The sequence below is a fragment of the Paraburkholderia sp. BL27I4N3 genome, assembly GCF_003386115.1.
Taxonomy (GTDB): domain Bacteria; phylum Pseudomonadota; class Gammaproteobacteria; order Burkholderiales; family Burkholderiaceae; genus Paraburkholderia.
The window spans coordinates 345,477-806,849 of sequence record NZ_QREJ01000001.1 but is presented as its reverse complement, the minus strand read 5'-3'; the positions used below and the strand labels follow the sequence as shown (position 1 = coordinate 806,849).

General features: G+C 62.4%; 406 protein-coding genes, 12 tRNA genes, 1 other RNA gene and 10 pseudogenes (2 of these 429 running past the window's edge). 193 read left to right on the top strand and 236 right to left on the bottom strand.

Features of this window, described 5'->3' with window-relative positions; translation table 11 throughout:
- Positions 1-666: the start of an exopolyphosphatase gene (gene ppx / locus B0G71_RS03720; protein ID WP_106283717.1), read on the bottom strand. The gene continues 960 nt to the left of window position 1, outside the view; 666 of the gene's 1,626 nt are visible here — the first part of the coding sequence; its start codon is at positions 664-666; its stop codon lies beyond the left edge, outside the window.
- Positions 667-866: 200 nt separating this feature from the next.
- Between ppx and ppk1 the strand changes: the two genes are divergently transcribed.
- The gene (ppk1, locus tag B0G71_RS03715; RefSeq protein WP_106283718.1) at positions 867-2,930 is read left to right on the top strand and encodes a polyphosphate kinase 1; all 2,064 of its coding nucleotides are present in this window, start codon (positions 867-869) and stop codon (positions 2,928-2,930) included.
- 100 nt (positions 2,931-3,030) lie between these two features.
- Here ppk1 and phoR read toward each other — a convergent pair whose 3' ends face one another.
- The 11 genes from phoR to B0G71_RS03660 all read right to left on the bottom strand — a co-directional run bounded on the left by phoR (position 3,031) and on the right by B0G71_RS03660 (position 15,433).
- A complete protein-coding gene (gene phoR, locus B0G71_RS03710; RefSeq protein WP_116139815.1) occupies positions 3,031-4,344 on the bottom strand; it encodes a phosphate regulon sensor histidine kinase PhoR in 1,314 nt (437 codons plus the stop codon).
- 109 nt (positions 4,345-4,453) lie between these two features.
- Positions 4,454-5,155, bottom strand: a complete 702-nt coding sequence (gene phoB / locus B0G71_RS03705; protein ID WP_006051991.1) for a phosphate regulon transcriptional regulator PhoB — start codon at positions 5,153-5,155, stop codon at positions 4,454-4,456.
- Positions 5,156-5,181: 26 nt separating this feature from the next.
- Positions 5,182-5,886, bottom strand: coding sequence for a phosphate signaling complex protein PhoU (phoU, locus tag B0G71_RS03700; RefSeq protein WP_106283720.1), 705 nt, complete (start codon positions 5,884-5,886; stop codon positions 5,182-5,184).
- Positions 5,887-5,913: 27 nt separating this feature from the next.
- Positions 5,914-6,762, bottom strand: coding sequence for a phosphate ABC transporter ATP-binding protein PstB (pstB, locus tag B0G71_RS03695; RefSeq protein ID WP_106283721.1), 849 nt, complete (start codon positions 6,760-6,762; stop codon positions 5,914-5,916).
- Between the two features lie 17 nt (positions 6,763-6,779).
- Positions 6,780-7,676, bottom strand: a complete 897-nt coding sequence (gene pstA, locus B0G71_RS03690; protein ID WP_106283722.1) for a phosphate ABC transporter permease PstA — start codon at positions 7,674-7,676, stop codon at positions 6,780-6,782.
- A complete protein-coding gene (pstC, locus tag B0G71_RS03685; protein ID WP_106283723.1) occupies positions 7,673-8,674 on the bottom strand; it encodes a phosphate ABC transporter permease PstC in 1,002 nt (333 codons plus the stop codon). The genes pstA and pstC overlap by 4 nt, the downstream gene beginning before the upstream one ends.
- Positions 8,675-8,834: 160 nt before the next feature.
- Complete coding sequence (pstS, locus tag B0G71_RS03680; RefSeq protein ID WP_116139813.1) at positions 8,835-9,866, bottom strand: phosphate ABC transporter substrate-binding protein PstS; 1,032 nt, start codon at positions 9,864-9,866, stop codon at positions 8,835-8,837.
- 456 nt (positions 9,867-10,322) lie between these two features.
- Positions 10,323-11,681 (bottom strand): phosphoglucosamine mutase, encoded by a 1,359-nt coding sequence (glmM, locus tag B0G71_RS03675; protein WP_116139811.1) that lies wholly within the window; start codon positions 11,679-11,681, stop codon positions 10,323-10,325.
- Between the two features lie 28 nt (positions 11,682-11,709).
- Positions 11,710-12,522, bottom strand: a complete 813-nt coding sequence (gene folP, locus B0G71_RS03670) for a dihydropteroate synthase (protein ID WP_404935456.1) — start codon at positions 12,520-12,522, stop codon at positions 11,710-11,712.
- A 170-nt stretch (positions 12,523-12,692) separates the two neighbouring features.
- Positions 12,693-14,582 (bottom strand): ATP-dependent zinc metalloprotease FtsH, encoded by a 1,890-nt coding sequence (ftsH, locus tag B0G71_RS03665; RefSeq protein WP_012433842.1) that lies wholly within the window; start codon positions 14,580-14,582, stop codon positions 12,693-12,695.
- A 188-nt stretch (positions 14,583-14,770) separates the two neighbouring features.
- Positions 14,771-15,433 carry an RlmE family RNA methyltransferase gene (locus B0G71_RS03660; protein ID WP_106309781.1) on the bottom strand — a complete coding sequence of 221 codons (663 nt, stop codon included), beginning with the start codon at positions 15,431-15,433 and terminating at the stop codon, positions 14,771-14,773.
- 183 nt (positions 15,434-15,616) lie between these two features.
- On the opposite strand from B0G71_RS03660, the gene B0G71_RS03655 reads away from it, so the two are divergent.
- On the top strand, positions 15,617-16,144 hold the full coding sequence (locus B0G71_RS03655; RefSeq protein WP_106283727.1) for a YhbY family RNA-binding protein: 528 nt from the start codon (positions 15,617-15,619) through the stop codon (positions 16,142-16,144).
- Between the two features lie 146 nt (positions 16,145-16,290).
- Here B0G71_RS03655 and B0G71_RS03650 read toward each other — a convergent pair whose 3' ends face one another.
- The 7 genes from B0G71_RS03650 to gloB all read right to left on the bottom strand — a co-directional run bounded on the left by B0G71_RS03650 (position 16,291) and on the right by gloB (position 26,686).
- Positions 16,291-16,800 carry a DUF4149 domain-containing protein gene (locus B0G71_RS03650; RefSeq protein WP_106283728.1) on the bottom strand — a complete coding sequence of 170 codons (510 nt, stop codon included), beginning with the start codon at positions 16,798-16,800 and terminating at the stop codon, positions 16,291-16,293.
- Between the two features lie 20 nt (positions 16,801-16,820).
- The gene (greA, locus tag B0G71_RS03645; protein ID WP_012433846.1) at positions 16,821-17,297 is read right to left on the bottom strand and encodes a transcription elongation factor GreA; all 477 of its coding nucleotides are present in this window, start codon (positions 17,295-17,297) and stop codon (positions 16,821-16,823) included.
- Positions 17,298-17,448: 151 nt separating this feature from the next.
- The gene (carB, locus tag B0G71_RS03640; RefSeq protein WP_116139808.1) at positions 17,449-20,703 is read right to left on the bottom strand and encodes a carbamoyl-phosphate synthase large subunit; all 3,255 of its coding nucleotides are present in this window, start codon (positions 20,701-20,703) and stop codon (positions 17,449-17,451) included.
- Between the two features lie 240 nt (positions 20,704-20,943).
- The gene (gene carA, locus B0G71_RS03635; protein ID WP_116139806.1) at positions 20,944-22,098 is read right to left on the bottom strand and encodes a glutamine-hydrolyzing carbamoyl-phosphate synthase small subunit; all 1,155 of its coding nucleotides are present in this window, start codon (positions 22,096-22,098) and stop codon (positions 20,944-20,946) included.
- Between the two features lie 495 nt (positions 22,099-22,593).
- Positions 22,594-23,835 carry a nitrate/nitrite transporter gene (locus B0G71_RS03630; protein WP_106283828.1) on the bottom strand — a complete coding sequence of 414 codons (1,242 nt, stop codon included), beginning with the start codon at positions 23,833-23,835 and terminating at the stop codon, positions 22,594-22,596.
- A gap of 208 nt (positions 23,836-24,043) precedes the next feature.
- A complete protein-coding gene (locus B0G71_RS03625) occupies positions 24,044-25,738 on the bottom strand; it encodes a transglycosylase SLT domain-containing protein (protein ID WP_116139804.1) in 1,695 nt (564 codons plus the stop codon).
- Between the two features lie 156 nt (positions 25,739-25,894).
- Positions 25,895-26,686, bottom strand: a complete 792-nt coding sequence (gloB, locus tag B0G71_RS03620; protein WP_106283732.1) for a hydroxyacylglutathione hydrolase — start codon at positions 26,684-26,686, stop codon at positions 25,895-25,897.
- 19 nt (positions 26,687-26,705) lie between these two features.
- Between gloB and B0G71_RS03615 the strand changes: the two genes are divergently transcribed.
- From B0G71_RS03615 to B0G71_RS03595, 5 genes are all read left to right on the top strand, one after another.
- The gene (locus B0G71_RS03615; protein WP_116139802.1) at positions 26,706-27,569 is read left to right on the top strand and encodes a class I SAM-dependent methyltransferase; all 864 of its coding nucleotides are present in this window, start codon (positions 26,706-26,708) and stop codon (positions 27,567-27,569) included.
- Positions 27,570-27,864: 295 nt separating this feature from the next.
- Positions 27,865-29,169 carry a tyrosine-type recombinase/integrase gene (locus tag B0G71_RS03610; RefSeq protein WP_116139801.1) on the top strand — a complete coding sequence of 435 codons (1,305 nt, stop codon included), beginning with the start codon at positions 27,865-27,867 and terminating at the stop codon, positions 29,167-29,169.
- Positions 29,156-30,925 (top strand): hypothetical protein, encoded by a 1,770-nt coding sequence (locus B0G71_RS03605; RefSeq protein WP_116139799.1) that lies wholly within the window; start codon positions 29,156-29,158, stop codon positions 30,923-30,925. Before B0G71_RS03610 ends, B0G71_RS03605 begins: the two co-directional genes overlap by 14 nt.
- Positions 30,926-30,930: 5 nt before the next feature.
- On the top strand, positions 30,931-33,000 hold the full coding sequence (locus B0G71_RS03600) for a site-specific integrase (RefSeq protein ID WP_116139797.1): 2,070 nt from the start codon (positions 30,931-30,933) through the stop codon (positions 32,998-33,000).
- Entirely contained in the window at positions 32,997-33,512 is a 516-nt protein-coding gene (locus B0G71_RS03595; protein ID WP_116139795.1) for a hypothetical protein, read from the top strand. The genes B0G71_RS03600 and B0G71_RS03595 overlap by 4 nt, the downstream gene beginning before the upstream one ends.
- A 1-nt stretch (position 33,513) precedes the next feature.
- Here the strand turns inward: B0G71_RS03595 and B0G71_RS03590 are convergent, their stop codons facing one another.
- On the bottom strand, positions 33,514-34,179 hold the full coding sequence (locus tag B0G71_RS03590) for a ribonuclease HI (RefSeq protein WP_116139794.1): 666 nt from the start codon (positions 34,177-34,179) through the stop codon (positions 33,514-33,516).
- Between the two features lie 62 nt (positions 34,180-34,241).
- On the opposite strand from B0G71_RS03590, the pseudogene B0G71_RS03585 reads away from it, so the two are divergent.
- Together B0G71_RS03585 and B0G71_RS03580 are read left to right on the top strand one after the other, a co-directional pair.
- Positions 34,242-35,056, top strand: a pseudogene (locus B0G71_RS03585) (error-prone DNA polymerase); the annotation flags it as partial.
- Between the two features lie 91 nt (positions 35,057-35,147).
- Positions 35,148-36,041 carry a DUF2971 domain-containing protein gene (locus B0G71_RS03580; protein WP_116139792.1) on the top strand — a complete coding sequence of 298 codons (894 nt, stop codon included), beginning with the start codon at positions 35,148-35,150 and terminating at the stop codon, positions 36,039-36,041.
- Positions 36,042-37,343: 1,302 nt separating this feature from the next.
- On the opposite strand, the gene B0G71_RS03570 is transcribed toward B0G71_RS03580, so the two are convergent.
- Positions 37,344-41,471 carry an NACHT domain-containing NTPase gene (locus B0G71_RS03570; RefSeq protein WP_116139788.1) on the bottom strand — a complete coding sequence of 1,376 codons (4,128 nt, stop codon included), beginning with the start codon at positions 41,469-41,471 and terminating at the stop codon, positions 37,344-37,346.
- Between the two features lie 382 nt (positions 41,472-41,853).
- Here B0G71_RS03570 and B0G71_RS40875 point away from each other — a divergent pair, with 382 nt between their 5' ends.
- Entirely contained in the window at positions 41,854-42,342 is a 489-nt protein-coding gene (locus B0G71_RS40875) for a hypothetical protein (RefSeq protein WP_147308647.1), read from the top strand.
- Between the two features lie 85 nt (positions 42,343-42,427).
- On the opposite strand, the gene B0G71_RS03565 is transcribed toward B0G71_RS40875, so the two are convergent.
- Together B0G71_RS03565 and B0G71_RS03560 are read right to left on the bottom strand one after the other, a co-directional pair.
- Positions 42,428-43,387 (bottom strand): SOS response-associated peptidase family protein, encoded by a 960-nt coding sequence (locus B0G71_RS03565; RefSeq protein ID WP_116139786.1) that lies wholly within the window; start codon positions 43,385-43,387, stop codon positions 42,428-42,430.
- Positions 43,388-43,390: 3 nt separating this feature from the next.
- Positions 43,391-43,671 (bottom strand): annotated as a pseudogene (locus tag B0G71_RS03560) (hypothetical protein).
- An 89-nt stretch (positions 43,672-43,760) separates the two neighbouring features.
- On the opposite strand from B0G71_RS03560, the gene imuA reads away from it, so the two are divergent.
- The 3 genes from imuA to B0G71_RS03545 are packed head-to-tail and all read left to right on the top strand — an operon-like array spanning position 43,761 to position 49,023.
- Positions 43,761-44,474 carry a translesion DNA synthesis-associated protein ImuA gene (gene imuA, locus B0G71_RS03555; RefSeq protein WP_116139784.1) on the top strand — a complete coding sequence of 238 codons (714 nt, stop codon included), beginning with the start codon at positions 43,761-43,763 and terminating at the stop codon, positions 44,472-44,474.
- On the top strand, positions 44,398-45,861 hold the full coding sequence (locus B0G71_RS03550) for a DNA polymerase Y family protein (protein ID WP_116139782.1): 1,464 nt from the start codon (positions 44,398-44,400) through the stop codon (positions 45,859-45,861). Before imuA ends, B0G71_RS03550 begins: the two co-directional genes overlap by 77 nt.
- A 12-nt stretch (positions 45,862-45,873) precedes the next feature.
- Positions 45,874-49,023 (top strand): error-prone DNA polymerase, encoded by a 3,150-nt coding sequence (locus B0G71_RS03545; protein ID WP_116139780.1) that lies wholly within the window; start codon positions 45,874-45,876, stop codon positions 49,021-49,023.
- 119 nt (positions 49,024-49,142) lie between these two features.
- Here B0G71_RS03545 and B0G71_RS03540 read toward each other — a convergent pair whose 3' ends face one another.
- Positions 49,143-49,970 (bottom strand): hypothetical protein, encoded by an 828-nt coding sequence (locus B0G71_RS03540; RefSeq protein ID WP_147308646.1) that lies wholly within the window; start codon positions 49,968-49,970, stop codon positions 49,143-49,145.
- Between the two features lie 599 nt (positions 49,971-50,569).
- Here B0G71_RS03540 and B0G71_RS03535 point away from each other — a divergent pair.
- Positions 50,570-50,821, top strand: a pseudogene (locus B0G71_RS03535) (low affinity iron permease family protein); the annotation flags it as partial.
- A 399-nt stretch (positions 50,822-51,220) separates the two neighbouring features.
- Here B0G71_RS03535 and B0G71_RS03530 read toward each other — a convergent pair.
- Together B0G71_RS03530 and B0G71_RS03525 are read right to left on the bottom strand one after the other, a co-directional pair.
- Entirely contained in the window at positions 51,221-52,930 is a 1,710-nt protein-coding gene (locus tag B0G71_RS03530) for an ATP-binding protein (RefSeq protein WP_116139776.1), read from the bottom strand.
- Positions 52,931-53,367: 437 nt separating this feature from the next.
- Positions 53,368-53,610: a hypothetical protein gene (locus B0G71_RS03525; protein ID WP_258875478.1), complete on the bottom strand. Its 243-nt coding sequence runs from the start codon at positions 53,608-53,610 to the stop codon at positions 53,368-53,370.
- A 613-nt stretch (positions 53,611-54,223) separates the two neighbouring features.
- Here B0G71_RS03525 and B0G71_RS03515 point away from each other — a divergent pair.
- The 6 genes and pseudogenes from B0G71_RS03515 to B0G71_RS03485 all read left to right on the top strand — a co-directional run bounded on the left by B0G71_RS03515 (position 54,224) and on the right by B0G71_RS03485 (position 60,999).
- Complete coding sequence (locus B0G71_RS03515; RefSeq protein WP_309546249.1) at positions 54,224-54,745, top strand: response regulator; 522 nt, start codon at positions 54,224-54,226, stop codon at positions 54,743-54,745.
- A 957-nt stretch (positions 54,746-55,702) separates the two neighbouring features.
- Positions 55,703-56,590: a manganese catalase family protein gene (locus tag B0G71_RS03505; protein WP_116139770.1), complete on the top strand. Its 888-nt coding sequence runs from the start codon at positions 55,703-55,705 to the stop codon at positions 56,588-56,590.
- Positions 56,591-56,767: 177 nt separating this feature from the next.
- Positions 56,768-56,989, top strand: a pseudogene (locus tag B0G71_RS03500) (PRC-barrel domain-containing protein); the annotation flags it as partial.
- A 267-nt stretch (positions 56,990-57,256) separates the two neighbouring features.
- Positions 57,257-58,513, top strand: a complete 1,257-nt coding sequence (locus B0G71_RS03495; RefSeq protein WP_181916705.1) for an MFS transporter — start codon at positions 57,257-57,259, stop codon at positions 58,511-58,513.
- A gap of 199 nt (positions 58,514-58,712) precedes the next feature.
- A complete protein-coding gene (locus B0G71_RS03490) occupies positions 58,713-59,921 on the top strand; it encodes a porin (RefSeq protein ID WP_116139766.1) in 1,209 nt (402 codons plus the stop codon).
- A gap of 103 nt (positions 59,922-60,024) precedes the next feature.
- A complete protein-coding gene (locus B0G71_RS03485) occupies positions 60,025-60,999 on the top strand; it encodes a LysR substrate-binding domain-containing protein (RefSeq protein WP_116139764.1) in 975 nt (324 codons plus the stop codon).
- Here B0G71_RS03485 and B0G71_RS03480 read toward each other — a convergent pair.
- Genes B0G71_RS03480 through B0G71_RS03470 form a run of 3 tightly spaced genes read right to left on the bottom strand, consistent with a single transcriptional unit; the run spans position 60,996 to position 64,519 of the window.
- Positions 60,996-62,738, bottom strand: coding sequence for a ClcB-like voltage-gated chloride channel protein (locus B0G71_RS03480; protein ID WP_116139762.1), 1,743 nt, complete (start codon positions 62,736-62,738; stop codon positions 60,996-60,998). The genes B0G71_RS03485 and B0G71_RS03480 overlap by 4 nt on opposite strands.
- Positions 62,739-63,467, bottom strand: a complete 729-nt coding sequence (locus tag B0G71_RS03475; protein ID WP_116139760.1) for an SDR family oxidoreductase — start codon at positions 63,465-63,467, stop codon at positions 62,739-62,741. It lies immediately after the preceding gene.
- 17 nt (positions 63,468-63,484) lie between these two features.
- The gene (locus B0G71_RS03470; RefSeq protein WP_116139758.1) at positions 63,485-64,519 is read right to left on the bottom strand and encodes a Gfo/Idh/MocA family protein; all 1,035 of its coding nucleotides are present in this window, start codon (positions 64,517-64,519) and stop codon (positions 63,485-63,487) included.
- A gap of 750 nt (positions 64,520-65,269) precedes the next feature.
- Here B0G71_RS03470 and B0G71_RS03465 point away from each other — a divergent pair.
- Positions 65,270-65,521: pseudogene (locus B0G71_RS03465) on the top strand (proline racemase family protein); the annotation flags it as partial.
- A gap of 87 nt (positions 65,522-65,608) precedes the next feature.
- Positions 65,609-65,812, top strand: coding sequence for a hypothetical protein (locus B0G71_RS03460; RefSeq protein ID WP_116139756.1), 204 nt, complete (start codon positions 65,609-65,611; stop codon positions 65,810-65,812).
- A gap of 99 nt (positions 65,813-65,911) precedes the next feature.
- Here the strand turns inward: B0G71_RS03460 and B0G71_RS03455 are convergent.
- The 6 genes and pseudogenes from B0G71_RS03455 to B0G71_RS03425 form a co-directional block, all read right to left on the bottom strand.
- Positions 65,912-66,163, bottom strand: a pseudogene (locus B0G71_RS03455) (putative Na+/H+ antiporter); the annotation flags it as partial.
- 297 nt (positions 66,164-66,460) lie between these two features.
- Positions 66,461-67,084, bottom strand: a complete 624-nt coding sequence (locus B0G71_RS03450; protein ID WP_258875477.1) for an RNA 2'-phosphotransferase — start codon at positions 67,082-67,084, stop codon at positions 66,461-66,463.
- 76 nt (positions 67,085-67,160) lie between these two features.
- Positions 67,161-67,544 (bottom strand): hypothetical protein, encoded by a 384-nt coding sequence (locus tag B0G71_RS41790; RefSeq protein ID WP_258875476.1) that lies wholly within the window; start codon positions 67,542-67,544, stop codon positions 67,161-67,163.
- A 176-nt stretch (positions 67,545-67,720) separates the two neighbouring features.
- A complete protein-coding gene (locus tag B0G71_RS03440) occupies positions 67,721-68,230 on the bottom strand; it encodes a hypothetical protein (protein WP_116139754.1) in 510 nt (169 codons plus the stop codon).
- A gap of 197 nt (positions 68,231-68,427) precedes the next feature.
- Complete coding sequence (locus B0G71_RS03435; protein ID WP_147308644.1) at positions 68,428-69,063, bottom strand: hypothetical protein; 636 nt, start codon at positions 69,061-69,063, stop codon at positions 68,428-68,430.
- 602 nt (positions 69,064-69,665) lie between these two features.
- Complete coding sequence (locus B0G71_RS03425; protein ID WP_116139747.1) at positions 69,666-69,944, bottom strand: hypothetical protein; 279 nt, start codon at positions 69,942-69,944, stop codon at positions 69,666-69,668.
- 258 nt (positions 69,945-70,202) lie between these two features.
- Here B0G71_RS03425 and B0G71_RS03420 point away from each other — a divergent pair, with 258 nt between their 5' ends.
- Positions 70,203-70,538 (top strand): helix-turn-helix domain-containing protein, encoded by a 336-nt coding sequence (locus B0G71_RS03420; protein WP_116139745.1) that lies wholly within the window; start codon positions 70,203-70,205, stop codon positions 70,536-70,538.
- 18 nt (positions 70,539-70,556) lie between these two features.
- On the opposite strand, the gene B0G71_RS03415 is transcribed toward B0G71_RS03420, so the two are convergent.
- On the bottom strand, positions 70,557-70,832 hold the full coding sequence (locus B0G71_RS03415) for a hypothetical protein (protein ID WP_116139743.1): 276 nt from the start codon (positions 70,830-70,832) through the stop codon (positions 70,557-70,559).
- Positions 70,833-71,039: 207 nt separating this feature from the next.
- Here B0G71_RS03415 and rnhA point away from each other — a divergent pair.
- The 4 genes and pseudogenes from rnhA to B0G71_RS03395 all read left to right on the top strand — a co-directional run.
- Positions 71,040-71,441, top strand: a pseudogene (rnhA, locus tag B0G71_RS03410) (ribonuclease HI); the annotation flags it as partial.
- Positions 71,442-71,526: 85 nt separating this feature from the next.
- Positions 71,527-72,261 carry a DNA polymerase III subunit epsilon gene (gene dnaQ / locus B0G71_RS03405; RefSeq protein ID WP_116139741.1) on the top strand — a complete coding sequence of 245 codons (735 nt, stop codon included), beginning with the start codon at positions 71,527-71,529 and terminating at the stop codon, positions 72,259-72,261.
- Between the two features lie 48 nt (positions 72,262-72,309).
- Positions 72,310-72,384: transfer RNA gene (locus tag B0G71_RS03400), tRNA-Val, on the top strand.
- A 498-nt stretch (positions 72,385-72,882) separates the two neighbouring features.
- The gene (locus B0G71_RS03395) at positions 72,883-74,763 is read left to right on the top strand and encodes an ABC transporter ATP-binding protein (protein ID WP_116139739.1); all 1,881 of its coding nucleotides are present in this window, start codon (positions 72,883-72,885) and stop codon (positions 74,761-74,763) included.
- A gap of 185 nt (positions 74,764-74,948) precedes the next feature.
- Here B0G71_RS03395 and B0G71_RS03390 read toward each other — a convergent pair whose 3' ends face one another.
- The 3 genes from B0G71_RS03390 to B0G71_RS03380 all read right to left on the bottom strand — a co-directional run bounded on the left by B0G71_RS03390 (position 74,949) and on the right by B0G71_RS03380 (position 77,725).
- Complete coding sequence (locus B0G71_RS03390; RefSeq protein WP_116139737.1) at positions 74,949-75,413, bottom strand: DUF2214 family protein; 465 nt, start codon at positions 75,411-75,413, stop codon at positions 74,949-74,951.
- 151 nt (positions 75,414-75,564) lie between these two features.
- A complete protein-coding gene (locus B0G71_RS03385; protein WP_116148302.1) occupies positions 75,565-76,425 on the bottom strand; it encodes a hypothetical protein in 861 nt (286 codons plus the stop codon).
- A gap of 235 nt (positions 76,426-76,660) precedes the next feature.
- Positions 76,661-77,725, bottom strand: coding sequence for a glycosyltransferase family 4 protein (locus tag B0G71_RS03380; protein ID WP_116139735.1), 1,065 nt, complete (start codon positions 77,723-77,725; stop codon positions 76,661-76,663).
- Between the two features lie 690 nt (positions 77,726-78,415).
- On the opposite strand from B0G71_RS03380, the gene B0G71_RS03365 reads away from it, so the two are divergent.
- A complete protein-coding gene (locus B0G71_RS03365; RefSeq protein WP_116139732.1) occupies positions 78,416-80,251 on the top strand; it encodes an ABC transporter ATP-binding protein in 1,836 nt (611 codons plus the stop codon).
- A gap of 113 nt (positions 80,252-80,364) precedes the next feature.
- On the opposite strand, the gene otsA is transcribed toward B0G71_RS03365, so the two are convergent.
- Both otsA and otsB read right to left on the bottom strand, forming a co-directional pair.
- On the bottom strand, positions 80,365-81,825 hold the full coding sequence (otsA, locus tag B0G71_RS03360) for an alpha,alpha-trehalose-phosphate synthase (UDP-forming) (RefSeq protein ID WP_116139730.1): 1,461 nt from the start codon (positions 81,823-81,825) through the stop codon (positions 80,365-80,367).
- A 55-nt stretch (positions 81,826-81,880) separates the two neighbouring features.
- On the bottom strand, positions 81,881-82,630 hold the full coding sequence (gene otsB / locus B0G71_RS03355; RefSeq protein WP_116139728.1) for a trehalose-phosphatase: 750 nt from the start codon (positions 82,628-82,630) through the stop codon (positions 81,881-81,883).
- A gap of 406 nt (positions 82,631-83,036) precedes the next feature.
- Here otsB and B0G71_RS03350 point away from each other — a divergent pair, with 406 nt between their 5' ends.
- The 3 genes from B0G71_RS03350 to B0G71_RS03340 are packed head-to-tail and all read left to right on the top strand — an operon-like array spanning position 83,037 to position 85,033.
- Positions 83,037-83,651 carry an SCO family protein gene (locus tag B0G71_RS03350; RefSeq protein ID WP_116139726.1) on the top strand — a complete coding sequence of 205 codons (615 nt, stop codon included), beginning with the start codon at positions 83,037-83,039 and terminating at the stop codon, positions 83,649-83,651.
- A gap of 18 nt (positions 83,652-83,669) precedes the next feature.
- Complete coding sequence (locus tag B0G71_RS03345) at positions 83,670-84,131, top strand: copper chaperone PCu(A)C (protein WP_116139724.1); 462 nt, start codon at positions 83,670-83,672, stop codon at positions 84,129-84,131.
- A gap of 17 nt (positions 84,132-84,148) precedes the next feature.
- Positions 84,149-85,033, top strand: a complete 885-nt coding sequence (locus tag B0G71_RS03340) for a cytochrome c oxidase assembly protein (RefSeq protein ID WP_116139723.1) — start codon at positions 84,149-84,151, stop codon at positions 85,031-85,033.
- 53 nt (positions 85,034-85,086) lie between these two features.
- Here B0G71_RS03340 and B0G71_RS03335 read toward each other — a convergent pair whose 3' ends face one another.
- The 7 genes from B0G71_RS03335 to uvrC all read right to left on the bottom strand — a co-directional run bounded on the left by B0G71_RS03335 (position 85,087) and on the right by uvrC (position 90,664).
- Positions 85,087-85,581 carry a GNAT family N-acetyltransferase gene (locus B0G71_RS03335; protein WP_116139721.1) on the bottom strand — a complete coding sequence of 165 codons (495 nt, stop codon included), beginning with the start codon at positions 85,579-85,581 and terminating at the stop codon, positions 85,087-85,089.
- 297 nt (positions 85,582-85,878) lie between these two features.
- On the bottom strand, positions 85,879-86,637 hold the full coding sequence (locus B0G71_RS03330) for a TraB/GumN family protein (protein WP_116139719.1): 759 nt from the start codon (positions 86,635-86,637) through the stop codon (positions 85,879-85,881).
- 485 nt (positions 86,638-87,122) lie between these two features.
- Positions 87,123-87,196: transfer RNA gene (locus B0G71_RS03325), tRNA-Cys, on the bottom strand.
- A gap of 104 nt (positions 87,197-87,300) precedes the next feature.
- A tRNA-Gly gene (locus B0G71_RS03320) sits at positions 87,301-87,376 on the bottom strand.
- A 62-nt stretch (positions 87,377-87,438) separates the two neighbouring features.
- Positions 87,439-87,514: transfer RNA gene (locus B0G71_RS03315), tRNA-Gly, on the bottom strand.
- 217 nt (positions 87,515-87,731) lie between these two features.
- Entirely contained in the window at positions 87,732-88,325 is a 594-nt protein-coding gene (gene pgsA / locus B0G71_RS03310; RefSeq protein WP_116139717.1) for a CDP-diacylglycerol--glycerol-3-phosphate 3-phosphatidyltransferase, read from the bottom strand.
- Positions 88,326-88,480: 155 nt separating this feature from the next.
- Positions 88,481-90,664, bottom strand: a complete 2,184-nt coding sequence (uvrC, locus tag B0G71_RS03305; protein ID WP_116139715.1) for an excinuclease ABC subunit UvrC — start codon at positions 90,662-90,664, stop codon at positions 88,481-88,483.
- 268 nt (positions 90,665-90,932) lie between these two features.
- On the opposite strand from uvrC, the gene earP reads away from it, so the two are divergent.
- The 4 genes from earP (at position 90,933) to B0G71_RS03285 (ending at position 95,292) form a co-directional block, all read left to right on the top strand.
- Entirely contained in the window at positions 90,933-92,126 is a 1,194-nt protein-coding gene (gene earP / locus B0G71_RS03300) for an elongation factor P maturation arginine rhamnosyltransferase EarP (protein ID WP_116139713.1), read from the top strand.
- A 409-nt stretch (positions 92,127-92,535) separates the two neighbouring features.
- Positions 92,536-93,093: an elongation factor P gene (gene efp / locus B0G71_RS03295; RefSeq protein WP_012433870.1), complete on the top strand. Its 558-nt coding sequence runs from the start codon at positions 92,536-92,538 to the stop codon at positions 93,091-93,093.
- Between the two features lie 283 nt (positions 93,094-93,376).
- Positions 93,377-93,583, top strand: a complete 207-nt coding sequence (locus B0G71_RS03290) for a CsbD family protein (protein WP_012433871.1) — start codon at positions 93,377-93,379, stop codon at positions 93,581-93,583.
- Between the two features lie 326 nt (positions 93,584-93,909).
- Entirely contained in the window at positions 93,910-95,292 is a 1,383-nt protein-coding gene (locus B0G71_RS03285) for a sigma-54 dependent transcriptional regulator (protein ID WP_116148300.1), read from the top strand.
- Positions 95,293-95,396: 104 nt separating this feature from the next.
- On the opposite strand, the gene nagZ is transcribed toward B0G71_RS03285, so the two are convergent.
- The 22 genes from nagZ to B0G71_RS03170 form a co-directional block, all read right to left on the bottom strand.
- The gene (nagZ, locus tag B0G71_RS03280; RefSeq protein ID WP_116139711.1) at positions 95,397-96,425 is read right to left on the bottom strand and encodes a beta-N-acetylhexosaminidase; all 1,029 of its coding nucleotides are present in this window, start codon (positions 96,423-96,425) and stop codon (positions 95,397-95,399) included.
- A 72-nt stretch (positions 96,426-96,497) separates the two neighbouring features.
- Positions 96,498-96,923 (bottom strand): holo-ACP synthase, encoded by a 426-nt coding sequence (acpS, locus tag B0G71_RS03275; protein ID WP_116139709.1) that lies wholly within the window; start codon positions 96,921-96,923, stop codon positions 96,498-96,500.
- Between the two features lie 15 nt (positions 96,924-96,938).
- On the bottom strand, positions 96,939-97,703 hold the full coding sequence (pdxJ, locus tag B0G71_RS03270; RefSeq protein ID WP_106283753.1) for a pyridoxine 5'-phosphate synthase: 765 nt from the start codon (positions 97,701-97,703) through the stop codon (positions 96,939-96,941).
- Positions 97,700-98,608 carry a DNA repair protein RecO gene (recO, locus tag B0G71_RS03265; protein WP_116139708.1) on the bottom strand — a complete coding sequence of 303 codons (909 nt, stop codon included), beginning with the start codon at positions 98,606-98,608 and terminating at the stop codon, positions 97,700-97,702. The genes pdxJ and recO overlap by 4 nt, the downstream gene beginning before the upstream one ends.
- On the bottom strand, positions 98,595-99,494 hold the full coding sequence (gene era, locus B0G71_RS03260; RefSeq protein ID WP_106283755.1) for a GTPase Era: 900 nt from the start codon (positions 99,492-99,494) through the stop codon (positions 98,595-98,597). The genes recO and era overlap by 14 nt, the downstream gene beginning before the upstream one ends.
- A 57-nt stretch (positions 99,495-99,551) precedes the next feature.
- A complete protein-coding gene (gene rnc, locus B0G71_RS03255; RefSeq protein WP_116139706.1) occupies positions 99,552-100,835 on the bottom strand; it encodes a ribonuclease III in 1,284 nt (427 codons plus the stop codon).
- Positions 100,836-101,020: 185 nt separating this feature from the next.
- Positions 101,021-101,914, bottom strand: coding sequence for a signal peptidase I (gene lepB, locus B0G71_RS03250; protein ID WP_116139704.1), 894 nt, complete (start codon positions 101,912-101,914; stop codon positions 101,021-101,023).
- Positions 101,915-101,945: 31 nt separating this feature from the next.
- Positions 101,946-103,739 carry a translation elongation factor 4 gene (gene lepA / locus B0G71_RS03245; protein ID WP_106283758.1) on the bottom strand — a complete coding sequence of 598 codons (1,794 nt, stop codon included), beginning with the start codon at positions 103,737-103,739 and terminating at the stop codon, positions 101,946-101,948.
- A gap of 261 nt (positions 103,740-104,000) precedes the next feature.
- On the bottom strand, positions 104,001-104,264 hold the full coding sequence (locus B0G71_RS03240) for a glutaredoxin family protein (RefSeq protein WP_116139702.1): 264 nt from the start codon (positions 104,262-104,264) through the stop codon (positions 104,001-104,003).
- Positions 104,261-105,778: a DegQ family serine endoprotease gene (locus B0G71_RS03235; protein WP_116139700.1), complete on the bottom strand. Its 1,518-nt coding sequence runs from the start codon at positions 105,776-105,778 to the stop codon at positions 104,261-104,263. The genes B0G71_RS03240 and B0G71_RS03235 overlap by 4 nt, the downstream gene beginning before the upstream one ends.
- Before the next feature lie 35 nt (positions 105,779-105,813).
- Positions 105,814-106,857 carry a MucB/RseB C-terminal domain-containing protein gene (locus B0G71_RS03230; protein WP_106283832.1) on the bottom strand — a complete coding sequence of 348 codons (1,044 nt, stop codon included), beginning with the start codon at positions 106,855-106,857 and terminating at the stop codon, positions 105,814-105,816.
- 4 nt (positions 106,858-106,861) lie between these two features.
- On the bottom strand, positions 106,862-107,491 hold the full coding sequence (locus B0G71_RS03225) for a sigma-E factor negative regulatory protein (RefSeq protein ID WP_116139698.1): 630 nt from the start codon (positions 107,489-107,491) through the stop codon (positions 106,862-106,864).
- Between the two features lie 84 nt (positions 107,492-107,575).
- Positions 107,576-108,175 carry an RNA polymerase sigma factor RpoE gene (gene rpoE, locus B0G71_RS03220; RefSeq protein WP_006051939.1) on the bottom strand — a complete coding sequence of 200 codons (600 nt, stop codon included), beginning with the start codon at positions 108,173-108,175 and terminating at the stop codon, positions 107,576-107,578.
- A gap of 92 nt (positions 108,176-108,267) precedes the next feature.
- Positions 108,268-108,726: a hypothetical protein gene (locus B0G71_RS03215; RefSeq protein ID WP_258875475.1), complete on the bottom strand. Its 459-nt coding sequence runs from the start codon at positions 108,724-108,726 to the stop codon at positions 108,268-108,270.
- A gap of 41 nt (positions 108,727-108,767) precedes the next feature.
- The gene (gene fabF, locus B0G71_RS03210; RefSeq protein ID WP_106283835.1) at positions 108,768-110,006 is read right to left on the bottom strand and encodes a beta-ketoacyl-ACP synthase II; all 1,239 of its coding nucleotides are present in this window, start codon (positions 110,004-110,006) and stop codon (positions 108,768-108,770) included.
- Between the two features lie 232 nt (positions 110,007-110,238).
- Positions 110,239-110,478 (bottom strand): acyl carrier protein, encoded by a 240-nt coding sequence (acpP, locus tag B0G71_RS03205; protein ID WP_004197638.1) that lies wholly within the window; start codon positions 110,476-110,478, stop codon positions 110,239-110,241.
- Positions 110,479-110,629: 151 nt separating this feature from the next.
- Entirely contained in the window at positions 110,630-111,379 is a 750-nt protein-coding gene (gene fabG, locus B0G71_RS03200) for a 3-oxoacyl-ACP reductase FabG (protein ID WP_064268451.1), read from the bottom strand.
- A 99-nt stretch (positions 111,380-111,478) separates the two neighbouring features.
- Positions 111,479-112,414 carry an ACP S-malonyltransferase gene (gene fabD / locus B0G71_RS03195; RefSeq protein ID WP_116139696.1) on the bottom strand — a complete coding sequence of 312 codons (936 nt, stop codon included), beginning with the start codon at positions 112,412-112,414 and terminating at the stop codon, positions 111,479-111,481.
- A gap of 111 nt (positions 112,415-112,525) precedes the next feature.
- Positions 112,526-113,515: a beta-ketoacyl-ACP synthase III gene (locus B0G71_RS03190; RefSeq protein WP_116139694.1), complete on the bottom strand. Its 990-nt coding sequence runs from the start codon at positions 113,513-113,515 to the stop codon at positions 112,526-112,528.
- On the bottom strand, positions 113,515-114,621 hold the full coding sequence (gene plsX / locus B0G71_RS03185) for a phosphate acyltransferase PlsX (protein WP_106283764.1): 1,107 nt from the start codon (positions 114,619-114,621) through the stop codon (positions 113,515-113,517). The genes B0G71_RS03190 and plsX overlap by 1 nt, the downstream gene beginning before the upstream one ends.
- Before the next feature lie 172 nt (positions 114,622-114,793).
- Entirely contained in the window at positions 114,794-114,973 is a 180-nt protein-coding gene (gene rpmF, locus B0G71_RS03175; protein WP_006051932.1) for a 50S ribosomal protein L32, read from the bottom strand.
- A gap of 101 nt (positions 114,974-115,074) precedes the next feature.
- Entirely contained in the window at positions 115,075-115,716 is a 642-nt protein-coding gene (locus tag B0G71_RS03170) for a DUF177 domain-containing protein (protein WP_106283765.1), read from the bottom strand.
- A gap of 260 nt (positions 115,717-115,976) precedes the next feature.
- Between B0G71_RS03170 and B0G71_RS03165 the strand changes: the two genes are divergently transcribed.
- Together B0G71_RS03165 and B0G71_RS03160 are read left to right on the top strand one after the other, a co-directional pair.
- Positions 115,977-116,594, top strand: coding sequence for a Maf-like protein (locus tag B0G71_RS03165; protein WP_116139692.1), 618 nt, complete (start codon positions 115,977-115,979; stop codon positions 116,592-116,594).
- On the top strand, positions 116,591-117,310 hold the full coding sequence (locus tag B0G71_RS03160; RefSeq protein WP_116139690.1) for an SAM-dependent methyltransferase: 720 nt from the start codon (positions 116,591-116,593) through the stop codon (positions 117,308-117,310). Before B0G71_RS03165 ends, B0G71_RS03160 begins: the two co-directional genes overlap by 4 nt.
- Positions 117,311-117,397: 87 nt before the next feature.
- On the opposite strand, the gene B0G71_RS03155 is transcribed toward B0G71_RS03160, so the two are convergent.
- Genes B0G71_RS03155 through B0G71_RS03140 form a run of 4 tightly spaced genes read right to left on the bottom strand, consistent with a single transcriptional unit; the run spans position 117,398 to position 120,519 of the window.
- Positions 117,398-118,402, bottom strand: coding sequence for a S49 family peptidase (locus B0G71_RS03155; RefSeq protein ID WP_116139689.1), 1,005 nt, complete (start codon positions 118,400-118,402; stop codon positions 117,398-117,400).
- A 38-nt stretch (positions 118,403-118,440) separates the two neighbouring features.
- Entirely contained in the window at positions 118,441-118,845 is a 405-nt protein-coding gene (locus B0G71_RS03150) for a Rieske 2Fe-2S domain-containing protein (RefSeq protein WP_116139687.1), read from the bottom strand.
- On the bottom strand, positions 118,842-119,501 hold the full coding sequence (locus B0G71_RS03145) for an HAD-IA family hydrolase (protein WP_116139685.1): 660 nt from the start codon (positions 119,499-119,501) through the stop codon (positions 118,842-118,844). Before B0G71_RS03145 ends, B0G71_RS03150 begins: the two co-directional genes overlap by 4 nt.
- Positions 119,494-120,519: an RluA family pseudouridine synthase gene (locus tag B0G71_RS03140; protein ID WP_116139684.1), complete on the bottom strand. Its 1,026-nt coding sequence runs from the start codon at positions 120,517-120,519 to the stop codon at positions 119,494-119,496. Before B0G71_RS03140 ends, B0G71_RS03145 begins: the two co-directional genes overlap by 8 nt.
- A gap of 730 nt (positions 120,520-121,249) precedes the next feature.
- On the opposite strand from B0G71_RS03140, the gene B0G71_RS03135 reads away from it, so the two are divergent.
- The 6 genes from B0G71_RS03135 to B0G71_RS03110 all read left to right on the top strand — a co-directional run bounded on the left by B0G71_RS03135 (position 121,250) and on the right by B0G71_RS03110 (position 128,719).
- Positions 121,250-124,552, top strand: a complete 3,303-nt coding sequence (locus B0G71_RS03135) for an Rne/Rng family ribonuclease (protein WP_116139682.1) — start codon at positions 121,250-121,252, stop codon at positions 124,550-124,552.
- A gap of 205 nt (positions 124,553-124,757) precedes the next feature.
- Positions 124,758-125,867 carry a GTP 3',8-cyclase MoaA gene (gene moaA / locus B0G71_RS03130; protein WP_106283773.1) on the top strand — a complete coding sequence of 370 codons (1,110 nt, stop codon included), beginning with the start codon at positions 124,758-124,760 and terminating at the stop codon, positions 125,865-125,867.
- Entirely contained in the window at positions 125,830-126,492 is a 663-nt protein-coding gene (gene mobA / locus B0G71_RS03125; RefSeq protein WP_404935318.1) for a molybdenum cofactor guanylyltransferase MobA, read from the top strand. Before moaA ends, mobA begins: the two co-directional genes overlap by 38 nt.
- Before the next feature lie 74 nt (positions 126,493-126,566).
- The gene (gene glp, locus B0G71_RS03120) at positions 126,567-127,868 is read left to right on the top strand and encodes a gephyrin-like molybdotransferase Glp (RefSeq protein ID WP_116139678.1); all 1,302 of its coding nucleotides are present in this window, start codon (positions 126,567-126,569) and stop codon (positions 127,866-127,868) included.
- Between the two features lie 87 nt (positions 127,869-127,955).
- On the top strand, positions 127,956-128,231 hold the full coding sequence (locus tag B0G71_RS03115; protein WP_106283775.1) for a hypothetical protein: 276 nt from the start codon (positions 127,956-127,958) through the stop codon (positions 128,229-128,231).
- Positions 128,231-128,719, top strand: a complete 489-nt coding sequence (locus tag B0G71_RS03110; protein ID WP_116139676.1) for a GNAT family N-acetyltransferase — start codon at positions 128,231-128,233, stop codon at positions 128,717-128,719. The genes B0G71_RS03115 and B0G71_RS03110 overlap by 1 nt, the downstream gene beginning before the upstream one ends.
- 86 nt (positions 128,720-128,805) lie before the next feature.
- On the opposite strand, the gene B0G71_RS03105 is transcribed toward B0G71_RS03110, so the two are convergent.
- From B0G71_RS03105 to pncB, 5 genes are all read right to left on the bottom strand, one after another.
- A complete protein-coding gene (locus B0G71_RS03105; protein WP_116139675.1) occupies positions 128,806-130,254 on the bottom strand; it encodes a DNA recombination protein RmuC in 1,449 nt (482 codons plus the stop codon).
- Positions 130,251-131,240: a D-glycerate dehydrogenase gene (locus B0G71_RS03100; RefSeq protein WP_116139673.1), complete on the bottom strand. Its 990-nt coding sequence runs from the start codon at positions 131,238-131,240 to the stop codon at positions 130,251-130,253. The genes B0G71_RS03105 and B0G71_RS03100 overlap by 4 nt, the downstream gene beginning before the upstream one ends.
- Before the next feature lie 42 nt (positions 131,241-131,282).
- The gene (locus B0G71_RS03095; protein WP_404935455.1) at positions 131,283-132,686 is read right to left on the bottom strand and encodes a sodium:proton antiporter; all 1,404 of its coding nucleotides are present in this window, start codon (positions 132,684-132,686) and stop codon (positions 131,283-131,285) included.
- A gap of 101 nt (positions 132,687-132,787) precedes the next feature.
- The gene (locus B0G71_RS03090) at positions 132,788-133,450 is read right to left on the bottom strand and encodes a lactate utilization protein C (RefSeq protein WP_116139671.1); all 663 of its coding nucleotides are present in this window, start codon (positions 133,448-133,450) and stop codon (positions 132,788-132,790) included.
- A 141-nt stretch (positions 133,451-133,591) separates the two neighbouring features.
- On the bottom strand, positions 133,592-134,788 hold the full coding sequence (gene pncB, locus B0G71_RS03085; RefSeq protein WP_116117991.1) for a nicotinate phosphoribosyltransferase: 1,197 nt from the start codon (positions 134,786-134,788) through the stop codon (positions 133,592-133,594).
- Positions 134,789-135,087: 299 nt separating this feature from the next.
- Between pncB and fdxA the strand changes: the two genes are divergently transcribed.
- From fdxA to B0G71_RS03045, 8 genes are all read left to right on the top strand, one after another.
- Positions 135,088-135,411, top strand: a complete 324-nt coding sequence (fdxA, locus tag B0G71_RS03080; protein ID WP_064268471.1) for a ferredoxin FdxA — start codon at positions 135,088-135,090, stop codon at positions 135,409-135,411.
- A 117-nt stretch (positions 135,412-135,528) separates the two neighbouring features.
- A tRNA-Asn gene (locus B0G71_RS03075) sits at positions 135,529-135,604 on the top strand.
- Between the two features lie 62 nt (positions 135,605-135,666).
- Positions 135,667-135,742: transfer RNA gene (locus B0G71_RS03070), tRNA-Asn, on the top strand.
- Positions 135,743-135,930: 188 nt separating this feature from the next.
- Entirely contained in the window at positions 135,931-136,407 is a 477-nt protein-coding gene (locus tag B0G71_RS03065) for a CreA family protein (protein ID WP_116148296.1), read from the top strand.
- Positions 136,408-136,505: 98 nt separating this feature from the next.
- Positions 136,506-137,336 carry an AraC family transcriptional regulator gene (locus tag B0G71_RS03060; protein ID WP_116139669.1) on the top strand — a complete coding sequence of 277 codons (831 nt, stop codon included), beginning with the start codon at positions 136,506-136,508 and terminating at the stop codon, positions 137,334-137,336.
- Positions 137,337-137,702: 366 nt separating this feature from the next.
- Positions 137,703-138,464, top strand: coding sequence for an AzlC family ABC transporter permease (locus tag B0G71_RS03055; RefSeq protein ID WP_116148294.1), 762 nt, complete (start codon positions 137,703-137,705; stop codon positions 138,462-138,464).
- Positions 138,461-138,784 (top strand): AzlD domain-containing protein, encoded by a 324-nt coding sequence (locus B0G71_RS03050; protein ID WP_116139667.1) that lies wholly within the window; start codon positions 138,461-138,463, stop codon positions 138,782-138,784. Before B0G71_RS03055 ends, B0G71_RS03050 begins: the two co-directional genes overlap by 4 nt.
- 284 nt (positions 138,785-139,068) lie before the next feature.
- Positions 139,069-139,842 (top strand): DUF4088 family protein, encoded by a 774-nt coding sequence (locus B0G71_RS03045; RefSeq protein WP_116117995.1) that lies wholly within the window; start codon positions 139,069-139,071, stop codon positions 139,840-139,842.
- An 84-nt stretch (positions 139,843-139,926) separates the two neighbouring features.
- On the opposite strand, the gene B0G71_RS03040 is transcribed toward B0G71_RS03045, so the two are convergent.
- From B0G71_RS03040 to B0G71_RS03030, 3 genes are all read right to left on the bottom strand, one after another.
- Positions 139,927-142,071, bottom strand: a complete 2,145-nt coding sequence (locus tag B0G71_RS03040; RefSeq protein ID WP_116139665.1) for an ATP-dependent helicase — start codon at positions 142,069-142,071, stop codon at positions 139,927-139,929.
- A 234-nt stretch (positions 142,072-142,305) separates the two neighbouring features.
- Entirely contained in the window at positions 142,306-142,569 is a 264-nt protein-coding gene (locus tag B0G71_RS03035) for a hypothetical protein (protein WP_116139663.1), read from the bottom strand.
- Between the two features lie 102 nt (positions 142,570-142,671).
- Positions 142,672-143,118 (bottom strand): hypothetical protein, encoded by a 447-nt coding sequence (locus B0G71_RS03030; protein WP_116139661.1) that lies wholly within the window; start codon positions 143,116-143,118, stop codon positions 142,672-142,674.
- A 317-nt stretch (positions 143,119-143,435) separates the two neighbouring features.
- Here B0G71_RS03030 and B0G71_RS03025 point away from each other — a divergent pair, with 317 nt between their 5' ends.
- From B0G71_RS03025 to fumC, 5 genes are all read left to right on the top strand, one after another.
- A complete protein-coding gene (locus tag B0G71_RS03025; protein ID WP_011489423.1) occupies positions 143,436-143,654 on the top strand; it encodes an RNA-binding S4 domain-containing protein in 219 nt (72 codons plus the stop codon).
- A gap of 288 nt (positions 143,655-143,942) precedes the next feature.
- A complete protein-coding gene (locus B0G71_RS03020) occupies positions 143,943-145,355 on the top strand; it encodes an MATE family efflux transporter (RefSeq protein WP_116139659.1) in 1,413 nt (470 codons plus the stop codon).
- 315 nt (positions 145,356-145,670) lie between these two features.
- The gene (locus B0G71_RS03015; RefSeq protein ID WP_116139657.1) at positions 145,671-146,630 is read left to right on the top strand and encodes a bile acid:sodium symporter family protein; all 960 of its coding nucleotides are present in this window, start codon (positions 145,671-145,673) and stop codon (positions 146,628-146,630) included.
- A 318-nt stretch (positions 146,631-146,948) separates the two neighbouring features.
- A complete protein-coding gene (locus tag B0G71_RS03010; protein ID WP_116148292.1) occupies positions 146,949-148,568 on the top strand; it encodes a phospholipase D family protein in 1,620 nt (539 codons plus the stop codon).
- A 15-nt stretch (positions 148,569-148,583) separates the two neighbouring features.
- Positions 148,584-149,984: a class II fumarate hydratase gene (gene fumC / locus B0G71_RS03005; RefSeq protein ID WP_116139655.1), complete on the top strand. Its 1,401-nt coding sequence runs from the start codon at positions 148,584-148,586 to the stop codon at positions 149,982-149,984.
- 138 nt (positions 149,985-150,122) lie between these two features.
- On the opposite strand, the gene B0G71_RS03000 is transcribed toward fumC, so the two are convergent.
- The 4 genes from B0G71_RS03000 to B0G71_RS41210 form a co-directional block, all read right to left on the bottom strand.
- Positions 150,123-150,629 (bottom strand): acyl-CoA thioesterase, encoded by a 507-nt coding sequence (locus B0G71_RS03000; protein WP_116139653.1) that lies wholly within the window; start codon positions 150,627-150,629, stop codon positions 150,123-150,125.
- Between the two features lie 146 nt (positions 150,630-150,775).
- Positions 150,776-152,014: a GlxA family transcriptional regulator gene (locus B0G71_RS02995; RefSeq protein ID WP_116139651.1), complete on the bottom strand. Its 1,239-nt coding sequence runs from the start codon at positions 152,012-152,014 to the stop codon at positions 150,776-150,778.
- Positions 152,014-153,270 (bottom strand): MFS transporter, encoded by a 1,257-nt coding sequence (locus tag B0G71_RS02990; RefSeq protein ID WP_116148291.1) that lies wholly within the window; start codon positions 153,268-153,270, stop codon positions 152,014-152,016. Before B0G71_RS02990 ends, B0G71_RS02995 begins: the two co-directional genes overlap by 1 nt.
- A gap of 115 nt (positions 153,271-153,385) precedes the next feature.
- On the bottom strand, positions 153,386-153,529 hold the full coding sequence (locus B0G71_RS41210) for a hypothetical protein (protein WP_181916704.1): 144 nt from the start codon (positions 153,527-153,529) through the stop codon (positions 153,386-153,388).
- Between the two features lie 227 nt (positions 153,530-153,756).
- Between B0G71_RS41210 and B0G71_RS02985 the strand changes: the two genes are divergently transcribed.
- Together B0G71_RS02985 and B0G71_RS02980 are read left to right on the top strand one after the other, a co-directional pair.
- Positions 153,757-154,476 (top strand): helix-turn-helix transcriptional regulator, encoded by a 720-nt coding sequence (locus tag B0G71_RS02985; RefSeq protein WP_116139649.1) that lies wholly within the window; start codon positions 153,757-153,759, stop codon positions 154,474-154,476.
- A 182-nt stretch (positions 154,477-154,658) separates the two neighbouring features.
- Positions 154,659-157,139: a DUF6600 domain-containing protein gene (locus tag B0G71_RS02980; protein ID WP_116139647.1), complete on the top strand. Its 2,481-nt coding sequence runs from the start codon at positions 154,659-154,661 to the stop codon at positions 157,137-157,139.
- A 106-nt stretch (positions 157,140-157,245) separates the two neighbouring features.
- Here the strand turns inward: B0G71_RS02980 and B0G71_RS02975 are convergent, their stop codons facing one another.
- Both B0G71_RS02975 and B0G71_RS02970 read right to left on the bottom strand, forming a co-directional pair.
- Positions 157,246-158,217: a thymidylate synthase gene (locus tag B0G71_RS02975; protein WP_116139646.1), complete on the bottom strand. Its 972-nt coding sequence runs from the start codon at positions 158,215-158,217 to the stop codon at positions 157,246-157,248.
- Positions 158,218-158,504: 287 nt separating this feature from the next.
- Positions 158,505-159,899 carry a sigma-54 dependent transcriptional regulator gene (locus B0G71_RS02970; protein ID WP_106283797.1) on the bottom strand — a complete coding sequence of 465 codons (1,395 nt, stop codon included), beginning with the start codon at positions 159,897-159,899 and terminating at the stop codon, positions 158,505-158,507.
- Positions 159,900-160,434: 535 nt separating this feature from the next.
- Between B0G71_RS02970 and B0G71_RS02965 the strand changes: the two genes are divergently transcribed.
- Entirely contained in the window at positions 160,435-160,938 is a 504-nt protein-coding gene (locus B0G71_RS02965; RefSeq protein ID WP_116139644.1) for a hypothetical protein, read from the top strand.
- 336 nt (positions 160,939-161,274) lie between these two features.
- Positions 161,275-161,775 (top strand): dihydrofolate reductase, encoded by a 501-nt coding sequence (locus B0G71_RS02955; RefSeq protein WP_106283800.1) that lies wholly within the window; start codon positions 161,275-161,277, stop codon positions 161,773-161,775.
- Between the two features lie 156 nt (positions 161,776-161,931).
- Here B0G71_RS02955 and pmbA read toward each other — a convergent pair whose 3' ends face one another.
- Positions 161,932-163,302 (bottom strand): metalloprotease PmbA, encoded by a 1,371-nt coding sequence (gene pmbA, locus B0G71_RS02950; RefSeq protein WP_116139640.1) that lies wholly within the window; start codon positions 163,300-163,302, stop codon positions 161,932-161,934.
- Between the two features lie 319 nt (positions 163,303-163,621).
- Here pmbA and yjgA point away from each other — a divergent pair, with 319 nt between their 5' ends.
- Positions 163,622-164,236, top strand: a complete 615-nt coding sequence (gene yjgA / locus B0G71_RS02945; protein ID WP_106283840.1) for a ribosome biogenesis factor YjgA — start codon at positions 163,622-163,624, stop codon at positions 164,234-164,236.
- Positions 164,217-164,861 carry a molybdopterin adenylyltransferase gene (gene mog, locus B0G71_RS02940; RefSeq protein ID WP_116139638.1) on the top strand — a complete coding sequence of 215 codons (645 nt, stop codon included), beginning with the start codon at positions 164,217-164,219 and terminating at the stop codon, positions 164,859-164,861. Before yjgA ends, mog begins: the two co-directional genes overlap by 20 nt.
- Before the next feature lie 6 nt (positions 164,862-164,867).
- On the opposite strand, the gene orn is transcribed toward mog, so the two are convergent.
- Positions 164,868-165,479, bottom strand: a complete 612-nt coding sequence (gene orn / locus B0G71_RS02935; protein WP_116139636.1) for an oligoribonuclease — start codon at positions 165,477-165,479, stop codon at positions 164,868-164,870.
- Between the two features lie 145 nt (positions 165,480-165,624).
- On the opposite strand from orn, the gene B0G71_RS02930 reads away from it, so the two are divergent.
- From B0G71_RS02930 to B0G71_RS02920, 3 genes are read left to right on the top strand one after another with little or no spacing between them, the layout of a single operon-like run.
- Positions 165,625-166,884 carry a M48 family metallopeptidase gene (locus B0G71_RS02930; protein WP_116139634.1) on the top strand — a complete coding sequence of 420 codons (1,260 nt, stop codon included), beginning with the start codon at positions 165,625-165,627 and terminating at the stop codon, positions 166,882-166,884.
- Positions 166,881-167,831, top strand: coding sequence for a ribosome small subunit-dependent GTPase A (gene rsgA / locus B0G71_RS02925; protein ID WP_106283805.1), 951 nt, complete (start codon positions 166,881-166,883; stop codon positions 167,829-167,831). The genes B0G71_RS02930 and rsgA overlap by 4 nt, the downstream gene beginning before the upstream one ends.
- Before the next feature lies 1 nt (position 167,832).
- Complete coding sequence (locus B0G71_RS02920) at positions 167,833-168,153, top strand: putative signal transducing protein (RefSeq protein WP_106283806.1); 321 nt, start codon at positions 167,833-167,835, stop codon at positions 168,151-168,153.
- A 201-nt stretch (positions 168,154-168,354) separates the two neighbouring features.
- Here the strand turns inward: B0G71_RS02920 and B0G71_RS02915 are convergent, their stop codons facing one another.
- The 6 genes from B0G71_RS02915 to rpsP all read right to left on the bottom strand — a co-directional run bounded on the left by B0G71_RS02915 (position 168,355) and on the right by rpsP (position 172,653).
- On the bottom strand, positions 168,355-169,293 hold the full coding sequence (locus tag B0G71_RS02915; RefSeq protein WP_116139632.1) for a CobD/CbiB family protein: 939 nt from the start codon (positions 169,291-169,293) through the stop codon (positions 168,355-168,357).
- 113 nt (positions 169,294-169,406) lie between these two features.
- Positions 169,407-170,129: a CoA pyrophosphatase gene (locus B0G71_RS02910; protein ID WP_116139630.1), complete on the bottom strand. Its 723-nt coding sequence runs from the start codon at positions 170,127-170,129 to the stop codon at positions 169,407-169,409.
- Between the two features lie 92 nt (positions 170,130-170,221).
- A complete protein-coding gene (gene rplS / locus B0G71_RS02905; protein WP_106283809.1) occupies positions 170,222-170,611 on the bottom strand; it encodes a 50S ribosomal protein L19 in 390 nt (129 codons plus the stop codon).
- A 145-nt stretch (positions 170,612-170,756) separates the two neighbouring features.
- A complete protein-coding gene (trmD, locus tag B0G71_RS02900) occupies positions 170,757-171,524 on the bottom strand; it encodes a tRNA (guanosine(37)-N1)-methyltransferase TrmD (protein ID WP_106283810.1) in 768 nt (255 codons plus the stop codon).
- Between the two features lie 25 nt (positions 171,525-171,549).
- Entirely contained in the window at positions 171,550-172,278 is a 729-nt protein-coding gene (gene rimM / locus B0G71_RS02895; RefSeq protein WP_116139628.1) for a ribosome maturation factor RimM, read from the bottom strand.
- 120 nt (positions 172,279-172,398) lie between these two features.
- Entirely contained in the window at positions 172,399-172,653 is a 255-nt protein-coding gene (gene rpsP, locus B0G71_RS02890) for a 30S ribosomal protein S16 (RefSeq protein WP_007180912.1), read from the bottom strand.
- 172 nt (positions 172,654-172,825) lie between these two features.
- Here rpsP and B0G71_RS02885 point away from each other — a divergent pair, with 172 nt between their 5' ends.
- Both B0G71_RS02885 and B0G71_RS02880 read left to right on the top strand, forming a co-directional pair.
- Positions 172,826-174,010 carry a sorbosone dehydrogenase family protein gene (locus tag B0G71_RS02885; protein ID WP_116139626.1) on the top strand — a complete coding sequence of 395 codons (1,185 nt, stop codon included), beginning with the start codon at positions 172,826-172,828 and terminating at the stop codon, positions 174,008-174,010.
- A 311-nt stretch (positions 174,011-174,321) separates the two neighbouring features.
- Positions 174,322-174,789, top strand: a complete 468-nt coding sequence (locus tag B0G71_RS02880) for an NINE protein (RefSeq protein ID WP_116148289.1) — start codon at positions 174,322-174,324, stop codon at positions 174,787-174,789.
- Between the two features lie 16 nt (positions 174,790-174,805).
- On the opposite strand, the gene B0G71_RS02875 is transcribed toward B0G71_RS02880, so the two are convergent.
- Together B0G71_RS02875 and B0G71_RS02870 are read right to left on the bottom strand one after the other, a co-directional pair.
- Entirely contained in the window at positions 174,806-175,951 is a 1,146-nt protein-coding gene (locus B0G71_RS02875; protein ID WP_116139624.1) for a PA0069 family radical SAM protein, read from the bottom strand.
- 106 nt (positions 175,952-176,057) lie between these two features.
- Positions 176,058-176,546, bottom strand: a complete 489-nt coding sequence (locus tag B0G71_RS02870) for an Lrp/AsnC ligand binding domain-containing protein (RefSeq protein ID WP_106283820.1) — start codon at positions 176,544-176,546, stop codon at positions 176,058-176,060.
- 167 nt (positions 176,547-176,713) lie between these two features.
- Between B0G71_RS02870 and B0G71_RS02865 the strand changes: the two genes are divergently transcribed.
- Entirely contained in the window at positions 176,714-178,000 is a 1,287-nt protein-coding gene (locus B0G71_RS02865) for a D-amino acid dehydrogenase (RefSeq protein ID WP_116139623.1), read from the top strand.
- Positions 178,001-178,124: 124 nt separating this feature from the next.
- Here the strand turns inward: B0G71_RS02865 and B0G71_RS02860 are convergent, their stop codons facing one another.
- The 6 genes from B0G71_RS02860 to B0G71_RS02835 form a co-directional block, all read right to left on the bottom strand.
- A complete protein-coding gene (locus B0G71_RS02860) occupies positions 178,125-179,915 on the bottom strand; it encodes an acyl-CoA dehydrogenase (protein ID WP_116139621.1) in 1,791 nt (596 codons plus the stop codon).
- 103 nt (positions 179,916-180,018) lie between these two features.
- Positions 180,019-180,954, bottom strand: coding sequence for an electron transfer flavoprotein subunit alpha/FixB family protein (locus B0G71_RS02855; RefSeq protein WP_116139619.1), 936 nt, complete (start codon positions 180,952-180,954; stop codon positions 180,019-180,021).
- 14 nt (positions 180,955-180,968) lie between these two features.
- Positions 180,969-181,718 carry an electron transfer flavoprotein subunit beta/FixA family protein gene (locus B0G71_RS02850; protein WP_116139617.1) on the bottom strand — a complete coding sequence of 250 codons (750 nt, stop codon included), beginning with the start codon at positions 181,716-181,718 and terminating at the stop codon, positions 180,969-180,971.
- A gap of 237 nt (positions 181,719-181,955) precedes the next feature.
- Positions 181,956-182,753, bottom strand: coding sequence for a MetQ/NlpA family ABC transporter substrate-binding protein (locus tag B0G71_RS02845; protein ID WP_116139615.1), 798 nt, complete (start codon positions 182,751-182,753; stop codon positions 181,956-181,958).
- A gap of 34 nt (positions 182,754-182,787) precedes the next feature.
- Positions 182,788-183,441: a methionine ABC transporter permease gene (locus tag B0G71_RS02840; protein WP_106283251.1), complete on the bottom strand. Its 654-nt coding sequence runs from the start codon at positions 183,439-183,441 to the stop codon at positions 182,788-182,790.
- Positions 183,431-184,465, bottom strand: a complete 1,035-nt coding sequence (locus tag B0G71_RS02835) for a methionine ABC transporter ATP-binding protein (RefSeq protein ID WP_012433961.1) — start codon at positions 184,463-184,465, stop codon at positions 183,431-183,433. The genes B0G71_RS02840 and B0G71_RS02835 overlap by 11 nt, the downstream gene beginning before the upstream one ends.
- 239 nt (positions 184,466-184,704) lie before the next feature.
- On the opposite strand from B0G71_RS02835, the gene B0G71_RS02830 reads away from it, so the two are divergent.
- Complete coding sequence (locus B0G71_RS02830) at positions 184,705-185,622, top strand: alpha/beta hydrolase (RefSeq protein ID WP_116139613.1); 918 nt, start codon at positions 184,705-184,707, stop codon at positions 185,620-185,622.
- 28 nt (positions 185,623-185,650) lie between these two features.
- On the opposite strand, the gene B0G71_RS02825 is transcribed toward B0G71_RS02830, so the two are convergent.
- The gene (locus B0G71_RS02825; RefSeq protein ID WP_116139611.1) at positions 185,651-186,451 is read right to left on the bottom strand and encodes an enoyl-CoA hydratase; all 801 of its coding nucleotides are present in this window, start codon (positions 186,449-186,451) and stop codon (positions 185,651-185,653) included.
- Positions 186,452-186,499: 48 nt separating this feature from the next.
- Complete coding sequence (locus B0G71_RS02820; protein WP_106283255.1) at positions 186,500-187,423, bottom strand: histone deacetylase family protein; 924 nt, start codon at positions 187,421-187,423, stop codon at positions 186,500-186,502.
- A 263-nt stretch (positions 187,424-187,686) separates the two neighbouring features.
- On the opposite strand from B0G71_RS02820, the gene mltB reads away from it, so the two are divergent.
- On the top strand, positions 187,687-188,865 hold the full coding sequence (gene mltB, locus B0G71_RS02815) for a lytic murein transglycosylase B (RefSeq protein WP_404935317.1): 1,179 nt from the start codon (positions 187,687-187,689) through the stop codon (positions 188,863-188,865).
- Positions 188,866-188,969: 104 nt separating this feature from the next.
- Here mltB and cysM read toward each other — a convergent pair whose 3' ends face one another.
- From cysM to serC, 16 genes are all read right to left on the bottom strand, one after another.
- Positions 188,970-189,872: a cysteine synthase CysM gene (cysM, locus tag B0G71_RS02810; protein ID WP_106283257.1), complete on the bottom strand. Its 903-nt coding sequence runs from the start codon at positions 189,870-189,872 to the stop codon at positions 188,970-188,972.
- A gap of 272 nt (positions 189,873-190,144) precedes the next feature.
- Entirely contained in the window at positions 190,145-190,510 is a 366-nt protein-coding gene (locus B0G71_RS02805) for a helix-hairpin-helix domain-containing protein (RefSeq protein WP_116139607.1), read from the bottom strand.
- Between the two features lie 77 nt (positions 190,511-190,587).
- Complete coding sequence (gene rfaD / locus B0G71_RS02800) at positions 190,588-191,580, bottom strand: ADP-glyceromanno-heptose 6-epimerase (protein WP_116139606.1); 993 nt, start codon at positions 191,578-191,580, stop codon at positions 190,588-190,590.
- Between the two features lie 145 nt (positions 191,581-191,725).
- A complete protein-coding gene (gene rfaE1 / locus B0G71_RS02795) occupies positions 191,726-192,733 on the bottom strand; it encodes a D-glycero-beta-D-manno-heptose-7-phosphate kinase (protein WP_116139604.1) in 1,008 nt (335 codons plus the stop codon).
- Complete coding sequence (locus B0G71_RS02790; RefSeq protein WP_116139602.1) at positions 192,699-194,102, bottom strand: UDP-glucose/GDP-mannose dehydrogenase family protein; 1,404 nt, start codon at positions 194,100-194,102, stop codon at positions 192,699-192,701. The genes rfaE1 and B0G71_RS02790 overlap by 35 nt, the downstream gene beginning before the upstream one ends.
- Positions 194,103-194,258: 156 nt before the next feature.
- On the bottom strand, positions 194,259-195,434 hold the full coding sequence (gene lapB, locus B0G71_RS02785; protein WP_106283262.1) for a lipopolysaccharide assembly protein LapB: 1,176 nt from the start codon (positions 195,432-195,434) through the stop codon (positions 194,259-194,261).
- Positions 195,435-195,502: 68 nt separating this feature from the next.
- Entirely contained in the window at positions 195,503-195,796 is a 294-nt protein-coding gene (locus tag B0G71_RS02780; RefSeq protein ID WP_012433972.1) for a lipopolysaccharide assembly LapA domain-containing protein, read from the bottom strand.
- Positions 195,797-196,056: 260 nt separating this feature from the next.
- Positions 196,057-196,248: a hypothetical protein gene (locus B0G71_RS02775; RefSeq protein WP_116139600.1), complete on the bottom strand. Its 192-nt coding sequence runs from the start codon at positions 196,246-196,248 to the stop codon at positions 196,057-196,059.
- Between the two features lie 147 nt (positions 196,249-196,395).
- Positions 196,396-196,719 carry an integration host factor subunit beta gene (locus tag B0G71_RS02770; protein ID WP_012433973.1) on the bottom strand — a complete coding sequence of 108 codons (324 nt, stop codon included), beginning with the start codon at positions 196,717-196,719 and terminating at the stop codon, positions 196,396-196,398.
- A 21-nt stretch (positions 196,720-196,740) separates the two neighbouring features.
- Positions 196,741-198,474 carry a 30S ribosomal protein S1 gene (rpsA, locus tag B0G71_RS02765; protein ID WP_106283263.1) on the bottom strand — a complete coding sequence of 578 codons (1,734 nt, stop codon included), beginning with the start codon at positions 198,472-198,474 and terminating at the stop codon, positions 196,741-196,743.
- A 164-nt stretch (positions 198,475-198,638) separates the two neighbouring features.
- The gene (gene cmk, locus B0G71_RS02760) at positions 198,639-199,325 is read right to left on the bottom strand and encodes a (d)CMP kinase (protein ID WP_116118029.1); all 687 of its coding nucleotides are present in this window, start codon (positions 199,323-199,325) and stop codon (positions 198,639-198,641) included.
- 35 nt (positions 199,326-199,360) lie between these two features.
- Positions 199,361-200,665 carry a 3-phosphoshikimate 1-carboxyvinyltransferase gene (gene aroA / locus B0G71_RS02755; RefSeq protein ID WP_116139598.1) on the bottom strand — a complete coding sequence of 435 codons (1,305 nt, stop codon included), beginning with the start codon at positions 200,663-200,665 and terminating at the stop codon, positions 199,361-199,363.
- Positions 200,666-200,683: 18 nt separating this feature from the next.
- Positions 200,684-201,625 (bottom strand): prephenate dehydrogenase/arogenate dehydrogenase family protein, encoded by a 942-nt coding sequence (locus B0G71_RS02750; protein WP_116139596.1) that lies wholly within the window; start codon positions 201,623-201,625, stop codon positions 200,684-200,686.
- Positions 201,626-201,677: 52 nt separating this feature from the next.
- Entirely contained in the window at positions 201,678-202,790 is a 1,113-nt protein-coding gene (gene hisC, locus B0G71_RS02745) for a histidinol-phosphate transaminase (protein WP_116139594.1), read from the bottom strand.
- Between the two features lie 78 nt (positions 202,791-202,868).
- Entirely contained in the window at positions 202,869-203,951 is a 1,083-nt protein-coding gene (gene pheA, locus B0G71_RS02740; protein WP_106283266.1) for a prephenate dehydratase, read from the bottom strand.
- 78 nt (positions 203,952-204,029) lie between these two features.
- Positions 204,030-205,076, bottom strand: coding sequence for a 3-phosphoserine/phosphohydroxythreonine transaminase (gene serC, locus B0G71_RS02735; protein WP_258875474.1), 1,047 nt, complete (start codon positions 205,074-205,076; stop codon positions 204,030-204,032).
- On the opposite strand from serC, the gene B0G71_RS40870 reads away from it, so the two are divergent.
- Positions 204,966-205,415: a hypothetical protein gene (locus B0G71_RS40870; RefSeq protein ID WP_258875802.1), complete on the top strand. Its 450-nt coding sequence runs from the start codon at positions 204,966-204,968 to the stop codon at positions 205,413-205,415. The two genes, serC and B0G71_RS40870, sit on opposite strands and share 111 nt — an antisense overlap.
- Before the next feature lie 6 nt (positions 205,416-205,421).
- Here B0G71_RS40870 and B0G71_RS02730 read toward each other — a convergent pair whose 3' ends face one another.
- Both B0G71_RS02730 and gyrA read right to left on the bottom strand, forming a co-directional pair.
- On the bottom strand, positions 205,422-206,024 hold the full coding sequence (locus B0G71_RS02730; RefSeq protein WP_106283267.1) for a DUF2059 domain-containing protein: 603 nt from the start codon (positions 206,022-206,024) through the stop codon (positions 205,422-205,424).
- Positions 206,025-206,147: 123 nt separating this feature from the next.
- Positions 206,148-208,784 (bottom strand): DNA gyrase subunit A, encoded by a 2,637-nt coding sequence (gyrA, locus tag B0G71_RS02725; RefSeq protein ID WP_116139592.1) that lies wholly within the window; start codon positions 208,782-208,784, stop codon positions 206,148-206,150.
- A 487-nt stretch (positions 208,785-209,271) separates the two neighbouring features.
- Between gyrA and ompA the strand changes: the two genes are divergently transcribed.
- The 5 genes from ompA (at position 209,272) to B0G71_RS02700 (ending at position 212,675) form a co-directional block, all read left to right on the top strand.
- Positions 209,272-209,919, top strand: coding sequence for an outer membrane protein OmpA (gene ompA, locus B0G71_RS02720; RefSeq protein WP_012433983.1), 648 nt, complete (start codon positions 209,272-209,274; stop codon positions 209,917-209,919).
- A 194-nt stretch (positions 209,920-210,113) separates the two neighbouring features.
- Positions 210,114-210,812, top strand: coding sequence for a bifunctional 2-polyprenyl-6-hydroxyphenol methylase/3-demethylubiquinol 3-O-methyltransferase UbiG (gene ubiG, locus B0G71_RS02715; RefSeq protein WP_116139590.1), 699 nt, complete (start codon positions 210,114-210,116; stop codon positions 210,810-210,812).
- A 31-nt stretch (positions 210,813-210,843) separates the two neighbouring features.
- On the top strand, positions 210,844-211,557 hold the full coding sequence (gene gph, locus B0G71_RS02710) for a phosphoglycolate phosphatase (protein WP_116139588.1): 714 nt from the start codon (positions 210,844-210,846) through the stop codon (positions 211,555-211,557).
- A 116-nt stretch (positions 211,558-211,673) separates the two neighbouring features.
- Positions 211,674-212,043: a transfer-messenger RNA gene (gene ssrA, locus B0G71_RS02705) on the top strand.
- 272 nt (positions 212,044-212,315) lie between these two features.
- Complete coding sequence (locus B0G71_RS02700; RefSeq protein WP_106283272.1) at positions 212,316-212,675, top strand: hypothetical protein; 360 nt, start codon at positions 212,316-212,318, stop codon at positions 212,673-212,675.
- A gap of 106 nt (positions 212,676-212,781) precedes the next feature.
- Here B0G71_RS02700 and B0G71_RS02695 read toward each other — a convergent pair whose 3' ends face one another.
- Positions 212,782-213,048, bottom strand: coding sequence for a hypothetical protein (locus B0G71_RS02695; RefSeq protein WP_116139586.1), 267 nt, complete (start codon positions 213,046-213,048; stop codon positions 212,782-212,784).
- A 108-nt stretch (positions 213,049-213,156) separates the two neighbouring features.
- Positions 213,157-214,236: a substrate-binding domain-containing protein gene (locus B0G71_RS02690; RefSeq protein WP_116139584.1), complete on the bottom strand. Its 1,080-nt coding sequence runs from the start codon at positions 214,234-214,236 to the stop codon at positions 213,157-213,159.
- A 134-nt stretch (positions 214,237-214,370) separates the two neighbouring features.
- Between B0G71_RS02690 and B0G71_RS02685 the strand changes: the two genes are divergently transcribed.
- From B0G71_RS02685 to B0G71_RS02670, 4 genes are read left to right on the top strand one after another with little or no spacing between them, the layout of a single operon-like run.
- On the top strand, positions 214,371-214,856 hold the full coding sequence (locus tag B0G71_RS02685) for an NAD(P)H-dependent oxidoreductase subunit E (protein WP_116139582.1): 486 nt from the start codon (positions 214,371-214,373) through the stop codon (positions 214,854-214,856).
- Positions 214,853-216,415: an NADH-quinone oxidoreductase subunit NuoF gene (locus B0G71_RS02680; RefSeq protein WP_116139580.1), complete on the top strand. Its 1,563-nt coding sequence runs from the start codon at positions 214,853-214,855 to the stop codon at positions 216,413-216,415. Before B0G71_RS02685 ends, B0G71_RS02680 begins: the two co-directional genes overlap by 4 nt.
- A 14-nt stretch (positions 216,416-216,429) precedes the next feature.
- Complete coding sequence (gene fdhF / locus B0G71_RS02675) at positions 216,430-219,378, top strand: formate dehydrogenase subunit alpha (RefSeq protein ID WP_116139578.1); 2,949 nt, start codon at positions 216,430-216,432, stop codon at positions 219,376-219,378.
- An 8-nt stretch (positions 219,379-219,386) separates the two neighbouring features.
- Positions 219,387-219,638 carry a formate dehydrogenase subunit delta gene (locus B0G71_RS02670; RefSeq protein WP_116139576.1) on the top strand — a complete coding sequence of 84 codons (252 nt, stop codon included), beginning with the start codon at positions 219,387-219,389 and terminating at the stop codon, positions 219,636-219,638.
- 119 nt (positions 219,639-219,757) lie between these two features.
- On the opposite strand, the gene B0G71_RS02665 is transcribed toward B0G71_RS02670, so the two are convergent.
- From B0G71_RS02665 to B0G71_RS02655, 3 genes are all read right to left on the bottom strand, one after another.
- Positions 219,758-221,482, bottom strand: coding sequence for an FAD-dependent monooxygenase (locus tag B0G71_RS02665; protein ID WP_106283279.1), 1,725 nt, complete (start codon positions 221,480-221,482; stop codon positions 219,758-219,760).
- 147 nt (positions 221,483-221,629) lie between these two features.
- A complete protein-coding gene (locus B0G71_RS02660) occupies positions 221,630-222,712 on the bottom strand; it encodes a cation diffusion facilitator family transporter (RefSeq protein ID WP_116139574.1) in 1,083 nt (360 codons plus the stop codon).
- On the bottom strand, positions 222,709-223,068 hold the full coding sequence (locus tag B0G71_RS02655) for a helix-turn-helix transcriptional regulator (protein WP_181196614.1): 360 nt from the start codon (positions 223,066-223,068) through the stop codon (positions 222,709-222,711). Before B0G71_RS02655 ends, B0G71_RS02660 begins: the two co-directional genes overlap by 4 nt.
- Positions 223,069-223,205: 137 nt before the next feature.
- On the opposite strand from B0G71_RS02655, the gene B0G71_RS02650 reads away from it, so the two are divergent.
- A complete protein-coding gene (locus tag B0G71_RS02650; protein WP_116139572.1) occupies positions 223,206-225,053 on the top strand; it encodes a tetratricopeptide repeat protein in 1,848 nt (615 codons plus the stop codon).
- Between the two features lie 112 nt (positions 225,054-225,165).
- Here the strand turns inward: B0G71_RS02650 and B0G71_RS02645 are convergent, their stop codons facing one another.
- Entirely contained in the window at positions 225,166-226,467 is a 1,302-nt protein-coding gene (locus tag B0G71_RS02645) for an MFS transporter (protein WP_116139570.1), read from the bottom strand.
- A gap of 296 nt (positions 226,468-226,763) precedes the next feature.
- On the opposite strand from B0G71_RS02645, the gene B0G71_RS02640 reads away from it, so the two are divergent.
- Together B0G71_RS02640 and B0G71_RS02635 are read left to right on the top strand one after the other, a co-directional pair.
- Entirely contained in the window at positions 226,764-227,288 is a 525-nt protein-coding gene (locus B0G71_RS02640) for a GNAT family N-acetyltransferase (RefSeq protein ID WP_116139568.1), read from the top strand.
- A gap of 302 nt (positions 227,289-227,590) precedes the next feature.
- Complete coding sequence (locus tag B0G71_RS02635; RefSeq protein WP_116139567.1) at positions 227,591-228,697, top strand: hypothetical protein; 1,107 nt, start codon at positions 227,591-227,593, stop codon at positions 228,695-228,697.
- Positions 228,698-228,798: 101 nt separating this feature from the next.
- Here the strand turns inward: B0G71_RS02635 and B0G71_RS02630 are convergent, their stop codons facing one another.
- From B0G71_RS02630 to B0G71_RS02620, 3 genes are all read right to left on the bottom strand, one after another.
- Positions 228,799-229,524, bottom strand: coding sequence for a DUF2968 domain-containing protein (locus B0G71_RS02630; protein ID WP_116148285.1), 726 nt, complete (start codon positions 229,522-229,524; stop codon positions 228,799-228,801).
- A 525-nt stretch (positions 229,525-230,049) separates the two neighbouring features.
- Positions 230,050-231,546: a gamma-glutamyl-gamma-aminobutyrate hydrolase family protein gene (locus tag B0G71_RS02625; protein WP_116139565.1), complete on the bottom strand. Its 1,497-nt coding sequence runs from the start codon at positions 231,544-231,546 to the stop codon at positions 230,050-230,052.
- 150 nt (positions 231,547-231,696) lie between these two features.
- Positions 231,697-233,454: a cation:proton antiporter gene (locus B0G71_RS02620; protein WP_116139563.1), complete on the bottom strand. Its 1,758-nt coding sequence runs from the start codon at positions 233,452-233,454 to the stop codon at positions 231,697-231,699.
- Positions 233,455-233,659: 205 nt separating this feature from the next.
- Here B0G71_RS02620 and B0G71_RS02615 point away from each other — a divergent pair, with 205 nt between their 5' ends.
- From B0G71_RS02615 to guaD, 10 genes are all read left to right on the top strand, one after another.
- On the top strand, positions 233,660-234,349 hold the full coding sequence (locus B0G71_RS02615; RefSeq protein WP_116139561.1) for a DUF2848 domain-containing protein: 690 nt from the start codon (positions 233,660-233,662) through the stop codon (positions 234,347-234,349).
- A gap of 7 nt (positions 234,350-234,356) precedes the next feature.
- The gene (locus tag B0G71_RS02610) at positions 234,357-235,706 is read left to right on the top strand and encodes an MFS transporter (RefSeq protein ID WP_116139559.1); all 1,350 of its coding nucleotides are present in this window, start codon (positions 234,357-234,359) and stop codon (positions 235,704-235,706) included.
- Between the two features lie 208 nt (positions 235,707-235,914).
- Positions 235,915-236,595, top strand: a complete 681-nt coding sequence (locus B0G71_RS02605) for a GntR family transcriptional regulator (protein ID WP_116139557.1) — start codon at positions 235,915-235,917, stop codon at positions 236,593-236,595.
- Between the two features lie 113 nt (positions 236,596-236,708).
- Positions 236,709-238,088, top strand: coding sequence for an amidase (locus B0G71_RS02600; protein WP_116139555.1), 1,380 nt, complete (start codon positions 236,709-236,711; stop codon positions 238,086-238,088).
- A 123-nt stretch (positions 238,089-238,211) separates the two neighbouring features.
- Positions 238,212-238,721 (top strand): disulfide bond formation protein B, encoded by a 510-nt coding sequence (locus B0G71_RS02595; RefSeq protein ID WP_106283292.1) that lies wholly within the window; start codon positions 238,212-238,214, stop codon positions 238,719-238,721.
- A gap of 380 nt (positions 238,722-239,101) precedes the next feature.
- Positions 239,102-240,649 carry a xanthine dehydrogenase small subunit gene (gene xdhA / locus B0G71_RS02590; RefSeq protein ID WP_181916703.1) on the top strand — a complete coding sequence of 516 codons (1,548 nt, stop codon included), beginning with the start codon at positions 239,102-239,104 and terminating at the stop codon, positions 240,647-240,649.
- Entirely contained in the window at positions 240,649-243,054 is a 2,406-nt protein-coding gene (gene xdhB / locus B0G71_RS02585; protein WP_116139551.1) for a xanthine dehydrogenase molybdopterin binding subunit, read from the top strand. The genes xdhA and xdhB overlap by 1 nt, the downstream gene beginning before the upstream one ends.
- A 105-nt stretch (positions 243,055-243,159) precedes the next feature.
- Positions 243,160-244,176, top strand: coding sequence for a xanthine dehydrogenase accessory protein XdhC (xdhC, locus tag B0G71_RS02580; protein ID WP_116139549.1), 1,017 nt, complete (start codon positions 243,160-243,162; stop codon positions 244,174-244,176).
- A gap of 82 nt (positions 244,177-244,258) precedes the next feature.
- Positions 244,259-245,311: an adenosine deaminase gene (locus tag B0G71_RS02575; protein ID WP_116139547.1), complete on the top strand. Its 1,053-nt coding sequence runs from the start codon at positions 244,259-244,261 to the stop codon at positions 245,309-245,311.
- A 105-nt stretch (positions 245,312-245,416) separates the two neighbouring features.
- Positions 245,417-246,790: a guanine deaminase gene (gene guaD / locus B0G71_RS02570; RefSeq protein ID WP_116139546.1), complete on the top strand. Its 1,374-nt coding sequence runs from the start codon at positions 245,417-245,419 to the stop codon at positions 246,788-246,790.
- 108 nt (positions 246,791-246,898) lie between these two features.
- Here the strand turns inward: guaD and B0G71_RS02565 are convergent, their stop codons facing one another.
- From B0G71_RS02565 to B0G71_RS02555, 3 genes are all read right to left on the bottom strand, one after another.
- Complete coding sequence (locus tag B0G71_RS02565) at positions 246,899-247,372, bottom strand: DUF3828 domain-containing protein (RefSeq protein WP_116139544.1); 474 nt, start codon at positions 247,370-247,372, stop codon at positions 246,899-246,901.
- A gap of 8 nt (positions 247,373-247,380) precedes the next feature.
- Positions 247,381-247,791, bottom strand: a complete 411-nt coding sequence (locus B0G71_RS02560; protein WP_404935312.1) for a CHAP domain-containing protein — start codon at positions 247,789-247,791, stop codon at positions 247,381-247,383.
- A 201-nt stretch (positions 247,792-247,992) separates the two neighbouring features.
- Positions 247,993-249,237, bottom strand: coding sequence for an NAD(P)/FAD-dependent oxidoreductase (locus tag B0G71_RS02555; RefSeq protein ID WP_116148284.1), 1,245 nt, complete (start codon positions 249,235-249,237; stop codon positions 247,993-247,995).
- 135 nt (positions 249,238-249,372) lie between these two features.
- Between B0G71_RS02555 and B0G71_RS02550 the strand changes: the two genes are divergently transcribed.
- On the top strand, positions 249,373-250,101 hold the full coding sequence (locus B0G71_RS02550; RefSeq protein ID WP_116139540.1) for a class I SAM-dependent methyltransferase: 729 nt from the start codon (positions 249,373-249,375) through the stop codon (positions 250,099-250,101).
- Positions 250,102-250,216: 115 nt separating this feature from the next.
- Here the strand turns inward: B0G71_RS02550 and B0G71_RS02545 are convergent, their stop codons facing one another.
- The 19 genes from B0G71_RS02545 to B0G71_RS02455 all read right to left on the bottom strand — a co-directional run bounded on the left by B0G71_RS02545 (position 250,217) and on the right by B0G71_RS02455 (position 268,876).
- Positions 250,217-250,660: an excinuclease ABC subunit A gene (locus B0G71_RS02545; RefSeq protein WP_116139538.1), complete on the bottom strand. Its 444-nt coding sequence runs from the start codon at positions 250,658-250,660 to the stop codon at positions 250,217-250,219.
- Between the two features lie 60 nt (positions 250,661-250,720).
- Entirely contained in the window at positions 250,721-251,143 is a 423-nt protein-coding gene (locus B0G71_RS02540) for a signal peptidase (RefSeq protein WP_116139536.1), read from the bottom strand.
- Between the two features lie 36 nt (positions 251,144-251,179).
- Complete coding sequence (locus tag B0G71_RS02535) at positions 251,180-252,421, bottom strand: beta-ketoacyl synthase N-terminal-like domain-containing protein (RefSeq protein WP_116139535.1); 1,242 nt, start codon at positions 252,419-252,421, stop codon at positions 251,180-251,182.
- A complete protein-coding gene (locus B0G71_RS02530; RefSeq protein ID WP_116139533.1) occupies positions 252,418-253,644 on the bottom strand; it encodes a beta-ketoacyl-ACP synthase in 1,227 nt (408 codons plus the stop codon). The genes B0G71_RS02535 and B0G71_RS02530 overlap by 4 nt, the downstream gene beginning before the upstream one ends.
- Positions 253,644-254,369 carry a 3-ketoacyl-ACP reductase FabG2 gene (locus B0G71_RS02525; RefSeq protein WP_116139531.1) on the bottom strand — a complete coding sequence of 242 codons (726 nt, stop codon included), beginning with the start codon at positions 254,367-254,369 and terminating at the stop codon, positions 253,644-253,646. The genes B0G71_RS02530 and B0G71_RS02525 overlap by 1 nt, the downstream gene beginning before the upstream one ends.
- Positions 254,366-254,863, bottom strand: coding sequence for a hotdog family protein (locus tag B0G71_RS02520; protein ID WP_258875473.1), 498 nt, complete (start codon positions 254,861-254,863; stop codon positions 254,366-254,368). Before B0G71_RS02520 ends, B0G71_RS02525 begins: the two co-directional genes overlap by 4 nt.
- Positions 254,864-254,871: 8 nt before the next feature.
- Positions 254,872-256,053 carry a beta-ketoacyl-[acyl-carrier-protein] synthase family protein gene (locus B0G71_RS02515; RefSeq protein WP_116139529.1) on the bottom strand — a complete coding sequence of 394 codons (1,182 nt, stop codon included), beginning with the start codon at positions 256,051-256,053 and terminating at the stop codon, positions 254,872-254,874.
- Positions 256,050-258,458 carry an MMPL family transporter gene (locus tag B0G71_RS02510; RefSeq protein ID WP_116139527.1) on the bottom strand — a complete coding sequence of 803 codons (2,409 nt, stop codon included), beginning with the start codon at positions 258,456-258,458 and terminating at the stop codon, positions 256,050-256,052. The genes B0G71_RS02515 and B0G71_RS02510 overlap by 4 nt, the downstream gene beginning before the upstream one ends.
- Positions 258,458-259,147, bottom strand: a complete 690-nt coding sequence (locus tag B0G71_RS02505; RefSeq protein ID WP_116139525.1) for an outer membrane lipoprotein carrier protein LolA — start codon at positions 259,145-259,147, stop codon at positions 258,458-258,460. The genes B0G71_RS02510 and B0G71_RS02505 overlap by 1 nt, the downstream gene beginning before the upstream one ends.
- The gene (locus B0G71_RS02500) at positions 259,135-259,566 is read right to left on the bottom strand and encodes a thioesterase family protein (RefSeq protein ID WP_116139523.1); all 432 of its coding nucleotides are present in this window, start codon (positions 259,564-259,566) and stop codon (positions 259,135-259,137) included. The genes B0G71_RS02505 and B0G71_RS02500 overlap by 13 nt, the downstream gene beginning before the upstream one ends.
- The gene (gene hutH, locus B0G71_RS02495; protein ID WP_116139521.1) at positions 259,563-261,158 is read right to left on the bottom strand and encodes a histidine ammonia-lyase; all 1,596 of its coding nucleotides are present in this window, start codon (positions 261,156-261,158) and stop codon (positions 259,563-259,565) included. Before hutH ends, B0G71_RS02500 begins: the two co-directional genes overlap by 4 nt.
- Positions 261,145-262,869: a glycosyltransferase gene (locus tag B0G71_RS02490; RefSeq protein WP_116139519.1), complete on the bottom strand. Its 1,725-nt coding sequence runs from the start codon at positions 262,867-262,869 to the stop codon at positions 261,145-261,147. The genes hutH and B0G71_RS02490 overlap by 14 nt, the downstream gene beginning before the upstream one ends.
- Complete coding sequence (locus B0G71_RS02485; RefSeq protein ID WP_116139517.1) at positions 262,869-264,719, bottom strand: AMP-binding protein; 1,851 nt, start codon at positions 264,717-264,719, stop codon at positions 262,869-262,871. The genes B0G71_RS02490 and B0G71_RS02485 overlap by 1 nt, the downstream gene beginning before the upstream one ends.
- Positions 264,716-265,378 carry a hypothetical protein gene (locus tag B0G71_RS02480; protein ID WP_116139515.1) on the bottom strand — a complete coding sequence of 221 codons (663 nt, stop codon included), beginning with the start codon at positions 265,376-265,378 and terminating at the stop codon, positions 264,716-264,718. The genes B0G71_RS02485 and B0G71_RS02480 overlap by 4 nt, the downstream gene beginning before the upstream one ends.
- Positions 265,378-265,629: an acyl carrier protein gene (locus B0G71_RS02475; protein ID WP_007180827.1), complete on the bottom strand. Its 252-nt coding sequence runs from the start codon at positions 265,627-265,629 to the stop codon at positions 265,378-265,380. The genes B0G71_RS02480 and B0G71_RS02475 overlap by 1 nt, the downstream gene beginning before the upstream one ends.
- Before the next feature lie 3 nt (positions 265,630-265,632).
- Positions 265,633-265,932, bottom strand: coding sequence for a phosphopantetheine-binding protein (locus B0G71_RS02470; RefSeq protein ID WP_106283313.1), 300 nt, complete (start codon positions 265,930-265,932; stop codon positions 265,633-265,635).
- A complete protein-coding gene (locus tag B0G71_RS02465; protein ID WP_116118065.1) occupies positions 265,907-266,701 on the bottom strand; it encodes a 1-acyl-sn-glycerol-3-phosphate acyltransferase in 795 nt (264 codons plus the stop codon). Before B0G71_RS02465 ends, B0G71_RS02470 begins: the two co-directional genes overlap by 26 nt.
- Entirely contained in the window at positions 266,685-267,503 is an 819-nt protein-coding gene (locus B0G71_RS02460; RefSeq protein ID WP_116139513.1) for a beta-ketoacyl synthase chain length factor, read from the bottom strand. The genes B0G71_RS02465 and B0G71_RS02460 overlap by 17 nt, the downstream gene beginning before the upstream one ends.
- Positions 267,504-268,171: 668 nt before the next feature.
- Positions 268,172-268,876: a DUF4136 domain-containing protein gene (locus tag B0G71_RS02455; protein ID WP_116139511.1), complete on the bottom strand. Its 705-nt coding sequence runs from the start codon at positions 268,874-268,876 to the stop codon at positions 268,172-268,174.
- A gap of 227 nt (positions 268,877-269,103) precedes the next feature.
- On the opposite strand from B0G71_RS02455, the gene pepN reads away from it, so the two are divergent.
- From pepN to B0G71_RS02430, 5 genes are all read left to right on the top strand, one after another.
- Entirely contained in the window at positions 269,104-271,800 is a 2,697-nt protein-coding gene (gene pepN, locus B0G71_RS02450) for an aminopeptidase N (protein WP_116139509.1), read from the top strand.
- A gap of 203 nt (positions 271,801-272,003) precedes the next feature.
- The gene (locus B0G71_RS02445; protein ID WP_116139507.1) at positions 272,004-272,285 is read left to right on the top strand and encodes a type II toxin-antitoxin system RelE/ParE family toxin; all 282 of its coding nucleotides are present in this window, start codon (positions 272,004-272,006) and stop codon (positions 272,283-272,285) included.
- Positions 272,286-272,301: 16 nt separating this feature from the next.
- Entirely contained in the window at positions 272,302-272,757 is a 456-nt protein-coding gene (locus B0G71_RS02440; protein ID WP_116139505.1) for a HigA family addiction module antitoxin, read from the top strand.
- Between the two features lie 121 nt (positions 272,758-272,878).
- On the top strand, positions 272,879-273,895 hold the full coding sequence (locus tag B0G71_RS02435) for a class 1 fructose-bisphosphatase (protein WP_116139503.1): 1,017 nt from the start codon (positions 272,879-272,881) through the stop codon (positions 273,893-273,895).
- A 55-nt stretch (positions 273,896-273,950) separates the two neighbouring features.
- Positions 273,951-274,026, top strand: a tRNA-Thr gene (locus tag B0G71_RS02430).
- Positions 274,027-274,134: 108 nt separating this feature from the next.
- On the opposite strand, the gene B0G71_RS02425 is transcribed toward B0G71_RS02430, so the two are convergent.
- Positions 274,135-274,335 (bottom strand): hypothetical protein, encoded by a 201-nt coding sequence (locus B0G71_RS02425; protein WP_116139501.1) that lies wholly within the window; start codon positions 274,333-274,335, stop codon positions 274,135-274,137.
- A 225-nt stretch (positions 274,336-274,560) separates the two neighbouring features.
- Between B0G71_RS02425 and B0G71_RS02420 the strand changes: the two genes are divergently transcribed.
- On the top strand, positions 274,561-277,248 hold the full coding sequence (locus B0G71_RS02420; RefSeq protein WP_116148280.1) for an excinuclease ABC subunit UvrA: 2,688 nt from the start codon (positions 274,561-274,563) through the stop codon (positions 277,246-277,248).
- Between the two features lie 18 nt (positions 277,249-277,266).
- On the opposite strand, the gene B0G71_RS02415 is transcribed toward B0G71_RS02420, so the two are convergent.
- Complete coding sequence (locus B0G71_RS02415) at positions 277,267-278,178, bottom strand: LysR family transcriptional regulator (protein ID WP_116139499.1); 912 nt, start codon at positions 278,176-278,178, stop codon at positions 277,267-277,269.
- Positions 278,179-278,306: 128 nt separating this feature from the next.
- Here B0G71_RS02415 and B0G71_RS02410 point away from each other — a divergent pair, with 128 nt between their 5' ends.
- The 3 genes from B0G71_RS02410 (at position 278,307) to B0G71_RS02405 (ending at position 280,943) form a co-directional block, all read left to right on the top strand.
- Positions 278,307-279,422 carry an aldo/keto reductase gene (locus B0G71_RS02410; protein ID WP_116139497.1) on the top strand — a complete coding sequence of 372 codons (1,116 nt, stop codon included), beginning with the start codon at positions 278,307-278,309 and terminating at the stop codon, positions 279,420-279,422.
- A gap of 514 nt (positions 279,423-279,936) precedes the next feature.
- Entirely contained in the window at positions 279,937-280,086 is a 150-nt protein-coding gene (locus B0G71_RS41205; RefSeq protein WP_007180815.1) for a hypothetical protein, read from the top strand.
- Between the two features lie 260 nt (positions 280,087-280,346).
- On the top strand, positions 280,347-280,943 hold the full coding sequence (locus B0G71_RS02405) for a chorismate mutase (protein ID WP_116139495.1): 597 nt from the start codon (positions 280,347-280,349) through the stop codon (positions 280,941-280,943).
- 130 nt (positions 280,944-281,073) lie between these two features.
- Here B0G71_RS02405 and B0G71_RS02400 read toward each other — a convergent pair whose 3' ends face one another.
- Complete coding sequence (locus tag B0G71_RS02400; protein WP_106283325.1) at positions 281,074-282,225, bottom strand: exonuclease domain-containing protein; 1,152 nt, start codon at positions 282,223-282,225, stop codon at positions 281,074-281,076.
- 589 nt (positions 282,226-282,814) lie between these two features.
- Here B0G71_RS02400 and B0G71_RS02395 point away from each other — a divergent pair.
- A complete protein-coding gene (locus tag B0G71_RS02395) occupies positions 282,815-283,063 on the top strand; it encodes a hypothetical protein (protein WP_116139493.1) in 249 nt (82 codons plus the stop codon).
- A 527-nt stretch (positions 283,064-283,590) separates the two neighbouring features.
- Complete coding sequence (locus B0G71_RS02390; RefSeq protein WP_116139492.1) at positions 283,591-284,736, top strand: porin; 1,146 nt, start codon at positions 283,591-283,593, stop codon at positions 284,734-284,736.
- 115 nt (positions 284,737-284,851) lie between these two features.
- Here B0G71_RS02390 and greB read toward each other — a convergent pair whose 3' ends face one another.
- Positions 284,852-285,421, bottom strand: coding sequence for a transcription elongation factor GreB (gene greB / locus B0G71_RS02385; RefSeq protein ID WP_116139490.1), 570 nt, complete (start codon positions 285,419-285,421; stop codon positions 284,852-284,854).
- 120 nt (positions 285,422-285,541) lie between these two features.
- Between greB and B0G71_RS02380 the strand changes: the two genes are divergently transcribed.
- Positions 285,542-285,618, top strand: a tRNA-Arg gene (locus B0G71_RS02380).
- Between the two features lie 79 nt (positions 285,619-285,697).
- Positions 285,698-285,774, top strand: a tRNA-Arg gene (locus tag B0G71_RS02375).
- A gap of 111 nt (positions 285,775-285,885) precedes the next feature.
- Here the strand turns inward: B0G71_RS02375 and B0G71_RS02370 are convergent.
- From B0G71_RS02370 to B0G71_RS02350, 5 genes are all read right to left on the bottom strand, one after another.
- Entirely contained in the window at positions 285,886-286,374 is a 489-nt protein-coding gene (locus B0G71_RS02370; RefSeq protein ID WP_116118076.1) for a phage protein NinX family protein, read from the bottom strand.
- A 108-nt stretch (positions 286,375-286,482) separates the two neighbouring features.
- Positions 286,483-288,840, bottom strand: coding sequence for a bifunctional (p)ppGpp synthetase/guanosine-3',5'-bis(diphosphate) 3'-pyrophosphohydrolase (locus B0G71_RS02365; protein ID WP_116139488.1), 2,358 nt, complete (start codon positions 288,838-288,840; stop codon positions 286,483-286,485).
- A 142-nt stretch (positions 288,841-288,982) separates the two neighbouring features.
- Positions 288,983-289,186, bottom strand: coding sequence for a DNA-directed RNA polymerase subunit omega (rpoZ, locus tag B0G71_RS02360; protein WP_006025620.1), 204 nt, complete (start codon positions 289,184-289,186; stop codon positions 288,983-288,985).
- 60 nt (positions 289,187-289,246) lie between these two features.
- A complete protein-coding gene (gene gmk / locus B0G71_RS02355; protein ID WP_116139486.1) occupies positions 289,247-289,927 on the bottom strand; it encodes a guanylate kinase in 681 nt (226 codons plus the stop codon).
- An 18-nt stretch (positions 289,928-289,945) separates the two neighbouring features.
- Positions 289,946-290,869 carry a YicC/YloC family endoribonuclease gene (locus B0G71_RS02350; protein ID WP_116139484.1) on the bottom strand — a complete coding sequence of 308 codons (924 nt, stop codon included), beginning with the start codon at positions 290,867-290,869 and terminating at the stop codon, positions 289,946-289,948.
- A 210-nt stretch (positions 290,870-291,079) separates the two neighbouring features.
- Here B0G71_RS02350 and rph point away from each other — a divergent pair, with 210 nt between their 5' ends.
- The 5 genes from rph to B0G71_RS02325 all read left to right on the top strand — a co-directional run bounded on the left by rph (position 291,080) and on the right by B0G71_RS02325 (position 294,741).
- Positions 291,080-291,820, top strand: coding sequence for a ribonuclease PH (gene rph, locus B0G71_RS02345; protein WP_116139482.1), 741 nt, complete (start codon positions 291,080-291,082; stop codon positions 291,818-291,820).
- Positions 291,813-292,460, top strand: a complete 648-nt coding sequence (gene rdgB, locus B0G71_RS02340; RefSeq protein ID WP_116139480.1) for an RdgB/HAM1 family non-canonical purine NTP pyrophosphatase — start codon at positions 291,813-291,815, stop codon at positions 292,458-292,460. The genes rph and rdgB overlap by 8 nt, the downstream gene beginning before the upstream one ends.
- The gene (gene hemW / locus B0G71_RS02335; RefSeq protein WP_116139478.1) at positions 292,457-293,686 is read left to right on the top strand and encodes a radical SAM family heme chaperone HemW; all 1,230 of its coding nucleotides are present in this window, start codon (positions 292,457-292,459) and stop codon (positions 293,684-293,686) included. Before rdgB ends, hemW begins: the two co-directional genes overlap by 4 nt.
- A gap of 55 nt (positions 293,687-293,741) precedes the next feature.
- A tRNA-Ser gene (locus B0G71_RS02330) sits at positions 293,742-293,831 on the top strand.
- A gap of 181 nt (positions 293,832-294,012) precedes the next feature.
- Positions 294,013-294,741 (top strand): DUF3800 domain-containing protein, encoded by a 729-nt coding sequence (locus B0G71_RS02325; RefSeq protein ID WP_116139476.1) that lies wholly within the window; start codon positions 294,013-294,015, stop codon positions 294,739-294,741.
- A 590-nt stretch (positions 294,742-295,331) separates the two neighbouring features.
- Here the strand turns inward: B0G71_RS02325 and B0G71_RS02320 are convergent.
- The 3 genes from B0G71_RS02320 to B0G71_RS02310 all read right to left on the bottom strand — a co-directional run bounded on the left by B0G71_RS02320 (position 295,332) and on the right by B0G71_RS02310 (position 297,484).
- On the bottom strand, positions 295,332-295,736 hold the full coding sequence (locus tag B0G71_RS02320) for a RidA family protein (protein ID WP_116139474.1): 405 nt from the start codon (positions 295,734-295,736) through the stop codon (positions 295,332-295,334).
- 177 nt (positions 295,737-295,913) lie between these two features.
- Positions 295,914-296,144, bottom strand: a complete 231-nt coding sequence (locus B0G71_RS02315) for a hypothetical protein (protein WP_116148278.1) — start codon at positions 296,142-296,144, stop codon at positions 295,914-295,916.
- 119 nt (positions 296,145-296,263) lie between these two features.
- Positions 296,264-297,484 (bottom strand): Bcr/CflA family multidrug efflux MFS transporter, encoded by a 1,221-nt coding sequence (locus tag B0G71_RS02310; RefSeq protein WP_116139472.1) that lies wholly within the window; start codon positions 297,482-297,484, stop codon positions 296,264-296,266.
- Positions 297,485-297,742: 258 nt separating this feature from the next.
- Here B0G71_RS02310 and B0G71_RS02305 point away from each other — a divergent pair, with 258 nt between their 5' ends.
- The 8 genes from B0G71_RS02305 to B0G71_RS02270 all read left to right on the top strand — a co-directional run bounded on the left by B0G71_RS02305 (position 297,743) and on the right by B0G71_RS02270 (position 305,193).
- Complete coding sequence (locus tag B0G71_RS02305) at positions 297,743-298,228, top strand: hypothetical protein (RefSeq protein ID WP_116148276.1); 486 nt, start codon at positions 297,743-297,745, stop codon at positions 298,226-298,228.
- Positions 298,229-298,367: 139 nt separating this feature from the next.
- Entirely contained in the window at positions 298,368-299,651 is a 1,284-nt protein-coding gene (gene hemL / locus B0G71_RS02300) for a glutamate-1-semialdehyde 2,1-aminomutase (RefSeq protein ID WP_116139470.1), read from the top strand.
- A 70-nt stretch (positions 299,652-299,721) separates the two neighbouring features.
- The gene (gene ribD / locus B0G71_RS02295) at positions 299,722-300,891 is read left to right on the top strand and encodes a bifunctional diaminohydroxyphosphoribosylaminopyrimidine deaminase/5-amino-6-(5-phosphoribosylamino)uracil reductase RibD (RefSeq protein ID WP_116139468.1); all 1,170 of its coding nucleotides are present in this window, start codon (positions 299,722-299,724) and stop codon (positions 300,889-300,891) included.
- A gap of 15 nt (positions 300,892-300,906) precedes the next feature.
- Positions 300,907-301,521 (top strand): riboflavin synthase, encoded by a 615-nt coding sequence (locus tag B0G71_RS02290; protein ID WP_106283367.1) that lies wholly within the window; start codon positions 300,907-300,909, stop codon positions 301,519-301,521.
- Positions 301,522-301,722: 201 nt separating this feature from the next.
- Positions 301,723-302,859 (top strand): bifunctional 3,4-dihydroxy-2-butanone-4-phosphate synthase/GTP cyclohydrolase II, encoded by a 1,137-nt coding sequence (ribBA, locus tag B0G71_RS02285; RefSeq protein ID WP_116139466.1) that lies wholly within the window; start codon positions 301,723-301,725, stop codon positions 302,857-302,859.
- A gap of 49 nt (positions 302,860-302,908) precedes the next feature.
- The gene (ribH, locus tag B0G71_RS02280; protein WP_006050161.1) at positions 302,909-303,415 is read left to right on the top strand and encodes a 6,7-dimethyl-8-ribityllumazine synthase; all 507 of its coding nucleotides are present in this window, start codon (positions 302,909-302,911) and stop codon (positions 303,413-303,415) included.
- Positions 303,412-303,846, top strand: a complete 435-nt coding sequence (gene nusB / locus B0G71_RS02275) for a transcription antitermination factor NusB (RefSeq protein WP_106283369.1) — start codon at positions 303,412-303,414, stop codon at positions 303,844-303,846. The genes ribH and nusB overlap by 4 nt, the downstream gene beginning before the upstream one ends.
- Positions 303,847-303,996: 150 nt before the next feature.
- Complete coding sequence (locus tag B0G71_RS02270) at positions 303,997-305,193, top strand: pyridoxal phosphate-dependent aminotransferase (protein ID WP_106283370.1); 1,197 nt, start codon at positions 303,997-303,999, stop codon at positions 305,191-305,193.
- 112 nt (positions 305,194-305,305) lie between these two features.
- On the opposite strand, the gene B0G71_RS02265 is transcribed toward B0G71_RS02270, so the two are convergent.
- Positions 305,306-306,490 carry a transglycosylase SLT domain-containing protein gene (locus B0G71_RS02265; protein WP_116139464.1) on the bottom strand — a complete coding sequence of 395 codons (1,185 nt, stop codon included), beginning with the start codon at positions 306,488-306,490 and terminating at the stop codon, positions 305,306-305,308.
- A gap of 606 nt (positions 306,491-307,096) precedes the next feature.
- Here B0G71_RS02265 and B0G71_RS02260 point away from each other — a divergent pair.
- Positions 307,097-308,665 carry a UbiD family decarboxylase gene (locus B0G71_RS02260; RefSeq protein WP_116139462.1) on the top strand — a complete coding sequence of 523 codons (1,569 nt, stop codon included), beginning with the start codon at positions 307,097-307,099 and terminating at the stop codon, positions 308,663-308,665.
- Between the two features lie 52 nt (positions 308,666-308,717).
- On the top strand, positions 308,718-309,395 hold the full coding sequence (locus B0G71_RS02255) for a LysE family translocator (protein WP_116139460.1): 678 nt from the start codon (positions 308,718-308,720) through the stop codon (positions 309,393-309,395).
- Positions 309,396-309,473: 78 nt separating this feature from the next.
- Here B0G71_RS02255 and B0G71_RS02250 read toward each other — a convergent pair whose 3' ends face one another.
- The 3 genes from B0G71_RS02250 to B0G71_RS41700 form a co-directional block, all read right to left on the bottom strand.
- Positions 309,474-310,439 carry a threo-3-hydroxy-L-aspartate ammonia-lyase gene (locus tag B0G71_RS02250; protein ID WP_116139458.1) on the bottom strand — a complete coding sequence of 322 codons (966 nt, stop codon included), beginning with the start codon at positions 310,437-310,439 and terminating at the stop codon, positions 309,474-309,476.
- 253 nt (positions 310,440-310,692) lie between these two features.
- Positions 310,693-310,986: a hypothetical protein gene (locus B0G71_RS02245; protein ID WP_106283375.1), complete on the bottom strand. Its 294-nt coding sequence runs from the start codon at positions 310,984-310,986 to the stop codon at positions 310,693-310,695.
- 376 nt (positions 310,987-311,362) lie between these two features.
- The gene (locus B0G71_RS41700) at positions 311,363-311,524 is read right to left on the bottom strand and encodes a hypothetical protein (protein ID WP_007180743.1); all 162 of its coding nucleotides are present in this window, start codon (positions 311,522-311,524) and stop codon (positions 311,363-311,365) included.
- 236 nt (positions 311,525-311,760) lie between these two features.
- Between B0G71_RS41700 and B0G71_RS02240 the strand changes: the two genes are divergently transcribed.
- From B0G71_RS02240 to B0G71_RS02230, 3 genes are all read left to right on the top strand, one after another.
- Positions 311,761-312,699 (top strand): Rossmann-like and DUF2520 domain-containing protein, encoded by a 939-nt coding sequence (locus tag B0G71_RS02240; RefSeq protein ID WP_116139456.1) that lies wholly within the window; start codon positions 311,761-311,763, stop codon positions 312,697-312,699.
- Between the two features lie 77 nt (positions 312,700-312,776).
- Positions 312,777-313,097, top strand: coding sequence for an EthD family reductase (locus tag B0G71_RS02235; protein WP_116139454.1), 321 nt, complete (start codon positions 312,777-312,779; stop codon positions 313,095-313,097).
- 227 nt (positions 313,098-313,324) lie between these two features.
- Positions 313,325-313,888, top strand: a complete 564-nt coding sequence (locus tag B0G71_RS02230; RefSeq protein WP_106313896.1) for a YggT family protein — start codon at positions 313,325-313,327, stop codon at positions 313,886-313,888.
- A 69-nt stretch (positions 313,889-313,957) separates the two neighbouring features.
- Here the strand turns inward: B0G71_RS02230 and B0G71_RS02225 are convergent, their stop codons facing one another.
- Positions 313,958-314,851: a hypothetical protein gene (locus B0G71_RS02225; protein ID WP_116139452.1), complete on the bottom strand. Its 894-nt coding sequence runs from the start codon at positions 314,849-314,851 to the stop codon at positions 313,958-313,960.
- 664 nt (positions 314,852-315,515) lie between these two features.
- Between B0G71_RS02225 and B0G71_RS02220 the strand changes: the two genes are divergently transcribed.
- Positions 315,516-315,589: transfer RNA gene (locus B0G71_RS02220), tRNA-Gly, on the top strand.
- A gap of 652 nt (positions 315,590-316,241) precedes the next feature.
- The gene (gene trmB / locus B0G71_RS02215; protein ID WP_116139450.1) at positions 316,242-317,024 is read left to right on the top strand and encodes a tRNA (guanosine(46)-N7)-methyltransferase TrmB; all 783 of its coding nucleotides are present in this window, start codon (positions 316,242-316,244) and stop codon (positions 317,022-317,024) included.
- Positions 317,025-317,105: 81 nt separating this feature from the next.
- On the opposite strand, the gene B0G71_RS02210 is transcribed toward trmB, so the two are convergent.
- The 3 genes from B0G71_RS02210 to B0G71_RS40865 form a co-directional block, all read right to left on the bottom strand.
- Positions 317,106-317,942, bottom strand: a complete 837-nt coding sequence (locus tag B0G71_RS02210) for an undecaprenyl-diphosphate phosphatase (RefSeq protein ID WP_116139449.1) — start codon at positions 317,940-317,942, stop codon at positions 317,106-317,108.
- Between the two features lie 81 nt (positions 317,943-318,023).
- Positions 318,024-318,617: a DUF1439 domain-containing protein gene (locus B0G71_RS02205; protein WP_116139447.1), complete on the bottom strand. Its 594-nt coding sequence runs from the start codon at positions 318,615-318,617 to the stop codon at positions 318,024-318,026.
- Positions 318,618-318,717: 100 nt separating this feature from the next.
- On the bottom strand, positions 318,718-319,053 hold the full coding sequence (locus B0G71_RS40865; protein WP_147308642.1) for a YkgJ family cysteine cluster protein: 336 nt from the start codon (positions 319,051-319,053) through the stop codon (positions 318,718-318,720).
- 224 nt (positions 319,054-319,277) lie between these two features.
- On the opposite strand from B0G71_RS40865, the gene hemN reads away from it, so the two are divergent.
- Together hemN and B0G71_RS02195 are read left to right on the top strand one after the other, a co-directional pair.
- A complete protein-coding gene (hemN, locus tag B0G71_RS02200; RefSeq protein WP_116139445.1) occupies positions 319,278-320,663 on the top strand; it encodes an oxygen-independent coproporphyrinogen III oxidase in 1,386 nt (461 codons plus the stop codon).
- Positions 320,664-320,769: 106 nt separating this feature from the next.
- Positions 320,770-320,854, top strand: a tRNA-Leu gene (locus tag B0G71_RS02195).
- Between the two features lie 150 nt (positions 320,855-321,004).
- On the opposite strand, the gene B0G71_RS02190 is transcribed toward B0G71_RS02195, so the two are convergent.
- Complete coding sequence (locus tag B0G71_RS02190) at positions 321,005-322,390, bottom strand: amino acid permease (RefSeq protein ID WP_116139443.1); 1,386 nt, start codon at positions 322,388-322,390, stop codon at positions 321,005-321,007.
- Between the two features lie 214 nt (positions 322,391-322,604).
- Between B0G71_RS02190 and B0G71_RS02185 the strand changes: the two genes are divergently transcribed.
- Positions 322,605-323,573 (top strand): alpha/beta fold hydrolase, encoded by a 969-nt coding sequence (locus B0G71_RS02185; protein WP_116139441.1) that lies wholly within the window; start codon positions 322,605-322,607, stop codon positions 323,571-323,573.
- Positions 323,574-323,641: 68 nt separating this feature from the next.
- Here B0G71_RS02185 and poxB read toward each other — a convergent pair whose 3' ends face one another.
- From poxB to B0G71_RS02135, 10 genes are all read right to left on the bottom strand, one after another.
- Positions 323,642-325,366 (bottom strand): ubiquinone-dependent pyruvate dehydrogenase, encoded by a 1,725-nt coding sequence (gene poxB / locus B0G71_RS02180; RefSeq protein WP_116139439.1) that lies wholly within the window; start codon positions 325,364-325,366, stop codon positions 323,642-323,644.
- Positions 325,367-325,502: 136 nt separating this feature from the next.
- Positions 325,503-326,336 carry a M55 family metallopeptidase gene (locus B0G71_RS02175; protein WP_116139437.1) on the bottom strand — a complete coding sequence of 278 codons (834 nt, stop codon included), beginning with the start codon at positions 326,334-326,336 and terminating at the stop codon, positions 325,503-325,505.
- On the bottom strand, positions 326,336-327,400 hold the full coding sequence (locus B0G71_RS02170) for a P1 family peptidase (protein ID WP_116139435.1): 1,065 nt from the start codon (positions 327,398-327,400) through the stop codon (positions 326,336-326,338). The genes B0G71_RS02175 and B0G71_RS02170 overlap by 1 nt, the downstream gene beginning before the upstream one ends.
- Entirely contained in the window at positions 327,397-328,302 is a 906-nt protein-coding gene (gene gsiD / locus B0G71_RS02165; RefSeq protein WP_116139433.1) for a glutathione ABC transporter permease GsiD, read from the bottom strand. Before gsiD ends, B0G71_RS02170 begins: the two co-directional genes overlap by 4 nt.
- A 7-nt stretch (positions 328,303-328,309) precedes the next feature.
- The gene (gene gsiC, locus B0G71_RS02160; protein ID WP_116139431.1) at positions 328,310-329,230 is read right to left on the bottom strand and encodes a glutathione ABC transporter permease GsiC; all 921 of its coding nucleotides are present in this window, start codon (positions 329,228-329,230) and stop codon (positions 328,310-328,312) included.
- Positions 329,231-329,354: 124 nt separating this feature from the next.
- On the bottom strand, positions 329,355-330,917 hold the full coding sequence (gsiB, locus tag B0G71_RS02155) for a glutathione ABC transporter substrate-binding protein GsiB (RefSeq protein ID WP_116139429.1): 1,563 nt from the start codon (positions 330,915-330,917) through the stop codon (positions 329,355-329,357).
- A gap of 81 nt (positions 330,918-330,998) precedes the next feature.
- The gene (locus B0G71_RS02150) at positions 330,999-332,921 is read right to left on the bottom strand and encodes a dipeptide ABC transporter ATP-binding protein (RefSeq protein ID WP_116139427.1); all 1,923 of its coding nucleotides are present in this window, start codon (positions 332,919-332,921) and stop codon (positions 330,999-331,001) included.
- A gap of 61 nt (positions 332,922-332,982) precedes the next feature.
- Positions 332,983-333,975, bottom strand: a complete 993-nt coding sequence (locus B0G71_RS02145) for an isoaspartyl peptidase/L-asparaginase family protein (protein WP_116139425.1) — start codon at positions 333,973-333,975, stop codon at positions 332,983-332,985.
- Complete coding sequence (locus B0G71_RS02140) at positions 333,972-334,955, bottom strand: MurR/RpiR family transcriptional regulator (RefSeq protein WP_116139423.1); 984 nt, start codon at positions 334,953-334,955, stop codon at positions 333,972-333,974. The genes B0G71_RS02145 and B0G71_RS02140 overlap by 4 nt, the downstream gene beginning before the upstream one ends.
- A 169-nt stretch (positions 334,956-335,124) precedes the next feature.
- Positions 335,125-336,378 (bottom strand): MFS transporter, encoded by a 1,254-nt coding sequence (locus B0G71_RS02135; protein WP_116139421.1) that lies wholly within the window; start codon positions 336,376-336,378, stop codon positions 335,125-335,127.
- A gap of 95 nt (positions 336,379-336,473) precedes the next feature.
- On the opposite strand from B0G71_RS02135, the gene B0G71_RS02130 reads away from it, so the two are divergent.
- Both B0G71_RS02130 and B0G71_RS02125 read left to right on the top strand, forming a co-directional pair.
- Positions 336,474-337,184: a pseudouridine synthase gene (locus B0G71_RS02130; protein ID WP_116148274.1), complete on the top strand. Its 711-nt coding sequence runs from the start codon at positions 336,474-336,476 to the stop codon at positions 337,182-337,184.
- Between the two features lie 167 nt (positions 337,185-337,351).
- Positions 337,352-337,540, top strand: coding sequence for a hypothetical protein (locus B0G71_RS02125; protein ID WP_106283401.1), 189 nt, complete (start codon positions 337,352-337,354; stop codon positions 337,538-337,540).
- Between the two features lie 144 nt (positions 337,541-337,684).
- On the opposite strand, the gene B0G71_RS02120 is transcribed toward B0G71_RS02125, so the two are convergent.
- Positions 337,685-338,710 (bottom strand): NAD-dependent epimerase/dehydratase family protein, encoded by a 1,026-nt coding sequence (locus B0G71_RS02120; protein ID WP_116139419.1) that lies wholly within the window; start codon positions 338,708-338,710, stop codon positions 337,685-337,687.
- Positions 338,711-338,819: 109 nt separating this feature from the next.
- On the opposite strand from B0G71_RS02120, the gene B0G71_RS02115 reads away from it, so the two are divergent.
- Positions 338,820-339,851, top strand: coding sequence for a CDP-6-deoxy-delta-3,4-glucoseen reductase (locus tag B0G71_RS02115; protein WP_116139417.1), 1,032 nt, complete (start codon positions 338,820-338,822; stop codon positions 339,849-339,851).
- Here the strand turns inward: B0G71_RS02115 and B0G71_RS41200 are convergent.
- Both B0G71_RS41200 and B0G71_RS41195 read right to left on the bottom strand, forming a co-directional pair.
- Positions 339,817-340,302, bottom strand: a complete 486-nt coding sequence (locus B0G71_RS41200) for a hypothetical protein (RefSeq protein ID WP_181916702.1) — start codon at positions 340,300-340,302, stop codon at positions 339,817-339,819. The two genes, B0G71_RS02115 and B0G71_RS41200, sit on opposite strands and share 35 nt — an antisense overlap.
- A complete protein-coding gene (locus B0G71_RS41195; RefSeq protein WP_181916701.1) occupies positions 340,299-340,628 on the bottom strand; it encodes a hypothetical protein in 330 nt (109 codons plus the stop codon). Before B0G71_RS41195 ends, B0G71_RS41200 begins: the two co-directional genes overlap by 4 nt.
- A gap of 661 nt (positions 340,629-341,289) precedes the next feature.
- Between B0G71_RS41195 and B0G71_RS02105 the strand changes: the two genes are divergently transcribed.
- The gene (locus tag B0G71_RS02105) at positions 341,290-342,474 is read left to right on the top strand and encodes an acetylornithine transaminase (protein WP_116139415.1); all 1,185 of its coding nucleotides are present in this window, start codon (positions 341,290-341,292) and stop codon (positions 342,472-342,474) included.
- Positions 342,475-342,492: 18 nt separating this feature from the next.
- Complete coding sequence (locus B0G71_RS02100; protein ID WP_116139413.1) at positions 342,493-342,963, top strand: GNAT family acetyltransferase; 471 nt, start codon at positions 342,493-342,495, stop codon at positions 342,961-342,963.
- A gap of 108 nt (positions 342,964-343,071) precedes the next feature.
- Here B0G71_RS02100 and B0G71_RS02095 read toward each other — a convergent pair whose 3' ends face one another.
- From B0G71_RS02095 to B0G71_RS02065, 7 genes are all read right to left on the bottom strand, one after another.
- Positions 343,072-343,788: an ABC transporter ATP-binding protein gene (locus tag B0G71_RS02095; protein WP_116139411.1), complete on the bottom strand. Its 717-nt coding sequence runs from the start codon at positions 343,786-343,788 to the stop codon at positions 343,072-343,074.
- Positions 343,788-344,561, bottom strand: a complete 774-nt coding sequence (locus B0G71_RS02090) for an ABC transporter ATP-binding protein (protein ID WP_095418433.1) — start codon at positions 344,559-344,561, stop codon at positions 343,788-343,790. Before B0G71_RS02090 ends, B0G71_RS02095 begins: the two co-directional genes overlap by 1 nt.
- A 19-nt stretch (positions 344,562-344,580) precedes the next feature.
- Entirely contained in the window at positions 344,581-345,750 is a 1,170-nt protein-coding gene (locus tag B0G71_RS02085; RefSeq protein WP_116139409.1) for a branched-chain amino acid ABC transporter permease, read from the bottom strand.
- A gap of 18 nt (positions 345,751-345,768) precedes the next feature.
- Positions 345,769-346,719 (bottom strand): branched-chain amino acid ABC transporter permease, encoded by a 951-nt coding sequence (locus B0G71_RS02080; RefSeq protein ID WP_012434109.1) that lies wholly within the window; start codon positions 346,717-346,719, stop codon positions 345,769-345,771.
- Positions 346,720-346,949: 230 nt separating this feature from the next.
- Entirely contained in the window at positions 346,950-348,149 is a 1,200-nt protein-coding gene (locus B0G71_RS02075) for a branched-chain amino acid ABC transporter substrate-binding protein (RefSeq protein WP_116139407.1), read from the bottom strand.
- 538 nt (positions 348,150-348,687) lie between these two features.
- A complete protein-coding gene (ispH, locus tag B0G71_RS02070; protein WP_106283409.1) occupies positions 348,688-349,647 on the bottom strand; it encodes a 4-hydroxy-3-methylbut-2-enyl diphosphate reductase in 960 nt (319 codons plus the stop codon).
- Positions 349,648-349,649: 2 nt separating this feature from the next.
- The gene (locus B0G71_RS02065; protein ID WP_106283410.1) at positions 349,650-350,105 is read right to left on the bottom strand and encodes a peptidylprolyl isomerase; all 456 of its coding nucleotides are present in this window, start codon (positions 350,103-350,105) and stop codon (positions 349,650-349,652) included.
- Positions 350,106-350,271: 166 nt separating this feature from the next.
- Here B0G71_RS02065 and radC point away from each other — a divergent pair, with 166 nt between their 5' ends.
- The 4 genes from radC to nadB all read left to right on the top strand — a co-directional run bounded on the left by radC (position 350,272) and on the right by nadB (position 353,548).
- Entirely contained in the window at positions 350,272-351,051 is a 780-nt protein-coding gene (gene radC / locus B0G71_RS02060) for a DNA repair protein RadC (protein WP_116139405.1), read from the top strand.
- Between the two features lie 241 nt (positions 351,052-351,292).
- Positions 351,293-351,526, top strand: a complete 234-nt coding sequence (rpmB, locus tag B0G71_RS02055) for a 50S ribosomal protein L28 (RefSeq protein WP_012434114.1) — start codon at positions 351,293-351,295, stop codon at positions 351,524-351,526.
- A gap of 10 nt (positions 351,527-351,536) precedes the next feature.
- Entirely contained in the window at positions 351,537-351,704 is a 168-nt protein-coding gene (gene rpmG, locus B0G71_RS02050) for a 50S ribosomal protein L33 (RefSeq protein ID WP_007180630.1), read from the top strand.
- Between the two features lie 245 nt (positions 351,705-351,949).
- The gene (gene nadB, locus B0G71_RS02045) at positions 351,950-353,548 is read left to right on the top strand and encodes an L-aspartate oxidase (protein ID WP_116118135.1); all 1,599 of its coding nucleotides are present in this window, start codon (positions 351,950-351,952) and stop codon (positions 353,546-353,548) included.
- 91 nt (positions 353,549-353,639) lie between these two features.
- Here nadB and nadC read toward each other — a convergent pair whose 3' ends face one another.
- The 6 genes from nadC to purN form a co-directional block, all read right to left on the bottom strand.
- Entirely contained in the window at positions 353,640-354,539 is a 900-nt protein-coding gene (gene nadC / locus B0G71_RS02040; RefSeq protein ID WP_116139403.1) for a carboxylating nicotinate-nucleotide diphosphorylase, read from the bottom strand.
- The gene (nadA, locus tag B0G71_RS02035) at positions 354,539-355,678 is read right to left on the bottom strand and encodes a quinolinate synthase NadA (protein WP_116139402.1); all 1,140 of its coding nucleotides are present in this window, start codon (positions 355,676-355,678) and stop codon (positions 354,539-354,541) included. The genes nadC and nadA overlap by 1 nt, the downstream gene beginning before the upstream one ends.
- 130 nt (positions 355,679-355,808) lie before the next feature.
- On the bottom strand, positions 355,809-357,005 hold the full coding sequence (locus B0G71_RS02030) for a fatty acid desaturase (RefSeq protein ID WP_106314174.1): 1,197 nt from the start codon (positions 357,003-357,005) through the stop codon (positions 355,809-355,811).
- Positions 357,006-357,207: 202 nt separating this feature from the next.
- Positions 357,208-358,563 carry a mechanosensitive ion channel family protein gene (locus tag B0G71_RS02025; protein WP_116139400.1) on the bottom strand — a complete coding sequence of 452 codons (1,356 nt, stop codon included), beginning with the start codon at positions 358,561-358,563 and terminating at the stop codon, positions 357,208-357,210.
- A gap of 75 nt (positions 358,564-358,638) precedes the next feature.
- On the bottom strand, positions 358,639-359,898 hold the full coding sequence (locus B0G71_RS02020; protein WP_106283416.1) for an RsmB/NOP family class I SAM-dependent RNA methyltransferase: 1,260 nt from the start codon (positions 359,896-359,898) through the stop codon (positions 358,639-358,641).
- A complete protein-coding gene (gene purN / locus B0G71_RS02015) occupies positions 359,895-360,548 on the bottom strand; it encodes a phosphoribosylglycinamide formyltransferase (RefSeq protein ID WP_116139398.1) in 654 nt (217 codons plus the stop codon). Before purN ends, B0G71_RS02020 begins: the two co-directional genes overlap by 4 nt.
- 117 nt (positions 360,549-360,665) lie before the next feature.
- Between purN and B0G71_RS02005 the strand changes: the two genes are divergently transcribed.
- The 7 genes from B0G71_RS02005 to B0G71_RS01975 all read left to right on the top strand — a co-directional run bounded on the left by B0G71_RS02005 (position 360,666) and on the right by B0G71_RS01975 (position 370,985).
- The gene (locus B0G71_RS02005) at positions 360,666-361,661 is read left to right on the top strand and encodes a bifunctional riboflavin kinase/FAD synthetase (RefSeq protein ID WP_106283418.1); all 996 of its coding nucleotides are present in this window, start codon (positions 360,666-360,668) and stop codon (positions 361,659-361,661) included.
- Positions 361,662-361,832: 171 nt separating this feature from the next.
- Entirely contained in the window at positions 361,833-364,670 is a 2,838-nt protein-coding gene (ileS, locus tag B0G71_RS02000) for an isoleucine--tRNA ligase (protein ID WP_116139396.1), read from the top strand.
- The gene (gene lspA / locus B0G71_RS01995) at positions 364,670-365,188 is read left to right on the top strand and encodes a signal peptidase II (protein WP_116139394.1); all 519 of its coding nucleotides are present in this window, start codon (positions 364,670-364,672) and stop codon (positions 365,186-365,188) included. The genes ileS and lspA overlap by 1 nt, the downstream gene beginning before the upstream one ends.
- A gap of 113 nt (positions 365,189-365,301) precedes the next feature.
- On the top strand, positions 365,302-366,516 hold the full coding sequence (gene coaBC, locus B0G71_RS01990; RefSeq protein WP_116139392.1) for a bifunctional phosphopantothenoylcysteine decarboxylase/phosphopantothenate--cysteine ligase CoaBC: 1,215 nt from the start codon (positions 365,302-365,304) through the stop codon (positions 366,514-366,516).
- 75 nt (positions 366,517-366,591) lie between these two features.
- Positions 366,592-367,611, top strand: a complete 1,020-nt coding sequence (locus B0G71_RS01985) for an LLM class flavin-dependent oxidoreductase (RefSeq protein WP_116148272.1) — start codon at positions 366,592-366,594, stop codon at positions 367,609-367,611.
- 13 nt (positions 367,612-367,624) lie between these two features.
- Positions 367,625-368,071, top strand: coding sequence for a dUTP diphosphatase (gene dut / locus B0G71_RS01980; RefSeq protein ID WP_116118143.1), 447 nt, complete (start codon positions 367,625-367,627; stop codon positions 368,069-368,071).
- Positions 368,072-368,474: 403 nt separating this feature from the next.
- Complete coding sequence (locus B0G71_RS01975; protein WP_116139390.1) at positions 368,475-370,985, top strand: hypothetical protein; 2,511 nt, start codon at positions 368,475-368,477, stop codon at positions 370,983-370,985.
- A 66-nt stretch (positions 370,986-371,051) separates the two neighbouring features.
- Here B0G71_RS01975 and clpA read toward each other — a convergent pair whose 3' ends face one another.
- Both clpA and clpS read right to left on the bottom strand, forming a co-directional pair.
- Positions 371,052-373,349, bottom strand: coding sequence for an ATP-dependent Clp protease ATP-binding subunit ClpA (clpA, locus tag B0G71_RS01970; RefSeq protein ID WP_074765373.1), 2,298 nt, complete (start codon positions 373,347-373,349; stop codon positions 371,052-371,054).
- Positions 373,346-373,660, bottom strand: a complete 315-nt coding sequence (gene clpS, locus B0G71_RS01965) for an ATP-dependent Clp protease adapter ClpS (protein WP_012434130.1) — start codon at positions 373,658-373,660, stop codon at positions 373,346-373,348. The genes clpA and clpS overlap by 4 nt, the downstream gene beginning before the upstream one ends.
- A 551-nt stretch (positions 373,661-374,211) precedes the next feature.
- On the opposite strand from clpS, the gene B0G71_RS01960 reads away from it, so the two are divergent.
- Complete coding sequence (locus B0G71_RS01960) at positions 374,212-374,418, top strand: cold-shock protein (RefSeq protein WP_007180614.1); 207 nt, start codon at positions 374,212-374,214, stop codon at positions 374,416-374,418.
- Between the two features lie 202 nt (positions 374,419-374,620).
- Here B0G71_RS01960 and B0G71_RS01955 read toward each other — a convergent pair whose 3' ends face one another.
- Both B0G71_RS01955 and icd read right to left on the bottom strand, forming a co-directional pair.
- A complete protein-coding gene (locus B0G71_RS01955; protein ID WP_116139388.1) occupies positions 374,621-375,436 on the bottom strand; it encodes a hypothetical protein in 816 nt (271 codons plus the stop codon).
- 303 nt (positions 375,437-375,739) lie between these two features.
- Positions 375,740-376,996: an NADP-dependent isocitrate dehydrogenase gene (icd, locus tag B0G71_RS01950; protein ID WP_106314184.1), complete on the bottom strand. Its 1,257-nt coding sequence runs from the start codon at positions 376,994-376,996 to the stop codon at positions 375,740-375,742.
- Between the two features lie 322 nt (positions 376,997-377,318).
- On the opposite strand from icd, the gene B0G71_RS01945 reads away from it, so the two are divergent.
- The 11 genes from B0G71_RS01945 to B0G71_RS01895 all read left to right on the top strand — a co-directional run bounded on the left by B0G71_RS01945 (position 377,319) and on the right by B0G71_RS01895 (position 390,094).
- Positions 377,319-377,888 carry a pseudouridine synthase gene (locus B0G71_RS01945; RefSeq protein ID WP_116118147.1) on the top strand — a complete coding sequence of 190 codons (570 nt, stop codon included), beginning with the start codon at positions 377,319-377,321 and terminating at the stop codon, positions 377,886-377,888.
- A 433-nt stretch (positions 377,889-378,321) separates the two neighbouring features.
- On the top strand, positions 378,322-378,516 hold the full coding sequence (locus B0G71_RS01940) for a hypothetical protein (protein WP_041758551.1): 195 nt from the start codon (positions 378,322-378,324) through the stop codon (positions 378,514-378,516).
- 145 nt (positions 378,517-378,661) lie between these two features.
- On the top strand, positions 378,662-379,168 hold the full coding sequence (locus B0G71_RS01935; protein ID WP_116139386.1) for a DUF192 domain-containing protein: 507 nt from the start codon (positions 378,662-378,664) through the stop codon (positions 379,166-379,168).
- A 327-nt stretch (positions 379,169-379,495) separates the two neighbouring features.
- Positions 379,496-381,601 carry an elongation factor G gene (fusA, locus tag B0G71_RS01930; protein WP_106283427.1) on the top strand — a complete coding sequence of 702 codons (2,106 nt, stop codon included), beginning with the start codon at positions 379,496-379,498 and terminating at the stop codon, positions 381,599-381,601.
- 186 nt (positions 381,602-381,787) lie between these two features.
- Positions 381,788-382,303, top strand: coding sequence for a cupin domain-containing protein (locus B0G71_RS01925; RefSeq protein WP_116139384.1), 516 nt, complete (start codon positions 381,788-381,790; stop codon positions 382,301-382,303).
- Between the two features lie 18 nt (positions 382,304-382,321).
- Positions 382,322-383,341 (top strand): HoxN/HupN/NixA family nickel/cobalt transporter, encoded by a 1,020-nt coding sequence (locus B0G71_RS01920; protein ID WP_116118150.1) that lies wholly within the window; start codon positions 382,322-382,324, stop codon positions 383,339-383,341.
- A 314-nt stretch (positions 383,342-383,655) separates the two neighbouring features.
- A complete protein-coding gene (locus B0G71_RS01915) occupies positions 383,656-385,320 on the top strand; it encodes an ABC transporter substrate-binding protein (protein WP_116139382.1) in 1,665 nt (554 codons plus the stop codon).
- A gap of 44 nt (positions 385,321-385,364) precedes the next feature.
- The gene (locus B0G71_RS01910) at positions 385,365-386,375 is read left to right on the top strand and encodes an ABC transporter permease (RefSeq protein ID WP_116139380.1); all 1,011 of its coding nucleotides are present in this window, start codon (positions 385,365-385,367) and stop codon (positions 386,373-386,375) included.
- Positions 386,372-387,238, top strand: a complete 867-nt coding sequence (locus tag B0G71_RS01905) for an ABC transporter permease (RefSeq protein WP_116139378.1) — start codon at positions 386,372-386,374, stop codon at positions 387,236-387,238. Before B0G71_RS01910 ends, B0G71_RS01905 begins: the two co-directional genes overlap by 4 nt.
- Entirely contained in the window at positions 387,235-389,418 is a 2,184-nt protein-coding gene (locus B0G71_RS01900) for an ABC transporter ATP-binding protein (RefSeq protein ID WP_116139376.1), read from the top strand. Before B0G71_RS01905 ends, B0G71_RS01900 begins: the two co-directional genes overlap by 4 nt.
- Before the next feature lie 178 nt (positions 389,419-389,596).
- The gene (locus B0G71_RS01895) at positions 389,597-390,094 is read left to right on the top strand and encodes a hypothetical protein (RefSeq protein WP_116139374.1); all 498 of its coding nucleotides are present in this window, start codon (positions 389,597-389,599) and stop codon (positions 390,092-390,094) included.
- A gap of 15 nt (positions 390,095-390,109) precedes the next feature.
- On the opposite strand, the gene B0G71_RS01890 is transcribed toward B0G71_RS01895, so the two are convergent.
- On the bottom strand, positions 390,110-390,955 hold the full coding sequence (locus tag B0G71_RS01890; RefSeq protein ID WP_116139372.1) for an aldo/keto reductase: 846 nt from the start codon (positions 390,953-390,955) through the stop codon (positions 390,110-390,112).
- A gap of 191 nt (positions 390,956-391,146) precedes the next feature.
- On the opposite strand from B0G71_RS01890, the gene B0G71_RS01885 reads away from it, so the two are divergent.
- Entirely contained in the window at positions 391,147-391,893 is a 747-nt protein-coding gene (locus B0G71_RS01885) for a GntR family transcriptional regulator (protein ID WP_116118157.1), read from the top strand.
- Between the two features lie 84 nt (positions 391,894-391,977).
- Here B0G71_RS01885 and B0G71_RS01880 read toward each other — a convergent pair.
- A pseudogene (locus B0G71_RS01880) lies at positions 391,978-393,274 on the bottom strand (CoA transferase).
- 145 nt (positions 393,275-393,419) lie between these two features.
- Here B0G71_RS01880 and B0G71_RS01875 point away from each other — a divergent pair.
- Positions 393,420-394,661 carry a citrate/2-methylcitrate synthase gene (locus B0G71_RS01875; protein ID WP_116139370.1) on the top strand — a complete coding sequence of 414 codons (1,242 nt, stop codon included), beginning with the start codon at positions 393,420-393,422 and terminating at the stop codon, positions 394,659-394,661.
- A gap of 37 nt (positions 394,662-394,698) precedes the next feature.
- Here the strand turns inward: B0G71_RS01875 and B0G71_RS01870 are convergent, their stop codons facing one another.
- Entirely contained in the window at positions 394,699-395,004 is a 306-nt protein-coding gene (locus tag B0G71_RS01870) for a DUF2917 domain-containing protein (protein ID WP_106283438.1), read from the bottom strand.
- A gap of 189 nt (positions 395,005-395,193) precedes the next feature.
- Between B0G71_RS01870 and B0G71_RS01865 the strand changes: the two genes are divergently transcribed.
- The 3 genes from B0G71_RS01865 to B0G71_RS01855 all read left to right on the top strand — a co-directional run bounded on the left by B0G71_RS01865 (position 395,194) and on the right by B0G71_RS01855 (position 399,675).
- Positions 395,194-396,612: a PLP-dependent aminotransferase family protein gene (locus B0G71_RS01865; protein WP_116118161.1), complete on the top strand. Its 1,419-nt coding sequence runs from the start codon at positions 395,194-395,196 to the stop codon at positions 396,610-396,612.
- A gap of 78 nt (positions 396,613-396,690) precedes the next feature.
- The gene (gene mdtD / locus B0G71_RS01860) at positions 396,691-398,148 is read left to right on the top strand and encodes a multidrug transporter subunit MdtD (RefSeq protein ID WP_116139368.1); all 1,458 of its coding nucleotides are present in this window, start codon (positions 396,691-396,693) and stop codon (positions 398,146-398,148) included.
- Between the two features lie 252 nt (positions 398,149-398,400).
- Positions 398,401-399,675 (top strand): EAL domain-containing protein, encoded by a 1,275-nt coding sequence (locus B0G71_RS01855; protein WP_116119633.1) that lies wholly within the window; start codon positions 398,401-398,403, stop codon positions 399,673-399,675.
- Here the strand turns inward: B0G71_RS01855 and B0G71_RS01850 are convergent.
- Positions 399,631-400,617 (bottom strand): sigma-70 family RNA polymerase sigma factor, encoded by a 987-nt coding sequence (locus B0G71_RS01850; protein WP_116139366.1) that lies wholly within the window; start codon positions 400,615-400,617, stop codon positions 399,631-399,633. The two genes, B0G71_RS01855 and B0G71_RS01850, sit on opposite strands and share 45 nt — an antisense overlap.
- 298 nt (positions 400,618-400,915) lie before the next feature.
- Here B0G71_RS01850 and clpP point away from each other — a divergent pair, with 298 nt between their 5' ends.
- Entirely contained in the window at positions 400,916-401,563 is a 648-nt protein-coding gene (gene clpP / locus B0G71_RS01845) for an ATP-dependent Clp endopeptidase proteolytic subunit ClpP (RefSeq protein WP_116139364.1), read from the top strand.
- Positions 401,564-401,807: 244 nt separating this feature from the next.
- On the top strand, positions 401,808-403,271 hold the full coding sequence (locus tag B0G71_RS01840) for an NYN domain-containing protein (RefSeq protein ID WP_116139362.1): 1,464 nt from the start codon (positions 401,808-401,810) through the stop codon (positions 403,269-403,271).
- Positions 403,272-403,367: 96 nt separating this feature from the next.
- Here the strand turns inward: B0G71_RS01840 and B0G71_RS01835 are convergent, their stop codons facing one another.
- From B0G71_RS01835 to xseA, 4 genes are all read right to left on the bottom strand, one after another.
- On the bottom strand, positions 403,368-405,170 hold the full coding sequence (locus tag B0G71_RS01835; protein WP_116139360.1) for a pyrrolo-quinoline quinone: 1,803 nt from the start codon (positions 405,168-405,170) through the stop codon (positions 403,368-403,370).
- A 259-nt stretch (positions 405,171-405,429) separates the two neighbouring features.
- A complete protein-coding gene (locus B0G71_RS01830; RefSeq protein WP_116139358.1) occupies positions 405,430-406,005 on the bottom strand; it encodes a YMGG-like glycine zipper-containing protein in 576 nt (191 codons plus the stop codon).
- A gap of 379 nt (positions 406,006-406,384) precedes the next feature.
- Positions 406,385-406,963, bottom strand: coding sequence for a superoxide dismutase [Fe] (sodB, locus tag B0G71_RS01825; protein WP_106283446.1), 579 nt, complete (start codon positions 406,961-406,963; stop codon positions 406,385-406,387).
- A 218-nt stretch (positions 406,964-407,181) separates the two neighbouring features.
- Positions 407,182-408,561, bottom strand: coding sequence for an exodeoxyribonuclease VII large subunit (gene xseA / locus B0G71_RS01820; protein ID WP_116139356.1), 1,380 nt, complete (start codon positions 408,559-408,561; stop codon positions 407,182-407,184).
- 567 nt (positions 408,562-409,128) lie between these two features.
- On the opposite strand from xseA, the gene lpxK reads away from it, so the two are divergent.
- The 5 genes from lpxK to B0G71_RS01795 all read left to right on the top strand — a co-directional run bounded on the left by lpxK (position 409,129) and on the right by B0G71_RS01795 (position 413,184).
- Positions 409,129-410,145, top strand: coding sequence for a tetraacyldisaccharide 4'-kinase (lpxK, locus tag B0G71_RS01815; RefSeq protein ID WP_116139354.1), 1,017 nt, complete (start codon positions 409,129-409,131; stop codon positions 410,143-410,145).
- The gene (locus B0G71_RS01810) at positions 410,126-410,329 is read left to right on the top strand and encodes a Trm112 family protein (protein WP_007180583.1); all 204 of its coding nucleotides are present in this window, start codon (positions 410,126-410,128) and stop codon (positions 410,327-410,329) included. Before lpxK ends, B0G71_RS01810 begins: the two co-directional genes overlap by 20 nt.
- Positions 410,330-410,475: 146 nt before the next feature.
- Positions 410,476-411,276, top strand: coding sequence for a 3-deoxy-manno-octulosonate cytidylyltransferase (kdsB, locus tag B0G71_RS01805; RefSeq protein ID WP_116148270.1), 801 nt, complete (start codon positions 410,476-410,478; stop codon positions 411,274-411,276).
- A 208-nt stretch (positions 411,277-411,484) separates the two neighbouring features.
- The gene (gene adk, locus B0G71_RS01800; protein ID WP_116139352.1) at positions 411,485-412,150 is read left to right on the top strand and encodes an adenylate kinase; all 666 of its coding nucleotides are present in this window, start codon (positions 411,485-411,487) and stop codon (positions 412,148-412,150) included.
- Positions 412,151-412,425: 275 nt separating this feature from the next.
- Complete coding sequence (locus tag B0G71_RS01795) at positions 412,426-413,184, top strand: 3-hydroxyacyl-CoA dehydrogenase (protein ID WP_116139350.1); 759 nt, start codon at positions 412,426-412,428, stop codon at positions 413,182-413,184.
- A gap of 127 nt (positions 413,185-413,311) precedes the next feature.
- Here B0G71_RS01795 and B0G71_RS01790 read toward each other — a convergent pair whose 3' ends face one another.
- Both B0G71_RS01790 and murJ read right to left on the bottom strand, forming a co-directional pair.
- Positions 413,312-414,154 (bottom strand): SirB1 family protein, encoded by an 843-nt coding sequence (locus tag B0G71_RS01790; protein WP_116148268.1) that lies wholly within the window; start codon positions 414,152-414,154, stop codon positions 413,312-413,314.
- 5 nt (positions 414,155-414,159) lie between these two features.
- Positions 414,160-415,710 carry a murein biosynthesis integral membrane protein MurJ gene (gene murJ, locus B0G71_RS01785; protein WP_116118171.1) on the bottom strand — a complete coding sequence of 517 codons (1,551 nt, stop codon included), beginning with the start codon at positions 415,708-415,710 and terminating at the stop codon, positions 414,160-414,162.
- A 535-nt stretch (positions 415,711-416,245) separates the two neighbouring features.
- On the opposite strand from murJ, the gene rpsT reads away from it, so the two are divergent.
- The gene (gene rpsT, locus B0G71_RS01780) at positions 416,246-416,524 is read left to right on the top strand and encodes a 30S ribosomal protein S20 (protein WP_012434165.1); all 279 of its coding nucleotides are present in this window, start codon (positions 416,246-416,248) and stop codon (positions 416,522-416,524) included.
- A 206-nt stretch (positions 416,525-416,730) separates the two neighbouring features.
- Here the strand turns inward: rpsT and B0G71_RS01775 are convergent, their stop codons facing one another.
- A complete protein-coding gene (locus tag B0G71_RS01775; protein ID WP_106286295.1) occupies positions 416,731-417,075 on the bottom strand; it encodes a DUF3579 domain-containing protein in 345 nt (114 codons plus the stop codon).
- Between the two features lie 472 nt (positions 417,076-417,547).
- Here B0G71_RS01775 and argF point away from each other — a divergent pair, with 472 nt between their 5' ends.
- Both argF and B0G71_RS01765 read left to right on the top strand, forming a co-directional pair.
- Positions 417,548-418,477, top strand: coding sequence for an ornithine carbamoyltransferase (argF, locus tag B0G71_RS01770; RefSeq protein WP_106286296.1), 930 nt, complete (start codon positions 417,548-417,550; stop codon positions 418,475-418,477).
- Positions 418,478-418,738: 261 nt separating this feature from the next.
- Positions 418,739-419,965, top strand: coding sequence for an argininosuccinate synthase (locus B0G71_RS01765; protein WP_106286297.1), 1,227 nt, complete (start codon positions 418,739-418,741; stop codon positions 419,963-419,965).
- Positions 419,966-420,103: 138 nt separating this feature from the next.
- Here B0G71_RS01765 and murB read toward each other — a convergent pair whose 3' ends face one another.
- Complete coding sequence (gene murB, locus B0G71_RS01760) at positions 420,104-421,144, bottom strand: UDP-N-acetylmuramate dehydrogenase (RefSeq protein WP_116148267.1); 1,041 nt, start codon at positions 421,142-421,144, stop codon at positions 420,104-420,106.
- A gap of 197 nt (positions 421,145-421,341) precedes the next feature.
- On the opposite strand from murB, the gene B0G71_RS01755 reads away from it, so the two are divergent.
- A complete protein-coding gene (locus B0G71_RS01755) occupies positions 421,342-421,827 on the top strand; it encodes a YajQ family cyclic di-GMP-binding protein (RefSeq protein WP_012434170.1) in 486 nt (161 codons plus the stop codon).
- A 279-nt stretch (positions 421,828-422,106) separates the two neighbouring features.
- Here B0G71_RS01755 and plsY read toward each other — a convergent pair whose 3' ends face one another.
- Together plsY and ybaK are read right to left on the bottom strand one after the other, a co-directional pair.
- Positions 422,107-422,751, bottom strand: a complete 645-nt coding sequence (gene plsY, locus B0G71_RS01750) for a glycerol-3-phosphate 1-O-acyltransferase PlsY (protein WP_116139348.1) — start codon at positions 422,749-422,751, stop codon at positions 422,107-422,109.
- 123 nt (positions 422,752-422,874) lie between these two features.
- Positions 422,875-423,366: a Cys-tRNA(Pro) deacylase gene (gene ybaK, locus B0G71_RS01745; protein ID WP_116118173.1), complete on the bottom strand. Its 492-nt coding sequence runs from the start codon at positions 423,364-423,366 to the stop codon at positions 422,875-422,877.
- Positions 423,367-423,506: 140 nt separating this feature from the next.
- On the opposite strand from ybaK, the gene B0G71_RS01740 reads away from it, so the two are divergent.
- Complete coding sequence (locus tag B0G71_RS01740) at positions 423,507-425,069, top strand: class I adenylate-forming enzyme family protein (protein ID WP_116139346.1); 1,563 nt, start codon at positions 423,507-423,509, stop codon at positions 425,067-425,069.
- A gap of 29 nt (positions 425,070-425,098) precedes the next feature.
- On the opposite strand, the gene xerD is transcribed toward B0G71_RS01740, so the two are convergent.
- The 3 genes from xerD to queG all read right to left on the bottom strand — a co-directional run bounded on the left by xerD (position 425,099) and on the right by queG (position 427,846).
- On the bottom strand, positions 425,099-426,034 hold the full coding sequence (xerD, locus tag B0G71_RS01735; protein ID WP_116139344.1) for a site-specific tyrosine recombinase XerD: 936 nt from the start codon (positions 426,032-426,034) through the stop codon (positions 425,099-425,101).
- Entirely contained in the window at positions 426,031-426,501 is a 471-nt protein-coding gene (locus B0G71_RS01730) for a methylated-DNA--[protein]-cysteine S-methyltransferase (protein WP_106286302.1), read from the bottom strand. Before B0G71_RS01730 ends, xerD begins: the two co-directional genes overlap by 4 nt.
- 106 nt (positions 426,502-426,607) lie before the next feature.
- On the bottom strand, positions 426,608-427,846 hold the full coding sequence (gene queG / locus B0G71_RS01725; RefSeq protein WP_116139342.1) for a tRNA epoxyqueuosine(34) reductase QueG: 1,239 nt from the start codon (positions 427,844-427,846) through the stop codon (positions 426,608-426,610).
- A gap of 17 nt (positions 427,847-427,863) precedes the next feature.
- On the opposite strand from queG, the gene tsaE reads away from it, so the two are divergent.
- Positions 427,864-428,448, top strand: a complete 585-nt coding sequence (tsaE, locus tag B0G71_RS01720) for a tRNA (adenosine(37)-N6)-threonylcarbamoyltransferase complex ATPase subunit type 1 TsaE (protein ID WP_116139340.1) — start codon at positions 427,864-427,866, stop codon at positions 428,446-428,448.
- Complete coding sequence (locus tag B0G71_RS01715) at positions 428,430-430,016, top strand: N-acetylmuramoyl-L-alanine amidase (protein WP_116139338.1); 1,587 nt, start codon at positions 428,430-428,432, stop codon at positions 430,014-430,016. Before tsaE ends, B0G71_RS01715 begins: the two co-directional genes overlap by 19 nt.
- Positions 430,017-430,099: 83 nt before the next feature.
- On the opposite strand, the gene B0G71_RS01710 is transcribed toward B0G71_RS01715, so the two are convergent.
- Complete coding sequence (locus B0G71_RS01710) at positions 430,100-430,981, bottom strand: EamA family transporter (RefSeq protein ID WP_116139336.1); 882 nt, start codon at positions 430,979-430,981, stop codon at positions 430,100-430,102.
- Between the two features lie 174 nt (positions 430,982-431,155).
- Here B0G71_RS01710 and B0G71_RS01705 point away from each other — a divergent pair, with 174 nt between their 5' ends.
- Entirely contained in the window at positions 431,156-432,031 is an 876-nt protein-coding gene (locus B0G71_RS01705) for a pirin family protein (protein WP_116139334.1), read from the top strand.
- A 131-nt stretch (positions 432,032-432,162) separates the two neighbouring features.
- Positions 432,163-433,011, top strand: coding sequence for a thioredoxin (trxA, locus tag B0G71_RS01700; RefSeq protein ID WP_116139332.1), 849 nt, complete (start codon positions 432,163-432,165; stop codon positions 433,009-433,011).
- An 84-nt stretch (positions 433,012-433,095) separates the two neighbouring features.
- Here the strand turns inward: trxA and tcdA are convergent, their stop codons facing one another.
- Positions 433,096-433,953, bottom strand: a complete 858-nt coding sequence (gene tcdA, locus B0G71_RS01695; protein ID WP_116139330.1) for a tRNA cyclic N6-threonylcarbamoyladenosine(37) synthase TcdA — start codon at positions 433,951-433,953, stop codon at positions 433,096-433,098.
- 227 nt (positions 433,954-434,180) lie between these two features.
- Here tcdA and pdxH point away from each other — a divergent pair, with 227 nt between their 5' ends.
- From pdxH to B0G71_RS01680, 3 genes are all read left to right on the top strand, one after another.
- The gene (gene pdxH, locus B0G71_RS01690; protein WP_106286312.1) at positions 434,181-434,822 is read left to right on the top strand and encodes a pyridoxamine 5'-phosphate oxidase; all 642 of its coding nucleotides are present in this window, start codon (positions 434,181-434,183) and stop codon (positions 434,820-434,822) included.
- Between the two features lie 141 nt (positions 434,823-434,963).
- Positions 434,964-436,178: a cyclopropane-fatty-acyl-phospholipid synthase family protein gene (locus B0G71_RS01685; protein ID WP_116118184.1), complete on the top strand. Its 1,215-nt coding sequence runs from the start codon at positions 434,964-434,966 to the stop codon at positions 436,176-436,178.
- 72 nt (positions 436,179-436,250) lie between these two features.
- Complete coding sequence (locus B0G71_RS01680; RefSeq protein WP_116139328.1) at positions 436,251-437,660, top strand: DUF72 domain-containing protein; 1,410 nt, start codon at positions 436,251-436,253, stop codon at positions 437,658-437,660.
- A 27-nt stretch (positions 437,661-437,687) separates the two neighbouring features.
- Here B0G71_RS01680 and msrA read toward each other — a convergent pair whose 3' ends face one another.
- Complete coding sequence (gene msrA, locus B0G71_RS01675; protein WP_116118186.1) at positions 437,688-438,236, bottom strand: peptide-methionine (S)-S-oxide reductase MsrA; 549 nt, start codon at positions 438,234-438,236, stop codon at positions 437,688-437,690.
- Positions 438,237-438,493: 257 nt separating this feature from the next.
- Between msrA and B0G71_RS01670 the strand changes: the two genes are divergently transcribed.
- Positions 438,494-439,003, top strand: coding sequence for a flavin reductase family protein (locus B0G71_RS01670; RefSeq protein ID WP_106286316.1), 510 nt, complete (start codon positions 438,494-438,496; stop codon positions 439,001-439,003).
- Between the two features lie 127 nt (positions 439,004-439,130).
- Here the strand turns inward: B0G71_RS01670 and B0G71_RS01665 are convergent, their stop codons facing one another.
- Positions 439,131-439,646, bottom strand: a complete 516-nt coding sequence (locus B0G71_RS01665; protein WP_012434188.1) for an Lrp/AsnC family transcriptional regulator — start codon at positions 439,644-439,646, stop codon at positions 439,131-439,133.
- A 130-nt stretch (positions 439,647-439,776) separates the two neighbouring features.
- Between B0G71_RS01665 and kynB the strand changes: the two genes are divergently transcribed.
- From kynB to kynA, 3 genes are read left to right on the top strand one after another with little or no spacing between them, the layout of a single operon-like run.
- Positions 439,777-440,439 carry an arylformamidase gene (gene kynB / locus B0G71_RS01660; RefSeq protein ID WP_116139326.1) on the top strand — a complete coding sequence of 221 codons (663 nt, stop codon included), beginning with the start codon at positions 439,777-439,779 and terminating at the stop codon, positions 440,437-440,439.
- Positions 440,440-440,472: 33 nt separating this feature from the next.
- A complete protein-coding gene (gene kynU, locus B0G71_RS01655) occupies positions 440,473-441,723 on the top strand; it encodes a kynureninase (protein WP_116139324.1) in 1,251 nt (416 codons plus the stop codon).
- A 10-nt stretch (positions 441,724-441,733) separates the two neighbouring features.
- Complete coding sequence (kynA, locus tag B0G71_RS01650) at positions 441,734-442,666, top strand: tryptophan 2,3-dioxygenase (protein ID WP_116139322.1); 933 nt, start codon at positions 441,734-441,736, stop codon at positions 442,664-442,666.
- 129 nt (positions 442,667-442,795) lie between these two features.
- Here the strand turns inward: kynA and B0G71_RS01645 are convergent, their stop codons facing one another.
- Entirely contained in the window at positions 442,796-443,992 is a 1,197-nt protein-coding gene (locus B0G71_RS01645) for an IS4 family transposase (RefSeq protein WP_116139178.1), read from the bottom strand.
- A gap of 575 nt (positions 443,993-444,567) precedes the next feature.
- Between B0G71_RS01645 and B0G71_RS01640 the strand changes: the two genes are divergently transcribed.
- Positions 444,568-444,765: a hypothetical protein gene (locus tag B0G71_RS01640; RefSeq protein WP_147439470.1), complete on the top strand. Its 198-nt coding sequence runs from the start codon at positions 444,568-444,570 to the stop codon at positions 444,763-444,765.
- 90 nt (positions 444,766-444,855) lie between these two features.
- Here the strand turns inward: B0G71_RS01640 and B0G71_RS42500 are convergent.
- A pseudogene (locus B0G71_RS42500) lies at positions 444,856-444,952 on the bottom strand (peptide transporter); the annotation flags it as partial.
- A gap of 264 nt (positions 444,953-445,216) precedes the next feature.
- Between B0G71_RS42500 and tssG the strand changes: the two are divergent.
- From tssG to B0G71_RS40860, 5 genes and pseudogenes are all read left to right on the top strand, one after another.
- Positions 445,217-446,260: pseudogene (tssG, locus tag B0G71_RS41190) on the top strand (type VI secretion system baseplate subunit TssG); the annotation flags it as partial.
- A 45-nt stretch (positions 446,261-446,305) separates the two neighbouring features.
- Positions 446,306-448,177 (top strand): type VI secretion system baseplate subunit TssF, encoded by a 1,872-nt coding sequence (tssF, locus tag B0G71_RS01630; protein WP_258875741.1) that lies wholly within the window; start codon positions 446,306-446,308, stop codon positions 448,175-448,177.
- Between the two features lie 177 nt (positions 448,178-448,354).
- A complete protein-coding gene (locus B0G71_RS01625; protein ID WP_116139318.1) occupies positions 448,355-450,511 on the top strand; it encodes a type VI secretion system Vgr family protein in 2,157 nt (718 codons plus the stop codon).
- A gap of 41 nt (positions 450,512-450,552) precedes the next feature.
- Positions 450,553-452,904 carry a peptidoglycan DD-metalloendopeptidase family protein gene (locus B0G71_RS01620; protein WP_116139317.1) on the top strand — a complete coding sequence of 784 codons (2,352 nt, stop codon included), beginning with the start codon at positions 450,553-450,555 and terminating at the stop codon, positions 452,902-452,904.
- A gap of 75 nt (positions 452,905-452,979) precedes the next feature.
- On the top strand, positions 452,980-453,657 hold the full coding sequence (locus B0G71_RS40860) for a hypothetical protein (RefSeq protein WP_147308641.1): 678 nt from the start codon (positions 452,980-452,982) through the stop codon (positions 453,655-453,657).
- Positions 453,658-454,383: 726 nt separating this feature from the next.
- Here B0G71_RS40860 and B0G71_RS01615 read toward each other — a convergent pair.
- Entirely contained in the window at positions 454,384-454,584 is a 201-nt protein-coding gene (locus B0G71_RS01615) for a hypothetical protein (RefSeq protein WP_116139315.1), read from the bottom strand.
- Between the two features lie 111 nt (positions 454,585-454,695).
- On the opposite strand from B0G71_RS01615, the gene B0G71_RS01610 reads away from it, so the two are divergent.
- Positions 454,696-454,950, top strand: a complete 255-nt coding sequence (locus B0G71_RS01610) for a PAAR domain-containing protein (protein WP_116139313.1) — start codon at positions 454,696-454,698, stop codon at positions 454,948-454,950.
- Between the two features lie 290 nt (positions 454,951-455,240).
- Here B0G71_RS01610 and B0G71_RS01605 read toward each other — a convergent pair whose 3' ends face one another.
- The 6 genes from B0G71_RS01605 to B0G71_RS01580 form a co-directional block, all read right to left on the bottom strand.
- Positions 455,241-455,978, bottom strand: coding sequence for an SDR family oxidoreductase (locus B0G71_RS01605; RefSeq protein WP_106284124.1), 738 nt, complete (start codon positions 455,976-455,978; stop codon positions 455,241-455,243).
- On the bottom strand, positions 455,975-457,519 hold the full coding sequence (locus tag B0G71_RS01600; RefSeq protein ID WP_116139311.1) for an FGGY-family carbohydrate kinase: 1,545 nt from the start codon (positions 457,517-457,519) through the stop codon (positions 455,975-455,977). The genes B0G71_RS01605 and B0G71_RS01600 overlap by 4 nt, the downstream gene beginning before the upstream one ends.
- Before the next feature lie 46 nt (positions 457,520-457,565).
- Entirely contained in the window at positions 457,566-458,663 is a 1,098-nt protein-coding gene (locus B0G71_RS01595) for an alcohol dehydrogenase catalytic domain-containing protein (protein WP_116139309.1), read from the bottom strand.
- Between the two features lie 37 nt (positions 458,664-458,700).
- A complete protein-coding gene (locus B0G71_RS01590) occupies positions 458,701-459,708 on the bottom strand; it encodes an ABC transporter permease (RefSeq protein ID WP_116139307.1) in 1,008 nt (335 codons plus the stop codon).
- Positions 459,695-461,215 carry a sugar ABC transporter ATP-binding protein gene (locus B0G71_RS01585; protein ID WP_116139305.1) on the bottom strand — a complete coding sequence of 507 codons (1,521 nt, stop codon included), beginning with the start codon at positions 461,213-461,215 and terminating at the stop codon, positions 459,695-459,697. The genes B0G71_RS01590 and B0G71_RS01585 overlap by 14 nt, the downstream gene beginning before the upstream one ends.
- A gap of 61 nt (positions 461,216-461,276) precedes the next feature.
- Positions 461,277-461,373, bottom strand: partial view of an ABC transporter substrate-binding protein gene (locus B0G71_RS01580; RefSeq protein ID WP_116139303.1) — the 3' end only. Its footprint extends 857 nt past the window's final position; only the last 97 of its 954 coding nucleotides appear in the window; its start codon lies off the right edge, out of view; the stop codon is at positions 461,277-461,279.

The window sequence follows — 461,373 nt, the reverse complement described above, 5'->3', positions numbered from 1 at the left end:
TTCGTCGACGTTGCCGGCAGGGAAAAACGCCCGGCTATGACTCACGCAGCCGATATACAGGCTCTCCATCTTGATGGGCGTGTAATGCGAGCCAATGATGAATTCCGTCGAGCCGCCGCCGATATCGACCACCAGACGTTTGCCCGGACTCGCGGGCACGGAGTGTGCAGCGCCCGCGTAAATCAGGCGCGCCTCTTCACGCCCGGCGATCACTTCGATCGGGAAACCGAGCGCGGCTTGCGCCTCACCCAGAAATTCGCCGGCATTCTTGGCGATGCGCAATGTATTGGTAGCGACCGCGCGAACGTGATCGGGATGAAAGTCGCGAAGACGCTCGCCGAAACGCTTGAGCGCGTCCCAGCCGCGCACCTGCGAAGCTCGGTCGAGCATCTTGTCGCGCGACAGACCAGCAGCCAGACGCACGGGCTCACGCAAGGCATCGACCTGGTAGATCTGGCTGCCCGCGTCGGTTTCCTCGACCCGGCCAACAATCAGCCGGAAGCTGTTCGAACCGAGATCGACGGCGGCGAGGAGTTGCGGAGTATTGACCATCGAGTAAGCGGACTCCATGCGCGCGAGCGCGGCGGCGTTGGATGCGGGAAACGCTCCGTGTCCATCGGGTGCCCTGGGCGCCTGACGGCCGGCCGCGCGGTTCAAAGACGCCATTCTAAGCGTACCGGGCCTCACGATGTCACCTCGCAGCAATGGGGGTGGCCGATGGTCCCATACAGACTGCGTCATATTGACGACACGAGGCGATTACGGCGTAGAATAAAAAATCGAGAATGTCATAACAACGTCATCATACTGTGAGAATTTCCGAGCGTCTTTCCGCCTCTCTTCCTGACATTCCATTCTCGCTGCCGATGTCCATCCGCTACCCCTTATTGAATCGCGAGCTGGGCATTCTGGGTTTCAACGAGCGTGTGTTGGCACAAGCTGCCGACCCAGCCGTCCCTTTGCTCGAACGCCTGCGTTTCATCTGCATCACCAGTAGCAATCTCGACGAATTCTTCGAAGTCCGCATGGCCGGACTACAGGAGCAGATGCGCGACAACCCCGGCGCGCTATCGCCGGACGGCATGTCGCTGCAGCACGTGTACGACCTCGTGGTCGAACGCGCGCAGAAACTCGTGCATCGCCAGTACACCATGCTGCACGACACGGTGCTCACCGCGCTCGAAGCAGAAGGCATCTATTTTCACGGCACGGAAGCGTGGAACGAAGCGCAGACCGAATGGGCGCGCAACTACTTCTTCGACGAACTGCTGCCCGTGCTCACGCCCATCGGCCTCGATCCGGCGCATCCGTTTCCACGCGTGCTCAACAAGAGCCTGAACTTCGTCGTGGAACTGGAAGGCAAGGACGCGTTCGGCCGTCAGGCGATGATGGGCATCGTGCAGGCGCCGCGCGCATTGCCGCGGCTCGTGCGCATGCCGCAGGAACTGTCGGGCTACCCGCATGGCTTCGTGCTGCTGAGCTCGTTGTTGCAACGCTTTGTCGGCGAACTGTTTCCGAACCTCGTGGTGCGCAGTTGCAATCAGTTTCGCATCACGCGCAATAGCGAACTGTTCGTCGACGAAGATGAAATCACCAATCTGCGCGTCGCGTTGCAGGGCGAATTGCCGGCGCGGCATCTGGGCAACGCGGTGCGGCTCGAAGTCTCGGCGGAAACGCCCACGCATGTCGTGCGGCGCCTGCTCGACGAAAGCGGCCTGTCCGACAAGGATTGCTATTACGCCGACGGCCCCGTCAATCTGGTGCGGCTGATGCAGTTGCCCGAGATGGTGGACCGCCCCGATCTCAAGTTCGTGCCGCACATCCCCGCGATTCCGCCGCAGGTCGCCAACAGCGCCAGCATGTTCGACGTGATCGATCAGGGCGACGTGCTGCTGCATCATCCGTACGAAAGTTTTCAGCCGGTGCTCGAATTGCTGCTGCAGGCAGCCAAAGATCCGAACGTGGTCGCGATCAAGCAGACCATCTATCGCACCGGCACCGATTCGCCGCTGATGGACGCGCTGATGCAAGCGGCGCGCAACGGCAAGGAAGTCACGGTCGTAGTCGAACTGCTCGCGCGTTTCGATGAAGAAACCAACATCAACTGGGCCTCGCAGCTCGAAGCAGTCGGCGCGCACGTGGTGTACGGCGTGGTGGGCCACAAGTGCCACGCGAAGATGATGCTGATCGTGCGGCGCGTGTCGGTGGGCGGCAAGACCACGCTCAAGCGCTATGTGCACCTCGGCACCGGCAACTACCATCCGCGCACGGCGCGTCTTTATACTGACTTCGGTTTGATGACCGCCGACCAGAAAATCTGCGAAGACGTGCATCACGTGTTCCAGCAACTGACCGGCATTGGTGGAGAACTGAAGCTGCACGAGTTGTGGCAATCGCCATTCACGCTGCATCCGAAACTCGTCGAAGCGATCCGCGCCGAAGCCGAGCATGCGCGCGCCGGCAAGAAGGCGCGCATTGTCGCGAAGATGAATGCGCTGCTCGAACCCACGGTGATCGCCGAGTTGTACGAGGCCGCGCAGGCGGGCGTCAAAATCGATCTGATCGTGCGTGGCGTGTGTTCGTTGCAGCCAGGCGTCGCGGGGCTTTCGGAGAACATCACCGTGCGCTCGATCGTTGGGCGCTTTCTCGAACACCACCGCATCTTCTATTTCTACGACGGCGGCAAGGAGCAGGTGTATCTGTCGAGCGCCGACTGGATGGACCGCAATTTCTTCCGGCGTGTTGAAGTTGCCTTTCCGATCAACAACCGGCGTTTGAAGCGGCGTGTGATCGCTGAAGGTCTGTCCGCGTTTCTCGGCGACAATCAATCCGCGTGGCTGATGCAAAGCGACGGCCATTACCGGCGCCGCCGGCCGGGCAAGTCCTCGCGCAACGCGCAGATGAGTCTGTTGGGGAAATTCTGTTCGTAGCGTGAGTGACTGCGCTCGCCTCGGCGGGTCGCCCACAAAAGTGGCACGCGTAAAAGAGCCCGCTACGTGCGGGCTTTGCTTCATTCCGATGCGGCCACGCTCAAGCCGGCGCCGGTTGCCGGCGCGCCGTGCGATACACCGGAAAGCGCACGGTAAACGTGCTGCCGCGCCCTTCCTCGCTCTTCACATCGAGCTGTGCATCGTGACGTTGCAGCACATGCTTGACGATCGCAAGACCGAGGCCCGTGCCGCCGGTATCGCGCGAACGGCTGCGATCGACGCGATAGAAACGCTCCGTCAGCCGCGGAATGTCCGCAGAGGGAATGCCGAGTCCGCTGTCCGTCACCGAAAATATCGCGTTGCCGCCCTGCGCGTGCCAAACCACTCTGATCGCGCCGCCATCCGGCGTATAGCGGATCGCGTTCGTGACGAGATTGCCGAGCGCACTGAGAATTTCCGTCTCGACGCCGGTGACCGTCAGCCCTTCGTCGGCATCGAATGTGATCTTGTGATGATCGCTCGACAGGCTTTCCGCGTCGTCGCGCAAATGCCGCAACACCGCGCGCATATCGATCATCTGATCGCTCGGCGGCTTGTTGTCGCCTTCGAGTTTGGCGAGCACGAGCAAATCGTTGACGATGTGGCGCATGCGCGAAGCCTGCTGCTCCATCAGTTCGAGATAGCGCGAACGTTCGCCTTCGCTCAATGGCAACTCGCGCATGGTCTCGAGAAAACCCGAGAGCACCGTGAGCGGCGTTTTCAGTTCATGCGACACATTGGCGACGAAGTCGCGCCGCATCGCATCCGTGCGTTCGAGTTCGGTGATGTCTTGCGACAGCACCAGTTTGCGATTCTCGCCGTACGGAAACACCTGCACCGACAGCACGTTCTGCCGCTTGTCGCCCATGCCGCGCATGATCAGCATTTCTTCGTAGCGATGCGAATTCAGATAGCGCACGAAGTCCGGCTGGCGCACCAGATGTGTGATGTGCTGGCGCAGGTCGCGCTTCGCATCCAGGCCGAAATGGAGTTCGGAGATCGCGTTGCACCACTCGATCTGGTCGTGATCGTCGAGCATCGCCACGCCGTTAGGCGAGGCCTGGATCGCCTGAATAAAGCGCGAGTGCTGTTGCTCGACCGAGCGCACCTGGGCGTGCCAGCGCTTCGCGAGCTTGTGCAGACGGTAGTAGATTTCGCCCCAGATGCCGGGGGCGCTCGGCACTTCGCCGTAAACCGGCGCGTCGAGCAAACGCCACAGGCGCTGCTTATGAAAGGTGCTGAAAAGGCTCTGCGCGAGCAGCATGACGATCGCGAGGACGAGCGCTGCCTTGACGTTCACGAGTGCGCCGACCACCGCGCACAGAACAGCCAGCAGCACGACCGACACGATGGAGCGCGCCCAGATGATGTTCATGGTCTAGCGATCGAAGAGAAAAGCCTATGCGCCGGGATGAAAATCGCGGCGCCTATGGTTGCGAACAGACGTACCCGACGCGGGCGGCGCAACGCCGCTAAGGCGCGCCTCAGGCGCTCTTCGCAAGCCGGTAGCCGCTGCCGCGTACCGTCTCAATCATAGCATCGCACCCGGCGGGCTTGAGCGCCGCGCGCAAGCGCTTGATATGCACATCGACCGTGCGCTCTTCGACGAACACGTGATCGCCCCACACCTGATCGAGCAGTTGCGTGCGGCTGTGCACGCGCTCCGGGTGGGTCATGAAGAAGTGCAGCAGACGGAATTCCGTCGGACCGAGATCGAGCTTGATTTCGCTACCTTCCGCATGCGCGGCCACGCGGTGTGTGGCCGGGTCGAGCTTGAGGCCGTTGATCGCGACCACGTCTTCGGTCAGCTGCGGGGCGCGACGGCGCAACACCGCCTTGATGCGCGCCATCAGTTCCTTCGGAGAGAACGGCTTGGTGACGTAGTCGTCGGCGCCGATTTCGAGGCCGAGCACCTTGTCCTGCTCGTCGCCGCGCGCGGTCAGCATGATGATCGGGATATGCTTCGTGCGCTCGTTGTTGCGCAGATCGCGCGCGAACGCAATGCCCGATTTACCCGGCAACATCCAGTCGAGCAGGACAAGGTCCGGCAATACGTCGCTGATCAGGTTCTGCGCCTGCTCCGCGTTGTACGCGCGAATCGGGCAGTGTCCGGCGTGTTGAAGATTGACCGAAATCAATTCGGAAATGGCGGGCTCATCTTCAATGACGAGAATGCTGCTGGGCATCGGCACCTCTTGTCCTTATATCTGGATTAACTGAGTGCTTCGCGTTCGAGCGCGTCGCGCGACTTGTGCCGCACGTCCGTACCCTTCACGATGTAAATGATGAACTCGGCGATGTTCTTCGCGTGGTCGCCGATCCGCTCGATCGCCTTGGCGATAAACAGGAAGTCGAGGCCCACCGAAATCGAACGCGGATCTTCGGTCATGTACGAAATCAGCTTGCGCACGAAAGCGCGGAATTCTTCGTCGATCGCTTTATCGTCACGCACGATCTGCGCGGCGGCGACCGTATCGAGGCGCGCGAACGCATCCAATGCGCGGCGCAGAATCGACACCGCCATCTCGCCCGACAACTTGATTTCAGCGATGTTGATGGTGCGCGACGCGCCGTCTTCCATCAAACGCTTGGTGCGCTTGGCGATCTTTTCGGCTTCGTCGCCGGCGCGCTCGAGATTCGTGATGGTCTTCGAAATCGCGATCAACAGACGCAGGTCACGCGCGGCCGGCTGACGGCGCGCGATGATGTTGCTGCACTCTTCGTCGATGTCCACTTCCATCTTGTTCAGACGCTCTTCCGCGGCGATCACCTGTTCGGCGATGTCGAGATCGAATTCGTTGAGCGCCTGCATGGCCTTGACGATCTGCGATTCGACCAGGCCACCCATTTCGAGCACTTTGGAGGAAACCAGATTCAGGTCGGCGTCGAACTGGCTGGACAGGTGTTTGTCGGACATGTCGTACTCCCTTGTTTGTTCGGCGTGTTAACCGAAGCGGCCAGTGATGTAATCCTCGGTTTCCTTGCGGACCGGCTTGATGAAGATCTTTTCGGTGTCGCCGAACTCGATCAACTCGCCGAGGTACATATAGGCAGTGTAGTCCGAACAGCGGGCCGCCTGTTGCATGTTGTGCGTGACGATCACCACCGTGTAATCGCTCTTCAATTCGGCGATCAGTTCTTCGATACGGCCCGTCGAAATCGGGTCCAGCGCCGAACACGGCTCGTCGAGCAGGAGCACTTCCGGACGGATCGCGATACCGCGCGCGATGCACAGACGCTGCTGCTGGCCGCCCGACAAACCGTAGCCGCTCTGGCCGAGCTTGTCCTTCACTTCGTTCCACAGCGCGGCCTTGGTCAGCGCCCATTCCACGCGGTCGTCCATCTCGGAGCGCGGCAGCGTTTCGAACATCTTCACGCCGAACGCGATGTTGTCGTAGATCGACATGGGAAACGGCGTCGGCTTCTGGAACACCATGCCGATCCGTGCGCGCAGCAGCGAAATATCGCGCTTGGAGGTCAGCAGGTTTTCGCCGTCCATCAGGATCTCGCCTTCAGCGCGTTGTTCCGGATAGAGCGCGTACATCTTGTTCAGCGTACGCAGCAGCGTGGACTTGCCGCAACCCGACGGGCCGATGAATGCGGTCACCTTGCCTTCGGGAATCTGCAGATTGATGTTCTTCAACGCGTGATACTTGCCGTAGAAGAAGTTCAGGTCGTTGATCTCGATCTTCGGGCGCGACGGCGCCTGCGACTGGCCGCTCTGGGCGGGATCGAAACCGGCGGGCGCGGTAGGACGCGCGATCGGATTGAGTTGAGTTTCTGCCATATTCATCGGATTACACTCCGCCCTTACTTGTTCGAGAAGATCGTGCGCGCGAGGATGTTGAGTCCCAGCACCGCGAGCGTGATCAGGAAGACACCGGCCCACGCGAGCGATTGCCACTGCGCGAACGGGCTCATCGCAAACTTGTAGATCGTGACCGGCAGGTTCGCGACCGGCTGGCCCATGTCCATCGAGAAGAACTGATTCGACAGCGCCGTGAAGAGCAGCGGCGCGGTTTCGCCTGCGATACGCGCCACGCCGAGCAGCACGCCGGTGACGATACCCGCGATGGAAGCCTTCAGCGTGATCGACAGCACCATCTTCCACTTCGGCGTGCCGAGTGCGAAGGCTGCTTCACGCAGCGCGTTCGGCACCAGTTTCAGCATGTTTTCCGTGGTGCGGATCACGATCGGGATCTGCAGCAAGGCAAGCGCGAATACGCCGGCCCAGCCGCTGAAGTGGCCCATCTTCGCCACCACCAGCGCATAGACGAACAGGCCGACCACGATCGAGGGCGCCGACAACAGAATGTCGTTGATGAAACGCGTGACGCTCGCGAGCCAGCCCTTCTGGCCGTATTCGGCGAGATAGACGCCAGCCAGAATACCGATCGGCGTGCCGACGAAAGTCGCGAGTGCGACCAGCATCAGACTGCCGACGATCGCGTTGGCGAGACCGCCGCCATCGGTGTTCGGCGGCGGCGTCGATTGCGTGAACAGTTCGACCGACAAGCCGCCGATACCCAGGCGCAAGGTCGTGTACAGAATCCAGATCAGCCACAGCAAACCGAACGCCATCGCGGCGAGCGACATGGTCAGCGCAACCGCGTTCTTCATGCGGCGGCGGCCTTGCAGACGCACGCGCATTGCTTCGAGCGCGACGGCGTCGTTCGAACCCGGCATATTCAAAGTGGGCTGGCTCATTTCGCGCCCTCCCCTTTTTCGAGGCGAAGCAGCATGACCTTGGAGATCGCCAGCACGATGAAGGTAATCACGAACAGAATGAGGCCGAGTTCCATCAGCGCCGACGTATGCAGGCCCGGATCCGCTTCGGCGAATTCATTGGCGAGCGCCGACGTGATGCTGTTGCCCGGCGAAAAGAGCGACACATTATCGAGCAGATTCGTATTGCCGATCACAAACGTGACAGCCATGGTCTCGCCGAGCGCGCGGCCCAGACCCAGCATCACGCCGCCGATCACGCCGCTCTTCGTAAAGGGCAGCACGATCTTCCACATTACTTCCCACGTCGTGCAGCCGATGCCGTATGCCGATTCCTTCAACAGGACCGGCGTGACTTCGAACACGTCGCGCATCACCGAGGCGATATACGGAATGATCATGATCGCGAGAATCACGCCCGCGCACAGGATGCCGATGCCGATCGGCGCGCCCTGAAACAACGCACCGACAAACGGAATGCCGCCGAGCACGACGCCGAGCGGTTTTTCGAAGTACGTCGCGAAAATCGGCGCGAACACCAGCAGACCCCACATGCCGTACACGATCGACGGAATCGCGGCGAGCAGTTCGATCGCGATGCCGAGCGGACGGCGCAGCCACGCGGGCGCGAGTTCGGTCAGGAAAAGCGCGATGCCGAAGCTGACGGGCACCGCGATGATAAGTGCAATGATCGAGGTGGCGATCGTGCCGTAGATCGGCACCAGCGCGCCGAATTGCTTGCTGGGTGGATCCCAGTCGGCGGTCCACAGGAAGCTGAGGCCAAATTGCTTGATCGACGGCATGGACGCGACGATCAGCGAGACGATGATGCCGCCGAGCAGCAGCAAAGTGATGATGGCGGCGAAGCGCGCGAGACCGCCGAAGATCACGTCGCCGGCGCGGCTGGGCGCTTTCTGCTGCGACGCGCTGCCGGGCGGGGTCGACCTGCTCGCGCCGGGCGCTAATTGGATATCGGACATGAGAGCCTGATGGACCTGTTTCCAGTTGCCGTACGACACGTGTCATGCGGCCGGTAATGCCGGGGGTTAAAGCCATTGGCCGTCCTCACAGGAGGACGGCCAACGTGTTACGTACTGCCGATGCCGGGCGCTTTGCTCATTGCCGCACCCGTTGCTTCGCTTACTCGGTGATTGCCTTGCCCGAAGCGTCCTTCACCTTTGCCTTCCATTGCGTGCGGATTTCCGCCACGACCGAATCCGGCAGCGAGATGTAGTCCAGATCGTTTGCGGCTTGCGTGCCGTTCTTGAACGCCCAGTCGAAGAACTTCAGGGTTTCTGCGCCTTGCGCCGGCTTGTCCTGCGCCGTGTGCAACAGCACGAACGTCGCGCCGACGATCGGCCATGCGTTCTTGCCCGGCTCGTTCGTCAGGATCTGATAGAACGACTTCGACCAGTCCGCGCCTGCTGCCGCTGCCTTGAAGGTCTCAGTCTTCGGCTCGACAACCGTGCCCGTCGAGTTCTTCAGCGCGACATACGTCATGTGGTTCTGCTTCGCGTACGCCCATTCCACGTAGCCGATTGCGCCCGGCAGACGTTGCACGAAGGCCGCGACGCCGTCGTTGCCCTTGCCGCCCGTGCCCGTCGGCCAGTTGACCGTGGAACCTTCACCGACCTTCGACTTCCAGTCTGCGTTGACCTTCGACAGATAGTTCGTCCAGATGAAGCTGGTGCCCGAGCCATCAGCGCGGCGAACCACGGCGATGTCGGTATCCGGCAGCTTGACCTTCGGGTTCAGCGCAACGATCGCCGGATCGTTCCACTTCTTGATCTTGCCCAGATAGATGTCGCCGAGCACTTCGCCCGACAGCGTCAGTTCAGCCGGCTTCACGCCCGGCACATTGACGACCGGCACCACGCCGCCGACCACCGTCGGGAACTGGAACAGGCCGTCCTTGGCGAGTTCGTCGTCCTTCAGCGGAGCGTCCGAACCGGCGAAGTCGACGGTCTTCGCGACGATCTGCTTCACGCCGCCCGACGAGCCGATGCCTTGATAGTTAACCTTGCCGCCGCCCGACTTCTGATACGAATCGGCCCACTTCGTGTAGATCGGTGCTGCGAAGGTGCTGCCCGCGCCGGTGATGTCTGCGGCTTGCGCTGCGATCGCGAAAAGCGCGCCAGCGACGCCAGCGAACACGGTTTGCATCAATTTCATGAGACCTCCAAAGGTGTGAGCGGTGTGAGCGTGTAAGACGAACACCGCGAAGCTTAGGGTCTCTTTGTGACAGTAACGTGACTTAACGTGAAACGGATGTGACAGTAGGATTACACAGCTGAAAGCAGATTTGTCAGGGAAAACTTGGACTTCCGGCGAAAGCCGTGACGTTCTCTAGATTAGGCGAAGAAAGATGGGGCGCGAACGTTTGCGAGTGCGCGTTCGGGAAAAAGATGCGGCGTGGGTCGTGCGGCAATGGGCCGCGGGTGAGAGGGTCGTTCGGGCGTGGCTGTGAGCGTTGGGAATGGCTTTTGATTTTGTGTTTTCCGGCGCCGCCCTACTTTGCGATGTGCCTTTTGCGCGGTTCGCCGAATGAGACTAAGCGCAGCGAGCGAGGGCGTCAGGACACGATACGCATCTCGTCCCAACGTCCTGCCCGCCGCAAGTGCGTGTGGCTTACGCCGTGGCCTCTTTGACCGCGCCGGCAATCGATTCCGCATGAAGAAGTGCGTCGGCGGCACTTTCCGCTTCCACCATCACGCGCAGCACCGGCTCCGTGCCGGACGCACGGATCAGCACGCGGCCGCGGCCGTTCAGCGCGCTCTCCGCCTTGGCGATGGCGCGGCGGATCGCGTCGCTACTCTTCCAGTCCGCGCCAGGCTTCATGCGCACGTTGATCAGCTTCTGCGGGAACAGCGTGACGCCGTCGAGCAGGTCGGCGAGCGTTTTCTCGCTGCGCTTCATGGCTGCCAGCACCAGCAACGCAGAGACAATGCCGTCGCCCGTGGAATGACGGTCGAGCGAAAGAATATGGCCGGAGCCCTCGGCGCCCAGTTGCCAGCCGTGTTCGCGCAACTGTTCGAGCACGTAGCGGTCGCCGACCGCCGCGCGCACGAACTTCACGCCGGCTTCCTGCAACGCCACTTCCACCGCCATATTGGTCATCAGGGTGCCGACGGCGCCGTCCACTTTGCCGTCGGTCGCGACACGATCCTTGACCAGGATGTAGAGCAGTTCGTCGCCGTTGTAGAGGCGCCCTGTCGCGTCGACCACCTGCAGACGGTCGGCGTCGCCATCGAGCGCGACACCCAGATCCGCATGATTCGCGCGCACGGCACGCACCAGCGCATCCGGCGCGGTCGCGCCGACACCGTCGTTGATGTTGAAGCCGTTCGGCGCGACGCCGATCGGAATCACTTCGGCGCCGAGTTCGTGGAACACGTGCGGCGCGACGTCATACGCGGCGCCATGCGCGCAGTCGACCACCAGCTTCAGGCCGTGCAGGTCAAACGCCGCCGGAAACGTGCTCTTGCAGAACTCGATGTAGCGGCCAGCCGCGTCGTCGAGACGCCGCGCCTTGCCGAGTTGCTCGGATGCCGCGCAGGCGAGCGGCAGATCGAGTTGCTCCTCGATCTGCGCTTCCACTTCGTCCGGCAACTTGTTGCCGTCGGCGGAGAAAAATTTGATGCCGTTGTCGTAGTACGGGTTATGCGATGCACTGATCACCACGCCCGCGGCGAGCCTCAACGCGCGCGTCAGGTAGGCGATGCCGGGAGTCGGCATCGGACCGGCCAGCATCACGTCCACACCCGCTGCGGAGAAACCTGACTCGAGCGCGGCTTCGAGCATGTAGCCCGACACCCGCGTGTCCTTGCCGATCAACACGGTTGGCCGCGTGCCGCTTTTGGCCCACCGGTCCGCGCCTGCCAACACCTTGCCGGCCGCGTAGCCGAGCCGCAATACAAACTCCGGCGTGATAGGTCCTTCGCCGACTTTGCCCCGAATGCCGTCCGTTCCGAAATAACGACGTGCCATGTTTTATCTTCCTCCTTGGCTTGTGGGTTCAACCGCGCGCGCGGCTGTGCTTCGCCGCGTCGCGCATGGCTGCCCATACTTTCAATGCATCTACAGTTTGCGCGACGTCGTGTACACGCAGAATCGCAGCGCCCCGTTCAGCGGCGCACACGGCCGCCGCAATACTGCCCGCGACGCGTTCCGGCGCCGGGCGTTCCACCACCGCGCCGACCATCGACTTGCGCGACATGCCGGCAAGAATGGGATAAGGCGGCTCAGCTCGCGGCGCCGTGTCCGGCAGATGCGCGAGCAGCGTGTAATTATGCTCGACTACGGTCTTGCCGAAACCGAAACCTGGGTCCACGCTGATACGAGCACGCGCAATGCCCGCCTGCTTGAGCGCCGCGACCCGCTCCTCGAGAAAATCGCGAACCTCGCTCACCACATCGTCATAAGCGGGCTCACCGACCTGCATGGTCTGCGGCTCGCCGAGCATGTGCATGACGCACACGCCGCATTGACTGTCGCGCACCGCGTCGATTGCGCCCGGCATGCGGAAGCCCCAGATGTCGTTGATCAGATCGGCGCCGGCGGCCAGCGTATGGCGCATCACTTCAGGCTTGTAGGTGTCGATCGACAACGGCACATTCGCACCACGCAGTTGCTCGACGAGCGGGATCACTCGATCCAGTTCTTCGTCGAGCGACACCGGCGGCGCGCCCGGACGCGTCGATTCGCCGCCGATATCGATAATGTCCGCGCCGTCGAGCATCATACGCTCGGCCTGGCGCAACGCATCGCCGCGCATAGCGTATTTGCCGCCGTCGGAAAAAGAATCGGGAGTGACGTTCAGAATGCCCATGACCAACGGGCGTTCAAAGGTCAGCTTGAAACGGCCGCACTGCAGCGGCTCGGGAATAGGCAAAAAAGGGAATTCGACTTTCGACACGTGGAAGTGCTTCACGCAAACGGATAAATGCAAAACGGGCCGGTGTGAAAACACACCGGCCCGCACTTTCTACTGGTCGCCTATCAGGCCGGCGCGGTCGCGCTGCCCGGTTTGACCTCGGTGCCCGGGCTGCCGCCCGACGAGGCGTCGGTTGCCGACGGCGGCGAACTCTTCGGCGAACGCGGCGGACGGCCTGCCATGATGTCGTTGATCTGATCGGCGTCGATCGTTTCCCACTCCATCAGCGCGGCGGTCATCGCTTCGACCTTGTCGCGGTTTTCGTCCAGCAGGCGCTTCGCGAGATTGTATTGCTCGTCCAGCACGCGACGGATTTCGGCATCGACCTTCTGCTGCGTCGCTTCCGAAATGGTGCGCGTAAAGCCGCGGCCAAACGGCGTGGCGTCGTTTTCGTCGTCGACGTAGACCATCGGTCCAAGTGCGTCCGTCATGCCGAAGCGGGCCACCATGGCGCGCGCGGTTTGCGTGGCCTTGTTGAAGTCGTCCGACGCGCCGGTGCTGAGCAGGTTCAGGAACAACTCTTCCGCGACGCGGCCACCGAACAGGATCGCCAGGCGATCCAGCAGGTAGTCCTTCGAATACGTTTCGTTGTCATGCTCCGGCAACTGCCAGGTCACACCCAGTGCGCGGCCACGCGGAATGATCGTGACCTTGTGCACCGGATCGGCCTTCGGCAACAGCTTGGCGATCACCGCATGGCCCGACTCGTGGTACGCCGTGGCACGCTTCGATTCTTCGCGGATCACGGCCGACTTGCGCTCCGGACCCATGAAGATCTTGTCTTTCGCGTCTTCGAAGTCGTTCATTTCAACGATGCGCTTGCCGCGGCGAGCCGCGAACAAAGCCGCTTCGTTCACGAGATTCGCCAGATCGGCGCCCGAGAAGCCCGGCGTGCCGCGTGCGATCACCGCTGCGTCGACGTCGTTCGAAATCGGCACCTTGCGCAGGTGAACCTTCATGATGTGCTCACGGCCGCGAATGTCCGGCAGACCGACGTACACCTGACGGTCGAAACGGCCCGGACGCAGCAGCGCCTTGTCGAGCACGTCCGAACGGTTCGTCGCGGCGATCACGATCACGCCCGAGTTCGCTTCGAAGCCGTCCATCTCGACCAGCATCTGGTTCAACGTCTGCTCGCGTTCGTCATTACCGCCGCCCATGCCGGCGCCGCGATGACGACCGACCGCGTCGATTTCGTCGATGAACACGATGCAAGGCGCATGCTTCTTGGCCTGCTCGAACATGTCGCGCACCCGAGCCGCGCCGACACCGACGAACATTTCGACGAAGTCCGAACCCGAGATGCTGAAGAACGGCACTTTCGCTTCACCCGCGATAGCACGCGCCAACAGCGTCTTACCGGTTCCCGGCGGCCCAACCAGCAGCACGCCGCGCGGAATGCGTCCGCCCAGCTTCTGAAATTTCTGCGGATCGCGCAGGAAGTCGACCAGTTCGGAGACTTCTTCCTTGGCTTCGTCGCAACCGGCGACGTCGGTGAAATTGATTGCGTTGTTGTTTTCGTCGATCAGACGTGCACGGGATTTGCCGAACGAGAACGCACCGCCTTTCCCGCCCCCCTGCATCTGTCGCATCATGTAGAACCAGAAGCCGATGATCAGGATCGTCGGTCCGAGGTAGTACAGCGCGGACACCAGCGCATTGGGTTCGTCATCAGCCTTGCCGCTCACCTGAACGCCATACTTCATCAGATCGCCGACCATCCAGATGTCGCCGGGCGACACGATCTGGTACTTCTGGCCGTCTGCTGGAGTGACCGTGAGGTTCCGCCCCTGGACAATGACGTTCTTGACTTTGCCGTTCTTCGCGTCGTCCATGAACTGCGAATAGGAAACGCCTTCCTGGACACGGGGCTTGTCGAACTGCTTGAACACCGTAAACAGCACCAGTGCGATAACCAGCCACACTGCTGCTTTCGAAAACATATTGTTGTTCAAAGCACCACTCCTTCACTTAGACGGGCGCCTACATTTGCCTTGCGGCACCACGAAAGCATTCTAATCCAGTCCGCAGACCCCTGCCATAAGGTTTCACTACCACAGAAATAGGACAGCGGGTCAGTGCCGCACCCATTTCGGAGGCCATGATCGCATTATCGGCAGATGCGGAACCGTCCTGCAGCGTCCTATGCGGGCCGCTTGAGATGCTTACCCAAAATAAACGTTTCTGACGATTTGTCCCGCGACGCTTTCGGCTTACGGGCCGCCACCACCTTAAATTGATGCTTGAACTTTTCGACAATCTGGCTGTAACCACTGCCGTGAAAGCATTTGACTAAAAGGGCACCATCCTGCTTGAGGTGATTTTGTGAGAATTCCAGCGCGAGATCGCACAGATGCTCGATTCGCGCGGCATCCGCCACCGCCACTCCCGACAGGTTGGGCGCCATATCCGAAATTACAAGATCAACCTGGCGTTCGCCCACCAATTCTTCCAGTTGGCCGAGCACGGTGTCTTCGCGAAAGTCGCCCTGAATGAAAGTGACGTCGGCAATCGGCTCCATCGGCAGGATATCCAGCGCGATGATCGTGCCGTCGATGCCACCTTCGCGCTCGGCGTCGCGCTGCGAACCCTTGGCAAGCTTATTACGCGCGTACTGACTCCAACTGCCGGGCACTGAACCGAGGTCGACGATCACCTGGCCGGGACGGATCAGCTTGTCCTGTTCGTCGATTTCCTTGAGCTTGTAGGCCGCGCGGGCACGATAGCCCTCCCGCTGCGCCATTTTTACGTACGGGTCGTTGATGTGATCATGCAACCACGCCGTGTTGAATTTGTTTTTTGCCATTAAGCGTTGAACTCTTGCTGCGTTATGACACGCTTTAGGGGATAATACGCGGTTAATTCGCGCGGACGCCGCCAAAACTGGCAGTCATCCGCGATTCTGTTGTTCTGACGCGCCGCCCTGCGCGATTGGCCGAATCTCTCGGATATGCAGGTGCCGCCATTTTAGTCGAGTCTCCCACTTTCCATGCCCGCCCTCAAAGTCTCTTCCGACCAACGCGCCGAGTTGCGCTCCCAGGCACATGCGCTCAAACCGGTCGTGCTCGTCGGCGCCGAAGGCTTGACCGACGCTGTGCTCTCCGAGATCAAGGTCCACCTTGGCGCTCATCAGCTCATCAAAATCCGCGTGTTCGGTGATGAACGCGAAGAGCGCATCGCGATCTACGAAGAAATCTGTGACAAGCTGAACGCCGCGCCGATCCAGCATATCGGCAAGCTGCTGGTGATCTGGAAGCCGGAAGCCGCCCAACCGGCGGTGAAGACCAAACGCGGCGCCCTGCCGAGCGCCCGCGAAGCCGCTGTCGAAGCCAAACCGGGCAAGGGCCGCGCGCCGCGCGTCGTGACGGTCGTGAAGCCCAGCGAAATCCCGATGCGCAAACCCAAGGCCAAAGCCGTCGTGGTGCGTGGCAATGAACGCGTGACGCAAGGCGGCAACATCAAGCGCGCCAAGAAACGCCAGGCCAGCGCGAAGCGCTCGCATCAGTCGTCGAAATAAGCGAATGATGAAAGGTGCGGGCGGCGTCCGCACCTCGACGTGGGGCGGCTTGATCACGACTTCAAAACTTGAGATCGCTCAGCAAGCTCGCCGCCTTCTGGCTCGCGTACTCAGCGGCTGAAAGGAAAGCACCATGGCCGCCGGTGTCAGCCGGCCACTTTCCCTGCAGTGCCACGAGCACCCTGCTCCGCCGACGCCACACCTGCGCCCGCAGGCAGTTTCCACACCAGCGCCACACCCAGCAGACTTTCGATCAGGTAAAACAGACTCGACACGCCGTGCAAAATGCCGAAGCGTGTTGCATACGCAGAATGTCCGACATCGCTGCCCGCTTCGAGCGCGGCAATGCGCATTGCATTCATAAACGGCTGCAACGCGAAGTAACCCACCAGCACGCACACCAGCATCCCCGCGATCAGCCAGCGCAAACGGCGATACGCATCGCTGCCGCGCCGAACCAGCACGTTCGCGAGACCGAGTAGCAAAATGCCGCACACCGCACCCAGTACGCCTTCAATGCGGAACAGTTGCGCGGCCACCGCGCCAGCGGTCATCCGGTCGAGCGAGGTGAACAGCACAGGCGCGACCGCGTAGCCGATAGTCAGCAGACTACCGACCCACACCACCGTCAACAAGCGGAAAAAACGATGCGGCATCAGGGACACCGGAGCCGCCTTCAAACGTAGCTAACCGCGATGATTTCGTATTCGCGCACGCCGCCCGGTGCCTGCACCGATGCAACGTCGCCTTCCGACTTGCCGATCAGGGCGCGCGCGATCGGCGAGCTGATCGAGATCAGGCCATGGTCGATGTCCGCCTCGTCGTCGCCGACGATCTGGTATTTGACCGACGCTCCCGAATCCAGGTCTTCCAGTTCCACGGTCGCGCCGAACACCACGCGCCCGTCCGCTTCCACTGCCGCCGGGTCGATCACCTGCGCGCCGGCCAGCTTCGATTCGATTTCAGCAATCCGGCCTTCGATAAAGCCCTGCTTTTCCTTCGCCGCGTCGTATTCCGCGTTTTCCGACAGATCGCCCTGGGCACGCGCTTCCGCGATCGAATTGATCACCGAAGGACGCTCAACCGATTTCAGGCGCTGCAATTCATCGCGCAACATTTCCGCGCCGCGCTTCGTCAATGGAACAGTGCTCATAAACAACTCTATGCAAAAAACAGCCGTAAAAAAAATCACCGCGGTTAAGTGCATTCCGCGGGGGCCAGAGCGCCGGGAAAAACCCGGCGCCAAGCACCTGCGGAACGCCGCTTAACCGCGGCACTTACATCTTGGACAGGTATTCGAAGCCTTAGTTTAGGCGAGCGTGCAGGCCTTGTAAATCATAGACTTCCAGATCCTTCAAATAGCGCAACCCTTCCACTGCGGCGCGCGCGCCGGACATGGTCGTGTAGTACGTGACCTTGTTCGCCTGCGCGCTCATGCGGATCGAACGCGAGTCGGCGATCGCGGCGCGGGTTTCGTCGACGGTCGTGAAGACCAGCGCGATCTCACCGTTCTTGATCATGTCGACGATGTGCGGACGGCCGTCCTTCACCTTGTTGACGACCTTCACTGGCACGCCGGCCGCTTCGATCGCGGCGGCCGTGCCCTTGGTGGCGACGATCGGATAGCCGAGTTCGTGCAGCATGCGTGCGACTTCGACGGCCTTCGGCTTGTCGGCGTCCATCACGGTCAACAGCACCGTGCCCGACTCCGGCAGACGCGAACCCGCCGCGAGCTGCGACTTGAACAGCGCTTCGCCGAAAGTCTGACCCACGCCCATCACTTCGCCGGTCGAACGCATTTCCGGTCCGAGCACCGGATCGACTGCCGGGAACTTGACGAACGGGAACACGGCTTCCTTCACGCTGAAGTATGGCGGATCGATTTCCTTCGTCACGCCTTGTTCAGCGAGCTTCTGACCGACCATGGCGCGCGCCGCGATCTTCGCGAGCGGCAGGCTGGTCGCCTTCGACACGTACGGCACCGTGCGCGAGGCGCGCGGGTTCACTTCGAGCACGTAGATAACGTCTTCTTTCGAGCCGTCCGCCTGCGGCACTTGCTGGATCGCGAACTGCACGTTCATCAGGCCGATCACGTTCAGCGCCTTCGCCATCGCGCCGGTTTGACGCTTCAACTCAGCCACGGTTTCCTTCGACAGCGAATACGGCGGCAGCGAGCACGCCGAGTCGCCCGAGTGCACGCCCGCCTGTTCGATGTGCTCCATCACGCCGCCGATAAACACCGCTTCACCGTCGGAGATGCAATCCACGTCGCATTCGATCGCGTCGTTCAGGAAGCGATCGAGCAGCACCGGCGAATCGTTCGACACCTTCACGGCCTCACGCATATAGCGTTCGAGGTCGCGCGGCTCGTGCACGATTTCCATCGCGCGGCCGCCCAGCACGTAAGACGGGCGCACCACCAGCGGATAACCGATTTCGTCGGCGAGCTTGAGCGCTTCGTCTTCGGCGCGCGCGGTACGGTTCGGCGGCTGACGCAGACCGAGGTCCTGCAGCAGCTTCTGGAAACGCTCGCGGTCTTCCGCGGCGTCGATCATGTCCGGCGACGTGCCGACGATCGGCACACCGTTCGCTTCGAGATCCAGCGCGAGCTTCAGCGGCGTTTGACCGCCGTATTGCACGATCACCCCAACCGGCTTTTCCTTGTCAACGATTTCGAGCACGTCTTCGAGCGTCAGCGATTCGAAGTACAGACGATCGGACGTGTCGTAGTCGGTCGAAACGGTTTCAGGGTTGCAGTTGACCATGATCGTTTCGTAGCCGTCTTCGCGCATGGCGAGCGCGGCGTGCACGCAGCAGTAATCGAACTCGATGCCCTGGCCGATCCGGTTCGGGCCGCCGCCCAGCACCATGATCTTCTTGTTGCTGGTCGGGTTCGCTTCGCACTCTTCCTCGTAGGTCGAGTACATGTAGGCGGTTTTCGTGGCGAACTCGGCCGCGCACGTATCGACGCGCTTGTACACCGGGCGCACGTTCAACTCGATACGGCGTTGGCGCACTTCCGCCGGCTTCGCGCCGAGCAACTTTGCCAGACGACGATCCGAGAAGCCGCTCTGCTTCAGATACTTCAGCTCTTCCTTCGAGATGCTTGCGAGCGTGCGGCCCGCCAGCGCCTTTTCCTTCAGGATGATCTGTTCGATCTGCGCGAGGAACCACGGGTCGATCGAGGTTTCTTCGAAAATTTCCTGAGCCGTCATGCCGATACGGAACGCGTCGCCCACGTACCAGATGCGATCCGGACCGGCTTCGCCGATCTCGCGGATGATCTCGTCGCGGTTATCGGTCTTTTCGTCCAGACCGTCGACGCCGACTTCCAGTCCGCGCAGCGCCTTCTGGAACGATTCCTGGAAGGTGCGGCCAATCGCCATCACTTCGCCGACCGACTTCATCTGCGTGGTCAGGCGCGAATCGGCTTCGCGGAATTTTTCGAACGCGAAACGCGGGATCTTGGTGACGACGTAGTCGATGGTCGGTTCGAACGATGCGGGGGTCTGGCCGCCGGTAATTTCGTTCTTGAGCTCGTCGAGCGAGTAGCCGACCGCCAGCTTCGCGGCGATCTTCGCGATCGGGAAGCCGGTCGCCTTCGACGCCAGCGCCGACGAGCGCGACACGCGCGGATTCATTTCGATCACGACCATGCGGCCGTCTTTCGGATTGATCGAGAACTGCACGTTCGAGCCGCCCGTATCGACGCCGATCTCGCGCAGCACAGCGAGCGATGCGTTACGCAGGATCTGATATTCCTTGTCCGTGAGCGTTTGCGCCGGCGCGACGGTGATCGAGTCGCCGGTGTGGATGCCCATCGGGTCCAGGTTTTCGATCGAGCAGACGATGATGCAGTTGTCCTTCTTGTCGCGGACCACTTCCATCTCGTACTCTTTCCAGCCGAGCAGCGACTCTTCGATCAGCAGTTCGCGCGTGGGCGACAGGTCGAGACCGCGCTTGCAGATCTCTTCGAACTCGTCGCGGTTATACGCGATGCCGCCGCCCGAGCCGCCCAAGGTGAACGACGGACGGATCACGACCGGATAGCCGCCGCTGCCCGTTTGCGAAGCAATGTCCGCTTGCACCGCCAGCGCTTCTTCCATGGAATGCGCGGTGCCCGATTTGGCCGAACCGAGGCCGATCTTGGTCATCGCGTCCTTGAACTTCTGGCGGTCTTCCGCCTTGTCGATCGCTTCCGGCGACGCGCCGATCAGCTCGACCTTGTACTTCTCCAGCACGCCGTGCGCGTGCAGGTCGAGCGCGCAGTTCAGCGCGGTCTGGCCGCCCATCGTCGGGAGGATCGCGTCGGGGCGCTCCTTGGCGATGATGCGCTCGACGACTTCCCACGTGATCGGCTCGATGTAGGTCACGTCGGCCGTGTTCGGGTCGGTCATGATCGTCGCCGGATTGCTGTTGACGAGAATGACCTTGTAGCCTTCCTCACGCAGCGCTTTGCATGCCTGCGCGCCCGAGTAATCGAACTCGCACGCCTGACCAATGATGATCGGACCCGCGCCGATGATGAGGATGCTCTTGATGTCTGTCCGCTTGGGCATAACGCTCTCGCTAATGTATTCCTGTGTCCACCGGAGTTGGCGCTCTAGCGCCTTACTCCGGTGCCATGCAACCTGGTTGCTATTCTTTCCGTCGGCGCGCGCCGCCGTGGCATTGCGCGCGCTCTACTCTGTCCGGTGCGGTTCGCCGCGTGCGCGTCGCTTTACGCCATGTACGTCGCGTATGCGCCGGTCACGCGCGGCGCGGCGTGAGCCGTGCGCCGCCGGGACTTGTCTGCCGCTTTATGCCGCTGCGGTCTTGCCAGCCTTCTTCGTGTCCATCAACGCCGTGAAGCGGTCGAACAGATAGGCGATGTCATGCGGACCAGGCGACGCTTCCGGGTGACCCTGGAAGCAGAACGCCGGCTTGTCGGTCAGCGCGAAGCCCTGCAGCGTGCCGTCGAACAGCGAAACGTGCGTGGCGCGGGCGTTGGCAGGCAGCGTGTCGGCATCGACCGCGAAACCGTGGTTCTGCGACGTGATCACCACGCGGCCGTCTTCCAGATCTTTCACCGGATGGTTCGCACCGTGGTGGCCGGTCTTCATCTTCATGGTTTTGGCGCCGACCGCGAGACCCATGATCTGATGGCCGAGGCAGATGCCGAAGGTCGGAATGCCGCGCTCGATCAGTTCCTTGGTCGCCGTGATTGCGTAATCGCACGGCTCGGGGTCGCCAGGACCGTTCGACAGGAAAATGCCGTCCGGATTGAGAGCGAGCGCGTCAGCAGCGCTGGCTTGCGCCGGCAGCACGGTGACGTGGCAACCGCGTTCGGCCAGCATGCGCAGGATGTTGTACTTGACGCCGTAGTCGAACGCCACGACGCGGTACTTCGGCGCCTTTTGCGTGCCGTAGCCCTCGCCCAGACGCCATTCGGTCTGGGTCCACTCGTAGGTTTCCCTGGTCGACACGACTTTCGCGAGGTCCATGCCCGAGAGGCCCGGGAACGAGCGCGCGAGTTCGATGGCTTTGGCTTCGTCGTCCGAACCGGCGAGGATCGCGCCGTTCTGCGCGCCCTTGTCGCGCAGAACGCGAGTCAGCATGCGGGTATCGAGACCGGCGATGGCAACCACGCCCTCGTCCTGGAGGTATTGCGGGAGCGTGCGCTCCATGCGGAAGTTCGACGCGAGAACCGGCAGATCGCGAATGATCAGGCCGGCGGCATGGACTTTCGTAGCTTCGACGTCTTCGGCGTTCACCCCGACGTTGCCGATATGCGGATACGTGAGGGTCACGATCTGGCGCGCGTAGCTCGGGTCAGTCAGGATTTCCTGATAGCCGGTGATAGCGGTGTTGAACACGACTTCGCCGATGGTATGCCCGGGGGCGCCGATCGAGTAACCACGAAAGACCGTGCCGTCGGCGAGCGCGAGCAGAGCGGGAGAAAATGACGGCAACACGGGAGACTCCTTGGGGGAACACCCTGTTGCCGACCTGTCTATCCGACTGCGAGCCGCAGCGAAACGCATCCGGGATGCGCGCGCAGACTCGCTCGCGAACTGCCGTTGACGTTGCAAGGGGCGCGATGGGTCCATTGTGTGGACGGATCGGCTCGGGGCGTGGCCCTGCTTGCTACGCCGGTGGCGCGCGGCGGATGAACGGTATGGGAGAGGTAGGCGCTAGGGTGCGGGTTGATAAGCTCAAACCTCGGAATTATAGCGTCAAACTGCCCTTCCCTCCAAATCCGAGATGGCGTCGGCATATGGCGCAGTGCGGCTCGAAATCGCTGAAAGCGCTGTCGTGTCTGGCGCGGACGGTGATCTGGAGCGTTTCCGCCGGCGCAAATCAGGACAGTGCCGGGAGATGGGGCACCACCAGCGAATCAGCCGGCGCCAAGCGCCGTGACGACCGGCGAATGGGCGTGCCCGGCGGCAGACTGCAGGCTCGATTTTCCTTCAAGCGTCCTGTTCAGCGCGGACCTCGGCTGGATGAACCAGTTTACGGCCCGGCAACACGTACCAGATCGCGCTCGCCACCTGCAACGCCACGAGAATGCCCCAAGCCGTCAGATGCGCGGCCGCCGGATAATGGCCGCCGCTCGCCGGCCAATGCGACAGCACCGCGCCGACGCCGATCTGGAAGCCGAAAATCAGCAGGAAGATGATCAGCGTCAGCGTGGTATTCACGCGGCCGATCATCTGCGCCGGGAAGTGCCGCGCCATGACCGCGTAGCTGAGAATGCCGGTGCCGCCAAATATGCCGTACGCCGCCCACAACAGGCCCGCGGGCAGCGGCGCCTTGAACATGATGAGCAACTGGGTCACCACGTACAGCGCCATGCCGATACCGCAAAACGCGTAAAGCGAGATGCCGCGCCGCTCGAGACCGCGCGCCGCCGCGCCGAAGCCCACGCAGCCGGCCATCATCGCGAAGCCGAGAATCGAAACAAGCGCCGCGGCTTCGCGCGGCTCGAAGCCCTGCACGTCACGCAGCCACGCGCCGACCCAAAGCGACTGCATCGCGTAGAAGACGCCTTGCGTGACCACCGAGAACGACGCGATCTTCCAGAACGCCGCGCTGCGCAGAATATGCAGCGTGCCTTTGAACTGGGCACCCAGACTCGCCTGATGATGCGATTCCTTCGTGTCCGGCGCGAGCGTCCATTGCGCCAGCGCGACTAGCACTGTCAAGATACCGAGCCCGACGCAGACGGTGCGCCAGCTGGCGAACGTCAGCGCCCACGTCAGCGGCGAGCCGACCATCACGCCGCCGAAGCCGCCGATCGCCATCACGAGGCCGTTCATCAGCGGCAGGCGCGCGGCGGCGAAGTGTTGCGCCAATGCCTTGAAAGCGGCGCCAAGACACACGGAGACGCCGACGCCGATCAGCAGCCGCCCCACCATCATCACGCCGACGCTATGAGCGGCGCCGAACACCCAAATGCCGAGCGCGGCAAATAGCAGCGTGACGGCCGTGACACGCCGCGCGCCGAAGTGATCGAGCAGGACGCCGGCCGGAATCTGGGCGCCCGCAAAGCCGAGAAAATAAAGACTCGTGAGCAAGCCCAGATCCGCAGCCGACAAGCCGAGATCATGCGTGATGAACGGCGCAAAGCCGAGATTGACGCCGCGGAACACATAGGAAACGAAATAGCCGGCGGAGAACAGCAAGAAGACGCGCAACTGGGTCGACGACATGAGTTTTGAGTTAGGCGGCTGGCCGAATGGGTTTGACCGAAGCACGAAAGATAAAGGAAAAGCGCCGGCTTTGCGCGAAACGATCTGCACAATGAAAAACGCCGTCACCACAGGTGACGGCGTTGGAAAAGCGCGGTGCGTGATCGGAGCGCAATGCATGCGCTGCCCCGCAACGCATGTGGTCCCTACCGTGTGAGCCGCTATTGGTCTATTTACTCTTCTTCGCGCTGGCCGCGGTCTTCGGGCGGCTCTCTGCCGCAGCCTTCGACGCCTTGCTGGGCGTGGAAGCCGACACCTTGGTCACCTTGCCCTTGCTGGTGCTGGATGCCGCCGGCTTGACGACCCTGCCTACCGGCTCGGAGACCTTCACTACCTCGGCCCGGCCACGACCCTTCTTTTTGTCGTAGCGCGATTCGCTTCTGGTGTCCGCGACGCGGGTGCCGATCTTCTCGACGCCGCCGCCTTGCACATCGGTCGCGATGCGTTCTGGACCCGGCTCGCTAGGCATGGCCTTGCCGACCGGCACGTGCAGCACGATCACCTGACCGCGCGAAACCGCGTCGCGATGCGTACGGTTCCATGCCTTCAACTGCCCGACCGACACGCCATAACGCACGGCGATGGCTGCCATCGACTGATTGCGGCGTACGCGGATCAGCATCTTGCGCGTATCGGGGACGTCGGGCTCCATGGCCAGCACGGCGCTTTCGGCAACGTCGGCGCTAATGTCCTCGTCGTCGTCCGAGCCGCGCGGCACCACGATCGTGGAGCCGGGTTTCAACCGCATGCCGACCGGAATCTTGTTCACTTCCATCAGCGTGTCGGCGTCGACACTGATCTTTTGCGCGATTGCTGCGGGTGTCGCGCGCTCGGTGACCGTGTACGTGGTCCACGACGAAAGCGAGCCGGAGTAAGTCTTCAGATTGCGCTCGAAGGCGCTGGCGTTGTCGAATGGCAGCAGGATCTGCGGCTGCGTGGCGCCGAGAATCACCGGTTTCCTGAACGACGGGTTCAGCGAGCGGAATTCGTCAATGGACAGATTGGATAGCTTGGCGGCCATGTCCACGTCGATGTCGTGCGAGGTGGTCACGGTCACGAAATACGGGTGGTTCGGAATGGTCGGCAGCGTGAGCCCGTACATTTGCGGGTTCGTCACGATGTTCTTCACCGCCTGCAGCTTCGGCACGTAGTTACGCGTCTCGTTCGGCATGCGCAGGCTGAGGTAGTCGGTGGGCAAGCCCGCCGCCTCGTTGCGCGCAATGGCGCGCTGCACGTTGCCCTCGCCCCAGTTGTACGCCGCGAGCGCCAACTGCCAGTCGCCGAACATGTCATGCAGACGCGACAGATAGTCGAGCGCGGCGCTGGTCGACGCCAGCACGTCGCGGCGCTCGTCCTGCCACATGTTCTGCTTGAGGTTGTAGGTGCGGCCCGTGCCCGGCATAAACTGCCACATGCCGGCCGCCTTCGCCACCGACAACGCCTGCGGGCTATACGCCGATTCAATGAACGGCAGCAGCGCGAGCTCGGTCGGCATATGGCGCGCCTCGAGCTCTTCGACGATGTGGTACAGGTACTTTTGCGAGCGCTCGGTCATGCGCTGCACGTAATCAGGACGCTGCGCGTACCAGTTCACCTGCATGTCGACGAGGTCGGTTTGCAGGTCCGGCATCTGGAAACCACGGCGAATACGGCCCCAAAGGTCGGCGTCGGCGCTCGTCAACTGAGTGACGGAGCCTTGATCGACGTTGATCGTCTCTTTGGCGGTGGCTGACTTGCGAAGGGCGTCTGCTACGGCTTGCTGACTGGCGGGGTTGGTTGCGGTGTTCGGAATGCTCGTCGTCGGTCCCTGGCTCGCGCAGGCGGCGAGCGTCAGGACCAGCAACGCACTAAAGATAAATCGCATGAAAATCTCGGCTTCCACAAGGGCTGGAATTTGCAGCCGATAGTACGAAACGGCAACGTTTACGTCAATCGGAAAATTACGAAAAAATCAAGTAAATCTTGGGCTTGGCGAATTTTTCCGATTCTTCGCGTGAGGATTGCCTTGCTTGGAGGCGGGTCAACGGAAGCGGTTTTTCCATTCGCGCATCAAGGTAAAGGCCGTTAATCGATCCGGCACCTTCTCGTGCAACTGCTCCTGCAAGGTCGCCTGAACCGCCGCAACGCCGGCGCGCAAAAACGGATTCACGGCGCGTTCATGGGCGATCGTGGTAGGCAGCGTGGGCACGTCGCGCGCGCGCAGTTCGCTCGCTTTGTCCCGCCAGGCTTGCAGTTCGGCGTTGCCGGGCTCGCAGGCGAGCGCGAAGCGGATATTCGACAGCGTGTATTCGTGGGCGCAGTGAACCTCGGTCGCGCCGGGCAGCGCGGCCAGCGCGTCCAGCGAGGCGAGCATCTGCTTCGGCGTACCTTCGAACAGCCGGCCGCAACCACAGGCGAACAGCGTGTCGCCGCAAAACACGTGCGGCGTGCCTTGCGGGTCGGCCGCCTGGAAATAGGCGATGTGGCCGCTCGTGTGGCCCGGCACGTCGAGCACGCTCAATTCGAGCGCGGGCGCGGCAATCGACACGTGATCGCCATTTTTGAGACGATGCGTGAGATGCTCGATCGCTTCACCAGCGGGGCCGTAGACGGGCACGGCCTGGCCATTCAGCAGATCGGCCACCCCGCCGACGTGGTCTTGATGATGGTGCGTGAGTAAAATAGCGCTCAGCCGCCAACCCCGTTTCGCCAGATAGGCTTTTACGGGGGCGGCCTCACCCGGATCGACGACCGCCGCGTGGTGTCCGTCGGAAACGACCCAGATGTAATTGTCATCAAACGCCGGGACCGGTACGTACTCGAGCGCATTCATAGGCGACGCATTCTTTGATATGACTGACCGAGCGATTATAGACTGGCCCGCCTGGACCGACTCGCCACCTGGCCGATACGTACTCGAATGGGAGCAGACCCAACTCGACCGCGTGGTGTCGGACGTGTTCGGTTACCATGCGCTGCAACTTGGCCTGCCGCAACTCGACGCCTTGCGCGAGAACCGCATGCCGTGCCGCGGGCTTGTGCTCGACGCGGCGAGCGGAGCGAGCGCGCCGTATGCGTATCCGCGCGGCGTGGGGCGTGCCGGCAATGGCGATCGCAACGGTTTGAACAACGGCGCCGCACAGAGCGGACTTGTGGGCCAGCCGGCGCCGGCCGGACGGAGCGCCGTCTGGTGCGACCTGCTGGACCTGCCGTTCGAAGCGCAAAGCGTCGATCTGATCGTCATGCCGCACACGCTGGAATTCACGAGCGACCCGCACCGTCTGTTGCGCGAAGCCGAGCGCGTGTTGATGCCTGAAGGCCAGTTGATCATTCTCGGCTTCAATTCGCTGTCGCTGTGGGGCGCGCGGCAATCGGTCGGCAAGATGACCGGCCAGCCGTTCGTGCCGGCCGCCGTCGACCTGATCGCCTTCACGCGTCTGAAAGACTGGATCAAGCTGCTCGGCTTCGACCTTGAACGCGGGCGTTTCGGCTGCTATCGTCCGCCGCTTGGCAGCGAGCAATGGCTCGCCCGCTACGGTTTCATGGAAGCCGCCGGCGACCGCTGGTGGCCGATTTTCGGCGCCACTTACATGATCAAGGCGATCAAGCGCGTGCGCGGCATGCGTCTCGTCGGCCCGCTGAAAGTGAAGAAACCCGTCCTCGCCGCGGGCCTCGCGCCCGCCGCCACACCGAATACACGCAACCATACTCAATGACTTCCGATCTCATCGATATTTATACCGACGGCGCCTGCAAGGGCATTCTGTTAGGTTGATTTCTGTTCACGCGCTCGTTTTAGAATCCCAGTCCCAAGGTTCTCGACCGATGTGTGGTCTGTCGCCGGCCCCTCACCGCGCTCCTTTCTGGGATGTCCTTGAAATGCGTCCGACGCCTTACTAGACTTGGACGAACAGAGTTTTTTGTCCATCTTTTGTCCACCACCCGCGCCTCGATGTTTCGCGCCATTGTGAGCAAAATCGGTCCGGAAAGCCCGCCGTTCAAGGAGGGCATGTGGTCTCAATCAAAACAGTACGTGAGCACAGCTCGGATGAACTACTTCTCCGAAACGTCACCACGAGGATAAATAGCGTTCTGCCGCCGGGCTTTACCTACCTGGTTGACAGCAAGGGGCAGATTATTGAGTCTGTTCTTCGGTTTCTTCGGAAGAAATGCGCTCCAAGCGGCTATCTATTTTCCGAATCGACCTGCAGAACGTACGCGGAACACTTGTATGAATGGTTCTCGCTAGTTGAAACAGCCGGCATTCCGTGGTACTCCGCCACAAGCAACGACCTCAATGCCTACTCAACGGCCCTTCACGAGCGAGTAAGCCTTCACACCCAAAAACGGCTGAGAGCAAGAACCCGGAAGTCGCGACTTCGAACGATTGTTTCTTTCTATCGCAGCGCCTGTGACGATGGGCTAATCCATGTCGCGCCCAAGCTGGACCTATTAACTGTTCCGCGTGACGAGCAAATCGTGACTGGCGACCTTGTCGAAGCCGAACGCGCGGTCAAGGCAATAGTCGTTGCGCCATTCGAGCACGCCTCCTGCATCGCAAAAGAGCATCTCGGCTCTATCTTTTCGCGGCTGGGCCCAACTTCAAGCTCGGCAGTCGATGGCTATCGCTCCAGTTGCAGGGACAGGCTCGCATCTGAATTGGCCCTTCATACCGGAATGAGACTCGACGAGGTCACATCTCTCCGAAAAAACCAAATTCTCGCGCTCGTCCCCGCGCTGTCTCGAAACCAGCCGTGCGGACTCTATATCACCAAGACGAAACGCGGTAATCCACGAACCGTTTATTTGCCTTCGTGGCTCGTGTCAGCTTTGCAGGATTACGTTGACCACGAGCGTGCGTTCATTGTGGCGACCGCCAAATCGCGCGCCAACGCCACGTATGCTGAGCCACCCCAACTGTTCCTCAATAAGGTTGACGCGAACAAGCGTGATTTTGGCCGGAAGCTAACTCGGACTCGTTTGATGGCAGTGTTCCGCTCTGCCGTTGAGGCGGCAAATATTCTCACTGCACAGGTAGCATTTGCCTCCGGAACTGGAGCGCCTTACCTCAAGTATGAACCCGCGTACTCGTTCCACAACCTACGTCACACCTACGCGTACACCTGCTATCAGGCATTTCTGCGGGAGGGAAAGCCCCACCCTTGGAGACTTGTTCAGCATCTGCTCGGGCACAAAAACCTTCAAACGACGTTGGACACGTATTTGGCTGGAGCGGACCTTCAGGAAGCTGCTGTCTCTGATGCTTTGGTGAATACGTTTCACACGTGGAGTGACCTTGTAAATGCCACGGCCTAGGCTGCCCCTTAACGAACTGGTCAAGGACTTTCGCGACGCCCGCGAAGTGAACAACGTTCGTCAACTGAAAGACAAGCGTGACCATATCGGCGTTTGGCACGACGAGAAAGCCAATACGCTAAAAATAACCTTTCGCGAGCCGCTGAAAAAGGGGGGCTTCCAAGTTTTTGATGTATCAGACTGGCTCGCGCGGCCGTATCTCGCGATTCCATTCGCTAAGGCAATCTTTTCGCGCTTCGACGAGAGACAACCCACAACAAGATATGAAGCAAAGCAAGCCGTGAGCGCGTTCTTTTTGTTTTTGCCGCGATACGAACAGACTCGAACTACCTCGGTTGTCTACTTAAACGACATCGCCCAAGAGTGCATAGACGACTACTTGGAGTACGTTGACACACGGAAGGCTCCGGCCGGCACGCCGCTTCAACTCACGACGATATCCAATATTCGCGGGCCGCTCAGGACTGTGTTTCTGCAACTACGAAGCTTTGAATACGAAGGATACAGCCTACCCTCAGAATTAGACTTCCCCACTTTGGGTATGCGTGGTCGTAAGCAAAGCATACAACACGTTGCGCCGCTGGATGACATCACGACCATTCGCGTGGTCATCGCTTCAATCGGAGAGGTCGAACAAATAGCGTTGTCGAAGCCGATTCATGGATTCCCCGTAGACGACAAAGGACGCATCCTCGCAGACTTGCAACTCGACGAAATGCTGCGCCGCCTTGACGGTCTGGCAAAGGTCGAAGCGAAGCCGCTTTCTATGAGAGATATTGTTCCTTTTGTCCTTTTGTTAGGCCTCGCCTCCAGCTTCAACGCCTCAACGCTTGTCGGTGCACCACAGACCGCAATCCATAAGTCGCATCCGCTATACGGACTAAAACGCTGGCAAATTCAGGTAACGAAATACAAAGCAAAGCACAGAGTACAAAAGCGCTCTTTTGCGGTCGAACAATACACATGGGTCAACCCTGTTTTCCTCCTCGCTGCAACAGAGGTGTACACGCGCGCTCTCCGAAATCTTGTGGCGCCTGAAGCAGCGAATCTGCTTTTTCTAGCCGTCCACCGCGACGGACCTAGTTCACTGCATACGGTTGACGATGGAACTAAAAACGCCTTTGACAACGCACTTTCAAAATTCTGTCGCGACCACGACATTCAACCGTTCACACTCCAGCGCCTACGCCCCACAAGCAGCGATGTGGTGCATTCAATCACAGATGGGGACGTGACCGCTCAACACGCCGCGTTACAGCACTCGCGCGACGACAGAAATCTCGCTGCGGAGACGTACACGCATGTCGACGCAATCTGGCGCGACACAGAGCGTCTAGCCCAAGCCATGTTATGGCGTGAGACGTATATAAAGTCACGGGGCAAGGTTGACCCTAGAGTCGCACAGGGGGATGTAAAGCGTGCGCTTCGGGCCGCTACTCCAGGCTTTGCGTGTATCGACATATTCGACTCACCTTATCCTGGCCAACAGAAAGGCCATCCTTGTACAGCGTATTGCATGTGCCCGTCGTGCCCGATGGGTGCCGCTGACGTCTTCGACGATGTGTCGGTAGCTCGCTTGCTCCAAGTCGAGCAAAAGCTAATCGAGTGCAAGCCAATAATGCATGAAGAACGATGGATGAGCGATTACAAGCCTCAACTCGAAGAGCTAAGAAGCACGTGGTTTCCGCTAATTCGCGCAAGCGTCTTGAAGCGCGCCCAGGCGCAGAGCCTCCCTGATATTCCCGATATCGAGTGACAACCATGGCAACCGACAAAAGAGCTGCGTTGGAGACCGCTGAAGATGCCCTCTTTGACGAAACCTTTGAAGCCGACTTTCAGTTAGACGAGCAGCCAACAAAAGGCGAAGTGTGGAAATTTTTGAACGACACCGCCGGTCAAGGCGAGCATTCTAATCTGTATTGGGATTTTCCCCTCCCTGACGGCAGCCAGTTCTCCGACGCAAAGTGGAGCATTCTTTATCGCTCCATCCAAGCCGGTGTCGATGCGATGTTTGAGACGCGTGGCCATCAACGAGCAAGGCGCCCTGGCTCACTAAGCACGCTTAGCGTCTCCATGAGATATTTCGTGGGATGGATGGCCATCTTTGGCCATACGGACCTGTCGTGCATGGACGCTACTCGCTTCGATGACTATGCTCACTGGATTGAGATGACGAAATGTCGAAATACCGAAGATGGTCAGAAGTCTGTCACGGTCTTGCACGCAAGAAGTCTCCTCGCATTTCCTGCAACCCTCTTCCGCTATAACGAAGTTCTGCAGGGGCAGGGATTACCTCCAATTCCGACCATTCCGTACAGTGGTCGCAGCGTTATGGAAGTCGCGAACGATATATGTAAGCGTGCGAACGAGGGGTATCAACCCGTCCCCGATGGACTCTTCGTCCCTGCAATGAATAAGGTTGTCCAGTGGCTGGACTGTCAGATTGATGAGATTCAAGAGGCAATTGATTGTTACCTCAGGCCCTACGCACCCAAGTTTTCTGGCGCGATTAAGGCCGCAAAACGCCGCGACGAGTTAGCAAAACTCAAATTTTCGTCAGATAAAGACACGGGACAACCGTGGTTTGCAGGTTTCAACTTCTCAGCACCAATCACAGCGACTCGCCACTACACACATGGCAAGTCTCGACGCGGCCGTAAAGTCGAGCTCAATGCAGGGCACGCCATCCGACACCTCCTGAATGCGGCGCGGGACTGTTGCACTATCGCCTTGCAAGGGACAGTCGCTATGCGCATTTCTGAGATTTGTGGTCTGCAGGTTTTTGATACAAAGTCCATTAACGAGTGGCCGAGTTGCGTGACTGTAGAACGGTCTCTATCTGGGATGGACGAGCTGTTTTTCATCACTGGCACGGTATTCAAAGGCAAAGCGCCTCCTCGTCCGGGCCGATGGCTGGCAGGCACTCGCCCGGTAGGCTCCTCCGACATCCCCATCCCGATTCGTGCTCTTATGAAACTCGTACGACTGTACGCCCCGTGGAGACGCATGTCTGGACGTAGCGACTTGATTCTCGACTTCAGCAACAGGGTTGGACTCGCGAAAGAAAAAGAAAAAGTGTCACCCGTTCGAGCCGAACGCCTTAACGAAGGTCAAAAAGAGTGGATTAAAGAGTATGTAAAAGCTGGACCCGAATTCGACAACTGGGACCTGTCATCACACCAATGGCGCATGACATTTGCTCGTTTTTGTGTTCGAGTTGATAGAACTCTCCTACCTGCCATATCCCGTCACTTTCACCATATCAGCATCAAGACCACCGAACAGCACTACACCGGCGAAGATTTGGAAATTCGGTATCTCATCCGAGAGGCTGCGCTAGAACTAGCGGCAGAGCTGCTGTACGACGCGACACGTTCGAAAGGTCAGGCATCAGGTAGGCTAATGGAAGAGATTCCCGAAGTTGTCGAAGAAATGGGCCACCACGTTGATATGGACAACGCCGACGAAAGCCAAGCATTTCTTCGCGCAACCATGGAATCCGATAACACATGGGGCTGGGACATGCTGTGGTGCGGATGCCTCTTTAGACCTGAACACGCGAAGTGTCACCTCAAAGCTGCGGTGAGAAAAATAATTCCTATTGCCCCCGCCCTCGATGCGCTCGGTCCGTTTTCGTCATGCAGTCAGTGCAAAAATCAAATCGTGCTACCTCGGCATCGCCCGTTCTGGGAGGAAAGACGAAAGAAATTGATAGCCGAACGAAAAGGAAACAAGGAGAAGGGTCTATCCGACGTGGACTTCATCATCGGCTACCGCCTCGCACAATGCAACGAGATTCTCAGGCGAATTCGGAGGTCAACACCATCATGAAAGCCGAAGTGCTCGATACCGATAGCGATATGCTCAAAGATTTCAAGCACGCATACGCTCGACTTAAGGACCACAAACCTGAAAACGTCGAAAACATAGAACTCATGCGGGTTGGCAAGTTGCGCATCAACAAACTGACGCTAGCCAGAGAGGCGTGCCACAGCCGTACAAACTATCTGAAACACGACGACATACTCAAATATGCCGAAAGCAAGATAGGTTCACGGCCGCGGGTGACGCATGAAGCTCCAGATATAGAGGGCGCTAACCGTGAACTCCGTTCGCAGAACCGTTCGCTACAAAAGGATTTGGACGATATGCGCACTCAGAATGCTGAACTAATTTCCTACATCCACTTTCTCGAGAAGGAACATAAGGTTGTCGTCCGGGATACATTATCGGAAAACCCTTTCATGGGGTCCATAGCAGGTCGAGCACGAAAGAACCCTGCAGCGGTACGAGACATGAGCAAGCGAGCGAAGCTCGGCAAGAGCGGGAAAGATACCGGCTAAATCACAGAGACTTGCCCGCAAGACGTGCCTTTGAAATTGCCGAACCCTTGTTTGCAAGCACATCCGCTCGCTCATTCAGGTCATGGCCTGCGTGGCCTCGTACATGGTGGAACTTCACAGCTTTGTGTCGACGAACTGCCTCGTCAAGGAAAGCCCAATGTTCGATGTTGGCTTTCTTTCGGAATTCACCCCGCATTGTTTTGACGACGTACAACGAGTCAGTATGAACATCAACCGTTGAGCCTACCGGTAAATCATTGAGGCCGTGCGCGGCCGCCCGGATTTCGGCAATCTGGTTGGTACCGTGACCGATAGCCTCGAATCCTTCGTACACTACTTTGCCATCACTCACGACAACCCATCCGCAGCCCGACGGCCCAGGATTTTTCAACGCAGAGCCATCTGAATAAACGACAAAGTTTCCCGCCACCGTTGGCATCGTAAGGGTCGTTACGGTCTGCTCGGCAGGGCTAGACAGAAAATCCTCCTGGGCCGGGGCATCTGTAACAGGTTTGTTCTTGCCGCCTTCACGCCCACGCAACAATGACTCTACGGCGACCGTCAGCGCTCTCTCGCTCAGTCCGCCTGGCATCTGATACCAAGTCAGCGCTGCGTTAATGACGTCGCGTTCGAGTCGTTCGGTTTCGGTTTTGTTGCTACCCTGCATGGCTCACTTGTTCCTGATGGTTTCATGCCAGCACTAATCGGCTGGCGAAGCCCACTAGCTTACCATTCCCGACTTTCCAGGACGCGCAGCGTCACGGCGTGAGGGTGCTGCCGGCGGACGTCACCATCAGCGGCGGCGACTCGGTCCTCGAGAACAATCAAGCGGCGTCGAGGCCCGCGGTACGCCTCGGTCTGTCGCTGTTGAAGGGCATGAAGGATGGCGCAGCGGAGCTAATCGAAGCAGCGAGAGCCGTGAGGCAATTCGCAAGCGTTAGCGACCTCGCGAGACGCACGCAGCTCGACCGGAAAGACCTCCAGGTTCTAGCGTCAGCGAACACGCTGTCGTCGCGCTCCGGCAACCGGCGCGAGGCGCTCTGGGCGTCAGTGGCGGCAGTGCCGGACCGAGACATCCTCCGACGCGCGCGCAGACGACGAAACGCCGGTGCCCGGTGCGCCGTCGGAAGGAGAAGACATCGTCGCAGACCACAACTCGATGAGCCTCACGCTCTGCCGGCATCCGCTAACCCTTCTGCGCCCAGTGCTGCTCGAACCGCGCCTTATGCCGGCAGCGACGCTTCAAGACATACCGCAGTGGCAGGCTCGCGCGCGGTTGCGGCCTGGGCACGGTACGTCAGCGGCCGGGAACAGCAAAAGGCGAGAGGTTCGTGACCATTGAGGATGAGACGGGCAATGTGAACGTCATCCTCTGGCCATCGCTGCAGGAGAAGTTCCGGCAGGAAGCACTGGGCGCTTCACTGCTTGCGGTGTACGGAACGTGGCAATGCGAGGGCGAGGTCCGTCATCTGGTGGCGCAACGGCTTGTTGATATGTCGCATCTGCTCGGCGGGTTTACGGCTGTCAGTCGAAATTTCTGCTGAGCAGTTCCCGGATTTCCTGACAACTTGCGCTAGAGTCTAGTTCACAGTCCGGCTTTATCCCGTCATTTTTTTGTCGCGTGTCGAACCTTATATGCCGATTGACAACGAAGAAAACTTGGTCTTCTACAAGTACATGAGCGCGGCTACGGCTCACGCGGTTCTCGGAAATCAAACGCTCCGATGGTCAACTCCGGGGACGTTAAATGACCCATATGACATGCAATTCGACCTTAGATATGAGGTCGACCGCGATGTCGTACGGCGTTTGGCGTTGAATAAGCTATGGGAGGCATACTGCGGAGCGCCCGTTGCGGTGGGGAATATTTTAGGCCTTTTGATACAAGCCTTAAGGGTGCAAGTTCCCAACATGCAGCGAGCAGAGTTTGAGACTGAGCACGCGAAGGCAATCTTCGACGGCTTGGATAGACTCGAAGCTGCGTTGCCGCGGCTCAATGCAGACGTTCGAGGCCATCTCGCAACGAGCAAAATTCTATGCTTGACGGAAACTCCGGATAACTCCGTGATGTGGACTCATTATGCGGACACACACCGCGGAGTTGTCATCCGTCTACGTGACTATCCTGAACTGGATAGTCCTTATCGAACAGCCAAGCCCGTAAAGTACGTCGCTGAAGCGCCGCACCTTGTCGACGCAGAATTCTTGGCCGATATGCTGTCGGGTCGTACATCGTTTGATACGAACGCACTTTTAGAACGGCTCGTGTACACCAAATCTGCAGACTGGGCGTATGAGCGAGAGTGGCGCATCTACTCGGGAAACGGGCGGAATAAGGCTGCTGCCCACGAAGACCTGCGTTTCGGCTCGTTCGAGCTGGATGCGGTGCTCTTCGGGTTGAACACTTCAGATGAAAGTCGCTCATCGCTTACGCAACTCGTTCGGAAGTTGTATCCGCATGCGGAGTTGCTATGCGCGAAAAGGAACCCTGACGCGTTCGGCATGATTTTTACGCCCGTGGACGAATGACTCCCTAGAGCTGATGACTTAAACGGTCCATTGAAATGCCACGCGTCTATCTCGACCACAACGTTATCACCCGATTGGCAGTCGAGCGTGTATCTTCCCCTCCCGGGTCGGAATATCAGGCGATACACAGGCTTATCGACGACGGCCACATCACTTTTGTCCTATCGGCCGTAAGCCTCTACGAAATAGCTGGGTCGGAAATCGCGGCCCACGTTGCAGACTCAATTGCCTTGCTCAATGAACTACCACTCGAGTGGCTAGGCAACCCGGTCTATCTGCAAAAGCAGGAACTTAAGCGCTATGTCGCAGGGCTCCTCAGACGCCCGAGGCCACCAACATTCAATCCGTTCAGTCGGACGATGGCCCAGCTTTGGTCGACCTACGGCGCTGACAACATCGTTATGGGAGAAACGGTGGCCGATAGCATTTGGGCCTGGCATCGGGACCCATCCGCACTTCGGGAAGTTCAGCGCGCGGCTTCGGAGACACCCGACGCCATCCTCATCGGGCGCCGCGCCTTGGCGGAAGGGCTCGTTCGAGACAACCAACCACTTATCGATGCCGAATTTTATCGTGGCCGCCTTCCAGTTCGGACAGACCCGCACGTCGATTTGAGCCAAGAGAGATACGCTGGACTGCCACGTCACTTGGCTAGCCGTTCGCGCGAGATAAAGCGAGACTGCCCGGCAATAAAAACCGAGGACCTATGCCAACGCTACAGGATTGAGGCAGGCTTCCGTCCAGAAATGCAGGACGCATTGGACTTGCAGCACATAATCGGTGCAGCGGGATACTGTGAGATTTTTGTCACCGGAGACAACGACATACATGCGACCTTTCAATACATCCACTCACGCTGGGAGCGATGCCCCTGTATCGCCGTCCGCTCTCTAGTTGACATTCCAAGGTCAACTTGAAGGCCGAGCCATCATCGGCCCGACACATCTTCGCCGCTTAGGTATTTTGAACTCTCTTGACGACAATCTTGAGGACCACGAAAGTCAGGGCAGAAACATCAAAGAGGCCTGCTACCGCGAGAAGACCGATAGCCAGGTTGCCCGTCGACATCTGGGTCCGACCAATTCTAATTGGTGCCAGCCACCCAGCAACGCGCCGCACGGGAAATCGGCCAGAAGATTGTCAGAAAAGAGAAAAAACCAATCGTGCCGACGACGAGGCCCGCGGCTGCGACCAACGAACTGCCCGAAAAAGCCACAGTCGCATATTTACCGCCTGCAACAGGATAACGAACGAAGATTGATGTTCCTGTTCGAAGAACCTGTAGAGACAACGAGGCGCGCCTTAGTAAGCGCAATCGAACACGACTGGGCTTATCCACGCGCCCTCTACTGATGCTTCATCGCAAGCTTGGGTGATGGCCGTCAGGCAACCTACAACCGAGCCGTCTGGCACCAATCGCTGGGTGTCCCGCTTCCTGGGGTCGCTGTCACACCACCGGTCGCAGAGAAACCAGAAGACGAGATAAATTCCATGCCCGGCCTCCATCGCCTTCATGTAGTTATCTCGTAGCTGGACCTCGGGGGAACTCAGTAGCTCGCGATTCCAGCAACCTTTAATCTCGATAACAAGCTGGAGGACTTCATCGGACAGTCGCCGTTTGCCTGCGGTGGACACCTCGATAAGAATATCCGTCCTCTCGCCCAAGCCTTTGGGGTTGTGCGACCTCACCTGGACTTCCCTGTTCACGACCGCCCCTCGAGCCGAGAGCCGGGCCCGCAGTTCCAACGCCAACCAGTCACTCAAGCGGGGCTCATGTTTCGGTAGGCTTGGCTTTTCATCCCATAGAAAATAGACAGCAGGGAGAACCCCTCGAGCCGATATTTTGTCGTTGATTGCCTGAAGCTCCTCCATCACAACCGCATGCAGCTCAGCTTCAGTTCGAATCACGCGTCCTACCGCAAGCTTCATTACTGCAGCCAACTCGGCGGTCGCAAACGGAACCCAAGCATCTCGGTTGGATTTCTGCTCGGCCTGATGCGCGGTGTACGCAATCCAGGAATAGCCAGGATGGCGCGCGGCAATTCTCTCCAGCGCAGCAACACTCTCCGCGCTCGCCATTTCCTTCAGGGAGACTATGCAACAAGTTCTAAACTCTTGTATGTGATGACGCGGCTGCACAAAACCGCTCATTTCGAGGTCGTCAGAAACCGGAAACCTATCTTCAAGCAACTCAAACATCTGTTCAGTCATCCTCGCGTCGATAAGCAGGATGGGAAGCGGCTGACTGGCCGTTATGTGTTGATACTTTACGGCCAACGCTTCAATTGCCTTGATGTCTTTGGAGAGACTCCGCCAAACCACTTCTACGAAGTATTTCGGTTCGTGCCGAGCAATCAGTTCGAGGCAGCTCGCGCCGAAATCTGATGAAAGCTCATCCGCGTGCTCCACCCTGCCAAACAGCTCATCGACGGCGCGTTTGCTGCGCTGTTCGATGAGATACTTCACGAGGCAAAGAAATGACGCGCCCTCAAGCCCAGTAAGCAACGCCTCCAAGTTTGCTGTAAGCGACTCCATCCGCATGCCCTTGGCAAATTCTGGCATCCGCGGATAAGGACAAACGATGTTCAGCCTACAAATCTCCAGAAGCTCAGCGGAGACGGTGCCTAGGCTGTGCTCCATAGCCTTGTTCAGAAGCTCATCAATTGACTTCCGCGGCTGCTCGCCAGCGTTATAACGGGCTAGAGCGCGAACCCATCGCACTGCCAGCCCATCAATTTCGTCGTCTTCATCGCTTTCAGTCGTGAGCAGCAAAACGCACGCCGCAACGGCCGCGTCCTCCTGGTGGTTTATCACGTTGGGAGCGAGCATTTCTTCGACCGGAGGTTCGTGACGCAGAAACGCACGCGCCGCGGTGACTAACCTGCTCCTTGTAACGTCATCAAGCACTTTCCAAAGCGGCGAGGCCGTAACCTCAAGCGCCGGCATCAAGAATCCTTCGAAATCGTCGGCATAGCGGAGATGTGAAACCATGTTTCGCCAATGGCCTGGGATTCCACCTTCCGATGAGGCGAGAGAAGTCATCAGCAAATCGATGGACTTCGGTCTCTGCTTCTCTACTGGTTGCTTACCGTTTCGCTTGGACATCGAGTGATAACGCTTGAGCGTGGCTGCCTGTTCAGATTGCAGCTCGATTGCCTCAAGCGATTGACCGAGCACGCGTCGCAGTAACGGGTCGGGCCGGTCTGCATGTGGGCCAGCAACATCCAAGACCCAATCGCGAAAAAATGCATTGGCCTCAGTAGGGAAATAAGTGAAGGTGTGAGCCAGAATCTCCTTCGCCCGCGCCGAAGTCGGTTGCCGCCCGTAGAGCTCAGTCAAGAACGGGCCGTCCTCATATTTAATTAGACCGGTTCCGTGCAATAGAGTAGACGCTGCCATCCTCGCGTCCCCGCCTGCGCTAGTCAGCAACGCAACGAACATCTTTTGTCTGCGCTCGTCCAAACCGTCCAGGCCTAAAGCGTCGTTGAATGAACGCGTACTCCGGGACGAAGAAAGCTTGTGATGTTGGGATAGCGCGAGCCAAGCTATCTCTCCGAACTCAGACCAGTAGAGATTCGATTCAACTACCGCTAATGCAGCCTTTGAGAAGATATGGAAGACGACGTCGTCCCATGAATACTCGAGCGAGTCCGCTCCCAGTTGGTTTCGCAACCATGCGATGATAGGTCGCACATCTTCAGAACACACAGTCATGTTCTCGAAGCGCCTTAATGCGTGGGCATAGGCTCCTGAGTACATGGACCGCTTCTCTGCGGTCAAGACATCGACAAGACTGCCTGCGGACATTCCTCGGTCAATGGCGCAATGTAGGGCGATGCCCTTCATCTCATCTTCTATGTCCTCGGGGTTCTCTCCGCTCATAAGGGTCAGCAACCCGACTTTCATTTCGTCTGCGGCGGAATTGCGTATGGCATTCGCAGCATTCTGCCGGACTTCGTAGTTCTCTGCCCTGTCCAACGAGATGGTCAACAGTTCTGGCAGCTCGGCGACCAGATTGCATGCGGCTGCTACGTCACTTGCGAACTGCCGTACGGCAGGCACCCTCTGTCTGTCCAGAAGAATCGCTCTGAGCTTTTCCAACAATAGCTTGTGAGCCAGTTTTCCATATGAGCGAATCAGTCGATACTCGTAGATAGGAAACTTGTGCTTTTCGGCCAGGAGCACGATTTCATCAAAGATTTCTCCGACAGCAACTTCGTCGTCGGTCAACACACTTCCATCAAACAGCAGTGAAGGGTCGGCCTTTAATACGAATTCGCGCAACTGCCGGTCGGAGTGTGTCATCCAGGCAGCCAACTGCTGAAGTTGCGGCGTCAGGGTCTCGGTCGTCCCAGGCAGCGTCAACAAGCGCATCGCTTCGGGCGCGCTGAGGTCCAGCGATGATAAAAAGTGCGCGGCGAGAAATTCGGCATACGTTCGATGAGCGAATGCGAAGCCGTCATCATCCCGGGTCACGAAGAGCGCAGATTCAAAGACCTCCAGACACTGCTGCCTGTCAGGACGCCAGGACGCTTCGCCCCTAGAAAGCGGGAATGTTGCGATTGCATCGACGCCGATGCCCACAGAAGCGCTGCTTTGATATGCGGTGTCTGAATAAGTCGAAAAATCCGTCTTATTGGTCAGTAGCACAATCGCAGCCAACAGACCTGCCAACTGCATCCGCTCACGGACGTCAGGAAGACCGAGGTTTCCATCCGCTAGTCGCCTCTTGGAGGGACGTAGAAGAGCAGCACACCCGTTTTCGTACAAAGCCCAGCGACTCGCCGAGAATGCTCGTCCTTCTTTCGATTGAGCAAGCAAGAAATTCAGACCCAGAGGATGCAGTGCAAGTCCATGCGCACCGGCGGTGTCCAGTGCCGCGAAAAACTCTTCCGGTTTGATTTCATATTCTTTGAGGCGGGCGGAAACGAACTCCCGAGAGTGGGGAGCGATGTCAAAGACCTTGACATCATTTTTGTCGCTCCACTGAGAGCGGAGAACTTCTTCTAAAGACTCCGGCCAAGCCGAGGTGCGACATGAAATCACCAGCCGCAGATTCGTGTTGGCCGCGTCGAGAAGAGCCTCCTGAATCACTGTTTCAGCCCTCTTGATGTTCACTCGGCATTCGTCCAATGCATCGAGCATAAGAAGCGGCTGACCGTCTGAGTCCGCGCACCGACTCAACATTCGGCCGAGTGCTGTTGCAAGCGTCAGTGCATCGCCATACTGGCCGAGGTCCAGCGAGAGCACCACTCCATTGCGTGCTTCCTTGGCAAGGGACCCCAATAGGTTGGACTCAAACGATTTCCCTGAGCCAGGCTCGCCCAAGAGAACCGTAACCGTGGACTTGGTCACCAGTTCGCGCGTCGGGACCAGATTCGTGTTGAACCTGGGCGGCCATTTCGTATCCGCATCGGCGAGATAACCCATATCGTCAACTAGAACCGCCTCCCCATGTGGCGCCCAATACCTTTGATGGCTCGAACTTGCTGACAACGTACGCCCCGCTGAATGTTTAACTTGCCTTGGATGAACCTTTGCCAGCGATGATTGTAAAGCGGTAGAAGGAAATCTTGGCGCGTGCATCGAGATGATGTTTCCGCGGTGCACATGACTCGGCAACCGGGAGTTCTCGACCAACTCAGCTGTTGCCGTCTCTCGCCAACGGTGTAGACTCAACACTAGCTACTTTCGCAAGTGGGCCCGCGCTGGGCAAGTTGGTCCGACTTCGACTGCGCATCCTCTATTCATGGTGACTTCGAACGTCGGCATGGGGCTTAACCGGACTCCCCGCTGACATCTCAAGGTCCCCATGTCCATCAAGACCCTAATAGACGACATTCGTGTTCGCGCCGATAACTCCGGTGCTAAATTTCCCATGTCACGCGCGCGCAACCTCATCGCGCGCCTTCTTTTTGGCCGAAGCTATAGCGCCTCCATTGCCGCCGAGCGGGCCGGCAGCTGGGCACGGCCAGACTTAGTGGCTTCGCGCACTGAAAAACTTCGCGAGAAACACGGTCCGAAGGTTGACGTCATCGTCGACATCGCCGTTGGGCTATTGGGTCAATATATGAGCTCGCTCGAGATTTCGAGAGTTTCAGAAAAATTTCGGCTAGGGCATCCGGGCCTAGTACGCTTGGTTGAAACCAAGCTTGGAACATGCCCGGACTTCGAATCCATCGCACGACAACTTGGTCATACCCAAGTCAACTCGACATCGCGATACCTTTGCTATGGGGCGAGCCCTTGTCTGTCGTGCGGAACGGATGTTGTTGACAAACAAGCTAGCGACCTGCATTGAAACTTCGCGGGCGAATACCAGGCAACATAGCTCGAGATATGGAGCCTCACGAGCGAGCGCATCGAGCCGCGCCTGACTGACTGCTTCATGCAGCGAGCCTGTGCTCGTAGTACGGCCGGTCCTTGTCATCGAGGATAGCGTACATCGCGTCCAGACTTGATACAGTCGGGTTGAGCCACGTTTCAATGTTCTCGGGCTTGATGGGGATGATGCACCGTTCGTGGCCGACCGCTTCTATCTCGGGCGGAGGGTCATCCGTGATGGCCGCAAACGACAGCAGGTCAGGCTCCCCGGGTTTGGTCCATCGCGACCAGAGGCAGGCGACGTGCATCAGCTGCCGGTTGCTCGGACGAAACTCGAGCACAACGTTCTCATCCTTCTCATGCGTCTCCAGCACCGTGCCTTCCATCTTCGCCTTCTTCACGTTCTCGTAGAAGACCTCGACGAGCATCGCGCCATGCGTGTGGCCGAAGCACGGCTTCCAGAATCCCTCCAGATTGTCCAGGCGCGCGTTATAGGTGCCTGGGAATTTCACATCGTAGTTCGCGGGCTTGCCCGCAATCCGGCACTGGTATCGCATCGGCCTGACCACGTATTCGCCGTTCTCCATCACGAGCACCGGCGCGTAGGTGCCGGGAAAGATGCGCGAGTCCCACGGCTTCGATTCGGTCCGGTTGACGTCTTCGATGCGGCGTAGCACGGCCTCGATTTTGTCGGTGGCAATGCGCCGGCTTTCCGTTGCAGCCTTCGTCACCTTCGCTTCCAGCTTGCGCTCGGCTTCCGTCAGGCGGGTGCGCTGCTTGAATAGGTCCTGCTCGAGTTTCGTCTTCTGCTCGGTGCGCGTCTTTTCGATGAGCTGCCAAATCTCACGCTCACCATCGTTCTGCGGGTCGCGGAAGGCATCGTCGAGCGCCTTCGGCGTCTTCACACTGCGCCCTTCCGCCTGAAGGAAGTAGAGACGCGCAAACTCGGCGATGTCCATGTGCGCGCCGAACATCCGAACGTACCGGCGATAGTCCGCCAAGATTTGAGCCGAATAGCACATGCGTCATCTCCGTTGACTGCACCGAATGTCAGTTCCAATGCATGACCCGTCGCATCCGCGGCAGAAATGCCGGTCCCGCACGCTGTCGTCGACTCGCCAGCAGTTCACTGCACCGGCAGCCTTAGTGCCCACCACTGGCCATTCTCGCTCGCGAAGAACGTCGGCTCGCCCGCTCTGCCGCGAGCGACTGCCTCATCCATGGTCGCATCCCCAAACGCGCAGCGCAATTCGGCCACGAACGCCGCAATCTCCGGCATCGGGTGCTTTCGCACAGACATGTCCATTGGTGTCTCCGGTAGCGCCCCAAAAAGGGACACTTCACAAACGCAATTTTTAAGATACGATACTGTACATCCATACAGTATTTCGCACCATGGCCGCCTTGCCCCAACACGTCGAGTCGATTCACCCAGCGCTGTGGCGCGGGGCGCAGCTCGCGCGTGCCCATGGCAGGACAGTCGATACGGGCTACGCGGCCCTGTCGGCCGAACTGCCGGGCGGCGGCTGGCCATTAGGCGCACTGGTGGAACTGCTGGTCCAGCAGCCAGGGATTGGAGAGATGCGTCTTCTGAAGCCGGCGCTCACGGAGATGAGCACGCGACCAATTGTGCTGCTGCAACCGCCGCATGTTCCCAACTCGCTGGCGTTCTCGTATCTCGGTTTGCCGATAGACCGGCTGATGAGATTGCGGGCACCGAAGACGGCAGACGCGCTCTGGTGCGCGGAGCGTGTGCTTCAGGCGAAGAGTTGCGGCGCGCTCATCCTCTGGCAGCAGCACATCCGAACGGAGGCGCTGCGGCGATTACACCTGGCGGCGCAGGCGTCGGAAACAATGCTTGTACTAATCCGGCCTCTGGCCAGCGCGCAGGATGCCTCACCCGCCACGCTGCGGCTTGCCGTCAGACCGGCTAACGGCGGCCTCGTCGTCGATGTCGTCAAGCGACGAGGCCCAACGCGAACCGAAACACTGTCCATCACCCTGCAACCCTCACCGATTACGCTCAGCCCCTATGGCCGTGTTCGTCGCCATCTTCCTGCCCCGGCTTTCGCTGGAGGTGTTCCGTCCGAGGTGGTCACCTCGGACTGAGCACGGGTGCGTCGTGCTCGAGCGTGACAAGGTCGTGGTGATGGATTCGATGGCGCGGGAAGCCGGCGTGCTGCCGGAAATGAAACGGGGCGGCGTCACCACGCTATCGCCCGACGCCTTGATGTACGACAGGAGCGTCGAGCGAGAGCGCAATATGCAGCGCGAGGTCGCGTTTGGTCTGCTGCGCTTCTCGCCGCAGGTCGTGGTCTGCGACGAGGAAACCATCGTCATGGACGTGACGGCCAGCCTGCGTCTCTTCGGCGGCATCCGGCGCGTATGCGCACTGATGCGTGATGTCGTGAAAGCAGTTGGCGTGACCGTGCGCATGAGCGTGGCGCCGACCGGTCAAGGTGCCTGGCTGCTCGCAAAGCGCGGTCGATGCCGCGTGCTCAAGATGCCGTCGCTTGAGCGAAATCTCAACGCGCTCCCATTCACGGTCGTGCAGGAACTGCGCGCATTCGCCGACTGGTTTCAAGGACTTGGCTGTCGAGTGTTGGGAGACATCCGTCGCCTGCCGCGCGCCGGGCTAAAGAAGCGTTGCGGCGTGGATTTGCTTGATGCGCTCGACCGTGCCTACGGTCTGTCGCCCGAGCTCTTTCAATGGCTGAAAGTGCCGCCCACCTTCAGTGCTCGAACCGAACTTCCCGACCGGGTCGAGCACGCCGATGCAATACTGTTTTCGGCGCGTCGCCTCATCGTCCAGATGTGCGGCTGGCTGAGCGCACAACAGCTTGCGCTGACCCACGCGACCGTGTCGCTCGAACATGAGCGCGGGCGCGAAGCCATCGAACCGACCGTCCTCGAAATCGCACTCGCCGAGCCGACGTGGCACGAGGAACATCTTGTCCGGCTGCTTAAGGAACGCCTGGGGCGCACCGAATTGTCCGCTGCGGTGCTCGCAGTTCGCCTGACAGCATCCAGTGTGCAGCCCACCGAGCCGCCAAGCGACTCGCTGTTTCCCGACCCGGGTGGGTCGGCTGAAGACCACAACCGTCTCATCGAGCTGTTGGTTGCGCGACTCGGCGCCGAGAACGTGGAGCGCGCAGCACCCACGTCTGACCACAGGCCGGAGATGGCGAACCGCTGGGTGCCCATCCAGAACGACGCGAAGATGCAGGTGCCACCGCCTGACTTGCCACGACCGACCTGGCTCCTTCAGGAACCCATCAAGCTCATGATGAAGAACCATCGACCGTTTTATGGCTCGCCGCTCAAGCTCGTCTCGATGGGTGAGCGCATTGAGGCTGGATGGCATGACAGTGAAGCAGTCACGCGCGACTACTACGTCGCTGAAGCGGCCGACAAAAGCTGCTACTGGATTTATCGTGAACGCCCGGGCGTGAAGACTGAAGAAGTCCGCTGGTTCCTCCATGGCCTATTCGGGTAACACGATTCTGTCATGGATTTTTCTTCGTCAATGCTTCCGGACTATGCGGAGCTTTTTGCATTCAGCAACTTCTCGTTTCTTCGTGGCGCTTCACACGGAGAAGAGCTGGTGCAACGCGCCTCCCAGCTCGGATATTCGGGCCTCGCAATAACGGATGAGTGTTCGCTCGCCGGCGTCGTGCGCGCACATGTCGAGGCGAAGAAAGAAAAGCTTCCGCTTGTCATCGGGTCGTACTTCCAGCTCGTCAACGCGGACAGGACACCGGCCTTTGGCCTCATCCTGCTGGCGCAGAATCGGGACGGTTATGGCAATCTGTCCGAGCTCATCACGCTGGGACGTATGCGTGCGACGAAGGGCGAATATTTGCTGACGCCGAACGACATCTCGAAGCCGGAGAAAGGCTACGCGCACCTGAGAGGCATGCCGGACTGCCTCGCGATTCTGGTGCCGGATTTTCCCGCGAAAGAAGACGTGCTCGCGGCCCAGCTCGAATGGATGAATGATGTCTTTGCCGGCCGCGAATGGGTCGGGCTCATCATGCATCAGCGCGCCATGGACGACATTCATCGCGGCATCGTCCAACATGTGGCCGACCAGTATTGCGTTCCCGTGGTCGCGACCGGCAATGTCGTCATGCACATCCGCTCAAGGAAGCCACTGCAGGACACGATGACTGCAATCCGGCTGCGGAAGACCGTTGCGGAATGCGGATACGACCTCGCGCCTAATGCCGAAGGACATCTGCGCTCGCGATTCCGGTTGGGCAACCTGTATCCGACTCACGCGCTTTCGGAGACGCTCAATATTTTGGAGCGGTGCCATTTCTCGCTCGACGAGCTCCGCTACGAGTATCCGGACGAGCTTGTGCCAGATGGCTTCACTCACGAAGCGTATTTGCGACAGGAAACCTACATCGGTGCGCACCGGCGCTATCCCAATGGCATACCTCACAACGTGCAAGAGCAAATCGAGTACGAACTGCAACTCATCCACGAACTGCAGTACGAAGCCTACTTCCTCACGGTCTACGACATCGTGCGCTTTGCGCGCAGCCAGCACATCCTGTGTCAGGGGCGCGGGTCGGCTGCAAATAGTGCGGTCTGCTACTGCCTCGGCGTGACGGAGGTTGACCCGTCGCGCGGCAACATGCTGTTCGAGCGATTCATCAGCAAGGAACGCGGTGAGCCGCCCGACATCGACGTGGACTTCGAGCACCAGCGTCGCGAGGAAGTCATCCAGTACATCTACCGAAAGTACGGGCGTGACCGCGCTGCTATTGCCGCAGCGGTGTCGACGTACCGGCCACGCGGCGCTCTGCGCGAAAGCGGCAAGGCCCTCGGCATCGACCCGCAGATTGTGGACAAGGTCGCGAAGTCGCACCAGTGGTTCGACCATTCGGCCGACCTGCTCCAGCGCTTCGCAGAGTCGGGGCTTGACCCGGAGAATCCTCTCATTGGTTTGTGGGCGAAGCTGGCCGCCCAGATTCTCAACTTCCCACGCCACCTCTCGCAGCACTCTGGTGGCTTTGTTATCAGCCGGGGCAAGCTGACGCGCCTAGTGCCGGTCGAGAACGCAGCCATGGCGGACCGGTCGGCAATCCAGTGGGACAAGGACGACCTCGAGGCGCTCGGGCTTCTGAAAATCGATGTTCTCGCTCTCGGTATGCTGTCGGCAATCCGGCGCACGCTCGACATCGTTTCGGAGCAACGTGGCGAGCGGTTCGAGATGCAGGACATTCCTCCCGAAGACGAAGCGACATACAAGATGATTTCGCGCGCCGATACGGTAGGCGTGTTCCAGATTGAGTCGCGTGCCCAGATGAGCATGCTGCCGCGCATGAAGCCGCGCGAATTCTACGACCTCGTCATCGAGGTCGCCATCGTGCGCCCTGGCCCGATTCAGGGCGGCGCCGTGCATCCGTACCTGCGCCGTCGGCAGGGGCTTGAGCCAGTGACGTATCCAAGCGATGCGCTGAAGGTTGCGCTCGGGCGAACGTTGGGCGTGCCCATCTTCCAGGAGCAGGTGATGCAGGTTGCCATCCTGGCTGCCGGCTTTACACCAGGCGAAGCGGACCAGTTGCGCCGCGCGATGGCCGCATGGAAGCGCAAAGGCGGCCTCGACAAATACTACGACCGCATCGTCAACGGCATGACGGAGCGCGGTTACACGAAAGACTTCGCCGAATCCATCTTCCAGCAGATTCATGGCTTCGGCGAATACGGCTTCCCGGAAAGTCATGCGGCAAGCTTCGCGCTGCTCGTGTATGCGAGCAGCTGGCTGAAATGCCATGAGCCGGAGGCATTCCTTGCCGCGATGCTCAACAGCATGCCGCTCGGTTTCTACTCCGCGTCGCAGCTCATCCAGGACGCGCAGCGTCACGGCGTGAAGGTGCTGCCGGCTGACGTCACCATCAGCAACTGGGATTCGGTCCTTGAGCGTCACGACTCTCAATCGAGGCCAGCAGTACGCCTTGGCCTGTCGCTGCTGAAGGGCATGAAGGACGGCGCCGCCGAACGCATTGAAGCCGCGAGAGCCGTGAGACAGTTTTCTAGCGTCAGTGACCTCGCGAGACGCGCGCAACTTGACCGAAAAGACCTTCAGGTGCTCGCGGCAGCGAACTCGCTGTCGCTACTGGCAGGCAACCGACGCGAAGCACTCTGGGCGTCCATCGCCGCGGTGCCCGACCGCGACATCCTCGCCGATGCGCGCGTGGATGATGAAACGCCTGTACTCGGCGCGCCGTCGGAAGGCGAAGACATCGTCGCCGACTACAACTCAATGAGTCTCACGCTCGGCCGCCATCCGCTTTCGCTGCTGCGGCCGGTGCTGCTCGAACAACGTCTTGTGCCGGCAGCAACGCTCATGACCTATCGCAATGGACGGCTCGCGCGCGGTTGCGGGCTGGTCACTGTACGCCAGCGACCAGGGACGGCAAAGGGCGTGATGTTTGTCACCCTTGAGGATGAAACGGGAAACGTGAACGTCATCATCTGGCCGTCCCTGCAGGAGAAATTCCGGCAGGAAGCGCTGGGGGCATCCCTGCTTGCGGTGTACGGAACGTGGCAATGCGAGGGCGAGGTGCGCCACCTGGTCGCGCAGATGCTCGTCGATATGTCACACCTGCTCGGTGGCCTCACGACGGTCAGTCGAAACTTCTGCTGAGTAAGCTGCTCCGACATTGAGCGCGTCCTCCATTGACTCATCGGAGTTTGGCAAGGTATCGACGGGCAGTTTCGCAGACATGGATAGCTCGCATTACTTTCGACATTGTCGTGACACCTTTATGCGCCGACTTTGACCGGACATTTACCGGAAACCGCCCCCAAATCACTGTCGTTCAGCAACATTGGATTAGGTAACAGAAGAATCTTTTCGAGAATCTCGTTTGGTTCATACGTTTTTTCGGCCACAAAGGCGAGAAAATGAATGCGTTGCTGCAAATGCGGTGCGGCTCCACCTAGGCATTCTGGCTCGTATAACCCGCGAATCGGTTGCCACTGTCCCTTGTGCAGCCAGCAGTGGACCAATTCACGCGGCACGCGATTCGGGCCGTATGCAATTTGGCTGTAATCCCAAGCGTCGCCCCCGTTCAAATATGCTCGCATATCAACCAAGATGACGTGAATCCGGCCGTCAGGCACCGGAAATTTGATGACTTGGTGCCCGTCGAAAACTTTCGCGCCTATCTTCTGCTGGGCCAGCAACATCTCGCCCTCTTCGCTTTCTTTGTTTTCTTCGGCGGTGTTTTCCGAGTTCGGCGAACGGAGGAACTGCGATACGAAGGGACCGTCCTCGACAGTAGCCCTCTTGACGGCCTCACTGGGTCTGATGCTAGTAAGCTCAAACAGCCAATCAGTTTTTCCTGGCACACGGAAGTCGATGACCGTATCACGAACACCTGCACGGAACTCATATTCTGGCGTCAACCCTTGCATGTGAAGGGCATGAGCAAATCGGGCCTCAAACAACAAGGGCATGTTATCGCTGACGAGTCCACCGTCTCGGTCAATACGCTCAACGAGCGGCCTCGACCATGGCACCGAGGACAGTTCGGACAACACACGCTCCATTGCCCGTGCTTCGCGCTCACTCAATGCTTCACCCCACATCACAACCTCCCTCATGTTCCGTTGGTTGTCCGGTCGCAGAACATCGGCAGACACAGCGATTTTCCGCGAAATCTGCGCGCAAACCTAAAGGCTAATCGTTCTGGAACTCGCCTGCTGCACTAAGGGAAGCAAAAAGAGATGCTTTGCTTCCCTATAGTGCAGCAAACCTCGTGGGACCTCCATTCTCGCTGCTCGTCTCTCCGCTCCAAAGAATATTTTCAGGCAAATCTCCCTTAGGCGCAGCCAGGTTTCCGAGCGCGTCCTTCCGATGCGAAATCATCACCCCTGTATCGCGGTATACATAGTGCTGCCCGTTCCGCGGTGCAGCCGCGCGACTGGTCGGACATCAACGGCAGCGGTCTCGGGACAGCCGGTACTGTGGGATAGCCTTGAGACACCGGACAGGGTGGCGAAGTTAGCGCCCTGAGGCGAACGGCTGACGGGCGACGCTGGCTCCGAGGGGCATCTCATGATGCTTTGGAACGTGTCTGAAGGCTTCGCCCAGGATAAGGCGGGGCTCAACTTCACCAAGGGGCATTCACAACAACAAGAGATGTACGCTAGAGAGAATGCTCAAACGTTGGAACGTCCAGCAAAGTGCGAACAAAGACAGCGTGGCGTTACGCCTGAAATTGAACGAATTGCTTGCTTCTCACCGTTCAGCCAACAATCAGCTCATCGGCATCGAAGACGCGTCGGAAGAGGAGCTCCGAAGACTTGCTGCTGCTTACCTTCGCCTCGCCACTGACAGGCCGGAAGTCGGTACGCGTATCGCGAGGAGCGCCGAGAGTGATGCGAAAGACGACGTCGAACGCTGCCTATCCGAGGTGCAGTCCGAAGCGAACCGATAGCGCGACTACGAGAACGCGCACCGGGAATCTGATAGGCATGCAAACGGACAGCGGGAAACGACAGTGGCCGCCAGAGCCTGCATTGATAGATGAGCGGGCAAGGCAGACCCTCGGCACGAGTTTATTGCCGCCCTTGGTCATGACTTAAGGAACCCGATGTCAGGCAGTCAATGCCACGGCCGAGGTGCTCGTGCGACAGCAGCCTTGGTGTTGGGCGACCACGAGAAAGGCGTGGTGACATAAAGATGGGCCGACGATTGCCCGCAATCGCGTACATGATTGCATGCTCGCACCGGACGAGGCCGGCACCGTTCTCGAGCTGCGCACACGACGCTTCCAGCGGTGCCCAGGCAAGCTGCATTTGCGACAACTCTAGGCTGCTCTCCGGGATATGTGCAATCAGACCATGCCGCCCAGTTTGCCGCCAGCGCGGTTTGCCAGTATGAGATGCAATTTTTCGAGAGACAGGGGCTTGGTGAGATGGTAGTCGAATCCCGCAGCGAGGGCTCGCGACTTATCGGACTCCGCCGCATATCCGGTGAGGGCCACCATCACAACGTCAGCAAGTCGCTCGTCCGCCCGTATTGTGCGCGCGACCTCGAAACCATCCATCTCAGGCATGCCGACGTCAATGATGGCGACCTCTGGGTGCGTCTCCTCGACGAGTCGCACTGCATCCCGCCCGTTATCGCATGTTGTGATTTGGTGTCCTTCCAGCTCCAGCAGAATACCCAAGGTCTGAAGGGCATCCGGATTGTCGTCAACGAGCAGAAGGCGGACAGGTCCCAGACCTGAAAATTCTGTCAAATCGGTTGAGGCAAAGCTGTCTGTCTGCGGGCGAAGTATCGGTAGACGCAGTGTGACGACTGTTCCTCTGTTCGCCCCCTCGCTGCGAATCGAGATGGTCCCTTCGTGAAGCTCAACCATGCGCTTGGCCACCGCGAGGCCGATACCCAAACCGCCTTCTGCCCTGGCGTTGGCGCGAGCAGACTGAGCAAATAACTCAAAGACGTGCGGCTGAACGGAAGTGTCGATACCAATGCCATTGTCGACAATTTCGATAACGACCACGTTCCGGCCTAAGGACGTTTCAATGTCACTCGGGACTGTTATCGTTAGTTCGATTGTGCCGCCGACCGGCGTGTATTTGGCAGCGTTTGACAGCAGATTACCGAGCACCTGACTCAACCGGACGTGGTCGGCGCGAACCGGCACTGGAACCTCAAGGCCAATCACCTTGAGCGAATGTCGTCGCGACTCGATGTGATGCTTCACGGCGGTCACCGCGTCGAACGCAATCTCATTGAGCGACGTATCGCTGTGCTTCATGGCGAGCTTCCCGTGTTTTACGCGCGCGGCGTCCAGTAGGTCGTCGACAAGCGTTCGCAGGTGCCGCATTTGACGCTGCGCAATGGTCAGCACTTCGACAGCCCTTTCATTGTCGGCGCATAGGGTCTTCGCGGCGACGATTGCGCTATCGATAGGCGCCATAGGATTTCTGAGCTCATGTCCGAGCATTGCTATGAACTCGCCATGCCGACGGTCGTTGTCCGCCCCCGTGTCGCGGGCATCCATGACGGTCAGTGCGGCGCCGGCGGAAACCGAAAGATTCGAAAGCAGCCGAACGTCTTCAAAGTCGAATTGGCGCTCAGGGATGTGAGACATCACCCATATGGCACCAGCAAACCCGGACTCGGTCGGAATCGGGACTACAAGGCCTTCGGTAATTTCCACGCCCGGGAAGTGCAGGCTGGGGAAGTTTGCCTGCGGACGGACAAACAGCTGGGGTCCGCCTAGGTCTAGCGTTAGCCCACACGGACATTCGCGCCAGGCGGTCGCCTTACCTTGCAATCCAACGCACAACCCGGCGACCGCCAGCCATCGAAACTCCCTACCAAGGTCCGTTTCTTCGATAAGACTGATTCCGGAACTGCCTGCATTGCATAGCAGTAGCGCAGCGTCGGCAATTTCCTGCAGCAGCCGAGCCCGCGACCCGGTTTGCGCGCGAGCCAACCGGAGCAGGACAGCATTCTCTGCCACAAGGTCGGCCGCTCTTGGCGGACGCGTGCCGAGCACCTCCGTCTGAGTGCGCCCGCGATTGCTTTCCATGTTGTCCGGTCGGGTTAAGGAGGGTTGGGCCTGATGGGCAGGCTCTCTTCAGCTGTTCATGGGACCGGCTATTTCGGCCTTTGGAACCGGTCGGCCAGGAGTGATATTTGCGAAGACCGGCGAATCGCAGCGTATGCGATTGTCGAGCGAACTTCGTTGGATGCCAGCGCGCAGATACAAGTTCCTCTCGCTCCGACGTTACCGCTTGCTGGCAAGCCCAGGAAGTCGTTCTTACCCGGATTGCTGGTTCAAAAAGGTCACCATCTTGGCCGCCGCGCTGACATTTCCCAAACACCACGACTCAGAAACATTGCCCAAAGCCGGTTCGTGCTGACAATTCGCTCGACCGAATGCCCGGGTTTGTATCTTACGCTGACCTCGGCCGGCTTCGCCTGCCGGCGGCTCGAAAGAGCGCTACCTTCAGGTCCGCATATGCTTTACTGATGCCGCGACGCGAAGTCATCAACGACCAGCTGGAGGTCTGCCTCGCTCGGCTTGGTTCCCCAGCTTTTACGACCTGCGACGCTCGCAATTGCAAACCACGAGTGCGGGGGAAACCATTCCGCCTGCACCTTTTTTCCGTCGAGAATCCGAAGGCGTCCAGTGTGCGAATCGAACTCCGCCTTTATCGTTCGTCCCTCCATGGTGGCGGCTGCCAGAATGCAGTTGTTTTTGAGCATAGTGCCTCCTCGTGCGAGCTCCCTAATCGCATGCAGAGACCGTGCCTGACTGAACAAATGCGCGTGCGCAGAGCATTTGCTCCAGCTGCGCTGAGGACTTGCCGTCGTTCGCACGGCATTGTGCCGTTTTAGCACCGCTGTAGTGCTGGAGAGCGCAATCGGGAGAGCGACGCGTCTTAACATGCTTGTCGCCCGCCAGTTTCCGTCAGGCGAGTGTGTTCAATGTGAACCTCAAAATTGCGGCCCTGGCGTCCGGCGAAGACCTGCTTGCGGGGTCTGCCACATTTGCGATGGCCAGCAGCTTTGACAACCACCGATTGCCGACGCGGCGTTCGAGCGCTGCTGCCATGCACGGCGCTATAAAGCCGCTGCAGGACACGGGGCGCCCTGGTCGGGGGACGACGAGCGACCACTGCTCCGCCAGGGATGCTTCCGCTATCTCTTAAGACGGCGACCGGTAGAAATTCCGGGTCGCCTATCCATGTAGGGGTCCGGACGCTGATGAGCACGCAGACGTCGGGCAATCGGGGCATTGGTCAAGCGGATAGCGCCGAGTCTCGCACTGCCAAGCCGTTCTGGCTATTGATGGCAACTGGCTTGCCGCGGCGGACACATGGCGACGCCGGACCGGCGGCCCATCCGACCTCCGGGGCATGCCTGTTGCGGTACACGGAGAGGGCTCCCTGGTGTTCATAGCATGTCTACCGTTCTTCTCGTCGATGACGACTCCGATAACCGCTGGGCTCTGCAGTTGGCTCTCGAAGGCAACGGCCACCGTGTCGTGCTGGCAAGAAATGGCTTGGATGCACTGAAGAAACTTGCGCGTGGGATTCCCAGGTTGATTATCACCGACTGGGAGATGCCCGAAATGGACGGTGCAGAGCTATGCAGGCACGTCAGATGTAACCCTGCGCTGGCGCACCTGCCAATCATTCTGTTGTCAGCCATGCCCGAACCCGGGCACGGGCCCCCTTGCTGGTCTGCGGTTTTTCGTAAGCCGGCAGACCTGAGTGTCCTCATGCAAACGGTTGATGCCCTCGCTGCTGAGCGCCTGGTTGGGGCGGTCGCCCCTCTCGCGCCTGAGAGCCCAATGGCCTCGAGGTGGCAAGCCGTTAATCCGCGATGCTGGCCCTAGCGAAGCGCTGCCGGGGTCGCTGAAGTCGCTCAGCGGGAGACGGTCGGGCGATTTCCGCCTTAGTCAGACGCGCGTCGTCGATTCGTCAAGATTCACGACACCTGTTTCTGATGTCAGCTGGACGGCTACAACGATATCGGCAGCGCGCGGCTTGACGCCACGAACGCGGGCCTCGGCGCCAGCGCTGACATCTTTCGCGACCTGTCTGGACAGATGGGGCGGGAAATCACCTGTCTGTTAATGCCGAGAATGAGCCGGTCTAATTCTCCGTGCGGATTTAGTAGAAACTGGAGAACGGCGTCGCGCGTCTCCTGCAGGCATTCCGGCTCATCCAATGCATGGCGTCGCCGATTAAAGAAAAATCAGGTAAAGCGACGTCGTGCGGCCTGCGCGACGACGTCGCCTGACACGTCGAACTCATTCTGACGTTATTCGAACGCTCCGTTTCTCTCATACGTCTGGGCAGCCGAAGACGTTCGGTTTGGGTGGAAGACAGGAGTTCGTAGACCTGACGACGTAGGATGCCACCTTTTCAACGATGGGCTCCACAGGGCTAGTCGACAGCGCAACCAGTTAGGGACGGGCTGACAGTAAGCGCCGCGCAGACTGCCGGAGGCATTTTGCCGCAACGCAGAAAAATTCATGGTATGCGGGTGCGGCCAGACTCCGAGACATGACACCGCATATTGACGAAGCTCGAACCGGCAATGCGGCGCACAGCGGGAACGCCCCATGCGCACATGCATGGCGTAGTGACCTTCCCCTAGTGCAGCGCGACGCTGCGCTTCCGCCAGAGCGTCCAGCTCTGAGACCCGGGCGCCCATCAGGGTGCGGCATCTAGCGTCGCTAGTGTGCAGCTGTCCGGAATGTCTGACGAGCCAGAGTACCCGTCGCATCGTATGGCAGCGAAGCCTGCCACCTCGTCGCCGGGTATGCGGCCTTCTATGGAGAAGTGACATGTTTATGCACAACAAGCGCCTTCAATACACCGTCCGTGTCAGCGCCCCGAATCCCGGACTGGCCAACCTGCTGCTGGAACAATTTGGCGGTCCTCAAGGAGAACTGGGTGCGGCCTGCAGATATTTCACCCAGGCGGTCGGAGAAGACGACCCGGGGCGAAAAGATTTGTTGTTCGACATCGCCACCGAAGAACTGAGTCACCTCGAAATTATTGGGTCCATCGTGGCGATGTTGAACAAGAGCGCGAAGGGACAGCTTGCTGAGGCCGTGGAAGCCGAGGCCGAGCTTTACCGTTCGATGACAGGTGGCGGCAATGACTCACACACCACAGCGTTGCTATATGGCGGCGGCCCGGCGCTTACCAACTCGGCCGGCGTTCCATGGAGCGCGGCTTATGTTGACACTATCGGTGACCCGACGGCAGACCTGCGTTCAAACATTGCGGCAGAGGCGCGCGCGAAGATTGTCTACGAACGCCTGATGAACGTGACCGACGACCCCGGCATCTCTGAGGCACTTGGTTTCCTGATGACGCGAGAGATTGCGCATCAGAAATCTTTCGAGAAAGCGTTGCATTCAATTCAACCAAATTTCCCGCAAGGCAAGCTTCCCGGTGTACCGGAATATACGAGCGTGTATTACAACATGTCGCAAGGAGACGATGCGCCACGAGGCCCCTGGAACGAAGGCCCTAACTGGGAATTTGTTGAGTCGCCGGAACCGGCCGTCGATGGTGGCGACGGGCTCGCCTCGGTGAATATCTCCGGCGCGGATGCGAAAGTATTGACGGCGATGGCTGAGCGGACAGCGTCAGACACGACCCTGGACCCGACCACCGGTGCAGACCTCGGTTCGGGGCAATCTGCGGCAGAGTCCGAAAAGTGAGGTAGCCCCCCTGATTAAGGTCTGCGCCCGCGGGAGCACGAACATCGCTCGCGGGCCTTCGATGTGTTTAGGTCATCTGGTACGCACTGCACATTCACTGGCGAAACATGCAGAAGTCAGGCTTCGTCTTGGAACGCGTGTTGCGCTCCGGAGGGTACTAATTTGAAGGAGACGACCATGACAACTCTTGACCGCAAAACCCAAGCGCAGACGGGCAGCACCGGCGCGAACATTGTCGGCAGTGGCGTCGGCGATGGGCCCGGACCAGACGTGATGGCCTCAGCGACTCTGGATGACACCAAGGTGATTTCGTCTGACGGAGAACACGTTGGCAAGGTATCAGACATCATGCTTGACGTGCGTAGCGGCCGCATCGCGTACGCCGTTCTTGCCGAGGGTGCTATGTCCTCGAACGATAGGCCATGCTTTCGAAGTGCTGGGTAAGCGCACCAGAAGCCGTCTCGGGTGAGGCATTGGATTGGCTACCGTGCATCGCGAAGGTCCGATGGTTTCCAAAAATTAGGTAATAACCCTCAGTGGTTGAGCATTTTCTCAACCATCACAGAAATATGTCGATTTACCGAGATGCGACGGTTTATTAGTCTTCGGGTATTGGTTCAGGTCACTTCCGTCGTGACCATGCGCCGAGACACCAAGGAGACACCCATGAAAAGCACAAATGCCGTTTTGAGCGCGGCGCATCCTACACCTCCGACAAGCGCTCATGAAACATCTCAATCCACGAGATACCGTTGGGTCATCCTTGTGGTTGCTTTTGCGGCGTGGGTAATCAGCTTTCTGGACAGATTGGCGTGGAGTAATGTCGGCCTGGATGTGAGCAAGGACCTCGGGTCTCCGCTTTCTCAACTTGGCATCTTCGTCACGGCCTTTTATTGCGGCTACGTCGTCTCCAACTTTTTCATGGGCTTCGTGACAGACCGCATCGGCGCCCGGGCGACGCTGACTTTTGCGCTCATCCCTCTTGGTGTGGCTACATTTCTGTTTGGCAACGTCACTACAGTGTTTGCAGGACTCGTACTGCAGTGCGCTATGGGGCTAGCCGCCGGTGCCGATTACGCCGCGTGCATCAAGCTCCTCGCAAGCTGGTTCGACACGAATCGCCGGGGACTCGCATTAGGGATTCTCACGACCGGCCCCTCCGTGGGTATCGCAGTCTCGAACGCCGTATATCCGTGGTTCCTATCGACCCACGCGTGGCACGATTTGTACTACCTGCTGGGCGGCATAACGGTCTTCATCGGGATTGCCTGCTTCTTGTTCCTTCGCAATGCCCCGGAAGGGTCAGCGGCACCGTCGAAGTCCCAAAAGCCGAGCGTACGGGCGCTGCTTAAAAACCGTGACTTGCGACTTCTCGCGCTTGCCGGGTTTGGCGCGAACTGGGCGACGTGGGGCTTCGCATTCTGGTCGAATGCCCTGATGATTAAGGGGCACCATATGAGCGTTGCCGACGCAGGACGAATCTCGATGCTTTTCGGTATTGGGGCGGTTTGCGCGAAACCTCTTGTTGGCTGGATTACCGACCGGATGGGTGGCAAGCGTCGACCAGCAATCATCATTTCGCTTGCAGCCTTTGCCATCCTGTTTCTCGTATTTGGCCAACTCAACGGCAAAACGGCATTCCTGTTAATCGCACCATTCCTCGGGGCTGCCGCGTTCGTCTACGCGCCACTAATGGCAGCGATGGCGGCCGAGCTGGTCGGGCCCGCCGCGACCGGTTCAGCGGTCGGCGCTATGAATGCCTTCTGGCAACTCGGCAGTGTCATTGCGCCGACGGTCGCTGGCCTCGTATTCGCCCGCACGAACTCTTTCATCGCAACCCTCGCCACGCTCGCCGTCGGGCCAGCTATCGGCGCAATTTGCATGATGCGAGCCCGCGAAGCGACTGACAGCGTCAAGGTCTGATGCATCCAGGGTGCCCGGAAGCTAATAAAGCATAACGACGCACCTTGGGCACGTTATCGAAGAGTTTCCCCGGTCACGAAACCTGAAGCGCGCCTCTGCCCAACAGGAAAGCGGTCAGCGATGCGTGCATCCGATGAATCAAGCTTACTAGATAAGTAGTACTACATTAAATTTCACAAAAGAACCAGGAAGAGACATTATGAAAACCAGACGACTCCGGGCAGCCGTGTTGGCCTCCGCGACGTTAATATCGGTGCCGGCTCTTGCACAGAGCAGCGTGACCCTCTTTGGCATCGTAGACGCTGGCCTGTCGTATCAGAACAGCCAGACGACGTTGGGGTCGACAAGCAACGGACACTCCGCAGTGAAAACGACCTCCGGGGTGTGGGCCGGCAGCCGTTTCGGGTTCAAAGGTGCAGAAGACCTTGGCGGAGGTACAAAGGCAATCTTCTGGCTCGAGAACGGTTTTTCCTCGAATACCGGCGCGCAGATGTTCGGGGGCCTGTTCGGCCGGCAGGCATACGTTGGCTTGACCAACGACCAATACGGTTCGTTCACCGCGGGCCGGCAATACTCCTCTTACTATCTTCTCCTGCTGCCATACGCACCGACCCGGTGGCTCACGGGCGCCGTTGGGGCACATCCGGGCGATATTGACGGCCTGGATACAACTTATCGCATCAACAACGCACTGCAGTACACGTCCCCGAAGCTCTACGGCTTCACGCTGAGCGGCACGTACGCTCTGGGCGGCGTAGCAGGCGCGTTCAATCAGGGTTCAACGTGGAGTGCCGCCTTGCAGTACGCCACGGGACCTGTCGGAGTTGCCGCTGGCGTACTGCGTATCAACAACTCGACACTGGGTGGTGGTGCATGGGGAGCCGACTCGACGACCAATTCCGGTGGACTGCCAGGTGTCTCCGCGATTAACAATGGGTATCAGACCGCAGCCGCTCAGCAGCGGGTTGCCGTGACAGCAGGCTACGAACTGACGACAACTCTCGGCGTATCTGCCTCCTACGCGAACGTTCAATTCATTCCGGGCACCGGCTCGAAATTCAAATCGACCGCTATTTTCAACGTTGTCGGTGCAGTGATTCACTGGCTGCCGACACCTGCGTTGCAACTCGGTGCCGGTTATAGCTACACCCGGGCAACAGAGGCGAACGGAATTACCGACCCGGCCCAGTATCACCAGATTACCCTTGCAGAATCCTACAGCCTGAGCAAGCGTACATCTGTCTATGCCCTACAAGGCTACACTCATGCACATGGCAAGACCCTCGGTACGGCCGGCGCTTCTAGCATCATCAATGCAACCGCTACGGTAGGCGACGGCTACAATGCGACCCCATCGTCGACGAACGGGCAATTTGTATTCTCAGCAGGTCTTATCACCCGCTTCTGACCGAATAGCCTCTTGCCGGTGAAGCCCGTAGTCGGACCGCTCCTTGTCCGGCTATGGGCTTTTTGCCTGATATGATTTTGACTCAACTTCCGAAAACAGAGACATGGGCGACAATCAGCCTCCAGCGAAAGGACAGGGTTCGCACGACGCATTTGACGACCTGACACGGCTCAAGCTTCGACACCTGACCTGCCTGCTCGAAATTTCGCGGACCGGGAGTGTACGCAAGACGGCGGAACTTCTCTTCGTGACCGATTCGGCCGTCTCGAAGACACTGAAGGAGCTCGAAGACGAGCTGAATATCAAGCTTTTCGAGCGCTCGAAAAGCGGTATGTCGCCTACTGAAGCTGGGAAGCGCTTCATCACCTACGCCGCCAACGCGGTCGAGATGCTAAAGAGCGGTGTCAACTCCGCTCGAGGCAATCTGTCGGGCGGTAGCGTGAAGTTACGCGTCGGCTCGATGCCCATTCCCTCGGCAGTTCTCCTGCCCCTCGTCATCAACGAACTGGTCGCACAGAAGGCCGATGTCTCAGTCGAGGTTGTAGCCGGCTCGAAAGAGACCCTGCTCGACCGCTTGCGCAAAGGGGCCGTCGATGTCGTGCTTGGACGCCTGCCGCCGGTTGAGGACATGACGGGGCTATCTTTTGAACAGCTGTTCCTCGACCAGTACATTTTTGTGACCCGGCAAGGCCATCCTCTGGCAGACAAGGATGTTGTATCGCTTTCCGACCTGTCGAGATTTACGCTTGTTATGCCGCCGCGGGAGACCGTGACCTATAAAGAAATTGACCGCCTCTTCGTCTCGCGAGGCGAAGTCATCAACTCGAAGCGGGTAGAGACCATCTACCTGACCTTAAGTCGGAACCTTCTTGACTCAACGGATGCCGTCTGGGCGGCTTCATACCGCCTGCTGGCGGATGACATTACATCCGGTGCGTTGCACCGCTTGCCAATCGATACCACGATGCTCGAATCGCCGATTGGCATCATCAGTCGTCCTGGAGACGACCTGACCGCGTCGCAGCGGGTACTGCTGTCGATTATCCGGAAGCATGCTGCCGCACTGCGGACCCGCTAGTCTGCCGCGGCATCTGCGTACGCTCGAAGTAACGTCGATTTCCGGACAATCCCTACAAAGTGCGGCTTCAGTCCGTCATCCACAACCGGTAATCGCTCCCCTGGGAAGGCGAGAAAGGCCTCGAGCGCAGCGTCATAAGTGTCGTTGCCATGGAGGGTGATGACTTCGTCGGATAAAAGGTCGCCGACATTAAGACTTGCGTTTCCAGTCTCTGTCGCGAGCGACCGTGCGACGGTGCGCAGAGCGATGACGCCCAGGAAGTCGCCATCCCGTGAAACGACATAAAGATAGCGAACAGGGTGGCGCTCGAAGACGCATAGCGCTTCGGCTAGTGACGTGTCTGTGTGAACGACGGTGGCAGGTTTTTCGACGAGGTCCCGTACAGTTCCAGCCGCTAGGCGTTTTCGCATTCCCTCTTTCAGGTTGCGTCGCACAGTTACGCCGTACATCACTGGGCCGCCGATGGCGTTAGCGACGGCGGAGGCGACGACTGCCGAAACAATGAGTGGTAGCACCGACTGGTAGCTTCCCGTCATCTCAAACATCATCACGACTGCCATGAGGGGGGCCTGCGTCGCCGCGGCAAGGATGGCTCCCATGCCGGCGATGGCGTATGCAGTCGGTTCGGCAGAAGTGCTGAACGGCAACAGGCTTATGCTCTCGCCGAACAGACATCCGAGCACCGCCCCAACAAAGAGGGTAGGAGTGAACACACCACCGACCGCGCCAGAGCCAGCGGAAATCACTGTCGCAGCAACTTTGGCCACGAGCACAACCAGCAGCACACGCCACGGCCAGGGCTGATGCAGAATCGAACTGACCACGCTGTATCCATTCCCCCAAACCTCGGGACAGACCAGCGAAATGACGCCAACAACAGCGCCGCCGAGCGCGAGCTGCAACGGAAGAGGTGCGCGCAGGCGACTAAAGCTGGATTTTCCTTTTTGCACGGCAGTCAGGAATACCGGCGCGCTTAGTCCGCACACGATGCCGAGCGCCGCGAAGAGAACCAGTTCTGCAGCCGAAGTGCTGGGATAGTCCGGCATCGCGTAGGTTGGGTGATAACCGCCCAACGCGCGCATCGTCATGTTGGACGCGACGGCGGCAATGAGCACGGGGCCGAACCGGGCCATCGCAATAGAACCCAGCACCAGTTCCGAGACAAACAGGGCACCGGCCACAGGCGCGTTATAGGCCGCGGTAATCCCTGCAGCCGCTCCACAAGCTACCGTCAAACGGGCATTCGCCACCGTCATTCGTAAAATCTTCCCGACCAGCGATGCGCACAGTGCCGCGAGCTGAACCATTGGTCCTTCACGGCCAATGGAGCTTCCGGAAGCAATGGACGCCAGAGATGACGCGGTTGTAAGAATGGTCTGTGCGACTCCAATATTTCCGGCGCCGACGGTAACGGCGTCCATGTAGTCCTCGTCACGACCCGGCCGTCGATGTCGGTGCGCGAACACCAGCATTGCGCCTGCAATCACCCCGCCGATAGCCGGCACAGCTATGCGCCAGTACCAGGGCAACGCGCGAGCGACGTCGACGAGGTCGGTAGTGGCGGCCGTCCCGCCAATCTGCGCGTCGATTGCTTCAATGGCCAGGCGGAACAAGGCGGTGGCCAACGCACCAGTTATGCCGACGACGACAGACAGTACGAACGTTCGGTAAAAACCGAAATCAGGTACGCGTTGACGACTCGCGCGTCTCGCTAGATTCCATGCCTCAGATAAGCGCACTCACATCACCGCCGAGCCAACGCTTCCACCGCCGCAGACGAAGAGGTTCTGTCCCGTGATAAAGCCTGACTCATCAGCCAGAAAGAATTTCACCGCGTGGGCGACGTCTTCGGGAGTGCCGATTCGACCAACCGGAATGGCGCCCAGCACCTTTTCCGTTTGGGGTGCGCCTGGGGGATGATTCTGACGGAAAAGAGCAGTTTCGATAGGCCCAGGGCTGACCATGTTCACGGTGATGCCCTGATGCGCAAGTTCGAGCGCCAGACTTCGGGACATGCCCAGCAGGCCGGCTTTGACCATTCCGTAGACCATGCGCCCCGGACGTCCGAGCATCATTCGGCTGCCGATGCTCACGATGCGCCCCCGGCCATTTTGTGCCATCGCTGGAGCGAAAGCCTGGATGCACTGAGCTGCGGCCCGCAGGTGAATGTCGACCATGGCCTGCATCCGGTCGAAGGACAACGACTGCAATTCAGTGACGTAGGTAAAACCAGCATTGTTGACGAGGTTATCGACGCGGTATTCACGATTGATGCGCCCCAGCACTTCCGCCGTTGCTTCTCTATCGGTCAGGTCAGCTGCGAAAAAGTGAGCATCGTCGTTCTTCTCTGTCTCTTCCAGCGATACATTGATGACCCTATGACCCTGCGCTGCGAGCGATGCAATGACAGCGGAGCCAATTGCTCCACTGCCGCCGGTCACGACCGTGACGGGTTTGGTACCTTCCATGATTGTCTCCTGATGTGTTACAGCAACGGCTTTGATTGTTCCAATTTCCCAGACAAGTGGCACACGCTAATGGGCCGCCCCAATCGGGCGGATTTATATGCCGCTTCGACGACGTCCATCGTCGCCTGAAGGTCAGATAGCGACGCCAGAGGACGCTCGCCGGCCTGGTATCGGCGCAATGTGTCGACGGCGTAAGCCGCGAAGTAATCCTTGAACCGCCAGTTTGTGGGGACGTGCTCAAACTTCGGCTCGAGAAGACGGGTTACACAAAGCCCTGTTTCGTCATTCAGCGCCAGAAAGGAACGATGCTGGGCTTCGAAACCAAATTCCATATAGGAGTCGGCATCAGCGGGATGGGTGTATCCGGTTTCGATTACGCCAACCGAACCGTCCTGCATCCGCAGGACCATCGTCGCCGTGTCTTCAACTGGCAGACCCAACGCTGAATTTGACGTGCTCGCTTCCACTTCGACGACAGCGGAGCCGGTAATGCTGAGGAGGAAGTCAATAGCGTGATGCGCGAGATTCATCATGCATCCGCCGCCGGCTGCAACCGGGTCGACTAGCCACGGTGACGAGTCAAGAAATCGCAGCGGAGAACCTGCGATGATGCGAAATCGAACTCTTTCGAATCCGGAGGATGGCAAGGGGGTTACCGTCTCGAGCGACGAGCGCATTGAGCTCAGCCGGTAGTGGAACGGCACCGATACGAATGCGTTCGCTTGCCCGGCGGTTTCCGCGACGCCTTGAACATCCTTGCTGGAAGTGCCGCACGGCTTTTCGATAGAAAAAGGGATGCCTCTTTCCAGAAGACTGAACGCAATCGCCGGCATCTTCGAGTGCTGGCCAAAAGCGAAAACGAAATCAGGCTTCACTTCATCGACCATCACCCGGTAGTCAGTCCAGCTTCGACAGCCCCAGTCAGAAGCGATTGACTGGCCGATGACGTCGATGCTGTCCGCCACGCTGACAATCTCGACGCCGGCTGCCTCCAGCCCTGGCCGGTACATTTCGTAATGCCAGTGGCTCGGCTCAATGAGTGCGATGCGCAAGGTGTTGCTCCCAATGTCTCCTCGTTCCGGCTTCTACCGGTATCGAGTATTCACTGGTTAGCATAGGGTTCGAAATGCTCAACGTAAATCGACAAAAGGCACTCAAACTTGAGATAACGCTCAAGGATGCACGATTGCAGCAAGTGCGAAATGACCTTCTTCCGGACCGGCGGTCCGAAGATGATGAAAATGATGGGGAGCGACGAAGATGGGCATCACGGGGTTGCTGGCAATCACGGCCTTTTGCCGAGCCACCAATCTGGCGATGGCCGTTCCCACCGCGCCAATACCTTGAAATGAGACCGCCTAGTGGAATCGCTGGTGACAGTAAAGATATTCGCGTCGTTAAGACGCCAGGAGCGAAATAGACGCTGTTGCCGATAGCTCTTGCATGAGCACTTCAAGATTCGCCGTTGTGCTTTACCGCGTCTGTGCCAACTTCGACGAATCCAGAACCCAGCGCACACGAAAGGATACTCGACCAATCTCCCGGTCGCGCAACAGCACACCGAGCCTGAAAGCAGGCGCCTACGACAATGACCACAAGAAAACGTAAGTTAATGGCACGGGAGAGCGCGAATCGCGGCACAGGCGAATTTGCTGTAATAGCTTTCTTGAGACTGCGCATAGGGCAGCCAGGGAGTCGCCTGGGTGCGGTGATTTCGAATTATGTGGCCGCGTCCTGAGTAGGCGTCGCCTGGACAGCAGAAACGCCTTCGCGCGCGCCCACTGCTCGTCCTGGCTGCCATAAACCCTACCGGCTCGGGTACAGGCGGACGTGTCGCTCAACTGTACCTGCGTGGCGAACTCGGCAAGGACGACACCCTGGTGAATGAATCCATCATCGGGACTGTGTTCAAAGGTCGCGTGCTCGGCGAAACGACCGTTGGCGATTTCAAGGCAGTGGTTCCGGAAGTCGAAGGCAACGCGTACGTCTGCGGCTTTGCACAATGGATTCTTGATGAGCGTGCCCCCCTGACGTACGGATTCCTCGTTCGATAAACGACTCCTTGCAGTACCAGTTAGCGCGGAAAGCTGCGACGCAGCATCCGCGCTTTTTTTCGCGAGTTGGAAAAGCACCTTGAACCGATGGCATTTCTGCCCTCGTGCGGCGGTGTGCGGCGCCTCCCGTCCTCCAGCCCGGAATTCGCCCCATGTTGGCTGGTGCTCATGACCGTGCGGTGCGACGGAGAGGAGCGGGCGCTCGGCTTCGGCCAAGAGCTGAATATGATTGACGCGGCGCTGAAGACAGCCGAGGTCGATACCAAGCAGCTCAAGTGCCTGCAAGCGTGAATGCAGCAATCGCAGAGGCCAACCGATGCAATCAGAGAAGTATCGCGGATAAAGGTGTCCAAATAGGGCACGGCAATGCCAATCAACCACCGAACCTGCCTATAAAACCAGAAAGGCTAGGCCTGCAATTATGGTTGGCATGAGTGCGGCGCCGAGCAGTTTCATCGGACTCACTGCGCCTCCTGAAAACCGGATTCCAAGTATCGCGAGGCCGGCCGGGTTCGGAGCATTTGCAATCACCGTAAATCCTCCGCCCGTTACCGCTCCTGCCACGAGCAGGTACTTTGCGCTGTCTGATAGGCGACGCGCAGCGCGTCGCCAACCCGGGACCTGCGTCGAAAGAAAATCTATCTTCGGAGCTATACGTAACTGCAGCTAACCAAACGATGACGGATTGGGTCGACGACGATTAAGTGGGTCTCCGAACCCTCAAGCCCTCAACGAAATGACGCAGCAGACGGTGAGGGCTAGCTCATCTTCACCGGCGAAGCCGTCGGCGAAATTCGGCCTCGCTCCATACGCGCCCGGTTTTCGCATCGTTGAGCACAGAAATGGCATCAGTGAGCAGCAGCTCTTTCGCGCGCTGACGATTCAGCTCGCGCCTTTGCATGCGTCGCGTTGTGAGAGATTTGACACGAGCGCACACATTCATGATGTCGGCCCGTGCGACCCAAGCTGAGCGAGGTACTCCGCCGGCACTAGCTCAGTAAGCCAAACGCCGTTATCCGACCGGGAGAAAGCGTACCCGTCAGCACGCATCCGCGCCGCGTCCACAACCAACACCAACGGTTGGCCGTGGCGAGCACCTACGCGCGTCGCTGTGTTGACGTCCGTGCTCAGATGGACAGCGTGCCGGGTCCGAGGCGTCAATCCATCCGCAGCAATACTCTCCCAGTTGCTCCACGCGGTGCCGTGATAAAGAACAGCCGGCGGTTCCATATGGGCATATCCAAGGTCCACGACTATTGAGTGACCCTGCGCCGCCCGTATCCGCAGGCCATCCGGAGATAGCGAAAAGCGCTGTTTGTCGTTTGTGGCCACGACTGCCAGAATGACGTCTCGCGTGATTGTCGGCAGTGTCTTCAGTCGCTTCGATGCGCCCACGTTATGCGCGGCACGTTCAATTGCGCGTATAAGCTCATCAATAGATACCCAGCCTTGGCCGTCGAGAAGGATACCGACTATCTCGGGTTCGTGGCGCAGAATTCTTGAGAGGAATCTGCTAACCGCGACATAGTTTTCCGGTGACCGCGAATCGTTGTCCATGTTCATAGAGGTTACAAGCCTGCGGAGGCATCCAGGATGTGTAGCGAAGCTAGCTCACAGCGGCCGCGGCATTGCGTTCGTTTCAATCCGGTCTCGGCCGCGTGGCGCGCAACTGCTCCAGCTCCTTGCTGAGTGCGTCTATTTGTGCTTGCATGCCGGCCGCTCGTTTCAATAGCTGTCCGACTGCATGCCAGTAGGCATATCCTAAGTCCCCGTCCTCTAGGCCCAATTCGTGAAGCTTGCGAAGCGCAATCTCAAGGTCAATATGGTTGTCCGAGTTCATCTCTTTTTCCGCTGATTTTGAGGCGTCGTGGTCGCGCTCTGTCGCAGGCTTGCGCCTGAACAAAATCCCTTCGTTCACGTATCTCCTTCTGATGCGCACCACGAACAGGCTGAGTACGAACCCGACTGCTGGCACGACCAGAAGTGCGGGGTTATTAAGCGCGAAGGTCAGGAGTTCTTTCATGGCGAGCAGACGTAAGAAACTGCGGTCTAGTGCCTACCTGAACAGCCGCGCGTATTGCTCTGCAAAGGTCGCGGCTTCCTCAACCACCGGCTCAACATTTTGGAGCCGATGCAGTAGCGGCAAGTTTCGGAGAACGAATTCCACAATTTCTTCCATGGTCTCGAGAGCAGTTGTGCTCAGCGCTTCGCGAACTCTCCAGCGGCCTTCAGTACAGGCTTGACCTTTTTAATCGCGAGAAACTGGAGGGGCGTCGAACCGCCAAGCGTCTCTGCCGGAGTGGTGAAAAAGTCCCACCTGCTCCAGCCCGATATATCGCCCAGGCTACGTATGACCTTCGCGAAGTCGTTGTGATGAATCATGGGGGAGAGAAAAAACCCAGGGATGTACACCTCTCCTTCGAGCTCGACGCTAAAGACTTTCCCTGAAGCGAGAGATTTGCTCAGTTTCTTCTCTGTGACTCCTGCCGCTCCAATGTAGTCTTCCATACGTAGCAACTTTCCATGGTCCACGAGAGCGTGGCGCTCGGCATTTGCCGACTCACTCTGTATCGCATCCTCGTGTGTACGCAGTTTCGATTGCCGACGAATGCGCTTGCGTAAATTCTCGCCCTCTTGATGCAACGCGGGGAGGTCTAGGTTGAGTATCGTCGACACGCCGATGACTCTCCACAGCTGATTCTTAAACATACGCCCGAGCTCTTCAGCGGGGAGCTCGAGAAGTGCGTTCCAGCCTATAGGGTCACATAGGAGGGCAGCGACAACTGCACGATGAATCGCGTGGTCTATCAGTGCCAGCCGTGCTTCTTCAGGCGAAAGAGCTTCTCGTTTTTGACGAGAGGGCCGCGGTACTCCATTGGTTGTGATTGGATTCATGGCGGTAGGTGTTAGTCGGAGACCGGTGTCGTTCTTGTGATACTAAAAAACGTCGCACTTAGCGCCTTGAAATCTGCGGCTGCAGCTAGTGCTCGCTCCACTTCCTCGCTCATCAGAAGCCTCAGTGGCGTGAGCCCCCCCAGCGACTCTGATGGCGTCGTAAAGAACTTCCATTTGCCCCAACCGGTTGAGTCACCCAAGCGCCGTACGACCTTCGCGAAATCCCTGCGGTCGACTAGATTCGATAAGGCAAAGATTGGGTAATACTGCTTGGACTCGAATTCCACAGTAAATACTCTGCACGACGCAACTTCTTCGGTTAGCTTCTGCTCAGTGATGCCTGCGGCTTTGCAAAAGTCCTCAGCGGGTAGCAGCCTTCCTTGTAGAACAAGGGAGTACCGCTCTATGTTCGCCGCAGAGACATTGGTCAACCCCGGAAGTTCTGAAGCTCGGCGGTTGGTCAGCCGCCCTTGCTTCTCGTCTTCCTCACGAGTGGAGCTTAGGTCCAAGTTCGACAACGTAGCGGTGCCGATGATTTGGATGAGGTGTGCTTTGAAGAGGCGCCCGACTTCCGCATCGGATAGGAAAAGACTTGCTTCAGCGCCCGTCGGGTCCGACAGCATCGCCGCAACGGCGGCATTGCGCATGACATGTCGCACATCAGCGCTCGTATTACTTGCGGACCGCAGCATATCCATCCCTATGTGTTGCCACTTCAAACTTGCCGGTGCAGGAAAAAGTCGAACGTCCGCACCTAACGATAGGCCGGCCTTCTCAGATAAGCTCGTTCTGCTACCCGCCGCAGATGTCGAATCTCGCTCGTACTCACCCGTTTTCGAAGCTCATTACCTTGACCAACCGTGGTCTCTTAACACGCCTATCGGATGCGACAGGCGAACACCGTCTTGTCTCTCCGTCGGTGGTTGAATACCAGTAGTGCACGACGTCCTTATCTTCGCCCTCTGCCTCCTGCCACAAACCGCTTACTCGGCAGAGCGCGACGGAAGCGTCAGCTTCATTGCGAGCCAACAGGTGAACCGAAAAGCTGACAGCGCCAAGATGCAGTACCAGTTGAATCAGCGCCTCGGCACCGTCCACCACCCAACCATCCGGGCTCGCGCAGTCCGCACCGCCAGATGAGGCAACGACAAAGAAGTTCGGCGTGAGGTCCGACCACCCAACGCAGCGCCACGTAAGAAGTGGCTGCATGAGCCTCTTCTTTATGGGATGTAGCTCTTCCCAACTGGAGTCAGTAAATAACATCGGGCAGGCCAAAAATAATGACAGGGCTCGTGCATGCCCGGACGCTCAGAAACGAAACAACGGCTCCGGTGCGCGGGGCGTCGGCGCTGACAAGATGCGCAAAACCGTCTTTGGGCTGGAAGATTCCCCAGCGCAGCACGGAAACATCATGCTCGACCGCGGTGAGAGGAATGGGCTGACGGGGCATCAAGACCTCCTTGATTGGTTGCGCGCGCCACTTTGCTGGCGCCAGCACGGCTGCTTTGCGGTGCCATTCGTCCGTCATGCAAAGCTAGCCTAGGAAGGCCCAGACGGTCGTCCCGACAACATTGACTTTTGTGGAAGTTAACAACTCGTCGCCCGCCGACCTACGTCTTTGCGCATCAGATAACTTCTACCCTTCGTAGCTCACGAGGCACGGCCAGTCCGACGGAAGACCTTGACGTACTGATGATTTTGCCTATACGGGGCGAGACGTCGCCACAGGCTCCAATTCTACGAATTACGTAGAGATTCCACAAGCGAATCCTACGATATTCGTAGAATGACAATACAGCAGCCAGCGTCTCTGTTTGGCCGCCGGCTTCGAAGCGCCCGGCACCGAGCAGATATTCCACAAGACAAATTGGGTGTCCAAATTGGACTTGATGAACATACAGCGAGCGCGCGAATTAGCCGGTACGAAACCGGCGTGCACGAACCACCCTTTGAAATCGCCTTGAAGCTGGCCGAAGCGCTGCGAGTGCCGGCTGCGTATTTCTATTGCGACGATGATGGCCTTGCTGAGCTGGTGCTCGCTTGGGGTAGTCTGTCGACGTCGGAGCGTAAGAAACTCAAAAAGCTTGCTCAGACGCCATCCAACGGCAACGTCGACAAATGACACTAAAACGGAACGCGTTCAGCTATGACGAGCCGAGTTATTCTGCAGAATTTTCTTAATTTCCTCGAGATGCGTTAGCCCCTCTTCCCGAGGAGTGATGACAACAGCCTCTGGAACATCCACGCCCAGAATTTTCACAATGTTCGAAACGTACGGCCGCCGCCTCCCCGCAAGCTGAGCTACAGCCTCACATATTGCGGCTTCCCCCTTCACGGAAACAATGTACGCGAGTATCCGCTCATCCTTTGAGGTCTCCACCAGCACACCCGTTACCTCTGCTAGCCGGGATTCCATCTCGCACTCCTTGACGAACCGTTGCAGAAATATTAGTGCCGGACAAACCGTTTTCTTTAACTTCGCAAAAAAATCGCAAAAAAATTTCGCGCCTCTGCCTATCAAGCGTGCACGCTTGATAGGCGCGAGTCTTGCCTGCAGGCAAGACTCGCATGTTTTGTATAATGTGCGTATGCGTGAGCATGAACAACACAAAGTAACAGAAGCGGAAACCCAGGCCCCGGCGGCTGGGGCGCGCTGCTGCGCTTCGGCGACCAGGAAAAAGAACTGTTCGGCGGCGAAGCCAACACCACCAACAACCGTATGGAGTTGATGGGCGTGATCGCCGCGCTTGAAGCACTAAAGCGCCCTTGCAAAGCGGTCGTGCACACCGACTCGCAATACGTGCAGAAAGGCATCAGCGAATGGATCCACGGCTGGAAGAAGAAAGGCTGGATCACCGCCGCGAAACAACCGGTCAAGAACGCGGATTTGTGGAAGCGGCTCGACGCGCTCGTCGCGCAACACGAAATTGAGTGGCGCTGGGTGCGCGGGCACAACGGCCACCCGGAAAACGAGCGCGCCGATCAGTTGGCCAATCGCGGCGTCGCATCGCTCGCGCAGATGTAACTCCTGCCGCGACAGCGCGCGCCGGGCCAGCTAGCCGCGTGCGCACCCTTTTTTCTGCAAATATCTTTAGGCAGGCTAATCCGACATGCGTCAACTCATCCTCGATACCGAAACCACGGGCCTGAATGCCCGCACCGGCGACCGGATCCTTGAACTCGGTTGCGTCGAAATGGTGAACCGTCGGCTGACGGGCAACAACCTGCACTTCTATATCAATCCGGAACGCGACAGCGATCCGGGCGCGCTGGCCGTGCACGGACTGACCACCGAGTTCCTGAGCGACAAGCCGAAGTTCGCCGAAATCGCCGATCAGTTTCGCGACTTCATCCAGGACGCGGAACTGATCATCCACAACGCACCGTTCGATATCGGCTTTCTCGATGCTGAGTTCGCGCTGCTGGGTTTGCCGCCGGTGAAAACCTACTGCGGCGAAATCATCGACACGCTGGCGCGCGCCAAGCAGATGTTCCCCGGCAAGCGCAATTCGCTCGACGCACTATGCGACCGCTTCGGCATCAGCAACGCGCACCGTACGCTGCACGGCGCCCTGCTCGACTCGGAACTGCTCGCCGAAGTCTATCTGGCGATGACGCGCGGCCAGGAAAGCCTTGTCATCGACATGCTCGGCGAGTCGCACAGCGGCGGCGATTCGCATGCGCCGCGCGTGGCGATCAGTTCGCTCGACCTGATCGTGATTTCCGCCAGCGACGATGAACTCGCCGCGCACCAGTCGGTGCTCGACGGTCTCGACAAGGCGGTCAAGGGCACGAGCGTGTGGCGCCTCGAACCGGCGCCCGCTGCGGATGAGCAAACCGCTTAAAAAGTACTGGACGAGCCCGAAAATTGCTGACATAATTCGGCTCTCTTCGGGTGGTTAGCTCAGCGGTAGAGCACTGCCTTCACACGGCAGGGGTCACTGGTTCGATCCCAGTACTACCCACCAGAATTTTGGTGTGTCGATCACCGAAGACTAAAGGGCTCACGTAGAAATGCGCGAGCCCTTTTTCATTTCTTGTTTGGCTTATGGAGCTGCGTGCGGAAACCGTACGGAATGCCAGGCAGATTCCAACGCTCAACGTCGGACCCAGTCGTCAACTCCGAATCTTCGTACGTTTGCGACCGCCTGAAACTACTGATATAGTTCGCACTCGGGCTTTCGCCCCGTCCATCTTTCCACTTCATTCGACCATAGGGAGGCGTCACATGTTTGCAATGCGTATCGCCGTCCCCGGCATGGTCTCGCGAGCGTTTTCGCGACCTTAATCTGTCCGATTAAGTCGCCGAATTGCCGTTCACGCGGTTTCGCCTGAATCAGGCACTCCGCGCAATTCCCAGACAGTCCGCAGTTCAATCGCCTATGCATTCCGGCGCGTTTTGACTGTCTCGTCCTTCGCTTCTGACTGGAACCTCGCTGCGCTCATGCGCCACGGGGGCGTGACAAATGACCAGAAAAAAACTCGACTTTCGCGGACAAGCCTTCAAGGATGTCCTCGGCTTTACCTTCCGTCACTGGGCGCAGCAGCCCTGGCGCATCGTCGTCATCACGGCGCTGGTGCTGCTCTCGGCAGTGGCCGACGTACTCACGCCGATGTTCGCCGGCCGTCTCGTCGATGCCATCGCGTCCGGCGCGGCGAGCAACGCTGTCGCCTGGCATGCCGCGGTCACGGCCTTCTGCGTGCTGAGCGCGCTCGGTCTCGGCGCCACTTTGCTGCGGCAAGGCGTGTACTTCAACATCATCCGGCTCACGCTCAAGATGATGAGCGAGATCGCGGCCAACGCGTTTCATCGCGTGCAACGCTTTTCGACGGATTGGCACGCCAACAGCTTCGCTGGCTCCACAGTGCGCAAGATCACGCGCGGCATGTGGGCGCTCGACCTGCTCAACGACACGCTGCTCATCGCGCTGTTGCCGTCGCTCGTCATGCTGGTCGGCGCTACCGTTCTGCTCGGCTGGCGCTGGCCGATGATGGGCGCGGTCGTCGGCATCGGCTCGGTGCTCTATATCGCGGTGACGGTGGCCATGTCGCTCGGCTTCGTTGCGCCGGCCGCGCGTCTCGCGAATGCGTGGGACACGCGCATGGGCGGCGCGCTCGCCGACGCGGTCAGTTGCAACGGCGTGGTCAAGGCGTTCGGCGCGGAAGAGCGCGAAGAAGCGCTGCTCGCGCGCGTGATCGGCAAGTGGCGGCACCGCACGCGCCGCACATGGATGCGCGGCACGATCAACGGCGGCGTGCAGGGCGGCATGCTGGTAGCGATCCAGGCCGCGATTCTCGGCGCGGCGCTTATGTTATGGGCGCGCGGCGAGGCGAGCGTCGGCGACATCACGTTCGCGCTGACCATGTTCTTCATGCTGCAAGGCTATCTGCGCGACGTGGGCATGCACATCCGCAACCTGCAACGCTCGGTCAACGACATGGAGGAACTGGTGTCGCAGGAAAGCCAGCCGCTCGGTATCGAGGACCGTCCCGGCGCGGGTCCGATCACGATCGGCAAAGGCGAGATCCGTTTCGAGCACGTCACGTTCCACTACGGCGCGAGCGGCCAGCCGCTTTACGACAACTTCTCCGTGCGCATCGCGCCGGGCGAGCGCGTCGGATTGGTTGGGCATTCGGGTTCGGGGAAGACTACGTTCATCAAGCTGATCCAGCGGCTCTATGACATTTCGGAAGGCCGGATCACGATCGACGGTCAGGACATCGCCCAGGTGCGGCAGGCGTCGCTGCGCAGCCAGATCGCAATCGTTCAGCAGGAACCGGTGCTGTTTCACCGCTCGCTCGCCGAGAACATCGCTTATGCTCGGCCCGGCGCGAGCCGTGCCGAGATCGAGCGGGCCGCGAAGCTCGCGAGCGCGCACGGCTTCATCGCGGCGCTGCCCAATGGTTATGACACGCTAGTCGGTGAACGCGGCGTCAAGCTCTCGGGCGGCGAACGTCAGCGCGTCGCCATCGCTCGAGCGTTTCTCGCCGATGCGCCGATCCTGATTCTGGACGAGGCGACGTCGAGTCTCGACAGCGAAAGCGAAGTGTTGATCCAGCAGGCCATGGAGCGGCTGATGATGGGGCGCACCACGTTGGTGGTGGCGCACCGTCTTTCCACCGTGCGTGCGCTGGACCGGCTGCTGGTGCTGGATAAGGGCAAGGTAATCGAGGAAGGCAGCCACGACGCGCTGATCAGACTCGAGAACGGCCTGTACCGGCGGTTGTTCGAACGTCAGGCGCTTGAGCTGATCAAGGGGCTGGGCGAGCCGGAACTCGCGACGACTCGGGCCGCGCGGCAGAGCGCGAGCCGGACCGACGACTCCAGCTTGCTGGTCGGGAAATAAATTGAAGTGGGCGTGCGGGACGTCAGCTAGAAATCGCGAGTATTCAGGCGCGCTTTCGGTTGGCGTTCCACCGCCCGTTTTTTACGAGCGCGGGTGCGGGTTCTAACGCGCAAGCGTAAGTGCTCACCGGCGCGAACCGTCCAAACGCCTCGTTCATGCGCCACGCGAATGCCGGGCGCTGCGAATTACACCACGCCCGCAGGCAACCCCACCCCGCGCGCCATCCCGGTCGCTGCAAACACCATCAACACCATCAAAATCGTCTGGATCACGCTATAGCGTGCGTAAGAGCGCGCCTTGCGCAGATCCGGCGCGGCGCCTTTCCTGATTGCGGCGCGCCATCGCATCAGCGCGAGCATGGACGGGACTTCGAGGATGAGAATGATCACGAGCAGCGTCATCTTGAGATGAAAGAGCGGCTCGTGGAGATAGTAGTCGGCGCCCTTTTCGAAACCGCCGAAAGCGCGCATCAATCCGGTGACGATCAGCACCAATGCCGAGATGCCCCACCCTGTATCCGCCCGGAACACGGAGCGCAGCGCGGCGGGTACGGTGGCACGGCGCAACGCCCAGGTGCGCCGCAGAATCGACGCGAGCGCAAAGCCATAAGCAAGCAGATGGATGGCGGCAAGCAACCAGCGAACCAGCATGGCGACTCCTGCAAAGGACGCGATACGATCGTTGTATGTCTCACTCGCCCGCGCTGAAGCGCCGGGCGCCATGACTTCATTATCGACTACGGCTCAATCTACAACGCCTGCTTCGGCCACGGGGTGTGGCCGACTGCACAAATCGGCAGATTCAGACCTGCTGCAAGGATGTGTCAAGCGCGCGGGCGGCGACCCGATCGCCTTCGGTCGTCAGCGCGGTGCGGAACACGGTTTGACGGTTGTGGCCCGCAGCGGCCGGCGAATCCCACAGTAACTCGATCTTCGGACGGCGGCCGAAGGCGCCACGGGTCAACGACGGCGCAGCCGCCGCACCAAGCGACGCGCCGGATCCATTCGGCTCGCCGATGGCGCCGAACGCCACGGCGGGAGTGGGCGTTGGCGTCGGCGTGGCTCGTGCGTCGTGCCCCGCTGCCCAGCGCACGGTCAATTCGCGAGCGTCGTATTGCCCCACCTTGCGACGCTCCGCCCACACGATCACCGTCCGCGTGGCCGGATCGAGCGCGACCGCATAGCGGCCGATCGCGAAACGGCGCGCGGCGATATTGGTGCGCCACAGCGCGCGCGGCCGGCAGATCCACAGCACGGCCGCGTACAGCGCCGGCGCGGCCAGCAACCAGCCGTTGGAGGCCGCCACCGCATTGGCGGCACGCCGCCAGCCGGCGCTCGCGGCAAACGCGCCGACCGACCAGACCGCAAACAGGAATCCGAGGAAAGCAAACAGACGCAGCGCCTGCCGCAGCCATTGCGGCAGCGGATGAAACGGACGCTCAGCCACGGCGCGCGCGCCCGGCAGGAAGATCAGCAGAAACAGGAAGACGAGGTTGATGCACGCCCACGGCGAGGACAGCATGGCCAGCAGCGACGCGCCCGCATCCAGATCCACCATGGAAAATAGCCAGCGAGCGAGGATCACGAGACCGATGGCGCGCAGCGCGAAAATCGTTCCGGCGCCGGGCGCCGCGTTCGCACGCGTCTCTTTCGTTCTCGCCAAGGCATCCTCCTGTCGTCGGCGGCGCCGCAGCCAAATTTGCGGCACGGCCATTATAGGGATATTACGGACAGCGGCTCATTCTTACGGGCCGAAACCCGCACTTTCGTCGGTTGAAAGAAAAAAACGCGGCGCGCTTGCAACAACGCCCCGTGCGCGAATGGCGCACGGGGCGTTGCTGGCGGTCATCGAAACGCGTGAGCGCTTCTCGAACCGTTACGACTTTACCTGACGCGCATTAGCTGGCGTTGACTTCGCGCAGCACCGTGCGGTGCTTCTGACGCAGCAGTTCTTCGTAAGTCGCGACGTAGTTCTTCGCCATGACCTTCGACGAAAAGCGCGACTCGAACGCCTTGCGCACACCGGCGCGCGACAGCGTGTGCAGACGCTTGACTGCGGCGACCGCGCTGATTTCGTCTTCCACGACGAAGCCCGACACGCCGTTTTCGATCACTTCCGGCACCGAACCGCGGTTGAACGCGATTGCCGGCGTACCGCACGCCATCGCTTCGATCATGACCAGACCGAAGGGCTCCGGCCAGTCGATCGGGAACACCAGTGCATGCGCGTTGCCGAGGAACTCACGCTTTTCGGCTTCGCCGATTTCGCCGATGTACTCGACGTGCGGGAGCGCCATCAGCGGCTTGATCACTTCTTCGTAATAGGCGCGATCGGCCTTGTCGATCTTGGCGGCGACCTTGAGCTTCATGCCTGCCTGGCCGGCGATGCGGATCGCGCGGTCGAGGCCCTTCTCCGGCGAGACGCGGCCGAGGAAGGCGAGGTAGCCCGGCTCGACGTCGGGGATCGGCGTGAGCACGTTTTCCGGCAGACCGTGATAGACGGTTTGCAGCCAGTTCGCCTGTTGCAGCGGAATGCGCTGGTTGTCCGAAATCGACACCACCGGCACGTCGCTGAACGTATTGAAAATGGGTTGCAGTTCCGGCAGATCGAGACGGCCGTGGAGCGTGGTCAGGAACGGCACCGGCTGACGGGCGAACAGCGAGAACGGGTAGTAGTCGATGTGGAAATGCAGCACGTCGAATTCGTCCGCGCGGCGGCGCACTTCTTCGAGCAGCAGCATGTGCGGCGCCATGACGTCGCGGATGGTCGGGTCGAGGCGCAGCGCCTGCGGCCAGAAAGCTTCGAGTTTTGCCGAGGTTACCGAATCGCCGCTCGCAAAGAGCGTGACGTCGTGGCCCTGCTCGACCAAAGCTTCAGTCAGATAAGACACCACGCGTTCCGTACCGCCATACAGCTTGGGAGGAACCGCCTCGTGCAACGGAGCGATTTGAGCGATTCGCATATGAAAAACTCCTCGTAAAAAATCAGGCAAAGGTGCTGCGTTTGATAAAAGCGACTCGCTTGCTCGCCAGGGCAGTCTGGCCGGACTTGCCGGCGCGGGCCTGATTCTTTCGAGAAATCCTGCGATGGATCGCTTGGGTAGTGAGCCCAGACCCGTGATCAATGTCTGCGCATGTGCCGGTAAACGCACACATGACACCTACGTTGACAAACTGTCAGAAAATTCGGTGGGCCTACAGAGCACGCATTATCGATGCCGGGGTTCACGCTGCACCACAACATTTCAAAGTCTTTACGTTGTTACAAACGCGAAACACTTTGCAAACCCTTGTTTTCTAAGACAGTTCTACAGTGGCAACTGGCTTGCGGCACGGGACCGCCGAAGTGGTCCGGCAAGCTCCTGCGTCAACTTTGCCGGCAAGCGTTGAAGAAATGCCGCACTGCGGTTGAATGCAATTTGTAATTATATCCCGAAATTTTCCGCAACCCGCGCGGCGCTCGGCCTTTCAGACGGGTCGAACAGCCGCAGGTGGCGGACGTCTATCGCGAAATCAATCGCGCCACGGCCCGGATACACAGGGCGCAATCGCTTTTGCATGTTTACAATGCGAAGCATCGGCTTCGCGGCGAACCTTTTCATGTGGCCCACGCTTTGCATGCACAACCCGCAACATATCAACCTCACGATCAATTGGAACATTTAACCATCGCCCAGCGTAATGCCGAGAACGCAAAGCTCGCGAGCTATGCGCACCGGCCGCTTGCGTTCCTTTTCCGCTTCATCCGCCGCCATCCGCTTGCACATGCGATCGTCCTGTGCAGCGTGTTTGCGGCCGTGGGCTGCGCACTCGCTTCGCAGTACGCGATCAAACACCTGATCGACGTGCTTGGCGAGGGCCGGCACCATCCCGGCCCGCTGTGGGGCGCGTTCGCCATCCTGGTCGGCCTGATCGCCGCCGACAACCTGCTGTGGCGGGTCGGCGGCTGGGTTGCCGCGCATACGTTCGTCGCCGTGACCGGCGACCTGCGGCGCGACCTGTTCCAGTATCTGAGCGGACACTCGCCCACCTACTACTCCGAGAAGCAGCCGGGCATGCTCGCAAGCCGGATCACGGCGACCTCGAACGCGGTCTACACGGCCGAGAACACCACCGCGTGGAACGTGCTGCCGCCGTGTATCGCGGTGCTGGGCGCGATCGTCATGATCATCGCGGTGAATCCGCTGATGGCGTGCGGCCTGATGCTGTGTTCGGCCATCCTGTCGGTCGTGCTGTACAAGCTGGCCGGGCGCGGTTCCGCGCGCCATCACCATTTCGCGACCAAGGCGGCGTCGGTAGACGGCGAACTGGTCGACGTCATCAGCAACATGGGCCTCGTGCGTGCTTTCGGCATGACGTTTCGCGAGCAGCAGCGCTTCGGCGCAACGGTCAAGGCCGAGATGGACGCGCGCCAGCAGAGCCTGCTGTATCTGGAAAAGCTGCGCCTGCTGCACGCGGTGATCACCGCGCTGCTGTCGGCGGGCTTGCTGGGCTGGGCGTTGTGGCTGTGGGATCAAGGCAAAGCGACCTCGGGCGACATCGTGCTCGTCAGCTCGCTCGGCTTTACGATCCTGCACGGCACGCGCGATCTGGCCGTGGCGCTCGTCGACGTCACGCAGCACGTGGCGCGTCTTGCGGAAGCCGTACGCACGCTACTCGAACCGCACGGCATGCCGGACCGCGACGGCGCGACCGAACTCGTGCCGCAAGGCGGCCGCATCGATTTCGAAAGCGTGACGTTCGCCTATCCGCGCCGCCGCCCGATTCTCGATCACTTCGATCTGCATATCGAACCCGGCCAGCGCGTCGGCCTGATCGGCAAGTCGGGCGCGGGCAAATCCACCGTGCTGGCGCTGCTGCAGCGTTTCTACGAGACGCAAGGCGGCGCGATCAGGATCGACGGCCAGGACATCGCCACGATCACGCAGGACAGCTTGCGCCATGCGATCGCACTGGTGCCGCAGGATATCTCGCTGTTCCACCGCACCGTGTACGAGAACATCGCCTACGGGCGTCCGGAGGCGAGCCGCGAAGAAGTGCTCGCGGCCGCGCGCGAGGCGCGTTGCGCGGATTTCATCGAGGCGATGCCGGAAGGTTACGACACGATCGTCGGCGACCGCGGCGTGAAGCTGTCGGGCGGCCAGCGTCAGCGGATCGCCATTGCACGCGCGATCCTGAAGAACGCGCCGATCCTGCTCCTCGACGAAGCCACCTCGGCGCTCGACAGCGCGTCGGAAGAAGCGATCCAGAAAGCACTTGACCGGCTGATGGTCGGCCGCACCGTGGTCGCGATCGCGCACCGGCTGTCGACGCTGAACAATTTCGACCGGATCATCGTGATGAGCGCCGGCAAGGTCATCGACGACGGCAGTCCGGAAGAACTGCGCCAGCGTCCCGGCCTGTATCGCGATCTGCTGACCAAGCAGTATGGCAAGGGCCATACGCTGCACATCGGCGGCAAGAAGGTCGACGAACAGCACGTGGTGTAAGCCTGCGAGCGCGGCATGCTTGAGCCGCGCGCCGTCGTCGCCATACGAAAGAAAAGCCGCTCGAGCGGCTTTTCTTTTACGCGCATTGCCACAACGGCAGTTCCGACCGCAGCCTACCCGGCCTGCGTCTCCCGTGCCGCCTTTTTCCCCGACACCGCGCGCGCCTTCCCGTTTCGGGTGCTCTTTGCACCAGCGACGCCCTGCAAATCGCGCATGAAGTTATCGCGCCACACCGACACATTGTTCTCGCGCAACTGCACCATCATGTCGCGATGACGCGCCTGACGCTCCGCGAGCGGCATGTCGAGCGCCCGTGCGAGCGCCTCGGCCATGCCGTCGATATCGACCGGATTGACGATCAGCGCGCCGTCCAGTTCCTGCGCGGCGCCGGCAAAGCGCGACAGCACGAGCACGCCGGGATTTTCCGGATCCTGCGCCGACACATACTCCTTGGCGACGAGGTTCATGCCGTCGCGCAATGGCGTCACATAACCGACGTGCGCGGTGCGGAACAGCGCGGCCAGCACCGAGCGCTCGTACTGCTTGTGGATGTAGAGAATCGGCGTCCAGTCCAGTTCGGCGAAACGCCCGTTGATCCGCCCCGACTCCCCTTCCAGCTGCAAGCGGATGTCCTGATACGCGTGCATGTCGGCGCGAGTCGGCGGCGCGATCTGCAGGAACGACACCTTGTTGCGTTGCGCGGTGGCGTGTTCGAGCAGTCGCTCGAACGCGCGAAAACGCTCGACCAGTCCCTTCGAATAATCGAGCCGGTCCACGCTCATGATCAGCTTGCGCGAATGCAGCGTCGCCTTCATGGTGCGCACCGGTTTGCCGCGCTCCCCCGCTTTCGCAAGTTCGGCGATCTCGTCCGGATAGACGCCGATCGGATACGCCGCCGCGCGCAGCGTGCGGCCGAACGCGTCGATCGTCAGCGGGCCTTTCGCCGATGCGTCGACCGAGCCGTTCGCCTCATTGATGATGTAGTCGCAAAACGCGCGCAGATCCGGCGCTGTCTGAAAGCCGAGCAGATCGAATGAACACAGCGCTTCCACCAGTTCGCGATGCGGCGGCACTGCCAGCAGCACCTGCGAAGCCGGAAAAGGAATATGCAGGAAAAAGCCGATGCGATTCTTCACACCCGCCGCGCGCAGCGCCTGCGCGAACGGAATCAGATGGTAGTCGTGGACCCAGATCACGTCGTCGTCGCGCAGCAGCGGCACGAGTTGTTGCGCCAGCCACGCATTGACGCGGCAGTAGCCCTCGAAATCGTGCCGATCGTATTGCAGCAGATCGGCGCGATAGTGGAACGCGGGCCACAGCGTGGCGTTCGAGAAGCCACGATAGTACTGATCGTAGTCGCGGCGCATCAGCGCGATGGTCGCGAAAGTCACCGGCCCGCGCTCCTCGACCTTGATTTGCGGCTGGCCCGAGGTGAGCACGTCGCCGCTCCAGCCGAACCACATGCCGCCGGTTTCCTTCAGCGCGTCGTACACGCCGACCGCCAGACCGCCCGCCGCCGGGCCGCCCTCCGAGATCGGCGCAACCCGGTTCGATACGATGATCAGTCGGCTCATGAAGCGCGATTCCCGATGCACTGCCTGGTTTGCCTGGGGCGATGCGACGCGGCCATCATGCGGTGCGCGCCGCCGCGACGATCGATGCCAGCCAGTCGAGCAGATGCGACACCGAGTCGATACGCGTATGCGCCAGCGTCTCGCCCGGACCGACCTTGATCGACACGCCGCCGCGTTCGTTGACGACCGCGAAGCCTTTCTCGTCGGTCAGATCGTCGCCGGCAAAGACCGGCTTGCGGCCGACGAACGGCGGCTCGTCGAGGAAGGCACGCAATGCGCGGCCCTTGTCGACATCTTTGGGTTTGATTTCGTAGACCATCTTGCCGGGCTGCAGCACGTAGGAGCCGGCGTAATCGGCCACCAGCCGCTCGGTCGCCTCCCGCGCCACCGGCTCGCGATCCGGCGCATTGCGGTAGTGCAGCGCCACGGCCGCACCCTTGATTTCGAGGAGCATGCCGGCGTTCTCGTTGACCACCTGCGCGAGCACCTGCTCCATGCGCAGCAGCCGCTCGTCATTGAAGCCAATGCGCTGCGTGTCGCCGTTCGCGTCGCGCCGCTCGGCGCCGTGCAGGCCGGCGATCGGCAAATCGGGCATGTGGAGAAAACTGTCGATGCTCTCAATCCCGCGGCCCGATACAACCGCGACCGCGCCGTTCGTCAAGCTGCGCAGTTCGGTTAGCAAATCAATCACGCGAGGTTCCACCAGCACGCCGTCCGGCGTGGGCGCGAGTTCGACCAGCGTGCCGTCGAAATCGAAGAAAAATGCTGTCTCGCTCGGAGACAGAACAGCCGGAAGTGCTTGCATCGGTTAGTTTTGCCTTTCAGCCTTGTGCGGCCGGAAAAGTGTGCGCATCTTACCGCGCATCCATCAATTTTTCGAGAAAGTAAGGCTGGGCACCGGCCCAGCGGGGCGTGGCAGCCACGGCCGACGGCGATTGCGTTCAAAATGGGAACAATCAGGCTTCACCCGGCTTTCAGCCGCCTGCGTCAAATTGCCTCGCAAACCGTGCGCCCGTGGGCGCTGCGCGACGTCAACGGGAAATTTGCGCTAAAGTCGCAGCCACGCGAAACATTGCGGTTACGACCATATTTGCACACTATGACCGCGCAAGCGCGGCACGCGCATCGAGCGGCGCCGCAATTCAATCGAGTAACTGAACCCTGCTTTGTTCCCGATCTTCTCATCCCGGCACTCGCAACCGCTCTTCGCAATGTCACGCAGGCTGTGGTCCGCGCGCCTGCTTGCGCTGACGCTAACGCTGGGCGCGCTGACCGCGCTCGCCGGCTGCACGCATCGCACGGAAACCTGGCAGTTGACCAATGTGACCGGCCATCTGCCGGATCTCGACTTTACGCTGACCGGCGACGATGGCCGCCCCGTCACCGGCGATTCATTCAAGGGCCGCACCTCGCTCGTCTATTTCGGCTACACGCATTGCCCGGACGTCTGCCCAGAAACGATGGGCAAGTTGATGCAGGTGCTCGGTAAGCTCGGCCCCGACGCGCAGAAGGTGCGCATCCTGTTCATCACCGTCGATCCCGCACGCGACACGGCGCAGGCCTTGCACGATTATGTCGGCGCCTTCGACGCACAACACGCCGAAGGGCTGACCGGCACCGACTGGCAGATCGAGTCGCTCGCCAAGCGTTACCGCGTCGCTTATCAGATGGAAAAGCGCGACCCTTCCGGCAACTATGAAGTCACCCATAGTTCCGCCGTCTATGTGTTCGACAGCCAGGGCCACGCGCGCCTGCTGGCTACCGACCACGACACGCCCGATGCGATCGCGCAAGACCTGCGCCGCGTCATCGATGACCGTTCCTGACCTTTCCCGAGTTCAACCATGTCGATCAAGATCAAAACGTTCGCTGCACTGAGTTGCGCCCTCGCCCTTTCGTTTGGTGTCGCATCGACCGCGCAAGCCGCGGGCGCCAATGCGGTCAGCGTCAAGGACGCGTGGGTCCGCTGGCTGCCCAACAACCTGCCCGCCGCCGGCTATGCGACGCTCGTCAACGCGAGCGACAAACCGGTCGACCTCGTCGATATCTCCAGCAACGACTACGGCGACGCGATGCTGCATCAGACCGTGTCGAACGGTTCGTCGCAGAAGATGGTGATGGTCGACAAGCTGACTGTACCCGCGCACGGTCAGGTCTCGATCGCGCCCGGCGGCTATCACGTGATGCTCGAAGATGCCAAGCACAAGGTCGCGCCGGGCGACACCGTGCATCTCAAGCTCAAATTCTCGGACGGCGAAACGCTCGATACGCCGTTCGCCGTCAAGTCGCCGGCGCAAACCAAGTAACCGGGTAACGTGCCGCGATGAATCTGCTCTACTGGCTCGATCCCTGGGAGTTTTCGCCGACCGTCGTGATCGCCTTGCTGGTGCCCGCGATCCTGTTCGTGCGTGGCGCGCGTAAAGCGAAGGTGTCGGTCGCGCGGCGTATCTCCTTCTGGTTTGGGCTGGTAGCTTTGTATGTCGCGTTGCATACGCGGCTCGATTATTTCTTCGAGCATGAGTTCTTCATGCATCGCGCGCAGCACCTGGTGCTGCATCACCTCGGGCCGTTTTTCATCGCCCTGTCGTATCCGGGCACCGCGTTACGTGCGGGTATTCCATTCAGCTGGCGGCAACGCTTCGTGCGGCCCGCGCTCGAAACTCCGGTCCTGCGCAAGTTCCTCGACGTGGTGATGCATCCCGTGGTCGCGGTGACGCTGTTCGTCGGGCTGATCTACTTCTGGCTGATGTCGCCGATTCATTTCGTGGCGATGCTCGACTGGCGGCTTTATCGCGTGATGAACTGGAGCATGGTGATCGACGGCCTGCTGTTCTGGTGGCTCGTGCTCGATCCGCGTCCCGCGCCGCCGGCGCGGCTGTCGCCGGGCAAGCGCGTGCTGGTGGTGATCGCCGCGATTCCGCCGCAGATCATTCTCGGCGCGTTCATTTTCTTCACGCCGCATGAGCTGTACCCGATCTACTCGATCTGCGGCCGCGCGTTCACGTGGTTGAGCCCGATGCGCGATCAGCAGATCGGCGGGCTGTTGCTGTGGATTCCGGGTTCGATGATGAGCGTGATCGGTGCGCTGCTCGCCTTGCGTCACTGGATGCGGCTGTCGGCGCGCGGACGCTTGCGTGGCGAACGGCGCGCGAAGGCGAAGCAGGGGTCGGCGCCCACTGCTTCAGCGCCGGCGCGCGGTCAACGCTGAGATTCACGTCGCGGAAAGGCGGCGCGCGCCGCGCCCAGCTTGATTTAACCGCTTCAGGCCGACCGCATCCACACATGCGGGATGCCGTCTTCCTCGTGAATCTCCGAAACCGGCGTGAAGCCAAACGCACCATAGAAACCTTGCAGATGCGCCTGCGCATGCAACCGAATCGGCGTGCCAGGCCACTGCGCGCGAATATGCGTCAGCGACCGCTCGAGCATCGCATTGCCCAGACCGATGCCGCGGAATCCGGCGGTCGTGAGCACGCGGCCGATGCGGATATCGCTGTCGTCCGCATCGGGCAGCAGCACGCGCAGATAACCCGCGAGCGGCGGCCGTCCTTTATCGGAGCCGTAGACCAGCAGGTGCCACGCATCCATGTCGAGCCCGTCGATATCGCCGTACAGGCAATTCTGTTCGACGACGAACACCGCGGCGCGTGCGCCCAGCATCGTGTAGACCTCGACGCCCGAGAGTTCATCGAAGAATTTCCAGCGCCAATGAAGTAGCGCGAGCCGCATGGCGGCCGTTTGTTGCGGTTCAGTCATGACAACGTTCTAAGAGAAGGGTCGCACCGCACTTGAAGCGGCGATGCGTGATTATGCCGTGCACGCAGGGTGTCGAGACGGGCGCTTTCGTTACTGGGCGTCGGTGGGACATGCATGTTGTATTCCCCGGGGCGGCCGGCGTGGCTGAAGTGGCTGGCAGGTAGTGTATAGCGACGTTCTTTACGCTGGGGCAAAACCGGGGCGCGAGAGTTCCCGCCGATTTCCTGTGCGCACCGGATCGCGTTCGCGCCGATGCTGGTCGCATCGCCCTGACACGCTCGTGCGGCTATGGCTCTGTTACGGGCTGGCGAAGACCGGTTCGACAGGCTGCGCGAGACAGTCGATCAAATTGCCGGGACCGCACAGATGCAACGCCCCGACGACCACCAGCGTACGCTCCGGTCGAGCGAGCAACCCGGTCAGGCGCGCCGCCCATGCGCGATTACGCGCGTCAAGAATCGCATGCCGGATGCCCGGAAGATTGAACATCGGCGACTCGATGGCGATCTGATGCACGGCGAGCAGGTCGCCGTCCAGCCAGGCCGCGTGCATGCGCTCGAGCGTGCGCTGTGGTTCGGCGAGATCAGCCATGAGCAGGCCGAGCGCCGCGCCGACGGCATCGAGCGGAATCGATTCGAGCGCCGCCGCCACCTCCTCCGCGGTCTCGAGATACCGATAAGGTTTGGCCTGCGTGATCGCCGAGCGCAGCATGCGCGGCTCGACACCTTCGACGACCTGCTGGAACAGCGTCGGCGCGACGATCAGCGCAGCCCACGGACGCAGATCCGCGAGCGGCGCCAGTGGTCCATCAACGGGCCATGCCGCGTGAAGTTGCCGCCATGCGTCGGCGGATAGCAAGGGCTGCAGTTGCTCCGCGCTGCCCTGCCCGTCGGCCTTTAGAAACGGCAGGATCGTCGGCGGATCGGACTCGAAGACGAGCGCCTCGGCCCAGTCATAGGCCTCGGCGATCCACGGCGGCGTTCTGCGGCTCGTCGCCGGAAACAGATGCATCGAGCCGAGCAGGCGAACTTGAGTGCCGGTGAGTTGTAGGTACATGCAGCCTCGGTATTGATAGGCAATGACGATGTTCCAGCAGTTGTCGCGAGTGTGCCCGGCCCTGTGCTTTCGCGATACAAAGCATTGCCATCGATTAGAACCGATGACAAGCAATGCTTATGAACGCGAGAATGGCATTGCACACTCTACATTAATGGTAATTGCCGAATGCGCTCAATGCATCGTTCTGTGTATTCAACGATGGGCCAAACAGGTTTGAGAGACTATGAAACGAAGGTGAAGGTGCGGGCAAGGCAAATGGTAAATAAGCATTTGATGCCGGTGGTCGAAGCTGCCGCGCAGCACCGGTCGTTCGCGCCCACTCGAAATGCTGATGATCGCAAGTGAGCGACGTGCTCTGGCTACCCCATAGCCCTGCATCGAAATCCGCAACCGCGCCTGCGCCTCCATCCGCTTCGCCGGCTAAACCGAGACCGAAAAAAGAAAAGCCCCGACAAGTCGGGGCTTTTCTTTACATCAACTACTGGAGGCGCGAGCCGGAGTCGAACCGGCCTAAACGGCTTTGCAGGCCGCTGCATAACCGCTTTGCTATCGCGCCGCAAGCGGACTGGAACCTAGCAACAGATTCGCAGATTTTGTCTGGCGGGCACCCGAAGAACCGGGCCACCAAACAAAAAGGGAAGCGTTGCTTCCCCTTATGTATGGAGCGGGAGACGAGGCTCGAACTCGCGACCTCAACCTTGGCAAGGTTGCGCTCTACCAACTGAGCTACTCCCGCATTGAACTGCTTCACAACGCGCTGCACTTCCACTTGCCAAACAATGCGCTGCTTTAAAAATCTGGAGCGGGAGACGAGGCTCGAACTCGCGACCTCAACCTTGGCAAGGTTGCGCTCTACCAACTGAGCTACTCCCGCATTGTGCTGCTTTTGCCGTGCTATCTGCTGCCTTGTTACTGCAACTGCTCGCTTACTGCCACCGATGTTTCGAACTGCGCGCATCGGAGAAACGAGATTATGGAGAAACGACTGAAACGTGTCAACCCCTTTTGCGAATCTCTTTTACCGAACAGGTTTCACTCATGCGGCAGCGAAGTTCGGACATACACCGCACGCGCTCCACTACGACGAAAACTCAGGCCACGCCGCCCCGTTCGCGGATCTGAGGCCACGCGAGCTTCATGTAGTAGAGCATCGACCAGATCGTCAGGAACGCGGCCAGATAGATGAGCCACAGGCCCCACACGCGCGTGTCGACCACCACGCCGCCGCCAAACGACAGCGGGCCGTAGAACAGCAGCATGGGAATCGCCACCATCTGGCATACAGTCTTGAACTTGCCGAGCGAATTCACCGCCACGCTCTTCGATGCGCCGATCTGCGCCATCCATTCGCGCAACGCCGAGATCGCGATCTCGCGCCCGACGATCACGAGCGCAATCGCCGAATCGATACGCGTGAGTTGCACGAGCACCAGCAACGCGGCGGTCACCATCAGCTTGTCGGCGACCGGATCGAGGAACGCGCCAAATGCCGAGGTCTGATTCCACTTGCGCGCCAGATAGCCGTCGAACCAGTCGGTCAGCGCCGCCAGAATGAAGATGGTCGCGGCCGCCAGATTGCGGTGCGCGGGGCTCATCATCATGTTGGGCAAATAGAACACACCGACGACGAGCGGGATCAGGACGATCCGCAGCCAGGTCAGGAAAATCGGGAAATTAAACGGCATGGGCAGGCGCAGCGTCTGGCAAGGGAGATGCAATTGTGCCGTGTCATAAGGCCTGCCACAAGCAAAGCGGCGGCAAAGCGGCGCGCAGATGTTGCCGCGCGCGCCGCCGCGGCGCTGCTCGAAAGCGGTCGAGCGGCCGGCCGCAACGGCCGCAATCAGTGCAATTGCCGGTAAATCTGCTCCGCGAGCGCCTGCGAAATGCCTTCGACGCTCGCCAGATCCTCGACACTGGCCGCAACCACGCCGCGCAAGCCGCCAAAGCGCGCGAGCAGCCGTTGACGCCGCTTCGCACCCACGCCTTCCAGCTCTTCCAGCCGCGAGGTCTGGCGCGTCTTGGCGCGCTTCGCGCGCATGCCGGTGATGGCGAAGCGGTGCGCTTCGTCGCGGATCTGCGCGACCAGCATGAGTGCGGCGCTCTCCTTGCCGAGTTCGAGCGGCGCGCGGCCGTCGGCGAAAATCAGGGTTTCGAGGCCGACCTTACGCCCCTCGCCCTTCGCGACGCCGACCAGCATGCCGGTATCGAGACCCAGTTCCGTGAACACCTGACGCGCGATTTCGACCTGGCCCTTGCCGCCGTCGATCAGCACGATAGTCGGCAGGATGCCGCCGGCCGCAACCGGCTCCGCGGCGTCCGGCGTGAGCGACGGGTCGGCGGCCGCATCGCTTTGCAACTCGGCGGCTTCGTCAGCGGCGTTTGCGGCGGCTTGCTCGACCATCTTCTCGTACCGGCGCGTGAGCACCTGGCGCATCGCGGCATAGTCGTCACCAGGCGTAATGCCGGTGATGTTGTAGCGGCGGTATTCCGACGACTGCATCTTGTGATGGTGATACACCACGCACGAAGCCTGGGTCGCCTCACCCATCGTGTGGCTGATGTCGAAGCATTCGATACGCAAATGCGCCAGATCGTCGCACTCCATCCCGAGCGTGTCCGTCAGCGCGCGCGTGCGGGCCTGTTGCGAGCCCTGCTCGGACAGCAGGCGCGCGAGCGCGAGCCGCGCGTTCTGTTCGGCCATCGCGAGCCACGCGCGCCGTTGCCCTTGCGGCTGGCGCAGCACCGTGACCTTGTGGCCGGCTTGTTCGATCAGCACGTCGACCAGTTCGCGATCGGCGGGTGCGTGGCTGACCACCAGCACCGGCGGCACGCGGTTGCCCAGGTAATGCTGGGCGATGAATGCTTCGAGGACTTCGGATTCGATTCCACCGGTTGCAGCACGACCTTTGCGCGGCTTTGCGGGTTCGGAGCCGGCTTCGTCGGCTTCTTCGGCGACGTCCTCTTCGTCCTCTTCGTTCTCAGAGGGCATCTCTTGCGCGAGTGCAAGAGCGTCAGTGGCATCGGCCAACCCCGCCGTTTCATCATCGATGACACTGCCTTGCGCGAGCGAGTTCGACGCGAGCGCGACATCGGCCAACGGCGCGCCGTCTTCTTCCAGTCCGCCCTCGTCGGCTGTCAGCGCGCTTTCCACGTGGGCCGGGAAATAGGCCTTGTCGCCGAGATGCCGGCCGCCGCGCACCATCGCCAGATTCACGCACACGCGGCCGCCCAGCGCGACCACCGCGAGAATATCCACGTCGCTGTCGCTGCCGACTTCGATCGCCTGCTGATGCAGCACCGTCGAGAGCGAACTCATCTGATTGCGAACCGCCGCGGCCTGCTCGAACTTCAGCTCGCTCGCGAAGGCATGCATCTTCTGCTCGAGCTCCTTCATCACCTCGCCCTGACGGCCGAGCAGAAAGCGCGATGCGTTGGCGACGTCGCGCGCGTAATCCTCTTCATTGATCGCCGCCACGCACGGCGCCGTGCAGCGGCCGATCTGATGCAGCAGACAAGGCCGCGTGCGGTTGTTGAACACGGAGTCTTCGCACGTGCGCAACTGGAACACGCGCTGCAGAATCTGGATGCTCTCGCGCACCGCCCACGCACTCGGAAATGGACCGAAGTACTGATTCTTGCGATCCACGGCGCCACGGTAATACGCCATGCGCGGAAACTTGTGGCCGGTCAGCTTGAGGTAGGGATACGACTTGTCGTCGCGAAACAGAATGTTGTAGCGCGGCGCGAGTGCCTTGATCAGGTTGTTTTCGAGCAGCAGCGCTTCGGCCTCGGAGCGCGTGACGGTTGTCTCGATGCGCGCAATGCGCGTCACCATCATCGCGATGCGCGGCGACAGCAGCGTCTTGGTGAAGTAGCTCGAGACGCGCTTCTTCAGATCGCGCGCCTTGCCCACGTAAAGCACCGCGCCGTGCGTATCGTAATAGCGATAGACGCCGGGCAGATGCGGCAGTTGGGCGAGCACTTTTTTCGGCTCGAAAACGTCGGTTGCTTCGGGTTCGGTCATGCAGAATCGGTCGGGTGGGACGGTCTCGCGAAGCGTTGCTCCGTTGCCGCGCGCCGCGGTGAACCGGAGGGCGCCATGCGCGCGCAATCGTGAACGAGTGCTTTAGAATCGCCAGTTTAGAACATTCCGCGCGCGTCCGAACCTTGTCGGCTCGAATCGGGACACGCATCGGCGGCAGCTTCGTCATCTTGCGGCAAAGTGCAATGCGGTCGGATCGTTCGCACTGGCTCGCTCCCCTCATCCGTTCGAATCCGCGACCCAGGCCATCATGTCTTCCGCTAAGTCCCAACCCGAGCAAGCCGCCGACACGCCCCCGGCAATCGCCTGCGATATCTTCTGCGCGGTGATCGACAATTTCGGCGACATCGGCGTGTGCTGGCGCCTCGCGCGTCAACTCGCGAGCGAACACGGCTGGCAGGTGCGCGTGTTCGTCGACGACCTGCATGCGTTCCAGAAGCTGTGCCCGTCGCTGACGCTCGACCATGCGCGTCAGACGGTGGGCGGGGTCGTCGTTGAACATTGGCACGAGCCGGCCCATGCGGGCGATACGCTCGAAGTGGCCGACGTCGTGATCGAGGCGTTCGGCTGCGAACTGCCGCCCATTTATATCGCCGCGATGGCGGCGCGCGAGCGCACGCCGGTGTGGTTCAACCTCGAATATCTGAGCGCCGAGGACTGGGTCGCGGATTTTCATCTGCGGCCGTCGCCTCATCCGCGCTATCCGCTGAGCAAGACGTTTTTTTTCCCCGGACTCGGCCCCGGCACCGGCGGCGTGCTGAAGGAACGGCATCTCGACGGCGCGCGGGCGGGTTTTGAAGCGTCGCCCAGCACGCGCGAAGCATGGTGGCGGCAAACCACCGGCCACGCGCCGCCGCCTGCCAGCGCGACCGTCGTCTCGCTGTTCTCCTACGAAAACCCCGCCGTCGACAGCCTGCTCGAACAATGGCGCGACAGCGCGGAGCCGGTTGTCCTGCTCGTGCCGGAAGGCCGCATTTCAGGCTCGGTAGCGCGCTTTTTCGACCTCCCGGCGTTCGGCGCCGGCTCGCATGCGGCGCGCGGCAACCTCAGCGCGCACGCTCTCGCCTTTACCGACCAGCCCGGCTACGACACGCTGCTGTGGGCGAGCGACCTCAATTTCGTGCGCGGCGAGGATTCGTTCGTGCGCGCCCAGTGGGCCGCCAAACCGTTCGTCTGGCACATCTACCCGCAAGCGGACGACGCCCATCTGCCAAAGCTCGACGCCGCGCTCGCGCACTACGCGCGCACCCTGCCCGCCGACGCCCGCGACGCGCTCGCGCGCTTCTGGCACGCCTGGAACGGCACGGGCCGACCGGACTGGACGGAATTCCGGCGTCACCTGCCGGCGCTCAGGCAACGCGCAGCGGCGTGGGCCCGCGAACTGGCTCAAGTGGGCGACCTCGCCGGAAATCTGGCCTTGTTCGCAAAAAGTCAGTTAAAATAAGCGGTTATCCAACGGCCGACGACGCAAGCGCGGCCCGATCGCAACGGCGCAATCCAAACAACTCGCTTTGGCGGCCCGTCAACCTTGGCTTCGAAAGAGGCCAGACATCTCCTGAATCAAAGCGTGATGGGGGAAATGTTAAAAAAGGGACGCATGTTGCGAATCGGCGCCACTCGTGTACACGCCCGCACAGGGTAAAAAAGCAGGTAACGGATTGCTGGGAGTGGCAGAGACCGCGCGTTTGCGGCGCTCCCGCCGCGCCCGGCGGCAAGCCGGCCACGCTTGACTCGCTCGCGACCCGCCGAGCCGCTTCGGCGGTGCGGCACGCAGTGAGCAAAGCGCCGAAGCCGCTTGCGCCGTATGCCGTTGAGCACAAGTTGAAGCTACTTAATTCGTACAGGACAGTTTTATGAAGACCGCACAGGAACTCCGCACCGGCAACGTCGTGATGATCGGCGCAGACGCAATGGTTGTGCAGAAGGCCGAATACAACAAATCGGGCCGCAACTCCGCCGTCGTCAAGATGAAGTTCAAGAACCTGCTGACCGGCGCAGGCATGGAAAGCGTGTATAAGGCCGACGACAAGTTCGACGTCGTCGTGCTGGAACGCAAGGAAGTCACGTACTCGTACTTCGCTGACCCGATGTACGTGTTCATGGACGCCGACTACAACCAGTTCGAAGTCGAAGGCGAAATGATGGGCGACGCCCTTCATTACCTCGAAGACGGCATGGCTTGCGAAGTCGTGTTCTACAACGAGAAAGCCATTTCGGTCGAACTGCCGACCACGCTGGTCCGCGAAATCATCTACACGGAACCGGCTGTCAAGGGCGACACGTCGTCGGGCAAGGTGTTGAAGAACGCCAAGCTGAACACCGGTTTCGAACTGCAAGTGCCGCTCTTCTGCAACATCGGCGACAAGATCGAAATCGACACGCGTACGCACGAGTACCGCAGCCGCGCTTAAGCGCCCTGCTCGCCTGAATCCGGCGCCCCCACTGGGGCGCTGCGAAAAAAATGGCAAAAAAAAGCGCCCAATTTGGGCGCTTTTTCTTTTTTGCGCCGCCGTGTATGGTTAAGGAAAACTTTACCGGCAGTCTTCTCGAAATTGCCACACCGCGCACTCAAATTTTCCCGTATACCATCGAGCAAACCATTGATAAGTCTATATAAATAGTCGTGGCACAGTCCATGCTTGTCTCTGGATACAGCCAATACGGCTTTATCTTCTTCAACTCTGGAGATGCGGCATGAATAACGACATCGCTGAAGGCAAGTGGAAGCAAATGGTTGGCAAGGCCAAGACCGCTTGGGGGGAATTGACCGACGACGAATTGACCAAGGCCGAAGGCCGTGCCGACAAGCTCGCCGGTTTGATTCAGGAGCGTTACGGCAAGACGCGCGAAGAGGCGGAACGCGAAGTGCGGCGTTTCTTCGACAGCAATCGGGATTTCTGACAGCCCGAGTGAAGGAAATACAGGCGCCGGTTCCACGCTTAAAAACGTTGGCACCGGCACTCAGTTTAATCATGCAAAGGACCGGAACCGCTTGAGTCGAATCGCCGCCTTTGTGCCGGTGCCGTGCCTGGTGTGCGCTCCGGCCAATCCTTCTATGTCAGCTGGCCGCTCCTGTATCGCGGCCGCGCTGGCCGAGGCTACGCACGCGGCACAGGATCCGACTCGGCATCCGACCGACAGTACCGGCCAGCATTGCGCTCGTGCCGCGCGCCAACGTATCGGCGCAGCGCATCGGGTATTCCATTCATCTAAAAATTGCGCTCGCCATGCCACACGCCCTGATTGTTGAAGACGATCCTAATAGCCTGTCAGGCCTGTCGGCCATCCTCGCGGCCGACGGCTTTTCCGTCGACACCGCGACGACGATCGCAGAGGCCCGAGCCGCATTGGCGCGCTTCATTCCCGACGTCGTGCTGGTCGACCTGAATCTGCCGGACGGCAGCGGGCTCGACCTGCTGCAGCATCTGCCCGCTCATCCGCCCGGTGGCGCCCTGCCCGTGATCGTGATGACCGGCAATGCGACGGTGGAAAGCGCGATCGAAGGTTTGCGCCACGGCATCTGGGACTACCTGCTCAAGCCGGTCAACATTCCGCGTTTGCGCAGCTTGCTCGCACGCATCCCGCGCCCGTACGAACTGACCGAGGAAGTGCAGACGCTACGCGCGTCGCTGCGTCAACTCGGCCGTTTCGGCTCGATGCTTGGCCGCAGCGGTGCGATCCAGCACGTCTACGACACGATCGAACATATCGCGCCGACTGAAGCCGCCGTGCTGATTTCCGGCGAAACCGGCACCGGCAAGCAAATCGCGGCGCGCACGATGCACGACATGAGCCGGCGCCGCAAAGGTCCGTTCATCACGCTCGACTGCCGGAGCGCGAACAGCGCGGTCGCGCAACGCTCGCTCGAAAGCCAGCTGTTCGGTCACGAACGCGGTGCGTTCAACGGCGCCGAGCAGCGCGAACCGGGCCTGTTCGAACAGGCGAGCGGCGGCACGCTGTTCATCGAAGAAATCGCCGAATTGCCGCGCGCCCAGCAGGAAGCCCTGCTGCGCGCGCTCGACTCGCAGACCTTCATGCGGGTCGGCGGCACGAATCAGGTGGTGACGGACTTCCGTCTGATCGCGTCGACGCGGAAGGCGCCGCGCGCGGCGGTAGCCGACGGCAGCCTGCACGAAGACCTGTCGCTGCGCCTCGAAGCCGCCGCCGTCACGCTGCCGCCGCTGCGCGAACGCGGTGAGGATCCGGCGTTGATCGCCCAAGCGGTCGTCGACGAGTTGAATCACGAAGGCTTGACGCGCGGCACGGCGGAGGTCGCCAAGCAGGTCGCGCCGAATTTCCTGCGCGAGTGTCTCGCTTATGAATGGCCAGGCAATGTGCGTGAGCTGCAGGAGCGTGTGCGGCGCGCGTATCACGCGTCCGGCGACGTGCTGGAGTCGTTGCGCGCCGACGAGGCCGGCTCGGCGAATGGCCGCGATCTGAACGGCAGCCGCGTGCAGGTCACCGTGGGCACACCGCTCGCGGACGTCGAGGAAATGCTGATTCGCGCCACGCTCGATGCCGTCGGCGGTACGCGTCACCGGGCGGCGTCGCTGCTGGGCATCAGTCCGAAGACGCTGTACAACAAGCTGCAACGCATGCGTTTGAACTAACAGCCGCAGCGATCGTTTGCGGTTCGCTTTGAGCAAGAAAAACGGCGCCTTCAAATATGAAGGCGCCGTTTTTTTTGCGGCACTTGCCGAGTGGCTACGCTGCCCTATGCAAATGCGCTACGCAGCAGCGCCTGCGCTTGCAGATATTGCGGATCGGCGACCAGCTTGCTCCACTTCAACGCTTTGCCGCGCGGCCGCATGCGCTGCAAGCGCCGTTGCGATTCCTTCGACGGCGTGAAGCGCAGCGCATCCAGCACCTTCTCCGCTTCGGCCGGCTGATTGCAGATCAGCACCATGTCGCAACCGGCCTGCAGCGCGGCGGTGGCGCCTTCGGTCAAGGTGCCGCCCTGTCGCGCGGCTTCCATCGACAGATCATCGCTGAAAATCGCGCCTTCGAAGCGCAGCTTGCCGCGCAAAATGTCTTGCAGCCAGACTCGCGAGAAACCCGCCGGTTTCGAATCGACCTGCGGATAGATCACATGCGCGGGAATCACAGACCCCAACGACAGGCCGAGCCAGTCGTACGGCGCCACGTCGTCGCGCAGAATCGCCTCGAGCGGACGGTCGTCGACCGGCATGGCGACATGCGAATCCGCCTGTGCGAAACCGTGCCCCGGGAAATGCTTGCCGCAATTGCTCATGCCGGCCAGCGCGAGCCCGTGGTTCAGGCTCTTGGCAAGCAACGCCACCACGCGCGGATCGCGGTGGAACGAGCGGTCGCCGATCACCTGCGATTGGCCGTAGTTCAGATCGAGTACCGGCGTAAAGCTCATGTCGATGCCGCACGCGCGCAGTTCCGTCGCGAGGATATAGCCGATGGCCGTCGTCACTTTGGTCGCGTGCAGCACATCGCTGTCCCACAACGTGCCGAGCTTGCCCATTGCGGGCAGCACGGTGAAACCGTCGGTGCGAAAGCGCTGCACGCGCCCGCCTTCGTGATCGACGGCGATCAGCAGATCGTCGCGAATGCCTCGGATCGAATCGGTCAGCGCGATCAGTTGCGCGCGACTCTCGTAGTGGCGCGCGAACAGGATCACGCCGCCGGTCATCGGATGGGCAAGGCGGCGCTTGTCGTCGTCGTTCAGCGTTGTGCCGACCACGTCGAGCATCACCGGTCCGGGAATGGTTTTCATCGATTTGCGTTGGAAAAAAAGCTTTGGAGCAAGGAGAGACGCGGCAGACTCTCGCCGCGTTCAAGGTATTTTTTATTCGGCGGCGGCGGCGGGCGTACCCGCTTGCGCGGTTTCCGCAATCACGAACGACACCGCGTAGTCGCGTTCGTCGCTGATCGTCACGCGCGCCGTGATGCCGCGCGCGTCGAGCCACTCGGCCAGTTCGCCGGACGCGACCACCATCGGTTCGCCGCTCGGCTTGTTGAGCGTTTGCAGCGCGCGCCAGGTCATCGGCCAATGCATGCCGAGGCCGATCGCTTTCGAAAACGCTTCTTTCGCCGAGAACCGCGTGGCGAGAAACGCGAGACCGCGCGCCGCCGAACGCGCATGACGCGCGTGATAGACACGCAGTTCGTCCGGACCGAGCACCTTCTCGGCGAAGCGGCCGTTGGTGCGCGTCATGACCGCGGCTACGCGGCTGACCTGGACGATGTCCGTGCCGATGCCGTAGATTGCCATGGGCGGGCCGCCGTACTACGCGCGCGCGCCGAGACGCGCGGCGACCATGATCGCCTTCATCTCGCGCACTGCGTTATCCCAGCCGGCGAAGATCGCGTGCGCGACGATCGCGTGGCCAATATTCAGTTCGTCGATGCCCTCGATCGCGGCGATCTGCTGCACGTTCGTGTAGTGCAGACCGTGGCCGGCATTGACCTTGATGCCGAGCGTCCTGCCGAATTCGACGGCACGCACCACGCGCTCGAATTCACGCTGCTGTTCGGCGGGATCGTGGGCTTCGGCGTAACGGCCGGTGTGCAGTTCGATCACCGGCGCGCCGGCTTCGTGCGCGGCGCGAATCTGCGTTTCGTCCGGATCGATGAAGAGCGACACGCGCGAGTTCGCGTCGGCAAGTTGCTTGCACGCGGCGCGCACGGCTTCGAACTGGCCGGCGACGTCGAGCCCACCTTCCGTGGTCAGTTCCTGACGCTTTTCCGGCACGAGGCACACGTCGTGAGGCTGCACTTCACACGCGATGTCGAGCATTTCCTGCGTGACCGCGCATTCGAGATTCATGCGCGTCTTCAGCAGCGGGCGCAGCTTGCGAACGTCGGCGTCGACGATATGGCGGCGATCTTCACGCAGATGCAGCGTGATGACGTCCGCGCCGGCCTCTTCGGCCATCAGCGCGGCGCGAATCGGATCGGGATACGAGGTGCCGCGCGCGTTGCGCAGCGTGGCGACGTGATCGATATTCACGCCCAGATCAATCACATTCGGCGACGTAAGAAAGAAGCTCATAAGTTCTGCAAGTCGATCAGGATCTGGCGCGTCGCGAGCGGCGTGCCGCCAAGGTAAGTGTTGAGCAGAAAGCGCATCAGCGTTTTGCTTTGCGCGACGGTCTGCGCTCGATGGTAATCGTCCTGCTCCATGTCGAGCAAGGTTTGACCCGCGATCACCGGCCAAAGCGCTGGCAGATCGTCGGAGGCTTCGCGCACGCCGCGCTCCGGATCGAACACGTAGCGGCCTTCGGCCAGCACCGCTTTGCGCGCGACGGTGCGATCCAGCGCCATTGCGTAGCCGGTTTCGCGCAGCAGCACGCGCTCGAACGAACGCAGCACCTGCACGGGCGGCTCGTCGTGCGCGAGACGGGTCATCGTAACGACGTAGTGATGGAACAGTTGCGGATGCGGATCTTCGCGCGCGCAGAACTTGACCAGCAGTTCGTTGACGTAAAAGCCGCACAGCAGCGCGTCGCCGGCCAGCGGCAACATGCCGCCGACCCATTCGGCGCCGGTCAGCGTACGCACCTCCGACTTGCCCGACCACGACAGCGCGAGCGGCTGGAACGTCTGCAACACGCCGCGCAGCGCGGAGTGCGGACGCTTCGCGCCCTTCGCGACGAGCGCGAGACGGCCGTGATCGCGCGAGAGCACGTCGATGATCAGACTGGTCTCGCGATACGGATAGCTATGGAGAACGAAGGCGGGCTGCTCCGCGATCCGGTAGTCGGACGCGGAGGTGCGCGGCGCGCGGCGAGTTGGCGTTTTACGCGGCTCGCCCTCGGCGCCCTGCGCGCTTTTACTCGATGAAGATTTTCGGGTGCTACGCGCGGGTTTGGACGGCTCGCGTGCCGGCGCGGCCGGCTCCGAATCGTCCGGGTCCGCGTCGGAATTCAGCGTCATCCACGCGTCATTCGTACCCATACGCACGAAGTCCGGCTTCGTTGTCGGCCCAGCCGCTCTTCACCTTGATGAAGGTTTCCAGATACACCGGACCGTCGAAAAGCTTTTCCATATCGAGGCGCGCCTCAGTGCTGATCTGTTTCAGCTTGGCGCCCTTCTGGCCGATGATCATCGCCTTATGCGTGTCGCGGTCGACCATGATGGTCGCGAAAATGCGGCGCAGACGCCCCTCGGTTTCGAACTTGTCGATCAGCACGGTGCTCGTGTACGGCAGTTCGTCGCCGGTCCAGCGAAACACTTTTTCGCGCAGGATTTCAGCGGCAAGGAAGCGCTCGCTGCGATCGGTCAGGTCGTCTTCGCCGTAGATCGGCGCGCCTTCCGGCAGGAAAGGCTTGACGGTCGCCATCAGACGTTTGATGTCGTCGGGATGTTTCGCCGACAGCGGCACGATTTCGGCGAACTTGTGCAGCGCGCTCACCTGCTGCATGAACGGAAACAGCGAATCCTTATCGGTCACGCGATCGAGCTTGTTCGCGATCAGCAGCGTGGGCACCGACGGCGGGATCAGGTCGAGCACCTTCTGATCGTCCGGGCCGAAACGGCCGGCTTCGATCACGAACAGGATCGCGTCGACGGAAGTCAGAGTGGACGTGACCGCGCGATTCAGCGAACGGTTCAGCGCGCCGCTGTGCTTGGTCTGAAAACCCGGCGTGTCGACGAAAATGTATTGCGCATCTTCGAGCGTGTGGATGCCCGTGATGCGATGGCGCGTGGTCTGCGCCTTGCGCGACGTAATACTGACTTTCTGGCCGACCAGCGCATTCATGAGCGTGGATTTGCCGACATTGGGACGGCCGACGATCGCGACCATGCCGCAGCGGAAACCAGGGGGAGTGGGAGTGTTCATATTGGGCTACGGCAAGTTCGGCTCGACGCGCGGGAATGGCGCGCCGATGGCAATCAATCAATGGCCCGCGTCGGCGACGCGCGTTTGCACCGCGTCGGCTACGCCGGGTTCGTGTTCGGTCGGCGCCGCCGCTGCGCTCGGCACGGGCGCGGCGGAACCGGGGGTCGCCTCGCGGCCGCGGTGCTTGTCGACGCTACGGACGGCTGCGGTTTCTGGCCTGGCTTCCGGTTTGCCTTCCGGCTGCACGTCGGGTTTGGCTTCGGCAGATTTCGCCTGGGCGAGTTTGGCGTCGGCGGGTTTCGTGTCCGGCAACCTGGCTTCACCCTTCTCGGCAGTTTTGTCTGCCGGTCTGTCGCTCGCGTCAGCGGCCGTCTTGTCTGCCTTCTCGGCGCGCTCGGATTTGTCCTGTCCGCTGTACTCCACGTGCGCGGCGCGAATCACCGCCAGCGGCGCGAGTGCGGCCGCGAACGCGGGGCGTTCTGGCACCGGTTCCGCCACGGCAGCCTGTGCGCGCGATTCACCGCGCCCCGCTCCGCGCTCGCTCTTGCGATCCGGACTACGCAAATCCAGCGCGGCTTGCACGCCCGTTACACCGGGCACGATCTCCGGCTCGGCATGCTTCGCCGCGCGAGCGCCTTTCGAGCGCTTGGGCTTGGCGACCACGGCGGGCGCCGCAGCCATGACCTCGTCGAGCGCTTTCTTGGCCGCCGCCTGTTCTGCCGCGCGACGGCTGGCGCCGGAACCGGAGACTTTTACGTCCAGCTTAGGCACCGTGCATTCGACTTCGAATTGCTGATTGTGCGCCGCACCATGCGTCGCGACGACCGTATAAGTCGGCAGCGCGATCTTGTGGCCTTGCAAATACTCTTGCAGCAGCGTCTTGGCATCCTTACCCAGCGTGCGCGGGTCGATGTGATCCAGAATCGGCACGTAGAGGCGCTTGATGACCGTCTGGGCGGCGTCGAAGCCACCGTCGAGGAACACTGCGCCCAGCACCGCTTCGAGCGTGTCAGCGAGGATAGAGGGCCGGCGGAAGCCGCCACTGCGCAACTCGCCTTCTCCAAGCCGCAAGCCTTCTGAAATATTCAGGGCTTGAGCAATTTCGTAAAGCGACTGCTGTTTGACCAGATTGGCGCGGACGCGCGACAGGTCGCCCTCGTCCAGTTTGCCGAAACGTTGGAACAAAAGCGCGGCCACCGCGCAATTTAGAACAGAATCGCCGAGAAACTCGAGCCGTTCATTATGCGTGGAACTGTGACTGCGGTGCGTTAAAGCCTGGCGCAACAATTCCGCATTGCGAAATTCGTAGCGCAGACGGCTTTCCAACGGAGATAGGGGCATGGGCAGAGTATAACGCGGGCGCCAGACCCGGCGAAAACGCGGGGCGGCCAGCGGAAAAAGCGTGGTGAAGCGACGTTACCGCAGGATCTTAAAGTAGCGTGATAACACGCCGCGGCCCACGTGACCTGGTGAAGGCCAACTGCGAGTCAACCACGCGGCGTGTCGTGCAATCAACGCATACGAACTCAGTTGAACGAGCCGATGCGTTTCAGATTGCTGAAGTTCATCCAGATGAAAAACGCGCGGCCGACGACATTCTTGTCCGGCGCGAAACCCCAGTAGCGACTATCCGCGCTGTTATCGCGGTTGTCGCCCATCATGAAGTAGTTGCCCGGCGGTACCTTGCAGATCACGCCGCGTGCGTTGTACGTGCAGTTGTCGCGATACGGATAATCTTCGGCGCCGACGATGAACGGCGGCACGGCGGGATTGTTCAGAATCGCGTTCTTGCGGCCGTCCAGATCCTCTTCGAACTGCTTCGCGTAACCCATGCGTTCGTCGTCGAGATAATCGGGCAGCGGCGTTTCCGGCACCGGCTTGCCGTTGATCGTGAGCTGCTTGTCTTGATACGCGACGGTGTCGCCCGGCAAGCCGATCACGCGCTTGATGTAGTCGACCGATTCGTCTTTCGGGTAACGGAACACCACCACGTCGCCGCGTTGCAGCGGACGGCCTTCGGTGATTTTCGTGTTGGTGATCGGCAGACGGATGCCGTAGTCGAATTTATTCACGAGGATGAAGTCGCCCACCAGCAGCGTCGGCACCATCGAACCCGAAGGAATCTTGAACGGCTCGACCACGAACGAGCGCACCACGAACACCACCAGAATCACCGGGAAAAAGCTCGCCGAATACTCGAGCCACCACGGTTGGCGCAGCTTGTCGTCACGCAGACGCGCGCGCGTTTGCGCCGCGTTTTCGTCGGCGAAACGCTCGCCGATGCGCGCCTGCTGGCGGTCGAACTCGGCGACCGCGGCTTCCGCCGCGCGGCGCCGTTGCGGCATGAAAACCAGTTTGTCTGCGACCCATGCGACGCCCGTCAAAATGACGAGCACAAAAAGAATCAGCGCAAAATTCATAGAGTTCCGTTGTTCGTCTTCGTTGTTCGTCTTATTTGTCTTCGACACGCAGGATCGCGAGGAAAGCCTCTTGCGGAATCTCGACCGATCCCACCTGCTTCATTCGCTTCTTGCCTGCCTTTTGCTTTTCCAGCAGCTTCTTCTTACGCGAGATATCGCCGCCGTAGCATTTTGCCAGCACGTTCTTACGCAACGCTTTAATGTTCTCGCGCGCAATAATATTCGCGCCGATAGTGGCCTGAATCGCGACGTCGTACATTTGGCGCGGAATCAGTTCACGCATTTTCGACGCTACTTCGCGGCCGCGGTACTGGCTTTGCGAACGGTGCACGATGACCGACAGCGCGTCGACCTTGTCGCCGTTGATCAGCATGTCGACCTTCACGACGTCTGCCGCGCGGTATTCCTTGAACTCGTAATCCATGGACGCGTAGCCGCGCGAGATCGACTTCAGACGATCGAAGAAATCGAGCACGACTTCGCCCATCGGGATTTCGTAGGTCAACTGCACCTGGCGGCCGTGATACTGCATGTTGATCTGCGTGCCGCGCTTTTGCGTACACAGCGTGATCACCGAGCCGACGTAGTCTTGCGGCATGTACAGGTTCACGGTGACGATCGGTTCGCGCACCTCTTCGATTTTCGACGGCTCCGGCATCTTGGCCGGATTCTCGACCATGATGGTCGTGCCGTCGCGCTGCAGGACTTCGTACACCACGGTCGGCGCCGTGGTGATCAGGTCCATGTCGAACTCGCGCTCCAGCCGTTCCTGCACGATCTCCATATGCAACAGACCGAGGAAGCCGCAACGGAAACCGAAGCCGAGCGCCTGCGACACTTCAGGCTCGTACATCAGCGAGGCGTCGTTCAGCTTCAGCTTTTCGAGCGAATCGCGCAGCGCGTCGTACTGGTTTGCTTCGACCGGGTAGAGGCCGGCGAACACCTGTGGCTTCACTTCCTTGAAACCCGGCAGCGGCTCGGCGGCCGGACGGTTCACCAGCGTGACGGTGTCGCCCACCTTCGCCGCAGCCAATTCCTTGATGCCGGCGATGATGAAACCCACTTGCCCGGCCGACAGCGATTCGAGATTCTTCGACTTCGGCGTGAACACGCCGACATGCTCGACCGGATACTGCGCGCCGGTCGCCATCATGCGGATCTTGTCCTTGGGACGCAACGTGCCGTTGACGATACGCACCAGCATCACGACGCCGACGTAGTTGTCGAACCACGAGTCGATGATCAGCGCCTGCAGCGGCGCTTCCGGATCGCCTTTGGGCGGCGGCACTTTGGCGATCAGCGCTTCGAGCACGTCTTCGACGCCGAGGCCAGTCTTGGCGCTGCAATGCGTGGCGTCGGTCGCGTCGATGCCGATCACGTCTTCGATTTCGGCAATCGCGTTTTCGGGGTTCGCGGCCGGCAGATCGATCTTGTTGAGCACCGGAATCACGTCGACGCCGAGTTCGATCGCCGTGTAGCAGTTGGCCACGGTTTGCGCTTCCACGCCCTGGCTCGCGTCCACGACCAGCAGCGCGCCTTCGCATGCGGACAGCGAGCGGCTGACTTCGTACGAGAAGTCGACGTGGCCCGGCGTGTCGATCATGTTCAGGTTGTAGACTTGCCCGTCACGGGCTTTGTATGTCAGTGCGGCGGTTTGTGCCTTGATGGTGATGCCGCGCTCGCGTTCGAGATCCATCGAATCGAGCACTTGAGATTCCATCTCGCGGTCGGACAGGCCACCGCAAATCTGGATGATGCGATCGGCGAGCGTCGACTTGCCATGGTCGATGTGCGCAATGATCGAGAAGTTACGAATATGATCCATTCAGTGCCGATCAAGCAAAAAAGGCGCGCTCGGACAATAGCGGAGCACGCCTTGTAAGTAGGTGAAAAACCTATCTATTTTAGCCGAAAAGGCTATCGCCCGGCGCATCTTGCGAAGCTCGGGCGGAAAAGACGGCTCAGCAACCAGGTTGCATGGGACCAGAGTAAGGCGCTAAGGCGACAACTCGGGGCGACAGGAAAGACGTGAAGCTCGATGTGAACGGCGCGGCGTCGGCGCTGTGTTCGAGCCCTTGAGTCGAACTCAGGGCCTGGCCGCAACCCGTGCGGCGAGCGCGGCACGAACCCGCGCTTCGTCGAGGCGATAGTGACACAGTTCGACGCCGTCGCAGACCAGAACCGGCACCAGTTCGTTGTAAAGCGCTTCCAGCAAGGGATCGGTGTCGACGTCGATCACCTGGACCTGCGCGCCGAATTCGGCCAGCAAGGGCTCGAGCGCGGCACGCAGGTCGTCGCAAAGGTGGCACCACGCGCGCCCGTAGAGCGTGAGCGGCGCCGCCTTCGTCATTTCTGGACGCTGCGCGGGCGGACCGGCACGAACTGCGTGTTCTCGCCGCGGCGAACCAGCAGCGCGACCATCTTCTGCGGATCGAGGTGCGAACTCACCTCGTCGAACTGCTTCGCGCTGGTGATGTCCGTATCGCCCACCCGCAGGATGATGTCGCCCTTCTGCAAGCCGACGCGCGCTGCAGGACCGTCCGCGGCGTCGATCTGCACGCCGTTGCGCAGCTTCAGCGCCTTCAGCTGGTCGGCCGGGATATCGCTGACGGCCACACCCAGCGCGTTGGTGGCGCGCTGCTTTGGCGGCTGCGGTTTCTTCTGATCCGCCTTGGCCGATTTGTCCGGCTGCATCTCGGCGATCGTCACCGGCAGATCGCGCGTCTGGCCCTTGCGCCAGATCGTGATCGTCGACCTGGTGCCCGGCTTGGTGTCGCCGACCATGCGCGGCAGGTCCGTTGCCGTGTCGACCGAATGGCCGTTGAACTTCAGGATGATGTCGCCCGGCTGCACGCCGGCTTTGTCCGCCGGGCCGCCCGGTTCGACGCTGCTGACCAGCGCACCCTGCGCCTTCGGCAGGCCGAGCGAGTCGGCCACGTCTTTGGTCACTTCGCCGATCGCTACCGCGATCCGCCCGCGCACGACCTTACCCGACGCCTTCAACTGATCGGCCACTCGCATGGCTTCGTCGATCGGAATCGCGAACGAGATGCCCATGAAACCGCCCGTGCGGCTGTAGATCTGCGAGTTGATGCCGATCACCTCGCCCTGCATGTTGATCAGCGGACCGCCCGAATTTCCCGGATTGACGGCCACGTCGGTCTGGATGAACGGCAGATAATCGCCCGTATCGCGCCCCTTGGCGCTGACGATGCCGGCCGTCACCGTGTTCTCGAGACCGAACGGCGAACCGATCGCCACGACCCACTCGCCCACGCGCACCTTGTTCGAGTCGCCGATTGTAATGGTCGGCAGATTGGCGGCGCTGATCTTCACGACGGCGACGTCGGTCCGATCGTCCACGCCGATCAGCTTCGCCTTGAACTCGCGTTTGTCGGTGAGTGTGACGTAAATGGTGTCCGCGTCGTCGATGACGTGCGCGTTGGTCATCACGTAGCCGTCCGCCGACAGAATGAAGCCCGAGCCGACGCCGCTGTTCTGCTCGGCATCGTTGTTATCCGGCAAGTCCTGGCTGCCGCCACTGCCACCGTTGTCGCCACCACGCGGCGAACCGGGCGCACCGGGGGATTGCGGCGACTGCGGCAACGGAATGCCGAAGAAGCGCCGGAAAAACTCCGACATGTCGCCGTCGTCCATACCCGGCGGCAAACCGCCGCGAGCACCGCTGTTCGACACGCGCGTAGTCGTGCGAATGTTGACGACCGCCGGGCCGACCTTGTCGACCAGATCAGTGAAGTCGGGCAGATTGGCGGCCGGAGCCGCCGACGCCGTATGCGGAACGAGCGGCAAACAAGCCGCCACCACCGCGGCCGCGAGGAATTTGCGCACCGAGAAAGTCGTCATATCGTAGCAAGCCGAGGGATTCAGGATTCGGAGGATTACTTCGGAGCTTTGTATTCTATGGCAGACGCAAATTGCTGCAATGTGGCCTGGGGCACTTCACCAAGCAGAGTAATCCAGAAGTCGCCGCGACGCTTGACGAGCACGTGTGTGGCGCCGCTGCTGCCCGCGCCTTCCTTGCGCGTGTTGTTTTCGACCGGTTCCACGAATACCGAGATGGCTGCGAGGCCATCGGAGAACACCGCCTGGTCCACCGGAATGGTCGGTTGACCCGGATCGCGCGCGGCCATGGGACGGCGCAGTTCACGAATCTTGCGGAAGCCTGGCACCGTCGGCGTGATCTGCCAGCCTTGCGCGGCCATGTCGACCGGCTCGACCGGCGGACGCACCACGGTCCACCCCGCCGTATTACGAATACCGTTGACGATGCCGGCCTTGTCGACCGGCACGCCGATGCGAATCTGGGAGAACGACAGTTGCTCGAGCACCTGACCATTCGGGTCAAGCGTCTGGGCACGCAGCAGCAGGCCGGTTTTCTTGTCGGCCCACAGCTTGTACGCAAAGCGATACGCGTCTTTCGGATCGAGTTCGATCACCTGGCTGTCGACGCCCGCGACGCGGTCGTCGCCGAGCAGCTTGGGCTCGTAAACCGACAACACCTGCTCGCCGCTCACGGCCAGCAGCGCCGGAAATGAATCCTTATTCTGACGCTTCTCGACGACGCACAAGTGCCGCTCCGGCACGAACGTGTAGAGCTCGTCGTTATGACGCAGCATTTTGCGCGGCTTGCCGTCAAGGCTTTCGAGTTGCTCGAATTCGCCGTCCGCACGGGTCGCGTAGTGCGCGATCCGCGACGTCTGAACGAAATTGCCGCGCTGGTAGACGAACGCGCCCTCGTAATTCTGCTGTTGCGCAGCCTGATGGATGCGATCGAGCAGATCCGCGGCCGTGCGACGGGCAACGAGCGGGTCGTCAGTTTGTGCAAAGACCCGCGGTGTAGCGGACAACAATACGGCTGCGCAGAACAGAAATGCCGGCAGCCGCCCCCAGATAGTCGTTTTATTCAACCGCGGAGTCTGCATCAAACTATTGGCCTTGCGTAGAAACGGCGGCAGCGCGAATCAGCGGCATCGAGCCCGGCATGACCGGTTGTTGCGCGAATTGCTGGTGAGCTTCCAGATACTGGTCGAGACTGGCGTCGCGAATGATGTTGGCGTCTTGCGTGACCGGCTGGACCGTCGCTGTCGGCGCAGGCGCCATGGCCACGCGTTGCAGCGAGTCGCCATGCTGGACCGACGCGATTTGCGAAGCCCCCGGACCGCCCGGCACACCTTGCAGTTGCGGCACGACGATCCACGTCAGCGTGGCGGCCGCAGCCGCGACGGCAAACGCCGGCACGACTCGGCGACGCAACGCCAGCAAACGACGCGCAACCGGCATGGCGGCGGGCGCCAGCACGTGTGGTTCGTTGTCGAGGCGCGCGGCGAAACCGCTGAGAAACGCGCTGCTCGCCGCCGGGCTGACCGCCAGATCGTCGGAACGCAATGCGTCGCCGATCAGGTGATAGCTCGACCAGGCGGCGCGATCCTCGCCGTTCAGCCCAGAAATAAACGTGTCCAGATTCAGATGCTCTTCGCCGAACAGCTCACCGTCGACAAAAGCGGACAGACGCTCGCCGCGCGAGCTGGCTTGCGATTGCATCGAGACCGACCCCATGATGCTCCCCATCTTACAAATACCCCGTAGTGACACCACTAATCCAGATATTGCACCCGCGCCCCATCTAGCAGCGCTGGTGGTTCACCAGCGCTTGCCTTCGGGTGTGTCAAGCAACGGACGCAATTTTGCCGCAATGGCTTCGCGAGCGCGGAAAATTCGCGATCTGACTGTGCCGATTGGGCAACCCATCATCTCAGCGATTTCCTCGTAACTCAAACCTTCAATTTCACGAAGAGTAATGGCGGTGCGCAACTCTTCCGGTAAAACCGCCATCGCAGCATTGACCGTCTCAGCGATCTGCTTGCTCATCAACATCGACTCAGGCGTGTTGATATCCCTTAGTTGGTCCGCGTCCGAGAAAGTTTCAGCTTCTTCAGCATCTGCTTCGGTCGAGGTCGGCGCGCGTCGCCCTTGGGTGGCAAGGTAGTTCTTTGCCGTGTTCACGGCAATCCGGTACAACCACGTATAAAAGGCCGATTCGCCGCGAAACTGCGGCAACGCCCGGTACGCCTTGATAAAGGCGTCCTGAGCGACGTCTTCTACCTCGGCAGGGTCCCGCACGAGACGCGAGATCAGCCGGAGAATCTTGCGGTGGTATTTGGAGACCAGTAGCTCGAACGCGGCCTTGTCGCCCTTCTGGACGCGTTCGACCAGCACCTGATCAATTTCTTTTTCGCTCACCTGATAAATCCGTTAACTATAGGGCGCATGGCGGGGCACCATTGTAGCGTTCCCGTCATGAGGGCACGTTACGCCGGTAACAGCGGTTACAGTCAGGCGCCGGCGCCACGCCGGCCCAGCACGGCCAGTTCCCGGAAAACCGGCGCCGGGAGCGCGTCGGCGGCAAGCAGTACCGTGCGCGTGCGGCCCCGTTCCGGCATCAGCGCAAGAATCAGCAAGCGGCCGCTCCACTGCGAACATCCGGCAATACGCCCCTGCGCCAGCAGCGCACCCGTCCGGCCCCAGACAGATAATCCGTCCGGCCCGATTTTCAACGCGACAGGCTGCGCGCGCTCGTACCGAAGCGCGCAAAGCGCGAGCCATGCCCACACGGCGAGCGTCAACGGAACGGCCTGCCACGTGCCCAGGTGCGACGCGAGACAAGCAAAGACGGCCGATGTCGCCGTCAGAACGAAAACCCCTAACGCAGCCCAGACGGCGACGGAGCGCCGCAGCGAAATCCGCTGCGGCGCTCCGTCGGGCTGGGCCGATTCAGGGGAAAGCGCCGGCATAGCCGGCGCCGTTGACTGACGCGTCACCAACTATCAGGCGATCAGGCGCGCTTGAAGACCAGCGTGCCGTTCGTGCCGCCGAACCCGAACGAGTTCTTCAGCGCGACGTCGATCTTCATCTCCCGTGCGGTGTTGGCGCAGTAGTCCAGATCGCAGGCCGGATCCTGATTGAAGATGTTGATGGTCGGCGGCGACACCTGATGATGCACGGCCAGCACGGTGAACACCGACTCCAGACCCCCGGCGCCGCCCAGCAGGTGACCCGTCATCGACTTGGTCGAGTTCACCACCATGTCTTTGGCGTGATCGCCGAACGCGCGCTTGATGCCGGTGGTTTCAGCCAGGTCGCCGAGCGGCGTGGAAGTGCCGTGCGCATTCAGGTAATTCACCTGATCCGTGTTGATGCCCGCGTTCTTCAACGCGGCCAGCATGCAGCGGCGAGCGCCGTCGCCGTCTTCCAGCGGCGCGGTCATGTGATAGGCGTCGCCGCTCATCCCATAGCCGCTGACTTCGGCGTAAATCTTCGCGCCGCGCGCTTTCGCGTGCTCGTACTCTTCGAGCACCATCACACCCGCACCCTCGCCCAGCACGAAACCGTCGCGATCCTTGTCCCACGGACGGCTCGCGGTTGCCGGATCGTCATTGCGTTGCGACAGCGCGCGCGCCGCCGCAAAGCCGCCGATACCGAGCGGCGACACGGTCGATTCCGCGCCGCCCGCGATCATCACGTCGGCGTCGCCGTATTCGATCAGGCGCGAAGCCTCGCCGATACAGTGCAGGCCGGTGGTACACGCCGTCACGATCGCCAGATTCGGACCCTTGATGCCGAACTTGATCGACAGATGGCCAGAGATCATGTTGATGATCGACGCCGGCACGAAGAACGGCGAAATGCGGCGCGGGCCGCGATTGAGCAGTTCGGTTTGCGTCACTTCGATCATCGGCAAGCCGCCGATGCCCGAACCCACCACCACACCGATACGCTCCGAATTCTCGTCGGTGACTTCGAGGCCGCTATCCTGCATGGCCTGGATGCCTGCAGCCACGCCGTAATGGATGAACGTATCCATGTGGCGCGCTTCCTTACCGGGGATGTAGTCCTCGATATTGAAGCCCTTCACCTCGCCGGCGAAACGAGTCGAGAAGTTCGACGCATCGAACTTCGTGATATTGGCAATACCCGACTTGCCGGCGACCAGATTGGCCCAGCCGTCGGCAACATTATTGCCAACAGGCGAAATCAGCCCCAGGCCTGTAACAACAACACGACGGCGGCTCACGGTAACCCCTTTTTCATAGATGACAAAAGCAAAAGCCACAGCGGCCACAGGAACCTGCCCTGTATGCCCTGTGGCTGTTTAACTCGGCAATCGCGCGAAAACTTGCGCTGTCGACATCGCTGGCTCCTGCTTGGCAAAACGCGCGGCAAAAAGCACCACCCCTGCTGGCGTCGGCAACCGACACGGCAGGGCGTCATACGCCGCCAACGCAGAAACGCGGGCGCGAATGACCTTAGGCCTTGACGTTCGCGCGAGCGTAGTCGATCGCTTGCTGAACGGTGGTGATCTTCTCGGCTTCTTCATCCGGAATTTCCATGCCGAATTCGTCTTCGAGGGCCATCACGAGTTCAACGGTGTCGAGCGAGTCGGCGCCGAGGTCGTTCACGAACGAAGCTTCGTTCTTGATCTCAGCTTCTGCAACGCCCAGTTGTTCTGCGACGATCTTCTTGACGCGCTGTTCGATATTGTCCATTACCCCTCCAAGGGAAAAGAAGTTCAAAAATACAGGTGCGCGCATTTTATCAGGTTTGACCCGGCAAAAAAGCGGCGCATCGGGTTGCTGTCAAGGCATGCGCCTTACGCATTTACAAACGCATCAAGGCGCGGATAGTAACCGAATTTGGTTACGACATGTACATTCCGCCGTTCACATGCAGCGTCGTGCCAGTGATATAGCCGGCTTGCGGCGATGCCAGAAACGCCACGGCGTGCGCGATATCTTCCGGGCTGCCGAGGCGGCCCAGCGGAATCTGCGTCTTCAGCGCCGTTTGCTGCTCTTCCGGCAGAGTCTTGGTCATGTCGGTGTCGATGAAACCCGGCGCGACGCAGTTGACCGTGATGCCGCGGCTGCCGATCTCGCGTGCGAGCGCGCGCGTCATGCCCGCCACGCCCGCTTTCGCGGCGGCGTAATTGATCTGCCCTGGGTTGCCGGCCGAGCCGACCACCGACGTGATATTGATGATGCGGCCGCCCTTCGCCTTCATCATGGGGCGCAGCACCGCGCGCGACAGACGGAATACCGACTTGAGGTTGGTGTCGACCACCGCGTCCCAATCATCGTCCTTCATGCGCATGGCGAGCTGATCCTGCGTGATGCCGGCGTTATTCACCAGCACGTGCAGCGCGCCGAATTCCTTCACCGTGCCGTCGATCAGCGCTTCCGCCGCAGCCGCGTCGTTGACGTTGAGCACTGCACCGCGACCGTTCACGCCGGCCGCGTTAAACGCTTCGCTGATGGCAGCCGCGCCGCTTTCGCTGGTCGCCGTGCCGATCACCGTCGCGCCTTGGCGCGCCAGTTCCATGGCGATCGCACGGCCAATGCCGCGCGAGGCGCCAGTGACGATTGCAATCTGCTTGTCGAGAGTCTTTTCCATCTGTCAGTCCGGATGCCCTTCGGAGGGCTGATTGATTCTGATGCGGAGTTCTGCCGCCGTCGCGGAGCGCCTGCTGCCAGGCGCGGCGCGACGTTGCGTTCAGCCTGCTTTCACGAGTTTGAGCGTTTCTTCGAGCGAAGCCGGATCGAAGATCGAACCGCCGACCAGATTGCCGTCGATACGCTTGGTCAAACCCGCAAGGACCTTGCCCGGCCCGCATTCGATCACGTGCGTGACGCCTTGAGCCGACATGGCCTGCACGCTTTCGACCCAACGCACCGCGCCGGCCGCCTGGCGCACCAGCGCGTCCTTGATCCCGGCCGGCTCATTGACCACGGCGACATCGACGTTGTTGATGACCGGAATCGCCGGCACCTGCACCTCGACGCTCGCCAGATACTCGCGCAACTGATCCGACGCGGGCTTGAGCAGCGACGAGTGGAACGGCGCCGAGACCGGCAGCGGCAACGCGCGCTTGGCGCCCTTCGCCTTCGCGACTTCGCAGGCCTTTTCAACCGCAGCCTTGTTTCCTGCGATCACGACCTGCGCCGGCGCATTGAAATTCACCGCTTCGACCACGCCCGCCACCGACGCCTCGGCGCACACCGCGCGCACTGCGTCATCGTCGAGACCGAGAATCGCGGCCATGCCGCCTTCACCGACCGGCACCGCCGTTTGCATGGCTTGCGCGCGAAAACGCACGAGCGGTACGGCATCGCGAAACGCGATCGCGCCCGCCGCGACCAGCGCGGTGTATTCGCCGAGGCTATGGCCCGCGACGATCGCGGGCTTCAGGCCGCCTGCCTGCAGCCACGCGCGATACATCGCGTAAGCGGCGGTCAGCATGACCGGCTGAGTGTTGGTGGTGAGGTTCAGATCTTCGACGGGGCCTTCGGCGATCAGTTTGCCGAGATCCTGGTTGAGCGCATCGGAGGCTTCCTGAACCGTCTCACGCACGATCGCGTGATCGGCGAATGCGTTGAGCATGCCGACCGACTGCGAACCTTGGCCAGGAAAAACGAACGCAAATTTCATATCGTCCCCAAAATCGATTTAGTCAGATGTGGGTGGCGCGCCCGGTTGACGGCGAGCGCGCTCATATGCAGCCGAGCGCTGCGAATAGCGCTCGCCGCAACGTCGCCGCCATTAGTAGCGGATAACCGACGCGCCCCACGTGAAGCCGCCGCCGACACCTTCGATCAGCACGTTCTGGCCGCGCTTGATGCGGCCGTCGCGCACCGCGACGTCGAATGCGAGCGGAATGGACGCAGCCGACGTATTGCCGTGCTCGCCCACCGTGACGACCATGCGTTCCTGCGGCAAACCGAGCTTGCGACAGGTGCTTTGCATGATGCGGATATTCGCCTGATGCGGAATCAGCCAGTCGATCTGTTGAGCCGACAGACTGGCCTTCTCGAGCGCTTCGACCGCGACTTTTTCGAGCACGTTGACGGCGAGTTTGAACACCGCCTGCCCGTCCATATGCAGGAACGCGCTGCCCGCCACGACACCGCCGTTCACATTGCCCGGTGTGCAGAGAATGTTCGAGTGGCTGCCATCGGCGTGCAATGCGCTGGCCAGCACGCCCGGTTGTTCGGACGCCTGCAGGATCACCGCGCCCGCGCCGTCGCCGAACAGCACGCAGGTAGTGCGGTCGTTGAAGTCGAGAATGCGCGAGAAGGTTTCCGCGCCGATCACGAGCGCCGTGCGATGCTGACCGCTGCGAATGAAGCTGTCCGCCGTGGCCACCGCGTAGGCAAACCCGGAACAGACGGCTTGCACGTCGAATGCCGCGCCGTGGTTCTTGATGCCGAGCTTGTTCTGCAGCAGGCACGCCGTGCTCGGAAACACGAAGTCCGGCGTGGAGGTGGCGACGATGATCAGATCGATGGACTGCGGGTCGATGTCCGCTGCCTCGATCGCGCGTTGCGAAGCGATGAGCGCGAGATCGCTAGTCGTGACATCAGGGTCCGCAAAGTGGCGCGCATGAATGCCCGTGCGGGCGACGATCCACTCGTCGCTCGTCTCGACACCTTGCTTGGCGAGACGTTCGGCCAGATCCTGATTGGTGACGCGGTCGGGCGGCAGATAGCTGCCGGTGCCCAGCACGCGGGAATAAATTGTCGATTGAGCCATTATGCCTTCGAGGATTGCGCAGCGTAGGGCTCGGCTGGCTGGCCGGCGATCGGGCTTGCGTGGCCCGCACCGCTCGCGTCGCGCGCCGCCTGTTCGAGAGAACCCGCGTTCTCTTCCATCGCTCGCGCAAGGCGTTCCAGCACGCCGTTTTTGACGGCATCATACCCGCGTTTGATAGCCCACTCAAACCCGTAAGCATCCGCCGAACCGTGGCTTTTGATCACCAGCCCGCGCAGGCCGAGCAATGCAGCGCCATTGTATTGCCGATGATCGACACGTTTCTTGAAGCGCATCAATACCGGCAAGGCGAGCACCGCCATCACCTTGGTGAGCCACGAACGGCCGAACTCTTCCTTGATGATGTTGGACAGCATCTGCGCGAGGCCTTCCGACGTCTTCAGCGCGACATTGCCGACAAAACCGTCGCAGACGATCACGTCGACCGTGCCCTTGAAGATATCGTTGCCTTCAACGTTACCGTGAAAGTTAAGTGTACTCGCGCGCAGCAGTTCGCCAGCACGTTTGATGGTGTCATTGCCCTTGATGACTTCTTCGCCGATGTTGAGCAGGCCGATGGTAGGCCGATCCTTGCCCTCGAGCGCGGACACGAGCGCGTGCCCCATCTCCGCGAACTGCAGCAGATGCTGCGGCTCGCAATCGACGTTGGCGCCCAGGTCGAGCATCATCGTGTAGCCATTGGGATTGGGCAGTGCCGACGCGATGGCCGGGCGTTCGATGCCCGACAGCGTTTTCAGCACGTAACGCGAAACCGCCATCAGCGCGCCGGTATTGCCGGCGGAAATGCAGGCTTGCGCCTCGCCTTCCTTGACGCGGTTTAGCGCCACGCGCATGGAGGAATCTTTTTTCTTGCGCAGCGCGACTTCGACCGAATCGTCCATGGCGACGATCTCGGAAGCGGGTACGACGGTCAGCGCCGGCAGGTCCTGAGCCTTCAACCTCTTCAGCTGCGCACGAATCGCACTTTCGATGCCGACGAGCAGCAGCTCAGCATCGGGATGCGATCGAACGAAGTTGACGGCAGCGGGAACGGTCACGGACGGGCCGTGGTCGCCTCCCATGCAATCTATCGTGAGCTTTACTGTCATGGAGTGCGACGAATTTCAGACGCCCTGCATGGGATCATAGCAAGCGCCGGAGCGCCAACTGCGATCGACACAAAAAAGCGGCAATTGAATGCCGCCTTTTTGCCGAGCCGGGAAAATGTCAAGCGAGCCGATCGCCACGCGAAACGCCACAAGGCGCAACGCAGTGAAACGATTAGTCGTTCTTCGTCTTGACGACTTTCTTGCCGCGATAGTAGCCGTTCGGGCTAACGTGGTGACGCAGATGCACTTCGCCCGTGCTCGGTTCCACGGCCAGCGGCGCTGCCGTCAGGAAATCGTGCGAACGGTGCATGCCGCGCTTCGACGGCGACTTCTTGTTTTGTTGAACTGCCATGACTAACTCCTAAAAATTTTTCGGATTCTAACACAGCCCGACTCGGTGTCCGCCACTGGCCGAGTGGCCAATGCGCCCGCATCGCGCTCCAATGCAACTGTTCAGTGCTTCTTGTCCGGCTCGCCGCGCTTGAGACTCTGGAGCGCCGCAAACGGATTGGGCCGTTCGGGCTCGCCGCCCTCACCTGCTTCGTCCAGTGCGCCCTCGTCGCCCTCGCCTTCGGCACCGGCCACACCAGAGACGAGGCTCTCGTGCACTTCGGGACACATCTCGTGCTTGGGCACGAGCGGCAAGGAAAGCAGCAATTCTTCCTCGATCAAGTCGATGAGATCGAAATGGTTCGAACCCACGATCACTTCGACTTCATCCTCGTCGAGCGGAAACTCTTCGGCTTCCGCCTCAGTGTTGACGATCCGGTAAGTCGCATCGACGTTGAATGCCTGCTGGTACGGTGTCATGCACCGCTGACATTCGAGCCATGCAGCGCCGTGAATCGCCATCCGCAAATAAGGCTGGGGACCCTCGGTGCCGTCGTCCTGCAATTCCGGCTGCGTCGCCCCCTCGGCTTGCCAGGTGAACGCGGTATCGCGGTCTGGCGCTTCTGCCGGGACTTCGTTTAACATGCGCGGCAGTTGCAAGACGCGCACGACTCCCGCGGCCTGACGCCCACTCCGCGCAAATTCGAACAGATCGATATCGTGCGGGTCGGACAGACCTGCAGGGTTGCCAGGATGTTGAGTCATGTGCGCTCCTGCGTCGGCAAGGATTTCGCCGTATATAAACCGCGAGGTATAACCGATTTGCGAGACAGCCCGTGAGACTCATGTGTTTGCCCGCAGTGATTCACTACAGGGCACGCACCGAGACTCGCCTAGCGCAAGCATACCGATGAAAAGCCCGAAATCATATCCGTTTTGTCTTTTCGAGTCAAACACTTAAGCCCGTACGCGCGCGAGCTTCGCGCAAGCTGGTACGCCCCGCCTCCCTAGCCGTCGATTAACCCATGTCTGATTCTCCCAATCGCCCGCCACGCCTGATTCTGGCGTCGAGTTCGCCTTATCGCCGGGAACTGCTCGAACGCCTGCGCGTGCCGTTCGATGTCGTCGTGCCCGCAATCGACGAGACGCCGCTTGCCGGCGAAACGCCGGAAGTCACCGCGCTGCGGCTTGCGCAAGCCAAAGCTCGCGCGGTCGCCGGCGGACTCGGCGCCGGTGAAGCCGCGCTCGTGATCGGCTCCGACCAGGTCGCCACTTATGACGGCCTGCAGATCGGCAAGCCGGGCTCGCACGCCAAGGCGCTCGCGCAATTGCAGGCGATGCGCGGCCGCGAAGTGCTGTTTCATAGTGCGCTGTGCCTGCTCGACAGTCGCTCCGGCACAGCGCAAGCCGTCGACGTAATCACCCGCGTACATTTCCGCGATCTGCCGGATGCCGCTCTGCAAGCCTATTTGCTGGCCGAAACGCCGTACGACGTCGCCGGCAGCGCCAAATCCGAGGGGCTCGGCATTGCCTTGCTCGAAGCCATCCATTCCGACGATCCGACCGCGCTCGTCGGCCTGCCATTGATCGCACTGTCGCGCATGCTGCTCGCAGTGGGTTATCCGTTATTGGGGGCTCAATGAGCGGTACGCTCTATCTGATTCCAAATACATTAGGCGAAGGCGATACCGAGGCTCTCGACGCCGTCCTGCCCGCGCCGGTTCGCGCCCGCGCCGCATCGCTTCACTATTACATTGGCGAAAACGCGAAAACCACGCGCGCTTTCCTGAAAAAAGTCGGCACGGAACGGCCGATCCAGGAAATCGAGATTCGCGAACTGAATGTGAATACGCCGGCCGGCGAGATCGACAAGCTGCTAGCGCCGCTCCTGGCGGGCACCGACGCGGGTCTGGTTTCCGAAGCCGGCTGCCCGGCCGTCGCCGATCCCGGCGCCCTGCTGGTACGCCGCGCGCATGAACGCGGCGTGAAGGTCGTGCCGTTCGTTGGCCCGAGTTCGATACTGCTGGCTTTGATGGCGTCAGGGCTCAACGGGCAGAGCTTCGCGTTCCATGGCTACCTGCCGGTTGACGCCACGGAGCGGGCCAAGCGTCTGCGAGATCTGGAGCAGCTGTCGCGCAAAGGCAAGCAAACGCAAATTTTTATCGAGACGCCGTACCGCAACCGCGCATTGCTCGACACACTGCTGGCGACCTGCGCGCCGTCCACGCTCGTTTGCGTGGCAGTGGATCTAACGCTCGAGACGGAAACGATTGCCAGCCGCACCGTCGCCGACTGGAAGAAAAAACCGGCGATCGATCTGCACAAGCGTCCGGCTATTTTCCTAATCCTGGCCGTTTGACTGGGTCGGACAACGACACACCAAAAAAGCGCCGCGCGATCGTCGAAACGGTGACCGCGCGGCGCCTTTTTAATCGTCAGCACTAATTCACCGCAAATTCATCTTTCCACCGAGTGCCATGGCGTGAACCGCGCCGCTACCAACCGCCGCGCCGAACTTGCGAGCAACGCGGTCCGTAATGCTCTCTTTTACTGTGTAATCGACGATATCCGGCGCTTTGAACAGGTCGCGGGCCACATAATCCGCGTCGCCCAAACCATCGGCAAGGCCGAGTTCGACGCTCTTCTGGCCAGTCCAGAAAAGGCCCGAGAACATGTCAGGCGTTTCATGCAGGCGTTTGCCGCGGCCCTGACGCACCGCTTCGATGAACTGCGCGTGGATCTGATCGAGCATATCCTGAGCATGTTCGTCCATCTTTGGCGTTTCAGGGGAGAACGGATCGAAAAAGCCCTTGTTCTCACCAGATGTGTGCAAGCGCCGCTGAATCCCGAGCTTATCCATCAGGCCGGTGAAGCCGAAGCTGTCCATCAGCACGCCGATCGAACCGACGATGCTCGCCTTATCGACATAAATCTTGTCGGCGGCTGCGGCCGCATAGTAGCCACCCGATGCACACATGTCGCCCACGACCGCGTAGAGCGGAATTGAAGGATATTTCGCGCGCAAACGGCGAATTTCGTTGTAAATGATGCCCGCCTGCACCGGACTGCCGCCCGGACTATTGCAGTGCAAGATCACGCCCGCCGTGCCCGCATCATCAAACGCGCTCTGCAAGGCAGAGTTGATATCTTCCGCGTTTGCGTTCGTATCCGCCGATATCTCACCGTCAAGCGTCACCATAGCCGTGTGACGGCCGGTGGCGGCGACCTTGTCGCCGGAGAAGTCGATGGCCACCCATATCGCCAGTAGCACGACGACCAGAAAAACAAAGCGGAAAAAAATCTTCCAGCGCCGCGCCGCACGCTGTTCATTGATCGCCGCGAGCGCGATACGCTCGAGCGCGGCGCGTTCCCAGCCCGGCTCATCGGCAGGCGTACGGGGGCGGCCATTCAGGGACGGTTCCTTCGGCTCGGGAGTCAAATTGTCGGACATGCAGTGCAGTGCAGTGGAAAGATCGTAGAAGAGAAAAATCAGGGTGTGGCCGGGCGCAGTTCGCCGTCCGGCAGCCAGAAAACGGCTCGGCCTTCCGGCGTATCGCGTTCGTCCACCTGAACCGGCCGCAACCTGCCGCCGCGGCACGGACCGCCGACGCATTTGCCCGTATCAGGCGCGTAAATCGCGCCATGTGTAGCGCACATCAAGTATAAACCGGACGATTCGAAGAACTGCCCTTCGGCCCAGTCCAGCTCCATCGGAACGTGCGCGCAGCGGTTCAGGTAGCCGTAAGCGCGGCCATCGTAGCGGACGAAAAATACGACGACGTCGCCCCCACCGAACTTCGCCGCACGGCGCACGCCCGCGCCGCCGTCGAGCAGTTCGTCCGATGCGCAGACGCGAACCGCCTCCTCCGGCGCTTGCATGGCAGCGGTGCTCATGCGTTCTCCCGCAGCCAGCCGGACAGCGCACTGACGCTCGACGCAACGAATTTCGGCGACAACGCGCTCAACGAATCCGCAGGATGCGCGCCATAGGTGACGCCGATACCCGCCACGCCCGCGTTAATCGCCATTTGCAAATCGTGCGTCGTATCCCCGACCATGACCGTGCGCGCATTGTCCTGGCCCAATTCGCGCGTCAATTCGTGCAGCATCGCCGGGTGCGGCTTCGAGAACGTTTCGTCGGCGCAGCGCGTGCCGTCGAACAGGCTCGTCAGGCGCGACTGATCCAGCGCGCGGTTCAGCCCGACGCGGCTCTTGCCCGTCGCCACGGCCAGCAAATAGCCCTGATCGCGCAGTTCCTGCAACATCTCGCGCACACCGACAAACAGCTCGGTGGTCTGATCCTTCACCAGATAATGGAAGCGGTAGCGCTCGGCCAGCCGCGGATAGTCCGAAGGATCGAGGGTGGGCGCGGCAATCTGCAGCGCGTCGCGCAAGCCCAGGCCGATGACATAGCTGGCCGCCTCGTCGGCGGGCACCGGCAGGCCAAGGTCGCGGCACGCCGACTGAATGCTGCGCGTGATGTGCGCGGTCGAATCCATCAACGTCCCGTCCCAGTCAAAGACGATCAGATCAAATTGCTCTCTAGCCATGCGGTGCCGTCTCCGGGTGTGACCCATTTCGTAGTTCGTTGAGTTGCGCAATGAAGCTGCGGCATTCGGCCGGCAGCGGCGCCTCGAACTGCAGCGGCGCGCCGGTTGCCGGATGCGCGAGCTTCAGCCGGTAAGCGTGCAGGAACATGCGCTTCAGGCCCGGCTTGGCGTTGGCACGCGCCAGAGCCTTGTTGAGCGCAAAGTCGCCGTACTTGGCGTCGCCGACAATGGGCAGTTCCAGATGCTGCAAGTGGACCCGGATCTGATGCGTGCGCCCGGTCTTCAGTTCCGCCTCGAGCAACGCGTATTCCGGCCAGCGGTCGATCAGATTGAACACCGTATGCGACGCGAGACCGTCCGGCTGCACGCGCACGCGGCGCTCGCCGTCGGCCGTCAAGTACTTGTGCAGCGGCTCCTTGACCGCGCGGCGGCGGCCCCAGTCGCTCGCCCAGTCGCCGTGAACGCAAGCATAGTAGCGCTTGTCCATCTTGTTCTCGCGAATCTGCTCGTGCAGATTGACGAGTGCCGAACGCTTCTTGGCGAGCATCAGGATGCCGGACGTTTCACGATCCAGCCGATGCACCAGTTCGAGAAACTTTGCCTGCGGACGGGCCTCGCGCATCTGCTCGATCACGCCGAACGCGACACCGCTGCCGCCGTGCACCGCGACGCCGGCCGGTTTATCGATGACCAGCATGTGGTCATCTTCAAAAATAATCTTGAAATGGGCGGCCGGGACTGGCGCCTGGGAGGCCGTTTCGCTCGGCTGAGCGACGCGGATGGGCGGCACGCGCACCAGATCTCCCAGTTCGAGACGGTACTGCGCGTCTATCCGGCCCTTATTCACGCGCACTTCCCCGCTGCGCAGGATGCGGTAGATATGGCTTTTCGGCACGCCTTTACAGACGCGCAACAAAAAATTGTCGATGCGCTGTCCGGCCGCGCTGTCATCGATTTCGATCATCGAGACCTGGTCGCTTGCGACCGATTTCTGGGATATTTTGCCTAACTCTTTCATTCTGAATATAATTTGCCCAGCAGTCTGCGGCGGCCGGCGCAGTGTCCGGAATTCGGGCGGATTGCGCAGGTGCAAGCGATAAACCGTTATTTTACTTGCGCCGGGGTCTGGTTGCTCACCCTGAAAATGAGATGCAACAAGTTGCACGCACGAAGTCAGCACCCGGCAGGGACGGCGCCCACAGGCGCGTTCGGTCAAGGTCGGCTTCGACGGTAACGGAATTTTGGTAAAAAAGAATTTAACTTTCAGCTTCGGTATCGGGCGGTCTGACGCCCTGCTGTACGAAGCTGCAGGTTGCGAAAATACGGCGTGCGCCCAAGGCGTCTTGTAGAAAATACAAGACATGGCGACGTCAAAATGAGGCGAGACACCCCCAGCAGGAAAAGACGCGCCGACTGCGCGAACTTCCCGCTGCGGCACGACCGCAGCCTTCGACCCTCCGGTCACGCGCCCAGTTGGCGCACCGGCGCGAGTGGACGAAGGCTTATGAAGGTCGGCCGGCAGAACCCGCGGCGTGTCGGGTCGTTATTTGAAGCCGTGTTCGCATGTGCCCTGCGGCACCGTGCCCATTTTTATGGGCCGGGCCCTCTCAGGCAATTCTCCCACCAGCTTTCCCGCTCCAGCGTGCTTGTGAAAACACAATAAGGCGCGGCATGCCGCTGCCCGCTTCGCCCTCGCGACTGACAACCGCGCGGCGGAGGGGCAGGCTAAGCCGCTCTGGAGCCGTTCAATGAAACGAATGTTGTTCAACGCGACGCAGCAGGAAGAACTGCGCGTCGCCATCGTCGATGGGCAAAAACTCATCGATATCGACATCGAAACCGCCGGGCGCGAACAGCGCAAAGGCAATATTTACAAGGGCATCATTACCCGCATCGAGCCGTCGCTCGAAGCCTGTTTCGTCAACTACGGCGAAGACCGCCACGGCTTCCTGCCGTTCAAGGAAGTCGCCCGCCAGTATTTCCGCGACGGCGTCGACATGCGCTCCGCGCGCATCCAAGACGCGTTGCGTGAAGGCCAGGAACTGATCGTTCAGGTCGAAAAAGAAGAGCGCGGCAACAAGGGCGCGGCCCTTACCACGTTCATCTCGCTCGCCGGCCGCTATCTGGTCCTGATGCCGAACAATCCGCGCGGCGGCGGCGTGTCGCGCCGGATCGAAGGCGACGACCGGCAGGAACTGCGCGAAACCATGGCGCAGCTGCAACTGCCGGAAGGCATGAGCATCATCGCGCGCACGGCCGGCATTGGCCGCAGCGCCGAAGAACTGCAGTGGGACCTGAACTACCTGATGCAACTGTGGCGCGCGATCGAAGCCGCGTCGCAAAGCGGTTCGAGCGGTCAGCCGATGCTGATCTATCTCGAATCGAGCCTCGTGATCCGCGCAATCCGCGACTACTTCCAGCCGGACATCGGCGAAATTCTGATCGACACCACCGAAATCCATGACCAGGCCCGCGCCTTCATGGACATCGTGATGCCGGATAATGTCAGCAAGGTGAAGCGGTATCACGACGACGTGCCGCTCTTCTCGCGCTTCCAGATCGAACACCAGATCGAAACGGCGTACTCGCGCACGGTGCCGTTGCCCTCGGGCGGCGCCATCGTGATCGACCACACCGAAGCGCTGGTCGCGATCGACGTGAACTCGGCACGCGCCACCAAGGGCGCCGACATCGAGGAAACGGCCGCGCGCACCAACCTGGAAGCCGCGGACGAAGTCGCCCGCCAGTTGCGCCTGCGCGACCTGGGCGGCCTGATCGTGATCGACTTTATCGACATGGAATCGGCCAAGAGCCAGCGCGAAGTCGAGCAGCGCCTGAAAGACGCGCTCAAGCACGACCGGGCGCGCGTCCAGATGGGCAAGATTTCGCGTTTCGGCCTGATGGAACTGTCGCGTCAGCGTCTGCGTCCGGCGCTGTCGGAAGGCAGCCACGTGACCTGCCCGCGCTGTAACGGCACCGGTCACATCCGCGATACCGAATCGTCCGCGCTGCAAGTACTGCGGATCATTCAGGAAGAAGCGATGAAGGAAAACACCGCGGCAATCCATTGCCAGGTGCCGGTCGAAGTGACCGCCTTCCTGTTGAACGAAAAGCGCGCCGAGATCAACAAGATCGAATCGCGTTTCAAGGTCAACGTCGTACTGATCCCGAACAAGCACCTCGATACGCCGCATTACAAACTCGAGCGTCTGCGTCACGACGACGCGCGCCTCGACGATCCGCGCGCCTCGTGGAAGATGGCCGAAGAAGCGGCGCGCGAACTGGAATCGGAAACTGGTTACAGCAAGCGCACCGAAGAAGTGAAGCCGAAGCAGGAAGCGGCGGTCAAGGGCATCACGCCTGAAAAGCCGGCGCCGAGCGCGCCGGTTCGCCCGGTCGCCGCCCCGGCTCCGGTCGCGGTCACGCCGGCGAGCGGCGGTTTCATCGGCTGGTTGAAGAATCTGTTCGGCGTGCAACCGGCCGCTCCGGCGCCCGTCGCGCCGGCCACGACCGAAAAGCCGGCGCGTCCGCAACGCGGCGAACGCACGGAGCGTGGTGAGCGCACCGGCGAACGCGGCGGCGATCGCAACCGTAATCGCCGTACCGGCACAGGCACTCGCGACGCAGCGGGCCGTGGCGAAGGCACGAGCGGTGGCCGTCAAGGCCAAGGTCAACAGCCGTCGCAACGCCGTGAAGAGCGCGAGCCGCGTGAAGGCCGTGAGGTGCAGGCACGCGAAGGCCGCGAGCCGCGCGAAGCACGTGAAGCGCGCGAACCGCGCGGCAATCGTGAGCCGCGTGAAGGCCGTGAAGGCCGTGAACCGCGCGAGGCACGCGAGGCGCGTGAGCCACGCGAGGGTCGTGAAAACCGTGACCGCGACAATCGCGGCGCTGAGCGCGCGGAAACGGCGGAAGCCGCACCGCGTGGCGAACGTCCGGAACGCGGCGAGCGCCGTGAGCGTGGCGAGCGGGCTGAACGTGGCGAACGCCGCAAGCCGCAAGGAGAAACCGCGGACGCATTGACGCAAAGCGAAGCGCAAACGGCGGAAGACTTGGTGCAAAACCAGACCGCTCTGGGCGAAAACGGCGCGCCGATCGATCAGGAAGCAGTGGCGCGTGAAGGCGAAGAGCGCCGTCGTCGCCGTCGCGGCCGTCGCGGTGGCCGTCGTGAGCGTGAAGAGGACGTGAACGGCAATCTGGCGGCGGACGTCGCGGAAGCTGAAGGCGACAACGCGAGCGCAACCGACGAAGCGCCGGTGCGGACAGCGCATCAGCCGGTCGAACGCAAGCCGGAAGTTGTCGAGGCGAAGGACGTGACGCCGGTGGAAGTGGTGGTCGCTGCTGTCGCAACGGAAACCGTCGTGGTAACCGAGCTGCACGCCGCAAGCGAAACGCCGGCTCTGGCCGTCGAAAAGGCTGCGAAGACGGAAACGGTGGTATCGGTCGCGGAAGCGCCGGTTGCGCCGGCCGCCATCGAGCCGGTCGCCGAAACGCCGGTGGCGCAAGCCGCTGCGGAGCCGGTCGAAGCAGCGCAAGCTGCGCCGGCCGCTAGCGAAACGGTTTCGCTGGTCGAACCGGTCGCACATGCCCAAGCCCCGGCTCAAGCGCAGGTTGAAGCGCCGGCAGTTGCGCCGGTTGTCGAAGCGCAAGCCGCTGCTCCGGCTCCAGTCGAAACCGCGGCTCCCGCTGCAGTGGTCCAAGCGCCCGCTGTTCAACCTGCACCGCAGGCTGAAATCGTCGAACCGCAGCCGGTCGCGGTAGCGGTAGCACCGGCAGCCGAATCGGCAGCGATCGAGCCGGCGCCCGTCGCCGTCGCACCGCAAGCTGCGCAGCAAGCGCCGCGTCAGACCGCCGTGTCGGCGGAAGCCCTGCAGCCGGTGCTGGAACAAGCCGGCCTCGTCTGGGTGAACACCGACGCCGACAAGCTGCGCGCGGCTCAGGAAGCTGCTGCGCAGACCGCCAAGCCGGCTCGTGTGGTGCGCGAACGCAAACCGCTGCCGCCGCTCGACAGCGCGCCGATGCAACAGGTGGAAACAGGCGGCCACCCGCAGTAAGCCGCCCCGCCGCACTCAAAAAGCCCGCCCTCACCGGCGGGCTTTTTTTATGGGCGCGCGCCGCAGCCCGAACGCGCCGCGATAAGCCACTCCCCGTATACCCCGACACGGCCTGGGGTACCCCTGCCGCCTGAAGCATTTCCGATAGAATGAATATCAAGCTCTAATTTCAAAGCACTAACCGACGCATTCATCGAAGCAATTCATGTCCCGACGCATCATCCCTGTTGCCGATCTCAGCGCCGTGCCAGTCATCGCCGGCCCCGTGCAGACGCCTAGTGGCGCGCTGCACGACACGCTTGCGCGGCCGCTGCGCGACCTGCGCATTTCGGTCACGGATCGCTGCAATTTCCGGTGCGTCTATTGCATGCCTCGCGCGGTGTTCGACAAGGACTACACGTTTTTGCCGCACAGCGCCTTGCTGAGCTTCGAGGAAATTGAACGGCTGGCGCGACTGTTCGTCGCACATGGCGTCGAGAAAATCCGTCTGACGGGCGGCGAACCGCTATTGCGTAAGAATCTGGAATTCCTGATCGAACGCCTCGCGCAACTGACCACGCCGGCCGGCCGGCCGCTCGATCTGACGCTGACCACCAACGGTTCGCTGCTGGAACGCAAGGCACGCAGCCTGAAAGACGCCGGTTTGACCCGCGTCACGGTGAGCCTCGACGCGCTCGACGACACGCTGTTCCGCCGCATGAACGACGCGGACTTCGCCGTCGGCGACGTGCTGGACGGCATTGCCGCGGCGCACGCGGTGGGCCTCGCGCCGGTCAAGGTCAACATGGTCGTCAAGCGCGGCACCAACGACAGCGAAATCGTGCCGATGGCGCGTCACTTCAAAGGCTCGGGCGCGGTGCTGCGCTTCATCGAATACATGGACGTGGGCACGTCGAACGGCTGGAACATGACGGAAGTGCTGCCGTCCGCCGACGTCGTCACGCGCATTGCCGAACACTTCCCGCTCGCGCCGCTCGAAGCGCACAGCGCCGCCGAGACCGCGCAGCGCTGGGGCTACGTCGACGGCGGCGGCGAGATCGGTGTGATTTCAAGTGTGACGCGCGCGTTTTGCGGCAGTTGCACGCGAGCGCGTCTGTCGACCGAAGGCAAGCTCTACCTGTGCCTGTTCGCCTCGTCGGGGCACGACCTGCGCGCGCTGGTGCGCAACGGCGCGAGCGACGCCGACATCGCCACCGCCATCGCCGAAATCTGGCAGGAGCGCGGCGACCGCTATTCGCAACTGCGCGGCAGCAACGCCGCCGAGTCGCTCGTGCGCGATGGCCGCCGCGTCGAGATGTCGTACATCGGCGGCTGAGCGGCGACACGTGAAGCCGACGCGCGATCACATCACCGGGCTGTTGCTCGCGGGCGGCCGCGGCATGCGCATGGGCGGCGCCGATAAGGGTCTGCAAATGCTGCATGGCGAGCCGCTCGCCGTCCATGTGCTCAAGCGCCTCGCGCCGCAAACCGGCGCCCTGCTGATCAGTGCCAATCGTCACCCTGAGGCCTACCGCGCGCTCGGCGCGCCGTTCGACGCCACGGTAGTGGCGGACACTCTGGCCGACTTTCCGGGCCCGCTGGCAGGCTTGCTCGCCGGCTTACGCGCAGCCGGTGGCGATTATCTACTCAGCGCTCCCTGCGACTCACCGTGGCTGCCCGCCGACCTGGCCAAACGCCTCGCGCACGCGCTGGACTCGAACGGGGCCGACATCGCCACGGTCACCACCATTGACGCGCACGGCCAAACGTCCTTGCATCCGGTCTTCGCGCTCTTGCGCACGAGTCTCGCCGACGATCTCTCGGCCTTCCTCGAAGCCGGCGAGCGTAAAGTGCGCGCGTGGTACGCGCGCCACAAGACGGTGGAAGTCGTCTTTACCGACGAGCGCGCGTTTTACAATATCAATTCGCTACAGGAACTCGCCGACCTCCAGCGTGATTGAGGCCACGGTTGAAATCCCGCTCCGGCCGCACGGCAACCGCCGCTCCCGCCGCCGGTCGCGACGCTCAGCTCTTCATGACCACGCCTAACGAATTTTCCCGCTGCGTCGCGCAGTACGATCCTCACGCGCTGCCTGTCCCGGCCGCACAGGCAATTGTTCGCCAGTGGGCCGCGCCGGTCACGGCCAGTGAACGTGTGGCCTTGCGCGACGCGCTCGATCGCGTGCTCGCGGCCGATATCGTGTCGCCGATCGACGTCCCCTCGCACGACAATTCCGCCATGGACGGCTACGCGTTCAACCGTGCGTCGCTCGCCACGGGCGCGGCCACGGTCGAATTGGCGATCGTCGGCAAGGCGCTGGCCGGGCATCCGTTCGCGGGCCGCGTCGAGGCCTCGCAATGCGTGCGCGTGATGACCGGCGCCTGCATGCCGGCCGACTGCGACACGGTCGTTCCGCAAGAGCTCGTCGAGCGCGGCGCCGATTCCGTTTCAATTCGCTTTGCGGCCAATGCCGTAACGGCCGGCGCAAATCGGCGCCTCGCCGGCGAAGACCTCGCGCGCGGCCATGCGGCGCTGCGATCAGGACGCATCATGCGGGCGTCGGACCTCGGCTTGCTGGCCTCGCTCGGCATCGGCGAAGTCAATGTCAGGCGGCGTTTGCGCGTCGCCTTCTTCTCGACCGGCGACGAATTGCGCTCGCTTGGCGAGCCGCTCGATCCAGGCTGCGTGTACGACAGCAACCGCTACACGCTGTTCGCCATGCTGCGGCGCCTGAATATCGACACACTCGACCTCGGCGTAGTGCGCGACGAACCCGCCGCGATGGAAGACGCCTTGCGCAGCGCCGCGGCGAATGCCGACGTGGTGCTGACCTCGGGCGGCGTCTCGGTCGGCGAGGCGGATTTCACGAGGCAACTGCTGCAAACTTTTGGCGACGTCGCGTTCTGGAGTCTCGCCATGCGCCCGGGCCGACCACTCGCCTTCGGCCGCGTCTGGTCCGGCGAGCGGCCGGGTGTCGGGCGTCCCGCGTTATTCTTCGGTTTGCCGGGCAATCCGGTCGCCGTAATGGTGGCGTTCTATCAGATCGTGCGAGAAGTGCTGCTGCTGATGTCGGGCGCCACGCCCCAACCGCTGCCGGTCATTCACGCCATGAGCCGGCAGGCCATCCGCAAACGCGCCGGGCGCACCGAGTTCCAGCGCGGTCTGGCCGAGCAGGACGCGCGTGGACAATGGCACGTCACGCCGACCGGTTCGCAGAGCTCCGGCGTGCTGAGTTCGATGAGCGAAGCCAATTGCTTCATCGTGCTCGGGCACGATGAAGGCGAGATCGCCGAAGGTGAGCGCGTCGCCATCATGCTGTTCGACGGACTCATCTGACCACTGACGCGGGGCAGAGGCAACGCACCCGCCAGCGCTCATTTGCTGCTTTACCCATTACTACTACGACACACGGGTTTGACTTACATGAAAAAACAGATCTCGTTCATTGCACCGGGACAGACGGCCAAAGCACTCATCCTCGTGTACCTGACGTTTTCGGTGCCGATCGTGCTGCTGGGCGTGCTGGTCGCGTTCGTGCGCTATGGTTCGGTGGAACTGAGCACGGTGTTCAGCGCGCTGCTGCTGAACGCGATCCTCGGTTTCATCCTGCTGTGGATCGCATGCCACGCGTATAACTGGGTGGCATCGCGCTTTGGCGGCATTGAAATCCATCTGACCGACGCACCGGAAGAGGCGTAATGCCCGCGACGATCCGCGCCGCCACGCCCGCGGACACCGGCGCCATCTTCGCGCTGACGTACGAACTCGCGCAGTTCGAAAGTCTCACGCACGTGTTCGTGGCGACCGAAGACGGCTTGCGCGACGCGCTATTCGGGGCGCGGCCTTCAATCGAGGCGCTGGTGGCGGAAAACGAAGGCCGCATCGTCGGCTATGCGCTGTTCTTCCACAATTACTCGAGCTTCGTCGGCAAGCGCGGACTGTATCTCGAAGACGTCTACGTGCAACCCTCGCAACGCGGTAGCGGTCTTGGCACCGCGTTGTTGCAGCGTCTTGCCGCATTGGCGGTGGAACGACAATGCGGGCGGTTCGAATGGACCGTGCTGGACTGGAACCAGCAGGCCATCACCTTCTATGAAAAGATGGGCGCGACTGTCATGCCGGATTGGCGTGTGGTGCGTCTGACAGGTGAGGCGCTGGAACAGCTGGCGGCGGGCGCAGGCGCCTGAGCGAGTGCCAGGCGTGTTCTTGCGTTGCTTTTCGCGGAGTCAACTTGCCGCGCCACCGCCACTACCCAACCGCTAGCAGCATTCCATCACTGTTCGTCAGGACCCACGCCCGACAGCGCATCTCCGAGCAATCCGCTCGCCTCTTCACCCGGCAACGCCTCGACGTCGCGCAATCGGCGGCTCATGACGCGCGTACGTGTTTCCGCCGCTTCAATGGAGCGCGTCACCGTCTCCAGTTGCGCCTTTGTCTTGGCCAGCACGTCGCCGAATTTGCCGAACTCCGTTTTCACCGCGCCGAGCACCTGCCATACCTCGCTCGATCGCTTCTCGATCGCGAGCGTGCGGAAACCCATCTGCAAACTATTGAGCAAGGCGGTCAGCGTGGTCGGCCCCGCGATCGTCACGCGATAGTCGCGTTGCAACAGGTCCGTCAAGCCCGGCCGGCGCAACACTTCCGCATATAACCCTTCGGTCGGCAGAAACAGCAGCGCGAAGTCGGTGGTGTGCGGCGGCGACACGTACTTCTCCGCGATCGTGCGCGCCTCGGCACGAATCCGCGCTTCGAGCGCACGCGATGCGTCCTCCACTGCGACCGGATCGGCGCGCTCCTGCGCTTCGATCAGACGCTCGTAGTCTTCACGCGGAAATTTGGCGTCGATGGGCAGCCACACAGGTGTGGCCGCAGCACCCTGCTCCGCGCGTCCCGGCAGCTTGATCGCGAACTCGACGCGCTCCGCGCTTTTCGGCACCGTCGCAATGTTCTTCGCGTACTGGTCGGCGGTGAGCAGTTGCTCGAGCAACGCTTCGAGCTGCACTTCACCCCATGTGCCGCGCGTCTTCACATTCGTGAGAACCTTTTTCAGATCGCCGACGCCGGCGGCCAGCGTCTGCATCTCGCCCAGTCCGCGGTGCACCTGTTCGAGCCGGTCCGACACCAGCTTGAACGACTCGCCCAAACGCTGTTCGAGCGTAGCGTGCAATTTTTCGTCGACAGTGCGGCGCATTTCGTCGAGCTTGAGCGAGTTGTTCGCCTCGATATCCTTGAGCCGCTGCTCGATGGTCGCGCGCACTTCGGCAAAGCGGCGGTCGTTCGCCTCGGTGAGTTGCCCCAACTGCAGGCTCAGCGTGTCGCCGAACTGCTTGAGCGAGCGGCCCTGCTCGTCGCGCGCCTGCTGGGCCTGCGCCTGCAGACTGTGGCGCACGGCGTCGAGCTGCTGGGCGAAACCGTCGATCTTGCCGCCCTGCACCGTCGTCATGCTGCTGAACTGCGCGGCCAGCGTCTGCTGAAAATGCGCGAACCCGCTGCTCTGTTCGGTACGCGACACGCGTGCCGTCTCGGTGATGTCATTGCGCAGTTGCCGCTCAAGCCGCTCGTAGGCGTGCGCTTGCGCGTCGGCCGTGGCGTCCATGCGTTCGTTGAGCAACTCGAACTGCTCGTTGTCCTCCGCCCGGCCATGAGCACGCATCAGCAAAATCAGAGCGATAACCAACGCGACCGCCAGCACGGCAACGGCCGCCACCAGATACATTGTCATGAACGCGCCTTGCCGATGACCTCGGGGTTGACCGGATTGGGCGGCCGCCCCGCGCGCGGACCTTCGCCCAGGCCCGCGATCAGATTGTCCGCGGCGAGATTCGCCATGGCGCGGCGCGTGGCTTCAGTGGCGCTGGCAATGTGCGGCGTCAGCACGACATTCGGCACGCTGAGCAGATCCTGATTCAGGTTCGGCTCGCCTTCGAACACATCGAGACCGGCGGCGGCAATCTGCTTTGAGCGCAACGCTTCGACGAGCGCCGCGTCGTCGACGATACCGCCGCGCGCGATATTCGTAAGCGTCGCGCTCGGCTTCATCAGCGCGAGTTCTGCCGCGCCGATCGTGTGATGGTTCTCCTTCGTGTACGGCAGAACGAGCACGACGTGATCGGCGCGCCGCAGCAGATCCTGCTTCGATGCGTACTCCGCGTTCAGCTCGGCCTCGATCTCGGGCGCCACGCGCGAACGGTTGTGATAAATCACCTGCATGTTGAAACCTTTCGCACGACGCGCAAGCGCCTGGCCAATACGGCCCATGCCGATCACGCCGAGCGTCGAGCCGTGCAGATCGCTGCCGAGAAACGCGTCGTACGCCCACTTCTGCCACTGGCCCGCGCGCAGCCAGTGCTCCGATTCGGTGATGCGGCGCGCCGCCGCCATCATCAGCGCCCAGCCGAAGTCCGCGGTCGATTCGTTGAGCACGTCCGGCGTATTGGTGCCGAGCACGTTGGCCGCGTTGAAGGCTGCCATGTCGAAGTTGTTGTAGCCCACCGCCATATTCGACACCACGCGCAGACGCGGCGCCGCGGCGAGTTCGGCGGCGCCGACCGGATCGCCCGCGGTCAGCGCGCCGTCTTTATCCGCGAGACGGCGTTTCAGTTCGTCGGCGGGCAACACGTCGCCCTGATTCCAGTCGACGTCGAAATACTGTTTGAGCCGTTCGATCACATCGGGAAAAATCGGCCGGGCGACGAGGATCTTCTGCATTGCAATTCTCCGTAAAGCGCGTCGAGTTCGATTGCCTCGGCGTCAAAAAAAGAGCCAGCCGGTGACGAGGAAAAGCGGCAGCAACACGGCGGCTGACCAGCCCATATACGCGAAAAAGCCCGGCATGCGAACGCCGCGCGATTCCGCGATGGCCTTCACCATGAAGTTCGGCGCATTGCCGATATACGTGTTCGCGCCCATGAACACCGCGCCCGCCGAGATCGCCGCGAGCGTGGTGGCGCCGGTGGTCATGAGCGTCTGCGCGTCGCCGCCGGCCAGGTTGAAGAACACGAGGTAAGTCGGCGCGTTGTCGAGAAACGAAGATAGCAGGCCAGTCGCCCAGAAGTACATCAGATCGTGCGGCTGGCCCGAGGCGTCTTTGACCAGATGAACGATGCCGGCGAACGCGCCCGCCTCGCCGGCGCGCAGAATCGTGATGACCGGCGCGATCGTCACGAAAATGCCGGCGAACAGTTTGGCCACTTCTTCGATCGGCGCCCAGTTGAAGTCGTTGCCCGCGCGAGCCGCGCGCGGCGTGAGCGCCAGCGAGAGCAGAGTGACGACGATCAGCGCGGCATCGCGCACGGCACTTTGCAAAGCCACTTGCGTGCCGAACACGTCGAACTCCACGCCCGGTTTCCACAGCCCGCTCATCAGCACGAGCGCGATCACCACGGCCAGCAGCACGAAATTGATTTTGCCGTCGATGCCGAGTGGCGGCGTGTCGGGTGTCGGATCGAGAAAAAGCGAACGCTCTTCCTCGCGCCGATGAAAGTAGTACGAGTCCAGCGCGTAGAACGCGATCAGCAGCACACCGCAGACGAACAGCATCGGCAGCGCGAGATGCACGGTGGTCCAGAAGAAACTCACGCCCTGCAGAAAGCCGAGAAAGAGCGGCGGGTCACCCAGCGGCGAAAGCGACCCTCCCGCGTTGGCCACGAGGAAGATAAAAAACACGACCACGTGAACGACGTGCTTGCGATTGTCGTTGGCGCGCAGCAGCGGGCGAATCAGCAGCATCGCCGCGCCCGTCGTGCCCATGATGCTGGCGAGCAAGGTGCCCAGCGCGAGGATCGCCGCGTTCAGGCGCGGCGTGCCATGCAGATTGCCGCGTACGCAGATGCCGCCCGCCACGGTGTAGAGCGCCGTCAGCAGCACGATGAACGGCATGTATTCTTCGAGCAGCGCATGCACGAGCGTGCCGAATGCGACGCTGCTACCGTAGTTGAGGGCGAACGGCACGAGAAACACAAGCGCCCACGCCGCCGCAATCTTGCCGAAATGGTGATGCCAGAACGCCGGCGCGATCAAGGGAAAGACCGTGATCGACAGCAGCACGCCCGCGAACGGCAGCCCCCACAGCGCCGACAAAGCCGCGCCGTCGAGCGTTGCGGCAGATGCCAACTGCGGCCAGCCAGCCAGCATCAATGCAGCTGCGAACCCCATGCCCGTCAAGACGGCACGTTGTTTCATAGATTTGAAGTCCTTGTTATTGCTTAAGGCCGCACAGCGGAGCATGCGTCCTGATGCACGGGCGCGTTTGCTGCTCAGGCGCCCTGCACGACGATCACGTGCACCCGGTACGGCCCATGCGCGCCGAGCACGATGGTCTGTTCGATATCGCCGGTACGCGAAGGCCCGGAGACGAAGTTGACCGCACGCGGCAGTTCGCCACGTTCCTTGCGGATCAGTGCGAACGCCTCTTCGTGACCTGAGACGATGCGCGAAGCCGGCACGATCGCAATGTGCGTTTCCGGCAGCAGACCGGCCGAAGCATAAGTTTCCGGCCCCGACAGCAGCACCAGCGTGCCGGTCTCGGCGGTCGCACAGAAGCAGCCGGTAAGACCGACCACGTCGCCGTCTTGCGGCTTGCGAAACTCGACGGTGAGGCCGGCTTCGGCCCAATGCAGATCTTGTAGCGTTTGCCAGGCGATGGCCTGCAGCGGCAACGCATGCTGCGCGAGATAGCGGTGCGCCGCGGCCGGCACGTCGCTCAATGCTTCAACCGAGTCCACCGTGGTCGCCATTTTTCGCGCTTCTTCAATGAAGCGCGCAACGAGGTCGGCAGGCATCTCCGGACGCGGGCCGGCAGGATGCCGCGCGAGATAGTCCGCCGCGGCCTCGCGCTCGGAAGCGGACGGCTCGGGCTCGCGCCCTTGCGCCGCGCGGATGCGCGCCAGGATGTTGCGGCGTGCAATCGATGTGTCCATGTGCGAAATCCTCGTGTCGACAGCCGTGCGATATGGCGAGAATTATACCGGCCACCCTGCGCGCGAACACCCTGGCCGAACGGTCTATTGCCGCGCATCGCACGCGCGGCATAAGCTACCGGCAGCTAGCGATGAACCGCGTTACTTCGCCGCCTCTTCCTCTGGCTGCGCAATGCCGAACACCTGGCGCAGGTAAGCGAGGTAAGCCTTGTCTTCGCACATGTTCTTGCCGGGCGAGTCCGACAGCTTCGCCACCGGCTGACCGTTGCAGCGAACCATCTTGATGACGATCTGCAGCGGGTTGTAGCCAAGGTCGTTGGTCAGATTCGTGCCCACGCCGAAGGCCAGCTTGCAGCGGCCGCGGAAGCGCTCGTAGAGTTGCAGGACTTTGGGAATGTCGAGCGCGTCGGAGAACACGAGGATCTTGGTGCGCGGGTCGCAGCGATTCGCTTCGTAGTGCTTGAGCAGGCGTTCGCCCCAGTCGAACGGATCGCCGGAATCGTGGCGCGCGCCGTCGAACAGCTTGCAGAAGTACATGTCGAAGTCGCGCAGGAACGCCTCCATGCCGTACACGTCGGAGAGCGCGATGCCCAGGTCGCCGCGGTATTCCTTGGCCCACATTTCGAAGCCGAAGATCTGCGAGTCGCGCAGCCGCGGGCCGAGCGCCTGGCACGCCTGCAGGTATTCGTGCGCCATCGTGCCGAGCGGCGTGAGGCTGTGCTTCATTGCGTAGAACACGTTACTGGTGCCGGCGAACTGCTCGCCGAGGCCTTCCTTGAGCTTGAGGATCACTTCCTCGTGCCATTGCTTCGAGAAGCGGCGCCGTGTGCCGTAGTCGGCGATCTTGCAGTCGGCGAATTCCGGACGCGCGCCGAGCAGTTGAATCTTGTCGACGAGACGCCCGCGGCCTTCGCTGTAGTCCGGCATTTGCTGGGTGTTGCGGAAGTAGACTTCGTTGACGATCGCGAGCATCGGAATCTCGAACAGGATCGTATGCAGCCACGGCCCTTTGATCTCGATATCGATTTCGCCATTGCCCTTCGGCGACGCTTCGATCGAAATGTATTTTTCGTTCAGATGGAACAGCGCGAGAAACTCGATGAAGTCGCCCTTGATGAAGCGCATGCGCCGCAGGTAGTCGAGCTCGTCGTCGGTGAAGCGCAGCTGGCAGAGCTTGCGAACTTCGTCGCGAATTTCGCCGATGTACGGCACGAGATCGACATTCGGCGTACGGCAGCGGAAGCGATACTCCACATTCGCCGCGGGAAAGTGATGCAACACCACTTGCATCATCGTGAACTTGTACAGATCGGTGTCGAGCAGCGAAGTAATAATCATGATGGTGCGAACTGGACTGCGGAAAACGGAAGGCCTGCCACGAAAGCCGACTCACCCATGCGCGACGGCACGCCCCGTGCGTACCGACCTGACGCATGTTACCCGAATGCGTCGGCATTCAGCGCGCCGCCAGACGCTCGCGCCGGGCGCTCAAGCGAGCCATGCGGCGCACGCCATAAACTAATCACGAAAACGTATAAACGGTGTCGCGCGATGCCGCATGCGCCTCTTGACGTTACGATACAATAGCGCTTTTGGCGTTTCCGCCTCCCCAGATACCGCATGCAGGAGCTGCCTGAATGACTCACGTTGTGACCGAAAGCTGCATCAAGTGCCGCTATACCGACTGTGTCGATGTGTGCCCGGTGGACTGCTTTCGCGAAGGTCCCAACTTCCTCGCGATCGACCCCGATGAATGCATCGACTGCGCCGTGTGCGTGGCCGAGTGCCCGGTGAACGCCATTTATGCCGAAGAAGACGTGCCGGGCGACCAGCAGAACTTCATCGAACTGAATGCCGATCTCGCGAAGAACTGGCCGAGCATCACCAAGACCAAGGCACCGCTGCCGGAAGCGGACGAGTTCAAGGACGTGAAGGAAAAGCTCGAGCTGCTCGTACGCTGAACCTCGCTGCCTGTGGCGTGCATCGCCGGATTCGAATGAAATCGAGATGAACACAAGGTATTGACAGGCGCTTAAGCTGCTCCTACAATTTCGTTTCTCTGCTGTTTGTTGTTCTGTTCCTCGATAGCTCAGTCGGTAGAGCGCCGGACTGTTAATCCGTAGGTCCCTGGTTCGAGCCCAGGTCGAGGAGCCAAGAATTGCAAAAGCCCGTTAACCAAGACGGGCTTTTTTATGTAGATCAAGTTGTACTGCTGTTCCTCGATAGCTCAGTCGGTAGAGCGCCGGACTGTTAATCCGTAGGTCCCTGGTTCGAGCCCAGGTCGAGGAGCCAAAAAATTTGAAAGGCCCGCATTCGTGCGGGCCTTTTCTTTTTGCGCGCCGCACGCCGCCGAACCGCGTCACCCTGACCTGGTCGATCCCCCGCTCGCGTCGCCCGAGACCGTCGGCCGTTATACGATGGCAATTCCCGGCGCACGCCCGCGCCCAACCCAGGCGCTCAATTTCCGGCAAGCACATTCCATGAAACCCACTTTGTTGCGCATCTCGCTTGCGGCGGCTGCCGCCCTCCTGCTGCCGTCGGCGCACGGCGAAGAAGTCGGCAGCGTCAATACCAATTTCCGCGTCACGGGTTCCGACCGCGTGGTCGTCGAGGCCTATGACGATCCAGCGGTTCAGGGTGTGACCTGCTACGTGTCGCGGGCACGTACCGGCGGCGTCAAGGGTACGCTCGGCATCGCCGAAGACCCCACCGAGGCGTCGATCGCCTGTCGCCAGGTCGGCGAGATTCACTTCACGGGCCCGGTGAAGAAACAGGCCGACGTGTTCTCGGTGAGCATGTCGTTCATCTTCAAGTCGCTGCATGTGGTGCGGGTGGTCGACGCGAAGCGCAACTCGCTGGTGTATCTCACCTACAGCGACCGGGTGGTCAGCGGCAGCGCGAAGAACAGCGTGAGCGCCGTGCCGATGCCGGCCGGAACGACGATCCCGGTCAAGTGAACGCCGCCCTACGGCAAAACGCAGTCGGCCGGCACGTCGGCGCGTGACGCGGCAGGGTCGCGACGCGCTACACTGACCGGCCCAGCTGGAATTTCATCGTGACATCCGCCCATCGTTTCCAGGATTCCGCCCGCTACTGGCGCACGCCGCTTCTACCCGGCGCGGACCTGCTCACGGCCGAATATCACGATCACGAGTTCACGCCGCATTGGCACGATGCGTACACGATCCCGGTGATCGTGGCGGGCGCCGAGGGGTATCGCTATCTCGGCTCCGACTATGTCGCCGAAGCCGGCAGCGTACCGATCATCAACCCCGGTGAGTTGCACACCGGCTCGAAGGCGGTCGAGGCGGGTTGGCGGTATCGCGTGATGTATGCGCCGGTGGATTTCATCCACGCCCTTGCCAATGAGGTCAGCGGCAGGCCTCAGGCGTTGCCGTGGTTTGCGCCGGGTGTGATCCGCGATCCGGATCTGGCCGCGCGGCTGGCGCATGCGCATCGTCTGCTGGAGGCGGGCGACGACGCGCTTGCCGCCGAAGCCGCCATGCTCGACGCCTTGTCCACGCTGCTGGTGCGTTACGCGCAAACCCAACCGGCGCGTTCGCGCCTCCCCACCGACGACGCTCGCGTGACGCTCATGCAGGAGCGCCTGACAGGCGACCTCGTCGAGCCCGTCACGCTCGCTGAAGTGGCCCAGGTAGCGGGACTCTCGCCGTTCCACGCGGCGCGTCTTTTCACCCAGACGACCGGCCTGCCGCCCCACGCGTGGCGCAATCAGGTGCGCTTGCAGCGCGCGCTCGCGCCACTGCGCGCGGGAGTTTCCGTCACGGAGGTCGCCGCCGCCAGCGGTTTCACGGACCAGAGCCACTTCACGCGACACTTCCGGCGCATGTTCGGCGTACCTCCCGGGCGCTGGCAAGGCGTCTGACGCGGCGCGGGTGCGTGCGTTGCCGGCGAGTTGCGCGTCCTGCTGCCTCAAGCACTCCAGCCGCACCGCAAGACGCAAGTGGGTGCTCTTGCCCACAACCTGCTTGCCCGGCTGCCCCGACAAATCCATGTGCTCGCCAGTACGCGACCGGTTGCCGCCTACGCGCTGCGGCCCTGACCAATCCAACCGCCAGACACGATGCCAGCGTCTACATTACTGGCGACCCGGCGTGCCATCTTATTTGCTCATTCCGGCGGCATGACATGGCCTGGCGCGCGCCGCCGCATCGAACCATTGGCCATCCGCAAGAACGTACAAGCCCCGTCCAGCCACCGCCGCTATGCTTCCCGAATCAAGGAGGCCAGATTGACCCATCCCACCGCAGGCCGGCCCACAAACCCAGGCCATTTCAAAGAGTTCACCGCCGGCGCGCGCGACATCATCCCGATGATGGTCGGCGCGGCGCCTTTTGGCGTCATTTTCGGCACGCTCGTCGCATCCGGCCCGCTGCATCTATGGCATGGCCAGTTGATGTCGCTCGTCGTGTTCGCCGGCTCCGCGCAGTTCATCGCGCTCGGCCTGATTGCCGGACATGCGAGTTTTGCCGTCGTGTGGGCGACCACGCTCGTCGTCAATCTGCGCCATGTGCTGTACAGCGCCACGCTCGCGCCGCACGTCGCGCATCTGCCGGCACGCTGGCGCTGGGCGCTCGGTGCGCTGCTCACGGACGAAGTCTTCGCCGTCGCGTGGGAACACTACCGGCATCGGGAGCCCGGCACGGTCGGCCCGCACTACTTCTTCGGCGCCGGCCTGGCCATGTATCTGAACTGGCAGCTCTGGACCGTAGGCGGCCTGCTGTTCGGCGCGGCGTTCCCGGGCCTGCAATCGCTCGGCCTCGATTTCGCGATGGTGGCCACGTTCATCGCGATCGTCGTGCCGCAACTCGTCGCGCTGCGCTATATCGCGGCGGCCATCACCTCGGGCATGCTGGCCTTCTTCTGGCAGGCGTGGCCGTACAAGCTCGGTTTGCTTGGCGCGGTGTTCGCGGGCGTGGCGATCGGCGTCCTGCTGTCGACGTCGCGGCCCAACCTGCGCGGCAACGGCAAAACCGCGGAGGCATCGCGATGAACTACGTCGTCCTGATTCTCGGCATGGCGGCGATCACGTGGGTGATCCGCGCCGCCGTCTTCGTGCTCGGCGACCGGCTGGTATTTCCGCCGCTGGTGCGCACGGCGCTCGGCTTCGTGCCGGTCACCGTGCTGACTGCGATCATCGTGCCGATGACGGTTGCACCGCACGGCGGCGACGCCGAGCTGACCTGGCGTAATCCGCAACTGGTCGGCGCGCTGGCCGCGGTGCTTGTCAGCGCGTCGACGCGGCGGCCGCTGCTGACCATCGCCGTCGGGCTGACGGTCTTTTTTGTCTGGCAATGCGTCGTGCTGAAATAGACCCACGCCGCTTTCAAGGCAGCGACAGCGTCGGCCGGCCCGCGCCACGCCCGCGCAAGCCAGGCGACGCTTCCCTCTAAAGCGGACGCTCCCACCCCGCGCTCCCTTAAGTTTCCCGCCGATCCGCCGTTATGCAGTCGAGGTCCGCTCGTCGGGATACGTCCCGCTGGTTGTGCGGCATCAGGCAGGAATCAAGCGCGCCGGCATCGAACGCCGCGTCTCTCAGGGCCCGCGCGGCCCGGCGGCGTGGCGAGGCCGCGCGGCAGGACCAAACGGGATAACACATGGGTCAAATCACCCTCACGCTCAAAGACGAGACCATCGCGACGCTGCGCAAGGATTTCGATGCTTTCCTGCGGGTATCGCTGAAGCTCGATCCGCAGTTCGCGACGCCGTCGTTTGAGGATTTTTTGCGCGCCAAGCTGCTCGACAACATGGTGCCGCTGACCGAACACGCGGTTCAGCGGATGTTGCAGGGCGGCCAGTACGCCTGGGCGAAACGCACACTGGACAAGGAGTTTCCGGATGTCGTCGCGATTCTGATGCGGCAGGCGGGCGAGTTCGGCTTCGGCTTCGCGGCCCGCTCGGAATGGACGCCGGAGGAACTCGCCAAGCAGTGTCGCGACTGGGCGGCGGCCATCGTCAAGGAAGCGGAAGGCGACGCCGTGCTGATCGACCCGCTCGCGGCGCAGATCAAGAGCGCGGCGCAGGACATCCAGGCGCTCGAGGAAGTCATGCAGACGCCGGCGTGGCGGCTGGTGGAATCGCTGCGTCAGCGTGTCTACGAGGCCAAGGTGGCGTGCGAAACGAGCGTGGGCAGCACCGCACGTGAAAAGCTCGGCGAGCTGCGCGGGCTGCTGCGGCTGGGTATTTCGCACGGTTCGTTCCAGAAGCAGGAAGCGCAGCAGATCATGGAGTTCCTGCGCCTGCTCAAGCCGGAAATCTTCGTGGAGGAGCCGTACGACGTGTTTTCGCGGATGGCAGCCTGGCTGCGTAATTTCTTCGTGCCGCCGCGTCCGGCGCCGCAGCAACAGCAGCGGCAGTCGCAGCCGCGCTGAGGCTAAAGAGTCCAGGAAGCCACCACTGAGTCGGTAGCCAACGGCGGGATCAGATGCGCGGCATCAAAGCGCGTCGTCGCGCTCTCAATCCCACATCTTCCTGAGTTTCGCGCCGATCTCGATCTTCGCCTGCGCCGCCGCGGCCAGCCCGGCCGCAGTGGGCGCGCTCGGAACCGGGACGCGCGGCCATGCATAGGCATCGAACAATGGCATCAGATGCGCGGGAATGAAGCGCGTGCGCGAGGCCCACACGTGACGGTCGCCCATGTGCGTCTGGTTGTGCACGTAAAAGCGCTGCGGCACGACGATATGCAGGTCCTCTTTCGCGCGCGTCATCGCCACATAGAGCAGACGGCGCTCCTCGTCGATTTCCTCCTCGCTGCCGGTGCCGAGATCGGACGGAATGCAACCGTCCACGCCGTTCAGCACGAACACGTTGCGCCACTCCTGCCCTTTTGCCGAATGGATGGTGGACAGGATCAGATAATCCTCGTCGATCAGCGGCACGCCGGATTCGTCGCTGGTGGCGTCGGGCGGGTCGAGCGTCAACTCGGTCAGAAACCGTTCACGCGACGGATACGTGCCCGCGATGCTCTCCATCTGCAACACGTCCGCGTGACGGATCGCCGCGTCCTCGTGATTGCGCTCGAGATGCGGCTCATACCAGCGGCGCACCATTTCGAACTCGGCGGGCCACGGTGTCTGGCGCCCGTAGACGCTCGACATCAGCTTGACGAACGGATGCCAGTCTTCCTGCGCCCGAGCCGGCGCGGCGAAGGCGGCCAGCGCGCCGCCGGCGGTGTCGGCGGGGTTGCCGCTGCCCGCGCGCGCGACGACCTCGTCGAGCACTTTTGCCGCGGTCGCGGGTCCCACGCCCGGCAGTAACTGCACGACGCGAAACCCGGCCACGCGATCACGCGGATTTTCGGCCCAACGCAGCACGGCAAGCACGTCTTTCACGTGCACCGAATCGAGAAACTTCAGCCCGCCGAACTTCACGAACGGAATGTTGCGCCGGGTCAGTTCGATCTCCAGCGCGGCGCTGTGGTGCGCGGCGCGGAACAGCACCGCTTGCGACTTGAGTTTCATGCCCTGCTCGCGCGCTTCCAGCACCTGCTCGACGATGTAGCTTGCCTGATCCGCCTCATCGGCGACGGTCACGAGACGCGGGCGCTGCGCGGAGGCCTTGTCGGTCCACAGATTCTTCGTGTAGCGCTCGCTGGCCAATTCGATCACCGCGTTCGACGCCGCCAGGATCGGCGCGCTCGAGCGGTAATTGCGCTCCAGCGTGACCTGTTTGGCGGGCGGATCGAAATGCGCGGGAAAATCGAGAATGTTGCGCACGGTCGCGCCGCGAAACGAATAGATCGACTGGGCGTCGTCGCCGACCACGGTCAGGCCGCGGCCGTCCGGTTTCAACGCGAGCAGGATCGACGCCTGCAGGCGGTTGGTGTCCTGATATTCGTCGACCAGTACATGATCGAAGCGTCCCGACAGGTCGGCGGCGATGGCCGGCTCGGCGGCCATGTGCGACCAGTAGAGCAGCAGGTCGTCGTAGTCGAGCACGCTTTGCTTCTGCTTCGCTTCGACGTAAGACGCGAACAGCATGCGTAGATCGGCCTCCCATTCGCGACACCACGGGAATGCCTTGTCCAGCACCTGGCCGAGCGACGCGCCGGTGTTCACGACGCGCGAGTAAATGGCAAAGCACGTGCCCTTGGCCGGGAAACGCCGCTCTTTCGCCGACAGGCCGAGTTCGTGGCGCACGAGGTTCATGAGATCGGCGGAATCCTCGCGGTCGTTGATCGTGAAGGCTGGCGCAAGACCGATCAGATCCGCGTATTCGCGCAACAACCGCGCGCCGACGCTATGGAACGTACCCGACCACGTCAGCCCTTGCGCGAGCGCGGCTCGTGAACCGAGCGCCGCGCCGGCGATGCGCGTGACGCGCCGGGTCATTTCGAGCGCCGCACGGCGCGAAAAGGTCAGCAGCAGGATGCGGCGCGGATCGGCGCCCTTTACCACCAGATTGGCGACCCGGTGCGCAAGCGTATTGGTCTTGCCGGAGCCGGCGCCGGCAATCACCAGCAGCGCGCCGGGCGGTGCGGCTGGCGTGTCGGCGCCGTAGTCGACGGCTTCGCGCTGCGCGTCGTTGAGCTTCGCCAGCCAGGCGGCAGTGTCGGACGTCGGGGACGGCGAGGAAGGCGCGGGTTCGGCGACTGGGAGCACGATTGTTTAGGCGTTGGAAGGATTCAGAGCGGCGACGCATACTGTATATCCATACAACCCACGCCGACAAGCGACCCTTTTTTAGCCGGATGCGAGGTCTGCATTTCATGTGGGCCGCGCGGGCGAACGCGAGCACAAAAAATGGCCCATCGCACGAGTGCACACGGGCCATTTTTCGAAGGCACGACATCGAGACGTCCGCGCGCCCCGCGCCGGCCAGAGGCGCGAAGTCTGCTATTGCTTCTTCGCGTCTTTCACGTTTGCGTCGGCGGCGGCCTTATCGGCGTCGGCCTGCGCATCCGTCTTCTTCTGGTCGGCCTTGGCCTGCGCGACGGAAGCTTTCTTGTCCGCCTTCGATTGTTCCTTGGCCGCCTTCTTGTCGGCGTGGGTAGCCGGCGCCGCAGCCGGATCGCTAGCCTGCGCGAATGCAGCGGACGAGAGGCAGCCCGCGATCAACGCGGCGACAAGCGTGGTCTTCGTGGAATGGGCGATGCTCATGCGATACCTCCGTTGAAACGAGATGCCCGGACTCAACAGTCCGGCAACGCAGCGGCCGCGGCGGCAAACCGCGCCGCCCCGCCGCTCGCTCGAAACTCAGCCTCAATGCTTGACGTCGGTGCCGTCCGACTGGTCGCCCGTCTGCCCTTGCATGTTCATCTTCATTTCGTTGTTTGCGGTCTGCTTATCCGCCTTCTGATTGATCTTGGCGTCGCGCACCTGCTCCTTGTACTGGAGCTTGGCGGCCTTCTGCTGATCCTTCAGCTCCGCCTTGGATGCCTTCTTCGAGGCGCGATATTCGGCGTTAGCCTTCGCGTTGGCGTCGCGCTTCTGCACCAGCGGGTCGGTCGAGCCCGACGCCGTCAGACGCGTCGGCGCCGGCGTCACCGGCTGCACGCCCTGCGCGGCGGGCGCCGCGTCATTGCCTTGCATCTGAACCTGCGGCTGGCCTTGCGCGCCCGCTGCCGGTTGCGCGGTCTGTGCGAACGCGGCTGTGGAAGCAAGGGCCGTAATGGCAGTACCGATCAGAAGCGTACGAATCTGGGTCATGGCTAATCCTCTCTAAGGTTGTTGTGACGCGGGCAACCGGTCCGGCTCTGCGCATTTCAGCGCTTATGGAGCGCGGTCTGCGTGCCTCGCCCGGTCTGCTCGCTGCCAGATAAAAATCCAGCAGGCTTTCCCTACTGACCTGCACTTTACGAGTGGAGTTTGTGTTTTACGACCACCGTTACGGAACGTTTCACTTTCTGACAAACGCATAACATCTGCTTGCAGATGCTCACATGACGGCGGCGCGCACCGCGAACTTCATCCAGGGCAAGCTTCTGGCTTATGATGCGAACCCTTTGCCTGAAGGTGCAAACGCCATGCCCAACCTCGATTTCACGCTTACCGGCGACTACGTCGAACTGCACAATCTCCTGAAGATAACGGGACTGGCGGACAGCGGCGGCTCGGCAAAAATGATGGTGGCGGACGGTGCGGTTACCGTCGACGGGCGGGTCGAAACGCGTAAAACGTGCAAGATCCGCGCGGGTCAGGTCGTCCTGCTCGGCGACACGCGGATTGCGGTCCACGAGGCCTGATACACCGGCTAACCGGCGAAGCTAATAAGCGGAGCTAAAACACGGGCCTGCCACCCCGCGGTCCGAAAACTTGGAGGAACGTGCGCACCAAAATCGTGCCTCTTCCATCGACATCGCCGCGCCTAAGCAATAAGCTGTCAGTTTCAACAGACCAACAATCGGCTGACACACCGGCCGGCGGCTGCCTCGAGCGTCCGCCGAGGCTCATCGAGCCGCTGCCCTCGCCACCGTCCGCGCGCTCGTCGCGCCCGCCGTCGCGTTGTCGCCACTTCCGCCGCCAGGCGCTCCATGACTCAATCCGGCATCACCCGGGTGGCCACCCGGCCGCCGACCCTGACCCGCCACGCTGCGGACACCGCGCGGCTCGCCGCGCCGCTCGCCATCGCGCAACTTTCGCAAATGGCGATGGGCGTCACCGACACGATCCTGCTCGGCTCGCTCGGCCCCGACGCGCTCGCGGCCGGCGGCCTCGGCGCGAATCTGTTTTTCGTGGTGGTCACGCTGCTCCAGGGCGTGTTGACCTCGGTCAGCGTGAGCGTGTCGCACGCACGCGGCGCCCAGGACGAAGGCCGCGTGCCGCACATCTACTGGACCGGCCTGGTGCTGTCGGTGCTGCTGTCGGTGCCGGCGTTCTTCCTGCTCTCGTTCGCCACACCGGTCCTGCTCGCCTTCGGCGAACCCGCGCTGCTTGCGCACAACGTCGGCGAATATGCGGCGGTGCTGCGCTGGGGCGCGCTCGGCAGCCTGATCGGCGTGGGCCTGATGCGTTCGTTCCTGCCGGCGATCGGCGCGGCGAAGCGGCTCTTGTGGGTGTCGCTGGCAAGCGTCGGCGTGAACGGTTTTCTCAATTACGGCCTGATCCACGGCGCCTATGGCCTGCCGCGGCTCGGCTTTCTCGGTTCGGCGGCCGCGACCTCGATCACCGTGTGGCTGAGCGCGCTCGTGTTGATGGCGCTGTTGCACCTGCGCCCGCGTTATCGCCATTTCGTCGTCGCCACCCGGCCGAACGTGCCGCTGATGGGCGAATTATTCGGCATCGGATGGCCGGTCGCGATCACCTACGGCGTCGAGTCGACGCTCTTTCTCGCCACCGGCCTGATGGTCGGCCTGCTCGGCGAGTCGCAACTGGCCGCGCATCAGATCGCGCTGAATGTGGCCTCGGTGGCCTTCATGGTGCCGCTCGCGATCGGTCAGGCGGCCAACGTCCGCGTCGGCTTCTGGTCCGGCGCCGGCCAGCCGCTCGCCGCGCGCCACGCCGGTTTCGTCGCGCTCGCGCTCGGCGTCGCCTTCATGACGCTGTCGGGTCTCGTGCTGATCGCCGCGCCGCACTGGATCGTCGGCCTCTATCTGCATCTCGACGATCCGGCCAATGCGGCCACGGTCAAACTCGCGAGCTCGCTGCTCGGCGTGGCGGCAATCTTCCAGATTGTCGATGGCATGCAGACGGTCGGCTCCGGCTGTCTGCGCGGCTTGAAAGACACACGTGTGCCGATGATCGCCGCCGCCTTCGGCTACTGGGTGATCGGTTTTCCGACCGGCTACACGCTGGCGTTTCACTACGGCCTCGGCGCGCGCGGGTTGTGGTGGGGGCTAGCGGCCGGCCTCGCCAGCGTCGCGCTGCTGATGACGCTGCGCTTCCACAAACTGAGCCTGCGGCGCATGCCGGCAACGTCCGGCGGGTCGCCGGTGAAACCCGTTTGACGTTGGGTTGGAAGCGCGTGCTGGCCGCGCCAGGTGGAACGATGCGCACCTGGTTGCGCGTGCAACCATAGACGCACGTGCAATGCGCCGCGAACGGTAAAATATCGTGTTCCGGCTGAGAGACGCGCACCCGCGCCCCACGCCAGAAACCCGCTCGCGCGCCTCAAAAAGGCCAGCGCCGCCCGAAGGCCCATCATCCGCCGACAAGGCTTGCCGCATTCACGCGGCAGACTCCCGCAAGCGCGCCACCGCCGGTGGCGCGCCGCTCGACCAACCCTGCTTCTCGCGATAAAACATAATCAAGGACCACCCGTCATGCTCGCCCGCGTCACCCGTCTTTTCCCGCTCTGGGCCGTGCTCGTTTCGATTGCCGCGTACTTCTCGCCCGCCTCGTTCGCCGGCGTCGCGCCGCATGTCACCACGCTGCTGACGATCATCATGCTGGCGATGGGCGTCACCCTCTCCGTGGCCGATTTCCAGCGCGTCTTCACGCGGCCCGCGCCGGTCATCGCCGGCATCGTGCTGCACTATCTCGTCATGCCGCTTGCCGCCTGGGTGATCGCCAAGGCGCTGCGCATGCCGCCCGATCTCACCGCCGGCATGGTGCTGGTGGGCAGCGTGGCAAGCGGCACGGCGTCGAACGTGATGATCTATCTGGCGCGCGGCGACGTCGCGTTGTCAGTCACGATCAGCGCGCTGTCGACGCTCGTCGGTGTCTTCGCGACGCCGCTGCTCACGCGTCTGTATGTGGACGCGTCGATCGCCGTCGACGTGCACGGCATGCTGATGAGCATTCTGCAAATCGTCGCGTTGCCGATCGTGGTTGGCCTGATCGTCAATCATCTGTTCGGCAAGTTCGTGCGCAAGATCGAACCGATCCTGCCGCTGATCTCCATGGTCGCGATCGTGCTGATCATCGGCGCGGTGGTGGGCGGCACGCAAAAGAGCATCGCGTCGGTCGGCCTCGTGGTGATGCTGGGCGTGGTGATGCATAACGGGATCGGTTTGCTCGGCGGCTACTGGGGCGGCCGTCTGCTTGGTTTTGACGAAGCCGTGTGCCGCACGCTCGCAATCGAAGTGGGCATGCAGAACTCGGGCCTCGCCGCGACGCTCGGCAAGCTCTATTTCACGCCGATCGCGGCCTTGCCCGGCGCGCTGTTTTCGGTGTGGCACAACCTGTCGGGCTCGCTGCTCGCGGGGTACTGGGCAGGACGTCCCGCGAAAGGTTCGACGCATGTGGACGGCGGAGAAGTGTTGAACGCCGAACGCGGATAACAGGCGAGCCGCGCGCGTCGCACCTGTCACGGCCCGATGCGCGCGGCCTGCACGATCGGCGTTCAATCACAGTTTCTGCGGTTGTCTCCATGACGTAACCGCAAAGCCCGCAACGCGCGTGCTTCAAGGCGAAAACGCGCCGCCGCGCCCATCTGCAAGATCAAAAGCCCATCAGCCTGATTCCCCTTAGAATGGATTTCTCGGCAGCGTGAGCCGTTCGCCCGCTGCCGCCATGACAAGTCTGCAAACTAGGGGAAAAGCGTGCCGTCGCATCAAGATCAAAGCCGGGCCGCACTGCAACGCATAGGCGAGTCCGGCATGCCTCAAAGAAAATCCGCCTTGGGGACAACGAGACATTTCTTCCTTCTGTGCTGCGCAACGGCATTTTTGACTGCCTGCGCGAGCCGACCGCCCGCCACCGCATTCGACCGTCAGGTCACCCACGCACTCCCCGCCACGGAAACGACACCGCTGCACACGGCGCTCGCGCCGCTCGAAGCCGCGCATCCGGATCAATCCGGTTTCCGTGTGCTCGCAAGCGGCACCGACGCCTTGCAGATGCGCATCGCGCTCGCGCGCGCCGCGACCAAAACCCTCGACATGCAGTACTACATCGCCAACGAGGACACCACCGGCAAGCTGCTGCTCGGTGCCGCGCTTTATGCGGCCGACCACGGCGTGCGGGTGCGCATGCTGGTCGACGATCTGAACTTCAAGGACATCGACCGCGTGATGGCGGGCCTGAACTCGCACGACAACATCGAGATTCGCGTGTTCAACCCGTTCGGCAGCGCGCAACAAGGCGTATTCGAACGCACGACCAACGTGTTCACGCAGATCGGCCATTTCACGCGCCGCATGCATAACAAGGCGATGATCGCGGACAACCAGATCGCGATCGTGGGCGGCCGCAATCTCGGCGACGAATATTTCAGCGCGAGCGAAACGCTGCAGTTCCGCGATCTCGACGTGCTGGCCGCCGGCCCGATCACCGCCGACATCTCCGCCAGTTTCGACGACTACTGGAACAGCAGCATTGCCTATCCGTTGCGCGTGCTGAACAAGCAGAAGTTCGACGCGAAGGAACTGGACCAGACGCGCGACGACCTGCGTCAGCACTGGCGCACCAACGCCGATCCGTACAACGCCAAGCCGCTGAACGCGACGCCGCTCGCCGCGCAGATCGCCAACAATCAGCTCGGCTTGACCTGGGCGCCGGCCGAGTTCAAAGCGGACTTGCCGGAGAAGATCGTGCATCCGTCGCCGGATTATGTGAGTCCGCCCATGGAGCGGCTCGGCGAATTGATGCGCGACGCGCAGAAGGACTTCCTGATCATTTCGCCCTACTTCGTGCCGCACGATTCGGGCGTCAAGGCGGCCGGCGAACTGACGCATCGCGGCGTTCGCATCGCCGTGCTGACCAATTCGCTCGCCGCCACCGACGCGGTCGCCGTGCAGGCGGGCTATAGCCCGTTTCGCGTGCCGCTGCTGAAACAGGGCATCGAGTTATACGAATTCAAGCCGCAGCAGGACACGCCGACCGCGGGCGTTGCCGGCTCGCGTTCGCGCGCCAGTCTGCACGCGAAAACCTATGTGATCGACCGCAAGATTCTGGTGATCGGCTCGATGAATCTCGACCCGCGTTCGGCCAATCTGAACACCGAACTGGCGCTGGTGATTCACAGTCCGCCGCTCGCCGAACAGGTCGCGGGAATTTTCGAGCGCGCCACCGGGCCCGAGGAAAGCTATCGCGTCACGCTCGCGGACGACGCGCAACTCGCCTACCTGCGCTCGATCGGCGCGCCGCTCTCGCCGCTCGTGTGGACCGACGTCGAAAACGGCGCGCGCCGCACCTACATTTTCGATCCGCAGGCCGGCTTGTACCGGAATGCGCTAACAGGTCTATTCTCCTTATTGCCCGTCAACGCAGAACTTTGATCAGCGGAGTGGAACATGACTGAAGACGTACGAATGGAGCGCGACACATTCGGCGAAATCGCCGTGCCGAACGCGCGTCTGTGGGGCGCGCAGACCCAGCGCTCGCTGCAGAATTTCCGCATTTCGACCGAGAAGCAATCGCCCGAACTGATCACCGCGCTGGCCGTGATCAAGCGCGCCGCCGCCGAAGTCAACCTGGGCCTCGGCGTGCTCGACGAAAGCAAGGCGAAGGCGATCATGCAGGCCGCCGACGAGATCATCGAGGGCAAGCATCCGGATGAATTTCCGCTCGCCGTATGGCAGACCGGCTCCGGCACGCAGACCAATATGAACCTCAACGAGGTGATCGCGAATCGCGCCAGCGAGCTGCTCGGCGGCGAGCGCGGCGAAGCGCGCAAAGTGCATCCGAACGACGACGTGAATCGCGGGCAATCGTCGAACGACGTGTTTCCGACCGCCATGCACGTGGCCGCGGCGTATGCGATCGTCAAACATCTGCTGCCGGCGCTGAAGACACTGCGCGACACGCTCGACGGCAAGGCGAAGGCGTTCGCCGGTATCGTCAAGATTGGCCGCACGCACTTGCAGGACGCCACGCCGCTCACGCTCGGCCAGGAGTTTTCCGGCTACGTCGCGCAACTCGATCATGGCAGTCGTCACGTGGAATCGGCGCTGCCGCATCTTTACGAGCTGGCGCAGGGCGGCACCGCGGTCGGCACCGGTTTGAACGCGCATCCGCAGTTCGCGGACAAGGTGGCGGCCGCGATCGGCAAGCTGACCGGTTTGCCGTTCGTATCGGCGCCGAACAAATTCGAAGTGATGGCCGCGGCCGATGCGCTTGTGTTCGCGCACGGCGGGCTGAAGACTGTGGCGGCGAGCCTGAACAAGATCGCCAACGACGTCCGCTGGCTGGCAAGCGGCCCGCGCTGCGGCCTCGGCGAACTGTCGATTCCGGAGAACGAGCCGGGCAGCTCGATCATGCCGGGCAAGGTCAATCCAACCCAGTCAGAAGCGCTGACGATGCTGTGCGCGCAGGTGTTCGGCAACGACGTCGCGGTGAATATCGGCGGCGCGAGCGGCAACTTCGAGTTGAACGTGTTCCGGCCGATGATTGCGCACAACGTGCTGCAATCGGTGCGTCTGCTCGCCGATGGCGCGCGCAGTTTCAACGACAACTGCGCGGTCGGCATCGAACCGAATCGCGAACGCATCGAGACCTTGCTCAACGAATCGCTGATGCTGGTGACGGCGCTCAATCCGCACATCGGCTACGACAAGGCCGCGAAGATCGCCAAGAAGGCGCACAAGGAAGGCACCACGCTGAAGGCCGCGGCGTTGGCGCTCGGTTTCGTCACCGAGCAGCAATTCGATGAATGGGTGCAGCCGAAGGATATGGTCGGCAATTCGGCGAGTTAAGCGAATGCCTGTGATCACGCGCGGGGCGGCTGGCCTGGCGGGCCGCGTGCTTCGCCGAGCAGCATGATTCAAAACGACAGCAGTCCGCGCGGATTTTTCAGCTTCGCGCGGCCCGCGAGCGGCGCCTTCAGGCGTCGCTTAAACCTTCCCCTGCGCCACCTCTTCCGGCTTCAGTTCGACGATCGCGTCGAGCGCTTCCTTCACGTCCATCGCGTACCTGGCGAGGCGCTTCTGTTCATCCGTCTCCGGTACGAAGGCCGGCACGGGCACCGGCTGACCGTTCTCGTTGACGGCGACCATCACGATCAGGCAATCCGTGGTTTGCAGCAGTTCGCCGCCTTTCGGGTCGCCCGCATGCACCGAAACATGAATGTGCATGCTGGTGCGGCCCGTGGCCACCACCCGGGCGCGCAGCTCGACCAGGTTACCGACGAGAATCGGCCGGCGAAAGCGAATATTGCCCACGCTGACCGTCACGCAATATCGACCGGACCACACCGCCGAGCACGCGTACGCGGTTTCGTCGATCCACTTCATCAGCGCGCCGCCGTGCACCTTGCCGCCGAAGTTGACCGAGCTCGGCTCGGCCAGAAAGCGGAAAGTGGTTTCGGAACGGTCCAGCGGCGCTGCGGAAGGGTTGCTCATCTTGACTCCGGTCAATCGGATGCATTGAAAGGAAGCGATTATACGAGCGCAATATTGACCCGTCGTGGCTGGGCTTGCAGCGCACGGGAAAAGTCCGGCGGGAGCGCGAGTTTTGCTTCCGGGGAGCTTTCGCTGCGGTTGCGCGTTCAACCCGCCCCGGCAATCTCGGAGGCGGCTTCGGAAACGGCCGAGGTTTGCGGCGCGGCCGCCGACATGAAGCGCTCGCGATAATCGAGCGGCAGCACGCCGAAACGCCGCAGAAAAGCCCGTCGCAAGTTCTGTTCGCTGCCGAATCCGCAGTCGAGCGCAATCCGCTTGAGCGGCCGGCGCGATTCGGCGAGCGCGCGCGAAGCCGCCTCCAGCCGCAGCGCCGAGACGGTTTTAGCCGGCGTGCGGCCGACCTCGTCGACATAGCGCCGGGCGAAGGTGCGCGGGCTCATCCCGGTTCGTTCAGCGAGCCGCTCGACCGACAGGTCGTCGCGCAAATGCGCCGTCATCCAACTATGCAGCGCCTCGAACGGTCCGTTCGCCGAGGCCTGCGCCGCCAGCGCCGCGCTGTACTGCGACTGGCCGCCGGGCCGCTTCATGAAGACCACCAGCCGCCGCGCCGCCTGCATCGCGACCGCGTGGCCGACGTCCTCCTCGATCAGCGCCAGCGCCAGATCGATGCCCGCCGTCACGCCCGCCGAGGTCCAGACGACGCCATCGCCTTCGCCGCGCCCGGCATCGCGGATAAAGATCGGATCGGCATCCACGTGGACGCTGGGAAACCGCTGCGCAAGGCGCGGCGCGTCGCGCCAATGCGTGGTCGCGCGACGGCCGTCGAGCAGGCCCGCCGCCGCCAGATAGAAGGCGCCGGTGCACACCGAGCACACGCGCCGCGCACGCGGCGCATGGCGCCGGATCCACGCGACGAGTTCCGGCTGCAGCGTGCAGTGTTCGTCAACGGGGACGCCGGGAACGATCAGGGTGTCGATCGGTTGATCGTCGAGTGAATCGAGCCGTTCGGTGACGATGGGCAAACCCGGGAAGGTCTGCAAGATGCCGCCGTCGATCGAGGCCACTGTCGTGCGGTAGGCAACGGGTTGCGGCACGCGGCGACTGGGGCTGGGTGAACTGGCTGCACTAGCCGCGCTGTACGGATTAGCCGCGTCGTCCGAACTAGCCGAGTCAGCTGCACCGGCCGAATTGGCCGAACTGATCGATACACGCGTTCGGCCCGCGTCGCGGCCGACTCCCTTGTCGCTGTCCACGGCTTGGGCGACTCCAGCGCCGGCCGTCCCGGCGACCGTCAACTCCGCACGCCAGAACGCCTCCAGCGGTCCGCAGGCGTCGAGCAGCACCAGATCCGGTGCGACCGCGAACACGATATGACGCACCGCCATCAGGACACCTCCGCCATTAGCTGCCGCTTGCGCGACCACGCGTACCCGAGCGTGGCCAGCGCCGCCGCCGCGAGCAGCGGAAATATCGCGGCATTGATCGTCCCCCAGCCGAAACGGGCCAGCAACTGACCCGCAAACAGCGAACCCAGCGCGGAAAACGCGAACGTCGTGAACTCGCTGGTGGCCTGCGTCTTGGCCCGCTCCGACGGCCGGTACGATTGCGCGAGCAGCGTCGACCCGCCGACAAACATGAAATTCCAGCCCACGCCGAGACAGGCGAGCGCCGCATAGAAATGCGGCAGATCGGTCGAACGCAAGGCGAGTACGCCGCACAGCGCAGACAGCGCAATGCCCGCGCCGATCACCCGCAGCACGCCGAAATGCTTGATCAGCCGCGCGGAAAAGAGCGACGGCGCGAACATGCCGACCAGGTGCCACTGGATGATCTGCGCGCCGTCGCCGATCGTGTGGCCGCAGGCGACTGCGGCGATCGGCGTCGCGGTCATCACGAACATCATCACGGCGTAGCCGAGCGCGTTGTTGGCGAGCGCCGCCGCGAAGATCGGCTGCCGCACGATCTCGCCGAGCGGCCGCGCCGCCTCGTGAGTTGCCGCTGTGCTCGCGATGGGCGCCTTATCGCGATACAGCAGTGTCAGCAACGCAATCGATAAAAGCCCGAAGCCCGTGACCAGCGCATACGAACCCGCGAATGCGACCGGCGCCAGCCAGTCCTTGCTCCACGCGGCAAGCAATGGTCCGCAGACGGCGGCCACCACGCCGCCCGCCAGCACGGTCGAAATCGCGCGGCTTTTGTCGTCGATGCCGACCGCGTCGGCGGCGGCGAGACGGTAGTACTGCGCGAACGCCTGGAACACGCCAACTGTCGCTGTACCGGCGCAGAAAGCCCAGAAACTCTGATGAAAGATCGCCCATACGGACACCGCGCCGCCGAGCGCGCCGACGCCCGCGCCGAGCACGAAGCCGGCACGCCGGCCGACGCGCGCCATCAGGAACGACGCGAAGATAGTCGTCAGCGCGGCGGCGACGGTGATCAGCGAGACCGGCAGCGTGGCGAGCGCTTTATCGTCGGCGAGTGTGTAACCGACCAGACCGGTCAGCGTCAGATCGATCGATACCGATGACGTGTACAGCGCCTGGCACACGGCCAGCACGCGCGCGGCGCGCCGGTCGTGCGGATCGGTCTCGCGCAGGCCGGCTGAATGGGCGGGGACGGTGGAAGCGGCGGACGGTGGCATCGAGAGGTCCAAGGCGGCGGAAGTGAGATGACCCGATCGTCACATGAATGCCGGTGGCAGAGATGCCAATGGTGCATCAATTTCTGCCACGCGTGATCAGTGGCCGGCCGCTCGCCTATTTGCGGACCGAGATTCCTTCGTCGATTGTGCCGTACATCGTGATGCTGCCGGTGCCCGCGCTTGAGCCTGACGCGCCGCCGCCCTGCGCACATGCGCCGAGCAGCAATGCCGCGGCAACGACGGCAAGGAGAGTTTTCATGGCTGCGTGTTTCCTGCTAGGACAGGCTTCGATTCTAGCCTGGCGGTCTTGGGCGGCACCGAAGCGCGGCTCGCGGGCCAACACCCAACCCGCTACCCGCTACCCGCCTGCCAGGTTTTCGTGGCTGCTGCATCCGACACTTCACGCTAAGCTGAAACATCGAATCGCGCAGGCCGATACAGTGACCTACATGGCGCGACAAAGGCGCCGCACTCCAGAGACGTCAGATGCCTGCCACCTTCGCAGACGAACAGAACCAGAACCATTTCCCCGGCTTGAGCCGCATCGGCGCACTGCTCGCCGATCCCGGCCGCGCCGCCATGCTGTGGGCGTTGATGGACGGCAGCGCTCGTCCGGCCGGTGAGCTGACGATGATCGCGGGGCTTTCGCCGTCGGCGGCCAGCGCCCATCTCGCGCGCCTGACCGACGGCGGCCTGCTCGCGCTCGAAGTGCGCGGCCGGCATCGCTATTTCCGGATCGCGTCGCCGGATATCGCCGCGTCGATCGAAGCGCTCGCCAACGTCGCGCAAGTCAGCGCGCCGCAGCGTCCCGTGCCGCGCCCCGCGCGCACCGTGCCGCTCGACATGCGCTACGCGCGCACCTGCTACGACCACATGGCCGGCGAATTGTCGGTGCGCGTGTTCGAGCGGTTGGTCGAAGGCGGTCTGCTGACGCTGCATGGCACGTCGCTGGAAGCGACCGCCGACGGCATTGCCTGCCTCGCCGACTGGGGCATCGACACGTCGGCCCAGAAAAGCCGGCGCCGGCGCTTTGCCTGCACCTGCCCCGACTGGAGCGAACGGCGTCCGCATCTGGGCGGCGCCCTCGGCGCAGCACTGCTCGATTCGTGGACGTCGCACGGCTGGGTCGAGCGCACCGAGCGGCCGCGAATTCTGCGCATCACGCCCGCTGGGCATCGTCATTTCGACGCGTTTCTCGCCGCGTGATGCGCACCTGAGTGCGTGACGCGGTTACAGGAAATCGGCAACCAGCTTACGAATCGCCTTATCGAGACCTTTTGTTACACGCTGGTGAGGCGGCCTTACAAAAGTGGGGGTCTTGAAACAAACGCCGCGGGTACAGTGACTGCACGGATGCCGCACAATGCCGCGTCCGTCGGAGCCAAATCATGAGAACAGTCATCCCACACCGCTATTCGAACCGCCGCGTTATCGGCTATACGCTGATCGCAGCCGCCACCTTCCTGCTGGCAGGCCAGGCCACCTTTGCTCAGGAAATCGAACAGGCGCCGCAGAGCGCCGCCGCCGCGCAGAACACCGATCCGCCTGGCCGCGTCGCGCGTCTGAACTACACGGCGGGCGCCGTGACCACCGAACCGGCCGGCGCCACCGACTGGTCGTACGCCCAGGTCAATCGCCCGCTCACCACCGGCGACCAGTTGTGGAACGATCAGAACGCGCGCTCGGAGTTGCACATCGGCTCGACCGCGGTGCGCCTCGGACCGTCCACCAGCCTCGATCTGCTCAACCTCGACGACAACAGCGCGCAACTCAAAGTCGCGCAAGGCACGTTGACGGCGCGCGTGCGCGAGCTCGCACCGGGCTCGTCCTACGAGATCGATACGCCCAATCTCGCGCTCGGCCTGAACGGCCCCGGCGACTATCGCGTCGATGTCGCACCCGACGGCAGCAGCACGACCGTCACCGTGCGCAGCGGCGGCGCCACGGTATACGGCGACGGCGGCCAGGTGCCGCTCGCGGCCGGCCAGCAGATCCGCTTTGGCGGCACCAACCTGCAACAGCTCGCCGACAATGGCGCGCCTGGCCTCGACGCCTTCGACCAATGGGCGGCCGGCCGCGACGCCGCGGAAGACCGCTCGGTGTCGGCGCGCTACGTGTCGCGCGACATTCCCGGCTACCAGGACCTCGACGCCAACGGCACGTGGCAAAGCTCGCCGCAATACGGCGAAGTCTGGGTGCCGCGCGGCACGCCCGCCGGCTGGGCGCCGTATCGCGACGGCCACTGGGTGTGGCAGGCGCCGTGGGGCTGGACCTGGGTCGACGACGCGCCATGGGGCTTCGCGCCCTACCACTACGGCCGTTGGGCTCAGGTCGACGACTCGTGGGCGTGGGTGCCGGGACCGGTCGCGGTCAGCGAGCCGCCCGTCTACGCGCCGGCCCTCGTTGCCTTCGTGGGCGGCGGTGGCGGCGGCGTGAACTGGGGGGTGGATCTGGCGATCGGCGGAGCGGTCGCCGCCGGCGTCGCGTGGTTCCCGCTTGGGCCAGGCGAGCCGTGGCATCCGCATTGGGGCGGTCACGATCACTGGAGTCCCGGCTACTACAACCGCGTCAACCGGACGACGATCGTCAACAACTACAACCGCAACGTGAATGTGACCAACATTCACAACACATACATCAACTACCGCGCGCCGGGCGCCGTGACCGCAGTGCCGGCGACGGCCTTCGTGCACGGACAGCCGGTTGGGCGCTTCGCCCAGAAGGTCGATCCGCGGCAATGGCGCAACGCACAGATCAACCCGGGCGGTCCGGGCATCGCGCCGGTGCGGGAGAGTTTCGGGCCGGGCCAGCGCAACGCGAATTACCGGCCGCCGGCGGCGGTGACGACGCGTCCGGTGGTGGCGACACGTAGTCCGGTGATGCCGGCGGCCTACCACGACAGCCTCGCGCAGCGTTTCGCGCAAAGCGGCGGACGGGTGCCGGGCGGCGGTCAGCCTATCGTGCGGACCTCGGTGCCGGCGCACATGGCGGGCGGACCGGGCGCGCTGCCGGTGCAGAACGTGCGGGTCGTGCAATCGCATATCGCCGGACGTGCGCCGGGGATGGCAGCCGGTGCGCCGGGTGGACCGAATGGAATGCAGCAGCGGCCGGGCGAAGCACCGCGTGGCGCAGAGCAGCAAGCGCGGCCGGGCATGCCGCCGCAGATGGCCAACCAGCGGCCGCAGGCTGGCGAGGCGGGTCATCCGTCGAACGGTGTGCCGCGTCCGCCGCAAGCGAACAGCGGCAATCCGGCGGGGATTGCACAGCAGCAGCAGCGGGGTATGCCGCCGCAGGCGGGCCAGCAGCCGGGCGCGAACCCGGGTTTAAACGAGCGTCACGAGCCGGCCTGGACCCAGCCGCACACGCCGATGGCGCAGCAAGCCCAGCAGCACGGCGGCCCGCAGCCGCAGACAGGACGGCCGGAGTTCGCGGCGCAACAACCCGGCGCGCAGCAGCACGGCGCGCCGCGTCCTGCGGAGAATCCGGCGGCCCAACAGCAACAGCAGCAGGCGCGTCAGCAGGAGACTCGCCCGCAACCGCAACCGCCGCAGCAGCAGGCCCAACCGCAGCGTCAGCCTGAGCCGCGGGCGCCACGTCCGGCAGAAATTCAGGCACAGCAACAGCCGCATCAGCAGCAGGCGCAGCAGCAACCCCGGCCGGAGTTCCATCCGCAGCCGCAGCCTCAACAGCAGCCGCGCCAGCAGCAGGTGCAACAGCAGCCCCGGCCGGAGTTTCATCCGCAACCGCAACAGCAACCGCGTCAGGAGCCGCGTCCGCAGCAGGCGCAGCAGCCGCGTCCTCAGGCACAGCCGCAGCACGGCGACCAGCATTCGGGCGGCGGCAACCACGACGAGCATCGCAAAGGCTGAGCGCCTCCCGCCGGCGGGTTGGCACGGAGCGTAAAAAAACCGCCGCGATTCGCATCGCGGCGGTTTTTCTTTATGCGAATGGGCAGCTTTCCGACCCGCCCGAGGATCAAACAGCCATCGGTGCCGTGAGCGGCTCATGATGCCGGTAGCCGACCAGCGAGAAATCCGACGGCTCGATCTTCTCGAGCCATTCCGGCTCGTACACGCCGGTTTTCGCATACTCCGGCACGCGCTCCGAGATCGCAAAGGCCGGGCTTTCGTACGGTTCGCGCTTGAGCTGCTGCTGCAACATGTCGAGCTGGTTCTCGTAGATGTGCGCGTCGCCGATGAAATAGGTGAACCAGCGCGGCGTGTAACCCGTCAGTCGTCCGACCAGATGCAGCAACGCCGCGCCTTCGGTCAGATTGAACGGCGTGCCGAGTCCGATGTCATTACTGCGAATGTACAGGCACAGCGAAATCTCCTTGGTCACCGCATTGGGCAGGAACTGATACAGCAGGTGGCAAGCCGGCAACGCGATCTGGTCGAGCACAGCGGGGTTCCACGCATGAAACAGAATGCGCCGGTCCGCCGGGTTTTGCATGATCGTGTCCAGACATTGGCGCAACTGGTCGATCGCCTTATACAGCAGGATTTTGTTGCTGCCGTCTTCCTCGAATTCGGTCACCACCTGGAAGCCGCGTGCGGTCGCGTCGGCCAGCTGCGCGCCCGCGTTCGCGTCCAGCACCTTGTAGGCCGGCCACTGGCGCCACTGCACGCCATATACGTCGCCGAGGTCGTCCGGACCCTGGCGATACGGATTGGCGAGCCATTGCGGATTCTGGTTCGCGTTCGCGTCCCACACCTTGCAGCCGAGATCGCGGAAATCCGCGGCGCTGCGCGAGGCGCGCAGGAACCCGACCAGTTCGCCCACCGCCGATTTGAACGCCAGTTTCTTCGTGGTGACCGCCGGAAAACCTTGCTGAAGGTCGAAGCGCAACATCGCGCCCGGCATGCTGATGGTGCGGATGCCAGTGCGATTCTCCTGCCACGTGCCGGTGTCGAGAATCGTGCGGACGAGGTCGAGGTATTGTTTCATTCGGGTTCCTTCGAGGCGCGTGCGGGTCGATCCGGGCGCCACGGAGATTGAGCGGAAAACCCGATTTTAACAAGCGCGGCGGGACGACGCCCGGTCGTGGCGCGCGGCATCGAAAATATCGAGGGAAAAGGTGAGACGAAGTATTGCGAGTTCGGCGCGAGCGAACGGCACACGGCCGGTCGCAGGATTGCTCGAAAGGTGCTGAACGCGCTGCTGGAATCCGCTGCTGGAATCCGCTGTTGAAATCGTTTACCGGCCCACGAGACCCGCGAGGCCCGTCAAACGATTTACAGATGCGGCACCGAGGCCGGCAATTCGCCGTGCGGTGTGGCGAGCGGCTCCCCTTCCATATGGCGCATGCCATGCGAGCACAGCAGCCGGTACAACGTAACGCGCGAGATGCCGAGTTCCTGGGCGGCGTCGCCGAGACGCCCGCGGTGACGCAATAGCGCCAGCTCGATCGCCTGACGTTCGGCCGCTTCACGCGCCTGCGCGAGCGACACCGGCACGATCTCCACGTACTCGGCAAGCTCGAGATCGCGCGCCGTGATCGCGCGCCCTTCCGACATCACGATGGCGCGCCGCACGCGGTTGATCAGCTCGCGCACATTGCCCGGCCAGCCGTAGTTATGCAGCGCCGCGATCGCGTCCGGCGCAAAGCCACGCAAGCGACGGCTTGCATCTTTCTTGAAACGTTCCAGCATGTGCCGCGCGAGCAGTTCGATATCCTTACCGCGTGCGCGCAGCGGCGGTTCATCGATCTGCAATACGCACAGACGGTGGTAGAGGTCGGAGCGAAACCGTCCTTCGATCATCGCCGCGGTCATGTCCACGTGCGTGGCCGAGATGATGCGCACGTCGACGTCGATCGCGCCGTGTCCGCCGAGGCGCTCCACCTTGCGCTCCTGCAGGAAGCGCAACAGGCTTGCCTGGCTTTCGAGCGGCAGATCGCCGATCTCGTCGAGGAACAGCGTGCCGCCGTTTGCCGCTTCCACCCGGCCGATCTTGCGCTGATTGGCGCCGGTAAACGCACCGCGTTCGTAGCCGAATAGTTCGGATTGCAATAGGTGCGGCGGGATCGCGCCGCAGTTGATCGGCACGAACGGCGCATTGCGCCGCGCCGAGCGTTCGTGAATGGCGACCGCCGTCAGTTCCTTACCGGTGCCCGATTCGCCCGAGATGAACACCGGCGCGTCGGTCATCGCCACTTTGCGGATTGAACGGAACAGCGCGAGCATGGCGTCGCACGAGCCGACCATTTCGCCTTCGGCGCCTTGCGATGCATCGTTAGAAGCCGTTTCGCCGAGGGAAATCATGCCGTAGGCGTGACCCACCGAATCGACGATCCTGTCGCCCGAATACGGCACCGTGACGTAGTCGAAACAGTAGTCGCGCACGAGCCGGCGCAACGCGGCGTCTTGCAGTTGTCCCGGCATGGTGGCCGCGACCCAGCCGACATTCGGCATGGTCAGGCAGGATTCGAACGCAGCGATTTCGTGTGGCTGAAATTCGCTAGACAGATCCAGCAGGCCGCCAGCCGCCATTCCGGCGCGAACAGCCCGGCGCACGTCGCGCGCCGACCCCACGACTTCGACATGCCAGCCGCGCTGGTGAAACCGAGTATTCAGCTCCGCGCTCGGATCGCGCGAAACGTAAATCAGTTGCCGCGTTGCGGGTTCCATTATTCAGATCCTCTCGTCAACGAACGTTAAGGATGACGCACGCACCTGAAACGAGTTCAGACACGCTGACTCATTCGGGATTCGCGATATGGCAAAAACCGAACGGCCATTCCATTCCGTGCGGACAGCTGATCCCCAAGAAAGCGGCGTGTGTGTTTGAGACGGCCCGTTAGCGGGCTTTTTTAAATCTGAAGTTCTTTTTCGAGAGCTTACTATACGCGCGCCGCTTGGAAAACAATTATGCGAATTTAATCGCGCACTCCTTACGCTGTGTGGTTTCGCAGGCGATAAACAGTTATTCAGCCGACGAATAAAAGATTAGTGGAAGCGCTTCTCCCTGTGTAGACCGCAAGGTAGTTCGTACCGGCCAATTTAACGAATTATAGGTATTTCCTGCCAATCGTTTCAGCGTTGAAACGTTTTTGTCCCATTTCCGAATTGTGACTCCCACGTTTTCACTCGCATCCTCATCCATCAATGGATTGCGCGCGATGGCACATGTTTCGCTAATTGCCGTGCACCAGGGAGACACATCATGCAACTCGCTTTCCGCATCGATCTGGGCAGCATTGCACCATGTGCGGCGCTTTGCACCGCCATCGCGCTGATCATGCTGCCCATTGGCGCCAATGCACACGAGGCCGGACAGGCTTCATCCGCCACGCTGACGGAATCCGCCGATACAGGCTCCGCCATCTTTCCAAACGACGCGCTGGCCTCATCCGATCCGACGACGCGCGCCGCCAATCGTTTCTCCTGGCTTGCCGCCAACGCGCTGAGCATTCCGGCCGATGCTGCATCGGTGAACGACTTTTCGCTCGACGACCAGGCGCTCGCGCGGCAAGGTGGCGGCGCGGCCGGCATGGTGATGGAGGCCGCGACGCCGCAGCTCATGCGCGGCAACGGCGGCAGCGGCAGCGGCAGCGGCAGCGGCAGCGGCAGCGGCAACAACGTAACGCTGTGGGACGAGATCGCCCCGCCCGCGCCTTTACCGATTCCGATCGACGCGACGCGCGCCACCCAAGGCAACGCCGCCTGAATATCTCGCGTGTGACGCTGTATCGGCTGATGGGTCAGCATGGGTTGCGCGAATTGAGGACCGCCGACGAGAAAGCGGCGTCTGCCGCGCACGTCTGCCGCGCACGATCGCGCGCCCGAATGAGGCGGCGCGGGCCGGATGCGGCCGGTGGTGTTTCGTGAACCTGTATGACGCTGCGTGAAGCCGCGTGGTCAGGCAGCCGCATCCACTGCGGCGAGCGCGCGGCTTGCCGGGCGCGTTGCGGCCGACTATGCGGCGCCGTGCCGAAACCCGCCGCCGCGGCGCGCAGCCGCGCGTCAGGTAGAATCAGTCCGGTTACGTTCCCCTTTCCATTCGATGACGACGCTCACCCTGATCGTCGCTCGCGCCAACAACGGCGTGATCGGCCGCGACAACCAGTTGCCCTGGCGACTTCCCGAAGATCTCGCGTTCTTCAAGCGCACCACCATGGGCGCACCCATCATCATGGGACGCAAGACGCACGAGTCGATCGGCCGGCCGTTGCCGGGACGCCGCAACATTGTCGTGACACGGGATGCCGCCCGGCGTTTCCAGGGCTGCGACGCGGCCACGACGCTCGAAGACGCGCTCAAGCTCGCCGCTCAGGATCAGGCGCCGGAAGCGTTTTTGATCGGCGGCGCGCAGTTGTATGCGGAAGGTTTGCGGCAGGCGGACAAGCTGATCATCACCGAGATTTCGGCCGACTTCGAAGGCGACGCCACCTTTCCCGCGCTCGACGAAAACGAATGGGAAGAAGTCGCGCATGAAACGCATCGCGCGGATGCGCCGAACGATTTCGACTACGCGTTCGTGACATATAAGCGCAAAGGCGCTTAAGGTTCTTTGGCTTGAGACGTTAGCGCCGCGCGCAAAGCAAACGGTCGGCGCCGACCGTCCGATCATGGATAAAAAAACGCCACGCAGTGACTTGCGTGGCGTTCTGCTTTTTACGGGCCAGCTAAAAAACGCTGGCCGCACAGAGGCTAAACCCGCTTACTGCCCCGCGATCGTCATCCGTTCGATCAGCACCGAGCCGGTCTGCTTGGTGCCGCGCGTGATCGTATCCGCGCCGATCGCGACGATGTGGTGGAACATCTCCTGCAGCGTGCTCGCCACCGTGATTTCCTCGACCGGATACTGGATCTTGCCGTTCTCGACCCAGAAGCCCGACGCGCCGCGCGAGTAGTCGCCCGTCACGTAGTTCACGCCCTGCCCCATCAGTTCGGTCAGCAACAGGCCCGTGCCGAGCTTGCGCAGCATCTCTTCGAAGTCGTCCTCGGGACGCGTGTTCGAGCTGCGCAGCGACAGGTTGTGCGAACCGCCCGCGTTGCCGGTGGTCTGCATGCCGAGTTTGCGCGCCGAATAGGTGGACAGGAAATAGCCTTCCACCACGCCGTCTTTCACCACCGAACGCTGCCTGGTGCGCACGCCTTCTTCGTCGAATGGCGCGCTGCCCATGGCACGCGCGACATGCGGGTCTTCGACCACTTGCACGTGCGGCGCGAACACCGGCTTGCCGAGACTGTCGACGAGGAACGAGGTCTTGCGATACAGCGCGCCGCCGCTCGTGGCTTGCACGAATGCGCCGAGAATACCCGCGGCGAGCGGCGCTTCGAACAGCACCGGCACCTTGCGCGTATCCAGGCCGCGCGCGCCGATGCGCGCCAGCGCGCGTTGCGCCGCGTAACGGCCGACCGCTTCCGGATCGGCCAGTTCTTCCGCGCTGCGGGTGGACGTGTACCAGTCGTCGCGCTGCATGTTGCGGGCGCTGCCCGCAATCGGCGCGCACGCGATGTAGTGGCGCGAGTACGGATAACCCGCCAGGAAACCGCGCGAGGTGGCCAGCACGAATTGCGAGTGCTGTGCCGAGACGCTCGCGCCTTCCGAATTCTTGATCTGCGGATCGGTCGCGAATGCGGCATCTTCCGCGCGGCGGGCGATTTCCACCGCTTCGTCGGCGGACAGATTCCACGGGTGATAGAGATCGAGGTCGCGCGGCGCCGTTTCCAGAAGTTCCGCTTCGGCGAGGCCCGCGCAATCGTCTTCCGCCGTGAAGCGGGCGATGTTATAGGCCGCCGCGACCGTGTCCTTCAAAGCCTGCGAAGAAAAGTCCGAAGTGCTCGCATTGCCACGCTTGTTGCCGATGAACACCGTCACGCCAACCATCTTGTCGCGGTTGTGTTCGATCGTCTCGACTTCGCCGCGCCGCACGGAGACGGACAGGCCGTCGCCTTCGGAAATCTCGGTCGCCGCGTCGGTGCCGCCGAGCGACTTCGCGTGACGAAGGATGTCCGAGGCGATTTCCTTCAGTTCATCCTGGGTATGCGGAAAAAAGCGCTGCTTGACGTCCATGTCTGCTGCCATTGTCGTTGCCGTCCTGTTCGGGGCCGAGCGGCCCTGGGTGGGTTCGCTATGTTCGCTATGTTTGCTGTGTTCGCACCGGACACGCTCATGCCTCATGCCTGCAGGCGCGCCCGTGTTTGCGCGTGTGCTGCGCGTGTGTCTGGTTGCGTATCCCGCGATCATAGCAAGGTACGCGACGCCGTACCTGGCATTCGCTGCGCCTTGCGTCAGGTCGGCCGAGCGCCGCCAGAGCGCCGCCCTGTGGTCGCTTCGCAATGCGCGAGTCCTTGCGCGCGGCGGCACCGCGGGTCCGGTGGGCGCGGCACGTTACAATATCGGCATGACACGCAAAACCCGCATTCAACCCATCGAAACCGCCGAGCCGGAAGTCGACGAGAACGGCTACGACCGTCCCAGCAAGTCCCAGCTCAAGCGCGAAATGCACGAGCTGCAGGAACTGGGCTCGGCGCTGATCGCGCTGCCTAAAGACGCGCTCAAGCGCATGCCGATGCCCGAAAAGCTCGACGACGCCGTGCGCGAAGCGCGCCGCATCACCGACCACGAAGGCAAACGCCGCCAGGTGCAATATGTCGGCCGCGTGATGCGCTCGCTGCTGGACGAGGAAACCGCCGCGCTGCGCACCGCGCTCGACACCTATAACGGCGTCAACAAGGCGGAAACGGCCAAACTCCACTGGATCGAGCGCACCCGCGAAAAGCTGCTCGCCGACGACGCCGCGCTGACCGATTTCATCCGCCAGCATCCGAACGCCGACCCGCAACAAGGCCGCACGCTGATCCGCAACGCCCGCAAGGAAGCGCAGCAGAGCAAGCCGCCGCGCTATTTCCGCGAACTGTTCCAGTGGATCAAGAACGCGGACGGACCGTCCGCGCAGACCGATTCCGACGCCGACGACGCCCTGGACGAAGACGACGATGACGACCGCGACGCCTAAGACAGCACGTCAGCACCCCGATGAGATTGTGATCGGTCTCGTGTCGATCAGCGATCGCGCGTCCACCGGCGTGTACGAAGACAAAGGTATTCCGGCCCTGCAGGAATGGCTCGGCGCGGCGCTCACATCGCCGTGGCAAGTGGTCACGCGCCTGATTCAGGACGACGCGCCGACCATTTCCGCCACGCTGACCGAACTGGTCGACGAGGTAGGCTGCGATCTGGTGCTGACCACCGGCGGCACCGGCCCGTCGCGCCGCGACGTGACGCCTGAGGCGACGCTGGCCGTGGCCACCAAGGAAATGCCGGGTTTCGGCGAGCAGATGCGGCAGATCAGCCTGAATTTCGTGCCGACCGCGATCCTTTCGCGCCAGGTCGCGGTGATCCGCGAAACGGCGGAGCACGCGGCGCTGATCATCAACCTGCCGGGTCAGCCGAAGTCGATCAAGGAAACGCTCGAAGGTTTGCGCGACGCCGAAGCAGGCGGCGCGGTGAAGGTGCCGGGCATTTTCGCCGCGGTGCCGTACTGCATCGACCTGATCGGCGGACCGTACGTGGAAACCAACGCCGACGTGGTGAAGGCGTTCCGGCCGAAGAACGCGCAGCGCGCGCCCCGGCCGGCTTAGGCGATTTTATTCGGCGCTGTCGGCGGCCTGCGGTGCCGACGGAATCAGAAAGTGCTCGCGGTAGTACTTGAGTTCGTCGATCGACTCGTGGATATCGGCCAGCGCCGTGTGCATCGCGCGCTTCTGGAAACCCTTGTAGATGGTCGGCTGCCAGCGGCGGCACAGTTCCTTCAGCGTGCTGACGTCGAGATTGCGGTAGTGGAAGAAGCGCTCCAGATCCGGCATCCAGCGCGCCATGAAGCGGCGGTCCTGGCAGATCGAGTTGCCGCACATCGGCGATTTGCCCGGCGGCACGTAGACGCTCAGGAAATCGCGGATCTGTTCGGTGGCGTCGGACTCGCTTACCGTCGAGGCCTTCACGCGATCGATCAAGCCCGAACGGCCATGCGTGTTCTGATTCCACTGATCCATTTTGGCGAGCGTCTCGTCGCTCTGATGAATCGCGAGGACGGGCCCTTCAACTAGCCTGTCGAGCGTCGAATTCGTCACCACCACCGCGATTTCAATGATGCGGTCGGAATCGGGCTCGAGCCCGGTCATTTCCATGTCCAGCCAGACGAGATTCATGTCGCTGCGCACGAGCGGCGGCTGTTCGGTGGATGCGAGGATGTCAGTCATGAAGGCAACCCTGAGGGCCGCGCAAACGGCTTGGTGCAAGCCCGCCTGCCACGGCGATTGTTCGTTTGAGATTGGTTTGAGCGTGTTCCCGCCGCGCGGCGGGAAGAAACATATAATTCTCGCATAGATACCACGGAATCCCCGGATGCCCACCCTGTACTTCACCGTTCTGTTCGTCGTCGCCGTCGTGGCGATGGTCGGCACCAAACTGTGGCTCGCGTCGCGGCAGATCCGCTTCGTGGCCGGCCATCGCGAGCAGGTGCCGAGCCAGTTCGCCGGCACCATCGCGCTGACGGCGCATCAACGCGCCGCCGACTACACCGTCGAGCGCACGCGTCTCACCATGATCGAGATCGTCGTCAGCGCAGCCGTGCTGATCGGCCTCACGCTGCTCGGCGGCGTGCAGGCGCTCGATCTGGGCATCTCCGACTGGCTCGGCCGTGGTTACGTCGGCCAGATCGCGCTGGTCGCCGCGGTGATCGCGATCACCAGCGTGATCGACCTGCCGTTCGATTACTACCGGCAGTTCGTGGTCGAACAGCGCTTCGGCTTCAACCGCATGAGCAAAGGCATTTTCTTCGTCGACCGGATCAAGGGCGTGCTGCTCGGCGCCGCGTTCGGCCTGCCGCTGCTGTTCGTCGTGCTGTGGCTGATGAATCAGGCCGGCAGCCTGTGGTGGCTATGGACGTGGATCGTCTGGGTCGCCTTCCAAATGCTCGTGCTGGTGCTGTATCCGTCGTTTATCGCGCCGCTTTTCAACAAGTTCGAACCGCTCAAGGACGAAGCACTGAAGAGCCGCATCGAAGCGCTGATGCAGCGCTGCGGCTTCGCCGCCAAGGGCCTCTTCGTGATGGACGGCAGCCGCCGCTCGGCGCACGGCAACGCCTACTTCACCGGCTTCGGCGCGGCCAAGCGGATCGTGTTCTTCGACACGCTGCTCGCGCGCCTGTCGGGCAGCGAGATCGAAGCCGTGCTCGCGCATGAACTCGGCCACTTCAAGCGCCGTCACGTGATCAAGCGCATGCTCGTCACCTTCGCGATCAGTCTCGCGATGCTCGCCCTGCTCGGCTGGCTCACGCAGTGCGTGTGGTTCTATGAAGGACTGGGTGTACGGCCGTCGCTGATCGGCGGTAATAGCGGCCTCGCGCTGGTGCTGTTCTTCCTCGCGCTGCCGGTGTTCCTGTTTTTCGTGACGCCGCTCGGCAGCCTCAGCTCGCGCAAGCACGAGTTCGAAGCCGACGCATTCGCCGCAACGCAGACCCACGCGCAAGACCTGGTCAACGCGCTCGTCAAGCTGTACGAAGACAACGCGTCGACCCTGACGCCCGATCCGCTCTACACCGCGTTCTACTATTCGCATCCGCCGGCGTCGCAGCGGATCGACCGCCTGCTGCGGCACGCATGAGCGGCCGCTCCCCGAAAGCGCCGCGCGCGCCGTCCAGCGCACGCGTAGGCGGCCTCGTGGTGGCCGCGCATGGCCGCCACTATCTGGTCGCGCCGGATGACGGCAGCGCCATGCTCCAATGCTTCCCGCGCGGCAAGCGCAGCGAGGTGGCGGTCGGCGATCGCGTGATTTACGAGTTGGCTTCGGCAGATCAGGGCGTGATCGTCGAGATCGGCGAACGGCGCAATCTGCTGTATCGCTCGGATCAGTACAAGTCGAAGCTGTTCGCCGCCAACCTCGATCAACTGTTGGTCGTATTGGCCACCGAACCGCATTTCAGCGAAGACCTGCTCGGGCGCGCGCTCGTCGCGGCCGAGGCGAACGAGTTGAAGCCGCTGATCGTGCTGAACAAGACCGACGTCACTGCTGAACTCGCAGGCGCGCGCAAGCGGCTCGAGCCGTATCGCGCGCTGGGTTATACGGTCGTGGAAGTGTCGATCAAGACACAGCCTGAAGCCGCGCGTGCCGCGTTGATCGAACATCTGCAAGGTCATTCGACACTACTGCTCGGCCAGTCCGGCATGGGCAAATCGACGCTCGTGAATCTGCTGATTCCCGATGCCGAAGTCGCGACCCGCGAGATTTCGACTGCACTGAACAGCGGACGCCATACGACGACCTTCACACGTCTTTATCCGTTGCCGGGTAGCGCGGACGGCGAAGGCGGCGCATTGATCGACTCGCCAGGCTTCCAGGAATTCGGTCTGCACCATTTGACCGAAGGACGGCTGGAGCGCGCCTTTCCGGAGTTCCGGCCGCTGCTGCCGAACTGCCGCTTCTACAACTGCCATCATTTGCAGGAACCCGGTTGCGCGATTCTCGAAGCGGTCGCGGACGGCCGCATCCGCCGCGAACGGCATGCGCTGTACGCGCAACTCGTGCACGAAGCCAGCCAGATCGTCCGCTGACATGAGACTGATGCGCGCGCCGAATCTGATCATCGGCCAGCATTGGGTCAATGTGCTGGCCACTGCCGGCATAGCTTGCGAATTGCACAATCGTTATCTGAACGGTGCGCTGGGAGATATTCCGGCGGATCAGTGTTCGCCGGAGCTTTGGCTCGTCGATGAGCGCGACGAGGCGATGGCGCGTAGGCTGATCGCCGCGGCTTCGCATGGTCCGGCGGCGGGGTCGCCTGGATGGACGTGCCGTCAGTGTGGCGAGGCGCTCGAGGCGCAGTTCACGGTCTGCTGGCAGTGCGGGACGGCACGCGATCCGCTGGATGGGTGAAGCGGCTCATCGCTGACCGGCGGGTTGCGCACGGCGCCGCGGCATGAACGGAAAAGCCCAGGGGCGGTGCGCCCCCCCTACACGATTGATTTCCCCATGCCTGAAAAGCGAAACCCTACGCTTCGAAGAAACGTAGGGTTGGGCGACAGACTGACAGCGGATTGCGCTTTATTTACAGCTAGTAGCGTCGGCTTGGCGGCGTTACGCCAGCCACACCGCAATTGTCAGCATCAGCAACAAAATCATCCACAGCACCACCGCGCGCCACACCAGGCCCACGGCCGATTGCAGCGTGCGTGGCGTGCAGTCGTCGCCGACTTGCATCGGGCCGCCGTCGCCGGTGGCGAGCGCGTCGAGGCTTGACGGCTCAGCCAGCGGCCCGCTCAGACGGGCGCCCAGCGCACCACTACCTGCCGCCAGCAACACGCCGTCGTTCGCGTCCGGCCATTGGCGCGCATGGTTGCGCCATGCATAAATCGCGTCTTCGAAATTACCGACGATCGCAAAACCCATCGACGTCAGCCGCGCCGGCACCCAGTCGATCACGAAGAAAGCACGCTGCGCAAAGCTCGAAAACGCGACGGTGCGATCGTCGACCGGCCGCGCCCACGTGCGCGCCAGATACTCGGCAATCCGGTACAGCACCGCGCCCGCCGGCCCGAACGGAATCAGAAACCAGAAGAACACGCCGAACACGTGCCGATGCGAAGCGACCACCGCGTGAATCAGCGTGTGACGCACGATCTCGCTGACCGGCATGTCGACGGTATCGAGCCCGGTCCATTCGCTCAGGACTTCGCGCGCGCGCGGCACGTCGTCGTTATTCAACGCGAGGTGGATGTCCGTGAAATAGTGGCTGAACTGGCGGAAGCCCAGCGTGAAGTACAGCACCGCCACGTTCCACAGGAACGCCAGCGCAAAGTGAATGTGATACAGCACGTAGTAGACGAGCGCGACGACCAGCGTCCACGGCACCACCACCACGAGCCAGGCGAGCAGGCCATGCTTCGGCTTGCCGGCATCAAATCCGTGCGCTGCCGACTCCGCATGGTACTGAAGCAACGCGGACACCGGGTTATTCGGCGACAACGCGCGTATCTGTTCAATGATCAGAGCCAGCAATACGGAGAAAAAAGTCATGCGATGCGCCGTGCTTTTCGAGTTTTACGATTGTTTTATAACGATAGCACAGGGTCGGATGCCACTGAGCGCCGACCTCGACAAACACCCGACAAGTGCACAAGTCATGCGGCTCATGCCGCGAGGAAGCGATAGAAGTTGCGCAGCATGGCGGCCGTTGCACCCCAGATGAAATGGTGGCTACCGACTTCGCTGCTGCTCTCGTCACCTTCAGCTTCAGCCGATGCGGCGCGCGGATACGGCATCGCGAAAAAGCGGCGCTCGCCACCTTCATAGCGGAACACGCGCACTTCGTGGTGCGCAGGGTTCATCAGAAACGCGAGCGGCACTTCGAAAACTTCGGCGACCTCGAGCGCGTCCGCCTTCACCGTGAACGGCGGGTGCACGAGGCCGATCACCGGCGTCACGCGAAAACCGGTGCCGGTCAGATAGTCGGGCAATGCGCCGAGAATTTCCACACGCGAGGGATCGAGGCCCACCTCCTCTTCCGCTTCCCGCAGCGCGGTTGCGGTGGCGTCGGCGTCGAAGGGTTCATGACGGCCGCCAGGAAAGCTCACCTGACCTGCGTGATCGTTCAGATGGTCGGCGCGCTGAGTCAGCAGGACGGTCAGGCCGTGTTCGCGGACCGCCAGCGGCACCAGCACCGCCGCGACTCGCGGATCGGCGTGAGTATCGCGCCAGGGCGCATCGACGACCATCTCGGGGGTCCAGTGAAGGCGTTGCTCGAAGCGTGCGCGCAGGCCATCAGGTGTGAGACGGTCGGCCGCCACCGGCGGCAGATCGGCGCCTGTCGCTTCGACAGGCAGGGTTTCAGGCTCAAAGACGGGGCGGGTCAACGGGTCTCTCGAAATGAGCGGATAGGGACATTCCGCTATTTTGACCTGGCAAACAAAAAAGCACCCGCGAGGGGTGCTTTTTCTTACAGCATTTACGCTTCGGCAGCGTTGCGATCTTTCTTCGCAACCAGCTTTTCCTTGATCCGGGCCGACTTGCCCGAACGGTCGCGCAGGTAGTACAGCTTCGCACGACGCACATCGCCACGACGCTTCACGACGATGCTTGCCAGCAGCGGCGAGTACGTCTGGAACGTACGCTCGACGCCTTCGCCCGACGAAATCTTGCGGACGATGAACGACGAATTCAGACCACGGTTACGCTTGGCGATCACGACGCCTTCGTAAGCCTGAACACGCTTACGCGTACCTTCAACCACGTTCACGCTGACGATCACCGTATCGCCGGGGGCGAATTCGGGGATGGTTTTCTCGCCGAGAGCGCGGCCGATTTCTTCCTGCTCGAGAATTGCAATCAGATTCATCACTGACTCCTAAGTCCATCTTGTCGACGTTCGTACCTGCCTCGTGAAAACACTTGGCTACGGCCCCGATAGAGGATGGGTTCACATCTGGCACCGTGCACGCATGCGCGGCGCCGCCTAATGTCCGCTTGCAAGACCCAAGGCTTTACGCCTTCGACTCTTCCTTCGCGAGACTCGCAAGCCATGCCTCGTCGGCACGGCTCAACATCTTGTTCTTTCTGGCCTTCACGATCAGATCGGGCCGTTTGTTCAACGTATTGCGCAAGGCTTCCCGCCGGCGCCACGCCTCGATTTCCGCGTGATGGCCGCCGAGCAGCACATCCGGCACACGCACGCCGTTGTATTCCTCGGGGCGCGTGTAATGCGGGCAATCCAGCAGCACGTCGACAAAACTATCCTGCACCGCCGACTGCGAGTCGTTGAGCACGCCGGGCAACTGACGCACCACGGCGTCCATCAAGGCCATGGCCGGCAATTCGCCGCCGGACAGCACGAAGTCGCCAAGACTGACTTCTTCGTCGACCACACGGTCGAGCAAACGCTGATCGATCGCTTCATAGCGCCCACACAACAGGATCAAACCGGGCTCGGCCGCGAACTGCATGACGCGGTCGTGATTCAACGTGGCGCCTTGCGGCGACATCATCACAACGCGCGACGCGCCGATGCCCTGCTCCGCCTGCGCTGCTTTCGCGGCGCCGATCGCATCTTCCAGCGGTTTCGCCAGCATCACCATGCCGGGGCCGCCGCCGTACGGGCGATCGTCAATCGTGCGGTAGTTGTCGGTTGTGAAATCGCGCGGATTCCACGTACGCAACCCGTAGCGCTCCTGCTTCGCGGCGCGGCTGGTGATACCCCAGTCGGTCAGCGCGCGAAACATGTCAGGAAAGAGCGTGACGACATCGAACTGCATCGCTCTCTCCATTCAGCGAAATTATTTAGTAATCAGCTTCCCAATCGACAGTGATCTGCTTCGCCGCCTGGTCCACCGTTTTGACAAAGACGCCGACGAACGGGATCAAACGCTCACCGGTGACCGGCTTGCCGCTTTTGTCGGTATCCGGGTATTCGATGCGCAACACCGAGTGCGCACCGTTGTCGATCATGTCTGCAACCTTGCCGAGATTGACCCCTGCAACGTTCACCACATCCAGGCCGAGCAGGTCGACCCAGTAGAACTCGTCGGCTTCGAGAGCCGGAAATTCGCTGCGGCTGATATAGACGCGGGAACCGCGCAGTGCCAGCGCCACATCGCGGTCAGTGACGCCGCCCAGATGGGCAACCACACTGTCGCTATGCGTTTTCGCCTGCAACGACGGCGCCGATTTGCGCTCCTGGCCTTTGATCAGCCACCAGCGCTTCGCGCTCAGCAACGCATCGCCGCCGTGGCCGGCATCCGCGTGCGCGGCCACCTTGACCCAGCCTTTGAGGCCGTAAGCGTCGACGATTGCGCCGACCTCGACCGCGTCGGCCGGCCAGCTTTCCACCGTTTCCATGCGCATTTCTGCCGCACCGGACCCGGCGTTTGCAACTTGGGCTTTCGCCTTGCCTTCGGCTTTTTCGACCGGCTTGCGGACGAATGCACCGAACGGCGCCTGACCAGACGTCTTCGCGCGCGGGGCTGCTGCCTTTACGCGACCTGAACTGCCGGAATCACGTTCAGACATAAAAACACCTTGAAGAGAACCTCGCTGCCAGCTTCGACGCCTGCTTCAGCAAAACACCTTGCGCATCGCACTGCTCACACAAACCGCGCGAACCGACGACGATACGCATGCTAGCCGCCATTAAGCAGCCGGCTGCGCCTTTGCAGCTTCCTTCACGAGGCGCTCGACGGTCGGCGACAGTTGTGCGCCAACGCCTTGCCAGTACGTCAGGCGGTCCTGAGCGATACGGAGGGACTCGCCCTTCGTAGCGACCGGGTTGTAGAAGCCAACGCGCTCGATGAAGCGGCCGTCACGACGGTTACGCGAATCGGTTGCGACGATGTTGTAGAACGGGCGCTTCTTGGAGCCGCCACGAGCCAAGCGGATGATGACCATACTAGAATCCTTGAAAACCGGGGTTCGGAACGACTGAAACACGCGATTATAGCGGGAAACCGACGCCATAACAAACACTTACCCGGATAAACTGAACGACGGGGTTGCGCCGGCCGTACAGGCGGGAGCCCGAAACCACGCCGAAACGCCCGAATTACCTGACGGAGCGCCCGTGAAACTCCTGCCGCGAATTGTGTTTTTGCGCGCTTTCTGTACCATCGCCACGCGATTCTTCGCCTCGGCGCGCGATTTGCGAAGCCGGGCGCTTCGCATAGGCACGGCCGTGTTGCTCGCCGCAACTGCCCTGCCATGCGTCGCCGCGCTACCCGTGGACCGGATCAAACTGCCGCCGGGCTTCCATATCGAGGTCTTGTCGGATGCCGTGCCGAGCGCGCGAGCCATGGCGCTCTCGCCGAAGGGCATTCTCTATCTAGGCAGCCTCGACGGCCACGTCTACGCGCTCGAATTGCAGAACGGACGTGTGACGGCCCGCCACGTGATCGCTTCCGGCCTGGAAACGCCGGCGGGTGTAGCGTGGCACGATGGAGCGCTCTATGTATCCGCGGTGTCGAAAATTGTACGCTTCGATGCGATCGATACTCACCTGAACGGTCCGTCCAAACCGGCCGTCGTGATCGACACCTTGCCCACGGAGACGCACCACGGCTGGAAATTCATCGCGTTCGGCCCGGACGGCAAGCTCTACGTGCCGCAAGGCGCGCCCTGCAACGTCTGCCTGAAAGATCGCAACCGTTTCGGGCTGATCGGCCGCATGGACCCGGACGGCAGTCACTACGAAGTCGTGGCGCGTGGCATTCGCAATTCCGTTGGCTTCGCGTGGCATCCCTTGACGCATGAAATGTGGTTCACCGATAACGGCCGCGACCTGCTTGGCGACGACGTGCCGGACGACAAGCTCAACCGCGCGACGCGCGCCGGAATGGATTTCGGCTTTCCGTACTGCCATGGCGGCGACACGCCCGATCCCGAGTTCGGCAAGGACCATCCGTGCAGCGCGTTTACGCCACCCGCGGTCAAACTCGGTGCGCATGTCGCGGCGCTCGGCATGCGCTTTTACGACGGCCCGATGTTTCCGGCCGCCTACCGAAACGGTATTTTTATCGCCGAGCACGGTTCGTGGAATCGCAGCAAGAAGGTCGGCTATCGCGTCGTGCACGTGGTTACAAATCCGGATGGCAGCAATGCCCGCCAGGAAGTGTTTGCCGAAGGCTGGCTGCAATCCGGCGAAACCGAATGGGGACGCCCCGCCGACGTGCTGCCACTGCCCGACGGTTCGCTACTCATCAGCGACGACTACGCCGGCGCAGTCTATCGCGTCACCTACTCGGCGCCGTAGCCCGCTTCGCGTGGCAAGCAACGTCAAACGCCGTGCGCTCGAGAAGCCTGGCCAGTCAATCGACCGCCCGCACCCGCGCCGTCGATCCCGGCCAGGTCCGACGCTCATCACGCCATTCGCCAGGCGCCATGATCACCCGCTGCACCGCTGCCGTGACCACCTACCCTTCACCCCGCAGCTATGAGCGCCTTCGCCCCTGCCGCGACTACCCGTCACGTGACCGGCGGCCCATGGCGGGCGTAGAATGCGCGTCGGTCCGCGCGCGCCGCGCGCTGCTCCTTTCGACCGCCTGTCACTCTGCTCTGGCCTACATGTCCACCCTTGTCTCGACTTCCCCGCGTTTTAGATCCAAGACGATTACCGCTGCACTGGCGTTCTTCTTCGGCAGCCTCGGCGCTCACCGGTTCTATCTGTACGGCATGCGTGACATCTACGGATGGGCACACGTGCTCGGCACGCTGATCGGCATTCCGGGAGCCATGCTCCTCGTGGCGAGCGAACGCGCTTCGACGCTCGGCTGGGTGCTGGCCTTTCCCGGCGCGATCTCGCTGATCGCCGCGTTTCTCGCCGCGATCGTCTACGGGCTGCGTCCGGACGAAAAGTGGGACGCGCAATTCAACGCCCAGACCCAGCGCAAAAGCCGCTCCGGCTGGACCGTCATTTTCATCGTGATCTTTTCGCTGCTGATCGGCGCCTTCCTGCTGATGACGGGTCTGGCCATTTCGTTCCAGACGTACTTCGAAAGCCAGGTGCAGGCGGCCAAAGCGCTCTCGCAATGATCCGCCGCGCGTCGCGCTAGAAAAGATTCAGTTGAGGGTCGTCGTGTGCCGGCTTATCGGCACGCGGCACGTCGACTGGCCGAAAGTGCGACATATCCAGAATGCCGCGGTCCCGGAGGTTCAACCCCAGACGGCGCACCGCCTTGTGGAATCGCTGCTTGAGCAGATCCGCCCACAAGCCTTCGCCTTTCATGCGCGTGGCGAACGAAGAGTCGTAGTCCTTCCCGCCCCGCATGTCCCGCACGCGACTCATCACCCGATCGGCACGATCTGGAAAGTGCGCCGCGAGCCAATCCTTGAATAGCGGCGCAACTTCCCACGGCAGACGCAACACGATGTAGCTCGCGTTGCTCGCGCCGGCTTCCGCGCAGGCCTCCAGCACGCGCTCCATGTCCGGTTCGGTGACAAACGGAATCACCGGCGCGATGCTGACGCCGACCGGAATGCCCGCCTCGCTCAACGTGCGGATGGCGCGCAAGCGCCGCGACGGCGTGGCCGCGCGCGGCTCGAGCGTGCGAGCGATCTCGGCGTCCAGCGTGGTGATGGTGATGGCCGCCATGAATTGCCCGCGCGCCGCCATGGGCGCCAACAAATCGAGATCGCGTTCGATCAGCGACGACTTGGTGATCGCCGCAAACGGATGCTGACGTTCGCTGAGCACTTCGATCACCCTGCGCGTGAGCCGCAGATCGCGCTCGACGGGTTGCCAGGCGTCCGTATTGACGCCCAGCGCGATCGGCTCCGGCACATAGGAGTTCTTCGACAGTTCCCGCTCGAGCAACTCCGGCGCATTAATCTTGGCGTAGATCCGGCTTTCGAAGTCGAGGCCCGGCGACAGTCCCAGATAAGCGTGCGTGGGCCGCGCAAAACAATAAATGCAGCCGTGCTCACACCCGCGATACGGGTTCAGCGACACGCTGAACGGAATATCCGGCGACGCATTGCGCGTAAGAATGGTCTTGGCCCGTTCTTCGAAGACCTGCGTGCGCAAGACTTTGGGTTCGTCATCGTCTTCCGGCGCCGACAGCCAGCCGTCGTCCACCGCTTCGCGCTGGTCGACTTCGTAGCGGCCTTGCAGGTTCGTCACCGCGCCACGGCCTTTGCGAGGCGCGGGCGGCGCGATCGGAAATTCGTTGACGAAGTGGGAGTCGGAGTCGGTCACGGCTGGAACACGTAAAAACGCAAAACGGAAAAACGGCGCAAAACACCTGTACAAATATACAGTGTTTACGCCGTTTGTCGAGCCCCGCCGAGCGCTGTCGCGCGGATCAATCCCCTACCGGAATCGTCAGCGTTTCCTTGATCTCCTCCATCACCACGTAGCTCTTCGACTGCACCGCGCCGGGCAGTTGCAGCAGGATGTCGCCTAGCAGCTTCCGGTAATCGGCCATTTCGCCGATGCGCGCCTTGATCAGATAGTCGAAATCGCCCGACACCAAATGGCATTCCAGCACCTCGGGGATCTTCTGCACCTCGCGGCGGAACTGGTCGAACATGTTGCCGCTCTTGTGATCCAGCGTGATCTCGACGAACACCAGCAGCGCCGCGCCCAACTCCGCCGGATTCACGCGCGCGTGGTAGCCGGTGATCACGCCATCGCGCTCCATCCGCTTGACGCGCTCGATGCACGGCGTGACCGACAGTCCAACCTGTTCGGCCAGGTCCTTCATGGCGATGCGGCCGTCCTGCTGCAGCAGCCGCAGGATCTTGCGATCGAGTTTGTCGAGGGCCCGTACCGGTTGGCGCTGTGTACGCATGGTGTTTTTGCTGAAAATCTTGAAAATACAATAACAAAACCTGCCTGACTGTTAATAGTATAGCGGTTAACACTGGGCGGTCCGCGATTCACCTTGTTAATCGAACGAATTCCACCGAATCGACAAGCGCACCGTCCTCAGACCTCATTTGAATACCTGGAGCATCTATGCGAGTCGTCATTTTGGGCAGTGGCGTCGTCGGCGTGACCAGCGCGTATTACCTGGCGCGCGCGGGACACGAAGTGACCGTGATCGATCGCGAGGCCGGCCCGGCGCTCGAAACCAGTTTCGCCAATGCCGGCCAGATCTCGCCGGGCTATGCGTCGCCGTGGGCCGCGCCTGGCGTGCCGCTGAAGGCCGTCAAGTGGATGTTCCAGAAACACGCGCCGCTGGCAATCCGCCTCGACGGCACACAATTCCAGTTGCAATGGATGTGGCAGATGCTGCAGAACTGCACGTCGTCGCGCTATGCGGTGAACAAGGGCCGCATGGTCCGCCTCGCCGAATACAGCCGCGACTGCCTGCAAGCGCTGCGCGCCGAAACCGGCATTCAGTATGAAGGCCGCACCGGCGGCACGCTCCAGGTGTTCCGCACGCAGCAGCAATTCGATGGCGCCGCGAAAGACATCGCCGTGTTGCAGGAAGCCAATGTGCCGTATGAACTGCTGTCGCCGGCCGAACTCGCGCGGGCCGAACCGGCGCTCGCCGCGGTGTCGCACAAGCTGACCGGCGGTCTGCGCCTGCCGGGCGACGAAACCGGCGACTGCCAGATGTTCACCACGCGCCTCGCCGCGCTGGCTGAGAAACTGGGCGTCAAATTCCGCTACAACACGCCGATCGACGCACTCGCTATGGCCGGCGACCGCATCGCCGGCGTGAAGTGCGGCGAAGAACTGGTGCGCGCGGATTCGTTCGTCGTCGCGCTGGGTTCGTATTCGACCCGCTTCCTGTCCGGTCTCGTGAAGATTCCGGTTTATCCGCTCAAGGGTTATTCGATTACCGCGCCGATCGTCAACGAAGCGTCGGCGCCGGTGTCCACTGTGCTGGATGAAACCTACAAGATCGCGATCACGCGTTTCGACGACCGGATTCGTGTGGGCGGCATGGCCGAGATCGTCGGCTTCGACAAATCGTTGCGCCAGGCGCGCCGCGAAACGCTGGAACTGTGCGTGAACGATCTGTTCCCGGGCGGCGGCGATACGTCGAAGGCGACCTTCTGGACCGGTCTGCGCCCGATGACGCCAGACGGCACGCCCATCGTCGGCCGCACTCCCGTGCCGAACCTGTTCCTCAACACGGGCCACGGCACGCTGGGCTGGACGATGTCGTGCGGTTCAGGCCAACTGCTCGCCGACGTGATGTCGGGCAAGCAACCGGCCATCAAGGCGGACGATCTGTCGGTGCATCGCTATCTCGGCGAGGTTGGTGCCGCGCATCGCCCGGCTTATGCCTAAGTTTTAGCAACGACGCTTCGCCAGAACGGTAGCGCTGGTTTGTGAACGTACAGACCAGCGCCACAAAAACAAACGGCGCCTGACAAGGCGCCGTTTGTTTTTTCAAGCGTAGTGAAAAGCCGCGTCAGAACTGATCTTCCGACAAAGCCAGCACACTCTCTCCACCCTTCGCGTTGACAATCGACGCCTCGAACGCCGACGCCAGCGGCAGCACATGCTCCGCATAAAACTGTGCGGTCGCGATCTTGGCGCCGTAGAACGAGTGGTCTTCGTCGCGCTTTTGAGCCGCCACCAGCAACGCACGCGCCATCTGCCAGCCGCCCAGCACGACGCCCGCGAGTTTCAGATACGGCACGCTGCCGACGAACACCGCGTTCGGATCGCCCTTCGTATTGGCGACAACGAAATCCACCGCGGCGGCCAGCGATTGATGGCCCTGCGCGAGGTACTTCTTCATCGAGTCGAACGCCGGGCCTTGCTGTGCGCCGAGTGCTTCGATCGCCGCAGCCACCTCGGCGAGCAGCGACTTCGCCACCTTGCCGCCGTCGCGAACGGTCTTGCGGCCGATCAGGTCGTTGGCCTGAATCGCGGTCGTGCCTTCGTAGATCGGCAGAATGCGCGCATCGCGGTAGTACTGTGCGGCGCCGGTTTCTTCGATAAAGCCCATGCCGCCGTGTACCTGCACGCCGAGGCTCGTCACATCGATCGACAACTCCGTGCTCCAGCCCTTCACGATCGGCACGAGGTATTCATAGATCGCCTGATGCTCCGCGCGCGTTGCTTCGTCGGGATGACGATGCGCGATGTCGCAGTGCGCCGCGGCCACATAAGCCAGCGCGCGCGATGCTTCGGTGAGGCCGCGCATGGTCGCGAGCATGCGGCGCACATCGGGGTGCTGAATGATCGCCACTGATTGCTTCGCGGAACCGTCCACGGGACGGCTTTGCACGCGATCTTTCGCGTACGCCACGGCCTTCTGATAAGCGCGATCCGAAATGCCGACGCCTTGCATGCCGACAGCAAAACGTGCCGCGTTCATCATGATGAACATGTACTCGAGGCCGCGATTCTCCTCGCCGATCAGATGACCGATCGCGCCGCCGTGGTCGCCGAATTGCAGCACCGCGGTCGGGCTCGCCTTGATGCCGAGCTTGTGTTCGATCGACACGCAATGCACGTCGTTGCGCTCGCCGAGCGAACCGTCTTCGTTGACGAGAAACTTCGGCACGATGAAGAGCGAAATGCCTTTCACGCCTTCCGGTGCATTCGGCGTGCGCGCCAGTACGAGATGCGCGATGTTCTTCGCCATGTCGTGCTCGCCCCACGTAATGAAAATCTTCGTGCCGAACAGCTTGAACGAACCGTCGCCCTGCGGCTCGGCGCGCGTACGCACCAGCGCGAGATCGGAACCGGCCTGCGGCTCGGTCAGGTTCATCGTGCCGGTCCATTCGCCGGAAATCAGCTTGGGTACATAGGTTTGTTTTTGCGCTTCCGTGCCGGCGGTGAGCAGCGCTTCGATCGCACCGTCGGTCAGCAAAGGACACAGCGCGAACGACAGGTTCGACGCGTTGAGCATTTCGACGCACGGCGTCGCGATCAGCTTCGGCAGGCCCTGGCCTTCGTAGTCGACGGGATGTTGCACGCCTTGCCAGCCGCCTTCGCCGAACTGGCGAAACGCTTCCTTGAAGCCGGGCGTCGCGGTGACCACGCCGTCTTTCCAGCTGCTCGGATTGCGATCGCCTTCGACATTCAGCGGCGCCAGCACGCCGCCGCACAGTTTCGCCGATTCTTCGAGGACGGCTTGCGCCGTTTCGAGGTTCGCGTCTTCGAAGCCCGGCAAGCTCGCGATGTCTTCGAGACCGGCCAGTTCTTTCATCACGAACAGCATGTCCTTGATGGGCGCCGTATAGCTCATTTCAGTTCTCCTCCCGCTTCTGATATAAAAAAAGGGCGCTGGACTTGATCGGTCCCACGCCCTTCCTGTGCTGCCAGACGCCTTTTATGCGGCGTTACGGCGCTTAGCCGAGTTCGCTAACGAGCTCGGGCACGAGCGTGAACAGATCGCCCACCAGTCCGTAATCGGCGACGCTGAAGATCGGCGCTTCTTCGTCTTTATTGATCGCAACGATCACCTTGCTGTCTTTCATCCCGGCCAGATGCTGGATCGCGCCCGAGATGCCGACGGCGATGTACAGCTGCGGCGCGACGATCTTGCCGGTTTGACCCACTTGATAGTCGTTCGGTACGAAGCCCGCGTCGACCGCGGCACGCGATGCGCCGAGCGCTGCATTCAGTTTGTCCGCCAGCGGTTCGAGGACCTTCGTGTAGTTCTCGCCGTTGCCCAAACCGCGGCCGCCCGAGACGATGACCTTCGCCGACGTCAGTTCCGGACGGTCCAGCTTCGTCACTTCGCGGTTGACGAAGGACGAGATACCGCTGTCCGCCGCCGCTTCGATTTTCTCGACCGTTGCGCTACCGCCTTCAGCTGCGACTGCATCGAAACCCGTCGTGCGGACCGTGATGACCTTGATCGGGTCAGCCGATTGCACGGTTGCGATTGCGTTGCCGGCGTAGATCGGGCGCTCGAACGTGTCCGGGCTATCCACCGCGGTGATATCGCTGATCTGTGCGACGTCGAGTTTTGCGGCGATACGCGGCGTGATGTTCTTGCCGTAGGCCGTTGCCGGCGCGAGGATGTGCGAATAGTCCTTCGCGATGTTCAGCACCGTCGCTTCAATGTTCTCGGCGAGGCCTGCTTCGAGTTGCGGCGCGTCAGCCAGCAATACATTGCTCACGCCTGCAATCTTCGCTGCGGCATCCGCCGCGGCTTGCGCGTTGTGCCCTGCCACCAGCACGTGAATGTCGCCACTAATCTTCTGGGCCGCTGCGATCGTGTTCAGCGTCGCGGCCTTGATCGATGCGTTGTCGTGTTCTGCTATTACCAGATTCGTCATTTGCTCTGTCTCCCTCACAGCACCTTGGCTTCGGTCTTCAGCTTCTCGACCAGCGTCTTCACATCCGGCACCTTCACACCGGCGGAGCGCTTGGGCGGCTCGACAACCTTCAGCGTCTTCAGGCGCGGCGTGACATCAACGCCGAGGTCTTCCGGCTTGAGGACTTCCAGCGGCTTTTTCTTCGCCTTCATGATGTTCGGCAGCGTGACGTAGCGCGGCTCGTTCAGGCGCAGGTCGGTCGTGACGACAGCAGGCAGCGTCAGCGACAGCGTTTCCGCGCCGCCATCCACCTCGCGCGAAACGGTCGCCTTGCCGTCAGCAACAACCACCTTCGATGCAAACGTGGCTTGCGGCAAACCAGCCAGCGCGGCGAGCATCTGGCCGGTCTGGTTCGAATCGTCGTCGATAGCCTGCTTGCCGAGAATGACCAGCGAAGGCTGCTCCTTGTCAACCAGCGCCTTCAGCAGCTTGGCCACGGCCAGCGGCTGCAGTTCCTGCGAAGACTCGATCAGGATTGCGCGATCCGCGCCGATCGCGAGCGCCGTGCGCAGCGTTTCCTGCGATTGCGTCACGCCCGCCGACACGGCGATCACTTCCGTCGCCACGCCCGCTTCCTTCAGACGCACGGCTTCTTCAACCGCGATTTCATCGAACGGATTCATCGACATCTTCACGTTCGCGATGTCGACGCCCGTGCCGTCCGACTTCACTCGAACCTTCACGTTGTAATCGACCACTCTTTTGACTGGCACCAGGATTTTCATGCACACGCTCCAAAGTTACGAATACGTCAACCCAACGAACATTATAACGACTACCCTCACGGCAGCCCGGTCGCGGGTGCTTTAGCAGGAGGATATCGCTCCTCAATGGCGTGACGGCAATATCGAACGGTCGTTCTATTTTAATCCCGAAAAAACCCGGGCGACAACCCCGGGTTAAGCCCTACGACTCTAAATTTGCATTGCCGTCGTGTTCTGCTTGCTCTGCAGGCCGCCGTCTCACCAGGCGGTGATGACCGACCCGCCGAATTTGCTTTCGACGAACTGCTTCACTTCCGGCGAATGATACGCCGCGACCAGCTTGGCGACCCACGGCTTGTTCTTATCTGCCTCGCGGATTGCGATGACGTTCACGTAAGGACCCTTGGGGTCTTCAATCGCGATGGCGTCCTGCTTGGGCTTCAGACCCGCTTCCATCGCGAAGTTCGTGTTGATCGCAGCCGCGTCCACGTCGTTCAGCGAGCGCGGAATCTGTGCGGCATCGAGTTCGACGATCTTCAGCTTCTTCGGGTTGTCGACGATGTCGAGCGGCGTCGCCTTCAGGCCCGCGTCGGCGCGCAGCTTCAGCAGACCCTGCTTTTGCAGCAACAGCAGCGCGCGGCCGCCGTTGGTCGGATCGTTCGGCACCGCGATCTTCGCGCCCGGCTGCAGTTCGGCGAGCGTCTTCACTTTCTTCGAATAGATACCCATCGGGTACGTGACCGTGTCCGCGATACGGATCAGCTTGTAGCCGCGGTCCTTCACCTGCGCCTGCAGATACGGGTCGTGCTGGTAGCTGTTCGCGTCCAGATCGCCGCCGGCGAGCGCCGCGTTCGGCTGCACGTAGTCGGAGAATTCGACGATCTTGATGTTCAGACCGTTCTTCGCCGCGACCGTCTTCACGACTTCCATGATCTGTGCGTGCGGACCGCCGGTCACGCCGACCTTGATCGTGTCTTCGGCGTAAGCCGCGTTGGCGGCGACGAGCGATGCGGCACCGAGCGCGGCAGCCAGCTTAAGAATGAAACGACGTTGCATGATGGACCTTTCCAAACCTGTCGACTTTGTTGTTTTACTTATGGCTCAAACGACGCACGAGCCAATCCCCGAACGACTGCACCAACTGCACGAAGACGATCAGAATCACCACGACCGTCAACATCACTTCCGGCAGGAAACGCTGATACCCGTAGCGAATGCCGAGATCGCCGAGACCACCGCCGCCAATCGCGCCCGCCATCGCCGAATAGCCGACCAGCGAGACGAAGGTGATCGTCAAGCCGGCGACCACGCCCGGCAGCGATTCCGGCAGCAACACCTTGAAGACGATCTGGCTGGTGGTCGCGCCCATCGCCTGAGCCGCTTCGATCAGACCGCGATCCACTTCGCGCAGCGCCGTCTCGACCAGACGCGCGATGAACGGCGCGGCGGCGATCGTCAGCGGCACGACGGCGGCCGCCGTACCGATCGACGAACCGACCACGAGACGCGTGAACGGAATCACCGCAACCAGCAAAATGATGAACGGTGTCGAGCGCACCGCATTGACGACTACGCCCATCACGCGATTCACGGCGATGTTCTGCAACACGCCCTGGCGATCCGTCAGATACAGCAGCACGCCGAGAGGCAAACCCACCAAAGCGCCGACCAGTCCGGAAATGCCCACCATGACGAGCGTTTCCCAGAACGACTGGACGAACATATCGAACATTTCACTCAACATACGAGAGCTCCTCCACCACCACGCCCTGTTCACGCAGATACGTCAGCGCCTGCGCCACCTTCGCCGGTTCGCCGCCCGCGAGCACCGCGAGCGAGCCGAACGCCTGCCCCTGGATCTCGTCGATCTGGCCGTGCAGGATGTTGAAATCGAGTTCGTAGCGGCGAATCGTTTCGGAGAGAATCGGTTGATCGACGCCTGAGCCGGTGAAGGCGAGCCGCAGCAAGTGGCCGCTGCCGGTCTTCAGGCGTTCCGCCACACGCGCCTTCATGGCGGGCGGCAATTCCTGCGCGATCACGTCGCCGATCAACGCGCGCGTGACTTCGTGATGCGGTTGCAGGAACACGTCGATGACCTTGCCCTCTTCGACCACACGGCCGGCATCCAGGACGGCGACGCGGTCGCAGACCTGCTTGATCACGTCCATCTGGTGCGTGATCAGCACGATGGTCAGGTTCAGTTCGCGGTTGATGCGCTTGAGCAGGTCGAGAATCGCGCGCGTGGTTTCGGGATCGAGCGCGGAGGTCGCTTCGTCGGAGAGCAGTACCTTGGGCTTGCTGGCCAGAGCGCGCGCGATGCCGACGCGCTGTTTTTGCCCGCCGCTGATCTGCGCCGGATAGCGGTCTTTCTGTGCCGACAGGCCGACCAGTTCGAGCAGCGGCAGCACGTTCGCTTCGATTTCGTCGCGCTTCATGCCGGCGAGTTCGAGCGGCAGCGCGACGTTCTCGTACACCGTGCGCGAAGACAGCAAATTGAAGTGCTGGAAGATCATGCCGATCTCGCGGCGCGCCTCGCGCAATTGCGCGGCGGGCAGCGTCGTCAGATCGCGGCCGTTGACGACGATGTTGCCTTCGCTCGGGCGCGTCAGCAGGTTGAGAGTGCGCACAAGCGTACTCTTGCCCGCGCCGCTGCGGCCGATGATGCCAAACACCTCGCCCGCCGGAATCGACAGATTGACGTTGTGCAGCGCCTCGACCCAGCCCCGGGGCCCGGCGAACCGCTGGGAGATATTGCGTATTTCGATCATGGAAAAACGAAACGGCGGAGTCTGCCGGCGAGCGTTGTGTGCTCCCGACAAGCGGCCGCCGTTGCTTTTATTGGGATTTGAGCCCGCAATTCTACCGCAGCGTCGTCATTCCCTTTAATAATCAATTACGATCTTTTCATAACCTGTGGGCATTAGAGGCATGCTCAGTGCAAGACCCTCGCGCCCGCATAGTCGCTGCGACTATGATCGGGCGGACCAGAACAGGATAAGCGGCGGTTATGCAGACATCATCCCAAAGCAGCAATGTGCGGCCCGGCGTGGGCAAGCGCAGCGGCAACGGCAACGCCGGCGAACCGCAGCGCGCCTCGGTGACGACCGCCGACGGCGTCGACTTGCCGCTGTACCGCTGGCCGGCCGCCGCGCCACTGCGCGCCACGGTCGCGCTGCTGCACGGCCTCGCCGAGCACGCCGGCCGCTACGCAGCGCTCGCTGTGCGGCTGAACGCGGCCGGCATCGAACTGGTGGCGATCGATCTGCGCGGCCACGGCCACGCGCCCGGCAAGCGCGCCTACGTGAAGCGCTTCGACGACTATCTGCTCGACGCGCAAGCTCTGCTCGACGCCGCCGCGCCAAGCTGCGCCCCGCTCTTCCTGATGGGCCACAGCATGGGCGGCGCCGTGGCCGCGCTGTATGCGATCGAACGCCTCGACGCGAGCGGCCGGCGCCTGAATGGCCTGATCCTGTCGAGCCCGGCGCTCGCACCCGGCCGCGACGTGCCGCGCTGGATGCTCAAGCTGAGCCAGGTGATCAGCCGTCTCTATCCGAGTTTCCCGGCGATGAAAATCGACGCGGCTTTGCTCTCACGCCTTCAGCCCGTGGTGAACGCCAATCGCAACGATCCGCTCGTGCATCACGGCGCGATTCCCGCGCGCACCGGCGCGGAACTTCTGCTGGCGATGGCGCGCATCGAACGCGGCCGCGCGGGCTTACGGGTACCGCTGCTGCTCTATCACGGCACCGCCGACAAGCTCACCGAACCCGAAGGCAGCCGCGAATTCGGCCAGCATGCAGGCTCGCCGGACAAAACGCTCACGCTGCACGAAGGCAGCTATCACGAGACGATGAACGACCTCGACCGCGATCGGGTGATCGGCGATTTGATCGAGTGGATTGAAAAACGGCTGGTGATCCGATAGAGCCTGAGTCACGCGTGGCTAGTTAGCGTCACGACTTCCAGTCGGGCGGCCGTTTGTCGATGAAAGCCTGCACGCCTTCGAGCGCCGACTCGTCCATCATGTTGCAGGCCATGGTCTGGCCGGCGAGTTGGTAAGCCGCCTCGACACCCATCTCCAACTGACGATAGAAGAGGCCTTTGCCGGCGCTCACGGCCTCGACCGGTTTCGCGCAAATGCTGGTGGCGAGCCGCGCGATTTCCGCGTCAAGTGCATCCGCTGGAACCACGCGGTTGACGAGACCTTGCTGCTTTGCCGCAGCGGCATCGATGAAATCGCCGGTGAGCAGCATTTCAAGCGCTGCCTTGCGCGACAGGTTGCGCGACAACGGCACGGAAGGCGTCGCGCAAAAAAGCCCGAGGTTCACACCCGAAACGGCAAACCGCGCCGTGTCGGCGGCGACCGCCAGATCGCACATCGCGACGAGTTGACAACCGGCTGCGGTAGCAATGCCCTGCACCCGCGCGATCACCGGTTGCGGCAAGCGCTGGATCGTCATCATGAGCTTCGTGCAGCGGGCGAACAGCGCCTGGTAGTAAGCCAGCGACGGCGCCGCGCGCATTTCCTTCAGATCATGCCCCGCGCAGAACGCCCGGCCCGCGCCGGCGATCACGACCACCCGAGCGTCCGACCGCGCGATTTCGCTCAATGCCGTCTGAAGCTCGTCGAGCAAAGCGTCTGAGAGCGCGTTGAAGGCATCGGGCCGGTTCATCGTCACACGCACGACGCCCGGCACGCCGTACGCGCCGTGTTCGATCTCGATCAGTGAAGCGTTGTCCGCATCGGCATTCATGGCTCGGTCCTAATGCGTTTTGAGTGGATGGTGCCGCGGCTTGGCGCCTCAAATCCCCGCCAGCGAGCGCACGTGCGCGACCACGCTGCGCCCGAGCGCGGACAGGTTGTAGCCGCCTTCGAGACAGCTGACGATCCGTCCGTGCGCATAGCGCTTGGCGATCTCGCGCATCTGATCGGTGATCCAGGCGTAATCGTCCTCGACGAGACCCATGTTGCCGAGGTCGTCCTCGCGATGCGCGTCGAAGCCCGCCGAGATGAACAGCATCTCCGGCTTGAACTCATGCAGGCGCGGCAACCACAGCAGGTCCACCGCTTCGCGCACCGCCATGCCTTTCGAGCGCGCCGGCATCGGCACGTTGCACATGTTGGGCGCCTGATTGTCGGCACCGGTGAACGGATAGAACGGATGCTGGAAGATGCTGCACATCAGCACGCGCGAGTCGCCCGAGAAAGCCGCTTCTGTGCCGTTGCCGTGATGCACATCGAAGTCGATGATGGCGACCCGCGCGAGGCCATGCACTTCCAGCGCATGACGCGCGGCGATCGCGACGTTGTTGAAGAAACAGAAGCCCATGGCGCGCGCCGGCTCCGCATGGTGGCCGGGTGGCCGAACGCTGCAAAAAGCGTTGTCGTAACGGCCTTCGATCACCGCATCGGTCGCGGCGACCGCGGCGCCCGCCGCACGCAACGCGGCTTGCAAACTATGCGGGTTCATCGTCGTATCGGGATCGATTTCGGCGGTTCCTTCAACGGGCGAACGGCTGCGGATATAGTCGACGTGAGCTTGCGTATGCACGCGCAGCAGCGCGGCATCGTCGGCGAGCGGCGGCGACTCGCGTTCGATCAGCGAGTCGATACGGCTCGCGATCAACTGATCTTCGATTGCCTGCAGACGCGCGGGGCATTCGGGATGCCATTGCCCCATGTCGTGCAGCAGACAGTCGGCGTGGGAATAGAAGCCTGTTGCCATGATTCTCTTTCTGCGGCGTCACGCCTTCGAGGCGCGCGCGGCATGTCTCCATCCAGGGGCGCGCGCCCTCGGCGCGCCAACATTCATCAAGTTACCACACGATGCGGCTGTGACGCGTCAGGCACAGTTTTGCCGGAGGCGTCGGGTATACTGCCCCGATCGGTTTTCCCCGTCTTTCCCTTGTCTCCAGCGCCACGCGCCTTTAGCTCACTATGACCGTCAAGCTTGCTCTGTCTGCACGAAACCGGCTACGTATCAGAACCATGGCCGCCGCACTGTCCGTCGCATCGTGCATGTTCATGGCAACCAGTCCGGCGAGCGCGCAAAGCGCCGGCAAAAAACCGCCGGTGCTGCTTGCGCAAGGCCAGCCGCAACCCGCCGTGCCGCAAGGGCAAACGTTTGAGGAAGAGATCATCCCGCAGCGCTACGCGAACAATGCCGACGTCAATGCGTTCATCAACGACATGGTCGCGCGCTACGACTTCGACGAAGCCACGCTGCACTCGCTGTTTGCCCGCGTCAGTTATTCGGCCACCGCGGTCAAGCTCGTGACGCCGTCGCCCTCGCCGTCGGTCAAGAACTGGCGCGTGTATCAGTCGCGCTTCCTCGACCAGGTCCGCATCAATGCCGGCGTGCGCTTCTGGCGCGCGAACCAGGCCACGCTGCAACGCGCCTATGAAGAGTTCGGCGTGCCGCCGGAAGTGATCGTCGGCATCATCGGTGTCGAGACGATCTATGGGCGCTTCATGGGCAACTTCCGCGTGCTCGATGCGCTGACCACGCTCAGCTTCGACTATCCGAGCACGGCCAATCGCGCGGATCGCCAGGCGACCTTCCGCAAGAACCTCGAAGACTACCTGGTGTGGACGCGCGACTCGCAGATCGATCCCACCACGGTGCTCGGCTCCTATACCGGCGCGATCGGCATTCCGCAGTTCCTGCCGAGCAGCATCGTGCAATACGCGGTGAGCTACGACGGCAACAAGCAGATCGATCTGCGCACGAGCCAGGCGGACGCGATCGGCAGCGTGGCGAATTATCTGCGTCAGAACGGCTGGGAAAACGGCCGGCCGGTCGTGTGGAAGATCGGCTCGGACGCCGGCAGCCTGGGCGTCGCGCAAGCAGCCGCGGACGGTCAACCGGAACCGCACTGGCCGCTCGATCAATTACTGCGCGCCGGCTTGCTGCTGAACGAACCGGGTGTGGATGTGGCGTCGGAAGCCGGCACACCGGTGACGGTGGTGGACCTGCCCTCACCGGGACGCGGAACCGAGTTCATGCTGGGCTTGAAGAACTTCTATGTATTGACGCGCTATAACCGCAGCTTCTTTTATGCGCTCGCGGTGTATCAGTTGGGTCAGCGGGTGAAGGCTCAGATGGAAGCCGGCGACGCAACGAACGCGGGCAATAACGCGGCGCCGCCGGCTGCGGCTTCGCAATAATTTCCATGCGGTCGCCGGGTGCGCCTGGCGAGTCGACGAGATGAAAAAAAGCGCCGGTCTCGAACCGGCGCTTTCGTTGGCGAGCGAGACTTTGAGCGACGCGCTTACGCGGGAAACACACCCGTCGACAGGTAGCGATCACCGCGATCGCAAACGATGAACACGATCGTCGCGTTCTCGACCTGCCGCGCGACGCGCAGCGCGACTTCGCACGCACCGCCCGACGAGATGCCGGCAAAAATCCCTTCCACCGACGCCATGCGGCGCGCCATCGCTTCCGCAGCGGCCTGGCTCACGTTCTCGACGCGGTCCACGCGGCTGCGATCGAAGATTTTCGGCAGATAAGCTTCGGGCCATTTGCGGATGCCCGGAATACGCGAACCTTCTTCGGGTTGCGCGCCAATGATCTCGATGGCCTGATTCTGTTCTTTCAGATAAGTGGACACGCCCATGATCGTGCCGGTCGTGCCCATCGACGACACGAAGTGGGTAATGCGCCCTTCCGTATCGCGCCAGATTTCCGGACCCGTGCCTTCGACGTGCGAAGCCGGATTGTCCGGGTTGGCGAACTGGTCGAGGATGATGCCCTTGCCTTCGCGCTGCATCTGCTCGGCCAGATCGCGCGCGTACTCCATGCCGCCCGTGACCGGCGTGAGCACGATCTGCGCACCATACGCGGCCATGCTCTGACGTCGTTCCACCGACAGATCTTCCGGCATGATCAAGACCATCTTGTAGCCACGGACCGCGGCCGCCATGGCGAGCGCGATGCCCGTATTGCCACTGGTCGATTCGATCAGCGTGTCGCCCGGTTTGATGCGCCCACGCGCTTCCGCTTTTTTGATCATCGACAACGCCGGGCGATCTTTCACCGAGCCCGCCGGGTTGTTACCCTCGAGCTTCGCAAGAATCACGTTATTGCGGCTGCGGATCTCGTCGTCGGGAAGCCGGACGAGTTGTACGAGCGGCGTATTGCCGATCGTGTCTTCAATCGTTTTGTAAGCCATATCGGTCTGGAGCTGTCGATGCGCGGAGTCTTCAATCGTTCGATTCTAAACCACCGTGCCCGCCGCTGCCGTGCGGCCCTTCTGCCCGCATGGATGCAGGCGCCCGTCTGCGAGCGCCCGCAACGCAAAAAGCCCGCGGCTGAGTACCGCGGGAGCCAGTCATCTGCATGACAGCTGAAGGAGCTTTATTGCCAACTCCGACCATGAAGGGGAAACGAAGGAGCAGGCTCCGCGCGCGGGTCACGAAACCCACGCGCGGAGTCCGCGTCAGGCTATTTCTTCACTGCCACCGTGGCGTTGCTCTTCGGCGTGGCGGCCGGAACGGCCGCGCCTTTGGTCTGTGCAGCCGCCGCAGCCTGCGGGTTAGCAGCCGCGCCAGCCGGACCGACAGCGAGACCCTCCGCCTGCAGGCGCTCGACGGTATGCCCGCCCATGCCTTTGACGCGCTTGCCGAGGTCGGCCGGATCCTTGAACGGACCATGCGCTGCACGCTCGTCGAGAATGGCCTTCGCTTTGGCAGGACCGATGCCCTTGATGCCGCGCAACGCATCCTCATTAGCCGTGTTGACGTCGACCGCCGCATAAGCGTGGCCAAAAGCGGCGAGCATGGCCGCGGTAACCAGAATTTTTCGAAACATATGGAATCTCCCTCGTACAACCGGTTGGCGACCATCACCAACCGGGAGATTCCAGTTTAAAGAGGGATCCGAATTATTTACACCTGGCCGAATAGCCAACGCACGTAACGGTCGACACCTTCCTGCACGCTCAGGAACGGCGCGTCGTAGCCGGCCGCGCGCAGTTTCGACTGATCCGCCTGCGTGAAGCACTGGTACTTGCCGCGCAACGCGTCGGGGAACGGAATGTATTCGATCAGCCCACGCTGCACCTGATCCGCGAGCGACAGCGCCGGTTGGTTGTTCAGCGAGCGCAGCGTGTTGACCACCGTGCTGGCGATGTCGTTGAACGGTTGCGCGCGGCCGCTGCCCAGGTTGAAGATGCCCGACTTGTCCGGATTGTCGAAGAAGAACAGGTTGACCTTCACCACGTCTTCCACTGAGACAAAGTCGCGCGTCTGTTCGCCCGCGGCATAGCCGTTGTATTCGCCGAACAGCTTGACTTTGCCCTCGGCGCGGAACTGGTTGAAGTTGTGAAACGCCACCGACGCCATGCGCGCCTTATGCGTTTCGCGCGGCCCGTAGACATTGAAGTAACGGAAGCCGGCAATCTGGCTCTTCGCCGTGGGCAGCACGCGGCGGATCACCTGATCGAACAGGAACTTCGAATAGCCATACACGTTCAGCGGCTGTTCGACTTCGCGCTCCTCGACGAAACGGCTCGAGCCGCCGTACGTTGCCGCCGAGGACGCATACAGGAACTGGATGTTCTGCGCGAGGCAGACATCGAGCACGTCGCGGCTGTAGCGGAAGTTGTTGTCCATCATGTAGCGGCCGTCGGTTTCCATCGTATCCGAACAGGCGCCTTCGTGGAAAATCGCGCGCACCTTGCCGAAGTCGCCACGCTTGAAGCGTCCGACGAATTCGGTCTTGTCGAGGTAGTCGTCGATCTCGCAGTCCACGAGGTTCTTGAACTTGTCCGCCCGCGTGAGATTGTCCACGGCGATGATGCGTTGTTCACCGCGCTCGTTGAGCGCCTTCACGAGATTGCTGCCGATAAAACCGGCCGCGCCGGTGACGATGAGGGTCATGATTGATGATCCTGCGGTAGTGAGCTTGGCATTGGATCGGAGTCAGCGCGTGGCGCTCGCTCCGATCGACAGGTTCAGTCGACGCCGACCGGATCCCATTTGCACGCCGTTCACAGAAGCACAGCGAGGGACCCGGCGGGCCGCATCAGTGAAAAAGTTCGTCGTAGTCGACGGTGGCGGTGCCGAGTTTGCCGACCACGATGCCGGCCGCGCGATTCGCGAGCCCGACCGCCTCGACCAGCGTGAGACCCGCGCCGAGCATGGCGGCGAGCGTGGCGATCACGGTGTCGCCCGCGCCCGAGACATCATACACTTCGCGCGCAACCGCCGAAGCGTGCAGGATGCCGTCGTCCGAGAAGAGCGTCATGCCCTCTTCCGAACGCGTGAGCAGCAGCGCCTTGAACTGCAGATCGGCGCGCAGCTTCGTCACGCGCGCGATCAGATCTTCTTCCGATTTCCACTGGCCGACCACTTCCCGCAACTCGGCGCGGTTCGGCGTGATCAGCGTGGCGCCGCGATAGCGTTCCCAGTCGTCGCCCTTCGGATCGACCAGCACCGGCTTGCCCACCGCGTGCGCCTTGGCGATCATCTGCGTGACGTGGGTCAGGCCGCCTTTCGCGTAGTCGGACATCAGAATCACGTCGTGCGACGGCAGCAGTTCATCGAATCGCGCGAGACCCGCGAGCAGCACTTCGTGCGCCGGCGAGTTCTCGAAGTCGACGCGCAGCAACTGTTGCTGGCGCGACAGCACACGCAGCTTGATCGTGGTGAGCAGTGCCGGATCGCGTTCGAGGTGCGGCTTCACGCCGCTTTCGTCGAGCAGTTGCACGATGCGCTCGCCGGGTTCGTCATGGCCGACCACGCACAGCAAGCCGGCCTGCGCGCCGAGCGCGACCGCATTGCGCGCGACGTTCGCCGCGCCGCCGAGACGGTCTTCCTGACGCTGCACGTGCACGACCGGCACGGGCGCTTCCGGCGAAATGCGGTTCACATCTCCAAACCAGTAGCGATCGAGCATGACGTCGCCCACCACCAGCACGCGCGCGGCGGCGAGCTGTTCGCGCGGCACTACCGTGAGCTGCGGTGCGGGCGTGCTCGGCACGGCGCCCGGCGCGGTCTCAGGCAACGGCCGGAAGTTCAGAGGGTTGGGCATAAGGGCGTCCAATCGAGTGGTAGTCGATGCCGAGTTCGGTCATCGCGTCCGGTTCATACAGGTTGCGGCCGTCGAAAATCAGCGGCGACTTCAGCACCGATTTCAGATGAACGAAATCCGGGCTCTTGAATTCTTTCCATTCGGTCACGATCACGAGGGCGTCGGCGCCGGTGAGCGTTTCGTCCTGCGTAGCCGTGAAAGTGAGACGCGCGAACTGATCCGGTGCGTCGTGCAAGTCCATGGCGAACACGCGGCGCGCTTCGGTCACCGCGACCGGATCGTACGCGCGCACCTGGGCGCCGCGCGCCAGCAGTTCCGCGATCAGACGACGGCTCGGCGCCTCGCGCATGTCATCGGTATTCGGCTTGAATGCGAGGCCCCATACGGCAAACGTTCGGCCGCTCAGATCGTCGCCGAGCTTGCCGGTGATCTTGTGTACCAGCACGTCTTTCTGCTTGTGATTCACTTCCTCGACCGCTTCGAGGATGCGCAGATTGTGGCCGCTCTCGCTGGCCGTGCGGATCAGCGCCTGCACGTCTTTCGGGAAACACGAGCCGCCGTAGCCGCAGCCGGCGTACAGGAAGTGATAGCCGATCCGCGGATCCGAGCCGATGCCGCGGCGCACCGCTTCGATATCCGCACCGACGCGGTCCGCCAGATTCGACATTTCGTTCATGAACGAGATGCGCGTGGCCAGCATGGCGTTGGCGGCATATTTTGTAAATTCGGCCGAGCGCACGTCCATGTACAAAGTGCGTTCGTGATTGCGGTTGAACGGCGCGTACAGACGCTTCATCAATTCACGCGCGCGCATGCCGGGTTCGTCTTCGTCGATGCCGATCACGATGCGGTCCGGGCGCATGAAGTCGTCGACCGCCGCGCCTTCCTTCAGGAACTCGGGGTTGGACACCACCGAGAAACGATGCTGCGCGCTGGCGGCGAGCCCGCGTTTAGCCAGCTCCTCTTCGACCACCGTACGCACGCGCTGCGCGGTGCCGACCGGCACCGTCGATTTGTCGACGATCACCTTGAAGCCGTTCATCGTGCGGCCGATATTGCGGGCTGCTTCGAGCACATATTGCAGATCGGCCGAGCCGTCTTCGTCCGGCGGCGTGCCGACCGCGATGAACTGCACGTCGCCGTGCGCGACGCTGGCTTCGACATCCGTGGAAAACGTGATGCGGCGTGCCGCGCGCGTGCGGGCGATCATCTCCTGCAAACCGGGCTCGTGGATCGGCACGCCGCCGCTGTTGAGGATTTCGATCTTGCGCGGATCGACGTCGAGACAGAAAACGTCGTGACCGATCTCGGCGAGACACGCGCCAGTGACAAGACCCACATAGCCCGTGCCGATAATGGTGATTTTCATACGCTTTCCGGTAGAGGGTTCCGGTGAGGATTCCCGGCGATGAAGCCGGTCAGAAACACATTGCGAAATCCGCCCGCGCAGGGGCGGTTGCCATACGTCGGGCGGCGGCGCGACCGTGCGCCGGAAACCGGCGTCACCGTCGTTGCCGCGCGAGCATCAGTTCGATGCGGTGATCGGCTCGACGCGGCGCGGCGCATAGGTTTCCCAACCGCTGCAACCCGGGCACTGCCAGTAGAAAAGCCGCGCCCTGAAACCGCAATTCTGGCACGTATACCGTGGCAGATTTTTGGTGCGCTGACGGATCAACGTGCGCATCAGTTCGAGTTCGCTGCGCCGCGGTTCTTCCGCGACGGCTTGCTGCGCCTCGAGCAGCCGCGTCATGCCCGCCAGATTCGGCGACTTCTGCATTTGCGAGCGCGCCAGCGCGTGGGCGGCGTCAGGTCCGCGCAGCGATGCGACGTGCTGATAGGCGACATCGAGCAGATCGTTGGTCGGATAGCGGTCCACCCACGTGGTGAGCAGATCGGCGCCATCTTGCGGGCGGCCGAGCGCCTCGTAGGCCTTCATCAGCTTTTCCGCGACCAGCGGCAGATAGGCCGGATTCTGCTCTTCCACCCGACGCCATTGGGCGATCGCCGCTTCCTGCGCGCCGCCGGCCGCGTCGACGTCGCCGAACAGGATCGTGGCACGTACGTTGGTGGGGTTCGCCTTCAGCGCGAAGCCGAGCTGCCGGCGGGCTTCGTCCGGCTTCTTCTGTTGTAGCGCTTCCTGGGCGAGTTCGCAGTGGAATTGCGCGATTTCCTTATCGAGCGACTCGGCGCCCATCGTTTCCAGATGACGGGCGGTGTCGATCGACTTGACCCAGTCCTTCTCGATTTCGTAGATGGTGAGGAGCGCGCGCTGTGCGCCCAACGCGTAGTCGCCGGTTTCGAGCGAGCGGAACGTTTCTTCCGCGCGATCGAGTAGGCCCGCCTTCAGGAAGTCTTGCCCCAACTCGTAAAGCGCATGATCGCGCTCGCTGACCGGCAGGTCGGCGCGGCTCAACAGGTTCTGGTGCACGCGAATCGCGCGATCCGTTTCGCCGCGGCGCCGGAACAGATTACCCAACGCGAAGTGCAACTCGACTGTTTCCGGATCGAGCTTGACCACTTCGATGAACGCGTCGATCGCCTGGTCCGGCTGCTCGTTGAGCAGGAAATTCAGGCCGCGAAAATACGAGCGCGGCAGGTTGGCGCTTTCGGACAGCAGCGTCTTGAGGTCGTAGCGCGCGGCCATCCAGCCGAACGCGAACGCGACGGGTATGACGAGCAGCCACCAGAAGTCTAGATCCATGCGATTAATGCAAATGTGCGGGAAAGCGAAGACGGAAAGCCGCGTTCAAAACGCGCGGCGCAAGGCATTCAGATCAGCGGCGGCATAGGCGGTTGTTCGACCACGACCGGGGTTTCGCGCGCCACCCGCAACTCGCGCTTGAGCCGGCCATTTTCCATGCGCAAGCGCAGCATGGCCGGCATCGACGACACCAGCCCGGCCAGCAGCCCCACCACGAAGAACGCGAGGCCGATCAGGATCAACGGCGCCGACCATGCGTAGCCGGCGAGGAAATTCAGCGTAGCAGGTTGTGTATTGGCGAGCGCCAGCACCAGCAGCAGCACGAACACCAGCACACGGATCAGCCAGACGATAAATTTCATGAATAGGTCTCTTGACGGCAGTTGCGGGGTGACGCCGGCTTGATGACGCGTCGCGCCACGGTGTTGCCCGCGCCGAAGTGACCCGTATTGTAATTGAAGCCCTCGCGGCTGGGCAGGAAGTGGGGGATTGAGGGGTTATGGGAGGTTGTCTTGTTTGGGCGGTAGGTGAGCGGGTGCGGCGGTGGGTTAGCGCTCAGCGGCTGTGTTCGCGGGCCGTGCCGGCTTGCGTGCTTGCAGGCAGCGCGGTGCTTGCATGCGGATCATCGTGGCGGCGTGCGGTGGGCCTTGCTTGCCTGCGAGGGCGTCTGTCCGCCCGTTCGCGCGCCGTACGTGTTTGCCACGCCGGCTTGCGCGCTCGCGGTACGTGTGCCGCCGCGCAAGCCTTGCTGCAGTTGCGCGTTACGCATGAACACGAGCTGCGGGCGTGCTCGCGCGCCACGCTTGTCGGCCACGCGCCGGCCCCGGGCGACACGCCGCCGAGCAAAACGCCAACATACAGGCGAAAAAAAACGCCCGAAGGCGCTTTTTCTGGTCTTTTGCCGACTGGCTTTGGCCGCTGACGCTACCAATGCCACGCTGCAAACGGCACAGCGAAGCATTTACAGGTCGTCATCCGGCTCTTCGGCCTTCAACGGCTCACCCGCGCGACGATCTACCCGTTCACGCAACTCCTTGCCCGGCTTGAAGTGCGGTACGTACTTCTCAGGTACCAGCACCTTCTCGCCCGACTTCGGATTACGCCCGACGCGGGAGGGACGGCGGTTAAGGCCGAAGCTGCCGAAGCCGCGAATTTCGATGCGGTGACCGTTGGCAAGTGCCTCCGACATCGCATCGAGCATCGTCTTCACCGCGAAATCCGCATCTTTAAGGACAAGTTGCGGAAATCGCGCAGCCAGTTGGGCGACCAATTCCGATTTGGTCATACTGCAGCAGACCTCTCAGACTTACTGGTTCTGGCCGTCGAGCTTGGCCTTCAGCAGCGCGCCGAGGTTCGTCGTGCCGGTGGCAGCCGAGCTCGAGTCCGACGAAGCCAGGCCACGAATCGCTTCCTGCTGCTCAGCCGAATCCTTGGCCTTGATCGACAGGTTGATGCCACGCGACTTGCGATCGATGTTGATGATCATCGCGTTGACCTTGTCGCCTTCCTTCAGCACGTTGCGAGCATCTTCCACGCGGTCTTGTGCGATTTCCGAAGCACGCAGGTAGCCTTCGACTTCCGTCGACAGCTGAACCACAGCACCCTTCGCGTCCACCGTCTTGACCACGCCGTCGACGATCGAACCCTTGTCGTTCATTGCAACGAAGTTGCTGAACGGGTCGCCTTCGAGCTGCTTGATGCCCAGCGAAATGCGTTCCTTCTCGACGTCGATGCCGAGAACGATCGCTTCCACTTCGTCGCCCTTCTTGTACTTGCGAACTGCTTCTTCGCCCGTTTCCGACCACGACAGGTCCGACAGGTGAACCAGACCGTCGATGCCGCCCGGCAGACCGATGAAGACGCCGAAGTCCGTAATGGACTTGATCGCGCCTTGCAGCTTGTCGCCCTTCTTGAAGTTGCGGCTGAAGTCGTCCCACGGGTTCGGCTTGCACTGCTTCATGCCGAGGCTGATACGGCGGCGGTCTTCGTCGATTTCCAGAACCATGACTTCGACTTCGTCGCCCAGTTGCACAACCTTCGACGGTGCAACGTTCTTGTTCGTCCAGTCCATTTCCGACACGTGAACCAGGCCTTCGATGCCCGATTCGACTTCGACGAATGCGCCGTAGTCGGTGATGTTGGTGACCTTACCGAACAGGCGCGTGCCCGACGGGTAACGGCGCGAGATGCCTTCCCACGGATCGTCGCCCAGTTGCTTGATACCCAGCGAAACGCGGTTCTTCTCTTGGTCGAACTTGAGGATCTTCGCGGTGACTTCCTGGCCAACCGACAGCACTTCGCTCGGGTGACGCACACGACGCCATGCGATGTCGGTGATGTGCAGCAGGCCGTCGATACCGCCGAGGTCCACGAACGCGCCGTAATCCGTGATGTTCTTCACCACGCCTTCCACGATCGCGCCTTCCTTCAGCGTTTCGAGCAGCTTTGCGCGCTCTTCGCCTTGGGTCGCTTCGATCACAGCACGGCGCGACAGCACGACGTTGTTACGCTTGCGGTCGAGCTTGATGACGCGGAATTCCAGCGTCTTGCCTTCGTACGGGGTCGTGTCCTTGACCGGACGCGTGTCGACCAGCGAACCCGGCAGGAACGCGCGGATGCCGTTGACCATGACGGTCATGCCGCCCTTGACCTTGCCCGTGATCGTGCCGGTCACGAGTTCGTTGTTGTCGAGAGCCTTTTCCAGCGACAGCCACGAAGCCAGACGCTTAGCCTTGTCGCGCGACAGGATCGTGTCGCCATAGCCGTTTTCCAGCGCGTCGATCGCGACGGAAACGAAGTCGCCCGCCTGCACTTCTACCTCGCCCGCGTCGTTCAGGAACTCTTCGAGCGGGATGTAGGCTTCGGACTTGAGACCAGCGTTGACGACCACGAAGTTGTGGTCAACACGCACGACTTCGGCGGAGATCACTTCGCCGGCGCGCATGTCTTGCTTGGTCAGCGACTCTTCGAACAGAGCCGCAAAAGATTCGGTATTCGGGGTAGAGGTTTGCAGGTCGGACATAAAAATCAAAATTTGCATGGTTCTCGCGGTGCCCGGCTGGCCGGACGGTCAGCAATTTCGGCTAGAGTGCGAATGCCACGCGGGGTTATAGGGTTAAACACAACGCTTCACGACGATCGCAAAGCACCTACTGACAACGGACTTCTACTGCGCCCACGCCTGAAGCACAACGCGTACTTTCATCAGGCATGTGGGACTAAAGCTTCATACCACTGCACCACTTGCTCGACCGCCTGGTCGACCGACAATGCCGAGGTATCAAGCAGCTTTGCATCCGCCGCGGGCTTGAGTGGCGCGGCTGCGCGCTGACTGTCACGCTCATCGCGCTCACGCAAATCCCGGAGCAAGTCATCTATATTAGCAGAAAATCCTTTTTGGATCAATTGCTTATGCCGGCGCGCCGCGCGGGCCTCCACGCTGGCTGTCATGAACACCTTCAGCACGGCGTCCTGGAAGATCACCGTGCCCATGTCGCGGCCGTCGGCGACCAGCCCCGGTTCCTTACGGAAAGCCCGCTGCCGCGCCACCAGTGCGGTGCGCACCGGTGCGTGCACGGCGATCGCCGAAGCGCGGGCGCCGACTTCCTCGGCGCGAATCTCAGCGGAAACGTCGACGCCGTCGAGCTGCGCCAGTCCCTCGCGAAAGGTGATGTGCAGGTCGTCGATCAGTTTTACAAGGGCGTCGGCGTCGTCGGCCGCGATGTCGTAGCGCAGGCTCGCGAGCGCGGCGAGACGGTACAGCGCGCCGCTGTCCAGCAAGTGGAAGCCGAGGCTCGCGGCCACCAGCGCGGCCACGGTGCCTTTGCCGGAGGCACTCGGGCCGTCGATCGTAATGACGGGCGTCTGGTGAAAGGGACGGGTCGGTTTCATCGAAAAAGTCGCACGTCAGTCGATTCGAAATCGAATCAGGGTTGGGCGAGCGCGGTAAAGCGCTCGAAATAATCGGGAAACGTCTTGCCGACGCACTTTGGGTCGTTGATCCGCACCGGCACGCCGCCGAGGCTCACCAGAGAGAAGCACATGGCCATGCGATGATCGTCGTACGTGTCGATCGCGGCGTTCGGAGTCAACTTTTCAGGTGGTTCGATAACGAGGTAATCCTCGCCTTCCTGCACCTTGGCGCCGACCTTGCGCAGCTCCGTCGCCATCGCGGCGAGCCGGTCGGTTTCCTTCACGCGCCAGCTGGCGATATTGCGCAGCGTGGTCGCGCCGTCCGCGAACAGCGCCGCGACGGCGATCGTCATCGCGGCGTCGGGAATCAGGTTGCAGTCCATGTCGATCGGTTCGAGCTTGCCGCTGTCGTGGCCGACGCCGCGCACTTCGATCCAGTCGTCGCCCATCTGCAGGTTCGCGCCCATCTTGATGAGCGCATCGGCAAAACCGACGTCGCCCTGGATGCTGGCCCGGCCGACGCCCTCCACTTTCAGCGGGCCGCCGCCGAGCGCGCCGGCCGCGAGGAAATACGAAGCGGACGACGCATCGCCCTCCACCATGATCGTGCCCGGCGACTGATACCGCTGCCCCGCGGGCACCACGAACCGATGCCATTCGTGACGCTCGACCTTGATGCCGAAGCGCTCCATCAGCTTGATCGTGATCTCGATATACGGCTTCGAAATCAGTTCGCCATCCACCTGCACGGTGTTCACGCCGCTTTCGGTGCGCAGAAGCGGCAGCGTCATGAGCAGCGAGGTCAGGAACTGGCTCGACACGTCGCCGCGCACGGTGATGGGCGCGTCGGCGTTGATCCGCCCCGGGCGAATCCGCAGCGGCGGATAGCCATCGTTCTCTTCGTAGTCGATCTTCGCGCCAAGCTGGCGCAGTCCGTCGACCAGATCGCCGATCGGCCGCTCGTGCATGCGCGGAACGCCGTGAATGCGATAGTCGCCCCCGTTGACCGCCAGCGCTGCCGTCAACGGACGCACCGCCGTGCCGGCATTGCCGAGAAACAGATCGGCCGTGCGCGCCGTGAACGCGCCGCGCGTGCCGGTCACGACGCAGGTGTCGCCCTCGCGCTTCAGACGCACGCCGAGCTTTTCGAGCGCGTCGAGCATCACGCGGGTGTCGTCGGAGTCGAGCAGATTCGTGATCGTCGTCTCGCCTTCGGCGAGCGCGGCGAGCAGCAGCACCCGGTTCGAAATGCTCTTCGAGCCAGGCAGACGAATCGTGCCAGACGCGCGGGAAAACGGTCCGAGATCGAGGAATTCCATGATTGAGTCCAGTTCCGGTTATTTCGACGCGTCGCTGTTCGCGACGCCGGCCGCGCGTTGTTCCTGCCATTCGGTGCGCGCCACGCGCGAGCGCGCGAACACGGCTTCGAGGGCGGCGCCGTCGGCGGCTTCGATGGCCGCGCGCAGACGCGCGAGCACGGCCGTGTAGGCGTCGAGTTCGTCGAGCAACGCGACGCGGTTGGCGACGCACACGTCACGCCACATTTCCGGGCTCGACGCGGCAATGCGCGTGAAGTCGCGGAAACCGCCCGCGGCAAACGAGAATTTCAACGCGGCGTCGGACGAATTGAGAATCTGCTCGACCAGCGCGAACGAGAGCACGTGCGGCAAATGGCTGACCGACGCGAACACGCGGTCGTGCTGCTCGGGCGCCATGTTGCGCACGAGCGCGCCGGTGGCGCGCCACATCGCCGCGACGCGCTCCACGTCTGCCGGCGCATTCTCAGGCAGCGGGCACAACACCACATTGCGGCCGACATACAGATCAGGCAAGGCTGCTTCCACGCCGCTGGCTTCGCGGCCGGCGATCGGATGCCCCGGCACGAACTGGCCGATGCGTGCGCCAAGCGCCGCCCGGGCTGCGGCGACCACGTCCGACTTGGTGCTGCCGGCGTCGGTGACGATCGTCGCGGCATCGAGGAACGGCGCGATGCGTTCGAGCAGCGGCTGCGTCTGCGCAACGGGCGCGGCCAGCAGCACGAAGTCGGCGCCACGAAGCGCTTCACTGAGCGCGGCGTCGTCGTTTAGCGCGGCCGTGCCGTCGATCACACCCAGTTCCAGAGCACGCTCAGTCGACGCGGACGAACGCCCCACACCAATCACCTTGCGCGCGCCGTCGGCCTCGCCACGTTCGCGCAACGCACGCGCGAGCGATCCGCCGATCAGGCCGACACCGAAAATTACCAGCTTGTTAAATGAAAACGCGGCCACGTCGGTCACAAATAAAGCGCGCCTTTCATGCCGACGAGGCGCGCGGGTCCAGGGTTACCGCTTACGCGGCGGCGAGCGTCTTTTCGAGCGCCGCGATGAATGCTTCGTTTTCTTCCGGCAGGCCGATCGTGATACGCAGCCACTGCGGCAAACCGTAGTTGCCGACTGGACGCACGATCACGCCTTGTTTCAGCAATTCGAGGTTGACGCGGTTGCCGGCCGCGTCGTCGTTGCCGACGCGCACCAGCACGAAGTTGCCGTGCGACGGCACATACTCCAGGTTGAGCTTGTCGAACGCTTCGGTCAGACGGCGATAGCCCTGCGCGTTCAGCGCGGCGCTCTTTTCCAGAAACGCCTTATCGTTCAGCGCGGCGATCGCCGCGGCTTGCGCGAGCGTGTTCACGTTGAACGGCTGACGCACGCGATTCAGCAAATCGGTCAACTCAGGTTGCGCGATCGCGAAACCCACGCGCAAACCCGCGAGGCCGAAAGCCTTCGAAAACGTGCGCGACACCAGCAGATTCGGATAGCGGCGCACCCACGCAATCGCGTCGTAGCGCTGTTCTTCCGGCAGATATTCCGTGTACGCCTCGTCCAGCACGACGACCACGTGACGCGGCACCTTGTCGAGAAACGCCTCGAGCTTCGGGCCTTCGATGAACGTGCCGGTCGGGTTGTTCGGATTGGCGACGAAAATCAGGCGCGTGTCGTCGGTGACAGCGGCGAGCATGGCGTCGAGATCGTGACCGTATTTGACGGCCGGCACGACGATCGCGCGCGCGCCTAAGCCTTGCGTGGCCAACGCGTAAACCGCGAACGAGTACTGCGCGTAGACGATCGACTGACCCTTTTCCACGAACGCGTGCGCGGCGATTTCCAGGATGTCGTTGCTGCCGTTACCAAGCGTGACCCAATCGGCGGGCACGCCGTAACGCTCGCTCAGCGCAGCCTTCAATTCGAACGCATTTGCGTCCGGGTAACGGCCCAGTTCGCTTGCGGCCCGCGCCATGGCGCGTTGCGCCGACTCCGGCATGCCGAGCGGATTTTCGTTCGATGCGAGTTTCACGATGGTCGCTTCGTCCAGACCGAACTCGCGGGCCACTTCCGAAATCGGTTTGCCTGCAGTGTAAGGCGCAATCGCGCGCACGTAGGAAGGACCGAAAGGCGCTGTCATGAAAATCTCCGAACGACTATGAGTAATTGAAGGCGCGACGGCCGCTGCGTGATGCCGCGGGCCGCCGCGCGAATATCATTAGCGGGCGCGTGGATACGAGCCCAGAATCTTCAGGAACGCGGCCTTCTCGCCAAGTTCGGCGAGCGCGGCGGCAACCGCCGGATCGTCGCGATGGCCTTCGACGTCGATGTAGAAGTAGTACTCCCACGTGCCGACGCGCGCCGGGCGCGATTCGAAGCGCGTCATGGACACGCTGTGACGCGCCAGCGGTTCCAGCAGTTTGACCATCGCGCCCGGTTCGTTGACGACCGACACGATCAGCGAAGTCTGGTCGTAACCGCTCGGACCGGCCGGCTGCTTGCCGATCATCACGAAGCGGGTGCGGTTGTGCGGATCGTCCTGAATCAGCGCATACGCGACTTGCAGGCCGTAATGGGTCGCCGCGCGATCGCCGGCGATCGCCGCCACGCTCGGATCTTCCGCTGCCATGCGCGCCGCTTCCGCGTTGCTCGACACCGCCTGGCGTTCGAGATGCGGCGCGTTGGTCGACAGCCAGCGCTGGCACTGGGCGAGCGCCTGCGCATGCGCGCACACGCGCGTCACGCCCGTGAGTCCGCCGTTCAGCGTCAACAGATTGTGGTGAATCGGCAAAGCCAGTTCGCCGCCGATCGTGAGTTGCGTTTGCAGCAGCAGATCGAGCGTGCGCGACACGGCGCCTTCGGTCGAATTCTCGACCGGCACGACGCCGAATTCCGCGGCGCCGGCTTCGACCGAACGGAACACTTCGTCGATCGACGGACATGGCAGGCCTTCGATCGACTGACCGAAGTACTCATGCATCGCCTGTTCGCTATAAGTGCCGACCGGGCCGAGATACGCGGCCTTGATGGTCTTCTCGAGCGCGCGGCTCGCGGCCATGATCTCGCGCCAGATCGCGCTGATATGCTCGCTCGCGAGCGGCCCCTCGCTCATGTCCTGCAGGCGCGCAATCACCTGTTGCTCGCGCTCGGGGCGGAACACCGGCGCGTTGAAATGCTTCTTGACCTCGCCCACTTCGAGCGCCACGGCGGCGCGCTGATTGAGAAGCGCGATCAGCTGCGCGTCGAGCGCGTCGATGCGTTCGCGAAGCGGTTTGAGTCGGGTATTGAGTTCGTCGTCCATGCGTGAAAACGGCCCTGCCGGTAGCTGCTGCAAAAATGCGTGCTGGAAAGGATGCGCGCGCCTGCTAGCCCGTGTGGCTCAGGCGCTGCGCTGTTCGAATTCCTTCATGTATTCGACAAGCGCTTTGACGCCCTCGAGCGGGACGGCGTTATAAATCGACGCCCGCATGCCGCCGACGGACTTGTGGCCCTTCAGCTGCACCATTCCCCGCGCTTTCGCGCCGGCCAGGAAATCCTCGTTGCGCGACTCGTCCGCGAGGAAGAACGGTACGTTCATCCGCGAGCGCGAGCCACGTTCGACCTTGTTCAGATAGAAGCTGCTCGAGTCGATCGCGTCGTACAGCAGTTTCGACTTCTCGACATTACGCGCTTCGATCGCGGCCAGGCCGCCCTGCTTCTTCAACCACTTGAACACCAGCCCGGCGATGTAGATCGCATAAGTGGGCGGCGTGTTGTACATCGAATTGTTCTCGGCGACGGTCTTCCATTCGAACGCCGACGGGCAGATCGATTGCGCGCGATCCAGCATGTCCTCGCGCACGATCACCACGGTCACGCCGGCCATGCCGATGTTCTTCTGCGCGCCGCCGAACAGCACGCCGTATTTGGCGATGTCCATGGGACGCGACAGGATGTGTGACGAGGCGTCGGCCACGAGCGGAATATCGCCGAGATCGGGAATCTCGAAAGTTTCGACGCCGTGGATCGTCTCGTTCGTGCACAGATGCACGTAAGCCGGGTCGTCCGACAGTTGCCATTCGGAGCGGGCGGGTGCGCGCGTGAAACCGTCCGCCGTATGACCGCTCGCCGCCAGATGCACGGTACCGTACTTCTGCGCTTCCTTGAACGACTTCTGCGACCAGGAACCCGTTACGACGAAATCCGCGCGCGGCTTCGCGCCCATCAGATTCATCGGTACGATTGCGTTCTCGCCGAGACCACCGCCTTGCAGGAACAGAATGCGATGGCTTGCCGGCACGTCGAGCAAGTCGCGCAAATCGACGAGCGCTTCCTCGTGGATCGACATGAACTCTTTCCCGCGATGGCTCATTTCCATCACGCTCATGCCGCTGCCTTGCCAATCGAGCATTTCGTCGGCGGCTTGACGCAGCACTTCTTCGGGCATGGCCGCAGGGCCGGCGGAGAAATTAAAGACGCGCATCGTGAGATCCTGGAAGCAGGCGCAAAAAAAGAAGAGCGCGCAAAGATCGGCGAAGTTGGCAGCCGAGGAAACAACCGCCACGACGCTGACCACGCAATTTTGCCGGCGCGATTTTCTGACGCGGATTTCAGACCATTTCGCGCCGAAAAAGAAAATGGCCGTCTGCGCGTGTGCGCAAACGGCCATTATCGCATTGTCAACGCAATGCCGCCAAACCCGGCGCGCCATACAGCCTACGAGGCGAACCTGCCGGGCGGCGGCTGGCGCGATGTCAGCGCGGCCTTTCGACCTTTTGTCTGTTGACCAGACTTACTTGGCCGGCTTGACCGAAGCGACTTCCTTGTCGGCCTGGTCACGCGTTGCCTTGATCGATTGCGGCATGTACTTTTGCATCAAGCCGTTCACGACGTCGCGGCCAACCTGGTCTTGCACCTGGATGAACTTGCGGCCGGTCGGGCTCTTGTAGAACGCCGTCAGATCCTTGATTTCCGACGTGCTGTAGTACTTCGCGTAAGCGTCGTACTGAGCTTGCATGGCGTCCTGACGGAAATTGTCCGTGGCGAACACCTGGCCTGCGCCGTCAACCAGCTTCGGCACTGCATTCTTTTGCAGCGTCGGGACGGAAGCCTGCTTCTGCTTGTCCGTCATCGTCTTGTTTTCGCTCAATGCGTCCGACAGGATAGCCGGAACCAGCTGCTTGGCTTGCATCTGGGCGCTGTTGCCGATCGCACCGACGAGCTTCTGCGCGTCGATTGCGTCCAACAGGTCCTTGATTGCAGCCTGCTTGGCCGGATCAACCGGTGCTGCGGCAGTAGCCGGAGCCGCCGGAGCCGAGCTCTGAAGCGCTTGAGCCATGGCAAAGGTCGGCACGAGGGCAGCCAGCAACATCAGTTGTTTGAATCGTTTTTGCATCATTACTCCCTAATAGAAATGAACTTGAGCAGCAAGCCGCGCGGGACACGTATCAGCCCGACACGCCATTATTCCCGGCGCAGCTTTCAACTAATCACTGAGACTGTAAGGCGCTGATGCGAATCAGGCCGCACCGCCCTCTTCGCCACCGTTGTCACTTTCTGCGGGACCTTCGGCGTCGCCTTCCGCATCACTTTCTGCCTCGGCCTCAGCAACCTGTTGCAGACCTGAAAGCTTGGTCCCTTCGTCAAGGCTGATGAGTGTAACACCTTGGGTTGCGCGTCCCATCTCTCGAATTTCCGAGACCCGCGTACGGATCAGTACGCCGGTATTGGTGATCAGCATGATCTGCGCTTCCTGATCCACCAGCGTCGCGGCCACGACCTTGCCGTTACGCTCCGACGTCTGGATCGCGATCATGCCCTTCGTGCCGCGACCATGACGGGTGTATTCGGTGATCGGCGTGCGCTTGCCGAAACCGTTTTCCGTTGCGGTGAGCACCGACTGCTGCTCGTCGCCGGCCACCAGCAGCGCGATCACGTTTTGACCTTCCTCGAGCTGCATGCCCCGCACGCCGCGCGCTTCGCGGCCCATCGGGCGCACGTCGTTTTCGTCGAAGCGAACCGCCTTGCCGGAATCCGAGAACAGCATCACGTCGTGCTGGCCGTCGGTAATGGCGGCGCCGATCAGGTAGTCGCCGTCATCCAGACCGACCGCAATAATACCCTTGCGCAACACGCGGCCAAAGGCTTCAAGCGGCGTCTTTTTTACGGTTCCTAACGCGGTGCCCATAAAGACGAACTTGTCAGCAGAGAATTCCTTCACCGGCAGAACAACCGTAATCTTTTCGCCTTCCTGAAGCGGGAAGATATTGATGATCGGACGGCCGCGCGAGTTCCGCGAACCTTGCGGCACTTCATAAACCTTCACGCTGTAGACGCGGCCGCGATTCGAGAAGCACAGAATGTGATCGTGCGTGTTCGCGATGAACAGCGTGTCGATCCAGTCGTCTTCCTTCATGGCCGTGGCCTGCTTGCCGCGGCCACCACGCTTCTGCGCGCTGTATTCGGACAGCGGCTGCGATTTCACGTAGCCGGCGTGCGACATAGTCACGACCATTTCCTGCGGGGTGATCAGGTCTTCGGTGTTCAATTCGGTGGCGTTCAGCTCGATCTTCGAGCGGCGCGCGTCGCCGAATTCCGCTTTGATCGACGTGAGTTCGTCGACGATGATCGCCGTAATACGCTCCGGGCGAGCCAGAATGTCCAGCAGGTCGGCGATTTGCGCCATCACTTCGCGGTACTCGCCGATGATCTTGTCCTGCTCCAGGCCAGTGAGGCGCTGCAGACGCATCTGCAGAATTTCCTGAGCCTGGGTGTCGGACAGACGGTAGAGGCCGTCGGACTGCATACCGAACGACGGATTCAATCCGTCAGGACGATAGGCTTCGCGACCGCCCGCCGTCGCGTTTTCCGTCTCAGCGCGCGACAACATTTCGCGCACCAGCGACGAATCCCACGGACGCGCCATCAATTCCTGCTTGGCGATCGGCGGAGTCGGCGCGGCTTTGATGATCGCGATGAACTCGTCGATGTTGGCGAGCGCAACCGCCAGACCTTCGAGCACGTGGCCGCGTTCACGCGCCTTGCGCAGTTCGTATACAGTGCGCCGCGTCAGCACTTCCCGGCGATGCGACAGGAAGCACGACAGCATTTCCTTCAGGTTCAGCAGCTTCGGCTGGCCGTCGACCAGCGCGACCATGTTCATGCCGAAGGTGTCCTGAAGCTGGGTCGCCTTGTACAGATTGTTCAGAACGACTTCCGGCACTTCGCCGCGCTTGAGCTCGATCACGACGCGCATGCCGCTCTTGTCGGACTCGTCGCGGATGTCGGAGATGCCTTCGAGCTTCTTCTCGTTGACCAGTTCGGCGATGCGCTCCAGAAGTGAGCGCTTGTTCACCTGGTACGGCAGTTCGTCGACGATGATCGACATGCGCTGACCGCGGTCGATTTCCTCGAAGTGCGTGAGCGCGCGCATCACCACGCGGCCGCGGCCGGTGCGATAGCCGTCGCGCACGCCGGCCACGCCGTAGATGATGCCGGCGGTCGGGAAATCCGGTGCCGGAATGATCTCGATCAGTTCGTCGATCGTGGCTTCCGGGTTCTTGAGCAGATGCTGGCACGCGTCGACAACCTCGTTGAGGTTGTGCGGCGGGATGTTGGTCGCCATGCCGACGGCAATGCCCGACGAGCCATTGATCAGAAGATTGGGAATGCGCGCCGGCAGGATGGCCGGTTCGTTTTCGCTGCCGTCGTAGTTCGGCGTGAAATCGACCGTTTCCTTGTCAATGTCGGCCAGCAGTTCGTGGCCGATCTTCGCCATGCGGATTTCGGTGTACCGCATCGCCGCGGCGTTGTCGCCGTCGACCGAGCCGAAGTTGCCCTGACCGTCCACCAGCATGTAGCGCAGCGAGAAGTCTTGCGCCATCCGGACGATGGTGTCGTAAACAGCCGTATCGCCGTGCGGGTGATATTTACCGATGACGTCGCCGACAATACGCGCCGACTTCTTGTACGCCCGGTTCCAGTCGTTGTTCAGTTCGTGCATCGCGTACAGCACGCGCCGGTGCACCGGCTTCAGGCCATCGCGAACATCGGGAAGCGCACGCCCCACGATCACGCTCATCGCGTAATCGAGATACGAACGGCGCATTTCCTCCTCTAGGGAGATTGGCAGAGTCTCTTTGGCGAATTGATCCATTATCCGTATCTTTTACGTGCCAAGACGACGGCTTAACTTCAATTCGCCGCGCCTTCGCGTAAGCATTGCAGGCGCAACGCATCACGCGATTCTAACATGCCGCGAATCCGCCCCCGACGAACGTACGTATACCTATTAGTAGGGTGCACACGAGGCGCTCGTCGGCGCTCCTTTTTTGAGACTGGTCAGGCTCGATTCGTGCGTGGGGCAATTCGCCGCTCAGCCATGACTGGCGGAGCCTCCAGAGGATTACTTCTGTTGCGCATGCACCACAATTGGAGGGTGATTCGATCGGGGGCAGATTTTTTTATCGTTGGACGGGAACGATATGGCAAAATGCCAACGCACAAAGAGTTAGACACTGCTCGAAGTCTACACAGCACGTTTTTTGTTCTACACCGATGTTATACTTCGAGCAATGTATGACTTGTCTTCGTCAACAGGCTCGCAGTAAACCTGCGGTAATCTCAATTTCGAGAGGAGAAATATGAATAAACTTTCAAAGCTCGCGTTCATTGCAGCTACCGCGGTTATGGCTGCATCCGCCATGGCACAGTCGGTGCCGGCGTCGCGACAAGCTACGAACGACAACTGGGTGAATGGTACCGGCGAATACGTGTGGATGAACGGCACGAATGAGCTGTGCTGGCGCGATGCGTTCTGGACGCCGGCAACGGCCAACGCAAAGTGCGATGGCGCTCTGGTTGCTCAAGCTCCGACTCCGCCGGCTCCGGTCGCACCTGCACCGGCTATTACGAGCCAGAAGATTACGTATCAAGCTGACGCACTGTTCGACTTCGACAAGGCCATCCTGAAGCCGGCCGGCAAGGAAAAGCTGGACGATCTGGCATCGAAGATCGGCGCGCTGAACCTCGAAGTCGTCGTCGCAACGGGTTACACGGACCGTATCGGTTCGGACAAGTACAACGACCGTCTGTCGCTGCGTCGTGCTCAAGCTGTGAAGGCATACCTGGTCAGCAAGGGCATCGAATCCAACCGTATCTATACGGAAGGCAAGGGCAAGCGCAACCCGGTCACGACCGGTTGCAACCAGAAGAACCGCAAGCAACTTATCGCCTGCCTCGCACCGGATCGTCGCGTGGAAGTCGAAGTTGTCGGTACTTCGAAGCAGTAAGCTACAAAATACCGCAGTATCAAAGCCCCGCTTCGGCGGGGCTTTTTTTATGTCCGGCGAGGTGCTCGGCACCGCATCCCGAACCGGGCCCGGACCTTGAGCGGGCGGCATTTTGCCGCCCAGTCCCTCGACCTATATACTCAGGGTTTATCCTCGAGCGCCCGCTCACCGCTCTCTTCGAGGCAGCTTCCGCCATGACCAACGCCGATCCCCACGAACTGCAGAAATTTAGCGATCTCGCGCACCGTTGGTGGGACCCGAATGCCGAATTCAAGCCGTTGCATGAACTCAATCCGATTCGCCTGGGCTGGATCGACGCACACGCGCATCTCGCGGGCAAGACCGTGCTGGATATAGGCTGCGGCGGCGGCATTCTGTCCGAGTCGATGGCCGGGCTGGGCGCCCACGTGAAAGGTATCGACCTGTCGACCCAGGCTCTGGGCGTGGCCGATCTTCACAGCCTTGAAAGCGGTGTAACCGTCGATTACGAAGAGATCGCCGCCGAGGCGCTCGCCGCTCGCGAACCCGCCAAATACGACGTCGTGACCTGCATGGAAATGCTCGAGCACGTGCCTCAGCCCGCCGCCATCGTCGAGGCGTGCAAGACGCTGGTGAAACCCGGCGGCTGGGTGTTTTTTTCCACCCTGAACCGCAATGTGAAGTCGTACCTGTTCGCCGTGATCGGCGCCGAATACATCGCGCGCATGCTGCCCAAGGGTACGCACGACTACGCACGCTTCATTCGCCCATCGGAACTGGCGAGCTTCGTGCGCCGCGCCGACCTGCGCACGGCCGATATCAAAGGCATTGTGTATAACCCGCTCAGCAAGCATTTCACGCTGTCCGCCGACACGAGCGTGAACTACATGCTTGCCTGCCGCCGCGACGTTTGATCCGCCCCGACCCGCCGGACCTATCGAACCAATGAGCGATCCCACGCCCCTGCCCCAGCGCGAAGACAATGAAGACGCACTCGGTCTTTGCCACGCCGTCCTGTTCGACCTCGACGGCACGCTAGCCGACACCGCACCCGACCTCGCGGCGGCCGTCAACAAGATGCGCCACGATCGCGGGCTCGAGATGGTGCCGCTTGAAGATCTGCGGCCGCTCGCATCCGCGGGCGCGCGTGGGCTGATCGGCGGCGCGTTCGGGATCGGCCCCGATAGTCACGAATTCGCGTCGATGCGCGAGGAATTCCTCGCCAACTACGAAGCGGATCTGTGCATCGAGACGACACTGTTTCAGGGCATTCCCGAGATGCTCGACGAACTGGACGCACGCGGTGTGCGCTGGGGCATCGTCACGAACAAGGTGGCGCGGCTCACCGAGCCGCTGATCGCACAACTCGGCCTCGAAGAGCGCGCGGGCTGTGTCGTAAGCGGCGACACCACGCCACATTCGAAACCGCACCCGGCGCCGTTACTGCATGCGGCGCGCGAACTGGACGTGGCGCCGGAGCGCATCGTTTACGTGGGCGACGATCTGCGCGACGTGCAGGCCGGTTTCGCCGCCGGCATGAAGACGGTCGCGGCGGCGTACGGATACTGCGGCAACGACATCCCGCCGACGCAATGGCATGCGCAACACGTCGTCCAGTCGCCGGCGGAATTGCAAAGGCTGCTGCGCGACATCGGCTGAGTCGCGACGTCGACCGGCGCAAAGGCGAAAACCAAGGCCGCGCCAATGAGTCAGGACGCAGCCGTCAAACTATTGTAAAATCTGCGTCTGGCTCAGAAATTTGAGCAACGAACCGCGGGGGCGACCTGGTTTCGACAGGGGTTGCGAAGCGGCTAGGGCATGTCGAGGCCCCGTCACCTCGTAAATCAGCGGGAAAAACGTAACTGCAAACGACGAAACGTTCGCACTGGCAGCCTAAGGGCCGCCGTCCTCTGCCTAGTTCACTGACGGGCTAGAGTCGCAAGACCGGTAGCAATACCGACAGAGGTCATATACGTCAGTTAAGCTTGGGTGGTGTCACGACATCCGGGTCGAAAATCTAGTGAATCGCCGTAGTGAAGCGTGTTCGTCCGCGTCACTATGGTTAAATCAAAAGACAGAACTACACATGTAGAACTAGTCGTAGAGTGCTTCTGGACGCGGGTTCGATTCCCGCCGCCTCCACCAGAACATGTTTCACGCTGCACCAGCAAGTCTTATCGAAAACCCGTAAGCGGCCTGCTGCTTGCGGGTTTTTCGTATCCCTCGCGCCCTTCCCGCTGCGCGCTTTCCCGCACTATCCTTTTCTTATCTCATCCGCGCGCCGTCGCGTGGCCGACCCGATCGCGATCCTCAGATGAAGAAGTGATTGGAATAAACGCATCCGCTCAGTCGTTTGATCCTCACGCGCGCACGCCGTGCCTCGCGTGAGACCAACACCAAGATCAGGAGCCGACATCATGCGCAAAACTCTTTTCTGCCTCGCACTTCTCGCCCTGCAACAAAGCGCTTTCGCCGAAGCGCCAAAGATCGTGGACGGACGCTTCGTCAATGCAGACGGCATGACGCTCTATACCTTCGACAAGGACACCACACCCGGCGTGAGCGCCTGCACGGGCGGCTGCATGAACTACTGGCCGGCGGCCACGGCCAGCGCGTCGGACAAACCCTCCGGCGACTGGACCGTGATCACCGGCGCGGACGGCAAGCCGCAATGGGCGTACAAAGGGCATCCGCTCTATCGCTACGCAGCGGACAAGCAGGCGGGAGACATGAAGGGAGAAGGCTTCAAAGACATGTGGCACACGGCAAAACCTTAAGCGCGCGCCGCGCGCTGGCAACACCACGGCACACTAAACCCGAGAGTCAAACGGAAGACGCCGGCAAAACGCCGGCGTCGCACTCACAACGGACACCTGCCTGCGCCTATTCGTCTTTAGGACACTGCAGATTGCAACCATTCGGATCGCCCAGATCGCCGCGCTTGCGCATGGCTGACTTTTTACCGCTCTGGTATTTGTCCGAAGGAGACGACGCCGCAAACGGCATTTGCGGATGTTCGGCGAGACGGAACTGGTCTTGCAGGATGCCGCCCGGAACCCCCGGCGAATTCTGTGCGAAGGCAACTGACGCGGTGGCGAGGAGCACACCAGCCGTCGCAACGGCAGCACATACGTGAAGAATGACTTTCATATCGATCGGCGCGACGTAGCGCGCGGTTTAGGCGGAATCGGAAGCTTAGAGAGTATCCCAAACGGACGCCATACGCAGCGCCAAACATAGACTGATGTTTACGGCCGCTTACGCCACCGCTTCGCCCAGGCCCTCTTCAAGATCCACCACCTTGCCGCAGTCGTGCGGGTCATAGCCTTCGAGCTGATCGACGCTATGGCGAAACGCGCTGCCGCGCAGCAATCCAAGCACGGTCGCAAGCGGTATACGTTCGAGGCGCGCGCGGTCGCACGCAAAATAATAGTCCTCGTCGACAATCGGAATGAAGTCGAGACCGAAGTGATGCGCCGCAGGCTCCACGCCGAAACCCACATCCGCCATGCCGCTCGCGACGAACGCCGCAATCGCCGAATGCGTCAGTTCGGCCGACGCATAACCATTGACTCGATCCGGATCGACTCCGACTTTCCGTAGCGCGAGATCGAGCAACATGCGCGTGCCGGAGCCGGGTTGTCGATTCACGAAGCGGATATCGTCGCGCGCGAGATCGCTCAGGCCGGCGATTCTCTTCGGGTTGCCTTTACCAAGAAAGAGCCCTTGCTTGCGTCGCGTGAGATGCACGAGCACGTGACGCTGCGGATCGAGCCAGCGCCGATACGCATCGGCGCATGCCGCACGAAACTCGCCGAGCGGCAAATGGAAGCCGGCCAGATCGCATTCACCGCGCGCAAGCGCGCTGACGGCGTCCGCGCTGTCGCGATACTTGATGTCGACCGGCAACTCGTCGGCGACCAGCGCCGTCACGAGCGCGGCCACGGCGTAACCGTGCGACGCGAAAATGCGCACGTCGTCGGCGGGCGGCGCGAGCCAGCGGTTCAGATCGCTCGCCACTTCGCTGGCGAGCGCCTGCATATTGCCGTCGAGCCGTTCCCCGCACAGACGCTGCGCACGCAAGACCGCTTGCCCGAGTTCGGACAGCACCGAGCCGCGGCCGCGCTCTTTAGCGATCAGCGGACCGCCCAGACGCTCTTCGATGCTGCGCAGTAAACCCCACGTATGACGGTAGGACAAACCCTTAAGCGTCGCAGCCTGCGCGATGCTGCCGGATTCATTCACCAGCGCGAGCAACGGCACCACGTCCGACAGGCTTGCCTCTCGGCCGTCCGGACCCTTCACCACCAGTTGCGCCTGACACTCGATTCTGATCATATATGTTGAACTCTTTCCTATTGCATCGGCCGAAATGCCCGCCTATTGTTCGGCTATCCCATATCGAATAAACGAAGCATAAGTGCACGCATTATGAATAACAAGTGCATATATGACTTTGGAGGAGCCCCCACTTGGACGATTCCATCGCCGTCGCGCCGGATCAACTCGTTGAGCGTCACGCGCAGCCGGGCGTGTCGCTGCTAGCGGTCTTACACGCGATTCAGGACGAAGTCGGTTACGTGCCACCCGCCGCGGTCGCGCCGCTAGCGCGCGCCATGAACCTGTCGCGCGCGGAAGTGCACGGCGTCATCACCTACTACCACCACTTCCGCACGCAGCCGGCCGCAGCCGTCACGGTGCAACTGTGCCGCGCGGAAGCCTGCCGCAGCATGGGCACCGAAGCGCTCGCGCAACATATCGAGGCGCACACCGGTTGCCGCTTCGACGGCGAACACCAGCACGGCGCGACGGTGGAACTGGAATCGGTGTATTGCCTCGGCCAATGCGCGCTGTCGCCGGCGCTGATGCTCAACGGCACGCTGCACGCCAGAGTCACGCCGCAAAAGTTCGACGCGATCTTCGCGGCCGCCAGCAAGTGCGTGGAGGTGACGGCATGACGCGCATCTACGTTCCCCGCGATTCGTCGGCATTGGCACTCGGCGCTGACGCGCTCGCGCATGCAATCGAAGCCGAAGCGGCACGCCGTGGCGTCGCCATCGAACTGGTTCGCAACGGTTCGCGCGGCCTGCTGTGGCTCGAACCGCTCGTCGAAGTTCAGACGCCTGAAGGCCGCATCGGCTACGCGAATGCCGAAGCCGGCGACGTTGCCGCTCTGTTCGACGCCGGCTTCCTCGACGGGGGCGCACACGCAAACCGCGTGGGCGTGGTCGACGACATTCCGTATCTGAAGAAGCAGCAGCGCCTGACCTTCGCGCGCATCGGCATCACTGATCCGCTTTCAATCGACGACTACGTCGCTCACGGCGGCCTCGAAGGCTTGCGCCAGGCTCTGCAAACCGATGGCGACGCCGCCTGCGAAGCGTTGATCGAATCCGGCCTGCGCGGCCGCGGCGGCGCGGCCTTCCCCGCCGGCATCAAATGGCGCACGGTGCGTGGCGCCAAAGCGGCGCAAAAGTACATCGTCTGCAACGCGGACGAAGGCGATTCCGGCACCTTCTCCGATCGCCTCGTGATGGAAAGCGATCCGTACGTGCTGATCGAAGGGATGATCATCGCGGGCATCGTGACGGGCGCGACGGTCGGCCATATCTACGTGCGCAGCGAGTATCCGCATTCGATCGCCACGCTCGAAGCGGCAATCGCGAAAGCACGCGTCGCCGGCTGGCTCGGCGACAGCGTGCTCGGCTCACCGCATCGCTTCGAACTGTTCGTCGCGAAAGGCGCCGGCGCCTATGTATGCGGCGAGGAAACGGCGCTGCTGGAATCGCTCGAAGGCAAGCGCGGCATTGTGCGCGCCAAGCCGCCGGTGCCGGCGCTCGTCGGCCTGTTCGGCCAGCCGACCGTGATCAACAACGTCATCACGCTCGCCACGGTGCCGATCATCTTCGCGCGCGGCGCGGCGTTCTACAAAGACTTCGGCATGGGCCGCTCGCGCGGCACGCTGCCGTTCCAGCTCGCGGGCAATGTGAAGCAAGGCGGCCTCGTCGAACTCGCGTTCGGCGTGACGCTGCGCGAATTGCTCTACGACTACGGCGGCGGCACGGCGAGCGGAAGGCCCGCGCGCGCGGTGCAAGTGGGCGGCCCGCTCGGCACGTATCTGCCGGAAAGCCAATGGGACATTCCGATGGACTACGAGGCGTACGCAGCAGTCGGCGCGGTGGTGGGCCATGGGGGCCTGGTCGTACATGACGACACCGCGAATCTCGCCGAACTCGCGCAGTACGCCATGCACTTTTGCGCGCTCGAATCGTGCGGCAAATGCACGCCGTGCCGGATCGGCTCGACGCGCGGCGTCGAAGTGATCGGCCGGATTCGCAACGGCGACACGTCCACGCGGCAGGTGCAATTGCTGCGCGATCTGTGCGACACGATGGTGTCCGGTTCGCTTTGCGCGATGGGCGGCATGACGCCGTTCCCGGTGTTGTCCGCGCTCGATCATTTCCCCGAAGACTTCGGTCTCGCCGACGTATCTCATCACGCGCCGAAAGCGGCCTGACCCAGGAGCCCACCATGTCCGACGTGCTCAACTCTCCCGCTGGCGGCTGCGGCTCCGGCAACTGCGCGTGTAAATCGCAAGCCCAGCAGCAACGCGCGCCCCGCTCCTTCTTCGACGACACCGATTTCGGCACGCCCGAGCGCCACGCCGACATCGACGTCACGCTGGAAATCGACGGCCAGTGCGTCACGGTTCCCGCCGGCACCTCGGTGATGCGCGCCGCCGTCGAAGCGGGCGTCAACGTGCCGAAGCTCTGCGCGACCGATTCGCTGGAACCGTTCGGCTCGTGCCGTTTGTGTCTCGTGGAAATCGAAGGCAAGCGCGGTTATCCCGCTTCGTGCACGACGCCGGTCGAAGCCGGCATGAAGGTCCGCACGCAGACCGATCGTCTTCAGTCGCTGCGCCGCAACGTGATGGAGCTGTACATCTCCGATCACCCGCTCGACTGCCTCACCTGCCCCGCCAACGGCGACTGCGAACTGCAGGACATGGCCGGCGTGACGGGCTTGCGCGAAGTGCGTTATGGTTTCGACGGCGCGAATCACCTGAAGGACAAGAAAGACGAGTCGAATCCGTACTTCACTTACGACGCGTCCAAATGCATCGTCTGCAATCGCTGCGTGCGCGCGTGCGAAGAAACGCAAGGCACATTCGCGCTGACCATCGCGGGACGCGGTTTCGAATCACGCGTGGCCGCCAGCGAAAACGTGCCGTTCATGGAGTCGGAATGTGTATCGTGCGGCGCGTGCGTGGCCGCCTGCCCGACCGCGACCTTGCAGGAGAAGACCGTCATCATGCTCGGCCAAGCCGAGCATTCCGTGGTGACGACGTGCGCGTATTGCGGCGTCGGCTGCTCGTTCAAGGCGGAGATGAAGGGCAACGAGGTCGTGCGGATGGTGCCGCACAAGAACGGCCAGGCCAACGAAGGCCACGCTTGCGTGAAGGGCCGTTTTGCGTGGGGCTACGCAACGCACAAAGACCGCATCACCAAGCCGATGATCCGCGCGAAGATCACCGATCCGTGGCGCGAAGTCAGTTGGGAAGAAGCGCTCACGTATGCCGCGTCGGAATTCCGCCGCATTCAGGCCAAACACGGGCGCGATTCGATCGGCGGCATCACGTCGTCGCGTTGCACGAACGAAGAAACGTATCTGGTGCAAAAGCTCGTGCGCGCCGCGTTCGGCAACAACAACGTCGATACCTGCGCGCGCGTTTGCCACTCGCCGACCGGCTATGGATTGAAGACCACGTTGGGCGAATCGGCGGGCACGCAGACTTTTGCATCCGTCGATAAAGCCGACGTAATCATGGTGATCGGCGCGAATCCGACCGACGGCCATCCGGTGTTCGGCTCGCGTCTGAAGCGTCGTGTGCGTGAAGGCGCGAAGCTGATCGTCGTGGATCCGCGCCGCATCGATATCGTCGATACGCCGCACGTGAAGGCGTCGCATCATCTGCAATTGCGGCCGGGCACCAACGTGGCTGTAGTGAATGCACTGGCGCATGTGATCGTCACGGAAGGTCTGGTTAACGAAGCGTTCGTAGCGGAGCGCTGCGAAACCCGCGCGTTCGAGCAATGGCGCGATTTCGTCGCGCTGCCCGAGAACGCGCCGGAAGCGACCGAGGCACTGACCGGCGTGCCGGCTCAGTCGGTACGCGAAGCCGCGCGCATCTATGCGACCGGCGGCAACGCCGCGATCTACTACGGTCTGGGCGTCACCGAACACGCGCAAGGCTCGACCATGGTGATGGGCATCGCCAACCTCGCAATGGCGACGGGCAACATCGGCCGCGAAGGTGTGGGCGTCAATCCGCTGCGCGGCCAGAACAACGTGCAGGGTTCGTGCGACATGGGCTCGTTCCCGCACGAACTGCCGGGCTACCGCCACATCAGCGACACGGTCACGCGCACACTGTTCGAAGACGCCTGGAACGTCACGCTGCAACCGGAACCGGGCCTGCGCATCCCGAACATGTTCGACGCCGCCGTGCACGGCACCTTCAAGGGTCTGTACTGCCAGGGCGAAGACATCGTGCAGTCGGATCCGAATACTCATCACGTCTCGGCTGCGTTGGCGTCGATGGAATGCATCGTCGTGCAGGACATTTTCCTGAACGAGACCGCCAAGTACGCGCACGTGCTGCTGCCGGGTTCGTCGTTCCTCGAAAAGGACGGCACGTTCACCAACGCGGAGCGCCGCATCTCGCGCGTGCGCAAGGTCATGCCGCCGGTGCCGGGCCACGCCGACTGGGAAGTCACGGTGATGCTCTCGCGCGCGCTCGGTTATGAGATGGACTACACGCACCCGTCGCAGATCATGGACGAGATCGCGCGTCTCACGCCGACCTTCCACGGCGTCTCGTACAGGAAGCTCGACGAGATGGGCAGCATTCAGTGGCCTTGCAACGAGAATGCGCCGGACGGCACGCCGACCATGCACATCGACAGCTTCGTGCGCGGCAAGGGCAAGTTCGTGATTACGAAGTTCATCGCGACGCCCGAGAAAGTCACGCGCAAATTTCCGATGCTGCTCACCACGGGCCGTATCCTGTCGCAGTACAACGTCGGCGCGCAGACACGCCGTACCGAGAACTCGCGCTGGCACGACGAGGATCGGCTGGAAATCCATCCGCACGACGCCGAAGAACGCGGCATCAAGACGGACGATTGGGTCGGCATCGAATCGCGCGCGGGACAGACCGTGTTGCGCGCGAAGGTGACCGAACGCATGCAGCCTGGCGTGGTCTATACGACGTTCCACTTCCCCGAGTCGGGCGCGAACGTGATCACCACCGATAGCTCGGACTGGGCGACCAACTGTCCGGAGTACAAGGTGACCGCGGTGCAGGTCATGCCGGTCGAACAGCCGTCGCAATGGCAGAAGGACTATTCGCGTTTCAACACCGAACAGCTCGATCTGCTGAAGCAGCGCGAGCTGGCCAACGCGACATCGGGCAAGTGAGGCCGGGCATGGACAATCAGAACCTGATCGACATGGCTAACCGGATCGGCGATTTTTTCGATTCGATGCCGGACCGCGAGGAAGCGCTCGCCGGCATCGCCGACCATATCCGCCGCTTCTGGGAGCCGCGCATGCGGCGCGCGCTGCTCGCTTCGCTCGATGAGCCGGATGCGAGCGGTATCGCGATGTCGGCTATCGTCGAGGAGGCGCTCGTTAAACATCGCGAGCAATTGACGCCGGCGGCGCCGACAACGGTGTAGCCGGGCGCTGCGGCTGCGGCTGTGCAGCCTGGCCGCTTGCTCCGCTATCTCGCCATTCACCGTGAACCAGCTAGCGGGCATCACTGCGCTTACCGCTTAAGGTCGGCAAGCCGCCCGCATCACAAAGCCGCCTGCTCCGGTATTTCGCCATTCACCGTGAACCACGCCTCGCAATGCCGTAACAAGCCGTGCAGATCGGAACCGGTGCGTCCGCGCGCACTGATGTAACCGTCCGGCCGCACCAGATAGAACGACGGCCGCGTGCGGCCATACGATTCGGAGAGCGCGGGACCGCCATCGCCGTTGGTATCCGTGATGCGCCAAATACGCACCGCGCCCGGCAGCAATCGCTCGACTTCCGCCGCCACGCGTTCCATTTCCGCGTCCGGCGGCGGTTCATGCTTCGCTGCGGGATCGAGCGGCGTTTCGTCGACGGGCAACGGCGGCACCAGCAGGAACAGCGAGAAGAACGCAGGGTCGTGCAGATCGAAAACGCAGCCGACGCCGGGCGCGCGGCCCAGCGGTCCGTCCACCACATGCACCAGCGCATCGGGCGCGCGCTCGCCGGCACGCGGGCCGCCGTCGAGCACGCGTTCGAGCGTCAGCGGACTGCGCCGGTACTGGATCGACAGCTCGCTGATGGTGGCGCGTGCCGCGTCGCGCAGCGGACCCAGCGCGGCCAGCACCGGCATCACGCGTTCGCGCAGCAGCTTGAGCGGTCCGTGATCGGCCTCGGCCATATGCGTGATGAAACCGGTCTGCCGCAGCACGTCGCGTTCAATCGGATGACGTTCGGTGTGATAGGTGTCGAGCAGCCGGTCCGGCGCCGCGCTCTTCAGGACGCGCGCCAGCTTCCAGCCGAGATTGAACGCTTCCTGAATGCCGGTGTTCATGCCTTGCGCGCCGGCCGGGCTGTGCACATGGGCGGCGTCGCCGGCGAGGAAGATACGGCCGACGCGCAGCCGGTCCACCATGCGGCTGTTCAGATGAAAATACGAGGACCACGCCAGGTCCGACACGTCGACCCGCTCGCGCACGCGCCGGGCGATCAGCGCCTTGCATTCCTCGAGCGACGGCGCCGGCACCTTGTTCAACGGCGGTTCGCCCAGCACCGCAGGCGTCGCGGGCGGCGCGACGGCGGCAGGCTCGAGCGCATGATCCGCGATCAGGCGATGCCGGCCGTGGCCCATCGGAAATAGCGCCACCAGTCCTTCGCCCGACGCGAAGATATGAAACTCGTCTTCGGGCCAATCGGTTTCGGCGTGCAGATCGGCAAGCAGGAAAGTCTGCTCGAAGGTCTTGCCTTCGAAGCCCAGACCCAGGCGATGACGGATCGCACTATGCGCGCCGTCGGCGGCGATCATGTACGAAGGACGCATCGTCTCCGTGTGACCGTCCGCGCGGCGCAGCGTCGCCTGAATGCTGGCGGAGCCTTGCGCGAACATGGTCAGCTCGACACCGCGCTCGACCGTCACGCCGAACGTCGCGAGATGCTCCGTCAGCAAGCGCTCGGTCACGGACTGATCGAGAAACAGCAGATACGGATAGCGCGTGTGAAGCGGATCGAAATCGAGTTGCGCGAGACGCATGCCGTTCGAAAACAGATTGGCGATGCGCGCGCGATGGCCGAGTTCGAGAAACGGTTCGACCAGCCGATGCTGCTCGAGCAACTCGAGCGTGCGCGCCTGGATGCCGATGGCCCGCGAATACGGGTTCGGCTGCATGGCTTTGTCGATCAGGCGCACGGGGATGTGGGCACGCGCAAGACTCATCGCCGCGGCGAGCCCCGTGGGGCCGGCGCCGACGATCAGCACCGGCGACGCATCGTTTGCGGCAGCGTCCATGCGGAACTCCGGAAACAACAATGCGTTCTAGTGTACGCCCGCAGGAACTCGGCCTGAAGCGTCGCCGGCAAGCCGCCGACGGTGCGCTGCATCAATCATGCGATTGGCCTGGGCTTGCCGTGGGCGTACCGCGCACACACGTTTGCCTCAATGCGCGTGCGGCGCACGATCCATTGCGCACCGATGATCCGTGGTGCCGAGGTCGACTTGCAGCGTGGCGTGATGCATCGAGAAACGTTCGCGCAGCGTGACGACGATCACGTCGAGAGACTCGTCGCCGGGGTGGCCGTCGGGCATCACCAGATGCACGCTCAGCGCATTGCCGGTGGTCGAGAGCGCCCACACATGCAGATCGTGCACATCGACGACGCCGGGCTGCTCCGCCAGATAATCGCGGATACTTTGCAGATCAACGCCGGGCGGCACGGCGTCGAGCGCAAGGCGCACCGAATCGCGTAACAGGCCCCACGTGCCGACCACCACGACCGCCACCACGAGCAGGCTCATGACCGGGTCGAGCCACGTCCAGTTGGTGTAGAGAATCACAAGGCCGCTCACCGCGACCGCCGCCGAGATGCCGGCATCCGCCGCCATGTGCAGGAAGGCGCCGCGAATGTTCAGGTCTTCCTTCTGCCCGCGCATGAAGAGCCACGCGGAAATCCCGTTGACCACCACGCCGACCGTCGCGACGACGAACACCGCGAACCCCGCCACCGGCGCAGGATTCATCAGCCGCCCGATTGCTTCGGCGACGATCACGCCGCACGCAAACAGCAGCAGTCCGGCATTGACGAGCGAGGCGAGAATCGACGAGCTGCCGTAACCGAACGTGTAGCGCGCCGACGGGCGACGCGTGGCGAGCCATGACGCGCCCCAGGCGAGCAGCAGCCCGAGCACATCGGAGAGATTGTGGCCGGCGTCGGCGAGCAGCGCGGTGGAATGCGCCAACACACCGTAGACGGCTTGCGCGATCACGATGGCGATGTTCAACACGACCGCAAGCGCGAACGCGCGGCCGTGGCCTGCGACGGGAGCATGGGCGTGGTGATGGCCGGCGTGGCCGTGGGCGTGACTGTGGCCGCTATGACTGTGAGCGTGGCCACTGTGGTTGTGGCCGCTTTCACTGTGGCTGTGACTGTGGCTGTGGGCGCCATGCGCCTGACCGGCGTGGCCCGAGGTGCGATCGTAACGGTCTGCGGCAACAGTGTTCGGAGTTTCCGGTTTCTTCATGACGGTTCCAGTGAATCATCGCCGGCCGGTTCGGCCACGTGTTCGAGCATGCCGGCCAGCATCGCGCTGATATGACGGTCGGCGGCGAGATAGAAGACCTGCTTGCCCTGTCGTTCCGCGCGCACGATCCGCGCCGCGCGAAGCAGCCGCAAATGATGGCTCACGAGCGACGACGACAACCCCAGCGCCTCGGCAATCGCCCCGACCGCGCGCCGCTCGTCGAGGCACGCCAGCACGATGCGCAAGCGCGTGGGGTCGCCGAGAAGGCGAAACAGATCGGCAAGCGGCACGATCGTGTCCACCGAGCGATCGTCAACGCTCGCAGACGAGGAGTTGGAAGCAAGGGAAGAAGCCATGGCAGGCGGTGCTGCGGATGAACATATGAACATGTATTCATATGTTATAGATATCGAGACAATCGGTCAATTCGGAATGCGGTCCGGCGAGTGTGGGAAAATGCGGCCTCTGCCTCACCCGAATGCCATCCCCCGTCATGCAACCTGTATTTGACCGCGCTTTCGCGGCGCATCGTGACGGCCGCCTCGACGACGCCGAACGCGGCTACCGCGCGACGCTCGACGGCAATCCCGCGCACGTCGATGCGTTGCACCTGCTGGGCGTTCTGCGCCACCAGCAGGGCCAGCACGCCGAAGCCGCCGAGCTCGTGCGGCGCGCGGTGAACCTGCGTCCGGAAGACGCCGCGCTACAACTGAACCTGGGCAACGCGCTGAAAGCGCTGGGCCAGATCGACGACGCCATCGAACAGTTCCGCAATGCGCTGACGCTCGCGCCGTCGTTCCCGATGGCGCACTACAACCTCGGCAACGCGTACGCCGCCGCGGGCCGTCATGAAGACGCCGCCGACGCGTTCGAGAGGTCGTTGCGGCTGCAACCGGACGACGCTTCGTCGCACAACAATCTCGGCAATGCGCTGCACGCGCTCGGACGCCACACAGAAGCGATCGCCGCGTTCCGGCGCACGCTCGAACTGCGTCCCGGTCACGCCGGCGCGCTCAATAACATGGGCATGTCGCTGAACGCGCTCGGTCGCGCGGAAGAAGCGATCCCGTGTTTCGAGACGGCGTTGGCGGCCGAGCCGCGCTTCGTCGCCGCGCACTTCAATCTCGCCAACACCTTCGACGCCACCGGCCGCCATGCCGAGGCGGTCGCGTCGTTCAAGGCGGCGCTGAGCTTGCAGCCGAACCTGCCGCCGGCGATCTTCGGCATGGGGAATGCGCTCGCGGCATTGGGGCGCCACGCCGAGGCGCTCCCGTATCTCGAACGCGCCGTCGGTCTCGATCCGCAATTCGCGCTCGCGTGGCTGAGTCTGGGCACCGCGCACCAGGCGCTGGGCGCGCATGGCCCCGCCGTGCGTGCGCTGGATCAGGCGCTACGTCTGCGGCCCGATCTCGCCTCCGCGCATATGAACCGCGCGCTCGCGTGGCTCGCGCTGCGCGATTTCGCGCGCGGGCTGCCGGAGTACGAGTGGCGCCTGCAAACCATGGCGCAGCCGCTGATCCAGACGCTGCCGCGCTGGCACGGCGAGCCGATCGCCGAACGTACGCTGCTGGTTCACGCCGAGCAGGGTTTCGGCGACACGCTGCAATTCGTGCGCTTCGTCCCGCTGGTCGCGCAGCGCGCGGCGCGCGTGGTGCTCGAAGTGCAGCCGCAACTGCTGCCCTTGCTGGCTCCGGCCGCGCAAGCCTGGCGCGTGACGCTGATCGCCCAAGGCACGCCGCGTCCCGCCGCCGATCTGCAATGTCCGCTGCTGAGTCTGCCGCTCGCACTCGGCACGACGTTCGACACCATTCCGGACCGCACGCCCTATCTCAGCGTGCCGCCCGCCTACGGTCGCAAATGGCGCGGCTCGCTTGGCGGCCAGGCGAAGCGCAAGATCGGCATCGCGTGGTCGGGACGCATCCAGCAAAACGAAACGCGTTCGATGCCGCTCGCCGCGCTCGATCCGCTGTTCGCACTCGACGGCATCGACTGGATCGTGCTGCAGCCCGAGTTGAGCGCAGACGAACGCGTGGCGCTCGACACGCATCCGCGCGCAGCGTCGATTCATCGCTTCGACAAGCGGATCGGCGACTTCGCGGACACGGCGGCGATCATCGAACGGCTCGATGCGGTGGTGTCGATCGACACGTCTATCGCGCACGTTGCCGGCGCGCTGCGCAAGCCGCTGTGGTTGATGCTGCCGTTCGCTGCGGATTGGCGCTGGTTTGCCGGCGAAACACGCAGCCCTTGGTATCCGGGCGCGACGCTGGTGCGTCAGCCGCAACCTGGCGCGTGGGGCGATGTCGTCGAGGCCGTGGCGAATGAGTTGCGCAAGGCCTAGCGCGCACGCCGCCCGGCGAAGTCAGCCGTCGTCGCCAAGCACAAAACAAAAACCCCGCGTTCGTGAGAACGCGGGGTTTTCTCTTGCCCGAGTGAATCAGGAAGTGTGAAGCTCAGGCCGTCCGATATTGATTGCGCGATTCTGGCGTGCGATACAGCACCAACGTCGCGATCAATCCGCAAATCGCCGCCGCACCCAGGAACAGACCCGGTGCCGCCTTGTTGCCGGTGGAGTGGATCAGCAACGTCGAGATTGCCGGCGTGAAGCCGCCGATCGTCGTGGCGAGGCTGTAGGCGAGCGAGAAACCGGCGGTCCGCACTTCGACCGGCATGACTTCGGTCAGCGCCACGACCATCCCGCCGTTATAGCTGCCGTACAGGAACGACAGCCACAGTTCGACTTCCAGCAGACGCGCGAACGACGGGTCCGCCACCAGCCACTGCAGCGCCGGATACGCGGTGATGATGGTGAGGATAGTGAACGTCAGCAACACCGGACGCCGGCCGATACGGTCGGACAACGCCCCCGCGAGCGGCAACCAGATCAGATTCGACAGACCGATACAGACCGTGACGACCAGGGTATCGATCGACGACAGCTTCAGCACTTCCTTGCCGAAGGTCGGCGTGTACGCCGTGATCATGTAGAACGACACCGTGGTCATGATCACCATGCCCATGCCGCCGAGCACGATGCCCCAGTTCGCGGCCATCGTCTTCATGATCTCGCCCATCTTCGGATGGTGCTTGCGCGCCTTGAACTCCTCGGTTTCCTGCAACGAACGGCGGATCAGGAACAGGAACGGCACGATCAGGCAGCCGATCAGAAACGGCACGCGCCAGCCCCAGGCGCTCATCTGGTCGGCCGGCAACATCTTGTTGAGGAACACGCCGATCAGCGCGGCGAACACCACGGCAACCTGCTGGCTGCCCGACTGCCACGCGCAGTAGAAGCCCTTGTTGCCCTTGGTGGCGATCTCGGACAGATACACCGACACGCCGCCCAGTTCGACCCCGGCGGAAAAACCCTGCAATAGCCGGCCGCCCAGAACGAGCACCGGCGCCAGCAAGCCGATCGTCGCGTAACCTGGAATCGATGCGACCGTGAGTGTGCCGAGCGCCATCAAGCCCAGCGTGAGGATCAGGCCTTTGCGCCGGCCGTGATGATCGATGTAAGCGCCGAGGACGATCGCGCCGAGCGGCCGCATCAGGAAGCCCGCGCCGAACACCGACAGCGACAGCATCAACGACGCGAATTCGTTGCCGCTTGGAAAGTAGGTCTTGGCGATCGCCGAAGCGTAATAGCCATAAACCATGAAGTCGTACATCTCAAGGAAGTTGCCGCTGACTACGCGGAAGACAGTCTTGACCTTGGATTCTTGCGATGTGGAAGTAGCGTGTGTCGCTGTTGACATGACATTCTCTGATAAGCCTGTCGCCACGCGGGAATCGGCGACGGCAGGCAGTTGAAACGATCCACCGGTTTTGGCAAGCGGATGCCGGACGGCTGCAAGACGCGCCCGGGGCGCTGCATTTTCATGCTGAACGCATTGTTGCGATATCAGGGTAAACGTTGTGATTCACGTGGTAGCTGCTCCACGTAATGTTACCGTTGAAGCCGCTGTCGCGAAATGCATACAGTTTCCTTACATAGAATAGTCGGCCGTCGCGATAACATTCGCAGCCAGGCATTCCGTTGATCACTACCCCGATGCGAACCACCCCCGCTCTTACACTGCGCCCCGCCACGCTTGCGGATGCTGCGCTCATCGCTTCGATCCACACCACCAGCTGGCAGGCCACCTATCGCAACCTGTTGCCCGACGCATTTCTCGACGGCGAAGTGACGCGCGAACGTGCGGCCTATTGGGAAGCGCGGCTGAGCGCCCCCGGCGGCGAACGCCGCATCGTGCTGATCGCCGAACTCGCCGGCGAGCCGACGGGTTTTGTCTGCGTCGAACGTCAACCGGAGTCCGCGTGGGGCGTGCTGCTCGATAACCTGCACACGCTGCCGGGCTATCAGGGCATCGGCGTCGGCAAGCTGCTCATGCGTGCCGCCAAAGACTGGGCTCGCGCGCAAGGCGAAGCGCAACTCTATCTGTATGTGCTCGAAGGGAACGCGCCGGCAATCGGCTTCTATGAGCGGCAAGGCTGGCAGTTCGTCGGCGCCGAACCCGATCATATGGGCGGCGTGGATATTACAGCGTTGCGCTACGTCTACAGACTCGATCGATAGGACAAGCATGGCTCGCTTGAGCGATGTCGAGGCCCAACTCAAGCCAAGACGATTCGACACGACCATTCGGAAATTTCCGCACTCCAACTCGACTGCATCCCGGTAGCATCCTCCACACCCCTACGGCTTCACTGAGTGACACGCCCATGCGCCCGTGTGCTTGTCCAGCACAACGCGAGTGGTCGGCGTCGACGTACGGCGTGCATGTCTGGCGTTTCACGCGCATCGCACCGAGGCCTGAGTCCCCGCAGATCCCGTGACCGCCGAGCGGCGGCCCCTTTAAGAGGCGCTGGAAACGACCGATGTCCACCATTCCTTTCACCCCGATCCAGGGCTATCTGGCCATGCCGCGCCTGCGTCCGCTGGGTCATGTGCCGGCATCCTTCGGCCGGGACTGGGCACTGCTTCCGCCGGGCTACAGTTTGCGCACGGAACTCAAGGCACTCTACGCAGCCATGCTGCGCACGTTCTGCCTGAGCGACCAGGCCATTCGCTCGCTTTGCCGATGGTCGCAGTCGGAACAACCGCGCGCGACTACGGTGCCGGCTCCGGTCCTCGAAAAACCATTCGACGCGGCCGCGCAAATGGCTGCGGCCGCTGCGGCCGTCCCGCCAGTTCTGCCGCGTGCGTATGCAACGGCGGTACGCGGGTCCGGCCATCACTGGAGTGCGTTGGCAGGCGGCGCCTGCGTGCTCGGCGGCGCTGCGATGCTTGGATGGATCGGGTTCGATCATCTGATGCATCCTGGCACCGTCACTCATATGGATGCCGCGGGCAAGGTCTCGCACGAACGCGACTCGCGGTCAGTGAAGGCTCAGCCACCGGCCGCAGTCAACGCTGGCGCCGCGGATAACGTCGCGGCAAGCAGATCCGCGGCAGTCGCGGCATCAATGCCCGCGCTCTCGAATGCGGCGCCTGCATCCAGCTCTGCGGCGGCAGCGGCGTCGGTGTCGGTGCCTGCTTCGAACTCTGCCTCCACATTGCGCTTCGCTTCGCCGCATGTCTTCGCCGATAAAGGCGTCTCACATCGCCGTCAGCTCGTCCGCGAGCAAAGCCGCAAGCAACACGGACAAATTCATCCGCGCATCGCGCGTTTCGTCGCCGCAAACCGACCATCGCACGGAATGGTTAGCGCCGCAGAGGTGACACGCAGCGCGGCCCCACGGGTCGCAGCAAATGCGTCGCCAAAGCTGTCGGCTGCAGGAGCTTATTCGCCGGTCGCTCCGGCTCGACTTGGCGTCGACGAATACGCGGGCGTAACCATGTCAGCTGCGACACATGTCCGCGATACCATGCCAATGCCGCGCACCGGTTCGTCAAACAATGCGTCCGGCACCAGCGGGACCGAATGGATGAACCATCTTTCACATCGACGCGTGACCGACGTTCCGGATCAATTTGCGAAGTAAGCACCCACGCGACCGCATAGACGTCGCGTAGCAAAAAAGCCCGGCCAATTCATCCACGAATTGGCCGGGCTTCTTTACGTTCATACATTTACTTCTGAATCTTACTTCTGAATCGGCAATCCCATTTCGGTTTGCCGTTGCAGTTGCAGCACATCGCCCTGCACCTGGCGTAGTTGCGCTTGCGCCCTTTCCTTCTCCGCGTGCAGCGTGGCCGCTTCGCCTTGCGTTTGACGCTGATAGTCGTTGACCTTGGCCTGCTGCGTGCGAGCCACTTCAAGATCGGCCTGCAAGCGTTTCGCGCGATCTTCGGACATTGCAATCACGTCTTCGATGTACGCTTTCTGCGCCTGCAACTGCGTGCGGCGAATCTCGACATCCGCGAGTTGCGCCGTCTGCTGGGCAAAGCCCGCATAGATCGCTTCCGCGCGCGCCATGTCCTCGGACTTGATCACACGCCAGAAATGCTTGTCCTGAAATAACGCGACGTAGTACGTCATTTCCCGCGGATGGAAAAACAGACTGGCGCCATAACTGCCGTTATACGTGGTGCGCAGTTCGCTGAGCTTCGCGTCGTGAATCATCTGCATCAGTTCGGCGACATTGCCTTGCGCATCGCCGGCCGTAGGCGACGTGGCCGACGCGGTTGATGCCGCGTTGCGCAGCGCCTCGGCGACAGGCTGCGGCGTCAGGGTATTGATGGCTGGCCGTGTACCGACCACCGGCGCGGCCTCGTCGCCTTGCGCGGCCAGCACGAAACCGCCCTGCTGCAATAGCGCACACGAGGTCGCGAGCAGCATGGCGCGCCGTATTAATAAGGGATACTTCATACGTGCATGCTCCATGCGAATCCAAAACAGCCGCAGATTATCGCGCGGATTCGCCGTTAAGCGAAGCATTCAAACGTCACGCCGACGGACTTTAAATCGAGATAAACGGCTGACGAATGATTTGATCAAGTCGGCGCACTCGTCGCGAAATAAACGTATCCGGATACGACGAAAATGCGACGTTCCGCCTCGTGCGAATGACTTTTAATTTGCGTGACGGTGGCACGAACTCAGCCGTAAGCGGATGCGCAATATGGAGATAGAGCGCCTGGCAGCAAGATGCGCACAGTTCGACCAAGAAAACACTCGCATTCCTGATTATCTATCTTGGTAACGAGATGTCTGCGACTTCAAAGAACTCGTACTTCCGCATGCGTCGGCATGCCGATGCGAGAGTCGAGCGAGAAACGAATTGGTAAAACAGCAGGAGAAAAACTCAAGAGGCGCACCGTTGCCAACCGCGGCGGTGCGCCTCCAACCAACGACCTGCTCAGCGAGCCACCCCGCCTCGCCAGCCAACGCGTCTTAAAACCGCGTCTCGCGCGCCACCCGCAGGAATGTATCGAGCAACGGCGTGCAGTCGAGCAACTCCGGCCCGCCCGCGCGATGAAACTCCGGGTGCCATTGCACGCCCATTACGAACGGCGCGCGCCGGTATCGCACGGCTTCGATGATGCCGTCCGACGCCGACACCGCTTCGATATTGAGATCGCGGCCGAGCGTCTTGACCGCCTGGTGGTGTATCGAGTTGACGATCGCATCGCGCCGGCCCGGGAACATGTTGGCGAGCGTCGAACCGTCCGGGAAATGAATGCCGTGCCGATGCTGATCGTAGTTCTCGTTGACGTGCGTGGCCGCCGTCGGCACATCGGTGGCGATGTCCTGATACAACGTGCCGCCGAACGCCACGTTGATCAGTTGACAGCCGCGGCACACGCCGAGCACCGGCTTGCCCGACTCGACGAACTCATGCAGCAGTTCGAGTTCGTACATGTCGCGCACGCGATCGCCCGGCCATTCGTGACTGGCCGCCTGTTCCGCGTAGGACTGCGGCGAGACGTCGGCACCGCCTTGCAGCAGCAGGCCGTCGAGATGCTTCGCGTAGTCGCGCAAACGGATATTGCTCGGATGCAACATGCCCTGATGACCGACCGTCGGAATCATGAACACCAGCACGTCGCGCGACATCACCCAGTGCGCGATCGATTCCTCGAGATACTGCAAGGTCTTGCCGCGCAATCCCTTCGCACCCGGCTCGGGATGAAAAATACGCGCCGACACGCCGATGCGCAGCGTGCGCTGCGTGATCCTCTGGCCCGCGCGATCGAAAATCTGGCGCGCGCGCGCCGCGACGATGCGGCCGAACACGGTCCATGCCGAATCGTTGTGCTTCAGATAGCGCGGCGGCGACGGCGGCAAGGCGTTGGGCGGCGGCGGGTTGGACGCGGTGAAGTCGGGCGCCGCGCCGAAACCGGGCGGCGGCGAGCCCGCCCGGCGCTCGGTGGAAGCCGGAATCTCTTCGTTCACTGTAACGTCTTCGACGGAGCTCACCAGCTCGCCGTCCACGGGTTCACTGCCGACAGTTGGCGGCGGCCTCATCGCATGAACGCCGGCACGCCGCGCGTCCCGTTCATGAACTGCCGCTTCCTGCTTTGCGGTGGATGCCGCGGCCGCGCTGCGTGCTTCCGCCGCGTCGCGTTGCCGCGCCGTTTGCGGATCGGCGGGCGTGACCGCCGACGCGCTGTCGGGGTCGTCCGTCGACGATCGCACGGCAGCTTCCTCGGCAGCCGGCGTCGCAGGGGACACTGCCGGCGTGGACGTGGATGAAACATCCGGCGGCGTCACATCCTTGATCGGCGACTGGATGGCATCTTCGTGCGAGAGGGGTAGCGAGGCCGCCGGATCGGGCGGCACCGAGCCGGCTGTCGACGCACCGGGCGGAGTGCCGGACGGCGCGGGCGACGCCGAAGGCGGCGTGGGATTGCCGGGCTTGCCGGCATTTTCAGGTTTGTTTTCGCTCATGACAGTCAGACAGGCGCCTTCCACGCGAACGAATGAATATGCCCTGATTATCCGCTAGCGAGCCAAGCGCCGCAAACCCGCACACAATTGCTCACATTGTCGCGGGCGCCCCGCGGTGCTCGGCCCGGAGAACCGCGAGGCAAGTCTGACTCAAGGATCCGGCTGCTCTTCGAAAGTCTCACGCAAGGCGATCTGCATGGCCGCGTGGATTTTCACGCACCAGCGCCACACCAGCGCCAGCAGTAACGCGGCGCAAACCAGCACCGCGGCGAGCAGGCCGGTCGGCGGCAGAATGCCGCCGGAAAGCGCCGAGACCAGCAGAAACACGCCGACCATCGAGACCACCGGCACCAGATCGGAGATTGTGTAGCGGATCGCGCTCGTGAAGCGCCCCGCCGTCGCCGGTTGCACGCTGACTTCGGCAAGCAGCAAGGCAAGCGACTTGAGCTTGCGATAGACGGCGACGAGAAACGGCAGCGACACGACCAGCGCGACGCTCCATAACACCACGCGTTGCATCGGCTCTGAACTCACCCAATGTGTGAGCCACGCACTGGTAAAAGGCGCGCTATACGTCACGATCAAAAATATCGCGGCGACCAGCGCCAGGTTGACAGCGATCTGCAGAATGATCCGCCGCGTCATGCTGAACAGCGTGGGTTCGCCGCTTCCCGTGCTCAAGCTGCGCAACCATTGCCCGTACATGCCGAATACGTTCGCGAGAGTGCGCGGCATGGCGTGACCGAGGCGCTGCGTGAGCGGATCGGCCGCGCGGATCAGATACGGCGTGAACAACGTGGTCAACGCCGACACCGCCACCGCGATCGGATACAGAAACGCGCTCGTCACCTTCAGCGTCAAGCCGAGCGACGCGATGATGAACGAGAACTCGCCGATCTGCGAAACGGTCATGCCGATGCGCATCGCCGTGCGGCCGTCCTTACCGGCGAGAAAGGTGCCGAGCCCGCACGACACGATCTTGCCGACGATCACCGCCACCGTGATCACCGCGATCGGCCATGCGTAGTCGACCAGCACGGCCGGGTTCAGCATCAAACCGATGGTCACGAAGAAGATCGCGGAAAAGGCGTCGCGCAGCGGCGCGATCAGATGCTCGATCCGATGCAGATGGCGCGATTCCGCCATGATCGCGCCGATCAGGAACGCGCCGAGCGCGATGCTGTAGTCGAGCTTCACGACCAGCAGACAAAAACCGAAGCAGAAGCCCAGCACGGAGACGAGCAGCATCTCGTCGCTCTTCGCGCGCGCCACGTAGTTCAACGCGCGCGGCACGACCAGAATGCCGACCACCAGCGACACCGTCATGAACAGCAGCAGCTTGCCGAGCGTGACCACGGCGACGCCCGCGCTCAACTGCCCCGTCTGCGCGATGCCCGACAGCAGCACCAGCATGGCGATGGCGAGAATGTCTTCCACGATCAGAATGCCGAACACCAGTTGCGCGAAGCTCTCGCGCTTCAGGCCCAGTTCGGAGAGCGCCTTGACGATGATGGTGGTCGACGAGATCGCGAGGATCGCGCCGAGGAACAGCGAATCCATCGAACTCCAGCCGAACGCGCTGCCGATCTCGTAACCGATCCACAGCATCAGCACGATCTCGGAGAGCGCCGCGACGATCGCCGTCGCGCCGACCTTGAAGAGCTTGCGCAGGCTGAATTCGAGGCCGAGCGAAAACATCAGGAACACCACGCCGAGTTCACCGAGCGTCTGAATGGTCTGCTCGTCGTGGATCAACTGGAATGGCGGCGTGTACGGCCCGATGATCACGCCGGCCGCGATGTAGCCGAGCACCACCGGCTGTTTCAGGCGATGGAACAGCACGGTGACGACGCCGGCGAGCGCCATCACGACCGCCAGGTCCTGAATGAAGCCGATGCCATGGTGCATGGATACGTCCCTTACAAAAAGTAATATTGAAAACGCAGTTTAGCAAAGGAACGCGGCACCCCGCCGCACGTCGGCGTTCGAAGAAATGGCATTGGCGGCAAGCCGCGCCCCTCACCCGCGGCGTCCGCAAGAATGTTTTTGGCGTGCTGGACTCCCGTGAAATATCACAATAATATTTGCAGAATATTTTCTCTGGAGTTGAGTAATGCAGCAGGTGTCCTTCAATGTTGTAGACCGTTCCGGCGGTAGCTGCGCCGCGATCGCCGAGGTGAATCGCCTGACCATTGCCGGCTGGGCCGGGCGCGATCAGGCCGCGATCGAGCATCACATCGCCGAACTGGCTGAACTCGGCGTGAAGCGGCCGTCCACCACGCCGTGCTTCTACCGCCTCGGTGCGGAACTGCTGACGCAGGCCGAGCAGATCGACGTGGTCGGCGTGAAGTCGAGTGGCGAAGCCGAATGCGTGCTGGTGCAGACAAAGACGGGCTTGCTCGTCACCGTGGGTTCGGATCACACCGACCGCGAAGTCGAGGCCTACAGCGTGACCGTCTCCAAACAGGTCTGCCCGAAACCCTTGGCGCGCGACGCCTGGCGTTTCGACGACGTGGCCGGCCACTGGGATCAGCTTGAGCTACGCGCCTTCGCAGTCACCCGCACCGGCGAGCGGCACGTCTATCAGCAGGGCAGCGTGGCATCGCTGCTGCCGGCCGCCGATCTGCTCACGCGCGCGCCGCTCGCGCAAGGCGCGGCGATGTTCTGCGGCACGCTGGCGGTACAGGGCGGCATCGTCGGCATGGCCGACGGCGACGCGCTCGAACTCGAATTGCACGATCCCATCCTGAACCGCACGCTGCGCCACGCCTATCGCGTGCGCGCGCTACCTATCGTCGAATGAGGCATTCATGAGCTCCCCTTCGCTATCCGCCGCCGACGCGTCTTCCGACGCCTGGCTCGAAGCCGCCGCCCTGCGCAAAATCACCTGGCGCATCATGCCGTTCCTGTTTCTCGTCTACGTGCTGTCGTATCTGGACCGCGTCAACATCGGTTACGCGAAGCTGCAGTTCACCGGCGACCTCGGCTTGTCGAACGCGGCGTACGGACTCGGCGCGGGGATCTTCTTCTTCGGCTACTTCGTGTTCGAAGTGCCGAGCAATCTGCTGCTGAAGAAGTTCGGCGCGCGCGCCACGATCGCCCGCATCACGATGCTGTGGGGCCTGCTGTCGTGTCTGATGATGTTCGTACGTACGGAGACAATGTTCTACGTGCTGCGCTTTTTTCTAGGCGTCGCCGAAGCCGGGCTGGTGCCGGGCGTAGTGCTCTATCTGACCTTCTGGTTTCCGTCGGACCGCCGCGCGCGCATGGTCGCCGTGTTCATGGCGGCGATTCCGGTTGCGGGCATCATCGGCGCGCCGTTGTCGGGCTTTCTGATGTCGGCGCTGCATGAAGCGCACGGCTTGCGCGGCTGGCAGTGGATGTTCCTGATCGAAGGCATTCCGTCGATCCTCGCCGGCTTCTGGGCGCTCGCCGTGCTGCGCAACACGCCCGCCGAAGCCGCCTGGCTCACCGACGACGAAAAGCGCGTGATCCTCGGCCGTCTCGGGCGAGAAAACACCGCGGCCGCGGCGGCCGGCGCCGAACATAGCCTGGCCGTGGCATTGCGCTCGGGCCGCTTCTGGCTGCTCACGCTGATCTATTTCTGCCTCGTCACCGGCAATGCGGGCTTCTCGTTCTGGTTGCCGCAGATCGTCAAGGATCTCGGCGTGACGAACCTCGTCACCAACGGTTTCGTCACCGCGATTCCGTATCTGGCGGCGGGCATCGGCATGATCCTGATCGGCCGTTCGTCGGATATCACCGGCGAGCGGCGCTGGCACTATGCCGTGTGCTGCTTCATCGGCGCAGCGGGCCTGCTCGGCAGCGCCTCGGTGACCAACTCGATTCCGCTCGCCGTCACCGGTTTGTCGATTGCGTATGTCGGCATCCTCGCGGGCTTCGGCATTTTCTGGTCGATGTCGACAACCTTCCTGCAAGGCACGGCCGCGGTCGCCGGAATCGCGGTGATCAACTCGATCGCGAATCTCGCGGGGTATGTGAGCCCGTATGTGCTCGGCATCGTCAAAGACGCGACGCATAGCGTGACGTTCGGGCTCGTGCTGATCGCGGGGGCGCTGATTGTAGGCGGGCTGGTTACGCTGATGATGCCGCGCGTCAAGGTGCAGCAAGCGGCGGCAGTCGCGCCGAGCCGCGCCTGACAGACGGCGATGGACGCGATCTGGCGACGCGCCGGCGGAGAATACGCGCGTCGTGCGAAACGAAAGCGAGCGCGGGACCGCGTTCCATTCGCGCCGCCTCTGGAGAGCGCGGGCTGATCGCCCACCAGCCGCAGCACGCAGCCGACCCGCGTCGCGCGCGCAAAACCTTGCTCTACAATGCGGACGACATTGTCCGCTGCCACTTCACATGACGCTTTTGCAGACCGCCCGCCCTTCCACGCCCGCCCGCGCGACCGCCGCCGCGAGTCTCGCCGAGCAGGCGTATGCGTTCGTCAAGCGCGAGATCATCACCATGCGCCTGCGGCCGAGCGAGGTGCTCAACGAAGCGGAACTGATGGCGCTGACCGGCATCGGCAGGACGCCGGTTCATCAGGCGCTGCATCGGCTGGTGCACGAAGGCATGCTGACCATCATGCCGCGCAAGGGCATCATGGTCCGCCCGGTTTCGCTCGACGACGTGCTGGCGATCATCGACGTGCGTCTCGTGAACGAAAGCTACTGCGTCGAACTGGCCGCACGCCACGCGCAACAGCACGACTACGACGCGATGCAGGCGCTGCTGGACCGCTCGGCCGTGTGCGTCGCCGCGCACGATATCGAAGGCATGATGGATATCGACCGCGAGTTTCATCTGGCGATTTCGGCGGCCTCGCGCAATCCGGTGCTGGCCGACATCCTGCGCGGGCTGCATGAGCGCTCGCTGCGCTTCTGGTTCATTTCGCTGTCCGAGCCGCATCATCTGGAGGACGTGCACGAGGAACATCTCGAACTGTTTGACCTTCTGCGCAAACGCGACGCCGAAGGCGCGCGCCAATCCGTGCAAAAACATATCGAAGCGTTCCGCGCCACGCTTTTCAACCGCATCTGATCGACCGCATTCGAGCCACCGCATTCAGCTCACGCATCTAGCTCATGCATCTAGCTCACGCATTTAGCCCAACGACCGGCTTCGCCCGGTTCAACCGGATTTCTACCGACATCATGGCCACTGAATTCACGCCTTTTCCGCCGCTAGCCCAGCTTGCCGCCGACCTCGCCGCCGGACGCACCACGAGCCGCGCGCTCGTCGAGACCGCGCTCGAACGGATCGCCGATCCGGCCGGCCAGGGCGCCGCCGTTTTCATGCATGTCGACGCCGACAGCGCCCGCGCCGCCGCCGACGCGCATGACCGTCTGCGTGCCGCCGGCACCGTGCTCTCGCCGCTCGCCGGGATTCCGGTGTCGGTCAAAGACCTGTTCGATATCGAAGGCCAGCCGACCCGCGCCGGTTCCACCGTGCTCGCCGACGCCCCCGCCGCCAAGGCGGACGCCGTCGCGGTCGCGCGTTTGAAGCGGGCAGGCGCGGTGCTCGTCGGCCGGACCAATATGAGCGAGTTCGCGTTTTCCGGACTGGGCCTGAACCCGCACTACGGCAATCCGCTGTCGCCGTACCAGCGCGGCGTGAAAGGCGATGAGCGGATTTCGGGCGGCTCGTCCTCGGGCGCGGCGGCTTCCGTCGCGGACGGCATGGCGGCCGTTGCGCTCGGCACCGACACCGGCGGCTCGATCCGCATTCCGGCTGCCCTGTGCGGCTTGACCGGCTTCAAACCGACCGCCGACCGGATTCCCAAACAGGGCGGCGTGCCGCTTTCGTCGACCCTCGATTCGTTTGGGCCGATCGGCGTTTCGGTAGCGTGCTGCACGCTGGTGGACCGCATGCTGGCCGGGCTCGAGCCGCGCATTCCGGCCGCTCGGCCGCTGGAAGGCGTGCGCCTCGGTGTGCTCACCAATTTCGTTACCGACGGCGTCGAGCCGGCGGTCGCCGCGGCAATCGACACGGCGCTCAAGCATCTGGAAGCGGCCGGCGCGATCGTCAGCGAAGTGCGGTTCGCGCCGCTCGACCGTTTGCCCGAGATCAACCGCTTCGGGTTCTCGCCGATCGAAGCGTATGCGTGGCATCGTCCGTTGCTGGAAAAGCATCGCGAGCAATATGATCCGCGTGTGCTGGTGCGCATTCTGAAGGGCCAGCCGGCCAGCGCCGCCGACTATCTCGACCTGCTCGCCGAACGCGAGGCGATGTTGGCCGAAGCCGCCCGCACGTTGTGGCAACGTTTCGACGCGGTCGTCGCGCCCACGGTGCCGGTGGTGCCGCCGCGCGTCGCCGATCTGGTCGACGACGATGACGCCTTCGGCCGCACCAACGCGTTGATCCTGCGCAACCCGAGCGTGTTCAACTTCCTCGACAGCTGCGCGCTGTCGCTGCCGTGCCATCTGCGCGGCGACGCGCCGGTCGGCCTGATGCTGGCCGGCGCGCCGCACGCCGACGACGCGCTGCTGGCCATCGGCCGCGGCGCCGAAGCGGTGCTCAAGGCGATTCGCTGACCGAGCAACGCCAACGCGCTCGATCAGGAAATACGCCGTAAAAGCAGGATAAGCGGCGCGGCGGGGGTTCGCGCTAGAATCGCGGGCACCCGCCCTTTCCGTTTCGAGACAGCCACACGATCCATGAATAACGACACTGCAATGCTGCGCCGCGAGCGCTCCCTGCTGGTTCTGCTTGGCCTGATCTGCGTTGCCCTCGTGGGCGGCGCGCTGTATCTGCAGTATTTTCTGCACGAAGACCCGTGCCCGTTGTGCATCATCCAACGGTATTTCTTCCTGCTGATCGCGATCTTCGCGTTCCTCGGCGCACGTTTCAACCACTGGCGCGGCGTACGTCTGCTGGAAGTGCTGGCCGCCTTGTCGGCGCTGGCCGGCATCGTCACGGCCGCGCGTCATGTGTATGTTCAGGCGAACCCGGGCTTTAGCTGTGGCTTCGACGCACTGCAGCCGTTGGTCGACAGCTTGCCGCCCGCGCATTGGCTGCCGGGCGTGTTCAAGGTTGCCGGGTTGTGTGAGACGGCCTATCCGCCCATCCTGGGCCTGACGCTGCCGCAATGGTCGCTGGTCGCGTTTGTGGTCGCTTTCATCCCCTTGGCGCTGACGCTGGTTCGCAACCGCCGCCGGATTGCCTGACCGGCGTTCTGCCGCCCCGCGTTCACCATTCCTGAACGACTAAAGCCGGATTTTGTGCCGCCGAACGCGCGACGCGAAATCCGGCATTTTTTCGCCCCCAAACCACGCCGTCTCTGGTCCGCCAGACCGTCTATTTCCCCCGCAACGCCCCGCCCCGCCTGGTTTTCAGACTTCCGCCGGCTCACGCAACTTCCCGCCTTGCCGCGAATCGTACTTATCTCATGACCGCTTCCGAATAAGCTTCATGCGAGATGGGAAATCTTTTTGGGACAAGGTAATGCTATCTTCGGAACTGGATGGCGATCTACGTGCGCGAGGCCGGCTTCGGCGCGGCCCCATGCGTAACGCGCGCCCGGTCCGCACTGTCTTTCGGATTCGCCATGACAACGCAAACCATCCGCTTTTATCACCAGGGGTCCGTCCGTGAGGTTGCGGGCGTACCTGCGTCGCGCACCGTGCTTCAGCACCTGCGCGAAGATCTGCATTGCACCGGCACGAAAGAAGGCTGCGCGGAAGGCGACTGCGGCGCCTGCACGGTGGTCATCGGCGAACTGGACGCGCACGGTGGCCTCGCGCTGAAAGCGGTCAATGCCTGCATCCAGTTTCTGCCGACGCTGGACGGCCGCGCGCTCTTCACCGTCGAAGATCTGCGCGCCGCCGACGGCGCCCTGCACCCCGTGCAACAGGCCATGGTCGATTGCCACGGTTCGCAGTGTGGCTTCTGCACGCCCGGTTTCGTGATGTCGATGTGGGCGCTGTACGAAAACCAGCCGGCCGCCGCCGGCCTGCCCACCCGCGATGAGATCAACGCCGCGCTCTCCGGCAATCTGTGCCGCTGCACCGGCTACCGGCCGATCGTCGACGCGTCGCAGAAAATGTTTGACTATCCGCAATTCCCGCGCGTGACGCTCGACCGCAAGGCCGTCGCGGATCAGCTGCGCGAACTGCAACGGCGCGACACCTTCGAATATTGTGCGCCCGACACGCGCGGCGCCGCGTTCGGTTCACCCACCTTTTATGCGCCGATCTCACTCGATGCGTTCGCCAGACTCCGCGCCGACCGTCCACACGCGCGACTGCTGGCCGGGAGCACCGACGTCGGCCTGTGGGTCACCAAGCAATTCCGCGATCTCGGCGACATTCTGTACATCGGCAACGTCGCCGAATTGAAGACGATCGAGCGCGATGCGCAGACGCTGACGATCGGCGCCGCTGTCACACTTGAAGAGGCGTATGCGGCACTCGCCATCGACTACCCCGAACTCGCCGAACTGTGGACGCGTTTCGCGTCGCTGCCGATCCGCAATGCCGGCACGCTCGGCGGCAACGTCGCGAACGGCTCGCCGATCGGCGATTCGATGCCGGCGCTGCTCGCGCTCGGCGCCGAAGTCGTGCTGCGTCATGGTCCAAAAACGCGCACGCTGCCGCTCGACGCCTTTTACCTCGGCTACCAGAAGACCGCGCTCGCGGCCGGCGAATTCCTCGCGGCGCTGCGCGTGCCGCGGCCGGCCGGCAATCTGCGCTTTCGTACCTACAAGGTGTCGAAGCGCTACGACCAGGACATCTCGGCCGTGTGCGCGGCGTTCGCGCTGCACCTCGGCGAAGACGGCGTGATTCAGCAAGCCCGCATCGCGTTCGGCGGCATGGCGGCGACGCCGAAGCGGGCCGCGCAGACCGAAGCCGTCCTGAACGGCGCAAGCTGGGACGAAAGCACCGCGCGGCAAGCCATGAATGCGCTGGTCGCCGACTACCAGCCGCTCACCGACATGCGCGCGTCGAGCGCGTATCGACTGAAGGTGGCGCGCAACGTGCTGTGGCGCTTCCACCTCGAAACGCGCGATGACGCGCCCCTCGCCCTCTTCGACGTGAATGCGTTCGCGTTCGAAGCCGGCGCGCCGGACGCCGCCGTTGCGAAGGAGCCGTCGTGATGAACCGCACCGATGCTTTTGTCGAACATGCCGCGAGGCCCGTTGCTCACGCAAGCGACGCGTCGATCGGCGTGTCGCTGCCGCATGAATCGGCCGCGCTGCACGTGAGCGGCGAAGCGACCTACACAGACGACGCGCCCGAACTGCAAGGCACGCTGCACGCGGCGCTCGGCCTGTCGCGCCATGCGCATGCGCGGATCGTGTCGATGGATCTGGACGCGGTCAGGAAAGCACCGGGCGTGATCGCCGTGCTGACCGCGGAAGATATCCCCGGCGAGAACAATTGCGGCCCGGTGCTGCACGACGACCCGATTCTCGCCGTCGATGAAGTGCTGTACCTCGGCCAACCGGTGTTCGCCGTGATCGCCGAAAGCCACGACCTCGCCCGCCGCGCCGCCGCGCTCGCAAAGAGCGACGACGTGATCCGCTACGAACCGCTCGAAGCCATCCTCACGCCCGCCGACGCCAAAGCCGCGAAGCAGTTCGTGCTGCCGCCGCTGCATCTGAAACGCGGCGAGCCGGATGCAAAGATTGCCGCAGCGCCGAACCGGATCAGCGGCACGTTCGAAGTCGGCGGGCAGGAACAGTTCTATCTGGAAGGCCAGATTGCGTACGCGGTGCCGAAGGAACTGGACGGCATGCTCGTCTACAGTTCGACGCAGCACCCGAGCGAGATGCAACAGGTGGTCGCGCATATGCTCGACTGGCCGCAGCACAATGTGGTGTGCGAATGCCGGCGCATGGGCGGCGGCTTCGGCGGCAAGGAATCGCAATCGGCAGTGTTCGCCTGCGTGGCCGCCCTCGCCGCGAAACTGCTGCGCCGTCCGGTCAAACTGCGCGCCGACCGCGACGACGATTTCATGATCACCGGCAAGCGCCACGACGCGGTCTACGCGTACGAAGCCGGCTTCGACGACAGCGGCCGCATTCTCGGCGCGCGCGTCGAAATCGCGTTGCGCGCGGGCTATTCCGCTGATCTCTCCGGCGCGGTCGCCACGCGCGCCGTCTGCCATTTCGACAATGCGTACTACCTGTCCGACGTCGACATCGTCGCGCTGTGCTGCAAGACCAACACGCAATCGAACACCGCGTTTCGCGGCTTCGGCGGCCCGCAAGGCGCGCTCGTGATGGAGGTGATGCTCGACAGCATCGCGCGTCAGTTGAACTGCGATCCGCTCGACGTGCGCCTCGCCAACTACTACGGCATCGGCGGGCGCGACACGACGCCGTACGGACAGCGCGTCGAGGACAACATCATCGCGCCACTGACCGACGAACTGCTCGGCACCAGCGACTATCGCGCGCGCCGCAAAGCGATTGCGGCGTTCAATGCAGGCAGTCCGGTGCTTAAGCGCGGCATCGCGTTTTCGCCGGTGAAGTTCGGCATTTCGTTCAACGTGCCGTTTCTGAATCAGGCCGGCGCGCTGGTGCACGTGTACAAAGACGGCTCGGTGCTCGTCAATCATGGCGGCACGGAAATGGGCCAAGGGCTCAACACCAAAGTCGCGCAAGTGGTCGCCAACGAGTTCGGCTTGCCGCTCGCGCGCGTGCGGGTCACGGCAACCGATACTTCCAAGATCGCGAACACTTCGGCAACGGCCGCATCCACCGGCAGCGATCTGAACGGCAAGGCCGCCGAAGCCGCCGCAAAAACGATTCGCGCGCGGCTTGCTGAACTCGTCGCAAAACAACTCGGCGGCACGGCGAACGACGTGCAATTCGCCAACGGCGAAGTATCGGTGAACGGTGGCGCGATGCCGTTCGAACAACTGGTCGGCGCCGCGTATCTGGCGCGCGTGCAGTTGTGGTCGGACGGTTTCTACACCACGCCGAAAGTGCATTGGGATGCGAAAACGCTGACCGGTCACCCGTTTTATTACTTCGCGTATGGTGCGGCGGTCTCGGAAGTCGTGATCGATACGCTGACCGGCGAATGGAAACTGGTGCGAGCGGACGTGCTGCACGACGCCGGGCAATCGATCAATCCGGCCATCGACATCGGCCAGGTGGAAGGCGGCTTCGTTCAGGGCATGGGCTGGCTCACCACCGAGGAACTCTGGTGGAACCGTGACGGCCGCCTGATGACGCACGCGCCGTCGACCTACAAGATTCCCGCGGTCAGCGACACGCCCGCCGCGTTCCACGTGCAGCTCTATCAGAACCGCAACGCCGAGCCGACCGTGTTCCGCTCGAAGGCCGTGGGTGAGCCGCCGTTGCTGTTGCCGTTCTCGGTGTTTCTGGCGATTCGCGACGCGATCGCGGCCGCCGTGCCGGATGCGCAGGAGGCGCCGCAGTTGCGCGCGCCGGCCACGCCCGAAGCGATTCTCGACGCATTGGACGCCTTGCAACCGCAGCCCGCGCCGCCACCGGCAACGGAACCCGCGACGACCGACACGACCGCGTGAAAGGCGTGAAAAGATAACCCCACGGCCTGACGCGACACGAACGCGCCAGGCCACACTCAACCAGCCGCACGGACACCCCGCGCGGCCACGTATGGAGAACGCCGGATGCAAGCCTGGCTGCCTGACCTGCAACAACTGCTCGCGCACGGTGACGCCGCCGTGCTGGTGACGGTCGCGCGCGTCGAAGGTTCGGCGCCCCGCGAAGCCGGCACCAAGATGATCGTCACGCGCGATTCGGCGAAACACACCATCGGCGGTGGACACCTCGAATGGAAAGCCATTGAGACCGCGCGCCAGGTGCTGCGCGACGGCATGCGCTCACCGCATATGCGCCGGCTGGAGCGTTTCGCGCTCGGCCCAAGTCTCGGCCAATGCTGCGGCGGCGCGGTGATTCTCGCATTCGAGCGGCTCGATGTGGGCGACCTCGGCTGGATCACGACGCTCGCGAAACGCGTGGCCGCGGGCCAGTCGACGGTGCGTAGCGTATCATTCGGCCCCGCACCGGATGCGGTGATGCTGTCCGACCCCGAGCCGGGCGTCGACGCCGCCGACTGCCTGCTGTGGGACGGCGCCGGTTTCGACGACAGTGGCGCGCTGCTCACCGAAACCATCGCGCCAGGCGACTTCTCGGTCGTGCTGTTCGGCGCCGGCCACGTGGGCGCCGCGCTGGTTCGCGTGCTGGCCACGCTGCCGTGCGAGGTCCGCTGGGTCGACGAACGCGACGCGCAATTTCCGGCCGCGGAAACGCTGCATGCGCCGAACGTGAAGATCGATCCGAACGACGCCCCCGACGAAGCCATCGACCAGGCCGCGCCGAACACGTACTTCATCGTGATGACGCACAACCATGCGCTCGATCTCGAACTGGCCGAGCGCATTCTGCGGCGTGGCGACTTCGCGTTCTTCGGCATGATCGGCTCGCAAAGCAAGCGCAAGCAGTTCGAACACCGGCTGGCCGCGCGCGGGATCGATCCGGCGCTGATCGCGCGGATGAAGTGCCCGCTCGGCGTGGACGGCATCGTCGACAAGTCGCCGGAGATCATCGCGATCTCGGCGGCGGCGCAGGTGCTTCAGGCCGTCGAGCAGAACGCGGGCGTGCATCACGCCACGCAGACGGTTTGATGAGCGGCATGTGTTCGAGACAACGCTCACGCATCCGGTGCGCGAAGACTCCAAAAGCGATTCAACAAACTCCTGACCGACCATGACTACAACGACTGTTACCCCCACGCCGCTGGCCGAAAAAACCGCGCTGGCACCGAAGGCCGAGTTGCACATCCATATCGAAGGCTCGCTCGAACCCGAACTGATTTTCGCGCTCGCCGAGCGTAACGGCGTGAAGCTCGCGTACGACTCGATCGACGCCCTGCGCGCCGCATATGCGTTCACCGATCTGCAATCGTTCCTCGACATCTACTATGCGGGCGCGAGCGTGCTGCTGCACGAGCAGGACTTCTACGACATGACGATGGCCTATGTCGAGCGCTGCCTCGCCGACAACGTGATTCACAGCGAAATCTTCTTCGACCCGCAGACGCACACCGAACGCGCCGTGCCGATCGCGACCGTCGTGGCGGGCATCGAACGCGCGCTCGCTGACGCGGAAAAGCGCGGCATGACGAGCAAGCTGATTCTGTGCTTCCTGCGCCATCTGTCCGAAGAAGACGCGCTCGCCACCTTCGAAGAAGCGCGGCCGTTGTTCGAGCAATACAAGCATCGCCTGATCGGCGTCGGTCTCGATTCGTCGGAACGCGGCCATCCGCCTTCGAAGTTCGAACGTGTATTCGCCAAGGCGCGCGCGCTCGGCCTCAAACTCGTGGCGCATGCCGGCGAAGAAGGCCCGCCCTCGTATATCTATGAAGCGCTCGATCTGCTGAAAGTGGACCGCGTCGATCACGGCGTGCGCAGCATCGAAGATCCGGCGCTCGTCACGCGTCTGGCCGATTCGCGCGTCGCGCTGACCGTGTGCCCGCTGTCGAACCTGAAGCTGTGCGTATTCGACGACCTGACCAAGCACACGCTGAAGGACCTGCTCGATCGCGGCGTGGCCGTCACGGTGAATTCCGACGATCCGGCTTACTTTGGCGGCTACGTGAACGCCAATTATTTCGCCACCATCGACGCGTTGAAGCTCAACGATGCCGAGGTCTACACGATCATCCGCAACAGCTTCGAAGCGTCGTTCGTCACGCCCGAGCAACGCAGCGAACTGATCGCGAAGCTCGACGCGCACTGGCACCCAAGCGGTCCGCACTGACGGGCCGAGATATCGCAGCCGGCGGCGGCACGGGCTCATGAGTGAGCCGAGGTGTTAACCGTCGTCCGGGCTGTGCAGCTTTCCACAATCGGAGACGGTTTTTCCATGACTCAATCTGCCAACCCGGCCAAAGCAGCCCAACCGGCCCAAGCGGCATTCCGCGCGCAATTGCTGACCTTCAACGGCGATCCCGCGCAATCGCCCAACGCGGCAGTCTTCAACGAAGACGGTTTGTTGATCGTCGAAGACGGCCATGTCGTCGCGGCCGGCGCGTATGCCGCCCTCGCGCCGCAACTCGCGCCCGGTACGCAAGTGCAGGAAATGCGCGACAAGCTGATCGTGCCGGGTTTCATCGATACGCACATTCACTATCCGCAGACGGACATGATTGCCTCGCCGGCGCCGGGTTTGTTGCCATGGCTCGAAACGTACACGTTTCCGACCGAGCGCCGCTTCACGGATCCGGCCTACGCGCGCGACACCGCGAGCTTTTTCGTCGACGAACTGCTGGCGTGCGGCACGACCACCGCGCTCGTGTATTGCACGGTCCATAAGGAGTCGGCCGACGCGCTCTTCACCGAGAGCGAAGCGCGCAATCTGCGCATGGTGGCCGGCAAGGTGTTGATGGACCGCAACTGCCCCGAGTTCCTGCGCGACACCGCGCAGTCGGGCTATGACGACAGCGCCGAGTTGATCGGCCGCTGGCACAATCGCGGCCGCCAGATGTACGCGCTCACGCCGCGTTTCGCGCCAACTTCGACTGAAGCACAACTGGAAGCGTGCGGCGTGCTGGCGGGCAAGAACCCCGACATCTTTATCCAGAGCCACGTCGCGGAGAATCACGACGAAGTGAAATGGGTCGCCGATCTGTTCCCGGGCCACCGCAGCTATCTGGACATCTACGATCACTACGGTTTGCTGCGCCGCCGCGCCGTGTACGGCCATTGCATCCACCTCGACGAGGAAGACCGCAAGCGCATGGCGCAAACCGGCACGGTCGCCTCGCATTGCCCGACCTCGAACCTGTTCCTCGGCAGCGGCCTGTTCGACTTCGACAAGGCCGATGAAGCCGGCATGCCGGTCGCACTGGCCACGGACGTCGGCGGCGGCACCTCGTTCTCGATGCTGCAGACCATGAACGAGGCGCACAAGGTGGCGCGTCTGGGCGGCCATCATCTGACGGCCACGCGCATGTTCTATCTCGCGACCGCCGGCGCGGCCGAAGCGCTCGATCTGGCTGACAAGGTCGGCACGCTGAAGCCGAAGTCGGAAGCGGACTTCGTCGTGCTCGATCCGCGCGCAACGCCGCTGCTCGCGCGCCGCACCGCGCGCACTGAAACGCTCGAAGAGTTGCTGTTCGCGTTCGCGCTGCTCGGCGACGATCGCGCAATCTATGAGACGTATGCGGCCGGCAAGCGCGTGCACCGTCGTGATGATGCGCGGCAGGCTGCGTCGAGCGCGGCGAGGATCGCTGCTTGAGCTGGTGAGTTACGCGGATGAATAGAAAACGGCGCTTCGATCCCGAAGCGCCGTTTTTCTTTGATGGCCGCCGCGCGTGGCTTGCGCGCTCATCACCTGGAACGACGGCTATTCGGAGCCGTTAAGGTCATCGACTTTGATGATTTTCCACTGGCCGCCCGGTTGCTTCCGCATGAATGCCAGAACCGTCTGAAGCGTGGCCTTGGTGTCGCGTCCGAGGACGACCGGAACGACAGCAGTGTCGCCGAACATTAGGGCTGGTCGTGCTTCAATATGTGCGGCCCAGTCCTTTCCGTCGTAATCCTGAACTTTCGTAAAAGGATCGCTGTCACCGGCGAACTTGTTGGCCTTGTATTCCGCGCGCAAGAACTCGACAGTCGGCTTTGCTACGTATTGGAAAATGTCTTTATCGAGCAAGGGAAATCCACGATTTTCCGAATCGCGCTTTATGTACCACGCGTAAAACGCCTTCGCGCTTGCCTCGGGCGTGGCCGATTCCCCGTGCGCCAGAGCCAGCGGGTGAAAAAGCAGACCCAAAACCATGCTGAGCGCGGCGGCGAGAACCGCTAGATATTTCTTCATTGTCGTGTTCAGTTGTGGCGGTAGATTTTGTACGGCGGTTGTACGGTCCGATATTCCTGATTCGGGTAGAAGCCGTGATATTGCTTGAAGTCCGAAACCCAGATTCGCCCGTCGAACATCGCCATATGTCCAGCAGGATGGCTCGCAATGGGCTGAATCACAACCACGTCCCCCTTTGTAAGGTAAGCGGAATTGACTTCATAGAATCCGGCGCTGATCAATGATTGTCCGTAGTCTTTCGCGTCTCGCGTTCGATCAATCATGATCCCGCCTCGCTCAATCGCCAGTCGCACAAACTTTGCGCAATGACCCGTGCTTATCACCGAGGCATGAGCGTTGACATACTGGGCGGCGGCTGTTCGATCATACGCAGGCATTCGTGGGTCCTCGAGTTTTAATTGAACCTGAATGCTAGCCACCCCCACTCGTCTTGAAATCATTTGCTGACACTTGTTTGCATTTGCACACCTTGCGCGGCGACCTCGGCACAGCGCGCCCAGATCAGGTTGGCGGAGCAACTCCGCCTTGATCGGGACTCGAATTGATTCCCAGAACTGAATAGAAAACGGCGCTTCGATCCCGAAGCGCCGTTTTCTTTTAATGCCCACCGCGAAGCCAACTCACCGCTGCATGCACACCTCATGCAACGCATTCAACCGACGCACCGGATCAGCCACATACGGATTCGTCTCGTCCCACGCATAACCCGCTAGCACCGCGCTGATCATGCGGCGAATCGACGGCGTCTGCTCCGGATAGAAAATGATGTCCTGCAGCGCACCCGAATACCAGCGCTCCACAAAAGCACGGAACGTATCGATGCCCTTGCGCAACGGCACGTCGTAAGCGGCCGACCAGTCGATCTGCTCGCCGTCCAGTTGACGATTCAAGGTTTCCACCGCGAGATGCGCCGAGCGCAACGCAATCGTCACGCCGGACGAAAACACCGGATCGAGAAACTCGCCCGCATTGCCGAGCAGCGCGTAACCCGGCCCATGCAGACGCTCCACGTTCGCCGCATAGCCGCCGATGTGGCGAACCGGCATCAGGAACGGCGCGTTGCCGATCAAACGATTCAGCGTCGGCTCCTGCTGGATCAGCGCGCGCAGCTTCGCGTCGCGCTCCGCGTCCGGCACGTCGAGGAAACTCGCCTCGGCGACACACCCCACCGACGAACGTCCGCCCGCCAGCGGAATCATCCAGAACCACACGTCGCGGTGTTCTGGATGCGTCGCCACGCAAATCTTGTTGCGGTCCGTCACGCCAAATGGAATGCCGTCCTGGACGTGCGTGAAGATCGCGGCGCGCGTGGGCATGCGCGTCGGCGCTTCGAGGTTCAGCAGGCGCGGCAACGCACGGCCGAAGCCGCTTGCGTCGAACACGAAACGCGCTTCGATCTGATATGCGTGATCCGCTTCGTCGATCACATCGACCAAAGGCGTGGCCCCGATATGAACCGCGCGCACCGCGTGGCCGAAGCGCACCTCGGCACCCTGCTCCGCCGCGCAGCGGATCAGAATGTCGTCGAATACCGCGCGTTCCACCTGGTAGGTGGTGCCCCAACCCGGCGAGTGCTTGTCGCGGAAGTCGAACGCCGACGACCGGTCGCGATACACGAAATGCGCGCCATTCTTGTACTGGAAGCCCGCTTCGACCACGGCCTGCAGCATGCCGGCCTCTTCGAGATAGGCCATGCTCTGCGGCAGCAAGCTCTCGCCGATGGAAAAGCGCGGGAAGTGCTGGCGTTCCAGCACCAGCACGGAACGCCCGGTCTTGCGCAGCAAGGCCGCCGCCACCGCGCCCGCCGGTCCGGCGCCGATGATCACGACATCGACTGTCGTGCGCTTTGAAGAATGTGTACTCAAAATTGCCTCAATCGTTTGGCTTGCCCGGAGCAGCATTTCGCTGCATCCTTACGTCTCGTTACAACTACGCTTTGACGCCTCGAAGGATGTCTTCAGGGCGGGTACAGCAAGACGCCATTTCGCGGGGAGCCCAGCGTGTCGCCATCCGAAACATCCAGTGTGCCTTTCGTGCCGGAAACGGCTTTCGGAATCTGGTTCCTGCGTACCTATACCTGGGAACATCATGTGCTGCGGGTCGCGATCAACGACCTCAAACGCCTGATCGATACGCCCTTGCCCGAGGCGCCGGTGATCGTCGACGTCGGCTGCGGCCAGGGCATTTCCTTCCGTCTGCTCGCGCAGGCGTTCAAGCCACGCCGCCTTGTCGGCATCGACTTCCACGAGCCGTCGCTGGCGCTCGCCGCTCAGGCGGCAAACGCCTGCCGTGACAAGCTGGCAGATATTGAGCTGCTGCACGGCGACTGCGCGAAATTGCCGCTGCCCGACGCAAGCGCCGATATCGTGTTCTGCCATCAAACTTTCCACCACCTGGTCGAGCAGGACCGCGCGCTCGCCGAGTTCCACCGCGTGCTCAAACCGGGCGGCGTGTTGCTATTCGCCGAATCCACCGACGCGTACATCAAATCGTGGGTGATCCGGCTGCTGTTCCGCCACCCGATGCACGTGCAAAAGAGCGCCGACGGCTACCTCGACATGATCCGGCGCGGCGGCTTTCACTTCAGCGAGCGCAACGTGTCGCTGCCCTATCTCTGGTGGAGCCGCGCGAAAGACTTTGGTCTGTTCGAGCGGCTCGGGCTGTCTCATCCGCAACCCGGCAAGCGTCGGGAAACGCTGGTCAATGTCGCGGCGGTCAAAGCCAGTTAATGCGCAGCAAGGCGCGCGCCTGATGCGATAAAACAGCGCAAGGCGGCGTACACCGCCTTCCTGCTTGCCTCGCGCGCATGCGCAGTTCTCCGCGCTGATCTGCGCGGACCCATTCTTACTTGCGCAGCGTCACCACTTCGCCCGTCAGCGCGACGCCGGCAACCACTGCGCCCGCGCCGCAAGTGTATTCGGTGGCGCTCTCGCGCAATTCGTTCTTGTAGTTGCTCTTGATGTTGATCACGGCGTTGCCGCCTTCCTTACGCGCGCGTTCCTGCAACTCGATCACTGCGGAGAGAAACACGTGCTGGCAGGCTTGCAAATCGCTCTTGCCGAACGCGTTGGTCTTCTTGTTGGTGGCGAATTCGCCCATCGTCTTCGCGACAGCCGGATGGCGCTGGCCCGCGAAATACAGTCCGATGTCTTCGCTCACTTTGCCGGGTTCGCTTTGCAAGGCCTGCTCGACCGGAAAGTAGCTGACCGTATCGCGAGCGAAAGCCGGCGCAGCGCTCAGCGTGGCAAACGAAGCAAACAATGCAGCAAATAGAAGATGGCGTTTCATTGAGACTCCTTGGTGGTTGTTGTTGCTCTGTGAGTTCTATTTCAATTAGCCTGGTTCGGCTTAGTTCGATTCCAGCACGACGAGCTGGCCGCTCACCGCAATCGCGGCGGCGCTCGGACTCACGCCGCAGGTGAATTCCGTCGACGAGTTGCTCTCGTTGCTATGAAAACGCGTCGACACATCGATGACGGCATTGGCGTGGCGTTCGTTGGCCGCCGCGCGCAGTTTGCGCACCGCTTCGACAAGCGCTTCGTGGCAGGCGTCGTCGGGATCGGCGACCTTGCGCGCGATCCGCACGGAGTACGACACGTCGCCCAACCTGCTCTTGACCGCCGGGTGATCCTGCTGACCGAAATACACCGGCACGTTGCCGCGCGATTCGCCGCCGGCCGCGGCGAGCGGCAGCGACTTCACCTGCGTGGCGCAACCCGTCAGCGTCAGCGCCATGACTGCCAGCGCACCCAATACACCTGTTCTTTTCATTCTTATCACCCTCGTTTTATTAAAGTCGCGGCCGTTTCAGCCGCCCTGCCATGCTTCGAACACCAAACTCGCGCAACTGCCGCCGAACCCGTATGACACCGACATCGCCGTGCCGATGCGTGCTTCACGCGTCGTGCGCACGAGCGGCATGCCGTCGAGCGCCGGCTCCGGCGTGTCGATATCCGCCGTACCCGCAATGAAGCCGCCGCGCATCATCAGTAGTGTGTAGATCGCCTCGTGCGCGCCGCACGCGCCAAGCGGATGCCCGGTCATGCCCTTGGTCGACGAAAACGCCGGCACGCGACGGTCGAACGCCGCGCCGAACACCTCCTTCAACGCGTGCAGTTCTTCCAGGTCGCCGAGCGGCGTCGACGGTGCGTGCGTGTTGATGTAGTCGGGCCGCTTGCCCGCCTCGTTTAGCGCGCCGCGCATGGCGCGCGCGATCCCCGCCGCGCGCGGCGTGACCATGCCTGCGCTGTCCGTGCAGTCGCCGAACCCTGTGAGCTCCGCGTAGATCCGTGCGCCGCGTGCGAGCGCGTGATCGAGTGCTTCGAGGACCAGCACGCCGCCGCCCGACGCGATCACGAAACCGTCGCGCTCCGTGTCGTAGGGGCGCGATGCCGTCTGCGGCGTGTCGTTGAAGCGGCGCGACAATGCGCCCATCGCGTCGAACATCAGCGTCATGTTGTCGTGCAACGACTCGCTGCCGCCGGCCAGCACGATCTGCTGGCGGCCGGTCTGGATCAGTTGCATCGCCTGGCCGATTGCGAGCGCCGAAGTCGTGCACGCCGACGACGGCGAGTAGCTGACGCCTTCGAGCCCGAACACTTGCGCGACGTTGGCCGACGCGGTGCTGCTCATCGCGTGCGGCACGACGTAGGGCGGCACTTTCTCGACGCCGCGCGTGTTGGCGACAGTCATGGCCGCGTCGTAGCTCAGCATGTTGCCGACGCCCGAACCGATCACCGTGCCCGCGCGCGGCGAGCGCAAGTGCGCCGGGGCGAGCCCGGCGTCGTTGATCGCCTTGCGCGCGGCATGACATGCAAACCGCGCTGTGTCACCCATGAAGCGTTCGAGCTTGCGGTCGAACGGCGTCTCATGCGCGACTGACGCAACGCCCGCGACCTGCGAGCCGAAGCCGCGCTCGCGCCATGCCTCGATCCGTTCGATTCGCGAGCGGCCCGCGCGCAAGGCTGCGGAGACTTCATCGAGCGTGTTGCCGAGACACGACACGATGCCCATGCCGGTCACGACCACGCGCTGCATCGCGACGCTCATCGAACGCGCCTGAAAATCAGCGACGTGTTGATGCCGCCGAACGCGAAGTTGTTGCTCATCACATATTCGGCGTCGATTTCTCGGCCCGTGCCGACGATGTAATCGAGCGGCGCGCAGGCCGGATCGACATTCTCCAGGTTCAAGGTCGGCGCATACCAGTTGCGCTTCATCATCTCGATGGTCCACCACGCTTCGAGCGCGCCGCACGCGCCGAGCGTGTGGCCGACGTAACTCTTGAGCGAGCTGATCGGCATACGCGCGCCGAAGGTCTGCGCGGTCGCATGGCTTTCGGCAATGTCGCCGCGATCCGTCGAGGTGCCGTGCGCGTTCACATACGCGATCGCTTCAGGCGGCAGTTGCGCGTCGTCGAGGGCGAGCCGCATCGCGAGCGCCATGGTCTCGGCGGTCGGCTGGGTCATATGCGCGCCGTCCGAGTTGCAGCCGAAGCCGACAATCTCCGCGTGAATCCGCGCGCCGCGCGCCACCGCATGTTCATATTCTTCGAGCACCAGCGTGGCCGCGCCTTCGCCGACCACGAGGCCGTCGCGTGCGGCGTCGAATGGACGTGGTGTGAGATGCGGCTCGTCGTTGCGCGTGCTGGTGGCGTACAGCGTGTCGAACACGGCGACCGCCGGCCCCGACAATTCCTCCGCGCCGCCCGCCAGCATCAGTGTCTGCTTGCCGCTCTGGATTGCTTCATACGCGTAGCCGATCGCCTGGCTGCCCGACGCGCAAGCGCAAGAGGTCGGAATGATCCGCCCTTTCAGGTCCCAGAACAGGCTGACGTTGACCGCGGTGGTATGCGGCATCATCTGCACGTAGCTGTTCGACGTGACGTCGCTCATCGAGCCGGTTTCGAGCATCGTGCCGAACGCGCGGATCGGCTGCACCGAGCCCGACGAGGAACCATACGCGACGCCCATGCGGCCGTCCTTGATGGTGTCGTCGTCGGCAAGGCCAGCGTCGGCGAGCGCCAGTTCGCTGGCGCGCACCGAGTACATCGACACCGGACCCATCGAACGCGTCTTCTTTCGCGGATAATGCGCGGGCGTCGTGAAGCCCGGCAGCGGACACGCGAGCCGCGTATGCAGCGATTCGAAGTAATCCCACTCGGGCATGCGGCGCACGGCGTTCAGGCCGCTCTTCAAGCGCGCTTCGATCACGTCCCAGCTATCGCCCAACGCCGTGACGCCGCCCATGCCGGTTATGACGACGCGCTTCATCAGATCATCCCGCCGTTGACGCCGATCACCTGACGCGTGACATACGAGGCCGCATCCGACATCAGGAAGCTGACCACGGACGCCACCTCGGCAGGCTGGCCGACGCGGTTCATCGGCACCGTTTTGAGCGCCTGCTCGAGCGGCATTTCATCGAGCATGCCGGTCTCGATCAGACCCGGCGCCACGCAATTGACGGTGATATTGCGCGACGCCAGTTCGACGGCCAGCGCCTTGCTCGCGCCGATCAGGCCGGCCTTCGCCGCGCTGTAGTTCACCTGGCCGCGATTGCCCATCACGCCGGACACCGAAGCAATCGTGACGATGCGGCCACCCTTGCGGGCGCGCACCATTGGCATGGTCAACGGATGGACCACGTTATAGAACGAGTCGAGACCGGTTTCGATCACGATGTCCCAATCTTCTTCGGTGAGCGCGGGGAACGCGGCGTCGCGCGTCACGCCCGCGCTGCACACGATGCCGTAATACGGGCCGTTCGCCGCAACGTCCGCTTCAAGCACTTCGCGGCACACCGCGCGCTCGCGCACGTCGAATTGCAGCACGCGCGCCGTGCCGCCTTGAGCGGCGATGCCCGTCGCCACCGCCTCGGCTTCGCTGCGCCCCGTGCGGCAATGCACGGACACCGCGAAACCGTCGGCGGCCAATTTGTACGCAATCGCGCGGCCGATGCCGCGGCTTGCGCCGGTAACGAGAACACGCCGGCTCATGAACTGAAACTCCCTTCGATGAATGACTGAAAATCGCGCGGTTGAAAGACCTTGATGACAGCTTCGGCGCATATCGCATCGCCGTGCCGGATCATGCATTCGTAGGCGCCGTGACCCTCTTCGCTGCGCAGCAGTTCCACCACGTGGACCGACAACTGCGCGCCGCCCTCGAATGACGGCTGCAATGCCTTGTAGCTGCGCGAGCCGAGCAGCACGCCGGGCCGCGCGCGGCCGCCGCCGCGCATGGCCAGCAACGCGACGTGCGCGGCGATCGCCTGCGCCATCAGTTCGATTCCGATCCACGCGGGCATCGCGCCATCGGCGTCGGCATACCAGGCGTCGGCACGCACCATGGCGCGTGCAGTCAGCGTTTCTTCGCTGAACGTGTCGACCGAGTCGATCAGCAGCATGGTGCCGCGATGCGGGATGATCGCTTCGATCGGCTGATGGACCAGTTCGTCAACGGTGGGCGTGGGGTTCATCGCGTGGCTCATCGGCTGGCTCATCGGGCAAGAACGAGGCTGACATTGCTGCCGCCGAAAGCAAATGAATTGCTCATCGCGTATTGCGCGCCACCCTGTGGCATGAAGCGCTCGCTAACGACGAGGTCCAGCGCGGGCAACGCGGGATCAGCCTCGCCGTCCCACAGATGACGCGGCAGCGGTACGTCGTCATGCGCCAGCGGGAGCCATGTGAAGGCCAGTTCGGTGGCGCCCGCCGCGCCGAGTTGGTGGCCGGTCAACGGTTTGGTGCCGCTCGTCGCCACGCCTTGCGGAAACACGCGCGACATCAAAGCCGCTTCCATTTCATCGTTCTTGCGTGTGGCGGTGGCGTGCAGATTCACGTAACCGATTGCCGACGACGCGATGCCCGCATCGGCAAGTGCCGCGCGCAAAGCGAGTTCGCCGCCCACCCCTTGCGGATCCGGCGACGAAATGTGATGCGCGTCGCTCGATTCGCCGACTCCCGCAAGCCGCACCGCCGCTTCGTCGCGGCTCATGAGGAACACGGCCGCGCCTTCACCGACATTGATTCCACAACGGTTGCGGCTCATCGGATTGCTGCGCACGTTGCTGGTCGATTCGAGCGATGCGAAACCCTGCACCGTCAGCTCGCACAGCGAATCGACGCCGCCCACCACGACGGCGTCGCACAGTTGCAATTGCAGCAACCGGCGCGCCGACGCGAAAGCCTTCGCGCTCGACGTGCACGCGGTCGAAATGGTGAACGCCGGCCCATGCAGACCGAGCACAGCGGCGGCGAACGGCGCGGCCGTACCGATTTCCATTTGCCGGTAATTAAAGTTCGAGGGCAGATCGCCCGCCTGCGCCTGATAGACGAACGCCGCTTCAGCGGCTTCGATACCCGACGTGCTGGTGCCGAGCACCACGCCGATGCGATGCGCGCCGTAGCGCTCGCGCGCCGCCTCGACAACGGGCCCGATCTGCGTCAACGCGGCGAGCAGCAAGCGGTTGTTGCGGCAGTCGTAACGCGCGAGTTCGGCGGGCGGCGCAAGATCCAGCGGCGTGAGTACGCTGCCGACGAACGCCTCGCCGATCCCGGTATGCGCGTTTGCCATACCCGGCGAACGAGCGGCGGCGAGCGCTGGGACAATGCTGTCGAGGTCGCCGCCGAGCGCGTTGATCATGCCGAGCGCGTGCAAATAGACTGATGGCGCTTTCATGCGGCCCTCCTTGATTCCGATGGCATGCCGATCGGCGCGAGCAGCACCGAAACCGCGATGCCGAGCGCGAGTGTCGCGCCGAAACTCTTCAGCGCAGGCATTGCGCTCATGCCGAGCATGCCGAACGACAACAATGTCGTGGCCGCCGAGAGCAGCACGCCCGTCCATACCGCGCCGAGATCCGCGTCCGCGCGCAGGCAGCCTTCGCGCAGGAACACGGCATAGTTTGCGCCCACGCCGAGCACGAGCATCAGCGCGAGCCAATTGAACAGATTGAGCGGCACGTGGGCATAGCCGAACACCGCCAGCGTGACGCCCACCGCGAGCAGCACCGGCAAGGTCACGGCGACGCCGCCGCGTACTTTGTATCGCAGCATCAGCAGGACGAGTACGAGGGCAAGCGCGCCGCCGAGCCACCAGCCGCTATCCACGCGATACGCGCCGAACAGCTTCGACACGCTGGCGGCCTTGTCGACGAACACGACGCCGGGCAAGCCTCGCGCGGTTGCGATCAAGGCGGGTTCGTTCTGCGGCGTCACGCCTTGCGGAATGACGACCGCCGCATAGGCTTTCGTCGACGAATCGACTTCGCCGAGCCAGAGATGTTTGTACGGTTGCGACCAAGGCGCTGCGAGCCACGTATCGATCGTGAGCGGCGCTTGTGGTTTCGCGTACGCAGCGAGCCAGGCGTCGGCGACTTCATCCTTGAAGCCCGCTTGCAGGAGCGTGGCGCGCAACGTTGCGCGATCATTGAACACATGCTGCGCCAGCAATGCGCGATCTTCATTCTGCTGCTTCGCAGACGGCACGAACTGCGCGGCCGATTGATAGCCGCCGACCTTGTTCGCGGTGCCGTTCAATGCATCCAGTTTTGTGCCCAAGGCTTCCGCACGTTGAAGTACGACCTCGGGCGTCTCGCCGCGCACGACGAAAAACTGCGCACTGTTATCCACGCCGACCGCCGCACGCACTTTGTCTTCTTGCGCGACGAGCGCGGGATCGCGCTGAATCAGCAGATGGATATCGTCGTCGCTGGTCAGACGCAGCCAGCCGGGAATCGCGAGCAGCAGCAACAGCGCCGCCACGAACCACGCCCGCTTGCCGCCGATCGTGCGATGCCACACTGTCAGCACGCGCGCCGCACCTGCGAACACGCGCCTGGGACTGCGTTTGGGTGCGCGCGTGAGCAATGCGGGCAGCAGCCACAGCACGGAAGCGAACGCCGTCGTAATACCGGCAATGGCGAAACAGGCGATCTGCTTGAGCGCGGGAAACGGCACCCATGTGAGGATCGCGTAGCCGAGCAGACTCGTCGCAAGCGCCACGCTCAACGCGGGACGCACCGCGCGCGCGCCACGCCGAGCGTCCCAATCGCGTTGCGCGCCGAGATACACGACGAAGTACTGAATCGAATAGTCGACTGCCTCGCCGATCAGGCTGGCGCCGAACACGAGCGTCAGCAGATGCAGCTTGCCGAATATCAGCATCGTGACCGCCAGCGCGCAGACAATGCCGAGCGCGGTCGACACGAAGCCGAGCAGCAGCAGACGCGGCGAGCGGAACACCCACATCATCAACAGCGCGATGCCGCACAGCGACGCGACGCCGATCAGATGCACTTCATGTTCCGACGCGCTGCGCGCCGATTCCGCGTAGAAGACAGCGCCGGTTCGCGCCACGGAGACATCGGGGAACGACTGCTTCAACGCGCTTTCGCCTTGGGCGAGTGCCGCGAGTACCGCGTGCTGCGTCTTCGTTTCGTAAGCGGAGCCCGGCAGCGTCGCAACGATCAGCACGCTGGTGGCCGCACCTCGATGCGCAACCAGCAGGTTGTCTTCGAGTTCAAGATTCGAAGTGGCGAGCGGCAGTCCGCCGAGCCAGTGTTCGAGCCAGCCGAACGGATCGTCGGCGAGCGGCGTGGTGAGTCCGCCGCGCAGCGGGCTGTAGATGCGCTGGGCGAGCGCGTCATGCAGCGTGGCGCCAACCGTGCCGCTCGCGAGCGCCGCGCGATCCGCGGGCGCCAGCAAGCCGAAGCGATACGGCATGTACAGCAATGCGATCTGCGACAGATCGAACGGCGGCAACTCCGCCGTCACCGAACCGAATGCGCCGCTCTTTTGCAAGGACGCGCCGAGTTGTTTCGCCGCGGCTTTCGCGTGCGCGTCGTCGTTACTGGTGACGAGGAAAACGGTGCGGTCGCCGAGCGCGCTCGCCAGCGTATCGACCGCCTTCTCCGCGATCGGGTCGGCCTCAGTCGCGGGCAAGAGCGCGAGCAGATTGGTTTGCAACGGCGACGGCCCTGCGAATCGCCAGCCGCAATAGAGCGCCGCAACGAGCGCGAGCAGCAGCCACGCGGCGCGCACGCCCCACGCCTGTTTCGCGGATCGCTGTTGCAGCATGTCCATTACGGCGCTCCGAGCAGACCGCGTTCAGCCGCGGTGAGTTCGGTCACGGCCGCGCTCTTCGTGAAGTCGAGTTGGGTGATGTCGCCGTTCGCGAGCGTAATGCGCAAGCGCTGCAGATAGTCGCCGCCGTTCATCTCCAGACCTTTGATCGACTGCGCAATCTGCGGCTGGTTCGGCGTGAGTTGCATGCGCCATTGCGCGGCGCTGCCTTCGGCCTGCACGTCGAATTGCGAGTACAGCGCCGATAGATCGCCGCCGAGCATCGCGCGCATCATCTTCGAGACTTGCGCGACGCCGCGCGTGCCCTGCGCGCTGTGGGCCGTGACGCGCTGGCCGTTGGCGTTGACTTCGGTTACGCCGGCATCGGTGATCACGTAGGTGGCTTTGTACGGCGTGTCGATCTGCCAGATCACGCCGCGTTCGCGGAAGAACAGCAGCGAGCCGGTGCTCACGAGCGGCCGCTTCATTGCGGCGAGGGTTTGCGTCTGCGTGAATTGCGCACGCACGCCCTTGGCTTGCGCGAGGTGCGCAGCGATCTGCGAGACGAGCGCGGGATTGCCGGACGTGGCTTCTTTCGTCAAGACAGTCGACGCGGCCGACGCGGGCTCCATCGATACGACGGTCGCCCCGAGCACGCTCAACGCGCTCAATGCCCCCGCGATCACGACGCGCAAATTCATCGTCCCCATACGCGCTCCAGCTTCTCGAACACAACCGGTGGCGAGACGAACTGCAACTCCTGAGTGGCGGCATCGACCGCGACCTGGATCGTGTAACCCTTGGTCAATCGCGTACCGGTCGCGCAGTCGACGATTTCATAGCCTATTTTCAGGCGGTTTTCGTGTTCGAGCAGTTGCGTGCGCACTTCGATCTTCTGACCGTAGGTGGCCGGTCTCACGTACTTGAGATGCGCTTCCACGATCGGCCACAGATAACCCGACGCCTGCATCTCACGATAGTCGTAGTCGAACGCGCGCAACAACGCCGCGCGGCCGATTTCGAAGTACTTCAGGTAATGGCCATGCCAACAGACGTTCATGGCGTCGACATCGTGGAACGGCACTTCCACCGTCGCGCTCGCGCTCAGCACTTTGCGGGAACCGGTCATGCGTTCGATCCTCCGCGATAGTCGCTCGTCAGATCGCAAGCGGCAATGCGCGCGGTCAGTGCACGCAGTTCGTGTTCGAGCGCGCGGTCTTCGTCGACGAACGGCGACTGCGCGCTTACGCTGTCCATGAACACCTGCAGCGGCGCCGGCACCGGCGTTCCGCTGTCGATCTTCAAGCGCAGACGCGCGGCTTGCACCGTCGCGAGTGTATGCGCGGCGGCGACCTGCTCGGTCAGTTCCAACACCCGCAGGCAGTCGCGCGCGGCGATCGTGCCCATGCTGACCTTGTCCTGGTTGTGCGCCTCGGTGGAACGCGAAAAGACGCTAGCGGGCATCGTGTTCTTCAAGGCTTCCGCAGTCCACGCGGACGACGAAATCTGCACCGCCTTGAAGCCGTGATTGATCGCGGCGCGCGCGGGAGCCGCGCCCGACAGATTGCGCGGCAGGCCGTTATTGAAATTCACGTCGACGAGCAGTGCGAGTTGCCGGTCCATCAGATCGGCGAGGTTGGCCACCGCGACCTTCAGCGAATCCATCGCGAACGCAATATGGCCGCCGTAGAAGTTGCCGCCGTGCAGTACGCGTTCGGTGTCCGGATCGATCAGCGGGTTGTCGTTCGCGCTGTTCAGTTCGTTCTCGACATCGCGACGCACCCACGACAGCGCATCGCGCGCCACGCCGATCACATGCGGCGCGCAGCGAATCGAATAACGGTCCTGCAGACGGTGGCCCGGCGTGTCGTCGCGGCCTGACAGGTCATCGCGAATCCAGGCCGCGGCTTCCGCCTGGCCGGCATGCGGCTTCACTTCGAAGAGCATCGCGTCGAAGTGCGCGGCGCGGCCGTCGAGCGCGACGGTGCATAGCGCAGTCAGACGTGCGGTGAGCCGCGTCAGATGATCGGCGCGCGCAAACGCGAGACACGCGAGACCCGTCATCACGGCCGTGCCGTTCATCAGCGCGAGCCCTTCTTTCGGCGCGAGCGTGAGCGGCGCATGGCCGAGTTCGGCCCACACTTGGCGCACGTCACGCAAATGCCCTTCGAACATCACGTCGCGTTCGCCCGCGAGCGCGGCGGCCACATACGAGAGCGGCGTGAGATCGCCGCTCGCGCCGACCGAGCCTTCCGACGGAATGCGCGGCAGCACACGATGATTGACCAGATCGGCCAGACGTTCGAGCAACACGGGACGCACGCCGGAAAAACCATAAGCGAGCGAGTTGAGTCGCGCGGCGATCACGGCGAGTGTTTGCGCGTCGTCGAGATACTGGCCCATGCCGCAGCCGTGATAACGCGTGAGTTGCAGCGGCAAGGCTTCGACGAGTTCCATCGGCACGTCGACCACGCAGGCGTCACCGTATCCGGTGTTGACGCCGTACACCGTCGCGCCCGCGGCCAGATGGCGGCGCAGAAAATCCGCGCCGCGCTGGATGCGCGCGCGCCATGCCGGATCGGTATTCAACGCGACCGGCGCGCGATGCTGCGCAATCGCGACGACCTCTTCGATCGTCAGCTTGCGGCCGCCGATCACCACAGCCGCGGTGTTCACGTTCACGCCCGCATCCGGCACATCGATCAGATCATGTTCGGCCATTCGCGCCTCGCTTGGGGCTGGCCCAGAAATCGAAGAAATTGAACCATTGATAAGGTGCCTTGCGGCAATAGTGTTCGAGACGCACGGCGTAGCGCTGCGCCCACGCGGCGAGATGCTGCGCGCGTTCACGGCGCGGCAATTCGATGCGCTCGGCAAACGGTTCGAAATACAGACGGTAGCCGTCGCGCTCTTTCAGACAGAAGAACAGATAGACCGGACAGCCCAACGCATGCGCGAGCACATATGGACCTTGCGCGAACGGCGCGGTCGAGCCGAGAAATTGCGCTTCGGTCGTGCGGCCCGCTTCGTGCGCGGGCACGCGGTCGCCGACGATCACCAGCAGCTCGCCGGCATCGACGCGCTCCTGCATCATCATCGCGGTCTCGGGACCGAAGTCGCTGACTTCGAGCAGATGCTTCGCGAACTCGCTATTGGCCGAGGCCAGCACGCTGTTAAAGCGGCGCGCGTGTTCCGTATAGACGACCGCCGTGACCTTCGCATAGGCGCCCTGCGCGGCGAGCGCGCGAGTCATCTCCAGATTGCCGAGATGCGCGCCGATCACGAGCGCGCCCTTGCCGCTCGCCACCAATGCTTCGAATGCCGAAGGATCTTCGAATTTGACGTCGGCGTTGTTCACGCGGCCCGACCATGCCGCGAGTTTGTCGAAGCCCGATTGCGCGAACGCCAGCATATGACGATACGCGGACAGCCAGCCAGGACGCGGCGTATCGCCGTGCGGCGCGGCCTCGCCGAGATGCTTGAAATAGTTGCTGGAAGCTTCGCGTGCGGCGCGGCCCGTCAGCAGAAAATACGCGACGATCGGATGCAGCCACAGCGCAGTGAAGCGCCGGCCGAACAGCTTGCAACTCAACGCGAGCAGCGACATGCCCAGATGGCTGCCGCGTTCGGCAATGCGCCACCAGTCCTGTTCGTTTTCTTTGCCCTGCTCGCCTGCAAGTGCGGAGCGGCGCGGCATGACCTTATGCGCGAGCAGCATCGGCAGACGCCACAACATGCCGAACACGAGTCGCGTATGACTGCGGCTGATGCGTACGTTGTCCCACAACACGTCGAAATGCGAGACGCCGTCGCTCGCATACGTGACGCGCGTCGGAATCGAGCGGAATGCCGCGCGCCGCCAACACAGGCGAACGAGGATCTCGATGTCGAAGTCCATGCGCGTGGGCAGTTGCACGCTGTCGATCAGATTGCAGGCGAGCGTCAGCGGATAGAGGCGAAAGCCGCACATCGAGTCGCGGATCGTTAGCGAAAGCGTTTCGATCCACACCCATACATGCGTCAGATAGCGGCCGTAGAGACGCGCTTTCGGCACACTCTCGTCGTAGACCGGACGACCGAGAATCACCGCACCCGGTTCGGCGCGCGCCGCTTCGATGAAACGCGGCACGTCGGTGGCATCGTGCTGGCCGTCGGCGTCGATCTGCAACGCGTGCGTGTAGCCCGCCTGGCGCGCGGCGCGCAATCCCGCCATCACGGCCGCGCCTTTGCCGCCGTTCACCGGCAGGCGCAACAGCGTGAGTTGCCCCGCGTACTGCTGCGCGAGCGCGGTGAGCACCTGCTGGGTGGCCTCGTCGCTGCCATCGTCGACGACGAAAAACGGCAGGCCGTGCACCGCCAGGTGCGCGACGGTCGCGCCGATCGCATCCTTATGGTTGTAGATCGGAATGACGATGCAGGGGGAGAAAGTCATCACGCGGACTCCCCGTAGACGATCACACCCGATGCGCAATCACGGCAGTTCACGCGGTACGCGAACTGCACGCGACGGCGCGTTGCGTCGTGAGCGAGCGTGAGCTTGAGCACCGCGCCCGGCGAGACCGGCGCCATGAACTTCAGACGATCGATCGACGCCACCGCGCGCGCCGCCGGCGCGTGCTCGGCGGCCAGACGCACCGCCCAATCAACCTGCACCACGCCGGGAAGAATTGGCAGCCCGGGAAAGTGGCCGGCGAAATGCACGAGCGTAGGCGGCACGCGCAACTCGTAATGCAGCGTGTCGCCGCTGCGCGCTTCGGACAGCACTTCCATGCCTTCGACGCGCGGTTCGAACGCGGCCGCCACAGCGGCCACCGGCAACTTGCCGCGCGCGTCGAACGGCAGCGTGACGCGAAAACGCCAATGGCGCGGCAGCACCACGACATCGAAATATTCGGCGAGATGCCGGCGCAGCACTTTCGCGAGCGCCACGCGGCCTTCGTCGCGCAAAGCCGGGCCGCCCGCCTCGGTCAGCGCTACGACCGCCCCGACGCGCTCGCGCGACGCGCCGGCGAGCGGCACGAGCGCCGCTTGCGCCACATACGGATGCAGCGCGAGGCGCGCTTCCAGTTCCGGCAGCGAGACGCGTTTGCCGTCAAGCTTGAGCACGCGGTCGAGCCGGCCTTGCAGGCGGAAACGGCCCTCGGTGTCGAAGGCGATCTTGTCGTCGGTGCGATGCCAGCCGGCGTGATCGAGATGCGGCGAGCGGACATTCAACGCGCCGTCTTCGTCGCGGCGCACTTCGATGCCAGACACCGGTTGCCAGGCGTCGGTCTGATCCTGGCGCCGCCACGCGATGCCGCCGGTTTCCGTGCTGCCGTAGATTTCGAGCGGCGCGGCGCCGTAGGCTGCGGCGTATTCCTGCGCGGCTTCGAGTGCGAGCGGACCGCCCGATGAGAAAAATGCGCGCGGCGCCGGCGTCAGGTCTGCGAAACCGGGCAATGCGGGCCAGCGCGACAGTTGCGCAGGTGTCGAGACGATCACCGCTGCACCGCCGTGGTCGATCTGCGTTTGCAGATGCAACGGCTCGATGCTCACCGCGCGATCGAATGCGCGACCCGCTGCGAGCGGCCAGAGCACGCGGAACAGCAAACCGTAGATGTGATGATGCGGCACGCTCGCGAGCATCGTCGCGTCGCCGACTAGCGCACCCCACTGCTTTTCGAGCGTGTGCACTTCGGCGTTGAATTGGGCGAGCGTCTTGCGAATCGGCTTGGGGCGACCGCTGCTGCCGGAGGTGTAGAGCGTGAGCGGGGCTTGGGGGTCGATCGCGTGGGTGGAGTGGTTCGTTTGCGCTGAAGCCGCTTCGGCGCTGGCGTTCGGGACGGCATTGGCGTCGGCGTCGGCTCCGGCATTGGCTGTAAATACGGCGTTGGCGTTGGAGTCGGAGTTGCCGGGGCCGTTGCCGAAAGCGCCGCCGGTGGCCTCGGCCAAACCGTCGGCATCTCCCGCTAACGCAAACGCGAACGGCGGCAAGTCCGCGTCCGTCAGCACGACTTCATACGCATCGGCGAGATCGGCGAGATAACCCGGCGTCGAGTTGGCCGGAATCACCGGTTCCTTGCCGCACGCGAACAGCGCAAAGAGCGCGCAGGCAAAATCGAACGGATCGTCGATGCACAGCGCGTAGCGTTGCGCGTCTTGCGTTTGCACGAGTGCGACGAGCGCAGCGACGCGCGCGCGAAACGCCGCGCGATCGAGCACCGCGGCACCGTCCCGGCATACGGGTGCAGGCACTGCGGCGGCCTCATCGGCCACCGACAACAGATCATGCAACGCGATCATGCCGCCTCCGAACGCGCGGCGCGCGGCAGCACGACCAGATAACGCCAGATGACCTCGGCCACCAGCAGCACGCCGATCAGCACGTAGGCGATCGCGCCGTTGTAGAGCGACCAGCTCGCCCGGCTCCAGTACAACGCCGTGTATGCGGAAAACACGCCGTTCAGCGCGAAGAACGCGCACCACACCTGAGTCACGCGCAGCGTGTGGCGCACCGCGCCCGGCGGCAGGTTCGGGTTGCCGAGGCGCGCGAATTTTTCGATCATCGACGGCCCGCGCACGAGCGTCGCTCCGAACGCGATCAACAGGCCCAGGTTGACGAGCGACGGATAGAGACGCAGCAGCAACTCGCTATTGGTCAACACGATCGCCGCCGACGCGCAACTCAGCAAGCCGACCACGCCCCAGTCGATCGAGGAAAGCCGCCGCAGCGAGGTCGCGACTGGCCCGCTGCCGGCCCAGCGCTGCAGCCACAGGATCGCGAACAGCATGCAGCCTACGTAGCGCGGCGTGTCCCATTTCCACGCGCACAGAATCAGCGCGGGGTAGGCAAGCTTCAAGAGCACCTGCACGACGGTTTTGCCCAGGTGGCGCTCAGTGCCGGGCGAGGCATCGGCGGCCCGATCCGCCGCCGCTTGCGTTCGCGAGCGCGCGGCGGCCATCAGCCCTGTGCCGCCAGCAGCGATTCGACCGCACCAATCACGTCGCCGACGGTGCGCACTGATTTGAACTCTTCCGGCTTGATGCGGCGCCCGGTCATTTCCTGCAGTTTGATCGCGAGGTCGACGGCGTCGATGCTGTCGAGATCGAGGTCTTCGAATAGATGCGCCTCGGGCGTGACGCGCTCGGGCTCGATCGCGAAGTTCTCTTTAAAGATGGCGCGGATGCGCTCCAGAATCTCTGCCTCGGACACGATTTACTCCCCCTTTCTGGTTGTTTCGTTCACAGCGTGCACCGCTTCGCGCTGGCTCGCGACCAGCGCCGCCAGCGTGCTGATCGAGCGAAAGTGTTCGCGCGTGCGCTCGTCGTTCGCTGCGATGGTCAGTTGGTATTGTTTGCGCAGCACGATGCCGATTTCGAGCGCATCGATCGAATCGAGGCCGATACCGTCGGTATCGAACAACGGTGCATCGTCGTCGATATCGGCCGGGCTCAGGTCTTCCAGATCGAGCGCTTCGATCAGGAGCTGTTTAATTTCGAGTTTTAAAGAATCCATAATCGAACAGGTGCTGGGTAATGTGGGCTTCGACGGCGCTCGTCACGCTGCGCGCCGCGAGAGCCGGTGGAGTGTCATGAGCCGCGAGCTGATCGACGCCGAGCGGCTCGAGCACGTTCACGCGTATTCTGAACGCGCGCGCCGGCACGTCGTACCAGCGCATCTGCTTGGTGAATGCGGGCGGATCGCAATCCATCAGCACCGGGACGATCGGCGCGCCGACCTTCAGCGCCATGTGCGCGAAACCGCGCGAAAACGCGTGCAGCCGGTTCGGCGCCGGGCTGCGCGTGCCTTCCGGAAAGATGATCATGGTATAGCCCGCGGCCAGTTGCTTCGCGCCCGCCTCGACGAGTTCGGCGGGATCGGCATTGCTGACGTATTCCGCCGAGCGCACGATGCCCCAGAAACACGGGTTGCTCCAATGCGCGTTTTTCACCACGCAGCAGGCATGCGGCGTGAGCGACAGCAGCACCATCACGTCGAGATAGGTCGGGTGATTCGCGACCACGATCGCCGGGCCGCCCGCGCGCAAGGCCTGCACGCCGGACACTTCCAGTTCCATCACGCCGATGCGTTGCAATACCGCGACCAGTGCGCGGAAAAACCAGTGAATCACGCTCGTCACCGCGAACTGGCGCGAGGCGCGGTGCGGCCACACCCATGCGAGCGGAAACACCACCACGGAAAACAGCACGCCGCACACCCCGAAGACCACGAAAGCCATGCCGGTCGCGCAGAATCGCCAGAAGTAATCAAGCCGCGCGGCCATGCCACCTCCAATGCCACGTGGCGCCGGCGTTTTGCCAGGCGGCGGGCAGGCCGGTTTCCAGACAGTGCTGCAGCGCCTGGCTCTGGGTTGCGAAGAAGATTTCCGGGGCGGCGCTATTTTTGCCGCCTGTTTCGCCTGTTTCGCCTGTTTCGCCTGTTTCGCCTGTTTCGCCTGTTTCGCCTGTTTCGCCTGCTTCGCCGGTCTTGCCAGCGCGGGCTTCGCTCACCGGAGCGGAGTCTGATTGGCCTGCGCGCGACACCGTGCACTCAAGCTCGCCCGTCGCCGTTTCGCTATCGAGCAGGAGCGCGATCGCGCCGCCCTGCACTTCGTCTTCGATCGTGCCGTATGCCGGATCGGCCGGTTCGTCCGCGTACACCAAGAGCGTCGGCGAATCCGGCTGCGTGGCGTATTGCGCATGGGCCTCCAGAAGCGCGTAACCCAGCGTTTCCGCGCCGGCCGAGATCGCGCTCGCCGCGGAGCGATCGCCGCGCGCAATCCCGAACACGCCGGTCATGGCATTGAGCACCGAGAGGCTGAAGGCGGTCGGCGAGACCGGCTCGCCCGCGCTGATGGCGCGCAAGATATTCGTGGTGCGCCGCAATTCGCCGTGGCGCGAGGCGAACACGACCCGCACCGCGTCCCGGGCGACACAATCGTGCGCAACCTTCAGCGCCACTCTGGAGAGAGTGCTCAGACGACGCCGCACGATCGGCTCGATGAAGCCGATATCGGGTGAGGCAGATGCGGCAGCAGGCCAGCTAGACCAGCGAGCGACCGGAATGGTCCAGTGCAGATCGGGCATATCGGGTTCGCGCGTAGAAGCGAGGAGAGGCTGAAGCGCCTGACGGAATACGGCACCGTCACAGCGTTCACGCGCCGCGCGGACCGGCAAGCTCCAGCCGGGGTCGATCCAATCTTCTAATAGGGTTCAGCGGATTAACGGCACATGGCCCCCGATTATTTAGGCGCCTTTGTCAATTCGTCTGAAGGATAGTCGCGGGCCCCTCGGGTCGCCGGAATCATACTGAATATTCTCGGATAAATCAGCTTCAAAAGACGTATCCATCTGTATCCGTATCTCTCATACGACGCCCGGCTGAAAAGCAAAGGCGCCGGCCTCCAGCGCCGTTTTCCAGCTTGGGAACGGACCCGTTATCCGCTAGCAGCGCGGCTGTCACCGACTCTGAAGTCGGAACTATTTCGCCGAAATACGGCAATACTTTCAATTTACTTTCTTAAAAAGTGTTTCAGATTGGAAGACGCTGGCGTTGTTTGCCGACCTCTTTCTGAACTCGCGACGCACGGTCAACTCGGATGTGCCCTTTAAGAAATGCAGATGTCCGAGTGCGGTATCGGGCGTAGAGCTTCATGCCCGCCGACGCTGAAAAGCAGAACCGGCCCGGCAGGGTGACCTGGGGGCCGCTTAACCTACACCGACACCGCCGATTCGACGCGTCAGCCAGGTACTATTTACTGAACGACTTTCGCACCGGACGCCGGCATTGGCGCGGCGGCGGGAGCCGTACCGGTCGCCACCATTTCGTTCGATGGGCCGCCACTCTTACCGACCGGAATCTTTACCGTGTGAACCACACCGTTGCCGAGTGGGAAATCGGCCAGCGCGCTACGCGCCAGATACGGCATGGCCCGAACCAGCGAGGACTCGCCGCCCGTATTGCGCGCCGTCACGTTGTAGACCTCCTTGCCGCTCGCGCGCTCGGTAATCCGCACGCCCAGCAGGTGGGTGAAAATCGGATAGCTCTGGTTCACGTAAGTGGCCGGGAATGCGCCCCACGGGCCCCACGGATCGAACGGCCGGCCATAACCCCAGTACGGCGCCGGCCATGGGTTGTAATACACCGGCTCCGCAACCGTCACCATGTCCGAACGAATCCCGTAGGACAGTCCGACCAGATAGCGCGCCTGCGCGCCGTCGACCTGACGGAACGAATGGGTGGCGAGTTCGTTCGCGACCAGGCGCTCGTAGGTGCTGAGTTCGAGATTATTCTGCTGGTCCGCCGCTCGCGTGAACGCATAGGTACGCGTGGCGTCACTGCCGCTCCAGTCTGAAAAGGCCGTGACCTGGGTGGTGACGTAGGTCGTGCAGCCGGAAAGCAGCACCGCCAGTGCGCCCAGCAGCAGCGTGGCGTGGCGGGTCCATCGATCGATTTTCATGGTCTACCTCGTGAAGCTTCCAAGTTGCTTCTGTATTGTCCGTCAAACCCGGCCCCGTCGACGCACAGGCATTCCCGCGCTCGGGCGCCCGATAATACGCTGACCAGCCGACTCGGTAAAAAGTTCGCTCCGCACAATTCGCCGAGGCTTTGTACAATGGCTCGACATGCCCGGCCCGCGCGCCAGAAGCGCGCTCGCCGGCTCGAGTTCCAACACTACAGAACGCCATGGCCGATACCGCAACGCCCAATGTGATTCGCCGCGCCGACTACGCGCCGCCCGCCTTCCTGATCGACACCGTCGCACTGGAGTTCGATCTGGTTCCCGAACGCACGGTGGTCCGCAACACGATGCGCGTGCGCCGCAATCCGGAGGCGTCGCGCGCCGCGCACCTGGAGCTGATGGGCGAACAACTGGAGTTCGTCAGCGCCGAGATCGACGGCCAGCCGTTCGCCAACGCCCACGCGCACGAACACGGCTTGCGGCTCGACAACGTGCCGGATCAGTTCGAACTGACGCTCACGAGTCTCTGCAATCCGGCTGAGAACACCACGCTGTCGGGCCTTTACGTGTCCGGCGGCAACTTCTTCACGCAGTGCGAGGCCGAGGGCTTTCGCCGCATCACTTACTTCCTCGACCGTCCGGACGTGATGGCGACCTTCACGGTCACGCTGCGCGCCAATAAAGCCGATTATCCGGTCCTGCTGTCCAACGGCAACCTGCTCGAAGAAGGCGATTTGCCTGACGGCCGCCACTTCGCCCGCTGGGAAGATCCGTTCAGAAAGCCGAGCTATCTGTTCGCGCTGGTCGCGGGCAAGCTGGTCGCCCTGGAAGAGCGCGTGAAGAGCGGCTCGGGCAAGGAAAAGCTGCTGCAGGTGTGGGTCGAACCGCACGACCTCGACAAGACCCGCCACGCAATGGATTCGCTGATCCATTCGATCCGTTGGGACGAGGAACGCTTCGGGCTCGAACTCGATCTGGACCGCTTCATGATCGTCGCGGTGAGCGACTTCAACATGGGCGCGATGGAGAACAAGGGGCTCAACATCTTCAACACGAAGTACGTGCTCGCGAACCCGGAAACGGCAACCGACACCGACTTCGCGAACATCGAGGCCGTGGTCGGCCACGAGTACTTCCACAACTGGACCGGCAACCGCGTGACGTGCCGCGACTGGTTCCAGCTGAGCCTGAAAGAAGGCCTGACGGTGTTCCGCGATCAGGAATTCTCGGCCGACATGGCAGGCGGCGCCACGGACGAAGCCGCGCGCGCCACCAAGCGTATCGAAGACGTGCGCGTGCTGCGTCAGATGCAGTTCGCCGAAGACGCGGGTCCGATGGCGCATCCGGTGCGCCCGGAAAGCTACGTCGAGATCAACAACTTCTACACGATGACGGTCTACGAGAAAGGCTCGGAAGTCGTGCGGATGTATCAGACGCTGTTCGGCCGCGACGGTTTCCGCAAGGGCATGGACCTGTATTTCAAGCGTCATGACGGCCAGGCCGTGACCTGCGACGACTTCCGTCACGCGCTCGCCGACGCCAACGGCCGCGATCTCACGCAGTTCGAGCGCTGGTACAGCCAGGCCGGCACGCCGCGCGTGTCCGTGCGCACGCACTACGACGCCGCGCAGCAACGTTACAGCGTGACGCTCACGCAAGGCTACGGCGAAGGCGCTCCGGCCGCGCGCGAAACGCAAAAAGGCCCGCTGCTGATTCCGTTCGCGATCGGTTTGATCGGCAAGGACGGCCGCGACCTGCCGCTGCAATTGCAAGGCGAAAATACGGCCTCGGCCTTCACCACGCGGGTGCTCGAATTCACACAGACCGAACAGACTTTTACGTTCGTCAACGTGGCGCAGGAGCCGCTGCCTTCGCTGCTGCGCAATTTCTCGGCGCCGGTAATCGTCGAATACGACTACTCGGCGGAACAGCTTGCGTTCCTGCTTGCTCATGACAGCGATCCGTTCAACCGCTGGGAAGCCGGCCAGCGGCTCGCCACGCGCGAACTGCTCACGCTTGCAGGACGCGCCGCCACCGGCGTGCCGCTGCAACTCGACGACTCCGTGGTGGCCGCGTTCGCCCGCGTGCTGACCGACGAAACGCTCTCGCCTTCGTTCCGCGAACTCGCGTTGATGCTGCCTTCGGAAGCGTATCTCGCCGAGCAGATGACAGAATCGAATCCGGCCGCCGTCCACGCCGCGCGGCAATTCGTGCGCAAGCGTCTTGCCAATGCACTCAGGGGCGACTGGCTCAAGGTGTACGAGCAGCATCGCACGCCGGGTGCGTATGAAGCCACGCCCGAAGCGGCGGGTCATCGCGCGCTGAAGAATCTCGCGCTGTCGTACCTCGCGGAACTCGACGATCCTGCCGAAACCGTGCGTCTCGCGTCCGCGCAGTACGATGCGGCGAACAACATGGCCGACCGCTCGGCGGCGCTCTCCGCGTTGCTCAATGCGTCGGCGGCGAATGGCGGCAGCGCCGAGGCGCAGCAGGCGCTGGACGACTTCTACCGGCGCTTCGAAAAGGAGCCGCTCGTCATCGACAAGTGGTTCGCCTTGCAAGCCACCCAGCGTGGCAGCGCGCACCGTCCGGTGATCGGGATCGTGCGTAAGCTGATGACGCATCCGGCCTTCAACCTGAAAAATCCGAACCGCGCGCGCTCGCTGATTTTCAGCTTCTGCGCGGCGAATCCCGCGCAGTTCCATGCCGAGGACGGCTCAGGCTATGCGTTCTGGGCCGATCAGGTGATCGCACTCGACGCCATCAATCCGCAGGTGGCTGCCCGCCTTGCCCGCTCGCTGGAATTGTGGCGCCGCTTCACGCCAACGCTGCGCGACGGCATGCGCGCGGCGCTGGAGAAAGTGGCGGCTCAGGTGAAATCGCGCGACGTGCGCGAGATCGTGGAGAAAGCGTTGGCATAACGCTCGCCAGAGCGCTGTTGTCACATCGAAAAGCCGGCACGCGTTGCCGGCTTTTTTTCGTCCTGCATTTTTCGGAAGCACGACGCGACCGCGCGCGGCGACAACGTTAGCCATCTGGACGACTGTTCGACTTGTGCCGATGGGGCGAAAGTAAACGTATTCATTTAACGGTTTACGTTTAACGCATTGCGTTATATCATCCCATGATCACGACATTCGGCGACAAAGCTACGGCGGGAATCTTCCAGGGCAAGTTCGTGTACTCATTGCCGCTTCACATGCAGGCGCTCGCGCGCCGCAAGCTGTTCATGATCGACGCCGCGGAATCCATCCGCGACCTGCATGCGCCGCCGGGCAACCGGCTGGAATCATTGCAGGGCCAGCGCAGCGGGCAATGGAGTATCCGGATCAATACGCAATGGCGCATCTGCTTTCATTTCGTCGAAGGGGAGGCGCTGAATGTCGAAATTGTCGACTATCACTGATTATTGGGAGACCGGCATGGTCATCAAACGCTCCGATCTGGGCAGCATCGATTTCTCGGACATCGGCACCGGCGACAGTATCCCGGAAAGCCATCCGGGCGAAATTCTTCGCGGCGAGTTCCTCGAACCGCTCGGCATGTCGGTCAACGCGCTCGCACTTGCGCTGCGGGTCCCGGCGCCGCGCATCAACGACGTGGTGCGTGGCAAGCGCGCCATCTCGGCCGACACGGCGCTGCGGCTCGAGCGCTACTTCGGCGCGAGCGCGCAGTTCTGGCTCAATCTGCAAATCGCCTACGACCTGCGCGTCGCCACCGCGGCGGCGGGCGAGCAGATCGAGCGGGAAATCGAACCCATGCCGAAGGCCCAACGCCCGAAAATGCGGAAGATATCGGCCGGACACGCCCGCGCCGCCGCGCTCGCAGCCAGCGTGAGCGGCAAGGTCACGGCCGGCAAGGCGCGCCGCAAAGCCTGAATTTCGCCGCGCACCGGCATGTCCGGCGCGATCGCTGTGCAAGGTTCCCGCGCAAAAGCGCGGAAGCGACACAACGAACGGTTAAAATCGGAATATTCCTCAAGCCTTCCCGGAGTACAGCATGGCTTTGCAACGTCGTACCACTCTCACGAAGTACCTGATCGAGCAGCAGCGCGAAACCAACAATCTGCCGGCCGATCTGCGCCTTTTGATCGAAGTCGTCGCGCGGGCGTGCAAGGCAATCAGCTACCACGTCAGCAAGGGCGCGCTGGGCGATGCGCTCGGCACAGCGGGTAGCGAGAACGTTCAAGGCGAAGTGCAGAAAAAGCTCGACATCCTGTCGAACGAAATCCTGCTCGAAGCGAACGAATGGGGCGGCAATCTCGCCGGCATGGCTTCCGAGGAAATGGAACAGTTCTTCCCGATCCCGGCGAACTATCCGAAGGGCGAATACCTGCTTGTGTTCGATCCGCTGGACGGCTCGTCGAACATCGACGTCAATGTGTCGATCGGCACGATCTTCTCCGTGTTGCGTTGCCCAGACGGTCAACAACCCACCGAACAGTCGTTCCTTCAGCCGGGCACGCAGCAGGTCGCCGCGGGCTATGCGGTCTACGGTCCGCAAACCGTGCTGGTGCTAACCACCGGCAATGGCGTGAACTGCTTCACGCTCGACCGCGAACTCGGCTCGTGGGTGCTCACGCAAAGCGACATGCGCATTCCGGTCGAAACGCGTGAATATGCGATTAACGCTTCGAACGAGCGCCACTGGTATCCGCCGGTCCAGCAGTACATCGGCGAATTGAAGGCTGGCAAGGACGGTTCGCGCCAAAGCGACTTCAACATGCGCTGGATCGCCTCCATGGTGGCGGACGTGCACCGTATCCTGAATCGCGGCGGCATTTTCATGTATCCGGCCGACAAGCGCACGCCGGACAAGCCGGGCAAGCTGCGCCTGATGTACGAGGCGAATCCCATGGCCTTCATCGTCGAGCAGGCGGGCGGCGCCGCAACCAACGGCGAGAAGCGCATTCTGGACATCCAGCCGAAAAGCCTCCATGAACGCGTCGCAGTGTTCCTCGGCTCGAAGAACGAGGTGGACCGGGTTACACGCTACCATCTCGAAACAAAAAAGTGAGTGCAGGGGCTTGCCAAGCTGATTAAGAAGTCCCTATAATCTCGTTTCTCCTGATGCCGGAATAGCTCAGACGGTAGAGCAGCGCATTCGTAATGCGAAGGTCGGGGGTTCGATTCCTCTTTCCGGCACCATCAAGATTCAAGCAAAAAGCCCAGTCCTCGCGACTGGGCTTTTTGCTTTTCTGTGCATGCTTTGGCCGCGTCCGCGCAAAAGGCACCTTAAGCAAACCGCGCTACGGCTCACCCACAAAAACCTGGCCGATCGAATTGCGCTGTCACGCCGAGGTTGCGTGCCACAACGGAATTTTCCATACGGGCCGGCTCTGGCTGTTGAGCGCCATAGGCGGCGACCGCTTCCTGCGGTGTCGACGAGAACCACAAAATCCGGCCGTCACACTCGATTCCGACCTGATAACCTTTCCAGTACACGGCGTTTTCCATGGCGAACTCTCCGAGGGGCGAAGACTGCCATCTTCCGCGCTGGCCGTGGCGCGTCCGTTAGCCACCGCACTCTGGGCGCGGATAATCGTTTCAATGACAGGCGGCGATTTCCGGGCTGACGCGGCGCGCGTGCTCCGCCTTCACTGGCATCATCGTCGGGCATACTCCGTGCAGCTTCACCAATATTCGCCTGACGCGCCGGGCGATGTTCACCTATTCATCGATATGGACACCAGCCGCAACAAAGCCCGCTCGACGTCGCCGCCGTCCGACGCACCCGCCTTCACCGGCTTCGTGCGTGTGCGCGGCGCTCGCGAACACAATCTGAAGAACATCGACGTGCAGATTCCGCGTGATGCGCTGGTCGTCTTTACCGGCGTGTCCGGCTCGGGCAAATCGTCGCTGGCATTCGGCACGTTGTACGCCGAAGCGCAGCGGCGCTATTTCGAATCGGTCGCGCCGTATGCCCGGCGCCTGATCGAGCAGGTCGGCGTGCCCGAAGTGGACGCCATCGAAGGCCTGCCGCCCGCGGTCGCCTTGCAGCAACAGCGCGGCACGCCGAGCGCGCGCTCGTCGGTTGGCAGCGTGACCACGCTGTCGAGTCTCGTGCGGATGCTCTATTCACGCACTGGCGACTATCCGCCGAAGCAACCCATGCTGTTCGCCGAGGATTTCTCGCCGAACACGGTGCAAGGTGCCTGTCCGACTTGCCATGGACTCGGCCGCGTCTACGAGGTCACCGAAAAATCTATGGTGCCGGACGACTCGCTGACCATTCGCGAGCGCGCAATCGCTGCATGGCCGCCCGCCTGGCACGGACAAAATCTGCGCGACATTCTGGTGACGCTCGGCTACGACGTCGATAAACCGTGGCGCGATTTGCCGAAGAAAGACCGCGACTGGATTCTCTTCACCGACGAACAGCCGACCGTGCCCGTCTACGCCGGCCTCACGCCGAAGGAAACCCGTGCCGCGCTCAAGCGCCAGGACGAGCCGAGCTATCAAGGCACCTTCACGGGTGCGCGCCGCTACGTGCTGCATACGTTCGCCAACACCCAAAGCGAGTTAATGAAAAAGCGCGTGTCGCGGTTCATGATCGGCAGCGTCTGTCCGACCTGTCATGGCAAGCGGCTCAAGAAGGAAGCGCTGTCGGTGAAGTTCGCCGGGCTCGATATCGGCGAGTTCGCCCAGTTGCCGCTAGCCAGACTCGCCGAGATGCTCGAACCGATCGCGCGCGGCGAGTGGCCCGAGCCGGATGTCGCACATGCGGGCAAAGACGCAGCCAAAGGCAGCGTGCTGAGCAAGAACGCTATGCGCGATGCCGTCGATAAACGGGTCGCCGCTGGCGGTTCCGCGCATAAAGCCGCGCCTGACGTACGGCGCACGCCCAACCTGTCCGCAGAAAAACGCGTCGCCGCGCAACGCATCGCAGCCGAGTTGCTCGAACGCATAACGACACTGGTCGATCTGGGTTTGGGCTATCTCGCGCTGGAGCGCAGCACGCCCACGCTGTCATCCGGCGAATTGCAGCGCTTGCGACTCGCCACGCAGTTGTCGTCGCAGTTGTTCGGCGTCGTATATGTGCTCGACGAACCATCAGCCGGACTGCATCCCGCGGATGGCGAAGCACTCTTCAGCGCGCTGCAGAGCCTGAAGGCCGCGGGCAATTCGCTGTTCGTCGTCGAACACGATTTGCAGATGATGCGGCGCGCCGACTGGCTCGTCGATGTCGGTCCCGCGGCTGGGGAAGCAGGCGGCCATGTGGTTTATAGCGGGCCGCCTGCCGGCCTCGCGAAGGTCGAAGCGTCGCATACGCGCCGGCATCTGTTCGCGCCGCCCGCGCCGGTCGCACGCGCGACGCGCAAACCAGCCGGCTGGTTGAGGCTCGCCGGCATCACGCGCAACAATCTGCACGGGCTGGACGCCGCGTTTCCACTCGGCTGCCTGACCGCCGTCACGGGCGTGTCGGGTTCGGGCAAATCGAGCCTCGTGAGCCAGGCGCTGCCGGAACTGGTCGCCAGCCACCTCGGACGCGTCTTCGAAAATCCCGACGACGACGAGCAGGACCCATTGCTTGCCGCCGCGAGCGCGCCGACCGGCGGCCGCATCGTCGAAGGCATGGACGCGCTGCGGCGGCTCGTGCGCGTCGATCAGAAACCGATCGGCCGCACGCCGCGCTCCAACCTGGCCACCTACACGGGCCTCTTCGACCACGTGCGCAAGCTGTTCGCCGACACGCCGCTCGCCCGCAAGCGCCGCTACAGCGCGGGCCGCTTCTCGTTCAACGTGGCGCATGGCCGTTGCCCGACGTGCGAAGGCGAAGGCTTCGTCAGCGTCGAACTGCTATTTCTGCCGAGCGTCTATGCGCCCTGCTCGACCTGTCACGGCACGCGCTACAACACGCAGACGCTGGAAGTCACATGGCGCGATAAGAACATCGCCGAGGTGCTCGGCCTGACCGTCGACGCCGCATGCGATTTCTTCGCCGACGATGCCAGCGTGATGCGCGCGCTGAAAGTGCTGCGCGACATCGGCCTCGGCTACCTGCGGCTCGGTCAGCCGGCCACCGAATTGTCCGGCGGTGAAGCTCAGCGCATCAAGCTCGCCACGGAACTGCAACGCGCACAACGGGGCGACACGCTGTATATCCTCGACGAACCGACCACAGGCCTGCATCCCGCCGACGTCGACCGGCTGATGGTGCAACTTCAGGGACTCGTGGATGCCGGCAATACTGTCGTCGTGGTGGAGCACGACATGCGAGTGGCCGCGCAAAGCGACTGGGTCGTCGACGTCGGTCCGGGCGCCGGCGATGCCGGCGGCAAGATCGTGGCGAGCGGCACGCCGGCCGAGGTCGTGCGCGCGAAGGAGAGTCGCACGGCCGAGTATCTGCGGCAGCTCCTCGTAGTGTGAAAGAAGGAGGCGCGTGCGCTAGCGAGCGCTGCGCTTCTCTTTCAGGAAGTCGATCAACGCGCGCAGTTTGAGCGGCATTTGCGCGCGGCTCGCCGTGTAGAGATAGAAACCGGGAAAGCTCGGACACCATGCGTCGAGTACGCGCGCGAGGCGGCCATCGTCGAGTTGCTCGCGTATATAGTCCTCGATCACGTGCAGCAGACCCACGCCCTGCTCCGCAGCTTGCACCATCGTGCGCAGGTCGTTGGTGACGAGCGCGCCGCGCGCCTCGATCTCGAACACACGCGCCGGATCGTCGGGCGGCGCGAACTCCCATCGATAGATGCCGCCGCTCGACGTGAAGCGGTAGCACAGGCAGTCATGCGCGGCGAGATCGGCTGGCGTTGCGGGCGGCGCATAGCGCTCGAAATAGGCCGGCGAGCCCGCCACTGCAATGCGCATCTCGCCGCCCAATGGCACCGCCACCATGTCCCGCGCAACCCGCTCGCCGAGCCGGATGCCGGCGTCGAAGCCTTCGCCTACGACATCGGCCAGGCCGTCGTCGAGCGTCAGGTCGAGGCGGATCTGCGGATAACGGCGCGTGAATTCCGCGAGATGCGGCTGCACCAGCAACTCGCTCGCGATCCGCGGCAAGTTGATACGCAAATTGCCGGCGGGCTGGTCGCGGGTTTCGTCGAGCGCCTCGAAGGCGGCCTCGAGTTCGCCCAGAGCCGGCCGCACGCGAGCGAGAAACTGCGCGCCGGCTTCGGTCAGCGCCACGCGCCGCGTGGTCCGGTTGAACAAACGCACATTCAACTGGGTCTCGAGCGAGCGGATGTTTTGCGACAGCGCCGAAGCGGTCACGCCGGTCTCGGCGGCCGCGCGCGTGAAGCTGCCGTGACGCGCCACGCTCACGAACCCCATCAATGCCGGCAGTTGCGCAGGATCCATCACGGCCCCCATTATTAAGTCCGACTTCACAATTCTTGCAGACAAGCGGCATTTTTCCACGAAAAGAATGGGCGCACGATGGGACCGTCGATTCAATTTTTCGTAGCGCACCGCTCAAGGAGACTGACATGACGATGAACCGCTATACCCTGCTCGGCCGCTCAGGCTTGCGCGTCAGCCCGATCGCGCTTGGCACGATGACCTTCGGCACGGAATGGGGCTGGGGCGCCGAGGAAAAGTCGGCACAACGGCTGTTCGATCTGTACGTGGATGCCGGCGGCAATTTCGTCGATACCGCCGACCTCTATACGGAAGGCACCAGCGAAAAATGGCTGGGCAAGTTCGTCGCGGCGCGCGGCCTGCGCGAGCGGCTCGTGATCGCGACCAAATACGGCTACAACGGCGAGACCGGCAACCCGAACGCGGGCGGCAACCATCGCAAGAATTTACTGCGCGCGCTCGACGGCTCGCTCAAGCGCCTCGGCACCGACTATATCGACCTGTACTACCTGCACACGTGGGACCGCGTCACGCCGGTGGAAGAAGTGATGCGCGCCATGGACGACGCCGTGCGCGCCGGCAAGATCCGTTACGTCGGTTTGTCGGATACGCCCGCCTGGTTTGCCGGGCGCGCGCAGACGCTCGCCGACTGGCGCGGCTTCGAGCCGGTCGCTGCCATGCAGCTCGAGTACTCGCTGATCGAACGCAACGCGGAGAATGAATTCGCCGATCTCGCCGCCAATCTCGGCATGGGACTCGTGCCGTGGAGCCCGCTCGGCATGGGCGTGCTGTCCGGCAAATACCGGCCTTCGCAAAGCGGCGCGGCAGGTGGCATTTCCGGCGACGGACGTCTCGCGAGCATGGCCGGCGCTCCGCCGCCGGGATTCGACAAACTGACCGAGCGCAACTTCCGCATCGTGGCGGAGCTGGAGTCGGTCGCCCATCTCGCCGGCCGGCCGATGGCGCAAGTTGCGCTGAACTGGCTGCATCAGAAGCGCGGCGTGTCGAGCATCATCGTCGGCGCGACGCGGCCGGAGCAGTTGCAGGAGTCGCTCGGTTCGCTCGACTTCACGCTGGCGCCGGAACTGATCGCGCGGCTCGACGCCGTGTCAGAACCAGCCCGTCCATTCCCCTACTACATGTTCGCGAACGGTCATCAGGCGCGAATTCACGGACAAGTCGAAGTGACTGACAAACCGGCCGGATATTCCGCGTCGGTGAAAATCCCCGCACCGATGGCGTAAAAATATGCGTCTGACGAAAGCCCAGCGTTCGCTGCCGAACGTTGAAATTTCTTATTCAGGCGAAAGATCTTAAAAAGTGTTTTTAGTCGTCAACGAAACTTGAGAATCGTTCGTTTACAAAACATTAGAGGGCCGAATGGCGCGTGCTGAACCGAGTGGCAATTAACGAACGTTCGGCCTCTTAAGCGGAAAATGCTGCGAATGCGGCGGCGCACAAAAATCCGCGACGGTTGGTTTGATATCAGTCAATACGAGTGTGGAGTGTGCGAAAACGCGGGCTCGATGCTGAACGGCCTGCAGGATAAGGCCGAGAGGGAAACGGCTGGAATATTGGACTGCCTGGAAGGGTGACCGCGAAATCAATTTATTCGCAGTCAACCGATAAATTCTATTCAAAGATTCCGTTCTATTGTTGACCTGTGCCGTTAAAGCAACAAAGAACAGGTGACCGGCATCAGCCGCTGGTGCAAAACGGGGACCGAGGCCGATAATCGGTTTGTAAAGGAGAGAGATCATGGATGCCAAACCACCGAAAGTTCCGACCCCGGATAAAGTCTTTTGCCCGGATCCGGAACCCGCTGGCGTCGAGTTTTTGGGTGCTGAACTGCCGGAGCATGTCCGCGCCTTTTTCGACGAGCAACGCAAGTCGTGCGACTCGAAGTAGCTGTGCAGTGGCGCAATGCAGCATGGACGTGCGTGCAGCGGTTGCGTGCACACGTCTAACCGATCGTTTTCTGCTCGATTCGTGACACGGGGTCAGTCCGTCTGATTCAGGTGACGCCCGGCCGTGCGGCCTGGCGTCGGCATTTGCCCGCCTCGACAAATATGCCTGCGGTGTTCCGATCGCGAGGGAAGGCGCGGGCTCGATGCATCGTCTATTCTTCTGATTTTTCCTCCGTTGCCGCTCGGCTACTGCCATCTTCCATGAATCGTTCTTATCGCTTCGGCGCGTCATGCACGCTCGCGCTGCTGACCGCTCTTGCATTCGCGCCCGCTCCCGCCATCGCGGATGGTGACGACACCGCGCTCACCAGTCTGATCGCGCTTGCCTCGCAGCGCCTCGCGCTCGCGGAACCGGTGGCGCGCTGGAAATGGGCCAATCACCGGGACATCACCGACACGCCGCGCGAGAACGCTCTCCTCGCCGATGTCGAGAAGCGCGCTGCCGCGGCGAACGTCGACCCGGCGTTCGCCCGTGCTTTCTTTCAGGATCAGATGGACGCCAGCAAAGACGTCCAAAATGCGCTGTTCGTCACGTGGCGCGGCACCCAAGCGCCGCAAGGACCCGTGCCCGATCTGGCAACCAGTACGAGACCGCAGTTGGACCGGCTGACCCAATCGCTCGTCGCCGGCCTTGCGCGCGTTCAGCCATTGCGCGCGGCACCGGATTGTCCGTCGCGCGTCGCGCAGTCGCTGGCTAACTGGAAGTCGCTGACGCGCTACGACTCGGCTCATTCGAGCGCGTTGACGCGCGCCCTCGGGCACGTGTGCGAAACCGGTGGCGTGGGCGCAACCGGTTAGGTCGGCTGAGATAAGCGCGCGGTTTGAGGCCGGCTAATGGCCGCGGAGACCGCGCGCTTGAACCTACTTGGTTGAACAGCGGGCTATCGGTTGAAAACGAAGTCGCTGAACGCCGGACTGGCGAACGTCTTCAGGCGAGACTCGCCACCGCCGCGCCACTCGACACGCTCAACGGCATCACACGCAAACCGCGGGCGAGATGGCTCTGCAAGATGCGATACGTCGACAGTTCGAACCGTCCCGCCGCACTCGACGCATGCAATTCCGCCGCCAGCGCGAGCGACGCCGCGTGGCCGACGTAACACCAACGGTCGACGACATGAAACGCGCGCGCTTGCGACGCCTCCTCGCGCTCTTCGAATACGATCGGCCCGTCGAACGGCCACGGCGCGTCAGCGGGATCGCTCTTCGCGATACGCGGCACACGGTTATGGCCGGGACGCAGCGTCGCGATCCACTGCGCCTCCGCGAGCATGGCGCCCAATTCCCCGCCGGTCGCGCGCCACTCGACGCGCCGCACCTGCTGCGCGAGCCGGATATCTTTCGACGAGCGCCGCTCGCCGGTCAAATGTGAGCGCACGCGCTGGCGCACGCGCACGCTTCGCCCGACATACAGCGGCACATCTTCTTCCCCATAGAACGCATAGACGCCGCAACCGGCCGGCGCGGTATCGAGCAGATCTTCCGTGATGTCGCCTGCAAGCCGGTAGCGCCGCGTGGTGCGCTCGATCTGCGTGCGCAATACGTCGAGCGGCACGAGGCCGTGCAGCCGTTGCCAGAACTGCCAGATCAGATCGGCGTCGGCGAGCGCGCGGTGGCGATCGGAAGGCACAAGCGCATGACGCTCGACCAAGGCGTCGAGACCGTGACGCTTTTCCGCCGGGAACAGCGCTCGCGACAGGCGCACGGTGCACAGCACGTCCGGATCGAACGCCAGACCCACGCGGCGAAACTCGCCGCGCAGAAATCCGCGATCGAAACTGGCGTTATGCGCGACGAACAGTTTGCCGTTCAGACGCTCGAAGAGCGCCGGCGCGATCGCATCGAAGGTCGGCGCGCCCCGCACCATCGCATTCGTGATGCCGGTGAGCTGCTGGATGAATGAGGGAATCGGCTGCTGAGGGTCGACCAGACTGCTCCAGCGCGACACGCCGGCAGGTCCGATTTCGACCACACCGACCTCGGTGATGCGATGCTCAGCGGTCGAGCCGCCGGTGGTTTCAAGGTCGACGAAGACGATCGGCCCATCCAGGGCCGGTTCCGGCAAAAACTGTTCAGACATGGAAAAGGAGACTTTGGACGCGTGGCTTTGCGGCAAGTATGCACCAGTTGGCGGTCGAGTACCCGGATAGCATCGCGTTACGTCGAGTGACTTGCGGCTCAACGGTCCTGTTTCCGCTTAAGCGACAAGTCTCTCGCAACACCTGAAATCAGTATGTTTCACGGCCGCCACAGCGGAATGACGGCGAAGCGGATATTTCGTTTCAGGGCAATGCTCGATTTTGTTAATCAAGGGAACACCACATCGCGCGCGATCTGGCAGGTGAAATTCAGCCTTGCCGCTATACGAGGAAGGGAGAAATGCCGTTAAGCGAATTCTCGATATGCGTTTATCACGCGACACGCTAAGCCCGCGTTTGTTGGCTTATATAAGTCCCGAGCGCATATATGTACTTCTGTCTAGATAATCAGACCAAGTCAATATTACTCAATCGATTGTGGGGACGCGTTATAACGGGAAAATTTTCAGCAGCCTGCCGAAAAATGTAACGAAAGACGTTCCCGTAAGTGTTTGTCCGACTTGCTGCACCGCATGCATAGCCGGATGATCGGATTCAGTAGTTGTAGTAACGCGCATTAGGGAGATTGCCATGCTGTTCAACCAAATCCACCGCCTCTTTACCTGGCTGACCCACTCGCACGACAACACGGCCTCCGAACAATCTGCACCCATCGCGGACACGCCGTCAATCTTCGAAATCGATCCAATGTGGCATGGCGATCATTGGCAGAACCTGCTGTCGTCCCCCATGGACGCGCGTCGCTACGTCATGGAAGACTGGAGCGTGTCGATCGCGGACGACTGGAACGAAGTGGACGGCGCGGCGCCCGCCCACTGACCGCGTCGTCAATCGGCGCGACGCAGGCAAAAAAAAGCGCGACTGGAAAGTCGCGCCGACAAAGGTTTGGAGATCTTTTTCGTCAACGAAAAAGTCTGCTTCGGAAAGCAGAAACTTCAGTATAGCGGTTCAGTTCCATTTCGATTATTCACATAAATAACAATCATCTGTTGCGGCAATAACAACAATCTCGTTTTACGTTTTATTCCGTTGTTTTTTAGCATCGATTCTTGTCGCGAATCAGCAACGCACCGCCATCCGCACCAGGCTCACGCCTCTTGAAATCGCTGGAGGCCTTTATTGATAAGGCTTCAGCGGCTTTCGCATATCGTTTCTTAACGCGTAATACTTTATTGCGTAAATCGGAACGTCCATTACGCAGAGTGTCTCTCTACACTCTGCGTAACCGGAAACCAGCGCGATTTTGCTCAATGCGCATCTCACTCGGATTACGCCTCTCGCAGCGCCCGCGTGAAGGTCTCCTTAAGCCTGGGTTCAACGCCCGCTCTCGCTCTCGGAGTTACAAGATGAAAAAGACACTCATGGTCGCCGCCCTCACGGGCGTTTGCGCAACCGCCGCGCATGCACAAAGCAGCGTCACGCTGTACGGTTTGATCGACGCCGGCATCACTTACACGAACAACCAGCACGGCCATAGCAACTGGCAGGAAACCAGCGGCTCGGTGAACGGCAGCCGCTGGGGCCTGCGTGGATCGGAAGATCTGGGCGGCGGTCTCAAGGCGATCTTCACGTTGGAAAACGGCTTCGGTATCAATGACGGCACACTCAAGCAAGGTGGGCGCGAATTCGGCCGTCAAGCGTTCGTCGGTTTGACGAGCGACCAGTTCGGCGCCGTCACCCTCGGCCGTCAATACGACAGCATGGTCGACTATGTCGGTCCGCTGGCGCTGACCGGCACCCAATACGGCGGCACGCAGTTCGCGCATCCGTTCGACAACGACAACCTGAACAACTCGTTCCGCATCAACAACTCGGTCAAGTACCAGAGCGCCAATTACGGCGGCTTCAAGTTCGGCGCGTTGTATGGCTTCTCGAACCAGGCCGACGGCTTCGCGAACAACCGCGCTTATAGCGCGGGTGCGTCGTACAGCTGGGGCGGCCTGAACGTCGCCGCCGCCTACCTGCAACTGAACAGCAACGGCGCGACCGGCGCGGCTGCGGCGTTCAATTCGGGTGGCGCGGTGTCGAGCGACAACACGTTCTTCGCGGGCCGCCAGCAAACGTGGGGCGCGGGTGCCAACTACGCGTTCGGCCCGGCAACCGTCGGCCTCGTGTACTCGCAAACCAACCTGTCGAGCCTCGCCGGTATCGGCGCTAGCGCCTCGGGTCAAAGCGGAGGCATCGCCTTCGGCAACGATAGCGCGCATTTCCAGAACTTCGAAGCGAACGCTCGCTATGCGCTGACGCCGGCGGTCAGCATTGCCGGTTCGTACACGTACACCCGCGCAAGCCTCGCTGGGACGCGTCCGCACTGGAATCAATTCAACCTGCAAACCGCGTACGCACTGTCCAAGCGTACTGACGTGTATCTGCAAGGCGAGTATCAGCAAGTCAACGAAAACGCTATCGTGGATGCCAACATCAACGGCCTGGCCGCTTCGGGCAACAATAAGCAAGTCGCTGTGACCGCAGGTCTGCGTCACCGCTTCTAAAACCGCGGGTAACAGCCGTGGTCTCGAAGGCGCCGTTCGCGGCGCCTTTTTTTTATGCCTCGTCAGCGCCCGAGTTGAAGGGCGAGAACGAGACAGGGCGTCCGCCAGCGGTGATTCAACCGCCGGTATCTGGCAGTGGATATTTGACGTCGAGTATGTCGATCGGCTGAGGGCCGGCTGGGGTGTACAACGTGACGGTATCGCCGACTTTCGCCTTGAGCAGCGCGCGCGCGATCGGCGAGATCCAGCTCACATAGCCGATATCCAGATCGACCTCGTCAATGCCGACAATCGTCACGATATGCGCCTCGCCGTCCTCCGTCGCATACTCGACAGTTGCGCCGAAGAAAACCTGGTCGACGTTCTCCTGCTTGCTGCTGTCGACGACTTCAGCGAGATCCAGGCGTTTGGTCAGAAAACGGATGCGCCGGTCGATTTCGCGCAACCGGCGTTTGCCGTAGATGTAATCGCCATTCTCGGAGCGATCGCCGTTCGAGGCCGCCCACGACACCAGTTTGACCACTTCCGGCCGATCCTCGTCGATCAGATGCAGCAGTTCATCGCGCATGCGCCGGTAGCCGGCGGGCGTGATGTAGTTTTTCGTGCCGGCGGGAACGTCCGGCGGGGCGACGTCGAGGTCGTCGTCATTCTCTTCGCTCGACTCTTTGACAAAGGCCTTGTTCATGATGATCCGGTAACTGCAGCATGCGACTGCCTATCAAGGTTACACGATCGCGACCATGAGACAAATCGCAGTTACATGCTTCCCTTTTTCAAAACCTTTGCTATAATCTCGTTTCTGCGTGCGGCTGTAGCTCAGTTGGATAGAGTACTTGGCTACGAACCAAGGGGTCGTGGGTTCGAATCCTGCCAGCCGCACCACTTATTCGAGGGCCTTCCTCCGGGAAGGCCCTTACGTTTTACCCAAGTTTCAGCGCAGTAAGCATTACCCGTTTAGCGTGCGGCTGTAGCTCAGTTGGATAGAGTACTTGGCTACGAACCAAGGGGTCGTGGGTTCGAATCCTGCCAGCCGCACCACTTATAGAGGGCCTTCCGATCGGAAGGCCCTTTGTTTTTTGTCCGTCGAGTCGAGTTTCATTGGGCCTTGTCCCCACCGGAGGCCTTGGTGGCGGCAACAAAACACGCCCCTTATCTCGGCGGCGACTGAATATCCCCAATCTGCCCGTCCGGACTCGGCAAGTCCACGAACGAACTGCCTGCCGTCTGCTCGCCGATCGGTTGCGCGTGTTCACCGCTCACCGCCTGCGCCTCGCGCAACACATCTCCCACGGTATCGCCAAATCGGCTTTCGACGAACGCCCTCAGCAAGGCAACCCGTAACGAGTCGCCCCGCCCTTCGACGGTTCGGTGCCCGCCTTCGAATTCCGCGACGCAGTGTGCGGCGCCAAGCGCGGTCCGCTCGCGCACTTCCAGCCGCTGCGCGCGCTCCAGCACCGCCGCTGCCGCCTCCCACGAGGTGGACGGCGTAAAACGGCCATCCCACGGACGACCGCGGTCATTGCCGCGAATCGAGACGGTTTCGCCGCTATCGGTAAAGTGGATTTCGCGCACGAAGTCGTGCAGGCTGCGGGCGACCCAATAATCGAGCGCCAGGCCGGTGAGGTCAGCTACGTTCACAAGCGTTCTCCCTGAGTTTCAGATGAGACTCGCGCGTAGCCGGTGCGTTCAGATTCGAATGAGGGAGATGGACTCGCCCCGAGACCTGCTCCGGGCAACCGCCGGTGATCAGTAATCCGCTCGCTCGCGATCGATTCGCATCCCGCCGTCGTGACGGTGATGGCCTTCCTCGCTAGGCCGTTCGCGCGCAATGCGCATGACGTCCGGGTTCGTGCGCACGCGCCGCATGACGTTGGCCAGATGGACACGGTCGCTGACCTGGATCACGAAGCGCAACACCGTGGATTCCTGCGACAGGTCTTCGTCCATTGCAATGTGAACGATGTTGGCATCCGCCGAGGTGATATCCGCCGCCACGCGGGCAAACACGCCCTTGGTATTCTTGACCAGCACCTTCACGGCGACGTCGAACAGACGCCCCGGCTGCGGTGCCCAGGCGACGTCGATCCAGCGACCCGGATCGCGACGGTGGATGCGTTGCGCGACGCGGCAATCCGTGGTGTGGATCGCCATACCGAGACCGATGCCGATATAGCCCATGATGTCGTCGCCCGGAATCGGACGGCAGCACGCGGACAGTTGCACCGACATGCCCTCGGTCCCGGTGATAACCACCGGCGGCGCATGCGGCATATCGGAGTGGGAGCGCGAGCCGTCGTCGTCGGCGTCGCGGCCGCTCATCAGCACTTCGATACGCTTGGCCATGACCGCCGCGACACGCCGGCCGAGGCCGATGTCCGCAAAAATTTCCTGACGGTTCTTGTTGCCCGTCCACTGTACGAGCTTTTCCCATGCTTCCGGCGTCACGTCGGAGAGCGCCAGCCCGTAGCCCTTCAACGCCTGGTCGACCAGACGCTCGCCGAGTTGAACGGATTCGTTCAGACGCATTGTCTTCAGATAATGGCGGATCGCCGAGCGCGCCTTGCCGGTACGCACGAAACCGAGCCACGCCGGATTCGGCTTCGAATACGGCGCAGTGATGACTTCGACGATGTCGCCGCTCTTCAACTCGGTACGCAACGGCAGCAATTCGTTGTTGATCTTCACCGCGACGCACTGGTTGCCCAGGTCGCTGTGGATCGAATACGCGAAGTCGAGCGCCGTGGCGCCGCGCGGCAGCGCCATGATCTTCGACTTCGGCGTAAACACGTAGACCGCGTCCGGGAACAGGTCGATCTTGACGTGTTCGAGGAATTCGCTCGAATCGCCCGCTTCGCTCTGAATGTCGAGTAGCGATTTCAGCCACTGGTGCGCGCGCTTTTGCACGTCGTTCAGGTCCGCGCCGCCGTTCTTGTACAGCCAGTGCGCGGCCACGCCCGCTTCGGCGATCTCGTGCATCTTGCGCGTGCGCACCTGAAACTCGATCGGCGCGCCGAACGGGCCGACCAGCGTAGTGTGCAGCGACTGATAGCCGTTCACCTTCGGGATCGCGATGTAATCCTTGAACTTGCCCGGCACGGGCTTGTACAGCGCATGCAGCGCGCCGATGCAGGTGTAGCACTCCAGCGCGCTCTCCACGACCACACGGAAGCCGTACACGTCGAGCACCTGCGAGAACGACAACTGCTTGTCGCGCATCTTCTTGTAGATACTGAAGATGGTTTTCTCGCGGCCGGTGACTTCGGCGTCGAGCTTCGCGTCGGCAATGGCGCGCTGCACCGATTCGAGAATCTTGCCGACCACTTCGCGCCGGTTGCCGCGCGCCGCCTTGACGGCTTTTTCGAGCGTGGCGTAGCGGTGCGGATTGAAGTTCGCGAAGCTCAGGTCCTGCAACTCGCGATAAGTATTGTTCAGGCCGAGCCGGTGAGCGATCGGCGCATAGATGTCCAGCGTTTCGCGCGCCACGCGGCGGCGCTTTTCGGGCGGCACCGCGCCCAGCGTGCGCATGTTGTGCAGCCGGTCGGCGAGCTTCACCAGAATCACACGGACGTCGCGCGCCATCGCGAGCAGCATCTTGCGGAAGTTTTCCGCCTGCGCTTCTTCGCGATTACGAAACTCCATCTTGTCCAACTTCGACAGCCCGTCGACCAGTTCCGCGACCTTTGGGCCGAAACGCTCGGCGAGTTCGGCCTTGGTCACGCCCTGGTCTTCCATCACGTCGTGCAGCAGCGCAGCCATGAGCGCCTGGGCGTCGAGGTTCCAGCCGGCGCAGATTTCCGCGACGGCCACCGGATGCGTGATGTACGGCTCGCCGCTCTGGCGGTACTGGCCGAGATGGGCTTCGTCGCTGAAATGGAAGGCCGACTTGATGTCCTTGATCTCTTCCGGCTGCAGATAGCCGGACAAGGCGGACGTCAGTTTGGCGATAGAGACGACGTCATGCCGGCGCGGTTGCTCCGGCGTGGCGGTCGGCCCGAACAGATGGCGAAACGACTGTTCGAGGACCGCGTCGATGTACTTCCGTGCAGAAGAGGGCGAGTCAGCGTCGTGTTCCACTTCCGTGGCGGTGGGCGGGGTAGCACTCAATTTCGCCTCCGTATCGGTTGGGGTTGGACGCCGGTCTGCAGGTTGATGCAATTACGTGTGGCAAATAGGTATATCAGGTGTAGCAAGCGCGTGTGGCAAAACAGCTTCGACAAACGCGCAATCGAAAACGGAACAGTGCGCCTTAAACAGGCACCTTCTTCAGCATTTCGACGCCGACCTGGCCGGCTGCGATTTCGCGCAGCGCGACGACCGTAGGCTTGTCGCGGCTCTCGATCTTCGGCGTGTGGCCTTGAGCGAGTTGTCGCGCGCGATAGGTTGCGGCAAGCGCGAGTTCGAAACGGTTCGGGATCTGTTTGAGACAGTCTTCGACGGTAATGCGGGCCATGTTGGGTTCCTTCTCAGTATGTTGCTTATTCTACCTTATGTGCTCGATACACCGCCGCGTTCACGCGTGTGGCAAGTGAATGCCGAGCTGCACGAAAAGCTGCGTGTGGCGCGCGTATTGCGAGGCGAAGCGCGAACGCGTCGCGGCCACCAGACATTGCAGTTCGCTGAGCGCGCGCTCGAACTTCTCGTTGATCACCACGTACTCCGCTTCCGCCGCGTGCGCCATCTCGCTGCCGGCTGCCAGCAGACGGCGCGTGATCACGTTCGGCTCGTCCTGACCGCGCTTTCTCAGCCGCTCTTCCAAAGCTTCGAGCGAAGGCGGCAAGATGAAGATTTCGACCGCGTTATGAAACTGCTTTTTCACCTGCTGCGCGCCCTGCCAGTCGATTTCGAGCAGCACGTCATGGCCGTTCTTCATCTGGTCCTCGATCCACACGCGCGAGGTGCCGTAGTAGTTGCCGTGCACTTCCGCGCTTTCCAGAAACTCACCGGCATCGTGGCGCTTCATGAAATCGTCGACGGTAGTGAAGTGATAGTGTTCGCCGTCCTGCTCTTTCGGACGCGGCGGACGCGTCGTATACGAGATCGACAGACGGATCGCGTCGTCGCCGGCGAGCAACGCGTTCACGAGCGTCGACTTGCCGGCGCCCGACGGCGCGACGACCATGAACAGATTGCCGGGGTAAGCGCCGGCGTACGGATTGCGCGACGTTTCGCGTGTGTGGTGATGGTCGGTCATGGTGGTGGTGCTCCAGCCTTATTCCAGATTCTGTACTTGCTCGCGCATCTGTTCGATGAGCAGCTTCAGGGTCATCGACGAATCCGCCAGTTCCTTCGCGGCTGCCTTCGAACCGAGCGTGTTCGCTTCGCGATTGAGCTCCTGCATCATGAAGTCGAGGCGCTTGCCGACCTTGCCGCCCTTCTGGATCACGTGACGCGTTTCGTTCAGGTGAGCCGTGAGGCGCGACAGTTCTTCGGCGATGTCGATACGGATGCCGTACATCGTCACTTCCTGGCGAATCCGCTCGTTGATCTCTTCACGCGAGACGATCGTCGCGGCGGTATCCGGCGCGGCGATGCCGAGTGCTTCCTGCAACCGTTCGACAATCTTCTGCTGATGCCTGGCGATCAACTCCGGCACGAGCGGCGTGATCTTCGTGACGATCGCTTCCATTTCGGTGACATTGGCAATCAGCATGGTCGCCAGTTGCGCGCCTTCGCGGGCGCGCACGTCGATCAGGTCGGTGATGGCCTGCTTGCCGCAGGCGAGCACGGCGTCGCGCAGCACTTCGGGCGCCACGCCGCTTTCGGCCAGAATGCCGGGCCAGCGCAGAATCTCGCCGGTGCGCAACCGCTCCGCTTCCGGAAACGTCGAGAGCACCGTGCGCTCCAGCACCGCGAGTTGCGTGAGCGCGTCGTGATTGATCGAACCCGCGTTGGCCGATTGTTCGCTGCGTTGCAGGTTGATACGGATATCGACCTTGCCGCGCGACAGCTTGTTCATCAGCATCTCGCGCAGCGTGGGTTCGCACACGCGCACGTCTTCCGGCATGCGGAAGTTCAGATCGAGAAAGCGCGAGTTCACCGTGCGCAGTTCGACCGATACGCTCACGCCGCCTGTGCCCGAGTCCGCGACGAGTTCGCGCGTGGCGCTCGCATAGCCAGTCATGCTGTAGATCATCGTATTTCTCGCGATTGTGGCCACGCGTCCAACGATGGCCGGAGAGTCGAATCGCCCGGCGTGTACGAGACGCGGGGCGGGGAAACGGCATTATCCCATTTTTGGCGATGGGTCCCCTTGGAGAGCCCCGGCACATGCGGGCGGCCGCCCTGCCCGATCGGCTGTAAAATCGCGCTTTCCCTTCCGCTTTTCTTCCTGAACGATCCCAACATGACCGACGACACCCAACGCCCCAGCGGCCGCCAGGCCAATCAGCTGCGCGACGTGCGCATCACGCGCCACTACACGAAGCACGCGGAAGGCTCTGTGCTGGTCGAATTCGGCGATACGAAAGTGATCTGCACGGCGAGCATTGCCGAGAGCGTGCCGTCGTTTCTGCGCGACCGCGGCCAGGGCTGGCTGACCGCCGAATACGGCATGTTGCCGCGCGCGACGCATACGCGCAGCGACCGCGAAGCCGCGCGCGGCAAACAGACCGGCCGGACCCAGGAAATCCAGCGGCTGATCGGCCGCGCGCTGCGCTCGGTGTTCGATCTGGAGAAGCTCGGCGCGCGCACGCTGCATATCGATTGCGACGTGATCCAGGCCGACGGCGGCACGCGCACGGCCAGCATCACCGGCGCGTTCGTGGCGGCGCACGACGCGGTGGCAAGGTTGCTGGCCACGGGCCGCATCGAAAGCTCGCCGATCACGGATTACGTCGCGGCAATTTCGGTGGGCGTGTACGACGGCCTGCCGGTGCTGGACCTCGACTACGACGAAGACTCGCAATGCGACACCGACATGAACGTTGTGATGACGGGCGCGGGCGGCTTCGTCGAAATTCAGGGCACCGCCGAAGGCGTGCCATTTTCGCGCGACGAAATGAATGCGCTACTGGATCTGGCGAGCGACGGCATCAACACGCTGATCGCGAAGCAGAAGGCGGCGTTGGAGCAAAAGAGTGAGTGAGGTTTTTCAACGCAATGGCGCAGCCGGTTCCGGTGCGTCGTTGAAAAAAGTCGTGCTGGCGTCGAACAACGCGGGCAAGCTGCGCGAGTTCGCGGCGTTGCTCGGCGCGGCCGGCATCGAACTGATTCCGCAAGGCGAGTTGAACGTGCCGGAAGCCGAAGAGCCGCATCCGACCTTCGTCGAAAACGCGCTGACCAAGGCGCGCCACGCGTCAAAGCTGACCGGCTTGCCCGCGCTCGCCGACGACTCGGGCCTGTGCGTGCGCGCGTTGCGCGGCGCACCGGGCGTCTATTCGGCGCGCTACGCGCAACTTGCCGGCGGCGAAAAGAGCGACGCGGCGAATAACGCACGCCTCGTCTCGGCGTTGCAAGGCGAAACCGATCGGCGCGCGTATTACTTCTGCGTGCTGGCCCTGGTGCGTCACGCGGACGATCCCGAGCCGCTGATCGCCGAAGGCCGCTGGCATGGCGAAATGCTGGACAAGCCGCGCGGCGCGAATGGATTCGGCTACGACCCGTACTTCTTTTTGCCGTCGCTGAACGCGAGCGCCGCCGAACTGGAACCGGCGGTGAAGAACGCCAGCAGCCATCGCGCGATTGCATTGCGCCAACTGCTCGCGCGTCTGACGGAGGAAGCGTGATTCCGATCAAACCGGCGCCCGCCGATATCGGCAACGGCGTCATCAAGGCCTTCACGTCGCCGGGCAGCATCCGGCTGACGTCCCTGCCGCCGCTGGCGTTGTACGTGCATTTCCCGTGGTGTGTGCGAAAGTGTCCGTATTGCGATTTCAACTCGCACGAATGGAAAGGCGACACGTTCCCGGAGAACGAATATCTCGACGCCTTGCGCGCCGATCTCGAGATGGCGCTGCCGCTGGTCTGGGGGCGGCAAGTGCATACGGTGTTTATCGGCGGCGGCACGCCCAGCCTGCTTTCCGCGGCCGGGCTCGATCGCATGCTGTCGGATGTGCGCGCGCTGCTGCCGCTCGACGCCGACGCGGAAATCACGCTGGAAGCCAATCCCGGCACCTTCGAAGCCGCCAAGTTCGCGCAGTTTCGCGCGAGCGGTGTGAATCGGCTCTCGGTGGGCATTCAGAGTTTCAACGAAGCGCATCTGAAGGCGCTCGGCCGCATTCACGACTCGGCGCAGGCGCGCCATGCCGTCGAAGTCGCCGCGACCACCTTCGACAATTTCAATCTCGATCTGATGTTCGCGCTGCCGGGGCAGACGCTCGCCGAATGCCAGGCCGATGTCGAAACGGCGTTGTCGTTCGCGCCGCCGCATTTGTCGCTGTACCACCTGACGCTCGAACCGAACACGTTGTTCGCGAAGTTCCCGCCCGCCCTGCCCGACGACGATGCATCGGCCGACATGCAGGACTGGATTCACGAGCGCACCTCCGCTGCGGGCTACGAGCGTTATGAGGTGTCGGCGTATGCGAAGCCGCATCGGCAGAGCAAGCACAATCTGAACTACTGGCGTTTCGGCGACTATCTCGGCATCGGGGCGGGCGCGCATACGAAGCTGTCGTTTCCGAATCGCGTGCTGCGGCAGGCGCGCTATAAGCATCCGACCACCTTCATCGAGCAGGCGAAGGCCGGCACGGCGGTGCAGGACGAGCACGAGGTCGGGACGCGCGATCTGCCGTTCGAGTTCATGCTGAACGCGCTGCGGCTGGTGGAAGGGTTTCCGGTGCATCGGTTTATCGAGCGCACGGGTATGTCGATGACGTCGATCGAACCGGCCTTGCAGGAGGCCGAACGGCGCAAGCTGATTACGCGCGACCACGAAAAGATTGCGCCGACGCCGCTCGGCCAGGCGTTCCTGAATGATCTGCAGGAGCTGTTTCTGAAAGATCCGCAGTGATTGCGGATCGACCGGGCGCCGCAGCGAGGTTTTTTCAGGTTACAATTTAGGGCTTGGAGGTGTGGCCGAGTGGTTTAAGGCACCGGTCTTGAAAACCGGCGAAGGAGCAATCTTTCCGTGAGTTCGAATCTCACCGCCTCCGCCAGAATGCGTTGACGAATACGGGCCTCTCGGCCCGTTTTTCATTTCCTGCCACCCAAAGCGCATCCTCCCATCTTCATGGCACTATCGCCTAATCAGCAATTCGTGAGCTACCAGATCGACCCTGCGACGCGCAGGATCGCAGCGTCCATAACATAAGCAATACAGCAGCGCGCGAGCCAGCAATGCATAGCAATTACATAGTTTTTGTAGACGAAAGTGGCGATCACAGCCTTACCTCGATTGACGCAGAGTATCCGCTGTTCGTCCTATGCTTTTGCGTCGTCAAGAAAAGCGACTATGCCGACTTATTGGTGCCCAAGATCAAGCGATTAAAGTTCGACACGTTTGGCCACGATTGCGTCGTTCTGCACGAGATCGACATTCGGCGCAAGCGAGGGCACTTCTCTCAACTGGGAAAGGAAGCCCGCAACGATTTCATGGGCGCCCTCACCCAAATAATTATAGACACGCCCATGACGGTTGTTGCGGTAGTGATCGAAAAGCTAAAGCTTAAGCAGAAGTACAGTAATCCCTACAACCCCTATCACATAGGCATTCAATTTGGTCTGGAGCGGGTTCGGCAGTTCCTGAGGATGCAGGGGCAACAGGATGCTTTGACTCACGTCGTTTGCGAGGCACGCGGCGCAAAGGAAGATCGCGACCTGGAACTGGCGTTTAGAAGGGTATGCGATGGCGACAATCGAACAGCGGCAAAATACAGCTTCGATATTGTCGTATGCGATAAGAAGGCGAATTCAGAGGGTTTGCAAATCTCAGACCTCATGGCTCGACCTATTGGACTGCATATCTTGCGGCCCACTCAACAGAATCGCGCTTACGACGTTCTCGCCGACAAATTCTTCAACCCGGGAACCGTGGTGACGGGGAATGGCTTGAAAGTATTCCCTTAGAAAAGCGAAAGGCCCCAAAGTAGTCCTCGGAGCCTAGCGCCGGCCGCGTAGTCGCAACCCATTTAGGGTGTAATTATAGCTTGTAACATGCGCCACGGTCAAGATGACTAAAAGCGTCCCCCGCTGCTGGCGCCGGTTGAATACACGTTTTGGGCTTCCGCGAGTTCACGCCTCAGGTACGCACCAAAGCCACTTTTGGCATCAGCACCTGGCCCCATCCCTCAACTTTTTCCGCCCACGGCTGATACCGAAGCTACCTACGCTGTCCGCACACGTCCCGTAGACCCCTTATGAAACTCAATACGTTAGTTATTACAGTGGCCGGCGTCTCCGCGTGCGTGTGCGCATCGTCCGCGTTCGCGGAGACGCCGGCAGCGCTATCCGACAATGACACCACATCCGTGTTCGGTTCGAGCACGTTGACGCACTGAGCGGTGATGCCGGCGTGAATATCGCTGCCAGCGTGAGCAAGTGCCTAGGTCAATAGACTCCTCTTTCATCGAGCCAAGGCATTCACGCAGTTCGTTGAAATCACCCCCACTGGCGAGCACGCGCAAACGCCCAAGACTGTGGCTCTCCAGTCGTCGAAGCTAAACCAGGGCGGTCGCCTCCACCTCGATCTTGAAACCGTAGTGCAACTGCGGAACAGGCACGACGGCGCGCGCAGGCCGTGCTTCACCGGCCCACCGCGCGTAGATCTGATTGAAGCTCATCCAGTGTTCGACATCGACAATGTAGACGCGCACCTGCACCAGTTGCGCGACGCTGCTGCCGGCGCCTTCGAGCGCGGCTTGCACATTGACCAACACCTGTTCGGCCTGAGCCTCGAACGAGGCCTCGGATAGCTTGTCGCCTTGCGCCGTGATCGGCAATTGCCCCGAGACGAACACGAAACCATTTGCGACCGCGACATGACTGTAGTGACCGCCCGGCTGCGAAAGCGTGGCGGGATTGTTCGTATGCGGCAGATGCGGGTCGTGCTGGCTACCAGCCATGAATATCACTCCAGACTTGACGACGGAAGGTGACACTGCGTGCGCTTCATCCGCACGGCCGATCCCGTTTTGCAAAAGCGATGAGCGATCACACGAGCGATCATGCAACGCGCTAGCGCGGTCCGCCCCAAGCACAGCGCCTCGCATCAACACGCTTCCGCAAACGTGCCGCGCTCATCACACGCCAAGCATTTCCAGCTTCTCGCGCGCATCCGCGCAACGGCGGTTCAGATCGCGATGCATCAACTGACTATCGAGCAGCGCTGATACGTCAGACAAACCTAAATCAAAGCGCAAGACGTATTCGATGTCGGTGTAGTCGTGATAGGCGCCGCTGTCCGCCAGCTTCTGCGCTTCAGCGAAAGCAGCTTGTTGCCGTTCGCCGTTCATCAAATCTCTGATCGCCATGAATGCCGCTCCGAGGAACAGTGGACCCATCATAGCAACGGAAATTCAAACGCACGGTCGCGCGCACGCAACACCTGGTGTTTACCGTAGACGCGACGCGGCTTGCGCTTCATTGGTCCTCAGACGGCGGCGACAGGCACCTTGGTCGCGTGCCACCTGACAACCAGAATCCGGCCGAGATAACACAGCAAGCCCGCCACGCCCACCGTCACGCCCATGCCCTTGGGCGAACCGTCCTGCCAGAGTCCGACCGCAAGGCTCGAGAGCGCGCCGAGCGCCAGCTGCACGGCGCCGAACACGGCGGCCGCGGCGCCGGCATTCAGCGGATAGCGATGCATCAGATCGGTCGTGCAATTGGCGGACAGAAGACCGACCACACCGACCACGAAGAACAGGCCGAACACGATCGACCACAAACCGCCCCAACCGGTCAGCGACACGAGACAGACAAACAGCGATGCGATGCAGCTCACGGTTGCGGCGAAAGAAATGATCGGCAGTGAACCGAGCCGGCCGACCAGCCGCGTATTCATGAAGTTGCCGAACATGATGCCGACGATATTGAGCGCGAACAGGAAGCCGTAATGCTGCGCCGACACATGGAAATATTCGATGTAGACGAACGGCGTCGCGGTGATGTACGCGAACATCGACGCGAACGCCATGCCGCCGCACAGCATGTGCCCCCACGCAACCGGATCGCGCAGCAACTTGCCGTACGCGCCGAACGACTTCAGCAACGCCGAGTGCGCACGCTTCTCACGCGGCCACGTTTCCGGCACCTTGAGAAACGCGGTGATCGCGCACACCGTGCCGAACAATGTCAGCACGATAAACACCACGCGCCAGCCGCCGAGCAGCAGCAACTGTCCGCCGATGAGCGGCGCGAGCAATGGTCCGATCGACGTGACGATGGCGAGCATCGACAGCACGCGAGCGGCATCGGTCGGGCCGTGGGCGTCGCGTGCGATGGCGCGCGCCAGCACCGAGGCCGCGCCCGCGCCCAGCGCCTGGACGAAACGGAACGTCACCAGCGAGCCGATCGAAAACGACATCGCACAGGCGACGCTAGCCAGCGCATACATGACAATGCCGCCGAGCAACACGGGCCGGCGGCCATAGGTATCCGACAGCGGACCATAGAGCAGCATGCCGATCGAAAAGCCGAACATGAAGCTGGTGAGCGTCGTCTGCGCGGCGCCAGTGCTGATGGCGAACGCCTGCGCGATGGTCGGCAAGCTCGGCAGGTACATGTCGATGGAAATCGGCCCGCATGCGGCAAGCGCACCGAGCAACAGAATCAGCCGGCCATCGGGCCGGCTTCTGGTGACGTGAGACATGGGAATCCAGATGAAGCACCGCGCCGTCATCGGCAGCGGAACAGGTGAAACGGGGAAAACAGCAACTTGGCAGCCTCAATTGTACGCGACGGTTAACACGACAGCCGAGCCTCGGAGATGATCGCGAAGACGTCTGTGCGGCATCGACGATTCGCGGCAGCCACGTTGCCGATCAGTTAAGCTGCCGCCTGAACGCTGCGGGCGACGCGCGAACCTATGCGCCGCGCCCTTCCCGACTATTCTGTACGTGACCATGCGATGACCGCATTCCTGCTGATCTGGAGCCCGAGGAAATGGCCATGGCCCGATCTGCCCGACGTGGCCAAACGCGTGACCACGGGCGTCGCGGTCGCCGACGCATGGGGCTGCGGATTTGCGCGCAGCATCCTGCCGGGAGACCGCGTGTTCCTGCATCGCGTGGCACAGGAACCGAAGGGTATCTTCGGCTCTGGTTATGTCACGCGCGCGCCGTACGAGGTCCCCGATCCGGCGACGAAGCGCGGCTACCGTTTGTGCATCGACTTCGTGTACGACTGGCTCGTCGATGCACACGAAGACGTGGTGATTCCGCGTGAGATGTTGCGCACGCATCCTTTCTCCGTGCAGACGTGGGACGCGCAGAGTTCGGGCACCGTCATCAAGCCAATGGCCGAAGGCGCGTTGGAAAAGCGCTGGGCGGAACTGACCGGCAAGCGCAAGCCGCCAAAGTTCGATGCGCCGACTGGGCCCACGCACAAAAAGTGAGTGAGCAGCCCGCTGCGTAGGCGCATCCGGAAAACCTGTTCACGCTGACTCCGGTACAATTTCCCCACCCATCCCAGCGCCACGCGACTCGCCCACAGGCGACCCGCGTCGCTGCGCAACCCCAATTCCAGTCATCGCCATGTCCAGAAACGAAACCCTTTTTGAACGCGCGCAACGCACCATTCCCGGCGGCGTGAACTCGCCAGTGCGAGCCTTCCGCTCGGTCGGCGGCACGCCACGCTTCATCGAACGCGCACAGGGCCCCTACTTCTGGGATGCGGACGGTCAGCGTTATATCGACTACATCGGCTCATGGGGCCCGATGATCCTCGGCCACGTCCATCCGGAAGTTCTCGAAGCCGTGCAGCGCGTGCTGGGCAACGGCTTCTCGTTCGGCGCACCGACTGAATCGGAAGTGGAAATCGCCGAAGAAATCTGCAAGCTGGTGCCCTCCATCGAACAGGTCCGCATGGTGTCGAGCGGCACCGAGGCCACCATGAGTGCGCTGCGTCTCGCGCGCGGTTTCACGAACCGCAGCCGTATCGTCAAGTTCGAAGGCTGCTATCACGGCCACGCGGACAGTCTGCTGGTCAAGGCCGGCTCGGGCCTGCTGACCTTCGGCAATCCGACTTCGGCAGGCGTGCCGGCGGATATCGCCAAGCACACCACCGTGCTCGAGTACAACAACGTCGCTGAACTCGAAGAAGCGTTCAAGGCGTTCGGCAACGAGATCGCCTCGGTGATCGTCGAACCGGTGGCCGGCAACATGAACCTGGTGCGCGCCACGCCCGAATTCCTGCAAGCCTTGCGGCGCCTGTGCACCGAGTACGGCTCGGTGCTGATTTTCGACGAAGTGATGTGCGGCTTTCGCGTCGCCCTGGGTGGCGCGCAAGAGGTCTACGGCCTCACGCCGGATCTCACGTGTCTCGGCAAGGTGATCGGCGGCGGCATGCCGGCAGCGGCGTTCGGCGGCCGGCGCGACATCATGGCTCACCTTGCGCCGCTTGGCGGCGTCTATCAGGCGGGCACGCTGTCGGGTAACCCGATCGCGGTCGCGGCCGGCCTGAAAACGCTACAACTGATCCAGGCGCCGGGCTTCTACGAGACGCTAGCGGCGCGCACCATGCGCCTCGCGCAGGGTCTTGCCAACGTGGCGCGGGAAGCCAAGGTGCCGTTCGCGGCCGATTCTCTCGGCGGCATGTTCGGCCTCTACTTCACGGACTCGATCCCGACCAGCTTCGCCGAAGTCACGCAGAGCGACGTGCCGCGTTTCAACGCGTTCTTCCACAAGATGCTCGACGCAGGCGTGTATTTCGCGCCATCGGCGTATGAAGCAGGCTTTGTGTCGATCGTTCACGACGACGCGATCGTCGACGCCACGATCGACGCCGCGCGTGGCGCATTCGCTTCGCTCGCGGCCTGAAGCGGGCGAGACAACACACTGCTAAAACCGAAACCCATTACAGCCTAGCCACCGTACCGACCGGACCCCGATGTTTTCGCAAACCGATTTCGTCCATATGGAACGCGCACTCGCGTTGGCCAAGCGCGGCATGTACAGCACCGACCCGAATCCGCGCGTCGGCTGCGTGCTCGTCAAGAATGGCGAGGTGATCGGCGAAGGCTTCACGCAACCGGCCGGTCAGGATCATGCCGAAATCCGCGCGCTGAAAGACGCGCGCTCGCGCGGTCACGACTTGCGCGGCGCCACGGCCTACGTGACGCTGGAGCCATGCAGCCACTTCGGCCGCACGCCGCCGTGCGCGAATGCGTTGATCGAAGCTCAGGTCGCGCGCGTAGTCGCGGCGATGGAAGATCCCAATCCGCAAGTATCCGGACGCGGTCTCGCCATGTTGCGCGACGCCGGTATCGAAGTGCGCTGCGGACTGCTTGCCCTCGAAGCGCACGAACTCAATATCGGCTTCGTCTCGCGTATGACGCGCGGCCGCCCGTGGGTCCGCATGAAAGTGGCAGCCTCGCTGGATGGCCGCACCGGCTTGCCTTCCGGCGTCAGCCAATGGATCACCGGTGAAGCGGCACGCGCCGACGGCCACGCCTGGCGCGCTCGCGCGTCGGCGATTTTGACGGGCATCGGCACGGTCAGGGAAGACAATCCGCGCATGACGGTGCGCGCCGTCGACACGCCGCGCCAGCCGCAACGCGTACTGATCGACAGCCAGCTCGACGTGCCGCCGGAGGCGCTAATTCTGGCCGGCGCACCCACGCTGATCTTCTGCGGCAATCTGGATGGGCGACATACCGATCGCGCCAACGCATTGCGCGATCGCGGCGCGGAGATCTTCCAGCTGGCGAACCCGGCGGGCAAGGTCGATCTGCCCGCGGTGCTGAAAGTGCTGGGCGAGCGCAACGTCAACGAATTGCATGTCGAGGCGGGCTACAAGCTGAACGGCTCGCTGCTGCGCGAAGGCTGCGTCGACGAACTGCTCGTGTATCTCGCGCCGAGCCTGCTCGGCATGGATTCGATGAGCATGTTCAATCTGAGCGCGCCCGACACGCTCGAGGGCCGCGTCAAACTGAACTTCCACGCGGTCGACCGGATCGGCGAAGATGTGCGAATTCTCGCCCGCTTCATGCCTCAACCTGCCCCCGAGGCCACGCCCGGACCCGGCAGCGATCCCGCGCCCCCACCCGTTTCGAAATGATCGAGGATTAGTACGATGTTCACAGGAATCGTCGCGGCCGTGGGCCGCATTGAATCAGTCAAGCCGCTCGGCACGGACGGCGACGCGGGCGTGCGCCTGAACGTCGAAGCCGGCGGTCTCGATCTCGGCGACGTGCAGCTCGGCGACAGCATCACCATTCAGGGCGCCTGCATGACCGTGGTCGCGAAAACCGCCCACTCGTTCGAAGTCGACGTCTCGCGCGAAAGCCTGAACTGCACGGCGGGCCTCGGCGAGACCGGCGAAGTCAATCTCGAGAAAGCGCTGCGCGCGCACGACCGGCTCGGCGGCCATATCGTCTCCGGCCATGTGGACGGCCTCGGCACGGTGACGCACTTCGCGCCAGTCGGCGAATCGCACGAACTGCGCGTGCTGGCGCCGCGCGAGATCGGCCGCTACCTGGCGTACAAGGGCTCTATCACCGTCAACGGCGTGAGCTTGACCGTCAACTCGGTTAAAGATCGCGACGATGGCTGCGAATTCTCGATCAACCTGATTCCGCATACGGTCGAAGTGACGGCGCTCAAGCGTCTGCGTGAAGGCACGCAGGTGAATCTGGAGATCGATCTGATCGCGCGCTACGTCGAGCGGATGCTCAACGCGCCGAAGTAACAGGCCGCAAGCCCGGCTACGCATGGGCTGCTGGCGGCGCCTCACCGCCAGCAGCCGGTTCATGCGGCCATCGTTTTCAACGAGCATAGCAACGACGGATGGCTCATCGCCAGTCGGCCAAATGGCCTATGCCGTTCGGCGGAGGCGACTTGGGCCCGTGCGTGGCGTAAAATACGCGCTTTCTTCGAAACTCTCGCCAACATGACGCTCGCCTCCACTCTAGAGATCATCGCCGAACTGAAAGCAGGCCGGATGGTGATCCTCGTCGACGAAGAAGACCGCGAAAACGAGGGCGACCTCGTGATCGCCGCCGAATTCGTCACGCCGGAAGCGATCAACTTCATGGCCCGCTACGGCCGCGGCCTGATTTGTCTGACGCTCACGCAGGAACGCTGCAAGCTGCTGAACCTGCCGCTCATGACCTACCGCAACGGCACTCAGTACGGCACCGCGTTCACGGTCAGCATCGAAGCGGCCGAAGGCGTCACCACCGGCATCTCGGCGGCGGACCGCGCCCGCACGATCGCCGCCGCGGTCGCGCCGGACGCCAAGGCAGAGCACATCGTGCAGCCGGGCCATGTGTTCCCGATCATGGCGCAGCCCGGCGGCGTACTGGTGCGCGCCGGCCATACCGAAGCGGGCTGCGACTTCACCCAGCTGGCCGGGCTCACGCCGGCCGCGGTGATCTGCGAAGTCATCAAGGACGACGGCACGATGGCGCGCCTGCCGGACTTGATGGAATTCGCCAGCGAACACGGTCTGAAAATCGGCACGATCGCGGATCTGATCCACTATCGCAGCCGCACCGAGTCGATCGTCGAGCGGATTTGCGAACGCACCATGCAGACCGCGCACGGCGCATTCCGCGCGGTCATGTATCTCGACCAGCCGAGCGGTCAGCCGCATATCGCGCTGGTGCGCGGTACGCCGTGCACGGATCAGGACACGCTGGTGCGCGTGCATGAGCCGCTGTCGGTGCTGGACCTGCTCGAAGTCGGCGAATCCACCCATTCATGGACGCTGGACGCGGCCATGAAAGAAATCGCCGCACGCGATTGCGGCGTGATCGTGCTGCTGAACTGCGGTGACTCCAAAGACCATCTGATCGACGTCTTCAAGGCGTTCGACTCGAAGGAAAGAGCCGACGCACTGAAACGCCGCCCGGTCGACTTCAAGACGTACGGCATCGGCGCGCAGATTCTGCGTGAGCTCGGTGTCGGCAAGATGCAGGTGCTGTCGAACCCGCGCAAGCTGGGCAGCATGTCGGGCTACGGTCTCGAAGTCACGGGCTTCGTGCCGATGCCGGGCGGCAAGGCACAAGCTCCGCAACAAGGCTGATCCGACCATTCACGCGCTTCGCGCCCACTCAAAACACTACGGAATTCACATGGAAATCGGACAATACCAACCGAATCTCGACGGCGACGGACTGCGTATCGGCATCGTGCAGGCGCGCTTTAACGAGCCCGTTTGCAATGGCCTCGCAGACTCCTGCATCGAAGAACTCGAACGCCTCGGCGTGACCGGCGAAGATGTGCTGCTCGTCACCGTGCCGGGTGCGCTGGAAATCCCGCTGGCGTTACAAAAGCTCGCCGAAAGCGCGCAATTCGACGCCCTGATCGCGCTCGGCGCGGTGATTCGCGGCGAAACGTACCACTTCGAACTGGTATCGAACGAAAGCGGCGCGGGCATCACGCGTATCGGCCTCGACTTCGGCATTCCGGTCGCGAACGCGGTACTGACCACCGAAAACGACGAACAAGCCGTTGCGCGCATGACCGAGAAGGGTCGTGACGCAGCGCGCGTGGCCGTCGAAATGGCGAACCTTGCCGTCGCGCTCGAACAACTCGGCGGCGACGACGAGGAAGAAGACGAAGAAGAGGAAGAGGCATGAAGAGCGCACGCCGACGCTCCCGCGAACTGGCCACGCAGGGGCTTTACCAGTGGCTGCTGTCGGGTTCGCCCGGCGGTGAAATCGACGCGCAGCTGCGCGGCGCGCAAGGCTTCGACAAGGCCGACCACGAACATCTGGACGCCATTCTGCACGGCGTGATCCGCGATTCGGAAACACTGTCCGCGGCAATCGCTCCGTGTCTGGACCGTCCGATCGAGCAGCTCTCGCCGGTCGAACGCGCCGTGCTGCTGGTGGCCGCGTTTGAACTGAAGAACCACATCGATATTCCTTATCGCGTGGTCATCAACGAAGCGGTCGAACTCGCCAAAACGTTCGGCGGCGCGGATGGCTACAAGTACGTGAACGGCGTGCTGGACAAGCTGTCGGCGCAACTGCGCGTGGATGAGACGCAGGCGGCTCGCAAGCGTTGAACGCAAGGCGCATGGCCGGCGACAGGGTCGTTGGCGTGCGCTACGCTGAACGAGCTGGCGTAACCGAACCGTTCGCAAGGACGCCGTTTCGCGCGCAAGCACTCGCGCCGAACGTCGTCCCGCTTTTGCTTCTGAACTGGATTTGATCGTATGAACTCCGTGACCGAACCCTTGGTGCGGCTTGCTGCACGTGTGGACGCCATCCAGCCTTTCTATGTGATGGAACTGGCCAAGGAGGCCGCGCTGCTTGAGCGCGACGGCCGCGACATCATTCATATGGGAATCGGCGAACCCGATTTCACCGCGCCCGAGCCGGTTATCGAGGCGGCCGCGAGCGCACTGCGCCGTGGCGTCACGCAATACACCAGCGCGCTTGGCCTGCACGCGCTGCGCGAAGCGATCTCGGCGCATTACGCCGACTTCTACGGCGTTAATGTGGATCCGGCGCGGATCGTCGTTACCGCCGGCGCATCGGCCGCGTTGCTGCTGGCTTGCGCGGCGCTGGTCGATCGCGACGACGAAGTGCTCATGCCCGACCCGTGCTATCCGTGCAACCGCCATTTCGTGATCGCCGCCGAAGGCAAGCCGGTGATGGTGCCTAGCGGCCCGGCCGAACGTTTCCAACTCACCGCCGCCGACGTCGAGCGTCTCTGGAACGAGCACACCCGTGGCGTGCTGCTGGCGTCGCCGTCGAACCCGACCGGCACGTCGATCGAACCGGCTGAGCTGGAGCGCATCGTCAAGGCCGTGCGCGCGCGTGGCGGCTTTACCATCGTCGACGAGATCTATCAGGGGCTGAGCTACGACGCAAAGCCCGTGTCGGCGCTCTCGTTCGGCGACGACGTGATCACCGTCAACAGCTTTTCGAAGTACTTCAACATGACGGGTTGGCGTCTGGGCTGGCTGGTGGTGCCGCCCGGCATGGTCGGCGCGTTTGAAAAACTCGCGCAAAACCTGTTCATCTGCGCTTCCGCGCTCGCCCAGCACGCGGCGCTCGCCTGCTTCGAGCCGGAAACGATCGCGATTTACGAAGCGCGGCGCCAGGAATTCAAGCGTCGCCGCGACTTCATCGCGCCGGCGCTGGAATCGCTCGGCTTTTCCGTGCCGGTGATGCCCGACGGCGCTTTCTACGTGTACGCGGATTGCCGCACGGTCGCGCACGCCGCGGCCGGCGACAGCGCGGCGCTCACCAAGGCCATGCTGCACGATGCGGGCGTGGTGCTGGTGCCCGGCATGGATTTCGGTACGCACGCGCCGAAGGAGTACATCCGGCTGTCGTACGCCACTGCCTATCCGAAACTGGAAGAGGCCGTCGACCGACTGGCGAAATTCTTCGGCAAGGGTTAAGCAGAGCGACTCTCACTCTCTCAATCGCCTGACGAAAAAAAAGGACACGCCAGATGCGTGTCTTTTTTTGTTGCAAGTCCTGCACGGAGTCGCCCGTTCTAAGCTGCCAACCTCAAGCGCCCAACTCCGATGCCGATGCCACGTGCTTCGTCGCGTTGGCGCTCGCGTCATCCTGCTCGGAGGAAACCGGCGCCTTCACCGGTGTCGCCGCGCTCAACGGATGACTGCCCTCGAGCGTCACCTGCACGCGCTTGCCATTGCTGGCCGACGCGGCCGTAGCCGTGTTGGTCGACGCCGTCAAAACCGGCGCCTGCGGTGCGTTGATCGGCACCTTGCGGCCGCGCGCCACGTCCCGCAGACGGGCACGCTCGGCCATGACCTTGGCACCGTAGCCGCCGTCGTCCGGCGAAGTCGAGCCGACGTACAGACGCAAGCCGCCCGGCAGCGAGCCGCCACGTGCGATGCAATCCTTAAGCACCAGCGCGCCCACCTTGATGTTCGCGACCGGTTCGAGCGCCGCGCTCTGACCGCCGAAATACTGGAATTTGTCCGAGTGCACCTTGGACATCACCTGCATCAGGCCTTGTGCGCCGACGCCGCTCTCGGCGTACGGGTTGAAGCCCGACTCGATTGCCATCACCGAAAGCAGCAGCAGCGGATCGAGACCGACTTCGCGGCCGGTGTCGAACGCCGCCTTCACGAGCTCGCTAACGGGCTCCTGAGCAACGCGATAGCGCCGTGCAAGAAAGGACGCAACCAGGTCCTGCTCGCGGGTCGAGATCAGGACGCGGTCGTCGCGCGCGTCGGCGGATACACGTTGCGACGGGATCAAGCTTGCCAGCGCGGTAACGCTCTGCATGGTGCGCGGATCGAGGCCGTTCAGCGCCGCGACACCCATGCCGGTGGACCCGGCGGCGTCGAATGCGTTGTCAAAGCTGCTGTTGCTCGCAGTGACAGTGTTGCCGTTGTTCGTGACGCTCACGGCATCGGGGCCGTTCGAGCTGGCGGTCAGCGAGTCGTCGGAGGACGCGCGCGCGGGCGGTCCGAAAGCCGGCAGCGGGTTGCCCTGCAGCAGACGGGCGGGACCGGCTTGCACAGCGGCGGAGATGACCGGCATTGCCTTGGCGGCTAGCGTGCCGCGCAGGGCCGGCATCAGCCACAGTGCGACTGTCAGCACCACCGCGATACCGCCGACGATGCTGAACAGGTGATGACTCATTCGCGTCCCGCAGCGCACCACACCGCGCACAACTTGTGCGATACGCTCATCGGGACGCCACGATAACCAGGCGTTCATTCAGATCTCCCATGTTGCATGATCCGCGAACCCCGCCATATGTACAGGCGGTGAAGCACGTTCGCAGAATCAAGACATCGCGCGCTCTGTCTGGTTAGGGCAGCAGCGACGTCGGGAAAACGGTAAATACCGTTTGTGGGGAGCCATCCTGGAAAAGGACCGCGGCATGTCAAAAAAGCATGCGGGCGGTGGCTCCCACGCGAAAAACCAGCGTCAGTTAACGCTGGCGAGGACATCAATAAGACCGTCTAATACCGTGCAGGAATCGGTAAGCGGTGACGCGTTGCGTCTGATGGGACCGGGGGCAGTGGTAAAAAGGTTCACGCCCTGCAACCAATGTGGACGGATTTTATGCAGGGTTTTATAGATCGTCAACACTATAGATAGGCAAATGTATAACTAATTGTAATAACGAACCCTGTTCAGACAGCCCAAAACCGCGCGGCGCGCGCCTTTTGACCTGTTTCGGCTCCCCCGTCTCGCCTAGGTCATTTGGCCGAGCTACGTGCGCTCGTCAACACAGGTAAAATCGACAATCGTTCTGGCGCCGTTAAACCGTGCTGCGCCTCCCTTCTTCGCCGCTTGCGCGGCACTGAACCGCACCAGATGAAATACAAAGACCTGCGCGATTTCGTCGACCGTCTCGAGACCATCGGCGAACTGCGCCGCATCTCACAAAGCGTCTCGCCTGTCCTGGAAATGACCGAGTTGTGCGACCGCGTGCTGCGCGCCGGCGGCCCCGCTTTGTTGTTCGAGAGCAAGACACAGCATGCGTTCCCGGTGCTCGGCAACCTGTTCGGCACACCTCGGCGGGTCGCGCTCGGCATGGGAGTGGACGCGCAAGCCGGCGAAGGCGACGGCGCCGCGCTCGAGTCGCTGCGCGACGTGGGCCGACTGCTCTCCGCATTGAAGGAACCGGAGCCGCCGAAGGGACTCAAGGACGCCGGCAAGCTGTTCTCCCTCGCAAAGGCGGTGTGGGACATGGCGCCCAAGACGGTGAGCGCGCCGCCCTGCCAGGAAATCGTCTGGGAAGGCAACGACGTGGACCTCGGGAAGCTGCCGATTCAAACCTGCTGGCCCGGCGACGCCGGCCCGTTGATTACATGGGGCCTGACCGTCACAAAGGGCCCAAATAAGAGCCGACAAAATTTAGGCATATATCGCCAGCAATTGATCGGACGTAACAAATTGATCATGCGATGGCTCGCGCATCGCGGCGGCGCGCTCGATTTCCGCGAGTTCGCCCTGCAGAACCCGGGCAAGCCGTATCCGGTGGCAGTCGTGCTGGGCGCCGATCCAGCCACGATCCTCGGCGCGGTCACGCCGGTGCCCGACACGTTGTCCGAATACCAGTTCGCCGGCTTGTTGCGCGGCGGCCGCACGGAACTGGCGAAGTGCATCACGCCGGGCGTCGACGGCTTGCAGGTGCCCGCGCGCGCCGAGATCGTGCTCGAAGGCTTCATCTATCCGCAGGAAGGCGCGCCTTCGTCCGCTCCCGCAGGCGCACCGCCGCGTCCGGTCAAGGGCGCGTCGGCGGGCTATGAACATGCGCTGGAAGGCCCGTACGGCGACCACACCGGCTACTACAACGAGCAGGAGTGGTTCCCTGTCTTCACGGTCGAGCGCATCACCATGCGGCGCGATGCGATCTATCACTCCACGTACACCGGCAAACCACCCGACGAACCCGCCGTGCTCGGCGTCGCGCTCAACGAGGTGTTCGTGCCGCTGTTGCAAAAGCAGTTCAGCGAGATCACCGACTTCTATCTGCCGCCCGAAGGCTGCAGCTACCGCATGGCCATCGTGCAGATGAAGAAGAGCTACCCCGGCCATGCCAAACGCGTGATGTTCGGCGTGTGGAGCTTCCTGCGGCAGTTCATGTATACCAAGTTCATCGTCGTGGTCGACGAGGACGTGAATATCCGCGACTGGAAGGAAGTGATCTGGGCGATCACCACGCGTATCGATCCGGCGCGCGATACGGTGCTGGTGGACCGCACGCCGATCGACTATCTGGATTTCGCCTCGCCGGTGGCCGGACTCGGATCGAAGATGGGCCTCGACGCGACCAACAAGTGGCCCGGGGAAACCGATCGGGAATGGGGCCGCCCCATCGTGATGGACGACGCGATCAAACAGCGCATCGACTCCTTGTGGAACGAGTTGGGCCTCTGAGGCAAGCCGTACGACAAGACTGAATAACAAAGCTAACGGAGCCGTCGCGCAGATGCATGCTTTTTCAATGATGTCGGATGGGTTTTTTCTGTCGCTGTCGCTGTGTCTGGATATCGGTCTTGTGAACGTCGCCATGATTTCTCTGACGCTCTCGCATGGCTTCAAACCGGCCTTCTGGCTCGGCCTCGGTTCGTGCATCGGCGATCTGATTTATGCGGCGCTCGCGCTCGCGGGCATGGCCGCCTTGCTGCAGTTCCAATCCGTGCGCTGGGTGGTGTGGATCGGCGGCGCGGCGATCCTGCTCTTCCTGACGTGGAAGATGGCGCGTGAAGCGATGTTCCCGGCGAGGGCGCCGGCGGTGGCCGGCGAGGCGGACGCGAATGCGCCGCATCTGTCCGCGTGGCGCGGTTTCCTGCGCGGCGTCGTGCTGGCGGTGTCGTCGCCGTCTGCGATTTTGTGGTTCGCCGCGGTCGGCGGCGCGCTGATCGCGAAAGCCGGCGCCGCGAGCGTGACGACCGCGCCGGTCTTTCTCGGCGGATTCTTTCTGGGCGGTCTGTGCTGGACGATCTTTATCTGCGGACTCGGCAGCCACGGGCGCAAACGCGCCGGCACCGGCTTGCTGCGCGCCTGTCACGTGCTGTCTGCGCTGCTGTTTGCCTACTTCTCGTACAGCGTGATCGTCAACGGGTATCGTGATCTGATCGTGCAAACCGCGCACGTGGCGAGCTGATATGAAAACGGCCCGCGTTGGCGAGCCGTTTTCGATTGAGCACCGGGCGAGCGCAATAGCGCCTGCCCACGCAATGTATCAGGCAAGATACTGCGCAAGCTTTTCCAGGTCGACGTTGCCGCCGCTCACCACCACGCCGACACGCTTTCCCTTCACCGGCACGATGCCGTTGAGCACCGCGGCCGCGGCGAGACAGCCCGTCGGCTCGACCACGATCTTCATGCGCTGCGCGAAAAAGCGCATCGTCTCGATCAACTGCGCGTCGCTGACCGTTTCGATCCGCGCGACCAGTCTCTGGATGATGGCAAACGTGTAGTCGCCCAGATGCGTGGAAGCAGCGCCGTCGGCAATCGTGCGCGGCGTGTCGATATGCACGATCTCGCCGCGCGCCAGCGATTGCTGGCCGTCGTTGCCAGCTTCCGGTTCAATGCCGATCACCGTGCACGCCGGGCTCAGTGCCGCTGCGGACAACGCACTGCCGCTGATCAATCCGCCGCCGCCGAGGCACACGAACAGCATGTCGAGCGGCCCGGTTTCCTCGATCAACTCCTTCACCGCCGTGCCCTGCCCGGCGATCACATGCGGATGATCGTAAGGCGGAATCAGCGTCATGCCGCGCTCTTCGGCGAGCCGCCGGCCGATTTCTTCGCGATTTTCCGTGTAGCGGTCGTAGGTGATTACTTCCCCGCCGTAGCCCTTGGTTGCCGCGACTTTCGCTGCGGGTGCATCCTGCGGCATGACGATCGTGGCGTGGATGCCGGCAAGGCGCGCCGACAAGGCAATCGCCTGAGCATGGTTGCCCGACGAATAGGTCAGCACGCCGGCTTTGCGCTGCTCCGCGTCGAAATGCGAGATCGCGTTGAAGGCGCCGCGAAATTTGAAGGCGCCCATGCGTTGAAAATTCTCGCACTTGAAGAACACCGACGCCCCGGTGCGCTCATTGAAAGTGCTAGAGGTCAGAACGGGAGTACGGTGGGCGACGCCCTCAAGACGCGCTGCGGCGTCGAGTACGTCGTCGAAAGTGGGAGCGGGAAGCGCTTGCATCGGCGAAACTCTCCAGAGCGGTGGCGAAACACCATTCTCCCAGCTTCGACCAAGCTTTGGAACGTCAGGCGTGAAGTGAGCGTGAGAATGTCTCTGGCAACTCGTAGCCCTGACCGGCTGGAGCGAATTCAAACCGTCATTCGGACAATAAGCCCGCCATTGACTGCATGAAAAGCCGCCAACAAAAATACAAACGGCGTAACCCGGCGATCAAGCCGGCGTTACGCCGTCAATCAAAATCGATCCACTACATTTAGCGGCGATAGTAGCCGTGACCGTAGTAACCGCGGTAATAGCCGTGATGATAGTAAGGACGCCCATAGCCACCGTAATACCCACCTACGACGACTGGCGGCGGTGCATAAACGACCGGCGGTGCATAAACCGGCTGCGGTGCGTAGTAAACCGGCGGCGGCGCGGCATAAACCGGGTAAGCCGGCGCAATCGGAACTCCAATACCGATACCGACGGAAACGTGTGCCTGAGCGGCACCGGCAAGCCCCAATCCGAGTGCTGCGGCAACGACAAACGGAACGATCTTTTTCACTTTTATTCTCCTAGCGCGGCCCACCAGGGTCGCCGACTTCGCATGCCCTGCATGCTATGAAATCAATGTATCGAAAAAGACCGCACCCATCTGTTCGCATTTGTTGCAAATTGCAATCGGCGACAAAAGCGCGCAACTCCAGCGGACGCCGAAAGAGGTCAATCGCCTTCGTAATGCGCTGAAAACTCGGCGATTACCCGTTTTCGGAGACACCGGAATCGGTCGCCATGCCCGCTTTTCGGCTTGCGGCATTTGCTTCACAGTAATCTTTGATTACAAATTAGCTTCGATCCTGACGGCGTCCAATTGCAACCCAGAATGAAAAATGCCCGACTGATGAGGCCGGGCACATTCCTTACCTGCAAGGGTCGCTATGTCAACCGACCTTCACATACGCGAACTCGCGAGACACGCTGGGCGGGACATAGGCGCCGCTGATCCGCACTCGCGGCGTCAGGCGCTTTTTCTGATCCCACCAACGACGGCGCTGCGCGTGCGTCAGGAACCGCAAGTGCTTTCGGTAAGAAAAAATATTCATCGTGAACCTCCCGAATCTGACTGCGAGACGAAATACCCAGAACAGCAACTGCCAAACCGGCTCTGAAGAATTATGAGCAGTTTTTAAACCCGCGGGCGCCAGCAGCCGGATGGCCGGCCGGGGGCGTCATATCGCAGGCGCACTGATCGAGCGAAAGCCCGTGCCCAGCCGCGCCGCGAGCCTGGCGGATGCGCGATACTTCTGCTTTCCCAACGTCTCGTCTGGAGCAGGCACCCATGTCCCAGTCCTCTCTGCCGCGCCTCGGCTTTATCGGTGCGGGCCGGCTCGCACGCTGTCTCGCGCTGAGCTTTTCACGCTCCGGTTATCCGGTCAACGCGGTAGCCAGTCGCTCGGCAACTTCCGCCGGCCGGCTTGCCAGTCAAATCGAGCATTGCGCGGCATTCGAGAACCCACAACAGGTTGTCGACGCCGCCGATATCGTCTTTTTAGCTGTTCCCGATGACAGCATCGGTACGTCAGCGCACACACTCCGGTTCACTCCCGACACCGCCGCCGGCGCGCACGGCAAGGCGCTCGTGCACTGCAGCGGGGCTTCGCCGGTCGAATTGCTCGCCCCGGCACGCGACCAGGGCGCCTCGATCGGCGGTTTTCACCCACTGTACCTCTTTAGCGGCGAACTCGCCGATCTGGAGCGCATCGCCGGTTGTTCGGTGACGATCGAAGCCGACGGCGCACTGAGAGACACGCTGACAGCGCTAGCCGTCGCGCTGCGCTGCCATCCGCTGTCGATTCCGGCGGGCGGTCGCATGCTCTATCACGCCGCCGCGCACTACGCCGCCAGCTTCGCGCTGTGCAGCCTGGCGGAATGCGTCGCGCTGTGGCGCACGCTCGGCTTTGCCGAAGACGATGCGCTGCGCGCGCTGCTGCCCATGCTTTCCGGCACCATTGAAACCGCCCGCGACCGGGGTTTGCCCAACGCGCTCGCGGGCCCGGTCTCGCGCGGCGACACCGGCGTGGTTCAGAAACAACTGGCGCTGCTGGAAGGCCTCGGCGGCGACCACGCCGCGCTGTACGGGCTGATGTCGCGGCGCGCCGTCGGCCTGGCCGAACGCCGCGCCACGCCGCCCGCCGCGATCGACGCCATCGCCGAGGTGGTGGAAGAATCGCTCAACCGGTCGCTGAATCAGGCCGCAGCAGGTGCAAGCGTCAAGTAAGCCGTGATAATGTGACGTCCGGCGCCGCGCGCAATCCGCCAGCGCCGCGCATCGGGACCAACAGACGAGAACGCACAATGATCAAGGTCAGCATCCTCTATCCGTATCGGGAAAACGGCCACTTCGACGTGGACTACTACTGCGTCACGCATATGCCGCTCGCGGCGAAGCTGTTCGGGCCGTCGCTGAAGGGCTGGTCGGTCGACGTCGGCATCAACGCAGGGCCACCGGGAACGCCGCCACCGTACGTCGCAGCGGGCCATTTCCTGTTCGACAGCGCGGACGACTTCTACAAAGTCTTCAAACCGGCTTCCGAGCAATTGATGGCCGACATTCCCAACTACACGGACGGCGGCAACGGCGCGATTCTGCTCAGCGAGATCAAGATTTCCGTGTGATGCCCCGCGGAACGCGGACGAATCGCGGCCTTTAATATAGTGAGCCGTTGATCGTGACCCGCGAACCGTGACATTGCAGCACCACGCGGCCGCTTCAAACGACGCGTAACGCGCCCCGAGTGCGGGAAAGGCGCGGGAAATTCAAATAAACCCGCCGGCGCGCCGTTTGGAGAGCGCCGGCACCCGCGGCCGCTCGGCGGCCGTCATTCGAAGGATAAGGACACGAGATGTTTGGCGATATCGCCCGTTTTCTGCTCAATACCGTCTTCACGCTGTTCGGCGCGGCGCTGTTGCTGCGCGCATGGCTGCAAGTCGTGCGCATGCCGCCCTACAACCCTGTCACGAATGCCGTACTGCAAGTCACCAACTGGATCGTGCTGCCCTTGAGGCATATCTTGCCGAGCACGCGCAAGATCGATTGGGCGAGCCTTGTCGCGGCGCTCCTCGCTGCCATCGTGTATGTCGTGCTGATGGTGGTGCTGACAGGCGCCGATCCGCTCACGCTATTGCCGACGCTGTTGATCGTCGCGGTGCTGACTCTGATCAAGTGGGCGCTGAATCTGATCATCTGGCTGACGATTCTGATGGCGCTGCTGTCATGGCTCAATCCGCGTTCGCCGGCCATGCCGATCCTGTATCAGCTCACGGCGCCGTTTCTGAATCCGCTGCGCCGCGTGGTGCCGCAACTCGGCGGCATCGACCTTTCGCCGATCCTGCTGTTCGTGATCGTGCAGGTGCTGCTGATGGTGGTCACCCGTGCCGCCGTTCAACTGACTTATTTCGTCATCTGAACGCGCAGGTAGGGAATATTCAGAAGCCGCCGCCCATCAGAAAGGCGGCGGCTTTGTTTCATGCGTCGCTTATTGCTTCGTCAACTGACCGTAGGCAACCGTGGTGTTGGCCGCTGTCCTGATCATGAAGAGAATCGTGCGGACGTACAGGGTGCTGCCCGTGATCGGCAGGAACGTAATCGCGGCATTACCCGAATACGTCGCGCCCGATTTCAACGTGCAGGACGCGGTCGTGCCAGTCACGCTCAACGTGTAGAGATTCTTGCTGGACGACGGCGTGGCGAGCAGCAACGTTCCGGAGACCGGGCAGCCGCTCAATGTGCCGCTGAGCGTGCCGTCGTTTGCAATCGTCAGTGACGAACCGGTTTGCGCCCACGTGCCCGCGACGCTCGACTGGGTAACCGCGAGCGCATTCGCCGCGTCGTAGTTCCAGGACAGGTTCACCGTGGTGCCGTTCTCGACGTAGCTGCCCGTGAACGTCTGTTTATTCACGAAGGTGCCCGAGCCGGAGGTGGTCGGATAATAGAAGCCGCCGATGAATTCCACACCCGAGGTGAGCGTCCAGTTCGGCGCGCTGGGCGCGATGACGCCGAAGAATTCCGACATGCCGACGCCGCCTACCGTATTCAGGTAAGAGATGTTGCCTTGCGGATCGACGAACGCCGTGGTCTTGTCGATGCCGGACTGGCTTGTCCACACCCCTTCTACGCCGTTGCCCGTGGCCGCGGCCGAACCGCTCTGCGGACTGGTCAGACTCGGCAGCTGCTCGCCGCTCAGGGCGGGCGAAGAAGCCTGAACCGGCGCGCTTGCGGGAACGGGAGCACTTGCCACGGCCGGCGCCGAAGCGCTGCCGATCGCAGGCGCTGCCGCCGAATTGCCCCCGTCGCCGCCACCGCCACACGCGGCCAGCGCGAGCGAAGCGAGCAGGGATAACGTCAAATTAGCTTTAATTTTCATATCCATTTTGTTTTTGGGTGAGTGCACAGCCAATCAGATTGGCTATGGCACACCGTTGGTCATTTTGATCTCGATGATTGCCGCCAGCGCCGATTCGTTGAAATATTCCAGAAAGTCACTTGACAGAATCAAATCGAATGAATTCTTGTAACATTTGGAAAGGGCGCTAAAGAAGTAAACGGCGGCATTCCGGTAAGCTTTAATATTTATTCGAATGTCTTGAGCGACCACTCAGTCGATAGCGATGAAATTTCATGCATAACGAATCAAAAATCGAAGTAAGCGGTGCGTAACTATTTGATTGGCCTTGTATTTATATGGGCTTCTAGCTGCATTCGATTTCCGCGATCTGGTTGGCAGTCGGAGCGTTAATCGGCTAGTTCCGCGCTGTGCGCGGTAGCGGACGGCAGAGCCTCGGTGTACTCGGTTGCGGCGCCTGACGAAGACGATGCCGCGTTATTCGCGTTAGGTAGAACTCGCGAGGGAGATAGCGGAGCGAATGCGCAGGAGCACGCGACGAATCGCTGAGTACGGCTCGGCGGATACGATGAGCCCGTGCGTTGTGGGACGGAACATCACACGCGCTCCCCGCAGTCAGCACACCACCTGACGCGCCGCAAGCGTCCACGTTTGCCAAGTCGCGTAAAACGCGCGTAGAATAGCGTGCTCTGCGGGCGTCGTATAATGGTAATACCCTAGCTTCCCAAGCTAGAGCCGTGGGTTCGATTCCCATCGCCCGCTCCAGATTCTTTCTAGTCGGCTCATGAGCAATCGGGCAGATTCGCAAAGGATCTGACTCTACCGCTCTTCTCATCCCTACCCGTAAAAAGCTTTTCCTGATCGTCGAATCCGGCAATCCATCCCCTTGCGCAAATCGGCCGAGAAGAATCTTGAGTAGCGACGTCGCCGCAAAAGGCATCTCATCACGAAGCGCGTGTCACCGGTAGTTGGGAAGGGCAGTAAGACTATGGGCGCCGATGCGCATACTTGCTCATGATCATTTACTCCGTCAGATAATCGCCCAAAGAAATAGCTTACAAAAACATTAAATCATCTGCGCAGATGCCCGCCTTATTGGAATGTAATATCCCACTCACATCCCTACTCCCGCCATCTCCGGTCAGTCTGGACGCGCCCTTTTGGGTTGTGCTACCTTACGCGCACTTGCAACGCCCGCTCCACTTTCCTGCTGACACCTTCAGCAGAATCCAGCACGAGCCGCCTCCATGAAGGCGGCTTTTTTGTCATAGCGGCGGCCTGGCGCAGCGACCCGTCAACCTCGCGCTCACTCGCCGTGCCGGTCGGACTCGCGCCTCATACCGCGCAAGCTCGGACAGGCACCGTGCAGCACGCCGGGCGCGCCGCGAAGCCCTTTACCCTTGTAGCAGCATCGACGATGATCCACGATCCAAACGACGCCGGCCCGCCGGACGACCTCCCGACGCCCTCCAGCGAAACCGGACACCAACCGAACGCCGACGACAACGCGCCGCAAGAAGCCCTGCATCGGCGCCGCATCCGCAGCTTCGTCACGCGCGCCGGCCGCGTCTCGACCGGCCAGCGCCGCGCCATGGACGAACTCGGCCCGCGCTTCGTGGTGCCCTTTGCGCCGCAGCAGCCTGACTGGAACGCCGTATTCGGCCGCGAGGCGCCACGCGTGCTGGAAATCGGCTTCGGCATGGGGGCGACCACCGCCGAAATCGCCTCACACCGTCCCGGCGACGATTTTCTCGGCGTCGAAGTACACGAGCCGGGCGTCGGAGCGCTGCTGAAATTGATGGGTGAACAGAACCTGTCCAACATCCGCATCGTTCAGCACGACGCGGTCGAGGTACTCGAACAGATGATCGCGCCAGCCAGCCTCGACGGCGTGCACATCTTCTTTCCGGACCCGTGGCACAAGGCGCGCCACCACAAGCGCCGGCTGATCCAGCCGAAGTTTGTCGCGCTGCTGGCGTCGCGCCTGAAGCCCGGCGCGTATCTGCATTGCGCGACCGACTGGCAAAACTACGCCGAACAAATGCTCGAAGTACTAAGCGCCGATCCGGCGCTGGAAAATACCGCCGACAGCTATGCGCCGCGTCCGGAGTACCGTCCGGTGACGAAGTTCGAGCGCCGTGGATTGCGGCTCGGGCATGGCGTGTGGGATCTCGTCTTCCGCAAACGCGGCGTTGCATAAACGCGCAGCACGATTCGGCACGCAACGAAAAAGGTCCGCAAACGCGGACCTTTTCTCATGGTTCAAGCAAAAGGCGAGCGCTCAATCCGTCCAGCTCAACGCGCCGCTGTAGCCGACCAGCAGGATCAGCAGTCCGAAGCCGATGCGATACCACGCAAACGCGGTGAAATCGTGCGCGGCGATGTAGCGCAGCAGCCAGCGCACGCAGGCAAAAGCACTGATGAAGGCCGCCACAAACCCGACCGCGAAGGTGCCGAGCGCATCGACAGAAAGCAGGTGCCAGTCTTTGTACAGCTCGTAAGCGGTAGCGCCGAAAATGATCGGAATCGCGAGGAAGAACGAAAACTCCGTGGCGACGCGCCGGTCGAGACCGAACAGCATTCCGCCGATGATCGTCGAGCCCGAGCGCGACATGCCGGGAATCAGCGCGAAACATTGCGCGAGGCCGACTTTCAACGCGTCCAGCGCGCTCAGGTCGTCCACGTTTTGCACGCGCGCTTCCCTCTCGCCTTGCGCGCGCTGACGCGCCTCCGCCCACAGGATCACAACGCCGCCCGCCACCAGTGCGAACGCGACCGGCACCGGCGAGAACAACGCCGCCTTGATGGATTTCTCGAACAGCAAGCCGAGCACGATCGCCGGAATCGTGGCGATGATCACATTCAGCGTGAAGCGGCGCGCATCCGGCCGGCTCGGCAAACCGGATACGACACTGCCGATGCGGCGGCGGAATTCCCAGCACACCGCGAGAATCGCGCCGAGCTGGATCACGACGTCGAAAGTTTTCGCGTGCTCATCGGTAAAGTTCAGCAGGCTGCCCGCGACGATCAAATGCCCGGTGCTCGACACGGGCAAAAACTCCGTCAATCCCTCGACGACGCCCAGAATCAGCGCCTTGCAAGCCAATAGCCAGTCCATCCGTGCCCCTAATCGCTGTAGTCAGTCGGAACGAACAGGGCCGGCACGGAAAGCGCGCGGCCCTGCCGGCCGCGCGCCGCGTCATTTTTCGACGATCTGCACGCGTATGCCGTTTGTAAGGATGGTGATTGTACCGGGTTCGTAATTCACTCCGGCAAATTGCAGTTGTTCGGGCTTGAAGGTGTAGATCGGATAGTTGGTCAGCAACTGCGTGGCGAGCACCGCCGCAGCCGCATTGATCTGCTGGGTATAGGCCTGCGCCTGCCCGCTCACGCTGACGTTATCGACATTCGGCGACTTGAGCACGACCGATTTGCTGGCGGCGTCGTAGGCCAGTTCGCTCGACAGCGTGAACACGCCGTCGACCGGCTGCGGCATGAAGGGACTCACGAGACGCGCATCGAGCTTCACTGAGACGCGGTTCGCGTTGGGCAGCAAACCGACCACCGGGTGGGTCAGCGCGACATCGAACACCTGCGAAACCGTGCGCTGATAGGGGAATTTACGCTGCACCGCGTCCTGCACCTGCTGCTGCGAGAACGTGTAATGCGACGGGATGAACGGAAAAGTCGAGGTTGCGCAGGCCGAGAGCGAAACGGTGATGCCGAGCGCGCTGCAGCCTGTCAGCGCGGCAATCAGGAAGCGGCGCCGGGCCGGCGCGGCGGGTCGAGTCATGCGAAATCTCCTGTGGAAACCTGTTCTGGCATGCGATTACGGTGTTCGTTTTCGGCTGGTGGTTTGCTGTTTGCTGTTTGCGGCGATTCGCTTGCGCGCGTTAGCGCTGAGCCACCGGTTGCGCGTTCGGTTGAGTTTGCATCTCCAGTTGCGTGAGCCACGCGAGCGCCTCGCCGCGATTCGTGCCGCACATTTCCAGCTGCGGCTGCAGACCTGAACAGCACGCCGGCCGTTCAGGCTGACCGAAGATCGCGCAGCGCAGATCGTCGCCGAGTTGCGCGCAGCGTACGGCCGCCGGCTTGCCATTCGGCATACCCGGAATCGGACTCGAAATCGACGGCGCAATACAGCACGCGCCGCAATCAGGGCGGCACGCGTGACCGGCCACGCGGAACGGAGACTCGCGCTTCACGGCGCTGTTCGACACATCACTCACGACATTTTTCCTGAACCCAAAAACGGGCCATGCACTATCAGACCCGCATTGTGCCACCGCATTCCGTGCGACCTTTTTACGCAATCGGGCGAATGGTCACTCGCGTAAACTCGAAAGATCCTAAAGGCCATGCGCAAGAGGCGTCTGCGCGGATCGATCCGGTCGCGCGAATCGCGGCGGTCCGCCTCTTACTCGATGGCCGCCTGCCAGCCCTCGAGTCCCTCATGTCCATCGCCAGCACGCTGTTCCGCCCTGACCTGCTCGCCAAATACAGCGCGAACGGCCCACGGTATACGTCCTATCCGACCGCCCTGCAGTTCCGCGACGACTTCGATCGCACCGACTATTTACGCGCCGCCGCCGACCCCGGCGCGTCGTCCACGGATCTCTCGTTGTACTTCCACATTCCGTTTTGCGACACCGTGTGTTTCTACTGCGGCTGCAACAAGGTCGCCACCAAAAATCGCGCCCATGCGCGTCCGTACCTGGATCGGTTGAAACGCGAAATGGCATTGCAGGCGGCCTGTTTCGACACGCGGCGTCCGGTATCGCAATTGCACTGGGGCGGCGGCACGCCGACCTTCCTGTCGCACGAGGAAACGGCCGAACTGATGGCCGCCACCCGCGAGCACTTCACACTGCTGCCCGACGCCGAAGCCGAGTATTCGATCGAAGTCGATCCGCGCGAAGCGTCGCCCGATACCATCGCCCATTTGCGCAAGCTGGGTTTCAACCGGCTGAGCCTCGGCGTGCAGGACTTCGATCCGGTCGTGCAGCAGGCGATCAACCGCATTCAGCCGCTCGAAATGACCGCCTCGGTGATGCAGGCGGCGCGCGACACCGGCTTTCACTCGATCGGTGTCGATCTGATTTACGGATTGCCGCATCAAACGGTCGAGAGCTTCAGCCGCACGCTGGACACGATGCTCGCGCTTGCGCCCGATCGCCTCTCGGTCTTCGCCTATGCGCACATGCCGCAACTCTTCAAGATGCAACGCCAGATGGACCCCGCCACGCTGCCTTCATCCGACGTGAGACTCGCGATCCTGCAGCATGTGGTCGAACGTCTGACGGGCGCGGGCTATGTGTACATCGGCATGGATCACTTCGCGCTGCCCACCGACGAGCTCGCGCGCGCACAAGCGCAGCGCACCTTGCATCGCAATTTTCAGGGCTACAGCACGCGCGCGGAATGCGATCTGATCGGCTTCGGCGCATCGTCCATCGGCAAGGTCGGCGACGTGTACGCGCAGAACGTCAAGGATCTGCCGGGCTATGCCGCGGCGATCGATGCGGGCACGCTCGCCATCGCACGTGGCGTGCGCCTCACCGCCGACGACCGTCTGCGCCGCGACGTGATCACGCAACTGATGTGCAACCTGGAATTGCGCTTCGACGAATTCGAAGCGGCGTATGGCATCCGCTTCGCCGGGACATTCGAGCCGGAGTTAAAGCGCTTGCGCGGCTTCGAGCAGGACGGTCTGGTGTCGCTCGAAGCGGGCAAGCTCGAAGTGCGGATGGCCGGCCGCATGCTCGTGCGCAACATCGCGATGGTGTTCGACCGCTATCTCGGCCAGCAGACACTCGAACGATTTTCCCGCACGGTTTGAAGGCCTTGCAGCGGAAGAAGGCAACTGGCTTGCCCGGCGCCGAATTTTCGGCCATAATCTGCGTCTTCGCCGCGCGCCAGCTTCTGACGCGTGCGCTGCAAGACCTGCCCAGGTGGTGAAATTGGTAGACGCAGGGGACTCAAAATCCCCCGCCGCAAGGCGTGCCGGTTCGATTCCGGCCCTGGGCACCAAAGAATTCGAAAGACCGCTGTTTCAGTATTTCCTCGAACCCCGCCAGCACATGCTGCTCGCGGGGTTTGTCGTTTCTGGCCCGTCTGAAAACCTCAAGGATTTCAAACGGCGTGAGCGCGAACGTCGCCCCTCACGCCATTCAAGACACCTTACCGCCCCACTACCCGCGCCCCACTCTGCACAGCCGCGCGCCGGCGCTTGAACACATATCCGGCCCACATCACCACCAGCCACGCCGGCACCAGCCACACGGACACCGACAAGCCCGGCGTCATCGCCAGAATCACGAGGATCAACGCCATGAACGCGAGGCAGATCCAGTTGCTGACCGGGAACCAGAACGACTTGAACACGAGTGTCTCGCCGGCAGCAACCATTGCCTTGCGCGACTTGAGATGTGTCAGGCTGATCAGCGCCCAGTTCAGCACGAGCGCGGCGACCACCAGCGCCATCAGCAAGCCGAGCGCTTCGGCGGGAATCAGATAGTTGACGATCACGCACGTGAACGTGGCGAGCGCCGACAACCCGATCGCCATATACGGCACGCCGCGCCGGTCGACCTTCATCAGCGCGCGCGGCGCATTGCCCTGCTCCGCGAGGCCGTACAGCATGCGGCTATTCGCGTACACGCCGCTGTTGTACACCGACAGCGCCGCGGTCAACACCACCACGTTAAGGACGTTCGCGGTCAGCGTCGAACCGATCTGCGAGAAGATCATGACGAACGGACTGCCGCCGGCCACCACTTCGTTCCACGGGTACAACGACAGGAGCACCGTCAGCGAGCAGATGTAGAAAATCAGAATCCGGTAAATCACCTGATTCACGGCCTTCGGAATGCTCTTCTGCGGCTGGTCGGCTTCCGCCGCCGTAATGCCGATCAGCTCCAGCCCGCCGAATGAAAACATGATGACCGCGAGCATCATGAACAGGCCACGAAAGCCGTGCGGGAAAAAGCCGCCGTGAGCCCAAAGGTTGGTGATCGAGGCTTGCGGACCACCATGGCCGCTGATCAGCAGATAGCCGCCGAACACGATCATGCCGATCACCGCCACGACCTTGATGATCGCGAACCAGAACTCGGTTTCACCGTAGGCTTTGACATTGGCGAGATTGATCGCGTTGATCAACGCGAAACACACCAGCGCCGACACCCACGTCGGCACGCCCGGCCACCAGTAGTGAATGTAAGTGCCGACGGCGGTCAGTTCGGCCATGCTGACGAGCACATAAAGCACCCAGTAGTTCCAGCCGGACAGAAAGCCGGGAAAGTCGCCCCAATACTTGTACGCGAAGTGGCTGAACGAACCCGCCACCGGCTCCTGCGCCACCATTTCGCCCAATTGCCGCATGATCATGAAGGCGATGATGCCGCCGATCGCGTAGCCGAGAATCATCGACGGTCCGGCTGCCTGCAACACGCTGGCGGAACCGAGAAACAGGCCGGTGCCGATCGCACCGCCCAGCGCGATGAGCTGGATATGGCGATTCTTGAGCCCGCGCTTCAGGCCCTCTTGCTGCTGTGCACTATTCAACGTTGCGCCCCAGTGTATGGATATCGATCGCCCGGACGGACTTATGGCCCGGCCCGGCAGAACCTGAAATTTTACCGTGGCCGATATTAGCTAAATACTGGGAGCAACCCGCGTTTGGTTCTGCGCCGCACTTAACGGCGAGGATAGTGATTGTCACTGGCGCAGGGCTTCTGTATGTTGCCCTAGTCGAGCTGTCAGCATTCGGAGATTCAACATGTCGCCCAAACATCTGCTTTGCGCCGCTGCTTTGTGTCTCTGCTTCACAGGGTTCGCCGCGCTCGCCCAGACCACCGCGCCCAATGCAGCGCCGGCACCCGCCGCGCCCACCATGGCACCGGGCATGGCGCCCGCGGCCGAGCCGGTCGACGAACCGCCCACGCAGGCAAGCGCGCCCGAAGCGCCAGCGCCCATGGCGCCTGCCATGGCGCCCGCCGCACCACCCTCCAAAGTTGGCGCCACGCCGCCTCCCGCCGCGCCCATGACCGGCCCGGTCCGCAACGTCGTGCTGGTCCATGGCGCGTTCCTCGACGGCTCGAGCTGGAACGGCGTGGTCGCGAAATTGCAGCAGAAGGGCTATCACGTCAGTTCGGTGCAAAATCCGCTCACTTCCCTCGCCGACGATGTCGCCGCGACGCGCCGCGTCCTCGCGCGTCAGAACGGCCCGACCATTCTGGTGGGACATTCGTGGGGTGGCGTCGTGATCACCGAGGCGGGGGCGAACGCGCCGAACGTCGCCGGTCTCGTCTATGTCGCGGCCATTGCACCGGATCTGCACGAGTCGGCTATGGATCTGTTGAAGCGCGCCGCACCGGCGCCCGCGGGCGAGGGCATCATGAAGGATTCGAGCGGCTTCCTCTGGCTCGATCGCACGAAATATCACGCCGACTTCGCCGCGGATGTTCCAGAGAATCTGACCCGCGTGCTGGCCACCGCACAGGTGCCGATCGCCGCGAGCGCCTTCAATGAGACGGTCAGCCAGGTCGCGTGGAAGGAAAAACCGTCGTGGTATGTGCTCACGACACGCGACCGCGCGGTGTCGCCGGAAGTGGAAAAATTCATGGCCGACCGGATGGGCGCCAAGATCGTGCCGATGGCGTCGAGCCACCTTGCGCCCGTGTCGCACGCGGGCGCGGTCGCCGACGTAATCGATCGCGCGGCGCGTGAATTGAGCCGGCAGCAGTAGTCCGGTTCAGGCGTATGCGCGAAGGCGATCGCGCATACGCCGGTCAAAACGAACCACTCCAACGCATTTCAGCGCAGATTCGTCGTCGCCAGCTCGACGACCTCATCCCCGCGACCGTTCAGCACCGCCTTCAGCATATACAGGCTGAAGCCCTTGGCCTGCGCCCACTGGATCTTCGGCGGCATGGCGAGTTCGTGCTTCGCGGTCACCACGTCGATCACCGCCGGACCCGGATGCGCGAACGCCTCGCGCAATGCCGGTTCGATGTTTTCCGACAGTTCGATTCGGACACCGTATATTCCCGCGCCGCGCGCGATCGCCGCGAAGTCGGTGGTGGCCAGATCGGTGCCGGCCTCCAGATAACCGCCCGCTTTCATCTCCATCGCGACGAAGCCGAGCACGCTGTTGTTGAACACCACGACCTTGATCGGCAGATTGAGCTGACGCGCGGTGAGCAGATCGCCGAGCAGCATCGACAGGCCGCCGTCGCCCGACAGCGAGATCACCTGGCGGCCCGGGTTCGCGGCCTGCGCGCCCAGGGCTTGCGGCATCGCGTTCGCCATCGAGCCGTGATTGAACGAACCGTGCAGCGAGCGCTTGCCGTTCATGGTCAGATAGCGCGCGGCCCAGAGCGTCGGCGTGCCGACGTCGGCGGAGAACACCGCGTCCTCGTTGGCGACCTTGTCGACGATGCTGGTGAGATATTGCGGATGAATCGCGCGCCCCGGGGCGGATGGCCGCGCGAGGTCGTCGAGGTCCTTGCGCGTGTCCGCATAGTGCTTGCGCGCATTCTCCAGGAAACGCCGGTCGCTCTTGTGCTTGAGCCGCGGCATCAGTGCCTGCAAGGTCGCCTTCACGTCGCCGACAAGACCGAGCTTCAACGGCGCTCGCTTGCCGAGCGCGGAACCGCGCCGGTCGATCTGCACCACGTTGCCATGCGACGGGTAGAAGTTGCGATACGGGAAATCGGTGCCGAGCATCACGAGCGTGTCGCACGACATCATCGCGTGATAGCCGGAGCTGAAGCCGATCAGCCCGGTCATGCCGACATCGAAGGGGTTGTCCCACTCCACGTATTGCTTGCCACGCAGCGCATGCACGGTCGGTGCGCCGAGCTGATCGGCGAAGGCGACCACTTCGTCGTGCGCGCCGGCGCAGCCGCTGCCGCACAGCAGCGTCACGCCGCCCGCCTGGTTGAGCAGATCGGCAAGGCGGTCGAGGTCCGCGTCGGACGGCACCACGGTGGAACGCTCCAGCGTGCCGGCCCATGCCGGCGTTTCCTCGGGTGCGTCGCCCAGCGCGACATCGCCCGGCAGCACGATCACCGCAACGCCGCGCTCCTCGATCGCGGTGCGCATGGCGCGCGCCAGCACACGCGGGAACTGCGACGGGTTCGTCACCAGTTCGACATAGTGGCTGCACTCCTTGAACAACTCTTGCGGATGGGTTTCCTGAAAGTAGCCGAGGCCGATTTCCGACGATGGAATATGCGCGGCAATCGCGAGCACAGGCTGATGATTGCGATGACAGTCGTACAGGCCGTTGATCAGGTGTAGATTGCCGGGACCGCAACTGCCCGCGCAGACCGCGAGCTTGCCGGCCGCGGCGGCATCGGCGCCGGCGGCGAAGGCGGCCACTTCTTCGTGGCGCGTGTGCATCCAGCGAATCGAACCCAGGCGTTGCAAGCTATCCGACAGGCCGTTCAGGCTGTCGCCCGTCACGCCCCAGATTCGCTCGACGTCCGCCGCCGCCAGTGTTTTGGCCAGATAATCCGCGATAGTCTGCTTACCCATGCTGTACTCCGCTCAGTGAGAAAGACGCTGCCTCCGGAATGCACGAGAGTAACGCTTCCTCACGAAACGTGCCGCCACGGTGCCGCTGTAAGCGCGGTGAAATGATCGCGTTTGAGAACGGCCCGTTACCGCACGCTCAGCGCAACATGAACGACATCGCCGACAGGCAATTCAGCATACGCACCACATGTTCCGCCGAAGCCGCGCTGAAGCGCAGCGTGACCGCATCCACGCGCGTAAGCGTCGGCCATTGGCAGAACAGATCGGCGAGCGCGCTGGTTTGCACGCGCAGTTCGCATGCCACAGGCTTCGCTTCACTGCGGGTGGATTCGCGCGCATGCCCCTTCGCGAGATGCTGCTGAACCACTTCGCACGCGGCGGTTTCGATTGCAGCACGAGCGCTCGCCGGCGATTGCGTCACGCCGCTGGCATGCCCGGTCGCGCTCTTGGTGACGACAAAACGCGCGCCTGGAAAACGCGGCGCGGTTTCTTCGGCGAAGACGTCGTCGCCGGATAAAAGCGCTATCTGTGCACCATATTCTTCCGCCAGCGCGCCATACACGCCCGCCTCCCCGACCTCGACGCCGTTCAGCGAAACGCGTGCGAACGCAAAGCTGTTGATGGTGTGCGCGAGGATGCCGCGCGTTTGCGACATGGCGTGATAGCCGATCATGAAGACGAGCGCCGCGCCGTATTCGAGCCCGGCCATCATGCCCAACGTGCGTGGTTTGCCGAGCACCACCTGGGCGCGCGCGTCGAGCAGGTCGGGCAGCAGATTGCGAAAGCCGCCGTGTGAATCGTTGACCCACACTTGCGTTGCGCCACCGGCGAAGGCGCCCTCGATGGCGGCGTTGGCTTCGAGCGTCATCCAGCGGCGCGCGGCTTCGTATTCGCCGTTGCCCGCGCGCGTTTGCTCGGGATGAAACACGCCGGCAATGCCTTCGATGTCGGTGGAAATGAGGACTTTCATCAGCGAGTGCGTTCGAATAGTTGGGCAAGATCGGGCACTGAGTCACGCAGCGATAGACGCTGGTGAGCGTCGCGTCCGGTTACGGATACGGCACTCCACAAGGCGTCGAGAATCGCCTGCTCGACGCTGTCAGCGCACGCGCGAAAGAGCGGGTCGAGACGTTCGTCGGCGAGGAGCGGTGGGAGCGTCATGAAGTCGGTGCCGTGAGGCAACGTATAGGCCGTTGAAAACGCCAGCGCGATATCGCCGCTGCCGTGGCCGTAGACCGAACCGGTGCGCGCGAGACCCGCCGCCGCGCGCAGGGAGAGACGTTTGAGTTGGCGTGCGTCGAGCGGCGCATCGGTGGCGACGATCATGATGATCGAGCCTTGCTCGGGCTTCGCTGCCTCCTTGTTGGCGCGCTCAGCGAGCACACGGCCGAGCGGCGTGCCGTCGATGGTCAACATCGGCAACCGGCCGAAGTTCGCCAGCACCAGAGCGCCGACGGTATGGCTGCGCCCCGCTGCGTTCACCACGCGCGACGCGTTGCCAATGCCGCCCTTCAGATCGAAGCACGACATGCCCCGGCCGGCACCGACCGATCCGCTCGCTACATCGGCACTGGCCGCGGCATAAGCATCATCGAAATGCTGCTCGGTGACGGCCAACGCCGGGATATCGTTCAGATACCCGTCATTGCATTCGAACACCAGGGGATTGACCGTCGACCACTCGCGCCCGATCTGCGGATTCGCGCGAATGGCCGCGCGAATCTGCGCCTGCGCGACAGCGGCGACGCCGAACGTGTTGGTCAACGCAATCGGCGTTTCCAGCGTGCCGAGTTCTTCGACTTGCACTAGCCCGATACTCTTGCCGAACCCATTGATCACCGACGCCGCCGCCGGCACCTTCGCGAGAAACGGATCGCCGTCATGCGGACGAATTACGGTCACGCCGGTTTGCACGGCACCTTGGTCGAGCGTGCAATGTCCCACCGTCACGCCCTGCACATCGGCGATCGTGTCGAGCGGACCGCTTGGCAACGTGCCGACATGCGGCGCACCACGAAGCGCAGTCGAATTCATGGCCGGTCGAGCTTCGGATCGAGCGCATCGCGCAAACCGTCGCCGAGCAGATTGAACGCCAGCACGGTCAGGAAAATCGCGAGACTGGGAAACAGCGCGATGTGCGGCGCCGTAACCATGTCGGCGCGCGCTTCATTGAGCATCGCGCCCCACTCCGGCGTCGGCGGTTGCGCGCCGAGGCCGAGAAACGACAGACTCGCCGCAGTGATGATCGAGGTGCCGATACGCATCGTGAAGTACACCACCACCGAGGAAATCGTCCCCGGCAGAATGTGCCGCACGATGATCGTCCAATCCGACGCGCCGATGCTGCGCGCCGCTTCGATATACGTGAGTTGCTTGAGCATCAGCGTATTGCCGCGCACGAGCCGCGCGAACGCCGGAATGCTGAAGATCGCGACCGCGCAGATCACGTTGATCATGCCGTTGCCGAGAATCGCCACCACGCCGATCGCCAGCAGAATGCCGGGAAAGGCGAACAGCACGTCGGCCACGCGCATGGTGATGCGATCCCACCAGCCTTCGTAGTACCCGGCCAGCAAGCCGAAGAACGTGCCGATTACCGCGCCGATCGCAACGGACAGAAAGCCCGCTTCGAGCGAAATGCGCGAGCCCGCCACAATGCGGCTGAAAATATCGCGCCCCAGCGAATCCACGCCGAACCAGTGCGCCGCGGAGGGCCCCGCGTTCAACGCGTCGTAGTCGAAAAAATTCTCCGGATCGTACGGCACGATATGCGGCGCGACGATCGCGACCGCAATCAACAGCAGCACGAAGATGCCGGCGCCGAGCGCCACGTGCTGCTTGCGGAATTTGCGCCAGAACTCGCTCCATGGCGTGCGGATGGCGGCTTGTGCTTTCGCGGTGCTGGCCGCATTCGGCTCGGTGGCGGTCGTGCTCATGCGGGCCTCACTTGAAACGGATGGTCGGATTGATCACGGCGTACAGCACGTCCACGACCAGATTGATGATGATGAATTCCAGCGAGAACAACAGCACTTCGGCCTGAATCACCGGATAGTCGCGCATCGACACCGCGTCCACCAGCAGCCGTCCGAGGCCCGGCCAGTTGAACACCACTTCGACCACGATCGAGCCACCCAGCAGAAAGCCGAATTGCAGACCCATCATCGTGATGACGGGAATCATCGCGTTGCGCAGGCAGTGTTTGACGATCACGAGACGCTCGGGCACGCCCTTGGCGCGCGCGGTCCGTACGAAGTCCTCGTTCATCACTTCGACGAACGACGCCCGCGTGAAGCGCGCCATCACCGCCGCGACGGCCGCGCCAAGCGTGAGCGACGGCAACACGTAGCTCTGCCACGAACCGTCGCCGACAATCGGCAGCCAGCCGAGCTTCACCGAAAAGATCTCCATCAGCAGCATGCCGAGCGCGAAGGCGGGAAACGAAATACCCGACACCGCGAGCGTCATGCCGAGCCGGTCCGGCCAGCGGTTGCGCCACACGGCCGAGACGATGCCGATACCCATGCCCAGCACGACCGCCCACACCATGCTGGCGAGCGTGAGCAGCAGCGTCGGCATGAAGCGCTCGCCGATTTCCTCGCTGACCGGGCGCTTGCTGCGCGTCGAAATGCCGAAGTCGCCGTGCGCGATCTTCACGAAGAAGCTGGCGAACTGCTGCGGCATCGGCTTGTTCAGGCCGAGGTCGGCGCGCACCAGCGCGACCGTCGCCTCGTCCGCGTCGGGACCGGCGGCGAGCCGCGCCGGATCGCCCGGCAGCATATGCACGAACAGGAACACCAGCACGGCGACGATGAACAGCGTCGGCAGCAGGCCAAAGAGACGTTTGACGAGGAAATTCAGCATGACATCCAATCCGGCAATGATGCGGGCAACGAAAGATCTTGTGCGGCGCGTGGTGGAGCAAAGCAGTGAGCATGCAGCGCGGGCGTGCTGATGAAACGACACGCCGGCGCTCACGCTCAGCTCATCACTTGATCGCGATCTCGTCGAAATTGAACGAGCCGTCCGGCGCGACATAAGCACCCGACAGACGCTTGCTGCGCGCATACACCACCTTCTCCTTGACGAGGAAGATCCACGGCGCGTCGGCCCAGATGCGTTTTTGCGCGTCGGTATAGAGCTCGGCTTTCTTCGCGCGGTCGGTGGTTTCGAGCGCCTGCTTCAGATCGCTGTCGACGGTATCGTTCTTGTAGTACGCCGTGTTGACCATCTTCGGCGGGAACGAGACCGACGCCAGCAACGGCGTGATCGCCCAATCCGCTTCACCCGTCGACGACGACCAGCCCGCGTAGTACATGCGCACCGGCGCCGTCGCGGCGTCCTGCGCGCTTTCCACCTTGGCGACGCGTTGGCCTGCTTCGAGCGCTTCGACCTGCGCCTTGATGCCCACTTGCGCGAGTTGCTGCTGCACGAACTGGATCACCTTCTGCGCGGTCGAGTAGTTATACGCGGACCACAGCGTGGTTTCGAACCCGTTCGGATAGCCCGCTTCCTTCAACAACGCGCGCGCCTTGGCCGGATCGTACGGCCACGGACCCTGCTTCACCGCGTAGTCGACGCCTTGCGGCACCACGCCGTCGGCCGGCGTTGCGTAACCGGCGAACACGACCTTGGTGAGCGCGTCCTTGTTGACGGCATAGTTCAGCGCTTCACGCACCTTCGGATTGTCGAACGGCTTCTGGTTCACATTCAGGCTGATATAACGCTGAATGATCGACGGCGACGCGATCAGATCGACCTTCGGGCTCGACTGCAACTGCGCGGCCTGTTCGAACGGCACCTGGAAGGCAAAATCCGCTTCGCCGGTGCGCATCAACGCGGCGCGCGTGTTGTTATCGACCACCGGCTTCCAGTCGATCGCGTCGATCTTCGGGTAGCCCTTCTTCCAGTAGCCGGCAAACTTCTTCACCGTCAGATCGCCCGCCGGATCCCACTTCACCAGTTCGAACGGACCGGTGCCGACCGGATGAAACGCGATGTCCTTGCCGTACTTCTTCAGCGCGTCCGGCGAAATCATCACCGCCGAAGGATGCGCCAGCACGTTGATGAACGCCGAGAACGGCGCCTTCAGCGTGATCTTCACCGTGTACGGATCGACCACTTCGGTCTTCTCGATGCGGTTGAACATGTTGTAGCGCTTGAGCTTGTTCGCCGGATCAGTGACGCGGTCGAAGTTCGCCTTCACCGCGGCGGCGTTGAAGTCAGTGCCGTCCTGGAACTTCACGCCGTGGCGCAGCTTGAACGTGTAGACCTTCGCGTCCGGACTGGCTTCGTAGCTGTCGGCCAGCACGTTGACCAGTTTCATGTCCGTGTCGAAGCCGAACAGCCCCTGATAAAACGACTTGGCGACGGCTTGCGAAAGCGTGTCGTTGGCATCGTACGGATCGAGCGTCGTGAATGTCGAGGCGACGGCCATTACTGCCGTGGTGTCGGCGTGCGCCGCATTGCCCGCGAGCATCGCGAACACCACTGCGCCGCCGCTAACCAGCGCGCGCAAACGAAACGGAGAAGACGGGACCAGCAGGTTCATGAGGTTGGCTCCAGGCTGCGAAATGAAACAGGTTGTGATGCTGCGAGAACAAGCGTGTGGCTAGAGGTTCTAGTACGGGGTTTAGTACGCGCCCCCGACTTGATGCTGGGCGACGAAATGATCCGGTCCGACCGCGACGAGTGGCGCCACGATCGGCTCATCGTTGAGCGCGCGAATCGGGCTCGGAATCTCATCGGCGGCGAGCATGCGTTTGGCGTGACGGCGCGCCGGATCGGCGACCGGCACCGCGCCCATCAGCTTGCGCGTGTACGGATGCTGCGGCGCTTCGAACACCGCGCGCCGCGGGCCGATCTCGACGATCTGGCCGAGATACATCACCGCAACGCGATGACTGACGCGTTCGACCACGGCCATGTCGTGTGAAATGAACAGATACGCGACGCCGAGTTCACGCTGTAAATCGAGCATCAGGTTGACGATCTGCGCTTGCACGGAGACGTCGAGTGCCGACACGGATTCGTCGGCGATTACGACCTTCGGGTTCAACGCCAGCGCGCGCGCAATCGCGATGCGTTGCCGCTGACCGCCGGAGAATTCGTGCGGATAGCGCCGCGCGGCTTCGGAGGGCAAACCGACTTTGTCGAGCAGCCACTGCACCCGCGCCTGCGCTTCGGCGCCTTGCGCGACGCCGTGCACGAGCAACGGCTCCATGATCGAGAAGCCAACCGTCAAACGCGGATTCAGCGAAGCGAACGGGTCCTGGAAAATAAACTGGATATCGCGCCGCAGCGCCTGCAACGCGGGGCCGGTCAGCGAACTGATTTCGCGGCCGTTGAATTCGATCGACCCGCTTTGACTTTCCACGAGGCGCAGCAACGAGCGGCCGGTTGTCGATTTGCCGCAACCTGATTCACCGACCAGCGCGAGCGTTTCGCCGGGCCGCAAATCGAAGCTGACTTTTTCCACCGCATGCACGCGACCCGTCACGCGGCCGAACACTCCGCTCTTGACCGGAAAGCGCGTGACCAGATCGCGGACGCGCAGAATCGGCGGCGTGGTTTCCTGCACCAGCGGCTGCGTTTCTTCCGCGACGGCGGCAGCCGGACGCACGGCCTGCTCAGCGCCGCTCAGGCTCGCCTGCTCGACGGTCAGGATCGGAAACTTGGCCGGCTGATCGGTGCCCTGCATTGCGCCGAGACGCGGCACGGCGGCGAGCAACGCCTTCGTATAAGGATGCGAAGGCGCGGCGAACAACGCGTCGGACGCGCCCTCTTCCACCTTCTCGCCGCGATACATCACCAGCACGCGATCGGCCACTTCGGCGACCACGCCCATGTCGTGCGTGATGAAAATCACGCCCATGTTCATCTCGTCCTGCAAGCCGCGGATCAGTTGCAGAATCTGCGCCTGAATCGTCACGTCGAGCGCGGTGGTCGGCTCGTCGGCGATCAGCAATGCAGGTTTGCACGACAGCGCCATCGCAATCATCACGCGTTGGCGCATGCCGCCCGACAGTTGATGCGGAAAGCGCGCCGCCACGCGCCGCGCTTCGGGAATGCGCACGAGTTCGAGCAGACGCAGCGTTTCAGCGTGCGCGGCGGAGCGGCTCTTGCCCTGATGCAACGCGATCGCCTCGCTGATCTGATCGCCCACCGTGAAGACCGGATTGAGCGAGGTCATCGGCTCCTGGAAAATCATCGCGATGTCGGCGCCGCGAATCGAACGCATCGTGCCGGACGACGCTTTCGCGAGGTCGAGCACACTGCCGTCGCGGCGCCGAAAAGCGATGCTGCCGCCGGCAAGGCGCCCACCGCCGTGCTCGATCAGCCGCATCAACGCGAGCGAGGTTACTGATTTGCCCGAACCCGATTCGCCGACGATCGCCAACGTCTCGCCGCGCTCGACCGTCAGCGACAGATTGCGCACCGCGTTGAAGGTGGTGTCGCCGCTACGGAAGGCGACCGATAGATCGTCGACCGCCAGCACGCGTTGCGGCGGCAAGGTCTCGATAAGCGGACGGGCGGTGTGCGATGAAGTCGGCACGGTAGTTCCTTTGAATTCGAACGCGGCTAACGGGGGTGCATGCTGTGAGCGGCCAGACTGACTAGCGGTAAATCGCCGTCACCGGGCTTTCGCCGAGCCGCGCGAAACCGCGATACATGCCTTCGGTGTTGAACGGCAGCGTGACGTTGCCGCGCGCATCGACGGCGATCAGGCCGCCGCGTCCGTCGATCTTCGGCAGACGGTTCATCACCACGTCGTCGGCGGCTTGCTGCAACGACACGTTGCGGTAGGCCATTTGCGCGGCGACGTCGTAGGCCGCGACCATGCGCATGAACATTTCGCCGGAGCCGGTGGTCGAGACCGCGCAGGTCGCGTCGTCCGCATAGCAGCCCGCGCCGATCAGCGGCGTGTCGCCGACCCGGCCCACCTGCTTGTTGGTCACGCCGCCGGTCGACGTCGCCGCCGCCACGTGGCCGTGCTGGTCGAGCGCGACCGCGCCGACCGTGCCGAACTTGCGGTTCGGATCGATCGGTTCGTGCGGCGTGGGATTGTCGTCGTTCGACGATGGCGCGGCGGCCAGCGTCGCGCCATCGTGATCGAGCATGGCGCGTTGTTGACCGCGCGCGATCAGCCATTGCCGATGACGCGCCTCAGTATGGAAATACTCCGGCTCGACGAATTCGAGTCCTTGCGCGGCGGCGAACGCTTCCGCGCCTTCGCCGGTAAACAGCACATGCTCGCTGCGTTCGAGCACGCGGCGCGCCGCCAGAATCGGATTGCGCACGCGCTTTACGCAGCAGATCGCGCCGGCTTCGAGCGTGCTGCCGTCCATGATCGCCGCGTCGAGTTCATGCGTGCCGGCCGCCGTATAAACCGCGCCGTGGCCCGCGTTGAAAAGCGGGCAATCCTCGAGCAGACGCACGGCCTCGCTGACGGCGTCGAGCGCGCTGCCGCCGTCGGCGAGCACGCGCTGGCCGGCGCTCAGCACCGCGCGCAAGGCGGCGTGATATTCGGCTTCGGCGCTGGCTGACATCGACGTGCGCAGGATCGTCCCTGCTCCGCCATGAATGGCAATGACTGCGTTGGAGTTCATCGTTTGGCTTTGGTAGTGCGAGGAGTACGGGAAGTGCGGGTGGCTCGGACCGCGTCGCGCGCGGCTCGCGCGTTCGTGCCGGTAGCCTCGGCTTGGGGATCGACGAGCCACGGCAACAGGAATTCGCTGACTTCGGCGGCGGCCTTCACCGAGCGCTTGGCGCGATACGCCACCGCGTCGCACAGCGCTTCGATCACGGCGAGCACGGCCGAATCGGCATTTGCCGCGAGCCGCCGGTCCGCGCGGACATAGAGCGAGATGTCGGCGAATTGCGCGAGCGGCGAACGCGGACTGTCGGTGAGCGCGAGCACCCGAGCGCCACGGCCGGCCGCGCGATGCGCGAGTTCGATCGTGTCTTCGACGTAACGCGGGAAAGCGATGCCGATAACGAGATCGCCCTCGTTCGAAGCAAACAGACGCCGCGCGGCGTGCGACGGTCCGCCCATCAGCGCGAGCGACTGCACGTTGTCGTGATACGGCATCAAGCCGTGTTCCATCAGACCCGCGAGAAACGCGCTGGCGCCGAAGCCGAGCACGAACACCCGGCGCGCGGCGATGATCGCTTCGACGGCGGCTTCGGCGGCCGCGCCGTCGATTGCCGTGCGGGTGGCTTGCAGATTAGTGGCGGCCTGTTCGAGCGAGGCGTCGACCACATCGTCGCCGGCTGCGAGCGATTCCTGCGCACTGCGCAAGCGCTCGACCGGTGCGAGCGTCGCCTCGAAGCCGCGCACCAGCGCCTCGCGAAATTGCGGATAGCCGTCGAAACCGAGCGCGCGGGCGAAGCGATTCGCCGTCGCCACCGAGGCGCCGACCACGCTGGCCAGTTCGTCGATGCGCATGGTCGCCGCGCGAAACAGATTGGCCAGCACGTAGTCGCCCATGCGCCGATGGATCGGCGTGAGGGTCGGCATGGCCGCGGCGATGCGCGCGGCGATGGCCTGCTCGGCGGAATCGGAAGCAACGGATGGTTGACGGATCATGCGAACGAGGTGGCCGGGCGCTTGGCGTAATGAAAATGAATGAAAGTATATTTACACGGAAATCTCGCAGAAAAAAATTCATTTTCATTTTTGAGGGTTTTCACCGACGCGATGCGAACAAAAGACGCATCTCAAGTGCGCACCCGTGCGGCTTCGTGAAAATCCATTTTCAGCACGCCGCTGCGCTTTGCTCCGGAATGCGAGCCAGCCGCGCCGCCGGCGACATGACGATGATCAACGCCTGCACGAGGAAGGCCACCGCCGCCGCGACGAGACAAGCGTCCATACCCCAGCGCGCGCTGATCGCCGCGCCGAGCAATGCACCGAGCGGCCGCGCACCGTAGGTGGCGGTGCTGTTGAGCGCGGAGACGCGGCCCATCATCCGTTCGGGTGTGATCGCCTGGCGCAGCGTGGTCGAGCCGACCACCCACAGAATCGGTCCGGCGCCGAGCAGGAAGAAGCTCAGCAATGCCAACCAGAACGACGGCGCAACGAGCGTTGCCACCATCACGAGCGACGCGAGCAATCCGCACGACGGCCCGATGATCAGAACGCGGCCGAACGCGAGACGTCGCGCGATGGCGGGCGCGGCCAGCGCGCCGCACACCATGCCGACACCGTAGGCGCCGAGCGTCACGCCGACCGCCGACGCGCCAAGGCCCAGCCGATGCACCGCATACGGCACATACACCGCTTGCAGCACGAAGAAGCCGAGGTTGAAGAACACCGCGGTCGCGAGCATGGGACGCAGCAACGCATCGCGCAGCACGAAACGCGTGCCGTCGCGCAGTTCCAGCATGAAGTGACGTGGCGGCAGTGCACTGCGCGGCGGTTCGCGCAAGCCCGCCAGCAACGCGACAGCCAGCGCCGACAGCGCGGCCGCGCAACCGTACGCCCAACCCGCGCCGATCCAGCCGACCAGCAGGCCGCCGAGCGCCGGCCCCGCGGAATAGGCCACGCTGCGCGCCAATTCCAGCCGGCCGTTCGCGCTGGCATATGCTTCACGCGGCACGAGTGCTGGCACCAGCGAAGGCGCCGCGACGTTGTAGGCCACCGTGCCGGTCGCGGCGATGAAGCCGAGTGCGGCGAGCAGCGGCAAGCTCAACGCATGGCTCATGACGAGCAGCAGCACGCACAGCATGGCGATCACGCGCACGCTTTCAGCGAGCGTCATCAACGTGCGGCGCGAGCGGCGGTCAGCCCAGACGCCGAGCGGGATCGACAGCAACAGGAACGGCAGCGTCTGCGCGGTTTGCAGCAGACCCGTGTCGCGCGCGTCGGCACCGAGTGCGAAGACCGCGACAAGTGGCGCGGCGGCGAGGCTGATCTGTTCGGCGGATTGTGCGACCAGGTTCGACCACGCGAGCCGCTGAAAAGCGGCAGGCAGTGGGTGTGTGGATGAAGCGGCAGATGTGGCGTGCATCGATGAACTCCGGCGACGGGACATTGGAGCGTTCATCGTCGTCCGACTCGCGGCACCGGGCGCTCCGCTTCTTGCGGTGTTATTCTTCGCTCGCCATGAATCTCGAAAGCATTCTCTTCACTCAGGGTTTCGGCTCGCGCCGCCAATGCCGCGCGCTGATCGCCGACGCGCGCGTGAGCATCGGCAGCGCTGTTTGCACCGACGCCGACGCCGACTTCCCCACCGGCGACACCACCTTCTCCTTCAGCGTGGACGGCGTCGTCTGGCCGTATCGCGAGCACGCCTATCTGCTGCTGAACAAGCCGGCGGGCTACGAGTGTTCACGTGATCCGCAGCATCATCTGAGCGTGTTCAGCCTGTTACCGCCGCAGTTCGCCGAGCGCGGCGTGCAATGCGTGGGCCGGCTCGATCAGGACACCACCGGGCTGCTGCTCCTCTCCGACGACGGCAAGTTCGTGCACCTCTTCACGTCGCCGAAACGCAAAGTGCCGAAGGTGTATGTCGCGACCACGCGTCATCCGATCGACGACGCGCAATTGAGCGCGTTGCGCGACGGCGTGCTGCTACACGGCGAGCCCAAACCAATCGCCGCAGTCGACGCAGCGGCGCGCGGCGCTCACACGCTCGCGCTCACCGTGATGGAAGGCAAGTATCACCAGGTCAAGCGGATGATCGCCGCGGCCGGCAACCGATGCGAAGCGCTGCATCGCGAGCGGATCGGCGGACTTGCCTTGCCCGCAACGCTTGCGCCGGGCGCGTGGCAATGGCTCGACGAAACCGACCTCGGATCTTTACGGAGCGGGTAAACCGGTAGCGCCCCTTTAAGCTCTTGATGCCGCAGGAAAACGCGTGAGCGGCTGCCCACATAACGCGCGCGGCGCCTGTTTACGCGCTGCGTCGCAGCATGATCTTCCTTACACCTCGCTCTATACTCGTTTAAACAAAGACTACAAAGAGTTCAAGGAGGGGCGCCATGGTCATCCACGATGGTTTGCAGATTTCGTCCGTGATGATTGCTTTCGTGTGCGTCGGACTGGTCCTGATCGGCGGATTGCTGGTCATGATGCGGCTGCGGCATAAATATCATCCGAACCTGATCGGCGCATTGATCGGCGCGATGCTGTGTTTCCTGTTGCTGGAAGCATTGCCCGCGCTGACGTAGGTCGCGCGAGGCCGCGCCGCGCTGATGCGGCGAAGCGCGGCGCGGGCGGGATTTTCCGGGCGATGCCTGGAGAGGTGGCTTTTTGCCGCGCTTTTTCGTGGCTTTTTGGCGTTCGTGAGACGGCTTGCAACAACGCGCTTCAGGCTACCCTTTCACGCCTTCACGCAAGAAATCCTCGACGCTCGGATACCGCAAACGCACGCGCAATTCCTCTTTGAGACGCCGGTTTATCAACCGCCTCGATTCACGCATGAACGACAGCAAGGTCGGCTCGACCTGCGACTCCGCTTCGGCTCGCGTGATGCGCGGCGCGCGCGCGAGGCCGAACGCGTCGGCGACCTCGTCGAAGTACTCGCCCATTTTCAGCGACGTGTCGTCGGATGCGTGCACCACGCGCCCCGGCCGCCCGTGGGTGAGGAGGCGCACCAGGATCGCGGCCAGATCGTCAGCGTGAATATGATTGGTGTAGACGTCGTCGGCATCGATCAGGGCCGGCGTGCGCTTTTCCAGCCGCGCGAGCGGCAGGCGGTTGCCCGCATAAATGCCCGGAATCCGCGCGATGCTCGCCGCGACGCTGCCGCGCGCGTTCGCGCGCCGCAATTGCCGCTCGGCCGAGACGCGCCGCCTGGCGCGCGGGTTGGCCGCCTTCGTTGCGCGGGTTTCGTCGATCCACGCGCCGCCGCAGTCGCCATAGACGCCCGTCGTGCTCGCGTACACAAGGCGCACGGGCGCACGCGAACCGGCGGCCCGGCGCACCCCGTCGGGTACAATATTGGCTGTTCCAGATTCCGCCCACGAGGCACGAAGTTGGCGCAACCGCCCTACCGGCGGGACCGCAGGCGCCACGGCAGCCCGCGCTGAAGCGCGGCGCGTGCTTAAAGTAGCGAGCAAGGCGCGGGTACGGCGGTCGTCGTCGCCGGTTTTCTGTGGCGGAGCGAGATGCAGCACCGTCGGTGCGAGGCCCGCCAACCGTTTCAGGCTGCCGCGCACGTCGAGATCGCCGACCAGCGGCGTGACGCCCGCGGCGCGCAATTCGGCGCAGCGCCCGGCGTGGCTGGTCAGCGCGAAGACATGCGCGCGCGGCTGCAGCAAAGGCACGCAGCGCATGCCGACATCGCCGCAACCTACGATTAACACACGCGGCCGGCGGAAGTTTCGTGTCGCTTTCATGGTGGACGCATTGTAGCCGTCAAGCGCGGCACGTACCGCGCAGTTGACACGCCGGGTCCGGTCACGCGGGTCCGATAACGATTACCGACTTTTCGATTTCGAACACTTTATGGCATTTAACGTCACGCTCCGGCAAAGCGGCCGGCAGTATCAGGTAGAACAGGACGAACCGGTGCTCAGCGCCGCCTTGCGTCAGGGCATCGGCCTGCCATACGGCTGCAAGAACGGCGCTTGCGGTTCGTGCAAGGGCACCGTGATCAGTGGGGAAATCGAGCAGCGTCCACATTCGTCGTCGGCTTTGTCGAACGAAGAAAAGACGCGCGGCATGGCGCTCTTTTGCTGCGCGACCGCTTGCACCGATCTCGAAGTGGACATCCGCGAAGTGGCGGGCGTCGGCGACGTGCAGGTCAAGAAGCTGCCCTGCCGCGTGAACGCGATCGAGCGCAAGGCCGACGACGTCGTCGTGCTGAAGCTGCAATTGCCCGCTAATGAGCGTCTGCAATATCTCGCCGGTCAGTACCTCGAATTCATTCTGAAAGACGGCAAGCGCCGCAGCTATTCGATGGCGAATGCGCCACACGCGGAAGGCCCGATCGAATTGCACATCCGTCACATGCCCGGCGGCGCCTTCACCGATCACGTGTTCAACACCATGAAGGAGCGCGACATCCTGCGCTTCGAAGCGCCGCTCGGCACGTTCTTCCTGCGCGAAGATTCGGACAAGCCGATCGTGCTGCTTGCCTCGGGCACGGGCTTCGCGCCGCTAAAGGCGATCGTCGAGCACGCTGTGTTCAAGAACCTGAACCGGCCGATGACGCTCTACTGGGGCGCACGTCGCAAGAAGGATCTGTATCTGCTCGAACTAGCCGAACAATGGGCGCGCGAGATTCCGAACTTCAAGTTCGTGCCGGTGCTCTCGGAACCGGACGCGAGCGATGCATGGACGGGCCGCGTCGGTTTTGTGCATCGCGCGGTGATCGAGGATCTGCCGGATCTGTCGGCATATCAGGTGTATGCGTGCGGCGCGCCGGTGATGGTCGAGTCGGCGCAGCGCGATTTCACGCAGCATCACGCTCTGCCGGAAGACGAGTTTTACGCGGATTCGTTCACGAGCGCAGCGGATCTGGCGAACGCGGTTTGATGTGAGCGGTATCGGCGTAAGTGCGTCGATGCTCGCCATGCGCAATTCTGGAAGCGCGGTTATGCGAATGGCCGCGCTTCGTGCATTGATGGTTCACGCCGACGCAAGTCTCGATTCCGCGCTGAAGCACGTGCGCCTGATTCTCGAGCGCAGCATGGTCGGACGCCAGCATTTTATGCAATGCGGTGCGGCCATCGCCGCCAGCCGTTCCCAGATTCGAAGCCAGGAAATCCACCGCGCTCAGCGTGTCGAACAGCCTGTGACCATACACCGGCTCATGGTGTGCGACGCGATTGCGTGTCTGGTAGATGCGCTCAAGCTGAACGGCAATCGCGGACCTGTCGATCTGCTTTTCCGGGAAAATGCGCTTTAGCGCCGGCTTCCAGAGAGTCTGTTCGTAGTCGCGCGAAAAGAGGCGCTTCCAGAAGTACATCGTGAGTTGGGTAATCACCTGGCCGCTTTGAACAGCGATCGCTTTTGTCGCGCGTCGACCCGAAGCTCATGTGCCAGGCCCGCCGGCACACCACGGCGGAACACCGTTTGATCGAGCGCACGCTTGTCAGAAGGTGATAGCTTGGCATACGCCGCGCGTTGCGCTCCGCGCACCGCCGCTTCGATCTTGCTGCGCTCCTCAACTTTCCAAACGAACGAAGCGGGTGGACGACGCAACCAGCCGTCTACGCCAAAGTGATCGCTCAGCCGATCGCACACCGCGTTGCGCAGCGCTATCTCGACTACCGCCGTCACGCTCATCAGTGCCCCGGCGAGTTGCAGCATCTGCTGATGAAGGGCAACGGCCGCGCGAGTCGTGCCCGCCATCGCATGAAATGTACTCAAACGCTCTCCGGAAAGCAGTGTTGCGACTGCGGAAATTTCCTGGTCTGTGAGGTGGTCCATTGACGGAAGCCTCCCTGGATTTTAGAATTGTTGGCGATAAGTCGGGATCAGCGTCGGCAGCTATCTTCGGGTGGGCGGACCCCCGGCTTCCTGATTCAGAATGGGCGCTCAACTGAGCGCCCATTTGCATTTCCGGCGACCGTTCTTTGCGTTCGTTGCGAGCCGCCTTGCCCGTCGGACAATCGATTCAAAGCGCCGCCGTCATATTTTAGTCAGCCGCACATCTCATAATCGGAACGCCGCATGAACTCGCGCAGCGGACAAAAATATCCGTCCGACGCAAATTGACGGTTTACACCAGCGCTTTCCTTGTCGTATTCTTTCGCGCATGAACCGCATCCCATCCGAACTTCGACGTCGCCGCTCGCCGCTCCCCTAGGGACGCCGCTGGCTTCGTCACGGATTCGCGCCGCACCAGGGCGCGAGCTGTTCGGATCATGAAAGCCACGGCATGCCGTGGCTTTTCTGTTTTTCCGGCCCCTGGTTCGTAGTTGGCCAATCTTCATCTACCCTTCACCCCTGCTGTCTGGAGCCTGCCGTCATGAATTTCAATGAATATCCGATCGAGTCGCTGATGTACATCACGAACCGGCCCGAAATCGTTTTCACGCACGGCAAAGGCTCGTGGCTCTACGACAACAACGGCAAGCGATATCTGGACTTCATCCAGGGTTGGGCGGTCAACAGCCTCGGCCATTGCAACGACGGCATGATCGAGGCGCTGAACAAGCAGGCGCAATTGCTGATCAACCCATCGCCGGCTTTCTACAACCAGCCGATGGCGCAACTCGCCGACCTGCTCACGCAACATAGCTGCTTCGACAAAGTGTTCTTCGCGAACAGCGGCGCCGAAGCCAACGAAGGCGCGATCAAGCTCGCCCGCAAGTGGGGCAAGAAATTCAAGGACGGCGCGTTCGAGATCATCACGTTCGATCACAGCTTCCACGGCCGCACGCTCGCCACCATGTCGGCGAGCGGCAAGCCGGGCTGGGACACGATCTACGCCCCGCAAGTGCCGGGCTTTCCGAAGGCGGACGTGAACGACATCGCGTCGGTGGAAAAACTCATCAACGCGAAAACCGTTGCCGTGATGCTCGAACCGATTCAGGGCGAAGGCGGCGTGATTCCCGCCACCCGCGAGTTCATGCAGCAACTGCGCGAGTTGACGAAGAAACACAACCTGTTGCTGATCGTCGACGAAGTGCAAAGCGGCTGCGGCCGTGCCGGCACGCTGTTCGCGTACGAACTGTCGGGCATCGAGCCGGACATCATGACGCTCGGCAAGGGCATCGGTGGCGGCGTGCCGCTCGCGGCACTGCTCTCGAAGGCGGAGGTCGCCATATTCGAAGCGGGCGACCAGGGCGGCACCTACAACGGCAATCCGCTGATGACCGCAGTCGGCTACTCGGTGATTTCGCAACTCACGGCGCCGGGTTTCCTCGAAGGCGTGCGGGCGCGCGGCGAGTATCTGCGCGCGAAGCTGCTGGAGCTGTCGGAAGAGCGAGGCTTCAAGGGCGAACGTGGTGAAGGGCTGCTGCGCGCGCTGCTGCTCGGCAAGGACATCGGCAACCAGATCGTCGAAAAGGCGCGCGACATGCAGCCCGACGGTCTATTGCTGAACGCGGCGCGTCCGAACCTGCTGCGCTTCATGCCGGCGCTGAACGTGACGAACGAAGAAATCGACCAGATGATGGCGATGCTGCGTTCGATTCTCGACACGCTGTAACCGAACAGGACCGCGCGTATGACGACGAGCGCAACGCTATCGATCCGCCGCTTCGAAGCGAGCGACACCGATGCCGTGGTCGCACTGTGGCAGCAAGCCTTCCCCGAGTACCGGGACGTCACGAGGCCGCAGCGCAATCCGCATCTGTCGATCGCCAACAAGCTGGCGACGCAGCCGGAACTGTTCTTTGTCGCGGTGCTCGGTGAGCGCATCGTCGGCACGGTGATGGGCGGCTATGACGGCCACCGCGGCTGGCTGTATTCGCTCGCGGTGGATGAGTCGCTGCGTCGTCGCGGGATCGGCACGCGGCTCGTCGCGCATGTCGAAAAAGCGTTGACGGAGCGAGGCTGTCCGAAGCTGAATCTGCAGGTGTTGTCCGCCAAAGCCGACGTCCGTGCGTTTTACGAGGCGCTCGGTTATCGCGCCGATGCAGTGATCAGCCTCGGCAAGCGTCTGGGTGAATTTGCGGACGCGGTGCCTGCCGCCTGATTCGAGCCACGCCAAATAGACAAAGGCCGCATGCGTTTTCGCGCATGCGGCCTTTTTCATAGGCAGAGCAAACTAAACGGGCTTATTCACCCCACTCATTCGCCCAACTCATTCACCCAAATACGCCGCCCGCACCTTCGGATCATCCAGCATCTGCTTCGCGTCACCCGACATCGTGACCAGACCCGAGTCCATCACGTAGCCGCGATTCGCCGCCTGCAGCGCGAGACGCGCGTTCTGTTCGACCAGCAGCACGGTCATGCCTTCCGCCGAGATCGCCCGCACCACTTCGAAGATCTTCTCGACCATGATCGGCGACAGACCCATCGACGGCTCGTCCAGCAGCAACAGCTTCGGACGCGAGATGATCGCGCGCGCCATCGCCAGCATTTGCTGTTCGCCGCCCGAAAGCGTGCCGGCGTACTGCGCCGCACGTTCTTTCAGACGCGGGAAGAAGCCGAACATGCGATCCACGTCCGCCTTGATGCCGTCCGTATCCGTACGCAGATAAGCGCCCATCTGCATGTTTTCGACGATCGACATACGCGCGAAGATGCCGCGCCCTTCCGGCACCATCGCGAGACCGCGCTTGAGCAGCAGATGCGGCGGCACGCCCTTGATCGACTCGCCCATGTACTCGATGTCGCCAATCGTGTACGGCTTGAGACCCGTGATCGCCTTCATCGTCGTGGTCTTGCCCGCGCCGTTCGCGCCGATCAGTGTGACCAGCTCGCCCTGCGCAACCTCGAGGTCGATCCCCTTGACTGCCTGGATGCCGCCGTAATTGACCTGCAGGCCCTTGATTTTCAACATTGCTGTAGCCATTAGTGGACCCCCGCACCCAGATAAGCTTCGATCACCTTCGGATCCTTCTGCACGTCCTGCGGCAGACCTTGCGCAATCACCTTGCCGTAGTCGAGCACCGTCATCTGGTTGCACAGACCCATCACGAGCTTCACATCGTGCTCGATCAGCAGAATCGTCTTGCCATCCGCGCGAATCTTGTCGAGCAGCTTGGTCAGCTCGACCTTTTCCGTCGCGTTCATGCCGGCGGCCGGTTCGTCGAGTGCGAGCAGCTTCGGATCGGTTGCCAGCGCGCGCGCGATTTCCAGTCGACGCTGATGGCCGTACGACAGGTTGCGCGACGTGTAGTCCGCGTACTGCGCAATGCCGACGTATTCCAGCAGTTCGATCGCGCGTTCCTTGATCTCGCGCTCTTCCTTGCGCTCGGCCGGCGTCTGGAACACCGCGCCCAGCAGGCCGTGCTTGGTGCGCACGTGGCGCCCGACCATCACGTTTTCCAGTGCGGTCATGCCGCCGAACAGACGGATGTTCTGGAACGTGCGCGCGATGCCGGCTTTCGCCACCTGATACACCGCGGTCGGCGTGTAGTTCTCGCCGTCGAGCTTGAACTCGCCCGAATCCGGCGTGTACAGGCCCGTGATCACGTTGAAGAAGGTCGTCTTGCCGGCGCCGTTCGGCCCGATCAGACCGTAAATCTGGCCGGACTTGATTTCAAGCCCGACGTCGGACAGCGCCTGCAAACCGCCGAAGCGTTTGTTGACCCCTTTCACCGACAGTCGAATGTTATCGCTCATGTTTTTTCTCCGGCGGTGCTTAGGCGCGCACCGGCTTCTTGCCGCTGCGCTTCGACAGTTTCGCGATCTTGTCTTCATGCTTGGGCGACGGCCACAAGCCTTCCGAGCGGTACAGCATGATCAGCACCATCGCGAGTGCGTAGACCAGCTGACGGATCACTTCCGTATCGACGATTTCATGGCCGAACACCATGTTCTGTAGCGGACCCATCGTCGAGCGCAGGAATTCCGGCAGCACCGCGAGCAGAACCGCGCCGAGAATCACGCCCGGAATGTGGCCCATGCCGCCCAGCACCACGCACGCCAGCACCACGATCGACTCCGGCAGCGTGAACGATTCCGGCGACACGAAGCCCTGGAACGAGCCGAACATCGCGCCCGACAGGCCGCCGAACGACGCGCCCATCGCAAACGCCAGCAGCTTCACGTTGCGGGTGTTGATGCCCATCGCCTTGGCGGCGATTTCGTCTTCGCGGATCGCGGCCCATGCACGGCCGATACGCGAGTGCTGCAGGCGCGTACACACCCAGATCACCAGCAACGCGGCGAGCACGAACAGGTAGTAGTACGAGTACACCGACGGGAACTGGAAGCCGAACAGCGAGTGCGTTTGCGCGAGGCTGAAGTCGCCGACGTGCACCGGGTCGATCCCCGTGATCCCCTTCGGGCCGTTGGTGATGTTCACCGGACGGTCGAGGTTGTTCAGGAAGATCCGCACGATTTCCCCGAAGCCCAACGTCACGATGGCGAGGTAGTCGCCGCGCAGACGCAGCGTCGGTGCGCCGAGAATCACGCCGAAGAACGCGGCGACGGCCATCGCGCACGGCACGATGATCAGGAACGGCACGTGCAGGCCATTCGGCGCGAGATGCGCGATCCACTCGAACTGCGAGGACAGATGCGGCGAACTCAGCAGCGCGGACGTGTAAGCGCCGACCGCGTAGAACGCGATGTAGCCCAAGTCGAGCAGGCCGGCGAAGCCGACCACCACATTGAGGCCGAGCGCTAGCATCACGTACAGCATCGCGAAGTCGAGCACGCGGACCCAGTAGTTGCCGCCCGCGGAGCCGATGATCATCGGTGCCGCGATCACGAAGATCGCGGTGATGATGCCGACGGTCAGCGTCTTCGTCAGGTTCTTTTCAGGGATGAGCGTCGTGGACGGCTCGATCGGTTGAATTGAGGTCATGTCTGTTTTCTCCCGGGATCAGGCGCGATCCGCAACACGTTCGCCAAGCAGGCCCGACGGACGGAACACCAGCACGATGATCAGCACGATGAAAGCGAACACGTCCTGATAGTTACTGCCGAACACACCGCCAGTGAGGTTGCCGATATAGCCGGCGCCCAACTGTTCGATCAGCCCAAGAATCACGCCGCCCACCATCGCGCCGCCGAGATTGCCGATACCGCCGAGCACCGCTGCGGTAAAGGCCTTCAGGCCGGGGATGAAGCCCATATAGAAGTGCGCGTTGCCGTATTCCGACGCGATCATCACGCCGGCCAGAGCGGCGAGCGCCGAGCCGATCATGAAGGTGGCCGAGATCACGAAGTTCGGGTTCACCCCCATCAGCGAGGCATTGCCCGGGTTTTCAGCGATGGCTCGCATGGCGCGGCCGAGCTTGGTCTTGTGGACCAGCAGCAGCAGGCCGCCCATCACGAGGAACGCCACCACGATGATCACGATTTCAGTCATCGAGATCACGGCGCCAGGCGTCGTGTCGGTGGCCTTGATCACGTTCAGCGGGTCGGTGGGCAACAGCTGCGGGAACGGCAGCGGGTTGCGCGACCAGATCATCATCGCGAGGGTTTGCAGCAGGATCGACACGCCGATCGCGGTGATCAGCGGGGCGAGACGCGGCGCTTTGCGCAACGGCCGGTAGGCCACGCGCTCGATCGTGTAGCCGACCGCCGCGCACACAATGGCCGCAATGATCAGCGCGATGATGAGCGTCGGCACATTGCCGAGGCCGGGGAAGTGGTTCTGAAGCACGCCTATGGCTGAAAGCGCAACCATCGCGCCCACCATCAACACATCGCCGTGAGCGAAGTTGATGATGCCCAGGATGCCGTAAACCATCGTATAGCCCAGTGCGATGATGGCGTAAACGCTGCCAAGCACCAGCCCGTTGAGGACCTGCTGGATGAAAATATCCATTTAATGCTCCTTAGCCCGTGCGACTGGATTCGCGTTCTTCATCAGCCGGTGGGCGGTGATGCGGTACGCCAATCTCAACGGCACTGCGGGTACTGATGTAAAAGACCGGTAAGGGTTATCCGCTGCCGGTTCACCTTGGCGACTGGATGACAGTCGCGGGCTTGCCTTCGGCGGATGCAAAAACGGCACCGTTGGGTGGTTTCGGTGCCGTCAGGCTGAACGTCCCGTCATCACATCTTCACGACGTCGAGAACCGCTTTTTTGCCGTCCTTGAAGTCGTAAAGCGTAATGGCGCCCTCTTTCAAATCACCCTTGTCGTCGAACGCGATGTGACCGATTACCCCGTTGTAATCAGTCGACGGCATCGCAGCCAGCACCTTGGGCGCCTCGATCGAATTAGCGCGCTTCATTGCATCGACAATCACGTACACAGCGTCATACGTGAACGGCGCGTAAATCTGCACCGGTGTGTGGAAGCGGTCCACGTACTTCTTTTCGAAGTCCGCTCCCTTGTCCATTTTCGAAAGCGCAAGTCCTGCCTCCGAACAGACCAGGTTCTGCACGGCGGTTCCCGCCAGCTCACCCACCTTGTCGGTACACACACCGTCGCCGCCAAGGATTTTTGCCCTGATACCGAGCGCCGCCGCCTGTTTGGTAAACGGCCCGCCCGTTGCGTCCATGCCGCCGAACATGATCACGTCCGGCTGAACACGCTTGATCTTTTTAAGGACGGCCTGAAACTCCGTAGCCCTGTCATTCGTGGTTTCGCGCGCAACGATCTTTGCCCCGCTCGCCTGCACTGTCTTCGCGAACTCGTCGGCTAGACCCTTGCCGTAGACGCTCGAGTCGTCGACGATCGCAATGCGTTTCGCGTTGAGCACTTTCGTTGCGTAGTTGGCAAGCGCCGGCCCCTGCTGGGCATCGGTCGCCACCACGCGATAAGTCGTCTTGAAACCTTGTTGCGTGTACCCCGGGTTCGTCGACGACGGCGAGATTTCCAGGATCCCGGCATCGCTATATATCTTGGACGCCGGGATCGAGACGCCCGAATTCAAGTGGCCGACCACGGCGACGACATGATCGTCGACGAATCTTTCAGCGACCGCCGTGCCCGTTTTCGGGTCCCCGGCGTCATCTTGCGCGTCGAGCTCCAGCTGGATCTTGCGGCCGTCGATAGTCAAACCCTGGGTGTTGATTTCATCGACCGCCAAACGCGCGCCGTTTTCATTGTCTTTGCCAAGATGAGCAATGGGCCCGGTCAACGGGGCCGCATGACCGATCTTCACGACAGTCGCTTCGCTCGCGGGCGCCGCCGCGACCGTAGCCGCCGACGCACCCGCTCCCGCCTCGCCATCCTGTTTCTTGCCGCACGCGGTCAACATCGCAACCGCGACCGCGATGGACACGGCGTAAGCAAATCTGACTCGCATTAAGTAGGTCTCCCGCACCTTCCAGAAACTATTGTTCAGGGCCCTAAGGCCTTGAGAACGCGCGCATTGTAACTCCAATTTTGCGACGGGCAATATTGTTGAACCGGCAGGGTTTTCCTGCATTGCAACCTTATTTTGAGAGCGAAATCCCCTAAAAGGCGCAACCCGGTTGCGATAGTTTTCCGTGCATCAGTTGCACCAGCGTCGCACCCAATGGCATCAAGTGTTGCGGCGGATTCCGCCGGGCCCCGGTTACAGCACGCTTCGCCTTAAGTATTACGTTTTCGTGAGTATGGCGATGCACGCACTATCTTAGTGCGTCAAAAAAGCGCCGACCGCTTCAGGTCATATAAAACGGGGACGCATCACATATAAATCTATAAAAAACCGGATCACTTTTCAAAAAAATTTGTGCGCGCAGACGCCAAAACCGGCACTTTCCTGTGATCTGGCACTTTATTATGGATAGGCTTGATGACGGCTGGAGATAAAAAAAGCGCGCCCTCGGGCGCGCTTTCTTTCAGCAGTCGGCAGATTGTCAGGCCGGCAAACCCAGCCCGCGCGGCAACGGAAACGCGATGTTTTCCTCGATGCCGTCCAGCGCGCGCACGTTGCGCACGCCGAGTTCACGCAACCGGGCGATCACCGCCTGCGCCAGCACTTCCGGCGCCGAAGCCCCGGCCGTCACGCCGATGCGGCGCTTGCCTTCGACCCAGACCGGATCGATCTGATCGGGCGAGTCCACCATATAGGCAGGCACGCCGAGCTTTTCGGCCAACTCGCGCAGCCGGTTGGAATTCGAACTATTTGGACTGCCGACCACGATCACGACGTCGCACTGCGGCGCCATGAACTTCACCGCGTCCTGACGGTTTTGCGTGGCGTAGCAGATGTCCTGCTTCTTCGGCTCGCGGATGGCCGGATATTTGGCCTTCAACGCCCCGATGATCTCGGCGGCGTCGTCCACCGAGAGCGTGGTTTGCGTGACGAAGGCAATCCGCTCGGGATCGGCCAGTTGCAAGGCCTGCACGTCTTCGATGTCTTCCACCAGATGCATGCCCTCGCCCGCCTGCCCCATCGTGCCTTCGACTTCAGGATGGCCCTTGTGGCCGATCATTACGATGTCGAAGCCGTCCTGGCGCATCTTCGCGACTTCGATATGCACCTTGGTCACGAGCGGACACGTCGCGTCGTACACGCGCAACCCGCGCGACTCGGCCTCCGAACGCACGGCCTTCGACACGCCGTGCGCGCTGAAAATGACGGTATTGCCCGCCGGCACTTCTTCCAGCCGCTCGATGAAGATCGCGCCTTTCTTGCGCAGATCCTCGACGACGTAGGCGTTATGGACGATTTCGTGACGAACGTAGATCGGCGAGCCGTGCAACTTGATGGCTCGCTCGACGATCTCGATAGCCCGGTCGACGCCGGCGCAGAACCCGCGCGGCTGCGCCAGCAGGATCTCGGTTTCAGCAAGAGTCGTATCCGTGGTGCTCATGTTTACAGAATCCCGATGATTTTCACTTCAAACGCCAGCGCCTGGCCGGCAAGCGGGTGGTTGAAATCGAACAGAGCCGAGGTTTCGCCGACTTCTTTCAGGACGCCGGCGTAACGGCCGCCGCCCGGTGCGTTGAATTCGACCAGGTCGCCCGGCGAAAAATCCTCCCCGATCATGCTGTTTTCCCGCAGCGTGGCCAGCGACACGCGCTGGATCAATTCCGGATTGCGGGGACCGAACGCCTGCCCCGGCGTTAGCTGAAAGGTCGAATGGTGGCCCACCTTCAAACCGAGCAGAATATCTTCCAGCGGCGGCGCCAGTTGGCCCGCGCCCAGCAGCAGCGTGGCCGGTTTGTCGTTAAACGTATTGATGACTTCGGCGCCATCGGCAAGGGAAAGCCGGTAGTGAAGCGTCACATGTGAACCGGGTTTCACTTCGGAAATGTCGATGATGCTCATGCAATGCTCGCTCAGTCGAAGCGCGCTGCACGCGTGCGCCGCTGGCGCAGTCGACGCGTGTGGCAAACCGTCGGGGTGCCGTGCGCAAAGCGTCTATTGTAAGCCACATGGCGAGCGGCGGCTTGCGTCGTGGCGCCCAGAACCCGAAGCGGAGGACACTTTATATATGGCAGATGACGCCACCCTGTTTGACGAGGCAGCCTTCAAGGTGCCCGCCACCGAGTCGCAGCCGCCCAAGGGTACGGCTTGCGGCGCACCATCACCCTCGCCGCTTCTGCGGGGCAAATGGCTTAAAGACGATATGCCGCGCGAGCGGTTGCTGAAGAAAGGTCCCGGCGCGTTGTCGGATACCGAAATGATCGTGCTGATACTTGGCTCCGGCCTGCCCGGTCACGACGTATTCAGCGTCGCGCGCGAGTTGCTCGACCGTTTTGGCTCGCTGCGCGCCATGCTCGACGCAACTTACACGGATTTCGACGGCCTGCGCGGCATCGGCCCGGCGAAAAAAGCGCAGCTGCTCGCCATCATGGAAATGGCGCGCCGTTCGTTAGTCGACAAGCTGCGCTCACGCTCGCTGTTGAATTCACCCGAAGCAGTGGAAAATTACCTGCGTTTGCGCATCGGCGGGCGTCCACTGGAGGTTTTCGTCTCGCTCTTCCTTGACGCGCGGCATCGACTGATACACTGCGAGGAAAGCGCGCACGGCACGCTCACGCGCATGGCCGTGTATCCACGGGAGATCGTGCGGCGCGCGCTGAGCCTGAATGCGGCCAGCCTGATCGTCGCGCACAATCACCCTTCCGGCGCCGTCCAGCCGAGCGCAAGCGACCACCGTCTGACGCATACGTTACGCGACGCCCTGACACTGATCGACGTGCAACTGGTCGATCATCTGGTTGTCGGCGTCGACAGCGTTTACTCGTTTGCCCGCGCCGGCTGGCCGTGAGAAGGCGCGAACCAGGGTCGCGCAGATGCCACGCCGCGTCCGGCATCGCAAATAAGGTTTGATTTTGCGGCTTTTTTTCCGCTATAATTCCGGTTTGCCTATTTCCAACCCCCTGTTCCGAAGCCACCAAGGCGTTCCGGAAAGGAAACGTGCCTAGAGTTGTGTCACAAGCTCAGCGCGAGTCTTTTCGGGAAACTTTCACGGCGTTCGAACTCAGAATTAGCGTATTAGGAGTGCTCTCATGGCACGCGTATGCCAAGTAACTGGGAAAGCGCCGATGAGCGGCAACAACGTTTCCCACGCGAACAACAAAACCAAGCGCCGGTTCCTGCCGAACCTGCAAAGCCGCCGTATCTGGGTGGAAAGCGAAAACCGTTTCGTGCGTCTGCGCATTTCGAACGCTGGTCTGCGCTTGATTGACAAGAACGGTATCGACTCCGTGCTCGCAGATCTGCGCGCACGCGGCGAAGCCTAAGGAGTAAATCATGGCAAAAGGCGCACGCGACAAGATCAAGTTGGAATCGACCGCAGGCACGGGTCACTTCTACACGACGACGAAGAACAAACGCAACATGCCGGAAAAGATGCTGATCAAGAAGTTTGATCCGGTCGTCCGTAAGCACGTTGAGTACAAGGAAACCAAGATTAAATAAATCTTGGCTCCTGCCTGACGAAGGCAAAGACATGCAAAAAGCCTCGCATTCGTGCGGGGCTTTTTCGTTTTCGGCGTGCACTGTTTTTGCATATTTGCGGCTGTCGATGCATATTCGCTCAACAAATAGTCTTATGCCATCCGGCCAGCTTTCCCTCATCCATTGCGGCGCGTATCCTTTCTCGTTTTAGCGGCGAGCGAATGGCACGCCGTCACCGCAAAAACGAAAAGACGGAGATGTAGGCAATGGAATTCGATGTGGCGATTGTCGGTAGCGGTCTGGCTGGTTTGAGCGTCGCGCTCAATCTGGCGGAAACACGTCGTGTAGCGGTGGTCGCCAAGCGATCGATGACTGAAGGCGCAAGCGACTGGGCGCAAGGCGGCATCGCCGCGGTTCTGGATTCGGCGGATAGCATTGAAAATCACGTACGCGACACGCTAATCGCCGGCGGCGGTCTCTGCGACGAAGCTGCCACGCGTTTCATCGTCGAACATGGTCGCGCGGCGATCGAATGGTTGATCGCGCAAGGCGTGCCGTTCACCAAAGACGACGCCGCCGAGCTCGGCTTCCACCTCACGCGCGAAGGCGGCCATAGCCATCGCCGGATCATTCATGCGGCAGATGCAACCGGCCATGCCGTGGTGGCCACGCTCAGCGAGCGCGTGCGCCGCCACCCGAACATCACGCTGCTCGAAGATCACTACGCCATCGACCTGATCACGTCTGACCGCCTCGGCTTGCCGGGTCGGCGTTGTCACGGCCTGTACGCGCTGGATCTGCAAAGCGGACGCACGGTCACGATCGAAGCGCCGCATACCGTGCTCGCCACGGGCGGCGCGGGCAAGGTCTACCTCTACACCACGAATCCCGACACTGCGACGGGCGACGGCATCGCGATGGCGTGGCGGGCTGGTTGCCGCGTGTCGAACATGGAATTTATCCAGTTCCATCCGACCTGCCTGTTCCATCCGTATGCAAAATCATTCCTGATTTCAGAAGCGGTGCGCGGCGAAGGCGGAATTCTCAAATTGCCGGACGGCACGCGCTTCATGCCGAATCACGACGAACGCGCTGAACTCGCGCCGCGCGATATCGTCGCGCGGGCGATCGACTTCGAAATCAAGAAGCGCGGCATCGACTGTGTGTATCTCGACATCAGTCATCAGTCGCCCGAATTCCTGCGTGAACACTTCCCGACGATTCTGGCGCGCTGCCAGGAATTCGGCATCGATATCACCAAAGAAGGCATTCCGGTCGTGCCGGCCGCACACTACACGTGTGGCGGCGTCGTCACCGATCTGGCGGGGCGGACGGATCTCGCGGGCCTCTATGCGGTCGGCGAGACGTCATGCACGGGCCTGCATGGCGCGAACCGGTTGGCCAGCAATTCGTTGCTGGAGTGCCTCGTGATAGGCCTCTCCGCCGCGCAGGCTATCGAAGAAGAAGGGTTTAGTGCCGCTGTCCACGCCCCGCTGCCGGACTGGGACGAAAGCCGCGTGTCCGATCCCGACGAAGAAGTCGTGGTCGCGCACAACTGGGACGAACTGCGCCGCCTGATGTGGAATTACGTCGGTATCGTACGGACCGACAAGCGGCTCGCACGAGCGAAGCATCGGCTCGCTCTGCTGCGCGACGAGATCCACGAGTATTACGCGAACTTCAAGGTGAGCCGCGACCTACTCGAATTGCGCAATCTGGTCGACGTGGCTTCGCTGATCGTCGAAGGTGCGCGTTCGCGGCGCGAGAGCCGCGGCCTACACTTCAGCCGTGACTGGCCGGCGACCTTGCCCAAGGCGCTGCCGACCGTGCTTTCGCCTGAGCATGTGCGCAATCGCAACGTGTGATCGAGACAAGCTGATGCGAAAAGGCCATCGCCGAAATGATCCGGCGATGGCCTTTTGTCCGATTGGACATGAATGGTTGCGAGCCTGGGCGTCAGACGATTCGCATCGAGTAATCCGTTGCGCGGACGTCTTTGGTCAGCGCACCGATCGACACGCGATCGACGCCGGTTTCCGCAATCGTGCGCACCGTGTCGAAGTTCACGCCGCCCGATACCTCCAGCACTGCTCGCCCCGCCGTGATGTCCACGGCATCTCGCATGGCATCGAACGAGAAATTGTCCAGCAGAATGGATTGTGCGCGATGAGCCAGCGCCGTTTCCAACTGCTCGAGCGTCTCGACTTCGATCTGGATCGACACGCCAGCATTCAGCGCCAGCGCCGCGTCCATTGCCGCGCCCACACCGCCGGCCGCGGCAATGTGGTTTTCCTTGATGAGAATACCGTCGTACAGCGCGAGCCGTTGGTTCGCCCCACCGCCCACGCGCACCGCGTACTTCTGCGCGAGCCGCAAGCCCGGCAAGGTCTTGCGCGTGTCGAGAATGCGCGTTCGCGTATGCGCGACGGCATCGACATAGCGGCGCGTCGCGCTCGCCACGCCCGACAGCAATTGCAGGAAGTTCAGCGCGTTGCGTTCCGCGGTCAACAACGCGCGAACGGGGCCGCGCATTTCACAGACCGTTGAATTGGCCGTCATCAGATCGCCTTCGCGATAACGCCATTGGACTTCGATACGCGGATCGACCTGGCGCATCACCGCTTCAAACCACGGCACGCCGCACAGCACCGCACCTTCGCGCACGATGATGCGTGCGTCGCGCACGTCGTCAGCGGGAACGAGGCGGCCCGTCTGGTCACCCGCGCCGATATCTTCGGCCAGTGCATCGGACACGTTGCGCGCTAGCGCGGCATCAAACGCCACGCCGTATTGCGCGTAAATTTCACCGAACAGCGGCGACACCGCTTCGAGCTTGTTGCCTTCTAGCACGCCCATTAAGCCGCCCCCACGTTCGAATACAGTTGCGTGTCGCGCGCGAGATCGCCGCTTGCCTGCACGCGCTTCTTGTGGCGCGCCGCGAAGTCCAGCATCCGGTCGATCGGCAAACGCGCGCGCTCGCCGAGCGCACGATCGACGAAAATTTCGTTGTGGCCGCGCTCGAGCACCTCGGCCAGATTCGCGAGGCCGTTCATCGCCATCCACGGGCAATGCGCGCAGCTCTTACAGGTCGCGCTGTTGCCGGCCGTCGGTGCGGCAATCAAGGTCTTGCCGGGCGCGGCGAGCTGCATCTTGTGCAGAATGCCGAGATCGGTCGCCACGATGAAATGCGTCGCGTCGAGTTTTTGCGCCGCGTCGATCAACTGGGTGGTCGATCCCACCACGTCCGCTTGCGCGACCACATTAGCCGGCGACTCCGGGTGCACCAACACTTTGGCGCCCGGATATTCGGCGCGCATCAGATCGAGTTCGATACCTTTGAACTCGTCGTGCACCAGACACGAACCTTGCCACAGCAGCATGTCCGCACCGGTCTTGTTCTGGATATAGCTGCCAAGGTGCCGATCCGGCGCCCAGATGATCTTTTCGCCGCGCGCGTGCAGATCAGCAACGATTTCCAGACCGATCGACGACGTCACCATCCAATCCGCACGCGCCTTCACCGCCGCACTTGTGTTCGCGTACACGACCACCGTGCGGTCCGGGTGCGCGTCGCAGAAAGCGGAGAATTCGTCGGCCGGGCAGCCGAGATCGAGCGAACAGGTCGCATCGAGATCCGGCATCAGAATGCGCTTGTCCGGACTGAGGATTTTTGCCGTCTCGCCCATGAAACGCACGCCCGCGACGACTAGCGTCTGCGCAGCATGATCGCGCCCGAAGCGCGCCATTTCCAGCGAGTCGGCCACGCAGCCGCCGGTCTCGTCGGCCAGTTCCTGCAATTCCGCATCGACATAATAGTGCGCGACAAGCACCGCTTTCTCGCGCTCGAGCAATGCGCGGATACGTGCCTTCAGCGCTACCTTCTCTTCCGCCGACGGCATGTCCGGCACCTTCGCCCACGCCTGCCCGATTCCGCAGGTCGTGCCCTGCGCCTGCGGCCGGTCGTATTCGACGGTCCTGATCGCCTGCTGATCCATGATCTCCTCTGCCTTCGCTCTGCCGCCGCGGACTGTCAATCGCGTGTCGTTGCAGTTTCCGCGGCCCAAAAAGCAAAACCCCGCCAACGCGGGGTTTTGTGACGTACAGAGATTTTAATGGATTTCGCTATCAGGCATAACGACGCAGTCGCATCGCAAACTCTTGCAGCGCTTTAATACCGCTCTGCTCAGCGCGATGACACCAGTCCTGCAACTGGATCAGCAACTGATCGCGCGATGCATTCGAGCGCTCCCACATGGCGGCCAGCTCATTGCGCATGTCGATGTAGGTCTTGAGCTTCTGGCTGTTCGCGAAGATTTGCGGCAGCTGACGTTTCTGCGGCTCGTCCAGACCTGCTTCTTCTTTGTGGAACCAGCTACGCGCACCACGCATGACCTGATACTTCTCGCGCGCGCCGACTTCCTTCAAATGCGCCAGTTCCTGACGATAGGCGCGCTTGAGCGCCTTGCCGTAACGCGCCATCACTTCGTAGCGGTTGGCCAGCACGGCTTGCAGCGTGTCCTGATCGAGCACCAGCTTGCCGGTGGTCAGACGCGGCGTGGGCGCGACCTTCTTCACCTTGGCCAGACGGAATGCCGACATGATGCGGATATACATCCAGCCGATATCGAACTCGTACCATTTGTTCGACAGCTTGGCCGACGTCGCATACGTGTGGTGATTGTTATGCAACTCTTCACCGCCGATGATGATGCCCCACGGGAAGATGTTGGTGCTCGCATCCGACGAGTTGAAGTTGCGATAGCCCCAGAAGTGCGCGAGACCGTTGACCACGCCGGCGGCCCAGAACGGGATCCACACCATTTGCACGGCCCAGATGGTCAGACCGACGACGCCGAACAGCGCGACGTTCAGCACCATCATCAAGCTCACGCCGAGGATCGGGTACTTGGTGTACACGTTGCGTTCCATCCAGTCGTTCGGCGTGCCGTGACTGAACTTGCGCATGGTTTCTTCGTTTTTCGCTTCGACGCGATACAGTTCCGCGCCTTCGAGCAGCACCTTCCAGATGCCGCGCGTTTGCGGGCTGTGCGGATCTTCTTCGGTCTCGCATTTGGCGTGGTGCTTACGGTGAATCGCGGCCCACTGGCCGGTCAACATGCCCGTGGTCATCCACAGCCAGAAACGGAAAAAATGACTGACGATCGGATGCAACTCCAGCGCGCGGTGCGCCTGGCAGCGATGCAAATAGACCGTCACGCCGATGATCGTGATGTGCGTCGCGATCGCCGTGTACAGCACAAGTTGCCACCACGAGAAGTGCAACAGACCGTGGGCAAGGAAGTCGAGCAAAGAATTCAACAAGGCAATTTACCTGTGGAACGAGAGACACGAGACACGCGCAAAATGCGCGCGTCAAGAAAGTGAAAGCATACAGCGGGATTGGACGGTATTCTACTTGAAGCGTTCCAAGTGTTTGTAACAAATAGGGATTTTTTGTGCGGGATCAACAGATGGAACGCGCCAAAGGTCTCTGATAGACCCGTCGGCGCGCGTCGAGTGCCCGTCAGCGGGTGCTGTCGGACGGATTGACTGCCGCGGCGGTCATTGTTACCGGCTGCGGCATAACGTCGCTGACATTGCCGACTATTCGCACTTCGCGTTGCGCGAACGGAATGGCTATATCGTGTTCGGAGAACAGACGCCAGATATTGCGGTTGACCGCCGAGCGCACGCCCGAAGTGCCAGTCGCCGCATCCTCGATCCAGAAGCCCAGTTCGAGGTTGATACCATCCGAGCCGAAACCCGCCAGATAAGCCGTCGGCGCCGGCTCCTGCAGCACCCGCGGCACGCCCTGCGCGGCTTGAGCAAGCAAGGTCATGGCCTGGTCGACGTCGCACGTGTAGGCGACCTGCACGGCCGCCTTCGCGTGGCCGCGCGTCAGGTAAGACGACTGGTTCTGCACCACGTCCGTAATCAGCTTTTCGTTCGGAATCAGCGTTTCGATGCCGTCCAGTCCGCGCACCACCGTGTAGCGCGTGCGGATTTGCGTCACCATGCCTTGCAGACCGCTTACGTTGATCGTGTCGCCGATACGCAGCGAGCGGTCAATCAGGATGATGAAGCCCGACACATAGTTGCTCGCGATCTTCTGCAGGCCGAAGCCGAGCCCGACACCCAACGCGCCGCCGAACACGCCCAGCACGGTGATGTCGATCCCGACCAGCGACAGGCTGATCAGTACCGCCGCCAGCACGAACGCCGCCCGGCCGACCCGCGCCACCACGACCTTCAGGTTGGCGTCGAGCGTCTTCGATCGCATCAGGCGGTCTTCGAACGTAGCGCCGAGCCACATCGCGACGATCATCGTCACGCACACCCACAGCAGACCCGAGATGAGCGAGAGTAGCGTCAGATGCGCGTTGGCGACGCTGAAATGCACGCCGGCCGCCCACGCGACAACGTCGTCCTGAATGCCCATGACTGTGAGCACCATGCCGACCCAGACCACCGCCGAGACGATTTTCTCGACGAGGAAAAGCAGCGGATGCGTCTCGCCGTCGTGACTGAAAACCCGTCGCGCGAAGAAAAATACGATGTAAATCAAGCCGATGCCAAACAGCGGCACCAAAGCCAGATCGAGCAGCGCGGTGTGCATGAACTGGCCGGTGATCGACCGTGCAAGCCACACGAGGACCGCGCCGATCAGCGGAAAGAACGCGCGATTCAGGCTTTCCGCGCCGAAGCGCAGCGTCTGGTAACGCGTCTGGCGGCGTAGATCCAACGCGCGGCGCAACACGCTCGCGAGCAGCCAGGCGCCCGCGAGCGTCGCGATCAGCACGCCGACCTGCCACAGCATCACGGGCTGACCGAGGTCGCGCGCGAGGTCGCTGAACATATGAGGGAAGAGACGGTTTTGCATGATGTCGGCGCAATCGCCGACGCACGGACAGGTTGATGAATCGAACCCGGGTGCGCCGGCAAAAGCCTGTTGCGCTTAGCTCTGGCGTTCCAGCACGGCGGCGAAGAAGCCGTCGGTCGCGTGGCGGTGCGGCCACAGCGACAGGTAATCTCCCATTTCCAGATCGATGCGCTGCTCGGCCAGCACGTCACGCGCAGGCACCAGTGCGAAATCCGGATGGTCGGCGAGGAATTGTTGCACCACGGCTTCGTTTTCCGCTTCCAGGATTGAGCAGGTGGCATAGACGAGCCGGCCGCCCTTTTTCACCAGACGCGCCGCGCTGGCCAGAATCGACGCCTGCTTCGGCGCCAGTTCGGCGACCGATTCCGGCGACTGGCGCCACTTCAGATCCGGATTACGGCGCAGCGTGCCCAAGCCGCTGCACGGCGCGTCGACCAGCACGCGGTCGATCTTGCCGGCGAGCCGCTTGATCTTGGCGTCGTGTTCGCTGTCGATCAGCACCGGGTTCACGTTCGACAGACCACTGCGCGCAAGCCGCGGCTTGAGCTTGGCGAGACGCCGCTCGGAGATGTCGAAGGCGTACAGCCGTCCGGTGGAGCGCATTGCGGCGCCCAGCGCCAGCGTCTTGCCGCCCGCGCCGGCGCAGAAGTCGACGATCATCTCGCCGCGTTTGGGCGCGACCAGCGAGCAAAGCAACTGGCTGCCTTCATCCTGCACTTCGACCCAGCCGTGCTGAAACGCGTCGAGCTTGGTGAGCGGCGGCTTGCCGACCACGCGCACGCCGAACGGCGCGAACGGCGTCGCGCCGCCCTCGATGCCGGCCTTCGACAGCGCGTTCAACACGTCGTCGCGACTGGCCTTGATCGGGTTTGCGCGCAGATCCAGCGGCGCCGGGTAGTTCAGCGCCGCGGCGAGTTGCGCCAGTTCGGCGGGTTCGAAACGCTTGGCCAGCGCCTGATAGATCCAGTCAGGCAGATTCAGGCGAATCCGCAGCGGCAGGCTTTCCGGGTCGATCTTCGACACATGTTCAAGCCAGCTCAACTCCTGTTCCGACACGAACGGCTTGAGCGCATTGCGCCCCGCCGTCTGCATCAGGCCGAGCAATGCCATGCGGCGCGCCGGGTTGCCCGCGCCGCCTTCGGCCAGATGGGCGAACTCCATCCGGCGGCGCAGCACCGCGAAAACGGCCTCGGCGATCACGCCGCGCTCGCCGTGCCCGAGCTTCGGATGAGCGCGGAAGAAACGGCTGGTGGTGGCATCGGCCGGGCCGGTCAGTTTTAGGACTTCAGCCAACAAAGTCTCAGTTTGTCCAATCAAAAAACCATGCAATCTCATGCGCCCTCTCCGGCGGTGTGACCGGCAAAGAGCCATTGCGGCTCCGGCGGCGTAAGCGTGACGCGCAGGCCGTCCAGAGCAAGGCGCCCTTCGACGAACCAGCGCACCGCGCGTGGATAAATGATGTGTTCGGTTGCCAGCACGCGTTCGGCGAGCATGGCGGGGGTGTCGCCCGTCTCGACCGGCACCGCCGCCTGCGCGACGATCGGCCCGTGATCCAGTTGCGACGTCACAAAATGCACGGACGCGCCGTGCAGCCGCACACCCGCGTCGAGCGCCTGCTGATGGGTTTTCAGGCCCGGAAAGCTCGGCAGCAGCGACGGATGCACGTTCAGCATGCGCCCAGCGTAATGATCGACGAAACCGGCCGTCAGCACCCGCATGAATCCAGCAAGCACGACCAGGTCGGGCGCAAAACTATCGATTCGTTCGGCCAGCGCGGCGTCGAAGCTGTCGCGGTCGGGAAACTGGCGGTGGTCGACCACCGCCGTGGCAATGCCGTGCGATGCCGCGAACGCAAGGCCCGCGGCGTCGGGACGGTTGGCAATCACAGCGGCGACTTGCGCCGGCCAGGCCTCGTTCGAGCAGGCTCGAACGATGGCTTCCATGTTGCTTCCCCGTCCGGAAATCAGGATGACGAGTTTTTTCATCCGCGGATTTTATCATTCGGGGACACCGAAACCGCGACGCGCCGCCGTCCACTGCGCCGAACGTTTATAATCGTTTGTTTTGCGGCACCCCGCCCGCTCCATCTCAAACCCGCTATCGTGAGAGTCTTCCGCGGTCTTCCCAATGCTGAAAGCCGTGCGCCCTGCGCACTGACCATCGGCAACTTCGACGGTGTCCACCGCGGCCATCAGGCTTTGCTCGCCCACGTGCGCGCGGCTGCCGACGCGCGCGGCCTGCCCGTCTGCGTGATGACCTTCGAGCCGCACCCGCGCGAGTTCTTCAACCCGGCGGGCGCGCCGCCGCGCATCGCGATGCTGCGCGACAAGCTCGAGGCGCTGCGCACCAACGGCGTCGATCGGGTGGTGGTCGAGCACTTCAATCACACGTTCGCGAGCCAGTCGCCGGACACGTTTGTCGAACGGATCATCGTCAACGGACTGCACGCGCGCTGGGTGATGATCGGCGACGACTTCCGCTACGGCGCGAAGCGCGCGGGCGACTTCGGGTCGCTCAAGGCGGCGGGTCAGCAGTACGGTTTCGAAGTCGAGCAGATGGCCACGGTGGCCGATCCGTCGGGCGCACGCATTTCCAGCTCTGGCGTGCGCGCCGCGCTGGTGGCGGGCGACCTCGACTCGGCGCGTGCCGCGCTGGGCCGCGATTATCTGATCAGCGGCCATGTCGTGCACGGCATGAAGCTCGGCCGCGATCTCGGCTTTCCCACGCTCAATGTGCCGATCGCTCACAAGCGCCCGGCGCTCGCGGGCATTTTCGTGGTGCGCGTGCACGGCGTGGCGGACGAGCCGCTGCCGGGCGTCGCGAGCCTCGGCCTGCGTCCCACGGTAGACGATTCCGGCCGCGTGCTGCTCGAAGTTCACCTGCTCGACTGGCATGGCGACGCATATGGCAAACTCGTGCGCGTCGAATTCCTGAAGAAACTGCGCGACGAGGAAAAGTACATCGACCTCGAAACGCTAACCGCCGCCATCAAGCGCGACGTCGTCAATGCGCGCGCGTGGTTCGCGGCTGTCGGCGCCGGCACGCCGGGCAGCCGTTCCACCGGCTTCGCCACCTCGGCCACCGACCGAATTAGATAACCGCCGTGGTCCATGCAGGCGCTCAAGCGCCGCGTGCGTGGACCCTCGCCGCGCGCATCGAAGGGCGTCCGTGGATCACGCGACATGCCTGCCGGGCGCGCCCAACGCCCTCGCGCATCGTGCGCATTCCGCGCGCTACCGCGCATAGAAAGAATTCACCGCGACCTCATCATGAGCAATAAGAAAGCCGATTCGAAACCGCAGTCACGCTACCCGGTCAACCTGCTCGACACGCCATTCCCGATGCGCGGCGACCTGCCCAAGCGCGAGCCGCAATGGGTCAAGGAATGGCAGGAGCGCAAGGTCTACGAAACGATCCGCGCCGCCTCCAAGGGCCGCAAGAAGTTCATCCTGCACGACGGCCCGCCGTATGCGAACGGCGACATCCACCTCGGCCACGCGGTGAACAAGATCCTGAAGGACATGATCGTCAAGGCGCGCAATCTGGCGGGCTTCGACGCGGTCTACGTGCCGGGCTGGGATTGCCACGGCATGCCGATCGAAATCCAGATCGAAAAGCAGTTCGGCAAGTCGCTGCCGGCCGCCGAAGTAATGCAGAAGGCGCGCGCTTACGCGACCGAGCAGATCGAGAAGCAGAAGGTCGGCTTCCGGCGGCTGGGCGTGCTCGGCGACTGGGACAATCCGTACAAGACCATGAACTTCACGAACGAAGCCGGCGAAATCCGCGCGCTCGCGAAGATCATGGAGAAAGGCTACGTGTTCCGCGGCCTGAAGCCGGTGAACTGGTGTTTCGATTGCGGCTCGGCACTCGCCGAAGCGGAAGTCGAATACAAGGACAAGACCGATCCAACCATCGACGTGCTGTTCAGCTTCGCCGAGCCGGAAAAGACGGCGCAAGCATTCGGTTTGAATGCGCTGCCGCGCAACGAAGGCGGCATTGTGATCTGGACCACCACGCCGTGGACCATCCCCGCCAACCAGGCGCTGAACCTGCACCCGGAAATCGTCTACGCGCTGGTCGACACACCGCGCGGCCTGCTGATCCTTGCTGAAGAGCGCGTCGAAGCGTGCCTGAAGCTGTACGGGTTCGAAGGCACGATCGTCGCCACCACGCCGGGCGCGAAGCTCGTCAATCTGCGCTTCCATCACCCGCTCGCGTCCGCGCATCCGGGCTACAAGCGCACGGCGCCGGTCTATCTCGGCGACTACGTGACGACCGAAACGGGTACGGGTATCGTGCACTCGTCCCCGGCGTACGGCGTGGAAGACTTCGTGTCGTGCAAGGCACACGGCATGGCGGATTCCGACATCATCAATCCGGTGATGGGCGACGGCCGCTATATCGAATCGCTCGCGCTGTTCGGCGGCCTGTCGATCTGGGCGGCCAACCCGCAGATCGTCGAAGCGCTGCAAGGCGCCGGCACGCTGATGCGCACCGAGAAGTACACGCACAGCTACATGCACTGCTGGCGCCACAAGACGCCGATCATCTACCGCGCGACCTCGCAATGGTTCGCCGGCATGGACGTGAAGCCGAACGATACCGACAAAACGCTGCGCGAAACCGCGCTCGAAGGCATCGAGAACACCGCCTTCTATCCGGCGTGGGGCAAGCAGCGCCTGTTCAGCATGATCGCCAACCGCCCGGACTGGACGCTGTCGCGCCAACGTCAATGGGGCGTGCCGATGGCGTTTTTCGTTCACAAGGAAACCGGCGAACTGCATCCGCGTACGCTGGAGTTGCTTGAAGAAGTCGCGCAACGTGTGGAAAAGGCCGGCATCGAAGCATGGCAAACGCTCGACCCGCGCGAGTTGCTCGGCGACGACGCCAACATGTACGAAAAGAACCGCGACACGCTCGACGTGTGGTTCGATTCGGGCACCACGCACTGGCACGTGCTGCGCGGCTCGCACAAAGACGAACTGCAATTCCCGGCCGACCTGTATCTGGAAGGCTCGGATCAGCACCGCGGCTGGTTCCATTCGTCGCTGCTGACCGCTTCGATGCTCGACGGCCGTCCGCCGTACAACGCGCTGCTCACGCACGGCTTCACCGTGGACGGCGAAGGCCGCAAGATGAGCAAGTCGCTCGGCAACGGTGTCGATCCGCACGAAGTGGCCAACCGCCTCGGCGCGGAAATCATCCGCCTGTGGATTGCGTCGACCGATTACTCGGGTGAACTGGCGATCTCGGAAGAAATCCTGAAGCGTGTGACGGAAGGCTACCGCCGTATCCGCAATACGCTGCGCTTCCTGCTCGCGAATCTGTCGGACTTCGACTTCGCGCAACAGGCGCGTCCGGTCGAAGACTGGCTCGAGATCGATCGCTATGCGGTGGCGCTGTCAGCGAATCTGCAGAACGATATCCTCTCGCACTACGACAAGTACGAATTCCACCCGGTGGTCGCCAAGCTGCAGACGTTCTGCTCGGAAGACCTCGGCGGCTTCTATCTGGACGTGCTGAAGGACCGTCTGTACACCACGGCCGCGGACTCCGTCGCGCGCCGCTCGGCGCAGACCGCGCTGTATCACATCGCGCACGGCTTGCTGCGTCTGATGGCGCCGTTCCTGTCGTTCACCGCCGAAGAAGCGTGGAAGATCTTCCAGCCGAATAGCGAAACGATCTTCACCGAGACGTATCACGCGTTCCCGGCCGTGCCGGACGCCGGCGCGCTGCTAGACAAGTGGACGCTCCTGCGCGCCGCGCGCAGCGACGTGACCAAGGCGCTGGAAGAAGCGCGCGTCGCGAACCTGATCGGTTCGTCGTTGCAGGCGGAAGTGGAAATCCGCGCGAGCGGCGCCCGTTACGACGCGCTCACGAGCCTCGGCGACGACCTGAAGTTCGTGCTGATCACGTCCGCGGCAAGCGTGGTGAAGGTCGACAGCGAAGCGGAAGAAGGCGTCGAAGTCATCGCCTCGAAGTATCTGAAGTGCGAACGCTGCTGGCACTACCGCGCGGACGTCGGCGCGAACGCCGAACACCCCACGCTGTGCGGCCGCTGCTTCAGCAATCTGTTCGGCAACGGTGAAATCAGGAGCGCGGCATAATGGCCAGAACCATGTCGAAAACCGCGCCGAAAACATCTGCTGCAAACGGTTCGCTGGCGCCCTGGCTGGGCGTCGCGCTGATCGTCATCCTGTTCGATCAGCTGACGAAAATCGCGGTGCAGAAAGTGTTCGCCTACGGTGTCGAACACGAGGTCACGTCGTTTTTCAACCTGATCCTCGTGTACAACCGCGGCGCGGCATTCAGCTTCCTCGCCATGGCGGGCGGCTGGCAACGCTGGGCGTTCACCGCGCTTGGCGTGGTGGCCGCGCTAGTGATCTGCTATCTGCTCAAGCGCCACGGCGGGCAGAAAATGTTCTGCACGGCGCTCGCGCTGATTCTCGGCGGCGCGCTCGGCAACGTGATCGACCGGCTCGCGTATGGCCACGTGATCGACTTCCTCGATTTCCACGTGCGCACGTGGCACTGGCCGGCGTTCAATCTCGCCGACAGCGCGATTACGGTCGGCGCGGTGCTGCTCGTGCTCGACGAACTGCGGCGCGTGCGCGGCTCGCGCTAAGCGCACACGCTGACTTCACGCACTGACGTTTGCGCGCAAGTACGCTTTGAAAGACGCGGCGGCGGGGACGCAACGCCTCGCTGTCCGCCACCACGCTTTGTCGGAGGCTTTCGTTGGCAACCGCAGAACTCGCAGGAAAACACCTCGTCCTCGGCATGACGGGCGGCATTGCCTGCTACAAGATCGCCGAACTCACGCGTCTGTTGATCAAGGCCGGCGCGACCGTGCAGGTCGTCATGACCGAAGCGGCCACGCAGTTCATCACCCCCGTCACCATGCAAGCGCTCTCGGGCCGTCCGGTCTACACGAGCCAGTGGGACGGACGCGTGCCGAACAACATGGCGCACATCGATCTGTCGCGTGAAGCGGATGCGATCGTGATCGCGCCCGCCTCGACCGACTTCCTCGCCAAACTCGCGCACGGCATGGCCGACGATTTGCTGTCCACCTTGTGTGTTGCCCGCGATTGTCCGTTGCTGGTGGTGCCGGCCATGAACCGGCAAATGTGGCAGAACCCGGCCACGCAACGCAACGTCGCCCAATTGCGCGCGGACGGCATCGAAGTGCTCGGACCTGATTCCGGCCCGCAGGCGTGCGGCGAAGTCGGCGACGGCCGCATGCTCGAAGCCGCGGCCACTTACGAAGCTATCGCCTCCTTCTTCGCGCCGAAAATCCTCGCCGGCAAGCGCGTGCTACTGACCGCCGGGCCGACGTTCGAACCGCTCGACCCGGTACGCGGCATCACCAACCGCTCCAGCGGCAAGATGGGCTTCGCGCTGGCACGCGCCGCGCAACAGGCCGGCGCCGAGGTGCATCTGATCGCCGGCCCCGTCGCGCTCGAAACGCCGTGGGGCGTGTTCCGCCAGGACGTGCAAACCGCGCAGCAAATGCATGACGCGGTGATGCGCTCGGTCGCGGACGCGGACATTTTCATCGGCGTGGCTGCGGTAGCCGATTGGCGCGTCGATCACGCCAGCGAGCACAAGATCAAGAAGACTGCGGATCGCGCGCTGCCCACGTTTTCCTTCGTTGAAAATCCGGACATTCTGGCCTCGGTGGCGAAGCTGCCGCATCCACCGTTTGCAGTCGGTTTCGCCGCGGAAAGCGGCGATCTGGAAGTGCACGGCGAAGAAAAGCGCCTGCGTAAAAACGTGCCGCTTCTGATCGGCAATCTCGGCCCGCTAACTTTCGGCCTCGACGACAACGAGGTGATCCTGTTCGAAGCAGGCGGCGCGACGAAGCTGCCACGCGCCGACAAACGGACGCTCGCGCGCGCGCTGATCGCGGAGATCGCGAAGCGTCTGCCCGACACAAGTCTGATTCGCTGAGCGATTCCGGCGGCCGCCTGAATGCGGTCGCCGCGAGTCGCGCTGGCGAACGGAATCATCTGGAGCGGCACCGACATGACGCGACTCTCCGTACTCGATCAAACGCCCGTGATTTCCGGGCACTCGGTGGCGGATGCGATCGCCGCCACCGTCGAACTCGCACAACTCGCCGACGATCTCGGCTACACGCGTTACTGGTGTGCCGAGCATCACGGCCTGCGCGGCGTGTCGAACCCCTGCCCCGAGGTCATGCTGGCGCGCCTCGGCAGCGTGACTCGACGCATCCGACTCGGCTCCGGCGGCGTGATGCTGCCGTACTACAGCCCGTTCAAGGTCGCCGAGCAATTCATGATGCTCGAAGCGCTGTTCCCCAATCGCATCGATCTGGGCGTGGGACGCGCGCCGGGCGGCGACATGCGCACCGCGCAAGCGGTCGCTGCCGGCGACTACAATCGCGGCGATATTTTTCCGCAGCAGGTGGCCGATCTGCTCGGTCTGATGCACGGCACCTTGCCCGCCGATCACATTGCGAGCGGCGTGCTGCTGCAGCCGCAAGTCGATACGCGTCCGCAAGTGTGGATGCTCGGGTCGAGCGAATTCGGCGGCTTGCTGGCGGCGCAACTCGGCATTCCCTTCGCGTTCGCGCATTTCATCAACGCGCATTTCGGCCATCAGGTCGCGCATGCGTATCGCGAACGCTTCAAGGCCGGCCAAGGCATACAGCAACCGTATCTGGCAGCCGCGGTGTTCGTGATTTGCGCCGACACCGAACAGGAAGCAGCCGATCTGGAAAAGGCCGTCGATCTGCGCCGCGTGCAAATGGCCTACGGCCTGAACGAACCGATCCCGACGATCGAACAGGGCGTCGCGCAGGAATACGGCGAGCGCGAGCGTCTGGTGATCGATCGCGAAAAACCGCGCAGTATCATCGGCACGCCGGAAACCGTCACCGAGCGCTTGCACTCGTTGCAGGAACAGTTCGACGCCGACGAACTGATCGTGCTCACCGTGGCGGGCAGCTACCGCGCCCGGTTGCGCTCCTATGAACTTCTTGCCGAAGCGTTCCAGCTCGAACGCCCGGCCTCCACTTCTTAACCTTCGAACCTGCATGAAACTCGACCTGAAGATCCTCGACGCGCGCATGCGCGATCAGCTCCCGGCTTACGCCACCACCGGCAGCGCGGGCCTCGACCTGCGCGCGTGCCTCGACGAACCGTTGACGCTGAAACCCGGCGAGACAGCTTTGGTGCCGACGGGCCTGGCGATTCACGTCGGCGATTCGGGCTATGCCGCGTTGATTCTGCCGCGTTCGGGCCTGGGGCATAAGCACGGGATCGTACTGGGCAATCTGATCGGCCTGATCGATTCGGATTACCAAGGTCAACTGATGATTTCGACGTGGAACCGTGGCGAGACCACGTTCGTGTTGAATCCGATGGAACGTCTTGCGCAACTGGTGATCGTGCCGGTCGTGCAAGCGGAGTTCAATATCGTCGACGATTTTGAAACCAGTGAACGCGGCGCCGGCGGCTTCGGCAGCACAGGCAAGCACTAAGCCCGTCACGTTTTGCCTGAGGCCGTGCTGGATGAGCTTCAATCAGCACGGCTTCCTTCTACCCTTCCCATATCCCTCGCGCCTTTCGCGAGCGGCAGATTAAATTCGGACTTGTCCCATTTGGACAGGGTCACGCGCCACCTATAAATCAGTCACCAGACAAACGACTTAATCTGCTTAACTAATCAATCTGCATCCGGCGGCCGCCTTACCGTCTGCTTTCCCACCTTATCCACGCAAATCCCAGGAGGTTAAAGACCGAAATCACATTCTTATATCAAGATTTTTATTTAGGCATACGTATTAAATTTGAGCGCATCACTGATAAGCCACTGTCCGGATAGCACTTTTTTAGCCCAAACGGGCGCTCGGTGTTCGCCGGCCTACGTTGAACGGAGCTTGTATGAAGATCGAATATGATGCAATCGTTGGGTCGGGCGCGAACGAATGGTATGGCACGATCGTCGTTTCCAACCTGCGTTATGAAGACGGCAGCGCGGTCACCGTCAATCAGTTCCTCGAGTTCAACTTTCGCTCGCCGGCCAATCTCGACGCCACAGCAATCCAGCCGTCGTTTAGCACGTGGGTGACCGGCGACATCACGGCAGACACCACGCAAATTGGCGACGGCACCTTCGACGTAACGGCCACGATCCCCTACACGACCAGCTATACGATGCAGCGGGCCGACCAGATTACGATCGGCGTGGACGGTGATCTCTTGACCGACTCGCAGACCTGGCTCGATTCATTCGTGTTTGCCGCCGACCAGGCGCCGGCCATCACCGGAACGGTGTCCGCAACTTGCGCGCCCGCGCCGGATGCGGCGCTCGCCGGCATTGCGCCCGCCCTCACCCTCATGCGAGGCAGCGCAGTCGTCACGATGCCGCTCGATTATGGCGCCACGGCCAGCATCACCGTGGATCAAGGGACCTACGCGGTGACGGGCGACAGCGTCAGCACAAGCGATCAGACGGTCATTGCGCCGCTTGTAATCGACCGCAACACGATCGACGTCGTGGCTGGCGCAACAACCACGCTCGGGGTCACGTTCGCTCCCGTCGAATACTATTGCGCGCTTGATATTTCGGTTGGGTCGCTATCAGGGTTATCGACTGAAACACTCAATGTCACATTGACTGACAGCGCGACAGGCGAAACGCTGGCCGTGTTCACCACCACGACCAACCATGTCACTTCGCTGCGCAAGCTACCGCCATCGGGCTCGGCGCGCGTGTCGATTGAGAACATCGCACTGGACAATGTCGACTATTCGTTCAACGTACCGCTTGTCACGCTGACGAACGCACTGCAAACCGTAGTCATCGACAATTCCATGGTGCAGACAGAAAACGTCGACACCACGAGCTATACCCGGGTCGCGATCAATGTCACCGTCGATCATCCAGTCGATCGCCAGCTCCCGTTGCGTCTGATAGGCGGCAGCATGAACTATCTGCAGAACGTCACGGCAACATCGCAACAGACTGCTTTCTCGGCCCTCGTTCAGCCGGGCGACTACACCGTAGTGGCCGACGACTTCCTCTCCGCCGGCGTCGTCTACGCAGTCGAGACGCCGTCAAGCTTGAGCGTGCCAGGCAGCGGCAGCGCCGCACTCGACGTGACGATCGAGGCATCGGCGAATCTCAGTGTGCGCGGCTTTCCGGCCTACCTGTGCTTCGGCGGCTGTGCGGACCTGACGCCGTCCAATCAGGCGGACTTCGCCGCGGCACGCGCGACCTCGGTCTTCGACTACGCCGGCACCGACGGCGCCGGCGATTCGTCCGTCTACCTGACCGACGATCCGCAAACCCGAGCGACCCTCACGCTCGCGCGCAACGTCGAACTCCAACAGGGAAATACTCAGCCGGTCTTGCCCGTCATGGTGTCGTACACCTGCAATCTGTCGCTCGGCGACACGCCCACCATCCTCGCCAACGCCGACGCTCACGCGCACAGTTTTTCCAACTACATTCTGGCGCTCAACATCGCGACGGAGGCCATCGACAGCGACCACCCGGTCCCCGCGGGCTTTATCGTGAACCCTGACTTTCTCGGCGCTTGCCAGCAAGCCAACTTCGGGGCGACCTACCCGATGCCGGTGCGCGAGCCGCTACAGCAAGCCCTCGACCATTGGTCGATCAAGGCGGCCATTCCCGACGACATCGCCGAGAACATAGCCGGCTACGTGCTCGCGGTGAACTGGCTGACGCGCACGGTCGCGCCCAGCGTAACGTTCGGCTGGCAGATCAATCTGTGGGGTGTCGGCTACTCGGAATGGATCTACGACGACGGCATCGATCCGGCTCAGATGGCGCAGCAAACCGCGGACTATGTGACGAGCCTCGGCGTCTACGATGCGCCCTACGAGCCCGACTTCCTGGCGATCGACCGGTACGAAGCCGACGACTTCACGCAGCGCGCCTATGTGAACGGCTACTGCTACGGCCCTCGCGAATGGGACCGCTACTTCGATTTCTGCAAGGCGGTCAGCCGCGCGCTTAAATTGCCGGTGATGCCATGGCAGATGCCCGCGAGCCGCATTCCGAACACGACCGATCCGGTCGCGACGGATTTCGACTCCCAACACTGGGGAACGGGCGGCAGTTGCCTGCTGGGCGATCCTGCAATCGGCTCCAATTACGAGAACGTGCATCCCACCATTCTCGCGTTGCAATTTCCGGAGGCATTCCAGCAATACATGGGGACCACCGCGGAGGACATGTTCATCCGCTCCGAACCCTTCGACATTTCGAACCCTCTGTACGGCGACTTCCCGTTGCGAGGTATCTTCAGCGTGCTGCTCGGGGGTGGCTCAACGACCGGCATCGTTTCCGCAATCGGTAATCCGGAGCCGTGGGCAAGACAGAAACTGAATGCCTACATGAACCAGCCGATCACGTTCGATCAATAACGTCAACTCAAAAAAAACGGCGTGGACCTAGTCCACGCCGTTTTTTATCAGTACTACCGCGTAAGTTTACTCGACTTCCACTGCTTCCGGATTCGGATTGCGCGGCGCCGGATGTTCGTCGAAGGTCAACTGCACCTTGTCTTCGGCATCCACGTCGACCGTCACGCGGCCGCCGTTCATCAGCTTGCCGAACAGCAACTCGTCGGCCAGTGCACGACGGATCGTGTCCTGAATCAGACGCTGCATCGGCCGTGCGCCCATCAACGGATCGAAGCCGTGCTTGGCGAGATGCTTGCGCAGCGCGTCGGTGAAGAGCGCATCGACCTTTTTCTCGTGCAACTGATCTTCCAGCTGCATCAGGAACTTGTCGACCACGCGCATGATGATTTCTTCATCGAGCGAACGGAAGCTGATCGTTGCGTCTAGACGGTTACGGAACTCCGGCGTGAACATGCGCTTGATGTCGACCATTTCGTCGCCAGTTTCCCGACGATTCGTGAAGCCGATCACCGACTTGCCCATTGCCTCGGCGCCCGCATTCGTCGTCATGATGATGATGACGTTGCGGAAATCCGCCTTGCGGCCGTTGTTGTCCGTCAGCGTGCCGTGGTCCATGACCTGCAGCAGCACGTTGTAGATGTCCGGATGCGCCTTTTCGATTTCGTCGAGCAGCAGCACGCAATGCGGCTTCTTCGTGACAGCTTCGGTCAGCAGCCCGCCTTGGTCGAAACCGACATAGCCCGGCGGCGCGCCGATCAACCGGCTGACCGCATGACGTTCCATGTATTCCGACATGTCGAAGCGGATCAGCTCGATACCCAGCGTGAACGCCAGCTGCTTGGCCACTTCCGTCTTGCCGACACCCGTGGGGCCGGAGAACAGGAACGCGCCGATCGGCTTGTCCAGCTTGCCGAGCCCAGCACGCGCCATCTTGATCGCGGCCGACAGCGCGTCGATGGCCGGGTCCTGCCCGAACACCACGCTCTTCAGATCGCGATCCAGCGTTTGCAGCTTGCTGCGATCGTCTTGCGACACGCTTTGCGGCGGGACGCGAGCGATCTTCGAGATGATTTCCTCGATCTCGTTCTTGCCGATGGTCTTCTTCTGCTTCGACTTCGGCAGGATGCGTTGCGCCGCGCCCGCTTCGTCGATCACGTCGATCGCCTTGTCCGGCAGATGACGATCCGTGATGAAGCGTGCCGACAACTCAGCCGCCGCCGACAGCGCGCCCGACGAATACTTCACGCCGTGATGCTCTTCGAACCGCGACTTCAGGCCGCGCAGGATCGCCACCGTCTGTTCGACGGTCGGCTCGGTCACGTCGACCTTCTGGAAACGGCGCGACAAGGCCGCGTCTTTTTCGAAGATGCCGCGATACTCAGTGAAAGTAGTCGCGCCGATGCACTTCAACGTACCCGACGACAACGCCGGCTTGAGCAGGTTCGACGCGTCCAGCGTGCCGCCCGACGCAGCGCCTGCGCCGATCAGCGTATGAATTTCGTCGATGAACAGGATCGCGTGCGGACGTTCCTTCAATTCCTTGAGGACCGTCTTCAGACGCTGTTCGAAGTCACCGCGATATTTGGTGCCGGCGAGCAGCGCGCCCATGTCGAGCGAATACACCTGGGCATCCGCGAGAATGTCCGGCACTTCGCCGCGCGTAATGCGCCACGCGAGGCCTTCGGCGATCGCCGTCTTTCCGACGCCGGCCTCACCGACCAGCAGCGGATTGTTCTTGCGGCGGCGGCACAGCACCTGGACCACGCGCTCGACTTCCGACTCGCGCCCGATCAGCGGATCGATGCGGCCGTCTTTCGCCATCTGGTTCAGGTTCTGCGTGAACTGCGCAAGCGGGGTTTCCTTCTGCGCGGCGGCTTCGTCGGACTCGGCATTCGCGTCGCTCGCTTTCGCGGCGTCCGTGCTGCTCGTCTTGGCGATGCCGTGCGAGATGAAATTCACCACGTCCAGACGCGTCACGCCCTGCTGTTGCAGGTAGTACACCGCGTGCGAATCCTTCTCGCCGAAGATCGCCACCAGCACGTTCGCGCCGGTCACTTCCTTCTTGCCATTCGAGGTGGACTGCACATGCATGATCGCGCGCTGGATCACACGCTGGAAACCCAGCGTGGGCTGCGTGTCGACGTCGTCCGTGCCGGGCACGGTCGGCGTGTTGTCATGAATGAAGTTGCGCAGGTTCTGGCGCAGATCCTCGATATTGGCCGCGCATGCACGCAACACCTCCGCCGCGGTTGGATTGTCCAACAGGGCCAGCAAAAGGTGTTCGACCGTTATGAACTCGTGCCGCGCCTGGCGTGCTTCCATGAACGCCATGTGCAGGCTGACTTCCAGTTCCTGGGCAATCATGCTTCCTCCATCACACACTGCAGCGGATGCCCGGCCTGCCGTGCGTGGGTAACGACTTGCTCGACTTTGGTCGACGCGATGTCCCGCGTATAGACCCCACAAACTCCCCTGCCCTCGCGATGCACCTTCAACATTACCTGTGTTGCGGTTTCACGATCTTTATTGAAATATTCCTGCACGACCATCACGACAAATTCCATTGGCGTGAAGTCGTCATTCAGCAGCACCACCTTGTACATGGATGGCGGCTTGAGCTTTTTCTCCTGCCGCTCCAGTACGGTGCCGTCCTGCTTGTCCGGGATAATCGCCATACACCCATTCTAAACAACTAGGACAGGCCCGCAATCCTGTCAAAACCCGGCCGACCGGCCGGTGAGCCCGTTCGCTATCGCCTGATGGGAGAGACCCCGCCAATGCGTGCGTTAAATCGACGAGCCGATTGCGGAGCCGGCCCCTATCCTGTGATGCCTTGCGGTCGTGTTGCACCGCAGTCGGATCGAGTATCGCACAACCTGCCTTAACTGGCTGACGGCTCGCCCGGCCTCAACTTGAGCGGTACGCGCCGCAGAACAGCATGTGAGTCGATTATGCGACTTTTCAAGACGCCCCGCTTGCGCAACCGCACATAACGAAAGCGGGAAAAACCCTGGAAATGGCCTGTTTGCAACGCCGCGACTCCGTCTCAAAATTTTCTTGACACCCGAATAAAGAGCCTCAACAATCAAGCTGGCACTTTTTTCACTGCGCCATAATTTCGAAAAAATGCCGATGGTGAGCTTGTGAGGAGGGAGCGGCTGCATCACGCGGCCGTCGAGCTTTTCGAGGGCTCGTGGTAGTGACATGAGTTACAGGGGAAGTTGGAATGGCAACTGGTACGGTCAAATGGTTCAATGACGCAAAAGGTTTCGGATTCATCACGCCTGACGAAGGTGGTGAGGATCTGTTTGCACACTTCTCGGCCATCCAGATGAATGGGTTCAAGACCCTGAAGGAAGGCCAAAAGGTGACCTTCGAGGTCGTGCAAGGCCCGAAGGGCAAACAGGCATCGAACATCCAGGCACCCGCCTGAAACTGGTCGATACCCGTCCTTTGAAACCCGGCTTCGTGCCGGGTTTCTTTTTTTGGCGTCAGTATCTAGTCGTGCTGACTGAACGCGCGTCCCATATATCGGGTAGCGGTTCATTCAATGCACGCTTCCCCGCTTGCGATAACAGCCCTTCGCCGTTTTTTCTGCACCGGGCTTCCTGGGCAAGCAGCGCCGACGCGACACCCTATGCGGCGATACGGCGCATCATCGCGCGCTGCGCTTCCAGGCTGCGGGCGACATCGCCTTCGTACACTGCGATCCCCTGGTGTGTCAGGTTAGAACGGGCGTCGATCGCCGGCGTGATGCCGATGCTCGCCACCAGTCGGCAGAACCAATAGTCTTCGGAAAGGTACGCCCGCGTCTCGGGATCGATACCGGTGTCGAAAAACGCATAGAAAAAGTCCGCCACCTTGCCCGCGTCGAATTCCGGGCGGCCGACAATGCGCGAGCGGCAATGCAGTTCGGGATACGCCTCGATCAGCGCAAGAAACACTTCGCGTCGGATCAGCATGAAACCGGTCGGCGCATCGAGCGCGTCGAGGAAGCCGTCCGCGTCCGGTTCGAGCGTGTCGGAGCGCGCCACGGCCGGATACGACGCGTGCATCGTCCGGAAGTCCGCGCGCGTCGAGCCGGCCGGCAGCGGCTGCGCGAGACCCGCGGCGGGCCAGCCGTCGTTCTTCATCGGATAGACGCCGGCCACGACCGGCCGGTTCGCCCGCAGAAGGCGGACGACATCGTCGCCCTTGAAACCGATATCACTGTCGATCCACATGAGGTGCGTGAAGCGATCATCGGCGAGAAACTCCGCGACCATGGTGTTGCGGGCACGTGTGATGAGACTGTCGAAACTGTTGAAGTTCACGCGCACGCCAAAGCCGTATTGCTGCGCCAGATCGTGCAGATCCAGAAGTCCGAGCGCGTAGCCGGTGGTGACGACCGCGCCATAGCTCGGCGTGGCGACGTAGACATTCGCGACGATGGGTGTGAGGTTCGTATTCATCGTTATTGTGTTTGCATGCAGTGACGCGGCCGAGGCTCGGACAAAGTTGCGCGACCCTCGCGCCGGGCGAGCGGGCGCTCGCTGCGGCGTAACTTAACCGACGCCACATGGCCGGCATCTCAATAACGGTTCGCAATGCCGATCACGCGCGTGACGGCCGCGCCGGCGAAGCTATAGCGCGTTTTTTCGTGGCATCGCAATGCGCTCGAACTCGCGATCCCGCGGGCAAAAAACAAACAACCCCGGCCGCCTCACGGCGCCGGGGTTGCAGAGATGAACTCACTTAGCTCAGCGCGAACCGCCTCACAAATTCTCGATCAGCACCTGGCCAAAGCCCGAACACGATACCTGCGTCGCGCCTTCCATCAAGCGGGCGAAGTCGTACGTAACGCGTTTTTGCAGAATCGATTTTTCCATCGATTTGATGATCAGGTCCGCCGCCTCGGTCCAGCCGAGATGGCGCAGCATCATTTCCGCCGAGAGAATTTCCGAACCGGGGTTCACGTAGTCCTTGCCGGCGTACTTCGGTGCCGTACCGTGCGTGGCTTCGAACATCGCGACCGAATCGGACATGTTCGCGCCCGGCGCGATACCGATACCGCCGACCTGCGCGGCCAACGCATCCGATACATAGTCGCCATTCAGGTTGAGCGTGGCGATCACGTCGTATTCCGCCGGACGCAGCAGGATCTGCTGCAGGAACGCGTCGGCGATCACATCCTTCAGGACGATGTCGCCACCGGTCTTCGGATTCTTGATCTTCATCCACGGGCCGCCGTCGATGAGTTCCGCTGCGAACTCTTTTTGCGCCAGCGCATAACCGTAGTCGCGGAAAGCGCCTTCGGTGAACTTCATGATGTTGCCCTTGTGCACCAGCGTGACCGAGCGGCGTTCGTTGTCGATCGCGTACTGGATCGCCTTGCGCACCAGACGCTCCGTGCCTTCACGCGACACCGGCTTGATGCCGATCCCCGACGTATCCGGGAAGCGGATCTTCTTCACGCCCATCTCTTCGCGCAGGAACTTGATGACCTTCTTCGCCTGCTCCGATTCGGCCGGCCATTCGATACCGGCGTAGATGTCTTCCGAGTTTTCGCGGAAGATCACCATGTTGGTCTTTTCGGGCTCACGCACCGGCGAAGGCACGCCCTTGAAATACTGCACCGGACGCAGACACACGTACAGGTCCAGCTCCTGGCGCAGCGCGACGTTCAGCGAACGGATGCCGCCGCCGACCGGCGTGGTGAGCGGGCCCTTGATCGACACCACGTATTCCTTGAGCACCTGCAGCGTCTCTTCCGGCAGCCACACGTCCGGGCCATACACCTTGGTCGATTTCTCTCCGGCGTAGATTTCCATCCAGTGGATTTTCTTCTTGCCCGCGTAGGCTTTTTCAACCGCGGCGTCCACGACCTTGATCATGACCGGCGTGATGTCGAGGCCGGTGCCGTCGCCTTCAATATACGGAATGATCGGCTGATCGGACACGTTGAGCGAAAAATCGGCGTTGACGGTGATCTTGTCACCACCGGTCGGAACCTTGATGTGCTGATACGGCATGATCGGACTCCAGTGAAGGCTGTGCTGAAAGCTGGTGGGGAGACTGCGAAATGGGGCGCTCCTCGCTACGCGCAATGCCGGACGACTGCAAGCGGTCTGGCCGCTATTCTAGCCCACGCGGCGGTGGCTCCGAGGCGGCAACGGCTCGGGGTTTTCCAACATGGACGAATGCAAAACGGCAAGGCGCAAGTCTTATGTCTTATATAAGATGCCGAGTATTCAGTCGCGCATGATGCTTTATTATCCCGCCATTTACGGTCGGCCCGGCGCCTCCTGGCGCTGTAGCGGCGCAAGCCTCTCTACGCCATTCTTATTTTTTCCTATGCACCTTCTCGCTCTGAACAAACCGTTCGGCACCATCTGTCAGTTCTCGCCGCACGAGACGCGCGCTTCGCTGGCCGACTGGGTCAAAGTGCCCAACGTGTATCCCGCGGGCCGACTCGATTCCGACAGCGAAGGTCTGCTGCTTCTTACCGACGACGGCGCATTGCAAGCGCGCATTGCCGAGCCGCGTCACAAGCTTGTCAAACGTTACTGGGCCCAAGTGGAAGGCGCCGTCGACGCGGCAGCGCTGAAAAAGCTCGCACGCGGTGTCGATCTCGGCGACTACGTGACGCGGCCCTGCCGCGCCGACTATGTCGAGCCGACCGACGCGCTCTGGACACGCACCCCGCCGATCCGTTTTCGCGCCGCGATACCGACCACCTGGATCGAGCTATCGATCACCGAAGGTAAGAACCGCCAGGTGCGGCGCATGACAGCCGCGGTGGGGTTCCCGACGCTTCGCTTGGTACGCGTCGGCATCGGCGCGCTCGACATTTTTTCGCTGGGGCTGCAACCGGGCGAGAGCGTCGAATTGCCACCGAAGGCGCCGTGGGAAGGCATCGCCTGATCATCCGCAGACGCGCGCCGACTGATGATCGAATCCGCAACACGCCTGCATTCCACGCTGCAAAAAATAAGCTAACTCGTTGTATCGGCAAACAAAAGAGCGCGTGAAACAATGGCATGCGCGGGTACGCCGCAGTCTGTCGTTTGCACCAACGCAAGCGCATATAACTTTTCCATAAAATTCACGTCAACCGGTGCGCAAGCTCAGGCGTTATTCGACGCAGATGCCGCCTAAAGCTATCCGGCATTCAGCCTTAAGGGCCTTTGTGCAAGCCGCTTTTGCGGTAGGTGCGGGCAGTCTGAGCGCTAAAGCAGACGTGTCGAAAAATTTGTCGATGCGGCTGTCAACCGAAAGGTGGATGGCACGTTTACCGACATGACTCTACATATAACCGGGTCATTTGGTTAATTAACTAAAGCTGAGGATTCACAAAATGAACAAACTGATCGCCGCTCTGGTCGCTGGTCTCTTCGCAACGGCAGCATTCGCACAAGCTTCGGCACCGGCAGCAGCTTCGGCAGCTCCGATGGCAGCAGCTTCGTCGGCAAAGAAGACCACGAAGCACGCTCACAAGAAGTCGCACAAGAAGGCAGCAGCAGCAGCTGCAGCTTCGGGCGCTTCGGAGTAAGTTTGTTGTAAAAACGCAGTCAAGAACTAGCTTCATTGCCGTTCTTACGGCGTTGAAAGGCAGATCACCGCAAGGCGATCTGCCTTTTTGTTTTTGACGCGCTCGCGTAACATTCGCGGGTTAATTTCCAGCAAGGAGTCATGCCGTGCGATTTCCCATGCGCTCGTTGATTGCGCGTTTCGCTGTTGCCGTTGCGCTGCCGTTCGCCGCGTTGTCGTTCGTTGCTTCCACGGCCGCTCCTGCGCATGCGCAGCAGATGCCGGCCGGCGCCAAACAGCCCAGCGAATTTCCCCGTGCGAAACTGACGGCGGGTATGTTCGTGATCGACGCCGCCGTCGCCGCGAACGACGCGGACCGCGAGCAAGGCCTCATGTATCGCACGAGCCTCGCGCCGAATGAAGGCATGCTGTTCGTCTTCGGCGAAAACGCCGTGCATTGCTTCTGGATGAAGAACACGCTGATCCCACTGTCGATCGCGTTTATCCGCGCCGACGGCACGGTTACCGACATCGACGAAATGCAGGCCGAGACCACCAATAATCACTGCCCGAAGAACAACGGCGTGTATGCGTTGGAGATGAGCAAAGGCTGGTTCACGTCGAAAGGCGTCAAACCGGGAATGAAGATTCAGGGCTTGCCCGCAGCGCAATAACACGTGCGCCGGCCGCGCCAAAGCGCCGCGCTTCGGCCCACCGCTTTCCAGGAGCCGGTGCCTCGTTTCGAGGCGCCGGCTTTTTTCTTTTCCGCGCCGCGGCATCGGCCGGCGCGACATCCGCTCGCCTTGCGGCGCCACCAGGCGCGCGGCGCCGCCAGCCGAAGTCTTGCCAGCACGCCTTCGCGTCCGGCGGGCAAGTTTCCTGCAAAAGACGGGCCGACGCGCTATCCTAGTAGTCTTAGTAAAGCAGCACCCAAGGCTCCCCGGGCGGCACAGACTGCCGCCCGGCAAGCGTTTCAGGCGCGCCATTCCAAGGAGGTTCACGTGCCCCGCAAGACTCCCATCGAGCGCTACCGGAATATCGGCATCAGCGCTCACATCGATGCCGGCAAAACCACCACCACTGAACGCATCCTGTTCTACACCGGCGTGACCCACAAGATCGGCGAGGTTCACGACGGTGCGGCAACGATGGACTGGATGGAACAGGAGCAGGAGCGCGGCATCACCATCACGTCGGCGGCCACCACCGCTTTCTGGAAGGGCATGGCCGGCAACTATCCGGAACACCGGATCAACATCATCGACACCCCCGGACACGTCGACTTCACGATCGAAGTGGAGCGCTCCATGCGCGTGCTCGACGGCGCGTGCATGGTGTACGACTCGGTCGGCGGCGTGCAGCCGCAGTCGGAAACCGTGTGGCGCCAGGCGAACAAGTACAAGGTGCCGCGCATTGCGTTCGTCAACAAGATGGACCGCGTGGGCGCGGACTTCTTCCGCGTGCAGCGGCAGATCGGCGATCGCCTGAAGGGCGTCGCAGTGCCCATCCAGATTCCGATCGGCGCGGAAGAGCACTTCCAGGGCGTAGTCGATCTCGTCAAGATGAAGGCGATCTTCTGGGACGAAGAGAACCAGGGCATCAAGTTCGAATACCGCGATATTCCGGCGGAACTCGCCGCGACGGCGAAGGAATGGCACGACAAGATGGTCGAGGCCGCGGCGGAAGCGAATGAGGAACTGCTCGACAAATACCTCGGTGGCGAGACCCTGACCGAAGAGGAAATCAAGTACGGCATTCGCGCGCGCTGCATCGCCAACGAAATCGTGCCGATGCTGTGCGGCAGCGCGTTCAAGAACAAGGGCGTGCAGGCCATGCTCGATGCGGTGATCGACTATCTGCCCTCGCCGGTCGACGTGCCCGCCATTACCGGTCACGACGAATACGACAAGGAAATCGAGCGTCATCCGACCGACACCGATCCGTTCTCGGCGCTTGCCTTCAAGATCATGACCGACCCGTTCGTGGGCCAGTTGATCTTCTTCCGCGTCTATTCCGGCGTGGTGAATTCGGGCGACACCGTCTACAACGCCGTCAAGGAAAAGAAGGAACGCCTTGGCCGGATCTTGCAGATGCACGCAAACGAGCGCAAGGAAATCAAGGAAGTCTACGCGGGCGACATCGCCGCGGCCGTCGGCCTGAAAGAAGCGACCACGGGCGACACGTTGTGCGATCCGAACAACGTGATCATCCTCGAACGCATGATCTTCCCGGAGCCGGTGATCTCGCAGGCTGTCGAACCGAAGACCAAGGTCGACCAGGAAAAGATGGGCATTGCGCTGAATCGTCTTGCCCAGGAAGATCCCTCGTTCCGCGTGCAGACGGATGAAGAATCCGGCCAGACCATCATCTCGGGCATGGGCGAGTTGCACCTGGAAATTCTGGTCGATCGCATGAAGCGCGAATTCGGCGTCGAGGCGACCGTCGGCAAGCCGCAGGTCGCATATCGCGAGACGGTGCGCAACAAGGTCGAAGATGTCGAAGGCAAGTTCGTCAAGCAGTCGGGCGGCCGCGGTCAGTACGGTCACGCGGTGATCACGCTGGAGCCGGCGCCGCAAGGCAAGGGTTACGAATTCGTCGACGCGATCAAGGGCGGCGTGATTCCGCGCGAATACATTCCGGCAGTCGACAAGGGCATCGTGGAAACGCTGAAGGCCGGCGTGCTGGCCGGCTATCCGGTGGTCGACGTGAAGGTGACGCTGACCTTCGGTTCCTACCACGACGTCGACTCGAACGAAAACGCGTTCCGCATGGCCGGCTCGATGGCCTTCAAGGAAGCGATGCGCAAAGCCAAGCCGGTGCTGCTCGAACCGATGATGGCCGTCGAAGTGGAAACGCCAGAAGACTTCATGGGCAACGTGATGGGCGACCTGTCGAGCCGTCGCGGACTCGTGCAAGGCATGGAAGACATTGCCGGCGGCGGCGGCAAGCTGGTGCGCGCCGAAGTGCCGCTCGCGGAGATGTTCGGCTACTCCACGTCGCTGCGTTCCGCGACTCAGGGCCGCGCGACCTACACGATGGAGTTCAAGCATTACGCGGAAACGCCGAACAACGTCGCTGAAGCCGTGATCAACGCGAAGCATAAGTAAGCGCGAGCCGCCATCAAGCCGAAGGCAGCACACGCCAACGGCTCGAAGCCCGTCCCCTGCGGACGGGCTTTTTTTCGTCCGCTGCGCCGCACACAGGGCTTCTTCACACGCACGTTTTTGAACATGCAAAAATGCCAGACGGCGCCGTGCCGAACGCCGGGACTCTAGCCCTCGAGGAGACACATCATGAGCCAGGATCACGAACACCCGCATTACAAGGACGCGCCACCCGCTGGACCGGTCGATTGGCGCGAGCACGGCGTGAAGGTCATCAAAGGCGATCAACTCGATAGCAACACCGCGCAGACGCCCGGCATGAATCGCGCCGCCGCGATCAATGCGGCGCGCGTCGGCGCGCAGAAGATCTGGGCCGGCACCGTGACGATCCATCCGAATGCGAAGACCGGCGCGCATCATCACGGCGCGCTCGAAAGCGTGATCTACGTGGTGCGCGGCCAGGCGCGCATGCGCTGGGGCGAGCATCTGGAGTTCACCGCCGAAGCCGGCCCCGGCGATTTCATCTTCGTGCCGCCGTACGTGCCGCACCAGGAGATCAACGCGAGCACGGACGACCCGCTCGAATGCGTGCTGGTGCGCAGCGACAACGAAGCAGTGGTGGTCAACCTGAACATCGACGCGGTGGAACAGCCCGAGACGGTGTTCTGGGTCGATCCGATTCACAAGCATCCGCACGATCACTAACTCTTGCCCACGCGACTCATGACGCCGACCGCTTCCCTGCGCCCACGCCTCTTCACGCTGTACGCCGTGCTGATCGCCGCCAATCTCGGCGCGTGGGCGTGGGCGTTGATCGCGTTTCGCCATTACCCGCTGCTGCTCGGCACCGCGCTGCTCGCGTATGGCTTCGGCTTGCGCCATGCGGTCGACGCCGATCACATCGCGGCAATCGACGCCGTCACGCGCAAGCTCATGCAAACCGGCAAGCGTCCGCTCGGCGTCGGGCTGTCGTTTTCGCTGGGGCATTCGACGATCGTGGTTCTCGCGACGATCGGCATCGCGTGGACCGCGCATTCGCTGCACGGCCGTTTCGAGACGTTCAAGGCCGTCGGCGGGACGATCGGCACGCTCGTGTCCGCGAGCTTTCTGCTGGTGCTGGCCGCCGTCAACCTCGTGATTCTGCGCGACGTATGGCGCCGCTATCGGCAAGTCCAACGCAGCGGCGAATTGCCCGCTCAAACGCCGGACTCGATCGCGCCCGCTGGTCTGCTGTCGCGTGCGCTACGGCCGCTTTTCAGGCTCGTGACGAAAAGCTGGCACATGTACCCCGTCGGCGTGCTGTTCGGCCTCGGCTTCGATACCGCGACCGAGATCGGTCTGCTGGCGATTGCCGCGTCCGAAGCCGGCAAAGGTTTGCCGCTCTATTCGATTCTCGTGTTCCCCGCGCTCTTCACCGCCGGCATGACGCTGGTGGATTCGACCGACAACGTGCTGATGGTCCACGCCTACGGCTGGGCCATGGACGACCCGAAGCGCAAGCTCTACTACAACGCGAGCATCACGTTCGTTTCGGCGGTGGTGGCGATCGTGATCGGCGGCGTCGAGGCACTGGGTCTGCTGTCGGACAAGCTCGGCTTGAACGGCGGCGTATGGGAAGCGGTGGCCAGCGTGAACGAGCGCTTCGGCGCGTTGGGCTATGGCATCGTCGCGATGTTCATGGCGTGCTGGATCGGCTCGGTGCTGTTCCACCGCTGGCGGCGCCCGGACGCGGTCGCGCGGTAAATCCAGCACCTGTCGCCCGCGGCGGTCGGTAAGGTTTCCATTCGCGGCATTGGCCGTTGCACTGCCGCAGCGGCGGGCGTTTGGACATGCCTCGCGCCGCGACCGCGCCGAACGTTGTGATGACGATACACAGCCGCCCTTTTATCCGCCAAACGCGAACCCGGCGGCGGCGCAGGCGCTCCGAATCCATGAGCAATCGCTTACACTGAACCCGCTTCGCCCTGTCGCTTTCGTCATTGCAATACCGTCGCCTGTCGCGCGCATCCTGTGCGGCCCTTCAGAACCGGCAACAGAACGGACTGGACACTCCATCGATGAAGACTCCCGCGGACCGATTTCTCGCACTCGACGCAGCCCGCCTCACCGCCGACGCCTACGGCAACCACGCCATCGACGAATTCCTCGCCGGCCGCATCACGCGCCGCGACCTGCTGCGCTATGCCAGCGTGATTGGTTTGTCGCTGGTGGGCGGCGGCGTGCTGAATGCGCCACAAGCTCGCGCGCAAGGCGCCGCCGGCGCAGCGAATCAGACGATCCGCGTGGCTCACCTGACGCCCGCGGGCGCGGTCGATCCGCTTACGGTAACGGACGCCGCCAGTCTTGCGCTGCTGAACCAGACCGGCGAATTCCTGATCGACGACGACGGCGAAAAGCTCGTGCTGAAGCCGGCGCTCGCCTTGTCGTGGAAACCGAACGACAAGGGCGACGTGTGGACCTTCAAGCTGCGGCCGAACGTCAAGTTCCACGACGGCCAGCCGTTCAGCGCCAAAGACGTGGTCGCCACCTTCGACCGCCTCGCCGATCCGGCAAGCGGCTCGGCGGCGCTGTCCGTGCTCAAGGGTGTGCTGTCCAAAGGCGGTGCGAAAGTGGTCGACGACCACACGGTCGCGTTTCATCTGGACGCGCCGAACGGCAACTTCCCCTATTACGTTTCCTCGGACAATTACAACGCCGTGATCCTGCCCGCCAACTACGCGGGCGGCTATGAAAAGAGCTTCATCGGCACAGGTCCGTTCAAGCTCGAAAAGTATCAGGCGAAAGTGGGCGCGTCGTTCGTGCGCAATCCCGATTACTGGGGCGACAAAGCGTTACCGCAACGCGTACAGTTCTCGTTCTACGCCGACGAACAGGCGCAATTGCTCGCGCTGCAAGGCCATCAGGCCGATGTGATGGGCACCTTCACCGTGCAGGGCGGCGCCGGCATTCTGAACAATCCGGATTACAAGGCCGTCGGCGTGAAGTCGAGCGCGCATCGGCAGATTCATATGCGCAACGACAGTCCGTTGTTCAAGGACAAGCGCGTGCGCCAGGCGCTGGCATTGTCGCTCGATCGCGATGTGCTGGTGCGTGGCCTGTTCAAAGGGCGCGCGCAACTCGGCAACGACAGTCCGTTCGCTCCCGTGTTTCCGTCCTCGGATGCGGGCGTTCCGCAACGCAAGATCGACGTCGCGAAGGCAAAGCAGTTGCTTGCGCAAGCGGGCGTGCCGAACGGCTTCGACGTGACGCTGACCACCGAGAAATACATGGAGATTCCCGATCTCGCGGTGGTCGTGCAGAACGCGGCGAAGGCGATCGGCGTGCGCATCAATTTAAAGGTAGAGAGCCAGTCGCTGTATTACGGCGCGGGCACGCCGGGCAAATCGGATTGGCTGGACTCGCCGCTCGGTATTACCGACTACGGTCATCGCGGCGTGCCGAACGTGTTCCTGAATGCACCGCTCACCAGCACCGGCACGTGGAACGCCGCGCACTTCAAGAATCCGCAATACGATCAACTGGTCGCGCAATTCGTCGCCGCCATCGATCTCGGCTCGCAGAAGAAAATCTCCGGGCAGATCCAGACGCTGCTGCTCGATGAAACGCCCATCATCATTCCGTTCTTCTACGATCAACTGATCGCCATGCGCAAGGGTGTGAACGGCGTGCGCTTCACCGCGCTCGCGCAACTCTATTTCGACCACGCGGTGTTGAGCGCGTGATGTTGAATGCCTGAGCGCCGGCGCGTTTGCGACAGGAGAGCACGATGTCGACCACGGTGACGCCTTCCGCTTCCTCCGCGCCGAGCGGCAACGCGGGCCGCGTCCTGCGTTTTCTGGCGACGCGTGTCGGCCTGTCGCTGATCACGCTATGGCTGCTGTCGGTAATCGTGTTCGCGGGCGGACAACTTCTGCCCGGCGATATCGGCCGCGCGGTGCTCGGGCCGCTCGCCGACGCGCGCGCAGTCGCCGCGCTCAATCATCAGCTCGGCGCCGACCGTCCGCTTATGACGCAATACATCGACTGGATTTCGCATTTCGTGCGCGGCGAGATGGGGCTGTCCTATGCGTATCGCGAGCCGGTGCGGCCGTTTATCGCCGAGGCGCTCGCGCATTCCGCCAAGCTCGGCTTGCTGGCGTTCGTCGTGGTCGTGCCGCTCGGCATTGCGGGCGGCGTGTGGTCGGCCATGCACGCGGGGCGCTGGCTCGATCGCACGATCAGCATTGCTGGACTATCGGCGACGGTGGTGCCCGAATTCGTTTCGTCGATCGTGCTGATTCTCGTGTTCGGCGTATGGCTGCGCTGGCTGCCGATCGAGGCGTCGTATCCGCCCGAAGCGAGCGCGCTCGAACAGCTGCGTCACCTGGTGCTGCCGGTGCTGCCGCTCGTGCTGGTGTTCTTCGGCTATATCGCGAGAATGGCGCGGGCCGGCACCGTCGAGGCGCTCGATGCCGACTACACGCGCACCGCGATTCTCAAAGGCCTGCCGCGTCATATCGTGATCTGGCGGCATGTGTTGCGCAACGCGTTGCTGCCCACCATCACGGTCGCTGCCACACAGCTCGGTTATATGATCGGCGGCCTCGTGGTGGTCGAGACGCTGTTCCACTATCAAGGTATCGGCTCGCTGATCTACAACGCAGCCAAGGCCAAGGACTTTCCGATGCTCGAAGCAGGCGTGCTGACAATCGGCGTGGTCTACACCGTCGCCAATCTCGTCGCCGACGCGTTGCATGTGTTGCTCAATCCGCGGCTGCGGGTGAGGAGCGCGGAATGAGCACCATCGTTCCGCCGACACCACGTGTTGCCGCCGAGCCGCGCTTCGACCAGTTGCGCCTGCTGCTGCGCTCACCCACCTTCGTGGTGGGCGTGGTGATCGTCACATGGTGGATCGTCTGCGCGATTGCCGGGCAATGGATCGTGCGCATCGACCCGTACGCATCCGACCCGCTCAATTCGCTAACACCGCCCGACAGCACGCATTGGTTCGGCACCGATCAGCTCGGGCGCGACGTGTTCTCGCGCGTGATCGTCGGCGCGCGCGACATTCTCACCATCGCGCCGCTTGCTACTTTGCTCGGAACGATAGCCGGCACCACGCTCGGCTTGATCGTCGGCTACTTCGAAGGCTGGGTGGACAACGTGGTGGGACGCGCGATCGATGCCGTGCTCGCGCTGCCGCTCGTGATCGTCGCGCTGCTCGCCCTCGCCGCGGTCGGTGCGTCGAATTTCACCGTCATTCTCGTGATCGGCATCACGTTCACGCCGATCACCGCGCGCACCGTGCGCGCCGCCGTGTTCGCCGAACGCCATCTCGACTACGTCGCCGCGGCGCAATTGCGTGGCGAACGCGCGCCCTACATCATGTTCGCCGAGATCCTGCCGAACGTGCTGCCGCCCATCATCGTCGAAGCAACGGTGCGGCTCGGCTACGCGATCTTCGCGGTCGCCACGCTATCGTTTCTCGGCTTCGGCATTCAGCCGCCGTCGGCCGATTGGGGCCTCGCGCTGTCCGAGTCGTACACGCTGATGGCGGGCGGCGCATGGTGGACGGTGGTGTTCGCGGCCGGCGCGATTGCGAGTCTCGTGGTCGGCGTGAATCTGATCGCCGACAGCGTGCAAAGCGTGCTCGACCGATGAACGGCCCGCCGCCCTCCTCGTTCCCCGCCTTCGACGTCTCGAAGAGCGACCGCACGGATGCGCTGACCGTCGTCGGGCTGACGGTCACGTACCGGATACGCGGACGCGATCGCGAAGTGCTGCAGGACATTTCATTTCGCGTGCGGCGCGGCGAAGCATACGGTCTGGTCGGCGAGTCCGGCTGCGGCAAGTCGACCGTCGCGATGGCGGCGCTGCGCTATCTGCCGCGCAACGGCAAGGTGAAGGCCGGCAAGATCGTCATTGCCGGTGAGGACGTGCAGAAGCTCAACGCCGACGCGTTGCGCAACATGCGCGCGAATGCGATCTCGATGGTCTATCAGGATCCGGGGCGCGCGCTGAACCCGTCGCTGACGATCGCGCGGCAAGTCTCCGAAGCGTTCGAAGCCGCCGGCATCGCGCGCGACGAAGCCTTGCGGCGCACGCACGAGATGCTGCAACGAGTACGCATCGCAGCGCCCGAACGGGTGATGGAGAGTTACCCGCATCAATTGTCGGGCGGCATGCAACAGCGCGTGGTGATCGCCATGGCGCTCGCCTCGAACCCCGCGCTGCTGATTCTCGACGAGCCGACCACCGGGCTCGATGCGACCGTCGAAGCGGAAGTGCTCGATCTCGTCGCGCAGTTGCGCAAAGAACTCGGCACGGCGGTGCTCTTCATCAGTCACAACCTCGCGGTGATCGGGCGGATGTGCGAACGCGTCGGCGTGCTTTACGCGGGCAAACTGGTCGAAGAAGGCGCGACGCAAGATGTCTTCACGCGGCCGCGTCATCCTTACACGGTCGGACTGTTGCGCTGTTTGCCCACGGCCGGGCGCAGCAAGGACAGCGAGCGGCTCGACACGATCGCGGGCAGTCTGCCCTTGCCCGGTTCGGTCACGCAGGGCTGTATCTACGCGGATCGCTGCCGTCTCGCCGACGACCGCTGCCGCCGTGAAGCACCGCCGCCGTATCGCGTGAGTGCCGCGCGCGGCGATCAGATGTCGCGCTGCCATTACCACGAACGCGCGATCGAATTGCCGCGTGCGAGTGCGGAAGCTGTGCCCGAGCGCAATGGTGCGTCGCTCGACGGCAAGTCCCCTGCTCCCGTATTGCGTGCGGAAAAACTCTCGAAGACATTTCACGTATCCGGCGCTCCGCTGCGGGCGGTCGACGACGTCTCGATCGATCTCGCCAGCGGCGAAACGCTTGGGCTCGTCGGCGAATCGGGCAGCGGCAAGACGACGCTCGCCAAGCTGATGCTCGGCCTGCTTACGCCGGATGCGGGCGGCGTGCTCGAACTCGACGGCGCACCGCTCGCCGCGCGCGTTACGCGGCGCAACGCCGAGCAGGTCAAGTCGCTGCAGATCGTCTTCCAGAATCCGGACTCCGCGCTCAATCGCGCGCATTCGGTGAAACGGCTGATCGGCCGCGCGCTCTCGCGGCTCACCGCGTTGCGCGGGCCGGCCATCGACGAACGGCTTGCCACGTTGACGGCCGCCGTGCGCTTGCCGGAGCGCTATCTCGGCTCGCGCACGCGCCAATTGTCCGGCGGCCTCAAACAGCGTGTGGCGATTGCCCGTGCGTTTGCCGGCGAACCGCGCGTGGTGGTCTGCGACGAACCGACTTCCGCGCTCGACGTCTCTGTGCAGGCCGCGATCCTGAACCTGCTCGCCGATCTGCAACGCGAGCGCGGCGTGAGTTACGTTTTCATCTCGCACGATCTTCACGTCGTGCGCTATCTGTCGGATCGCATCGCGGTGCTGTATCTGGGCAGGCTGCTGGAAATCGGACCGGCAGCGGCCGTGTTCGAAGGACCGCATCATCCTTATACGGAAGCGTTGTTGTCCTCAGTGCCGACACTCGATGGTCACGGTGGCGCGACCCGCATCCGCCTGTCCGGCGATTTGCCGAGCGCGGCATCGCCGCCGTCCGGCTGCGTGTTTCATACACGCTGCCCGCGCAAGCTGGGCGCAATCTGCGAACAGCAGGACCCGCCGTTCGCCGATGCCGGCGAAAGCAAGGCGGCGACGCCGTCTGCGCATCGAATCCGCTGCCACATCCCCGTCGATGAATTGCGCGCGCTGCAATCTGCGTCGCGCGACGATGCGGGAAAAGTCGCGGGCAAGGTGCCTGGCGACAGATCGGAAAACGCGCCCGAGAACGCCCGGCGTGACGAGTAGCACGGCCTGACGCGAATCTAGACCGCGCGTCAGGGCCACACACTTGAACCGTGAACGCGGACGTGTGCGTAGGTGGCAAAAACTCGAACAAGCAGCCGCCCGTGCGCGCGCGCCTGGAACCAAACCGACGCGATCGCCTCATATCAGATTCAACGTTCGATATGAGGGCACCACAAACATGCAACGAAACGTCCCCCGCTCCGCGGCGCGTGTGGCCACCGGCCTGGTGATGGCTGCGGCGCTCGGCCTCGCGTCGCTCGCTCATGCGCAAACGTCGGCGCAAACACCCGCGCAAATGCAAACGGCACAAGCGGCACAGCCGCTCTCGCCGACGCTCTCGCAAGCCGCCCCGCCGGTCGACCCCACCTTCTCCGCGTATTCGCTCGCGCAAACCTGCAAGCAGAAAACCGACAACGTCGCGCAAGGTCAATGCGTCGGTGCGATTCGCGGCATCATCCACGGCTATCAGTATGGCGTGCTGTTCCTCGGTCAGCGCAGCGCGTTGCCCGCCAATGAAACGCAGCGCGTATCGCTGTGCCTGCGCAATGTGCAGGTGTCGTCGATCGTCGACGAATTCGTTGTGGACGCCGGCCAGGTCAACGAGGATTCGCTCAGGCACACGCCCGCGGAAGTAGCGGTGCTCGGCTCCGTCCACATGCACCACAGCTGCAACTGACAAGGGGCGCTGCGCTTACAGCATTTCGAGCGGCCGCTTGCCGCGCGGTGGTTTGAAGTGAGCGTCGATAGCGGCCAGTTCATCGGCGCCGAGTTGCAGTTGCAATGCGCGATAGTTGTCGCGTACGTGCTCGACGCGCGCCGCCTTCGGAATCGCCAACACGCCGGGCCGACGCAGCACCCACGCAAGCGCGATCTGAACCACCGAGACGCCACGCGCGTCGGCGATATCGTCGAGCGGCGAGCGTTTCGGCAAGCGTGCGTGATCGACCGGGCTGTACGCCATGGCCGGCATCTTGCGGGAGGCGAGCCATGGCAGCAGATCAAACTCCGGCCCGCGGCGCGCCACGTTGTAGAGAATCTGATTGGTCGTGCAAGCATCGCCGCCCGGCGTGGCGACGAGTTCTTCCATGTCCTCGGTGTCGAAGTTGCTGACGCCCCAATGGCGGATCTTGCCCGCCCGGCGCAACGCCTCGAAGCCCTCGACCGTCTCCGCGAGCGGCACCGAGCCGCGCCAGTGCAGCAGATACAGATCGAGCTGATCGGTCTTCAGACGCTTGAGGCTCTGCTCGCACGCCGCGATCACGCCGCGCCGGCTGGCGTTGTGCGGATACACCTTGCTGACCAGAAACACCTTGTCGCGCAATCCGGCCAGCGCTTCACCGAGCAGCGATTCAGTCGCACCGTCGCCGTACATTTCCGCCGTATCGATCAACGTCATGCCGAGTTCGATGCCGCAACGCAGCGCGTCGATCTCAGCGGCTCGCCGCGCCGGCATTTCACCCATCCCCCAGGTGCCCTGCCCCAGTTTCGGAACGCGTTCGCCGTCGGGCAGGCTTACGCTTGCGATGTCGCTCGTCATGCTGACTCCTCGAAGTGGCTCAGTGGTCGGCAATATCGCTGCGCAAGCGAATGCGCCGCGCGTGCCACGAAAAATCATAGCGACGAGTTTAGCGGTTTAACGGGCATTCGATCGGACACCAGGCAAAAGCCCGCTATAACACAGCGCGCCGATGTCATAGAATTGCCGCTTGCCCTTCTTGCGTGAGTTCCATGACCTCTGCCTCGGAAGACCGCTGGCGCGACCTGCGCCCGGACCCGGAAAACGACACGCCGCTATATCTGCAACTGGCTCGCAAGCTCGGCGCCGCCATCCACGAGAACCGCTGGAACGCGGGCGAGGCGCTGCCCTCGGAGCGTGTGCTTTCCGAGGCGCTCGGCGTATCGCGGATCACCTCACGCAAGGCGATCGCCTTGCTGGTCGAGCAGGGTTTGATTCGACGCACTCAGGGCGCGGGCAGTTTCATCACACCACGCTACGAAGATCCGTTGTCGCGTCTGTCGAGCTTTAGCGAAATGTTGCGCCGACGCGGTTTTACGCCGAGTTCGAAGTGGTTGTCGCGCGAAATTTTGCCGGCCAACCGCGACGAGGTGATTCAGCTCGGCTTATCGCCGGCGGCGGCGGTGACCCGGTTGCGGCGCTTGCGGATGGCCGACGGCATCGTGATGGCCGTCGAGAATTCCACCTTCCCCGCCGCGGTGATTCCCGATCCCCAGGCGATTGGCGATTCGCTGTACTCGTATCTGGAGAACCGTGGACTGACGATTGTCCGCGCGTTGCAGCATTTTCGCGCGGTGAATGCGAGCGAGGAAATCGCGCAGCAAATGAGCATCGCGCCGAACGAGGCGCTGCTGTTGATCACACGCGTGGGCTACACCGCCGATCAGCGCGCGATCGAGTTGACCGATACGTACTGCCGTAACGATTACTACGACTTCGTGGCGGAGTTGAGGAAATAGATGGCCTTTTTCACTGTGCGCGCGGGGCGTGCGTTGGTTGTGTGTCGGCACACGCCTCGCCGCAGGCCATCTGACCTGAAGTCCTCACGTCCATTTGGCCGCATGGGCGCCTATTCGGGCCGGCGGCAGCGCGAAGTACGCAGGCGTCTCGTCCAAAGCCTCAGCCGGCTGCACGCCTAGCACGCGTCCGAACTCCGACTCCACTGTCGCAAGGCAATCGCGCACATCGTCGAGCGTGACGTCGGGCGCTTGCCAGCCATCGGCAATCTGCCCGAACGATTGCAGCCACCGGCCCGTTTGCGCGAGCGAGACGCGCACATGCCAGCTCCCACCTTCGGTAGCCCGCCGCCTGCCGCTCGGTGAAGGCAATCCCGCTTGCCGACTGCACCAGACTATCGAACCCGCGCCGTTGCGCCCACGGCCCTTCGTGCCCATACGCCGACACCGACACGTAGACAATTCCCGGCCGCACACGCGCCAGTTCCTCAGGACCGAAACCGCGCGCGGCCAGCGCTCCCGGGCGATATGCCTGAAGAAATACATCGGCGTCGGCGGCGAGGCCGCGCAACACCTCACGCCCCGCTGCGTCGCGCAGATCGGCGAGAGCCGACCGCTTGCCACGTCCGTTGTCGATCACCAGCGGCGCGATGTTCGGAAGATGCGGCCCGTTGATCATCAACACGTCGGCGCCATGCTGCGCGAGCGCCCGCCCGGCCACCGGCCCGGCAATGATGCGCGACAGATCCAGCACGCGTACTCCCGCCAGCGGCCGATCCGCGCCGCGCTCGCGCGGCGGCTCGGCCGGCGCGTCGCCGATACGCTCGATTTCGAAGAGCGGCAAGCTCGCGATGGCTTTCGCCTGATCGAGCGCGGCCCACTCGTCGGGCGTGCGAATCAACGCCGCGCAGAGGCCGGCGTCAGCGAGCGTCTGGTCGAGCGTCGCGCCGTCCCAGTTGCGAATCGCGGCGGCCACGGCAACAGGATCGTTCTCGCAACCGAGTATCTGCAATACGCCGCGCAGGTGATGCGCGAAATTCGTGTGGAGTTGAATCCAGCGCCCGTCGCGTGTCTCGTAGAAACCCATCACCGGATCGCGCAAGGCGGGCGGCGGCCCGTCGTCGACACGCAGATAGCGCTCGCTGCGAAACGACGCCAGCGCGCGCCGCATCTCCACCGTCACGTGCTGCCTGTGCCCCGTGCGCAGACGCTGATAGTCGGCTGCCGCAAGACCGGTCGCGGCGATGCTCGCCGAGGCCAGGCTGCCGACCCGGTAGACCGACGGCAAACCCGGATCAGCGCCGGTCAGCGTCACGGAACGCAGCGCGGTCGGGTCGCATCCGGCGAGGGTCCAGATGTGTTTGAGAGCGAGTTCAGGTGTCATGTCGTCCCTGGCAAAGCAGGAGGAAGTGAACCGAGTCTAGAATTTCACTCCACCGCAATCAATCTTGATTATGATAATCAATATATATTGATTTCTTCGGTTTCCGCCCTTTTCCATGCCGACTCATGCCAACTCATGCCGACCCATGCCGACCTCTAACGCCATGACCGCCGCTGAAGCCGCCGCTGCGCTCGGCATCAGCTTGCCCACGCTGTACGCTTATGTGAGCCGGGGCATGCTGAGCTCGTCGCCGGATGCGCAGGGCAAGCATCGTCTCTACGACGCCGGCGAAGTGCGGCGCCTCGCGCGCCGCAAGGAAGACGGCAAACGCGCGGGCAAGGTCGCGCAGAAGGTGCTGGACTGGGGCGTGCCTGTGCTCGAATCGTCCATCACGCTGGTCGCCGACGGGCGCCTGCTATATCGCGGGCACGATGCGATGGAGCTGGCGCAAAGCGCATCGCTCGAGGACGTCGCGGCGCTGCTGTGGGAATGCAGCGCACGGCGCATTACCGATGCGCCGGCCGTGCCGTTCGCCAACGCTCAATGGGCCGCGTGGCTCAAGCTGTGGGGCGACAGTACGCCGCTCGATCGCGCGCTCGTGCTGTTGCCGGCCGCTGCGGCGCAAATGCCGCGTGTGTGGGCACTCGGCCGCGATGCGCAACTCGATACAGCCTGCGCCGTCATGCGGCTGCTGGCTGCCGCGATGATCTCGGCGGCGCCGTCGAACGAGCCGCTGCATCGGCAACTGGCTTTGGCGTGGCATGTGCGTAACCGCCAGCAGGCCGGCTTGCTGCGCGCGGCGCTGGTGGCCTGCGCGGATCATGAGTTGAATGCGTCCACCTTCACGGTGCGCTGCATCACGTCGACGGGCACGCATCTGTTCGGCGCGGTGGCAGGAGGTCTCGCGGCGTTGTCCGGTCCGCGGCATGGCGGCGAAACGGTGCGTATCGCCGCGCTGCTCGAAGAAGCCTCGCGCGCGCCCGATCTCGACCGCTATCTGGCGAACCGCCTCGCGCGCGTCGAACATGGCGCGCACGGGCCGGTGCTGTCGGGCTTCGGTCATCCGCTGTATCCGGACGGCGACCCGCGGGCGCGGCTGTTGTTCGCCATGCTCGCCGACTGCGCGCCGGCGCGTTCACCGTTGCCTGAAGTGCTTCGATTGGCGCGCACGGTGCGCGATACGACCGGCGCGGAGCCGACCGTCGACTTCGCGCTTGCCGCCATCGAGCGAGTGCTGGGGTTGCCGGCGGGCGCCGCGTTTACGCTGTTCGCGGTCGGCCGGGTGGTCGGCTGGATTGCGCACGCCATGGAACAGACGCGCGACGGCCGCCTGATCCGGCCGCGCGCGCGTTACGTCGGGGAATATGAGGCTGCCGGGCCGAACTGAGACGCTACGGACCCGGCTGGATAAGCCTGGCGATTCGTCAGGCCGCGCCGAGCCAGCGCGGCAGCCAGTTCAGCACTGGCGAGCCTGAAATCGGCTTCGTTGCGGTGCGCTCGGAGCCGCTCGCCAGCGCAAAGCGCGCGCCGGCCTGACCCGCGCTGATCCACGCCACCGCGCGGCGCGGCAGTTCGATCGACTGGCCGGTCGCGAGCCAGTGATCCTCGCTGTCGCCCTCGATAGTGAGCCAGATCTCGCCCGAGATGACCTTGAAGATCGACGGACGCGCGACACGCCAGGCCGTCGCGGGCTCGTCATGTTCCAATTCGAAAATCCGGACTTCACGCATCGCTCTCTCCTTCAAAGAACTTTTCTCTTGTACCGATTATTGACGTGCGATGATCGGATACCCATGCACAGTTCCGAACACTTCTATCGGAACTGTTCAGTTGAAAAACCGGACAGTTGGCGCGCGCAGCCGGTTTGGTGGCGCAGAGTTCAGCCGCATCAGTCGGCGGTTCGGCGAAGGAAGATCCTCATGAAGCTTGAAATCCAACTCGATCGGGACAATGGCGTACCGCTGACCGAACAGATCGTCACCGGCGTCACGGCGTGGATCCGCTCGCGCATCGCCCACCCCGGCTCGAAGCTGCCGTCGATTCGCCAGTTTTCCGCCGACTACGGCGTGAGCCGCTTTCCGGTGATCGAGGCCTACGACCGGCTGGTGTCGCTCGGCTACGTCGACTCGCGCCACGGCTCCGGTTTCTATGTCGCCGATCGCCAGCCGGCGAGTACGCAGTGCCAAGGCTCCTCGGATCCCCGCCGCGCCGAGGACGAGTCGGACCATCTTTTGCAGCAATTCAACCATCCGGGCGAAACGCTCAAGCTCGGCAGCGGCTTTGTCCCTGAAGCGTGGCGCGACGCGGACAGCATCGCGCAGGCAATCCGCCACGTCTCGCGGACCGATCTCGCGAGCATGGTCGATTACGCCACCCCGCTCGGCAACCTGACGTTGCGCGAGCATTTGCAAAGCCGCATCGGCCAGTTGGGGATTCAGGCTGACACGTCGCAGATCCTCATCACCAACGGCGCAAGCCAGGCGCTCGATCTGCTGATGCGCTACATGCTCAAGGCAGGCGACACGATCTTTGTCGAAGACCCCGGTTACTACAACCTGCACGGTCTGCTGAAGCTGCATGGCGTGAAACTGGTCGGCATTCCGCGCACACGCAATGGTCCCGATCTGGACGTGATGCAGGAGCAGTTGAAGTCGCATCGGCCCAAGCTGCTGTTCGTCAACACCGTGTTCCACAATCCGACGGGCACCAACGTGGCGCCGCCGGTGGCCTTCCGGCTGCTGCAGCTGGCGCGCGAGCACGGCTTCTCGATCATCGAAGACGACATCTACGCCGATTTTCAGACCGACCTCACCGATCGCCTCGCCACGCTCGACCAGCTCGAACACGTGATCTATGTGGGCGGACTGTCGAAGACGCTATCGTCGTCGCTGCGGATTGGCTGTGTGGTCGCGAGCCACGCGATCATCAAGGATCTGGTCGACATCAAGATGCTGACGAGCATCGGCGGCTCGCGCTTTGCCGAAGCGGTCGCCGTGGCGATGCTCGAGCGCGGCGCGTATCGCAAGTATCTGGAGCGCCTGCGCCGGCGTATGCGCGACGCGCTCGGCTCGACCATTCAGACGCTCGAAGACGCGGGCTGGGAAATTTTCGACAAGCCCGCGGGCGGGAAATTCGTGTGGGCTCGCGTGCCGCATGTCGGCAACGCGGAACGGCTGGTGGAATGTGGCGTGCCGCTGGGGGTAACCGTCGTGCCGGGCAATCACTTCCGGCCGAATATGGAAATGAGTCCGTGGACCAGGATTCACATCGCATTCGGTAACGATCCGCGTGCGCAGGCATTCTTTCGCGCGGCGGCGGCGTTGCCGGCGTCGGACTGAGCTCTGAATGAGCGCCGGCACGCGCTTTTCCCTAGAATAGCGAGTCCCAGCCCGTCCCTGCGCGCCTAGCCGCCCTCCATGTTCACGCCGACTCCGCCCGCCGCCGCATCCAGTACGTCCAGTACACCTTCGCCCCGCTCGCTCACCGTGATGCTGTGGGTCGTCGCCACTGGCTTCTTCATGCAGACGCTCGACTCGACCATCGTCAACACCGCGCTCCCCGCGATGGCGACGAGCCTCGGCGAGTTGCCGTTGCGCATGCAATCAGTGGTGATCGCCTATTCGCTGACGATGGCCGTCATGATCCCGGTGTCCGGCTGGCTCGCCGACAAGCTCGGCACGCGCCGCGTCTTCTTCAGCGCGATCCTCGTGTTCGCGATCGCCTCGTTGCTGTGCGCGAACGCGCGCACGCTCAATCAACTGGTGGCCTTCCGCATCATGCAGGGCGTGGGCGGTGCCATGCTGCTGCCGGTCGGACGGCTCGCCGTGCTGCGCACCTTCCCGGCCGAGCGCTATTTGCCGGCGCTCTCGTTCGTGGCGATTCCGGGGCTCATCGGGCCGCTGATCGGCCCCACGCTCGGCGGCTGGCTCGTGAAGATCGCCTCATGGCACTGGATCTTTCTGATCAACGTGCCGGTCGGGATCGTCGGTTGCATTGCCACGTTCATCTTCATGCCGGATAGCCGCAACGAACACGTCGGCAAGTTCGATATGAAAGGCTATCTGCTGCTGGTCGTCGGCATGGTGGCGATCTCGTTCGCGCTCGACGGCCGTACCGAGTTCGGCATTCAGCACGCCACGGTGCTGGTGCTGCTGATCCTGAGCCTAGCCTGCTTTGTCGCCTACGGCTTGCATGCCGTGCGCGAGCCCGCGCCGATTTTCTCGCTCGACCTCTTCAAGATCCATACCTTCAGCGTCGGCCTGCTCGGCAATCTGTTCGCGCGGATCGGCAGCGGCGCGATGCCCTATCTTATTCCACTGCTATTGCAGGTGAGTCTCGGCTATAGCGCCTTCGAAGCCGGCATGCTGATGCTGCCGGTAGCAGCGGCGGGCATGGCGTCCAAACGCCTCGTGACGCACCTGATCATCAAGCACAGCTATCGACGCGTACTGATCGTCAACACGGTGCTGGTCGGCCTGACCATGGCGAGCTTCGCACTCACCACCGCGAACCAGCCGCTATGGCTGCGCCTCGTGCAGCTGGCGTTCTTCGGCGCCGTCAACTCGATCCAGTTCACCGCGATGAACACGCTGACGCTCAAGGATCTGGGTACCGGTGGCGCGAGCAGCGGCAACAGCCTGTTTTCGCTGGTCCAGATGCTGTCGATGAGTCTCGGCGTGACCGTGGCCGGCGCCCTGCTCGCCACCTTCACCGGCCTGCTGCCGCGCGTGACGGCCGCCAACTCGCTGCCCGCGTTTCACGCGACGTTCCTGTGTGTCGGGATCATCACGGCAGGCTCGTCGTGGATCTTCGCGCAACTGTCGCCGGACATCCGCACGCCCGCGAAGAAGACCGATCCGTCCGAACGAACCTGATGCGCGGCCGGCTGGCCGCCGGGGCCGCAGCCGACCCGCAACAGGGCGCGGGCCGCACCAGCAAAGTGCGGACCGTCGTCTTCACGCCCGTACTGGCGCACAATCGTCTTATCTGTGTGTGACCATCGGCCATGCGTGCTGTGTTTCTGCACGCGCATAGTTCTTGCTCGCGTATCCTGTAAACTCACATTTTGCGCGTGCGAACCAGTGCCGAGCATGCAGGCGCGCAGCCACCTCCACACGACTGACATGATGAGCATGATCGACCTCGATCCTCCCGGCTTCCAGCCTCCCCGCCCAATGGCCGGCGACGAAGGCTCCCGGCGCACCGTTCTGTACGGCGGCTACACCGTGTTCAGCGTGTTCCAGCCGGTTTTCTCCGTGTCGCACCGGCGCGCGATCGGCTATCACGCTTCGCTGCGCGCCCACGACGAACACGCGCTGCAAGTGCCGTCCCACGAGGTTTTCACGCAAGCCGCGCGACGCGGCGATCTGCTCGAACTCGGGCGGCTCGCCGAGTCGCTGCACCTGGGCAACTTCAACGCGTTCGACAGTCACGACGAATGGCTCTTCCTGAGCCTGCACCCTGCAGCGCTGATGGACACCAGTTACGGCGACGCGCTGCTCGCGGGCCTCAAGGCGCTCGGCCTGCCGCCGCAGCGTGTGGTGCTCGAAGTGTCCGAACAGGCAGGCGGTGAAACGACACGCTTTGCCGAGATCGTCGATGCGCTGCGCAAATCCGGCTTCCTGATCGCGCTCGACGGCTTCGGCGCGAAACATTCGAACATTGACCGCGTGTGGAATCTGCGGCCGGATATCGTCACGCTCGACCGCTGCATTCTCGCGCAAGCCAGCGAACATTCGCACATTGAACGCGTGCTGCCGGGCCTCGTCTCGCTGCTGCACGAATCCGGCCAACTGGTGCTGATGGGCGGCCTGAGCACCGAACGCGATGCGCTGATCGCCCTGGAATGCAACGTGGACTTCGTGCAAGGCGCGTTCTTCGCGGGCCCGAGCGTCGAGCCGGTCAAGCCGCAAGCGGCGGCCGGCTTGATGGACTCGCTTTCCGCGGCGCTGCGCGCGCGGGTCACCGCGCGTGAACACGCACAATCGGCACGGCTCGCACCGTATGTCACGGCGCTCGAAACGGCGGCCGCGCAACTGGTGGCCGGCGAGTCGGTAGCACAAGCCACCGCGCCGCTTCTAATGCTCGGCGAGACGGCACGTTGCTTCGTGCTCGACGGGTCGGGCCGGCAGATCGGCGACAACGTACTCCCGCCGGGGCGCGCCTCGCAACGCGCCAAGCGTTTCCGCCCGCTGCTGCATTCGGAAGGCGCTAGTTGGGAACGCCGGCCATACTTTATCCAGGCGATGCGTACGCCCGGCCAGGTGCATCTCACGCCGCCTTATCTGTCCATTAACGAAGCGCATCTGTGCGTGACCGCCTCGATCGCCGCGCACACACCGACGGGCACACAGGTGCTATGCGTGGACATCAACTGGGAAGTCGCGGCCCACCGCAACTGAGCTCATAGCGCGCTGCTGGATCCGCGCAAGCAGTTGCCTGACCGCCGCGCGGCCCAGCAGGCTGTTGGTGGCCTGCAGACGCGCCGCGCTCGTCACCACGCGCATGGAGACGATCTTCGTTGAGCCATCTCCCAGGCTGTTCGCGGACACGTCGAGCACCCCGACGACGTCGCCCTCGAAGAGCAGCGCAATACACAATGTGCCCGCCACCGACACTGTCTCCGCGTTGCTCGCTTGCTCCACGAGCGACGTGACCGTGTCCATCCACCCTGCCACCGCCGGTTCGCACGTGCTCACCGCTGCGCACACCGGCGCGTCGCTGACCACTTCCGGCGCGTCACTGAAGAGCTGCAATAGACCGAGTCGATCCTGTGCCTCCAGCGCCGTGCGCAAGCGCTCCACGATCCGCGCGTGCGCTGCGGGATCCGGCGGCTCGATCGGCGCGCCCGCGCGCTGCACGCGCGCCTTGGCGCGATGGACGATCTGGCGGCACGTCGCCGGCGTTCGTTCGAGTATCGCGGCGATTTCCGCGTAGTCACAATCAAAGGCTTCGTGCAGCACGAACGCGGCCCGTTCGTCGGGCTTCAGGCGCTCGAGCAGCAACATCACGCCATAGGACATCTCTGCCGCGCGCAAGGCCAGTTCTTCCGCCGACGGCGCCACCTCGTCGAGCCACAACTCCGGCAACCAGCCGTCGGCTTGGGACGCGCGTTCGCGCTGCACGCGCCGCAGCCTGTCGATCGCCACACGCGTGGTGATTGTGGTGAGCCAGGCGGCGGGTACTTGCACCTCCTGCGTTTCCGCGAGGTGCCATTTCAACGCCACATCTTGCACCACGTCTTCCGCTTCGGCGCGGCTGCCGAGCATGCGGTACGCCAGCGCAAGCAGGCGAGCGCGCGCGGCCTCGAAACTGGATGCCTTGTCGATTCCTTGTTCCGTCATATGCAGACCTCCAGATCGTGCGTCGTGAAAAGCGCGGCGCCCTGCCTGCGAAGTGAACCGGGCGCGCGCCGACATCCTGCCTCATTTTGTCTTGACGTCTGGCCATCCAACGATGTGACAGCCTCGCGAAAAAATATTTCTGTCACGTCGCGCTGCGTCGCATCGTCATACGGACAACAACCCACGCAAAGAATGCGCAGGTTCCGGATCGGCGGAGGCACAGCCTGGAGGCTTCGTGCCATGAAGCCATGCGCTCCCCACACCCCGCGGTCACCCACGCCGCATACACGAGGTCAATATGCATTCCAGCTACCCAACCATTACCGGCCTCGGCCTCGTGCCCACGGTGATCGAGCAGTCCGGCCGCGGCGAGCGCGCCTACGACATCTATTCGCGCTTGCTGCGTGAACGCATCGTGTTTCTGGTCGGGCCCGTGAACGAGCAATCGGCCAGTCTGATCGTGGCGCAGCTGCTGTTTCTGGAGTCCGAGAACCCTGACAAGGATATTTCTTTTTACATCAATTCGCCGGGCGGTTCGGTGTACGACGGCCTCGCGATCTACGACACCATGCAGTTCATCAAACCGGAGGTATCGACCTTGTGCACCGGCTTCGCCGCCAGCATGGGCACCTTTCTGCTGACCGCCGGCCAACGCGGCAAGCGGTATGCGCTGCCCAACGCGCGCATCATGATTCACCAGCCGTCGGGCGGCAGCCAGGGCACGGCGGCGGACGTCGAAATTCAGGCGAAGGAAGTGCTCTATTTGCGCGAGCGCCTGAATGCCATGATGGCGGAGCGCACCGGGCGCAGCATCGAGGAAATCGCCCGCGACACCGACCGCGACAACTTCATGTCAGCACAGTCCGCGAAGACATATGGTCTCGTCGACGAGGTGCTGGAAACACGCGCTGCGCTGAACGTCGCGTCGTATCACATGGATAGGTAGCGCGGTGGCCTGCGTGGTGAATGCATTGCTAACCAACGCCGTAGGGCCGCGATCCTGAAACTATTCAGACACAACGTCGACTGGCCTGCAAAAACCTTGGAGAACGTCACAAGAAGCGCGCGTCGTCGCGAGTTCATGCCGTGCGCGTCGGTGCGCGCGCAACACAAAAGCTGATCACCTCCGCTGGAATCGCTATCATGGTCGCGATTCGTCGAATTCGACGATCGTTTCAAGGGAGAAAACCATGGCGTCATCCAACGAAACCGTCAGCATGGCGCTATTCTGCGACTTCGAAAACGTCGCGCTCGGCGTGCGCGACGCGAAGTACGACAAGTTCGATATCAAGCTGGTGCTCGAACGTCTGCTGCTCAAGGGCAGCATTGTCGTGAAGAAAGCGTATTGCGACTGGGATCGCTACAAGAGTTTCAAAGGTGCGATGCACGAGGCCAATTTCGAATTGATCGAGATTCCCCACGTGCGCCAATCGGGCAAGAATTCCGCCGACATCCGGCTCGTGGTCGACGCGCTCGACCTCTGCTACACGAAATCGCACGTCAACACGTTCGTGATCATCAGCGGCGACTCGGATTTTTCGCCGCTGGTGTCAAAGCTGCGTGAAAACGCGAAGCAGGTGATCGGCGTCGGCGTGCAGCAATCCACCTCCGATCTGCTGGTCGCGAACTGCGACGAGTTCTTCTTCTACGACGACCTGGTGCGCGAGAGTCAGCGTACGGTCGCCAAGCGCGAGTCGTCGCGCCCGCAACAGTCCGCCCAGCCGGCGACCAAACGCGCGCCCGACGAGGAGAAGACCCGCAACAAGGAAGACCTCGAAAAACGCCGCACCAAGGCGGTCGAGATCGCGGTGCAAACGTTCGACGCACTCGCCTCCGAACGCGGCGACAGCGGCAAGATCTGGGCGTCGGTGCTAAAGAACGCGATCAAGCGCCGCAAGCCGGATTTCAACGAGACGTACTACGGCTTCCGCGCTTTCGGCAATCTGCTCGAAGAAGCGCATGCGCGCGGGCTGCTCGAGTTCGGCCGTGACGAGAAGTCGGGTGCCTATGTGTATCGGAGCACGGCTGCGAATGTGGCCGGCGACAACACGGGCGAAACTGCTGAAATCGTGGAGTCGGCGGAACAGTTGTATGAGGCGCAGGTCGCCGAAACGGTAATCGCCGAGTCCGGCGGTAAGCACGAGTCCCGCCGTCGCGGGCGAGGCAATCGCAAAGCAGGACGCGGCCAACAGGAGGCTGTTCAAGACGAGCGCACGACCGTCGAACACGGCGGCAGCAGTCGGCCCCGACCGGACGATGTGCTCGCGCAAACGCCGGAAAATGCCGAGTTCATTTTTGAGCCGCCGGAAACGCCTTGGGCAGAGCCGGAAGCGCCATGGGCGGCGCGGGAAACCGTGACGGCCGAAGAACTGGACGGCTCCGGGAGCCCGGCGGACGAGCGTGATACAAGCGCCAAGCAGCCCAAGCGTCGCAATGAACGCGCGCCACGCAAGACCGCTGCGAAGAAAGCGAAGAAGACCGCGCCGCGAAGCATCGACGACATTCCGGAAATCGCCGCGCCTGCTGAAGCGCCGGCAGCGACTGCCACAGCCACAGCGGAAGAAACGCCCGCGCCGGCAAAAAAGGCCGCGCGCAAAACCGCGGCGCGCAGTCGTCGTCCGCGTAAGACGGCCGCGACGAGCGACGCGGAGTGAGGGTGATTCATTCGGCGTGACATGTAGCGGTGCCGAGGCGGGTGCCGCTACGCAGGCTCAGCGGCAGAGACAGCAAGCCTTCGCGCTCCTTTCCGCTCACAACAATCCGAACACTGCCACGCCGTTAGTCGCGCCGACATATACCTTGCCGCGCGCGATCATCGGCGTGATGAATTTGTTGCCCGCGCCCCATTGATCACGCGTGCCGGCCTGGTTGCTGTTGTACAACTCGACAGCAAGATTGCCCGCGTTATAGGCATGCAAAGCGCCGGTCGTGCCGTTTTCCGCCGCCCAGACTATGCCATTGCTCGCGCCGTTCGCCGATACGGCTGGCGTCGCCCCCGGATACGGGAACGTCGTCGGGCTCCTTGATGCAGCTGTCGTCGCGAGAAACGCGCCCGAGACCGGCAATGCTTTCAGGTTGTCGTTCAGGCCGCCGTAATAGACCACGCCATTGTAGTAAGCGGGCGATCCCCAGATGCCACCGGCCAGCGTACCGATCAACTCCTGCCAGATATTGTTCGACGTCGGGTTGAATTTGCCCATTGAATCGCGATCGACGACGTAGATGTGGTTGTCCTTGCCGGCCGCCACCGCCAGATGCTTGACGACGCCACTTGCCGTGGTCTGATCCGGCAGGACCATCGCGCCACCCGAGCCGAAATCGTTGTCGGTGGCCGCTTGCGTGACGACATCTGACATCGCGAAATAGTCGGTGACCTGCAGATTGCCCAACGAGAGCTTCATCATCGAGTCGCCGAAGTCGCCGTCGACCGGAAAACCCGCCGCGTTCAGCGTGGTGCCGAATGTGCCGTTGCCGTCTACGACGTAGAGCGACGTGCCGTCCGACGCCATGCCCGAGCCGGCCATCCAGATCGAGCCCTGACTGCCGTTCGGCGTAATGTTGAGCACGCTGGTCTGTTTCAGCGTGCCGGCGCTATACGCCATCATCCAGCCGGTGTACGAACCCCCCATGCAGTGCGCGGTCCACCCCATGTAGATGTTGCCGCCGACCAGCGTGAGTGCCGCGCGCTCCGTATGCAGCGACGGGTTGAAGGTAATCACGCCGTTCACGCTGCCCGCGCCGTTGCCCGGATAAGTCGCTGCGATTTCCGTCGGGCCGCCGAGCACTTCGGCGCCGGTGGCCAGATCGAGCGCGTGCAGCCTGTGATGGTAGCCGCCGCCGCTGTCCTTCGTCATGGCCACGGCGTACAGTACGCCATTCGTGCCGCGACTGCGGTCGATGACCGGCGTCGATGTAATGCCGATCTCGGGGGTGATGTCCGGGCATCCGTGGTCGTCGCTGGGCGTTTCACCGCTGCCGATCAACGAGACCTTCCACAGTTGCGCGAAAGAGGCAGCGTCGTACGCGTAGACGCTATCGTGTTCGGTGACCACGTACACCACGTCGTGCGCCGTGCCGCCGATCGACAGACTGGTGACGAAGAGCGGCTGCCCGTCGACCTTGCCGTCCGCGGCAAGAAACGCAACTTTGCCGAAGCTCGCCGAATTGACGTTCGCCGGCGTGAGCGTGGTCTCGGCGAGCATCTGACCAGTGCGCCCGATATCGTTGTGATGCATGAGGACGTCGGTGGCGTAGGCCGTCACCGCTGCCGGCGTGCTGCCGGTGCCGGTTGTTCCAGTGCCGGCGCCATTGGTCGAGCCGGTGCCCGAACCTGTACCGCTGCTCCCTGTGCTACCCGAACCTGAATCCGAGCCGCCCGATGTGCCACTTCCGCTTCCGCTCGCCGACCCGGAGCCCACACCGGATGTCCCGCCAGAACCACCGCCCCCACACGACGCGAAACAGGAGGCGACGGCGATCAGCGCCACTATCGTGCCCCGACGGGTCCACGCGCCCAGCCCGGAGGTCTCAACGCCAGCTTGCGAGATTCGCATGATCGCCTCGTCTCCTGAACGGCGCGACGGTCGGCTGCGCACAACGACGGGTGCGCGCCGTGACTCAGTCGCGAGCCGCAAGAGAAGAGTCCGCCACGCGCGGCTCCCGCTCGCTGAATACATCCATCGCACTTACGGCTGATTAACCGTACGCCGTTTGCAAAGGCGTTTATCGCCATCGTGTCGCCTCTCTCCGCCATCCGAGGCAATACATGAGGGCGACGCAATTCAGCGGATGAGTGTGCCCCGCGGAATTCGATCAGTAGTACGGATAGGGGGAATACATTACCGGCGGCGGCCCGTAGTAACGCGGCGGCGGCGCAACATATACCGGTTGCGGCGCGTATACAGGCTGCGGCACGTAGACCGGCACTTGCGGTTGCGAAATCGTATTGCCCTTGGACGTCATGCACTGCGCGTATGCCGCGTCGTACTGCGCCTGAAGGCTACCGCCGGCATACTGCGCGCCGTTCGCGCCGGCAGCGCCGCCGACCAGCAAGCCGCTGCCCGCGCCAATCGCCGCACCCGCGCCGGCATTGCCCGCCGCCGCGCCGATGAGCGCACCGACAGCGGCGCCGCCGAGCGTGCCAATAGCCGCGCTGTTGACGCTGTTCGTGGTCGCGGCCTGCGAGGTGCCGGTCGCGTTGGTCGAGCGATACGCGTAGTCGCGACAGGTGTAGTCGTCCTGCTGGAACTGATCGAGCGGCTCGCCGCTGCGCGGCAGCGCGACGATGGAAGGACCACTCGGCGGCGCCACCGCGCAACCGCCGAGGAGCGCGAGCACGACCGCTGCAAGAGGCAGTGCGACGCGTATCGATTTAGAACTTGAGATCATGGTGGCGCACGTTTCTTCATAGGGAAACCATACGTTAGGCCAATTTACGCGTGCTTTGTTTACGAGATAGTTACCGTATTTTTTGCGCCGCCATCCGGACGCGGCGTCGGCAGGCTGAATGCCAATTGGAAGGTCTGGCGCCGTTACGAACTGTGACAAGATTCAGGCGGCGTGTCGTGTGAAAAGCAATCCTATACATCTCTGGCGCAGGCCGAGCCAGGACGCTTCGACGCACCTGTGCGCGCCAGCAAGCCAAACCAGAAAAAAGAAAGCCCTCGCATGCGAGGGCTTTCTTCCTGCAACTTCCTGGGAGCCTGACGCTCAACGCCGTGACCGGATCATCCCGCCAGCAGCGCTGCCTTCAAACTCACCGGCAAACTCACGCGAAGTTCTTCGACGCGAATGCCCAGTTGACGATGTTCCAGTACGCTTCGACGAACTTCGGACGCGCATTGCGATAGTCGATGTAGTAGGCGTGTTCCCACACGTCGATCGTCAGCAGTGCCTTGGCGTCCGTGGTCAGCGGCGTTGCGGCGTTGCTGGTCGACACCAGGTCGAGCGAGCCGTCGGCCTTCTTCACGAGCCATGCCCAGCCCGAGCCGAACGTGCCGACTGCGGTCTTGGCGAACTCTTCCTTGAACTTGTCGAACGAGCCCCACTTGGCGTTGATCGCGTCAGCGAGCGCGCCGGTCGGCGCACCGCCACCTTGGGGCGACAGGCTGTTCCAGAAGAACGTGTGATTCCACACTTGAGCTGCGTTGTTGAACACGCCGCCCGATGCCTTCTTGACGATTTCTTCGAGCGACAGGTTCTCGAACTCCGTGCCCTTGATCAGATTGTTCAGGTTGGTGACATAGGTCTGGTGATGCTTGCCGTAGTGATATTCGAGCGTCTCTTCCGACATGTGCGGAACGAGTGCGTTTTTCGCGAACGGCAGCGGCGGGAGCGTATGTTCCATGATCTTTCCTTCTGTCTGTATCTGTTGTGGGGGAGTCTGCGGATAACGCTTTTGAGCACTCGATTGTAGGCGAGTTGGAATAACCCCGCAAACCAACGGACTTTATGCCCGGCATCGGCGAACATGCCGCATTCACAGCGCAATTAGTGCTGGCGCACACCGTGTGCCCAAGGCTCGCGACGGTCAAAAGTACGGCTGCGGATGCTGTCGGCGAAGTGTCAGAACCCGTCGGTCAGGCGTGGTTGCACATCGGCCAGCGCGATGTCCGCGGCGCCTTCCGCGAGATGCACCGTGAGGCGCCGCCCCGGCTTCAGCGACGACGGCGCGCGCACCGCTCGCCCGCTCTGCGCATCGAGCACGGCAGCGTACCCACGCTCAAGCGTACGCTGCGGACTCAGAACTTCGAGACGCGCAGCGAGCGTGTCGATGCGCGCGGTCTGACGTTCATGCTGGCGTAACAAAGCCGCGTCCAGACGTTGCGAAAGATTGCCGAGTTTTGCCTGATGCCCGGCGAGATCGGGACGCCAGCGCTGCCAGCGCATCTGCAGCAGCGAAAACCGCGCTCGTGCGTCACGCACCGGACGCGCGCCCGCCGACGCGAGCCGCACGCTCAATTGCTGCAAATGCGTGCGTTGCCGCGCGAGCCGCTCGGCGGGCGACACCAGCCGGCGCGCGAGCCAGTCGAGTTGCTGGGCACGCCGCTCCATCATGCGGCCGAAACCGCGCGCGAGCGTCGCGTGACGATGGTCGAGTTCGCGCAATAGCAGCACGCGCTGCGGACTGACGAGTTCGGCGGCGCCGGTCGGCGTCGGTGCGCGCACGTCCGCGGCGAAGTCGGCGATGGTGAAATCGGTTTCGTGGCCTACGCCGCTCACCACGGGAATCGCGCTTTCCGCGATCGCGCGCGCCAGCACTTCCTCGTTGAACGCCCACAGGTCTTCGATCGAGCCGCCGCCACGGCACACGATTAGCACATCGACCTCGCGGCGCGCGTTGGCGGCGTCGACCATTGCCGCCAGCTTGCTACTCACGCCGACGCCCTGCACCGGTGCCGGATAGACGATCACCGGAATGTGCGGCGCGCGCCGCGACAGCGTGGTCAGGACGTCGCGCAACGCCGCGGCCTGCAACGACGTGACGATCCCAATCGAACGCGGATGCGACGGCAGCGCGCGTTTGCGTTCCGCGGCAAAAAGACCTTCAGCTTCGAGTTGCGCTTTCAGCCGGAGGAACGCTTCGTAGAGTCGCCCCTGGCCGGTGCGCCGCACCGCTTCCACGTTCAACTGCAGTTCGCCGCGAGGCTCATACATCGTCACCAGCGCGCGCACTTCGATGCGGTCGCCCTCGCGCGGCGTGAATTCGGCGTACTGCGCCCGCCCTCGAAACATCACGCAGCGCATCTGCGCCTGCGCGTCCTTGATCGAGAAATACCAATGGCCGCTCGCGGCGCGCGTAAAGTTCGACACTTCGCCGGCAACCCAGACGAGAGGAAACGAACGTTCCAGCATCGTGTTGATCGCGCGATTGAGTGCAGAAACGGGAACGACGACTTCACCGCCGGGCGTCGCCGACGAGGAAAAAGGGCTTTCGGGATTCATGCGAGGAATAAGTGTGGCTGGCCGGACAGACGATAGACCGACCGGCCATCCGAGTCCAGCGCGGCGCTCGAATTGTTAAAAGTGTCCACATGGCGGGACCGGCCAGACAGATCCCGCCAGATCGCCCGCCCGGCCGCATGAATTGTAGGCATGTCGTTGATTTATATGGCCTTTGCATCTCATTAAAGAGAATGATTGCCGATACCGGGCGCATGGAACGGCCCTTTGCGCCCGTGGGACGGCAGGTTCTCCACAAAGTTATCCACAGGCTGGGAGCCGCGCTGGAAGCGCTACTTCGTCGCGCGGCGCGCGGTGCGCGACTTGCCGGGCGGGACGCCGGCGCGCTAGAGTGGCGGGCTCGACGGCATGCCGAACGCGCCGCGGCGCCCAGCATTGCGGCACACTGCGCAAGTCGGCCGCCATGCCAAGCAGATTCATTTTTCACCTCACTTTCATAGTCCGGAGAACCGCGTTGATGCTTGCCCCGCGTATTGCGCCTAGCTCCTTCACGCCGCCGTCCGGCTGCCTTTGCCCGAGCGGCGCGCCGGTTGTTTGCGCGACGTGCCCATGAGCGGCGTCAGCGACCGTCTCGAGGCACGCCTTGCGCGCGAATGGCAGCAGCGCGGGCCGCTTGCCTGGGCGCTGTCGCCGCTCGCCTGTGTGTTCGGCGCAATTGCCGCCGCGCGCCGCGCCGCCTTTTCGTCCGGCTGGTTGAAATCGGTGCGCATCGGGGTGCCTGTGGTGGTGGTCGGTAATGTGACTGTCGGCGGCACCGGCAAGACGCCGACCGTGATCGCGCTGGTCGAAGCGTTACGCGCCGCGGGCTTCAAACCCGGCGTGGTATCGCGCGGCTACGGCGCGCGCGTGAAATCGCCGACGCGGGTCACGCCGACCTCGGCCGCACGCGTCGGCGGCGACGAACCGCTTCTGATTGCGCGCCGCACCGGCGCGCCGGTGTGGGTCTGTCCGGATCGCGTGGCGGCTGCGCAGGCGCTGTGCGCCGCGCACCGCGAAGTCGACGTGATCGTGAGCGACGACGGCTTGCAGCACTACCGGCTCGAACGCGACGCCGAACTGGTCGTATTCGATCACCGGCTCGGCGGCAACGGTTTCCTGCTGCCGGCCGGACCGCTGCGCGAGCCGCTGTCGCGACGCCGCGACGCTACGCTCATCAACGATCCGTACGCGCGCACGCTGCCGGCGTGGCCGAATACCTTCGCGCTGCAACTCGCGCCCGCCGACGCATGGCATCTGGACAATCCGGCGTTGCGCCGTCCGCTCGCGCAATTCAGCGGCGATCGCGTGCTGGCCGCGGCCGGCATCGGCGCGCCGGAGCGTTTTTTCGCGACGTTGCGCGCCGCCGGCCTCACGCCCGCCACGCGCGCCTTGCCGGATCACTACGCGTTCGAGCGCAATCCTTTTACCGACGTGGACGCCGACGCCATCCTGATAACGGAAAAGGATGCGGTAAAATTGGGGTCCTGGCACGACGCGCGCATCTGGGTTGTCCCGGTCGAAGCCGCGCTCGATCATCGCCTCATTGCACTAGTTGTGGAGAAAGTTCGTGGACGCTCGCCTGCTTGAAATTCTCGTTTGCCCGATCTGCAAGGGCCCGCTCAGCTACGATCGCGCCGCGCAGGAGCTGATCTGCAACGCGGACAAGCTGGCCTATCCGATTCGCGACGGCATTCCCGTCATGCTGGTCGACGAAGCGCGGCAGACAGTGGAAGGCACGCCAGTGGATCTGAATCCGGGCTCCGTGGCCTGAGCCTCGCCGCCCTCGCACGCGGCGCCAGTGTTTAAGGCGTGCCCCGTGTCGCGCTCTGCTTTCATCGTTTTGCCTGTCCACCGCGCTGCATGCGTGGTCGCTTTCTTCCGGCTTTATCACCGCCCGTCTTTGCGCTTGCCTCGCTGATGACCCACGCCAACACCGCCACTCCCCCGTTCATCGCCGTCGTGCCGGCGCGACTTGCCTCGACGCGTCTGCCCAACAAGCCGCTCGCGGACATCGGCGGCAAGCCGATGGTGGTGCGGGTCGCCGAACGCGCGCGCGAATCGGGCGCGCAGCAGGTGCTGATCGCCTCGGACGCGCAAGCGGTGCTCGACGCCGCCCGCGAGCACGGCTTCGAAGCGGTACTCACACGCGCGGACCATCCGTCGGGCACGGACCGTCTCGCGGAAGTCGCGGCGCAATTCGGCTGGAACGACGACACGATCGTGGTCAACGTGCAGGGCGACGAACCGCTGATCGATCCGGCGCTCGTGTGCGGCGTTGCGTCGCACCTTGCAGCGAACCACGACTGCGCGATCGCCACCGCCGCGCACCCGATCACCGAGCCCGCGGAAATTTTCAATCCGAACGTCGTCAAGGTCGTGCTCGACGCGCGCGGCGTCGCGCTGTATTTCTCACGCGCGCCGATTCCCTGGGCACGCGACGCCTACCAGCCGCACTGGCCGAATGTCGCGTCGATGCCCGCGCCGCCCGCGCCCGCGGTGGTTCATCGGCATATCGGCCTGTACGCCTATCGCGCGCAATTCCTGCGCACGTACCCCAGCCTCGCGATTTCGCCGATCGAACAGGTCGAAGCGCTCGAACAACTGCGCGCGATGTGGCATGGCGAACGAATCGCGGTGCTCGTTACGCAAGACGTGCCGCTGCCTGGTGTCGACACACCCGCTGATCTCGCGCGCGTGCAGGCCTTATTCGGGTCTTGAGCGTAAAAACCCATGGCATAATCGGACGGTTGTGCGCGCCTCCCGCTACACGCGAGAGTCAGGGTTTGCCCGGTCGCGCCGTTACCGTCTTGCAGCGCCGTCGTCGACGTGCAGCGCGAGACCAAACGGCAGCCGATGCGGGTCCTTCGACTTTTCGTGGGATGTCCGCAGCGCCACCCAAGAATTCACATAGATCTGGAGATATCACATGCGTTTGATCCTTTTGGGTGCACCCGGCGCGGGTAAGGGCACTCAGGCAAACTTCATCAAGGAAAAATTCGGCATTCCGCAGATTTCCACCGGCGACATGCTGCGCGCGGCCGTCAAGGCCGGCACGCCGCTCGGAGTCGAAGCGAAGCGCTTCATGGATGCCGGCGAACTGGTCACGGACGAACTCATCATCAATCTGGTGAAAGAGCGTTTGCAGCAGCCGGACTGTGCGAACGGCTATCTGTTCGACGGTTTTCCGCGCACCATTCCGCAAGCTGAAGCCATGAAGCAGGCCGGCGTTCCGATTGACTACGTGCTGGAGATCGACGTGCCGTTTGACGAGATCATCGTGCGCATGAGCGGCCGCCGCTCGCACGCGGCGTCCGGCCGTACGTATCACGTCAAGTTCAATCCGCCAAAGGTGGAAGGCGTGGACGACGTGACCGGCGAACCGCTGATCCAGCGCGACGACGACAAGGAAGAAACCGTCAAGAAGCGTCTGGAAGTGTACGAGGCGCAAACCAAGCCGCTGATCGAGTACTACAACAACTGGGCGAAGAACGGCGATTCGTCGACTCCGTTGGCCGCGCCGCAGTATCGGCGCATTTCCGGCCTCGGCAGCGTCGACGAAATTCGTGACCGCGCGTTCGAGGCGTTGAAGTAAGCCCGGTTCCGTTTGTGTTCGCTTCAGGAAAGACCCGCCCTTGCCGGCGGGTTTTTTTATGCAACGAAGGATTCGAGTGCAGCGAACGATTTCTCCGCGCCCAGGCCTGATATTAATTAGCCATCCGTAGCGTTTCGCTCCGCTCGCATGCCGTCGAAGGCGCGTAAATCAGCCGCCTGCCCGCTTCGCTTTCCGCATTGCAGCATAGCCGTTACAATCGTTTATCGAAAAGATATTCGATCTCGACATTACTGAACCGTAGCAAAGGAGAAGACATGGAGATTCGCGACAACGTTTTCCTGATCACCGGCGGTGCATCGGGACTGGGCGCAGCCACGGCGCGCCTGTTCGTCGAAAACGGCGGCAAGGTGGTGCTCGCCGACCTGAATGTGGATGCGGGCGAGGCGCTCGCCAGGGAACTCGGCGGTGTGTTCGTCAAATGCGACGTGAGCCGCGAAGACGACGCCACCCAGGCGGTTGAAGCCGCCACCAGGCTCGGCACGCTGCGCGGCCTCGTCAATTGCGCGGGCGTCGCGCCGGCCGTCAAAACGGTCGGAAAAGACGGGCCGCATCCACTCGACGCCTTTGCGCGCACCATCTCGATCAATCTGATCGGCACCTTCAACATGGTCCGGCTCGCCGCCGCGGCCATGTCGAAGAACGAGCCGAACGCGAATGGCGAGCGCGGCGTGATCATCAACACGGCGTCGGTGGCCGCGTTTGACGGCCAGATCGGCCAGGCGGCTTATGCGGCATCCAAGGCCGGCGTGGCCGGCATGACGCTGCCTATCGCACGCGACCTGTCGCGCAACGCGATCCGCGTGATGACGATCGCACCGGGCATTTTCGAAACGCCCATGCTGCTCGGCATGCCGCAGGAAGTGCAGGACGCGCTGGGCGCGATGGTGCCGTTCCCGCCGCGCCTCGGCAAACCGGCCGAGTACGCGATGCTGGCCAAGCAGATCTTCGACAATCCGATGCTCAACGGCGAAGTGATTCGACTGGACGGCGCGATCCGGATGCAGCCGAAATAAGCTGGCATGCAGCGCGCGGTTTCACAAAGCAAACCGCGCTAAAGAAAAACGCCTGCACATGAATGATCCTGTGCAGGCGTTTTGTTTTGAGCGGGGGTGGCAATGCCCGTTGCCTGGGCGCGCGCTTTTACTCGCGGTCGTCGTGCTGAGCACGCTGACGCAGTTCGTGCAATTGCGATTCCACCATGGTTGCGTCCTCGGCATCCGGCCGGTCGCCGAGATAGCGCTCGAGGTCTTCGACCGCGGGGCGCAGATAATCGAGCCGCGCATAAGCGAAGCCGCGATCACGCACTTCCTCGATACTTTCCGGCAGCAGGATCACGAGACGCTGCTGCACCGCCAGCAGACGCTGCCAGCGTTCCGTCTGAAAATATGTGGACTTCAGATTGCGCAGCATACGCGCAATGATCTCGCGACGCGTGGCCGGTTGGAGCAGCATGCGCAGCGCCCTGCTCACCGATTCGCCCGCCGAGGCCACATACGGCTCCAGCATTTCCACCATTTCCGACTCGGACAGCGAGTGGCCGCTGGTCGGATCGAGCATCACGTCGCCATCGGGCGTGGTTACGCGCAACAGGAAGTGGCCGGGAAACGACACGCCGCGCACCGGCACGCCGATCTGTTCCGCCATTTCCAGATACAGCACCGCCAGCGAAATCGGAATACCGCGGCGACGTTTGAGCACCGCGTTCAGATGGCTGTTGTCGGGGTCGTAATAGTCGTTCAGATTGCTGGCGAAACCCAGTTCGCGAAAGAAGAACCGGTTCAGAATGCCGACCTTCTGCTTGATGTTTGCGTCGTCCGGCATGCGTCGCTGCAAGCGCACCACGAGTTCGTCGATCTCGGCGAGCGTGCCTTGCAGATCGAGATCGGGATAGGCGTCCTGCGCGAGCGAGAGCGCCGCCTCGGTCAGCGGAAGACTGTCGTCTTCGGCGACGAGCGTGCTGAAATAGTCGAGAACTCGCGTCATCGTAATCACTTCACTCGCCTTTTGAAATACGCGTACTTGAAGCCCATCAGCCAAAGCATACCGAAATATAGCGCGGCGAACAGCACGAGGCACGCTGCGAGCAGCACCATGCGGTCGACCGGGCGACTGTGCATGCCGATCCAGTCAAAGCTGATGGCCAGCCAATGCATCGTGCCGGCCAGCACCAGACAGGCGCCGAACAACTGCACGAAAAATTTGAGCCAGCCGCTCGACGGCGTATAGATGCCGCGCTTGCGCAGCCCGAGAAACAGCAGCAACGCATTACCGCAAGCGCCGAGCCCGACGCTCAGCGTGAGCCCCGCATGCGCGAAGATCGGCACGAACAGATAGTTGCTTAACTGCGTGAGAATCAGCACGCCGACGCCGATCTTCACCGGCGTTTTGATGTCCTGCTTCGCGTAGAAACCCGGCGCGAGGATCTTGATGAGAATCAGGCCGATCAGGCCGACGCCATACGCCGACAACGCGCGGGCGACCATCACCACCGAGTTGCCGTCGAACTTGCCGTAGTGAAACAGCGTGGCGGTCAGCGGCTGCGCGAAGAAAAACAGCGCGACGGCGCTCGGCGCGGCCAGCAGGAAGGTGACGCGCAAGCCCCAGTCGAGCAGCGACGAATACTCGTGCGGGTCGGCGTCGACGTGCGCTTTCGACAGGCTCGGCAGCAGGATCGTGCCGAGCGCAACGCCCAGCAGCGCGGTCGGAAACTCCATCAGCCGGTCGGCGTAGTTGATCCACGACACGGCGCCCGGCCCGATGCGCGAGGCGATATTCGTGTTGATGATCAGGCTGATCTGCGCGACCGAGACGGCGAACATCGCGGGCACCATCTTCGACAGCACGCGCTTGACGCCGCGATGCGCGAGCGCCTTCAGCGGATTCAATCCGATGCGCGGAATCATGTCGATCTTCTTCAGACCCGGCAGCTGCACGAGGAATTGCAACACGCCGCCGGCGATCACCGCCCACGCGAGCGCATAGACCGGCGTTTGCAGGCGCGGCGCGACGAACACGGCGGCGACGATGAACGCGACGTTCAGCAGAACCGGCGCGAACGCGGGCAGCGAAAAGTTCTTGTACGTATTCAGCACGCCCGACGCCAGCGACGTCAGCGAAATGAAAATGATGTACGGGAACATGATGCGCGTCATGGTGACCGCGAGGGCGTACGCCTGACCCTCGTGCGCGAGGCCCGAGGCGACGATGAACACCACGCCCGACGCGCCTACGACGCCGATGAGCGAGAGGACCGCCAGCGCCCAGGCGAGCACCGTCGAGGTGGCGTCGACCAGTGCTTTGGTGGCGTCGTGACCTTGCTGGTTCTTGAACTCGGCGAGGATCGGCACGAAGGCTTGCGAGAACGCGCCTTCGGCGGAGATACGGCGCAGCAGGTTCGGAATGCGGAAGGCGACGTAGAACGCGTCAGTGTATTGACTGGCACCGAACGCGCGTGCGATCAGCGTTTCGCGGGCCAGTCCGGTCACGCGAGACAGCAGCGTGAAGCCGCTGACCGTCAGCAGGGCTCGGAATAGATTCATGGGGCGCTTATTATACGGGTGCCGCGAGTGCGGACGACGAGCCGGAACGCGATTCGGACCGATTTGCCGCGCAGACGTTCGATCGAAAAACGAATCGCGGCGTCTTTTTGAGCGCGGCCGCGCCGTTCTGGGCCCTCGGACACGCCCCGCCTCCACTTTCCGCGCGGACTGCGGCACGCTTGCTCCATATGGCTGCCGAGCGGGCGCAGGACTTTGCGCAATAGGGCGGCAGAGCTTCGTGACGCTTTCCCGTTGCCACGTGCCTGATTTTGTTGCTATAATCGCCGGTTTCGAAGCTCGCTCAACTTTTCGGACGGGGTTCAGATCGGTCGTACGCTAGCCACAGCTAACCGCGCGCCATCTGCCAACAACCCTTGATTAGCCCGAAAACACAGGCTTGCCTTCGCGTAGTCCGATCGATTTTTTTCGACACTTTTGCGCTCTTGGGCAATCGCTTCCAAGAGTTCGATCTAAAAGCAGCGCCTCACCACTTGAAGGTCAGGTACTGGAAACAGGAACAGGATAAGGAACCGTCATGGCTAACTCCGCACAAGCACGCAAGCGCGCCCGCCAGGCCGCCAAGGCAAACTCGCATAACTCGGCACTGCGCTCGAAGTTCCGCACGGCTATCAAGGCTGTCCGCAAGGCGATCGACGCCGGCGACAAGGCCAAGGCCGCTGAAATCTTCCAGGCATCGTCGAAGACCATCGACATCATCGCCGACAAGAACATCGTTCACAAGAACAAGGCAGCTCGCCATAAGAGCCGCCTCGCTGCAGCCATCAAGGGTCTGCAAGCGTCCGCAGCACAGTAATCCCGGTCAGCCCGCTTCGGTGGGCTACCTCCTGTTTCCGCTGCACAGAAAGGCCCGCCTCGGCGGGCTTTTTTGCTTCGGACCGAAAGATCCGCACTGCACCGCGTAGTCCGTCGCGCTCGTGACTGACGGACTGAGCGTAAAAAAACCCGCTACCGGCGGGTTTTTGTTTTTTCTTTTGTTGTTGCCGAGCCGGCAGGCTCGCGCTAGATCACGTGCCGTTTCTCTTGCGGCGTGGCGTGCTCGAGTTGCAGCTCGCACGCCTCGGTCACGACGAGGTCGTTGTCTTTAGCGAAGTTGAGGACGAAGTCGAAAGCCATGGGTTCGATGTCGCGCAAACGCGAATCGAGAATCACGCACTTGAGGTCGCCGATCATGGTCGGCCGCACGTACCGCGAGTACTGCATATAAGCGTTCGGCCCTTTCCTTGCGCCAGGGCCGAAGCAGGCCATGACGCCGGCAAGACGCTCCGACCAGTCGCTCGGCCGAAACTTTTTTCCCTTCGACGTGATGCCCTGAATGAAATATTCGGTTGGAGCTGCTTCGGCCATGTAGGAATACCTGTGTAACTGCCCAGCGGGATGACGGCAAAACGGACGGCGGAACGGCGCTGAATTGCCTGCTCATTGCTGAAACCCGCCTGAGACCTGCCTGGAACTCGCTGACCATGCCGCGATGGCGAACCACGCCGCCAGAAACCGCGAAGAGCCGGCTAAGCCGCCTTGGTGCTCATCGTAACGGCGCACCGCGAGCAGGTCATTCCGAACCGCGCGAGCCGAGGTCGGCCAAGCGAAATACCGGCCTGCTGGGCTTTGGGATAACCTGCGGATTATAACGCAGAGGACCTTTTTCCGCAGCGCACACAAGACATGTCTAACGGTTTCACAAGGCTTTCAGACAGCTTGCCCAGCCTTTTGGCCGACTCGTCAAATCGGGCGAAATCCTTTATGCTGCATTGAGTTACCACAAACGACGGCGGCGCCGTCCGGCAATCCTGCCGGGTGAGACCGCCGTATTTGTTTCATGACCGCCAAGAAAATTCGCCACTACCTGCAGTTCAAGGATTTCTCGCTGGAAGACTACGAGTACGTGCTGGAACGCGCGCGCATTCTGAAACGCAAATTCAAGAACTACGAGACTTACCATCCGCTGCACGATCGCACGCTGGCGATGATCTTCGAAAAAAATTCGACGCGCACGCGCCTGTCGTTCGAAGCCGGCATCTTCCAGTTGGGCGGCCACGCCGTTTTCATGAGCACGCGTGACACGCAGCTCGGCCGTGGCGAACCGATCGAAGACGCCGCGCAAGTGATCTCGCGCATGGTCGACATCATCATGATCCGCACGTTCGGCCAGGACATTCTCCAGCGCTTTTCCGAGAATTCGCGCGTGCCGGTGATCAACGGGCTCACCAACGAATATCACCCGTGCCAGGTGCTGGCGGACATCTTCACGTACTTCGAGCATCGCGGTCCGATTCGCGGCAAGACGGTCGCGTGGGTCGGTGACGCGAACAACATGCTGTACACGTGGATCGAAGCCGCACAGATTCTCGGCTTCAAGTTGCGCCTGTCCACGCCGCCGGGCTACAAGCTGGACCGCGCCATGGTCGCTGCCGAAAGCGCCCCGTTCTACGAAGAATTCGACGATCCGAACGAGGCCTGCACCGGCGCCGACCTCGTGACCACGGACGTCTGGACCAGCATGGGCTTCGAGGCCGAAAACGAAGCGCGCAAGAAGGCCTTCGCCGACTGGTGCGTCGACGCCGACATGATGGCACGCGCCAACGCCGACGCGCTCTTCATGCACTGCCTGCCCGCCCACCGCGGCGAGGAAGTCAGCGCGGAAGTGATCGACGGCCCGCAAAGCGTCGTGTGGGACGAGGCGGAAAATCGTCTGCATGTGCAAAAGGCCTTGATGGAATACCTGCTGCTCGGCAAGCTGAATCACTGAGCGAGCCGCTCGGTCAGCAAGTTGAGCGGCATCTGCGTGAAGCGCGACGGGGCCTTGAATACGAGGCAAGGCATCCACGTTTAGCGCCACGCATCGAGCCGGCGTCCACGGCCGCGACTGGCCGTAAACGGACCCGGCTTCGACATCGCACTGCCCCAAAAACGCGGGCGACCTGCGGTTTAGTGTCAAAATAGTGGTTTTCCGCGCTCCGGAACCGCCGGCGCGCCTTGTTTTCCCGCTTTCTCCAGCTACGAGTTCACCATGAGCGATATCAAGAAAGTCGTGCTCGCCTATTCGGGCGGCCTCGACACCTCCGTCATCCTGAAGTGGTTGCAGGACAATTACGACGCCGAAGTCGTCACGTTCACGGCCGACATCGGCCAGGGCGAAGAGCTGGAACCGGCGCGCAAGAAAGCCCTGCAACTGGGCATCAAGCAGGACAACATCTTTATCGAAGACCTGCGCGAAGAATTCGTGCGCGACTACGTGTTCCCGATGTTCCGCGCCAACACGATCTATGAAGGCGAGTACCTGCTGGGCACGTCGATCGCGCGTCCGCTGATCGCCAAGCGTCAGATCGAAATCGCCCGCGCCACCGGCGCGCAAGCGGTGTCGCACGGCGCGACCGGCAAGGGCAACGACCAGGTTCGCTTCGAACTCGGTTACTACGCGCTGGAACCGGGCATCAAGGTGATCGCACCGTGGCGTGAATGGGACCTGCTGTCGCGCGAAAAGCTGCTCGCGTACGCGGAAAAGGCCGGCATTCCGATCGAAATGAAGCACAAGCAAGGCGGCGCGCCGTATTCCATGGACGCGAACCTGCTGCACATCTCGTTCGAAGGCCGTCACCTGGAAGACCCGAAGGCGGAAGCCGAAGCCGATATGTGGCGTTGGACCGTGTCGCCGGAACAGGCGCCGGACCAGGCTGAATATCTCGACATCGAATACGAGCACGGCGATCCGGTCGCGATCAACGGCAAGCGTCTGTCGGCTGCGGAAATGCTGACCGAGCTGAACCGTCTGGGCGGCAAGCACGGCATTGGCCGTCTGGATCTGGTGGAAAACCGTTACGTCGGCATGAAGTCGCGTGGCTGCTATGAAACGCCGGGCGGCACGATCATGCTGAAGGCGCACCGCGGCATCGAGTCGATCACGCTCGACCGTGAAGTGGCTCACCTGAAAGACGATCTGATGGCGCGCTACGCGTCGCTGATTTATAACGGCTACTGGTGGAGCCCGGAGCGCCGCGCGATCCAGGTGTTGATCGACCATACGCAAGAGAAGGTGAACGGCTGGGTGCGCGTTAAGCTGTATAAGGGCAGCGTCTCGGTGGTCGCACGCGATTCGAAGGAAACGCTGTTCGACAAAACCATTGCCACGTTCGACGACGACGGCGGCGCTTACAACCAGGCTGACGCCGGCGGCTTCATCAAGCTGAACGCGCTGCGCATGCGGATCGCGGAGAATGCGCGCCGTCAGCGTGACTGACAGCCGGCGTTTTGGCGCAGGATAACTTCGCGGTAACGAAGTCAAGCGCCGCGAGGCGCGGCCGAAGCCAAAACGTAGACGCAAAAAAGGCGCCGGAAGAAAATTCCCGGCGCCTTTTTTATATTCATCAACGAATCGTCACAAACAAACCGGCTCCGCCTCCAACTCCACCCCAAATCGCTCCAGCACATCGCGCTGAATTGCTTTTGCAAGCGCCAGCACCTCCGCCCCGCTCGCGCCGCCGCGATTCACCAGCACCAGCGCCTGCCGCTCATGCACGGCCGCCGCGCCCATCGCACGGCCTTTCCAGCCGCATCGATCGATCAGCCAGCCGGCGGCGAGTTTCACCCGTCCATCCGGCTGAAGGTACGACACGACGTCCGGCTCCCTGGCCTTCAGCGCCTCGAACGGCGCCGCCTCGATCACCGGATTTTTGAAGAAACTACCGGCGTTGCCGAGCTCCAGCGGATCGGGCAGCTTGGCGCGCCGCACCGCCACTACCGCATCGAAGATCGCCTGCGCGCTCGGCGGCGTATCCGCCTGGCCGCTCGCAGCCAATTCGCGGGCGAGATCGGCGTAACCGGCACGCGGCTGCCAGACCTTCGGCAAACGGAACGTCACCGACGTGATCACGAAACGGTCCCGGCCTTCCCGTTTGAAAAAACTGTCGCGATAGCCGAAGCGGCACGCCTGCGCATCCATTTCGATGACGTCGCCGGTAGCCAGTTCCACGGCGCGCAGCGACGCGAAGCGCTCGACCATCTCCAACCCATACGCGCCGATATTCTGAATCGGCGCCGCGCCCACGGTCCCCGGAATCAACGCGAGGTTCTCGAGACCCGGCAAACCTTGCGCCAAAGTCCAGCCGACGAACTCATGCCACGGCTCGCCGCCGGCCGCTTCGACGTACCATGCGTCATCGTCCTCGCGCACGACGCGGCGGCCTCGCAGTGCGATCAGCAGCACCAGGCCGCCAAAATCGCCGGTCAGCACGACATTGCTGCCGCCGCCCAGCACGAGACGCGGCAGGCCGGCTGCGCGCGGATCGCGCATCGCGGCCATTAGTTGCTCTTCACGCTCGATGCGGCAGGCAAACCGCGCGCGCACATCGAAGCCGAAGGTGTTGTGCGCCTTCAGCGGATAGCCGGCCATGAACGCGGCGGAGTGGGTTTGGGACATCGGAATCGGAACAGTGAAACGACGAATCAAGCAGCCGATCAAACCGGCTTCGGGCCCCGGCCGCGCGGCAATGCGCGGCGGCCTTGGGCAAATGGGAGTGGCGTCGGTAAAATGACGTCCGGTCCGTGATTATAGCGAGTGCCCCGTGAGCAGCCGTCCGGTTGCGTCACGCACCGCAGCACTATTGGGAGAAAAAAATGCCATCGTTTGACGTCGTCTGCGAAGCGAACATGATCGAAGTCAAGAACGCGATCGAGCAGTCCAACAAGGAAATTTCCACGCGCTTCGACTTCAAAGGGTCGGACGCGCGCGTCGAACACAAGGAAAACGAAATCACGGCCTACGCGGACGATGATTTCAAACTCGGCCAGGTCAAAGACGTGCTGCTATCGAAAATGGCCAAGCGTAACGTGGACGTGCGCTTCCTCGACCATGGCAAGATCGAGAAGATCGGCGGCGACAAGGTCAAGCAGGTCATCAAGATCAAGAAAGGCGTGTCGGGCGATCTATCGAAGAAAATCGTGCGCCTCGTGAAGGACAGCAAGATCAAGGTCCAGGCGAGCATTCAGGGCGACGCGGTGCGCATCACCGGCGGCAAGCGCGACGATCTGCAAAGCGTGATCGCCATGCTGCGCAAGGACGTGACCGATACGCCGCTCGACTTCAACAACTTCCGCGATTGATCTGCCGGCGCACGTGCGGGCGCCGAACGCGCGCACGGCACCGCGCATGACAGGTGTGCTGGGCGCTCAGCACCAGGCGCTGAGCGCTGGGTAGCCCGTATTGGGCTCGGCGTACCAGGCGCAAAACTGCCGGCGCGTAAGCGGGCGCCTGTCTCTAGCCAGCGCCGCCGTGCTCCACCTGGCATTCGCGCGGAGCCGTGCAGATGGTGCGCAGAGCACCAAAGCCCTAAGCACTAAAGCCCTAAGGCTTTAAAAGCACGAGCGCAAAAGCACCGCACTTCAAACGTCGCTCCCTCCCGCCGGCTTCGCCGCCGCATCCGCCTTCTTCTTGTCTCCGATCCGGCTCTCCTGCCCGCGCATCAGCTTGGCGATATTGCCGCGATGCCGCCACACCAGCAGCGAACTCATCACGACGATCGCTAGCGCGATCACATGCGGTCCGAACAGAAAACCGTCGAAGATCGGCGCGAACACCGCCGCGGCCAACGCCGCCAGCGACGAATAGCGCGTGAAGAACGCCACGATCAGCCACGTCAGCAAAGTCGCGACGCCGAGAATCGGATTGATCGCGAGCAGCACGCCGGCCGCGGTCGCCACGCCCTTGCCGCCCTTGAAGCGGAAGAAAACCGGATACAGGTGACCAAGAAACACGGCCACTGACGCAATCGCCACCGAGGTCTCTTCGAGCCCGTAACGCGCGCCGTAGTGCACCACGAACCACACCGGCAGCCAGCCCTTGAATGCGTCGCCGATCAGCGTGAGAATCGCGGCCTTCTTGCTGCCGCTGCGCAGCACGTTGGTGGCGCCCGGGTTGCCCGAACCATACGAGCGCGGGTCGTCGAGGCCCATCGCGGCGCTCACGATCACGGCAAACGACACCGAACCGATCAGGTAGGCAACGACAGCAACGATCAGGTTTTGCATCTGGGACTCTTATAAGGATCGGCGGTCTGAAACTCGACACCCCAACCGCAACAGGGCGCGCAACTTGGAACAAGGCGGCGCACATTCTACCGAACCCGCGCGCGCAAAACATTCAGGCAAAAGTCAATCGACGCTCGCGCACTGCACCGCCTTCGCCGCCAGCAACTCCGTCAGCACCTTCGGCTCGATGCTGATCAGAAAACCGCGCCGACCGCCGTTCAGCCAGATTTTGTCCATGTCGAGAATGCTCGACTCGACGTACACCGGCATCTGCTTCTTCGTGCCGAAGGGCGAGGTGCCGCCGATCAGGTAGCCGGAATGCCGGTTCGCCACCTCGGGCTTGCACGGCTCGACGCGCTTCGCGCCGATCTGCCGCGCGAGGTTCTTGGTACTGACGGTGCGGTCGCCGTGCATCAACACGATCAGCGGCTTGGCGTGCTCGTCTTCCATCACCAGCGTCTTCACGACGTGATGCTCGTCCACACCGAGCTGGCGCGCCGATTCCCCGGTGCCGCCGTGCTCGACGTAATCATAAGGATGTTCGCCGAAAGCGACGCCATGGCGGCGCAGAAACTGCGTGGCCGGCGTTTCGGAGACGTGTCTGGATTTGCTCATCGGCGCATTGTAATGGCGACTTTGCACAACGGCTATTTGCCGAACGGCTAATTGTGCGGGCCCAGCGGCTGTGGCACGATCGTTCGAGAATCTTTTGACGCACTGTACGTCGACCACCAAATCGTCTTTAGGAGACAGTGTTGAGCTTCGATTCACCCGCCCGTTCCACCATCGACATTCCCGCGCTGCTGGCAGCCCTGCCCGCGCGCATCGCCGACATTCCGGCGCTGGCTGCCGCGCGCGATCCGCAGCACGTCGCCTTGATAGAGGATGCACGCCGCCTCACCAGCGCGCAACTGCTGCAGGCCGTCGACGCCGTCACCGCGCTGCTGCGCGAAGCGGGCGTGCGCGGCGGCGATCGCGTGATGATCGTCGCGGAGAACAGCATCGTGCAGATCGTCCTGCTGTTCGCGACTGCCCGGCTCGACGCATGGGCGCTGGTATCGAACGCGCGCCTGTCCGCCGCCGAACTCGACTCGATCCGTGCGCACGCGCAGCCGCGCGTCGTCGCCTACGCCACGGAAAACTCGGCGGACGCCAAGCTGCACGCCGAGCGCCATCAAGCCATCCAAACATCCCCTATCGCGCCGGACATCGGCGCGTGGTCATACACGGTGGATAACACGGCGATCGCCGAGCCGGTCGAAGCCGCAAGCGAGCGCCAGTGCGCCGCGTTGATCTACACCACGGGCACTACCGGCGCGCCCAAGGGCGTGATGCTGTCGCATCGTAATCTGCTGTTCATTGCCGCGATTTCGAGCCGCCTGCGCAAAGTTGGCCCCGACGATGTCGTCTATGCCGTGCTGCCTATCTCGCACGTGTATGGTTTCGCGTCCGTCTGTCTGGGCAGCCTGCACGCGGGCGCGACCTTGCGGCTCGTGCCGCGCTTCGCGCCAGAAGCCGTCCGCCGCGCCCTCGCCGAGGAACGTGTGTCGATTTTCCAGGGCGTGCCGGCCATGCACGCCAAACTGCTCGAACACCTGCAGACACACGGCCACTCGTGGTCCGCACCGCAATTGCGCTTCGCCTATTCGGGCGGCTCGCCGCTCGATGCCGCCTTGAAAGCGCAGGTGGAAAGCGTCTACGGTCTGCCGCTGCACAACGGTTACGGCATGACCGAGAGCAGCCCGACCGTGTCACACACCATGCTCGACGCGCCGCGCAGCGATTGTTCCGTCGGCGAGGTCATTCCGGGCGTCGAGGTGCGCTTCGTCGGACTCGACGGAATCGACGCAGCGAGGGGCGAGATCGGCGAACTATGGGTGCGCGGCCCCAACGTGATGCTCGGCTACTACCGCAGCCCGGAGCAGACAGCCGCGGTCGTCACCGAAGACGGCTGGCTCAAAACCGGCGACCTCGCGCGGCAGGACGCGGACGGCGCCTTGCATATCGTCGGGCGCAGCAAGGAGCTGATCATACGGTCGGGCTTCAACGTGTATCCGGCCGAGGTCGAACACGTGCTGAACGCGCATCCGCAAGTCGTGCAGTCGGCGGTGATCGGACGCGCGGTGGAAGGTAACGAGGAAGTGGTCGCGTTCGTCGAGTTGCTTGCGGGCGCAGCGGTGACGCCCGCCGAACTGATCGATTGGTGCGGCGAGCGTCTCGCGCCATACAAGCGGCCGGCCGAAGTCAAAGTGCTCGCCGCGCTGCCGGCGGCATCGACGGGCAAGATTCTCAAGCACCGGCTGCGCGAGTTTCTTTGAACGAAGCGCAAGCGCGCCGCGAATGCGTATCAGCCTCGCGGATGATGCTGCGCGTGCAGCGACTTCAACCGCTCCCGCGCCACATGCGTGTAGATCTGCGTGGTCGATATATCCGTGTGGCCGAGCAGCAGTTGCACGACACGCAAGTCGGCGCCGTGATTGAGCAGATGCGTGGCGAACGCATGCCGCAAGGTATGCGGCGAGAGCGGCGCATGCACACCGGCCGCGCTCGCGTGACGCTTGATGATGTTCCAGAACTGCTGGCGCGTCATGCCTTCGGCGCGGCTCGTCACGAACAGCGCGTCGGTCGCGCGCGCGCCGAGCAACGCGGGGCGCGCCTCGCGCAGATAGCGTTCGATCCAGCTATGCGCTTCTTCGCCGAACGGAATCAGGCGCTCCTTCGAGCCCTTGCCCATGACGCGCACCACGCCTTCGTTCAGGCCCACTTCCACCGTCTTCAACGTGACGAGTTCGGTCACGCGCAAGCCGCTCGCGTACATCAACTCCAGCATCGTGCGATCGCGCAGACCCAACGACGTATCGATGTCGGGCGCACCGAGCAGTGCTTCGACTTGCGCCTCGCTGAGCGTCGACGGAAAACGCGGCGGCTGTTTCGCCGAGCGGATGCGCACCGTCGGATCCACCTTCGTGCGATGCTCGCGAACGGCCCAACCGTAGTAGCGGCGAAACACCGACAGGCGCCGGTTCGCCGAAGTCGATTTGTCTTTCTGTCGCGCCGCGCTATAGGCGTTCAGATCGGCTTCGCTCGCGGTATCGAGCGACGTGTTGCGGCTCTGCGCCAGCCATTCGCAAAAGAGCCGCAGATCGCGGCGGTACGCATCGAGCGTGTTGCGCGACAGTCCGTGTTCGAGCCACAGCGCGTCGCAGAATGCATCGATCGACGCCGAGCTGGCGACGAGCAGAGGTGACGCGGTCACCGCGTCGTCGGTCAACGTATCGTTCATGCGTAGGGAATGCCTTCGTGCGCCAGCAGCCAGCGCTTGATGTTGCGAAAGAAACCCTCTTCGGCGTGATTCGCGAAACCACCGATGCCGCTCGAACTCACCACCCGATGACACGGAATCACGATCGGAAAGTAATTGGCGCCGCACGCCTGACCGACCGCGCGCGGCGCGCTGCCGAGTTGCCGCGCCAGTTGACCGTAAGTCAGCACGACGCCCGGCGGAATGTCGCTGATGGCCTGCCACACGCGCTTCTGAAACGCGGTGCCGACCGAGGCCAGCGGCAACTCGAACTTCGCCGAGGCGCGCTCGAAATATCGCTCGATCTGCTCGGCCGCCTGCTTGGCCAAAGGCGTGTCGGGCGCGACGTTTTGCATCGAATCCGGCAGATAGACGATCTCGCGCACGGCCTCGCCTTCGAGGCGAATGCCGATCTTGCCGAACGGCGCGTCGATCACTGCGTTGAACATGATTGCCTGCTCCTCAATAGCGCGGGCGTTCGGGGTTGCAAGATAGCGTACCGGCATGGGGTGCAGGCACGCCAAGCACACGAAGCACCGCCCGTTTGCCGCTACTTTACGCCGCTTCCAAAGCCCATTCCACATGCTCGCGCACGACGGCGGAAGCGTCATCCACACGCATTCTCAGCGCCTGCACGATCGCCTCGCGCGCCGGCCCGCTCAAACTGTCCGACGACGCACGCAGCGCGTTACCCATGCCCACGGCGAGATTGCGCAACCAGCTCTCGTAACCGATGCGGCGAATCGCGCTGCCCTGCATGCGCGTATCGAACTCGTCCGCGCTCCACGCGAACAATTCGACCAGCGACGCGCGATCGAGCCCATGCCGCACGTCGAAGTCCGCGACCGGCGCGGCCTGCGCAAATTTGTTCCATGGACACACGAGTTGGCAATCGTCGCAGCCATACACACGATTGCCGATCAGCGTCCGCAATTCCAGGGGAATACTGCCCTTCAGTTCGATCGTGAGATAGGAGATGCACAGGCGCGCATCGACCTTGTAAGGCGCGACGATCGCCCCGGTCGGACACGCGCCGATACAGCGCGTGCAGCTTCCGCAATGCGAGCCCGGGGTCTCGGGTGCAAGTTCAGGCACAGTCTCGGCATCGGTCGGCAACGGCACATCGACATAAATCTCGCCGAGAAAAAACAACGAGCCCGCGTCACGTTGCAGCAGCAGCGTATGCTTGCCGCGCCAGCCGATGCCGGCTTTCTGCGCCAGTTCTACTTCGAGCACCGGCGCCGAATCGGTAAATACGCGGTAGCCGAATGCGCCGATCTCGGCTTCGATTTTCTCGGCCAGATGTTGCAAACGGTTACGCATCACCTTGTGATAATCGCGGCCGCGCGCATAGATCGACACGACCGCCGCCGACGGGTCCGCGAGCCGCGCATGCTCGGCTGCGCGCCAGTCCCGCGTGAATGGGCCGTCCTGCAAAGCGCTTTCGCGCGCCTTTCCGCTCGATGTCTGCGCGGGCAAATAAGCGATGCGCGCCGTAATCACACGTCGCGTGCCGGCCACAAGCTCGGCCGGCCGCGCGCGTTTCATGCCGTGTTTCGCCATATAATCCATCTCGCCGTGGCAACCCGCTTCCAGCCAGGCTGCAAGCGGCGCTTCGGCAGCGGAGAGATCGGTATCGCTAATGCCGACCGCTCCGAAACCCAGTTCACGGCCCCACGTTTTGATGTTCAGCGCGAGCGCCTTCAGCGCCGCTTCATCGAAACAACGCTCGGCACGCGCATCGTCGTCAGACGCAGGCGTGCGGGAAACAGGGGACTCCGGACTTCGGTTCATCACGCCATTTTACGAGAATGCCTGCCAATCCCGATCTCGCGATCCAACCGCCCGCCAGCGTCCTGCTCGAACGCACCTTTGCGCTCGCGGACGAAGCCGCCACCATGGCCTTCGGCGAGCGCTTCGCGCAGGCGATCGAAAGCGTGCGCGAAGCCGCGCAACGCACGCCGGGCGCGGACGGCGACAAGGCGTTCTACGGACTGCAAGTCCAGCTCGTCGGCGACCTCGGCGCCGGCAAAACCACCCTCGTGCGCGCAACCTTGCGCGGCCTCGGCCACAGCGGCCGCGTGCGCAGTCCCACTTACACACTCGTCGAACCCTACGTGCTCGAGCGGCCCGCTGGGGAACTCACGCTCTATCACTTCGATCTGTATAGATTCACCGATCCGGCCGAATGGGCCGACGCGGGCTTTCGCGAGTACTTCAACAGCGGCGCGATCTGCCTCGTCGAATGGCCGCAGCGCGCCGGCCGTCTTCTTGGCGTGCCGGATCTTGTCTTCTCGCTCGACCTCGACAATGAGAACGAGAACGAAAGCGACGGCCGTGTGCTCGTCGCACGGGCATACAGCGAATCAGGAAAGGCATGTCTCGAAAGATGTTGATCAAACCGTTCCGCTCGATCGAATCGGCGGCTACCGCAACGCATAACTGGCGGCGCAGGCAGATTCTCCGCGCGGGCGCGTCCACGCTCGTGCTCGGTCTCGTCGCGCCGCGTCTTGCGTGGGCGAGTTCGGTGCTCGGTGTGCGGGTCTGGCCGGCACGCGACTACACACGCGTGACGATCGAATCCGATCAGCCGCTGCAGAACGCCCAGCAGTTGCTGCAGGGACCGGACCGGCTAGTGGTCGACCTGAGCGGCCTCGATCTGGATCAGTCGTTGAAAGACCTCGTCTCGAAGATCACGCCGAACGATCCGCAGATCTCGTCGGTGCGCGTCGGGCAATATCAGCCGCATGTGGTGCGCATGGTGTTCGACCTGAAGGGCTCGGTGAAGCCGCAGGTGTTCACGCTGCCGCCGGTCGGCGCGTACAAGTACCGGCTGGTGTTTGACCTGTATCCGGCGGTCGCGCCCGATCCGTTGATGGATCTGCTCGCGCAGACGGAACGCAAGCAGCAGACCTTCAACGCAGAGAACGGCGCGCCGCCGCCCGCCACGCTGAGCGGTCCGGGCACCACGCCGCCCACTGCCGACAACAGCGAGGCCTTCTTCGAGCGCTACGCGCAAAACGGCGGCAGCGGTAGCGGCTCCGCTCCGGGCGTGCCGCGTCCGCCGGTGCATGTCGCCCCGACACCTATGCCGCCGATGCTCGGCAAGCCGGCCACGCCTGCTGCGCCGGGGGCGCCGCCCACGGCCATCGCTCGCAACAAAGGCAACAGTGCCAGCACGCTGGGCGCGGACGACGCCGGCAGCGACGATACCTACGCCTTCACCAATCCCAAGTCCGGCAAGAGCAACACGGTGCGTCTGTTGACCGTCGCGATCGATCCGGGCCACGGCGGCGAAGACCCGGGCGCGATCGGCGGCTCGGGCACGTATGAGAAGCACGTCGCGCTCGACATCGCGAAGAAGCTGCGCGCGAAAATCGACGCGCAACCGAACATGCGCGCCATGATGACACGCGACGCCGACTTCTTCGTGCCGCTGAACGTGCGCGTGCAGAAGGCGCGGCGCGTCGGCGCGGACCTGTTCGTGTCGATCCATGCGGATGCGTTCACCACGCCCGACGCGAAGGGTTCGTCGGTGTTCGCGCTGTCCGAGCATGGCGCCTCGAGCGCCGCCGCGCGCTGGATGGCGAACAAGGAGAACTCGTCGGATCAGATTGGCGGCATCAACATCAAGTCCGCGGACGCGACCGTGAATCGCGCGCTGTTCGATATGTCCACCACTGCGCAGATTCGCGACTCGATGCGTTACGGCAACTTCGTGCTGAAGGAAATCGGCGGCATCAACAAGCTGCACAAGGGCTCGGTCGAACAGGCAGGGTTCGCGGTGCTGAAGGCGCCGGATATTCCATCGATCCTCGTGGAAACCGCCTTCATCAGCAACCCCGACGAAGAGCGCCGCCTGAATGACGACGCGTATCGCGAGAAGATGGCCGACGCGATCATGACCGGCATCAAGCGGTATTTTGCGGCGAATCCACCGCTCGCGAAGAACCGCATGACGTGACGCTCGCGTGTGCAATGCGCACGATGCGACGGAAAACGGCCGCTCGAAGCGGCCGTTTTTTCGTCCTGGTTCAGGCCGGCCGCTCAGCGCGTGAGCGAAAACCGCTGCACGGCCCAGCCGCCGAACACGTTCACGGCCAATCCCGCCAGCACCAGCAAAGCGCCCGCGATCTGCGCCGCGGACAGATGCTCATCGAGAAACAGCGACGCCGACGCGAGACCGACAATCGGCACCAGCAGCGAAAACGGCGCGACCTGGCTCGCCGGATAGCGTGACAGCAGACGGCTCCACAAGCCATAGCCGATCAGCGTGGCGATAAATGCGAGATACACGATCGCGAAGATCGATGTCGCGCTGATGCCGGATAGCGCCGCGACGATCCGCTGCGGTCCCTCGAGCGCGTACGACAGCGCGAAAAACGGCAGCGGCGGAATGAGGCTGCCCCACACCACGAGTCCGACCAGGTCCACCTGTCCGACCTTCTTCGTGACGATGTTGCCGAGCGCCCACGAACACGCGGCGCACAAGGTCAGGACAAAGCCGGCCAGCGTCATGGCGCTGCCGCCTTGCACGCCGATCACGGCGAGACCGCCGGCGGCGATCAGCAACCCCACCACATTCGGCAAACGGAACCGCTCGTGCAGGAACAGCGCGGCGAAAATCAGCGTGAAAAACGCCTGCGCCTGCAACACCAGCGAGGCCAGTCCGGCCGGCATGCCGACGTACATGGCCGAGAACAGGAACGCGAACTGGCCGAACGAAATCGTCGCGCCGTACGCAATCAGCCAGCGCCACGGCAGATTGGGCCGTTTGATGAAAAACACCGCCGGCACGGCCGCGAGCGCGAAGCGCAGCGCGCCGAGCAGCATGGGCGGCACGCCATGCAGACCTACCTTGATTACGACGAAATTGACGCCCCACGCGATGACCACGACCATCGCAAGCAGCAAATCCCTCGGCGACATGCCGGACTCCAGTTGGTTGTTCGATCTGGGAGTTTAGCGGAGCCGCCAGCGTCCGGCGCCGCTCCGCGCTACAGATTCCCGGAGCACTGACATGCCGCCGAGACGTCGTCGTTGCGCTCACCGCAGTAGAATCGTCTATTAAACACTCCCCCACCCTTCTCACCGAGCCTGCCCATGTCCTCCTCGATCAAAGCAGTCCTCAAGCCGCATCTGCGCGACGTCGGCAGTCTGACCGTGCGGCGCGTGCTGCCGGCCATGGCGGCGCGCCTGATCGGCCCGTTCATCTTCTTCGATCACATGGGCCCGGCCACCCTGGAACCGGGCGTGGGTCTCGACGTGCGGCCGCATCCGCATATCGGCCTCGCTACCGTGACCTATCTGTTCGAAGGCGCGATCATGCACCGCGACAACCTCGGCTCGGCGCAAAAAATCGTCCCCGGCGACGTCAACTGGATGACGGCCGGGCGCGGCATCGTCCACTCCGAGCGCACGCCGGACGAGGACCGCGCGAGCGGCCAGACCATGCACGGCATTCAGACGTGGGTCGCGCTGCCGCTCGACGACGAAGAGATCGAGCCGTCGTTCGCGCATCACGCCGCCGACACGCTGCCGGTGGTCGAGCGCAACGGCGTCACGCTGCGGGTGATCGCCGGCACGGCGTTCGGCGCAACCTCGCCGGTCGAGACGTTTTCCGGCACGCTGTATGTGGCCGGCGAATTCGCGCCGGGCGGCGCGTTCGCTCTCGAACCGGAACACGAGGAACGCGGCGTCTATCTCGTCGACGGCGATCTGGAAATCGACGGCACGTCGCTCGAAGTCGGCCAGATGGCGGTGCTCGCGCTCGACGAAACGGTGACGCTGGCGAGCACCCACGGCGCGCGCGTCATGCTGCTCGGCGGTGAAAAGCTCGACGGCGAGCGCTTTATCGAGTGGAATTTCGTCGCCAGTTCGCGTGAGAAAATCGAAGCCGCGAAGCGGGCGTGGAGCAGTCAGGAAATGGGCAAGGTGCCGGGCGAAACCGAATGGATTCCACTGCCCGAGCGCAAGTGAGGCACGCAAAAAAGCCACACGGGTGAGCAAGGCAAGCAAGCACCGCAATAAGCGCAAGCGGTTCGGGCAGCATTGAATCCCCGGTGTTCGGCCCCAAATAGTCAACAGACCGTTTTATCGACGAGGACGCAATGGACACCACTCTGGCCACTTTTGAACAGGACGTCATCACGGCGTCGACACTGGCCCCCGTGCTGGTCGATTTCTGGGCGCCCTGGTGCGGCCCGTGCAAGACCCTCGGCCCGATGCTCGAAAAGCTCGAAGCCGAAGCCGCCGGCAAATGGAAGCTCGTGAAGGTGAACGTAGACGAGAACCAGGAACTGGCCGCGCACTTCCAGGTGCGCAGCATTCCGCACGTCATGGCTTTCGCTGATGGGCGACCGGTCGATCAGTTCGTCGGCGTGCTGCCTGAAGGCCAGTTGCGCGAGTTTATCGAGCGGCTCGTGCCGCAAGGCGCGGACGCCGCGCGTCTCGAAGCGCAAACCGCGCTGGCCGAAGGCCGCCGCGAAGATGCGTACGACGCGCTGCAGGCCGCCCTCGCCTACGATCCGGGTTTCGACGAAGCGCGCATGGACCGCATTGAAATGCTGCTCGAGGACAACCGTCTCGACGAAGCGCGCAACGAAGTCGATCTGCTGTCGCCGAAAACGACGCAAGGCATCGACGCGCGTTTCAACGCGATCAAGACGCGTCTCGACGCCGTGGACGCCGCCGCGGATCTGCCGCCCACCGATGCGCTGGAAGCAAAGGTCGCGGCCGACCCGGCCGATCTCGAAGCGCGTTTCGATCTGGCCAGCGCGTTTATCGCCCGCCGCAAATACGCGGAAGCGCTCGAACAATTGCTGGCGATCGTGCAACGCGACCGCACGTTCCGCGACGATATCGGCCGCAAGACGATGCTGTCGGTGTTCGACCTGGCGGCGCATCAGCCGGAGCTGGTATCGCAATGGCGGCGCAAGCTCAGCGCTTCGCTGTTCTGATCTGATTGGCTCACTCGATATTCAGGCGCGGCGCCGCCAGCCGCGCCTGAATGCGCCGTGGCACTCGTCGCGGCGTGAATCACCTCAAGCCGTAGCCTGCTTCGCCAACGCCCGCAGCACATGGGCGGCGGCCGCAAATCCGAAGCTCGCCGTCACGCACACGCTCGAACCGAATCCCGCGCAGTTCAAACCGACCGGCCCCGTATGGCCCGGCGACGTGGTGACGTGCTCGGCCTCCTCGTCGATATCGCAGACGGCGGCTGCCGGATAGATCAACGGTTCGTCGGAATACACCGCGCTTACCTTGAACTTCGCTTTCGGCCCACGCGGGAAACCGTGCTGTTTGCGCAGTTGTCCGCGCACTTTCGACAGCAACGGATCCTGTATCGTCAGCGCGAGATCGTCGATGCGAATGCGTGTCGGGTCGAGTTGGCCACCCGCGCCGCCGACCGTGATCAACGGTTGCTTCTTCTCCACGCACCATGCAATCAACGCGGTCTTGGTGCGCACGCTGTCGATCGCATCGATCACGTAGTCGAAGCCACCACCGAGCATCGCGTCGAAGTTGTCCGGCTCGACGAAGTCCTCGATCAGGCGCACGTCGCAAAACGGATTGATCGCCGCGATGCGTTCGGCCATGGCCCCGACCTTCGGTTTTCCGTAGTTGCCGTCGAGCGCGTGGATCTGCCGGTTAGTGTTGCTCTCGGCGACGTTGTCGAGATCGATCAGCGTCAGCGTGCCGACCGCGCTGCGCGCCAGCGCTTCGGCCACCCACGACCCCACTCCGCCAATGCCGATCACCGCGACGTGCGCGCCTTCGAACGCGGCGAGCGCCGGCGCGCCGTACAAACGCGCGATGCCGCCGAAGCGCCGCTCACGGTCAGCGGTTTCTTTCCCGTCGAGGCTGGTAGTAAGATCGGTTTGCGCAGTGGTGCTGGACATGATGGCAGGGCTCGGTGGTCGGGCAAAAACACGAAGTGGCAACGCAAGGGCGTACGCAACCCCGTATTTTGCCTGAAGGCGTCAAGGTGCATCGCCGCGAAAAGCGCGGCACCGGGAGCCACATACGCCGGCACGCACGCACGCGCCGCGCGGGACCTTGATGTGGTTGCAGGCAAAAAATTAGCGGCTTAGCTATACTGATTGAACTGTAGCGTTCGCATAAGAACATGACCTCACTCGCCGAACTTCGAAAAAACTATTCGCTGGGTTCTTTGGACGTTGCCGATGTAGACCGTAACCCGTTTCGTCAATTCGATACGTGGTTTCAACAAGCGGTCGACGCCAAACTGCCCGAACCGAATACCATGACGCTGGCCACGGTCGACTCGCGCGGCCGGCCGTCGGCGCGCATCGTGCTGATCAAGGGCGTCGACGAGCGGGGTTTCGTGTTCTTCACCAATTACGAAAGCCGTAAAGGCCGCGAACTGGCCGCCAATCCTTACGCCAGCCTGCTGTTCTACTGGATCGAACTCGAACGCCAGGTGCGCGTGGAAGGCCACATCGTCAAAACCAGCGCGGAAGAAAGCGACGCGTATTTCGCGTCGCGCCCGCTCGGTTCACGCATCGGTGCATGGGCATCGAATCAGAGTCAGCCAATTGAAAGCCGCTCGCAGCTCGAAACACGCGAACGCGAAATCAGTTTGCAATATGGCGACCAGCCACCGCGCCCACCGCATTGGGGCGGTTATCGTTTGGTGCCCGAAGCAATCGAATTCTGGCAGGGCCGGCCCTCGCGTCTTCACGACCGCTTGCTCTATACGCGTTCAGGCGAACACAGCGACTGGCAAATCTCCCGCCTATCGCCTTGAATCGAAATACAACGCCGCCACCACGTTGCCAACGCAGCAGCGCGCGGCGGCCGGATGGCAACTCGCGGCATGGGAGTCGCGCTGCACGGAGCTGCGATCCACACAGGCTTTGCTCTAATTCAACGGACACGGAGAGATCACATGTTCTGGGAGAAGAAGCTGGCGCAGTGGGTGGAAGAGGTAAAAACGAGGGCTAACGTTCCCGCACGCCTCGTGCTGTGGGACGGTCAGCAACACGACTTCGGGCAGTTCGCCGCGCCTCAGGTCACGCTACACGTCAAGAGCGCCACGGCGCTGCCCTATCTGCTCGAACCGAGCCTCGACAATCTCGGCGAGGCGTATGTGAAGGGCAAGATCGACATCGAAGGCAAGCTGTCGGACATCATCAATATCGGCTACCAGCTGGCGCGCAATACCGTGACCAGCGCGGGCAAGCTGGCGCGCGTGCGACGCTACTTCAATCATTCGAAGGCGTCGGACAAGAAGGCGATCCAGTATCACTACGACGTCTCGAACGAGTTCTACAAGCTGTGGCTCGACGAGAACATGGTGTACTCGTGCGCGTACTTCGAGAACGGCGACGAAGACCTCGCCACCGCGCAGATCAAGAAGATCGACCACATCCTCACCAAGATCCAGTTGCAACCGGGGCAGCGCCTGCTCGATATCGGCTGCGGCTGGGGCGCGCTCGTTCTGCGTGCGGCGCAGAAGTTCGGCGCGCAGTGTGTGGGCGTAACGCTTTCGCAGAACCAGTTCGATCTCGCCACGGCGCGTGTGAAAGCGGCGGGCCTGGAAGGCCAGATCGAGATTCGTCTGCAGGATTACCGCGACATCGAAGGTCAATTCGATCGCATCACGAGCGTCGGCATGTTCGAACACGTGGGCCGCAAGAATCTGCCGGGCTACTTCGAGAAAATGCACGACCTGCTGGTGGACGACGGCATCGCCATGAATCACGGCATAACGTCGAGCGATTCGGAAAGTGGCGAGACCGCGCTCGGCGGCGGTGAATTCATCGACCGTTATGTGTTTCCGGACGGCGAACTGCCGCACATCAGTCTCGCGCTCGAATCGATGCAGCGCGGCGGGCTCGAAGCGGTTGACGTCGAAAGCTTGCGCCGTCACTATGCGCACACGCTGGACATCTGGGCGGAAAATTTCGAAGCGCATGCGGAGGAAGCCCGCAAGCTCGTCGACGACGAGAAATTCCGCATCTGGCGCGTGTACCTCGCCGGTTGCGCCTACGCGTTTGAAAACGACGACGTCTCGATTTACCAGGTGGTGTGCCGCAAAGCCGGCCGCAGCGCGAAAACCCTGCCGTGGTCGCGCCGCTATATGTACGACAAACCGCTGTGATAGGGTTGCGCCGCGGCGCCGTGCATGAGCGGACGACGTGGCGCAAACCTTTGAACAGCAGGTCGAGCACCGATGGACCCACGCGGCACAAGCGAAGTTGACCATCCGGTCGAGGGCGAAAACGGCGCCGATGGCGAAGCCGTACAGTTCGACCTGTTCGGGATGCCGGTGGACGCGGCAGCGGCGAAGGGCGATGGCGAGGTGATGGTATCGCGTGGGACGGCCGGCCCCGATGCGGACGTTCTGCAGAAGGTAGAGCGGCCGACTTCGCCCGCTGACACCGCAGCGCAGCCCGAGCGCCGGCGTCAACCGCGCGCGACGAAGGCCGCAAGCCTCGGCTCCTTGTGGCAGGAAGACGAAGCGGCAGCGCCTGATGCCGCCATCACCGCGCCAGAGGCCAACACCGCCCCCATAGACGCCAGCGCCCCCAAAAAACGCCGCACTCGCGAAATTATTGCCGCGCCGCCCTCGCCCGAACTCCTCGCGCTTGCAGCGCAACTACCGCCGCAAGTCCATCTCGGCACTTCGACGTGGTCGTTTCCGGGCTGGAACGGCATCGTCTACGGCGACGAATACAGCAACAGCAAGCTCTCGCGCGAAGGCCTCACGGCTTACGGCGCGCATCCGCTGCTGAAGACGGTCAGCATCGACCGGTCGTTTTATCAGGCGCTCACGGTCACCGAGTATCTGCGTTACGCGCAGCAGGTGCCCGAGCACTTCCGCTTCATCGTCAAAGCGCCGATGACGATCACCGATGCCACAGTGCGCGCCGAACGCGGCGAGCCGGTCTCGATGAATCCGTGCTTTCTGAACGCGCAAATGGCGATCGACGATTTCGTCACGCCGTGTCTGGAAGGGCTCGGCGCCAAGGCCGGCGCGCTGGTGTTCCAGCTTTCGCCGCTGCCGGATCAGATGCTCGCGCAGCCTGCGGTGTTCATCGAACGGCTGGCCGAATTTTTGAACGCTCTGCCGAAGCTGCCGGACAGCGCTTGCTACGCGATCGAAATCCGTGATGGGAGTCTGCTCACGCCGCGCTTCATCCGTACGCTCAAAGCAGCGGGCGTGCGATATTGCGTCGGGATTCACGCGCGCATGCCTGATCCATTGCGCCAGGCCGCGGCGCTTGCGTTACTGGATGGTGAACCGGCCGGGCCGCTGATCGTGCGCTGGAGCCTGCACGGCGGCTTCAAATACGAACAGGCGAAGGCCAAGTACGAGCCGTTCAACCAGTTGGTCGATGAGGATCCGGCGACCCGCGCGTCACTCGCCGAACTGGCCGCGCGCTACGCGCTGGCAGGCCAGCCCGTGGTGATCGCGATCAACAATAAGGCGGAAGGCTCGGCGCCGCTCAGTTGCGTGGAGTTGGCGCGAGCGATCATCGAAGCGTATGCACGGCTCGCTCATGAGCATGAGCATGAGCAAGACGACCATGAGCCATCGCCGTCTGAAGAGAACGAGCAGCCGCCCGACTCCGACGCCTGAGTCACGCGCAAGCAGCCGCTCATGCCGTTAGCTCGCCCTGATCCGGTGAGCAAACTTCTGACGAAACTTTGCCACCTTCGGCGCCACCACGAACGAGCAGTACCCCTGATCCGGGTGCTGCGCAAAATAGTTCTGGTGATAGGCTTCGGCAGGCCAATAATTACCGTCAAGCGGTAGCACTTGCGTGACGATCTGGCCGTCGTAAAGGCGCTGTTCGCCGATCTCGCGAATGGCCTGCAACGCCGTTTCCCGCTGCGCGTCGGAATGCGTGAAGACCACCGAGCGATATTGCGTGCCCACGTCATTGCCCTGCCGGTTCAACTGCGTCGGATCGTGAATCGCAAAGAAGATATCGAGAATCTCGCGATAGCTGATCTTCGCCGGATCGAAGTCGACTTTGACGACTTCAGCGTGGCCGGTTTCGCCGTCGCACACCTGCTCATAAGTTGGACGCTGCGTCTTGCCACCCGCGTAGCCCGACTCCACCGCATTCACGCCGTCGACGCCAAGGTACACCGCTTCGAGGCACCAGAAACACCCGCCACCCAGGGTGGCGACTTCGCCTGTCTGACTCATGCTGCTTGCTCCTTGAAACACATAGTCGGCCGCTGCCGTTCCACTGTTCAACGCAACGCTCATGCCACTATCCGAGCCTTCCAGCTTAGCGGCTTTTTCATTCACCGGCGGGGGGCGCGGCCGATCCCCCACGATTGCAGTTAAAATTGGGATAAATCGACGATTTTCACTATGACTTTCGAATCATTTGTTTCCAGCCGCACGCGAGATGGGTTCGACCCGGCGCTCCCCCAGTTTGGGCCAGGGACCGACGCCCGATGAAGCGCGCCAGCCCGCCCAACTTCGACCAGAACGCCTTCAAACAGGCGCTCAGCCAATTTGCCACCGGCGTCACCGTTATTACAACGCGAGCGGCGTCCGGCCAGTTGATCGGCATCACGGCCAGCTCATTTAATTCGGTTTCGCTCAACCCGCCACTGGTGTTGTGGAGTCTGGCCACGCGCTCGGCGTCGATGCCGGTGTTCCGCGCCAACAGCCACTACGTGGTCAATGTGCTGGCTTCGTCGCAACTCGATCTGTGCAAGCGTTTTGCGACCGTGAAGGGCGATCGCTTCGAAGGCGTGTCGCACGCGGAAGGCGACACCGGCATGCCGGTGCTCGACGGCGCGCTCGCCTGGTTCGAATGCCATAACCGCAGCCGCTACGAAGAAGGCGACCACGTGATTTTTGTCGGCGAAGTGGAGCGCTGCGGCGTGCACGAGAATGCCGCGGAGATGTCCCCGCTGGTGTTTCAGAACGGCTTATTTCACGGACTCGCCCCGCTTTGAACGCTGAACCGGGTCGCGAGGCGGCGCGAACGGTTCGGGCGATCTGGCAATGACAGGCGGCGCGAGGCGCTCGCCGCGAGAAAGAAATCGCTGCGCCCCACGACGGCGCGGCCGCCTGGTCACTCACTCAGCGATCGTTATGCGCGGCGCTATGTCCGCCGGTTTTCTTCACCAGCGAAACCGGCACGCCTGAATCTTCCTTGAGCGTCTGCAGCACGATATTCGAACGAATATCCATCACACCCGGCGCCTTGTAGAGACGCTGCAGCACGAAGTCCGAATAATGTTTGAGGTTGTGCGCGAGGACTCGCAGCAGATAGTGGGTCTCACCGGTCACGACGAACGCGCCGACCACTTCCGGCCAGTCGCGCACCGCTTCCGCAAAGCGTTCGTGCCAGTTCTCCTGGTCGTTGCGCATGGACACCTGCACGAACGCTTCCAGTTCGAAACCCAGCACTTCTCGATTCAGACACGCGCGGTAATGTTCGATGACACCCTGCTCTTCGAGCAGGCGCAGGCGTCGTAGACAGGCTGACGGCGAGAGCGAAATGCGCTCCGCGAGGTCGAGATTGCTGATCCGTCCTTCTTGCTGAAGCACCGTCAAGATACGGCAATCGGTGGCGTCGAGCGAGATCGCGTTCATATTCGGTCTCCCTTTCCCGTTTGAATCAAATTATGTTCCAAGACACGGCGCAGAAGGAGATTTTTTCGCAATCACATTTCGCGGCAGGCCACCTATCATTCCCGGATAGACACAAACCGCCGATGCGACTATGCCAACACTTTGGGACATCACCCCCGCCGTCGATACCGCCACGCCCGTCTGGCCCGGCGACACGCCGGTGGGCATCGAGCGCGTGTGGCGCATGGAGGCGGGCTCGCCCGTCAACGTCGCGCGGCTGACGCTGTCGCCGCACACCGGCGCGCACACCGACGCGCCGCTGCACTATGACGCCGAAGGCGCCGCAATTGGCCAAGTCCCCCTCGACGCCTACCTCGGCCGATGCCGCGTGATTCATTGCATCGGCGCATCGCCTGTTGTGACGCCACAACACCTGGCCGGCTCGCTCGACGACTTGCCGTCGCGAGTCTTACTGCGCACTTACAGAATCGCGCCCACCAGCGCGTGGGACAGCGCGTTCTGCGCGGTCGCACCGGACACCATCGACCTGCTGGCGGCGCGCGGCGTGAAGCTGATCGGCATCGACACGCCATCGCTCGATCCGCAGGAATCGAAGACGATGGACGCTCACCACCGGATCCGCGCGCATCGCATGGCAATTCTCGAAGGCATCGTGCTCGACGACGTGCCGCCCGGCGACTACGAATTGATTGCGCTGCCGCTCAAGCTGACCACGCTCGATGCGAGTCCGGTGCGCGCGGTTCTGCGCGCGCTGCCCGAATCGGCGCCCGAGCCTCGGCCCGCCTCCCATTGAACGAACATCCCTGATCTGACTGACGGAATCACCATGAACCACCGTGACGATGCACTGGCGCTCGACAGCGCCGACCCCTTGGCGACGTTGCGCGACCAGTTCGCGCTTTCGCCGACCACCATCTATCTGGACGGCAATTCGCTGGGCGTGCCGCCCGCGGCCGCCGCGCAGCGCGCGCAGACCGTGATCGGCGCCGAATGGGGCGAAGGCCTGATTCGTAGCTGGAACTCCGCCGGCTGGTTCGAGTTGCCGCGCCGCCTCGGCAACAAGCTTGCCCCGTTGATCGGCGCGGCCGAAAACGAAGTGGTCGTCACCGATACGATTTCGATCAATCTGTTCAAGCTGCTGTCGGCGGCCGTGCGCGTAGCGAATGCGCGCGATCCCAAGCGTCGAGTGATCGTTTCCGAGCGCTCGAATTTCCCGACGGATCTGTATATCGCGCAAGGTTTGATCGAGCAGCTCGATCGCGGTTATGAACTGCGCCTCGTCGACGATCCTTCCGAACTGCCTGCCGCGATCGGCGACGACACCGCCATCGCGATGATCACGCACGTGAACTACCGCACCGGTTACATGCATGACATGGCCGCGCTCACCAGGCTGATTCACGATAAAGGCGCGCTCGCACTGTGGGACCTGGCGCATTCGGCGGGCGCGGTGCCGGTCGATCTGAACGGCGTCGGCGCGGACTATGCGGTGGGCTGCACGTATAAGTATCTGAACGGCGGGCCGGGTTCGCCCGCGTTCGTGTGGGTGCCCAAGCATCATCAAAATGAATTTGCGCAGCCGCTGTCAGGATGGTGGGGACATCGCGCGCCGTTCAAGATGGATCCGGCGTATCAACCGGATGATGGCATCGGCCGATTTTTGTGCGGCACGCAGCCGATGGTGTCGATGTCACTCGTCGAATGCGGGCTCGATGTGTTTTTGCAAACCGATATGCAGGCGGTGCGCAAGAAGTCGCTGGCGTTGACCGATCTGTTCATCGAACTGGTCGAGGCGCGTTGCAGCGAATTTCCGTTGAAGCTCGTCACGCCGCGTGAGCATGCGCAGCGCGGCTCGCATGCGAGCTTCGAGCATCCGCAGGGTTATGAGGTGATGCAGGCGCTGATCGCGCGTGGGGTGATTGGTGATTATCGTGAGCCGCATGTGCTGCGGTTTGGTTTTACGCCGTTGTACACGCGTTTTGTCGATGTGTGGGACGCGGTGGAAACGTTGCGCGAGGTGCTCGTGAAGGAAACCTGGCGGGCACCTGAATTCGCCGCACGCGGCGCAGTGACCTGAGGAGCGCGCAATGACCGATCATATGCAAACACCGGGGCTGCCGGAAGAGAAACCAGCGCAGGGATGTCCGTTCGGGCATGGGGCAGTTGCTTCTAACGTGGCTTCCCCGGCCGCCGATTCCGGCGATGGCTGGCATGATGCGCAGCTCGACTTTTCGGAGTCGATGAGCTACGGCGATTATCTGTCGTTGGGGACGGTGCTGGATGCGCAGCATCCGCTATCGCCGGATCACAATGAGATGCTGTTCATCATTCAGCACCAGACGAGCGAGTTGTGGATGAAGCTTGCTTTGTATGAGTTACGGGCGGCGCTGCAGGCCGTGCGTCGGGATGAGTTGCCGCCGGCCTTCAAGATGCTCGCGCGCGTGTCGCGGATCATGGAGCAGCTCGTGCAGGCATGGAGTGTTCTCGCGACTATGACGCCGTCTGAGTACACGGCTATGCGGCCTTATTTGGGGAGTTCTTCCGGGTTTCAGTCTTACCAGTATCGGCAGATTGAGTTTTTGCTCGGGAATAAGAATGAGCAGATGCTGAAGCCGCACGCGCATCGGGCTGATGTTTTGGCCGAGGTTAAGAGTTCGTTGGAAGCGCCCTCCTTTTATGATGAGGTTGTTCGGTTGCTCGCTCGGCGCGGGTTTCCTATCTCAGCCTCCAGGTTGGAGCGGGATTGGACTCAGCCTACTGTGCATGATGCTTCTGTTGAAGCGGCATGGTTGGAGGTTTATCGGAATCCTTCTCAACATTGGGAGCTGTATGAGATGGCCGAGGAACTTGTTGATCTTGAAGATGCCTTTCGGCAGTGGCGGTTTAGGCATGTGACTACTGTTGAACGGATTATTGGGTTTAAGCAAGGGACTGGGGGGACTAGTGGGGCTACTTATCTTCGGAAGATGTTGGATGTGGTTTTGTTTCCGGAGCTTTGGCATGTGAGGACTGTGTTGTAGTGGTTTTTTTTGCGCGTGGCGCCTGGTTTTTTCTGTGATCCTGGGGGTTTTGGCCTTTCCTTGGTTTGTTCGTGGTCTATTAGCGTTGCCCCTGTGCGGGGCAATGCTCTCAACTTAAGCTCCGCTGCATCAAGCAAGTTTGTACGCGAGATGGAAGTGGGGCTTGGCTTTTCGGGGTGGTCTTGGATAGGAGCGTGACGGCTGTATCCGGCATCGGGTCTGGCGGATCAGTTCCAGCACACCGGCGAGGCCGTCCAGGCAGCGCTGGATGCGCAGAAGACACGCGCCGAGGATGGGCTTGAGTGCGCCCAGTGCATACACCCGGTTAGGACGGCTGGCATGTCTGTCGTCGTGCGGCGCATCGAGATCGCTGAGCAGGGTGAACAGGTTGTCGGCGAGGATTTTTGCGCCGAAGTCCTGCTGTAACGCCAGGTAATCGAGGCCTGTGACGGCTTCCAGCCGCAGCCGGTGCTTGAGTCGTTTGAACGCTTCCTCGACCCGCCAGCGCTGATGATAGAGCGCGCCGAACGATGCCGCCGGATAACGCCCGCCATCGAGCAGCGAGGTCATCAGCATCCGCACGCGACCGCCCGGCGTGACGTCGCGGATCAGGCGAACAGTGGTGGGCGTACGCGCCAGTTCATAGTCGCGGGCATCCAGTTCGCCGGGCGCGTCCAGTGTCACCACACGCTCGGCTTTACCGCTGCGGGCAAAGGCGCTGACGCATTTCCAGTTACGCGCATCGACGCGCATGCAGAACGGGATTTCGCGCTGTGCGAGCGCCGCCACCATCGCGTTACCGATATAGCCGCGATCGAGCAGCAGCAGGTCGGTATGCGGTTGCAGCACATCGAGGGCTTCGAACAGCATCTGCCGCTCGCCGCCGTCGGCGGGATGAAGTGCAGCGTGCAGGGTCAGTTCGGAACCCGGCAGGAATAGCGCAAACGCGTAGTGATCGGCGCGCAGTTCATGGCCGCGACGCGTGCCCACACGCAGGCGGCTGCCATCAGCGGCGACCAGCCTCAGGCCGTGCCAGCGCATCGAATCGATATGGGGTTGGGCCAGCGAGATCAGGCGGGCGCGGGCCAGCTCGAACAGTTCGGCAGACACGCCCCGTCGCGCCTTGCTGAAGGCCTGTGCGCTCACAGCGCGGGTGCGCCCGCCGCGGCTTCCCAGTGCGCCGAATAGCGCGTCAAGTTCGGCCTGCACACTGGCGCACATGCCCGACATCATCAGCGCGGCCATGCGCGGCAAGGTCAGTGTGCGATTGCGGGTAAAGGCGGTGGGAGAACGACGCACGCGATCGGCGAGCGCCGGATCGAACAGGAATTCGGAGAACTCAGCCAGAAGCCTTGAGGACGCTGGTATTTGAGTTCATATCGTTGATTTATCAGTGAGTTATGCGATGAAGTTTACAGGGCTAACGCCCTGTATACAAGCCCTTCGAGGCTTAAGTTGAGAGCATTGCTGTGCGGGGCGGCACTTACTTCTCTTTGCCGCCGCAAAGAGAAGTAGGCAAGAGAAAGCGGCTCACACCGCTAATGCTTAAGCGGGGCCCCCGCACAGTTGCGGTAGTGGTGCATCTGGAATCTGTGTTCTCGCACATTCCAAGTCTGTGACAAAGCAATCATTCTTCCCGCCTCGCGCTCCGCGCTCGTCGGAACGGTCGGATCAAAACCCTCGGGCTTTTCTGTGTCCGGTGGGGCCATCGGCTTCGCCTCGGCGATACCACATAACGGCGCTCGTTTCGAAGGTGTGCTGGGCCCTGGATTGACTCGTGGGCGATTCAGGAACACCCCGGAAATCGCACCATGACCAGATCGGGGCACGCATCATCCAGTAAACCGCGCCGCGCCCGTACGCAGATCACGGTTGAAAAGACCGCACAGGAAGCCGCCGCATTGAGCAAAACGCACTCGAAACAATTCGGCTATCTGGCCGCACTCGCGAGAACGGCGCAAACGTACCGTGCGACCGGGGAGAAGCGGCAGGCGGATTTCACGAAACTGGCGACCGCGCTCGCCGATGCCGCCGAACGGTATAGCAGCGAGGCGAACGCCGGCGATGGTAGCGTTCTCGCTGGTAGCGACAGGCAATGAACACCTGAATGACCGCGACGTAACGGCAGAAGTTTGCGGAGTGCGCGGGTCGCGCACAGAGCGTCGCCGGTCAAGCACTCACCTTGACATTCAGAACTGTGCCGTCAACTGGAATCCGACCGTCACGCGCGCGGTCGGAAAGCCTGACGGCTCATATCGGCGTGTCAGCGAACAGGTCATAGGAGAGGCCGGCCAACTTCGCCAGCACCCCGCCGCTTTTTCGAACTGCGCCGCCATCCTGAAATCATTCGGACGTTTCCTGGCAACTTTTATGAGTCAGATCGGGATGGAAAGAGTATTCGTCTGAGAGCGTCCCATAGACATCGGAATCGGACGCCCTGAATAATCAGGGCATGAACCCACACCTGCTCTCTCCTCACGATCAGAGGCCCGCCTGCCTGCGTGCGCGCGCCTCCGGAATCATGCACCGGTGTGCAGGGGACGCGACGTGATGGAGGGCGCCCGCTTCGATCTGCCCATGCCCGGCGTGGCGCTTTCACCGGAAAGCGTTGAACGTCTGATGGCCGAACCCTGGCGCTACGGGTTTATTTCCCTGCTGCGCCGTATCTGCGCCGATCCCTGCATTGATCCGGTCGGAACCGCGCGGCGTCCGCAGGCGGAGCCGTTCCGCCTCGGCCAGGCACCGAGCCTCGCATTCGCGCCGCGCGAGATTGCCGACGTGCGTGAGGTCAACGGGCGTCTGAAGATACGGCTTCTCAGTCTGGGCATGTTCGGACCGAACGGGCCACTGCCGATTCACATCACCGAGATTGCACGCGAGCGTGAGCAGAACCGGCGGGATGCGACGCTCGTCAACTTCCTCGACATCTTTCACCACCGCTACCTGACTCTGCTGTACCGGGCGTGGGCCTCCGCCCAGGCCACAGCAGGCCTCGACCGGAAGGATGACGAAACATTCTCCTTTTTTGTCGCGAGCCTCGCCGGCCACGATCCCGACGAAATCGCCGGCCGGCCGTTTCCTGGCCATGCGCGCCTCGCCGCCTCTGCGCATCTGGTGCGCGAAGCGCGTAATCCCGACGGCCTGCGCGCGACGCTTGAGCAGTACTTCGACGTACCGGTCGCGATCGAGGAATACGTCTTTCACTGGCTGGAAATGGCGCCGGCCAGCCACAGTTATCTCGGCAAGCCCGTGGAGTCTTCGACGCTTGCGATGGGCGCGATGCTCGGTGAGCAGGTGCCGGACCGCCAGCACCGGTTCCGCATTATCCTGGGGCCGCTCGACTTGGCGGTGTATCTGCGTTTCACGGCGCAGGGCGTGGACCTGCCGAAGCTGGTCGAATGCGTGAGGGAATTTGTCGGGCGCGGCTACCGGTGGGAACTGGAACTGCGCATCAAGCCACAGGGCGCGCCGCCTGCGGTGCTGGGTGGAACGGAACAACTCGGCTGGTCCAGCTGGCTTGGACAGGCGCCCACGGATGCGCCGATTACCGGCATGCGCTTCGAACCGGAACAGTACGTGGAGCAGTTGGCGAGGCGATCCGTACCGTACCGTCAACGCCCGGAAACCGGCGCGGGTGATCTGCTGACGTACTACAACGAGGAGTTGCTGTACCTGCGCGAACTTGCCGCCGAGTTTGCACAGGCGCATGTAAAAATCGCCAGGCGTCTGGGCATGCAGGCGGGTGAAATCGGCGATAGGTATGTGGAGCGGCTCGTCCAGGCGTTCGCTTTCATGTCCGCCCGCATGCGCATGAAACTGGACGCAGCGTTCCCCGACTTCACGCGCCCCCTGCTGCAATGCCTCTATCCGAATTACCTCGCGCCGACGCCATCGATGGCGGTGGCACGGCTGTATCCAGACGATGCGGAAGGCGATCTCGCCGAGGGCGTCCGCATTGCGCGCGGCGCCACCTTCATCAGTCGCGTGCCCGACGGTGAAGCCACGGCGTGCGAGTTTCGTAGCAGTCAGGAGGTAACGCTGTATCCGCTCGAAATCGTAAGCGCACGGCTGACCGGCATTCCTCCTGATATTCCCGCGCCCGACCGGTATGTGCGTGGACATACCAACAACGTGCGCGGCGCTCTGCGTCTGAGGCTGCGTACCACCAGCGAGGCCTGCATCGCCGACTTGCAGGGACTGGACCGGTTACCCGTGTACCTGGCCGGGGAAGAACAGCTGGCGTCGCGCCTGTTCGAACTGCTGCACGTTGCGGCCGTCGCGTCGATTACCGGCGAGCCGGAAAACCTCGGCACGCCCGGCAGTCCGTTTCACGCGGTAAGCCGCGATGCGGTGGTGCATGAAGGGCTTGATCCGGGACAGGGCCTCCTGCCGCTCGCATGGTCGAAATTTCATGGACACAATCTGCTGCACGAGTTTGCCGTATGTCCGTCGCGTTTTTACTTCTTCACGCTGACCGGTCTCGCACCTGGCCTGCGCCAGGTGCGTGGGCGCGAGGCGGAGGTCGTCGTGCTGCTGGACCGACACACCGACCCGCTGGCGGACCAGGTCGATGCCTCGCAGTTCGCGCTTTTCTGCACGCCGGTCATCAACCTTTTTCCTCGCACATCCGATCCCGTCGAGTTGCCGAAATCCGGCACCGAATTCCAGTTGGTGCCGAACGCACTCCAGCCGCTCGACTACGAAGTGTTCTCCGTGCAGGCCCTACATGGTCAGGTCAGCGAGACATCGGCACCGCTCCAATTCCGGCCGCTGCACGAGCCACTGACGAACGATGAAGGCAACCACGGGCGCTATTTCACCTCGCGTCGCGAACGCCGCTCGGCGCCGGAACTGTCACGCCGCCGCTATGGCACACGCACGCCCTACATCGGCACGCAAACCTCGGTCTCACTCGTCGATCACGACGGGCAACCTTACGGCGAGCGCATGAACTACCTCACGCTCAGCGCGTTGCTGACCAATCGTGAACTTCCGAACCTGATCGTGCCAGACGGCCGCGACGATCTGACGCTCGAAGAATCTGCCCCGGTTCTGTGCGTGGGCCTGATTCGCTCACCTAGTGTGCCACGCGCACCGTATGCGGAGCGGGAAGCCGCCTGGCGGCTGATCCGCCAGTTGAACTTTAGTTACCTCGCTCTGGAAGACCCGTCGGCCGCGGGCCTGCGCAATCTGCTAGGGCTGTTCCTCGCGCCAGGTGACGAGGTCTACCGGCAGATGATCGACAGTCTGGTCGATGTCAGCATGCGCACGGTCACGCGCATGCTCCCGCGCGATGGACAAATCATGTTTGGTTGCGGCGCCGAGTGCGTGCTCACGGTCGACGAAGCGGGCTTCCATGGCGTGAGCCCCTACCTGTTCGGCCTGATTCTCGAGCGCTTTCTCGCGCGAGGTGCATCGGCCCATTCGTTCATCGAGACCGAACTGCGCTCGACGCAGCGCGGCCCTGTGGCGACCTGGCCGGTGCGTATGGGCACGCGGGGCGTTGCATGAGTAGAACCGCAGGGAAAAGGCATGGCAGGCAGCCGGGGCGATCGACACGGCGCGCGGCGTTCATGGGAAAAGATTGATGCAGACACGCATGACAGAACGCAGGGCGTCGCACGCCCGGCACAACGGGATTCGTCTCATGAGTGGCGACCGGTCCAGTTCACACGGAGGATCGAGCCTATGTTGAACTTCATGACTCCACGTACCTTCACCGTTAGCGGCGCCGCGCTGCCGAAGCTGGACGACGGCGAACCTGCCCTCCTGATACGCTCGATCAGGGGAGAGGAAGCGCTTTCGAAGATCTACGAATATGAATTGGGACTGGTCACGCCGCTCAGTCCGCTGCTGCCCGACAGCGCCGCGGCCAATCTGGACCTGAAGGCGATGGTCGGCAAGGAGCTGACCGTGACCGTCCAGCTCGACGGGATGGGCACCTTCCATTCGGGCGTCGCGGGTGCCGCAGGCGCCGCGAATATCGGCAAGGGTGAACGGGAAATCAGCGGCATCGTCACGGCGGCAAGCCTGGTTGCGCCGCTAAACCGGCAGTACCACTACCGGCTGATTCTCAAGCCGTGGATCGTGCTCGCCGGACAGCGCACGGACTACCGAATCTTTCAAAACCGCTCGGTGGTCGAGATTATCGACGAGGTACTCAAAGGCAACTACATGTACTCGTACGTCAAGCGCCTGGGCGGCACGTATCCGAGGCTCGTCTATCAGGTGCAGTATGGTGAGTCGGACTTTTCGTTCATTCAGAGGCTCATGGAAGAACACGGAATTTACTGGTTCTTCGAGCACTCGAACGGCGTGCACCGGATGGTGCTTGTCGATAATCTCGGCGCGCACAGGCGCGTGGTCAGCGAGGCGTATCACACGTTGCAGTACCTCCCGCCTGACAGGAAGATCGACGCCGAATATGTCAGCCACTTCGACACGACCGAAAGCATCCAGTCGGGAATCTGGACGACGGATGATTTCGACTTCACGAAGCCGAGCGCAAACCTGGCGGTACAGAATGCGTTGCCGCAGGGCACGCGGCATAACGATCTGACAGTCTACGAATGGCCGGGCGACTATACCGATCCGCAGCAGGGCGAGCAGTTCGCGCGTGTACGCATGCAGGAAATCCGCGCTCGGGGAGAACGCGCCGTAGGCCGAGGCAACCTGCGCGATGTGGTGTGCGGCACGACATTCACGCTGGCGAGCTATCCGCAGGAAGCGGCGAACCGCGAGTACCTGGTGATCCGCGTCAGGCTAGATGCCGAGGAGATCGGCGAAGTAACCGGCGAAGGCCAGTATCAGGTCAATACGACTTTCGAAGTGCAGCCGGCGACCACGATGTTCCGGCCACCGCGCACGGTGAGCAAACCGCGCACAACGGGTCCGCAGACGGCGATCGTGACTGGGTACACGGGAAGTGAAATCTGGACCGACCAGTACGGACGTGTGAAGCTGAAGTTTCATTGGGATAGGTCACCCGTGAATGACCAGAATTCGTCGTGCTGGGTGCGCGTGTCTTATCCGTGGGCGGGCAGTAACTTCGGCTGCATCAACATTCCGCGGGTTGGAACTGAAGTTATTGTCGACTTCGAAAACGGTGACCCGGACAGGCCCATCGTGACCGGGCGCGTGTACAACGCGATGAGCATGCCGCCGTGGAAGCTACCGGATAACGCGACGCAGAGCGGGACGCTATCGCGCTCTACGAAGGAGGGCGGCTATGGCACCGCTAACGCGATTCGCTTCGAGGACAAGAAGGGCCGCGAAGAAGTATGGATTCATGCCGAGAAAAACCTCCGTACCGAGGTAGAAAACGACGAGGCGCATGCGGTCGAGCACGACCAGACCGTTACGGTGGGCCATGATCGCGCGCGCCACGTTGGCAACGACGAGCAGGTCGATATTGCACATGACAGCCAGCGCCGTGTCGGGCTGGACGATACCGTGTCGGTCGGACGGAACCAGACGGTCACGATCGGCAAGGACCGTGTGGAGAACGTGGGCAACAGCCGGCGGGACCGGATTGCGGCCGACTACCAGATCGAAACCGGCGGGAACGCGGAGCATGTCGTGCAGGGTCGTCATCAGCTTCGGGCCGGGCAGGCCATCGCGCGCCGGACACAGATATATGAGCTTCAGGCAAGCGACAGACTGGTCATCAAGGCACCCGGTGGCAGCTTCACCATTGATAGTAGCGGCGTCACGATCGAGGGCATCGCGATAAAGCTCAAAGGCGCCTTAATTCAGGAGGGTGGCTCGGGGGGAGTGCCTGGAATGCATGGCATTCCACTGCCGGGCCAGTTGCTCGATCCGGGCCATGTGCCGTTGTCGGACTAAACCCATTCCCAAAACAGACGAACAAAAAAATAGGAAACCTGATGCTGATCAGCCAACCTTTCCTCAGCGCAGCCGCGCATGAGGACGACTCAACGCAACCCGTCACGACCCTGGGCGAACGCAGTGGCAAGGGCGCGTTTCCCGTCAGCCGCGAATTTGGCTGGCATGGAGGCATCCATCTCGAAGCGCAGGGCAATGCGGACAGCTCGGAGCCAGTGTGCGCGATTGCCGACGGCGAGGTCGTGTTCGCGCGTGGCAGTGATGGCATTCCGCAGCATCATGACGATCCAGCGGTCATCGCGGCGCATCCGTTGCTGTACTACAAGGGCTGGACGAGTAACGGTGTGGTGATCCTGAAGCACGCAACGGAGATTGGCGAAGGGGTGAACGTCGAGTTCTACTCGATCTACCAGCACATGCACACGACCCAGGTGGCGCGCGGCAGCAGGGTGTACCGCAAGGACGCGATCGGTTTGCCTGGCGCGATCTACGGCCAGCCGAACCGTATCCACTTCGAGATCGTCGCCGACGCCACCAGCGTCGCGGCACTGATGGGGCGTAACCACGGGCCGCTGGCAGCGGAACAGGGGCGAACCAATAGTCTGTGGGGCGACATTCACGTCGTGTTGCCAGCTGGTACGCAACTCTATGCCAGCGATCCATCAGTTGGCTCGGCAGCCCATCCCGCGTGGCAGGTGCCGGTGCAGGCGACGACAACGGAGCCGGCGATCGTAAGTATCACAGAGTCCACTGGCTTGATCACCCTGACCACACGCAGCATCCGGGGCGCGGTGCTTGGCTCGGCGACGCCGGAAGATGCCTACGGCCTGTATGAGCGTGCCACCCGGCGCTATCCTGGATGCCCCAGCGCAGGCTATGAAATGCTGCGCTTTGGCCGGGTGATCGGCCCAGATGCACCGGCAGCGACAGATCTCTATCAGGGACGCCTGCCGCACATCCGGCAGATTCATTCACCGGTCGATCACACGGCTGTGTATGCGAATCTGAACGGTCCCGGCGTCAGAGTCTACAGCGATGCGGATTTCCCCGACTGGCTGGGGTGGACGTTTGCAGACGACGATACAGACGGCAACAGCCGGTGCGATTCCGATGTGCTGATTGCCATGCTTGACCCGGGCGCACCGCCGGCTGTGAGTCCGCCAGCGGCCACAAGCGGGGCAGCCGCGCCGACGCCAGCCGAACAGCAGGCGCAGAGAAAGCGCGAACGCATTGCGCGAGCTTACGCGCGCAGCCTTGACGGTCCGATGCGGGAACGGCTCAGCTATTGCGTTGTAAAGATGCCGACAGAGTGGTCGCGCGACGACTTCGATACGCGCTGGGGTTGGCTCAAGGGCACTGATCCGAATGATCTGCCGGCTTCCGCGCTAATGACCGGCTGTCTGAGTCCAGACGCCTATACGAAGCTCAAACAGCACCACGCAGCGCTGGCCTTCTGGGAGGACGCTCAGGCACAAGGACTGGCGCTGGGCAAGGTTCACTACCACTTTCATCCGGGGCGGTTTATTCAGATGTTCAAGAAGTGCGGATGGCGCAGCCTTCGAGAGCTGACACAGACATTGCCCAAACGGTCCAGTCCCAATGCAGGCGGAGAAATTCCATGGCAGACGGCGCAAACCCGATGGCATTCAGGCAACAATGACCACGGTTTCATGCCTCCGGATATGCATACGGCGATAAATCGCATGTGGAGGAAGTATGGCTTTTCGACTCCTCAAAGACAGGCCCATTTCTTAGCGCAAATATTCAAAGAAACCGGAGCGCTAAGAGCAACGGTCGAGCTTGGCGACAGCCGGTATTTCCGCACGATGTACGAGGCGTTAACTCCGCAGGAGGCTGGGGACGACTTCGATCACAAACATGATTGGCTACAAGCGATGGGGTTTCTGCACGGTCGAAATCGACCCGACTATATAGCGCAACGACCGGATGAAGTTCAACAGAAGGCGTTGTCGATGGGAAATACGCAAACGGGCGATGGGGCAAGGTTTCGCGGCCGGGGGCTAATTCATCTTACCGGACGTGGCAGTTACGCTGCGTACAGTCGCTTTCGCGGACGTGACTTCACAACCGATCCCAATCCTGAACTGCTTTCTTCCGATGCAACCGCCGTCGCCGATTCAGCCGGGTACTTCTGGATTAGTAAGGTAATGCAGTCACCCAACACCGGGGCCCTGCGAAGCGGGATGAATATCGATCGCCGTGCGGACGTAGGGGTAGCTGATGCAAATGTCGCCGCAATCACGACACCAGTTAATGGGGGCAGCACCGGACTTCCCCAGCGTAGAGAGTTTTTTCATTACGTGAATTTCATTCTTGGCGATGCACCGAATATGCCGACCGATCCTTCGCTGATAAGGCAGAGGGAAGAGTAATGCCGTTTCAGACCGAACTTAATGTCGCCTCGTAACTGAACGAGCCGCTATATATCATCTTTCAAGGAAATAAAAATGCGAGCCCGGAGCATACTGATCGCAACGATTTTTTTCTCTACTTGGATATCCAGTTTTGCAGCGTCAAATGCCGACCATCAACTGTTGATTTCTGGAAAACCATCCGAATCATGTGGAATTTCGATAGAACTTCCCTCCGCGCTGTCTCCCGATGGCAAAGGAAAACTTCTCGATTGCCTTGGATCATATAAATCCGACAACGGGACCGTTTTGTCACTCGCGCCACAAGGGTTCGGAATTCATGATCCCAGTTGGGTTGAAAGAATTCCATCGTTAAATATTCGACGTGTTGGCATTGATCAAATGCTGAGGAAAAAAGATAGCTTCATTGTGGCTGACAAGAATGGCAATGTACATACTAGAAAAATAGTCCCATCCGCGTGCGCTGTCGCAACAAGCGCAACCTCTATCAAACTTAATGGTCGGAATTGGAGGGGGTGGTTGGTAGAGGACATCTACAAAAACTCCAACAGAAAAATCACGGCACCTGATTATTGTCAGCGATATTCTTCTGTCAATCGGTGCATTCGCATTGTGATAGGAAATTCGAAGTCAAGCGCGACAATGCAACAGTATTGCGTCACACGAAATGCAGAGGATTTTGATCTCGACAGTGGGTTTAGCTACAATATTTTATTGGAAATGATAAAAACCATCCAATTCAACGAAGAGTAGCTCGCGAACAGACAATATATATGAAGTTCCTGGTGTCACGTTATTTTTCAAGATCATCGCCATTATTTTCGCTTGACAATAGAATCCCTTTCGCGATCCTCTCTATTAAAACTTTGGCGGCTATTATTTTCATCGGCTGGCTGCCTGGCGTTAGAGCGGCAGGCGATTTGGATATTCCATCTCTAAGTCAGTTCTCTCCGGCGTATGTATCTACGCAGATTCTACTTTCGCCGTGTTACGACGTTTCCGTCGAAAGCGACATTGAGGTTCAGCGCATGGTGCGGGAAGCCCGCGAACGATATCCGAAGGGAACCTGCACAGACGCCCGGATTCCCCCTTTGATTTTCAAGGCGAGTTTCCTGCAGTACGCGTCGATTGCTGCCTCAGACGATCCAGAATCGTTATTTCGAGCGGTCCAGACACAGAATGCTAAACTGGCATCTTGCAAAAACAGGACTTGCTTGAAGACAACCCTACAAATATAATAGTAAAACTCGAACCAGCATATCGAAATTCCAAGTCTTCGCTGGAAAATACAGGAGGTGACACATGCAAAATAAAGAAAGCGATTGATATCAATACGGCCGCTGGTCTGATTCGGAACTCGCGTGCAATTATAAAAAACGTCAAAGATCAATGCGGCGCAAGCGGCATATCGGTAAGCATATGTGCTAACAGGCACGAAAACTTACTTTTTGCGGATTGCAACATTGATATGGAGTCCACTCAGGTAAATTCCCCGTCCTGGATATTCAGATTGTCATCAAAATCGACCACCACCCAGCTTTTACACGTGACGACGGTCCCTTCGATCAAAAACGACATCGGTGTAACGGACTTCCTGATCTCAAAACCGAAGCCCGAGGAGACATGGGGAGCAGCAATATCGCCATCTACCGTTTCGATGGGAAACGGTATCGCACTCATTTCTCATATATTTCAGAAAATATTGGAGACAAATGGCGAATTGCGAGATACCCGGTTTTTCAGAAAATAATTTGCCGTTGATTCCATTGCAGGTATCTCATATAGGTTTTTATGCGCCCCATCGCTCTCGTAGGTCATCTTCATTCCTGCCCTATGCACGGGTTCGGCACTGTCATCAGCGGTGCAAGTAGCGTGACGGTCAACGGCCGTGCTGTCGCCCGGATAGGCGATCAAACAAGCTGCGGCGCGGTCATCGTTACTGGCTCGGCCTCCACATTCGGCGGCGCGGGTGTCGCCCGCAAGGGCGATATGACCAGCCACGGCGGCACACTGATCGAAGGCGACGATAGCTGGATGCTCGATTGAGTCGTTGACCCTGAATCAGGCCGACCGTGATTGGCCGGCTAACCGAGTATCGAGCGGAATGCACCAACAGGATGAATCCAATGCCCCCCGCTTGCGCACGGCCGGCGCGTAATTACCGGATGCGTTTGATCCTGTAGCGCCGCACGCTTCCGCCGTGCCAGGCGGGCAAATAGCCTCGGGCCGCGTGGCCGGACCGGAAGGTGGCTGTTCGCCGATGAACCGGCAAGGGGCGGCCGGCCCGCAAAATTCCCCCCAGTGCTCCCCAACAAATACCGCACGATCAAATAACCTCACCTAGCCGTATACCCCCCATCAACAGCCAAACAAACCCCGCTAACCATAGAAGCAGCACCACTCAACAAGAACAAGATAGTCGCAGCAACCTCAGCAGACTCAGCAAACCGCTGCAACGGAATAGCCTTAAGCGCCGGGTCCCGCTTAACCGGATCACTCCAAGCCAGCACCGCCATAGGCGTCAACGTAACCGTAGGATTCACACTATTAACCCGAATCCCGAACGGCCCCAACTCAACACACAAAGCCCTGGTAACAGCATCAAGCGCAGCCTTGGAAGCCGAATAACTCAAATGATCATCCAACGCCACCAGCGCAGCCTGACTGGAAACATTAACGATACTGCCACCGCGCTGAGCATCGATCATCCCTCGCGCCACATGCTTGGCCACCAGCACCGCGCCCCGCGCATTTACCGCCATCACACGATCGAAACTCTCACCCGTCGTATCGACAGCACGCTCGAGCAACGCAATCCCGGCACAATTCACGAGCCCATCGAACGTATCGAGCGAACCAAACGCATCATCGATAGCCGCCTCATCGCTCACATCGAGCGTCAACGGCTCGCAACCCGTTTCCTCCGCCAACCGCGCAAGCTCCTTCACATTGCGCGCGGCAGCCACCACATTCGCGCCCGACGCGCACAACGCCTCAACCGTCGCACGCCCGATCCCGCTCGAAGCCCCGGTAACCAGTACCGACTTGCCAGAAAAATCAAAAGTAGCATTCATGATGTCTGCAACCGATGCATGATCGGCTTCAACGCCGGATACAAATCCGTATAAACGCCGAAGCGTTGCTCGTACAACGCCATCCGTTGTGCGTTCGGCTCCGCGCGTTCAACCAGCGTGACCCATCCGCGCCGCGCCTCTTCACGCGACACCAGCCCGACACCGACGCCCGCCAGCAACGCCGCCCCCATCGCCGCCTCCACGTCCTGCTCGATGGTATAAACCGGATACCCGGTAACGTCCGCGATAATCTGCATCCACAAATCCGAATGCGCGGCGCCGCCCACCACGATCAGTTTGTCATCCAGCGACTGCGCACCTTTGCGCCCCGCCTCGATGTTGTGCTTCAGCGCAAACGTGACGCCTTCCAGCACGGCGCGGTACAAATGAGCCCGCGTATGAAACAGGCTCAGTCCGATAAACGCTCCGCTCGCCTTGGCATCCCACACCGGGCTGCGCTCGCCCATCAGATACGGCAGGAACATCACGCCATCCGAACCAGCCGGCACTTTCTCTGCCGACTCTTCCAGCAAGCGATGCGGATCGCCATGCGGCGTCGCACGCGCGGCCTCGATCTCCGCGTGACAGAACTGCTCGCGATACCAGCTCACCGACGCGCCCGCGGTTATCGCCCCGCCGAACACATAAATATCGCGTTGCCCGTCGAACACATGCGGCATGCTGATCAATCCATGCCGCGCGTCGACGTTCTGGTTGATGTAGCCCCAGCACATGCTCGTGCCGATCATCGCGACATGTTGCCCGGCGCGCGTGACGCCGGCCGCGAACGTCGCCATCGCCGCGTCCACGCCGCCCGCGACGATCGCCGTGCCCGCTTCGAGGCCTAACTGCTCGACCCACTGCGACAACAAGCCACCCACCACGTCCGACGATTCGACCAGCCGCTCCGGCATCATCGTCGCGGGAATGCCGAGCATGTCGAGCGCTTCGTCGGACCAGTCGCGTTTGCCAATGTCGTAGATGCCGCCGATATTGCCCGCCGAACTATGATCGACCGCCACCTCGCCAGTCAGCATGTAGATCACGTACGCATTCGGCGGCAGGAAGTAGCGCGTATGCGACCACACGTCCGGCTCGTGATCGCGCAGCCACAGCATCTTCGTGTAGCCGTAGTAACTATCCACGCCGTTGCCCGTGATCGTGTAGAGCCGCTCGAGATCGACGTTATTGCGCACCCATTCGACCTGCTCGGTGGCGCGCCGATCCATCCAGATCAGACAAGGATAAAGCGGCCGCATCTCGCTATCCACCGGAATGCCGGAGCCGCCATACAAGCTGCTCACGCACACGGCTTTGATCGACTTCGCCGCGACGCCCGCTTCCTTCGCCTTGGCTACGCACGCGGCGATGCACTCCACCACCGCCTTCAGCCAGACCGCAGGCCATTGTTCCGCCCACAGCGGCTTGGGCGTATCCGGCTGATAGCTCGACGCATGCTGCGCGACGATCGCGCCGTGCTGATCGACCAGCAGCGCCTTGGTGCTCTGCGTGCCGATATCGACGCCGATGACGTAATCCATACTGTCTCCGTTTAGATGCCGCTCGTACTCCGACCGGGTTCGACGCTCAGGCGCGCGGCTTCAGTAGCACCTTGATCGAATCGAGCGAGTTGGCGATCTTGATCGCCTCGTCCCATTCTTCCAGCGAAAAGCCGTGCGTGACTATGCCTTTCGATGTAACCAGCCCGCGCGCCAGCAGATCGATCGCGATGGGATAACAGTACGGGCCGAGGTGCGCGCCGCGCACGTCGAGCTCTTTCCGATCGCCGATCACGGACCAGTCCAGCGTCGTATCCGCGCCGAACACCGAAAACTCGACGAACCGCCCAAGCTTGCGAATCAGGTCCATGCCCTGATTCACGCCGATCGGCGCGCCGGTGGTTTCAATATACACATCGCAGCCGTAACCGTCCGTGAGCGAGTGGATGATCGCCAGCGCATCGTCGTGTTTCGGGTTGATCGTCACGTCGGCGCCGTATTCGCGGGCGAGTGCGAGGCGCTCTTCGACCAGATCGATCACCACCAGTTTCTTCGGTGTTTTCAGATGCGCCACTTGCGTCATCATCAGACCAAGCGGGCCGGCGCCGGCGATCACCACCACGTCGTCGAGTTGCACTTCTCCACGGTTGACCGTGTGGATCGCGCAGGCGAGCGGTTCGATGATCGCGGCGTCTTCCAGCGAAATGCCGTCGGGAATCTTGTGAACAATCGCCGTGGGCGGAATGCGCATGTATTCGGCCATGCCGCCGTCGGCGACTTCCCGCTGGAAGCCGAAGATGTTGTGCACCTCGCACATCCAGTACTGACCGGATTTGCAATAGCGGCATTTGCCGCACGGCACGATCTGCTCGGCGATCACACGGTCGCCCATCTTCACGCCGAAGTGATCGGCCGCGCCTTCGCCGATTTCTTCCACGAAACCGAAGAACTCATGGCCTGGAATCACCGGCGCCTTGACCCAGGGACTCGGGCCGCCCCAAAACATCTTCGCGCCCGAATGACATTTGCAGTCGCTCGCGCAAATACCACACGCGGCAATGCGGATCACCAGTTCGTGCGCGCCCGCGCGAGGCTTCGACACCTGTTCGACGCGATAGTCTTTCGGTGCATGACAGACGATGGCTGTCATGTTCTGCTGGTCGTGGTCTGTGGATTGAGTCGTCATTGCATGGTCCTGCTTAAAAGTGGAAGTCGTTGAAGAGTTACTTTCTGCGGTCGCGGCTGATGTAAATCGCGAGCAAAATGATTCCGCCCTTGATCACGTTCTGCACATAAGGATTCACGCCGACCATGTTCAGGCCGTTATTCAGCACGCCGAGCAGCAACGCGCCGATCAGCGTGCCGATAATCGAGCCTCGCCCGCCGGAGATCGACGTGCCGCCCATCACCACGGCGGCGATGGCGTCGAGTTCGAAGCCGACGCCGGCGTTCGGCTGGCCGCTCATCAAACGCGCGGTCAGGACAATGGCGGCAAAGGCGGACGTCAAACCCGCAATCGTGTAGACGATCAGCTTCACGCGCGCCACACGCACGCCCGACAGACGCGTCGCCTGTTCGTTACCGCCGATCGCATAGACATAGCGGCCGAACGGCATGCGCTCCAGCAGTACCCACGCGATCACGTAGATCACGGCCATGATCACAACCGGCGCCTGCACGCCGAGAATCTTGCCGCTGCCGAAGAAACTAACCCAATCGGGCAAGCCGTCGATCGGATAGCCGCCCGTGTAGATCAACGCGAGGCCACGCGCAATGCCCATCGTCGCGAGCGTGACGATGATCGGCGGCATGCCGGCGAACGCTACAAAGAAACCGTTCGCCGCGCCAAAGCCCAATCCCACCGCGACACCAATCGCAAGCGCGGCCACTGCGTTCATACCGGCCACCATCAGCCCGGCGGCGAGCGTGCCCGCCAGCGCCATGACGGAACCCACTGAGAGATCGATGCCGCCGGTCAGGATCACGCACGTCATCCCCACGGCGATGATCGCGTTGATCGACACCTGGCGCAGCACGTTCTCGATATTCGCCCCGGAGAGGAAGCTGTCGCTCGCGAACACCATCACGATGCACACCACCAGCAAGCCGATGAACGGATAGAACAGCGTCGAGCGTTTCAGGGCGGCCCACGTGAAACGCACCGGCGCTCCCGGCGTATCGCTGCTGACAGTGGAGGTCTTTGGTGAAGAAGAAGGATTAGGCGTGTTCATGTGTTGCTCCACGAGAGCCGGCAGTTGCATAGGTCATCACGGCGTTCGAGTCGATCGCGTCGCCTTCGAGCATCGCTTCGATGCGGCCCTGCCGGAACACGGCGACGCGGTCGCACATGCCGACGATCTCCGGCAGTTCGGACGAGATCATGATGATCGAGTAGCCCCGCGCGGTGAGTTCGCGCATCAGCATATAGATTTCGGCTTTGGCGCCGACGTCGATGCCGCGCGTCGGTTCGTCGAAGATCAGGATGTTGGTGTGATGATTCAGCCAGCGCGCGATCACCACTTTCTGCTGATTGCCCCCGGAGAGCGTCGCGACTTCGGTATGCATGCTCGGTGCTTTGACGCCCACGCGTTTCATGATGTCGGCGGTCGCGCGTGCTTCGCTGCGCTGGTCGATGAAGAAGCGCATCGAGCGATACTTGCCGAGGTTGTTGATCGAGATGTTCTGCTTGATCGAGAAGTCGGTGATCAGGCCTTCGGTTTTGCGGCTCTCCGGCAGAATGCCGACGCCGGCGCGCAACGCATCGGCGGGATCGGACAGCTTTGCCGCCGTACCGTTGATGCGAATATCCTTCACGTAGGCCGGGTCCGCGCCGATCGCGGCGAGCGCGGTTTCCGTGCGCCCCGAGCCGACCAGTCCCGCGAAGCCGAGAATCTCGCCTTCACGCAGCGTAAAGCTCAAAACCGGGCTGTCCTTGAGCAACTGCAGCTTGTCGACTTCGAGCACGAGCTTCGCATCGGCACGCAGCGGCGGCTTCGGCGGAAAGCTGTTTTCGATGCGGCGCCCCACCATCATTTCCACGAGATGCCCCACGTCGGATTGCGCGACCTCCGTCATGCCGACATACTGGCCATCGCGCAGCACGGTAATGCGGTCGCACACTTCGAAAATCTCTTCGAGGTGATGCGAGATGAAAATCATCGCGACGCCCTGCTGTTTCAGCTCGCGCATGATGGCGAACAGATGCTCGGCTTCGGCGGGCGTGAGCGTGGCGGTGGGCTCGTCCAGAATCAGAATGCGCGCCTCCAGCGAAAGCGCCTTGCCGATCTCGACGAACTGCTGCTGCGCCACCGAGAGTTCGCGAATCGGCACCGACAGATCGATCGTCACGCCGAGCCGCTGGAAAATCGCCGCCGCCGCGCGCCGCATCTTGCCGCGTTCGAGCAAGCCCAAACCGCTCTTCAGTTCGCGGCCGAGAAACATGTTCTCCACGGCGTTCAGATACGGAATCAGGCTGAACTCCTGAAACACGATACCGACGCCGGCAGCCACCGCATCGTGATAGTTGGCGAAATGACGCGCCTCGCCTTCGATCGTGATCGTGCCTTCATCGGGCTGATAAATGCCGCACAGGATTTTCATCAGCGTCGATTTACCCGCGCCGTTTTCGCCCAGCAAAGCGTGAATCTCGCCGCGCGCGATTTCCAGGTGAATGCCTTGCAACGCCTTCACGCCGGGAAAACTTTTGGTGATGTTGTCGAGCTTGAGTATCGTGTCCATCGGGTCCTCCTCTGCTGTCCGTTGCCGCGCTTTTCGCTCGGCGCGGCAACGGACATTCGACTTACCAGCTGAAACCCTTGGCATTGCTCTTGTCGATCATCTTCACGTCGACCGGAATCGTCTTCGGCACATTGGCGCCCCACTTCTTCGCGAGCGCG

What these genes read in the sequence shown, in the direction of transcription:
- lpxK (WP_116139354.1), top strand. Translation starts at nt 409,129, where the DNA reads ATGAGCGGCGTCAGCGACCGTCTCGAGGCACGCCTTGCGCGCGAATGG.
- fumC (WP_116139655.1), top strand. Translation starts at nt 148,584, where the DNA reads ATGACTGAAGACGTACGAATGGAGCGCGACACATTCGGCGAAATCGCC.
- B0G71_RS03390 (WP_116139737.1), bottom strand. Translation starts at nt 75,413, where the DNA reads ATGCTGGTTCGCTGGTTGCTTGCCGCCATCCATCTGCTTGCTTATGGC.
- ribD (WP_116139468.1), top strand. Translation starts at nt 299,722, where the DNA reads ATGTTTTCGCAAACCGATTTCGTCCATATGGAACGCGCACTCGCGTTG.
- B0G71_RS02975 (WP_116139646.1), bottom strand. Translation starts at nt 158,217, where the DNA reads ATGAAACAATACCTCGACCTCGTCCGCACGATTCTCGACACCGGCACG.
- B0G71_RS02680 (WP_116139580.1), top strand. Translation starts at nt 214,853, where the DNA reads ATGACGCGCATCTACGTTCCCCGCGATTCGTCGGCATTGGCACTCGGC.
- kynA (WP_116139322.1), top strand. Translation starts at nt 441,734, where the DNA reads ATGACCGATCATATGCAAACACCGGGGCTGCCGGAAGAGAAACCAGCG.
- pstS (WP_116139813.1), bottom strand. Translation starts at nt 9,866, where the DNA reads ATGAAATTGATGCAAACCGTGTTCGCTGGCGTCGCTGGCGCGCTTTTC.
- B0G71_RS02840 (WP_106283251.1), bottom strand. Translation starts at nt 183,441, where the DNA reads ATGTTGAGTGAAATGTTCGATATGTTCGTCCAGTCGTTCTGGGAAACG.
- B0G71_RS03605 (WP_116139799.1), top strand. Translation starts at nt 29,156, where the DNA reads ATGCCACGGCCTAGGCTGCCCCTTAACGAACTGGTCAAGGACTTTCGC.
- plsY (WP_116139348.1), bottom strand. Translation starts at nt 422,751, where the DNA reads ATGCAAAACCTGATCGTTGCTGTCGTTGCCTACCTGATCGGTTCGGTG.
- B0G71_RS02790 (WP_116139602.1), bottom strand. Translation starts at nt 194,102, where the DNA reads ATGAAAATCACCATTATCGGCACGGGCTATGTGGGTCTTGTCACTGGC.
- B0G71_RS03190 (WP_116139694.1), bottom strand. Translation starts at nt 113,515, where the DNA reads ATGGCTCAATCGACAATTTATTCCCGCGTGCTGGGCACCGGCAGCTAT.
- xdhA (WP_181916703.1), top strand. Translation starts at nt 239,102, where the DNA reads ATGACAACGCAAACCATCCGCTTTTATCACCAGGGGTCCGTCCGTGAG.
- B0G71_RS01795 (WP_116139350.1), top strand. Translation starts at nt 412,426, where the DNA reads ATGGAGATTCGCGACAACGTTTTCCTGATCACCGGCGGTGCATCGGGA.
- serC (WP_258875474.1), bottom strand. Translation starts at nt 205,076, where the DNA reads ATGCCCGAAGAAGTGCTGCGTCAAGCCGCCGACGAAATGCTCGATTGG.
- B0G71_RS02930 (WP_116139634.1), top strand. Translation starts at nt 165,625, where the DNA reads ATGCCCACCCTGTACTTCACCGTTCTGTTCGTCGTCGCCGTCGTGGCG.
- B0G71_RS02410 (WP_116139497.1), top strand. Translation starts at nt 278,307, where the DNA reads ATGACGATGAACCGCTATACCCTGCTCGGCCGCTCAGGCTTGCGCGTC.
- B0G71_RS03155 (WP_116139689.1), bottom strand. Translation starts at nt 118,402, where the DNA reads ATGTCCGACAATTTGACTCCCGAGCCGAAGGAACCGTCCCTGAATGGC.
- B0G71_RS01955 (WP_116139388.1), bottom strand. Translation starts at nt 375,436, where the DNA reads ATGAATACGAACCTCACACCCATCGTCGCGAATGTCTACGTCGCCACG.
- B0G71_RS01595 (WP_116139309.1), bottom strand. Translation starts at nt 458,663, where the DNA reads ATGACGACTCAATCCACAGACCACGACCAGCAGAACATGACAGCCATC.
- B0G71_RS03630 (WP_106283828.1), bottom strand. Translation starts at nt 23,835, where the DNA reads ATGTCGTCGACCCAGTTGCGCGTCTTCTTGCTGTTCTCCGCCGGCTAT.
- msrA (WP_116118186.1), bottom strand. Translation starts at nt 438,236, where the DNA reads ATGAGTCAGACAGGCGAAGTCGCCACCCTGGGTGGCGGGTGTTTCTGG.
- B0G71_RS02855 (WP_116139619.1), bottom strand. Translation starts at nt 180,954, where the DNA reads ATGACGAATCTGGTAATAGCAGAACACGACAACGCATCGATCAAGGCC.
- B0G71_RS01585 (WP_116139305.1), bottom strand. Translation starts at nt 461,215, where the DNA reads ATGGACACGATACTCAAGCTCGACAACATCACCAAAAGTTTTCCCGGC.
- B0G71_RS03235 (WP_116139700.1), bottom strand. Translation starts at nt 105,778, where the DNA reads ATGACGACTTTCTCGGTGCGCAAATTCCTCGCGGCCGCGGTGGTGGCG.
- B0G71_RS02065 (WP_106283410.1), bottom strand. Translation starts at nt 350,105, where the DNA reads ATGAGCATCATCGACATTTCCGAAGTGAAACCCGGTTCACATGTGACG.
- B0G71_RS02965 (WP_116139644.1), top strand. Translation starts at nt 160,435, where the DNA reads ATGCAACTCGCTTTCCGCATCGATCTGGGCAGCATTGCACCATGTGCG.
- B0G71_RS02310 (WP_116139472.1), bottom strand. Translation starts at nt 297,484, where the DNA reads ATGTCTCACGTCACCAGAAGCCGGCCCGATGGCCGGCTGATTCTGTTG.
- rplS (WP_106283809.1), bottom strand. Translation starts at nt 170,611, where the DNA reads ATGAATCTGATTGCAATTCTCGAGCAGGAAGAAATCGGCCGCGCTCTC.
- B0G71_RS02605 (WP_116139557.1), top strand. Translation starts at nt 235,915, where the DNA reads ATGACGCTTTTGCAGACCGCCCGCCCTTCCACGCCCGCCCGCGCGACC.
- B0G71_RS41195 (WP_181916701.1), bottom strand. Translation starts at nt 340,628, where the DNA reads ATGCTGCAACTCGCCGGGGCACTGATGAGCGTGACGGCGGTAGTCGAG.
- B0G71_RS02270 (WP_106283370.1), top strand. Translation starts at nt 303,997, where the DNA reads ATGAACTCCGTGACCGAACCCTTGGTGCGGCTTGCTGCACGTGTGGAC.
- gsiC (WP_116139431.1), bottom strand. Translation starts at nt 329,230, where the DNA reads ATGCTGAATTTCCTCGTCAAACGTCTCTTTGGCCTGCTGCCGACGCTG.
- uvrC (WP_116139715.1), bottom strand. Translation starts at nt 90,664, where the DNA reads ATGACCGAACCCGAAGCAACCGACGTTTTCGAGCCGAAAAAAGTGCTC.
- B0G71_RS02085 (WP_116139409.1), bottom strand. Translation starts at nt 345,750, where the DNA reads ATGACCTCAATTCAACCGATCGAGCCGTCCACGACGCTCATCCCTGAA.
- B0G71_RS02500 (WP_116139523.1), bottom strand. Translation starts at nt 259,566, where the DNA reads ATGACCGGTTCCCGCAAAGTGCTGAGCGCGAGCGCGACGGTGGAAGTG.
- B0G71_RS02730 (WP_106283267.1), bottom strand. Translation starts at nt 206,024, where the DNA reads ATGCAAAAACGATTCAAACAACTGATGTTGCTGGCTGCCCTCGTGCCG.
- B0G71_RS03550 (WP_116139782.1), top strand. Translation starts at nt 44,398, where the DNA reads ATGGCCGTGTTCGTCGCCATCTTCCTGCCCCGGCTTTCGCTGGAGGTG.
- B0G71_RS02880 (WP_116148289.1), top strand. Translation starts at nt 174,322, where the DNA reads ATGTCCACCCTTGTCTCGACTTCCCCGCGTTTTAGATCCAAGACGATT.
- B0G71_RS02520 (WP_258875473.1), bottom strand. Translation starts at nt 254,863, where the DNA reads ATGAGCCACGCGATGAACCCCACGCCCACCGTTGACGAACTGGTCCAT.
- radC (WP_116139405.1), top strand. Translation starts at nt 350,272, where the DNA reads ATGGCAGATGACGCCACCCTGTTTGACGAGGCAGCCTTCAAGGTGCCC.
- queG (WP_116139342.1), bottom strand. Translation starts at nt 427,846, where the DNA reads ATGAACCGAAGTCCGGAGTCCCCTGTTTCCCGCACGCCTGCGTCTGAC.
- dnaQ (WP_116139741.1), top strand. Translation starts at nt 71,527, where the DNA reads ATGCGTCAACTCATCCTCGATACCGAAACCACGGGCCTGAATGCCCGC.
- B0G71_RS02315 (WP_116148278.1), bottom strand. Translation starts at nt 296,144, where the DNA reads ATGGCGATCAGAGATTTGATGAACGGCGAACGGCAACAAGCTGCTTTC.
- B0G71_RS01670 (WP_106286316.1), top strand. Translation starts at nt 438,494, where the DNA reads ATGAAGCGCGCCAGCCCGCCCAACTTCGACCAGAACGCCTTCAAACAG.
- xdhB (WP_116139551.1), top strand. Translation starts at nt 240,649, where the DNA reads ATGAACCGCACCGATGCTTTTGTCGAACATGCCGCGAGGCCCGTTGCT.
- ribBA (WP_116139466.1), top strand. Translation starts at nt 301,723, where the DNA reads ATGACGCTCGCCTCCACTCTAGAGATCATCGCCGAACTGAAAGCAGGC.
- B0G71_RS03100 (WP_116139673.1), bottom strand. Translation starts at nt 131,240, where the DNA reads ATGCAGAAGATCCTCGTCGCCCGGCCGATTTTTCCCGATGTGATCGAA.
- fabG (WP_064268451.1), bottom strand. Translation starts at nt 111,379, where the DNA reads ATGGAAAAGACTCTCGACAAGCAGATTGCAATCGTCACTGGCGCCTCG.
- rpsA (WP_106283263.1), bottom strand. Translation starts at nt 198,474, where the DNA reads ATGCAAATTTTGATTTTTATGTCCGACCTGCAAACCTCTACCCCGAAT.
- B0G71_RS02260 (WP_116139462.1), top strand. Translation starts at nt 307,097, where the DNA reads ATGAAATACAAAGACCTGCGCGATTTCGTCGACCGTCTCGAGACCATC.
- B0G71_RS02825 (WP_116139611.1), bottom strand. Translation starts at nt 186,451, where the DNA reads ATGAATGCCGATGCGGACAACGCTTCACTGATCGAGATCGAACACGGC.
- B0G71_RS02490 (WP_116139519.1), bottom strand. Translation starts at nt 262,869, where the DNA reads ATGACTTTCTCCCCCTGCATCGTCATTCCGATCTACAACCATAAGGAT.
- B0G71_RS03350 (WP_116139726.1), top strand. Translation starts at nt 83,037, where the DNA reads ATGTCACGCAGGCTGTGGTCCGCGCGCCTGCTTGCGCTGACGCTAACG.
- B0G71_RS02115 (WP_116139417.1), top strand. Translation starts at nt 338,820, where the DNA reads ATGGCATTTAACGTCACGCTCCGGCAAAGCGGCCGGCAGTATCAGGTA.
- xdhC (WP_116139549.1), top strand. Translation starts at nt 243,160, where the DNA reads ATGCAAGCCTGGCTGCCTGACCTGCAACAACTGCTCGCGCACGGTGAC.
- tcdA (WP_116139330.1), bottom strand. Translation starts at nt 433,953, where the DNA reads ATGTCCAGCACCACTGCGCAAACCGATCTTACTACCAGCCTCGACGGG.
- B0G71_RS02770 (WP_012433973.1), bottom strand. Translation starts at nt 196,719, where the DNA reads ATGACCAAATCGGAATTGGTCGCCCAACTGGCTGCGCGATTTCCGCAA.
- B0G71_RS03170 (WP_106283765.1), bottom strand. Translation starts at nt 115,716, where the DNA reads ATGACTCAACATCCTGGCAACCCTGCAGGTCTGTCCGACCCGCACGAT.
- B0G71_RS02105 (WP_116139415.1), top strand. Translation starts at nt 341,290, where the DNA reads ATGAATTTCAATGAATATCCGATCGAGTCGCTGATGTACATCACGAAC.
- gph (WP_116139588.1), top strand. Translation starts at nt 210,844, where the DNA reads ATGAGCGATCCCACGCCCCTGCCCCAGCGCGAAGACAATGAAGACGCA.
- otsA (WP_116139730.1), bottom strand. Translation starts at nt 81,825, where the DNA reads ATGAGCCGACTGATCATCGTATCGAACCGGGTTGCGCCGATCTCGGAG.
- B0G71_RS02655 (WP_181196614.1), bottom strand. Translation starts at nt 223,068, where the DNA reads ATGGCTTCTTCCCTTGCTTCCAACTCCTCGTCTGCGAGCGTTGACGAT.
- trxA (WP_116139332.1), top strand. Translation starts at nt 432,163, where the DNA reads ATGGACACCACTCTGGCCACTTTTGAACAGGACGTCATCACGGCGTCG.
- B0G71_RS02915 (WP_116139632.1), bottom strand. Translation starts at nt 169,293, where the DNA reads ATGACTTTTTTCTCCGTATTGCTGGCTCTGATCATTGAACAGATACGC.
- B0G71_RS01715 (WP_116139338.1), top strand. Translation starts at nt 428,430, where the DNA reads ATGTCTCGAAAGATGTTGATCAAACCGTTCCGCTCGATCGAATCGGCG.
- B0G71_RS02080 (WP_012434109.1), bottom strand. Translation starts at nt 346,719, where the DNA reads ATGGATATTTTCATCCAGCAGGTCCTCAACGGGCTGGTGCTTGGCAGC.
- B0G71_RS01685 (WP_116118184.1), top strand. Translation starts at nt 434,964, where the DNA reads ATGTTCTGGGAGAAGAAGCTGGCGCAGTGGGTGGAAGAGGTAAAAACG.
- B0G71_RS02210 (WP_116139449.1), bottom strand. Translation starts at nt 317,942, where the DNA reads ATGGACTGGCTATTGGCTTGCAAGGCGCTGATTCTGGGCGTCGTCGAG.
- B0G71_RS03090 (WP_116139671.1), bottom strand. Translation starts at nt 133,450, where the DNA reads ATGGACACATCGATTGCACGCCGCAACATCCTGGCGCGCATCCGCGCG.
- B0G71_RS01665 (WP_012434188.1), bottom strand. Translation starts at nt 439,646, where the DNA reads ATGAACGCGATCTCGCTCGACGCCACCGATTGCCGTATCTTGACGGTG.
- B0G71_RS01905 (WP_116139378.1), top strand. Translation starts at nt 386,372, where the DNA reads ATGAGCACCATCGTTCCGCCGACACCACGTGTTGCCGCCGAGCCGCGC.
- pncB (WP_116117991.1), bottom strand. Translation starts at nt 134,788, where the DNA reads ATGATTATTACTTCGCTGCTCGACACCGATCTGTACAAGTTCACGATG.
- B0G71_RS02625 (WP_116139565.1), bottom strand. Translation starts at nt 231,546, where the DNA reads ATGAGCGAAAACAAACCTGAAAATGCCGGCAAGCCCGGCAATCCCACG.
- B0G71_RS03395 (WP_116139739.1), top strand. Translation starts at nt 72,883, where the DNA reads ATGACCAGAAAAAAACTCGACTTTCGCGGACAAGCCTTCAAGGATGTC.
- B0G71_RS02545 (WP_116139538.1), bottom strand. Translation starts at nt 250,660, where the DNA reads ATGAAACGCCATCTTCTATTTGCTGCATTGTTTGCTTCGTTTGCCACG.
- B0G71_RS03425 (WP_116139747.1), bottom strand. Translation starts at nt 69,944, where the DNA reads ATGACGGACGAATGGCACCGCAAAGCAGCCGTGCTGGCGCCAGCAAAG.
- ompA (WP_012433983.1), top strand. Translation starts at nt 209,272, where the DNA reads ATGAATAAACTTTCAAAGCTCGCGTTCATTGCAGCTACCGCGGTTATG.
- pgsA (WP_116139717.1), bottom strand. Translation starts at nt 88,325, where the DNA reads ATGCCGTTTAATTTCCCGATTTTCCTGACCTGGCTGCGGATCGTCCTG.
- B0G71_RS03570 (WP_116139788.1), bottom strand. Translation starts at nt 41,471, where the DNA reads ATGGGTTATCTCGCCGATGCGGATACGAAATGGCCGCCCAGGTTCAAC.
- B0G71_RS02265 (WP_116139464.1), bottom strand. Translation starts at nt 306,490, where the DNA reads ATGAACGCCTGGTTATCGTGGCGTCCCGATGAGCGTATCGCACAAGTT.
- sodB (WP_106283446.1), bottom strand. Translation starts at nt 406,963, where the DNA reads ATGGAACATACGCTCCCGCCGCTGCCGTTCGCGAAAAACGCACTCGTT.
- ppk1 (WP_106283718.1), top strand. Translation starts at nt 867, where the DNA reads ATGTCCATCCGCTACCCCTTATTGAATCGCGAGCTGGGCATTCTGGGT.
- B0G71_RS02845 (WP_116139615.1), bottom strand. Translation starts at nt 182,753, where the DNA reads ATGCAACGTCGTTTCATTCTTAAGCTGGCTGCCGCGCTCGGTGCCGCA.
- kynU (WP_116139324.1), top strand. Translation starts at nt 440,473, where the DNA reads ATGAACCACCGTGACGATGCACTGGCGCTCGACAGCGCCGACCCCTTG.
- B0G71_RS02640 (WP_116139568.1), top strand. Translation starts at nt 226,764, where the DNA reads ATGCGAACCACCCCCGCTCTTACACTGCGCCCCGCCACGCTTGCGGAT.
- acpP (WP_004197638.1), bottom strand. Translation starts at nt 110,478, where the DNA reads ATGGACAATATCGAACAGCGCGTCAAGAAGATCGTCGCAGAACAACTG.
- B0G71_RS03340 (WP_116139723.1), top strand. Translation starts at nt 84,149, where the DNA reads ATGAATCTGCTCTACTGGCTCGATCCCTGGGAGTTTTCGCCGACCGTC.
- B0G71_RS01730 (WP_106286302.1), bottom strand. Translation starts at nt 426,501, where the DNA reads ATGTTCAACGCAGTGATCGACGCGCCGTTCGGCAAGATCGGCATTCGC.
- B0G71_RS03485 (WP_116139764.1), top strand. Translation starts at nt 60,025, where the DNA reads ATGGGCGACAATCAGCCTCCAGCGAAAGGACAGGGTTCGCACGACGCA.
- murB (WP_116148267.1), bottom strand. Translation starts at nt 421,144, where the DNA reads ATGTCCCAAACCCACTCCGCCGCGTTCATGGCCGGCTATCCGCTGAAG.
- orn (WP_116139636.1), bottom strand. Translation starts at nt 165,479, where the DNA reads ATGACTGACATCCTCGCATCCACCGAACAGCCGCCGCTCGTGCGCAGC.
- B0G71_RS01835 (WP_116139360.1), bottom strand. Translation starts at nt 405,170, where the DNA reads ATGCGAATCTCGCAAGCTGGCGTTGAGACCTCCGGGCTGGGCGCGTGG.
- B0G71_RS02465 (WP_116118065.1), bottom strand. Translation starts at nt 266,701, where the DNA reads ATGGCCGCGCGGCTTGATTACTTCTGGCGATTCTGCGCGACCGGCATG.
- B0G71_RS02695 (WP_116139586.1), bottom strand. Translation starts at nt 213,048, where the DNA reads ATGAAAGTCATTCTTCACGTATGTGCTGCCGTTGCGACGGCTGGTGTG.
- icd (WP_106314184.1), bottom strand. Translation starts at nt 376,996, where the DNA reads ATGCCGTATCAGCACATCAAGGTTCCGACCGGTGGTGACAAGATCACC.
- ribH (WP_006050161.1), top strand. Translation starts at nt 302,909, where the DNA reads ATGGAAATCGGACAATACCAACCGAATCTCGACGGCGACGGACTGCGT.
- B0G71_RS03565 (WP_116139786.1), bottom strand. Translation starts at nt 43,387, where the DNA reads ATGTGCTATTCGGCTCAAATCTTGGCGGACTATCGCCGGTACGTTCGG.
- carB (WP_116139808.1), bottom strand. Translation starts at nt 20,703, where the DNA reads ATGCCCAAGCGGACAGACATCAAGAGCATCCTCATCATCGGCGCGGGT.
- clpS (WP_012434130.1), bottom strand. Translation starts at nt 373,660, where the DNA reads ATGGCGATTATCCCGGACAAGCAGGACGGCACCGTACTGGAGCGGCAG.
- phoR (WP_116139815.1), bottom strand. Translation starts at nt 4,344, where the DNA reads ATGAACATCATCTGGGCGCGCTCCATCGTGTCGGTCGTGCTGCTGGCT.
- B0G71_RS41210 (WP_181916704.1), bottom strand. Translation starts at nt 153,529, where the DNA reads ATGAAAACTCTCCTTGCCGTCGTTGCCGCGGCATTGCTGCTCGGCGCA.
- B0G71_RS02645 (WP_116139570.1), bottom strand. Translation starts at nt 226,467, where the DNA reads ATGTCAACAGCGACACACGCTACTTCCACATCGCAAGAATCCAAGGTC.
- B0G71_RS01605 (WP_106284124.1), bottom strand. Translation starts at nt 455,978, where the DNA reads ATGAATGCTACTTTTGATTTTTCTGGCAAGTCGGTACTGGTTACCGGG.
- earP (WP_116139713.1), top strand. Translation starts at nt 90,933, where the DNA reads ATGTCTTCCGCTAAGTCCCAACCCGAGCAAGCCGCCGACACGCCCCCG.
- B0G71_RS02920 (WP_106283806.1), top strand. Translation starts at nt 167,833, where the DNA reads ATGAGACTGATGCGCGCGCCGAATCTGATCATCGGCCAGCATTGGGTC.
- B0G71_RS02630 (WP_116148285.1), bottom strand. Translation starts at nt 229,524, where the DNA reads ATGAAGTATCCCTTATTAATACGGCGCGCCATGCTGCTCGCGACCTCG.
- gmk (WP_116139486.1), bottom strand. Translation starts at nt 289,927, where the DNA reads ATGACCGACCATCACCACACACGCGAAACGTCGCGCAATCCGTACGCC.
- B0G71_RS01680 (WP_116139328.1), top strand. Translation starts at nt 436,251, where the DNA reads ATGGACCCACGCGGCACAAGCGAAGTTGACCATCCGGTCGAGGGCGAA.
- plsX (WP_106283764.1), bottom strand. Translation starts at nt 114,621, where the DNA reads ATGACAGTAAAGCTCACGATAGATTGCATGGGAGGCGACCACGGCCCG.
- hutH (WP_116139521.1), bottom strand. Translation starts at nt 261,158, where the DNA reads ATGGCCGAACATGATCTGATCGATGTGCCGGATGCGGGCGTGAACGTG.
- B0G71_RS02665 (WP_106283279.1), bottom strand. Translation starts at nt 221,482, where the DNA reads ATGGACGCTGCCGCAAACGATGCGTCGCCGGTGCTGATCGTCGGCGCC.
- mltB (WP_404935317.1), top strand. Translation starts at nt 187,687, where the DNA reads ATGGCCGCCGCACTGTCCGTCGCATCGTGCATGTTCATGGCAACCAGT.
- yjgA (WP_106283840.1), top strand. Translation starts at nt 163,622, where the DNA reads ATGACACGCAAAACCCGCATTCAACCCATCGAAACCGCCGAGCCGGAA.
- B0G71_RS01875 (WP_116139370.1), top strand. Translation starts at nt 393,420, where the DNA reads ATGCCGACCTCTAACGCCATGACCGCCGCTGAAGCCGCCGCTGCGCTC.
- recO (WP_116139708.1), bottom strand. Translation starts at nt 98,608, where the DNA reads ATGGGTACGAATGACGCGTGGATGACGCTGAATTCCGACGCGGACCCG.
- B0G71_RS02485 (WP_116139517.1), bottom strand. Translation starts at nt 264,719, where the DNA reads ATGATCGCGTTGCATGATCTGTTGTCGGTGGCCGATGAGGCCGCCGCA.
- hemL (WP_116139470.1), top strand. Translation starts at nt 298,368, where the DNA reads ATGTCCAGAAACGAAACCCTTTTTGAACGCGCGCAACGCACCATTCCC.
- B0G71_RS03380 (WP_116139735.1), bottom strand. Translation starts at nt 77,725, where the DNA reads ATGCGAATCGCTCAAATCGCTCCGTTGCACGAGGCGGTTCCTCCCAAG.
- B0G71_RS03490 (WP_116139766.1), top strand. Translation starts at nt 58,713, where the DNA reads ATGAAAACCAGACGACTCCGGGCAGCCGTGTTGGCCTCCGCGACGTTA.
- B0G71_RS02235 (WP_116139454.1), top strand. Translation starts at nt 312,777, where the DNA reads ATGATCAAGGTCAGCATCCTCTATCCGTATCGGGAAAACGGCCACTTC.
- B0G71_RS03345 (WP_116139724.1), top strand. Translation starts at nt 83,670, where the DNA reads ATGTCGATCAAGATCAAAACGTTCGCTGCACTGAGTTGCGCCCTCGCC.
- B0G71_RS02540 (WP_116139536.1), bottom strand. Translation starts at nt 251,143, where the DNA reads ATGAAAAGAACAGGTGTATTGGGTGCGCTGGCAGTCATGGCGCTGACG.
- trmD (WP_106283810.1), bottom strand. Translation starts at nt 171,524, where the DNA reads ATGCAGTTCGATGTCGTCACGCTCTTTCCTGACATGTTTCGCGCGCTG.
- rimM (WP_116139628.1), bottom strand. Translation starts at nt 172,278, where the DNA reads ATGTCTGAACGTGATTCCGGCAGTTCAGGTCGCGTAAAGGCAGCAGCC.
- B0G71_RS02415 (WP_116139499.1), bottom strand. Translation starts at nt 278,178, where the DNA reads ATGGATCCTGCGCAACTGCCGGCATTGATGGGGTTCGTGAGCGTGGCG.
- ybaK (WP_116118173.1), bottom strand. Translation starts at nt 423,366, where the DNA reads ATGAGCAAATCCAGACACGTCTCCGAAACGCCGGCCACGCAGTTTCTG.
- ubiG (WP_116139590.1), top strand. Translation starts at nt 210,114, where the DNA reads ATGACCAACGCCGATCCCCACGAACTGCAGAAATTTAGCGATCTCGCG.
- B0G71_RS02780 (WP_012433972.1), bottom strand. Translation starts at nt 195,796, where the DNA reads ATGAAATTTATCGTCTGGCTGATCCGTGTGCTGGTGTTCGTGCTGCTG.
- B0G71_RS03655 (WP_106283727.1), top strand. Translation starts at nt 15,617, where the DNA reads ATGCCCGCCCTCAAAGTCTCTTCCGACCAACGCGCCGAGTTGCGCTCC.
- B0G71_RS02390 (WP_116139492.1), top strand. Translation starts at nt 283,591, where the DNA reads ATGAAAAAGACACTCATGGTCGCCGCCCTCACGGGCGTTTGCGCAACC.
- nadA (WP_116139402.1), bottom strand. Translation starts at nt 355,678, where the DNA reads ATGGATCAGCAGGCGATCAGGACCGTCGAATACGACCGGCCGCAGGCG.
- B0G71_RS02525 (WP_116139531.1), bottom strand. Translation starts at nt 254,369, where the DNA reads ATGAGCCGGCGTGTTCTCGTTACCGGCGCAAGCCGCGGCATCGGCCGC.
- B0G71_RS01885 (WP_116118157.1), top strand. Translation starts at nt 391,147, where the DNA reads ATGACCTCTGCCTCGGAAGACCGCTGGCGCGACCTGCGCCCGGACCCG.
- gloB (WP_106283732.1), bottom strand. Translation starts at nt 26,686, where the DNA reads ATGAATGCGCTCGAGTACGTACCGGTCCCGGCGTTTGATGACAATTAC.
- B0G71_RS02670 (WP_116139576.1), top strand. Translation starts at nt 219,387, where the DNA reads ATGGACAATCAGAACCTGATCGACATGGCTAACCGGATCGGCGATTTT.
- B0G71_RS03035 (WP_116139663.1), bottom strand. Translation starts at nt 142,569, where the DNA reads ATGAGCATCGCCCATTCCACGAAGACCACGCTTGTCGCCGCGTTGATC.
- B0G71_RS02120 (WP_116139419.1), bottom strand. Translation starts at nt 338,710, where the DNA reads ATGAAAGCGACACGAAACTTCCGCCGGCCGCGTGTGTTAATCGTAGGT.
- B0G71_RS02090 (WP_095418433.1), bottom strand. Translation starts at nt 344,561, where the DNA reads ATGAGCGATAACATTCGACTGTCGGTGAAAGGGGTCAACAAACGCTTC.
- B0G71_RS03015 (WP_116139657.1), top strand. Translation starts at nt 145,671, where the DNA reads ATGCTCGCCCGCGTCACCCGTCTTTTCCCGCTCTGGGCCGTGCTCGTT.
- B0G71_RS02225 (WP_116139452.1), bottom strand. Translation starts at nt 314,851, where the DNA reads ATGGATATGAAAATTAAAGCTAATTTGACGTTATCCCTGCTCGCTTCG.
- B0G71_RS03065 (WP_116148296.1), top strand. Translation starts at nt 135,931, where the DNA reads ATGAAACCCACTTTGTTGCGCATCTCGCTTGCGGCGGCTGCCGCCCTC.
- rpsT (WP_012434165.1), top strand. Translation starts at nt 416,246, where the DNA reads ATGGCTAACTCCGCACAAGCACGCAAGCGCGCCCGCCAGGCCGCCAAG.
- era (WP_106283755.1), bottom strand. Translation starts at nt 99,494, where the DNA reads ATGAACACTCCCACTCCCCCTGGTTTCCGCTGCGGCATGGTCGCGATC.
- B0G71_RS01620 (WP_116139317.1), top strand. Translation starts at nt 450,553, where the DNA reads ATGCTGATCAGCCAACCTTTCCTCAGCGCAGCCGCGCATGAGGACGAC.
- B0G71_RS03615 (WP_116139802.1), top strand. Translation starts at nt 26,706, where the DNA reads ATGACTGACCGAGCGATTATAGACTGGCCCGCCTGGACCGACTCGCCA.
- B0G71_RS03530 (WP_116139776.1), bottom strand. Translation starts at nt 52,930, where the DNA reads ATGGAAAGCAATCGCGGGCGCACTCAGACGGAGGTGCTCGGCACGCGT.
- hisC (WP_116139594.1), bottom strand. Translation starts at nt 202,790, where the DNA reads ATGACAGCGCCTTTCGGTCCTTCCTACGTGCGCGCGATTGCGCCTTAC.
- B0G71_RS03095 (WP_404935455.1), bottom strand. Translation starts at nt 132,686, where the DNA reads ATGGGGTTCGCAGCTGCATTGATGCTGGCTGGCTGGCCGCAGTTGGCA.
- B0G71_RS02425 (WP_116139501.1), bottom strand. Translation starts at nt 274,335, where the DNA reads ATGGAAAACGCCGTGTACTGGAAAGGTTATCAGGTCGGAATCGAGTGT.
- greB (WP_116139490.1), bottom strand. Translation starts at nt 285,421, where the DNA reads ATGAACAAGGCCTTTGTCAAAGAGTCGAGCGAAGAGAATGACGACGAC.
- efp (WP_012433870.1), top strand. Translation starts at nt 92,536, where the DNA reads ATGAAGACCGCACAGGAACTCCGCACCGGCAACGTCGTGATGATCGGC.
- B0G71_RS03580 (WP_116139792.1), top strand. Translation starts at nt 35,148, where the DNA reads ATGCCGATTGACAACGAAGAAAACTTGGTCTTCTACAAGTACATGAGC.
- rpmB (WP_012434114.1), top strand. Translation starts at nt 351,293, where the DNA reads ATGGCACGCGTATGCCAAGTAACTGGGAAAGCGCCGATGAGCGGCAAC.
- B0G71_RS01840 (WP_116139362.1), top strand. Translation starts at nt 401,808, where the DNA reads ATGGCGTCATCCAACGAAACCGTCAGCATGGCGCTATTCTGCGACTTC.
- dut (WP_116118143.1), top strand. Translation starts at nt 367,625, where the DNA reads ATGAAACTCGACCTGAAGATCCTCGACGCGCGCATGCGCGATCAGCTC.
- B0G71_RS02135 (WP_116139421.1), bottom strand. Translation starts at nt 336,378, where the DNA reads ATGCACGCCACATCTGCCGCTTCATCCACACACCCACTGCCTGCCGCT.
- B0G71_RS02320 (WP_116139474.1), bottom strand. Translation starts at nt 295,736, where the DNA reads ATGGCTGGTAGCCAGCACGACCCGCATCTGCCGCATACGAACAATCCC.
- B0G71_RS03600 (WP_116139797.1), top strand. Translation starts at nt 30,931, where the DNA reads ATGGCAACCGACAAAAGAGCTGCGTTGGAGACCGCTGAAGATGCCCTC.
- B0G71_RS01975 (WP_116139390.1), top strand. Translation starts at nt 368,475, where the DNA reads ATGAAGATCGAATATGATGCAATCGTTGGGTCGGGCGCGAACGAATGG.
- B0G71_RS02240 (WP_116139456.1), top strand. Translation starts at nt 311,761, where the DNA reads ATGTCCCAGTCCTCTCTGCCGCGCCTCGGCTTTATCGGTGCGGGCCGG.
- B0G71_RS02075 (WP_116139407.1), bottom strand. Translation starts at nt 348,149, where the DNA reads ATGCGAGTCAGATTTGCTTACGCCGTGTCCATCGCGGTCGCGGTTGCG.
- pstB (WP_106283721.1), bottom strand. Translation starts at nt 6,762, where the DNA reads ATGAATATGGCAGAAACTCAACTCAATCCGATCGCGCGTCCTACCGCG.
- pheA (WP_106283266.1), bottom strand. Translation starts at nt 203,951, where the DNA reads ATGGACGACGAACTCAATACCCGACTCAAACCGCTTCGCGAACGCATC.
- B0G71_RS03545 (WP_116139780.1), top strand. Translation starts at nt 45,874, where the DNA reads ATGGATTTTTCTTCGTCAATGCTTCCGGACTATGCGGAGCTTTTTGCA.
- B0G71_RS03110 (WP_116139676.1), top strand. Translation starts at nt 128,231, where the DNA reads ATGCCCGCGACGATCCGCGCCGCCACGCCCGCGGACACCGGCGCCATC.
- B0G71_RS02830 (WP_116139613.1), top strand. Translation starts at nt 184,705, where the DNA reads ATGCAGACATCATCCCAAAGCAGCAATGTGCGGCCCGGCGTGGGCAAG.
- B0G71_RS03010 (WP_116148292.1), top strand. Translation starts at nt 146,949, where the DNA reads ATGCCTCAAAGAAAATCCGCCTTGGGGACAACGAGACATTTCTTCCTT.
- cmk (WP_116118029.1), bottom strand. Translation starts at nt 199,325, where the DNA reads ATGAAACCGACCCGTCCCTTTCACCAGACGCCCGTCATTACGATCGAC.
- B0G71_RS01610 (WP_116139313.1), top strand. Translation starts at nt 454,696, where the DNA reads ATGCGCCCCATCGCTCTCGTAGGTCATCTTCATTCCTGCCCTATGCAC.
- B0G71_RS02600 (WP_116139555.1), top strand. Translation starts at nt 236,709, where the DNA reads ATGGCCACTGAATTCACGCCTTTTCCGCCGCTAGCCCAGCTTGCCGCC.
- B0G71_RS02290 (WP_106283367.1), top strand. Translation starts at nt 300,907, where the DNA reads ATGTTCACAGGAATCGTCGCGGCCGTGGGCCGCATTGAATCAGTCAAG.
- B0G71_RS02610 (WP_116139559.1), top strand. Translation starts at nt 234,357, where the DNA reads ATGAGCTCCCCTTCGCTATCCGCCGCCGACGCGTCTTCCGACGCCTGG.
- B0G71_RS03020 (WP_116139659.1), top strand. Translation starts at nt 143,943, where the DNA reads ATGACTCAATCCGGCATCACCCGGGTGGCCACCCGGCCGCCGACCCTG.
- B0G71_RS03660 (WP_106309781.1), bottom strand. Translation starts at nt 15,433, where the DNA reads ATGGCAAAAAACAAATTCAACACGGCGTGGTTGCATGATCACATCAAC.
- xseA (WP_116139356.1), bottom strand. Translation starts at nt 408,561, where the DNA reads ATGAATCCCGAAAGCCCTTTTTCCTCGTCGGCGACGCCCGGCGGTGAA.
- B0G71_RS01755 (WP_012434170.1), top strand. Translation starts at nt 421,342, where the DNA reads ATGCCATCGTTTGACGTCGTCTGCGAAGCGAACATGATCGAAGTCAAG.
- B0G71_RS03495 (WP_181916705.1), top strand. Translation starts at nt 57,257, where the DNA reads ATGAAAAGCACAAATGCCGTTTTGAGCGCGGCGCATCCTACACCTCCG.
- B0G71_RS01705 (WP_116139334.1), top strand. Translation starts at nt 431,156, where the DNA reads ATGTCCTCCTCGATCAAAGCAGTCCTCAAGCCGCATCTGCGCGACGTC.
- B0G71_RS41205 (WP_007180815.1), top strand. Translation starts at nt 279,937, where the DNA reads ATGGATGCCAAACCACCGAAAGTTCCGACCCCGGATAAAGTCTTTTGC.
- lepB (WP_116139704.1), bottom strand. Translation starts at nt 101,914, where the DNA reads ATGAATTTTGCGCTGATTCTTTTTGTGCTCGTCATTTTGACGGGCGTC.
- B0G71_RS01870 (WP_106283438.1), bottom strand. Translation starts at nt 395,004, where the DNA reads ATGCGTGAAGTCCGGATTTTCGAATTGGAACATGACGAGCCCGCGACG.
- B0G71_RS02535 (WP_116139535.1), bottom strand. Translation starts at nt 252,421, where the DNA reads ATGAGCGTCGCGATGCAGCGCGTGGTCGTGACCGGCATGGGCATCGTG.
- B0G71_RS03145 (WP_116139685.1), bottom strand. Translation starts at nt 119,501, where the DNA reads ATGGCTAGAGAGCAATTTGATCTGATCGTCTTTGACTGGGACGGGACG.
- B0G71_RS02470 (WP_106283313.1), bottom strand. Translation starts at nt 265,932, where the DNA reads ATGGATTCTTTAAAACTCGAAATTAAACAGCTCCTGATCGAAGCGCTC.
- B0G71_RS03595 (WP_116139795.1), top strand. Translation starts at nt 32,997, where the DNA reads ATGAAAGCCGAAGTGCTCGATACCGATAGCGATATGCTCAAAGATTTC.
- pepN (WP_116139509.1), top strand. Translation starts at nt 269,104, where the DNA reads ATGGCCGATACCGCAACGCCCAATGTGATTCGCCGCGCCGACTACGCG.
- B0G71_RS02660 (WP_116139574.1), bottom strand. Translation starts at nt 222,712, where the DNA reads ATGAAGAAACCGGAAACTCCGAACACTGTTGCCGCAGACCGTTACGAT.
- xerD (WP_116139344.1), bottom strand. Translation starts at nt 426,034, where the DNA reads ATGAACGATACGTTGACCGACGACGCGGTGACCGCGTCACCTCTGCTC.
- fabD (WP_116139696.1), bottom strand. Translation starts at nt 112,414, where the DNA reads ATGAAATTTGCGTTCGTTTTTCCTGGCCAAGGTTCGCAGTCGGTCGGC.
- moaA (WP_106283773.1), top strand. Translation starts at nt 124,758, where the DNA reads ATGTCCCGACGCATCATCCCTGTTGCCGATCTCAGCGCCGTGCCAGTC.
- B0G71_RS02970 (WP_106283797.1), bottom strand. Translation starts at nt 159,899, where the DNA reads ATGGAACCCGCAACGCGGCAACTGATTTACGTTTCGCGCGATCCGAGC.
- pdxH (WP_106286312.1), top strand. Translation starts at nt 434,181, where the DNA reads ATGACCTCACTCGCCGAACTTCGAAAAAACTATTCGCTGGGTTCTTTG.
- B0G71_RS03460 (WP_116139756.1), top strand. Translation starts at nt 65,609, where the DNA reads ATGGCATTTCTGCCCTCGTGCGGCGGTGTGCGGCGCCTCCCGTCCTCC.
- rfaD (WP_116139606.1), bottom strand. Translation starts at nt 191,580, where the DNA reads ATGACCCTCATCGTCACCGGCGCGGCCGGTTTTATCGGCAGCAATCTC.
- B0G71_RS40875 (WP_147308647.1), top strand. Translation starts at nt 41,854, where the DNA reads ATGTCCATCAAGACCCTAATAGACGACATTCGTGTTCGCGCCGATAAC.
- B0G71_RS01590 (WP_116139307.1), bottom strand. Translation starts at nt 459,708, where the DNA reads ATGAACACGCCTAATCCTTCTTCTTCACCAAAGACCTCCACTGTCAGC.
- B0G71_RS02650 (WP_116139572.1), top strand. Translation starts at nt 223,206, where the DNA reads ATGCAACCTGTATTTGACCGCGCTTTCGCGGCGCATCGTGACGGCCGC.
- aroA (WP_116139598.1), bottom strand. Translation starts at nt 200,665, where the DNA reads ATGGAATTCCTCGATCTCGGACCGTTTTCCCGCGCGTCTGGCACGATT.
- B0G71_RS03415 (WP_116139743.1), bottom strand. Translation starts at nt 70,832, where the DNA reads ATGGAATCCCGGCTAGCAGAGGTAACGGGTGTGCTGGTGGAGACCTCA.
- B0G71_RS02205 (WP_116139447.1), bottom strand. Translation starts at nt 318,617, where the DNA reads ATGACTCGACCCGCCGCGCCGGCCCGGCGCCGCTTCCTGATTGCCGCG.
- B0G71_RS02700 (WP_106283272.1), top strand. Translation starts at nt 212,316, where the DNA reads ATGCGCAAAACTCTTTTCTGCCTCGCACTTCTCGCCCTGCAACAAAGC.
- gsiB (WP_116139429.1), bottom strand. Translation starts at nt 330,917, where the DNA reads ATGAACCTGCTGGTCCCGTCTTCTCCGTTTCGTTTGCGCGCGCTGGTT.
- pmbA (WP_116139640.1), bottom strand. Translation starts at nt 163,302, where the DNA reads ATGGCAGCAGACATGGACGTCAAGCAGCGCTTTTTTCCGCATACCCAG.
- B0G71_RS01890 (WP_116139372.1), bottom strand. Translation starts at nt 390,955, where the DNA reads ATGACGAGCGACATCGCAAGCGTAAGCCTGCCCGACGGCGAACGCGTT.
- B0G71_RS02515 (WP_116139529.1), bottom strand. Translation starts at nt 256,053, where the DNA reads ATGAAAGCGCCATCAGTCTATTTGCACGCGCTCGGCATGATCAACGCG.
- mog (WP_116139638.1), top strand. Translation starts at nt 164,217, where the DNA reads ATGACGACCGCGACGCCTAAGACAGCACGTCAGCACCCCGATGAGATT.
- B0G71_RS03525 (WP_258875478.1), bottom strand. Translation starts at nt 53,610, where the DNA reads ATGCTCAAAAACAACTGCATTCTGGCAGCCGCCACCATGGAGGGACGA.
- B0G71_RS02955 (WP_106283800.1), top strand. Translation starts at nt 161,275, where the DNA reads ATGACGACGCTCACCCTGATCGTCGCTCGCGCCAACAACGGCGTGATC.
- mdtD (WP_116139368.1), top strand. Translation starts at nt 396,691, where the DNA reads ATGTTCACGCCGACTCCGCCCGCCGCCGCATCCAGTACGTCCAGTACA.
- B0G71_RS03225 (WP_116139698.1), bottom strand. Translation starts at nt 107,491, where the DNA reads ATGGGGTCGGTCTCGATGCAATCGCAAGCCAGCTCGCGCGGCGAGCGT.
- B0G71_RS02230 (WP_106313896.1), top strand. Translation starts at nt 313,325, where the DNA reads ATGTTTGGCGATATCGCCCGTTTTCTGCTCAATACCGTCTTCACGCTG.
- rpmG (WP_007180630.1), top strand. Translation starts at nt 351,537, where the DNA reads ATGGCAAAAGGCGCACGCGACAAGATCAAGTTGGAATCGACCGCAGGC.
- guaD (WP_116139546.1), top strand. Translation starts at nt 245,417, where the DNA reads ATGACTCAATCTGCCAACCCGGCCAAAGCAGCCCAACCGGCCCAAGCG.
- B0G71_RS02990 (WP_116148291.1), bottom strand. Translation starts at nt 153,270, where the DNA reads ATGCCACCGTCCGCCGCTTCCACCGTCCCCGCCCATTCAGCCGGCCTG.
- glmM (WP_116139811.1), bottom strand. Translation starts at nt 11,681, where the DNA reads ATGGCACGTCGTTATTTCGGAACGGACGGCATTCGGGGCAAAGTCGGC.
- greA (WP_012433846.1), bottom strand. Translation starts at nt 17,297, where the DNA reads ATGAGCACTGTTCCATTGACGAAGCGCGGCGCGGAAATGTTGCGCGAT.
- B0G71_RS03540 (WP_147308646.1), bottom strand. Translation starts at nt 49,970, where the DNA reads ATGTGGGGTGAAGCATTGAGTGAGCGCGAAGCACGGGCAATGGAGCGT.
- phoU (WP_106283720.1), bottom strand. Translation starts at nt 5,886, where the DNA reads ATGTCCGACAAACACCTGTCCAGCCAGTTCGACGCCGACCTGAATCTG.
- clpP (WP_116139364.1), top strand. Translation starts at nt 400,916, where the DNA reads ATGCATTCCAGCTACCCAACCATTACCGGCCTCGGCCTCGTGCCCACG.
- B0G71_RS02480 (WP_116139515.1), bottom strand. Translation starts at nt 265,378, where the DNA reads ATGGCCGCCGCGCGCTCGCGAACGCAAGCGGCGGCGGATCGGGCCGCC.
- tsaE (WP_116139340.1), top strand. Translation starts at nt 427,864, where the DNA reads ATGCCTGCCAATCCCGATCTCGCGATCCAACCGCCCGCCAGCGTCCTG.
- B0G71_RS01855 (WP_116119633.1), top strand. Translation starts at nt 398,401, where the DNA reads ATGAGCATGATCGACCTCGATCCTCCCGGCTTCCAGCCTCCCCGCCCA.
- B0G71_RS01915 (WP_116139382.1), top strand. Translation starts at nt 383,656, where the DNA reads ATGAAGACTCCCGCGGACCGATTTCTCGCACTCGACGCAGCCCGCCTC.
- pstC (WP_106283723.1), bottom strand. Translation starts at nt 8,674, where the DNA reads ATGTCCGATATCCAATTAGCGCCCGGCGCGAGCAGGTCGACCCCGCCC.
- B0G71_RS02255 (WP_116139460.1), top strand. Translation starts at nt 308,718, where the DNA reads ATGCATGCTTTTTCAATGATGTCGGATGGGTTTTTTCTGTCGCTGTCG.
- gyrA (WP_116139592.1), bottom strand. Translation starts at nt 208,784, where the DNA reads ATGGATCAATTCGCCAAAGAGACTCTGCCAATCTCCCTAGAGGAGGAA.
- rfaE1 (WP_116139604.1), bottom strand. Translation starts at nt 192,733, where the DNA reads ATGCCCAACCCTCTGAACTTCCGGCCGTTGCCTGAGACCGCGCCGGGC.
- B0G71_RS03045 (WP_116117995.1), top strand. Translation starts at nt 139,069, where the DNA reads ATGGGTCAAATCACCCTCACGCTCAAAGACGAGACCATCGCGACGCTG.
- B0G71_RS03450 (WP_258875477.1), bottom strand. Translation starts at nt 67,084, where the DNA reads ATGAACATGGACAACGATTCGCGGTCACCGGAAAACTATGTCGCGGTT.
- B0G71_RS03150 (WP_116139687.1), bottom strand. Translation starts at nt 118,845, where the DNA reads ATGAGCACCGCTGCCATGCAAGCGCCGGAGGAGGCGGTTCGCGTCTGC.
- ispH (WP_106283409.1), bottom strand. Translation starts at nt 349,647, where the DNA reads ATGAGCACCACGGATACGACTCTTGCTGAAACCGAGATCCTGCTGGCG.
- B0G71_RS01830 (WP_116139358.1), bottom strand. Translation starts at nt 406,005, where the DNA reads ATGATCTCAAGTTCTAAATCGATACGCGTCGCACTGCCTCTTGCAGCG.
- B0G71_RS02460 (WP_116139513.1), bottom strand. Translation starts at nt 267,503, where the DNA reads ATGCCCGATCTGCACTGGACCATTCCGGTCGCTCGCTGGTCTAGCTGG.
- B0G71_RS41700 (WP_007180743.1), bottom strand. Translation starts at nt 311,524, where the DNA reads ATGAATATTTTTTCTTACCGAAAGCACTTGCGGTTCCTGACGCACGCG.
- B0G71_RS01960 (WP_007180614.1), top strand. Translation starts at nt 374,212, where the DNA reads ATGGCAACTGGTACGGTCAAATGGTTCAATGACGCAAAAGGTTTCGGA.
- murJ (WP_116118171.1), bottom strand. Translation starts at nt 415,710, where the DNA reads ATGAATCTATTCCGAGCCCTGCTGACGGTCAGCGGCTTCACGCTGCTG.
- B0G71_RS03115 (WP_106283775.1), top strand. Translation starts at nt 127,956, where the DNA reads ATGAAAAAACAGATCTCGTTCATTGCACCGGGACAGACGGCCAAAGCA.
- B0G71_RS03030 (WP_116139661.1), bottom strand. Translation starts at nt 143,118, where the DNA reads ATGACCCAGATTCGTACGCTTCTGATCGGTACTGCCATTACGGCCCTT.
- B0G71_RS02820 (WP_106283255.1), bottom strand. Translation starts at nt 187,423, where the DNA reads ATGGCAACAGGCTTCTATTCCCACGCCGACTGTCTGCTGCACGACATG.
- B0G71_RS02835 (WP_012433961.1), bottom strand. Translation starts at nt 184,465, where the DNA reads ATGATCGAAATACGCAATATCTCCCAGCGGTTCGCCGGGCCCCGGGGC.
- B0G71_RS02435 (WP_116139503.1), top strand. Translation starts at nt 272,879, where the DNA reads ATGGCTTTGCAACGTCGTACCACTCTCACGAAGTACCTGATCGAGCAG.
- kynB (WP_116139326.1), top strand. Translation starts at nt 439,777, where the DNA reads ATGCCAACACTTTGGGACATCACCCCCGCCGTCGATACCGCCACGCCC.
- B0G71_RS01615 (WP_116139315.1), bottom strand. Translation starts at nt 454,584, where the DNA reads ATGAGTGCGATACCGTTTCCCATCGAAACGGTAGATGGCGATATTGCT.
- glp (WP_116139678.1), top strand. Translation starts at nt 126,567, where the DNA reads ATGACCACGCCTAACGAATTTTCCCGCTGCGTCGCGCAGTACGATCCT.
- B0G71_RS03440 (WP_116139754.1), bottom strand. Translation starts at nt 68,230, where the DNA reads ATGTTTAAGAATCAGCTGTGGAGAGTCATCGGCGTGTCGACGATACTC.
- B0G71_RS02850 (WP_116139617.1), bottom strand. Translation starts at nt 181,718, where the DNA reads ATGAAAATCCTGGTGCCAGTCAAAAGAGTGGTCGATTACAACGTGAAG.
- B0G71_RS02350 (WP_116139484.1), bottom strand. Translation starts at nt 290,869, where the DNA reads ATGATCTACAGCATGACTGGCTATGCGAGCGCCACGCGCGAACTCGTC.
- B0G71_RS02530 (WP_116139533.1), bottom strand. Translation starts at nt 253,644, where the DNA reads ATGAAGCGCGTCGTCATAACCGGCATGGGCGGCGTCACGGCGTTGGGC.
- B0G71_RS02575 (WP_116139547.1), top strand. Translation starts at nt 244,259, where the DNA reads ATGACTACAACGACTGTTACCCCCACGCCGCTGGCCGAAAAAACCGCG.
- B0G71_RS01925 (WP_116139384.1), top strand. Translation starts at nt 381,788, where the DNA reads ATGAGCCAGGATCACGAACACCCGCATTACAAGGACGCGCCACCCGCT.
- B0G71_RS02250 (WP_116139458.1), bottom strand. Translation starts at nt 310,439, where the DNA reads ATGCAAGCGCTTCCCGCTCCCACTTTCGACGACGTACTCGACGCCGCA.
- mobA (WP_404935318.1), top strand. Translation starts at nt 125,830, where the DNA reads ATGGCCGCCGCGTCGAGATGTCGTACATCGGCGGCTGAGCGGCGACAC.
- B0G71_RS02510 (WP_116139527.1), bottom strand. Translation starts at nt 258,458, where the DNA reads ATGGACATGCTGCAACAGCGATCCGCGAAACAGGCGTGGGGCGTGCGC.
- B0G71_RS03165 (WP_116139692.1), top strand. Translation starts at nt 115,977, where the DNA reads ATGTCTGATTCTCCCAATCGCCCGCCACGCCTGATTCTGGCGTCGAGT.
- B0G71_RS02565 (WP_116139544.1), bottom strand. Translation starts at nt 247,372, where the DNA reads ATGAAGAAATATCTAGCGGTTCTCGCCGCCGCGCTCAGCATGGTTTTG.
- B0G71_RS02995 (WP_116139651.1), bottom strand. Translation starts at nt 152,014, where the DNA reads ATGGCGGTGCGTCATATCGTGTTCGCGGTCGCACCGGATCTGGTGCTG.
- B0G71_RS03160 (WP_116139690.1), top strand. Translation starts at nt 116,591, where the DNA reads ATGAGCGGTACGCTCTATCTGATTCCAAATACATTAGGCGAAGGCGAT.
- nadC (WP_116139403.1), bottom strand. Translation starts at nt 354,539, where the DNA reads ATGGGCGTGCTAGAAGGCAACAAGCTCGAAGCGGTGTCGCCGCTGTTC.
- B0G71_RS41790 (WP_258875476.1), bottom strand. Translation starts at nt 67,544, where the DNA reads ATGAAAGAACTCCTGACCTTCGCGCTTAATAACCCCGCACTTCTGGTC.
- B0G71_RS02125 (WP_106283401.1), top strand. Translation starts at nt 337,352, where the DNA reads ATGGTCATCCACGATGGTTTGCAGATTTCGTCCGTGATGATTGCTTTC.
- B0G71_RS01600 (WP_116139311.1), bottom strand. Translation starts at nt 457,519, where the DNA reads ATGGATTACGTCATCGGCGTCGATATCGGCACGCAGAGCACCAAGGCG.
- B0G71_RS02805 (WP_116139607.1), bottom strand. Translation starts at nt 190,510, where the DNA reads ATGTTTCGAAAAATTCTGGTTACCGCGGCCATGCTCGCCGCTTTTGGC.
- B0G71_RS01910 (WP_116139380.1), top strand. Translation starts at nt 385,365, where the DNA reads ATGTCGACCACGGTGACGCCTTCCGCTTCCTCCGCGCCGAGCGGCAAC.
- pdxJ (WP_106283753.1), bottom strand. Translation starts at nt 97,703, where the DNA reads ATGAGCTTCTTTCTTACGTCGCCGAATGTGATTGATCTGGGCGTGAAT.
- B0G71_RS02130 (WP_116148274.1), top strand. Translation starts at nt 336,474, where the DNA reads ATGAATCTCGAAAGCATTCTCTTCACTCAGGGTTTCGGCTCGCGCCGC.
- argF (WP_106286296.1), top strand. Translation starts at nt 417,548, where the DNA reads ATGACCGCCAAGAAAATTCGCCACTACCTGCAGTTCAAGGATTTCTCG.
- B0G71_RS01940 (WP_041758551.1), top strand. Translation starts at nt 378,322, where the DNA reads ATGAACAAACTGATCGCCGCTCTGGTCGCTGGTCTCTTCGCAACGGCA.
- B0G71_RS02635 (WP_116139567.1), top strand. Translation starts at nt 227,591, where the DNA reads ATGTCCACCATTCCTTTCACCCCGATCCAGGGCTATCTGGCCATGCCG.
- B0G71_RS03625 (WP_116139804.1), bottom strand. Translation starts at nt 25,738, where the DNA reads ATGCGATTTATCTTTAGTGCGTTGCTGGTCCTGACGCTCGCCGCCTGC.
- B0G71_RS01895 (WP_116139374.1), top strand. Translation starts at nt 389,597, where the DNA reads ATGCAACGAAACGTCCCCCGCTCCGCGGCGCGTGTGGCCACCGGCCTG.
- B0G71_RS02870 (WP_106283820.1), bottom strand. Translation starts at nt 176,546, where the DNA reads ATGCGTACACAGCGCCAACCGGTACGGGCCCTCGACAAACTCGATCGC.
- purN (WP_116139398.1), bottom strand. Translation starts at nt 360,548, where the DNA reads ATGAAAAAACTCGTCATCCTGATTTCCGGACGGGGAAGCAACATGGAA.
- B0G71_RS03290 (WP_012433871.1), top strand. Translation starts at nt 93,377, where the DNA reads ATGAATAACGACATCGCTGAAGGCAAGTGGAAGCAAATGGTTGGCAAG.
- nadB (WP_116118135.1), top strand. Translation starts at nt 351,950, where the DNA reads ATGGAATTCGATGTGGCGATTGTCGGTAGCGGTCTGGCTGGTTTGAGC.
- B0G71_RS02305 (WP_116148276.1), top strand. Translation starts at nt 297,743, where the DNA reads ATGACCGCATTCCTGCTGATCTGGAGCCCGAGGAAATGGCCATGGCCC.
- ileS (WP_116139396.1), top strand. Translation starts at nt 361,833, where the DNA reads ATGAGCAATAAGAAAGCCGATTCGAAACCGCAGTCACGCTACCCGGTC.
- rsgA (WP_106283805.1), top strand. Translation starts at nt 166,881, where the DNA reads ATGAGCGGCCGCTCCCCGAAAGCGCCGCGCGCGCCGTCCAGCGCACGC.
- B0G71_RS02455 (WP_116139511.1), bottom strand. Translation starts at nt 268,876, where the DNA reads ATGAAAATCGATCGATGGACCCGCCACGCCACGCTGCTGCTGGGCGCA.
- B0G71_RS03330 (WP_116139719.1), bottom strand. Translation starts at nt 86,637, where the DNA reads ATGTACCTACAACTCACCGGCACTCAAGTTCGCCTGCTCGGCTCGATG.
- B0G71_RS02175 (WP_116139437.1), bottom strand. Translation starts at nt 326,336, where the DNA reads ATGAAAGTCCTCATTTCCACCGACATCGAAGGCATTGCCGGCGTGTTT.
- B0G71_RS40860 (WP_147308641.1), top strand. Translation starts at nt 452,980, where the DNA reads ATGCGAGCCCGGAGCATACTGATCGCAACGATTTTTTTCTCTACTTGG.
- pstA (WP_106283722.1), bottom strand. Translation starts at nt 7,676, where the DNA reads ATGAGCCAGCCCACTTTGAATATGCCGGGTTCGAACGACGCCGTCGCG.
- imuA (WP_116139784.1), top strand. Translation starts at nt 43,761, where the DNA reads ATGGCCGCCTTGCCCCAACACGTCGAGTCGATTCACCCAGCGCTGTGG.
- B0G71_RS02860 (WP_116139621.1), bottom strand. Translation starts at nt 179,915, where the DNA reads ATGAGCTATACGGCGCCCATCAAGGACATGCTGTTCGTGATGAAAGAA.
- fdxA (WP_064268471.1), top strand. Translation starts at nt 135,088, where the DNA reads ATGACTCACGTTGTGACCGAAAGCTGCATCAAGTGCCGCTATACCGAC.
- B0G71_RS03025 (WP_011489423.1), top strand. Translation starts at nt 143,436, where the DNA reads ATGCCCAACCTCGATTTCACGCTTACCGGCGACTACGTCGAACTGCAC.
- B0G71_RS03420 (WP_116139745.1), top strand. Translation starts at nt 70,203, where the DNA reads ATGACAATACAGCAGCCAGCGTCTCTGTTTGGCCGCCGGCTTCGAAGC.
- cysM (WP_106283257.1), bottom strand. Translation starts at nt 189,872, where the DNA reads ATGGCTTACAAAACGATTGAAGACACGATCGGCAATACGCCGCTCGTA.
- rpmF (WP_006051932.1), bottom strand. Translation starts at nt 114,973, where the DNA reads ATGGCAGTTCAACAAAACAAGAAGTCGCCGTCGAAGCGCGGCATGCAC.
- nagZ (WP_116139711.1), bottom strand. Translation starts at nt 96,425, where the DNA reads ATGAAAACCATTCCCGGACCGGTGATGCTCGACGTGGTCGGCACAACG.
- fdhF (WP_116139578.1), top strand. Translation starts at nt 216,430, where the DNA reads ATGTCCGACGTGCTCAACTCTCCCGCTGGCGGCTGCGGCTCCGGCAAC.
- B0G71_RS02690 (WP_116139584.1), bottom strand. Translation starts at nt 214,236, where the DNA reads ATGATCAGAATCGAGTGTCAGGCGCAACTGGTGGTGAAGGGTCCGGAC.
- lepA (WP_106283758.1), bottom strand. Translation starts at nt 103,739, where the DNA reads ATGGATCATATTCGTAACTTCTCGATCATTGCGCACATCGACCATGGC.
- B0G71_RS03240 (WP_116139702.1), bottom strand. Translation starts at nt 104,264, where the DNA reads ATGACGAAGGCGGCGCCGCTCACGCTCTACGGGCGCGCGTGGTGCCAC.
- B0G71_RS02980 (WP_116139647.1), top strand. Translation starts at nt 154,659, where the DNA reads ATGAGAACAGTCATCCCACACCGCTATTCGAACCGCCGCGTTATCGGC.
- B0G71_RS02400 (WP_106283325.1), bottom strand. Translation starts at nt 282,225, where the DNA reads ATGTCTGAACAGTTTTTGCCGGAACCGGCCCTGGATGGGCCGATCGTC.
- gsiD (WP_116139433.1), bottom strand. Translation starts at nt 328,302, where the DNA reads ATGAGCACGACCGCCACCGAGCCGAATGCGGCCAGCACCGCGAAAGCA.
- B0G71_RS03590 (WP_116139794.1), bottom strand. Translation starts at nt 34,179, where the DNA reads ATGCAGGGTAGCAACAAAACCGAAACCGAACGACTCGAACGCGACGTC.
- B0G71_RS02170 (WP_116139435.1), bottom strand. Translation starts at nt 327,400, where the DNA reads ATGAATTCGACTGCGCTTCGTGGTGCGCCGCATGTCGGCACGTTGCCA.
- B0G71_RS03650 (WP_106283728.1), bottom strand. Translation starts at nt 16,800, where the DNA reads ATGCCGCATCGTTTTTTCCGCTTGTTGACGGTGGTGTGGGTCGGTAGT.
- B0G71_RS03505 (WP_116139770.1), top strand. Translation starts at nt 55,703, where the DNA reads ATGTTTATGCACAACAAGCGCCTTCAATACACCGTCCGTGTCAGCGCC.
- B0G71_RS02140 (WP_116139423.1), bottom strand. Translation starts at nt 334,955, where the DNA reads ATGATCCGTCAACCATCCGTTGCTTCCGATTCCGCCGAGCAGGCCATC.
- B0G71_RS02985 (WP_116139649.1), top strand. Translation starts at nt 153,757, where the DNA reads ATGCCTGCCACCTTCGCAGACGAACAGAACCAGAACCATTTCCCCGGC.
- B0G71_RS03475 (WP_116139760.1), bottom strand. Translation starts at nt 63,467, where the DNA reads ATGGAAGGTACCAAACCCGTCACGGTCGTGACCGGCGGCAGTGGAGCA.
- trmB (WP_116139450.1), top strand. Translation starts at nt 316,242, where the DNA reads ATGATCCACGATCCAAACGACGCCGGCCCGCCGGACGACCTCCCGACG.
- B0G71_RS02145 (WP_116139425.1), bottom strand. Translation starts at nt 333,975, where the DNA reads ATGAACTCCAACGCAGTCATTGCCATTCATGGCGGAGCAGGGACGATC.
- B0G71_RS02325 (WP_116139476.1), top strand. Translation starts at nt 294,013, where the DNA reads ATGCATAGCAATTACATAGTTTTTGTAGACGAAAGTGGCGATCACAGC.
- B0G71_RS03105 (WP_116139675.1), bottom strand. Translation starts at nt 130,254, where the DNA reads ATGACAATGTATCTGGTGGCGGCCGTTGCCGTGCTGGCGGTCGCGTTG.
- B0G71_RS02185 (WP_116139441.1), top strand. Translation starts at nt 322,605, where the DNA reads ATGTCGCCCAAACATCTGCTTTGCGCCGCTGCTTTGTGTCTCTGCTTC.
- phoB (WP_006051991.1), bottom strand. Translation starts at nt 5,155, where the DNA reads ATGCCCAGCAGCATTCTCGTCATTGAAGATGAGCCCGCCATTTCCGAA.
- lapB (WP_106283262.1), bottom strand. Translation starts at nt 195,434, where the DNA reads ATGGATCTAGACTTCTGGTGGCTGCTCGTCATACCCGTCGCGTTCGCG.
- B0G71_RS01625 (WP_116139318.1), top strand. Translation starts at nt 448,355, where the DNA reads ATGTTGAACTTCATGACTCCACGTACCTTCACCGTTAGCGGCGCCGCG.
- B0G71_RS02020 (WP_106283416.1), bottom strand. Translation starts at nt 359,898, where the DNA reads ATGAGATTGCATGGTTTTTTGATTGGACAAACTGAGACTTTGTTGGCT.
- B0G71_RS02440 (WP_116139505.1), top strand. Translation starts at nt 272,302, where the DNA reads ATGGTCATCAAACGCTCCGATCTGGGCAGCATCGATTTCTCGGACATC.
- B0G71_RS02025 (WP_116139400.1), bottom strand. Translation starts at nt 358,563, where the DNA reads ATGCAAAACCGTCTCTTCCCTCATATGTTCAGCGACCTCGCGCGCGAC.
- B0G71_RS01790 (WP_116148268.1), bottom strand. Translation starts at nt 414,154, where the DNA reads ATGACGCGAGTTCTCGACTATTTCAGCACGCTCGTCGCCGAAGACGAC.
- B0G71_RS02620 (WP_116139563.1), bottom strand. Translation starts at nt 233,454, where the DNA reads ATGCACCATGGCATCGGCTTCATTCAGGACCTGGCGGTCGTGATGGCG.
- kdsB (WP_116148270.1), top strand. Translation starts at nt 410,476, where the DNA reads ATGACCCACGCCAACACCGCCACTCCCCCGTTCATCGCCGTCGTGCCG.
- rpoZ (WP_006025620.1), bottom strand. Translation starts at nt 289,186, where the DNA reads ATGGCCCGCATTACCGTCGAAGACTGTCTCAAACAGATCCCGAACCGT.
- lspA (WP_116139394.1), top strand. Translation starts at nt 364,670, where the DNA reads ATGGCCAGAACCATGTCGAAAACCGCGCCGAAAACATCTGCTGCAAAC.
- B0G71_RS02420 (WP_116148280.1), top strand. Translation starts at nt 274,561, where the DNA reads ATGGACACCAGCCGCAACAAAGCCCGCTCGACGTCGCCGCCGTCCGAC.
- B0G71_RS03435 (WP_147308644.1), bottom strand. Translation starts at nt 69,063, where the DNA reads ATGCGCAATGCCGCCGTTGCGGCGATGCTGTCGGACCCGACGGGCGCT.
- B0G71_RS02615 (WP_116139561.1), top strand. Translation starts at nt 233,660, where the DNA reads ATGCAGCAGGTGTCCTTCAATGTTGTAGACCGTTCCGGCGGTAGCTGC.
- folP (WP_404935456.1), bottom strand. Translation starts at nt 12,522, where the DNA reads ATGGGCATTCTGAACGTCACTCCCGATTCTTTTTCCGACGGCGGCAAA.
- hemN (WP_116139445.1), top strand. Translation starts at nt 319,278, where the DNA reads ATGTCCATCGCCAGCACGCTGTTCCGCCCTGACCTGCTCGCCAAATAC.
- B0G71_RS03000 (WP_116139653.1), bottom strand. Translation starts at nt 150,629, where the DNA reads ATGAGCAACCCTTCCGCAGCGCCGCTGGACCGTTCCGAAACCACTTTC.
- B0G71_RS02505 (WP_116139525.1), bottom strand. Translation starts at nt 259,147, where the DNA reads ATGGGGACGATGAATTTGCGCGTCGTGATCGCGGGGGCATTGAGCGCG.
- B0G71_RS03050 (WP_116139667.1), top strand. Translation starts at nt 138,461, where the DNA reads ATGAACTACGTCGTCCTGATTCTCGGCATGGCGGCGATCACGTGGGTG.
- B0G71_RS01865 (WP_116118161.1), top strand. Translation starts at nt 395,194, where the DNA reads ATGAAGCTTGAAATCCAACTCGATCGGGACAATGGCGTACCGCTGACC.
- B0G71_RS02405 (WP_116139495.1), top strand. Translation starts at nt 280,347, where the DNA reads ATGAATCGTTCTTATCGCTTCGGCGCGTCATGCACGCTCGCGCTGCTG.
- rph (WP_116139482.1), top strand. Translation starts at nt 291,080, where the DNA reads ATGACCGACGACACCCAACGCCCCAGCGGCCGCCAGGCCAATCAGCTG.
- B0G71_RS02595 (WP_106283292.1), top strand. Translation starts at nt 238,212, where the DNA reads ATGAATAACGACACTGCAATGCTGCGCCGCGAGCGCTCCCTGCTGGTT.
- B0G71_RS01765 (WP_106286297.1), top strand. Translation starts at nt 418,739, where the DNA reads ATGAGCGATATCAAGAAAGTCGTGCTCGCCTATTCGGGCGGCCTCGAC.
- B0G71_RS03515 (WP_309546249.1), top strand. Translation starts at nt 54,224, where the DNA reads ATGGCGACGCCGGACCGGCGGCCCATCCGACCTCCGGGGCATGCCTGT.
- B0G71_RS01900 (WP_116139376.1), top strand. Translation starts at nt 387,235, where the DNA reads ATGAACGGCCCGCCGCCCTCCTCGTTCCCCGCCTTCGACGTCTCGAAG.
- clpA (WP_074765373.1), bottom strand. Translation starts at nt 373,349, where the DNA reads ATGATTGCCCAGGAACTGGAAGTCAGCCTGCACATGGCGTTCATGGAA.
- B0G71_RS03140 (WP_116139684.1), bottom strand. Translation starts at nt 120,519, where the DNA reads ATGAAAGAGTTAGGCAAAATATCCCAGAAATCGGTCGCAAGCGACCAG.
- B0G71_RS02865 (WP_116139623.1), top strand. Translation starts at nt 176,714, where the DNA reads ATGCGAGTCGTCATTTTGGGCAGTGGCGTCGTCGGCGTGACCAGCGCG.
- B0G71_RS01945 (WP_116118147.1), top strand. Translation starts at nt 377,319, where the DNA reads ATGCACCTTCTCGCTCTGAACAAACCGTTCGGCACCATCTGTCAGTTC.
- B0G71_RS01710 (WP_116139336.1), bottom strand. Translation starts at nt 430,981, where the DNA reads ATGTCGCCGAGGGATTTGCTGCTTGCGATGGTCGTGGTCATCGCGTGG.
- B0G71_RS01985 (WP_116148272.1), top strand. Translation starts at nt 366,592, where the DNA reads ATGACGCGACTCTCCGTACTCGATCAAACGCCCGTGATTTCCGGGCAC.
- B0G71_RS02445 (WP_116139507.1), top strand. Translation starts at nt 272,004, where the DNA reads ATGATCACGACATTCGGCGACAAAGCTACGGCGGGAATCTTCCAGGGC.
- nusB (WP_106283369.1), top strand. Translation starts at nt 303,412, where the DNA reads ATGAAGAGCGCACGCCGACGCTCCCGCGAACTGGCCACGCAGGGGCTT.
- B0G71_RS03285 (WP_116148300.1), top strand. Translation starts at nt 93,910, where the DNA reads ATGCCACACGCCCTGATTGTTGAAGACGATCCTAATAGCCTGTCAGGC.
- rpsP (WP_007180912.1), bottom strand. Translation starts at nt 172,653, where the DNA reads ATGGTCATCATCCGCTTGGCTCGTGGCGGCTCCAAGAAGCGCCCGTTC.
- rnc (WP_116139706.1), bottom strand. Translation starts at nt 100,835, where the DNA reads ATGCCCCTATCTCCGTTGGAAAGCCGTCTGCGCTACGAATTTCGCAAT.
- adk (WP_116139352.1), top strand. Translation starts at nt 411,485, where the DNA reads ATGCGTTTGATCCTTTTGGGTGCACCCGGCGCGGGTAAGGGCACTCAG.
- otsB (WP_116139728.1), bottom strand. Translation starts at nt 82,630, where the DNA reads ATGCAAGCACTTCCGGCTGTTCTGTCTCCGAGCGAGACAGCATTTTTC.
- B0G71_RS03215 (WP_258875475.1), bottom strand. Translation starts at nt 108,726, where the DNA reads ATGCCGGCGCTTTCCCCTGAATCGGCCCAGCCCGACGGAGCGCCGCAG.
- B0G71_RS02095 (WP_116139411.1), bottom strand. Translation starts at nt 343,788, where the DNA reads ATGGCTACAGCAATGTTGAAAATCAAGGGCCTGCAGGTCAATTACGGC.
- B0G71_RS03135 (WP_116139682.1), top strand. Translation starts at nt 121,250, where the DNA reads ATGAAACGAATGTTGTTCAACGCGACGCAGCAGGAAGAACTGCGCGTC.
- B0G71_RS03230 (WP_106283832.1), bottom strand. Translation starts at nt 106,857, where the DNA reads ATGCAGACTCCGCGGTTGAATAAAACGACTATCTGGGGGCGGCTGCCG.
- B0G71_RS01920 (WP_116118150.1), top strand. Translation starts at nt 382,322, where the DNA reads ATGACGCCGACCGCTTCCCTGCGCCCACGCCTCTTCACGCTGTACGCC.
- B0G71_RS03335 (WP_116139721.1), bottom strand. Translation starts at nt 85,581, where the DNA reads ATGACTGAACCGCAACAAACGGCCGCCATGCGGCTCGCGCTACTTCAT.
- poxB (WP_116139439.1), bottom strand. Translation starts at nt 325,366, where the DNA reads ATGGGTAAGCAGACTATCGCGGATTATCTGGCCAAAACACTGGCGGCG.
- B0G71_RS01775 (WP_106286295.1), bottom strand. Translation starts at nt 417,075, where the DNA reads ATGGCCGAAGCAGCTCCAACCGAATATTTCATTCAGGGCATCACGTCG.
- B0G71_RS02395 (WP_116139493.1), top strand. Translation starts at nt 282,815, where the DNA reads ATGCTGTTCAACCAAATCCACCGCCTCTTTACCTGGCTGACCCACTCG.
- acpS (WP_116139709.1), bottom strand. Translation starts at nt 96,923, where the DNA reads ATGGCAATCTACGGCATCGGCACGGACATCGTCCAGGTCAGCCGCGTA.
- B0G71_RS02100 (WP_116139413.1), top strand. Translation starts at nt 342,493, where the DNA reads ATGACGACGAGCGCAACGCTATCGATCCGCCGCTTCGAAGCGAGCGAC.
- B0G71_RS01850 (WP_116139366.1), bottom strand. Translation starts at nt 400,617, where the DNA reads ATGACGGAACAAGGAATCGACAAGGCATCCAGTTTCGAGGCCGCGCGC.